Annotated in this window: 386 protein-coding genes, 1 tRNA gene, 19 pseudogenes and 2 riboswitches (2 of these 408 cut by a window edge); of the genes and pseudogenes, 203 read left to right on the top strand and 203 right to left on the bottom strand. The window is 59.9% G+C overall.

Features of this window, described 5'->3' with window-relative positions; genetic code table 11:
* From BLU75_RS09695 to BLU75_RS09685, 3 genes are all read left to right on the top strand, one after another.
* Positions 1 to 984, top strand: partial view of a mannitol dehydrogenase family protein gene (locus tag BLU75_RS09695; RefSeq protein WP_084376796.1) — the 3' portion only. Its footprint begins 498 nt before the window's first position; 984 of the gene's 1,482 nt are visible here — the last part of the coding sequence; its start codon lies off the left edge, out of view; its stop codon occupies positions 982 to 984.
* A gap of 161 nt (positions 985 to 1,145) precedes the next feature.
* On the top strand, positions 1,146 to 2,627 hold the full coding sequence (gene xylB / locus BLU75_RS09690; protein WP_084376797.1) for a xylulokinase: 1,482 nt from the start codon (positions 1,146 to 1,148) through the stop codon (positions 2,625 to 2,627).
* Between the two features lie 12 nt (positions 2,628 to 2,639).
* Positions 2,640 to 3,578, top strand: a complete 939-nt coding sequence (locus tag BLU75_RS09685) for a carbohydrate kinase family protein (protein ID WP_084376798.1) — start codon at positions 2,640 to 2,642, stop codon at positions 3,576 to 3,578.
* A gap of 26 nt (positions 3,579 to 3,604) precedes the next feature.
* Here BLU75_RS09685 and aqpZ read toward each other — a convergent pair whose 3' ends face one another.
* Positions 3,605 to 4,282: an aquaporin Z gene (gene aqpZ, locus BLU75_RS09680; protein WP_084376799.1), complete on the bottom strand. Its 678-nt coding sequence runs from the start codon at positions 4,280 to 4,282 to the stop codon at positions 3,605 to 3,607.
* A 239-nt stretch (positions 4,283 to 4,521) separates the two neighbouring features.
* Between aqpZ and BLU75_RS09675 the strand changes: the two genes are divergently transcribed.
* The gene (locus BLU75_RS09675) at positions 4,522 to 4,920 is read left to right on the top strand and encodes a hypothetical protein (RefSeq protein WP_084376800.1); all 399 of its coding nucleotides are present in this window, start codon (positions 4,522 to 4,524) and stop codon (positions 4,918 to 4,920) included.
* On the opposite strand, the gene BLU75_RS09670 is transcribed toward BLU75_RS09675, so the two are convergent.
* Positions 4,921 to 5,178: a DUF1652 domain-containing protein gene (locus BLU75_RS09670; protein WP_084376801.1), complete on the bottom strand. Its 258-nt coding sequence runs from the start codon at positions 5,176 to 5,178 to the stop codon at positions 4,921 to 4,923.
* 124 nt (positions 5,179 to 5,302) lie between these two features.
* Positions 5,303 to 6,400: a threonine ammonia-lyase, biosynthetic gene (gene ilvA / locus BLU75_RS09665; protein WP_084376802.1), complete on the bottom strand. Its 1,098-nt coding sequence runs from the start codon at positions 6,398 to 6,400 to the stop codon at positions 5,303 to 5,305.
* A gap of 274 nt (positions 6,401 to 6,674) precedes the next feature.
* Here ilvA and BLU75_RS09660 point away from each other — a divergent pair, with 274 nt between their 5' ends.
* From BLU75_RS09660 to BLU75_RS09650, 3 genes are all read left to right on the top strand, one after another.
* The gene (locus BLU75_RS09660) at positions 6,675 to 6,878 is read left to right on the top strand and encodes a ParD-like family protein (protein ID WP_084376803.1); all 204 of its coding nucleotides are present in this window, start codon (positions 6,675 to 6,677) and stop codon (positions 6,876 to 6,878) included.
* 26 nt (positions 6,879 to 6,904) lie between these two features.
* On the top strand, positions 6,905 to 7,633 hold the full coding sequence (map, locus tag BLU75_RS09655) for a type I methionyl aminopeptidase (protein WP_408634499.1): 729 nt from the start codon (positions 6,905 to 6,907) through the stop codon (positions 7,631 to 7,633).
* A 97-nt stretch (positions 7,634 to 7,730) separates the two neighbouring features.
* Positions 7,731 to 8,510 (top strand): TSUP family transporter, encoded by a 780-nt coding sequence (locus BLU75_RS09650; RefSeq protein ID WP_084376805.1) that lies wholly within the window; start codon positions 7,731 to 7,733, stop codon positions 8,508 to 8,510.
* Here BLU75_RS09650 and nudC read toward each other — a convergent pair.
* The 4 genes and pseudogenes from nudC to BLU75_RS09630 all read right to left on the bottom strand — a co-directional run bounded on the left by nudC (position 8,478) and on the right by BLU75_RS09630 (position 12,261).
* Positions 8,478 to 9,311 (bottom strand): NAD(+) diphosphatase, encoded by an 834-nt coding sequence (nudC, locus tag BLU75_RS09645; RefSeq protein WP_084376806.1) that lies wholly within the window; start codon positions 9,309 to 9,311, stop codon positions 8,478 to 8,480. The two genes, BLU75_RS09650 and nudC, sit on opposite strands and share 33 nt — an antisense overlap.
* Positions 9,312 to 9,317: 6 nt before the next feature.
* Positions 9,318 to 10,130, bottom strand: coding sequence for a crotonase/enoyl-CoA hydratase family protein (locus BLU75_RS09640; RefSeq protein WP_084376807.1), 813 nt, complete (start codon positions 10,128 to 10,130; stop codon positions 9,318 to 9,320).
* Between the two features lie 119 nt (positions 10,131 to 10,249).
* Positions 10,250 to 11,555, bottom strand: a pseudogene (locus BLU75_RS09635) (ATP-binding protein).
* A 4-nt stretch (positions 11,556 to 11,559) separates the two neighbouring features.
* Positions 11,560 to 12,261 (bottom strand): response regulator transcription factor, encoded by a 702-nt coding sequence (locus BLU75_RS09630; protein WP_084376809.1) that lies wholly within the window; start codon positions 12,259 to 12,261, stop codon positions 11,560 to 11,562.
* A gap of 174 nt (positions 12,262 to 12,435) precedes the next feature.
* Between BLU75_RS09630 and BLU75_RS09625 the strand changes: the two genes are divergently transcribed.
* A complete protein-coding gene (locus BLU75_RS09625; protein ID WP_084376852.1) occupies positions 12,436 to 13,605 on the top strand; it encodes an efflux RND transporter periplasmic adaptor subunit in 1,170 nt (389 codons plus the stop codon).
* 6 nt (positions 13,606 to 13,611) lie between these two features.
* Entirely contained in the window at positions 13,612 to 16,710 is a 3,099-nt protein-coding gene (locus BLU75_RS09620) for an efflux RND transporter permease subunit (protein ID WP_090221433.1), read from the top strand.
* Positions 16,711 to 16,935: 225 nt separating this feature from the next.
* Here the strand turns inward: BLU75_RS09620 and BLU75_RS09615 are convergent, their stop codons facing one another.
* From BLU75_RS09615 to BLU75_RS09605, 3 genes are all read right to left on the bottom strand, one after another.
* Positions 16,936 to 19,203, bottom strand: a complete 2,268-nt coding sequence (locus BLU75_RS09615; protein WP_084376811.1) for an autotransporter outer membrane beta-barrel domain-containing protein — start codon at positions 19,201 to 19,203, stop codon at positions 16,936 to 16,938.
* A gap of 251 nt (positions 19,204 to 19,454) precedes the next feature.
* Entirely contained in the window at positions 19,455 to 21,506 is a 2,052-nt protein-coding gene (locus tag BLU75_RS09610) for a hypothetical protein (RefSeq protein WP_231982634.1), read from the bottom strand.
* 164 nt (positions 21,507 to 21,670) lie between these two features.
* The gene (locus BLU75_RS09605) at positions 21,671 to 23,662 is read right to left on the bottom strand and encodes a hypothetical protein (RefSeq protein ID WP_084376812.1); all 1,992 of its coding nucleotides are present in this window, start codon (positions 23,660 to 23,662) and stop codon (positions 21,671 to 21,673) included.
* Between the two features lie 271 nt (positions 23,663 to 23,933).
* On the opposite strand from BLU75_RS09605, the gene BLU75_RS09600 reads away from it, so the two are divergent.
* From BLU75_RS09600 to BLU75_RS09570, 7 genes are all read left to right on the top strand, one after another.
* Complete coding sequence (locus BLU75_RS09600; RefSeq protein WP_084376813.1) at positions 23,934 to 24,968, top strand: LacI family DNA-binding transcriptional regulator; 1,035 nt, start codon at positions 23,934 to 23,936, stop codon at positions 24,966 to 24,968.
* A 71-nt stretch (positions 24,969 to 25,039) separates the two neighbouring features.
* Positions 25,040 to 25,822 (top strand): sugar phosphate isomerase/epimerase family protein, encoded by a 783-nt coding sequence (locus tag BLU75_RS09595; RefSeq protein ID WP_084376814.1) that lies wholly within the window; start codon positions 25,040 to 25,042, stop codon positions 25,820 to 25,822.
* The gene (locus tag BLU75_RS09590) at positions 25,815 to 26,759 is read left to right on the top strand and encodes a sugar kinase (protein WP_084376815.1); all 945 of its coding nucleotides are present in this window, start codon (positions 25,815 to 25,817) and stop codon (positions 26,757 to 26,759) included. Before BLU75_RS09595 ends, BLU75_RS09590 begins: the two co-directional genes overlap by 8 nt.
* 58 nt (positions 26,760 to 26,817) lie before the next feature.
* Positions 26,818 to 28,119 (top strand): MFS transporter, encoded by a 1,302-nt coding sequence (locus tag BLU75_RS09585; protein WP_084376816.1) that lies wholly within the window; start codon positions 26,818 to 26,820, stop codon positions 28,117 to 28,119.
* On the top strand, positions 28,116 to 29,093 hold the full coding sequence (locus BLU75_RS09580) for a 2-hydroxyacid dehydrogenase (protein ID WP_084376817.1): 978 nt from the start codon (positions 28,116 to 28,118) through the stop codon (positions 29,091 to 29,093). The genes BLU75_RS09585 and BLU75_RS09580 overlap by 4 nt, the downstream gene beginning before the upstream one ends.
* Before the next feature lie 150 nt (positions 29,094 to 29,243).
* Positions 29,244 to 30,671, top strand: coding sequence for a nucleobase:cation symporter-2 family protein (locus BLU75_RS09575; RefSeq protein WP_084376818.1), 1,428 nt, complete (start codon positions 29,244 to 29,246; stop codon positions 30,669 to 30,671).
* Positions 30,672 to 30,679: 8 nt separating this feature from the next.
* Positions 30,680 to 31,147, top strand: a complete 468-nt coding sequence (locus BLU75_RS09570; RefSeq protein WP_084376819.1) for an LEA/WHy family protein — start codon at positions 30,680 to 30,682, stop codon at positions 31,145 to 31,147.
* Positions 31,148 to 31,397: 250 nt separating this feature from the next.
* Here the strand turns inward: BLU75_RS09570 and BLU75_RS09565 are convergent, their stop codons facing one another.
* Positions 31,398 to 31,652, bottom strand: a complete 255-nt coding sequence (locus BLU75_RS09565) for a hypothetical protein (protein ID WP_084376820.1) — start codon at positions 31,650 to 31,652, stop codon at positions 31,398 to 31,400.
* A 163-nt stretch (positions 31,653 to 31,815) separates the two neighbouring features.
* Between BLU75_RS09565 and BLU75_RS09560 the strand changes: the two genes are divergently transcribed.
* Positions 31,816 to 32,136 (top strand): ElaB/YgaM/YqjD family protein, encoded by a 321-nt coding sequence (locus tag BLU75_RS09560; protein WP_084376821.1) that lies wholly within the window; start codon positions 31,816 to 31,818, stop codon positions 32,134 to 32,136.
* A gap of 39 nt (positions 32,137 to 32,175) precedes the next feature.
* Here BLU75_RS09560 and BLU75_RS09555 read toward each other — a convergent pair whose 3' ends face one another.
* Together BLU75_RS09555 and BLU75_RS09550 are read right to left on the bottom strand one after the other, a co-directional pair.
* A complete protein-coding gene (locus BLU75_RS09555; RefSeq protein ID WP_084376822.1) occupies positions 32,176 to 33,195 on the bottom strand; it encodes an Ldh family oxidoreductase in 1,020 nt (339 codons plus the stop codon).
* 294 nt (positions 33,196 to 33,489) lie between these two features.
* Positions 33,490 to 33,759, bottom strand: a complete 270-nt coding sequence (locus tag BLU75_RS09550) for a PepSY domain-containing protein (RefSeq protein ID WP_084376823.1) — start codon at positions 33,757 to 33,759, stop codon at positions 33,490 to 33,492.
* Positions 33,760 to 33,911: 152 nt separating this feature from the next.
* Here BLU75_RS09550 and BLU75_RS09545 point away from each other — a divergent pair, with 152 nt between their 5' ends.
* From BLU75_RS09545 to BLU75_RS27450, 8 genes are all read left to right on the top strand, one after another.
* On the top strand, positions 33,912 to 34,907 hold the full coding sequence (locus BLU75_RS09545) for a FecR family protein (RefSeq protein ID WP_084376824.1): 996 nt from the start codon (positions 33,912 to 33,914) through the stop codon (positions 34,905 to 34,907).
* Between the two features lie 349 nt (positions 34,908 to 35,256).
* Positions 35,257 to 35,715: a hypothetical protein gene (locus BLU75_RS09540; RefSeq protein WP_084376825.1), complete on the top strand. Its 459-nt coding sequence runs from the start codon at positions 35,257 to 35,259 to the stop codon at positions 35,713 to 35,715.
* Positions 35,712 to 36,266, top strand: coding sequence for an adhesin (locus tag BLU75_RS09535; protein WP_084376826.1), 555 nt, complete (start codon positions 35,712 to 35,714; stop codon positions 36,264 to 36,266). The genes BLU75_RS09540 and BLU75_RS09535 overlap by 4 nt, the downstream gene beginning before the upstream one ends.
* Positions 36,267 to 36,334: 68 nt before the next feature.
* Positions 36,335 to 37,093 carry a hypothetical protein gene (locus BLU75_RS09530; RefSeq protein WP_084376827.1) on the top strand — a complete coding sequence of 253 codons (759 nt, stop codon included), beginning with the start codon at positions 36,335 to 36,337 and terminating at the stop codon, positions 37,091 to 37,093.
* A gap of 61 nt (positions 37,094 to 37,154) precedes the next feature.
* Positions 37,155 to 37,835, top strand: coding sequence for a C39 family peptidase (locus BLU75_RS09525; protein WP_084376828.1), 681 nt, complete (start codon positions 37,155 to 37,157; stop codon positions 37,833 to 37,835).
* A gap of 37 nt (positions 37,836 to 37,872) precedes the next feature.
* Positions 37,873 to 38,619 carry a hypothetical protein gene (locus tag BLU75_RS09520; RefSeq protein ID WP_084376829.1) on the top strand — a complete coding sequence of 249 codons (747 nt, stop codon included), beginning with the start codon at positions 37,873 to 37,875 and terminating at the stop codon, positions 38,617 to 38,619.
* Between the two features lie 48 nt (positions 38,620 to 38,667).
* On the top strand, positions 38,668 to 39,957 hold the full coding sequence (locus BLU75_RS09515) for a hypothetical protein (protein WP_084376830.1): 1,290 nt from the start codon (positions 38,668 to 38,670) through the stop codon (positions 39,955 to 39,957).
* A 718-nt stretch (positions 39,958 to 40,675) separates the two neighbouring features.
* Positions 40,676 to 40,852 (top strand): hypothetical protein, encoded by a 177-nt coding sequence (locus BLU75_RS27450; RefSeq protein WP_165447431.1) that lies wholly within the window; start codon positions 40,676 to 40,678, stop codon positions 40,850 to 40,852.
* Positions 40,853 to 41,132: 280 nt separating this feature from the next.
* Here the strand turns inward: BLU75_RS27450 and BLU75_RS09510 are convergent, their stop codons facing one another.
* A complete protein-coding gene (locus BLU75_RS09510; RefSeq protein WP_084376832.1) occupies positions 41,133 to 41,732 on the bottom strand; it encodes a hypothetical protein in 600 nt (199 codons plus the stop codon).
* 660 nt (positions 41,733 to 42,392) lie between these two features.
* On the opposite strand from BLU75_RS09510, the gene BLU75_RS09505 reads away from it, so the two are divergent.
* Complete coding sequence (locus BLU75_RS09505; RefSeq protein ID WP_084376833.1) at positions 42,393 to 43,094, top strand: autoinducer binding domain-containing protein; 702 nt, start codon at positions 42,393 to 42,395, stop codon at positions 43,092 to 43,094.
* A gap of 306 nt (positions 43,095 to 43,400) precedes the next feature.
* On the opposite strand, the gene BLU75_RS09500 is transcribed toward BLU75_RS09505, so the two are convergent.
* Together BLU75_RS09500 and BLU75_RS09495 are read right to left on the bottom strand one after the other, a co-directional pair.
* Complete coding sequence (locus BLU75_RS09500; RefSeq protein WP_165447430.1) at positions 43,401 to 44,471, bottom strand: aromatic ring-hydroxylating oxygenase subunit alpha; 1,071 nt, start codon at positions 44,469 to 44,471, stop codon at positions 43,401 to 43,403.
* Between the two features lie 1,464 nt (positions 44,472 to 45,935).
* A complete protein-coding gene (locus tag BLU75_RS09495) occupies positions 45,936 to 47,261 on the bottom strand; it encodes a sigma-54 dependent transcriptional regulator (protein ID WP_084376835.1) in 1,326 nt (441 codons plus the stop codon).
* A gap of 341 nt (positions 47,262 to 47,602) precedes the next feature.
* Between BLU75_RS09495 and BLU75_RS09490 the strand changes: the two genes are divergently transcribed.
* Positions 47,603 to 47,863 (top strand): hypothetical protein, encoded by a 261-nt coding sequence (locus BLU75_RS09490; RefSeq protein WP_084376836.1) that lies wholly within the window; start codon positions 47,603 to 47,605, stop codon positions 47,861 to 47,863.
* Positions 47,864 to 48,024: 161 nt separating this feature from the next.
* Here BLU75_RS09490 and BLU75_RS09485 read toward each other — a convergent pair whose 3' ends face one another.
* From BLU75_RS09485 to gnd, 3 genes are read right to left on the bottom strand one after another with little or no spacing between them, the layout of a single operon-like run.
* Complete coding sequence (locus tag BLU75_RS09485) at positions 48,025 to 48,849, bottom strand: Cof-type HAD-IIB family hydrolase (RefSeq protein ID WP_084376837.1); 825 nt, start codon at positions 48,847 to 48,849, stop codon at positions 48,025 to 48,027.
* Entirely contained in the window at positions 48,846 to 50,369 is a 1,524-nt protein-coding gene (gene zwf, locus BLU75_RS09480) for a glucose-6-phosphate dehydrogenase (protein WP_090221432.1), read from the bottom strand. Before zwf ends, BLU75_RS09485 begins: the two co-directional genes overlap by 4 nt.
* Positions 50,366 to 51,346 (bottom strand): phosphogluconate dehydrogenase (NAD(+)-dependent, decarboxylating), encoded by a 981-nt coding sequence (gene gnd, locus BLU75_RS09475; protein WP_084380880.1) that lies wholly within the window; start codon positions 51,344 to 51,346, stop codon positions 50,366 to 50,368. The genes zwf and gnd overlap by 4 nt, the downstream gene beginning before the upstream one ends.
* Before the next feature lie 285 nt (positions 51,347 to 51,631).
* Here gnd and BLU75_RS27230 point away from each other — a divergent pair, with 285 nt between their 5' ends.
* The 4 genes from BLU75_RS27230 to BLU75_RS09460 all read left to right on the top strand — a co-directional run bounded on the left by BLU75_RS27230 (position 51,632) and on the right by BLU75_RS09460 (position 56,452).
* A complete protein-coding gene (locus tag BLU75_RS27230) occupies positions 51,632 to 51,793 on the top strand; it encodes a DUF6026 family protein (protein ID WP_231982667.1) in 162 nt (53 codons plus the stop codon).
* 150 nt (positions 51,794 to 51,943) lie between these two features.
* The gene (locus BLU75_RS09470; protein WP_084380879.1) at positions 51,944 to 53,689 is read left to right on the top strand and encodes a phosphoethanolamine transferase CptA; all 1,746 of its coding nucleotides are present in this window, start codon (positions 51,944 to 51,946) and stop codon (positions 53,687 to 53,689) included.
* Positions 53,690 to 53,839: 150 nt separating this feature from the next.
* A complete protein-coding gene (locus BLU75_RS09465) occupies positions 53,840 to 56,080 on the top strand; it encodes a TonB-dependent siderophore receptor (RefSeq protein WP_084380878.1) in 2,241 nt (746 codons plus the stop codon).
* 153 nt (positions 56,081 to 56,233) lie between these two features.
* Positions 56,234 to 56,452, top strand: a complete 219-nt coding sequence (locus tag BLU75_RS09460) for a hypothetical protein (protein WP_084380877.1) — start codon at positions 56,234 to 56,236, stop codon at positions 56,450 to 56,452.
* A 193-nt stretch (positions 56,453 to 56,645) separates the two neighbouring features.
* On the opposite strand, the gene BLU75_RS09455 is transcribed toward BLU75_RS09460, so the two are convergent.
* The 10 genes from BLU75_RS09455 to BLU75_RS09410 all read right to left on the bottom strand — a co-directional run bounded on the left by BLU75_RS09455 (position 56,646) and on the right by BLU75_RS09410 (position 66,219).
* The gene (locus tag BLU75_RS09455) at positions 56,646 to 57,137 is read right to left on the bottom strand and encodes a GNAT family N-acetyltransferase (RefSeq protein ID WP_084380876.1); all 492 of its coding nucleotides are present in this window, start codon (positions 57,135 to 57,137) and stop codon (positions 56,646 to 56,648) included.
* 146 nt (positions 57,138 to 57,283) lie between these two features.
* Positions 57,284 to 58,390: a cell division protein ZapE gene (gene zapE, locus BLU75_RS09450; RefSeq protein WP_084380875.1), complete on the bottom strand. Its 1,107-nt coding sequence runs from the start codon at positions 58,388 to 58,390 to the stop codon at positions 57,284 to 57,286.
* 43 nt (positions 58,391 to 58,433) lie between these two features.
* On the bottom strand, positions 58,434 to 58,775 hold the full coding sequence (locus BLU75_RS09445; protein ID WP_084380874.1) for a nuclear transport factor 2 family protein: 342 nt from the start codon (positions 58,773 to 58,775) through the stop codon (positions 58,434 to 58,436).
* Positions 58,776 to 58,827: 52 nt separating this feature from the next.
* Positions 58,828 to 59,547, bottom strand: coding sequence for a helix-turn-helix transcriptional regulator (locus BLU75_RS09440; protein ID WP_084380883.1), 720 nt, complete (start codon positions 59,545 to 59,547; stop codon positions 58,828 to 58,830).
* Between the two features lie 155 nt (positions 59,548 to 59,702).
* Positions 59,703 to 62,360: an aminopeptidase N gene (gene pepN, locus BLU75_RS09435; protein ID WP_084380873.1), complete on the bottom strand. Its 2,658-nt coding sequence runs from the start codon at positions 62,358 to 62,360 to the stop codon at positions 59,703 to 59,705.
* Positions 62,361 to 62,373: 13 nt separating this feature from the next.
* Positions 62,374 to 63,204, bottom strand: a complete 831-nt coding sequence (locus BLU75_RS09430; protein WP_090221431.1) for a DUF2797 domain-containing protein — start codon at positions 63,202 to 63,204, stop codon at positions 62,374 to 62,376.
* On the bottom strand, positions 63,201 to 63,461 hold the full coding sequence (locus BLU75_RS09425) for a YeaC family protein (protein WP_084380871.1): 261 nt from the start codon (positions 63,459 to 63,461) through the stop codon (positions 63,201 to 63,203). Before BLU75_RS09425 ends, BLU75_RS09430 begins: the two co-directional genes overlap by 4 nt.
* A gap of 30 nt (positions 63,462 to 63,491) precedes the next feature.
* Positions 63,492 to 64,361, bottom strand: coding sequence for a rhomboid family intramembrane serine protease (locus tag BLU75_RS09420; RefSeq protein ID WP_084380870.1), 870 nt, complete (start codon positions 64,359 to 64,361; stop codon positions 63,492 to 63,494).
* Positions 64,358 to 65,329: a metallophosphoesterase gene (locus BLU75_RS09415; protein WP_084380869.1), complete on the bottom strand. Its 972-nt coding sequence runs from the start codon at positions 65,327 to 65,329 to the stop codon at positions 64,358 to 64,360. The genes BLU75_RS09420 and BLU75_RS09415 overlap by 4 nt, the downstream gene beginning before the upstream one ends.
* Positions 65,329 to 66,219 (bottom strand): NAD(+) kinase, encoded by an 891-nt coding sequence (locus BLU75_RS09410; RefSeq protein WP_084380868.1) that lies wholly within the window; start codon positions 66,217 to 66,219, stop codon positions 65,329 to 65,331. The genes BLU75_RS09415 and BLU75_RS09410 overlap by 1 nt, the downstream gene beginning before the upstream one ends.
* A 155-nt stretch (positions 66,220 to 66,374) precedes the next feature.
* On the opposite strand from BLU75_RS09410, the gene BLU75_RS09405 reads away from it, so the two are divergent.
* Positions 66,375 to 67,322 carry a DUF1853 family protein gene (locus BLU75_RS09405; RefSeq protein ID WP_084380882.1) on the top strand — a complete coding sequence of 316 codons (948 nt, stop codon included), beginning with the start codon at positions 66,375 to 66,377 and terminating at the stop codon, positions 67,320 to 67,322.
* Between the two features lie 29 nt (positions 67,323 to 67,351).
* On the opposite strand, the pseudogene BLU75_RS27825 reads toward BLU75_RS09405, so the two are convergent.
* The 5 genes and pseudogenes from BLU75_RS27825 to cobW form a co-directional block, all read right to left on the bottom strand.
* Positions 67,352 to 67,441, bottom strand: a pseudogene (locus BLU75_RS27825) (outer membrane lipoprotein carrier protein LolA); the annotation flags it as partial.
* Between the two features lie 92 nt (positions 67,442 to 67,533).
* A complete protein-coding gene (locus tag BLU75_RS09395) occupies positions 67,534 to 68,136 on the bottom strand; it encodes a vWA domain-containing protein (RefSeq protein ID WP_084380866.1) in 603 nt (200 codons plus the stop codon).
* Positions 68,137 to 68,189: 53 nt separating this feature from the next.
* The gene (locus tag BLU75_RS09390) at positions 68,190 to 69,200 is read right to left on the bottom strand and encodes an ATP-binding protein (RefSeq protein WP_084380865.1); all 1,011 of its coding nucleotides are present in this window, start codon (positions 69,198 to 69,200) and stop codon (positions 68,190 to 68,192) included.
* Between the two features lie 191 nt (positions 69,201 to 69,391).
* A complete protein-coding gene (gene cobN, locus BLU75_RS09385; protein ID WP_084380864.1) occupies positions 69,392 to 73,165 on the bottom strand; it encodes a cobaltochelatase subunit CobN in 3,774 nt (1,257 codons plus the stop codon).
* Between the two features lie 3 nt (positions 73,166 to 73,168).
* Entirely contained in the window at positions 73,169 to 74,236 is a 1,068-nt protein-coding gene (gene cobW, locus BLU75_RS09380; protein WP_084380863.1) for a cobalamin biosynthesis protein CobW, read from the bottom strand.
* 93 nt (positions 74,237 to 74,329) lie between these two features.
* Positions 74,330 to 74,531, bottom strand: a riboswitch (cobalamin riboswitch).
* Positions 74,532 to 74,573: 42 nt separating this feature from the next.
* Positions 74,574 to 74,800: riboswitch (cobalamin riboswitch) on the top strand.
* A gap of 95 nt (positions 74,801 to 74,895) precedes the next feature.
* Here cobW and BLU75_RS09375 point away from each other — a divergent pair.
* The 4 genes from BLU75_RS09375 to cobM all read left to right on the top strand — a co-directional run bounded on the left by BLU75_RS09375 (position 74,896) and on the right by cobM (position 77,034).
* Complete coding sequence (locus BLU75_RS09375; protein ID WP_084380862.1) at positions 74,896 to 75,084, top strand: CbtB domain-containing protein; 189 nt, start codon at positions 74,896 to 74,898, stop codon at positions 75,082 to 75,084.
* An 11-nt stretch (positions 75,085 to 75,095) separates the two neighbouring features.
* The gene (locus BLU75_RS09370) at positions 75,096 to 75,797 is read left to right on the top strand and encodes a CbtA family protein (protein WP_084380861.1); all 702 of its coding nucleotides are present in this window, start codon (positions 75,096 to 75,098) and stop codon (positions 75,795 to 75,797) included.
* A complete protein-coding gene (locus BLU75_RS09365; protein ID WP_231982633.1) occupies positions 75,794 to 76,207 on the top strand; it encodes a cobalamin biosynthesis protein in 414 nt (137 codons plus the stop codon). Before BLU75_RS09370 ends, BLU75_RS09365 begins: the two co-directional genes overlap by 4 nt.
* 80 nt (positions 76,208 to 76,287) lie before the next feature.
* Complete coding sequence (cobM, locus tag BLU75_RS09360; protein ID WP_084380860.1) at positions 76,288 to 77,034, top strand: precorrin-4 C(11)-methyltransferase; 747 nt, start codon at positions 76,288 to 76,290, stop codon at positions 77,032 to 77,034.
* 254 nt (positions 77,035 to 77,288) lie between these two features.
* On the opposite strand, the gene nfuA is transcribed toward cobM, so the two are convergent.
* Positions 77,289 to 77,873 (bottom strand): Fe-S biogenesis protein NfuA, encoded by a 585-nt coding sequence (gene nfuA, locus BLU75_RS09355; RefSeq protein ID WP_057436766.1) that lies wholly within the window; start codon positions 77,871 to 77,873, stop codon positions 77,289 to 77,291.
* 93 nt (positions 77,874 to 77,966) lie between these two features.
* Positions 77,967 to 80,258: pseudogene (locus BLU75_RS09350) on the bottom strand (fatty acid cis/trans isomerase).
* Positions 80,259 to 80,422: 164 nt separating this feature from the next.
* Between BLU75_RS09350 and metH the strand changes: the two are divergent.
* Positions 80,423 to 84,133, top strand: coding sequence for a methionine synthase (metH, locus tag BLU75_RS09345; RefSeq protein ID WP_090221430.1), 3,711 nt, complete (start codon positions 80,423 to 80,425; stop codon positions 84,131 to 84,133).
* Positions 84,134 to 84,354: 221 nt separating this feature from the next.
* Positions 84,355 to 84,573: a DUF2970 domain-containing protein gene (locus tag BLU75_RS09340; RefSeq protein ID WP_084380858.1), complete on the top strand. Its 219-nt coding sequence runs from the start codon at positions 84,355 to 84,357 to the stop codon at positions 84,571 to 84,573.
* Positions 84,574 to 84,579: 6 nt separating this feature from the next.
* Here the strand turns inward: BLU75_RS09340 and BLU75_RS09335 are convergent, their stop codons facing one another.
* Entirely contained in the window at positions 84,580 to 85,659 is a 1,080-nt protein-coding gene (locus BLU75_RS09335; RefSeq protein WP_084380857.1) for an ABC transporter substrate-binding protein, read from the bottom strand.
* Positions 85,660 to 86,109: 450 nt separating this feature from the next.
* Between BLU75_RS09335 and BLU75_RS09330 the strand changes: the two genes are divergently transcribed.
* The 3 genes from BLU75_RS09330 (at position 86,110) to poxB (ending at position 90,129) form a co-directional block, all read left to right on the top strand.
* Positions 86,110 to 87,768 carry a nitrite/sulfite reductase gene (locus BLU75_RS09330; protein ID WP_090221429.1) on the top strand — a complete coding sequence of 553 codons (1,659 nt, stop codon included), beginning with the start codon at positions 86,110 to 86,112 and terminating at the stop codon, positions 87,766 to 87,768.
* Positions 87,752 to 88,246, top strand: coding sequence for a DUF934 domain-containing protein (locus tag BLU75_RS09325; protein WP_084380855.1), 495 nt, complete (start codon positions 87,752 to 87,754; stop codon positions 88,244 to 88,246). The genes BLU75_RS09330 and BLU75_RS09325 overlap by 17 nt, the downstream gene beginning before the upstream one ends.
* 158 nt (positions 88,247 to 88,404) lie before the next feature.
* The gene (poxB, locus tag BLU75_RS09320; RefSeq protein WP_084380854.1) at positions 88,405 to 90,129 is read left to right on the top strand and encodes a ubiquinone-dependent pyruvate dehydrogenase; all 1,725 of its coding nucleotides are present in this window, start codon (positions 88,405 to 88,407) and stop codon (positions 90,127 to 90,129) included.
* 61 nt (positions 90,130 to 90,190) lie between these two features.
* On the opposite strand, the gene BLU75_RS09315 is transcribed toward poxB, so the two are convergent.
* Positions 90,191 to 90,748: an NADPH-dependent FMN reductase gene (locus BLU75_RS09315; protein ID WP_084380853.1), complete on the bottom strand. Its 558-nt coding sequence runs from the start codon at positions 90,746 to 90,748 to the stop codon at positions 90,191 to 90,193.
* A 225-nt stretch (positions 90,749 to 90,973) separates the two neighbouring features.
* Here BLU75_RS09315 and BLU75_RS09310 point away from each other — a divergent pair, with 225 nt between their 5' ends.
* Entirely contained in the window at positions 90,974 to 91,210 is a 237-nt protein-coding gene (locus tag BLU75_RS09310) for a hypothetical protein (RefSeq protein WP_084380852.1), read from the top strand.
* An 88-nt stretch (positions 91,211 to 91,298) separates the two neighbouring features.
* On the top strand, positions 91,299 to 92,201 hold the full coding sequence (locus BLU75_RS09305) for a LysR substrate-binding domain-containing protein (protein ID WP_084380851.1): 903 nt from the start codon (positions 91,299 to 91,301) through the stop codon (positions 92,199 to 92,201).
* A gap of 5 nt (positions 92,202 to 92,206) precedes the next feature.
* Here the strand turns inward: BLU75_RS09305 and BLU75_RS09300 are convergent, their stop codons facing one another.
* The 5 genes from BLU75_RS09300 to BLU75_RS09280 form a co-directional block, all read right to left on the bottom strand.
* Positions 92,207 to 92,788: a GNAT family N-acetyltransferase gene (locus BLU75_RS09300; protein ID WP_084380850.1), complete on the bottom strand. Its 582-nt coding sequence runs from the start codon at positions 92,786 to 92,788 to the stop codon at positions 92,207 to 92,209.
* Between the two features lie 8 nt (positions 92,789 to 92,796).
* Positions 92,797 to 95,052, bottom strand: coding sequence for an Orn/Lys/Arg family decarboxylase (locus BLU75_RS09295; RefSeq protein ID WP_084380849.1), 2,256 nt, complete (start codon positions 95,050 to 95,052; stop codon positions 92,797 to 92,799).
* Between the two features lie 93 nt (positions 95,053 to 95,145).
* Positions 95,146 to 95,883, bottom strand: a complete 738-nt coding sequence (gene dnaQ, locus BLU75_RS09290; protein WP_165447435.1) for a DNA polymerase III subunit epsilon — start codon at positions 95,881 to 95,883, stop codon at positions 95,146 to 95,148.
* A gap of 92 nt (positions 95,884 to 95,975) precedes the next feature.
* Entirely contained in the window at positions 95,976 to 96,428 is a 453-nt protein-coding gene (rnhA, locus tag BLU75_RS09285; RefSeq protein WP_029291380.1) for a ribonuclease HI, read from the bottom strand.
* 85 nt (positions 96,429 to 96,513) lie between these two features.
* Positions 96,514 to 97,272 (bottom strand): class I SAM-dependent methyltransferase, encoded by a 759-nt coding sequence (locus BLU75_RS09280; RefSeq protein ID WP_084380847.1) that lies wholly within the window; start codon positions 97,270 to 97,272, stop codon positions 96,514 to 96,516.
* Between the two features lie 66 nt (positions 97,273 to 97,338).
* Here BLU75_RS09280 and gloB point away from each other — a divergent pair, with 66 nt between their 5' ends.
* The 8 genes from gloB (at position 97,339) to BLU75_RS09240 (ending at position 108,108) form a co-directional block, all read left to right on the top strand.
* Positions 97,339 to 98,106 (top strand): hydroxyacylglutathione hydrolase, encoded by a 768-nt coding sequence (gloB, locus tag BLU75_RS09275; protein ID WP_084380846.1) that lies wholly within the window; start codon positions 97,339 to 97,341, stop codon positions 98,104 to 98,106.
* 98 nt (positions 98,107 to 98,204) lie between these two features.
* Positions 98,205 to 99,605, top strand: a complete 1,401-nt coding sequence (locus BLU75_RS09270) for a lytic transglycosylase domain-containing protein (RefSeq protein ID WP_084380845.1) — start codon at positions 98,205 to 98,207, stop codon at positions 99,603 to 99,605.
* Positions 99,606 to 99,911: 306 nt separating this feature from the next.
* The gene (locus tag BLU75_RS09265) at positions 99,912 to 101,741 is read left to right on the top strand and encodes an extracellular solute-binding protein (RefSeq protein ID WP_084380844.1); all 1,830 of its coding nucleotides are present in this window, start codon (positions 99,912 to 99,914) and stop codon (positions 101,739 to 101,741) included.
* Positions 101,738 to 103,576, top strand: coding sequence for an extracellular solute-binding protein (locus BLU75_RS09260; protein ID WP_084380843.1), 1,839 nt, complete (start codon positions 101,738 to 101,740; stop codon positions 103,574 to 103,576). Before BLU75_RS09265 ends, BLU75_RS09260 begins: the two co-directional genes overlap by 4 nt.
* Before the next feature lies 1 nt (position 103,577).
* Complete coding sequence (locus BLU75_RS09255) at positions 103,578 to 104,651, top strand: microcin C ABC transporter permease YejB (RefSeq protein ID WP_084380842.1); 1,074 nt, start codon at positions 103,578 to 103,580, stop codon at positions 104,649 to 104,651.
* A 1-nt stretch (position 104,652) separates the two neighbouring features.
* Positions 104,653 to 105,672, top strand: a complete 1,020-nt coding sequence (locus BLU75_RS09250; protein ID WP_084380841.1) for an ABC transporter permease — start codon at positions 104,653 to 104,655, stop codon at positions 105,670 to 105,672.
* Between the two features lies 1 nt (position 105,673).
* Complete coding sequence (locus tag BLU75_RS09245) at positions 105,674 to 107,281, top strand: ABC transporter ATP-binding protein (protein ID WP_084380840.1); 1,608 nt, start codon at positions 105,674 to 105,676, stop codon at positions 107,279 to 107,281.
* On the top strand, positions 107,278 to 108,108 hold the full coding sequence (locus BLU75_RS09240) for an AraC family transcriptional regulator (protein WP_084380839.1): 831 nt from the start codon (positions 107,278 to 107,280) through the stop codon (positions 108,106 to 108,108). The genes BLU75_RS09245 and BLU75_RS09240 overlap by 4 nt, the downstream gene beginning before the upstream one ends.
* A gap of 1 nt (position 108,109) precedes the next feature.
* On the opposite strand, the gene BLU75_RS09235 is transcribed toward BLU75_RS09240, so the two are convergent.
* Complete coding sequence (locus BLU75_RS09235) at positions 108,110 to 108,697, bottom strand: LysE family translocator (RefSeq protein WP_084380838.1); 588 nt, start codon at positions 108,695 to 108,697, stop codon at positions 108,110 to 108,112.
* Positions 108,698 to 109,297: 600 nt separating this feature from the next.
* Positions 109,298 to 110,008, bottom strand: coding sequence for a FadR/GntR family transcriptional regulator (locus BLU75_RS09230; protein ID WP_084380837.1), 711 nt, complete (start codon positions 110,006 to 110,008; stop codon positions 109,298 to 109,300).
* A gap of 316 nt (positions 110,009 to 110,324) precedes the next feature.
* On the opposite strand from BLU75_RS09230, the gene BLU75_RS09225 reads away from it, so the two are divergent.
* Together BLU75_RS09225 and gudD are read left to right on the top strand one after the other, a co-directional pair.
* A complete protein-coding gene (locus BLU75_RS09225; RefSeq protein ID WP_090221428.1) occupies positions 110,325 to 111,674 on the top strand; it encodes an MFS transporter in 1,350 nt (449 codons plus the stop codon).
* 10 nt (positions 111,675 to 111,684) lie between these two features.
* The gene (gene gudD, locus BLU75_RS09220; RefSeq protein WP_084380835.1) at positions 111,685 to 113,034 is read left to right on the top strand and encodes a glucarate dehydratase; all 1,350 of its coding nucleotides are present in this window, start codon (positions 111,685 to 111,687) and stop codon (positions 113,032 to 113,034) included.
* 77 nt (positions 113,035 to 113,111) lie between these two features.
* Here the strand turns inward: gudD and BLU75_RS09215 are convergent, their stop codons facing one another.
* On the bottom strand, positions 113,112 to 113,999 hold the full coding sequence (locus BLU75_RS09215) for an NAD(P)/FAD-dependent oxidoreductase (RefSeq protein WP_084380834.1): 888 nt from the start codon (positions 113,997 to 113,999) through the stop codon (positions 113,112 to 113,114).
* Positions 114,000 to 114,147: 148 nt separating this feature from the next.
* On the opposite strand from BLU75_RS09215, the gene BLU75_RS09210 reads away from it, so the two are divergent.
* On the top strand, positions 114,148 to 114,597 hold the full coding sequence (locus tag BLU75_RS09210) for an Rrf2 family transcriptional regulator (protein WP_084380833.1): 450 nt from the start codon (positions 114,148 to 114,150) through the stop codon (positions 114,595 to 114,597).
* On the opposite strand, the gene BLU75_RS09205 is transcribed toward BLU75_RS09210, so the two are convergent.
* Positions 114,594 to 115,187, bottom strand: a complete 594-nt coding sequence (locus BLU75_RS09205; RefSeq protein WP_084380832.1) for an NUDIX domain-containing protein — start codon at positions 115,185 to 115,187, stop codon at positions 114,594 to 114,596. The genes BLU75_RS09210 and BLU75_RS09205 overlap by 4 nt on opposite strands.
* Positions 115,188 to 115,568: 381 nt before the next feature.
* Between BLU75_RS09205 and BLU75_RS09200 the strand changes: the two genes are divergently transcribed.
* The gene (locus BLU75_RS09200) at positions 115,569 to 116,135 is read left to right on the top strand and encodes a type 1 glutamine amidotransferase domain-containing protein (RefSeq protein ID WP_084380831.1); all 567 of its coding nucleotides are present in this window, start codon (positions 115,569 to 115,571) and stop codon (positions 116,133 to 116,135) included.
* 51 nt (positions 116,136 to 116,186) lie between these two features.
* Here BLU75_RS09200 and BLU75_RS09195 read toward each other — a convergent pair whose 3' ends face one another.
* Complete coding sequence (locus BLU75_RS09195) at positions 116,187 to 116,408, bottom strand: PLD nuclease N-terminal domain-containing protein (RefSeq protein WP_084380830.1); 222 nt, start codon at positions 116,406 to 116,408, stop codon at positions 116,187 to 116,189.
* Between the two features lie 158 nt (positions 116,409 to 116,566).
* Positions 116,567 to 121,363: an NEL-type E3 ubiquitin ligase domain-containing protein gene (locus tag BLU75_RS09190; protein WP_084380829.1), complete on the bottom strand. Its 4,797-nt coding sequence runs from the start codon at positions 121,361 to 121,363 to the stop codon at positions 116,567 to 116,569.
* Between the two features lie 243 nt (positions 121,364 to 121,606).
* Here BLU75_RS09190 and BLU75_RS09185 point away from each other — a divergent pair, with 243 nt between their 5' ends.
* Positions 121,607 to 128,128, top strand: coding sequence for an NEL-type E3 ubiquitin ligase domain-containing protein (locus BLU75_RS09185; RefSeq protein WP_090221427.1), 6,522 nt, complete (start codon positions 121,607 to 121,609; stop codon positions 128,126 to 128,128).
* 222 nt (positions 128,129 to 128,350) lie between these two features.
* Positions 128,351 to 129,499: a MalY/PatB family protein gene (locus BLU75_RS09180; protein WP_084380827.1), complete on the top strand. Its 1,149-nt coding sequence runs from the start codon at positions 128,351 to 128,353 to the stop codon at positions 129,497 to 129,499.
* A 66-nt stretch (positions 129,500 to 129,565) separates the two neighbouring features.
* On the opposite strand, the gene BLU75_RS09175 is transcribed toward BLU75_RS09180, so the two are convergent.
* From BLU75_RS09175 to BLU75_RS09160, 4 genes are all read right to left on the bottom strand, one after another.
* Entirely contained in the window at positions 129,566 to 131,956 is a 2,391-nt protein-coding gene (locus BLU75_RS09175) for a TonB-dependent receptor (RefSeq protein WP_090221426.1), read from the bottom strand.
* Positions 131,957 to 132,136: 180 nt separating this feature from the next.
* Positions 132,137 to 133,072: a FecR domain-containing protein gene (locus tag BLU75_RS09170; RefSeq protein WP_084380825.1), complete on the bottom strand. Its 936-nt coding sequence runs from the start codon at positions 133,070 to 133,072 to the stop codon at positions 132,137 to 132,139.
* Positions 133,069 to 133,587 carry a sigma-70 family RNA polymerase sigma factor gene (locus tag BLU75_RS09165; RefSeq protein ID WP_084380824.1) on the bottom strand — a complete coding sequence of 173 codons (519 nt, stop codon included), beginning with the start codon at positions 133,585 to 133,587 and terminating at the stop codon, positions 133,069 to 133,071. The genes BLU75_RS09170 and BLU75_RS09165 overlap by 4 nt, the downstream gene beginning before the upstream one ends.
* A 125-nt stretch (positions 133,588 to 133,712) precedes the next feature.
* Entirely contained in the window at positions 133,713 to 134,333 is a 621-nt protein-coding gene (locus BLU75_RS09160; RefSeq protein WP_084380823.1) for an LbetaH domain-containing protein, read from the bottom strand.
* 356 nt (positions 134,334 to 134,689) lie between these two features.
* Between BLU75_RS09160 and BLU75_RS09155 the strand changes: the two genes are divergently transcribed.
* From BLU75_RS09155 to pcsA, 4 genes are all read left to right on the top strand, one after another.
* On the top strand, positions 134,690 to 135,940 hold the full coding sequence (locus BLU75_RS09155) for a ribonucleotide-diphosphate reductase subunit beta (RefSeq protein WP_090221425.1): 1,251 nt from the start codon (positions 134,690 to 134,692) through the stop codon (positions 135,938 to 135,940).
* A gap of 62 nt (positions 135,941 to 136,002) precedes the next feature.
* Positions 136,003 to 136,503, top strand: a complete 501-nt coding sequence (locus BLU75_RS09150; RefSeq protein WP_084381436.1) for a DUF1289 domain-containing protein — start codon at positions 136,003 to 136,005, stop codon at positions 136,501 to 136,503.
* A 55-nt stretch (positions 136,504 to 136,558) separates the two neighbouring features.
* Entirely contained in the window at positions 136,559 to 137,497 is a 939-nt protein-coding gene (locus BLU75_RS09145) for a class I SAM-dependent methyltransferase (protein WP_084381437.1), read from the top strand.
* Positions 137,498 to 137,647: 150 nt separating this feature from the next.
* Positions 137,648 to 138,370: a phosphatidylcholine synthase gene (gene pcsA / locus BLU75_RS09140; protein WP_084381438.1), complete on the top strand. Its 723-nt coding sequence runs from the start codon at positions 137,648 to 137,650 to the stop codon at positions 138,368 to 138,370.
* Positions 138,371 to 138,608: 238 nt separating this feature from the next.
* Here the strand turns inward: pcsA and BLU75_RS09135 are convergent, their stop codons facing one another.
* The gene (locus tag BLU75_RS09135; protein ID WP_084381439.1) at positions 138,609 to 139,394 is read right to left on the bottom strand and encodes a sulfite exporter TauE/SafE family protein; all 786 of its coding nucleotides are present in this window, start codon (positions 139,392 to 139,394) and stop codon (positions 138,609 to 138,611) included.
* 256 nt (positions 139,395 to 139,650) lie between these two features.
* Between BLU75_RS09135 and BLU75_RS09130 the strand changes: the two genes are divergently transcribed.
* The 3 genes from BLU75_RS09130 (at position 139,651) to BLU75_RS09120 (ending at position 141,993) form a co-directional block, all read left to right on the top strand.
* Positions 139,651 to 140,205: a UPF0149 family protein gene (locus BLU75_RS09130; RefSeq protein ID WP_084381440.1), complete on the top strand. Its 555-nt coding sequence runs from the start codon at positions 139,651 to 139,653 to the stop codon at positions 140,203 to 140,205.
* Between the two features lie 109 nt (positions 140,206 to 140,314).
* A complete protein-coding gene (gene aroA, locus BLU75_RS09125; protein WP_084381441.1) occupies positions 140,315 to 141,571 on the top strand; it encodes a 3-phosphoshikimate 1-carboxyvinyltransferase in 1,257 nt (418 codons plus the stop codon).
* Positions 141,572 to 141,603: 32 nt separating this feature from the next.
* A complete protein-coding gene (locus tag BLU75_RS09120) occupies positions 141,604 to 141,993 on the top strand; it encodes a hypothetical protein (RefSeq protein ID WP_084381442.1) in 390 nt (129 codons plus the stop codon).
* Between the two features lie 14 nt (positions 141,994 to 142,007).
* On the opposite strand, the gene BLU75_RS09115 is transcribed toward BLU75_RS09120, so the two are convergent.
* Complete coding sequence (locus BLU75_RS09115; RefSeq protein WP_084381443.1) at positions 142,008 to 142,628, bottom strand: NAD(P)H-dependent oxidoreductase; 621 nt, start codon at positions 142,626 to 142,628, stop codon at positions 142,008 to 142,010.
* A gap of 64 nt (positions 142,629 to 142,692) precedes the next feature.
* On the opposite strand from BLU75_RS09115, the gene BLU75_RS09110 reads away from it, so the two are divergent.
* Positions 142,693 to 143,304 carry a TetR/AcrR family transcriptional regulator gene (locus BLU75_RS09110; RefSeq protein ID WP_084381444.1) on the top strand — a complete coding sequence of 204 codons (612 nt, stop codon included), beginning with the start codon at positions 142,693 to 142,695 and terminating at the stop codon, positions 143,302 to 143,304.
* A gap of 3 nt (positions 143,305 to 143,307) precedes the next feature.
* Here the strand turns inward: BLU75_RS09110 and BLU75_RS09105 are convergent, their stop codons facing one another.
* From BLU75_RS09105 to BLU75_RS09095, 3 genes are read right to left on the bottom strand one after another with little or no spacing between them, the layout of a single operon-like run.
* Positions 143,308 to 143,988: a GNAT family N-acetyltransferase gene (locus tag BLU75_RS09105; RefSeq protein WP_084381445.1), complete on the bottom strand. Its 681-nt coding sequence runs from the start codon at positions 143,986 to 143,988 to the stop codon at positions 143,308 to 143,310.
* A 28-nt stretch (positions 143,989 to 144,016) separates the two neighbouring features.
* Complete coding sequence (locus BLU75_RS09100) at positions 144,017 to 144,553, bottom strand: P-loop NTPase family protein (RefSeq protein WP_084381446.1); 537 nt, start codon at positions 144,551 to 144,553, stop codon at positions 144,017 to 144,019.
* Complete coding sequence (locus BLU75_RS09095) at positions 144,550 to 145,440, bottom strand: LysR family transcriptional regulator (protein WP_084381447.1); 891 nt, start codon at positions 145,438 to 145,440, stop codon at positions 144,550 to 144,552. Before BLU75_RS09095 ends, BLU75_RS09100 begins: the two co-directional genes overlap by 4 nt.
* A gap of 129 nt (positions 145,441 to 145,569) precedes the next feature.
* Between BLU75_RS09095 and BLU75_RS09090 the strand changes: the two genes are divergently transcribed.
* From BLU75_RS09090 to BLU75_RS09080, 3 genes are all read left to right on the top strand, one after another.
* Positions 145,570 to 146,799, top strand: a complete 1,230-nt coding sequence (locus tag BLU75_RS09090; protein ID WP_084381448.1) for an MFS transporter — start codon at positions 145,570 to 145,572, stop codon at positions 146,797 to 146,799.
* Between the two features lie 81 nt (positions 146,800 to 146,880).
* Positions 146,881 to 147,732, top strand: a complete 852-nt coding sequence (locus BLU75_RS09085) for a CAP domain-containing protein (protein WP_084381449.1) — start codon at positions 146,881 to 146,883, stop codon at positions 147,730 to 147,732.
* A gap of 106 nt (positions 147,733 to 147,838) precedes the next feature.
* Positions 147,839 to 150,025: a GAF domain-containing hybrid sensor histidine kinase/response regulator gene (locus BLU75_RS09080; RefSeq protein WP_084381450.1), complete on the top strand. Its 2,187-nt coding sequence runs from the start codon at positions 147,839 to 147,841 to the stop codon at positions 150,023 to 150,025.
* Between the two features lie 65 nt (positions 150,026 to 150,090).
* Here the strand turns inward: BLU75_RS09080 and BLU75_RS09075 are convergent, their stop codons facing one another.
* Both BLU75_RS09075 and BLU75_RS27225 read right to left on the bottom strand, forming a co-directional pair.
* Positions 150,091 to 152,217 (bottom strand): TonB-dependent siderophore receptor, encoded by a 2,127-nt coding sequence (locus BLU75_RS09075; RefSeq protein ID WP_084381451.1) that lies wholly within the window; start codon positions 152,215 to 152,217, stop codon positions 150,091 to 150,093.
* 81 nt (positions 152,218 to 152,298) lie between these two features.
* Positions 152,299 to 152,520: a hypothetical protein gene (locus tag BLU75_RS27225; protein ID WP_130909271.1), complete on the bottom strand. Its 222-nt coding sequence runs from the start codon at positions 152,518 to 152,520 to the stop codon at positions 152,299 to 152,301.
* Positions 152,521 to 152,638: 118 nt separating this feature from the next.
* Here BLU75_RS27225 and BLU75_RS09070 point away from each other — a divergent pair, with 118 nt between their 5' ends.
* Both BLU75_RS09070 and chrA read left to right on the top strand, forming a co-directional pair.
* Complete coding sequence (locus tag BLU75_RS09070) at positions 152,639 to 154,768, top strand: TonB-dependent siderophore receptor (protein ID WP_408634501.1); 2,130 nt, start codon at positions 152,639 to 152,641, stop codon at positions 154,766 to 154,768.
* A gap of 141 nt (positions 154,769 to 154,909) precedes the next feature.
* A complete protein-coding gene (gene chrA / locus BLU75_RS09065; RefSeq protein WP_084381453.1) occupies positions 154,910 to 156,115 on the top strand; it encodes a chromate efflux transporter in 1,206 nt (401 codons plus the stop codon).
* Between the two features lie 11 nt (positions 156,116 to 156,126).
* Here chrA and BLU75_RS09060 read toward each other — a convergent pair whose 3' ends face one another.
* A complete protein-coding gene (locus BLU75_RS09060; protein WP_084381454.1) occupies positions 156,127 to 156,444 on the bottom strand; it encodes a DUF2834 domain-containing protein in 318 nt (105 codons plus the stop codon).
* 123 nt (positions 156,445 to 156,567) lie between these two features.
* Between BLU75_RS09060 and BLU75_RS27815 the strand changes: the two are divergent.
* Together BLU75_RS27815 and BLU75_RS27810 are read left to right on the top strand one after the other, a co-directional pair.
* Positions 156,568 to 156,973, top strand: a pseudogene (locus BLU75_RS27815) (helix-turn-helix domain-containing protein); the annotation flags it as partial.
* A gap of 182 nt (positions 156,974 to 157,155) precedes the next feature.
* Positions 157,156 to 157,236: pseudogene (locus BLU75_RS27810) on the top strand (helix-turn-helix domain-containing protein); the annotation flags it as partial.
* Positions 157,237 to 157,408: 172 nt separating this feature from the next.
* Here BLU75_RS27810 and BLU75_RS09050 read toward each other — a convergent pair.
* The 3 genes from BLU75_RS09050 to BLU75_RS09040 form a co-directional block, all read right to left on the bottom strand.
* Positions 157,409 to 159,151, bottom strand: a complete 1,743-nt coding sequence (locus BLU75_RS09050; protein ID WP_084381456.1) for an OPT family oligopeptide transporter — start codon at positions 159,149 to 159,151, stop codon at positions 157,409 to 157,411.
* A gap of 74 nt (positions 159,152 to 159,225) precedes the next feature.
* On the bottom strand, positions 159,226 to 160,437 hold the full coding sequence (locus BLU75_RS09045; RefSeq protein ID WP_084381457.1) for a YeeE/YedE family protein: 1,212 nt from the start codon (positions 160,435 to 160,437) through the stop codon (positions 159,226 to 159,228).
* Positions 160,438 to 160,557: 120 nt separating this feature from the next.
* Complete coding sequence (locus BLU75_RS09040) at positions 160,558 to 161,886, bottom strand: aminotransferase-like domain-containing protein (protein WP_084381458.1); 1,329 nt, start codon at positions 161,884 to 161,886, stop codon at positions 160,558 to 160,560.
* Positions 161,887 to 161,977: 91 nt separating this feature from the next.
* Here BLU75_RS09040 and BLU75_RS09035 point away from each other — a divergent pair, with 91 nt between their 5' ends.
* Genes BLU75_RS09035 through yghX form a run of 3 tightly spaced genes read left to right on the top strand, consistent with a single transcriptional unit; the run spans position 161,978 to position 164,347 of the window.
* The gene (locus BLU75_RS09035; RefSeq protein ID WP_084381459.1) at positions 161,978 to 162,868 is read left to right on the top strand and encodes a DMT family transporter; all 891 of its coding nucleotides are present in this window, start codon (positions 161,978 to 161,980) and stop codon (positions 162,866 to 162,868) included.
* A 52-nt stretch (positions 162,869 to 162,920) separates the two neighbouring features.
* Positions 162,921 to 163,415: a PaaI family thioesterase gene (locus BLU75_RS09030; RefSeq protein ID WP_084381460.1), complete on the top strand. Its 495-nt coding sequence runs from the start codon at positions 162,921 to 162,923 to the stop codon at positions 163,413 to 163,415.
* A gap of 44 nt (positions 163,416 to 163,459) precedes the next feature.
* Complete coding sequence (gene yghX, locus BLU75_RS09025) at positions 163,460 to 164,347, top strand: YghX family hydrolase (RefSeq protein WP_084381461.1); 888 nt, start codon at positions 163,460 to 163,462, stop codon at positions 164,345 to 164,347.
* Positions 164,348 to 164,409: 62 nt separating this feature from the next.
* Here the strand turns inward: yghX and BLU75_RS09020 are convergent, their stop codons facing one another.
* On the bottom strand, positions 164,410 to 165,291 hold the full coding sequence (locus tag BLU75_RS09020) for a LysR family transcriptional regulator (RefSeq protein WP_084381462.1): 882 nt from the start codon (positions 165,289 to 165,291) through the stop codon (positions 164,410 to 164,412).
* 132 nt (positions 165,292 to 165,423) lie between these two features.
* Here BLU75_RS09020 and ampC point away from each other — a divergent pair, with 132 nt between their 5' ends.
* Positions 165,424 to 166,566, top strand: a complete 1,143-nt coding sequence (gene ampC / locus BLU75_RS09015) for a class C beta-lactamase (protein WP_084381463.1) — start codon at positions 165,424 to 165,426, stop codon at positions 166,564 to 166,566.
* Between the two features lie 313 nt (positions 166,567 to 166,879).
* Here ampC and BLU75_RS09010 read toward each other — a convergent pair whose 3' ends face one another.
* From BLU75_RS09010 to BLU75_RS09005, 3 genes and pseudogenes are all read right to left on the bottom strand, one after another.
* On the bottom strand, positions 166,880 to 167,866 hold the full coding sequence (locus BLU75_RS09010) for a TRAP transporter substrate-binding protein (protein WP_090221423.1): 987 nt from the start codon (positions 167,864 to 167,866) through the stop codon (positions 166,880 to 166,882).
* 102 nt (positions 167,867 to 167,968) lie between these two features.
* Positions 167,969 to 168,091 (bottom strand): annotated as a pseudogene (locus BLU75_RS27805) (HpcH/HpaI aldolase/citrate lyase family protein); the annotation flags it as partial.
* Positions 168,033 to 168,965, bottom strand: coding sequence for an HTD2 family dehydratase (locus BLU75_RS09005; protein WP_084381485.1), 933 nt, complete (start codon positions 168,963 to 168,965; stop codon positions 168,033 to 168,035). The pseudogene BLU75_RS27805 and the gene BLU75_RS09005, both read right to left, overlap by 59 nt.
* Positions 168,966 to 169,106: 141 nt before the next feature.
* Here BLU75_RS09005 and BLU75_RS09000 point away from each other — a divergent pair.
* Positions 169,107 to 169,445, top strand: a pseudogene (locus tag BLU75_RS09000) (LysR substrate-binding domain-containing protein); the annotation flags it as partial.
* A gap of 262 nt (positions 169,446 to 169,707) precedes the next feature.
* Positions 169,708 to 170,907 carry an MFS transporter gene (locus BLU75_RS08995; RefSeq protein WP_084381465.1) on the top strand — a complete coding sequence of 400 codons (1,200 nt, stop codon included), beginning with the start codon at positions 169,708 to 169,710 and terminating at the stop codon, positions 170,905 to 170,907.
* On the opposite strand, the gene BLU75_RS08990 is transcribed toward BLU75_RS08995, so the two are convergent.
* Positions 170,863 to 171,465 (bottom strand): MiaE family protein, encoded by a 603-nt coding sequence (locus BLU75_RS08990; RefSeq protein ID WP_084381466.1) that lies wholly within the window; start codon positions 171,463 to 171,465, stop codon positions 170,863 to 170,865. The genes BLU75_RS08995 and BLU75_RS08990 overlap by 45 nt on opposite strands.
* Positions 171,466 to 171,615: 150 nt before the next feature.
* On the opposite strand from BLU75_RS08990, the gene BLU75_RS08985 reads away from it, so the two are divergent.
* On the top strand, positions 171,616 to 172,479 hold the full coding sequence (locus tag BLU75_RS08985) for a universal stress protein (protein ID WP_084381467.1): 864 nt from the start codon (positions 171,616 to 171,618) through the stop codon (positions 172,477 to 172,479).
* A gap of 440 nt (positions 172,480 to 172,919) precedes the next feature.
* Here the strand turns inward: BLU75_RS08985 and BLU75_RS08975 are convergent, their stop codons facing one another.
* Entirely contained in the window at positions 172,920 to 173,390 is a 471-nt protein-coding gene (locus BLU75_RS08975) for a DUF1289 domain-containing protein (protein ID WP_084381469.1), read from the bottom strand.
* Between the two features lie 397 nt (positions 173,391 to 173,787).
* On the opposite strand from BLU75_RS08975, the gene acnB reads away from it, so the two are divergent.
* The 5 genes from acnB (at position 173,788) to BLU75_RS08950 (ending at position 180,361) form a co-directional block, all read left to right on the top strand.
* The gene (acnB, locus tag BLU75_RS08970) at positions 173,788 to 176,388 is read left to right on the top strand and encodes a bifunctional aconitate hydratase 2/2-methylisocitrate dehydratase (RefSeq protein ID WP_084381470.1); all 2,601 of its coding nucleotides are present in this window, start codon (positions 173,788 to 173,790) and stop codon (positions 176,386 to 176,388) included.
* Positions 176,389 to 176,717: 329 nt separating this feature from the next.
* A complete protein-coding gene (locus BLU75_RS08965) occupies positions 176,718 to 177,611 on the top strand; it encodes an alpha/beta fold hydrolase (RefSeq protein ID WP_084381471.1) in 894 nt (297 codons plus the stop codon).
* A 25-nt stretch (positions 177,612 to 177,636) separates the two neighbouring features.
* The gene (locus BLU75_RS08960) at positions 177,637 to 178,908 is read left to right on the top strand and encodes a glycosyltransferase (protein WP_090221421.1); all 1,272 of its coding nucleotides are present in this window, start codon (positions 177,637 to 177,639) and stop codon (positions 178,906 to 178,908) included.
* Between the two features lie 120 nt (positions 178,909 to 179,028).
* Positions 179,029 to 179,754 (top strand): autoinducer binding domain-containing protein, encoded by a 726-nt coding sequence (locus BLU75_RS08955; RefSeq protein WP_090221420.1) that lies wholly within the window; start codon positions 179,029 to 179,031, stop codon positions 179,752 to 179,754.
* Positions 179,755 to 179,782: 28 nt separating this feature from the next.
* Positions 179,783 to 180,361: an acyl-homoserine-lactone synthase gene (locus tag BLU75_RS08950; protein ID WP_084381474.1), complete on the top strand. Its 579-nt coding sequence runs from the start codon at positions 179,783 to 179,785 to the stop codon at positions 180,359 to 180,361.
* Between the two features lie 53 nt (positions 180,362 to 180,414).
* Here BLU75_RS08950 and BLU75_RS08945 read toward each other — a convergent pair whose 3' ends face one another.
* The gene (locus tag BLU75_RS08945; protein ID WP_090221419.1) at positions 180,415 to 181,692 is read right to left on the bottom strand and encodes an HAAAP family serine/threonine permease; all 1,278 of its coding nucleotides are present in this window, start codon (positions 181,690 to 181,692) and stop codon (positions 180,415 to 180,417) included.
* 303 nt (positions 181,693 to 181,995) lie between these two features.
* Between BLU75_RS08945 and BLU75_RS08940 the strand changes: the two genes are divergently transcribed.
* From BLU75_RS08940 to BLU75_RS08920, 5 genes are all read left to right on the top strand, one after another.
* Positions 181,996 to 182,961: a 2-hydroxyacid dehydrogenase gene (locus tag BLU75_RS08940; protein ID WP_084381476.1), complete on the top strand. Its 966-nt coding sequence runs from the start codon at positions 181,996 to 181,998 to the stop codon at positions 182,959 to 182,961.
* A gap of 129 nt (positions 182,962 to 183,090) precedes the next feature.
* The gene (locus BLU75_RS08935) at positions 183,091 to 184,158 is read left to right on the top strand and encodes a phosphotransferase family protein (RefSeq protein ID WP_084381477.1); all 1,068 of its coding nucleotides are present in this window, start codon (positions 183,091 to 183,093) and stop codon (positions 184,156 to 184,158) included.
* Between the two features lie 32 nt (positions 184,159 to 184,190).
* Positions 184,191 to 184,958, top strand: a complete 768-nt coding sequence (locus BLU75_RS08930; protein ID WP_084381478.1) for an SDR family oxidoreductase — start codon at positions 184,191 to 184,193, stop codon at positions 184,956 to 184,958.
* A 72-nt stretch (positions 184,959 to 185,030) separates the two neighbouring features.
* Entirely contained in the window at positions 185,031 to 186,464 is a 1,434-nt protein-coding gene (pdxR, locus tag BLU75_RS08925) for a MocR-like pyridoxine biosynthesis transcription factor PdxR (RefSeq protein ID WP_090221418.1), read from the top strand.
* Between the two features lie 85 nt (positions 186,465 to 186,549).
* Positions 186,550 to 186,951, top strand: a complete 402-nt coding sequence (locus tag BLU75_RS08920; protein WP_084381480.1) for a cupin domain-containing protein — start codon at positions 186,550 to 186,552, stop codon at positions 186,949 to 186,951.
* A 39-nt stretch (positions 186,952 to 186,990) separates the two neighbouring features.
* Here the strand turns inward: BLU75_RS08920 and BLU75_RS08915 are convergent, their stop codons facing one another.
* Complete coding sequence (locus BLU75_RS08915) at positions 186,991 to 187,617, bottom strand: DNA-3-methyladenine glycosylase I (RefSeq protein ID WP_084381481.1); 627 nt, start codon at positions 187,615 to 187,617, stop codon at positions 186,991 to 186,993.
* A gap of 233 nt (positions 187,618 to 187,850) precedes the next feature.
* On the opposite strand from BLU75_RS08915, the gene BLU75_RS08910 reads away from it, so the two are divergent.
* From BLU75_RS08910 to BLU75_RS08900, 3 genes are all read left to right on the top strand, one after another.
* Positions 187,851 to 189,161, top strand: a complete 1,311-nt coding sequence (locus BLU75_RS08910) for a C4-dicarboxylate transporter DctA (RefSeq protein WP_084381482.1) — start codon at positions 187,851 to 187,853, stop codon at positions 189,159 to 189,161.
* A gap of 87 nt (positions 189,162 to 189,248) precedes the next feature.
* The gene (locus BLU75_RS08905) at positions 189,249 to 189,950 is read left to right on the top strand and encodes a FadR/GntR family transcriptional regulator (RefSeq protein WP_084381483.1); all 702 of its coding nucleotides are present in this window, start codon (positions 189,249 to 189,251) and stop codon (positions 189,948 to 189,950) included.
* 15 nt (positions 189,951 to 189,965) lie between these two features.
* Entirely contained in the window at positions 189,966 to 190,646 is a 681-nt protein-coding gene (locus BLU75_RS08900; RefSeq protein WP_084381484.1) for a GntR family transcriptional regulator, read from the top strand.
* Between the two features lie 305 nt (positions 190,647 to 190,951).
* Here the strand turns inward: BLU75_RS08900 and BLU75_RS08895 are convergent, their stop codons facing one another.
* The gene (locus BLU75_RS08895) at positions 190,952 to 195,811 is read right to left on the bottom strand and encodes an NAD-glutamate dehydrogenase (protein WP_090221417.1); all 4,860 of its coding nucleotides are present in this window, start codon (positions 195,809 to 195,811) and stop codon (positions 190,952 to 190,954) included.
* 463 nt (positions 195,812 to 196,274) lie between these two features.
* Here BLU75_RS08895 and BLU75_RS08890 point away from each other — a divergent pair, with 463 nt between their 5' ends.
* From BLU75_RS08890 to BLU75_RS08835, 12 genes are all read left to right on the top strand, one after another.
* On the top strand, positions 196,275 to 196,625 hold the full coding sequence (locus BLU75_RS08890) for a hypothetical protein (RefSeq protein ID WP_084380172.1): 351 nt from the start codon (positions 196,275 to 196,277) through the stop codon (positions 196,623 to 196,625).
* 237 nt (positions 196,626 to 196,862) lie between these two features.
* Positions 196,863 to 197,822, top strand: coding sequence for an AAA family ATPase (locus BLU75_RS08885; protein WP_057959832.1), 960 nt, complete (start codon positions 196,863 to 196,865; stop codon positions 197,820 to 197,822).
* A gap of 5 nt (positions 197,823 to 197,827) precedes the next feature.
* Positions 197,828 to 198,763, top strand: a complete 936-nt coding sequence (locus BLU75_RS08880; RefSeq protein ID WP_084380174.1) for a DUF58 domain-containing protein — start codon at positions 197,828 to 197,830, stop codon at positions 198,761 to 198,763.
* Positions 198,760 to 199,254: a DUF4381 domain-containing protein gene (locus BLU75_RS08875; protein ID WP_084380176.1), complete on the top strand. Its 495-nt coding sequence runs from the start codon at positions 198,760 to 198,762 to the stop codon at positions 199,252 to 199,254. Before BLU75_RS08880 ends, BLU75_RS08875 begins: the two co-directional genes overlap by 4 nt.
* Positions 199,247 to 200,335 (top strand): vWA domain-containing protein, encoded by a 1,089-nt coding sequence (locus BLU75_RS08870; RefSeq protein ID WP_084380177.1) that lies wholly within the window; start codon positions 199,247 to 199,249, stop codon positions 200,333 to 200,335. The genes BLU75_RS08875 and BLU75_RS08870 overlap by 8 nt, the downstream gene beginning before the upstream one ends.
* Positions 200,332 to 202,062: a tetratricopeptide repeat protein gene (locus BLU75_RS08865; RefSeq protein WP_084380179.1), complete on the top strand. Its 1,731-nt coding sequence runs from the start codon at positions 200,332 to 200,334 to the stop codon at positions 202,060 to 202,062. The genes BLU75_RS08870 and BLU75_RS08865 overlap by 4 nt, the downstream gene beginning before the upstream one ends.
* Positions 202,059 to 203,702 carry a BatD family protein gene (locus BLU75_RS08860; RefSeq protein ID WP_084380181.1) on the top strand — a complete coding sequence of 548 codons (1,644 nt, stop codon included), beginning with the start codon at positions 202,059 to 202,061 and terminating at the stop codon, positions 203,700 to 203,702. Before BLU75_RS08865 ends, BLU75_RS08860 begins: the two co-directional genes overlap by 4 nt.
* A 477-nt stretch (positions 203,703 to 204,179) precedes the next feature.
* A complete protein-coding gene (locus BLU75_RS08855) occupies positions 204,180 to 207,917 on the top strand; it encodes a hypothetical protein (protein WP_090221416.1) in 3,738 nt (1,245 codons plus the stop codon).
* A gap of 472 nt (positions 207,918 to 208,389) precedes the next feature.
* Positions 208,390 to 208,632: a DUF6124 family protein gene (locus tag BLU75_RS08850; protein WP_084380185.1), complete on the top strand. Its 243-nt coding sequence runs from the start codon at positions 208,390 to 208,392 to the stop codon at positions 208,630 to 208,632.
* A gap of 86 nt (positions 208,633 to 208,718) precedes the next feature.
* Positions 208,719 to 209,960: an exonuclease SbcCD subunit D C-terminal domain-containing protein gene (locus BLU75_RS08845; protein WP_084380187.1), complete on the top strand. Its 1,242-nt coding sequence runs from the start codon at positions 208,719 to 208,721 to the stop codon at positions 209,958 to 209,960.
* Entirely contained in the window at positions 209,957 to 213,595 is a 3,639-nt protein-coding gene (locus BLU75_RS08840; protein WP_084380189.1) for an AAA family ATPase, read from the top strand. The genes BLU75_RS08845 and BLU75_RS08840 overlap by 4 nt, the downstream gene beginning before the upstream one ends.
* 8 nt (positions 213,596 to 213,603) lie before the next feature.
* Complete coding sequence (locus BLU75_RS08835; RefSeq protein WP_373863656.1) at positions 213,604 to 214,203, top strand: glutathione S-transferase; 600 nt, start codon at positions 213,604 to 213,606, stop codon at positions 214,201 to 214,203.
* Positions 214,204 to 214,446: 243 nt separating this feature from the next.
* Here BLU75_RS08835 and BLU75_RS08830 read toward each other — a convergent pair whose 3' ends face one another.
* The 3 genes from BLU75_RS08830 to BLU75_RS08820 all read right to left on the bottom strand — a co-directional run bounded on the left by BLU75_RS08830 (position 214,447) and on the right by BLU75_RS08820 (position 216,238).
* Entirely contained in the window at positions 214,447 to 214,626 is a 180-nt protein-coding gene (locus BLU75_RS08830; protein ID WP_084380193.1) for a hypothetical protein, read from the bottom strand.
* A gap of 156 nt (positions 214,627 to 214,782) precedes the next feature.
* On the bottom strand, positions 214,783 to 215,955 hold the full coding sequence (locus tag BLU75_RS08825; protein ID WP_084380195.1) for a lactonase family protein: 1,173 nt from the start codon (positions 215,953 to 215,955) through the stop codon (positions 214,783 to 214,785).
* Positions 215,945 to 216,238: a DUF5629 family protein gene (locus BLU75_RS08820; RefSeq protein ID WP_084380197.1), complete on the bottom strand. Its 294-nt coding sequence runs from the start codon at positions 216,236 to 216,238 to the stop codon at positions 215,945 to 215,947. The genes BLU75_RS08825 and BLU75_RS08820 overlap by 11 nt, the downstream gene beginning before the upstream one ends.
* Positions 216,239 to 216,517: 279 nt before the next feature.
* On the opposite strand from BLU75_RS08820, the gene BLU75_RS08815 reads away from it, so the two are divergent.
* From BLU75_RS08815 to BLU75_RS08800, 3 genes are all read left to right on the top strand, one after another.
* On the top strand, positions 216,518 to 219,688 hold the full coding sequence (locus tag BLU75_RS08815) for a dermonecrotic toxin domain-containing protein (protein ID WP_231982631.1): 3,171 nt from the start codon (positions 216,518 to 216,520) through the stop codon (positions 219,686 to 219,688).
* Positions 219,689 to 219,712: 24 nt separating this feature from the next.
* Complete coding sequence (locus BLU75_RS27785; RefSeq protein WP_231982630.1) at positions 219,713 to 221,185, top strand: hypothetical protein; 1,473 nt, start codon at positions 219,713 to 219,715, stop codon at positions 221,183 to 221,185.
* A gap of 468 nt (positions 221,186 to 221,653) precedes the next feature.
* Entirely contained in the window at positions 221,654 to 226,339 is a 4,686-nt protein-coding gene (locus BLU75_RS08800; protein WP_084380203.1) for a dermonecrotic toxin domain-containing protein, read from the top strand.
* A 77-nt stretch (positions 226,340 to 226,416) separates the two neighbouring features.
* Here BLU75_RS08800 and BLU75_RS08795 read toward each other — a convergent pair whose 3' ends face one another.
* On the bottom strand, positions 226,417 to 228,792 hold the full coding sequence (locus BLU75_RS08795) for an efflux RND transporter permease subunit (protein WP_084380205.1): 2,376 nt from the start codon (positions 228,790 to 228,792) through the stop codon (positions 226,417 to 226,419).
* A gap of 34 nt (positions 228,793 to 228,826) precedes the next feature.
* Entirely contained in the window at positions 228,827 to 229,876 is a 1,050-nt protein-coding gene (locus BLU75_RS08790) for a WD40/YVTN/BNR-like repeat-containing protein (RefSeq protein ID WP_084380207.1), read from the bottom strand.
* A 324-nt stretch (positions 229,877 to 230,200) separates the two neighbouring features.
* Between BLU75_RS08790 and BLU75_RS08785 the strand changes: the two genes are divergently transcribed.
* The gene (locus BLU75_RS08785) at positions 230,201 to 231,316 is read left to right on the top strand and encodes a Gfo/Idh/MocA family protein (protein ID WP_084380209.1); all 1,116 of its coding nucleotides are present in this window, start codon (positions 230,201 to 230,203) and stop codon (positions 231,314 to 231,316) included.
* 148 nt (positions 231,317 to 231,464) lie between these two features.
* On the opposite strand, the gene BLU75_RS08780 is transcribed toward BLU75_RS08785, so the two are convergent.
* From BLU75_RS08780 to BLU75_RS08735, 10 genes and pseudogenes are all read right to left on the bottom strand, one after another.
* A complete protein-coding gene (locus tag BLU75_RS08780) occupies positions 231,465 to 233,168 on the bottom strand; it encodes an AMP-binding protein (RefSeq protein ID WP_084380211.1) in 1,704 nt (567 codons plus the stop codon).
* A gap of 30 nt (positions 233,169 to 233,198) precedes the next feature.
* A pseudogene (locus BLU75_RS08775) lies at positions 233,199 to 234,498 on the bottom strand (acetyl-CoA C-acetyltransferase).
* The gene (locus BLU75_RS08770; RefSeq protein ID WP_084380213.1) at positions 234,495 to 235,397 is read right to left on the bottom strand and encodes a MaoC/PaaZ C-terminal domain-containing protein; all 903 of its coding nucleotides are present in this window, start codon (positions 235,395 to 235,397) and stop codon (positions 234,495 to 234,497) included. The pseudogene BLU75_RS08775 and the gene BLU75_RS08770 overlap by 4 nt, the downstream one beginning before the upstream one ends.
* 2 nt (positions 235,398 to 235,399) lie before the next feature.
* On the bottom strand, positions 235,400 to 236,743 hold the full coding sequence (locus BLU75_RS08765; protein WP_084380215.1) for a 3-oxoacyl-ACP reductase: 1,344 nt from the start codon (positions 236,741 to 236,743) through the stop codon (positions 235,400 to 235,402).
* Positions 236,744 to 236,872: 129 nt separating this feature from the next.
* On the bottom strand, positions 236,873 to 239,410 hold the full coding sequence (locus BLU75_RS08760; protein ID WP_084380217.1) for an acyl-CoA dehydrogenase: 2,538 nt from the start codon (positions 239,408 to 239,410) through the stop codon (positions 236,873 to 236,875).
* Between the two features lie 330 nt (positions 239,411 to 239,740).
* The gene (locus tag BLU75_RS08755; protein WP_084380219.1) at positions 239,741 to 241,180 is read right to left on the bottom strand and encodes an outer membrane protein transport protein; all 1,440 of its coding nucleotides are present in this window, start codon (positions 241,178 to 241,180) and stop codon (positions 239,741 to 239,743) included.
* A 127-nt stretch (positions 241,181 to 241,307) separates the two neighbouring features.
* On the bottom strand, positions 241,308 to 241,817 hold the full coding sequence (praB, locus tag BLU75_RS08750) for an alkane oxidation protein activator PraB (protein WP_084380221.1): 510 nt from the start codon (positions 241,815 to 241,817) through the stop codon (positions 241,308 to 241,310).
* Positions 241,818 to 241,949: 132 nt separating this feature from the next.
* On the bottom strand, positions 241,950 to 242,444 hold the full coding sequence (gene praA / locus BLU75_RS08745) for an alkane oxidation protein activator PraA (protein WP_084380223.1): 495 nt from the start codon (positions 242,442 to 242,444) through the stop codon (positions 241,950 to 241,952).
* A gap of 143 nt (positions 242,445 to 242,587) precedes the next feature.
* Complete coding sequence (locus BLU75_RS08740; protein WP_084380225.1) at positions 242,588 to 243,865, bottom strand: alkane 1-monooxygenase; 1,278 nt, start codon at positions 243,863 to 243,865, stop codon at positions 242,588 to 242,590.
* A gap of 326 nt (positions 243,866 to 244,191) precedes the next feature.
* The gene (locus tag BLU75_RS08735; protein ID WP_084380227.1) at positions 244,192 to 245,190 is read right to left on the bottom strand and encodes an alpha/beta fold hydrolase; all 999 of its coding nucleotides are present in this window, start codon (positions 245,188 to 245,190) and stop codon (positions 244,192 to 244,194) included.
* 278 nt (positions 245,191 to 245,468) lie between these two features.
* Here BLU75_RS08735 and BLU75_RS08730 point away from each other — a divergent pair, with 278 nt between their 5' ends.
* Genes BLU75_RS08730 through BLU75_RS08720 form a run of 3 tightly spaced genes read left to right on the top strand, consistent with a single transcriptional unit; the run spans position 245,469 to position 248,739 of the window.
* The gene (locus BLU75_RS08730; RefSeq protein WP_084380229.1) at positions 245,469 to 246,998 is read left to right on the top strand and encodes a flavin-containing monooxygenase; all 1,530 of its coding nucleotides are present in this window, start codon (positions 245,469 to 245,471) and stop codon (positions 246,996 to 246,998) included.
* Complete coding sequence (locus BLU75_RS08725; RefSeq protein WP_084380231.1) at positions 246,995 to 247,888, top strand: SDR family NAD(P)-dependent oxidoreductase; 894 nt, start codon at positions 246,995 to 246,997, stop codon at positions 247,886 to 247,888. The genes BLU75_RS08730 and BLU75_RS08725 overlap by 4 nt, the downstream gene beginning before the upstream one ends.
* 14 nt (positions 247,889 to 247,902) lie before the next feature.
* Entirely contained in the window at positions 247,903 to 248,739 is an 837-nt protein-coding gene (locus BLU75_RS08720; protein ID WP_084380233.1) for a metal-dependent hydrolase, read from the top strand.
* A gap of 28 nt (positions 248,740 to 248,767) precedes the next feature.
* Here the strand turns inward: BLU75_RS08720 and BLU75_RS08715 are convergent, their stop codons facing one another.
* Complete coding sequence (locus BLU75_RS08715; protein WP_084380235.1) at positions 248,768 to 250,855, bottom strand: EAL domain-containing protein; 2,088 nt, start codon at positions 250,853 to 250,855, stop codon at positions 248,768 to 248,770.
* Positions 250,856 to 251,254: 399 nt separating this feature from the next.
* On the opposite strand from BLU75_RS08715, the gene BLU75_RS08710 reads away from it, so the two are divergent.
* Together BLU75_RS08710 and BLU75_RS08705 are read left to right on the top strand one after the other, a co-directional pair.
* Positions 251,255 to 251,482, top strand: coding sequence for a hypothetical protein (locus BLU75_RS08710; RefSeq protein ID WP_231982629.1), 228 nt, complete (start codon positions 251,255 to 251,257; stop codon positions 251,480 to 251,482).
* 33 nt (positions 251,483 to 251,515) lie between these two features.
* Positions 251,516 to 251,845 carry a DUF6388 family protein gene (locus tag BLU75_RS08705; protein ID WP_084380239.1) on the top strand — a complete coding sequence of 110 codons (330 nt, stop codon included), beginning with the start codon at positions 251,516 to 251,518 and terminating at the stop codon, positions 251,843 to 251,845.
* A 6-nt stretch (positions 251,846 to 251,851) separates the two neighbouring features.
* Here the strand turns inward: BLU75_RS08705 and BLU75_RS08700 are convergent, their stop codons facing one another.
* The 3 genes from BLU75_RS08700 to BLU75_RS08695 all read right to left on the bottom strand — a co-directional run bounded on the left by BLU75_RS08700 (position 251,852) and on the right by BLU75_RS08695 (position 253,722).
* On the bottom strand, positions 251,852 to 252,673 hold the full coding sequence (locus tag BLU75_RS08700) for an aldo/keto reductase (RefSeq protein WP_084380241.1): 822 nt from the start codon (positions 252,671 to 252,673) through the stop codon (positions 251,852 to 251,854).
* A complete protein-coding gene (locus BLU75_RS27210) occupies positions 252,660 to 252,803 on the bottom strand; it encodes a hypothetical protein (protein WP_157720758.1) in 144 nt (47 codons plus the stop codon). The genes BLU75_RS08700 and BLU75_RS27210 overlap by 14 nt, the downstream gene beginning before the upstream one ends.
* 76 nt (positions 252,804 to 252,879) lie before the next feature.
* The gene (locus BLU75_RS08695) at positions 252,880 to 253,722 is read right to left on the bottom strand and encodes an arylamine N-acetyltransferase family protein (protein WP_084380243.1); all 843 of its coding nucleotides are present in this window, start codon (positions 253,720 to 253,722) and stop codon (positions 252,880 to 252,882) included.
* Positions 253,723 to 253,881: 159 nt separating this feature from the next.
* On the opposite strand from BLU75_RS08695, the gene BLU75_RS08690 reads away from it, so the two are divergent.
* A complete protein-coding gene (locus BLU75_RS08690; RefSeq protein ID WP_084380245.1) occupies positions 253,882 to 254,130 on the top strand; it encodes a DUF6555 family protein in 249 nt (82 codons plus the stop codon).
* Between the two features lie 48 nt (positions 254,131 to 254,178).
* Here BLU75_RS08690 and BLU75_RS08685 read toward each other — a convergent pair whose 3' ends face one another.
* Both BLU75_RS08685 and BLU75_RS27445 read right to left on the bottom strand, forming a co-directional pair.
* Positions 254,179 to 254,388: a DUF6021 family protein gene (locus BLU75_RS08685; RefSeq protein WP_084380247.1), complete on the bottom strand. Its 210-nt coding sequence runs from the start codon at positions 254,386 to 254,388 to the stop codon at positions 254,179 to 254,181.
* A 23-nt stretch (positions 254,389 to 254,411) separates the two neighbouring features.
* Positions 254,412 to 254,588: a hypothetical protein gene (locus BLU75_RS27445; RefSeq protein WP_165447451.1), complete on the bottom strand. Its 177-nt coding sequence runs from the start codon at positions 254,586 to 254,588 to the stop codon at positions 254,412 to 254,414.
* A 175-nt stretch (positions 254,589 to 254,763) separates the two neighbouring features.
* Between BLU75_RS27445 and BLU75_RS08680 the strand changes: the two genes are divergently transcribed.
* Positions 254,764 to 255,285, top strand: coding sequence for a DUF3087 domain-containing protein (locus tag BLU75_RS08680; RefSeq protein WP_084380249.1), 522 nt, complete (start codon positions 254,764 to 254,766; stop codon positions 255,283 to 255,285).
* A gap of 68 nt (positions 255,286 to 255,353) precedes the next feature.
* Here the strand turns inward: BLU75_RS08680 and BLU75_RS08675 are convergent, their stop codons facing one another.
* Positions 255,354 to 256,220, bottom strand: coding sequence for a Dyp-type peroxidase (locus tag BLU75_RS08675; RefSeq protein ID WP_084380251.1), 867 nt, complete (start codon positions 256,218 to 256,220; stop codon positions 255,354 to 255,356).
* A gap of 139 nt (positions 256,221 to 256,359) precedes the next feature.
* On the opposite strand from BLU75_RS08675, the gene BLU75_RS08670 reads away from it, so the two are divergent.
* Positions 256,360 to 257,985, top strand: a complete 1,626-nt coding sequence (locus BLU75_RS08670) for an NADP-dependent glyceraldehyde-3-phosphate dehydrogenase (RefSeq protein ID WP_084380253.1) — start codon at positions 256,360 to 256,362, stop codon at positions 257,983 to 257,985.
* A gap of 136 nt (positions 257,986 to 258,121) precedes the next feature.
* On the top strand, positions 258,122 to 259,201 hold the full coding sequence (locus tag BLU75_RS08665) for an FUSC family protein (RefSeq protein ID WP_084380255.1): 1,080 nt from the start codon (positions 258,122 to 258,124) through the stop codon (positions 259,199 to 259,201).
* A 215-nt stretch (positions 259,202 to 259,416) separates the two neighbouring features.
* Here BLU75_RS08665 and BLU75_RS08660 read toward each other — a convergent pair whose 3' ends face one another.
* Positions 259,417 to 260,172: a TetR/AcrR family transcriptional regulator gene (locus BLU75_RS08660; protein ID WP_090221415.1), complete on the bottom strand. Its 756-nt coding sequence runs from the start codon at positions 260,170 to 260,172 to the stop codon at positions 259,417 to 259,419.
* A gap of 359 nt (positions 260,173 to 260,531) precedes the next feature.
* Between BLU75_RS08660 and BLU75_RS08655 the strand changes: the two genes are divergently transcribed.
* The 4 genes from BLU75_RS08655 to BLU75_RS08640 are packed head-to-tail and all read left to right on the top strand — an operon-like array spanning position 260,532 to position 265,158.
* Positions 260,532 to 261,236: an ABC transporter ATP-binding protein gene (locus BLU75_RS08655; RefSeq protein ID WP_373863657.1), complete on the top strand. Its 705-nt coding sequence runs from the start codon at positions 260,532 to 260,534 to the stop codon at positions 261,234 to 261,236.
* Entirely contained in the window at positions 261,233 to 262,432 is a 1,200-nt protein-coding gene (locus BLU75_RS08650) for an ABC transporter permease (protein WP_084380261.1), read from the top strand. The genes BLU75_RS08655 and BLU75_RS08650 overlap by 4 nt, the downstream gene beginning before the upstream one ends.
* The gene (locus BLU75_RS08645) at positions 262,425 to 263,906 is read left to right on the top strand and encodes a TolC family protein (protein WP_084380263.1); all 1,482 of its coding nucleotides are present in this window, start codon (positions 262,425 to 262,427) and stop codon (positions 263,904 to 263,906) included. The genes BLU75_RS08650 and BLU75_RS08645 overlap by 8 nt, the downstream gene beginning before the upstream one ends.
* On the top strand, positions 263,896 to 265,158 hold the full coding sequence (locus tag BLU75_RS08640) for an efflux RND transporter periplasmic adaptor subunit (RefSeq protein WP_084380265.1): 1,263 nt from the start codon (positions 263,896 to 263,898) through the stop codon (positions 265,156 to 265,158). Before BLU75_RS08645 ends, BLU75_RS08640 begins: the two co-directional genes overlap by 11 nt.
* 458 nt (positions 265,159 to 265,616) lie before the next feature.
* Here BLU75_RS08640 and BLU75_RS08635 read toward each other — a convergent pair whose 3' ends face one another.
* Entirely contained in the window at positions 265,617 to 267,029 is a 1,413-nt protein-coding gene (locus BLU75_RS08635) for an FAD/NAD(P)-binding protein (RefSeq protein WP_084380267.1), read from the bottom strand.
* A 333-nt stretch (positions 267,030 to 267,362) separates the two neighbouring features.
* Here BLU75_RS08635 and BLU75_RS08630 point away from each other — a divergent pair, with 333 nt between their 5' ends.
* Positions 267,363 to 267,701 (top strand): DUF1652 domain-containing protein, encoded by a 339-nt coding sequence (locus BLU75_RS08630; RefSeq protein WP_084380269.1) that lies wholly within the window; start codon positions 267,363 to 267,365, stop codon positions 267,699 to 267,701.
* A 54-nt stretch (positions 267,702 to 267,755) separates the two neighbouring features.
* On the opposite strand, the gene BLU75_RS08625 is transcribed toward BLU75_RS08630, so the two are convergent.
* Entirely contained in the window at positions 267,756 to 268,538 is a 783-nt protein-coding gene (locus BLU75_RS08625) for an SDR family NAD(P)-dependent oxidoreductase (protein ID WP_084380271.1), read from the bottom strand.
* Between the two features lie 138 nt (positions 268,539 to 268,676).
* Between BLU75_RS08625 and BLU75_RS08620 the strand changes: the two genes are divergently transcribed.
* Complete coding sequence (locus tag BLU75_RS08620) at positions 268,677 to 269,825, top strand: aldose epimerase family protein (RefSeq protein ID WP_084380273.1); 1,149 nt, start codon at positions 268,677 to 268,679, stop codon at positions 269,823 to 269,825.
* 331 nt (positions 269,826 to 270,156) lie between these two features.
* Here BLU75_RS08620 and BLU75_RS08615 read toward each other — a convergent pair whose 3' ends face one another.
* Both BLU75_RS08615 and BLU75_RS08610 read right to left on the bottom strand, forming a co-directional pair.
* Positions 270,157 to 270,765: a LysE family translocator gene (locus BLU75_RS08615; protein WP_084380275.1), complete on the bottom strand. Its 609-nt coding sequence runs from the start codon at positions 270,763 to 270,765 to the stop codon at positions 270,157 to 270,159.
* A gap of 388 nt (positions 270,766 to 271,153) precedes the next feature.
* On the bottom strand, positions 271,154 to 271,744 hold the full coding sequence (locus BLU75_RS08610; protein ID WP_084380277.1) for an isochorismatase family protein: 591 nt from the start codon (positions 271,742 to 271,744) through the stop codon (positions 271,154 to 271,156).
* A gap of 184 nt (positions 271,745 to 271,928) precedes the next feature.
* On the opposite strand from BLU75_RS08610, the gene BLU75_RS27440 reads away from it, so the two are divergent.
* Together BLU75_RS27440 and BLU75_RS08600 are read left to right on the top strand one after the other, a co-directional pair.
* The gene (locus BLU75_RS27440; RefSeq protein ID WP_172832069.1) at positions 271,929 to 272,102 is read left to right on the top strand and encodes a hypothetical protein; all 174 of its coding nucleotides are present in this window, start codon (positions 271,929 to 271,931) and stop codon (positions 272,100 to 272,102) included.
* A gap of 288 nt (positions 272,103 to 272,390) precedes the next feature.
* Positions 272,391 to 272,627: pseudogene (locus tag BLU75_RS08600) on the top strand (zinc-binding dehydrogenase); the annotation flags it as partial.
* A 94-nt stretch (positions 272,628 to 272,721) separates the two neighbouring features.
* Here BLU75_RS08600 and BLU75_RS08595 read toward each other — a convergent pair.
* The 15 genes from BLU75_RS08595 to norR form a co-directional block, all read right to left on the bottom strand.
* Positions 272,722 to 272,795: transfer RNA gene (locus tag BLU75_RS08595), tRNA-Cys, on the bottom strand.
* A gap of 239 nt (positions 272,796 to 273,034) precedes the next feature.
* Positions 273,035 to 274,759, bottom strand: a complete 1,725-nt coding sequence (gene ggt, locus BLU75_RS08590; RefSeq protein ID WP_084380281.1) for a gamma-glutamyltransferase — start codon at positions 274,757 to 274,759, stop codon at positions 273,035 to 273,037.
* A gap of 221 nt (positions 274,760 to 274,980) precedes the next feature.
* The gene (locus BLU75_RS08585; RefSeq protein ID WP_084380283.1) at positions 274,981 to 275,496 is read right to left on the bottom strand and encodes a nitrous oxide reductase accessory protein NosL; all 516 of its coding nucleotides are present in this window, start codon (positions 275,494 to 275,496) and stop codon (positions 274,981 to 274,983) included.
* 24 nt (positions 275,497 to 275,520) lie between these two features.
* Positions 275,521 to 276,351, bottom strand: a complete 831-nt coding sequence (locus BLU75_RS08580; RefSeq protein WP_084380285.1) for an ABC transporter permease — start codon at positions 276,349 to 276,351, stop codon at positions 275,521 to 275,523.
* Positions 276,348 to 277,259: an ABC transporter ATP-binding protein gene (locus tag BLU75_RS08575; protein ID WP_084380319.1), complete on the bottom strand. Its 912-nt coding sequence runs from the start codon at positions 277,257 to 277,259 to the stop codon at positions 276,348 to 276,350. Before BLU75_RS08575 ends, BLU75_RS08580 begins: the two co-directional genes overlap by 4 nt.
* The gene (locus BLU75_RS08570; protein ID WP_231982665.1) at positions 277,259 to 278,521 is read right to left on the bottom strand and encodes a nitrous oxide reductase family maturation protein NosD; all 1,263 of its coding nucleotides are present in this window, start codon (positions 278,519 to 278,521) and stop codon (positions 277,259 to 277,261) included. The genes BLU75_RS08575 and BLU75_RS08570 overlap by 1 nt, the downstream gene beginning before the upstream one ends.
* Positions 278,522 to 278,653: 132 nt before the next feature.
* Positions 278,654 to 280,576: a TAT-dependent nitrous-oxide reductase gene (nosZ, locus tag BLU75_RS08565; protein WP_084380287.1), complete on the bottom strand. Its 1,923-nt coding sequence runs from the start codon at positions 280,574 to 280,576 to the stop codon at positions 278,654 to 278,656.
* A 37-nt stretch (positions 280,577 to 280,613) separates the two neighbouring features.
* Positions 280,614 to 282,794, bottom strand: coding sequence for a transcriptional regulator NosR (gene nosR / locus BLU75_RS08560; RefSeq protein WP_084380289.1), 2,181 nt, complete (start codon positions 282,792 to 282,794; stop codon positions 280,614 to 280,616).
* 360 nt (positions 282,795 to 283,154) lie between these two features.
* Complete coding sequence (ubiT, locus tag BLU75_RS08555) at positions 283,155 to 283,625, bottom strand: ubiquinone anaerobic biosynthesis accessory factor UbiT (RefSeq protein WP_084380291.1); 471 nt, start codon at positions 283,623 to 283,625, stop codon at positions 283,155 to 283,157.
* Positions 283,619 to 284,509: a U32 family peptidase gene (locus BLU75_RS08550; RefSeq protein WP_084380293.1), complete on the bottom strand. Its 891-nt coding sequence runs from the start codon at positions 284,507 to 284,509 to the stop codon at positions 283,619 to 283,621. The genes ubiT and BLU75_RS08550 overlap by 7 nt, the downstream gene beginning before the upstream one ends.
* A gap of 10 nt (positions 284,510 to 284,519) precedes the next feature.
* Positions 284,520 to 285,515: a ubiquinone anaerobic biosynthesis protein UbiU gene (gene ubiU, locus BLU75_RS08545; RefSeq protein ID WP_084380295.1), complete on the bottom strand. Its 996-nt coding sequence runs from the start codon at positions 285,513 to 285,515 to the stop codon at positions 284,520 to 284,522.
* A gap of 60 nt (positions 285,516 to 285,575) precedes the next feature.
* Positions 285,576 to 286,811, bottom strand: coding sequence for a molybdopterin molybdotransferase MoeA (locus BLU75_RS08540; protein WP_084380297.1), 1,236 nt, complete (start codon positions 286,809 to 286,811; stop codon positions 285,576 to 285,578).
* On the bottom strand, positions 286,808 to 287,362 hold the full coding sequence (gene moaB, locus BLU75_RS08535; RefSeq protein WP_084380299.1) for a molybdenum cofactor biosynthesis protein B: 555 nt from the start codon (positions 287,360 to 287,362) through the stop codon (positions 286,808 to 286,810). Before moaB ends, BLU75_RS08540 begins: the two co-directional genes overlap by 4 nt.
* A 92-nt stretch (positions 287,363 to 287,454) precedes the next feature.
* On the bottom strand, positions 287,455 to 288,102 hold the full coding sequence (gene pdxH, locus BLU75_RS08530) for a pyridoxamine 5'-phosphate oxidase (RefSeq protein ID WP_084380301.1): 648 nt from the start codon (positions 288,100 to 288,102) through the stop codon (positions 287,455 to 287,457).
* A 99-nt stretch (positions 288,103 to 288,201) separates the two neighbouring features.
* The gene (norR, locus tag BLU75_RS08525) at positions 288,202 to 289,725 is read right to left on the bottom strand and encodes a nitric oxide reductase transcriptional regulator NorR (RefSeq protein ID WP_084380323.1); all 1,524 of its coding nucleotides are present in this window, start codon (positions 289,723 to 289,725) and stop codon (positions 288,202 to 288,204) included.
* A gap of 189 nt (positions 289,726 to 289,914) precedes the next feature.
* On the opposite strand from norR, the pseudogene BLU75_RS08520 reads away from it, so the two are divergent.
* Positions 289,915 to 290,358: pseudogene (locus BLU75_RS08520) on the top strand (hemerythrin domain-containing protein); the annotation flags it as partial.
* 18 nt (positions 290,359 to 290,376) lie between these two features.
* Here BLU75_RS08520 and BLU75_RS08515 read toward each other — a convergent pair.
* Both BLU75_RS08515 and BLU75_RS08510 read right to left on the bottom strand, forming a co-directional pair.
* On the bottom strand, positions 290,377 to 290,808 hold the full coding sequence (locus tag BLU75_RS08515) for a hypothetical protein (protein ID WP_084380305.1): 432 nt from the start codon (positions 290,806 to 290,808) through the stop codon (positions 290,377 to 290,379).
* 10 nt (positions 290,809 to 290,818) lie between these two features.
* Complete coding sequence (locus BLU75_RS08510; RefSeq protein ID WP_084380307.1) at positions 290,819 to 292,009, bottom strand: NnrS family protein; 1,191 nt, start codon at positions 292,007 to 292,009, stop codon at positions 290,819 to 290,821.
* Positions 292,010 to 292,543: 534 nt separating this feature from the next.
* Here BLU75_RS08510 and BLU75_RS08505 point away from each other — a divergent pair.
* A complete protein-coding gene (locus BLU75_RS08505; protein WP_084380309.1) occupies positions 292,544 to 293,263 on the top strand; it encodes a Crp/Fnr family transcriptional regulator in 720 nt (239 codons plus the stop codon).
* Between the two features lie 71 nt (positions 293,264 to 293,334).
* A complete protein-coding gene (locus tag BLU75_RS28130; protein WP_307652783.1) occupies positions 293,335 to 293,460 on the top strand; it encodes a hypothetical protein in 126 nt (41 codons plus the stop codon).
* A 7-nt stretch (positions 293,461 to 293,467) separates the two neighbouring features.
* On the opposite strand, the gene BLU75_RS08495 is transcribed toward BLU75_RS28130, so the two are convergent.
* The 3 genes from BLU75_RS08495 to BLU75_RS08485 all read right to left on the bottom strand — a co-directional run bounded on the left by BLU75_RS08495 (position 293,468) and on the right by BLU75_RS08485 (position 297,247).
* Positions 293,468 to 295,309 (bottom strand): nitric oxide reductase activation protein NorD, encoded by a 1,842-nt coding sequence (locus tag BLU75_RS08495; protein WP_084380313.1) that lies wholly within the window; start codon positions 295,307 to 295,309, stop codon positions 293,468 to 293,470.
* A gap of 72 nt (positions 295,310 to 295,381) precedes the next feature.
* Positions 295,382 to 296,803 carry a cbb3-type cytochrome c oxidase subunit I gene (locus tag BLU75_RS08490; RefSeq protein ID WP_084380315.1) on the bottom strand — a complete coding sequence of 474 codons (1,422 nt, stop codon included), beginning with the start codon at positions 296,801 to 296,803 and terminating at the stop codon, positions 295,382 to 295,384.
* 3 nt (positions 296,804 to 296,806) lie between these two features.
* Positions 296,807 to 297,247, bottom strand: a complete 441-nt coding sequence (locus tag BLU75_RS08485; protein WP_084380317.1) for a c-type cytochrome — start codon at positions 297,245 to 297,247, stop codon at positions 296,807 to 296,809.
* Between the two features lie 400 nt (positions 297,248 to 297,647).
* Here BLU75_RS08485 and BLU75_RS27205 point away from each other — a divergent pair.
* A pseudogene (locus BLU75_RS27205) lies at positions 297,648 to 297,734 on the top strand (outer membrane lipoprotein carrier protein LolA); the annotation flags it as partial.
* 322 nt (positions 297,735 to 298,056) lie between these two features.
* On the opposite strand, the pseudogene BLU75_RS08475 reads toward BLU75_RS27205, so the two are convergent.
* The 3 genes and pseudogenes from BLU75_RS08475 to BLU75_RS08465 all read right to left on the bottom strand — a co-directional run bounded on the left by BLU75_RS08475 (position 298,057) and on the right by BLU75_RS08465 (position 299,629).
* A pseudogene (locus BLU75_RS08475) lies at positions 298,057 to 298,295 on the bottom strand (cytochrome C oxidase subunit IV family protein).
* 7 nt (positions 298,296 to 298,302) lie between these two features.
* Positions 298,303 to 298,869, bottom strand: a complete 567-nt coding sequence (locus BLU75_RS08470) for a cytochrome c oxidase subunit 3 (protein ID WP_084377809.1) — start codon at positions 298,867 to 298,869, stop codon at positions 298,303 to 298,305.
* Positions 298,853 to 299,629: a CbbQ/NirQ/NorQ/GpvN family protein gene (locus BLU75_RS08465; RefSeq protein WP_084377811.1), complete on the bottom strand. Its 777-nt coding sequence runs from the start codon at positions 299,627 to 299,629 to the stop codon at positions 298,853 to 298,855. The genes BLU75_RS08470 and BLU75_RS08465 overlap by 17 nt, the downstream gene beginning before the upstream one ends.
* A gap of 201 nt (positions 299,630 to 299,830) precedes the next feature.
* Between BLU75_RS08465 and BLU75_RS08460 the strand changes: the two genes are divergently transcribed.
* From BLU75_RS08460 to BLU75_RS08410, 11 genes are all read left to right on the top strand, one after another.
* Positions 299,831 to 301,513, top strand: a complete 1,683-nt coding sequence (locus BLU75_RS08460) for a nitrite reductase (protein ID WP_084377813.1) — start codon at positions 299,831 to 299,833, stop codon at positions 301,511 to 301,513.
* Positions 301,514 to 301,537: 24 nt separating this feature from the next.
* Complete coding sequence (locus tag BLU75_RS08455; RefSeq protein WP_084377815.1) at positions 301,538 to 301,852, top strand: c-type cytochrome; 315 nt, start codon at positions 301,538 to 301,540, stop codon at positions 301,850 to 301,852.
* A gap of 16 nt (positions 301,853 to 301,868) precedes the next feature.
* Positions 301,869 to 302,195, top strand: coding sequence for a c-type cytochrome (locus BLU75_RS08450; RefSeq protein ID WP_084377817.1), 327 nt, complete (start codon positions 301,869 to 301,871; stop codon positions 302,193 to 302,195).
* Positions 302,192 to 303,364 (top strand): cytochrome D1 domain-containing protein, encoded by a 1,173-nt coding sequence (locus tag BLU75_RS08445; protein ID WP_084377819.1) that lies wholly within the window; start codon positions 302,192 to 302,194, stop codon positions 303,362 to 303,364. The genes BLU75_RS08450 and BLU75_RS08445 overlap by 4 nt, the downstream gene beginning before the upstream one ends.
* Position 303,365: 1 nt before the next feature.
* Positions 303,366 to 303,824, top strand: coding sequence for an Lrp/AsnC family transcriptional regulator (locus tag BLU75_RS08440; protein WP_084377821.1), 459 nt, complete (start codon positions 303,366 to 303,368; stop codon positions 303,822 to 303,824).
* The gene (gene ahbB / locus BLU75_RS08435; RefSeq protein WP_084377823.1) at positions 303,821 to 304,336 is read left to right on the top strand and encodes a siroheme decarboxylase subunit beta; all 516 of its coding nucleotides are present in this window, start codon (positions 303,821 to 303,823) and stop codon (positions 304,334 to 304,336) included. Before BLU75_RS08440 ends, ahbB (BLU75_RS08435) begins: the two co-directional genes overlap by 4 nt.
* Positions 304,329 to 304,772 (top strand): Lrp/AsnC family transcriptional regulator, encoded by a 444-nt coding sequence (locus BLU75_RS08430; protein WP_084377825.1) that lies wholly within the window; start codon positions 304,329 to 304,331, stop codon positions 304,770 to 304,772. Before ahbB (BLU75_RS08435) ends, BLU75_RS08430 begins: the two co-directional genes overlap by 8 nt.
* A complete protein-coding gene (ahbB, locus tag BLU75_RS08425) occupies positions 304,747 to 305,241 on the top strand; it encodes a siroheme decarboxylase subunit beta (RefSeq protein ID WP_084377827.1) in 495 nt (164 codons plus the stop codon). The genes BLU75_RS08430 and ahbB (BLU75_RS08425) overlap by 26 nt, the downstream gene beginning before the upstream one ends.
* A 27-nt stretch (positions 305,242 to 305,268) precedes the next feature.
* A complete protein-coding gene (gene nirJ / locus BLU75_RS08420) occupies positions 305,269 to 306,447 on the top strand; it encodes a heme d1 biosynthesis radical SAM protein NirJ (RefSeq protein WP_084377829.1) in 1,179 nt (392 codons plus the stop codon).
* 68 nt (positions 306,448 to 306,515) lie between these two features.
* Entirely contained in the window at positions 306,516 to 307,349 is an 834-nt protein-coding gene (gene cobA, locus BLU75_RS08415) for a uroporphyrinogen-III C-methyltransferase (RefSeq protein WP_084377830.1), read from the top strand.
* Positions 307,346 to 308,806 (top strand): cytochrome D1 domain-containing protein, encoded by a 1,461-nt coding sequence (locus BLU75_RS08410; protein ID WP_084377832.1) that lies wholly within the window; start codon positions 307,346 to 307,348, stop codon positions 308,804 to 308,806. Before cobA ends, BLU75_RS08410 begins: the two co-directional genes overlap by 4 nt.
* A gap of 36 nt (positions 308,807 to 308,842) precedes the next feature.
* Here BLU75_RS08410 and BLU75_RS27775 read toward each other — a convergent pair.
* From BLU75_RS27775 to BLU75_RS08395, 4 genes and pseudogenes are all read right to left on the bottom strand, one after another.
* Positions 308,843 to 308,929, bottom strand: a pseudogene (locus tag BLU75_RS27775) (outer membrane lipoprotein carrier protein LolA); the annotation flags it as partial.
* A gap of 60 nt (positions 308,930 to 308,989) precedes the next feature.
* Positions 308,990 to 310,375, bottom strand: a complete 1,386-nt coding sequence (gene hemN, locus BLU75_RS08405; protein WP_084377834.1) for an oxygen-independent coproporphyrinogen III oxidase — start codon at positions 310,373 to 310,375, stop codon at positions 308,990 to 308,992.
* Positions 310,362 to 311,687, bottom strand: coding sequence for an oxygen-independent coproporphyrinogen III oxidase (locus BLU75_RS08400; RefSeq protein ID WP_084377836.1), 1,326 nt, complete (start codon positions 311,685 to 311,687; stop codon positions 310,362 to 310,364). Before BLU75_RS08400 ends, hemN begins: the two co-directional genes overlap by 14 nt.
* 109 nt (positions 311,688 to 311,796) lie before the next feature.
* A complete protein-coding gene (locus BLU75_RS08395) occupies positions 311,797 to 312,240 on the bottom strand; it encodes a CopD family copper resistance protein (RefSeq protein ID WP_084377838.1) in 444 nt (147 codons plus the stop codon).
* A 353-nt stretch (positions 312,241 to 312,593) separates the two neighbouring features.
* Between BLU75_RS08395 and BLU75_RS08390 the strand changes: the two genes are divergently transcribed.
* The 4 genes from BLU75_RS08390 to BLU75_RS08375 all read left to right on the top strand — a co-directional run bounded on the left by BLU75_RS08390 (position 312,594) and on the right by BLU75_RS08375 (position 316,472).
* Positions 312,594 to 313,199: an SCO family protein gene (locus tag BLU75_RS08390; RefSeq protein ID WP_084377840.1), complete on the top strand. Its 606-nt coding sequence runs from the start codon at positions 312,594 to 312,596 to the stop codon at positions 313,197 to 313,199.
* Positions 313,199 to 313,666 carry a copper chaperone PCu(A)C gene (locus BLU75_RS08385; protein ID WP_084377842.1) on the top strand — a complete coding sequence of 156 codons (468 nt, stop codon included), beginning with the start codon at positions 313,199 to 313,201 and terminating at the stop codon, positions 313,664 to 313,666. The genes BLU75_RS08390 and BLU75_RS08385 overlap by 1 nt, the downstream gene beginning before the upstream one ends.
* A gap of 619 nt (positions 313,667 to 314,285) precedes the next feature.
* The gene (locus tag BLU75_RS08380) at positions 314,286 to 315,008 is read left to right on the top strand and encodes a lytic polysaccharide monooxygenase (protein ID WP_157720757.1); all 723 of its coding nucleotides are present in this window, start codon (positions 314,286 to 314,288) and stop codon (positions 315,006 to 315,008) included.
* Positions 315,009 to 315,572: 564 nt separating this feature from the next.
* Positions 315,573 to 316,472, top strand: coding sequence for a hypothetical protein (locus tag BLU75_RS08375; protein WP_084377846.1), 900 nt, complete (start codon positions 315,573 to 315,575; stop codon positions 316,470 to 316,472).
* On the opposite strand, the gene BLU75_RS28100 is transcribed toward BLU75_RS08375, so the two are convergent.
* Entirely contained in the window at positions 316,435 to 317,202 is a 768-nt protein-coding gene (locus tag BLU75_RS28100) for an RHS repeat-associated core domain-containing protein (protein WP_167413908.1), read from the bottom strand. The genes BLU75_RS08375 and BLU75_RS28100 overlap by 38 nt on opposite strands.
* Positions 317,203 to 317,601: 399 nt before the next feature.
* Complete coding sequence (locus BLU75_RS08365; RefSeq protein ID WP_084377848.1) at positions 317,602 to 318,039, bottom strand: GNAT family N-acetyltransferase; 438 nt, start codon at positions 318,037 to 318,039, stop codon at positions 317,602 to 317,604.
* 193 nt (positions 318,040 to 318,232) lie between these two features.
* Here BLU75_RS08365 and BLU75_RS08360 point away from each other — a divergent pair, with 193 nt between their 5' ends.
* Positions 318,233 to 318,568, top strand: a complete 336-nt coding sequence (locus BLU75_RS08360; protein ID WP_084377850.1) for a hypothetical protein — start codon at positions 318,233 to 318,235, stop codon at positions 318,566 to 318,568.
* Here the strand turns inward: BLU75_RS08360 and BLU75_RS08355 are convergent.
* A complete protein-coding gene (locus tag BLU75_RS08355; RefSeq protein ID WP_084377852.1) occupies positions 318,558 to 320,186 on the bottom strand; it encodes an ATP-binding response regulator in 1,629 nt (542 codons plus the stop codon). The genes BLU75_RS08360 and BLU75_RS08355 overlap by 11 nt on opposite strands.
* 113 nt (positions 320,187 to 320,299) lie before the next feature.
* On the opposite strand from BLU75_RS08355, the gene BLU75_RS08350 reads away from it, so the two are divergent.
* Together BLU75_RS08350 and BLU75_RS08345 are read left to right on the top strand one after the other, a co-directional pair.
* Positions 320,300 to 320,902: a LuxR C-terminal-related transcriptional regulator gene (locus tag BLU75_RS08350; RefSeq protein ID WP_084377854.1), complete on the top strand. Its 603-nt coding sequence runs from the start codon at positions 320,300 to 320,302 to the stop codon at positions 320,900 to 320,902.
* Positions 320,903 to 320,993: 91 nt separating this feature from the next.
* The gene (locus BLU75_RS08345; protein ID WP_084377856.1) at positions 320,994 to 321,485 is read left to right on the top strand and encodes a GNAT family N-acetyltransferase; all 492 of its coding nucleotides are present in this window, start codon (positions 320,994 to 320,996) and stop codon (positions 321,483 to 321,485) included.
* Positions 321,486 to 321,495: 10 nt separating this feature from the next.
* On the opposite strand, the gene BLU75_RS08340 is transcribed toward BLU75_RS08345, so the two are convergent.
* Positions 321,496 to 321,900, bottom strand: coding sequence for a DUF488 domain-containing protein (locus BLU75_RS08340; protein WP_084377858.1), 405 nt, complete (start codon positions 321,898 to 321,900; stop codon positions 321,496 to 321,498).
* A 30-nt stretch (positions 321,901 to 321,930) separates the two neighbouring features.
* A complete protein-coding gene (locus tag BLU75_RS08335; protein WP_084377860.1) occupies positions 321,931 to 322,158 on the bottom strand; it encodes a hypothetical protein in 228 nt (75 codons plus the stop codon).
* Positions 322,159 to 322,247: 89 nt separating this feature from the next.
* Between BLU75_RS08335 and BLU75_RS08330 the strand changes: the two genes are divergently transcribed.
* The gene (locus tag BLU75_RS08330; protein WP_231982628.1) at positions 322,248 to 323,147 is read left to right on the top strand and encodes a GNAT family N-acetyltransferase; all 900 of its coding nucleotides are present in this window, start codon (positions 322,248 to 322,250) and stop codon (positions 323,145 to 323,147) included.
* Between the two features lie 23 nt (positions 323,148 to 323,170).
* Positions 323,171 to 324,358: an acyl-CoA dehydrogenase family protein gene (locus BLU75_RS08325; protein WP_130909274.1), complete on the top strand. Its 1,188-nt coding sequence runs from the start codon at positions 323,171 to 323,173 to the stop codon at positions 324,356 to 324,358.
* Between the two features lie 141 nt (positions 324,359 to 324,499).
* Here BLU75_RS08325 and BLU75_RS08320 read toward each other — a convergent pair whose 3' ends face one another.
* Both BLU75_RS08320 and BLU75_RS08315 read right to left on the bottom strand, forming a co-directional pair.
* On the bottom strand, positions 324,500 to 324,871 hold the full coding sequence (locus BLU75_RS08320; protein WP_084377866.1) for a hypothetical protein: 372 nt from the start codon (positions 324,869 to 324,871) through the stop codon (positions 324,500 to 324,502).
* 159 nt (positions 324,872 to 325,030) lie between these two features.
* A complete protein-coding gene (locus BLU75_RS08315) occupies positions 325,031 to 326,602 on the bottom strand; it encodes a L,D-transpeptidase family protein (protein ID WP_090221412.1) in 1,572 nt (523 codons plus the stop codon).
* Positions 326,603 to 326,640: 38 nt separating this feature from the next.
* On the opposite strand from BLU75_RS08315, the gene BLU75_RS08310 reads away from it, so the two are divergent.
* From BLU75_RS08310 to BLU75_RS08300, 3 genes are all read left to right on the top strand, one after another.
* Positions 326,641 to 327,339, top strand: a complete 699-nt coding sequence (locus BLU75_RS08310) for a murein L,D-transpeptidase catalytic domain family protein (RefSeq protein WP_084378064.1) — start codon at positions 326,641 to 326,643, stop codon at positions 327,337 to 327,339.
* A gap of 44 nt (positions 327,340 to 327,383) precedes the next feature.
* Positions 327,384 to 328,133, top strand: a complete 750-nt coding sequence (locus tag BLU75_RS08305; protein WP_084377870.1) for a creatininase family protein — start codon at positions 327,384 to 327,386, stop codon at positions 328,131 to 328,133.
* 135 nt (positions 328,134 to 328,268) lie between these two features.
* Entirely contained in the window at positions 328,269 to 328,508 is a 240-nt protein-coding gene (locus BLU75_RS08300; protein ID WP_084377872.1) for a hypothetical protein, read from the top strand.
* 3 nt (positions 328,509 to 328,511) lie between these two features.
* On the opposite strand, the pseudogene yfcF reads toward BLU75_RS08300, so the two are convergent.
* From yfcF to BLU75_RS08290, 3 genes and pseudogenes are all read right to left on the bottom strand, one after another.
* A pseudogene (gene yfcF / locus BLU75_RS08295) lies at positions 328,512 to 329,089 on the bottom strand (glutathione transferase).
* A gap of 159 nt (positions 329,090 to 329,248) precedes the next feature.
* Positions 329,249 to 329,836 carry a DUF924 family protein gene (locus BLU75_RS27565; protein ID WP_174580144.1) on the bottom strand — a complete coding sequence of 196 codons (588 nt, stop codon included), beginning with the start codon at positions 329,834 to 329,836 and terminating at the stop codon, positions 329,249 to 329,251.
* Positions 329,837 to 329,881: 45 nt separating this feature from the next.
* Positions 329,882 to 330,595: pseudogene (locus BLU75_RS08290) on the bottom strand (pyrroline-5-carboxylate reductase family protein); the annotation flags it as partial.
* Positions 330,596 to 330,816: 221 nt separating this feature from the next.
* On the opposite strand from BLU75_RS08290, the gene BLU75_RS08285 reads away from it, so the two are divergent.
* A complete protein-coding gene (locus BLU75_RS08285) occupies positions 330,817 to 331,980 on the top strand; it encodes a DUF1624 domain-containing protein (protein WP_084377877.1) in 1,164 nt (387 codons plus the stop codon).
* A 456-nt stretch (positions 331,981 to 332,436) separates the two neighbouring features.
* On the opposite strand, the gene metE is transcribed toward BLU75_RS08285, so the two are convergent.
* Positions 332,437 to 334,725: a 5-methyltetrahydropteroyltriglutamate--homocysteine S-methyltransferase gene (gene metE / locus BLU75_RS08280; RefSeq protein ID WP_084377879.1), complete on the bottom strand. Its 2,289-nt coding sequence runs from the start codon at positions 334,723 to 334,725 to the stop codon at positions 332,437 to 332,439.
* A 271-nt stretch (positions 334,726 to 334,996) separates the two neighbouring features.
* Here metE and BLU75_RS08275 point away from each other — a divergent pair, with 271 nt between their 5' ends.
* Together BLU75_RS08275 and BLU75_RS08270 are read left to right on the top strand one after the other, a co-directional pair.
* A complete protein-coding gene (locus tag BLU75_RS08275; protein WP_084377881.1) occupies positions 334,997 to 336,094 on the top strand; it encodes a carboxynorspermidine decarboxylase in 1,098 nt (365 codons plus the stop codon).
* Between the two features lie 28 nt (positions 336,095 to 336,122).
* Positions 336,123 to 337,367 (top strand): saccharopine dehydrogenase family protein, encoded by a 1,245-nt coding sequence (locus tag BLU75_RS08270; protein ID WP_084377883.1) that lies wholly within the window; start codon positions 336,123 to 336,125, stop codon positions 337,365 to 337,367.
* Between the two features lie 71 nt (positions 337,368 to 337,438).
* On the opposite strand, the gene BLU75_RS08265 is transcribed toward BLU75_RS08270, so the two are convergent.
* Complete coding sequence (locus BLU75_RS08265; protein WP_084377885.1) at positions 337,439 to 338,227, bottom strand: SDR family NAD(P)-dependent oxidoreductase; 789 nt, start codon at positions 338,225 to 338,227, stop codon at positions 337,439 to 337,441.
* Between the two features lie 167 nt (positions 338,228 to 338,394).
* Between BLU75_RS08265 and BLU75_RS08260 the strand changes: the two genes are divergently transcribed.
* Together BLU75_RS08260 and BLU75_RS08255 are read left to right on the top strand one after the other, a co-directional pair.
* The gene (locus tag BLU75_RS08260) at positions 338,395 to 338,958 is read left to right on the top strand and encodes a TetR family transcriptional regulator (RefSeq protein WP_084377887.1); all 564 of its coding nucleotides are present in this window, start codon (positions 338,395 to 338,397) and stop codon (positions 338,956 to 338,958) included.
* A gap of 136 nt (positions 338,959 to 339,094) precedes the next feature.
* Positions 339,095 to 339,292, top strand: coding sequence for a DUF6124 family protein (locus BLU75_RS08255; protein WP_084377889.1), 198 nt, complete (start codon positions 339,095 to 339,097; stop codon positions 339,290 to 339,292).
* A gap of 48 nt (positions 339,293 to 339,340) precedes the next feature.
* On the opposite strand, the gene glsB is transcribed toward BLU75_RS08255, so the two are convergent.
* On the bottom strand, positions 339,341 to 340,249 hold the full coding sequence (glsB, locus tag BLU75_RS08250; RefSeq protein ID WP_084377891.1) for a glutaminase B: 909 nt from the start codon (positions 340,247 to 340,249) through the stop codon (positions 339,341 to 339,343).
* Positions 340,250 to 340,609: 360 nt separating this feature from the next.
* Between glsB and dapA the strand changes: the two genes are divergently transcribed.
* Positions 340,610 to 341,470: a 4-hydroxy-tetrahydrodipicolinate synthase gene (gene dapA, locus BLU75_RS08245; protein ID WP_084377893.1), complete on the top strand. Its 861-nt coding sequence runs from the start codon at positions 340,610 to 340,612 to the stop codon at positions 341,468 to 341,470.
* Positions 341,471 to 341,473: 3 nt separating this feature from the next.
* On the opposite strand, the gene BLU75_RS08240 is transcribed toward dapA, so the two are convergent.
* The 5 genes from BLU75_RS08240 to BLU75_RS08220 form a co-directional block, all read right to left on the bottom strand.
* Positions 341,474 to 342,283: an energy transducer TonB gene (locus BLU75_RS08240; protein ID WP_084377895.1), complete on the bottom strand. Its 810-nt coding sequence runs from the start codon at positions 342,281 to 342,283 to the stop codon at positions 341,474 to 341,476.
* Entirely contained in the window at positions 342,280 to 342,726 is a 447-nt protein-coding gene (gene tolR / locus BLU75_RS08235; RefSeq protein ID WP_084377897.1) for a protein TolR, read from the bottom strand. The genes BLU75_RS08240 and tolR overlap by 4 nt, the downstream gene beginning before the upstream one ends.
* 14 nt (positions 342,727 to 342,740) lie before the next feature.
* A complete protein-coding gene (gene tolQ / locus BLU75_RS08230) occupies positions 342,741 to 343,433 on the bottom strand; it encodes a protein TolQ (RefSeq protein WP_090221411.1) in 693 nt (230 codons plus the stop codon).
* Between the two features lie 57 nt (positions 343,434 to 343,490).
* Positions 343,491 to 345,377 carry a phytase gene (locus BLU75_RS08225; protein ID WP_084377901.1) on the bottom strand — a complete coding sequence of 629 codons (1,887 nt, stop codon included), beginning with the start codon at positions 345,375 to 345,377 and terminating at the stop codon, positions 343,491 to 343,493.
* Between the two features lie 86 nt (positions 345,378 to 345,463).
* Positions 345,464 to 347,980, bottom strand: coding sequence for a TonB-dependent receptor (locus BLU75_RS08220; RefSeq protein WP_084377903.1), 2,517 nt, complete (start codon positions 347,978 to 347,980; stop codon positions 345,464 to 345,466).
* A gap of 502 nt (positions 347,981 to 348,482) precedes the next feature.
* On the opposite strand from BLU75_RS08220, the gene BLU75_RS08215 reads away from it, so the two are divergent.
* Both BLU75_RS08215 and BLU75_RS08210 read left to right on the top strand, forming a co-directional pair.
* Positions 348,483 to 349,397: a GGDEF domain-containing protein gene (locus tag BLU75_RS08215; protein ID WP_084377905.1), complete on the top strand. Its 915-nt coding sequence runs from the start codon at positions 348,483 to 348,485 to the stop codon at positions 349,395 to 349,397.
* Positions 349,398 to 349,406: 9 nt separating this feature from the next.
* Positions 349,407 to 350,438, top strand: coding sequence for an AraC family transcriptional regulator (locus BLU75_RS08210; protein WP_084377907.1), 1,032 nt, complete (start codon positions 349,407 to 349,409; stop codon positions 350,436 to 350,438).
* Here the strand turns inward: BLU75_RS08210 and BLU75_RS08205 are convergent.
* From BLU75_RS08205 to BLU75_RS27200, 3 genes and pseudogenes are all read right to left on the bottom strand, one after another.
* The gene (locus BLU75_RS08205; RefSeq protein WP_084377909.1) at positions 350,430 to 351,323 is read right to left on the bottom strand and encodes a LysR family transcriptional regulator; all 894 of its coding nucleotides are present in this window, start codon (positions 351,321 to 351,323) and stop codon (positions 350,430 to 350,432) included. The genes BLU75_RS08210 and BLU75_RS08205 overlap by 9 nt on opposite strands.
* Before the next feature lie 113 nt (positions 351,324 to 351,436).
* A pseudogene (locus BLU75_RS08200) lies at positions 351,437 to 351,715 on the bottom strand (isochorismatase family protein); the annotation flags it as partial.
* Positions 351,716 to 351,749: 34 nt separating this feature from the next.
* Positions 351,750 to 351,890, bottom strand: a pseudogene (locus BLU75_RS27200) (AraC family transcriptional regulator); the annotation flags it as partial.
* A 200-nt stretch (positions 351,891 to 352,090) separates the two neighbouring features.
* Here BLU75_RS27200 and BLU75_RS08195 point away from each other — a divergent pair.
* Together BLU75_RS08195 and BLU75_RS08190 are read left to right on the top strand one after the other, a co-directional pair.
* Positions 352,091 to 352,813, top strand: coding sequence for a pirin family protein (locus BLU75_RS08195; protein ID WP_084377911.1), 723 nt, complete (start codon positions 352,091 to 352,093; stop codon positions 352,811 to 352,813).
* A gap of 133 nt (positions 352,814 to 352,946) precedes the next feature.
* The gene (locus BLU75_RS08190) at positions 352,947 to 353,333 is read left to right on the top strand and encodes a hypothetical protein (protein WP_084377913.1); all 387 of its coding nucleotides are present in this window, start codon (positions 352,947 to 352,949) and stop codon (positions 353,331 to 353,333) included.
* 245 nt (positions 353,334 to 353,578) lie between these two features.
* Here BLU75_RS08190 and BLU75_RS08185 read toward each other — a convergent pair whose 3' ends face one another.
* Genes BLU75_RS08185 through BLU75_RS08175 form a run of 3 tightly spaced genes read right to left on the bottom strand, consistent with a single transcriptional unit; the run spans position 353,579 to position 356,818 of the window.
* The gene (locus BLU75_RS08185; RefSeq protein ID WP_084377915.1) at positions 353,579 to 355,054 is read right to left on the bottom strand and encodes an FGGY family carbohydrate kinase; all 1,476 of its coding nucleotides are present in this window, start codon (positions 355,052 to 355,054) and stop codon (positions 353,579 to 353,581) included.
* Between the two features lie 5 nt (positions 355,055 to 355,059).
* Positions 355,060 to 355,992 carry a transketolase family protein gene (locus BLU75_RS08180; RefSeq protein WP_084377917.1) on the bottom strand — a complete coding sequence of 311 codons (933 nt, stop codon included), beginning with the start codon at positions 355,990 to 355,992 and terminating at the stop codon, positions 355,060 to 355,062.
* Complete coding sequence (locus tag BLU75_RS08175) at positions 355,982 to 356,818, bottom strand: transketolase (protein ID WP_084377918.1); 837 nt, start codon at positions 356,816 to 356,818, stop codon at positions 355,982 to 355,984. The genes BLU75_RS08180 and BLU75_RS08175 overlap by 11 nt, the downstream gene beginning before the upstream one ends.
* A gap of 361 nt (positions 356,819 to 357,179) precedes the next feature.
* On the opposite strand from BLU75_RS08175, the gene BLU75_RS08170 reads away from it, so the two are divergent.
* The 9 genes and pseudogenes from BLU75_RS08170 to BLU75_RS08130 all read left to right on the top strand — a co-directional run bounded on the left by BLU75_RS08170 (position 357,180) and on the right by BLU75_RS08130 (position 366,666).
* Entirely contained in the window at positions 357,180 to 358,184 is a 1,005-nt protein-coding gene (locus BLU75_RS08170) for an ABC transporter permease (RefSeq protein WP_084377919.1), read from the top strand.
* A 62-nt stretch (positions 358,185 to 358,246) separates the two neighbouring features.
* Positions 358,247 to 359,179 carry a sugar ABC transporter substrate-binding protein gene (locus tag BLU75_RS08165; RefSeq protein WP_084377920.1) on the top strand — a complete coding sequence of 311 codons (933 nt, stop codon included), beginning with the start codon at positions 358,247 to 358,249 and terminating at the stop codon, positions 359,177 to 359,179.
* A 27-nt stretch (positions 359,180 to 359,206) separates the two neighbouring features.
* Positions 359,207 to 360,722: pseudogene (locus BLU75_RS28095) on the top strand (sugar ABC transporter ATP-binding protein).
* Between the two features lie 66 nt (positions 360,723 to 360,788).
* Positions 360,789 to 361,553, top strand: a complete 765-nt coding sequence (locus BLU75_RS08155; RefSeq protein ID WP_084377921.1) for an SDR family oxidoreductase — start codon at positions 360,789 to 360,791, stop codon at positions 361,551 to 361,553.
* A gap of 15 nt (positions 361,554 to 361,568) precedes the next feature.
* Positions 361,569 to 362,369, top strand: a complete 801-nt coding sequence (locus BLU75_RS08150; protein WP_084377922.1) for an SDR family oxidoreductase — start codon at positions 361,569 to 361,571, stop codon at positions 362,367 to 362,369.
* Between the two features lie 71 nt (positions 362,370 to 362,440).
* Positions 362,441 to 363,394 (top strand): sugar-binding transcriptional regulator, encoded by a 954-nt coding sequence (locus BLU75_RS08145; RefSeq protein WP_084377923.1) that lies wholly within the window; start codon positions 362,441 to 362,443, stop codon positions 363,392 to 363,394.
* Between the two features lie 22 nt (positions 363,395 to 363,416).
* Complete coding sequence (gene tal / locus BLU75_RS08140) at positions 363,417 to 364,340, top strand: transaldolase (protein WP_084377924.1); 924 nt, start codon at positions 363,417 to 363,419, stop codon at positions 364,338 to 364,340.
* Positions 364,337 to 365,338, top strand: a complete 1,002-nt coding sequence (locus BLU75_RS08135; RefSeq protein WP_084377925.1) for a GlxA family transcriptional regulator — start codon at positions 364,337 to 364,339, stop codon at positions 365,336 to 365,338. Before tal ends, BLU75_RS08135 begins: the two co-directional genes overlap by 4 nt.
* Before the next feature lie 125 nt (positions 365,339 to 365,463).
* Positions 365,464 to 366,666, top strand: coding sequence for an NAD(P)/FAD-dependent oxidoreductase (locus BLU75_RS08130; RefSeq protein WP_084377926.1), 1,203 nt, complete (start codon positions 365,464 to 365,466; stop codon positions 366,664 to 366,666).
* 236 nt (positions 366,667 to 366,902) lie between these two features.
* On the opposite strand, the gene BLU75_RS08125 is transcribed toward BLU75_RS08130, so the two are convergent.
* Positions 366,903 to 368,084, bottom strand: a complete 1,182-nt coding sequence (locus tag BLU75_RS08125) for a sugar transporter (RefSeq protein WP_090221410.1) — start codon at positions 368,082 to 368,084, stop codon at positions 366,903 to 366,905.
* An 86-nt stretch (positions 368,085 to 368,170) separates the two neighbouring features.
* Positions 368,171 to 369,169: a bile acid:sodium symporter family protein gene (locus tag BLU75_RS08120; RefSeq protein ID WP_084377927.1), complete on the bottom strand. Its 999-nt coding sequence runs from the start codon at positions 369,167 to 369,169 to the stop codon at positions 368,171 to 368,173.
* A gap of 85 nt (positions 369,170 to 369,254) precedes the next feature.
* Between BLU75_RS08120 and BLU75_RS08115 the strand changes: the two genes are divergently transcribed.
* Positions 369,255 to 370,043, top strand: a complete 789-nt coding sequence (locus BLU75_RS08115; protein WP_084377928.1) for an AraC family transcriptional regulator — start codon at positions 369,255 to 369,257, stop codon at positions 370,041 to 370,043.
* 97 nt (positions 370,044 to 370,140) lie between these two features.
* Positions 370,141 to 370,569 (top strand): hypothetical protein, encoded by a 429-nt coding sequence (locus BLU75_RS08110; RefSeq protein ID WP_084377929.1) that lies wholly within the window; start codon positions 370,141 to 370,143, stop codon positions 370,567 to 370,569.
* Between the two features lie 18 nt (positions 370,570 to 370,587).
* Here the strand turns inward: BLU75_RS08110 and BLU75_RS08105 are convergent, their stop codons facing one another.
* From BLU75_RS08105 to gspG, 19 genes and pseudogenes are all read right to left on the bottom strand, one after another.
* Positions 370,588 to 371,574 carry a LysR family transcriptional regulator gene (locus BLU75_RS08105; RefSeq protein WP_084377930.1) on the bottom strand — a complete coding sequence of 329 codons (987 nt, stop codon included), beginning with the start codon at positions 371,572 to 371,574 and terminating at the stop codon, positions 370,588 to 370,590.
* A 50-nt stretch (positions 371,575 to 371,624) separates the two neighbouring features.
* Entirely contained in the window at positions 371,625 to 372,560 is a 936-nt protein-coding gene (locus BLU75_RS08100; protein WP_084377931.1) for a peptidylprolyl isomerase, read from the bottom strand.
* Positions 372,557 to 373,045 carry a YbjN domain-containing protein gene (locus BLU75_RS08095; RefSeq protein ID WP_084377932.1) on the bottom strand — a complete coding sequence of 163 codons (489 nt, stop codon included), beginning with the start codon at positions 373,043 to 373,045 and terminating at the stop codon, positions 372,557 to 372,559. The genes BLU75_RS08100 and BLU75_RS08095 overlap by 4 nt, the downstream gene beginning before the upstream one ends.
* Positions 373,046 to 373,059: 14 nt before the next feature.
* Complete coding sequence (locus BLU75_RS08090) at positions 373,060 to 373,695, bottom strand: DNA repair protein (RefSeq protein WP_084377933.1); 636 nt, start codon at positions 373,693 to 373,695, stop codon at positions 373,060 to 373,062.
* A gap of 18 nt (positions 373,696 to 373,713) precedes the next feature.
* Positions 373,714 to 375,414 (bottom strand): annotated as a pseudogene (locus tag BLU75_RS08085) (putative porin).
* Between the two features lie 39 nt (positions 375,415 to 375,453).
* Positions 375,454 to 376,158 (bottom strand): energy transducer TonB family protein, encoded by a 705-nt coding sequence (locus BLU75_RS08080; RefSeq protein WP_084377934.1) that lies wholly within the window; start codon positions 376,156 to 376,158, stop codon positions 375,454 to 375,456.
* A 2-nt stretch (positions 376,159 to 376,160) separates the two neighbouring features.
* Positions 376,161 to 376,586, bottom strand: a complete 426-nt coding sequence (locus BLU75_RS08075; protein WP_084377935.1) for an ExbD/TolR family protein — start codon at positions 376,584 to 376,586, stop codon at positions 376,161 to 376,163.
* A gap of 11 nt (positions 376,587 to 376,597) precedes the next feature.
* A complete protein-coding gene (locus tag BLU75_RS08070) occupies positions 376,598 to 378,397 on the bottom strand; it encodes a DUF2341 domain-containing protein (protein WP_084377936.1) in 1,800 nt (599 codons plus the stop codon).
* Positions 378,398 to 378,422: 25 nt separating this feature from the next.
* Positions 378,423 to 380,021: a ShlB/FhaC/HecB family hemolysin secretion/activation protein gene (locus BLU75_RS08065; protein WP_084378065.1), complete on the bottom strand. Its 1,599-nt coding sequence runs from the start codon at positions 380,019 to 380,021 to the stop codon at positions 378,423 to 378,425.
* A 59-nt stretch (positions 380,022 to 380,080) separates the two neighbouring features.
* On the bottom strand, positions 380,081 to 380,683 hold the full coding sequence (locus BLU75_RS08060) for a transposase (protein ID WP_084377937.1): 603 nt from the start codon (positions 380,681 to 380,683) through the stop codon (positions 380,081 to 380,083).
* A 390-nt stretch (positions 380,684 to 381,073) separates the two neighbouring features.
* Positions 381,074 to 393,589, bottom strand: a complete 12,516-nt coding sequence (locus BLU75_RS08055) for a filamentous hemagglutinin family protein (RefSeq protein WP_090221409.1) — start codon at positions 393,587 to 393,589, stop codon at positions 381,074 to 381,076.
* A 363-nt stretch (positions 393,590 to 393,952) separates the two neighbouring features.
* Positions 393,953 to 395,152 carry a substrate-binding domain-containing protein gene (locus BLU75_RS08045; RefSeq protein WP_084377940.1) on the bottom strand — a complete coding sequence of 400 codons (1,200 nt, stop codon included), beginning with the start codon at positions 395,150 to 395,152 and terminating at the stop codon, positions 393,953 to 393,955.
* Positions 395,153 to 395,500: 348 nt separating this feature from the next.
* Positions 395,501 to 396,712, bottom strand: a complete 1,212-nt coding sequence (gene gspF / locus BLU75_RS08040; RefSeq protein WP_090221408.1) for a type II secretion system inner membrane protein GspF — start codon at positions 396,710 to 396,712, stop codon at positions 395,501 to 395,503.
* Positions 396,712 to 398,130, bottom strand: a complete 1,419-nt coding sequence (gspE, locus tag BLU75_RS08035) for a type II secretion system ATPase GspE (RefSeq protein WP_084377941.1) — start codon at positions 398,128 to 398,130, stop codon at positions 396,712 to 396,714. The genes gspF and gspE overlap by 1 nt, the downstream gene beginning before the upstream one ends.
* A gap of 244 nt (positions 398,131 to 398,374) precedes the next feature.
* Positions 398,375 to 400,702 (bottom strand): type II secretion system secretin GspD, encoded by a 2,328-nt coding sequence (gene gspD, locus BLU75_RS08030; RefSeq protein WP_084377942.1) that lies wholly within the window; start codon positions 400,700 to 400,702, stop codon positions 398,375 to 398,377.
* Positions 400,699 to 401,241 (bottom strand): type II secretion system protein GspM, encoded by a 543-nt coding sequence (gspM, locus tag BLU75_RS08025; protein WP_084377943.1) that lies wholly within the window; start codon positions 401,239 to 401,241, stop codon positions 400,699 to 400,701. The genes gspD and gspM overlap by 4 nt, the downstream gene beginning before the upstream one ends.
* Positions 401,234 to 402,373: a type II secretion system protein GspL gene (gene gspL / locus BLU75_RS08020; RefSeq protein ID WP_084377944.1), complete on the bottom strand. Its 1,140-nt coding sequence runs from the start codon at positions 402,371 to 402,373 to the stop codon at positions 401,234 to 401,236. The genes gspM and gspL overlap by 8 nt, the downstream gene beginning before the upstream one ends.
* On the bottom strand, positions 402,370 to 403,326 hold the full coding sequence (gene gspK / locus BLU75_RS08015) for a type II secretion system minor pseudopilin GspK (protein WP_157720756.1): 957 nt from the start codon (positions 403,324 to 403,326) through the stop codon (positions 402,370 to 402,372). The genes gspL and gspK overlap by 4 nt, the downstream gene beginning before the upstream one ends.
* Before the next feature lie 8 nt (positions 403,327 to 403,334).
* Positions 403,335 to 403,784, bottom strand: a complete 450-nt coding sequence (gene gspG / locus BLU75_RS08010) for a type II secretion system major pseudopilin GspG (protein WP_084377945.1) — start codon at positions 403,782 to 403,784, stop codon at positions 403,335 to 403,337.
* A gap of 148 nt (positions 403,785 to 403,932) precedes the next feature.
* On the opposite strand from gspG, the gene gspI reads away from it, so the two are divergent.
* Positions 403,933 to 404,334, top strand: coding sequence for a type II secretion system minor pseudopilin GspI (gspI, locus tag BLU75_RS08005; protein ID WP_084377946.1), 402 nt, complete (start codon positions 403,933 to 403,935; stop codon positions 404,332 to 404,334).
* Here the strand turns inward: gspI and BLU75_RS08000 are convergent.
* Positions 404,321 to 404,752, bottom strand: a complete 432-nt coding sequence (locus BLU75_RS08000) for a type II secretion system protein N (protein WP_084377947.1) — start codon at positions 404,750 to 404,752, stop codon at positions 404,321 to 404,323. The two genes, gspI and BLU75_RS08000, sit on opposite strands and share 14 nt — an antisense overlap.
* Positions 404,753 to 404,839: 87 nt before the next feature.
* Between BLU75_RS08000 and gspH the strand changes: the two genes are divergently transcribed.
* Both gspH and BLU75_RS07990 read left to right on the top strand, forming a co-directional pair.
* The gene (gspH, locus tag BLU75_RS07995) at positions 404,840 to 405,301 is read left to right on the top strand and encodes a type II secretion system minor pseudopilin GspH (protein ID WP_084377948.1); all 462 of its coding nucleotides are present in this window, start codon (positions 404,840 to 404,842) and stop codon (positions 405,299 to 405,301) included.
* Positions 405,298 to 405,906 carry a type II secretion system protein GspJ gene (locus tag BLU75_RS07990; protein ID WP_084377949.1) on the top strand — a complete coding sequence of 203 codons (609 nt, stop codon included), beginning with the start codon at positions 405,298 to 405,300 and terminating at the stop codon, positions 405,904 to 405,906. Before gspH ends, BLU75_RS07990 begins: the two co-directional genes overlap by 4 nt.
* Positions 405,907 to 405,955: 49 nt before the next feature.
* Here the strand turns inward: BLU75_RS07990 and BLU75_RS07985 are convergent, their stop codons facing one another.
* From BLU75_RS07985 to BLU75_RS07975, 3 genes are read right to left on the bottom strand one after another with little or no spacing between them, the layout of a single operon-like run.
* Positions 405,956 to 406,882: a FecR family protein gene (locus BLU75_RS07985; RefSeq protein ID WP_084378067.1), complete on the bottom strand. Its 927-nt coding sequence runs from the start codon at positions 406,880 to 406,882 to the stop codon at positions 405,956 to 405,958.
* A gap of 36 nt (positions 406,883 to 406,918) precedes the next feature.
* Complete coding sequence (locus BLU75_RS07980) at positions 406,919 to 407,464, bottom strand: RNA polymerase sigma factor (RefSeq protein ID WP_084377950.1); 546 nt, start codon at positions 407,462 to 407,464, stop codon at positions 406,919 to 406,921.
* Positions 407,461 to 408,111, bottom strand: coding sequence for a secretin and TonB N-terminal domain-containing protein (locus BLU75_RS07975; RefSeq protein WP_084378068.1), 651 nt, complete (start codon positions 408,109 to 408,111; stop codon positions 407,461 to 407,463). Before BLU75_RS07975 ends, BLU75_RS07980 begins: the two co-directional genes overlap by 4 nt.
* 231 nt (positions 408,112 to 408,342) lie before the next feature.
* Between BLU75_RS07975 and BLU75_RS07970 the strand changes: the two genes are divergently transcribed.
* The 4 genes from BLU75_RS07970 to BLU75_RS07955 all read left to right on the top strand — a co-directional run bounded on the left by BLU75_RS07970 (position 408,343) and on the right by BLU75_RS07955 (position 411,279).
* The gene (locus tag BLU75_RS07970; RefSeq protein ID WP_084377951.1) at positions 408,343 to 408,645 is read left to right on the top strand and encodes a hypothetical protein; all 303 of its coding nucleotides are present in this window, start codon (positions 408,343 to 408,345) and stop codon (positions 408,643 to 408,645) included.
* A gap of 91 nt (positions 408,646 to 408,736) precedes the next feature.
* The gene (locus tag BLU75_RS07965; RefSeq protein ID WP_084377952.1) at positions 408,737 to 409,456 is read left to right on the top strand and encodes a response regulator transcription factor; all 720 of its coding nucleotides are present in this window, start codon (positions 408,737 to 408,739) and stop codon (positions 409,454 to 409,456) included.
* Positions 409,453 to 410,796, top strand: a complete 1,344-nt coding sequence (locus BLU75_RS07960) for a HAMP domain-containing sensor histidine kinase (RefSeq protein WP_084377953.1) — start codon at positions 409,453 to 409,455, stop codon at positions 410,794 to 410,796. Before BLU75_RS07965 ends, BLU75_RS07960 begins: the two co-directional genes overlap by 4 nt.
* A gap of 96 nt (positions 410,797 to 410,892) precedes the next feature.
* Entirely contained in the window at positions 410,893 to 411,279 is a 387-nt protein-coding gene (locus BLU75_RS07955) for a cupin domain-containing protein (RefSeq protein ID WP_084377954.1), read from the top strand.
* Here the strand turns inward: BLU75_RS07955 and BLU75_RS07950 are convergent.
* Positions 411,276 to 411,839: a helix-turn-helix domain-containing protein gene (locus BLU75_RS07950; RefSeq protein ID WP_084377955.1), complete on the bottom strand. Its 564-nt coding sequence runs from the start codon at positions 411,837 to 411,839 to the stop codon at positions 411,276 to 411,278. The two genes, BLU75_RS07955 and BLU75_RS07950, sit on opposite strands and share 4 nt — an antisense overlap.
* 92 nt (positions 411,840 to 411,931) lie before the next feature.
* On the opposite strand from BLU75_RS07950, the gene BLU75_RS07945 reads away from it, so the two are divergent.
* The 7 genes from BLU75_RS07945 (at position 411,932) to BLU75_RS07915 (ending at position 419,087) form a co-directional block, all read left to right on the top strand.
* Complete coding sequence (locus BLU75_RS07945; protein ID WP_084377956.1) at positions 411,932 to 412,858, top strand: DMT family transporter; 927 nt, start codon at positions 411,932 to 411,934, stop codon at positions 412,856 to 412,858.
* A 159-nt stretch (positions 412,859 to 413,017) separates the two neighbouring features.
* The gene (locus BLU75_RS07940) at positions 413,018 to 415,939 is read left to right on the top strand and encodes a monovalent cation/H+ antiporter subunit A (RefSeq protein WP_084377957.1); all 2,922 of its coding nucleotides are present in this window, start codon (positions 413,018 to 413,020) and stop codon (positions 415,937 to 415,939) included.
* Positions 415,939 to 416,283, top strand: coding sequence for a Na+/H+ antiporter subunit C (locus tag BLU75_RS07935; protein ID WP_003202835.1), 345 nt, complete (start codon positions 415,939 to 415,941; stop codon positions 416,281 to 416,283). Before BLU75_RS07940 ends, BLU75_RS07935 begins: the two co-directional genes overlap by 1 nt.
* Positions 416,280 to 417,962, top strand: a complete 1,683-nt coding sequence (locus tag BLU75_RS07930) for a monovalent cation/H+ antiporter subunit D (RefSeq protein WP_084377958.1) — start codon at positions 416,280 to 416,282, stop codon at positions 417,960 to 417,962. Before BLU75_RS07935 ends, BLU75_RS07930 begins: the two co-directional genes overlap by 4 nt.
* Positions 417,959 to 418,447, top strand: a complete 489-nt coding sequence (locus BLU75_RS07925) for a Na+/H+ antiporter subunit E (RefSeq protein ID WP_084377959.1) — start codon at positions 417,959 to 417,961, stop codon at positions 418,445 to 418,447. Before BLU75_RS07930 ends, BLU75_RS07925 begins: the two co-directional genes overlap by 4 nt.
* Complete coding sequence (locus tag BLU75_RS07920; RefSeq protein WP_084377960.1) at positions 418,444 to 418,722, top strand: K+/H+ antiporter subunit F; 279 nt, start codon at positions 418,444 to 418,446, stop codon at positions 418,720 to 418,722. The genes BLU75_RS07925 and BLU75_RS07920 overlap by 4 nt, the downstream gene beginning before the upstream one ends.
* Positions 418,719 to 419,087 (top strand): Na+/H+ antiporter subunit G, encoded by a 369-nt coding sequence (locus tag BLU75_RS07915; protein ID WP_084377961.1) that lies wholly within the window; start codon positions 418,719 to 418,721, stop codon positions 419,085 to 419,087. Before BLU75_RS07920 ends, BLU75_RS07915 begins: the two co-directional genes overlap by 4 nt.
* A gap of 36 nt (positions 419,088 to 419,123) precedes the next feature.
* Here the strand turns inward: BLU75_RS07915 and BLU75_RS07910 are convergent, their stop codons facing one another.
* From BLU75_RS07910 to BLU75_RS07895, 4 genes are all read right to left on the bottom strand, one after another.
* Positions 419,124 to 419,561: a DUF3995 domain-containing protein gene (locus BLU75_RS07910; RefSeq protein ID WP_084377962.1), complete on the bottom strand. Its 438-nt coding sequence runs from the start codon at positions 419,559 to 419,561 to the stop codon at positions 419,124 to 419,126.
* Positions 419,562 to 419,887: 326 nt separating this feature from the next.
* A complete protein-coding gene (locus BLU75_RS07905; protein WP_084377963.1) occupies positions 419,888 to 420,913 on the bottom strand; it encodes an ABC transporter substrate-binding protein in 1,026 nt (341 codons plus the stop codon).
* A gap of 124 nt (positions 420,914 to 421,037) precedes the next feature.
* Complete coding sequence (locus BLU75_RS07900; RefSeq protein WP_084377964.1) at positions 421,038 to 421,235, bottom strand: hypothetical protein; 198 nt, start codon at positions 421,233 to 421,235, stop codon at positions 421,038 to 421,040.
* Complete coding sequence (locus tag BLU75_RS07895) at positions 421,235 to 421,705, bottom strand: hypothetical protein (RefSeq protein WP_084377965.1); 471 nt, start codon at positions 421,703 to 421,705, stop codon at positions 421,235 to 421,237. Before BLU75_RS07895 ends, BLU75_RS07900 begins: the two co-directional genes overlap by 1 nt.
* A 384-nt stretch (positions 421,706 to 422,089) precedes the next feature.
* On the opposite strand from BLU75_RS07895, the gene BLU75_RS07890 reads away from it, so the two are divergent.
* The 3 genes from BLU75_RS07890 to BLU75_RS07880 all read left to right on the top strand — a co-directional run bounded on the left by BLU75_RS07890 (position 422,090) and on the right by BLU75_RS07880 (position 423,048).
* Positions 422,090 to 422,344, top strand: a complete 255-nt coding sequence (locus tag BLU75_RS07890; protein WP_084377966.1) for a hypothetical protein — start codon at positions 422,090 to 422,092, stop codon at positions 422,342 to 422,344.
* Positions 422,345 to 422,489: 145 nt separating this feature from the next.
* A complete protein-coding gene (locus BLU75_RS07885) occupies positions 422,490 to 422,720 on the top strand; it encodes a hypothetical protein (RefSeq protein ID WP_084377967.1) in 231 nt (76 codons plus the stop codon).
* An 85-nt stretch (positions 422,721 to 422,805) separates the two neighbouring features.
* Complete coding sequence (locus tag BLU75_RS07880; protein ID WP_084377968.1) at positions 422,806 to 423,048, top strand: DUF2789 domain-containing protein; 243 nt, start codon at positions 422,806 to 422,808, stop codon at positions 423,046 to 423,048.
* A 44-nt stretch (positions 423,049 to 423,092) separates the two neighbouring features.
* Here BLU75_RS07880 and BLU75_RS07875 read toward each other — a convergent pair whose 3' ends face one another.
* From BLU75_RS07875 to BLU75_RS07805, 15 genes are all read right to left on the bottom strand, one after another.
* Positions 423,093 to 424,325 carry a methyl-accepting chemotaxis protein gene (locus BLU75_RS07875; RefSeq protein WP_414860572.1) on the bottom strand — a complete coding sequence of 411 codons (1,233 nt, stop codon included), beginning with the start codon at positions 424,323 to 424,325 and terminating at the stop codon, positions 423,093 to 423,095.
* A 535-nt stretch (positions 424,326 to 424,860) separates the two neighbouring features.
* On the bottom strand, positions 424,861 to 425,265 hold the full coding sequence (locus BLU75_RS07870; protein ID WP_084377970.1) for a TraR/DksA family transcriptional regulator: 405 nt from the start codon (positions 425,263 to 425,265) through the stop codon (positions 424,861 to 424,863).
* Between the two features lie 337 nt (positions 425,266 to 425,602).
* Positions 425,603 to 426,655 carry an ABC transporter permease gene (locus BLU75_RS07865; protein WP_084377971.1) on the bottom strand — a complete coding sequence of 351 codons (1,053 nt, stop codon included), beginning with the start codon at positions 426,653 to 426,655 and terminating at the stop codon, positions 425,603 to 425,605.
* Positions 426,656 to 426,713: 58 nt separating this feature from the next.
* The gene (locus BLU75_RS07860; protein ID WP_084377972.1) at positions 426,714 to 428,267 is read right to left on the bottom strand and encodes a sugar ABC transporter ATP-binding protein; all 1,554 of its coding nucleotides are present in this window, start codon (positions 428,265 to 428,267) and stop codon (positions 426,714 to 426,716) included.
* A 63-nt stretch (positions 428,268 to 428,330) separates the two neighbouring features.
* Entirely contained in the window at positions 428,331 to 429,263 is a 933-nt protein-coding gene (locus BLU75_RS07855; protein ID WP_084377973.1) for a sugar ABC transporter substrate-binding protein, read from the bottom strand.
* A 48-nt stretch (positions 429,264 to 429,311) separates the two neighbouring features.
* Positions 429,312 to 429,497: a hypothetical protein gene (locus BLU75_RS27750; protein ID WP_084377974.1), complete on the bottom strand. Its 186-nt coding sequence runs from the start codon at positions 429,495 to 429,497 to the stop codon at positions 429,312 to 429,314.
* Positions 429,498 to 429,642: 145 nt separating this feature from the next.
* Positions 429,643 to 430,689, bottom strand: a complete 1,047-nt coding sequence (locus tag BLU75_RS07845; protein ID WP_084377975.1) for a Gfo/Idh/MocA family protein — start codon at positions 430,687 to 430,689, stop codon at positions 429,643 to 429,645.
* A gap of 52 nt (positions 430,690 to 430,741) precedes the next feature.
* A complete protein-coding gene (locus tag BLU75_RS07840; protein WP_084377976.1) occupies positions 430,742 to 431,602 on the bottom strand; it encodes a sugar phosphate isomerase/epimerase family protein in 861 nt (286 codons plus the stop codon).
* A 54-nt stretch (positions 431,603 to 431,656) separates the two neighbouring features.
* Positions 431,657 to 432,667: a bifunctional inositol 2-dehydrogenase/D-chiro-inositol 1-dehydrogenase gene (gene iolG / locus BLU75_RS07835; RefSeq protein ID WP_084377977.1), complete on the bottom strand. Its 1,011-nt coding sequence runs from the start codon at positions 432,665 to 432,667 to the stop codon at positions 431,657 to 431,659.
* A gap of 19 nt (positions 432,668 to 432,686) precedes the next feature.
* Positions 432,687 to 434,618 carry a 3D-(3,5/4)-trihydroxycyclohexane-1,2-dione acylhydrolase (decyclizing) gene (gene iolD, locus BLU75_RS07830; protein ID WP_084377978.1) on the bottom strand — a complete coding sequence of 644 codons (1,932 nt, stop codon included), beginning with the start codon at positions 434,616 to 434,618 and terminating at the stop codon, positions 432,687 to 432,689.
* A gap of 10 nt (positions 434,619 to 434,628) precedes the next feature.
* Positions 434,629 to 435,444 (bottom strand): TIM barrel protein, encoded by an 816-nt coding sequence (locus BLU75_RS07825; protein ID WP_084377979.1) that lies wholly within the window; start codon positions 435,442 to 435,444, stop codon positions 434,629 to 434,631.
* A 26-nt stretch (positions 435,445 to 435,470) separates the two neighbouring features.
* A complete protein-coding gene (locus tag BLU75_RS07820; protein ID WP_084377980.1) occupies positions 435,471 to 436,973 on the bottom strand; it encodes a CoA-acylating methylmalonate-semialdehyde dehydrogenase in 1,503 nt (500 codons plus the stop codon).
* A gap of 24 nt (positions 436,974 to 436,997) precedes the next feature.
* A complete protein-coding gene (gene iolB, locus BLU75_RS07815; protein WP_084377981.1) occupies positions 436,998 to 437,792 on the bottom strand; it encodes a 5-deoxy-glucuronate isomerase in 795 nt (264 codons plus the stop codon).
* Positions 437,789 to 438,697 carry a myo-inosose-2 dehydratase gene (gene iolE, locus BLU75_RS07810; RefSeq protein ID WP_084377982.1) on the bottom strand — a complete coding sequence of 303 codons (909 nt, stop codon included), beginning with the start codon at positions 438,695 to 438,697 and terminating at the stop codon, positions 437,789 to 437,791. The genes iolB and iolE overlap by 4 nt, the downstream gene beginning before the upstream one ends.
* 113 nt (positions 438,698 to 438,810) lie before the next feature.
* Positions 438,811 to 440,778, bottom strand: coding sequence for a bifunctional 5-dehydro-2-deoxygluconokinase/5-dehydro-2-deoxyphosphogluconate aldolase (locus tag BLU75_RS07805; protein ID WP_084377983.1), 1,968 nt, complete (start codon positions 440,776 to 440,778; stop codon positions 438,811 to 438,813).
* Positions 440,779 to 441,111: 333 nt separating this feature from the next.
* Here BLU75_RS07805 and BLU75_RS07800 point away from each other — a divergent pair, with 333 nt between their 5' ends.
* Positions 441,112 to 442,032: a MurR/RpiR family transcriptional regulator gene (locus tag BLU75_RS07800; RefSeq protein ID WP_084377984.1), complete on the top strand. Its 921-nt coding sequence runs from the start codon at positions 441,112 to 441,114 to the stop codon at positions 442,030 to 442,032.
* A 152-nt stretch (positions 442,033 to 442,184) separates the two neighbouring features.
* Here the strand turns inward: BLU75_RS07800 and BLU75_RS07795 are convergent, their stop codons facing one another.
* Positions 442,185 to 443,081: a hypothetical protein gene (locus BLU75_RS07795; protein ID WP_084377985.1), complete on the bottom strand. Its 897-nt coding sequence runs from the start codon at positions 443,079 to 443,081 to the stop codon at positions 442,185 to 442,187.
* Positions 443,082 to 443,392: 311 nt separating this feature from the next.
* On the opposite strand from BLU75_RS07795, the gene BLU75_RS07790 reads away from it, so the two are divergent.
* Both BLU75_RS07790 and BLU75_RS07785 read left to right on the top strand, forming a co-directional pair.
* Entirely contained in the window at positions 443,393 to 444,076 is a 684-nt protein-coding gene (locus tag BLU75_RS07790; RefSeq protein WP_084377986.1) for a response regulator transcription factor, read from the top strand.
* A complete protein-coding gene (locus BLU75_RS07785) occupies positions 444,054 to 445,448 on the top strand; it encodes a sensor histidine kinase (RefSeq protein WP_084377987.1) in 1,395 nt (464 codons plus the stop codon). Before BLU75_RS07790 ends, BLU75_RS07785 begins: the two co-directional genes overlap by 23 nt.
* Before the next feature lie 15 nt (positions 445,449 to 445,463).
* Here BLU75_RS07785 and BLU75_RS07780 read toward each other — a convergent pair whose 3' ends face one another.
* On the bottom strand, positions 445,464 to 446,261 hold the full coding sequence (locus BLU75_RS07780; protein ID WP_172832095.1) for an AraC family transcriptional regulator: 798 nt from the start codon (positions 446,259 to 446,261) through the stop codon (positions 445,464 to 445,466).
* A 221-nt stretch (positions 446,262 to 446,482) separates the two neighbouring features.
* Here BLU75_RS07780 and BLU75_RS07775 point away from each other — a divergent pair, with 221 nt between their 5' ends.
* The 7 genes from BLU75_RS07775 to fos all read left to right on the top strand — a co-directional run bounded on the left by BLU75_RS07775 (position 446,483) and on the right by fos (position 454,151).
* Positions 446,483 to 448,111 (top strand): APC family permease, encoded by a 1,629-nt coding sequence (locus BLU75_RS07775; RefSeq protein ID WP_084377988.1) that lies wholly within the window; start codon positions 446,483 to 446,485, stop codon positions 448,109 to 448,111.
* Between the two features lie 30 nt (positions 448,112 to 448,141).
* Positions 448,142 to 449,068, top strand: a complete 927-nt coding sequence (locus BLU75_RS07770) for a 4-hydroxyproline epimerase (protein ID WP_084377989.1) — start codon at positions 448,142 to 448,144, stop codon at positions 449,066 to 449,068.
* Between the two features lie 47 nt (positions 449,069 to 449,115).
* The gene (locus BLU75_RS07765) at positions 449,116 to 450,063 is read left to right on the top strand and encodes a dihydrodipicolinate synthase family protein (protein WP_084377990.1); all 948 of its coding nucleotides are present in this window, start codon (positions 449,116 to 449,118) and stop codon (positions 450,061 to 450,063) included.
* Positions 450,064 to 450,144: 81 nt separating this feature from the next.
* On the top strand, positions 450,145 to 451,716 hold the full coding sequence (locus BLU75_RS07760) for an aldehyde dehydrogenase (NADP(+)) (protein ID WP_084377991.1): 1,572 nt from the start codon (positions 450,145 to 450,147) through the stop codon (positions 451,714 to 451,716).
* Positions 451,717 to 451,719: 3 nt separating this feature from the next.
* The gene (locus BLU75_RS07755; RefSeq protein ID WP_084377992.1) at positions 451,720 to 453,006 is read left to right on the top strand and encodes an NAD(P)/FAD-dependent oxidoreductase; all 1,287 of its coding nucleotides are present in this window, start codon (positions 451,720 to 451,722) and stop codon (positions 453,004 to 453,006) included.
* A 148-nt stretch (positions 453,007 to 453,154) separates the two neighbouring features.
* Positions 453,155 to 453,580, top strand: a complete 426-nt coding sequence (locus BLU75_RS07750; protein WP_084377993.1) for a glycine zipper domain-containing protein — start codon at positions 453,155 to 453,157, stop codon at positions 453,578 to 453,580.
* A gap of 160 nt (positions 453,581 to 453,740) precedes the next feature.
* Positions 453,741 to 454,151: a fosfomycin resistance glutathione transferase gene (gene fos / locus BLU75_RS07745; RefSeq protein WP_084377994.1), complete on the top strand. Its 411-nt coding sequence runs from the start codon at positions 453,741 to 453,743 to the stop codon at positions 454,149 to 454,151.
* Between the two features lie 101 nt (positions 454,152 to 454,252).
* Here fos and BLU75_RS07740 read toward each other — a convergent pair whose 3' ends face one another.
* Complete coding sequence (locus tag BLU75_RS07740; RefSeq protein ID WP_084377995.1) at positions 454,253 to 455,173, bottom strand: LysR family transcriptional regulator; 921 nt, start codon at positions 455,171 to 455,173, stop codon at positions 454,253 to 454,255.
* 84 nt (positions 455,174 to 455,257) lie between these two features.
* Between BLU75_RS07740 and BLU75_RS07735 the strand changes: the two genes are divergently transcribed.
* The 3 genes from BLU75_RS07735 to BLU75_RS07725 all read left to right on the top strand — a co-directional run bounded on the left by BLU75_RS07735 (position 455,258) and on the right by BLU75_RS07725 (position 458,354).
* Complete coding sequence (locus BLU75_RS07735) at positions 455,258 to 456,055, top strand: NAD(P)H-dependent oxidoreductase (RefSeq protein WP_084377996.1); 798 nt, start codon at positions 455,258 to 455,260, stop codon at positions 456,053 to 456,055.
* A 322-nt stretch (positions 456,056 to 456,377) separates the two neighbouring features.
* Positions 456,378 to 456,896: a cysteine hydrolase family protein gene (locus tag BLU75_RS07730; protein WP_084377997.1), complete on the top strand. Its 519-nt coding sequence runs from the start codon at positions 456,378 to 456,380 to the stop codon at positions 456,894 to 456,896.
* A 315-nt stretch (positions 456,897 to 457,211) separates the two neighbouring features.
* Positions 457,212 to 458,354, top strand: coding sequence for a bifunctional transcriptional activator/DNA repair enzyme AdaA (locus BLU75_RS07725; RefSeq protein WP_084377998.1), 1,143 nt, complete (start codon positions 457,212 to 457,214; stop codon positions 458,352 to 458,354).
* Between the two features lie 242 nt (positions 458,355 to 458,596).
* Here BLU75_RS07725 and BLU75_RS07715 read toward each other — a convergent pair whose 3' ends face one another.
* The 4 genes from BLU75_RS07715 to BLU75_RS07700 all read right to left on the bottom strand — a co-directional run.
* Complete coding sequence (locus tag BLU75_RS07715; protein WP_084377999.1) at positions 458,597 to 458,791, bottom strand: hypothetical protein; 195 nt, start codon at positions 458,789 to 458,791, stop codon at positions 458,597 to 458,599.
* 137 nt (positions 458,792 to 458,928) lie between these two features.
* On the bottom strand, positions 458,929 to 459,906 hold the full coding sequence (locus BLU75_RS07710) for a hypothetical protein (RefSeq protein ID WP_090221407.1): 978 nt from the start codon (positions 459,904 to 459,906) through the stop codon (positions 458,929 to 458,931).
* Between the two features lie 136 nt (positions 459,907 to 460,042).
* On the bottom strand, positions 460,043 to 461,017 hold the full coding sequence (locus BLU75_RS27740; RefSeq protein ID WP_231982627.1) for a hypothetical protein: 975 nt from the start codon (positions 461,015 to 461,017) through the stop codon (positions 460,043 to 460,045).
* Positions 461,018 to 461,153: 136 nt separating this feature from the next.
* Positions 461,154 to 461,373: the 3' end of a hypothetical protein gene (locus BLU75_RS07700; protein WP_084378001.1), read on the bottom strand. Its footprint extends 758 nt past the window's final position; the window shows 220 of its 978 coding nt (coding positions 759-978); the start codon falls outside the window, past its right edge; it ends in the stop codon at positions 461,154 to 461,156.

The following is a 461,373-nucleotide window of genomic DNA, read 5'->3' as shown; positions in this document are numbered from 1 at the left end:
GGCTTTATCTGTGCCGCCCTGACCCAGCGCCGCGCGGCCGGCACGCCAGCGTTTACCGTCATGTCCTGCGATAACCTGCCGCACAACGGCGCCGTCACCCGCAAGGCCTTGTTGGCGTTCGCCGCGTTGCATAACGCCGATCTGCATGACTGGATCAAGGCCAACGTCAGCTTCCCCAACGCCATGGTCGATCGCATCACGCCCATGACCAGCACCGCGCATCGCCTGCAATTGCATGACAAACACGGTATCGACGATGCCTGGCCGGTGGTCTGCGAGCCCTTTGTGCAATGGGTGCTGGAAGACAATTTTGTGAATGGCCGTCCTGCCTGGGAAAAAGTTGGCGTGCAATTCACCGATGACGTTTCGCCCTATGAGGAGATGAAAATCGGCCTGCTCAACGGCAGCCACCTCGCCCTGACCTATTTGGGTTTTCTCAAGGGCTATCGTTTTGTCCACGAAACCATGAACGATCCATTGTTCGTGGCGTATATGCGCGCTTACATGGACCTCGACGTAACGCCGAACCTGGCGCCGGTGCCCGGTATCGACCTGACAGACTATAAACAAAGCCTGGTGCAGCGCTTCTCCAACCAGGCAATTGCCGACCAGTTGGAACGTGTCTGTTCTGATGGTTCGTCGAAGTTTCCAAAGTTCACCGTACCGACGATCAACCGCTTGATTGCCGATGGCCGCGAAACCGAACGGGCGGCGCTGGTCGTGGCGGCCTGGGCGTTGTACCTCAAAGGCGTGGATGAAAACGGTGTGAGCTACAAGATCCCTGACCCGCGTGCCGAGTTCTGTCAGGGACTGGTGGCCGATGAAGCGTTGATCAGCCAGCGGTTGCTGGGCGTGGAAGAGATTTTCGGGACGGCTATTCCCAACTCGCCCGGGTTTGTGGCAGCGTTTGAACGGTGCTACGTAAGTCTGCGGGATAAAGGCGTGGCCGAGACGCTGGAGCGAATGTTGGCTGAGATTGACTGAGCGAAGTGTGCTGATAAATATTGTGACCTGAAAGACCCTGTCGATTAGGGACGCCGAGGTCATCTTTCAGAACGATGTAAACACCCACATTCCCCCATCAGTCCTCTCGCCGTTTTAGGGAGAGCGTCAGGGGGCGACCTCAAAAGCTGAGCAAACTCACCATGACCCAGCAAAACCTCTACCTCGGCATTGACTGCGGCACCCAGGGCACCAAGGCGATCGTCCTCGACGCCGCGACTGGCAAGGTCCTCGGCCTTGGCGCCGCCAGCCACACGTTGATCAGCAGCGCCAATGGCCGGCGCGAGCAAGCCCCCCATGAGTGGCTCGACGCCTTCACCGAAGCCACCCATCGAGCCTTGCAACAGGCGGGCGTGGATGGTCAGGATATCCTCGCCATCGGCGTTTCCGGCCAACAGCACGGCCTGGTGCTACTGGATGATCAGGGCCAGGTGCTGCGCCCGGCCAAGCTCTGGTGCGACACCGAAACCAGCGCCGAAAACCACCGACTGCTGGATTACCTTGGCGGTGAAAGCGGTTCCCTGGAACGCCTCGGCGTTGCCATTGCTCCTGGCTACACCGTGTCCAAACTGTTATGGACCCTTGAGCAGCATCCCGCTGTCTTTGCGCGTATCGCGCATATTCTCTTGCCCCACGATTACCTCAACTATTGGCTGACGGGCCGCGCCTGCGCCGAGTATGGCGATGCGTCTGGCACCGGTTATTTCAATGTGCGGACCCGCGAATGGGACTTGCCGCTGTTGCGTCATATCGATGCCAGCGGACGCCTGGAAGCAGCGTTGCCACACTTGATCGAAGCTGATCAGGCGGTGGGCCGCATACTGCCGGCTATCGCCGAACACCTGGGCATCAACCCCAATGCACTCGTGTCCAGCGGTGGCGGCGACAACATGATGGGCGCAATCGGTACCGGTAATATCACCCCGGGTGTGATCACCATGAGTCTGGGGTCCTCGGGCACCATCTATGCCTGCGCCGATCAACCCAACGTCAGCGCGCAAGCTTCGGTGGCGACCTTTTGTTCATCCAGCGGTGGTTGGCTCCCGTTGATTTGCACGATGAACCTGACCAACGCCACCGGGGTGGTCCGTGAGTTGTTCGAGCTGGATCTGGCCGCGTTCAACACCTTGGTCGAGCAGTCGCCCATCGGCGCCGAAGGCGTCAGCATGTTGCCTTTCCTCAACGGCGAGCGCGTGCCTGCCCTGCCCCACGCCAGCGGCAGCCTGCATGGCTTGAACATGACCAACCTGAACCGCGCCAATCTGTGTCGCGCGGCGGTCGAAGGCACCACGTTCGGTTTGCGCTATGGCCTTGACCTGTTACGCCAGACCGGCCTGCAGAGCCACAGTATCCGCCTGATCGGCGGCGGCTCGAAGAGCCCCGTATGGCGGCAGATGGTTGCGGACATCATGAACACTGAAGTGATTTGTACTGAACAGAGCGAGGCGGCGGCGCTGGGCGCGGCGATACAGGCTGCCTGGTGCCAGTCCGGCGAAAGCCTGGAGGCACTGTGTACGCGCTGCGTCAGTCTCGATGCAGACAGCTCGACCCGACCCTCGGCAACCAGCGTCAGCGCCTATCAACAAGCCTATGAGCGCTATCAACAGCACGTGGCAACCCTTTAAGAGCGAATAACTATGTATCTGGTGTGTGGCGAAGCACTGTTCGATTTTTTCAGCGAAGACGATGCCGACGGGCAGGCCTCGAGGGTCAATTTCAAGGCGATTGCCGGCGGTTCGCCGTTTAACGTGGCGGTCGGTTTACGCCGGCTGGGGATTGAGGCCGGACTGTTCGGCGGACTTTCCAGCGATTATCTGGGGCAGCGGCTGCGCCAGGTGCTGCAGCAGGAAGGTGTGCGGGATAACTATCTGCAGGAGTTCTCAGCGCCCACCACACTGGCGATGGTCGCGGTGGGCGCCAACGGTTCGCCGCAATACAGTTTTCGTGGCGAAGGGTGTGCGGATCGACAATTACAGGTCGAGCACCTGCCCGTTCTCGGCGATGAGGTTCGCGGTCTGCACTTCGGTTCGTTTTCCCTGGTGGTGCAACCGATTGCCGACACACTCCTGACACTGATCCGTCGAGAAAGTGGCAAGCGCCTGATCAGCCTGGACCCCAACGTGCGCCTGAACCCGCAGCCGGACATCGCGTTGTGGCGCCAGCGGGTGACTGAACTGGTACGGCATGCCGATTTGATCAAGGTCAGCGATGAGGACCTGCACCTGCTCTACCCCGGCCAGTCCCCGGAAAGCGTGCTTGAGGGATGGTTGCAACACCGTTGCCAATTGATTTTCCTGACCCGTGGCGGTGATGGTGCAACCGTCTTCAGTCGCCAGCATGGCAGTTGGTCGGCCCCAGCGGTCAAGGTGGTCATGGCCGATACCGTCGGTGCCGGTGACACGTTCCAGGCGGCCTTGATTGCCTGGTTGACCGAGCATCAGCTGGATTCGGTCGAGGGCGTACAGCGTCTTGCCAGGGTTCAGATCGACGAGCTGCTGACGTTTGCCATTCGCGCCGCAGCCCTGACATGCAGCAAGACCGGGCCGGATTTGCCCTATCGCGCTCAACTGGATTGACTCCGCCGGAGTCGTCAGGGGGAACGCTACCTGACGGCCCTCGCGACCATTGCCCCCACCACGCCGCCCAGCACCGGAGCCAGCCAGAACAGCCAGAGTTGCGCCAGATACGCAGCCCCGGAAAATAGCGCCGGCCCGGTACTGCGCGCCGGGTTGACCGAGGCATTGGTGACTGGAATCGCGACTAAATGAATCAAGCTCAGTGTCAAGCCAATCGCAAGCGGAGCAAAACCTGCCGCCGCACCGGGCGCGGTGACACGCATGACAATAAACACGAAAAAGAACGTGACCACGGCTTCTACCACCAGCGCCGCCAGCAGGCTGTACTTTCCCGGGCTCAGTTCGCCATAACCATTGGCCGCGAAGGCACCTATTTCAAAGCCCGGCCGGCCGCTGGCGATCAACGCCAGCACCGCGGCGGCGACCGTCGCGCCAGCCAACTGGGCGATGATGTAGGGCAGCACATCAACCCCTGGTAGTCGTCGGCCGACCCACAAGCCAATGGTCACGGCCGGATTGAAGTGCGCGCCGCTGATACGGCCCACGGCATAGGACATGGTCAGCACAGCGAGACCAAACGCCAGGGCTACGCCGGTAAAACCGAGCCCCCGGTTCGGAATGACCGCCATCAGAATCGCGCTGCCGCAGCCGGCAAAGGTTAGCCAGAAAGTCCCAAGAAACTCTGCTGCAATTTTTTGTTGCAAGGTCAACTCTCCATACGCCGGCCATCAGAGCAGGCCAGGCGGCGACGTTAGCAACGGCGAGTGCCCTGTCAGTATCGGACTTTTCTGATTGAGGAGTGGCTGTATCGCCTTGATGGAGAGCCTCGATTACCCACGGTTGTCGGACGTCTGCCATTCGCCCGCTCATGAGCGAGCACCGGGACAATCACACAACCACAAGGTATCCTGCTCGGCTTCTGAAACGGCTGAAAGGATTCACCATGCAGTTGCGTTTTTACCCGCTTGCCCATTTTACAGCGGTGCTGTGCCTGGCCCTGGCACTGGTCTGGGGAGTTAGACCTGACTTACTGTTGTGGCTCTGGAGTGTCCAGTATTCCGAGGTCACCGGCCTGGTCGCGCGGCGCAATGCCATGTTGTTCCTGGCCATCGGCATCATGTTTTATCGCCTTCGCCATGCGTTACCCTCGCCGACACGAAACGCTGTGACCAGCGGTTTTATCACCGGATGCCTGGGGCTTGCGGCACTGGGAGTCATCGAGTGGCTCAATGGCCACGCAGGGCCCGGGATTTTATTGGCGGTGTTCACCGAAATAACACTGGGCCTGGCATTTATCCAGGCCCAGAAGTCGGGGGTCATTCAGCCCCAGACCTCACCCTGATTAATGAAACCGTGCTCCGACTCTGCGTGGGGCGGGAGCGTGGGCGTGCTTGAGGTCTTCGCGTAACTCGGTGATCAAGTTGCAGATCGCCCGACTGCTGTCGAGTTTATCGGCGCAAATACCCGTTACGGTCAGGTCTGTGCCGTCATCCTCATACACCTTGATTGTCAGCGAGGCATCCTGGGCCTTGATACATTCACAGCGTTTAGGCAGGAAACATCTTTCAATAATACTGCGCAGTTCCAGTTCCGAAAGCATGGCAAACCTCTCCTTTTTGAGACCACCAAAGTTCTTGTGTAAATGTTGATGCTGCTGGCAGGCGCTATAACCCGTCTGCCTGAGACGCCTTGCCGACCTTGGCGGACGCTCTCAATTCTTCAGCCTACTCTCTGGAACCGACCGCGTTGGACTCTTTTCTCATAAGCAACTGCGGTACCGGTATCAAGTGGCTTGACGCACCCCAGCCCACCACCTGAGCAGCCACGCGCTCGGCCACGTGCCGCAAGCTGTCAAAGTTGATATTGGCCCCGGAGTTGATCGCGACCAGCGTCTGCCGTCTGGCCTGGCTACGTGCTACATAGGCACGAACGCCAGCAACAGCGAGGGCGCCGGAAGGTTCGGTAATCGAGCGGGTATCGTCGTAGATCAACTTGATGGCGCTGCACAACTCATCGTTGCTGACAGTGATCACCTCATCCACATGCCGCCGACAAATCTCAAAACCGTAGGCACCGATCTGCGCGACGGCGGTGCCATCGGCGAAAGTATCGACACTGGGTAACACCACCCGTTCCCCGGCCTGCAAGGCTGCCAGCAGGCAACTGGAACCTTCGGGCTCCACACCAATGATGCGCACCTCGGGACGCAGGTATTTGACGTAAGCCGCGATACCGGCGATCAAGCCTCCGCCACCGACCGGTACAAAGATCGCGTCCAGCGCGCCCTGTTGCTGACGCAATACTTCCATGCCCACCGTACCCTGCCCGGCAATGACACGCGGGTCGTCGAACGGCGAAACAAAGGTGCCGCCCGACTGTTCTGCCAACTGCAACGCGTGGGCCAGGGCGAAGGGAAAACTTGCGCCGTGCAGCACCGTTTCGGCGCCTCGAGAGCGCACGCCCAGCACTTTCAGCGCAGGCGTCGTACTCGGCATGACAATCGTGGCCTTGATTCCCAGTTCATGCGCCGCCAGTGCCACGCCTTGGGCATGATTACCCGCCGAAGCGGTGATCACACCTCGTCGGCGTTGCGCGTCGTCCAGTTGCACCAACGTGTTGTAGGCACCACGGATCTTGAAGGAAAAAGTCGGCTGCAAGTCTTCGCGCTTGAGCAGGATCTGATTGCCAAGCAACGCCGACAACGCCGGCGCGGCCTGCAATGGGGTACGCACCGCCAAGTCATAAACCGGCGCGGCAAGAATCATTTTGACGTAGCGCTCGAGCAGATGCTGATCGGCAGTGTGGCGTTGACGGGTATTCATCGGTGTCTCCTGGGATGATGCCGAGCCCGGAAGACGGAAAAACAAAACCCGCCTTCAAGGCGGGTTTGGGTACAGCCAAGCGCTATCCCGCCAAATGAGGAATGGCGGTAATAATGCTTGGCTGGAAAGCAAAGGTTTGAACGGTCATGAGGCAAAATTAACCAGCGATACGTGGCAAGTCAATCGCAACCGCTACGGCTGCAGGCAACAACCGGCTTTACGGGCGACATATGAAACGTATACGATTCATATATTCAACTAAACAGTGAAACGCATGGGCATTGTCAAGATCAGCGATCAACTGCATGAACAACTCCGTCTGGCCAGCGCCACTATGGATCGTTCCATCAACGCCCAGGCCGAGTTCTGGATCAAGATCGGTCTCTTGGCCGAACTCAATCCACACCTGGCCTACAACGACCTGATCAACAAGTTGCTGTTGGACAAAACCGACCTGATCCGGGGGCGCAGCCGTTGATCAAGAGCGCCGAAGACCTCGTCCTGATGCGCGAAGCCGGCCGTTTGTTGGCGCAAGTGTTCACGATGCTCGACAGTACCGTCAGTGCCGGGCAGTCAACCCTGGAACTGGACCGCGCCGTCGAAGCCTTTATCCGTAACGAGCTGCAATCGCGCCCCGCCAGTCTCGGACAATATGATTATCCGTTCTCGATCAACACCTCCATCAACGAGGTGGTCTGCCATGGCATGCCGGACGCCAAGGCGGTGTTGAAAGACGGTGATATCGTCAACATCGATATCACGCTGGAGAAAGGCGGTTTTATTGCCGATTCGAGCAAGATGTACCTGATCGGGAGCGTCTCGCCCAAAGCCCGGCGCCTGGTAGAAAAGACCTTCGAGGCGATGTGGGCCGGGATCCAGCAGGTCAAGCCCGGTGCCCGCCTGGGGGATATTGGGCATGCCATCCAGAGCCATGCGCAGGCCAATGGCTACAGCGTGGTACGGGAGTACTGCGGCCACGGGATCGGGCGCGAAATGCACGAGGAACCGCAAATTCTGCATGTCGGCCGGCCCGGTACGGGCATGCTATTGCGTGAAGGCATGGTGTTCACGATTGAGCCGATGTTGAATCAGGGCAGCGCCAAGGTCCGCAGCCTGAAAGACGGCTGGACCGTGGTGACCCGCGACAACAGCTTGTCTGCACAGTGGGAGCACACGGTGGCGGTGACCACCGATGGCTATGAAGTGCTGACCCTGCAAGCATCAGCGAAATAACGCACATCACAACAGTCGCCGTAACATCTGGTTATAGGTAAGCTATCGGTCCTTCGCGCAGCCCTTTCTGCGCCTCGCCGAAAAATAAGTCGCCTACATGCCTTTTGAACTCAGTGTTGACCTCACCACCCTGGCCATTCTGGTCGTTGTTGCCTTCGTCGCCGGTTTTATCGATGCCATCGCCGGCGGAGGCGGTTTGTTGACCACCCCGGCCCTGCTGACCGCCGGCATGCCGCCGCATATGGTGCTGGGCACCAATAAGCTGAGTTCGACCTTCGGTTCGGCCACCGCCAGTTTCACCTTCTACCGGCGCAAGCTGTTCCATCCGCGGCAATGGGTGCACGCCATCGTCGGCACCTTGGTTGGCGCCCTGGCCGGGGCCATCGTGGCCCACTACCTGCCGGCCGAGTGGCTGAACAAGATGTTGCCGGTGATTATTTTTGGCTGCGGGCTGTACCTGTTGTTTGGCGGGACGCCCAAGGCGCCGCTGGATGCCGATGCGCCGATCAAGAAGAAATGGCAGTCGACCCAAGGTTTCGGGCTGGGCTTCTACGACGGTGTGGCGGGGCCTGGCACGGGCGCATTCTGGACCGTCAGCACACTGTTGATGTACCCCGTTGACCTGGTCAAGGCCAGCGGCGTGGCGCGCAGCATGAACTTCGTCAGCAACGCGGCGGCGCTGTCGGTGTTTATCTTCAACGGTTCGGTCGACTGGATTGTCGGCTTGTGCATGGGCGTTTCGGTGATGGTGGGCGCGTTTTTTGGCGCTCGCAGCGCGATCAGCGGCGGCGCCAAGTTCATTCGCCCGGTGTTTATCACGGTAGTGCTGGGCCTGACGATACGCCTAGCCTGGCAACACTGGTACAGCGTGGCCTAGACGCCGCGCTACATACAGATCGATCAGGTAGCGCGCAATCGAGCGTGATGCCGGCAACGGCGGCAGGTGGTGGATGTTGAACCACTGCGCGTCTTCGATCTCGTCGGCCTGGGGCACGATATCGCCACCCGCGTATTCGGCGTGAAACCCCAGCATCATCGAATGTGGAAACGGCCAGCATTGGCTGCCCACGTACTGGATATTTTGCACCTCCACCTGCACCTCCTCGCGCACCTCGCGAATCAGGCAGTCTTCGGCGGACTCCCCAGGCTCGGCAAATCCCGCCAGGGTACTGTAGACCCCGGTCACGAAGCGCGGCGAGCGTGCGAGCAGTATCTCGTCGCCGCGGGTAATCAGCACAATCATGCTCGGTGAAATACGCGAGTAGCTGCGCAAGTCGCAGGCCTGGCAAAACATTGCCCGCTCACGGGGAATCTGCACCATGGCCTGGCCGCAACTGCCACAAAAACGATGTTCGCGCGCCCAGGTGCCGATTTGCGCGGCATACCCCAGCACGCTGTACAGTTTGTGCTCGTCCTGCAGCATGAAGCCGCGCAAGCCCTGCCAGCGACAACCCTGTACATCGCTGGCACGGTTCAGCTCCAGCAGATACACCGGTTCGCCATCCAGGTAGCCGATACCGTGCTCGGCCATTACCGAAAGGTCCTGGCGCTTGAGCCACTCCCTGGGGAACAGCGGCCCATTGTCATCGAGTAAAAAACCTTCGCGGCTGCGAGCCACGGCCCAGCCACCTTGGGCCTCGTTATCCAGTAGCGTCGTGGTCATCCAGCCTGGGGTCATGTTCGATCAATCCACAAATTCGGGTTTCTGCTTGCTCATATGGGCCGCGATGGCCACACGCAGGTCGTTGGATTGCAACATAGCTGCGTTCCAGGTGGCAACGTATTCCAGACCGTCATTGATCGTATGGTCACGCATGTAGCTGATCATCGCCTTGGTGCCGGTCACGGCAATCGGCGATTTGGCGGCGATCTGCGCGGCGATCTCCAACACCCCGGCCAGCAGGCTTTCGTGGTCGGCAAAGGTGCGGTTGACCAAGCCGATGCTGCGCGCTTCTTCGGCACCGAAAGTACGCCCGGTGTAGGCCAGCTCGCGCAACATGCCATCGCCGATGATACGTGGCAGGCGTTGCAGGGTGCCCACATCGGCGGCCATGCCAATGTCGATTTCCTTGATCGAGAATTGCGCGTCGGCGGCGGCATAGCGCATGTCACACGCGCTGATCAGGTCGATGGCACCGCCGATGCAGCAGCCCTGGATCGCTGCCAGTACCGGTTTGCGACAGTTGTCGACGGCATTGAAAGAGGCTTGCAGTTGCAGGATCTTGCGGCGCAGTAGTCGCGCGTTGCGCCCCACATCCTGGCCAAACTCATTGGCCACCGAGGCCAGCATCATCAGGTCGATGCCGGAAGAAAAATGTTTGCCGGCGCCACTGAGGACCACCGCCCGCACCGCGTCGGTGTCTTCGATCCATTGGAAGATATCAATGATTTCGCTCCAGAACGCCGCGTTCATGGCGTTGATCTTTTCCGGGCGATTGATCTGCACATGGGCGACGTTGCCGTGGAGTTCGACGACAAAGGCTTGGTATTCGGACATGGCAGTGATCCTTGACTGGCGACTGATAAGGGCCGAACTATACCAAGGGAGTGCAATGCGGGGTAAGGCTGCGCTTGTGCCAAAGCCGGGACTGGAGTGAGCTGTAGGTCTTCGACACGCTACAGCTTCTGGCTCGGCAACCACAACCGAAACCGCGCGCCACCCAGCGGCGAGGCCTGTGCCATCAAGGTTCCACCCTGCGCCTCCAGCGCGCGCCGACTGATCGCCAGGCCCAGGCCAAAGCCGCCGGTGGAACGGTCACGGCTGCGATCCAGCCGGTAGAATGGCTCGAAAATCCGCTCACGCTGGTCCTCCGGGATCCCGATACCGTCGTCATCGACCCAGATCTCACACCCCTTGGCACACACCCTGACGCCCACCTGAATCCGTCGCTCGCAATAACGCGTGGCATTGCGCAGCAGGTTTTGCAGGGCTCGGGCGGTCAGGCGTGGATCGAGGGTGAAGCGCTCCACAGTACAGTCCAGCGCCACGTCGATGACGATTTCGGGGTTTTCCAGCTCATCGTCGACGCTGCCTAAAACGCTGTCGATAAACTCATCCAGCACCACTTCCACTTGCTCGGGCAGTTGCGCCGGATTTTGCAGGCGACTGTAAGACAGCAACTCCAGCACCAGATCATCCAGCTCGCGAATATGCGCAATCAACCCTTGCAGGCGTTCGCGGCTGGCCACCGGCAGGTCTTCGGACAGCGCCAGGGCCAGGCCGAAGTCCAGGCGCGTCAACGGCGTGCGCAGTTCATGGGACACCGCGTTGAGCAGGTCTCGCTGCTGGTTGAGTAACTGTTCGATGTCGTTGGCCATGGTGTCGAACACCGCCGCCAGGCTGCCGATGTTGGAACTGGGCGGAATCTGTGTGCGCGCATCCAGGTTGCCACGCCCCAACTGCGCGGCTGTCATCTTGAGCCGCTCCAGGTCACGCCAGTGGGGCCTGAGCCAGACCAACAGACAGGCCAGCAACGCCGCGCCAATCAGCACGTTCATGCTCCAGTACAACAGGTTCATGTCCAGCGGGTCAGGCGGGATGGTCAGTTTCACCACCCACTGCGCGTCGAGCGGCGAACTGACTTCTTCCATCCAGCCCCACTCCCCCCAGGCGGATCACGGATTTGCCCTGCGCCAGCAACTGTTCCTCGGCCGGGGTATAGCCGGCCTCCTGGCGATGCAACAACTGCACCTTCAACGGCGCGAAATCCTCGATCAACTGGTCAGTGACCTGTGGCCACTGTTCCACCGCAACGCTGTGATACTGCTTGACGATCAGCGCCTGCAAGCCACGGGATTGTTCGATGTTGTAGTCCATGTAGCGATGCTGGAAGACCTCGATGATGCCCTTGGGAATCAGGAAGGTTGCCGCGCTGTAGGTGACAATGGTCAACAGATAGAGACGAAAAAGGACTCGGAACATGCTGTCAGCATTCCCACTCGGAGCGGCTGAACAGGTAGCCCTTGCCCCAGACCGTCTTGATTTTGCGCGCCTCGCCGGCATGGTCGTCGAACTTGCGGCGCAACTTGGAAATGGCCACATCCACCGAGCGATCGGTGCCATTGAACTCGATGCCGCGCAGGCGCTGCAGGATCTGGTCGCGGCTGAGGACTTCGCCGGCGTGGCGCGCCAGGACCACCAGCAGATTATATTCGCCGCTGGACAACTCCACGGGCTGGCCGCGCCAACTGACGGCACGCTCTGACAGGTCGATGCACAGGTTGCCGACCACAATCTGGTCGTTGGCCACCTGGGGGTCGGTGAGGCTGCTGCGCCGCAGCAAGGTTCGCACCCGTGCCAGCAGCACCCGCGGCTCGCAGGGTTTGGTCACGTAGTCGTCGGCGCCCATTTCCAGGCCCAGCACCTGATCGTGACTGTCATCACGCGCCGTGAGCATCAGGATCGGCAGGCACGCCGAGTCGGCCCGCAGCAACCGGCACACTTGCAGGCCGTCGAGGCCCGGCAACATCAGGTCAAGGATCACCAGGTCCGGCGGGTTCAGCCTGGCGCGCTCCCGCACGTGATCGCCGCGACTGAGCACACTGACCTGATAGCCGTTGCGCTCCAGGTAACTGGCAATCAACTCGGAAAGTGCGGCGTCGTCTTCGACCAGGAGGATGTTGGGCATGGTGTTTCCAAAGAGTGCGGTTTCGGGGTGTAACCGTTTGGCGGCTGGTAAGGATATACGCCCATGCGCCGGCGTGGGTCGCACCTTACATTTATTCACATACCCGCTACACAGCTTCACAGCAGGCGAAGGTGGGCGCCCGTAGGATGCACCAGTCAATATTGGGATATGAGCATGTCGAAGAATCTGTTTGCGCCGTTTTGCCTGCTGGCACTGACATTGGCCTTGAGTGCGTGTGACAACTCGGCAGGTGACGCGGCGGAAACGCCGCGGGTCAAAGTCCGCGTCGAAACCCTGGAAGCCAGACCGCTGTCCATCAGTACTGAACTGAGTGGCCGGATCGCCGCTCCACGCATTGCCGAAGTGCGCGCGCGGGTGGCCGGCGTGGTGTTGGAGCGGGTGTTCAAGGAAGGGCGCGACGTCAAACAGGGCGATGTGTTGTTCCGTATCGACCCTGCGCCTTTCAAAGCCGACCTGGACAGCGCCCAGGCCAACTTGCGCAAGGCCCAGGCCAATGCGTTCCAGGCCAGACTGCAAGAACAGCGCTACAGCCAGTTGGTGGAAGGCAACGCCATCAGTGCCCAGGATTACGACAACGCCCGTGCCGCCGCCCGGCAGACCTCCGCCGACGTCGCGGCCAATCAGGCGGCCGTGCAGCGGGCCAGACTCAACCTCGGTTATGCGACGGTGACCGCGCCCATATCCGGACGTATCGGTCGGGCGCTGGTGACCGAAGGCGCGCTGGTAGGCCAGAACGAGACCACGCCATTGGCGGTGATTCAGCAACTGGACCCGATCCATGCCGACCTTACCCAATCGACCCGTGAACTGAATGATTTGCGCCGCGCCTTTCGCGCCGGACACTTGCAGCAGATCGGCCAGGACCAGGCCAAGGCCACGCTGATCGAGGATGATGGCAGCCTCTACCCGCTGCCGGGCACGTTGTTGTTCGCGGACATTTCCGTGGACCCCGGCACCGGACAAATCATTCTGCGCAGCGAGTTTCCCAACCCGAATCTCGATCTGTTGCCCGGCAGCTTTGTCCGGGTGCGCCTGGAGCAGGCCGTCGACCCACAAGGTCTCAGCGTGCCGCAACGGGCAATCACTCGCGACAGCGCCGGTATCCCCATGGTGCTGCTGGTGGACGCCGAGCAAAACGTGATTCAGCAACCGGTGCAGTTGGGCTCGGTGATCAATGATCGCTGGATCGTCAACGGTGGCCTCAAGGCTGGCGACCGCATCGTCGTCGAAGGCCTGCAACATGCGCGCCCTGGTGAAAAAGTACAGGTCGATGCCAGCCCCGAATCCATCGCCCAGACGCCTGGCCAGTCACCAAAGGGATAAGAAACAATGCCGCAGTTCTTTATTGACCGCCCGATTTTCGCCTGGGTGGTGGCCCTGTTTATCCTGCTGGCGGGGGCGTTGGCCATCCCGCAGTTGCCGGTGGCCCAATACCCTGACGTCGCACCGCCGAAAGTCGAAATCTACGCCACGTATCCGGGGGCTTCGGCGCAGACCCTGGACGAAAGCGTGGTCAGCCTGATCGAGCAAGAACTCAACGGTGCCGATAATCTGCTGTACTTCGAATCCCAGAGTAGTCTCGGCAGCGCGACCATTACGGCGACGTTCCAGCCCGGCACGAACCCGGAAATGGCTCAAGTTGATGTGCAGAACCGGCTCAAGGCCGTTGAACCGCGCCTACCGCAAGCCGTGACCCAGCAAGGCCTGCAAGTGGAGAAGGTGTCCGCCGGCTTCCTGTTGCTGGTGACCCTGACCTCGAGTGACGGTGCGCTCGACGACGTCGCCCTCAGCGATTACCTGGCGCGCAATGTGATGAACGAGCTCAAGCGCCTGGACGGCGTGGGCAAGGCGCAGTTGTATGGCGCCGAGCGGGCGATGCGGATCTGGATCGACCCGCAAAAGCTGGTCGGTTTCAACCTGACCCCGGCGGACGTCAACGCGGCGATTGTCGCGCAGAACGCCCAGGTAGCGGCCGGCAGCATCGGTGACTTGCCGGGCACCAAGACCCAGGAAATCACTGCCTCGATTCTGGTCAAGGGCCAGCTCTCGACACCTGCCGAGTTTGCCGACATTGTGCTCAAGGCCAATCCGGACGGTTCCACCGTGCGTATCGGCGATGTGGCGCGTGTCGAGATCGGTAGCCAGGAATATCAGTTTTCCACGCGCTTGAACGGCAAGCCATCCACGGCGGTCAGCGTGCAGCTGTCGCCGGGGGCCAATGCGTTGAACACCGCGACGCTGGTGCGGGCGAAGATGGATGAGCTGGCGCGCTACTTCCCGGCCAACGTGGAGTACAAGATTCCCTACGACACTTCGCCATTCGTCAAGGTCTCGATCACCAAGGTCGTCTACACCTTGGGCGAAGCGATGTTACTGGTGTTTGCGGTGATGTTCCTGTTCCTGCAGAACATCCGCTACACCTTGATTCCGACGCTGGTGGTGCCGATTGCGTTGATGGGCACCTTTGCAACCATGTTGCTGCTGGGGTTCTCGATCAACGTGCTGACCATGTTCGGCATGGTGCTGGCCATCGGTATTCTGGTGGATGATGCCATCGTGGTGGTGGAGAACGTCGAACGGATCATGGTCACTGAAGGCCTGTCACCCAAAGAAGCGACGCGCAAAGCCATGGGGCAAATTACCGGTGCAATTGTCGGGATTACCCTGGTGCTGGTGGCGGTGTTTCTGCCGATGGCCTTCATGTCGGGCTCGGTGGGTGTGATCTATCAGCAATTCTCGCTGTCGATGGCCACCTCGATTCTGTTCTCGGCGTTTCTCGCCCTGACCTTGACCCCGGCGCTGTGTGCGACCTTGCTCAAACCCATCGCCAAGGGCGAACACCATGAAAAAGGCGGCTTTTTTGGCTGGTTCAATCGACGCTTCGAGCAGTTCAGCGATCGTTACGAAGGTTGGGTCGCGTATGCGCTGAAACGTTGCGGCCGCTACTTGCTGATCTATCTGGTGCTGCTGGTGGGGTTGGGGCTGCTGTTCAGCCGCCTGCCCTCCTCGTTCCTGCCGGTTGAAGACCAGGGCTACACCATTACTGATATCCAGTTGCCGCCGGGGGCGAGCAAGAACCGTACGGTGCAGGTCGCCGAACAGATCGAGGCGCACAACGCCGGTGAACCGGGCGTGGGTGACACGACGATGATCATGGGTTTCAGCTTTTCCGGTTCCGGGCAGAATGCGGCCCTGGCGTTTACCACGCTCAAGGACTGGTCCGAGCGCGGCAACCACGACTCGGCAGCGTCGATTGCCGAGCGCGCCAATCAGGCTTTTAGCGAACTCAAGGATGCGCTGGCCTATGCGGTTCTGCCGCCACCGGTGGACGGCCTGGGTACCTCGAGTGGTTTTGAGTTCCGCCTGCAGGACCGTGGTGGTCTCGGCCATGCTGCGCTGATGGCCGCGCGCACTGAGTTGCTGGCAGCGGCTGAAAAGAGCCCGATCCTCGCCAACGTACGCGAAAGTGCCCTGGCCGAAGCCCCGCAGGTGCAGCTTGAGGTCGACCGCAAGCAAGCCAACGCTCTGGGTGTGTCCTTTGCCGATGTCGGCAATATTCTGTCCTCGGCGATTGGCTCGGCCTACATCAATGACTTCCCCAACCAGGGCCGCATGCAGCGGGTGGTGGTCCAAGCCGAAGGCGATCAGCGCAGCCAGGTCGAAGACCTGCTGAAGATCCATGTGCGCAACAACGCCGGGAAGATGCTGCCATTGTCGGCCTTCGTCCAGGCTCGTTGGGTCCAGGGCCCGGCACAGTTGACTCGCTACAACGGCTATCCGGCCATCGCGATTTCCGGTGAGGCGACCCCGGGCCATAGCACCGGCGAGGCGATGGAGGAAATCCAGCGCCTGGTCAGCCAGTTACCGGCCGGCCTGGGCCAGGAGTGGACCGGGTTGTCGTTGCAGGAGCGCTTGTCCGGCGCCCAGGCACCGCTGCTGCTGGTGCTGTCGCTGCTGATCGTGTTTCTGTGCCTGGCGGCGCTGTATGAGAGCTGGTCGATTCCGACCTCGGTGCTGCTGGTGGTGCCATTGGGGGTGTTGGGTGCGGTGCTGGCAGTGACTTTGCGTGGCATGCCTAACGACGTGCTCTTCAAGGTCGGGCTGATCACCATCATTGGCCTGTCGGCGAAAAACGCGATCCTGATCATCGAGTTCGCCAAGGACCTGTATGACCAGGGCGACGACCTGATCGACGCCACATTGAAAGCCGCACGCCTGCGCCTGCGCCCGATCATCATGACCTCGCTGGCGTTTATCCTGGGCGTGGTGCCGTTGGCGATTGCCACTGGCGCCAGTTCGGCCAGCCAGCAAGCGATTGGTACCGGGGTGATTGGCGGGATGATCACCGCGACACTCGCGGTGGTGTTTGTGCCGGTGTTTTTTGTGGTGGTGATGAAGCTGGTGGGTAAACGCGACGCCACCCCATGAGCCACACGTGGGCGTGTGGATTGGCAGGCAAGTGACGGGCAAAAAAAAGCAAGCCTCGGCCTGACACCGATCAATTGTAGGAGCGAGCTTGCTCGCGAAGATCGCCAAGGCGCCGCGTATATCCAGAATACACGCGTTACCGTTGACGTTTTTCGCGAGCAAGCTCGCTCCTACAATTTACAATGATCGGCGTCAGGCCAAGGCTTGCTGGTTCAGGAGAACCGCTTAGAAGTCGTAACGCACACCGACGTTCACGCCCCAAGGCTGGTCGATGGTCTTGCCTTGGCTGGTTTCCAGGTCAGCGTGCAGCTTGAGGTTTTCCGACATCGACACCGCGACACCGGCGGCCAGCTCTACCCGCGAACCTGACACATCGTTGTTGAAGCTCTGGTCGTTGATGAAGACCTTGTTGCTCTGGTCAAACTCATGGGCCAACGCGGTACGCAGATACGGTTGCAACACGCTGCCGCTTTCCAGTTGGATATTCTTGCCCGCGGTCACACCGACTTTGCCGACCACCGAGCTGGAACGGTCGCCCTTGGCTTCCAGCCCATTGGACAGCGCATAACCTTGCGCCTGGGTCAGCGCTACCGTCACTTGCCCGTAGGGTTCGACGAAAAAGTCGTCGTCCAACTTGATATGCCGACCGAATTCAGCCGATGCACTCACGGCGTTCTGCGCGTAGTTGCCCTTGGCTTGCTTGCCGTCGCTCATGGTGACGTCGTTCTCAGTGTGCAAACGGTTGAGCTTGGCCACGCCGTCGAAGTACAAACCGCTCTCGGCGTCCATCCAGGTGGCGTAACCACCGAGGTAGTAACTCTTGACCTCGCCACTGCTGCCACGGGTCAGGCTCAAGTCCGAGGTGCTGTGGCCGGCCATCACACCCGCCAGCCACTGGCCATCGCCCACCGACAGCGGCGTGTCGGCACCGATGGTGAAGCCTTTCTGAACCTGCGAGTAGCCGGCGCCGTTGTTGTTGGCCGCGACCTCATGCTTGTTGCCGTAGCTGCGCATCCACAAACCGTTGCTCTGGCCGTTGCTCAAGCGTAACTCGCCCATGCGCGTGCGCAGGATGCTCATCTCACCGTACAGCACGGTCGGTGCACTGTTGAACAGCGCCAGTACCGAATGGGCGCTGGTACTGGTGCCACGATGGTTCGGATCCAGGTACCAGTCGGTGCCTTCCTGCATCAACCCGTAGGAATACGCGCCGACGTCGACGGTGTCGCCGACCAGACTGAATTGGCCATCGCCACCACCGGTATGCACCACATGCACCGGCTGCGCGTTGGACAACTCGGAACCGGTGGCCGCCAGCAACAGACTGTGCTTGCCAGTGGCCTCGCCTTCGACGTTGAGGAAGTCGGTCTGACCGTTGGAGAAGTCGGTGTGCATCACGAAGGTGCCATTGCCATCGAGGCTCTGCACGTCGAGTTGGAAGAACTCATCGGCACCGCCAAAATGCACGCTACCGCCGTCCATTTTCAACGCCTCGACTTCGCTGTCGCCCACCAGTACCCAGCGCGACGCATCATTGATGCTCAGTTCCGCCACGTTCTGCAGCTGGCCCGTCAGGCTCGAACCATTGTTGAGCTGCAACGTCGCGCTGCTGCCCTCCTCGACCACCACATCGCCGACCAGGTTGCTGTTGTCGACATTCATATTGGCCGTCGCCGCGTCCTTGACTTCAAGGATCACGCCGTTGCCGCCGGTCAGGGTCGAGCCGTTAAGGACCTGGATGTCTGCGGTAGTACCGGTGCCGGTGCGGTCGGACACCAGGATCGCCGAGCCGTTGGTGCCTTCGACACTGGAACCGTCGAGTACGAGGCTGTTGTTGGTCACGGCGGAGGAATAATCGACATCGATTTTGACGCCGTTGGCGCCACCAACAATCCGCGTATTGCTGGCGCGGGCCTCGGCACTCATCAGGGTCAAGCCAACGCCGTCGGCATCGGTTGCCTCGACATGCGAGTTGCTGAAGTCCAGCACACTGTAAGCGCTGGCCGAGGCGCCACGGTTGGTGCCGGTGATCGAACTGTTGAACACCTTGACGGTCGAGCCATTGGTCGCGCCCAGATTGCGCCCGGAGGCCAGCCCGGTGCCATCGTTGTTAATCACGGTGCTGTTGCTGATCGTCACATCGCTGCCGATGGCGTGGATCGCTGCACTCGCGCTTTTGCGCGCCTCGACGGTCGAACCGTCGATGCTGACCTGCGAGCCCATCGCCAAAATGTCTTGCGTGGTGCTGCCCGGCTTTACGTTCAAGGTTGCCGAATACGCAGTGATATTCTTGGTAGCGGCGCCGTCGACGGTCAGGCCGGCGTTCTCGCGCAGTTCATAGCTATAAGCTGGGGAGCCTGGCAGTACGTACTCGTCTGGGCCGGTCACGATACGCGCCTCGGCCATTTGCGCCATAAGCATAAGCGCGGTCACAGCATTAGCTTTCAACGCAAGGCTTAACGGTGAAGGTTTGAAATTGAAGGCGGTTGACATTAAACGGACCTCTGGGTGGCGTTCCTTTACGGAAAAATTTGGCCGGTACCAAAGTGCGTGGGACCCTGCCAATCGAGCGGCGCCAATGTACCCAGAGTGCTTACCCTAATCTGTAGGACTAATCTCAACTACCGTGTCACCCGGTCTGCGCTGCGTGTAGTCATTGCTCGCGGCGTTTAAAGCGGGCACTACCGGCATAAAAAAAGCCAGAGAGGGATGACTTCCACTCTCTGGCAACAACCCGTGCGGTGTCAGGACTCAGGTACTGGTGTGTTGTCACAAAAGACGGTGGAGCCCGAGCCGGCTTTCTGACCACGAACCATTTCTACCGCCTCAGCGGAATTCACCAGCTCGTCGCCAGGCAGTACAATGCTGTAGTAAAGCCTTGCCGACCCGGAAGTTCGGTCGTCCCTGGTAGGTTGGATCGGTTTGTAAATTTCTTCGTACGGACCCAGTCTCATAGTGAATCCGTTGTAGATCATTGGTTGCGTGAGTGGGACCGAATCGAGCTCGGTCCCCGTGTCTATCACCGGGATGGTCCCGGCGTCGTCACTGTAACCCTGCCAATACAGGGTCACGATCATCCCAAGGGTGAAATACTCCGACGTTGGGATGTGCACCTCAATAGCTCCAGGGGGCGTGACGGGATCGAAACTGAGACAGTTGATAAATTTAGCGCTGCTGCCCGACAGGTTTAGAACTTGTGGCGCCACCATCGATTTGACGTTCGCGGTTACGTCCACCGACGTATCCGGCGAAAACTGCCGGTTGGTACTGTCGGCTGTGCCAATCGTGTAGTGCACGAGCTTGGTGCCATTTGCCTGCTCTGCGATGAGGCTCCATGGAATCTCCATGTCGATGACCTGGCCGGCGGAACCGTTCGTCACCAATTGCTGGCTGACTGGCTTGCCGTCGTACCACAGATAGATAGTGAACGGACGGGCATCCGGGGTCGGCGCAGCGCTCCACAGCGTAATTCGGGCATTTGCCGGACGCGTTGCATGCTCAGGGTTCAACTCATTGTCCGGACCTTCGATGCCCCCGGCATCCGTCCCTCTCACCACCACCGGGAGGAGGTCGTGATTGACCGGGTCCGTCGGATCGGTCGGGGTTGGACCGACGACGAACAGATCAAGATCGGTGTCCGTCGTCAAGCCCGAAGGGTAAGTGACCGAGCGGCGTTTAATCACATAGGAAACCGTCAACTGCAGCAATCCGACCGTTGCACCATAGAGATCTTCCAGTGTGGAATAGCCTGTATGAACTTCCACCGGAAAGGCATTATCACCCAATGCCTGAGCGGGCAGGGTTTGTGCACCTACACTGGTTGTCAGGGTAACGATGATCTCGTCGCCGTCGGCACCGCGCTGAAAGTTCTGGTACTCGGGAATACGCACCCGCATGCCATCTTCCTTAACAACGTCAGCGCGATCGATTAATTTATCGCCCGGCACAGCGTGGTCAATGATGGGTAACTGAAAGTCGGTAGGTGCAGGTGACAGACCGATATCGAGGTCAAATTTGGCCGACCGCCTCGAGGGATTTCCCGCAGCGTCATAGATTTCGTAGCGCAGCGATTGCAGTCCGTCCCCCAACGCCTGGACAACCACCAAGGGCAATGGGAACTTCAGGTCGGCGTCAAGCAGCCAAAAGGTTTCCGGATTGCCGGCAACAGGCGGATAAGGGTAGTCCGAATTGCCGTAGTACAGCTGCAAACGATTTCCCGGGGCGCGCCCATGCGCCACGTAGTCGGGAATGGTGAACCAGGCGGACTGATCAGTCTGGCTTTGAAAATAGCTGATATCCACAGAGGGCGGTAAATCCGCTGGCGGCACCGGGGCAGGAATCGGCCCAGGCAGACCGTCATAGGGCGGTGTGAGATCAACGATCAGTAGTTGGGGGTCTGATTCACTTATGTTCCCGAGATTTGTGACCTCCACCTTATACTTGACCCGGTGAATGCCGGGCGCACGTCGCGCCAAATCGATGTTGCCTAGAATTCCGGTCGCGGGTGGCGACGAAACGGAAAAGCTGAGGAAAGGCTCACCAAAATCGATCTCATCGTCAGGCTTGATATATAACCAAACTTTATCGGGACGCGCAGGATCGGTACTGAAGTCCTCCCAGCGCGGCATCACAAAATCCATCTCCTCTGCCGCCGCGAATTCGCGGCTGATCAGGCCCGGAAATCCCTCGACCCCACCCTCGTATTTACCATCAGGCAAATAGACGACAGGGTCCTGGGCATTGGCCTTGCGTTCATTTTGAAAGTTCCGAATAGCTTCCAATGTTTCCCTTTTCATGTTTTTTTCTCCAGCTCTAATTAACGCCACAGTGATTTTCAGGCCGACAGACAGTGCGCAACTCAACACCGCGAAAACCCTTTACCCCGCACGCGCAGTTACGTATTGATGGATGCGTCACGTTGTTTTTAACAGCGCATTAGTCAGGTCTTTAAAGACATCTTCTAATGTTCATTTCTCTCCTCCAGCGTCGCCACACCTTCAGTTGAACAGGAAATAATATCGCCCGCCTTACAATAGTCCCCACTCCCCGGATAAATAAGGTCGATACGGATTCGTTTGGGGACAGACTCACCAATCAGCGAACCACCGCGTCTTATTTTATAGCAGGCGCAGGCTGAACCATGGTCACGCATGAGCACTACCCGATCTTCATAGGGCTCAACGACAACATCTAAACCTTTTTCAAGTTTGTCATGGGTATCAAACACCAGTACCTGCTGGAACTTGGATTTTTCAAGCGCCGGTGGCTCCCAGTTATTGGCGATATAACCTTCCCAAAAAAAATGTACTTCATCATTAAGTTCAAAGCGTTCGTCTGGCGCAATCTGCCAGGTGACCCCATAAAAAATCTCGGGTTTGGAACAGCAAGACAAATAACCACCTCCACCCGTTAATGTATGCCCGAGAACAGGCGGGCAAAATGAAATCAGTGCACCCGTATTGACATTAACCAGTGTGTTATTCGCTTGCTGTTCATTCACCCCATTGCTAGTGGTGTAATAAACCGGCAGCGCGGGATTAATAATGCCCTCCATGACCGCCCAGGGAATAACCGTGGAAAACACCAGTTGCCCTTCTACATCTCCGGCCTGCACGGTATAACTCGCTACGGGCCCTATGCCATTCCAGAAAAACCCTAGAACGTGCCCGGGCAGCGGATTTTCATACAGCACTACGCGCGCGCGCGCGCCTGCCGGATTGTCGTCATGGTTGACCACGTTTTGCAGGTTGGAGGTAATGCCCCAGATTTCTGCCACCGGCAAATTCGCGTTCAACAGCGCCGGTGCATCGGCATGGTCCTGCCCGGCGACGGTCAGATTCACATCGACCAATATCGCAAAGGAGCGGAAGGGCGGCAGGTTGCCGCGAATGATTTCGTAGTGTACCGGCACGCTTTCAACGACTAGCGGCTCAGTCAAGGGTCCGCGCAACACGCTCCAGGGGATCTCGACATCGAACGGGAACCCGGTCACCTCCTGGATCGGCGCGGCACGGTTTTTCCAGTACACCAGCACCTGATCCCCCGGCGCCCAGTTCGCATATTCCGTGATCCTGACGAAGACACCGGCTCGTGCGTCATCGCGCTTGATCAGGCTGTCGTCGTAGGCCGGCGGTGCGATCTGGGGCTTGGGCAGAACGCCGGGCAGTGGTTTCAGCGCCAGTTGAAATGCCAGCCCGGCACTCCGATCACTGTAGTTGCCGGCCTCGTCGAAGACCCGATAAAAGATATAGGCATCGCCGTTGGCCAAGGTGCGAAAAGCCTCGGCCCCCAGATACACCACCAGCGGGTCGTTGCTGGATACCAGCGTGTACTCCCCCACCGGGGCGGATCCCGGGGGATTGGGGATATTGGACAAGCGGAACTCGATCCGATCCTTGTCCGCGCGGATGTTGTAGACCGGCAGGTGAAAGGCAACCTGCGGGTGATCCAGCAGATATTGTTCGTCCATGACCGGCACGGGTTCGACATCAAACTGCAGCCGATCTTCCGGACGCACCAACAGCGGCCGATCGATATCCACGGTCAGTACCTTAGGATCCATGAAGCTTGGATTGCCGAAGAAATCGGTCACTGAGTAATACAGTTCTACCGTGCCGGACTGTTCCCGCAGAATTTCCTGCGGCACGTGCATGACATGGATATCTGGCAAGGGCGGTGGTGGCGCAAAAATGTCGCGCTGCTCGACCACTCTATCGATACCTCCCCGACGCCAGTGAAGCATGAGAATGTGCGGGGAGTCCCCCGAATCCGGCAGGGGGTCCCAAGGGGGGATTTCCACGCACAGTGGCGCCGACATCAGCGTTATCGGTATCAAGCCTCTTGGATCGTCTGGGTCGATACCAGGAATATGCATGGGGTCCAACGCGAGGGTCCCCTGCTTTTCCTGCCGAGGAGATTCAGCGCTGGGGTGCAGCTCAGCAGTGTCATACATAGGTATTCCCTCCCACGTTGTCTCGGACAAGGGCCGGAAAAACGGCAGGTTCCGGCGTTAAGCTGGAGAAATTAAATACCTATTTACCCATGCCTGATACTGTCAGAACTAACAGGTGCGGCCACCCGTTCGTCGGTTTTCACCGGCTCGAACTCGGGCATCCTGTTCGACGATCACTTGACGACTGCGCGTACATGGCGTTTCATGAAACCGGTTTCAGTCGTTGGTTACGACAAGATTCCCCTCATTCAAATAAGAAAGGCCTGGCACCGTGACTTCATTTTCCGCCGCCCAGCGCAGCCGCGTGACCATGCTTGACGTCGCCGAGCGCGCCGGGGTGTCCAAAGCCAGTGTGTCGCGCTTTATCGGCGATGACCGTGCACTGCTCTCGGATGCCACCGCGCTGCGCATCGAACGCGCCATCGACGAACTCGGTTACCGCCCGAATCAAATGGCCCGGGGCCTGAAACGCGGGCGCACACGCCTGATCGGCATGCTGGTCGCCGATATCCGCAACCCCTATTCCATTGCCGTGATGCACGGCGTCGAAACCGCCTGCCGCAAGCACGGCTACAGCCTGGTGGTGTGCAACACCGACCGCGATGACGAGCAGGAACGCCAGCACTTGGCGTCGCTGCGCGCCTACAACATTGAAGGCCTGATCGTGAACACCCTCGGCCATCACCTCGAACAACTGCTGGAACTGCAACGGGAAATGCCGCTGGTGCTGGTGGACCGCAAGGTCGATGCGTTGCACAGCGATCTGGTGGGCCTGGATAACCCGGTGGCCGTGCGCATGGCGCTGGATCACCTTGAGCAACAAGGTTATCGCGACGTGCTGCTGATCAGTGAAGCGGCCGATGGCACCAGCTCGCGACTCGAGCGAATGGACAGTTTCAAGACCGAGATCGGCCGTCGACAACGCCTGCATGGCGCTGTGCTGGAACTCGGTCCTGACGTGAACAGCCGTCTGCGGGCGTTTCTCGCCGCTGACTCTACGGGTCCAAAAGCCTTGTTTTGCGCCAACGGCATCGCCACGCTGGCCTGCACCACCGCGCTGCGCGAACTGGGCTGCAGGTTGTTCGAGGACATCGGCTTGATTGCCCTCGACGACCTGGACTGGTACCCGCTGGTGGGAAGCGGCATCACTGCCCTGGCCCAGCCGACGGACGCGATCGGCGCCAGTGCCTTTGACTGTTTGCTCAAGCGCCTGCGCGGCAATGCCGAGCCAGTCCGGACCCTGGACTTTCTGCCACAACTGATCGTCCGGGGCTCCACCCGGCTGCCACCCGAACTCACCCCGTAGCAGCGACTGCGAACGGCGAACATGGTCAATTTACAACAAAAAAATGAAACCGGTTTCAGAGGTCAATGACAATGCATGAATATCCCGTTTCCATCAGCCTCTCCAGCTATGGCGCCGACCTGGTCCGCCAGCGTGGCCAGCTGAGTTTCGTCGAACTGTTGGCCGCCGCTGGCGCCCGACGTATCGAGTGGCGTGAAGAACTGCTGACCACCGAGCAACCCGCCGAACTGGCGCAGGCCGCGGCCGAGCATGCGCTGGAATGCGTGTTTTCCTCACCGCTGGAACTGTGGGTCGCCGGACGTGCCCAACCCAACGCAGAACTGGCCGCCACCCTGGATCGCGCCCACGCCTTCGGTGCCCGCTGGCTGAAGGTCTCGCTGGGTTATTTCACCGACACCAACGACTTGCACAGCCTCGGCGCCCTGCTCAACCGCCACCCCGTTCGCCTGCTGGTGGAGAACGACCAGACACTGCACGGGGGGCGTATCGAGCCGATGCAGCGGTTCTTCGACGAAGCCGAACGCTTGGCGGTACCGGTCAACATGACCTTCGACATCGGTAACTGGCAATGGCAGGACCAATCCGCGCTGACGGCGGCGCGGCTGCTGGGCCGTTATGTGGATTATCTGCACTGCAAGGCTGTGGCCCGTCGGGCTGACGGCAAGCTGGTGGCACTACCACCGGGCGCCGTCGATCTGCATTTGTGGGAACAATTACTGCGCCACATGCCTCAAGGCATTAACCGGGCCGTGGAATTTCCGCTGCAAGGTGAAGACCTGGTCGCAATCACCGCACAGCAGGTCGCCGCCCTCACCCACCTTGGTCAACCCCGCGTGGAGAAAGCCCATGTCTGAGATCGATATCCTGTCGTTCGGTGAAACCATGGCGATGTTTGTCGCCGAACAAACCGGGGATCTGGCCCAGGTCGCGCACTTCCAAAAACGTATCGCCGGTGCCGACAGCAACGTAGCGATCGGCTTGGCGCGCCTTGGGTTCAAGGTGGCCTGGCTGAGTCGGGTCGGCAATGATTCACTGGGACGCTTCGTGGTGGATAGCCTGGAACGTGAAGGCCTGGATTGCCGGCATGTGGCGGTCGATCCGCTGCATCCGACCGGTTTCCAACTCAAGTCCAAGGAGGAAACCGGCGAGGATCCCCGGGTCGAATACTTCCGGCGTGGCTCGGCCGCCAGCCATTTGTCGAGCGACGCGATCCACCCCGAACTGCTGCGAGCGCGACATCTGCACGCGACCGGGATTCCACCGGCCCTGTCGGACGCCACTGCGCAACTGTCGCGCCAGTTAATGACGCAAATGCGCGAAGCCGGGCGCAGTGTGTCATTCGACCCGAACCTGCGTCCGTCACTGTGGGCCAACGAGCAGCAGATGGTTCGTCAAATCAACAGCCTCGCCTGTCTGGCGCACTGGGTGTTACCGGGTTTGAGCGAAGGTCGCCTACTGACCGGCTTCGATGAACCGGCGGATATCGCCGCGTTTTACCTCGATCAAGGTGTGGAAGCGGTGGTGATCAAGCTCGGTCCTCACGGCGCTTATTACCGTACCCGACTGGACCAGGGCTTCGTCGCCGCGGTGCCGGTAACCCATGTGGTGGACACGGTAGGTGCCGGTGATGGTTTCGCAGTGGGCATGATCAGCGCCCCGCTGGAGAACCTCAGTTTTGCCCAGGCGGTGCAACGCGCCAACTGGATCGGCAGTCGCGCGGTGCAGAACCGTGGCGATATGGAAGGTTTGCCATCGCGTGCCGATCTGCCTTCCCTGCTAAAAGCCGGCTGACCCAAACCGAACCCCCGTTACCTGTTGCCACAACTACAACAAGCTCAGGAGCAACCTTATGCAAACGCCGAAACTCGCCACCCGTCGTTGGTGGTACATCATGCCGATTGTCTTTATCACCTACAGCCTGGCGTACCTGGACCGCGCCAACTATGGCTTTGCCGCGGCCTCCGGCATGGCCGAAGACCTGATGATCACGCCAGGCATGTCCTCCCTGCTGGGCGCGTTGTTCTTCCTCGGTTACTTTTTCTTCCAGGTGCCGGGCGCGATCTATGCCCAGAAGCGCAGTGTGAAGAAGCTGATTTTTGTCAGTCTGATCCTCTGGGGCGGCTTGGCGACGCTGACCGGCGTGGTGTCCAACGCCTACATGCTGATTGTCATCCGCTTCATGCTGGGTGTGGTGGAAGCCGCGGTGATGCCCGCCATGCTGGTGTACCTGTGCCACTGGTTCACCCGCGCCGAACGCTCTCGCGCCAATACGTTCCTGATCCTCGGCAACCCGGTGACGATGCTGTGGATGTCGGTGGTGTCGGGTTATCTGGTAGAACATTTCAGCTGGCGTTGGATGTTCATCATCGAGGGCTTGCCCGCGGTGTTCTGGGCCTTTATCTGGTGGCGCCTGGCCGATGACCGACCGGCCGATGCGAAGTGGTTGAGTGCCGGTGAGAAGCAAGATCTGGAAACCGCGCTGGCCGCTGAACAGGTGGGGCTCAAGGCAGTGAAAAACTACGCCGAAGCCTTTCGTTCGCCCAAGGTGATCATCCTGGCCTTGCAGTTCTTCTGTTGGAGCATTGGTGTCTATGGCTTTGTGCTGTGGTTGCCGTCGATCCTCAAGAGCGGCTTGCAGATGGACATGGTCGAGGCCGGTTGGTTGTCTGCGCTGCCTTATCTGGCCGCCGTGATTGCCATGCTTGGGGTGTCCTGGGGCTCGGACAAACTGCAAAAACGTAAACGTTTTGTGTGGCCGCCGCTGCTGATCGCTTCCATCGCATTTTATGGCTCGTACCTGCTGGGGGCCGAGCATTTCTGGTGGTCGTACACGCTGCTGGTCATCGCCGGAGCCTGCATGTATGCGCCCTACGGGCCATTTTTTGCCATCGTTCCGGAGATCCTGCCGGCCAATGTCGCCGGTGGCGCCATGGCCTTGATCAATAGCATGGGTGCTTTGGGTTCGTTCGGCGGCTCCTATCTGGTGGGCTATCTCAACAGCAGCACCGGATCACCCGGCGCTTCGTATTTATTGATGAGCGGCGCGTTGCTGCTGTCGGTGATCTTGACCATCTTGCTCAAGCCCAACGCCGATCAGCAGGCGCGCCCGGCCCCATTGCGCACCCTTGATTTACAGGTAAAAAATCCATGAAAAAGCATGTCGTGCTGTACAAAAAACTCTCCGCGCCGCTGATGGATCGCCTGCGGGACCAGGTCGAGGTGACGCTGATTGAATCACTCGACAAAGGCGGCCTGGCGCACCTACGCGACACGTTGCCCGACGCTCAGGGCCTGCTGGGCGCCAGTTTGCGCCTGGACGCCGAGTTGCTGGACCTGGCGCCCCGCCTGGAAGCGGTCGCCAGCGTTTCAGTGGGTGTCGACAACTACGATATCGACTACCTGACCCGACGCGGCATCCTGCTCAGCAATACCCCGGACGTGCTCACCGAAACCACCGCCGACACCGGCTTTGCGCTGATCCTGGCGACTGCGCGTCGCGTGGTGGAGCTGGCCAACATGGTGCGCGCCGGCAACTGGAACCAAAACATCGGCGCGCTGCATTTCGGCAGTGATGTCCACGGCAAGACCCTGGGCATCATCGGCATGGGTCGCATCGGCGAAGCGCTGGCGCAACGCGGGCACTTTGGTTTTGGCATGCCGGTGATCTATCACAGTCAGTCCCCCAAGCCTGCGGTGGAACAACGTTTCGCCGCTGAATATCGCAGCTTGCCCGACTTGCTCAAAGAAGCCGACTTTGTCTGCTTGACCCTGCCGTTGACCAAGCAAACCCAAGGTTTGATAGGTGCCAAGGAATTTATGCAGATGGGCCCGGAGACAATCTTCATCAATATTTCCAGGGGCAAGGTGGTGGACGAGGCAGCGCTGGTGCAGGCCTTGCAACAGCAGACGATCCGCGCGGCGGGTCTTGATGTGTTTGAGCGCGAACCGTTGGCTCACGATTCGCCGCTGCTGCGTTTGAACAACGTGGTCGCGACGCCTCATATCGGCTCCGCGACCCATGAAACCCGGGAGGCCATGGCGCGGTGCGCGGTGGACAATCTGTTGGCGGCGCTGGCGGGAAAACGACCGCAGAATCTGGTGAACGAATCGGCCTGGCAGCCTTGATCCAGCGCCGCACGGAGTAAGGACAGCTCGAATAGGCCGGAGTGTTTCCTCGGCCTGCGGCGCGAAAGCCAGAAAAATATACTGTCACACTTCTGACGGGGGGCGCTTTCTGGCATCCTGCGCCTCCATTTTCTGACCCGAGCACGTATTTTGTCTGACGCTCAAGCCCCGCGCCCCCGCTATAAATCCGACTTGATCTACGGCCTGGAGGATCGCCCGCACTTTACGGCGGCGATTTTTGCCGCGTTGCAGCATGTGCTGGCCAGTTTTGTCGGGATTATCACTCCGACCCTGATTGTCGGCGGCGTGCTCGGCCTGGAAAGCGAGGTGCCCTATCTGGTGAGCATGGCGCTGTTTGTTTCGGGTCTGGGCACGTTTGTCCAGGCGCGACGCTTCGGTCCGGTGGGTTCTGGCCTGTTGTGCCTGCAAGGCACCAGTTTTTCGTTTATCAGCGTGATCCTCAGCGCCGGCTTTATGGTCAAGGCGCGGGGCGGTGGCACTGATGAAATTCTCTCGACCATCTTTGGCATCTGCTTCTTTGCGGCATTTATCGAGGTGGTACTCAGCCAGTTCATCGGCAAACTGCGCAAGCTGATCACCCCGGTCGTCACTGGCACCATCATTACCCTGATGGGCCTGTCGCTGATCAAGGTAGCCGTCACCGACATGGCCGGCGGCTATGGCGCCAGCGACCTCGGCGCCGCGGGCAACATGGGCCTGGCGGCATTGGTACTGCTGACGATCGTGGTGCTGAATCGCTTCGACAACCCGTTCCTGCGCCTGGGCTCGATTGTCATCGGCCTGACCCTGGGTTTTGTGGTTGCCTGGTGGCTGGGCCGTGTGGACCTGGCCGCGCTGCCCGAGGTACCGTTGATCAGTGTGCCTGTCCCGTTCAAGTACGGGTTTTCGTTTGATTGGGTGGCGTTTATCCCGGTGGCGGTGATTTTCCTGATTTCGCCGCTGGAGGCGGCAGGTGACCTGACGGCCAACTCGATGATTTCCCAGCAGCCGGTCAAGGGACCTTTGTACATCAAGCGCATCAAATCCGGCCTGCTGGCCGACGGTTTGAACTCGGTGATGGCTGCCACGTTCAACAGTTTGCCGATGGTGACCTTCGCCCAGAACAACGGCGTGATCCAGTTGACCGGCGTGGCCAGTCGTTATGTGGCGTATTTCATCGCCGGCCTGCTGGTGCTGCTGGGCTTGTTCCCGATGATCGGCGCGGTGCTGCAACTGATGCCCAAGCCCGTGCTCGGCGGCGCGACGCTGATCATGTTCGGCACGGTCGCGGTGGCCGGGATCAAAATCCTCGCCGAAGCCGGCCTGCATCGCCGCAACGTGTTGATCGTGGCCATCTCGCTGGGGATGGGCCTGGGGGTCGCAGCGGTGCCGGAAGTCTTGCGCGAATTGCCCAAGGCGCTGCACAACATTTTTGAGTCGCCGATTACGGTGGGTGCATTCTGTGCGATTCTGCTGAACATTTTCCTGCCTGAAGAGTTCATAGAACTGGAAGAAGACGAATTTGAGCCGGAAGCCTCTACCCTCAAAGTGATGCAGGACCCGCAAGCCACGAAATAGGAAACTGTATGCGCAGACTGATCGGCCTGACCCTGTCCCTGGTATTGCTCAGCCTAAGCGCCTGCGCACTGTTCCCTAACCGCGACCCGGTGAATATCAATGTAGTGGGCATCGAGCCCTTGCAAAGCAAGGATCTGGAGGTGCGCTTCGCGGTCAAGCTGCGTGTGCAGAACCCCAATGAAACGGCCATTGACTACAATGGCGTGGCCCTGGATCTGGAGGTCAATGGGCGACCGCTGGCCTCGGGGGTCAGCGATCAGCAGGGATCTATCCCACGCTTTTCCGAGACCGTGCTGATGGTGCCCGTGAGCGTTTCAGCATTTTCGGTGTTGCGTCAGACCCTGGGCCTTAGCCAAACCCAAAGCTTGCACAACATGCCCTACGTGCTACGTGGCAAACTGGCCGGCGGGCTGTTCGGCACCCTGCGTTTTGTCGACCGTGGCACCCTGGACTTGCCCGACACTGCGACTTGGTAACACCCATGGAGCCTCTTGTGGCGAGGGGGCTTGTCCCCCGTTGGGCTGCGCAGCAGCCCCAAAAAGGCCTCCTCGTTCGTCCAGTCAAACCGGGGTGGCAGGTTTGAGGGTTGCTGCGCAGCCCAACGGGGGACAAGCCCCCTCGCCACAAAGACGGTTAACTGAGCGGTATTCCGGCAACCCCCTCACCGCACTTCCGTCAGACTCACCGCCGATGGTTCTGCCGCACGACGGTTGAGCAGCAAAGCGCTTACTTGCTAGCTGCCATCAGCCGATTGACTTCACTGCGCACCATGTTGGCAAACTCGGGTGGCGACATGCCGTCTAGCTCCGAACGCACCCATTCTGCCCATTTGCCTTTGCGCTTGGCACGCTCGCCGAACAACCTCGCGCCCTCACCCTTGGCCTTACCCAGGTTGCTTTGCCACAAGTCGTACAGACGCGACTTTTCATCTTCAAGCGCAGCGCGCTCGGCAAGGGGCTTGTTGGCCAGATTAAAACTCATGTGGAATTACCTGCTGCACAAATAGGAGACATCTTACACTGTAGGCTGAAAGGTCCGAATTCGGTTTTTTGCATCAGGCCGGAGACCGGCAAAAAAACTGCAACTTTTACCGCCCTTCCCCACTCCATTGTGCATTGTCCATGACCCACCAAGGAGCTATTCAATGGCCCGTAAAACCACCACTCAAGCTGTCGAAGAACAAATCAAGGATCAAGCGTTCAGCGAACTACAGGCGCTGATCGAAGAGTCGGACAAACTGCTCAAAAGCAGCGCCTCGCTGATGGGAGAAGAAGGCGAAAGCGTGCGCGAGCAGGTTGCGCTCAAGCTCAGGCAAGCCCTGGATTCGGTGTCCAGCGTGCGGGAGCGCAGCAAGCCGGTGGTGGATGCCACCGAGGCCTACATCGGCGTTCACCCGTGGCAAACCGTCGCCATCTCCGCCGGTTTCGGCCTGGTGATCGGTCTGCTGCTGGGCCGTCGCAACTGACAGCTGCGTTCGCAGAAGCGGGCGACCCTGCTTCTGCGGCTATCCCCGTGCCAACCCCTTCAATCGATCCAGATCCTCCCGGTCGATGACGATCCCCTCCAGCTCAGCCCTGGCCCGCGTTCGATGACGACGGTCACCCGGCAAGCGTCGCAACCCTGCCGCATGCATCTGTCGCACCAGTTCCTGGCTGCGCTCGGCAAAGCTCTGTCCAGCGCTTTTGCCCGGATCAATCACAATCAGCAGTTGACCGGTCCACGGCGTCTTGGCCCCAGGATGATTGGACCAGTCGAACTCGAAGGAAAAATTACCACCCGTCAACGCCGCGGCCAACAACTCAACCATCATCGACAGCGCCGAACCTTTATGCCCGCCAAACGGCAACAGCGCACCGCCCTCAAGAATGGCCCTTGGGTCCTGGGTCGGTTGGCCCAGGCTGTCGACCCCGGTGCCTGGCGGTACGCACTCGCCTTTGCGCGCGGCAATCTGCACGTCACCATGGGCAATGGCGCTGGTAGCCAGGTCGAAGACGATCGGTGAACCGTCAGCGCGGGGGGCGGCAAACGCAATGGGATTGGTCCCGAACAACGGGCGATCGGCGCCATGAGGCACCACGCAGGTCATGCTATTGACCACGCTGAGCGCCACCAGGCCCTCATCGGCAAAGGGCTCGACATCGGGCCACAGCGCGGCAAAGTGATGGGAATTACGAATCGCCAATACCGCGATTCCGGCGCTACGAGCCTTCTCGATCAGCAATGGACGTGCGGCCGCCAGTGCCGGCTGGGCAAAACCGTTGGCCGCGTCCACGCGAACGAAGCCGGAGGCTACGTCCTCGACCACCGGCAGCGCCTTGCCGTTCACCCAGCCACTGCCGAGCGTCGACACATAACCTGGGATCCGAAACACCCCGTGACTATGGGCGCCGTCGCGTTCGGCACTTGCGCAATTATGCGCAAGAATCGCCGCCACCTCCGGCGATGTCCCGTGCCTGGTGAAGACCTGCTCGAGTAACGCCCGCAATTCGGTGAAGCTGATAACTGTCGGAGACTGCGCAGACATTTGAAGCTCCGTTTTTATGATTGGAGGGGCAACAAAAGGGAACATCCAGACCGTCGATTAAACAACGCAGTGCGCATCTGCTGTCAACTGTCCCATCGCTCCCGGGAAGCCAGGAAAACATACGGATGGCGCGTCTTGAAACGCCTGTCGCGCGTGAGACCTGAACCTTGTACAGGTTGTTTGGTTGCTCGTGATGAATAAGTCATCGGCGACGACTCAGTGCCGCACCTGGTCGCACAGTGGGGCGGGAGCTGAATGAGGGGGCCTGAACAGCCCCCCCCCCCGCAGGGTTGATCAGTCTTTCTGATCGCGCAGGACATTGCCCGACGCGCCGTCGATTCGGGCCTCATAGACCACACCGTCAGCCTTGCGACCTTTGACTTCCCAATAACCGTTGTCGTCTGCTTCAGCTTGGTAGACCTCGATATAACCGGCCTTGGTCTTGGCCGTTTCGATGGCTTTTTCAATGGTGATCCAGCCAGCGCCTGGCTTGTCGGCAAGCGCCGCACCGGCGCCGAACAACGTGGCAGTGGTAACCATGACAGCAAGGGTTTTCTTGAGCATTTTCCTGACTCCGTTATAGAGAATGACTTGCAGATCCAGATTTTTAGGTCAACTGCGGCCCTAATTAGTTCCACATTGATGCTCCTTAGCCATGATGGCTGTTCTCGGCGCACGGCCGGGAGGGTTAGAATGTAGGAAATTAGGAATCACAAATGACAGAACAGTCCTTATCAGAAGTCGAATATGACGCCATCACCGATGCCGCCGCGCACTGGTGTATGCGTATGCACGCTTTTGATTGCACGACTGCCGAGCGCGAGGCCTTCAAGCAATGGCACGAAGCGCACCCGCTGCACGCTTTCGAATACGCGGCCATGTTCGAGATCTGGGAAGTGGCTGATCATTTGCCGCGCAGCGCAGCCGTGGCGCCACCGCCTGCACCTCCTCTTCCCGGGCGCTGGCGCAACTATGCGGTGGCCGCGGCGTTAGCGCTGGTAGCCTTGCCGCTGGCTGCGCTGAGCGGTTGGGAAGCTGGCTGGCTACCCAGCTCCTATGAGCATTACGAGACTGAAAACACCTTGCGCAAAGTGACGCTGGCTGATGGCAGCCAAGTGGAACTGAACGTCGGCACCGAACTGGTCTATAGCAACTATAAGGACGAGCGACGGATCACCCTTAAAAAAGGCGAAGCATTTTTCAGTGTCAGCCATGACCGTAAACACCCGTTCGTGGTGCGCGCCGGCACGGGGCAGATTCGCGTCACAGGGACTCAGTTCAATGTCTGGAAATATGAGGACAAGGTCCAGGTTATGCTGCTGGAAGGCTCGGTGAACATCATCAGCAACGACGGCCGTGGCGTAACGAACTTGAGCCCGGGCATGCAGGCCAGCTACAACCTTGTCGAGCCGGTTCCTCGCGTCAGCCCGTTTGCCCCGGACGGCTCTGCACTGGCATGGCGTACAGGCAAGCTGATTCTCGATAACCTGGCCCTGGCGGATGCCTTGCCACTGATCAACCGCTACCTGAGCAAACCGGTGATGCTCGCGGATACAGCCACCGGCGCCATTCGGATTGGTGGGATCTACGACATTCAGGCAGTTCCCCATCTGGTTTCATCGCTGCCCAAGGTTCTGCCGGTCTACCTGACCCGCAACCATGACGGCAATACGGTACTCAATTCGATACCGGGCAAAGCCCCCAAGTCCTGAACCGAACAGTGTCGCTCCCGCTTGAATGTGCCCGCCTGCGCAAGAATGTCCAATTCTGAAACACCCGCGTGGTCTCGAACCGCCAGCGGCTGCGGGTTCAATGGTTGTTCAGCGAGTGTGTTTCACCGGTGAAACACTCCAAGCGCAACGCGCTGACCTTGCCGGGCATGGCGGGAGTAGAAGTCGCTCTGTTCGCGCCTGTTTCAAGGTTGATACACACGCATCAACCTGATCCCCGGAGATGCGGCTAATACATTGAAAATAAAACGTATTTAAAAAGCGGCACAGCTTCTGCTCTATTCCTGACAACGCTGTTTAGGGTCAGCGTTAAACGACAAGGAAAGACGCCGTGGCAACTCTCGATTCAGGCTCGATGAGCCTTCTGCTGATCAGCTGTGTACTCAGCGCCAGTATGAGCGTTCCCGCCTCCGCAGAGGATGGCGTCATCGTCACGGGGCGCAATGTACAAGGCTTCCACGTGGGCCGACCGGCCTTCGGTCCTGACCCTTATCCTTCCACCGCCAATGCCAATCCAGGCAAGCAGATCCTGGGCGCCACCGGTGGTGAACTCACCGACAACGATTTCGCCGGGGTCAGCAGCGGCTCCAGTATCACTCGCGCCATCCTGCCGAACGGCGACCTTCCCGGTTTAAGCAACACGCTCGGCACCCACCCGGCCAGCCTGGGTACCGGTGCAGCCGCGGGGCATGGCGGCGCAAGCAATTTGGGTGGTCAGATCAGCGGTTCGATCGAACGCGGCATGGCGCCGTTGAACGCTATCGGCGGCATGCTGGGAGTTCAGCAATGAATCCCTCGTGGCTGGTCCTCGCGGCGCTGGGTTGTTCATCGGTCATGGCCGATGGCAGCCACCAGGCACTGATCAACCACTCAGGCCAACAGTACAGCGGTGTGCTGTCGGTCAACCAGGCCGCCGGCAATCAGCAACAACAGATCAACAGCCGGGCCATCACTGTGGGCGGCCAGGCCAGCGACTCACTTATCCAGACCCTCGACGGCAGGGTCGACCCGTCCCTCAACGCCCAAGTGGCGATCCAGGGTTCGTCTTTCAGCAACGGCAACGGTGTGCTGGGCGTCAACCAGTCGGCCGGGGCCAACAATCAAATGATCAATGCCGTGCGGATCAGCATCAACCCTGGCCCGCAAAGCATTGATGACAGCGCCCTGTCGCAACAGAACGTGGCGTTGTTACCAGACTCCGGATCCACCTCTACCACTGGCAGTCGCCAGGTCGTTACCAACGACCAGGCCTTCACCGGCAGCCGTGGAGTCGTACAGGTGAACCAGAGTGCGGGGGTGGGGAACCGCATGGCTAACACCCTCGGTATCACTATCAAGTAATCGCTTGATAGGTGTTCGTTCGACCGTACCAACACTTAACCAACAAATCAGAAGCAAGGAGATACACCATGAAACCTACAATGGCCCTCAAACCACTGGTTTTCGCTCTCGCTGCGCTCATGGCTGTTGCTGCACAGGCGGGCCCCGCCGAAAGATGGACACCGACCCCTGTTGTCACCGGCACCGTGGCTGCCGTGGTCACTGACACACAAGTCAGCGAAGACAACCTCTTCGACGACACCCAAACCACCAACAACGCCTCGGCCAACGGTTCGTTGAACGGCAGCAACGGCAACCTCGGTGGCAACGTGGCGGCGGGCTCCGGCAACCAGCAAGACAACGCCGCTGCAATCACCAGCAGCGCTGACGATGCGGCGTCGGTGTTCGCAGTCGCTGATATCTACCAGGAAAGCGGCTCTAATCAGTTCGACAGCAAAGGCGTGCAAAACAACGCTTCGCTGAACAACTCGGCCAACGGCAGCTCCGGCAACGTCGGCGTCAACGCCGCAGCCGGTCAAGGCAATCAGCAGAAAAACAACCTGGCCATCGTGACCGCTGACGGCAACAACGTCGCTTCTGCCTCGAACACCGAGCAAGTGTCGGTGGACAACGAGGTCCTGAACGCCGCAGCCAGCAAACACGGGTATGGGTATGGCCAGACGCAGTATGTGGTCAACAACGCCAGCCTGAACAACTCGGGCAACAACGCCAGCGGCAATATCGGCATCAACGTGGCCGCCGGTCAAGGCAACCAGCAGAGCAATACCCTCACCCTGGGCAGCGGCTGCACCGCCTGCCCAACCGGTGGCAACGCCGTACGCTTCTGATGCACCAGGGCCTTGGCGACAAGGCCCTTCTTCATTCCAGTACCCAACAGGTCATTCGATCATGCATTTCGCGACCTTCGTACTCTTGTTGTTACTCGCCGCCCCTTCGTGGGCGGGGCAGATGGCAATAGCCGCGATGCCCGGTGGCACAGTGATCTTCAAGCAGGTCGAAAGTCTTCGGGAGCGCCGGTTCGCCAACCTGGTGGAACAGAAAACCGATTTCAGCTGTGGTGCCGCGGCACTCGCGACCATCTTGCGCCAGGCCTATTGGCTGGACGTCGATGAGGAGCACGTCATCAAAGGCATGCTGATCAACGCTGATCAGGACCTGGTACGCACCCAGGGTTTTTCCATGCTGGACATGAAGCGCTACCTCGAAAGCATCGGCATGCGCGCCAGGGGCTACAAGATCGGGCCCGACACGCTGGTCACGGTGAAAATCCCGGTGGTGGTATTGCTGGAGATTCGTGGCTACAAGCACTTCGTGGTGATGCAGCGCGCTGACCAGGACTGGGTCTATATCGGCGACCCGGTGCTGGGCAACAAACGCTACACGCGCAACGACTTCGTCAAAGGCTGGAACGGTGTGGTGTTCGCGGTACTGGGCGAGGGCTATGACAAGACCAACGCCCTGCTCGATCCCCCCAATCCGCTGACCACCAAGCACCGCTTGAATGAATTCAAGCCGGTAGGCGATGCGGAACTGATGGAGTTCGGTTTTATCCAGAGCGACTTCTTCTAGAAGCGCAATAAGGAGCAGGACGCTCCAGGAGCAGATAATGAACACTTTCCGTTGGCTGACGGTCATGTGCCTGGCAGCCTCAATGCCCGCTTATGCTTCATCGGCGTTCAAACCGATGGAACTGAAAGACTCGGAGCTGGGCGAGTTGCGTGGTCGTTACGTAATGCCAGGACGGATTGTCAGCTTCGGCATTGTGATGAGCACCACTTGGACCAACGCCGCCGGCGACACCAGTACGGTGTCGGCCAATATGCATATCGACGCCTCCACCCTCACTCCGCAATTCTATGTTCAGACCACCGGCACGACCGGTACCGGCAACACGCGTCCAACCGGCACCGGCACGGTCATCGGCGGTGCCGGCCTGGGCAGCGGTCAGGGCGTCACCCAAAGCGTACGCGCCGCGGGCGATGGCAACACCGCTTATAACAACGTGGGCATCAATGTCAGCGAGAACGGCCTGGCGCCGGCCAACCTTGTGCAATCGGGGCAGGTGCTGGTGGCGGGCGGCTCGGTCGCTGGCGATAGTGCGGCGGGCCGAATCAGTGTTTCGGCTAACAACGGTGGCCTGCAAATGGCTATCCAGGCCAACAACAATCAGGGCAGCGCAGTCCAGCAAATCGGTGCAGGCCAGGTTTTGCAGGGTACGGTTTTGCAAGGTAACAGCAACTTCGTCAACAACATGACTCAGCTCAACGTCGCCCTTGGCAGCAACGGCCTGAACAATGTCGCGCTGAACTGCAATCTGGAACAACTCAAGGGGCTACGCACCCTGGGTTATTGAGCCACTTGCCCCTCGACACTTACGCATTAGAAAAGGACGGCTGACTTCATGCATCGATCGTTATCGCTACGTGCTGTTGTTTGTTTAAGCACGCTCTTGCCCGCGGGCATGTTGTACGCCGCGCCAGACGCCGACATCGAAACGCTCAAGCGAGAACTCCTGGAACTCAAGCAGCGCTACGAAATGCAACAAAAGGCTCTGGCGGTCCTGGAGCAACGCGTGCGCCAAGTTGAGGACCAGCCTGCCGCGCCGCCGCCAAAACGCCTGGCCAAATCTCCGGCGGACTTCAAGAAAGGAGGCCGTACGGTAGCGGCCGGCAGTTCCGGCGCGGCAGCCGGCGGCAGTTCTTATGGGCAATCGCTCAAGGATGATTCAGCCCCGGCGCAAAGTGTCAGCAACTTGTACGACGAGGCCAGCGGTTTCTTCGGAAGAGGTAAATTCAGTGTTGAAACGGGCATGACCTACGCCCGCTACGATGCCCGCCAGTTGACCCTCAACGGTTTTCTGGCACTGGACTCGATCTTTCTGGGCAACATTAACCTCGACCGCATCAAGGCCGACAACTGGACCCTGGACCTGACCGGACGCTACAACCTCGATAACCGCTGGCAGTTCGACGTCAACGTCCCGGTGGTTTACCGCGAGTCGACCTATCAGTCCGGGGGCGCCAATGGCGGCGATCCACAGGCGACTTCCGAAGAATCGGTGAGCCGTGATCCGGCTATCGGCGACGTTAACTTCGGGGTGGCCTACAAGTTCCTCGACGAAACCCCCACCCTGCCGGATGCCGTGGTTTCGGTGCGGGTCAAGGCGCCGACCGGCAAAGAACCTTTCGGTATCAAGCTGGTGCGCTCAACCGCCAACGACAACCTGTATGTGCCGGAAAACCTGCCGACCGGCAACGGTGTGTGGTCGATTACACCGGGAATCTCGCTGGTCAAGACGATTGATCCTGCCGTACTGTTCGGCTCGATTTCCTACACCTATAACCTTGAAGAATCGTTTGACGACATCAGCAGCGACATCAACCAGAAAGTCGGGGGCAAGGTCCGGCTCGGCAACAGCTTTCAGATAGGCGCGGGCGTAGCCTTTGCCCTCAATGAGCGGATGAGCATGTCGTTCTCGGTGTCCGACCTGATTCAGCGCAAGAGCAAACTCAAACCCGACGGCGGCGATTGGCAATCGATTGTCTCCAGCGACGCCAACGCTGGTTACTTCAATGTCGGCATGACCATTGCCGCCAGCGAAAACCTGACCATCGTGCCCAATCTGGCGATCGGTCTGACGGACGATGCCCCCGACTTTACCTTCAGTCTCAAATTCCCGTATTACTTCTAGGGACGCTCTGAAATGGCCGGATATTTTCCGGCTACCGAGCCGTCAGCACTGATAGAACCTTGACGCAACGACAACCCAGGCTGCCAGCTCATGCTTTTCCAGCAGACACCCTAATGCCAATCAGTTGAGGGAACGCCGACTACTGTAGGAGCGAGCTTGCTCGCGAAAAACCTCAACGATAACGCGTGCCTTCAGGATAAGCGCGGTGCCTTGGAGTTCTTCGCGAGCAAGGGCTAGGCGCCCTCCCTCGCTCCTACAGAAAAGGCTTAACTGATCAGCATTAGGCCTTCGCCCTTCTGTTTTTTTGGGGCAGTTGGATCAGTAGTCGGCATGCGGCAACTTGAGTGGTTCATAAACGCCAAGAACTGCGTCAACCGATACGCGCCCTCTGCTCTTGATCTGAATACGGTGATGCTGGATAACTTGCCGCTGTTCGGCATCTGACTTTACCTATTCGAGCTCATTTTTCTATGGGCTCATTCATTTAGCCAGCCCCCTGTAAGGCAGCGACCTTCCAGCATAATCCTGCCGATACATAGTCGTCAGCACCCGACTTTTTTGACAGCAAGTCCCAGCTTTAAAAAAATATTTCACGCAGCTCAGAACACCTTTCTACACTTACTATAAATGGCCTTGGTTTGCTTTCACCCGATTGCCCAAACAGCAACGTATTTACAAGACACAAACAGTTGTTTTTTTGCAACAGAGGACAGGGCTCATGGCATCAACCAAAGAGATTTCCCCGCTGTTTTTTGTGTTCTGGCCAAGGCGTCGACTACGCGCCCTTACGGATGAAGAGGTACGTTTGATTGAGCACTTTCGCACGCTGTCAGAAACTGACCGCGTGGCCATGCGCTATTTAGCCTGTGCCTTCAAGGAGATGTCCCGATTTTGACAGGCAAGAACCGTCCCACCACCAATCTGGCAGAGGACGTCAGATTGGTGCCCCATCCACATGTCTCGCTGTGTCAACCTTGAAGGACAGCATGGTTTCCAGAGGATAGGTTTTTTACTGTCTCCAACCGATTGCGCCCACAGCGGGCTCCAGCCCGCCAACGTGCGACACAACAGGTCGGCAGTCTCCAATAATTCTCCCACCATAAACTATTATTTGGGCTACATATAAACACCTTTGACACTCGCAAAATCACGCCTATCTAAAAGTCCCACCACAATCAATCCTGAGTATTATTTCTGGGGCAGGGACTATTACCATCAACCTCTTTCTTCAACGCCAGCACCGCCTGCCGCTCAGACAACAAGTGAGTGATCGCCCCACCTATAGCGGCGGACACCAACGCCAAGGCCTCTTTAGGTAAATAGATAGCACACCACGTCAATCCACAGATAAGCAGAATGACGTAGACTATATTAAACCGTGATACCCCCATTTTTATAGAGCGAACGATGTCGGACGTATCCTGCATTTTTTCGAACCGCTTCAGGTCTTCAAACTTTCTGACCGACTCCAATGTTTCCAAATAATGAGTTTCAGCTTTCTTCAATCGTTTTATTACATCCGCCTCAACCATCACCTCCTCTATCTCGATTTTTATCAGACTTATATTGGAGCCTGGCCGACCAAGAGTTTCGGAGCTCAGTGCGCTCTCGGCGAGTTCAGCCAATAAATAATTGTAAGACGTCTCGCTCGTCTCTTCGGCATATTTGCGTAACGCCGACGTATAACACTTAGACGCATACCTCGTGAATAATTTCTCGGCATCATTCGTTTTTTTGATGACCTCGTCATTTTCCTTTGCTGGTTCCCGTTCCATTTTTGCAATCCTTATTAATAATGCCTCGACAGACGACTGGCACCATATTCCGCGAGGGGAGCTTCGGCACACCGCCATACACGTTGAATAGTACGCACGTTTAAAGTCCATCAACCGCCCGGCGCTGTCTACTGTCAAACTTGACAGGTAGCCGCTGCTGTATCCCGGAAAAACTGATCTTTCCAAAGGATTCTCCGAACAAACCCTCAGATGTGCTGAGGTACAACTTCACATCTGGCCTGAGCCCACCATGAGCCAGATGAGCTTTCCGACTTCAGATGCGCCGACAAGCACAAGCTGGCGCCTGCGATCCCCGCAGCGATACACCGTTACTTGCAGGTGTCAACGTTGGGTCGGGACTGGTTCATCACATTCACGGCACAGCGGCGAATGTCGCCGATGCCACCCAGATGGTCGAACTTCAAAACTCTGCGACTGTTTCAATTTGCTGTTCGTTGACGACGATTTTATCGGAATTTACCAAGTAAACATCAATCAGCAATATTAAATCGACACCAATACAGATAATGACAAAAATACAACACAGATTGCGCCATTGAATTTTTTTGCAACTTTCTCCGGCATCACAAATAATTACCCTACACTCATAAAATAAGCACCCGCCATGTAACTAAGCAGTTTCTACAAAGGATAAATACCATGCGATACTGGTCTGCCAGCCGCGCGAATTGCCCAGAGCCAAACCATAACCACGACGACATCTTCGAGTCTTTTCAACTAGGTGCTGCCGAGCTCGGTTATAAATATTGCTCCATTTTGCTGCTGCCAACAGATGCCCCATCCGCAGCTCCACTGCTCTCGAAAAATAGCTTTCCCAACACCTGGAACCAACATTTCACACAACACTACGACTACCGGGACGTCCCTATCGTCCGGCATTGCCAGGCTTGCGTCTTGCCCTCGCTGTGGTCAGAGTCGCTTTTCATCTCATTGCCAAGGCTGTGGGAGGATCTTTGCCTGTTTGGATTGCAGCATGGCTTCTCCCACGCAGTGCATGATCCGCGTGGCCTCACCAGCATTTTTTGTTTCACCCGCGAGCAGCCAGCTATCAATCACGAGGACTTTTATGAAAAAGCGGGGTTCATGCTATGGCTGACCAATAAGACCCACACCGTGCTTGCCGAACGTCTGTTCTTAGCCCCTCCTCCGGTTCGCTTGACCCCTAAGGAACTTGAGGTCCTTCGATGGACAGCTGAAGGCAAAACTGCCGAGGAGGTAGCCATCATTCTGTCACTCTCTAGACGCACAGTTGGGTTTCATATACACAGCATCATTTGCAAACTGGGGGTCAGAAACAAGACCGCTGCGGTCACACAGGCCGTCAGGCGGAAGCTAATCTGAAACGTTTGAATCACCTCCGCGATCCCAGACGGCGAAAGCGCATGTATCGGTTTCATCGGGGCCTGTAATTGACGCTCTATGCATGCCGACAGAGGGATTTGATCCTACATGCATGCCAAATACGCATGACGTTGGAAGGAGACAACTGAGTCTGCCGGCTCATTTTTCATGTACTCCAATGGCTGGCATCGTCGGGGTCGCAGATTGTCGGCTTTCAGTTCAGCGCATTAATCAGCGTTTTCCGAGCCTCCCGATGTACACCCGCACAATGAAGTCGTCATCACGCCACCGCAGGGCCTTCGCTCATCAGTCGACCATCGCCTGCTGCAGGCGCGCATGGAAGTGGATGAGCCCCGGCTCATGGCAGCCGAAGGTCAGGTGCGACTGCGCGCCCGACCGCAGACCGCGCTGCACCGCCTCGACAATCGGGAAGTCCTCTTCCTCTACGGTACGGATCAGAATCCGCATGTTCGCGTCCCAGTGCGCGCGGGCCTTATCGCTGTCGGCCGGTTGTGGGATATACATCGAGACTTCCGCAACGCACTGCGCCGGGTCGCCACTGGGATCGGGATAGGTTCGCCAGACCTCCACATGGTCCAGTTGCCAGATCAGCAAAGTATTCGGGAACAGTACATAGATGATGATCGAATGCCTTAGCAAGTCCCACCCACACTCATCGGTACCACGCAGGGTGTTGATGGTTTTGCGTGGATAGATCATCCGGCAGTGGTCGCCAAACGCATCGAAGATGCCCAGGCTAGGAATGAACAGCGAGGCGATCGATTCACGGTGCAGAAACGGAAAATGGGCGCTTTCCAGGAAGGTGTCGATGACCATCTTCCAGTTCATGCGCCGCTGCAGTCGACGGGTTTTGTAGTGGAAGAAGTCCTGCAGCCGGTACGCTTCCAGTTCCTGCTCCAGTCCGTGCAGCTCGATAGGTATCGCCGCGCCAGCATGTGGATGGACCCAGATCAATCCATGGGTTTCGCTGACACCAACGGCGGTCAGTTGCCGCTCCACCGGCGGCAACTGCGGGTAGTGCAGGTCCTTCAGTGTGATTGGCACGCCATCCAAGTCGTACGACCAGCCGTGGTAGGGGCAGGTGAAACTCCTGGCACATTGACCCCCGTGCTGTACCAAGGCTGCACCGCGATGTCGGCAGACATTGTGGAACCCGTGGATCGGCCCCCCCGGGGTGCGCACTAGCAGCAACGAGGCGCCCCCGAGATCGTCGACAAGGTGGTCGCCGGCGTCGCGCAGTAGCCCGCGGAGTCCGAGCAACTGTGCACGATCGTGAAACAGATAACGCTGTTCCGACGCTTGCCAGGCGGGAGAGAAATACTCCTCGACCGGGTTGAGCCCGATTGCCAGGCTCATATCCGTAGTCCTTTTCTCGATGTGCGCGAATATCCGATTGATGATCGCCACCTGTTGCTCGTGTTGCATACTCCCCTCGATCACCCTATGCGTCGGCGAATACTTGCCGAGACGGGACGGGATGCCGGTTGTCGCGTTGGATCTGGCCGTACCAGAGGAACGACAAACATCGCAGCGATCAAGCAAAGCCTGAACGCCGATCAACGGCCACTGCAGATCGTGGGCTAGGTCACTTCAATTCCTGCGCGAGACGGAATGATGTTCTTTAGTATCGCGCGTTTTCTCATAATCGCAGGTTTTACCTTTCCAGCAGTCCAGCAGTATAGAGGCGCTACGGCTGGGCGGAAAAATTGCCTGACGTCTATATTGTTCCTCCTGCATCAAGGCCTTGGGCCTGATGAGCATGTCGTTCTCGGCGCCCGACTTTACCGTCAGCCTGAAATTCCCGTATTACTTCTAGCGGGGCCTGAGTCAGTTGCCCGCCCCAAGCGGGCAGTGTTTAAACGCACAGTAACGCTGCTAGCATCCATGCATTGTAAATGCCGCGCCGTCAGCAAGTTCCTCATGGGCACCCGTTCAAAGGGAACTCGCTTATCTGGCTGATTACGCACGCGAGCTATTAGTGTTGATCCCTGTACAAGCCTTTAACTTTGTACGCAGGCACTTCTGAAACGCCCACTAGCATGAAGGGCCTGTTTCGAGCGTTCCGACCTTCACTTCTCCATCGCAATTTATAGCGCGTTGAAGCAGATGCACGTGAAAAAGATAACTTCCTTTGGTCCTGCCTGTTTGGAGATAAACACGCCGGCCGTACTCCCCTGTGAGTTCCCCTGCCGAAACGTCTTTCGCTATCCCCTTGCAGGTGGTATCAAGGGTGCATGCATAGGGGTTGCTGGAGGACTGCTTGGTCACCGTATTAGAACACGTTTTGGATGCAGAGCTTTGGTTCCAGCTGTCTAGGCATCTCGCATCAGCCTTTTCGCCTACAACAATGGAACTTTCTGCATGCGCGTAACTGGGTAAACCCAACATAGCGATGCTCAGAAAACAGACACCAGGAAACTTGGATTTGGTGTTCATGTTCAAACTCCTTTTTTAGGCACGAGGATCACACACGCTCGTTGATTACGATGTTCGCCTTTTCACCAATATCGGGTTGTCGGAATTCACTTCAACTCGGCCCAACCCCTAACGTTCTCCCTGCTAACGATGTACATGCAACTGAATATACGTATTCGCGGAGAGGTTTCTACTGTCAAAGTTGACAGTTTTATATAATTCTTTGCGATAAGCAGCGACGGGCTGTTTTACGAATGCTCTAACAGAAACTTGAAGAGGGCCGAAATCCAGCCCAAGGAGGGAAGTGTTACACCGCCCTGCAACTCAAACCTTAATCCGTTTAATCACTGGTTTTCGTATCTGACAAGAGCGAGCACGAAAAAGCCCTGCTCTAACTCACCCGCCCTAGCGGATCTGGTGTTTGTGCAGCAACCGGTAGAACGTGGGCCGGGAAACGCCCAGCACACGCGCGGCGAGGCTCATATTGTCGCTATGCCGGTTAAGCACATCGCACAACGCCTGACGTTCGGCGCGGTGTTTGTAATCTTCCAATGTGGCCATGGGCAGTGCGATTGCCTGCCGGCCTTGCAAGCCAAGGTCGTCTGCTTCGATTTGGCGTCCTTCTGCCAGTACCAGGCCCCGCCGCACGCGGTTGGCCAACTCGCGGACGTTCCCCGGCCAGCCATGCTTGCCCATGGCGTCCAGCGCGTCATCGCTGAAGCTGCGCGGACGGCGGCCGATTTCCTGGCTGTAGAAGCGAGAAAAGTGGTTGGCCAACATGCCAATATCACCGTGCCGGTCACGCAAGGGCGCGGTCAGGACTTGCAGGACATTCAACCGGTAATACAAGTCTTCCCGGAACAAGCCCTTCTCGATGGCCGCTTCCAGGTCCACATGAGTCGCCGCCAACACCCTGACATCCACTGGAATCGGCTGACAGCCACCGACACGTTCGATGTGTTTTTCCTGCAGGAACCGCAGCAGGTTGGCCTGCAACTCCATCGGCAAGTCGCCAATTTCATCCAGAAACAAAGTGCCGCCGTGCGCTGCCTCGATGCGCCCCACCTTGCGTTGGTGGGCGCCAGTGAATGCGCCTTTTTCATGTCCGAAGAGTTCGGACTGAATCAGATGTTCGGGAATCGCCCCACAATTGATCGCCACAAAAGGCTTGGCGTGACGCTGAGATTGCCGGTGCAGGGTCTTGGCGACCAACTCCTTGCCGGTGCCACTGTCCCCACGAATCAGGATCGGCGATTCGGTGGGCGCGAGTTTGGCCAGCAACTTGCGTAATTCGCGGATCGGCCGGCTGTCTCCGAGCAGTTCGTGCGCCGAATCGTGAACCTGAGTCGCGCCTTTGCCACGCAACCGTGCCATGCCAAAAGCCCTGCCCAGTGTCACCTGGACCCGCGATACGTCAAACGGCAAGGTATGAAAGTCAAAAAACCATTCGCAGACAAAATCGCCAACGTTCTGCAGCAGCAATACCTCCGGGCTGAGCACCGCGATCCACTCCGTGCCGCTACGCGTGATCAGTTCCTTGACCGCTTCCGGGCGCTCCAGGTGAAACGGCTGCAAACGCAACAGCCCGACGTCACAGGTACGCTCCCCGACTGCCGCCAACGTACTGCTGTCGACAGCCCAGCCTGCCGCCTTTAACCCTGGCAATAATCGATGACAATCATCACACGGATCGACGACGAGCAAGCTGCGCAACGCAGGGGACTCAATCATGACTTTTCCTTGGCGTCAAAAACATTAAAGTTATTTAAAAACAATAGTTTGGGATAGCCTTTGACAACCCTAGCAAAACCTTGACGCGGCTCTTGTATCGTTTCGCGATAAACTCGCCCTTGGCTATTCTTTTAGTCAATGGGTGCGTTAAATCGCCGCACTTCTTATCTTTCACAAGCTTTCAAAAGCACCTCTTACATGACGTTAATCACGAAAAGTTGAAAATAGTTGCTCTAAGATGTGACCCGTACCCTGCCTTCGTGCATCAGTACAAGTACGAGCCGAACGGTACGCCCAACCGACGGCACCTCATTTGATTGGGCATTTAGAGAGAAGACCCCATGAACGCCCCGCTCCGCATCAACGAAGCTCTTTTGATCGCAGACCGTGCTTTTCAGCCCTTTCAGTGCATAGCCTGGCACGACGGTAACGGCGCGCTGTCGCTTTCCGTCATCGACCGCACTAATACCCGGATTGGCAGCAAACAACTGTCTTCCAGCGCCTACACCGATCCAGCGCAACTTGAAGACCTGCTGTTAGAAGCGCGCGCTGAACTCGACAAAGAGGGCTATCAGTTGCAAGGCTGGGTAATGCCCAAGTAATTGACGCACTGTTACTTGATGATCGAGATTATCGATCAACTGTTCGATAAGAGTGATCGTCCAGTCGTTACATCGGCGATGGCATCTGCGTAGTTATTTAGACTGAAACCAGGCAAGTGGCGAACGTTCTGACGCGTTCGCCACCGCTTCGTAGTTTCAGATTATCGGCCCGACAGAATAAACCGCTCAATCGCCTCGGCCACGCCGTCTTCCACATTACTGCCGGTGACTACCGTCGCTTGGCGCTTGACCGTTTCTTCAGCCTGCCCCATGGCAATCGACAAGCCGGCGACGTGAAACATTGCCGGGTCGTTGCCGCCGTCACCGATGGCCGCAGTCTGTTCCATCGGCACGCCCAAATGTGCCGCCAGAGTTGCCAACGCCTCGCCTTTGTTGGCTTTCATCGCCGTCACGTCGAGATACACGGGTTGCGAACGAGACACCTGGGCCTGCCCCTCGACGCTGGGCTGTAATTGCGCTTCCAGCTCAATCAGCAGCTGCGCATTGAGGCTGGCAGCGACAATCTTGTCGATCCGATCCAGGAACGGCTCAAAACTCTCCACCACCACCGGCGCGTATCCCAGGCCTTGTTGTTCCCGAGGAACCATCGGCCCTGTTGGATCACGCAACAACCAGTCGCCATCGGCAAACACCCAGACTTCCACGTCGGGATGTGCTGAAAACAACGCCAAGACAATCAACGCCGCCGCCACCGGCAAATGGTGAGCGACCAGAATGCTGCCGTCCGGATTGACGAGCGTGCCGCCATTGAACCCCGCCGTGGGTACGTCGACCCCAAGCGCTTCGATCTGCTGCAACATGGCCCTCGGCGGGCGCCCGGTGGCCAGGCTGAAAAACACTCCAGCCTCGCGCAAGGCGCGGACCGCGGCAATCGTGCGTTGGCTGAGGCTGTGATCGGGCAGTAACAGCGTACCGTCCATATCACTCAACAAAAAACGGATGGGATGATTCCTTTCGTCACTCATCCGAGGCGATGCCAGGCGTGGCCGTCGCGGGCCAGCAACGCATCCGCCGCCGCCGGTCCATCCTCGCCAGCCTTATAGGCCTGTATCCCGTCATCTTCTTTCCAGGCATCGAGAAAGGGCTGCACCGCACGCCAGCCGTTTTCGATGTTGTCGGCGCGCTGAAACAATGTCTGGTCACCGGTCAGACAATCATATATCAGCGCTTCGTAGCCCGTTGACGGCTGCATTTCGAAGAAATCCTTGTAGGCAAACCCCAGCTCGATATTGGCCATGTCGAGGGTCGGCCCAGGTTTCTTCGCCAGCAAGTCGAACCACATGCCTTCATTGGGCTGGATCTGGATCTTGAGGTAGGTCGGCTTGAGTTCGTCCACTTCCGTGTCGCGAAATTGCGCATACGGCGCCGGCTTGAAGCAGATGACGATTTCCGTATCACGAACGCTCATGCGTTTGCCGGTACGCAGGTAGAACGGCACCCCGACCCAGCGCCAGTTGTCGATCATGACTTTGAGGGCGACGAAGGTTTCGGTGCTGCTGTCGGGTGCGACGTAGGCTTCTTCACGGTATCCCGGCAATGCCTTGCCGGCGATCTCGCCCGCGGTGTATTGGCCACGGACCGAGTTGGCCCGCGCATCCTCCACCGACCACGGACGTATCGCACCAATCACCTTGGCCTTTTCCCCACGCACCGCATCGGCGCCAAATGCAGCCGGTGGCTCCATGGCAATCATCGCCAACAATTGGAACAGGTGGTTAGGCACCATGTCGCGCAAGGTGCCAGTCGTTTCGAAAAAGCTGCCACGGGTCTCCACGCCGACAGTTTCGGCCGCGGTGATTTGTACATGGTCAATGTAGTGATTGTTCCAGAAGGCTTCGAACAGCACGTTGGAAAAACGGCTGATCAGGATGTTCTGTACCGTCTCCTTGCCCAGGTAATGGTCGATACGGTAGATCTGCTTTTCCGTCATGACCTTGAGCAGGCAAGCGTTCAGCGCCTCGGCCGTGGCCAGGTCCGAACCGAAGGGCTTTTCGATCACCACGCGACGGAAAGCCTCGGGACTTTCTTCCAGCAGGTTGGCGCGCCCCAGGCGCTGCACCACTTCACCGAAGAAGCGCGGTGCCGTGGCCAAATAAAACACCGCATTGCCGGTGCCGCTCTCGGCGATTTTCCGCGCGATATCGGCATAGGTCGTGTCGTCGAGAAAGTCGCCTTGTACGTAGCTGATGCCCTTGGCCAATTGCTCCCACAATTGCGGGTCCAAGGCGTTTTCGGCATTCCCCTTGATCTTGCTGGCGGCCTCGGTGCGGATGAAGTCTTCAAGCTTCTTGGCGAAGTCGACATCGCTGATGGCGTTATGGTCCACGCCAACAATGCGCAAGCCATCACCCAGCAAACCATCACGACTGAGGTTATACAACGCCGGCATCAGCAGGCGCTTGACCAGGTCGCCGTGGGCGCCAAACAGGAACAAGGTGGTCGGTGGAGCGGGTTCGGCCTTGGGTTTCTTGCCGTTGGCGGTCATTTTTTGGAAGTCTCCACATGCCCACCAAAGCCGAAGCGCATGGCCGAGAGCAACTTGTCCCCATAGGTGCTTTGCTGGCGTGAGCGGAAACGCGCGAACAACGAGTTGGACAGCACCGGCACCGGTACCGATTGCTCCATGGCGGCTTCGATGGTCCAGCGCCCTTCACCGCTGTCGGCTACGGAGCCGGAGTAACCGTCGAGCTTCGGATCGGTGGCCAGTGCATCGGCCGTCAGATCGAGCAACCAGGACGACACTACGCTACCGCGACGCCATACTTCAGCGATGTCAGCCAGGTTTAGGTCGAAGCGCTGATCTTGCGGCAGGTTCTCCGAATTTTTGGTTTTGAGGATGTCAAAACCTTCTGCAAAGGCCTGCATCATCCCGTACTCGATGCCGTTGTGGATCATCTTGACGAAGTGCCCGGAACCGGCAGGACCTGCGTGGATGTAGCCACGTTCGGCGCGGTCATCGGTAGCGGTACGGTCCCTGGTGCGTGGAATATCGCCCAGGCCGGGCGCCAGGCTGGCGAAGATCGGGTCCAGGCGCTGGACCGTCTCGGCATCGCCGCCAATCATCATGCAATAACCACGCTCCAGTCCCCAGACGCCGCCAGAAGTCCCTACGTCGATGTAGTGCAGACCTTTTTCCGCCAGGGTCCTGCCACGGCGCATGTCGTCCTTATAATAAGTGTTACCGCCGTCGATGATCACATCACCCGGTTCCATCAGCTCGCTCAAAGCCTGAATCGTGACCTCAGTGGGGTCGCCCGCTGGCAACATCACCCAGACCGCCCGAGGCTTCTGTAGCCCGGCAACCAGTGCCGGCAGATCGACGACGCCGGTGGCGCCCTCTTCACTCAAACCTTTGACGAATGCTTCGTTGCGGTCATAGACCACGGTTGTATGCCCATTGAGCATCAAGCGGCGCGCGATATTCCCGCCCATGCGGCCTAGTCCGATAATCCCCAGTTGCATGTATTGATGCTCCCAACTACAAATAAAATGTGTGCAATAGTTTATAGCGCAATGAGGCTCATGAGGGATTAGTCAGGCGCCAATCACATGAGTTTCATGACAAAAAAAGGCCATCGTTTCACCATCGCCGAGCAAAAAGTCACAGTGACCATAAAAAATAAAAAAGTTCCATTATGCCAAAAAAGAAATCAGAATTGGCCTGACTGCTGCCGAGAGCCTCGACTCAAGCGCTCTGGCACCGCGACACACCGGCTATTTGCGAGGTAAGCAATGAGCACTGTATCGATGACACGCCCGCCACAGACCCTTTACGTCACCATTCGACGCGATGAGTTGCACCAGTTGAAAGACGAACGCGACCAGCTGCAAGAGGAAGTATTGCGTCTGCGCGCGCACCTGCAGGGCCAGCTGAATCTGCCTGCGGAACCGCGTCCCGCGCTCATCTGAGTCAAAGCTCGTATCCCCCGGAAAACCCTCACAAAGTTTTCACACGCCCTACCCGATAATCCCACGCCAGCAGGCTGCCCCTCTTATGGGTGGCCTTGATTGCGTGCTTTCAGCGCGCTGATTTCCAAAATTATCGGGTGAGAACGCTGGATGGCGATGTTCAAACGCAGCACTAAGTCTGCGAAAGGATTTGATTGGGCCGGCCTTGGCTGGATGTTTCTGTTTTTCTGGTACTTTTCCGGGATTACCCAACTGCTGATACAACTGACCGGCACTTCCGGCTTCAGCGGTTTTCGCCAGGCATTCTTCATGAGCGCACTGTGGCTCGCGCCGATGCTGCTGTTCCCGCGGCGTACCCGTCTGCTTGCGGCGTTGATTGGCGTCGTATTGTGGGCCTGCTCCATGGCCAGCCTGGGCTATTTCTTTATCTACCAGCAGGAATTTTCCCAAAGCGTCATCTTCATCATGTTCGAGTCGAACATCTCTGAAGCCGGCGAATACGCCACCCAGTACTTTGCCTGGTGGATTGTGCTGGCATTCATTGCCCACACTGCCTTGGCGATATTCCTGTGGACACGCCTGCGCCCGGTCTATCTGCCACGAGGCCAGGCCATGCTTGCGGCCGCGGCGATTGTAGTCGCGGTGATCGGCTACCCGCTGATCAAGCAGATTGCCAAAAGCGAAACCATGGAGCTGGCCATCGATCGTTTCGAAACCCGCATTGAGCCGGCCGTGCCCTGGCAGATGATTGTCGCCTACCGCCGCTACACCGAGCAGTTGAACAATATGCAAGGCATGCTGGACAACGTCAGCAAGATCCCGCCCCTGAGCAACCTAAAGGACCGCACCGCGGGCCAACCGTCCACCTTGGTGCTGGTGATCGGCGAGTCGACCAACCGTCAGCGCATGAGCCTCTATGGCTACCCGCGCACTACCACGCCGGAGCTGGACAAGCTGCGCAGCCAATTGGATGTGTTCGATAACGTCATCACGCCGCGCCCCTACACCATCGAAGCGCTGCAACAGGTGCTGACCTTCGCCGATGAAGACAACCCTGACCTGTACCTCAAGACACCCTCCATTGTCAGCGTGATGAAACAGGCGGGTTACAAGACTTTCTGGATCACCAACCAACAGACCATGACCAAGCGCAACACCATGCTGACGACGTTTTCCGAACAGGCTGACGAGCAGGTGTACCTGAATAACAACCGCAACCAGAACGCCCGGCAGTACGACGGCGATGTGTTGGCGCCGTTCTCCAAGGCGCTGAGCGACACGGCCGAGCGTAAATTCATCGTCGTGCATCTGCTGGGCACGCACATGAGCTATCAGTATCGCTACCCGTCGAGCTTCGATAAGTTCACCGACCGCCAAGGCGTTCCGGACGGTGTGCGTGACGACCAGTTGCCGACCTACAACAGCTATGACAACGCGGTGCTATACAACGATTTCGTGGTGTCGAGCCTGATCAAAGACTACGCCAAGACCGATCCCAATGGTTTCTTGATGTACCTCTCCGACCACGGCGAAGATGTGTTCGACTCGGTGGGACATAGCACCTTGGGGCGCAACGAAGGCAAGCCGACGGCGCCGATGTACACCATTCCGTTCATGACGTGGGCCTCGCCCAAATGGCGCGCCAATCATGGCTGGAATGTTCAGGGCGACCTGCAACGGCCCTACAGCAGCTCGCAGTTGATTCACACCTGGGCCGACATGGCCGGCTTGAGTTTCGACGAACTGGACCACAGTCGCAGCCTGATCAGCGACAACTTCCAGCCGCGGCCACTGCTGATCGGCAATCCTTATGAGCGCAAACAAAGGGCATTGATCGATTTCAGCCTGATCAAACCCAAGGTCAACCCGCCCGTGGCCGTTGTGAAGCAACCTTGAAGGATCCGGGTTTCACACGCGCAACGCGGTGAAACCCGGCGCTTTGCAATGCAAAGATAATAATTATTCTCGTTTGTCGGTAAAGTTCCCCCGCTCCTTTCGTCTTTGTGCCAATGGCATTTTTTCATAGACGACAAGGAGTTCGCCGCGATGTTCGCGCCTATTACCCGTTCCATGACCTTGACTGTCGGGCTTTTCAGCGGGGTACTGAGCCCGGATTTACTGGCTGAAAACGCCGTCACTCGAGAACGCAACGATTCCGCCAGCGTCCTGGAGCTGGTCAGCACCCATATCACCGCCGACAACCTTGGCTCCGCCACCGAAGACACCGGATCCTATACGACAGGTGCCATGAGCACCGCGACACGGCTGAATCTCTCGATCAAGGAAACCCCGCAATCGGTTTCGGTGGTCACTCGCCAACAGATGGATGACTTCAAGCTCGGTTCATTGAGCGAGGTGATGAACCAGACCACGGGCGTGGTGGTGCAGCGCAACGACTCCGAGCGTTTCAACTTCTATTCCCGGGGCTACAGCATCCAGAACTTCCAGATCGACGGAATGCTCAACACGTTCTCCGGTTTGAAATCGGATTCCGACACGATCATCTATGACCGCATTGAAGTGGTGCGTGGTGCCACCGGCCTGACCACCGGCGCGGGCGACCCGTCAGGCACCATCAATATGGTGCGCAAGCGTCCCACCGCTGATTGGGCAGCCAAGGTCGGCGCCAGCGCCGGCAGCTATGATAATTACTACAGCTACGTCGATGTCGGCGGGCCGCTGGGGTTCGACGGACGTTTGCGCGGGCGTACGGTGCTGGCCTATCGCGACAGCAAGTCCTTCCGCGATCGTTATGCGCTGGAACGCAAGGTGGGCTACGGCATTCTGGAAGCCGACCTGACTGAAGACACGGTTCTCGCGGTAGGTTATGACTACCAGGACAAGCAGATTGAAGGCGCAACCTGGGGGAGCGTGCCCTACTGGAATTCGTTGGGCGGCAAGGCCAACATGCCGCGCTCGAACAACATCACCACCTCATGGAGTAATTGGCCGCTTACCGACCGTACGCTGTTCGCAACCCTGGACCAACGCCTGAGCAACGACTGGCGTTTGAAGGCGGCCTACACCCATCGCGAAAGTGAAACCGATGGCAAGGTGTACTACGGCGGCGGCGGCTATCCGAATCCCGACCGCAGCGGCATCAGTGCCTACAGCAGACACTTCAAGGGTGATGACAAAATGGATGCCGTGGACTTCAACGTCGCGGGTTCCTACTCCTTACTAGGCCGTGAACACGAAGCCATGTTCGGTTACGGCCAGGCCCGCCACCGGGATTCCTCGCCGTACATCGTCAGTGGCAAGTTGCCGGTCGACTATCTGCACATTCCAGACTGGGCCAACACGGGTGATATCCCGGAGTTTGCCGATGAGACCACCGATCAGAACGGCGACACGGCCAGCACTTATCAAAAAGCCGGCTACCTGGCGACACGCCTCTCCTTGAGTGACAACTGGCATGCCGTGCTCGGCAGTCGTTATGGCAGCTGGAAAACCAGCAGCTCAAGCTACGAGTATAAAGACCGGCAATTGGTACGCATCAATCACAGCGGCCAGACCCAAAAGGACGTATGGACGCCCTATGCAGGCTTGCTCTATGACATCAACCAGGATTTCACCGTTTACGCCAGCTACACCGACATCTTCAAGCCACAGACCGAACAGGATGTGAGCAACAAGTATCTTGAACCGATTGTTGGCAGAAGCTACGAGATCGGCTTGAAAGGCAGCATGCTGAATGACCGACTGACATTCTCCAGCGCTGTATTCAGGACGATCCAGGACAATGTGGCGGAAATTGACGACTCAGTACCGCCAGGCCCCCAAGGCGAGGAGTACTACAAATCCGGCGGTAAAGGTAACAAGGTACAAGGTTTTGAAGTGGAGCTTTCCGGAGAATTACGCGCCGACTGGAACGTGAAGGCGGGCTATACCTATACGCACTCGGTGAACGGCGACAAGGAACGCAATAACACCGCCCAACCCCTCAATCTGCTGCGTGCTTCGACCACCTATCGCTTGCCGGGACAGTGGCGCGGGTTGACCGTCGGCGCCGGTGTCAACTGGCAGAGCGACATCTATCGTCATGCCCAGCGTCCGGTTGGGCGAGGCACCGATGGAAAGCTCATCACCCAGAGCACGGCTATTCGTCAGGAGGCTTACGCGGTGGTGAATCTTATGTCGCGTTACGAATTCGACAAAAACCTGTCGGCGTCGTTGAACGTGAACAATCTTTTCGATAAGAAATATTACAACAACGTCGGCTTCTACAATGGCGTCTATTGGGGTGACCCACGCACGATGACGCTAAGTTTGGACTGGAAAATCTAAGCGCTCACCTTTCCTGCCCCCAAGTTAGCGAAGTGGTTAACTTGGAGGCACTTGCAAGTTAACTCCCACTTAATAAACATCCTACAAACTACTCCCACAAATCTGATCAAGGACGGTACAGATATTCGATCATTTTTACCGGGAATACACGCAATGAAAAGCTCGACGTTGATGCTTGCTGGCCTGATGAGCCTGACCTCCGCTGCCGCTTTCGCCGAAGGTGGCTCGGAGCGCGTCAAGGAGTTCTACAACAACTTCAGTTTCATCCAGGAAGAAACCCACGGCAGCGCCGAACAGACCGCTTCCAGCGACGCCCAGCCGTCCGACTCGGATGTCTCGGAGCAAAGCCGCGATAGCGAACATTCCAGCTGATGTGATGCGCCCTACCCTGCGCCATTCCGCTCTGATGGCGAAGGTTGATTTGGCGCCCGTTTATCGGGCGCCTTTTTTATTTCCGATAATAATTATCCAGCACTAAATTTGCGTCAAGTTATTGCAAGGGCCATTCAGCCAACCATTAACGTCCACTTCAACAGAAGTGTTAACACTGAGTTAATCTTGATGGTTAAAGAGACTTGTTCCAGAACAACATGCGACCATGCTCGGGATCATATACCGCGTCGTCAAATCCGAACTTACGGTAGGAACCTTGCGCCACCGCATTGCCCTCCAATACCTCCAGGGTGATCTTGCAGCACCCCCGCTGGCGAGCGATTTCCTCGACCTTTTGCAGCATCTTCTGACTCAGCCCCAGGCCACGGTACCGATCCATGACTACCACATCGTGCACATTGACCAATGGACGACAGGCAAACGTCGAGAAGCCTTCAAAGCAATTCACCAGACCTGCCGGTTCGCCCCCCACAAAGGCCAGGACACTGAAAGCATGCGGGCGCTTGGCCAACTCAGCGGGTAGTTGTTGCAGGAGATCCGCTGGCAAGGCTTGGCCACCGCCCATTGGATCTTGTGCGTAGTGGTTCAGCAAGCGACCAACGGCCTCGGCATGTACAGGATTGCTGTAGCTGGCTTGCAGCACCAGTATTTCTGCGGCTTCCATTTCCTTCCTCGATAACAGCTGTGTGGGGATGACCTCCCCTGGAACATCGATTGTAAGCGCGAGGCCGGCGTTAGATGAAGGAGATTAACTACATCTTGGTGCAGGAAAATAGTAACAAGCGCGGTGCTCGCCTACTGACCTGGCAGTCATGATTGTCCGAAACGCTGCAACTGCATCTCCTGCAAACGACTGAGGGTGCGACGGAACGCAAAACTCAGATACCCCTCGGTGTAAAGCTCCTCCAAGGGCAGCCTGGCCTCAATGAACAGCGGCACTTTGCGGTCGTAACATTCGTCAACCAGGGCGATGAAGCGCCGGACGCTGTCGTCGTGGACTGATAACGCCGGCAGTTCGCGGTCCCCCGCCTCCACACGCAACGCTGCGTCCTCGGTCCCCCGGGCAATTCGCCCCGGGCGCATTTGCGCGCTCAAGGCCGGAACTTCGCTCAGCAAAATCGCCGTATAGCGATCACACAACTGCATGAAGTCGATGGCGGACAGCGCTTGCTCACACACCTCGGCGTAGCGACACCATAAGACCGTATCGCTGGCTTTCACCACAGCAATGTGGCGCGAGCCGACAACGATGGGGCCATTGCTGCTGGATTGCCCCTGGCTCAAGCCTAGAAACATCTGTGCCAGCGCTTCAGGCTGGTTGACCCAGTAGCGTTGCAGCCGAGTCCCCGGGTGCAAGCGATGATCTTCATCGCCGTCGACAGCCACCACCCGCATATTCGCCTTGAGCGCTTCGATAGCCGGCAGAAAACGTTCGCGATTGAAGCCATCGGCGTATAACTGCTGCGGCGGTTGGTTGGAGGTACAGACCATCACCACGCCTTCTTCGAACATCACCTGAAACAGGCGACCAAGAATGATCGCATCACCGATGTCATTGACGAACAGCTCGTCGAAACACAGTACCCGTACCTCCAGACTCAATTCGCGAGCCAAGGCCTTTAGCGGATCGGGGGTACCGATCAACTGGAACGAGCGTTGGTGCACCCAACCCATGAAGTGATGGAAGTGCTGGCGCCGCGCCGGCACCCGCAAGCTCTGATGGAACTGATCCATCAGCCAGGTCTTGCCACGCCCCACCGGGCCCCACAGATAAACCCCACCGACAGGTGCTCGGCCCTGATGCAAGGCTTGGTGGCAGTCCTGCAAGGCCTGCACCGCCTGACGCTGGGCAGCGTCAGAGACAAAGCCAGCAGTCAGGGCATGTTGATAAGCGGCGAGTGGTGAGTCGAACGTCATACAGGGCAGTATGCCATGATCATCGTCCAGCACGAACGCCGTGCTACGGGGAAATGTCCAGACGCACGATCTGGCCTCGTTCATTGAGCCGAAAGGTGTAGCGCAGTTCCAGCGGGCTTCCGGGAAAACTGCCGCTGACCAGATTGTTCACCAGCACTTTGCCGGTGCGCTGCTGGACATCCAGTATCTGGACTTTCGGCTGATATCGACGTCCGGTGTCTTCCATCCAGCGGGCTATCGCCGCCCTGCCGACCTGGTGCTGACCTTCATCGAAGACATTGGCTTCTTCGGCAAAACACTCAACCACCGCCGAGGCATCGCCAGCATTGGCGGCGGCGATATAAGTCGCAATGGCCGGGGCCAACTGAGAGGTGGGTCTGGACATGCTGACAACTCCTTGTTGATGATTTCTGGAGCCATCCTAAGACAGGTCTGTGTCAATTCTTGTCAGGAGTGAACGGTGCTGACTCATTCTGTTGTTCCATCAGCTTGCGCCATTCTCGCAGCCAGTCGCTGCGTCGTCCCGGATAGCGTTCCCCGTGTTCAGCGGCAGCCGCGATCCGGTCGGTACGGAAGGTACGATAGGCGCCCCGCAACTCGCACCACGCCACAATCACCCGCGCTTCGTTGAGAAAACCCAGGGCCAGCGGCCAGATCAGGCGTTGGCTGGACGTTTGAGCGGCATCCGAATAGTCAATCTGCAACTTGGCCTGGCTGCGAATCGCCTGGCGAAACACGTTGAGCGGCACAGTATTCTGCGGGTATCCATAGCCAGATGGCCCTGGCAGCAACGTCGGGTTGCGCAAAGCCTCCTGGGAGGCGGGATCAAGTACCGCGGCGATTTTTGCCAACGCGTCAGCTGCGGCCTGACTCAAGACCTCATCGCCACGCTGATCGACATAACGCAAGCCCAACACGATGGCTTCAGTCTCGTCGGCGTTGAGCATCAACGGCGGCAGGAACAACCCGCTGCGCAATACATAACCGATCCCCGCCTCACCATGAATCGGTGCGCCCAACGCGGACAGTTCCGCGATATCCCGATACAGCGTGCGCTCGGAAACCTCCAGCTCTGCAGCCAGCACAGCAGCGGTTACCGGGCGTTTCTTGCCACGCAGGACTTGCAACAAGGTCAGTAGACGAGTGGTTCGCGACACGTGCATCACGCTTGGGAGCTGAGAGGTGGCCGCAGCTTATCAGAGAGGATCGTCAGAAAGTGTCAGGAGCACGGCTGCGTGCACAACCGATTAGCCGCCGGTCAAACGCCAACAGTGGCGGCTTGCCTGTCCCCAGCAAGCCGCCGCACACGCCCTTACGCCAGGCTTTTGCTGACCACTTCAAATACATCGCTGGACAGCCCGCCCGCGCCAAGAATGCGCTCCAGTTCGGCCTTCATCAGCGCCTGACGGGCGCTGTCGTATTTGCGCCAGCGCGTCAACGGCGCCAACTGCCGCGAAGCAATCTGCGGGTTGAGGGCGTTCAACTCGATCACCAGATCCGCCAGGAAACGGTAGCCAGCGCCATCGGCGGCGTGGAAGTTGATCAGGTTCTGGCCGGCGAATGCCCCGATCAGCGCACGTACCTTGTTCGGGTTCTTCAGGTTGAACGCAGGGTGTCGCATCAACGTCTTGACCCGCTCCAGGCCGCCGGGCAACGGACTGCCGGCCTGAACGCTGAACCACTGATCCATCACCAGCGGGTTGTCCTTGAAGTTCTCGGCGAACACCGCCAGGGCCTTGGCCTTTTGCTCTTCAAAAGGCGAATTGACCAGTACCGCCAGCGCCGTCAGGCGCTCGGTCATGTTGTCGCAGGTATCGAACTGTTCCAGGGTCGCGTCCAGCACTTCAGGCTTGCCGCTGAGCATCAGGTAGGACAGCGCGATATTCTGCAGGGCACGGCGCGCGAAATGCTCGGCGCTGGCGACATAAGGGGTTTTCCTGGACAGGTCCCGATTGGCCTGGTAACGCAGCCACAGGCTTTCGAACAGGTTGTCGGCCAGTTGCTTGCGCGCAAACTCGCGGGCAGCGTGGATGGCGTCGACATCGGCCACTTCACTGATTTCCGCCAGATAGGCCTCACCCGGCAACGAAAGCATTTCCGCGACCATTGCCTGATCCAGGCTTTCATCGCTCAACACGCTGCGCAGTGCCGTGATCAAGCGCTGATCCAGCACCAGGGTCTTGCCCTGCTGATACTCGGCAATGAGTTCCTGTACGACCTGCACCGACAGTTGCTGGCCCGCCTCCCAGCGATTGAAGCCATCGCTGTCGTGCTGCATCAGGAACATCAATTGGTCGCGGCTGTAAGGGAAGTTCAGCTTCACCGGCGCCGAGAAACCGCGAAGCAGAGAAGGCAGCGGCTGTTCGGCAATATCGACGAAGGTAAAGGTCTGCTCGGCCTCGGTCACCGACAATACGCGCGACGTACCGAGCGCCGCCGCTTCGCCACTCAGGCGCAGCGGCATATCAGCGCCCTTGCCGTCCAGCAGCCCCAGTTCGACTGGAATCACGAACGGCAGTTTTTCCATCTTGTCCGGGGTTTGCGGGCAGCTCTGGCGGAAGGTCAGGCTGTAGGTTTTTGCCGCGCCATCGTAGGACTCGCTTACCGCCAGGCGTGGCGTGCCGGCCTGGCTGTACCAGCGTTTGAATTGTGTGAGGTCGGCGCCATTTGCGTCTTCCATGGCCTTGATGAAGTCGTCGCAGGTCACGGCCTGGCCGTCGTGGCGTTCAAAGTACAGGTCGCTGCCTTTGCGGAAACCTTCGGCACCCAGCAAGGTGTGGATCATGCCGACGACTTCGGAGCCTTTTTCATACACGGTCAGGGTGTAGAAGTTGGAGATTTCGATAAAGCTTTCCGGGCGCACGGCGTGAGCCATGGGGCCGGCATCTTCGGCGAATTGGTGGGTGCGCAGGTAAGCCACATCCTGGATGCGCTTGACCGTCGCCGAGTTCATGTCGGCGGAAAAGCCCGAATCGCGGAACACCGTGAAGCCTTCCTTGAGCGACAACTGGAACCAGTCGCGGCAGGTCACGCGGTTGCCCGACCAGTTATGGAAGTACTCGTGGGCGACGATGGCTTCGACCCGCTGGTGCGCGGCATCGGTGGCGGTTTCGGCCCGGGCCAGCACGGCGCTGGAGTTGAAGATATTGAGGCCCTTGTTCTCCATGGCGCCCATGTTGAAGTCGTTGACCGCGACGATCATGAAGATGTCCAGGTCGTATTCACGGCCATAGACCTCCTCGTCCCAGCGCATGGACTTTTTCAGGCTGCTCATGGCGTGCTGGCACTTGTCGATGTTTTCCGGCTCGACGTAGATGCGCAGGGCCACGGTGCGTTGGGTCATGGTGGTGAAGGTATCTTCAACGCACCACAAGTCACCGGCGACCAGGGCAAACAGGTAGGCCGGTTTCTTGAACGGGTCTTCCCAGGTGGCCCAGTGCCGACCATCGTCGCCAGGACCGCTGGCAATCGGGTTGCCATTGGACAGCAGCACCGGGTAGCTGTGCTGCTCGGCGATGACCGTGGTGGTGAACGTGCTCATCACGTCCGGGCGGTCCAGATAATAGGTGATCTTGCGAAAGCCTTCGGCTTCGCACTGGGTGCAGAACATGCCGCCGGATTTGTACAGGCCTTCCAGGGCGGTGTTGGTTTCCGGGTGAATCCTGACGCTGGTGTCCAGGGTAAAACTGTCGCTGGTCGGCTGCAGGGTCAGTTGGCTATCCGTCAATTGATAGTCGGCGCTGCTCAGTTCCCGGTCGCCCAGGCTGACTGATAGCAACTCCAGCTGCTGGCCATCCAGTACCAATGGCGGCAGGCCTTCGCCACGCTCGGGATTGCGGCGCATTACCAGCTGCGCGTGGACCAGGCTGTGGTCCTCGAACAACTCGAAGGTCAGGTGCGTCTCGTCAATCAGGTAGTCGGGCGCCTGATAGTCCTTTAAATAAATCATCTTCGCTTGTTCGGTGCGCATGCGTCGAATCCTTCTACTGATGCACGGCGAGCTGGTAAGCCGTGTATTTACGAATGTTGATAACGCCGGTGTCGAAGATCAGGTATTGGCCCTTGATCCCCATCAGCGTGCCTTCGGCAATCGGGTTCTTGTCCAGATTGAAGCTGACGATCTTGGCGGGATACTGCTCCACCGGGTAGCGTATTTCGAGCGGTTCGATATCCGTCACGGTTTGGATGGCTTGCAGGCCAAAGCGTTCCTGTAATTGCAGCAACCCGTCGGCGCAGGAGGCAAACAGTTCGTCGCGCACCTGTTTGAGGTCCACGGCAGGCGCGTCGCCCTTGAGCAATGCACGCCAGTTGGTTTTGTCGGCCACCTGGCTGCGCAACACATCTTCAACGAAGCCCGACTGCTGACGCGTGGCCACGCGCATGATCGGCAGCGCCTGGCTCGCGCCCTGATCCAGCCAGCGGGTCGGCAGCTGCGTGGCACGGGTAATGCCGACCTTGATCCCCGACGAGTTGGCCAGGTACACCACATGATCGGTCATGCAGAACTTTTCGCCCCAGGCCGGATCGCGGCAGGTGCCGGCATCGAAATGGCAGCGTTCGGGGCTCATGATGCACAGATCGCACTGCGCCAGTTTAGTCATGCACGGATAGCAATATCCCTGGCTGAAACTGGTCTTGGTCTTGCGTCCGCAATGGGTGCAATGGATCGCTCCCAGGTATTCCAGGCGCACGGTCGTGCCGATCAACGGATTGACCGGCACCTCGCTGTCACCCAGGCGAAAAGCGTATTGAACGGTCGGCGTCCCCAGTTGCGCCGACATCTTGCTGACTGCACCACGGCCAATCTCGATCAATGGATGGCATCCGACTTGAACAGAATATTTTCCACGCTCGTCGACTTCGACTGGCATTCCTGCGGGCCCATGTAACCGGTCCGCTGGTCCTCGGGCAGATTCTGGATTTCCCAGGCGATCATCGCCTGCAGGGACAATTCGCGCTGCTCGGCGCTGAGTTTGCGCCCATCCGACCATTTGCCGATTTCCACGGCGAGCTTGAGGCTCTGGTAAATGTCCGGCGTGATGTTTTCGATCATTTCAGCAAAAGAGGACATAAGACTCTTCCTTAACCCGATAGGTGATATTCAAGAGGTCCGTTTGCGGCGGCTGTACAGCCCGCCCAGCAAACCGGTGAAGCAACCGACGAGCAACCCGCCGACATGGGCCGCATTGGCGATTTCGCCGAAACCGATCATCGAGACCAGGCCCGACAGGCAAAGCAACAGCCATACCAGCATCATCACCAGCACCCCACGGGGCAAGCGATAGGCTGGATTGGGCGAAAGCATCTGATAAATCCAGCAATGCCCGAGCAGGCCATACAAGACACCGGACAAGCCACCAAACAGACCGGGGCCGCCGAACGTGTATTGAGCGTAGTTGGAAACCAGGCTGAACAGCAGCGTCAGGCCGAGCAAGTTGATACTGCCCTGGCGCGACTCGATACGCCGCCCCAGCTCCCAGTACCACATGCCATTCATGGCCAGGTGCAGGATGCCAAAGTGAATCAGCATCGGTGTGACCAGCCGCCACCACTGCCCCGCGGCCAGACTGTCGGCCAGCGGCGTGAAATACAGGTATTCACCGGCGACGCGGAACTGCAGGAACGTCAACCAACTCATGGCCTGCAGGTTGTCGCCCAGCATTGTTGCGGCACCGACGATCAGGCTGAGCAGCAAAATGACGGCGGTCAACGGGCTATGGCGCAGTTGCTGGATAAACCCAGGGCGCTTGACGCCCGGTTGCTGGGGAATATCCAACTGCTGATCCGGGTCGCCGCCCGGAAAACGCTGATACAGGCTACGCACATCGTCGCTGATGGCGTCAGGCACCCACAGCACTTGCTCCCCCGCTTCTTCGCTGACGCGATGGGGCACCTGCATGCGCTGCAAAAGCGTGATAAAGCCGCCCAAATCCACGCTCAGTGGCAAGCGCAATACCGCTACGGTGCTCATGAAATGACCTCCGGACGCTCGACATCGACCCAGACGAACTTGCTCGGGTCGAGGCGGCTTTCCTGATCCAGGCGATAGGCGACCAGCTTGCCGTACAGCACCGCGCTGTAATCCAGGCAAGCCAGATTCGGACGGATCGGCGCTGGTTTGCCGCTGCGCCAGTAATGGCCGACAAACAACAAGGGTTCATCGACGCCATAACGCAGCAGCGAGTTTTTTTCGCTCGACGTCAATGGCGTGCGTGCCACGGGGTCAGGCAAGGCATCCGGCTGAAAGACGATATCACCGTAGGTTTTCGGGTCGTCTTCCCAGAACTTGGTGCGAAAGAACGAGCGCGTCAGGCCATCGCCGCCGGTCAGCGTCAACCCGTGCGGCAGGCGCATGTCCGTGCCGCGCAGCAAACGGTCAAACGCATTGCAGGCAAAACTGCCCGGCACGGCGGCGGCTTGCAAGAAATGCTGGTCGATACAGCCATCCGCGAACGTTGCACGCAGCGGTTCGATAAAGCTGTCGTCCCAGCATGCATGCACCACCCGAAAGCGCCCGGCATCAACGAACAGCGGCATGTCGTAGAACCAGCCGAGAAAATCGTGCCAGTCGTCCGGGTGGTGTTCGAACTGAGTCAGGGTCTCCTGAATCAGCCGTGCGTGACGCGGGTTGTGTTCGCGCACAAACTGCTTGCCGCTGCCCGGTGGGGCCGGCGTCGTCCAGCCGAGGGCATTGAATTCATGGTTGCCCATGAGGCACAGCGCCTGGCCGGCTTCGGCCATGTCGTGGACGATATGCAGCGCCTCGCGGATACGCGGGCCACGGTCGATGATATCGCCGAGGAACACCGCCATTCGTGATGGGTGGCGCCAGGCGCCGCCTTGCTTGTGATAACCCATTTGGTCGAGCAAGTGCTCAAGGGTATGAGCACAACCATGCACGTCACCAATCAGGTCGTAGCTACGCGCGGGATCGAGCATCAGTCGCCTCCACCCCCCAAGCGGCTGCCCCAGCCCAGCTTGGTCCGGCAGACTTCGTAGTAGTTGTGGTCCAGCGGGTGGATCAACCGCAGTTTCTGCGCTTTTTTGCTCACAGTGATCGTGTCACCCGGCGCGCAGGTGAAGTGATTCTGCCCGTCGCAGGAGACTTGCGGGTAAATCTGCATGTCTTTGGAGACCACGATTTTCAACTCACTGTTGCCGTCGACCACGATGGGCCTGCTGGACAACATATGGGGGTACATCGGCACGATCACAATGGCGTCGAGCTTGGGATGCATGATCGGACCACCCGCCGACAGCGCGTAGGCGGTTGACCCGGTGGGCGTGGCGACGATCAGGCCATCGGCCTTCTGGCTGCAGACAAACTGGCCGTCGATATACAGTTCGAACTCGATCATCCGCGTCGACTTGCCAGGGTGCAGCACCACGTCATTCAGGGCATCGCCCTGGCCGATGGCTTCGCCGTGGCGGCGTACTTCGGCCTGCAGCAGGAAACGGTTATCCACCAGATAATGACCGTCGAGGACCTTGGCCACTTCCACTTCCAACTCGTCGGGGCGGATATCCGTGAGAAAACCCAGGCTGCCCCGATTGATCCCCAGCACCGGCACATTATGCCGCGCCAAGGCCCGGGCCGCGCCCAGCAGGCTACCGTCGCCACCGACCACGATCACCATGTCGCACACTTCACCGAGCATCTTGCGCGACGACGTCTGCAGGCCGTGGCCGGGCAGAATCTCGGCGATGGTGTCTTCGAGGATCACATGCAGGTGGCGCTCGAGCAGAAACGTTTTCAGCCGGCGGACGGTGTCCAGCACTTGGGTACTGCCCAAGCGACCGATGATGCCGATATTGCGAAATTGCTCCATGGGGCTCCTGCGAGGGTCGGGGTCTGGCAAAAAGAACGATTATGGGCGAAAGGCGCCGTTAGACAAAATCCTTTGTGCCCGAGCGGCCCAGACGCCAGCGGTTTTGCATGCCACCGGCGATCCCGCACTGGCGCGTAAACGGCTATGCTCGCAGCATGACTTTGTTCGCTGACTTGCAGCACTTGCCCCGTCAATTGCGTCACCCTGAGGTGCGTGATCTGGCGTGGGTGATCATTGCACCGCCAATGCTCGCACAAACGCCCTGGCCGCAACGTCATCCGCTGGCGGGCAGCGACTGGGTGCAGGCGCCCGATCAACTGGAGCGCTGGCTCAGGCAGCTGGACCACGACAGTCACCTCCTTCAGCACTGGTTGAGCCAGGCCCGCACCCGACGCCTGGGCCTGTATTACGAGCGATTGTGGCAATTTGCCGTGCAACACGCACCCGGTGTCGAGTTGCTGGCGGCCAACCTGCCCATTCGCCAAGCCGGCCACACCCTGGGCGAGCTGGACATGCTGCTGCGAGACCGTGACGGGGCGCACCACCTGGAACTGGCGATCAAGCTCTATCTGGGCCCGCAGGATGGCCACGGCCAGGACTCGGCGCAGTGGCTGGGACCGGGCTGCCACGATCGCCTCGACCGCAAGCTGGCGCATCTGGTCCAGCATCAGTTGCCGATTTCTGCACGTCCGGAAAGCCGTGAAGTGCTGGCGGCGCTGGATATCCGCCAGTTCGATGCGCAACTGTGGTTGGGAGGCTATTTGTTGTATCCGTGGCCCGGCCAGGCCGAGCCGCCAATGGGCGCCCACCCCAGGCATCTGCGAGGGCGTTGGTTGCATCAGCGCGACTGGCTGGACTTTGTCAGGGGCAGTCCGCCGGGTCGCTGGCAACCTCTGCCGCGGCATGCCTGGCTGGCCCCCGCTCACTACGAGGCAAATGAGGTGTGGAGTGATGAGCGGATGCAAGGGTGGCTGGCGGACCTTGATCCGATGGCGCCGGCGCAGTTGTTGGTGCGGCTGGTTCAGAACGGTGAGGATTGGGAAGAAGCCGAGCGCTTGTTTCTGGTGGCGGACCTTTGGCCGAATGTGCCGGGGGCGGGTTGAGTCTTGTGGAGAGGTCGCCTTCTAACTTCTAATGTAGGAGCGAGCTTGCTCGCGAAAAACCTGAGGGCGCCTCGGGGTAGCAGATTTTCCGCGTCATCGTTGACGATCTTCGCGAGCAAGCTCGCTCCTACAAGGGGGGAATTCGGTCGCAAAAAACAGCACGCCGTGCTGTTGATTTTGATCTTGGGCACCCATGCCGACAACCCAAGCTCTAGAGCGTATCGATATGCCGATAATCAACCCCCAACCCGGCTGCAAGCACTTGACCCCGGCCCAACCTGATCGGTCCCCGCTCGATATCCACCAACAATCCCGGACAGTCCAAATCCGGTAACCCGGAAATATCCTTGAGTCGCCCATCGGTCACCACCAGCAACCGCTGGCGCTCCGCCGGATAGCGCTTGCGTCGACCCCGCAACCAATGCCCGGCCTCAGCCAACGCCCCGAGCAACGGCGTGCCGCCACCAGCGCCGAGCCCTTCCAGCCAACTCGCCAAACCTTTCGCGGCCTTCAATCCCTGCACGTGCCATTGGGGCGATTGGCCGCTGACCGTCAACAGTGCCATTCGCGCGCGCTGCCGATAAGCATCGTCAAACACTTGAGCCAGTAAACCCTTGGCATCACGCAACGCCTGATGGCGGCGGGTGGAGGCCGAGGCGTCGACAATCACCAGCCATAGCTCATGGGGCGAGCGGCTGCGCAGTCGATACACCACATCTTCCCGGCGTTGCGGACGTCCAGCCAGCAAGGTACCCGGCCAATTGATCGCGCCTTCGACGCTGTCGCGCGCCGGCCCTTGCCTGCCCTTGTGCAATCGGCCCGCCTTGGGCCGGGCATCCGCCCCCGCGTCAGGTCGAGGACGAATGCCTAGGGCTTTTTTGGCCAGTTGGGTACTTCCCGTCGTGCGCCTGTGGGCAACGCGGGTGCGGGCATTTCACCCCATTGGCCCTGCCCCTGGCCTTGCCCTTCAGGGCGCTTCAAGGGCGGTGTCGCTGGTGTTGCATCGGGCGGGCTCGCGGGGGACGATTGTTCCTGGCGTCGGTGACGCAAGGCGAACTCCGCTACCGCGTCGATATCCTCCCCGCTGATCGCTGTCGCGCCGCGCCATGCGGCATGGGCACGCGCGCCGCGCAGCCACACCAGGTCCGCACGCAACCCATCGACGCCCGCCGCAAAACAACGCTCAGTAATCTGCGTCAATGCATGGTCATCCAGCGCAATGCTGTCCAGCGCTGCGCGTGCCTCGGTGCAACGCTGGCGCAGTGCTGCTTGGGGACCTGCCCACTGCGTGCAGAAACCCTGTGCATCGCTGTCAAAGTCCAGCCGTCGACGGATGATCTGCCCGCGTTCGTCGGGCAGCGTCCGGCCACTCAACGCCACGCTGAAACCAAATCGATCAAGCAATTGCGGGCGCAACTCACCTTCTTCGGGGTTCATCGTGCCAATCAGTACGAAACGCGCTGAATGCCGGTGGGAAATACCGTCGCGCTCAATCAGATTGATACCGCTCGCGGCGACATCCAGCAGCAGGTCCACCAAGTGATCGGGCAACAGATTGACTTCATCGACGTACAACACGCCACCATCGGCCTTGGCCAGTACACCGGGAGAAAATTGCGCGCGTCCTTCGGCCAATGCCGCGTCAAGGTCAAGCGTGCCCACCAGGCGCTCTTCGGTGGCGCCCAGCGGCAGCGTGACGAACTGCCCGCTGGCTAGCAAATCCGCCAGGCCGCGGGCCAGTGTGGACTTGGCCATGCCACGTGGGCCCTCGATCAACACGCCACCGATCTTCGGGTCGATGGCAGTGAGGCACAGCGCCAGTTTCAGGTTGTCGGCGCCCACTACGGCAGACAGTGGGAAATGAGGTGTATCGTTCATTGCTGAGTCTCAGTGGGTTGCTTTTTTGTGGTGGGGCAGGCGGATCGCCCCCCTCACCCTAACCCTCTCCCCAAAGGGGCGAGGGGACTTGCCGATGTGTGCAAAAAAAATGAGCGACCTGAACGACCGAGTCGATTATAGATTCAAAGAAAATCGCTCACGTCGTAGTAAGTGCATCTTCCAAAACCACCTCAACCCTCTTCCTCTATATCCAACAACACATTCTCCAGCGCCTCTCGATAGGCTCCCGGGTCCTGCCACATACCGCGCTGCTGGGCTTCCAGCATGCGTTCGGTCATGTCGCGCAAGGCATCGGGGTTGTGCTGTTGGACAAACGCGCGGGTGTCGGGGTCGAGTAAATAGGCATCGGCCAGCAATGCATATTGATGATCGTCGATCAGCGCCGTGGTGGCATCGAAGGCAAACAAATTGTCCACGGTCGCGGCCATCTCGAACGCACCTTTATAGCCATGGCGCTTGACCCCTTCAATCCACTTGGGATTGGCTGCCCGCGAACGAATCACCCGGTTCAGCTCTTCCTTTAACGTACGAATTTTTGGCAGGTCCGGCTGGCTATGATCGCCATGATAACTGGCAGCCTGGGTCCCGCTCAGGGTTTCCACGGCAGCGAGCATGCCGCCCTGGAATTGGTAGTAATCATTGGAGTCGAGCAGGTCGTGCTCGCGATTGTCCTGGTTCTGCAGCACCGCTTGTATCTGGCTCAGGCGCCGGGCGAATGGCTCGCCCGCGGCGCTGCCTTCGTCGCTGCCGCCATAGGCATACGCGCCCCAGTCCAAGTAGACCCGCGCCAAATCCGCACGACTTTGCCACAAGCGCCCATCGATCGCGCCCTGCACGCCTGCACCATAGGCGCCGGGTTTTGCTCCGAAGATCCGCCAGCCGGCCTGTTTAGCTGCCGTGTCCTCATCCAGCCCGGACCGGCACAAAGCCTCACGCTCGCTGCGCACCTTGGCGGCCAGCGGGTTCATGTCATCCGGTTCATCCAACGCCGCCACGGCTTGCACCGCCGCATCGAACAGGCGGATCAGGTTGGCAAACGCGTCGCGGAAAAAGCCGGACACCCGCAAAGTGACATCAACTCGCGGGCGGTCGAGCAGGCTCAGTGGCAGGATCTCGAAGTCATCCACCCGTTGACTGCCGGTGGCCCATACCGGACGCACGCCCATCAGTGCCATGGCCTGGGCGATGTCATCACCGCCGGTGCGCATGGTGGCGGTGCCCCACACCGACAAGCCCAGTTGGCGCAAGTGATCGCCATGGTCTTGCAGATGCCGTTCCAGAATCAGGCTTGCCGACTGAAAGCCAAGGCGCCAGGCGGTGGTGGTCGGCAGATTGCGCACGTCCACCGAGAAAAAATTGCGCCCGGTGGGTAGCACATCCAGGCGCCCACGGCTCGGCGCGCCACTGGGGCCGGCCGGTACAAAACGCCCGGCCAGAGCATCCAGCAAACCGCGTATTTCTGCCGGCCCACAGGCGTCCAGGCGTGGTGCGAGCACACTGCGCACGCTGTCCGTCACCGCCTTGACGTCTTGCCAGCCAGGCTCATCGAGTTGCGCGACCACCCCTTCTAGGCTGTGTTCGATCAAGCTCGTCGCGTACAACTCCAGACGCTCGCGGGTGTCGCCCGCCGTGCGCCATAACTGTGAGTCAATCTTCTGCAACGCCTCGGGACGGCGCCCGGTCCAGGGTTCGGCCAAGGCGCAATCCAGTGGATCGAAGTCCAGTTCGAAGGCTTTGGCCAGGACCCGCAGCAGACTCGCTTGCGGGCCTCGGCCGTCGCCACGGGGAATGCGCGACAGCGCCAGCAAGGTGTCGATACGCAACCGACCTGCGGGGGACTCGCCGAAGATGTGCAGGCCGCCGCGGATCTGCGATTCCTTCAGGTCGCACAGGTAAGTGTCCAGGCGTGGCAGCCAGATCGCCGCGTCGGCGTCGCTGTCGAGGTCGGCATCGAGCATCAGTTCCTGGTCGATACGCGTCTCGCGTACCAGTCGCAGAATGTCTTTTTGCAGCTCCCTGGCACGTCGTGGGTCGAGCAACTGCGCTTCGTAATACTCATCGGCCAACAGCTCCAGATTACGCAATGGCCCGTAGGTTTCAGCGCGGGTCAGCGGTGGCATCAGGTGATCGATGATCACTGCCTGGGTGCGGCGCTTGGCCTGGGCGCCCTCGCCCGGGTCATTGACAATAAATGGATAGATATTGGGCAGCGGGCCGAGCAGCACATCCGGCCAGCAACGCTCGGAAAGTCCAACGCCCTTGCCCGGCAGCCACTCCAGGTTGCCGTGCTTACCCACATGAATCAGCGCATGGGCGCCGTAGGCCTGGCGTAACCAGAAGTAGAAGGCCAGATACGCGTGGGGTGGCACCAGGTCCGGGTCGTGATACACCGCGCTGGCGTCCACCTGATAGCCGCGGGCGGGCTGAATACCGACAAAGGTCAGGCCAAAGCGCACGCCGGCGATCATCAGGCGGCCGTCACGGAACATCGGGTCATGCTCCGGCGTGCCCCAGCGCGCCAACACTGCGGCGCGATTGGCTTCGGGCATCTGATTGAACAGGGCGTCGTAGTCGTCCAACCCCAGACTTTGATGGCAGGGGCGCAGGTCCAGGCTGTCGAGGTCGTTGCTCACGCCACCCAGCAGTTGCTGAATCAACGCCGTGCCGCTGTCCGGTAACACCTGCGGCAGCGGATACCCTTCGGCTTGCAGCGCACGGAGAATATTCAACGCGGTGGCCGGGGTGTCCAGGCCCACGCCATTGCCGATGCGGCCATCACGGGTCGGGTAGTTGGCGAGAATCAATGCGATGCGCTTTTGCGGGTTTGGCACCTGTGCCAGGTCAACCCAACGCCGCGCCAGTTCAGCGACAAAATCCATGCGTTCCGCTACAGCCCGATAGCACACCACGTCCGACTGACTGCGCTCGCTGCGCCAGGCAAGGTCCTTGAAGCTGATGGGCCGGCTAATGATGCGACCGTCCAGCTCTGGCAAAGCAATGTGCATCGCCAGGTCACGCGGACCAAGGCCCTGCTCGCTGGCTCGCCAACCCGGCTCATTGTCCTGGGCACAAATCGCCTGGATCACCGGTATATTGCGCCGAAACGGCCGTAGATGCGGCGCTTCAGGGCTGGACTGGGCAAAACCGGTGGTATTCAGAATCACCGATGCCTGGACTTCATCCAGCAGGTCCTCAACCACCGCGAGGCAGCCGGGCTCCTTCAAACTGGCCACCGCCATCGGCAACGGGTTGAGTCCCGAAGCCTGCAAGCGCTGGCAAAACACATCAATGAAGGCGGTATTGGCCGCCTGCAAATGCGAGCGGTAGAACAACACCGCCGCCACCGGACGCTCGGCTTGCCAGTCCGCCTGCCAATCGCTCAGCCCGGCATGGGCGTGGCGTGGATGATAAATCGCTGTGCGCGGCAGGATCTGCGGTTCGCACCAGGGGTAAGCGCGGCCCAATTGGCCGGCTGCCAGGCAGCCATAAAAATTCAACGCATTGCCCAGACCGCCTTGGCGCAGGAACTGCCACAAGCGATCGCGCGTCTCGGCATCGACGGTGCTCAGGCTGCTGAGTTCCGGGTCGGGCCGGTCATCGCCTGGCACCAGAATCAGTTGTACGCCCTGCTCCGCCAGTTCCACCAGACGCTGAATGCCGTAGCGCCAGTACCCAATGCCGCCATGCAGCGAAATCAGGATGAGCTTGGCATGGCGCAGCACCTCGTCGACATACAGATCGACCGACGCATGATTCTGCACCTGCATCGGATTGGCCAGGCGCAGGCTCGGATAATCCTCGGGCAACTGCCGCGCCGCCTCCGCCAGCAATGCCAGACTGGAGTCGCCACTGCACAGGATCACCAACTCGGCTGGGGTCTGTCCGAGGTCGGCGATGTTGTCATCGGCAACGAATCCGCCGGGCTGGGTCCTGAGCAGGTGCATGATTTAAACGCTGAGGGCGGCGCGCAACTGCGCTTCGAGACCCGCCGCATCCAATGTCTGGCCGATCAACACCAACCGCGTGGTGCGGGCTTCATCAGCCCCCCAGGCGCGGTCGAAATGCTTGTCGAAACGCGTCCCGACGCCCTGGATCAGCAGGCGCATCGGCTTGCCGGGAATCGCGGCGAAGCCTTTCACGCGCAGGATTCCGTGCTGCACCACCAGTTGCGTCAAGGCATCGAGCAGCAGCGCTTCGTCGGCCTGCGGCAGGTCAATGGAGATGGAGTCGAACGCATCGTGATCATGTTCATGATCGTCTTCACCTTCGTGATGATGATCATGATGGCTATGGCGCGCGTCGATATGTGCTTCGGAACCGGCACCAAGGCCGATCAGCACATCCAGCGGCAGGCGACCGCTGCTGGCTTCGATGACTTTCACCGCCGGCGGCAGTTCGTGCGCCACTTCCAGGCGTACGCGGGCCAGGTCTTCAGGGCTGATCAAGTCGGTTTTGTTGAGGATCACCAGGTCGGCACTGGCCAACTGGTCGGCAAACAATTCGTGCAGCGGCGACTCATGGTCCAGGTTCGGGTCCAGCTTGCGCTGGGCATCGACCTGATCCGGGAACGCGGCGAAGGTACCGGCCGCCACGGCCGGGCTGTCGACCACGGTGATCACCGCGTCAACGGTGCAGGCGCTGCGGATTTCCGGCCACTGGAAGGCTTGGACCAGAGGTTTTGGCAGGGCCAGGCCCGAGGTTTCGATAAGGATGTGATCGAGGTCGCCACGACGAGCCACCAACTCCCGCATCACCGGAAAGAACTCTTCCTGGACGGTGCAGCACAGGCAGCCGTTGGCCAGTTCGTAGACCCGACCATTGGCTTCTTCTTCGGTGCAACCGATGGCGCACTGCTTGAGAATCTCACCGTCGATGCCCAGTTCACCGAACTCGTTGACGATCACCGCGATGCGACGACCTTGCGCGTTGTCCAGCATATGGCGCAGCAAGGTGGTTTTGCCTGATCCGAGGAAGCCGGTAACGATCGTGACGGGGAGTTTGGCCAGTGTTTTCATCGAATGCCCTTTAGGGCGGGCATACGGGACGACTGGTCCTGCGGCGGCGCGCAGAAACGAAATTCGTCACCGGATCACCCCGCCCGGTTGAAATGGAAAATCAGTTGCGAGGCAGGTCTCCTGGCTTGGGGCTTGCCGCTCTTTCGAGCGACGCTGGCTGCGCCTTCCCGCCGGGTTCCGGCAGTGGCGTGGCAGGCAGATAAACCCTTTACAGTTGCGGGGGCAGCCGCGGCATTGACCGCGTTCCCTTCTTAGCTTCGACCTCGGCCGAAGAACCTCGAAGCTGCAAGGCTACAGGGGCTCGGGCCATTTGACTACCATCCCCGGGCCATGCTCTCCTACGCATCTTGTTTCGGGTGCCCTTCACAGGGTGAAACGGGAAACCGGTAAACCCTGAGCTTTTTTTCAAGGCTCAGGACCAGTCCGGTGCTGCCCCCGCAACGGTAAGCGAGCGAAGTGTCAAATCCACTGTGCCAGCGGCATGGGAAGGTGACGCTTTTCGGGATGACTCTTTCCAGAGCCCCCCTCGCAAGCCCGGAGACCGGCCCGATCATTCAATAACAAACCCGCGGTGGGCGGGCGCTGTTCCGAACCCTGCGTGCCCGGCTCGCGGGGTTTGCATGCGCTCGTTTCACCCTGTCACTCGAAAGGGACGCGCCATGTCGATCATCAGCAGCACTTCGCCTACCGCCAGCAGCACCGCCACCTTAAGTCAGCGCCTGACCGCAGCCATTGGGGCGTCGATCCTCGGTGTGTGCCTGGTGTACTTCGCCGGGTTCTCGCACATCGAGGCCGTCCACAACGCTGCCCACGATACGCGCCACAGCGCCGCCTTCCCGTGCCATTGAGAGCTGTCGACATGATCAAGCGAATCGCCCAAACCGCCGGTTTTACCGGTCTGCTGGCCGCACTGTTGCTGACCTTGCTGCAAAGCCTGTGGGTTGCCCCGCTGATTATCCAGGCGGAAGCCTATGAAAGCGCCCCGGCCGCCAGCGAGGTCCACGAACACGCCGCAGGCACCGCGGCCCACAGCCACGACGCCGAAGCCTGGGCCCCGGAAGACGGCTGGCAGCGTGTGTTGTTCACCACGGGCAGTAATCTGGTGGTGGCGGTGGGGTTCGCACTGTTGCTTGCCGGCCTGTACACCCTGCGTGCACCGACTCGCACGGCCCAGGGTTTGCTCTGGGGACTGGCCGGTTACGCCACGTTTGTGCTGGCGCCGACGTTGGGCCTGCCACCGGAATTGCCGGGCACCGCCGCGGCGGATCTGGCGCAACGGCAACTCTGGTGGATCGGCGCTGCTGCCTCCACCGCCGTGGGTATCGCACTGATCGCGTTTGGTCGTCATTGGCTACTGAAAATCCTGGGCGTGGCGATTCTGGCGGTGCCCCATGTGATTGGCGCGCCACAACCGCTGATGCACTCGATGTTGGCGCCTGAAGCCCTGGAAACGCAGTTCAAGATCGCCTCGCAACTGACCAACGTTGCGTTCTGGCTGGCCCTGGGCTTGATCAGCGCCTGGCTGTTTCGCCGCAATCCCGACACTCAGTACGCGGCATGATGCCAGACAGCACCACGCCGATCCTGGTGGTCGGCCTGGGTTGCCAGCGCGGTTGTGACGTCGACACCCTGCTCGCTCTGTTTCACACCGCCCTGGATGCCGAGGGAATCGATCCGCGGCGCATCAACGCGCTCGCCAGTATCGAGCACAAACGCGATGAGCCGGGGTTGCTCGCACTGGCCAATGTTCTCCGGCTGCCGTTGCAGTTTTTCGCTGCCGAGCAATTGGCGGTCTACGACACCCGGCTAAGCCACCGTTCGGCGCTGGCGTTTACCCACACCGGTTGCCACGGCATCGCCGAAAGTGCCGCCCTGGCCCTGGCCGAGCAGTTGTCTGGGTGCCCTGCCCGGCTGTTGATCACTCGCCAAAAAAAACTTCAGGCGACCTTTGCCTTGGCGTACGCCGGCTAAACGCCGGATAATCCCTTGTTTGATCATGAGCAATCTTCATCTGGAGCCTTGCCCGCCTGCTTTTTCACAGGAATCCATTCATGACCGTCTTCTTCATCGGCGCTGGCCCCGGCGATCCGGAACTGATCACCGTCAAAGGCCAACGGCTGATCCGCAGTTGCCCGGTGATCATCTACGCCGGCTCCCTGGTGCCAGCCGCAGTGCTGGAAGGGCATCAGGCCGAACAGGTGATCAATAGCGCCGAGTTGCACCTGGAGCAGATCATCGACTTGATCAAAGACGCCCACGGCAAAGGTCAAGACGTGGCACGGGTGCATTCCGGTGATCCAAGTCTATATGGCGCGATTGGTGAGCAAATTCGACACTTGCGGGCGCTGCAGATTCCCTTCCAGATCATTCCGGGAGTCACGGCGGTGGCGGCCTGCGCGGCGCTGCTGGAGAGTGAGTTGACCCTGCCGGATATCGCTCAGAGCGTGATTTTGACGCGGTATGCGGACAAGACCACGATGCCCGCGGGGGAAAGCTTCGCCAGCCTGGCGCAGCATGGCACCACCATGGCGATTCACCTTGGCGTCAGTCACATGCAGAAGATTGTTGCTGAGCTGTTGCCCTATTACGGCGCCGATTGCCCGATCGCCGTGGTGCACCGCGCTACATGGCCGGATCAGGATTGGGTGGTGGGTACGCTGGCGGATATTGCCGAGAAAGTAGCGGCGAAAGGCTTCAGGCGTACGGCTTTGATTGTGGTGGGCCGGGTACTCGCCAGCGATAGCTTCAGCGAGTCATCGCTGTATCGCGCAGGGCACGCGCACCTCTATCGTTCCTGACAAAGAAACGCAACGAGGCCCTCGCCTTCTGCGGCGCGCATAAAAAACGACGCCCCGCGTAATGCTGATCAGTTAAGGGAACGCCAACTACTGTAGGAGCGAGCTTGCTCGCGAAGCACTCATAGGCGCCGCGTTTATTCAGGAAAAACGCGTTATCGTTGACGTTTTTCGCGAGCAAGCTCGCTCCTACAGAAAAGGCTTAACTGACCGGCATTACGCAGAGCGTCGTTTTTTGTTTGCAGCGAACGTCTTACTCAGTAGTAGGCGTTTTCTTTCTGCGTGTGATCGGTCACGTCGCGCACGCCCTTGAGTTCGGGAATCCGCTCCAGCAACGTGCGCTCGATACCTTCACGCAACGTCACATCGGCCTGGCCGCAGCCCTGGCAACCACCGCCAAACTTCAGTACGGCGATACCGTCATCGACCACATCGATCAAGCTGACCTGACCGCCGTGGCTGGCCAGTCCCGGGTTGATTTCGGTCTGCAGGTAATAATTGATGCGTTCGTTGATCGGGCTGTCGGCATTGACGTTCGGCACCTTGGCGTTGGGCGCCTTGATGGTCAATTGGCCGCCCATGCGATCAGTGGCGTAATCGACCACCGCATCGTCAAGGAAGGCTTCGCTGAACGCGTCGATATAGGCAGTGAAGCTCTTGAGACCCAGCGCAGTGTCTTCGGGTTTTTCTTCACCCGGCTTGCAATAGGCAATGCACGTCTCTGCGTACTGGGTACCAGGCTGGGTGATAAAGACGCGAATGCCGATGCCCGGGGTGTTCTGCTTGGACAGCAGATCAGCCAGGTAATCGTGGGCGGCGTCGGTAATGGTTATGGCAGTCATGGAAACTCCTCACAGGCTTGCCGGCAGTTTACGCCAATCCTTGGGATGGCACAAAGTCCTAGTATTTTTGTCGGGAAAGGCCGCGGCGCGCAATCACAGGTTCTCATAGCGATTCATATCCAGTACGCCCTCTTCCACTGGCGTCGTTTCACGGATGTAGCGCGACAGATCGTGGAAGTACCGCCAAAATTGCGGATGACTACGGCGTATGCCCCAGCGCTCGACAATTCGCTCAAAACCCTGGGGGTCCTTGGCCCGCTGCATATCCTCGACAAACTCGGGTACTTCTTCGGCTGGAACGTTGAACATAAAGTTCGGATAACTGCTCAGCACTCCCGGATAGATCGTCAGGGTGTCCAGCCCAGGCTGATAGCGATAGGCTTCGCCGAGCATAAAAGCCACATTGCTATGCGCGCGGTTACGCAACAGGCTGTACACCTCACGCGTGCCGCTACGGGTTTCGACACGCAGCATTGTCGCTTCCGGCAACTGCTCGATCACCTTGAGCCCCGCCGCCGGCCTGGAAGTCAGGCGACTCAGGGCTTGTTCGGCATCGCGCAGCGCCGGATCGATGCCGGGCCGCGAGCAATACGCGCTGATGCAGCGGTTGATCGGGTCCGGCCTGACATTCAGGGCACCCGAGCGGGCCAGCAATTGCGTGGCGAAGTCGCGCTTGGGGGATGTCTCGTCCAGTTTCAGTCCGCTTGGCTTGTCATCATCAATGGCTTCGTAATCCAGCCACAACTTGACCTTGCCGCTGTTCTGGTACCAATCGTCGAGGAACCCCTCGCGAGAGTCGGCCGGCATCAGGCGCAGGAAATTCTGCTCGGCGCCGTTGCGGATCAGATCGAAATACAAGCGCGTCTGCGCCTGATGAGAGACATTACCGAACACATCAAAGTTGACCGCCAACTGATAGTAAGTGCGCTCCAGCAACGGGTAATCGAACAGCCACATCGTCTGCGGCACTTCGCCAACCAGGCCTTTCATCACCGAGGCACTGTCGAAGTGGCGGAAGATGCTCAGCAGCGCATTGTCATTGCCCATCCACAAATCCGACCAATCGGGTGCTGGCAGATCGGCGTAGTTGTCACGGCGCAAGGCCTCGTATGCGTTGCGTTTGTCGCGATAGGCCAGCCACAGGCCCAACACGCTGCCCACGTCATCGTTCTGCCCGGGCATCGCCAGCAATGGCGTGGCCTGGCCGCGAAAACGCGCATCGGTGATGTACAAGTCGTGATCCGGGTCCTAGAACAAGGTCCAGAAGTTGTCGCGAATCACGTCCGTGGCAATCTGCCCACGGCACACCGGCCCGCGAATAAAGGTGCGCACGAAGTATTCGGCGTTATCAAGCATGAACTGATAACGCGCCCTGGCCGGGATCGCCTCGAAGGTCTCGAACGGGTTCGCCCTGCGCCCCGGCCCGTAACCGGGCAGTGCCGTGACTTGCCAGTCGCCGCTATAGAACAACGACTTGATGCGTGCCATTTTATCGGCACTGAACGGGTACGTGATGTGGGTCTTGTGGACGATGACCCCTTGTACCGGCCACAACCGGTAGTAAACCTGGGTGCCTGGGTCGTCGTTCGGTCGACGGGTATTGATCAGGTCGATGGGCTGACCGCTCGGCGTGCGCGAACGCACCCACTGGAAAAAATGCCCTGGCTCGCCGTCTTCGAAGTAGATGTGGGCAAGGAACAAATGCTCGTACAACCAGCGCGCCACCAGGCTTTCCCGGGCACCATGTTGGTTGAGCAGGTTTTCCCATTGCCGTACCTGCACGGTTTCGGTGGCACTTGGAGCCAGGCTTTGCTCATCAATAGGCGCGCCGGACGCCAGCCAGCGTTGCAGGGTCTGGTATTGCTGATCGGTCAGGCCGGTGACGGCAAGGGGCATGCCTTCCTTGGGATGGGCACCCGCGTACGCTTCAAATTCCCCCGGTAGCGGGCACATGTTTTGCCGATTCAGACCCAGCACAATCTCCGCGGGCAGCTTGGCATTGGGCGCCAGAGGCGTGCGGTGTCCCAAGTCCAGCATACGCGCCATCAAGGCTGCCTGACTGTGTTGGGCGTCCAGCACAGAGTAAAAGCCCTTCCGTTGCCAGTCTGTTTTACCCATCGCGTCATAAAACAAGCGGGTAGTCGGCGCGGCTCGGCTGCGCTCGCCGTCGTACACCGGCATTTTGCTCGCCCCACGTGTCGCGCCCTCAGCACTGCCCAGGTTGAGCTGGCAGGCCGAGTCATAGCACGCGTGGCAGGCCACGCATTTCTCCGTGAAGATAGGCTGAATATCACGGGTATAGGAAATCGCCGGAGCGGTGCCTTGTGCCTGTGCAGAGCTGGCGATCAAGGCCAGGGCGGCGCTGAGGATGAGGCGAAGTGACATGTATCCAGTCCCGGTGCAATGCGTGCGCTGAAAAGTGCGGTGATTCTACCGGGCCATGCCCTCCCCCAACATGAACGATATTCATGCAAAACCCAAACATGCTCCAATAGCGCACAGGTTTGTTATGATCCCTAACCTCCGTAATGCCTGACCAGAGTAGCCCCATGTCCGATCGTAGCGCGCGTCTGCAAGCCCTTCACCAAGCCCTCAAGGAACGCATTCTGATCCTCGACGGCGGTATGGGCACGATGATCCAGAGCTACAAGCTCGAGGAACAGGACTACCGTGGCAAACGTTTCGCTGACTGGCCGAGTGACGTCCAGGGCAACAACGACCTGTTGCTGCTCAGCCGCCCGGATGTCATCGCCTCCATCGAGAAAGCTTATCTGGACGCCGGTGCCGATATTCTCGAAACCAACACCTTCAACGCCACTCAGGTGTCCCAGGCGGACTACGGCATGGAGTCGCTGGCCTACGAATTGAACGTGGAAGGCGCACGCGTGGCCCGTAGGGTGGCCGACGCCAAAACCCTGGAGACCCCGGACAAGCCACGCTTCGTCGCGGGAGTCCTGGGTCCGACCAGCCGCACCTGCTCGCTGTCTCCCGACGTGAACAACCCCGGCTATCGCAACGTCACCTTCGATGAACTGGTGGAAAACTACACCGAGGCCACCAAAGGTCTGATCGAAGGCGGTGCGGACATGATCCTCATCGAAACCATCTTCGACACCTTGAATGCCAAGGCCGCGATCTTCGCCGTGCAAGGCGTGTATGAAGAGCTGGGTTTCGAGCTGCCGATCATGATTTCCGGCACCATCACCGACGCCTCCGGTCGCACCCTGTCTGGCCAGACCACCGAAGCGTTCTGGAACTCCATCGCCCACGCCAAGCCGATTTCCGTTGGTTTGAACTGCGCACTCGGCGCCAACGAACTGCGGCCGTACCTGGAAGAACTCTCCAACAAGGCCGACACCTACGTGTCAGCACACCCGAACGCCGGCCTGCCCAACGAATTCGGCGAGTATGACGAGTTGCCCGCGCAAACCGCCAAGGTCATCGAAGAGTTCGCCCAGAGCGGCTTCCTCAATATCGTCGGCGGTTGCTGCGGCACCACGCCAGGCCACATCGAGGCAATTGCCAATGCGGTCGCCGGCTATGCGCCACGGCCGATCCCGGACATTCCCAAGGCCTGTCGCCTGTCGGGCCTGGAGCCGTTCACCATCGATCGCCAGTCGCTGTTCGTCAACGTCGGCGAACGCACGAATATCACCGGCTCCGCCAAGTTCGCGCGGCTGATCCGTGAAGACAACTACACCGAAGCCCTGGAAGTGGCTCTGCAGCAGGTCGAAGCCGGCGCCCAGGTGATCGACATCAACATGGACGAGGGCATGCTCGATTCGAAGAAGGCCATGGTGACCTTCCTCAATCTGATTGCCGGCGAACCGGACATCTCCCGCGTACCGATCATGATCGACTCCTCCAAGTGGGAAGTCATCGAAGCGGGCCTCAAGTGCATCCAGGGCAAGGGCATCGTCAACTCCATCAGCATGAAGGAAGGCGTCGAGCAGTTCATTCACTACGCCAAACTGTGCAAGCGCTACGGCGCCGCCGTGGTGGTGATGGCCTTCGACGAAGCCGGCCAGGCCGACACCGAAGCGCGCAAGAAAGAAATCTGCAAACGTTCATACGACATCCTGGTCAATGAAGTCGGCTTCCCGCCGCAAGACATTATCTTCGACCCGAACATCTTCGCCGTCGCCACCGGCATCGAAGAGCACAACAACTACGCCGTCGACTTCATCAACGCCTGCGCCTATATCCGCGACGAACTGCCGTATGCTTTGTCCTCGGGCGGCGTGTCCAACGTGTCGTTCTCGTTCCGTGGCAACAACCCGGTGCGCGAGTCGATTCACTCGGTGTTCCTGCTGTATGCGATCCGCAACGGCTTGACCATGGGTATCGTCAACGCCGGCCAACTGGAGATCTACGACCAGATCCCCGCCGAGCTGCGCGACGCCGTGGAAGACGTGGTGCTCAACCGCACGCCAGAAGGCACCGACGCGCTGCTCGCCATCGCCGACAAGTACAAGGGCGATGGCTCCGTCAAGGAAGCCGAGACCGAGGAATGGCGCGGCTGGGACGTCAATAAGCGTCTGGAGCATGCACTGGTAAAGGGCATCACCACGCACATCGTTGAAGACACCGAAGAGTCCCGGCAGTCGTTCGCCCGCCCCATCGAAGTGATCGAAGGCCCATTGATGTCCGGTATGAACATCGTGGGCGATCTGTTCGGCGCCGGTAAAATGTTCCTGCCTCAGGTGGTGAAGTCCGCCCGCGTGATGAAACAGGCCGTGGCCCACCTGATTCCGTTTATCGAACTGGAGAAAGGCGACAAACCGGAAGCCAAGGGCAAGATTCTGATGGCCACGGTCAAAGGCGATGTACACGACATCGGCAAGAACATTGTCGGCGCGGTGCTGGGTTGCAACGGCTATGACATCGTCGACCTCGGGGTGATGGTGCCCGCGGAAAAAATCCTGCAGGTGGCCAAGGAGCAGAAGTGCGACATCATTGGCCTGTCCGGACTGATCACACCGTCACTGGATGAGATGGTGCATGTGGCCCGCGAGATGCAACGTCAGGACTTCCATCTGCCGTTGATGATCGGCGGGGCCACGACGTCCAAGGCCCACACGGCGGTGAAGATCGAACCCAAGTACAGCAACGACGCGGTGATCTATGTCACCGACGCATCCCGCGCCGTGGGCGTTGCAACGCAATTGCTGTCCAAGGAACTGAAAGCCGGTTTTGTCGAAAAAACCCGCCTGGAATACGTCGACGTGCGCGAACGTACCGCCAACCGCAGCGCACGCACCAAACGCCTGAGTTACGCGGCAGCAGTCGCCAAGAAGCCGCAGTTCGACTGGAGTAGCTACACACCGGTCACACCGACGTTCACCGGCGCCAAGGTGCTGGACAATATCGATCTAAACGTTCTGGCCGACTACATCGACTGGACGCCGTTCTTTATCTCCTGGGACCTGGCCGGCAAATTCCCACGCATTCTCCAGGACGAGGTGGTAGGTGAAGCGGCAACTGCGCTATATAAAGACGCGCGGGAAATGCTCAGCAAGCTGATCGATGAAAAACTCATCAGCGCCCGCGCGGTATTTGGCTTCTGGCCGTCCAACCAGGTGCAGGATGACGACCTGGAAGTCTATGGCGACGACGGCCAGCCCCTGGCGCGCCTGCATCACCTACGCCAGCAGATCATCAAGACCGACGGCAAGCCGAACTTCTCCCTGGCCGACTTCGTTGCGCCCAAAGACAGCGGCGTGACCGACTACATTGGTGGCTTCATCACCACCGCCGGCATCGGTGCCGAAGAAGTGGCCAAGGCTTATCAGGACGCCGGCGACGACTACAACTCGATCATGGTCAAGGCCCTGGCCGACCGCCTGGCCGAAGCCTGTGCCGAATGGTTGCACCAGCAAGTGCGTAAAGATTACTGGGGCTATGCCAAGGATGAAACCCTGGATAACGAGGCGTTGATCAAGGAGCAATACAGCGGCATCCGCCCTGCCCCCGGCTACCCGGCCTGCCCTGACCACACCGAGAAAGGCGCGCTGTTCCAGTTGCTGGACCCGCAAGCCCGCGAAATGCAACCCGGGCGCAGCGGCGTGTTTCTCACCGAGCATTACGCGATGTTCCCGGCGGCGGCGGTCAGCGGCTGGTACTTCGCCCATCCACAGGCGCAATACTTTGCGGTGGGCAAGATCGACAAGGATCAGGTGACCAGCTACACAACCCGCAAGCGCCAGGACTTGAGCGTAACCGAGCGCTGGCTGGCGCCGAACCTGGGTTACGATAACTGATCCCTGCGCTATTTCTCAGGTATCTATTTTCGCGAGTGCATTCTCTCCTGTAGGAGCGAGCTTGCTCGCGAAGATCGTTAACGATGACGCGGGAAATCTGATACCCCGAGGCGATCTCAGGTTTTTCGCGAGCAAGCTCGCTCCTACACGGCGCCCTCAAAAACATCAGGAGCAAGGAAATTGGCTATGCTCTCCTCACACACCTTGTAATGGGGAGATATATGAACGATCCAGTCGACAACAAGCCGCCGACGTTCTGGCAGATGCTCCACAGTGTGATGGCCGCCGCGTTTGGCGTGCAAAGCGGGAAAAATCGTGCCAGGGACTTTACCCACGGTAAGCCCAGCCACTTTTTAATGCTGGGCATCCTGTTTACCGCTGTTTTCGCCCTGACCCTGTTCGGCATCGTCAAGCTGGTATTGCACCTGGCCGGGATCTAGCCGCGCCTAGTCCAGCAGCAGCTGCAAGCTGAAGGGATATTGATAAGTGGCGGGCTGGCCGACGGCTGAAAGAGCGCGAAAGTTGACGCCATCGCCCTCTTGGGCGCGCATGTCGAGCAAACGCTGTGCGTCTCGTGGGTCAATCAACCGGTGCAACTTTACCCGCCGTTCGCGCCCGCCGTGCTGTTCGATATCCACACCCCTGGCCTCATCATGCAGCAGCACCATCGCCCAGCCCCCGACAGTGAAATGCCCAGCCACCAACGCGCTGATCCGCCCGTCGAGGCGCGCTTGAAGAGCCTCGGGCGAGCTGTTGACGGCACTGAACAAGACCTCCCTGCCGGGCACGCGCCCGCTGCCACGTAGCGCCTGCATGGCACCCAGGGCCATTTCATCATTGGCCGACCAGACCAGTGTCGTTCGCGGGTAGCGCTTGAACAGCTGGGTGGCTTGCTCGAACGCCCGTTCGCGCGTCCATTCGCCGTGGACCAGTTGGCGTAGATACACTTCAGGATGCTCTCGCAAGGCACGATGCAAACCCTGCTCGCGCAGTTGCGCGGCAGGCGTGTTTTTAGCCCCGGAGAACGCCAGCAAGTCAACCCGTTCACCTGGCTGTGCCGGGCCACGCAGACTGAGTAATTCCTTAAGCATCAGGTAGCCCGCCTCTTCATCATCGGCGGTGATGCTGCCCAGCCAGTCGGGGTATTTGCCGGCATTCAACAGTTGCACCTGATCACGCGTCAGGGCGTTATTGACGATCAACAGCTTGACACCACTGTTGTGCGACAAGCGCATGATCTGCGGCGCGACATATTGCTCGTTGACCAACACCAGATAATCCGGGCGTTGCGGCCCCTGGAGAGCCTCGCGCGCCTGTCGGAGGGTGTTTTGCGGATCGCGCTCGGAATAGCGCACGCGCAAATCCAGGTCGAGGTCCTTGGCCGCGGCCTGCATGAATTGCGCATACGTGACCCAGAAGGTTTCAGTGGACGTGCCTGGGTTGAGAAAGACGACTGAAGTGGCGTGGGCCATTGACCCGAACGTCATCCCCAACCAGCAAAGGCACCCGCAAAAAACCTTGAACATTGTAGCCCGAACCTCGAAATTGGCCGACCAGTGTAATGGCAATAAGCCTTTTACCCTTGGCTATTTGCTATATGTCGAACAATCGAGGGCCCGTCGGCGCTTTTATTGATGACTGACCCAAAACACGGCGGTTGAAACCACCAGGATAATCAGGAAAAGAATCGCCCAAGCGTCCACGCTACTGTCGTTTTTACGGACTTTGGTTGGATTGCTCATCGCATCGCCTCTTGTCGGTTTTATCGGTGATTGCATTAAGACTCGACGACAGTAAAGTTCATGATTGCCCTTATGACAAATGTGGGGATGTCGATAATTCGCCTCATTAGTCGATTTGGTTCTTTACATATACTCAAACATCACTTTTGCGCATAAACGCAAACTGGTATCGTGCGCCGGCTCCCGTTGGGAGTGCGCGGCCGTGCGCGCAGATTTGCCGAGAACAGGACCTATATGTACGTATACGACGAATACGATCAGCGCATCATCGAGGACCGCGTCAAGCAGTTCCGTGATCAGACCCGACGCTATCTGGCAGGCGAGCTGAGCGAGGAAGAGTTCCGCCCTCTGCGCCTGCAAAATGGCCTTTATGTTCAGCGCTTTGCGCCGATGCTGCGGGTTGCCGTGCCTTACGGCCAACTGACTTCGCGTCAGGCGCGAATGATGGCCAAAATTGCCCGCGACTTCGACAAAGGCTACGCCCATATCAGTACCCGCCAGAACGTCCAGTTCAACTGGCCGGCACTCGAGGACGTGCCGGACATCCTGGCGCAATTGGCTACCGTGCAGATGCACGCAATTCAGACCAGCGGTAACTGCCTGCGCAACGTGACCACCGACCAGTTCGCCGGTGTCGCCGCCGACGAACTGATCGATCCGCGTCCCTGGTGTGAAATCGTCCGTCAATGGACCACTTTCCACCCTGAGTTCGCCTACCTGCCGCGCAAGTTCAAGATCGCCATCAATGGCTCGACCTCCGACCGCGCCGCCATCGAAGTCCACGACATCGGCCTGGAGCCGGTCTACAACGCCGCTGGCGAACTGGGCTTCCGGGTGCTGGTAGGTGGCGGCCTGGGCCGTACGCCAGTGGTCGGCGCGTTCATCAACGAGTTTCTGCCCTGGCAGGACCTGTTGAGCTACCTCGACGCGATCCTGCGGGTCTACAACCGCTATGGCCGTCGTGACAACAAGCACAAGGCGCGGATCAAGATCCTCGTAAAAGCGCTGACGCCTGAGGTATTTGCCCAGAAAGTCGACGCCGAAATGGTGCATCTGCGTGGCGGCCAGACCACTTTGACTGAATCCGAGGTGCACCGCGTAGCCAAGCACTTCGTCGATCCGCAATACAAGGCCCTGAGCAATCTGGACGCCGAATTCGCCGAACTTGACCAACAGCACCCGGGCTTCGCTCGCTGGCGTGCACGCAACACGCTCGCCCACAAGCAACCGGGTTATGTGGCGGTGACCTTGTCGCTGAAGCCCACCGGCGTGGCTCCGGGCGATATCACCGACAAGCAACTGGACGCCGTGGCCGACCTGGCCGAGCGCTACAGCTTCGGTCAACTGCGCACCTCCCACGAGCAGAACATCATCCTGGCTGACGTTGAGCAGAGCCAGTTGTTCACGCTGTGGGGTGAATTGCGCGAAGGTGGTTTCGCGACGCCGAACATTGGTCTGCTGACCGACATTATCTGCTGCCCGGGCGGCGATTTCTGCTCCCTGGCCAATGCCAAGTCGATCCCGATCGCCGAGTCGATCCAGCGCCGTTTCGACGACCTGGACTACCTGTTCGACATCGGCGAGCTGGACCTCAACATCTCCGGCTGCATGAACGCCTGTGGTCACCACCACGTCGGCCATATCGGCATCCTCGGGGTGGACAAGAAAGGCGAAGAATTCTATCAAGTATCCCTGGGCGGCAGCGCCAGCCGCGATGCGAGCCTGGGCAAGATCCTCGGCCCATCTTTCGCCCAGGAAGCCATGCCCGAGGTAATCGGCAAGTTGATCGACGTGTATGTCGAGCAACGCACCGAAGATGAGCGCTTCATCGATACCTACCAGCGCATCGGCATTGACCTGTTCAAGGAGCGCGTCTATGCAGCGAATCATTAAGAACAACGAAGTGGTCGACGAAACCTGGCACCTGCTGCCCAAGGACGCGACGTTCGATGGCATCTCCAACTGCGACGACCTGATCGTGCCGTTGTCGCTGTGGCGTGAACACGGCCATGCCCTCAAGGCCCGCGACGGCGGCCTGGGAGTGTGGCTCGACGCCGACGAAGAAGCCGAGGAAATCGGTGCCGACGTGCAACACTTCCAAGTCATCGCATTAAATTTTCCGGCCTTTACCGATGGGCGCAACTACTCCAACGCGCGCTTGCTGCGCGACCGTTATGCCTACAAAGGTGAATTGCGGGCCGTTGGTGATGTGCTGCGTGACCAACTGTTCTACCTGCGCCGCTGCGGGTTCGATGCCTTCGCCCTGCGTGCGGACAAAGACCCGTACGAAGCACTGGAAAGCCTCAAGGACTTCTCGGTGAGGTACCAGGCTGCAACGGACGAGCCGCTGCCGCTGTTTCGTCGCCGCTAAGCCCTGACCGCACAAAAGCCCTGATCTCTGGAAAAGCGGATTTCAGGGCTTTTTTTGGTCTGAAATAATTTTCACGTGTAAAACCTGAGTCATTACCGCCCTGGAACTGTCCTCTGTTGATCAGCAGCTTTTGCACTCACTGACGATTGGAGTTCTTCATGGCGAAAATCACCCTGGCCCAACAACTGGCCACCACCCTTGAGCAAGCGGGCATCAAGCGCATCTGGGGCCTGACCGGCGACAGCCTCAACGGCCTCACCGACGCCCTGCGCACCATGGACAGTATCGAGTGGATGCACGTGCGCCATGAGGAGGTCGCGGCCTTTGCCGCGGGCGCCGAAGCGGCGGCCACTGGCGAGCTGACGGTGTGCGCTGGCAGTTGTGGACCGGGCAATCTGCACTTGATCAACGGTTTGTTCGATTGCCACCGCAACCATGTTCCGGTACTGGCGATTGCCGCGCAGATCCCATCTTCGGAAATCGGCCTGAACTACTTCCAGGAAACTCATCCCCAGGAGTTGTTCAAGGAATGCAGTCATTTTGTCGAGTTGGTGAGTAATCCCGAACAAATGCCCCATGTGCTGCACCGCGCCATGCGCGCAGCCATTCTCAGCCGCGGCGTGGCGGTCGTGGTGATTCCGGGCGATATTTCGTTGCTGGAAGTGGAAGACACGTTTAAACCATGGCCGCGCCTGTTGGCCCCGAGAACCCTGCCCGCCACACAGGACCTCGAACGCCTGACCGAACTCCTTGAACAGAGTAAAGCGGTCACGCTGCTATGCGGCAGCGGTTGCGCCGGCGCCCACGACGAAGTGGTCGCCCTCGCCGATGCCTTGGGTGCGCCCGTGGTGCATGCCTTGCGCGGCAAGGAGCATGTGGAATGGGACAACCCGTTCGACGTCGGCATGACTGGCCTGATCGGTTTCAGTTCGGGCTATCATGCCATGCTCAACTGCGACACCCTGATCATGCTGGGCACTGACTTTCCCTATCGGCAGTTCTACCCTTCTGACGCAAAAATCATTCAGGTTGACCGTAATCCGCAGGCCCTCGGGCGTCGCGTTACGCTGGACCTGGGAATCGCCGCCGACGTTCGCGAGACCCTTCAAGCCTTGTTGCCGCGCCTGTCGCGCAACCGCGATCGCAGCTTTCTGGAGTCCTCCCTCAAGCATTACGAGAAAGCCCGGCAAGGCCTGGACGACCTGGCGCAACCGTCCAAGGCGGACCGCCCGATTCATCCGCAATATGTGACCCGCTTGCTCAGTGAGCTGGCGGACGAAGATGCCATCTTTACCGCCGATGTCGGGTCGCCCACCGTGTGGGCCGCGCGCTATCTGCGCATGAATGGCAAGCGGCGGTTGATCGGCTCCTTCAATCACGGCTCCATGGCCAACGCCATGCCCCAGGCCATTGGCGCCCAGGCGGCCTTTGCGGGGCGCCAGGTCATAGCGTTATCGGGGGACGGTGGTTTCAGCATGTTGATGGGGGATTTCATTTCCCTGGCGCAATTGCAGCTGCCGGTAAAAGTCATCGTCTACGACAACGCTTCGCTGGGTTTCGTGGCCATGGAGATGAAGGCTGCCGGCTACCTGGATACCGGTACCGAACTGAAAAACCCGGATTTTGCCGCGATGTCCAACGCCATGGGCATTCTCGGGATACGCGTTGAACAATCCGAAGACCTGGAACCGGCTCTACGTCGCGCCCTGGCGCATGATGGCCCGGTATTGGTGGATGTGGTGACTGCGACCCAGGAACTGGCCATGCCGCCAAGCATCAAGCTGGAACAGGCCAAGGGGTTCAGCCTGTATATGCTCAAAGCGGTGATGAGCGGCCGTGGCGACGAAGTGATCGAGCTGGCACGGACCAACTGGTTCAGATAGCGGGTTCAGATAGCCGACTGCAGCCACCGGTAGACGCGCGTGTCTACCGGTGGCTGGGGTGTCAGCCCTGTTGCTTTTCCACCCACTGGCCATAAGCGTCGATAAACGCCTGCAGGAACGGTTTGGTTTTGTCCGAGACGTTGCCGGCCTCGTCAAACACATTACCCGCGCCGCCTAGATAGGCTTCGGGTTGCTGCATGCAGGCGACATTAAGAAACACCAACGACTGGCGCAAATGGTGATTGGCACCAAAACCGCCGACGGCGCCGGGTGATACGCTGATAATTGCACCCGGTTTGCCGCTCCAGGCGCTCTGGCCGTAAGGGCGAGAACCGACATCGATGGCATTCTTCAAAGCCGCCGGGACGGAGCGGTTGTATTCGGGGGTGACGAACAATACCGCGTCGGCTGCACTCAGTTGTTGGCGGAATGTACGGTAGGCGGCAGGTGGCGTTTGGCCGTCGATGTCTTCGTTATACATCGGCAACTCGCCAATCTCGACAATCTTCAGGTTGAGGTTCGAAGGTGCCAATGCCGCCAATGCCAGGGCGACCTTGCGGTTGATCGACTCTTTTCTCAAGCTGCCGACCAGTACGGCAATCTCGTAGACCTTGCTCATTGGTTGTTCCCGATTTCTGACTAAAGGAGCGTGTAGTTATAAAGACTTCGCCCCACGATCACCAGCGCGCTCGACACTCGCGCAGGCGTTTTTCTGGCAAAACCCGACGCAGGAACCCTTTGAAAAAGTAAACGAATAGTATTTTTTTCATACAGGTAAACTACCCCGCTCAATGACGGTCTACAGAACCGCAAATCGGTGTTTATCTCCAGAGGTTCTAAACAGATGGCAGCAGTACTTGTTGGACAATTCCATGCCCGAGACGCGGAAGGTCGCGTTTACTCCGTGCATGAATTCCAGGAATCCGACCCGCAGCATGATGGTTTGGCTGGCTCGGCACTCACCACCACCTACAAGCTGGCCATTGGCGACCGTGTGGAAAAACTGCAAGGCGATGAGTTCAAACTGATTCAATCGGGCACTATCATCGTTCGCGAGCCAGAAACTACGCTCGCGTCTTAAGCTAATGCACCCGGCAGAAGTCATGTGGACGGACTTAGGTTAGGATTCAAGCCTTGAACTCCTCACCTGCTGGACATGGACTTCACGCATGCGTTTACGTCATATCGAAGTGATTCAGGCCATTTTGCAGACCGGCCGCCTCGGCACCGCTGCCGAATGGTTGCAACTGACCGTGTCCGATGTCGATGCCACTCTGAAGGACGCCGAGCGACAGTTGGGTTTCATGCTGTTTGCCAGCGTCCGGGGCAGGCTCCAGGCCACTCGTGAGGCGCTGGAACTGCAAAGCGCGATTGCCCCGCTCTACGAAGCCCTGGAACCGGTACAACGCTTGGCCAGCAGCCTGAAAAACCACCACGCCCCGCCGCTACGCACGCTGTGCATTCCCCCGTTGGCCAATCAATTGCTGCCGCAAAGCATTGCTGCGCTGCGACGCCGGTTCCAGGACACACCCTGCAATCTGTCTAGCCAGGCGACCCGCGATATTGTGAAGAGCCTGCTGCTCGGCGAAGCCGACCTTGGCCTCAGTCTGCATGATCCCGAGCATCCGCAAATCAGTAGCACCGTACTGGCACAGGGCAAGTTGCAATTGCTCGCGCCTCACGGCTGGCTCAAGCCACGCCAGAAATACAGTGCGCTGCAAGAGCTGGCCGGCCAGTCAATGATCGGCCTGGAAGACCAGGACCCGCTGAGCCTGCTACTGGCGAGCAAACTGCAGGCACTGCGTCCGCCACCGGTGGTTCAGACTCGGGTGCAGACCTACCAGATGATGCGCAGCATGGTCGAGGCCGGAGAAGGTCTGGCGATAGTCGATCCGTTCACCGCCAGCGGCGGCCGGGAATCCGGATTGGATACGTGTCCATTGTCCCCTCCGGTCATGGTGAATCTGTATGCGCTGACGCTCAAGGGCAGCACCGCCCCCGCAGCGCTGAATGCGTTGCTGGAAATCATCACGCAGAAAGCCGAAGGTTTACTGGCGGCGACGGTTTCTTGAATACATCAGGTCCGCTCCAGCTCTGATTTGAATAGCCGGTACCAGAAAATCGCCACTTCCGAGGTCTGTGGGTCGATCCCGCGATATCGCAGGTGGTCGATCCCGCCCAGCACATAACCGCAACGCTCATACAGGCGACAAGCGCCAAGGTTGTTGTTCTGGGTTTCCAGCATCATGCCCGGCAGGTTTTTCTTGCGGCTCCAGAACTGTGCGACGTCCAACAATGCCTTGGCCACGCCATGCCTTCGTGCCGGCACGACCACCGCCAGCTCGTCGACATGGGCAAAACCGTTCCAATTGGTGCTGACCACAATATGCCCGACGGCGCGATCATCCAGATAGGCCATGAATACCGCACTGTCGGCCGCATCGCGATAGCTGGCGAATTCCTCCGGATCAATGCCGTAGCACTTGCGATACGCCGGGACCTGTTCCACAGCCCACTGATCGACACTCCTGCCCAACTCGGGCGCGCCGTAGACACTGACTTCAAAGCTGAAATCGTTGCCCCATACGTAGGCGTCAAATCCCTCATCAGCGACTCGCACACTGAGCCCCGGGTACTTCGGATTCATGACAGCTTGCATAACTATCCTTAACGCTTGATGCAATCAACGGTGTAACAACGACCCTTGCCGCCGTCTTCGTGTTGCAGCCCATGAACATCGGCAACAAAACCGGGGAAACTGCTATCGAACTCCCTGGCGAATGCCAGGTAGTCGATGATCGATCGTGTCGACTCGGTAAAACGTTCCCCGGGCATGATCAGCGGAATGCCTGGTGGATAAGGCACCAGCATCACGGCGGCGATACGCCCCTGCAAGGCGTCGATAGAGACCGCTTCGACTTCGCCGCGCACCAACTGGTCGTAGGCATCGGCGGGCTTCATCGCAACCTCAGGCAAAACGGTGTACATGCGCTTGAGGTGCTTGGCCGTGGCGTTACTGCGATAACATCCGTGCAACTGGTTGCACAGGTCTTGTAATCCCAACCCCTGATAGCGCGCCGGGCTTTGTTGAAACACCGAAGGCAGACAACTGGCCAGACTTGCGTTGGCGTCATGACTTCGCTTGAACTCCAGTAATTCGGTGAGCAGGGTACTCCACTTGCCCTTGGTGATGCCCATGGAAAACAGCACGAGGAACGAATACAGGCCGGTTTTTTCCACCACCAACCCACGCTCCCACAGAAACTTGCTGACCACCGCCGCAGGAATTCCGCAGTCACTCAAGGCCCCGCCCGCCGTCAGGCCGGGCATCACCAGCGTCACCTTGATCGGGTCGAGCAACACATAATCTTCGGCCACATCGCCAAAACCATGCCAGTCGGCTTCGGGTTGCAATAACCAGTCGTCGGTAGCGACGCGGTCGATTCCCGCCACTGAAGGCGGTTGCCAGATGGAGAACCACCAGTCGTCAGCGCCGATATGCTGACGCAAATTGGCCAGGGCGCGCCGAAAACTCAAGGCTTCATCGAACATTTCCTGCAGCAACGAGCGCCCCGCCGGGCCCTCCATCATCGCTGACGCCACATCCAGGGAGGCGATGATGCTGTACTGCGGGGAGGTCGAGATATGCATCATGAATGCTTCATTGAAGCGGTCGCGATCCAGTTGCCGGGCACCGCCGTCCTGGACATGGATCATCGAGGCCTGACTGAAGGCCGCCAGCAGTTTGTGCGTGGAATGCGTAGTAAACACCAGTGGGCTGTCAACGCTGCGCGAAGTGCCCATGCCGTAGCGTCCTGCAAAAAACTCATGGAAGGCCGCGTAGGCATACCAGGCTTCGTCAAAGTGCAGCACCTCGACGCTGTCACCCAATTGCTGTTTGATCAGTTCGGCGTTGTAGCACAGGCCGTCGTAGGTGGAGTTGGTGACCACCGCCAGCTTGACCTTGGGCACGCGGCCACGGGTCAACGGGCTGGCATCGATTTTCGCGCGAATCGATTCGCGACTGAATTCGGTCAGTGGAATCGGACCGATGATTCCGAGTTCATTGCGCTCAGGGCACAGATACAACGGAATGGCGCCGGTCATGATGATCGAGTGCAAAACCGACTTGTGGCAGTTGCGGTCTACCAGTACCAGATCGTCGCGCCCGACCATTGAATGCCAGACAATCTTGTTGGCGGTCGAGGTGCCGTTAATCACGAAAAAGGTGTGATCCGCTCCGAAGTTGCGTGCCGCGCGCGCCTCAGCGTCAGCCAAAGGCCCGGTGTGATCCAGCAGCGATCCCAGTTCAGGTACCGACACCGATAAATCCGAACGCAGGGTATTTTCCCCAAAAAACTGGTGAAACGCCTGCCCTACAGGGCTTTTACGGTAGGCGACGCCGCCGCCGTGACCCGGTGTGTGCCAGGAGTAATTGGAATCGGCGGTGTGTTGCACCAGCGCCTTGAAAAATGGCGGCAACAGACCATCCAGGTAGGTTCGGGCAGCGCGCGCCACCTGCCTGGCCAGAAACGGCACAGTGTCTTCGAACAAATAGAGAATGCCGCGCAGTTGATTAAGTTCGCTCATGGCATCCGCCGGAGCGTTTTCCAGCGTGACTTGTTCGCCAAGGGCGAAGATCGGCAGGTTCGGTGCACGCACCCGCGCCAAGCGAATCAGTTCGACCATGTTTTGCAGCAGATGGGTGTTTTCGCCGGCGCCTTCGGCGGCGATCAGCATGCAGGCCAAGCCATGATGCGTAGAAGCCACCAGGCGGCCTTCGGCATAGTCCACGGCGGAAAATACACTGAAGCCCTCTTGTTCCAACTCCCGGGCAATGCCCCTGACTCGATCACCGGCAACGGTGTCCGCCTTGATGTCGCGATGCACGATAAGGATGGGAAACTTCAGGTCTTTATACATGGGAGCCACGTGTCCTGAGGGCGATGTACTCAGGGTAGAAGCTCGGGGCAGTTGTCGCGAATGAAGATTGACGCCGCGGGAGGCCGATGCCGCCTACTCGGCCAATTGGCTCCACAGCGCCGGGGCGCCTGCCGACTTGGCGATGGCCTCAAGACGCGCGGCATGCTCGGCCATGTCCTGCTCGCTGGCCCGGATGATGGTCGTGGGTATGCGGTCTGCCGGCAGGCGGCGGATTTCCGAAGGTCGATTCCCCGAGCCTTCCGCAGAGCCGTTGCCATCCGAAGCGTTACCCGCCAGCGACAGGCTGGTCTGGCCGCCCGTCATGGTCAGGTAAACGTCGGCCAGGATCTCGGAGTCGAGCAAGGCGCCGTGCAATTCACGACCAGAGTTGTCAACGCCATAACGCTTGCACAAGGCGTCGAGGCTGTTGCGCTGGCCCGGGTGCCGCTCACGCGCCATCATCAAGGTATCGAGGATGGTGCAGTGACGGGTGATATCAGCCCGGTCCGACTGCCCCATCAAGGCGAATTCATTGTTGATGAAGCCAACGTCGAACGCGGCGTTATGAATGATCAGCTGCGCGCCTTCGATAAACGCAAAAAACTCATCGGCGACTTCAGCGAAACGCGGTTTACCCACCAGGAATTCGTTGGTGATGCCGTGGACGCCGATGGCGCCCTCGTCACTTTCGCGGTCCGGTTGCAGGTACACGTGAAAATGGCGACCGGTCAGACGGCGCCCTATCAGTTCGACACAACCAATTTCAATGATCCGGTGGCCATCGGTCACCGGCATGCCGGTGGTTTCGGTATCGAGTACAACAGATCGGATGGCCATCAGGGTTCAGCTCTCAACGGTGTGGTGTATTTCAAGGGGCGCAATATTAACACGTCGCTTCCAGGACCGGGACCGCGCGGTCCAGCTCAGCTCTGCTTGTAGCCACGCACTTCATCCACGCCCCGATTGGCCAACTGGTCGGCCCGTTCGTTGCCGGGATGGCCGATATGCCCACGCACCCATTTCCAGGTGATGTTATGGCGATTACATTGCTCGTCGAGCAACTGCCACAGGTCGGCATTCTTCACCGGTTCCTTGGCTGCGGTTTTCCAGCCGCGCTTTTTCCAGTTGACCATCCATTCATTGATGCCTTTCATGACGTACTGGGAGTCAGTCACCAGCAACACGTCGCAACGACGCTTGAGTTCCTCCAGGCCGCGAATCGCGCCCATCAACTCCATGCGATTGTTCGTCGTGTTGGCTTCGCCACCCCACAGTTCCTTCTCCACGCCCTTGCATACCAACAAGGCGCCCCAGCCGCCGGGGCCCGGATTACCTTTACAGGCGCCATCGGTGAAGAGTTCTACGCTATCGGTCATTGCGTTATCCATCAAAGCGGGCTGCCGACAATTGGCCAGCGCAACCCGAGGCCGCGAAGTCCGGCCTGAATGCTTAAAGAGTGTTTTATGGCTCGCAAGACCGACGATTGACCTTGGCCAACGGCATCGGCACCAGCTTGCTCATCGTTTCACGTCGCACCTGACGGACTGGCCGCAGCCCGACCACGATCTTGCGGGCCACCAGCAAATAGAAACCGCCCCCGGATAACTGCCAGGCACCGGCCTTGCGTTCCCAACCTGCCAGGCGGCCCTGCCACTTGCTCGACGCGAGCGGCGGACGATAGCACCCGAAGCGGCGTTTCTCCAGTGCGAAGCCCAGCAGGTTCAACCAGTCGCCGACCCTCGATGGCGAGATGCAGCGAGCCCGGTTCAATCCGTCATGGGCAAAGACATGCCGCAGGCCCCATGTACTCCAGGGATTGATGCCGATAATCAGCAAATGGCCACCAGGGCGCACGCTGCTGGCCGCTTCCCGCAACAGACCGTGGGGGGAAAGGCAGAAATCCAGACCGTGCTGCAGCACCACCACATCGGCAGCGTGCTCGCTCAACGGCCAGGCCTGTTCCTCACAGACAATCTCCACGCCCGGCAACGGCGCCCCCAGGCGTACGTTGCGCTGTACCTGGGGCGCAGGCGGCGGTGTTTGAGCCGAAGGGCCATAATGCACGAGATAACCGCCAAAGAAGCGCCCCAGCTCATCCTCGAGCATGCGCCGCTCTTCCTCCAGCAAAAATTGTCCGATCGGCCCATTCAGCCAATCGCGGGCCGCACCGATCAGGGCTAGCCACTCAGGATCGGCCTGGGCGAACGCTTTATCAGTCATTGCATTCTCCAAACACGCCAAGACGTTCTAAGATGCACCAATGTGTTCCGCTTGGCGAATAGAAGAATGATACAGATCAGTGCCCTGCCCGCCTTCACCGATAACTACATCTGGTTGTTACAGGACCACCGCAGCCATCGTTGTGCGGTGGTCGACCCCGGTGACGCCGCGCCGGTGCTGGCTTGGCTGGAACAGCACCCGGGCTGGTCCCTCAGTGATATCTTGATCACTCATCACCACCATGACCATGTCGGGGGGGTGCAACAACTCAAGGATACATGCCACGCCACCGTCCACGGTCCGGCGAATGAAAAGATCCCCGGCCGTGATAACGCCTTGAAGGACAATGACCGCGTGCAGGTACTGGGATGGGAGTTTGACGTGCTCGCGGTGCCCGGTCATACCCTTGGGCATATCGCCTACTACCATCATGGCTTGCTGTTCTGTGGCGACACCCTGTTCGCCGCCGGTTGCGGGCGCTTGTTCGAAGGCACGCCAGAACAAATGTACACCTCTCTCGAGCGCCTCGCCGCCTTGCCCGAGGACACCCTGGTTTACTGCACCCACGAGTACACACAAAGTAACTTGAGATTTGCCCAGGCCGTGGAACCCGGCAATCGCGATATTGCCGAGCGGGTGGCAAAAGTCAGTCAACTCAGAGCCGACAGCAAGATGACCTTGCCTTCGACGCTGGCCCTGGAAAAACTTACAAACCCTTTTTTGCGCACTGCTGAAACATCCGTTAAACAAAAAGCGGACGAATGGAGTGACCGCGACAATCGCTCGGCAAGCGCGGTTTTTGCTAGCTTGCGGTCTTGGAAAGATACGTTCTAAGAAGCGCGCTCCTGATACAGATTTTCTGAATGGTTGACCTCGACCTACGTGCTTTCTAGAATCGCCCGACATTTTTGCCCGGAACTAACTTCCAGCCAATGTCGTCATCTATTCGTAAGTCCAATCATTCAGACGCATTGACCCGCCTGGCTCAAGCCATTGCGGTGGCTGTCTCCGCAACTCTGGCGGGCTGCCAAACGACTCATTTCGCTGCACAATCCACCGTGCAACCCAAACCCAGCTTTACTGCCAAGATCAAGCAAAAACCCCTTTGGCTATCAGAGAAGCCAAGCCCCCAGGTGCCCCAGGATGTCTGGGAACGCATGCGCCAGGGTTTCCAGTTACAAGGTGATGTCGGCGTTAACCCGCGCATTGAACAGCAGCGCCTGTGGTTTGCCAGTAACCCGTCTTTCCTGGAGAACGCCGGCGAACGTGGCAGTCTCTATATTCATTACATCGTTGAACGCCTTGAAGAGCGCAACATGCCGCTGGAGCTGGCGCTGCTGCCAGTCATTGAAAGCGCCTACAACCCACTGGCTTACTCGCGCAGCGATGCCGTCGGGTTGTGGCAATTCATTCCCTCCACGGGGCGCTACTTCAACTTGCGCCAGACCCGGGCCTACGACGGCCGACGCGATATCACCGCCTCCACCACCGCCGCCCTGGACTATCTGACACGTCTGCATGACATGTTCAACGGCGACTGGCTGTTGGCGCTGGCGGCTTATAATGCCGGCGAAGGCACGGTCAGCCGCGCGATCGAACGCAATGAAAAGCTCGGCCTGCCGACAGATTACTGGAACCTGCCCCTGCCACAGGAAACCCGTGACTATGTGCCCAAGTTCCTGGCACTGTCCCAGGTAGTGCTGGCTCCAGAAGCTTACGGTATCAACCTGAACCCGATTGCCAACCAACCCTATTTCAAAATGGTTGAAGTCAAGCAAAGCATGGACCTGTCGCGGGTCGCGGCGCTGGTGCAAATCGACGAAGACGAGTTATTCCAGCTTAATCCGGCGTTCAAACAACGCACCACCCTGGACGGCCCTCAGCACTTGCTGGTGCCAACCTCCAAGGCGCAATTGCTGGCCAGCAGCCTGTCGTCGATGAACAGCGAAGAATTGTTGAGCCTGCGCCCGAAAAAACCGGTGTTCGACGAGGTTGAACATAATGCTGTGGCTGGACGTTCGCGCATCTACAAGGTCAAAAGCGGCGACAACCTGACCCTGATCGCCAAGGCCAACAGGGTCAAGGTGCATGACCTGCAACGCTGGAACAAGCTCAACGGCCAGTCGCTGAAAGTCGGCCAGACGCTGGTAATGCAGGATACCCGCAGGGCTGCGCGCAAGAAGCCGCAGCAGTACAAGGTCAAGAAAGGTGACTCGCTGTACCTCGTGGCCAAGCGCTTCAACGTTAAGATGCAACATCTCAAACGCTGGAATCCACGCACCAGCCAAGCCTTGAAGCCGGGACAAATGCTCGTGGTTTCCGGGCCGCGGTAATCGCTGCACCTGAGCTTTTTGTCGCACAGTGCTCGTCTGTGGCGAGGACGTTCAGTTAAGAGTAGGAGCGAGCTTGCTCGCGAAAAACGTCAACCATAACGCTTGCTTCCTGAATGAACGCGGCGCCTATGAGTTCTTCGCGAGCAAGCTCGCTCCTACAAAAACCTTAACTGAACGGCATTAGGGCTTGCCCCCTCGCCACAAGCTTTGTAGGTTTGCCATCGCTTTCAAGAGTCTTTTTCCAGCCGGAACAAGCTGTTACTGTACCGTCCATAAAGCCCAAGCCGCCTGGATCGGATCTCTGACTTGAAGCGTCCCCTCCTTCTACTAATAAGCCTGGCCTTGAGCTTTTCCGCGAACGCGAGCATTACCGAAAGCCACGGTTATGCACAGTTTGGCACGCTCAAGTACCCGGCCAAATTCACCCACTTCGAGTGGGTAAACCCCGCAGCGCCAAAAGGCGGTACTTTGCGGGTAATGGCCTTTGGCACATTCGATACCCTCAACCCCTATACCTTCAAAGGCTCAAGCCCGGTCGCCAGCGCCAACTTCCTGCAATACGGGGTCAACGAGCTCAACGAGCCGCTGATGGTCGGCACCGGTCAATATGCGCCCTCCGGCGATGAACCGACTTCCAGCTATGGTCTGATCGCGCAATCCGTGGAATACAGCGAGGATCGCAGCTGGGTGGTGTTTAACCTGCGTCCAGAAGCCCGCTTCCATGACGGAAAACCCATCACCGCCTATGACGTGGCGTTTTCCTATCGCACCTTGCTGACCGAAGGCCATCCGCAATACCGCACCAACCTGCAAGAGGTGGCGCGGGTCGACATCCTCAATCGCCAGCGCATCCGCTTTGTGTTCAAACGTGCCGGTAATCCGTTGCTGATACTGCGCCTCGGAGAATTGCCGGTGCTGCCCCAGCACTACTGGAAGAACCGCGATTTCAAAGCCACCACCTTCGAACCACCGTTGGGCAGCGGGCCGTACCGCATCAGCAAGGTCCAGCCGGGCCGCGAGTTGGTGTTTGAACGGGTGAGGAATTACTGGGGCAAAGACCTCGCGGTCAACCGGGGCTTCTACAATTTCAACAAGGTCGAGGTCGAGTTTTATCGCGACAGCGCCGTGGCCTTCGAGGCGTTCAAGGCTGGCGAGTTCGATATCTACATCGAGCACCAGGCCAAGAACTGGGCCAATAGCTATAACTTCCCGGCGGTTAACCGGGGTGACGTGATCAAGGCGCAGATCCCTCACCAGATTCCGACCCAGAGCCAAGGCCTGTTCATGAACAGCCGGCGCGCCACCTTCAGCCAGACCAAGGTTCGTGAAGCCCTGGGGCTGATGTTCGATTTCGAGTGGACCAACCGCACCCTCTTCAGCGGCACTTACAAGCGCAGCTTAAGCTATTACCCCAACAGTGAATTCTCAGCCAGCGGACTCCCGGTCGGCCATGAATGGCTGAAACTCTCGCCCTATCGAGCGCAACTGCCGGCCGAGCTTTTTACCCAGGCCTTCAGCTTGCCGCAGACCGACGGGCGCGGCATTCCCCGGGAAACCATGCGTCGCGCGCTCGGCTTGCTGGCCGAGGGCGGCTGGAAGCTCTCCGGCCAACGCCTGCTCAACCGCGAGGGGCAACCGTTGCGCTTCGAGATTCTCCTGGTCAATCCGAATCTGGAGCGCATCCTGCAACCTTATGTCGAAAACCTCGCGAGCATCGGCATCGACGCCCATCTACGTACCGTTGATCGCGCCCAGTACAAACAGCGCCTCGATCAATTCGACTTCGACATGATCCTCATGACCCTCAACCAGACGTTGAGCCCTGGTCTTGAACAGTGGCAGTACTTTCATTCCAGCCAGGTCGGGATCAAGGGCAGCAAGAATTACGCGGGCATCGCCAATCCGGTGGTCGATCACCTGCTGGAACAGTTACTCGCCGCCCAGACCCGTGACGAGCAGGTCGCCGCCGGTCGGGCGCTGGATCGGGTCCTGCTCTGGCAGCACTACAGCATTCCCAATTGGTACATCAACTATCATCGCCTGGCGTACCGCAATCGGTTCGCCTTCGTCACCACGCCGCCCTACAGCCTGGGTCTGCGCGCATGGTGGCTGAAAGCTTCGGAGAAAACCCAATGAAGCCTTTGCGTACTGTGATTATCAGCGGCCTGTTTTTTTGTGCAGCCGCCAACGCCGCCCCGCAGCATGCCTTGACCCTCTATGACGAACCGCCCAAGTACCCCGCGAACTTCAAACACGTCGACTATGTAAACCCCGATGCCCCCAAGGGTGGCACCTTTCGCGAATCGGCCATGGGCGGCTTTGACAGCCTCAATCCGTTTATCAGCAAGGGCGTGCCAGCCGATAACATCGGCCTGATCTACGATACCCTGGCCCAGCAAGGCCTGGACGAACCCATCACCGAATATGGCCTGATCGCCGGCAAGATCGAAAAGGCCCCGGATAACAGCTGGGTGCGCTTCTACCTGCGACCCGAAGCGCGCTTCAATGACGGCCATCCGGTACACGCCGAAGACGTGGTGTTCACCTTCCAGACCCTGATCAAGTACGGCTCGCCGATCTTCCGCACCTACTATGCCGACGTCGATGAGGTGGTGGCCGAGGACCCTTTGCGGGTGTTGTTCAAGTTCAAAACCACCACTAACCGCGAGTTGCCGCTAATCCTCGGCCAGTTGCCAGTGCTGCCAAAACATTGGTGGGCCGAACGCGATTTCGCCAAGGGCAGCCTGGAGATCCCGCTGGGCAGCGGCCCGTACACAGTGGCGGAGGTCAAGCCAGGCAGGTCGATTCGTTATGAACGGGTCAAAGACTACTGGGGCAAGGATTTGCCGATCAACAAAGGGCTGTACAACTTCGATTACCGGATTACCGATTATTACCGCGATAACACTGTCGCCCTCGAGGCGCTGAAGGCCGGTCAGTTCGATTTCTGGCAGGAGATCAGCGCGAAAAACTGGGCCAATGCCTACAACGTCCCGGCTGTGGCCGAAGGTCGCCTGATCAAGGAAGAAATTCCCAACGGCAATCCCACCGGGATGCAGGGTTTTGTGTTCAATATCCGCAAACCGATGTTCCAGGACGTGCGGGTACGCAAGGCCATCAGCCTGCTGATGGACTTTGAATGGACCAACAAGCAACTGTTCAGCGGCGCCTACACCCGAACCCGCAGTTATTTCGAAAACTCGGACATGGCCGCTACCGGCCTGCCCGGGCCTGACGAGCTGGCGATTCTCGAACCGCTGCGCGACAACATCCCGCCTGCCGTTTTCACTGAAGCCTTCGAACCGCCGAAGACCGACGCCAGCGGCATGATCCGCGCGCAACAGCGCGAAGCCTATCAATTGCTGCAGGAAGCCGGCTGGCGCATTGTCGAAGACAAGATGGTCGATGCCAGCGGCAAACCGCTGAGCATTGAGTTTCTGTTGGCCCAGACCGAGTTCGAACGCATCCTCCTACCATTCAAGCGCAACCTGGCCGACCTCGGTATCGATCTGGAGATTCGCCGGGTCGATGTCTCGCAGTACGTCAATCGCCTGCGCTCGCGTGATTTCGACATGCTGGTCGGCAGCTTTCCGCAGTCGTCCTCGCCCGGCAACGAGCAACGTGAGTTCTGGAAATCCTCCAGCGCTGACAATCCCGGCAGCCGCAACTACATCGGCCTCAAGGACCCGGCCATCGACCAATTGGTGGAAGAGTTGATCGACGCCGACTCACGCAAAAGCCTGGTGGCCCACGCCAAAGCCCTGGACCGTGTGCTGCAGTTCGGCTACTACGTGATCCCCAACTGGCACATCAAGACCTATCGCGTGGCCTATTGGGATCATCTCGGTCACCCGAACGTGTCACCGCGCTATGACGTAGGCGTCGCCACTTGGTGGATCAAACCCGACAAGGCCGCGGCCGTGCCCCTGGAAACAGACACCACGGCCGATCCGGCGAGCGGAGGCGACTGAGATGCTGGCCTATATTTTTCGCCGATTGTTGCTGATCATCCCGACGTTGCTGGGCATCCTGCTGATCAACTTTTTGATTATCCAGGCCGCGCCCGGCGGTCCGGTGGAGCAGATGATCGCCAAGCTGGAAGGTTTTGAAGGCGCCACCAGTCGCATTGCCGGTGGCGGCGCGGAAGTCTCGGTGGCCGGTTCCAGCTACCGTGGCGCCCAGGGCCTGGACCCGGCGCTGGTCAAGGAAATCGAAAAAATGTACGGCTTCGACAAATCGGCGCCGGAACGCTTGTGGATCATGATCAAAAACTACGCACAGTTGGATTTTGGTGAAAGCTTCTTCCGCGACGCCAAGGTCATCGACCTGATCAAGGAAAAGATGCCGGTGTCCATTTCCCTCGGGTTATGGAGCACCCTGATCATGTACCTGGTGTCGATTCCGTTGGGGATCGCCAAAGCCACGCGGCATGGCAGCCACTTCGATGTATGGACCAGTTCGGCGATTATCGTCGGCTATGCGATTCCGGCGTTTCTGTTTGCGATTCTGTTGATCGTGGTGTTTGCCGGCGGCAGCTACTTTGACTGGTTCCCGCTGCGCGGCCTGACCTCGAACAATTTCGACGAGCTGAGCACCGCCGGGAAAATCCTCGACTACTTCTGGCACTTGGCCCTGCCCGTCACCGCCTTGGTGATCGGTAACTTCGCGACCATGACGTTGCTGACCAAAAACAGCTTTCTCGACGAAATCAACAAGCAATACGTGATCACCGCTAAGGCCAAGGGCCTGACTAACCACCGCGTGCTGTACGGCCACGTGTTTCGCAATGCCATGTTGTTGGTGATTGCCGGTTTCCCTTCAGCGTTTATCGGTATCTTTTTCACCGGCTCGCTGCTGGTGGAAGTGATCTTTTCCCTGGATGGCCTTGGCCTGATGAGCTTCGAAGCAGCGATCAATCGCGACTACCCGGTAGTGTTCGGCACCCTGTTTATCTTCACCTTGCTCGGCTTGGTGGTGAAACTGATCGGAGACCTCACCTACACCCTGGTAGATCCACGCATCGACTTTGAAAGCCGGGAGCATTGAGATGAATCTGTCCCCCCTCAATCGCCGTCGTTTCGAGCGTTTCAAGGCCAACAAGCGTGGCTGGTGGTCGCTATGGCTGTTCCTGGTCCTGTTCGGGCTGAGCCTGGGTGCCGAGCTGATTGCCAACGACAAACCTCTGGCCGTGCATTATGACGGCGAATGGTACTTCCCGGCGCTCAAGCGTTATCCGGAAACCACCTTCGGCGGCGAGTTTCCCCTGGAAGCCAACTACAAAAGCCCGTACATCCGTGAACTGCTCAAGGCCAAGGATGCCTGGACACTATGGGCGCCTATCCCGTTCAGCTACCAGAGCATCAACTACGATCTGAAAGTCCCGGCCCCGGCCCCACCTTCGGCGGAAAACCTGCTGGGCACCGATGACCAGGCGCGGGATGTCCTGGCGCGGGTGATTTATGGCTTTCGCATTTCGGTGCTGTTTGCGCTGACGCTGACCGTGCTGAGTTCGATCATCGGCGTCGCGGCCGGCGCATTGCAGGGTTTTTATGGCGGCTGGGTCGACCTGGCAGGCCAGCGCTTTCTGGAGATATGGTCCGGCTTGCCGGTGCTGTATTTGCTGATCATTCTCGCCAGCTTCGTGCAGCCGAATTTTTGGTGGCTGCTGGGGATCATGCTGCTGTTCTCCTGGATGAGCCTGGTGGATGTGGTGCGCGCCGAGTTCCTGCGCGGACGCAATCTGGAATACGTGCGGGCCGCCCGGGCGCTGGGCATGCAGAATGGCGCGATCATGTTCCGCCATATCCTGCCCAACGCCATGGTCTCGACCATGACGTTCATGCCATTCATTCTGACCGGCGCCATTGGCACCTTGACCGCCTTGGACTTCCTTGGCTTTGGCCTGCCCGCCGGCTCGCCATCCCTCGGCGAACTGGTGGCCCAGGGTAAATCCAACTTGCAGGCGCCCTGGCTGGGTATCAGCGCCTTTGCCGTATTGGCGATCATGTTGAGCTTGCTGGTGTTTATCGGCGAATCCGCACGCGACGCCTTCGACCCGAGGAAATGAGATGAATCAGGACAATCTGATCGAAGTCCGCGACCTCAGTGTCGAGTTCGTCACCGGCAACCAGCATCAGCGGGTGGTGGAGCACATCAATTTTGATATCAAGCGCGGTGAAACCCTGGCCCTGGTGGGTGAAAGCGGCTCCGGCAAATCGGTGACCGCCCATTCGATCCTGCGCCTGCTGCCCTACCCGTTGGCGCGCCACCCTACCGGCACGATCCAGTACGCGGGGCAGGATTTGCTGACCCTCAAGGAAAAACACCTGCGGCATATTCGCGGGAATCGTATTGCGATGATTTTCCAGGAGCCGATGACCTCGCTGAACCCGCTGCATTGCATCGAAAAGCAGATCAACGAAGTCCTCGGCCTGCACAAGGGCCTGACGGGCAAGGCCGCTACCCATCGCACGCTGGAATTGCTGGATCTGGTAGGCATTCCCGAACCGCACAAGCGCCTCAAGGCCCTGCCCCATGAACTGTCCGGCGGCCAGCGCCAGCGCGTGATGATCGCCATGGCGCTGGCCAACGAACCGGAACTGTTGATCGCTGACGAACCGACCACGGCCCTGGATGTGACCGTGCAGTTGAAAATCCTTGAGTTGCTCAAGGAACTGCAGTCACGGTTGGGCATGGCGATGCTGTTGATCAGTCATGACTTGAATCTGGTGCGGCGTATCGCTCACCGTGTGTGCGTGATGCAGTGCGGCGCAATTGTCGAGCAAGCTGCTTGTGAGGAGCTGTTCCGTGCGCCCCGGCACCCCTACACCCAGGAACTGCTGGCCGCCGAACCCAGCGGCGGCCCGGCGGCCAATGTCGTCGGCCCGCCGCTGCTGGAAGTCGACGACCTGAAGGTCTGGTTCCCGATCAAGAAAGGCTTCTTGCGCCGCACCGTCGATCACGTCAAGGCGGTGGACGGTATCAACTTCAGCCTGCCCCAAGGCCAGACCCTGGGCATTGTCGGCGAAAGTGGCTCCGGCAAATCCACCTTGGGCTTGGCGATCTTGCGGTTGATCGGCAGCCAGGGTGGGATTCGTTTCGAGGGGCAGCAACTCGATCGCCTGAGCCAGCAGCAGGTGCGTCCGTTGCGTCGCGAAATGCAGGTGGTGTTTCAGGACCCCTTCGGCAGCCTGAGCCCGCGCATGTGTGTCAGCGAGATCGTGGGCGAAGGTTTGCGGATTCACAAGATGGGCTCTGCCGCCGAACAGGAAGCCGCGATTATCGTCGCGCTCAAGGAAGTCGGGCTGGACCCGGAAACCCGCCACCGTTATCCCCATGAATTTTCCGGCGGTCAACGCCAGCGTATCGCCATTGCCCGTGCGCTGGTGCTCAAGCCGCGCCTGATTCTCCTGGACGAGCCCACTTCAGCCCTGGACCGCACGGTGCAGCGCCAGGTGGTCGAACTGCTGCGTAATCTGCAAGCGAAGTACAACCTGACCTACCTGTTCATCAGCCACGACCTGGCGGTGGTCAAGGCGCTGAGTCATCAGTTGATGGTGGTCAAGCAAGGTCAGGTGGTGGAACAAGGGGATGCACAGGCGATCTTTGCCGAACCCCGGCATGCGTACACCCAACAGTTGCTGGAGGCGGCGTTTTTAAAGCCGCACGTCAATTGACCCGGGAGACGCCATCGGACCCGGCCGCACCGCGTTTCTGGCGGGATGCCAGCTTGCCGTTCATTGAGGCGCGCAGCATCGCCGACGGACGCAAGGTCTGCTACACACGGCACGCCCATGAGCATTTTTCAATCGGCGCGATTACCGCCGGGCAGAGCCTGTACATTCATGGCGCAGACACTTTCCAGATCCGCGCCGGCACCGTGGTGCTGATGAATCCCGGCGATGTGCATGCCTGCAATCCTGTCGATGACCAGCCTTGGTCGTATCACATGCTGTACATCGATACGCCGTGGCTGACCGACTTGCAGCACCAACTGGGTTTTGCCGACACACTGGATTTTCGTCGCTTCGGCACCACCCACACCGATGATCCCGTGCTGTTTAACGGCTTGCTGGAGCTCTATCAGGTTCTCGTGGACGAGCACACGGAGCACCTGCACAAACAGAGCGCAGTCGTGAGTTTTTTCAGTGAGGTGCAACTGCGCCTGAACCCGGCGGCCAATCCGCTACGGGAGGTCAACCACAAGCTGGAGCGCGCCGCCGAGTACATCCGCGAACACTGCACCGAAGTGCTGAAACTCGAAGATATCTGCCAGGCAGCCCAGCTGTCGCCGTCGTACTTGATCCGCGCGTTCAAACACTCCTACGGGATGACGCCCCATGCGTTTCTGGTCAACCAGCGCATCCAATTCGCCCGTGCCCTGCTGCGCAGCGGCCGGTTGATCGCCGAGGTGGCCCTGGCGGCGGGCTTTGCCGACCAGGCGCATTTCCAGCGTGCGTTCAAGCAGCACCTGGCAGCCACGCCGGGGCAGTATCGCGGCTGAATCAGGCCAGCAACAGGTACACCACGCTGATCACCAACAGCAACGCCATCGCCCGATTGAACAGGCGCATGCCACGAGCATTGCTCAGGTAGCGACGCAAGAACGTGCCGACATACGCCCAACACGCCACCGACAGGTAGCACACCACCAGATACACCGACGCCAATTGCCAGACCCGGGTCGCTTCCCCCTGTGCGGCAAACAAGCCCATGCCCGCGACGCAAGCCAACCACGCCTTGGGATTAAGCCATTGCATGATCGCGCCATATAGCATTGAGGGCGCAACTGTGGTGCCCTGCGCATCGAGTCGACCATCATCCACCGCCAGCTTGTAGGCCATGTACAGCAAAAAGGCCACACCGCCCCATTGAATGCCCAGGGTCAATGCCGGCCAGCGCACCAGCAATTCATGCAGCCCCAGGCCGATCAACACTAGCAACAAGGTAAATCCCAGCGCTGCGCCGGCCACGTGTTTTTGGCTGGCCGCAAAACCAAAACGCGCTCCGGTACTCAGGGCGACCACATTGACCGGTCCCGGTGTAATCGAGGTTGCCAGGGCGAAGGCAGCCATGGACATGATCAGACTCATTGCACTTCCCTTTTGAGATGACAGGTGGTGGGTGACCTGCAGGCTACGTTCCCATGGCGGTCTCGTATTGAAGAAAATGCCCCTGGGGTTGGGTGCGTTTATTGGTCTCTTTTCAAGATTTATGAAGTCAGGTAATACGCTGAAGAGCGGTTTTGATCGGTGCGGTGGATGGTACTTTTGGGTTTGGCCTGAGATCCACCCCTCACCCTAACCCTCTCCTCAAAGGGCATAGGCATCTACACAACTTTCAGAAACTGACGAATGTCCCTGTGGCGAGCGGGCTTGTCCCGCGTTGGGCTGCGAAGCTGCCCCAAAACCAGCCGCTACGATGTATCTGATACACCGCATTCGGCTTACTGGGGCTGCTTCGCAGCCCAGCGCGGGACAAGCCCGCTCGCCACAACAGCCCTATCTGCTTGGATTTAAGCGTTGAGGCAAAGTTGTGTAGATACCTATGCCCAAAGGGGCGGGGTGACTGACCGAAGCGTGTTGAAAAAATGGGTGACCTGAAAAACCGTTTTGATTATGCGATTCAAAGCTAATCTTTCAGGTCTCCGTAAACCGCCAATATCCCCCAATCAGTCCCCTCGCCCCTCGCGCTTACTCCCCCGTCATACGCTCCAGGCTATTACTCAAATGCAGCCACATCGCCGCTCGAGCCGCATCGGGATCTTGCCGGCGGATCGCCTTGAGAATCGCCTCATGTTCAAGATTCGCCATTTGCCCCAGCTTCATCAGGTCAACATCACCGCGCTCCTGCGCATTGATCCGGGTGCGCGGAATTACTGAGTGTCCCAAGTGATAAATCGCATCAGTGAAATAGGTGTTGCCGGTGGCCTGGGCAATCAAGCGATGAAAGCGCACATCCGGTTCGACGCTGCTGTCGTTGTTCGCCAGCGAATCCTGATAGTCATCGAGGGCCTGGCGCATCTGCAGCAATTGCTGATCAGTACGGCGCATTGCCGCCAAGGCCGCCGCCTGGGTTTCCAGACCCAGGCGCAGCTCGAGGATCCCGCGCACGCTGACCGCTGTGTCGTGGGCCAGATGTAACCCGCGACGCTCGTCGCGCTCCAGCACAAAACTGCCCACGCCGTGTCGGGTTTCCACCAGCCCCGCAGCCTGTAACTTGGAAATCGCTTCGCGCACCACCGTGCGACTGACGCCGTACTCGGCAACGAGGGTGGATTCGGACGGCAGCTTTTCACCCGGCACCATCTGCCCAAGCAAAATATGCTGGGTCAACGCCGTGACGATGTCATGGGCGAGACCTTGTGGGCGTTTGCGCTGCTGGGAGGGACTGTCGTTTTGCATGAAAATTTCCGGTCAGGGTAGCGCTCCCATACTAGCACCCCACTTGCCAAAAAAGACGCCTCCACTTGTATGACAACGCTCAACAATTCCCTACATTCGATAAGCCAGAGCTTTTCAGCCGAAAGAAACCGAACGTCTTTATTCCTCAAACAACTCCGAAAAACACGCCTCTAGAACAAAAATAATCGCAACCCCTGATATCAATCCCATTGCCAGCCTAAAAAAGCGAGTTGTATGATGTCTATCAAGTTGTCAGACATCCTCTGCCAACCAGACCGTCCCCCGCACAACAATAAACCAGTGGGAGTTCTACCTCGTGAATCCTCCAACCCCTGCGACAGCTGCGCCTGCCATCGATCCAGTCCTGGCTCGCGCAATCCAAAAGGTGAAGCGGCATGTGCTGCCACTTTTTGTGATCATGTTCATCGTCAATTACATCGACCGCGTCAACATCGGCTTTGTGCGTACACACATGGAGCATGATCTGGGCATCGGTGCGGCGGCCTACGGTTTCGGCGCCGGATTGTTTTTCATCGGCTACGCGCTGTTTGAAGTGCCCTCCAACATGCTCCTGCAAAAGGTCGGCGCGCGTATCTGGCTGACACGGATCATGTTCACCTGGGGCATTACCGCCACCTTGATGGCGTTTATCCAGAACGAAACCCACTTCTACATCCTGCGTTTTCTGCTGGGGGTCGCGGAGGCCGGTTTTTTTCCCGGCGTGATCTACTACTTCACTCGCTGGCTGCCAGGCGCGGAACGCGGCAAGGCGATTGCAATCTTTCTCAGCGGTTCGGCGATTGCTTCATTGGTGTCCGGTCCGCTCTCCGGCGTACTGCTGCAAATCACCGGTCTCGGGCTGCATGGCTGGCAGTGGATGTTCATCATCGAAGGCATGGCCTCGGTCGTACTCTGCGCATTCGTATGGTACTGGCTGGACTCCAAACCCCATGATGCGAAGTGGCTCAGCCGTGAAGAGCAGGACGTGCTGGTCGGTGAAATCGAGCGTGAGCAACAATTGCGGGACGCAGCCATCACGGTCAAGCCAACCTTGGGTACGCTGCTCAAGGATCGCCAGATCATGCTGTTCTGCGCGTTGTATTTCTGCATCCAGCTGACCATCTACGCCGCCACCTTCTGGCTGCCGAGCATCATCAAGAAAATGGGCGACCTGAGCGACATTCAGGTGGGGTTCTACAACTCGATCCCCTGGCTGATCTCCATTATTGCCATGTACGCCTTTGCCACCCTGGCCGGCAAGTTCAGGTTTCAGCAAGCCTGGGTTGCCGTCGCCCTGTTAATTGCCGCCACCGGTATGTTCCTCTCAACCACCGGTGGGCCGATCTTTGCCTTTATCGCCATCTGCTTTGCCGCCATTGGCTTCAAGTCCGCGTCCGCGCTGTTCTGGCCGATTCCGCAAGGCTATCTGGATGCACGGATCGCGGCGGCCGTGATCGCGCTGATCAACTCCATCGGCAACCTTGGCGGTTTTGTCGCGCCGACCACCTTCGGTTTCCTCGAACAGACCACCGGGTCGATCCAGGGTGGCCTGTATGGCCTGGCCGGGACTTCGGTCATTGCAGCCATCCTGGTGTTTTTCGCCAAGACCCTGCCCGGCTCGTCGACCCCGTCCACGCTGCAACCTGCCCCCGCCTTGAGCAAGTAAGGAAGACATCATGCACACAGAACATCAGCACCACGCCCGCAGCGCTCCCGTCGTGACGCACTTGGAGGTCATTCCGGTGGCCGGACATGACAGCATGCTGCTCAACCTCAGTGGCGCCCACGGCCCGTTTTTCACGCGCAATATCGTGATTCTCAAGGACAGCGCCGGGCACGTCGGTGTGGGTGAGGTCCCCGGTGGCGAGCGTATCCGGGAAACCCTGGAAGACGCCCGCAGCCTGGTGATCGGCAAACCCATTGGCGAATACCAGCGCATCCTCAATGCCATGCGCCGTACCTTCGCCGCCCGCGATGCCGGCGGGCGCGGCCTGCAAACCTTTGATTTGCGCATCACCATTCATGCCGTCACCGCAATGGAAGCCGCATTGCTGGACCTGCTCGGGCAGTTTCTCGAGGTACCGGTGGCGGCACTGCTGGGCGAAGGCCAGCAGCGTGACGCGGTGAAGATGCTGGGCTACCTGTTTTACATCGGTGATCGGCAGAAAACCAATCTGGCTTACCGCAGTGAAGCCAGTGCCGATGACTGGTTCCGCTTGCGTCATGAGCAGGCGATGACCCCGGAGACCATTGTGCGCCTGGCGGAAGCGGCCAAAGCCAAATACGGTTTCAACGACTTCAAGCTCAAGGGTGGCGTATTGCGCGGTGCTGAAGAAATCGAAGCGGTCACGGCACTCGCCGAACGCTTCCCCGACGCGCGTATTACCCTGGACCCGAACGGCGCCTGGTCATTGCAAGAAGCCATCGCCCTGTGTCGTGACCAGCATCATGTATTGGCTTACGCCGAAGACCCTTGTGGCGCGGAGAATGGCTATTCGGGACGCGAAGTGATGGCGGAATTCCGGCGCGCCACCGGATTGCCGACCGCCACCAATATGATCGCCACCGACTGGCGGGAAATGGGACATGCCATCCAATTGCAGTCGGTGGACATCCCCTTGGCCGACCCGCACTTCTGGACGATGCAAGGCTCGGTTCGAGTCGCGCAAATGTGCCATGAATGGGGTTTGACCTGGGGCTCGCATTCCAACAACCACTTCGATATTTCCCTGGCAATGTTCACTCAGGTAGCGGCCGCCGCGCCGGGCGAGATTACCGCCATCGACACCCACTGGATCTGGCAGGACGGGCAGCGCCTGACCAAAGCTCCACTGCAGATCGTCGAGGGGCATATTCAGGTGCCCGCCAAACCCGGGCTGGGCGTGGATATCGATATGGACGCCGTGGCCCACGCTCACGAACTGTACAAAGGCATGGGCCTGGGGGCGCGCGATGACAGCGTCGCCATGCAGTTCATGATTCCCGGCTGGACGTTCGATAACAAACGGCCGTGCCTGGTGCGCTAAACCCCCGCCGCCAGGCTGATCATCGACGCTCGCTCACGCACCTTTGCAGGGTGCCGGCGAGCGTCGATCAGCCCGCCTTACCCCATGATCAAGGATTGATGCGCCCCCACTCCAGCCCGTACGCCCTCGCCCACTGCCAGCGCCACCGAGCCAGCGGCAATCGCCGCGTCACCGCAGGCAAACACACCGGGCACCGTGGTTTGGCGGGTTTCTCCGGTCTGGATGAACAAGCCCATCGGCCCCTCGTTAAATTCACAGCCCAACTGTTCGGCCAGCGGGCTGGCCATGCGGGTGCGAGGCATCGTGAACAGGCCATCCAAAGGCACGACCCGTCCATCCTCCAGTGCGACATCCGCCCGCTCGCCAGCGATCTGGCGCACGGCGGCACTTTCCACCGTGACACCGCGTCGTTCCAGTTGCGCCTGTTGCTCGGCGTCCGGCACAAACACGCCATTGGTGAACAGCGTGGTGGTCCCCCAATCCGGCAGCATCAGCGCGTGGTGCATCGATAACGCCGAGGTAGCGAGCACGCCGATACGGCCTTGATCCAGTTCATAGCCATGGCAGTAAGGACAATGGAACACACTGCGCCCCCAGCGCTCGGCCAGCCCCTCGACGTCCGGCAAGTCATCCACCACGCCGGTCGCGAGGATCAGGCGGCGCGCATTGAATGCGCCACTGTGTAACGTGCGTATCGAGAAACCCGCCTGCTCGGATTGCGCCTGCACAGCGCTGTCCTTCACCCAGCGAACCGTTGGATATGCCATCAACTGCGCCCGCCCTTCAGCGGCGATCACACCGGGTGCTTCGCCATCCTGGCCAAGGAAACCGTGGGAAGTGGCGGCAAAACGATTACGCCGCAGCCCCGCATCGATCACCAGCACCTGACGACGGGCGCGGGCCAGTTGCAAACCCGCAGAAAGGCCGGCATAGCTACCGCCAACGATGATTGCGTCGTAAACCATGAGGATCACCTCTCTGTTAGCCCTTGAGGTTCAAAGGCGCTCACGACACACCATAAGTTACATAAAAATACTTCGTCAATAGTCTCGCAACTTAAATCGTTACGAACGATACTTACTGGCGCTCCGCCTTGCCCTTCACGAGACCCCGATGAGAAACGACACCCGACTTTCGCGCATGCTCCACGTCCTGATCCACATGGACCGCCACGATCAGCGGACGACTTCGGACACCCTCGCGCAGATGCTCGGCACCAACCCTGTGGTAGTGCGCCGCACTATGGGCCTGCTCAAGCAAAACGGTTATGTGCGCTCCGAAAAGGGCCATCAGGGCGGCTGGACCCTGGGCAAGCCATTGAGCGATATCACCCTGCTGGACATCCACACCGCGCTCGGCACGCCGTCGATCTTTGCCATTGGGCTGTCCACCGATCATCCGCAGTGCCTGGTGGAGCAAGCCGTCAACGCGGCGCTGACCCAGGCGTTTGATGACGCCCAGGCGTTACTGCTGCAGCGTCTGGGTAACGTTACCCTGGCGCAGTTGGCGGATGATTTCGATGAGCGTTACCGGGTCGCCGTCACGCCTGCGCCCTGCGCCTAGTCGCTCAGGGCTGCCTTGAGCAACCGCAATTCAAGGTATTGCAGCAGCATGATGGTCTTGCCGTCGACAATCTCGCCACGCGCGACCATGGCAATGGCCTCATCGACCCCCAACTCCAGCACTTCAATGTCTTCGCCCTCATCTTCCAGCCCGCCGCCCTCGCTTACGCGATCGCCAGGCTGATATTCGCCAAGGAAGAAGTGAATGCGTTCGGTCACGGAGCCAGGGCTCATGAACGCCGAGTAGACTTTCTCCACATGGCCGACCCGGTAACCGGTTTCCTCCTCGGCTTCCAGGCGAATGCGTTCTTCGGGGCTGGCGTTGTCCAGCAGGCCGGCGGCGGTTTCAATCAGGTAGCCGTGGTGATCATTGACGAAGGCCGGCATGCGGAACTGGCGAATCAGCAGTACCGTACGTTGCTCGGCGTTGTACAACAGAATCGTCGCGCCGTTGCCGCGGTCATACACCTCGCGGGTCTGGGCTTGCCAACGACCATCGCGACGGCGCAAGTCGAAATTATATTTTTTCAGCAGATACCAGTTGTCCGAGAGCAGTTCCTCGGCATTGATACGTACGGGGCTGTTGTCCATGGGCAATCCTTGAGCGTGGAAGGTGGAGCATGTAGGGGCTGGCCGGCCAGCGTCAAGTTCCCACCTGCACGGGTGTCCACCTGCCCCACGGCACCTGAGCGCGACAGGTAATCCAGCACTGGCTTTTCCTCTGTACGTCAAGCGCAAGCCCAGCCAATCGGGACCTTCAGCTGAACCTGATTAAATATTGACCTGCCTCGAAATCGCCCTTCTCGTCGGACTCACATCGGGTTATCCACAGAGATACCCACGGTTTTCGTGGACAACTCTTTTTGCTCCGATGGTTTTTTATTGGGGAAACGCCTGATTAATTTAAACCTTTTGCCGGTGCGCCCCTCAACACCCTAGTACCCCGGCAAACCCACCAGGAGAACACTGACCATGAGTTCACAACTGCACGGCAAGAAAGTTCTGATCATCACTTCCAACACCGGCATCGAACGGGATGAATTGCTGCAACCGCTGCATACCTTGCGCGAGGCCGGCGCCATAGTGACCCATGCCTCAAGCGAAGGCGGTACCACCCAGACTTTTCTCCATGACACCGAGAAAAACCAAACCGTGGAATCCGATGCCAAGCTGTCGGACCTGCTGGGCAGCGATTTCGATGCCTTGGTGATCCCGGGCGGCACCGTGAACGCAGATACATTGCGTCAGGACCCGGGCGCGCTGCGCTTGATCAATGACTTCGTCAAATCCGGAAAAATCATAGCCGCCATCTGCCACGGGCCTTGGACCTTGATTGACGCCGGAGTGGTCAGCGGCAAAACCCTCACGTCGTATAAAAGTGTGCGTATCGATCTCGTCAACGCCGGTGCCGCTGACTGGGTGGATGCCGAGGCCAAGACGTGCCAGGCCAATGGCTGGACGCTGATCACCTCACGCACACCGGACGACTTGCCGGCATTCAACCAGGCGATCAGCAAGGCATTGAGCGCTAACGCATAAAGCCAGATTTCTGTGGGAGCTGACAGCTCCCACAGTGTGCATTCGTTGCACTCAATGCTTGCCGTGTTCAACGCCGGTGTCGGCCTTGACCACCGCTTTCGGCCCGGTAAGCACCCACAGGATCAACCCCAGCAGCGGTACGAAGACAATCACTACCACCCACAGCATCTTGGTCTCCGCACGGCTCCCACTGCGCAATACACAATTAATCGCCCATAACTCAACCAGCACCAACAGCGCCGCCAAAATAATCCAAACGTATTCGATTTGCATGGTTCACCTCCTGAGGTCTTGTGCGTTAGGTCAAGCAAGCGACGCGAGGGTTAACTTCAATTGCCAATAGCCGTTCAAACAGGGGGTTTTCTGCAGAGACCGCCGTGGACTCGTTGTGGCAGGGAGGCTGGAGACCGTTCAAATGGGAAAACCAGCCACTACATAAGGAACGCAGCGCCTGGAAGGTAGATGTAGGTTTTTTCCAGATACCACTGATCGATAGTCTCCTCCATATGCCTGCGCACACCGCTGGCTTCATTTAAATAACGCTCGCTGGACATATCTGGGGAACGTCTCAGCAAGCCATTCAGCTCCTCGTAAAAAGGACCGGTGCGCGTGTTGAATTCAGCCTTGTGCGCGCTTGCCACATAATCACGCCAAAAGTCCCGGGTACTGACATAGCGCTGTAACTCGGGCGATTTTTCCGCCATTTCGACGCGAGTTTTGGCTACCTTCAAGTCTGCTGGAGACACACCGGCCAACGACTTGAACTGCATGCTCCAAGGCTGCCCCGGCAAGTCGAGGGTTTGCGCAAGGCCGACGCGATACGCCAGGTGCACTTCCAATTCGTCAAGGGAGGGACCGCCGCTTTCCAGGCTGGCACTGTAATGCTCAGCCGCTATTTTTTGCACTTGATCCAACCGGAACAAGCGTCTGGCCAGCTTGATCAGCTCGTCTTTGCGCGGCGAACCGTGTGTGGCGACGCGGGCCAGCTCGACTTGAACTTCCAATGCACTGAACGTAAGCGCCACGCTGTCGGTGCAGCTACGAGGCGAGGCGGCAAGGTCAAATAAATCCTGGCGCAGGGTGCTGCTTTGCGCCGCCGACTCAATCATTTCCCACACACGACGACTCAAATCCTGGCGCACGCTTTGAGCATCGGCAGTGACGGTCAGTCGACTTAACATCACAAAAAAATCATCCGCGGCGGGATCGGCCTGCAGTTGATTCCATAGGGTTTCGCGCTGCCTCGCTTCAGACCCAGTGACTCCCCCTGTCCAGAATTCAAAGGCCGCGGCTTGCGTCAGGAGTTCTTCGCTGTGTATCCCCATGCTATCGCCACCTTGCAGGATTGAGCGCGCAAGACGTAAACGACTGGCGGCTGACAACGGATTTCCTGACAGGGTGACATTCAAACTGACCGAGGTGGGTGCCTGATAAACCTGCTCCGGAATTTCCACAATTGCGTTATCACGCAAGTCAGCACTTTGCAGCAAAGGACGCGTAATCAATCCTGGAGGCCATTCTTCGATCAAGGTACGGCGCAGTGACACCCGACGTAACTTGGGCAGTAAGCTCAGGTCCAGCAAAGGCCCGATCGAGTTATCGTTCAAGTTGAGCGTTTCGAGCTCGCTGAGCTGATTGATCACCTTGATGTCTTCGCTCTGGAGGCGCAACAAGTTACGCGCCATCGACAATCGACGCAGGTTCGGCATTTGGGTTAGCTGCTGAGGCAGATGTGTCATCCGGTTGTTATCCATCTCAAGCTTGGTCAGGCTGGGGAAATGACTCAAGAAGTTATCGGCCGTGTCCCTGCAATTCAGGTTGCTCAAACTCAATTCATGAATGTGACTCAGGCGGATATTCGCCGGCAACACCGGTAAATCACCCACGCGTAACCCATCAAGGTTCACGCTGTACACCGCTTCATCCGTTGCCCACGGGATGTGCTCGGGATTGCGCTTCCAGGCTTGCAAGATCACATGACCCATTTCAAACCGACCGTCCGCATAGTCATAAATTGTATCTGAGGAGGGCATTTCCATCATTGCTGCGTCCAACCAGGTCTGTAAACTTTGCACCAAAGCTCTACCTTCGCGCTTACGCCCACGGACGACACTCAATGGGTCGAGCCCGCCCTCCACCAAAGCGTCGAGGTATTCCACCACCTGCTCATCGGTAAAATCGGGGTATAAAGCCCTTACCCGTCGCTGCAATCCTCGTTGATATCTGACAGCACTCAATCCGCATAAGGGGTAACCCACTCGACCGTCAGGCATTCGACTCGGCGCCCTGAAACCCCGGTTGAGGCGTTGCATGCCCAGCACGCGTGCGGATTCATCCCGGTCTTTGATGGCTATTTCAGCCAACGCTCCAGCAAAGCTCTCTACATCCGCTGACACCGGCGATTGCACCTCGGGCAACGCTGACAGTAGCGCTTCAAACAGACACGCTTCGCTCCCAGGCACGGCCCGGTACAGTTGATCTTCGGCCTGATAGCGACGATAGCGGTGCGCTGTTTTCACCAGCACCTGCGGATGACTTGAGCTTTCATCACCCCAGCGACACAGCACCTTGCCCACGACCGAGTGTTCACGCACCTCCAACTGAATATCAGCGGGCCACCCGGGCAGTCGGGGCGAAAAATGTCGCGCGAGTGTCAACGTATCGGGATTATCCAGGCTCTGCAGGTAAAAACCTTCGAAGGCGCGATTGAGCCGCACATCATGCAGGTGCAGGCGCGCATGCTCGGCGAGGGTCAAAGGCACCTTGGCAGAACGAAGCGATAACAATTCCTGCTCATTGGCTGTCTCGGCCAGACGTTGTGCAACCCTTTTGGGCAACCCGGGAAAGGCACGTTCCAGCGCGCGTGTTTCCTCCAGGGTAGACCGGTTAAAACGCGCATATAACCCTTCGAACAACTGCCATCGTTGTTGTTGGGCTTGTTCGCCGAGCATTCGAACCAGTGTTTGCAATAACGCGGTGTGGTTCGTGCCATCTTCTGTAGCCAGCAGCACCTGGCGCTGCTGCGCAGAAAGTTGCTCAAGAACGCTTTCAAGTACTCGCCCTTGTTTGAGTACAGTCTCGGGCAGCTCAATGCGGGAGGTGGTAGCCCATTGCTCATGACCGTAGTGGCTGATGTTCTGCGACGCCCGCGCCCCCACCTGCAACCCTTTGCCTTGTGGCCATCGCGGCAACAACGGGAGCAGCCTGAGTTGCAGTTCTGCGGCTTCAGGGTCGTTATGCAGACCTGAACTCATTTGGCTGATGAAACGGGTTATTTTTCGATCGATCACAAATCGCTCAAGCGTGTCGCTCAACAACAACGGCGGCGCCAAATGCTCAAGGTGCACACGGCGCATCACATCTTCCGAGGTATCAGTCAGCTTTTGCGCGCAGCGTAGCGCCTGCGGCTCAAGCTTGGAGACATCTCGCCCCAAGCGCCCGATCAAGGTTGAACTGCCTTGCCACTCCAAGGGCCATTCATGGGCATGCTGCCAAGCACCTTGTTGGTTATGCAGCAACGCAGGCTGGAACGCGTTGATACGATTTGGATGAACCGTGCGCCATTGTTTTAGCGTCTGATCAAACCTTACTTGATAGGTTTTTCCGTCCACCTCGACATAGTGTTTGTCGTCAACGGTGATAATGCCCAAAGCATCCGGTTCGTGTGATGGCCCGGGTTTTGGGTTGGCTTCATAGGGCTCAAGGTTCTTGTTCCACAACCGTGCGCTACCGTCTTCCTGCAGAACAGGCTCAAAATCCTCTAAAAAAGCCTTGCTGGCCTGACTCAAGCGAATGACGGCTTTTTGCAGTACAACGCCGCCTACCGCGACCGCTGCCGTGAGCGCAATATCTTTAGCCACATTCAGAAAGTGTTCGCGCGCATGATCGATGTCACCACGAGCCCAACTTTCGACACCTTCAAATACTTCCCCGAGCATTTTCACGGCGGCCACCGCCAGCATCAGCGCGCCCAGTTCGGGTACAAACAGCGCAGCGACATTCACCAGCGCCAACCCGACATTTTTATACAGCTGCCAGCGCCGCTCACGCTCTGCCGCATCCAGCACGCCAGTGGGTACCGCTAATTGTCGGGCGTCCGCAAACATGTTTTTGAGCTGCACCGACACCAGATACTCTGCGGGCGCCAGGTCCGTTACTGGCGTGGTAAGAAAGAGATGCTCGGGGTTCTCGCTGACACGCTGGAGAAACGCTGGTTTGGCCTCAAGCGCAATAAAGCACGTAAAAAACCGCAGGTACGTCGGATCCAATAAACGACGCCTTAATTCAGCGGTCATCTGTGCCAGTGAGGCGTACTCACAAAACGGCGTTTCCGGATCATTGGGGATGTAGAGAATTACCCGATTGTCCGGGTGCATCAGTACTGTATCGGAGGAAAACACAATGATACCGTCGACCTGAGTGTCCAGTATCGACAACGTACTTATAACGAGGGGTTTACCGTCCAGGTACACAGTCCCTTTGACCCCAGATCCTGAATCGGGAACCAATAAGGCAATCAGCGTTTTATAAACCGGCTCACTGACTTTTTTACTCAGAAAAGCAATGTGCGCGTCCACCTGCATGTCATAGGTCTTGAGTCGCTGCAGGTTTTCATGCGTCGTGGATTGTTCCGCGGTAAGCGTGACGGCACCTGTGGCCGCCACGCCGAGGAATTGCTGTAAATAAAGCTGGTACTTAAGCCCTAAATCCAGCGCGCGACAGGCTGCGGCAAATTCATAAGGCCGTACCGGGCTTGGCCGATCACGCTGTGCGTCTTTAAGAATAGCGCTTTGGGGGTGCATGCCGCCCTCAAGCGCTTCATCAGCCGAGAAATTTTGCAACGCCGCCCAAAGCAAGGTTTTAGGTTCGGCATGGATCAAATGTTGGTGCAACCTTAAGAACAGCGGATCAAAACCGTCGATGTGCACATGCACTAACGACACGTGGTCATGATGAACGTCGAGTGCGCCGGGGAAACGACGCTGCAGTTCGGCAGACAATAACGGAGCGCAATATTGCTCGACACTTTCTAACTCGCCAAACTGCTTTCCGACCTTGACGTGATAATCATGACTGAGGGCCATTGATGACTTCAGCGCGTCAATCAGCCGAGGCTCAGCGTCCAACAACCACTTGGGCATATGGCTGAGGGTTAATTCAAGGGGATCAAGATCACTGCGGGCAAGGTCGCGTGCGTCGAATTGAGGAAGCGATTTTCGTAAGCTCATGGTTTATTTCGATATCAAGAGGTAAACCCCTAACCTATCGCAGCCTCTGAAACCGGCACCCATAGATAGTTACGGCATCGCGCAACCGATCACCTGTCATTTTTTTGTACGCTCCAGGTCTGCATGAAGCGGTGATCGCTTATTGAATATCTAACACTGGCGGCAGCGGGCAACGGCATCTATGTAACGCACAGAGTGGGTATATAACTGCGATGTTAGTGCTTTCACTCTTTCGAGTAGTACATGATGTCGGAAAATTCAACGCTGTTTAATCCTTCAACCCAACTTCTGCTTTCATCCGAGCAATGGCAAATGCAAGAAGCGCTGCGTCACCTTCAGACGCAAGTCCGCAAAAGCTTTGCCACGCTCAGCGATGAGCAACAGCGCGAATATGTGGTACTTGAGCGTGCGGCACTGAAAGCCCTGAAAGATGTCGAGAACGAAAGTGCTCGAATCACAAACACCTTCAAAAAACAGGGTCTGGCGCGTTTGATCGAAGCGCTCAAGACCGCCACCGGCCTAACCTTGAACCCCGAAAAAATGTTCATATCGACCCGTTATGGGGAAGTTATCGAACGTCCTTCGCTGTGGGCCGTGACCAAAAAAAACCTGGGCATTGGGCGCCGCCGCCGAGCATTGGACGAATCAAGATTCAAATTGCATGTCAGCACAATGAGTGTGTGGCGTGCAGCCTGTCTTAACTTTGGTTACACCACTTCGTATGCAGACGTGACGGGGTTCAGCTATGAAACGGCCAGTACCCTGAAGGGTGAAAACGCAGAACATTTGTCAATCAAGACGTTCATTCGTATTTCGCGGGAGTTGGACCTGGGACAACAGCTGAAACGTGAAATCGAAGCATCGCTGAGTGCGGGAGGCACGTTGCGTACCCTGATAGACGATGCCGCGAAGGTATGCATCAAATTCGAATTACTCGAAGCGCTCAGGGATTCAAGCAATAGCGGTCTTACAGAACCGTTGTACGGCCGATATAAAAAAGCCCTTGAGCAGGGTCAGGCACAGATCACCCTGACGTCAAATGAAGCGGGAGGCGGCTCGTACTATCCGCTGTTCCTTGTCCAGCTAGCCGATGAGAGCACGCATTTAAGCTATTTCCCGCAGCGCCGTGGCGGGGCATTTGTTCTACACCACTCTTTCGCTGAGTCCCTGCAAACCTTCAAGGCGCTGCTCAAGCAAAGCTATCAACAGGAAGACATGGGCTGGTTTACGAGCCAGCTCTCGCCTGCTCAGTTGTCGGCGTTTGAAAAACTGCGCAGCGTATCAAAGACGCAAGACCCGCAACGGTTCTTGCTGGCTCAAGCCATGCAATACGAACCCGTTCGTTACGAGTTCACCGACCAGAGCTTCGAGCGCATGCGTATTACCGGGCAACCCCTGGAATCGCGTTCGCCACACCTTGCCGCCGTTGTCTCCACCCACCAGGCAGGCCGCTATCGTGAAGCATTGAGTTTACTCGCCAGTACGCGCTCGGAGGCCGACTGGAATGCGTTCAAAACCCATGCCATTCAAGTCGGTGGGGAAGTCCTTGAGCTATTGACGTTACCTCTACCGGGCGGCGTCTTGGGTTTGAACCGCATTATGCAGACCGCGCTATTCGGCTCTCTGGGTTATAGCTTGGTCAGTGGTGGCATTGCACTTACCAAAGGTCAGCACGCGGAGTTTGCCTCTGCGCTGGCCGATTGCCTGGACTTGGTCATCAGCTTGCGTTTGTCACTGACAGCCAGTCGCTTGCACAGCCAGCGCATGAGGGAGCTGTGGCATAAACTGGATAAACCGCAACGGGTCATGCGTGAGGACGGCCAACAAGAACTGTGGACGCCGACCATAGAACCCTATGAAAAAGTTGACGTGTTATTACTTGATGGCCTTACCCCAAATGATCAAGGCATTTATCAAGTGGGTGAATACTCTTACGTAAAACTCAGTACGGAGGAACAACAGGTTGCCATACAAGTGGTGTATGACGACAAGCGCAAAGCGTTCACCCTGGTCGCGTCAAACCCTGCCCTCTACTGTCCCTGCGTGGCGTTTGATGTAAACGTGCAACGCTGGCATCTGCAGGTCGAGAACATCCACACGTTATCCGACATTGATTTGTTGCAGCGAATGCTGCCGACCAATTCAAAGCCGTTCTCCAGCACCCAACTCACCAAAATGCTGAAAAGTACCGGTATCACACATGATGTCCTGAAAAAGGTGTGGGACGGTCAGCCGGCACCGGCGCATCTGCTGGAGGGGGTGCGCCGGTTGCACATCGACAAGGTCATCGAGCATTTGACCGACGACTTCACTCAGCAGGATCAGATGCCGCATCTGATGCATGAAGTGGTATTCGGTCTGTTAACGCAACTGGACAGTTGGCCCGACCACTCCACCTTGAATGTGTGGGATGCCGATGGCGGCTTGATTGAATCGTACACCCGCAAGGGCGATATACACGGATTGCCTACGGTGGTGAGCATCAAGCGCCAGGCGGATGGTACCTATACAGCATTGGATGATCACGGCCTGGGGGAAACCACAAGCGACCCGTTGTTCCGAGTCATATTGAGACAACTACCTGACTCCTCATTGTTAGGTCGCGAAGATAATAAAAACCGCAGCGAAAGTGCTCGGATTGCAGTGATACGTGAGCACATTGCGACACTCGCCAGAGCGGAACGAATAACCCTGCACGATACACTGTATAACCTCGAAGGTTTGACCCGGGATCACCCGTGGGCAATTAACAGCGAGAGCGGAAAATTCTTGCCCAACCAACGGGCTGTCGACAACAGCCCGTTCAGCCAGACATTGAATAGCTTCAGAATGTTTTTCAGCGGTTTGTCTGAGGTGGGTGCGCGCGAGATATTGCGCAATCACCCTCTCTCCGAGGCGGACAGCACTGCGCTGCGCCAGCAACTTAAATTGCCGAACCAGTACTTCAGCCTGGCGCAAAAGTATCTGGAAACAGAGCAAGTCAACCGAGCCATTGATAGCATCTATCACCCACGCCGATACAACCAAGAATATGACATCTGGGCCCGAACCTTTGCAGCACAACAGCTGGATATCAAATTGGACAGGTCGCTGATCATTACCCAGCGTTCCCAGGAAGAACTGTATAAGCCGTATCAACGGATGGGCGCGGATGATCGAACGATCGTCCTCGAACATTTAGGTGACGAGCGCTATCAAGTGGCCCCGCCTCACTCTTCAACCCTGCAAGCGGTGCCGGATAATACCGATAGTTTTTATCTGGCAATCAGCGATGTCCTGACGCCCGAAGAACGGACGTTGATGGGCATGGGCAGCCCGGCTGATATCAACGGGTTGCGAACCACATTGGGTAACGCCGCTTCGGCCCAACGTTTGCCCAGTGGCGAGTCACACTTGGACCAGGCGCCGTTATTGGCCTATGAGAGTAATGTGATTCTGCCCGCCGGCCTCAGGCCCGATGCCCTGGGAATTTACCAGGTTGACGGCAAGCAATACCTGCCACTGGATGGGCGCATATTTCAGGTCGAATACGATACTGCTGAAAAACGTTTCAAGTTAAAACACCCGAGAGGCGAGCAGGAAAACCAGCCGGTTCTGGAACATAACTCGGCAGGCGCATGGCGTCGTGTGACAGAGGAACCGCTGGTGTGGCCAGTGACAAAACTGTTCCGCCGTTTGAGCAATCAGCTTTATAACTTTTCCAACGAGGTCATCAGCCACGTTCTGGCGATCACCGGAGTCCGGGCCAGCGCCTTGCGTTATGTACACAGAAACAATCTAACCGCGCCGGTGTACCTGCTCGATACCTGCAAGCGTTTCAAGGTACTGGACGACATTGATGTGTTTATCGAACAGATGCGTTACTACCCTAGCGGCACGCAACAGGATTCAAATATCCAGCTATGGGGATTGACCAACATCCCGGGTTTCTTTGCGCAGACTCAATTAAACATAGTTGATGCTCAGGGACGCGTCGTGGGTACGTACGGAGAATCAGAAAGTGCAGCCTTGTCCGCAATCAGCCTGACCCGCGAAGAGATGGATGGCCCTGATTTCTTGACATTGATCGTCGAGCGTTCGAATGCTCAGCATATGGAAAACGTGTTGGGCGAAACAGGCCTGACCATCGAGCAGCAAATCGTGAAGTTGGCCAGGAAAATCGCCGATGCGGTTGAAAGCACAAAATTCAAACTTTTCGAGCGGCTTTACCGGCAGCGGGAGTTCAGCCATGACCCTGATATTTCGGCCCTGGCCGCGAAGTACCCGCAACTGCCCGTCAGTGTCATCGAGTGCATGCTCAAACAAACCACTCAGCTAGAACGGCAAACCTTGAAAGAAGGGGTTGTTCCTTTCAGGGTTGCCGAGCACATCGATTGGGTGCAAAAAGAAGTGGAACTCAATCGGGCGCTGGAAGGGCTCTATAAAGACACGCTGGCGAGTGCTGAAAGCACCCACTTGTTATTGCATGAGGTGGTCTCCCAGCCCGGCTGGCCTGAGGATACCCGCTTGGACGTATTTGAAAACAACGTGACTGAAACGCCCCTTCTGAGTGTCGGGAATACTCACAGCGACCAGCGTAAAATCCTGCTAAAAAAAGGCAGTCACTATTTTGCTTGCAACGAGCAAGGTGACATTTTAAATCAGTTGCCCCAACAAGGCGATAACTTGCTGGAATCCGTATGGGCGCTGTTAAATCCCGCGGAACGAAAGACCATGAAGGTCGACAGCAAAGACCAGCTTCCTGAATTCAAGCAAGCGCTGGTAACAAACGCTGCTGAAAAACGTGATATTTCAAAAGCCGTGCTCGGCAAAAAAGTATTGCCGCAATGGTTATCTTCACCCCTGAATGTGGATATATCATTCATCGCCTACCCCTCATCCATTCGAGGTTTTTTTTCCCGTGTTGCGAATTGGGTCCATCCCAGCGAGCAACTTCAAAAAACCATGGCGCTGTACCCCAGCTTCAGTATTGAGCAAGCCAATAGTTTTATGCAGTCACTCAATCTGTCCGGACCGCAACTGATTGTCGAGTTGGAACGCAGAAGGGTTGAATATGACACGCTGGTCGCACAGCTCAACGCATGGCGTGATTCGGCCAGGGGACCGAGGACAATATTTACTCGAAACGATCGGGTCCGCATGAAAGAAGAAATTCTCAAGGCCTGGCGTCGCGAGACTGTAGTGTTTTTCGATGACACCGGTGTCGAGCTGGGTTACACCCTCCGCTTGGAATGCACACAATATGCTGAAATCCCGACGTTTCTGAGTGGCGACTTTAATCATGTCGCGAGCCTCGAAATTTCGCGACCCTCGCTCCCCGAAACCCTTCAAGTAGATCGCACTGAAGACTATGAGCGTTTTTTGCGGCTGTTCAGCAATTTAAAAATTCTGACCATTGACCATGCACACCTCAGCCGCATACCCACTTCCATTGGCGACATGCGCGAATTGAGGTATTTGGACTTGGCGGATGGAGGCATCCCTATCGATCAGGCGAGTATGAATAGCTTGATGGGGCTGAGCCATCTGGAATATCTGGTGTTGCAAGGTAACCACCTTAACGTCACGCCCGACATTCGTCCCCTGCAGCATTTGGCTCATCTGAACTTACGCGCCACGGGTATTGAAAGTTGGCCGATCGGCGCGGAAACTCAAACAGGTTTGCAACATTTGGATTTGCGAGAAAACCGGCTCCAGAGTATTCCAGCCTCCTTGTTCAACAACCCCGATATGATGCGAACCAATCGTGCCACCTACTTGCATGGTAACCCGTTCAATGCGATCAGCCTCTCGAGGCTGGCTGAGTTTCGGCGTGTCGATAGCTTCGAGCTGGGTGGACGCCTGCCGGGTACGACTCACCAGGCGATGACTGATAGTCCAGTGGAGCGCTGGTTGTCAGGCATTCCCATAACCGAGGTCAATGATTGGCGCCACACCTGGTTCAATCTCAGAATAGAAGAAGCGGCAACACCGTCATCAAGTGATCTGCTGAGGCTGCTGAACGATTTGACCTGGTCAGCCGACTACACACACAGTAGTGAATCCAGAATCGCCTTGACTCAGCGCGTCAGGCGTCTGCTGCTGGCTATTTCGCGGTCTACCGAATTGCGCGCAGAGGTGTACAGAAAAGCCTATGGCGAAGGCACGTGCGGGGACGGCGCAATCCTGATGTTTAACAAGCTTGAAGTCTTGGGGCAGATTGCAGCCACTTCAGTGCTGGCCGATCAAAATGCCGCAGAGAAAGACCTGCTGAGACTGGCAGAAGGCTTGTTTTTCCTGAGCAACGTGGATCGACTGGCGGAACGTAAAGCCTACCAGTTATTGCAGCAGAACTCCTCGGTCGACACGATTGAAGTTGTGCTGTATTACCGGATCAAGTTGAAAAAAGCGTTCAACCTGCCGCTACAGCCTGACAAAATGTTATTTGACTCGCTGGTAGAACGCTATGACCCAAACATAAAAGGCGATATAGAACAGGCGCAAATCGAGTTGGAAAAATTGCGCAAGAGCCGGGTATTGCAGACCTATATTTTAAGCCGCTCGTTCTGGCACAGATTCCTGGAAAGAAAATACAGCGCGCAATTCAAGGCGATCGCTTCCGATGCGCAGCGAAAAACAGCGGAAGTAAAACGCCTTCATCCAGACCCTCAATCGGATGAGTACTTTGACGCGTTACAGGCGGTGATTGATGAGAAAGACGCGGCGTTGAGAGACCTTATAGAACAACTGACATTAAACGCGCGACACAGCACTGCGGCGGTTTAATCTCTCCTCTGACACGTCAAATAGAACATCCCGCGCGCTGCTGAGGGCGTAGCGGGATTGACTGTTTTAAAGTTGATTGCCTTTCATATCGACCTACGTTTGATCGCCCACGCCGTCATGGCCGTCATGCCGGGCCGGTTGATAATCAGCTCTGGCGTGTCAGTAGTATGCGGTTAGAATCAACCTCATTTGCCGCCAGCCTTCCTGACACGAGCGCCCCTCATGAGTTTTGATTTCGATACGATTCACCCGCGTTTCGGTACCGGCAGCACCAAGTGGAGTCGCTACCCCGAAGACGTGCTGCCGATGTGGATTGCCGACATGGACATCGCTGCGCCAGCGGCGATCCTTGAGGTGCTGCACCAGCGCCTGGACCAACAGATGCTCGGTTACAGCGTGGCCCGCGCGCAAGTGCGCGAGGCGATTGTTGCCGACCTTTGGCACAAGTACGCCTGGCGCGTGCAACCCGATGAATTGCTGTTCCTGCCCGGTGTGGAACCGGGCTTCAACATGGCCTTGAACGCCTTTGTCACGCCAGGTCAGTCGGTGGTATTGCAAACGCCCAACTATGCGCCCTTGCGCCACGCGGCGGGCAACTGGGATTTGCCAAAGATCGAGGTTCCGTTTGAACTGAGCAGTCAGGGCGAATACCTGACGCCCCTGCCGGCCCTGCGCCAGGCGTTGGAGGGTGCGGGCGCCCTGCTGCTGAGCAATCCTCACAATCCGATCGGCAAGGTGTTCCCCCGTGAAGAATTGCTCGCCGTCGCCACCGCGTGCCTGGAGCACGGCGCACTGATCATCTCTGATGAGATTCACGCCGAGCTGTGTTTTGACGGCCGCCGGCACATCCCCACCGCATCGCTGAGCCCGGAGATTGCGCGGCGCACCATTACCCTGATGTCGGCGAGCAAGGCCTATAACGTCGCGGGTTTAAAAACCTGCTTTGCCGTGGTTCAGGACGCCGCTATTCGCGAACGCTTCAACAAGGCACGCCGTGGCATGGTCGACAGCGTCAGCCCACTGGGGTTGGAAGCCACCTGGGCCGCCTACAGTCAATGCGGCGCATGGCTGCAAGCGCTGGTCGCATACCTGCAAGACAATCGCGACTACCTGTTGGATGCAGTGCAAAAACGCTTGCCGGGGGTGGTGATGCATGCCCCTCAAGGCACCTACCTGGCGTGGCTGGATTGCAGCGCACTGGGGCTGAATGACCCGCAGCAGTTTTTCCTCGAACAGGCCAAGGTCGGCTTGAGTGCCGGCCTGGAATTTGCTGACGACAGCCAACAGTTTGTGCGCTTGAACTTCGGCTGTCCGAGGGCGATGCTCGAAGAAGGCATTGCGCGCATGCAGCGCAGCTTGCTCAACCGCTGAATGATTGCGGCGCGAGCTGATCGTTGCCACAGTCGGGCAACGTTCAGCTCGCCGCACTGGCCGTAATCAAAAGCCGATTGTTGCCGAGACCAGCCAGGTGCGCGGCGTCGACAGGGTCAAGCCTGGAGCGCTGTCACTGGAGGTGGCGGCCGAAGCCCAGTAGGTGGTGTCCAGTACGTTCTCTACGGTGGCGCGCAGGGTCACCGGTTTTTCGTCCAGCTTGAAACTGTAACGTGCGCCCAGGTCGTAGCGTTCCCAGTCATCGATTTTTTGCTGGTTGGCGGCGTCCAGGTACTGTGCACCGGTGTGAATGGCGCGGGCAGTCAGGGTCAAGCCTTGCAGATGCTCGATGTCCCATTCGGCCCCGAGGTTGACGTTGGCCACTGGCGCGCCGGTGCCGCGCTTGCCATCCGTCAGGCCTTGAGCAGTCTTGGTTTGCTCGCTGTCGAGCAGCATCACACCACCGAGCAAGCGCAGGCCTTTGGCGGGCTCCCCGAACAGGTTCAACTCCAGCCCCTGGTTGCGTAGCTCGCCATTGGGTTTGAAGAACCCCTCGGCATCGATGCCATAGGCCGGTTGTTTAATCTGGAACACACTGGCGCTCATGCCGAAGTTGCCCAGGTCGTACTTGGCGCCGACTTCCACCTGCTTGCTTTTGGTCGGTGGGAAAATCGCATTTTCGTTACGTACCCCGCTCGAAGGTGCGGTTTCACCCTGGCTCAGGCCTTCCATGTAGTTGGTGTACAGAGACAACTGATCGGTGACTTTCACCACCAGCCCCACGGCCGGCGACGTGGCTTGTTCGTCGTACGCCGGCTGATCTTTCACACCGTTGCTCCAGGACGTCACCTGGACCTTTTGCAAGCGTGCGCCGAGCGTCAGCAAGACACGCTCATCCAGAAAGCTCAGGGTGTCCGCCAGCGCCAGGCTGGTGAAGCGGTTCTCGGTGTGGGTGCTGGTGTCCCAGCGCACGGCCTGGCCCGGGTGCGGTAACTCTACCGGGTTGTAGAGGTTGCTCCGGCCCGGGGTGTAGCGCTCGCCCGCGTTGTCGAAATCCATGTTGAAACGGTTGAGACTGACGTTGATCGTGTGCCCTACCGCCCCGGTGTCGAACCAGCTGCGAGCACCGAGCGTGACGGTTTTGACGCCTTCATCGCGACGAAAACTACGCGGCACCACGGTGAAGTCGCCATTGCTCTGGGTCGCCTGTACACCATGCCGCAGGAAGTCATAGTTGCCTTTGCGCGCCCCTGCGGCGGCGTAGACCATCAACGAATCGCTGACATCGAACTCACCGCGAACCGCGCCAAAGGTGTCCTTGGTATGGGAATAAGTCCAGGACTGGGCGAAGTTGTCACGGATATCGCGAGCCTTGGGCATCACACTGCCCTTGGCCACTTCTACGCGTTCCTGCGGAGCGTCGGCCGTGCGTTCCTGGCGTCCCAGGTCGAGGGACAGGCGCACGCGCTCCTTGCGAAAGTCCAGGCCAATCACGCTCATCTCCCGATCGACTGATTGGTGATCCCACTCGGTATCGCCGGACTGCTTCACTCCGTTGAAACGCACGCCAAACTGCTGTTCATCACCGAAACGCCGACCTATGTCCACTGCCCCGCCGAACTGACCGGCCGAGGCATAGCTGCCGGTGAACTCGGTCAGCGGCGCATCTGCTGCGCGCTTGGGTTCGATATTGATGCCGCCGCCGACACTGCCGCGCGGTGCGATACCACCGAGCAACGCACCAGGCCCCTTGAGGATATCGACCCGTTCGACCATTTCCATGTCGATGGCATACGTCGGTAGCACGCCATACAGACCACCGTAAGACACGTCACTGTTAAACAGGCTGAAGCCGCGCACGGAAAACTGCTCGAAACGCCCTCCTGCCGGGTTGGTGATACGTACCGACGGATCACTGGCAACCATTTCACCGAGGGTGCGGGCCTGAAGGTTCTTCACCGCCTTGGCGGTGTAGGAGGTGAGATTGAACGGCGTGTCCATGAAGTCGCCCTCCCCCAGCAAGCCTTGGGCGCCTTTGCGCGTGACTTGGTCACCGGCATAGGTTTCGGCGACCGGCGTGGTGCTGGCCCCGAGAATCGAGGTCGCGGGCAACTGGAGCGTGTCACTTTGCGCAGCGGGAATCAGGGTGTAGGCGCGATCCCCCACCGCCTGCAATTGCAGGCCCGAGCCCTGAAGCAGGCGCGCAAAACCTTCCTCGACGGCAAACTCACCGGAAATGCCACGACTGCGCAGGCCGCTGACCAACGCCGGGTCCACCGACAGGTTGACCCCGGCCAAACCGGCAAACCGCGTCAAGGCGCTGTCCAGGCTGCCAGCAGGCACCTCATAACCACGCCGGGACGCGTCCTCGGCCCAGCTCAGAGGCATACACAACGGGCTGGCACTCAGGCTCAGCAGCAGACTCAAACGCAGCAGCGATGGCGGGACGACGGGCATTAAAGGGCTCTCTGTTTTCGTTCACTTGCCTTGGATGACAGGCGAAACGAAAAAAAGGGACAGCCCTCAGACGAATACTCTAGGAGCGAGCTTGCTCGCGAAGAATTCGAGGCGCCGCGTTTATCCTGAATGCACGCGTTATCGTTAAGGTTTTTCGCGAGCAAGCTCGCTCCTACAAAGTCAGGCCAGTTTTTTGCGCGGCGCCAATGTCACCCAATACCGCGTGCGCGAATGCACCTCCAGCGCCAGGGTCGAGGCCAGCAGCTGGAGAATGCGATCGGTGTCTTCCAGGCGATAACTGCCGGTAACGCGCAAGGTTTCCAGGCTCGGATCCCAGCGCAGGACGCCCGGGCGGTAGCGTTCCAACTCGCGCAAGAAATCGCCCAATGGCTGGTTCTTGGCCGTCAATACACCGTCGCGCCAACCCAACTGAAAAGTATCGAACGGCGTCGGAGCACCGAGCCCCGCGAGCTGCAAACGCACTTGTTGTCCAGCTCCGAGCGCGATGGCTTGTCCGCGTGCGTCGCTCACCCGCACGCTGCCTGTGAGTACTGACACCAGGCAGCCATTGGCGAACTGACGCACGCAGACTTCGGCCTGGCTGACAACGACCTGGCCAAAGCGCGTGTGCACGTTCAGTGCCGCTGCGCCTGGCACGGTCAGCGCCAACTCGCCCTCCAGCAAACCAATGCGCCGCCGCCCCAGGTCCACGTCCACTGCACTGGCGGTGTTCAGTTGCAACTGACTGCCATCGGCCAGCGGCACCCGTGTACGCTGCCCCGTGGCGGTATGCAGGTCGGCGCGCCAGACGTCCAGGGGCAACTGGCGGCCGAGCAACCACACGGCCGGAACCAATGCCGCCACGCCGAGGGCGCGCTTGAGTACCGCACGGCGGCCCGGTGGCGGCCGATCAAGGCTGGCCAATGCCAGGGAGGATGGCAAATCGGCAAAACGCTGGCGCAACATCTGTGCTTTTTGCCAGGCCTGTTCGTGTTGCGGGTGACTGTCGCGCCATTGCTGCAAACCAGTGTGATCACGCTCGGTGGCGCCACCAGATTCAAGCAACGCCAACCACTGCGCCGCCGCCCGTGCGACATCCGGTGCGGTACGGCTCACAGTTCCACCAACAGACAATGTTCATAGGCCTGGGCCATGTAACGCTTGACCGTGCGCTCGGAGACCTTGAGCCGCTCGGCAATCTCCCGGTACCCCAGACCTTCCAGCTGGCTCCAGAGAAACGCCCGACGTACCGCTGGCGGCAATCCATCGAGCAGTTCATCCAAGGCCTGCAGAGTCTCCAGCAACAGCCAGCGTTGTTCGGGAGACGGCACGCAGTCTTCCGGCAAGCGCGCCAAGGCATTCAGGTAAGCCTGCTCAAGGCTGCGACGCTGATGAAAATTGACCAGTAAACGCTTGCCCACCGTCACTAGATAAGCCCGTGGTTCCTGCAATTGAGCAACCGGCTGGGCGCTGGCCAAAATCCGCAAAAACGTGTCCTGGCTGAGGTCGGCCGCATCCCAGGCGTTGCCAAGCCGTCGCCGCAGCCAGCTTTCCAGCCAACTGCGGTGGTCGCGGTACAGCGTGTGGAGGCTCGGTTCTGTGGCGGGCGTTGGCAATACGGCATCAGTCATACAAGCGAACCCTGCGCGGCGCGAGTGAGTCTCAAATGAGATTCATTCTATTTAATATCCCGCCGGCATACCACGTTCTTTTGCAATTGACGCCTTTAAGGAGCAGTGCAGTTTATCGCTGACGGTCAAGCGTCCTGGCTTTCGCAATCGAACACTTGCCCACGCCGCACCACGCTGCCGGGCTGGAGTACAGCTCCCGGCGCCAATACCGCGTTGGCGCCGATCCGGCACTGGTCCCCCAGCAGCGCACCGAATTTCTCGCAACCGGTGTGCTGTAAACGGCCGTCGATGCGTACCTGTACCTCCTTGTCGGCCCGCTCGTTGCGATAGTTGGCGACGATACTGCCCGCTTCGAGGTTGACCCCGTGCCCCAGCACCGAGTCACCGACAAAGTTGAAGTGGGCCAGCTTGCTGCCGCTGAAAACAAAGGAGGTTTTCAGTTCTGCTCCGGGGCCGATAATGCAGTGTTCATCCAGCCAGCAGCCCCCTCGCAGATAGGCTCCAGCAGCAATAAAACAATGGGCGCCGATGATCAGCGGGCCCTTGAGCACCGCGCCGTCTTCGACCACTGCCGTGTGATGGATGGCAATTTCGTCGTGGATCGCATAGTCGGCGGTAGGCAGTCTGGTCAGCATCTGGCGCACAATTGCCGGTGCTTGGGTAGTCAGTGCCCAGGGTGCCAGATCGCTCCAGAGCGTCAATGGCGAGCGAGAAAAGCCCTGAATATGATCGTCGAGTGTAATCAAGACCGCCGCCCCTTGTATGAATCAAAGAAGGCCGAAACGCTAACACTCCCGGTGCTGAATGTCAGTCAGACGACACCGATCAGAGCCCGTCAGCACGGATCAGCGCTTTATTGATGCTCTTGAACGCTTCATCAACCTCAATGACAGCGTATTTTCTGCGCGTTGACCACCCCAACCAAACACCATATAGTGTGCCAAAATCAATAAATAACCACTATATAGTGTGCAGGAGTCCTTGGCGTCGACCACACTATGCGCAGCATTTCAATGCCTTGAAGCCTGCAAACCGCATATTTTTAGAACGGGGCGACGAGTAGTCAGCCACCGTCAGGACAGACCAGGAAGGAGTATTTTCAATGCTGAGTTGGGATGAAGTCGACAACGAAGACACCGGTGCAGCGGTGATCAAGGGCGCCAACGCCGGCCACGCCACCGAAGCCAACATGGATCGCCTCGACGGAGCCGGCGCTGCCGCCGCCCTCGAAGCCCGTGCCGTCACCGCCAGTGACTCCGCCGCCATCGTTCGGGCCAAGGCCGCCCTCGACAAGCTCGACGTCGCCGAAGGCCTCGCCGAGCTCGAAGGCGCTGCCGCCCGGGTCGCGGTTGACGAAAAACGCATGATCAACTGCCGCGCCGACCTCAACCAACTCGTGCCCTTCAAGTACGACTGGGCCTGGCAGAAGTACCTCGACGGCTGCGCCAACCACTGGATGCCGCAAGAGGTCAACATGACCGCCGACATCGCGCTGTGGAAAAACCCCGAAGGCCTGACCGACGACGAACGTCGCATCGTCATGCGCAACCTGGGCTTCTTCTCCACCGCCGACTCGCTGGTCGCCAACAACCTGGTGCTGGCCGTGTACCGCCTGATCACCAACCCCGAGTGCCGCCAGTACATCCTGCGCCAGGCCTTCGAGGAAGCGATCCACACCCACGCCTACCAGTACTGCATCAAATCCCTGGCCATGGATGAAGGCGAAATCTTCAACATGTACCACGAGATCCCGTCGGTCGCGAAAAAAGCCGCCTGGGGCCTGAAATACACCCGCTCGATCTCCGATCCGAAGTTTGAAACCGGCACCGTCGACACCGACAAGGAGCTGCTGCGCAACCTGGTCGCCTACTACTGCGTCCTCGAAGGCATCTTCTTCTACTGCGGCTTCACCCAGATCCTGTCCATGGGCCGGCGCAACAAAATGACCGGCGTCGCCGAACAGTTCCAGTACATCCTGCGCGACGAGTCGATGCACCTGAACTTCGGCATCGACGTGATCAACCAGATCAAAATCGAAAACCCGCACTTGTGGGATGCCGAGATGAAGGAAGAAGCGACCCAGATGATCCTGCAAGGGACTCAACTGGAAATCGAATACGCCCGCGACACCATGCCGCGCGGCGTCTTGGGCATGAACGCGGCGATGATGGAGGACTACCTCAAGTTCATCGCCAACCGTCGCCTGTCGCAGATCGGTTTGAAGGAAGAGTACCCAGGAACCACCAACCCGTTCCCATGGATGAGCGAAATCATGGACTTGAAGAAAGAGAAGAACTTCTTTGAGACGCGGGTGATCGAGTATCAGACCGGTGGCGCGCTTAGCTGGGATTGATGCCAGGTCCATGGACCGCCTGACAGCGGTCCATGGGCAATTAGCCAAGGCAGTCGTGATTTATGCCCAGTCAAACCATCAAGACGCCCTGCGTCGGCTTGTGCTCCACCGTCTATGGCGACCTGGTGTGCCGGGGCTGCAAGCGCTATCACCATGAAGTCATTCAATGGAATGGCTACAGCGCGCAGGCGAAACAAGCCGTATGGCTGCGCCTCGAGCAATTGCTGGGGCAAGTCATGGCCAGCAAGCTGGAGGTGTTCGATGCCGCCCGCCTGCGTCAACAGCTGGAAGTGCGCAAAATCCGCTTCATGCCGCAACAGTCGCCCTATTGCTGGGCTTATCAACTGATTGCGCGGGGCGCGCGGATGATTTCAAACCTGGAAGCCTATGGGCTGGCGCTGTTGCCAGAATTCCGTGAGCGTCCCTTGGCTGATTTGCGCGATGCCATTGACCGGGAGTTCTTCCTCCTGTCGGAGGCGCATTACGAGCGCTATATTGCGCCTGACTTTTTGCGGATGAGCGTCGGAGCGCCCTTGATAGCCACGTGCGCGTCAACCACCTGAAACAGCGCAATTGTGTTTAAAATGCCGCCCGCTCAATGACCACCGACGCTACCCGATGACCCCAGAAGCACTCGCCACCCTCGATACTCACTTACTCGCCGCCCTGCGCGCCGCACCCGCGGAGACCCGACGTCTGTTCCACGGTCGCGGCCGTTGCTGGCCGGGCCTGGAACAATTGACCGTGGATTGGTTGCAAGGCGTGGTCCTGATCTCGTTGTTCAAGGAGCCAGAAGCGGCGCACCTGCAAGCACTGAAGCAACAGTTGGCTCGGCTCCCCGCCTCCGGCGAATGGCAACAGGCCGGCGCCCATACGCTGGCGCTGCAGCACCGTTACTTGGCGCAAAGCACCACTGAATGGTTGGTGGGGGAAGTGGTCGACGAATTGACCATCACCGAAGGCGGCCTGCGCTATCGCATCGACCTGGGCAAAAAACAGAACAGCGGGTTATTCCTCGATATGCGCTACGGTCGCAATTGGGTGCGTGAACACGCTCAGGGCATGCGCGTGCTGAACCTGTTTGCCTACACCTGCGGCTTTTCCGTGGCGGCCATCGAAGGCGGCGCCGAGCATGTGGTCAACCTGGACATGGCGCGCGGCGCGCTGAGCCGTGGCCGCGACAACCATCGTCTCAACGGCCACGATATGGGCAAGGTCAGTTTTCTCGGCCACGACCTGTTCAAGTCGTGGGCCAAGGTAACCAGCGGCGGTCCCTATGACTTGGTGATCATTGATCCACCGTCCTTTCAAAGAGGCAGTTTTCTGCTGACCAAAGACTACCAGCGGGTGCTGCGACGCCTGCCCGACCTGCTGACGCCGCAGGGCACGGTGCTGGCCTGCATGAACGATCCGGCGTACGGCGAAGACTTCCTGATTGACGGCGTCACCCGCGAAGCGCCTGGTCTACGCTTTGCACAGCGCCTGGAAAACCCGCCCGAATTTCCCGACATCGATCCGCAGAGCGGTCTGAAGGCCTTGGTGTTCCGTCAGGGCTGATGCCGAATCATCCAACGCTTGCTACGCTAATCGTAACGCCGGGGCGGTGAACCTTATTCCCCCCTTTCCGGTCGATACTTGCATCCCTTGGCCAGATTCGACGGCCTTTCCCCGTCGGCTGCGCTGTTTCATCTTTTGGAGAACGCCCCTGTGATATCGACCCTGCATGTAGCCAGACTCAAAGCCTGGGGCGCCCATGGCTTTACTGCCACGGGCGTGGTCCTGGCTTTTCTGGCGACCCTCGCGCTGCTGGAAAACCAACCCAAGGCCTGCCTGTTGTGGCTCGGCCTGGCATTGGTGGTGGATGGGGTGGACGGTTCGCTGGCGCGTCGGCTCAATGTGCAGACGCTCTTGCCGAGTTTTGATGGCTCGGTATTGGACCTGGTGATTGACTACCTGACCTATGTATTTATCCCAGCGCTGTTTATCTACCGTTATATCGACCTGCCGGACTTCACTCACCTGTTCACGGTGTCGGTGATTCTGGTGTCTTCGCTGTTCTGCTTTTGCAACGTGAACATGAAGAGCAAGGACAATTACTTCCAGGGCTTCCCCGCGGCCTGGAACGTAGTGGCACTGTGCGTATATATCATCGACCCGCCCGCCTGGATAACGTTGGCGACGGTGATTGGCCTGGCGCTGTTGACGGTGACGCCGATGAAGTTTCTGCACCCGTTCCGGGTCAAGCGCTTTATGCCGATCAACATCGCGGTCACGACCGTTTGGTTGTTATGCAGTTTGCTGTTGGTGATCGACCATCCGTATACCAACAAGCTGACCATGGGCTTGTGGTTGTTGATGTCGGCGTATTTCCTGGGGATTTGTATTTGGCGTACGGCGGTGGAGTGGCTGGATAAGTCGCGTCAGCCTTAGTGGGGTTGGGGTACATATCCGTTCTATTGGTTTCACTTTTTACAGCGAGTCACTTTCGAAAAGCCGGGCAGCGCCGCCCTCTGTAGGAGCGAGCTTGCTCGCGAAAAACCTGAGGGCGCTTCGAGGTATCAGATTTCCCGTGTCATGCTTAACGCTTTTCGCGAGCAAGCTCGCTCCTACAGAAAAACAGGTCAACTTTCAGACCGCCGTGCTTGCTCCGTTAAACCACGATGACCGTTCAGAACGCCAACTTAAACCCAATCAACCCCAGCATCACCGCCAGACACGGCCGCAGCAGCTCGTCCGAGACCCGGCCAGACATATGGCTGCCCACATAAATCCCCGGCAGCGAGCCCATCAACAAGAACCCCAACAACTGCCAATCCATATTGCCCATGCTCGCATGCCCCAGGCCTGCGACCAGTGTCAGCGGGACCGCGTGCGCGATTTCGGTGCCGACCAGGCGTTTGGTGGTCAAGAATGGATACAGGATAAACAACGCCACCGTGCCCAACGCACCCGCGCCAATGGATGTCAGCGCCACCATGGCGCCAAGGATCGCCCCCGTGAAGACGGTCAGTCCGTTCAGATTGCGCGGGCTCATGTGGTAGTGGTCACCGGCATGGCGCTGGGCGAAAGCCAAGAGTTTTTTCTTGAACAGAATCGCCAGAGCCGTCAGCAGCAACACCACACCCAACGCCTGCTTGATCACCTGGTTCATCGCGCTGGGATCGGTGTGCAGGCTTTTGAGGAACCAAAGCGTCAACAACACTGCCGGGACACTGCCCAAGGTCAGCCAGCCGGTGATGGTCCAATCGATGTTCTTATTCTTGCCGTGCACCGCCACGCCGCCGGCCTTGGTAATGGCGGCATACAACAGGTCGGTGCCGACCGCCGTCGCCGGGTTGATACCAAACCACAGCAGGATGGGGGTCATCAACGAACCACCACCGACGCCGGTCATCCCGACGATAAAACCGACAATCAGGCCCGCCACCACAAAACCAAAATTACCTACATCCATTACAACTACCTGCGGCCTTGTAAAATTCTCGCGGCAGCATAGCGATTTTTCTTATAACCACTTATACCAATGCGATCTGACTTTATTCCTTTTACGCGTAGAACCCTGTCCGGCAGATTGATTTTCAGCGCGAGCCTCCATTCACCTGGACCTGCGGTAAAGATGATCTAGCGCTGGATTAAATCGCTCGCACGCGCCATCCTCCGCGTTTTACGCCGCCTCATCAGCGGCGCTGGACGCACTAAGGATATTTTTCATGCACGACCAAGCCCTCGCCCCCGCCGATTTCGAGTTCATCGAGGAGATTCTGCTGACGTACGGCGACGATCACTCGGTATTGAACCTGGCCGAACTGGATGGCTACTTCACGGCCTTGGTGTCCGGCCCGAACCTCGTGGATGTGGCCGTGTGGTTCCCGGCGATCTGGGGCGGACAGCAACCGGATTGGGAGAGTGAGAGCCAAGCCAAGCGGTTCCTCGAACTGTGCGTGCGCCATATGAATGCCATCGCCAGCCAACTGGCGATGAACGCCCAAGGGTTCAAAGCGCGCTTCGAGGAAACCGAGCATCAGGAACAACCACTGACGCTGGCCGAAGAGTGGTGCTTTGGTTATATCCGTGGCGCGGCCGTGGGTGAATGGCCGGCACTGCCCGCCGAGCAGGCCGCACAGCTGGAAGCGATCGCCTGGTGCGCCGAACAGGACAACTTTGAATTACCCGCGGACCTGGACGTACCAGCCCATCAGCAACGCGTGGCAACTATCGAGCCAGCCGCCAGGGCCTTGCACGATTACTGGTCAAGCAAGCGCTGATACACCGGCGGCGACGGCATTTGACCATTCCCTGTGGTTTGGTCGATTATTCGTCTCCGCCAGCCGGCCACTCCCAGCCACCCTCGCCCTGAATTAGGAGCCTTGTCCCTTGAGTTCGCAGAAAACCGTGACCGTTACACCGCCTAATTTTCCATTGAACGGCAAGGTAGCGCCGCCCGGCTCCAAATCCATCACTAACCGCGCCCTGTTGCTGGCAGCCCTGGCCAACGGCACCAGCCGTCTGAGTGGTGCCTTGAAAAGCGACGACACCCGACATATGTCCGTGGCGTTGCGGCAGATGGGTGTGGTCATCGATGAACCGGATGAGGTGACCTTCGTCGTAACCGGCCAAGGCAAGCTGCAATTACCCGCCCAACCGCTGTTTCTCGGCAACGCCGGCACCGCGATGCGCTTTCTCACCGCCGCGGTCGCTACAGTCCAGGGATCGGTGGTGCTGGATGGCGACGCGTACATGCAAAAGCGCCCCATCGGCCCGCTGCTGGCAACTCTGGGCCAGAATGGTATCCGGGTGGATAGCCCCAGCGGTTGTCCACCGGTGACCGTGCATGGAGAAGGCCGGGTTCAGGCCACGCGTTTCGAGATCGACGGCGGCCTGTCGAGCCAATACGTATCGGCCCTGTTGATGCTCGCCGCCTGTGGCGAAGCTCCGATTGAAGTGGCGTTGACCGGCAAGGACATCGGCGCCCGTGGCTACGTCGACCTCACACTGGACTGCATGCGCGCGTTCGGTGCCCAGGTGGAAGTGGTCGACGACAGCACCTGGCGCGTAGCCCCAACCGGCTATACCGCCAACGACTACCTGATCGAACCTGACGCCTCCGCCGCGACCTACCTGTGGGCCGCGCAAGTGCTCACCGGTGGCAAGATTGACTTGGGCGTCGCCCCAGAAGATTTCACCCAGCCCGACGCCAAGGCCCAGGCAGTGATCGCGCAATTTCCACAGATGCCGGCCTGCGTTGTAGGCTCGCAAATGCAGGACGCCATTCCCACGCTGGCGGTACTCGCGGCCTTCAACAATACGCCGGTGCGTTTCACCGAACTCGCCAACCTGCGAGTCAAGGAATGCGACCGGGTTCAGGCTCTGCACGACGGCCTTAACGAAATCCGCCCCGGTCTGGCGACGATCGAGGGCGACGATCTGTTGGTGGCCAGCGATCCAGCACTTGCAGGCACTTCCTGCAACGCCCTGATCGACACCCACGCCGACCACCGCATCGCCATGTGCTTTGCCTTGGCAGGCCTGAAAATCTCAGGCATTAAAATCCAGGACCCGGACTGTGTCGGCAAGACCTACCCTGGATACTGGAACGCCTTGGGCAGTCTCGGCGTTCAGCTCAGCTACTGAGTATCAGGCGCCAACGTGGGGAGGGAGTGATCATGACAATTCGCCAGCCCTGCCCACCCGCTCTCTGTGACTGCGAGCGCGAGCGACTGCTGGCGCTTCCCGACGCAGACCAGCGCATTCTGCAACTGACCCGCCAAGAAGAAAAACGCCTGCTGGAACGCCTGGAGAACCTGCAAAGCCTGGCGGATCTGGAGCGTATGCAGCAACTGATGCATCAGCAACTGGGCATTCGCCTACACATCGCCCCCGGCCACACCGAAGTCAAAAGCATGCGCGGGATTCAAATCGCTATCGATGAACTGCCGGGGCTTTGTCGCAAAACCCGGCAATCGATTCCGGCGGCAATTCGCAAGGGCCTGGAGAAACGGCCAGAGATTGCCTATCGCTTGCTCGATGCCCATGACTTGTTCAGAGAGGGCTGATGAGCGGTTTCGGATTAGACCGATAGCACCGCTGTTTCATTGCGTTTCGCACCGGCAAAGATCCCCTGCCCAGTGCGCCATGCGGCTTCCAGATGAACCTGCGGCGCGCGCAACTCGGACTCCAGCAACAACTGCGAACTCAGCACTTGCGCGCCGCAATAATCAAAGATCCCGTGGTCGATCTGCGTACGCAGGGCATTGGCATAACCATGACGTTCGAACGTGCCTTCATCGGCTCCGCCCGCGCCCAGCAGATGCACGCGCAAACGCCCCAGTTTCTTTATGGTTTTGCCAGTCTGCATGTCGTACTCCAAGGCCCAGCCATTGCTGAATACCCGGTCGATCCAGCCCTTGAGCAGCGCCGGCATCGACCACCAATAAATCGGGTAGACCAGTATCAGCGCGTCAGCGCGGTCGATGCGTGCCTGCTCCGCCTGAACATCGCCCGGCGGCGTGGCGCGTGCGCGGTGCACGGTATGATCAGCGAGGGTGAACCGTGGATCGAACCCCTCGGCGGCCAAGTCAGCGATTTCAGATGTATGCCCTTCGCTGGCAAGACCCGCTGCGACCTGCGCGGCCAGGCCATGAGTCAATGAACGAGGGTCGTGATGAGCGACAACGATAAGCGCATGCATGACGGATGCTCCAGTGATAAGCTGAGTTAAGTTACGATTAGTAAGTTACTTTTGGTATATAAGCATGTCAAGCACAAAAATACCTGCGCCCCGCCGCCGCCTTTCCCGGGAAGATCGTTTGCGCCAGTTACTGGACGTGGCCTGGCAACTGGTACGTGAAGAAGGCACCGAAGCGCTGACGTTAGGACGTTTGGCGGAAATGGCAGGGATCACGAAACCGGTGGTGTACGACCACTTCACCACGCGTGCAGGCTTGCTGGCGGCGTTGTACAAGGATTTTGACGAACGCCAGAACGCCTTGCTCGCAGAAGCTCTGGCGGCCAGCGAGCCGAGCCTTGAGGGTCGGGCCTGGGTGATCGCCTCATCCTATGTCGACTGCGTACTGCTTCAGGGTCGCGAGATACCGGGGGTGATTGCTGCCTTGAGCGGCGCTCCGGAACTGGACACCCTCAAGCGCGAGTACGAGATGATTTTCATGCTCAAGTGCCGCGATGTACTCGCGCCGTTCGCCCCTTCGGGCGACATCTCGCTGGCCGGCCTGCGGGCCATGCTGGGCGCGGCCGAGGCACTGTCCCAGGCCGCGGCCAGCGGTGAAATCAGCCCCGTGCAGGCCCAGGAAGAACTGCTGGAAACCATCAAGGCGATGGTCAATCGAAGCACGCGGCTGAAGAACTGAGGGCTATACCTGCCGCCCTTGCACAAACGCCTGGGCCTTGCGGGTCATCTGGTCAAAATGCCGGTCCCGTTGTTTCTCGGCGTCGATCATTGCCCGCTTGCCGTGTTTTTGCAGCAGGTAGGTATGAATCTGCCGCACTTCCAGCGAGCTATAGATCGACGCCACGTCCAACAGGCCCATCAGGCCAGCAGTGCTGTAGTCACGGGTGTTCATCAACACCTGAGTGCCGCGCACGCCGCGAACGTTGAAACCCATGGACTCGAACGCCGGCACTTTCTCCACCGCGCAGGTCAATTCGGCATGGGGATAGCGGCCGAGCATGTCCTGCAGCATTGCCCGCGCCACCCCTTTACGCCGCCAGGCCGCGTGCACCGCCAGATACGCCACGCCGCAGGCTTCGGGATCGTCCTTGACTGGCAGGTACAACAGGAAGCCGATGACCTTGTCGGGGTCCTGTTCGTCGAATGCAACGATCAACTCAACCGCAATCCCCCTGGAACCGCCGACCGCCTCCAGGTACAGATGCACCTCGTAGCCAATCGCATACTGATAAACGTTGTACAGCAGGTTGCTCGGAGGAATCGCGACCATGCTGATGTCAGTCAGGTAATCGACCACCATCTGCAGAATCTGGCTGTTGATGGGTTCCGGGCATGGGTTTGGGTAATGAGTCAGGGTGTACATCGAATTCCTGTTTCCTGGTATTTCGCATTTAAGGCAGGGAAGAGTGTACCTGCTGCAGCAACGCTTCGACGCACCGACTGCCATCAACTCGCAGGGAAGGCTGTTTCAACTGTTTGAACCACGCCTCATGACGTGGCCGGCTACGCCCGGCAAATGCGCCACGGTCATAGCCCGCGGCCCAGGCCAAAAAGGCCAGATGGGCAGCATGCATATCCCCACCGGGTGCAACGCGCTCGCCAAAGCGCAACACCTCCCGGTCTTTGAGGCGCTCGATTCGCAGCGGCGTCGGCGTATCAACCAACACCACCTGCTGCGCGTCCACGATCAGTTCGTCGCCCCAACCATCCAATGAGCCGGATAACACCCAGTGCCCATGCACCAATGCCTGCTTGAGCAAAACAACGCGGTCACCCGCAGGCCGCGATTGTACGTAGGGTGGGTCCGTGGGATACCAGTAGTAATCGTCCACATCAACATGCGGCAGTTGCAGGGCCGAAGCCAGCGCTTTGCCCAGCGTGGTCACACCCGCCCCCGAAGCACCGGTCAGGTATATACGCTGAATCATTGCGCGCACACCTCCCGCAAACAACCACGCAACCAACGATGCGCCAGATCGGCATCCAGTCGTGGGTGCCAGAGCATCGCCACACTGAACGCCGGCAAGTGGATGGGCAAGACGAAGCTGTGCAGGCCGTCACGCAAGCCGCTGGTGTAGCGCTCCGGGACGCTGGCGATCAGGTCGGTGCGATGCGCCAGTGCCACCGCCGTGGAGAAGCCAGTAACGATGCAGGCCACCTCGCGCGTGAGTTGCAGGGCGTCGAGCGCATCGTCAATCTGCCCACGTGCCCGACCGCGTCTAGACACGTAGATGTGCTTGCCGGCAGCGTAGCGTTGCGCGCTGATTTCGCCGCGACTCAAGGGGTGGTCGTGACGCACCACCCCGATAAACCGGTCACGGAACAGCAGCTGGGTCAGGACTTCGGGATGGGCGTGTTCGTCGACCACACCGGTTTCCAAGTCAACGTTGCCGTCGCGCAGTGGCGTACCCTGCCCGTCCGGCTTGTGGACGAAGTGCAGCCTCACGCCTGGAGCCTGTTCAGCCACACGCGCGATCAACGCGGGGCCGAAGCTTTCGACGAAACCTTCGCTGGTGCGCAGGATAAAGGTCCGCACCAGTTGCGTAAGATCCAGCGCCTGCACCGGTCGCAGCACGGCTTCGGCGTCCTGCACCAACTGGCTGGCCTGGGCGCGCAGTTGCTGCGCACGCGGCGTTGGCACCAGGCCTCGTCCGGCACGTACCAAGAGCGGATCACCGGTGGTTTCACGCAAGCGCGCCAAGGCCCGGCTCATGGCTGACGGGCTCAGGCCCAGGCGCTGGGCGGCACGTGCCACGCTGCCTTCGGCCAGCAATACATCCAGGGTAACGAGCAGGTTGAAATCGGGATGCGACACGGGGGCAGCTCCTTTCATGGCGTCTGATGCAGGTATAACGTGCAATCGCTGCGTCTTCCGCCATCTTAGGTGACGTCGTAGATTTCTGACAGCTGCCCGTTTGGCGGGGGCCCAAACCAGGAATCCGATATGACCTCTATTCCCCATCGCGGCGGCCTCGCCAGCCTGTCACTGGCCACACTGCTGGCATCGCTGGGCACCAGTATCGCGAATGTCGGCCTGCCCGAAATGGCCCGGGCGTTCGATGCCGCCTTTTCAATGGTGCAGTGGATTGTCTTGGCGTACTTGTTGTCCATCACCGCGATGATTGTCAGTGTCGGCCGACTTGGCGATCGGTTTGGTCACCGCCGCCTGTTGCTCGCGGGTTTGCTGCTGTTTGTCGTCGCATCCGCCTTGTGCGGCGCGGCGGCGTCCCTGGCGTGGCTTATCGCCGCCCGCGCGATACAAGGACTCGGCGCGGCGATGATGATGACAATGGCGCTGGCCCTGGCCGGCCAGACCGTGCCCAAGGCGCACACCGGCCGCGTCATGGGCCTGCTCGGGAGCATGTCGGCGATCGGTACGGCTGCCGGGCCGGCGATCGGCGGTGTGATGATCGCCGGGTTCGGCTGGCGCGGATTATTCCTGAGCCTGGTGCCGCTGGGGCTCGTGACCCTTGTCCTCACCGGCCGCGCCTTGAGCTTAGAGCCAACTGCGGCGCCTGCGAGGCAAGCCACGTTCAGCCTGATCGCGACACTGCGCAACCGGCCGCTCGGGGCCGGCCTGATCATGAGCATGCTGGTGATGGCGGTGATGATGACCACGCTGGTGGCCGGACCGTTTTACCTGACCCGGGGTGTCGGGCTCAACCCGGCCTGGATGGGCTTGGCAATGGCCGTCGGACCGAGCGTTGCCGCGTTGGCAGGAGTGCCGGCCGGACGCTTGACCGAGCGTTTCGGCTGTCGGGCCATGATCCTGGTCGGGCTGATCGCGATGCTGGCCGGGTGTTTGTTGCTGGCGCTGATGCCACAGCAGGTCGGTATCACCGGCTACATCGGCGCGCTGGTGATCCTCACTCTCGGCTACGCCCAATTCCAGACAGCCAACAACACCTCGGTGATGAACGACCTTGCGCCTGACCGCCGAGGTGTGATTGCAGGCCTGTTGAACCTTTCACGCAACCTGGGGCTGATCATCGGTGCCTGGGCATTGGCTGCGCTGTTTGCCTGGGTCACCGGAGATCTCAACCGCGCCTCACCCGAAGCCGTGAGCAATGGCCTGCACGTCACCTTTGGCGTGGCGCTGGGGTTAATCCTACTGGCGTTGGCGCTGGCCATGAATCGCCCGTCGAGTCCGGCGTTGAATGCACCAGCACCTTGAGCAGGGAAAAAAACCGCCAAGGGGTGCATGGAGCCCTTTCATCGCGCATCATGTGCATTTTCATGCTCAAGGGAAACGTCCATGCGCGCGCTGTCATTGATGATGGTTTTTACGACGCTGGCCACCAGTCTGGTGTTTTGCGCCACGGCATCGGCGAGCGAAGAGAGTCAATTGGTCGACTCGATCAACCAGTACCGCAACCAGGTGCAGCGCTGTGGTGACCAGGGTTCCCAGGAACTGCCGCCGCTGGCGGTCGATCCGCGACTGGTGCTGCCAGTCAATAATGTCGGCGACCTACAACAGGCGCTGGCTCAGGTGGCCTACCCGATGGTCAATGTCCAGGCCATCAGCCTGTCCGGGCCTCGGGACGCCCAGTCGGCCATGAAAGCGGTCCGTGAAAGTTTCTGTCGCGTGGTCCTGGATCCGCAATTCGTCGACATCGGCGTCAGCAACAACGGCCAGGACTGGCGCATCGTCCTCGCCCGCCCACTGCTGACCAGCGGCCTGGCCAGCTCGCAAACGGCCGGCCAGCAAGTGCTCGAGATGATCAACGCCGCCCGTAAGCAACCGCGCCAGTGCGGTACGCAAGCCTTTAAAGCCACCACACCCCTGGCCTGGAATGCCCAACTGGCGAACGCCGCCGAAAGCCACTCGCGCAGCATGGCCAACAAAAACTACTTCGATCACCTGGACCGCGATGGCCGTACACCCGGCGATCGCGCGGAACTGGCGGGCTACATTGCGAAAAATATCGGCGAAAACATCGCTGCCGGCCTGGATACACCGCGCAAGGTGGTCGACGGTTGGCTCGCCAGCCCCGGCCATTGCGCAAACCTGATGAATCCACAGTTTCAGGAGCTGGGCGCCGCTTACGGGCTGGATCCGAAAAGCGATGCCGGGATCTATTGGACTACGTTGTTCGGCACGCAATAAGTACCAACAATATTCGCGCTGAACTGGCGGAGATTGCCTGGGTCTGTTGCTTGGTATCCTGTATCAATCAAGCAACAGGCGATCCGGAAAACAAGGTAGTGGGCAAATGAATGACTGGCTGCAAGGCGACGGTGAAATGGCCGAACGGGTGCGCTGCCACGACTGGGCGAGCACGCCGCTCGGACCGATGGAGCAATGGCCAGATGTGCTCAAGACCACGGTGGCACTGAGCTTCGCCTCGCATTTCCCTCAGGCGATTGTCTGGGGCCCCGAGCTGATCATGTTGTACAACGACGCTTTCGTGCCCATTCTTGGCGACAAACCTGAGGCGCTGGGCCAGCCGTTCAACGCCGTTTGGCAGGAAGCCTGGGAGGTTATCCGGCCTATCGCCGACGCGGCCTTCGAAGGGCGCGCCACTTATATTGAAAATTTCCCGTTGATAATCGAACGCGGCGTCGGTCCGGAACACGCGTATTTCACCTTTTGCTACAGCCCGATTCGTGACTCTCACGGCGCTGTGGTGGGAATGCTCGACACCGTTACCGAAACCACCAACGCAGTGTTCATGGCGCGACGCCTGGCGGTGCTGGACGCAATCAGCGGCGCAATCGCCAGCGCCACTGATCCGGCGAGCATCATGGCGGCGACCACAGAAGTAGTGGCGAAGCACCTGCAACTGTCCAACTGTGCTTATGCGGATATGGAGCCCGACGAAGATAGCTTCACCATTCGCGGTAACTGGGCGGCGCCAGGCTCACCGAGTATCGTCGGGCATTACAGCCTGGCCGGTTTCGGGCAATTGGCGGTCAGTCGCCTGCAAGCGGGTGAGCCGCTGATTATTGATGACAACCTGCTGCAACTGCCGCCGGCGGAAGCGGCATCCTTTCAAGCCCTTGGGGTGACGGCAACGCTGTGCATGCCGCTGATGAAAGATGGCCGTTTGGCCGCCTTGATGGCGATCCATGACAATAAGCCACGCCAGTGGTCGTCCTACGATCTATCGTTGTTGGGTGAAGTCACAGAACGATCCTGGGCTCATATCGAACGGGTTCGCGCCGCTGCCATCGTGCGCGAAGGTTTATCGGCGCTGGCGGATTTGAATGCGACCCTGGAGCAACGGGTCGAAGAGCGCACCACCCTGCTGATCCAGACCGAAGCGGCGCTACGTCAATCACAGAAACTCGAAGCCATCGGTCAGTTGACGGGCGGCGTGGCACATGACTTCAACAACCTGCTAACGATCATTCGCTCGTCGGTGGACTTCCTGCGCTCACCCGACCTGTCCGAGGAACGTCGCCAACGTTACATGAATGCGGTGGCCGACACGGTGGAGCGTGCCAGCAAATTGACCAACCAATTACTCGCGTTTGCTCGACGTCAGCCACTGAACCCGGAAATATTCGATGCCGGCCAGCGCGTCCGGAATATTGGCGACGTGCTGGAAACGGTCACTGGCGCACGTATTCATGTGCAGGTGCAGTTACCCGAACGCAGTTGCTATATCCGCGCCGACTCCAGCCAATTTGAAACCGCGTTGATCAACGTCGCGCTCAACGCCCGGGACGCCATGGACGGCCAAGGTACGCTAGTGCTGCGCCTGGAGGGCGACCGTCCGCTGCCGTGCATACGTGGGCATGGCGGCTCGAAAAAAGCTTTTGTTGCGATCTCCCTCACGGATACCGGGACGGGCATCTGCTCACAGACATTCGAGCACATCTTCGAACCGTTCTTCACCACCAAGGGCGTCGGCAAAGGCACAGGTCTCGGACTGTCGCAGGTGTTTGGATTCGCCAAGCAGTCAGGGGGCAATGTCGATGTCGCCAGCGTTGTCGGCGAAGGCACGGTGTTTACGTTGTACCTGCCGCAGGTAGAGCCTGACGCGGGACTCGACAGCCATGCACAGGCAGTCCTCGAACCGGCCCTGGACAGGACACGACGACGCATTCTGATCGTGGAGGACAATCTGGAAGTCGGCCGTTTCGCCAATCAGATCCTGCAGGACCTTGGCTATCAGACCGTCTGGGCGACCCATGCCGACGAAGCGCTGGAGATGGTCGGCCCGGACGCCATGGCGTTCGATGGGGTTTTCTCCGACGTGGTCATGCCTGGCATCGGTGGCGTGGCGCTGGCCAAGGAGTTGCGTCGACGCAGGCCTGGCTTGCCGGTGATCCTGACGTCGGGTTACAGCGAGGAGTTGGCCAAGAATGGCTACGAGGGTTTTCAGTTTCTGGCCAAGCCTTACTCTGCCGACCAGGTTTCTCGGGTGCTGGCCAAGGCTATGTGCAAGGACTAGTTCTTTAGTCCCGCCAAGTATGGACAGGTTGGAGTGTCTCCCCAACCTGCCCCCAAACACCTTGCTCACAACGTGTAGGAGATACCCGCCTGCAGCGTACGTGGCGCGCCTGGGTAGGCGTAGTTGCCGAAGGCGCCTTCTTCATAATCGGCGTCGAACAGGTTCTTCAGATCCAGGTTGAGGCGGATCTTGTCGTTGACCTTGTAGTACGCCAGTAAATCCACAACGCTGTAACTGTCCATCATGAACGCCGTGGCCGTTTGCTGACCGGCACGTTCGGAGACATATTTGCCGCCCAGACCCAGACCCAGGCCCTTGAGGCCACCGTCTTGGAACTCATAGACGTTCAACAGGCTGAAGCTGTTGCGCGGGATATTGAGCAAACGTGTGCCGGACTTGACCACACTGTCTTTTGCCACTTCGGCATCCACATAAGCGTAACCGCCGATCATTCGCCATTCGGGCGTCAGGTTGCCGGCCACGGTCAGATCGAAGCCACGGCTGTGTACTTCACCGGTGGCGACCTTGAAGGTGCTGTCTAGCGGGTCGGCGGTCAGCACGTTGGTTTTTTCTATCTGGTACAGCGCCGCGTCAACACTCAACTGGCGATCCAGGGCCTGCCACTTGATCCCCACTTCATAGGATTTGCCTTTCTCCGGTTTGAACCCAGCGTTCTGGCGGCTGGCACCGGTATTGGGCTTGAACGAGCGTGCGGTATCGGCATACACCGCCAGCGTGTCGGTCAGGTCGTAGATCAACCCCAGGCGCGGGGTGACCGCATTATCACTGGCAGTCCAGCTTGTGGCGCCCGACACGTAGGTCTGGTAGTCATGCTCAAACCGCTCGAGGCGCGCGCCGGCGAGTACTTTCAGGCGCTCGGTGAGGGCCACTTGATCCTGGATGAACGCGGCGTAGGTCTTGAGGTTTTCCTTGTCATGGGTGGGCGTGCGCGTCAGCGGTGGACGCGGCTGGCCGTAGACCGGGTCGTAGATATCGATCGGGTACGTTCCGGGAACCTTGGAGGAACGCTGGATGATCGACTTGTAATCGTAATCCTCGTACTCGATGCCGGTCAGCAAGGTATGTTCAAACGCACCGGTGGAAAATTTGCCGGTGAGGTTAAGCTGGTAGTCGCGGTCGGTCCATTCCAGCTTGCGATAGTTGAAGTTACGCTCCAGGGTCCGGCCATCGGACCCAAGCCCCTCGGCCTCGACGGCGTTACCCTGCAGGGTGCCATCGAGCCATTGCATGCCGCCGGCCAAGGTCCAGTTATCGTTGAGCGAATGCTCGAAACGCAACTGCGCCATGTTGTTGTCGTTGTGCAATTTGCCGGCGTCTTTCTCACCGAAGAACGTGCTGCGCGAGGCCGTGCCACGCTGGGCCGGATAGCGCGTGACGCCTCGGTCGAGCGGGTGGTTGTTGCGCATGAAGTCACCCTCGAATATCACGCGGGTGCTGTCGTTGACCTGCCAGCTCAACACCGGGGCAATGCCGTAGCGCTCAGTCTCGACGTGATCACGAAAGGTATCGCCGCCCTCGCCCACTACGTTCAGGCGATAGGAAAAACGCCCGTCTTCGTCCAGCGGGCCGGAGGTGTCGAGGGTGCCGCGACGCATGCCCTGATCATTGATCTGGCTGCCGAGAGTGACTGTGCGTTCGCTCAACGGCTGCTTGGACACGACGTTGAAGGTGCCGCCTGGATCACCCCGGCCATACAGCATGGTGGCTGGTCCGCGCAACACTTCCAGACGCTCGATGGTGTTGGCATCGGGCATGTTCGGGTAGCCACGGTTGACCGGGAAGCCATTGCGGTAAAACTCACCGGTGGTGAAACCGCGCACGGTAAAGGTGGTCAGGCCCTGGCCACCAAAGTTGTTGGCGCGCCCCACGCCTCCCGCGTAATCCAACGCGTCTTGCAAGCGAGTGGCGCCGAGGTCTTCCACTACATCGCGGGAGACCACGGTAATCGACTGCGGGGTTTCATGAATCGAGGTGTCGGTACGTGTGGCGCTGGCCGAACGTGTGGCGTGGTAGCCCGTTACCGGACCATAAGCGCTTTCAACCTGCTCTTCGCCCGTGATGTCGATGGCTTGAAGCTGCAAGGTGGCCGGATCAGCCGCGACCGGCTCCTCTGCCCAAACGTTAAAAGAAGAGGCCTGGAGGACGCACAGAGAAACCATAAGCCGACGCATCAATGACTTGCCCTTGGATAGACGCCAAGCGCGGGAAACGCTCGGCCAAAAAGATGCCGGGCAAGATACATGAATAAATTGTCATTTGATATTGGTTCCCATTAACTTATACAGAATTTCCAGGCGAGCGCGATTCTTGATCTCGCTGGTCGCATCAAGGCCCAGGAAATGATCAACACCCAGCGCTTCAACGCGGACCATCAGACTAAGGCCAGGCACCTCCTGGTCAAGCCACGGAAACCTGAAAAATTTGTTAACTGTTTCTTGCTCAAGGCTTTTTTGAGCTAAAACAATCTGCCACACTAATGCGAACAATTATCAGAAACATTAGTGTTTGCCTGGGAAGGCTTTCAGGAGAGTCAGATTCATGTCGGAGCAAGTCGCGCTACACCCTAAGCGTTTTTCAGCAAATCTGGTAGCGATGGCCATCTGTGTCGCCAGCTCTCCGGTCGCCGCCGCTGCCGTCCCCCAAGCGCTCGACGCGCAGACCGGGCAGCAACCACCCGCTACGCTGGAACTGGGCGCCACCAACATCACCAGCGACCAGCTCGGGGCAACTACCGAAGATACCGGCTCCTACACCACCGGTGTCATGCAGACGGCAACCAAACTGCCCCTGAGCATGCGTGAAACGCCGCAAGCGGTGACCGTCATCACTCGCCAGCGCATGGACGACCAGGCCATGACCAGCGTCAATGACGTGGTCAAACACACTCCCGGCCTATTCCTCAGCCAATCCAGCGGTCCAGGTCGTCAGACTTACAAGTCACGCGGTTTCGACATCGACAACATCATGTACGACGGCCTGCCCAGCTCCTATAGCGGATGGAGCATGGGCGTCCAGCCAAACCTGGCGATGTTCGACCGCGTCGAGGTGATTCGGGGCGCGACCGGCCTGGTGACCGGAGCCGGCAACCCTTCGGCAGCCATCAACATGGTGCGCAAGCGCCCTACCGCCGACCAGCGGGTGACGCTGACCGGTGCGGCCGGCAGTTGGGATGACTACCGGGGTGAATTCGACGCCTCAAGCCCCTTGAATGAAAGTGGCACCTTGCGTGGACGAGTGGTGGGCTCTTACCGCGATCGCAACAGCTTCCGCGACAAAGAGGAATCCGACCACGGGCTGTTCTATGCCATTGGCGAAGCCGACCTGAGCGACAGCACCACCGCAACCCTCGGCTTCTCGCGCCAGGAGGACCAGACCAACCTGTTCTGGGGCGGCTTGCCCATCGGCACCAACGGGCATCACCTGAACCTGCCCCGCTCCACCTATCCCGGCAGCGATTGGGAAAACAAGGAACTGCAGGTCGATACCGTGTTCGGTGATCTGGTACATCGTTTCGACAACGGCTGGAAACTCAACATCGCCGGCTCATCTTCATCCCTGGATGGTCTGTTCTCGGGCACTTATCTGTCGCGCTACGACGGCCCGCTGGAAACCACCGCCTATCAGTCCCGAGAGGATGAAAAGCAACTGGCTTTTGATGCCTATGCCAGCGGGCCGGTGCAAGCCTTTGGTCGCACCCACGAAATAGTCGTGGGCACCAGCAAGCGCATCTACGACAAAACCACCAAGCAATACAGTCCCTACGACCTCGGCCTGCCCATTGCGGCGCCGAAGCCTGACTTCGTGCGCAGCGGTAAAAGCCACGATATCACCACCCAGGATGCGGTCTACCTCACCACCCGTCTAAGCCTTGCCGAACCGCTGAGCGTGATTCTCGGTGGGCGCCTGGACTGGTATGACTTCGACGACCGTGCCGGCGATGCCGACTTCAAGGTCACCCGCAACCTGACGCGCTATGCGGGTCTGATTTACAAGCTTGACGACCACCATTCCGTGTACGCCAGCTACACCGACATTTTCACCCCGCAATCGTCCAAGGACCTGGCCGGCAAGACACTCGAGCCGATCGTGGGCGAGAACTACGAGGTCGGTATCAAGGGCGAATACTTCAATGGCGGCCTCAATGCCAGCCTGGCCGTGTTCCGGATGGACCAGAAAAACCGCGCCACCCAAGCCGCGACGCAACTCGGCTGTCCGGTCCTCACCTGCTACGACACCTCCGGCATGATCCGCAGCCAGGGTATCGATCTGGAACTGCAAGGCGCGCTGACCGAAAACTGGCAGTTGGCCGCCGGTTATACCTACACCCGAACCCATTACATCAAGGACTCTGACGCCGCCAAAGAAAACCAACAGTTTGAGAGCGATACTCCCGAGCATCTGTTCAAAGTCTCGACCCTGTATCGCTTTCAGGGCCCGCTGGAAAAACTGCGCATCGGTGGCAACGTCTATTGGCAGAGCCGCATGTATAACGACCTGGACCTGGTCGGCGGCGGCAGCTATCGCCTTGAACAAGGCAGCTACGCCGTCGCCGATCTGATGGCGGGCTATCAGGTCAACAAGCACCTGGACCTGCAACTGAATGCGAATAACATCTTTGATCGTGTCTACTATTCGGCGATTGGCACCAGTACTACCTGGGGCTCGACCGACACCTACGGCGACCCGCGCAGTTATGCGCTGACGGCGAAGTACACGTTCTGAGCCCGACGGATACGGCTGCTGCCGGTGATCGGCAGCAGCGCTTGGACACCCGTGTCAGTGCAGTAAAAAAACCTGCCGCAAAGGGGCAAAATTCGATACGGTGAGCAAAATCCGTACTGTACGAATCAGGACGCACCCTGCATGCCACCCATCGACCCCAGCAAACGCAGCAGCCCTTGGGCGGTGTTTGTGATTTTCCTGCGCCTTGGCTTGACCTCTTTCGGTGGTCCCGTTGCCCATCTGGGGTATTTTCGCGACGAGTTCGTCAGCCGACGCCGCTGGTTGAGCGAGCGCAGCTATGCCGACCTGGTCGCGCTCTGCCAATTCCTGCCGGGACCGGCCAGCAGCCAGGTCGGTATCGCGCTGGGTCTGTCCCGGGCTGGGTATGGTGGAGCATTGGCGGCCTGGGCGGGTTTTACCCTGCCTTCGGCGATTGCGCTGATGCTGTTTGCATCGGGCATTTCCGAGCGGGGCAGCGCTTTTGCACCTGGCGTGCTACATGGCCTCAAAGTAGTCGCCGTGGCGGTCGTTGCCCAAGCGGTCTGGGGCATGGCGCGCAACCTGTGTACAGACGTGCCGAAAGTGACACTCATGCTCAGCGCCGCGTGTGTGGTGCTGTTACTGCCATCCACGTGGACGCAGGTCAGCGTGATTATCGCAGCGGGCCTGGTCGGACTCCTGCTGTTCAAACCCACGCACGGCGGCGAACACGATCCACTGCCAATCACCCTCAGCCGCCGCACCGGAACGGTGTGGCTGGTAGTGTTCGGGGTTCTATTGGTGGGTCTACCGCTCTTGGTCCGCTGGCTGCCTGGCCACACCCTGGCATTGGTAGATGCCTTCTACCGCGCCGGATCGCTGGTATTCGGTGGCGGCCACGTGGTGCTGCCCTTGCTGCAAGCTGAAGTGGTGCCCAGTGGCTGGGTCGGCAATGACGTGTTCCTTGCAGGTTACGGCGCCGCGCAAGCCGTGCCCGGTCCGCTGTTTACCTTTGCCGCCTTCCTCGGCGCGTCAATGGACACGCCTTCGGGCTGGGTCGCTGGCATCGTCTGTTTGCTAGCCATCTTCCTGCCGTCTTTTCTGTTGATCTTTGGCGCTCTGCCGTTCTGGGAACAGTTGCGCCGTAGCGTACGTACACAGGCCGCACTGGCGGGCGTCAGCGCGGCGGTGGTCGGTCTGTTGTTGGCGGCGCTGTATCAGCCGGTATGGACCAGTGCGATTATGCAGCCACAGGACTTCGCACTGGCCTTGCTCGCACTGGTCGCCTTGCTGTTCTGGAAACTCCCAGCCTGGCTGGTGGTGGCCGCGGGCGCGGTCCTCGGGTGGGTATTGAGTATCGCGTGGTGAACTCAGGCTGATTACTGACGCGCTGACCGACGACCAAACCCATTGATCACGATGTAGAGCAGCGGGCCAATCGAGACGAAGATCGCGGTCAACAGCAAGTAAGGCAGGATGCGGATCAGTGATTTGCCCTTGGCGCGTGCGTCCCGGTACATCCAGACGCATGCCATGCCGGCCATCAGATAGAGATCAATCACCACCTGGGCCGTGTCCGGTCTGGACATCAATTCGAGACCGAAGGTAATCAGCGACTGATTGGCCGAGAACATTGTGCTCAGGGTATACAGAGAAAACATCAGCAAGCTCGCAAGTGCGATATAGGGTCTGGTCATCAGCGTCTTCCTTGAGATAATCGGTCACGATTGGGCAAGGCACAGATTAGTGATAACGTCCTCGGCATCTCAATGACCTGTGAGGTCATCGACGCGCCCGCCCCGCCCTGCCAGAGTCAGCCCATGAACCGTCAATTTTTCCCCCGAACAAACGCCGATACCGGCGCTGGCGCAAAGTTGCGGCTATTACGCCGCCAGGCAAATTTGAGCCAATTGGAGCTCGCACTGATCAGCGGGATTTCCCAGCGCCACCTCAGCTGCATCGAAACCGGCCGCGCCAGGCCCAGCCCGGGCACCTTGCATAATCTGCTGAGCGCACTGGAGGTGGAAAGCCTGCCAGCGCCACAAAAAACAGCGTCCCTGGCCTATGAACTAACGCCGCCGCTGGCGGCTGACCCGAGTCAACTTACGGCATGGCAAGTTGAGTTTCCGGTCGACCCTCACCACCTTCGGCATGCCGCTCGACATCACCGTAACTTCATTGCGTATCGAGCATTTGATCCCGGCGGATGCACATACCTGGCAAGTGAACCTAATATCGATCTGTAGGAGCGAGCTTGCTCGCGAAAAACCTGAGGACGCCTCGGGGGACCCGACTTCCCGCGTCATCGTTAACGACCTTCGCGAGCAAGCTCGCTCCTACAGCGGCGAAGGGCAGCTCTTTAATGTTCGCCAGCCCCACAATGGTTTCATTTGCCGCCCTCAGCCATTTTCGGCGTGCCGCTCGACATCACCGTAACTTCATTGCGTATCGAGCATTTGATCCCGGCGGATGCACATACCTGGCAAGTGAACCTAATACCGACCTGTAGGAGCAAGCTTGCTCGCGAAAACCTAAGGACGCCTCGGGGTGCCCGACTTCCCGCGTTATCGTTAACGACCTTCGCGAGCAAGCTCGCTCCTACAGCGGCGAAGGGCAGTTCCTTAATGCTCGACAGCCCCACAATGGTTTCATTTGCCACCCTCACCCATTGCCAATCATCTGCCACAACGACGCCCCGACCCCGGTAATGCTTTCGCCGGCAATCAAGCCCGCCGCGGCGGTAATGGCAAAGCGTTCGGTGAGGCGCGGCCAGCGACAGCTCACCAGCCAGGTGAGCACCGCGCCCAGCGCCATCATGAATGACACCGAGGCCGGCAGGACAAAGGCCAGGCCCAAGGCAGCGGCGCTCGGCAGGTAGCGGGCACGCTGCGCGGGCAATAGGCCGTCGAGAACCCCCAACAGCAAGCCAGCCAGGCCGCCGATGACAATCGCCCAGCGGATACTCACCGACAATGAATCCAGGCCATGGGTCAGGGTTTGCGCCACGGCTTTCCAGGTGGCCACCGCCGGGGCTGGCCACTCTTCAGTGAGCAGCATGGTGTGCGGGTCAGGGATCAGGGCCAGATAGGCCAATGCCCCGACGACGCTACCGACAAAAATTCCCAGCATCTGAGCGATCAACTGTTTGTGTGGGGTGGCGCCGATCGCCTTGCCTACCTTGAAGTCGTTCATCAAGTCGGTGCATTGCCCCGCCGCACCACCGGCGGTGTTGGCACTCATCAGGTTGATCGGGACCTGTCCCGGCGCGACGATGCCAAAGCTCAACTGCGACAATTGACCAATCGCGCCAATCGGCGGAATACCCGTGGCGCCGACCACTCGGGCCGCCACCGCAGCCAGGCAAATGGCCAAGGGGATGGTCAATAACGCCATCCACAAATTGATACCGAATAACAGCGCCTGCAGGCTCACCACCAAGCCGATCGCCAGCGCGAAACCCACGACAGGCCAGGGCTTGGGTGCCGCCCAAGCCAGCCCCTCGGTGGTCGTGGTGGAGGTGCGCAATGCCCATAACCGAATCGACAACGAAGCCAGGGTCGAGCACACCATCAGACTCACGCCCGGCCACAGCAACCATTCCACCAATGCCGCGAATTGCGGCCCGCTGCTGCCCGCCGGCAACTGCACCAGGCCCTGCGCCAGCAGCCACGGCGCCAGTCCGCCCCAGGCCAGCACGGCGCCGAGCAGCAGGGTCAAGCCAACACGAATACCGATGATTCCACCAAACCCCATCAACAGCAGCGAAGGCTCGGCGGTAAATGTCAGGCGCTCCAGTTGAGCGCTTGGCGACCAACGCGGCAAAGCCCATAAAAATGTATCAACCCACTTCACCAGTCCGGACAGTAACGCGGCGCTGAACAGCACCTTCAAGCGCTTCGCCGCTTCGTGGCCGTGGTTGTAGATGTGCAACAGAGTTTCCAGGGTCGCCATGCCTTCGGGAAATTTCAGCGCCTTGTCGTTGAGCAACGAGGGCCGCAAGTACCAGGCGATCCAGATCCCCAGGAAACTCACCGAAAAGACCCAGGCGATCATCGGCACAACGTCCAACTGTTGGCCGGTCAGCAAGGTGTAGGCCGGGATCGGCGCGACCAGTCCGCCGGAAATGATCGAGGCCGCTGCCGAAGCCACGGTCTGGTTAATGTTGCTTTCGTGCAGCGTCCACGGCAGCTGCGTCGCCGAGCGCCTGGCCAGGCCTTGCCAGATGCCATAGCCAATCAGCAAGGCGATGATCGACATATTGAACGACCAGCCAATCTTCAACCCGGCGTACACATTCGACGGCGTCAGCAAGATACCCAGCACCGTTCCGGTAATCACCGCGCGCAGGCTGAGTTCGCGTTCGACAGCGCCGCTCTGTGGGTTCGGTGGCGTGTTTGAATGCATGCGAACTCCTTATCGGCAACAAGACAGCGCGCTCATTCAACGCCGCGACCTAACAAGTGAACACCCCCGTGTTTTCAGCAACCACTCAACGCCGGTTGTGGCCGCTCGCCAGCAAAGAACAGTGGACGCAGACGCACGCCCACCCCGTTACCGATAAACGCAGCGACCAGCCACAACCAACCATGCAGGCTGCCCGAGGCGATGCCGCTGAAGTACGCGCCGATGTTGCAACCGTACGCCAGTCGCGAGCCATAACCGAGCAACAAGCCACCGATCACTGCCGCGAGCAATGAGCGGGCCGGAATGTTCAGGTTGGGGGCGAACCGCCCCGCCAGGCCAGCGGCCAACAGCGCCCCAAGCACGATGCCGATATCCATGACGCTGGTGATGTCTTCCCACAGCGGCGCAGCCAGGGCCTTGGCATTGCCCGGTATTTGCCAGAACACCCAACTGCCGACATCGACGCCCAACCCACTCGCGACCTTGGCGCCCCACAGCGCGAACGCCGAGGTAATGCCCCACGGCCGCCCGGCCAGCGCCAATGTCGCGTAGTTGAGCAGGGCCAGGCCAACCGCGCCCCATACCAATGGCCACGGCCCGCGCAGGAAGCGGCGCAGACCTTGGTGCTCGCTGTCGACACGCCCTTCAAGCTGCCCATGCCGGGCTTTTTCCAGGCGCACGGTCAGCGCCGCGATGCTCCCGAATACCACCAAATTCAGCAGCAATGCTGGAATCACGCCAAAACTTTTGACAATGGATGTCGCCGGGAACGAAGGCAACGAAAACCACCAGTCGACATGGTGAGTGGCGATCAACGAGCCGCAAATAAAAAACAGCAAGGTCACCAACATGCGCGCATTACCGCCGCCCATCGTGAACAAAGTGCCTGACGCACATCCACCGCCCAACTGCATGCCGATGCCGAAAATGAACGCGCCGAAGACAACCGAAACCCCGGCCGGCGCCACCAGCCCGACCACGGGCTGACCGAATAAAGTGCCCGCCCCCAACGCCGGGAAAAACAGCAGCACGGCCACCGTCAGCATCACCATTTGCGCACGTAAACCCGCGCCGCGCCGGTCCTTGATGAACACCCGCCAGGCCGAGGTAAAACCGAAGGCGGCGTGATACAGCGTCAAACCCAGCGCCGCACCGACTACCAGCAACAGCACCTGGCGCACGCCGACGCTGACGTGCAGGAACGCCGCGCCAAGCACCAACAGGACCAACGCCAGCAGCGGCGCAACCGGCGTGCGCGCAGGGGTCATAAAGAGGGAACGGCTCATGAGGTATCTCGGTTCGTTTGATGTAGGTTCTTGCGATTGTGCCGAGTATAACCTTGGAAAGCGCCTGATCATCGCGTCACTAATCAATCCAACCAAATCCCTGTAGGCTCGGGCACTCGACTAATACGCCTGCACCACCCGCCTCACTTTGAGCAACGCCGCCTGCAACGCCACCCTGTCCACCGATCCCAGCGCCAGGCGGAGCGCATGGGGCACATGCGCCGAGACGCAAAACGGTTCAGCGGTGGACACCGAGATATTTTCCCGCGCCAGGGCCAGGGCGACCTGACCAGCGCGCGCGTCCTCACCCAGGGGCAGCCACAAAAAATACGAAGCGCAATGGCTGCGATAATCCAGTCCTGCCAGCACTTCTTTTGCCAGGGCTTGCCGGGCCCGGGCGTCCGCGCGCTTTTGCGCTTCGAGTTGCAAGACCGTGCCATCGTCGATCCAGGCGGCCGCGATAGCGGTCATCACCCCCGGTGCGTTCCAGACGGTCGCCATAAGCGTACGTTCCAGGGCCGGCACCCAATGCACCGGCGCGGCGATGAACCCCACGCGCAGGCCGGTGGCGACGCTTTTCGACAGCCCACCGACATACACCGTGCGCTCCGGCGCCAGTTCAGCCAAGGGTGGTGGTGCATGCTCGGCAAGGAAGGCATAGGCCGCGTCTTCGATAAGACGCAGATCATAGTCGCGGGCGATGACAATCAAGTGTTGCCGCTGTTCGAGATCCAGCACCCAGCCCAACGGGTTGTGCAACGTCGGCATGCAGTACACCGCGCGCACCGAACGCCTCTGGCAAAGGTGTTCGAGAAACTCCAGGTCAGGTCCCGTTGCAGTCACCGGGATCGCGGCAATCTCCAGGTGCAACGTCTCGGCCAACACCTTGAAACCGGAATAGGTCAACGCATCCACCGCTATCACGTCACCCGGCTTGAGCAGTGCCATCATCGCCACGGTCAATCCATGCTGGGCGCCACTGACCAGCAACACCTGCTGCGCCTCAACCGTCAGCCCACGCTGCACCAGGTGCCGCGCCACAGCAGCGCGTTCGTGTGGCCGACCGGCGTGGGGCTGGTAACGCAGCAGCGCTTCCAGATCGCCGGATAAGGCCAGTTGGCGCAGCGCCGTGCGCAGCAACTCGGCCTGGCCCGGCAAGGCGGGATAGTTGAAGTTCAGGTCGACCATGCCCGCCGCCACCGCGACCTGTCCGACGCCTTGCCCCGGTGACAGCGAAATCTCCCGCACGAAGGTACCGCGCCCGGCCTCGCCACTGACCAACCCCATCGCCTCCAGTTCGGCATACACCCGGCTGGCGGTAACCAGCGCCAAGCCGTGGCTCGCCGCCAACTGGCGGTGCGTCGGCAAGCGGGTGCCGGGCACCAGGCTCCCGGAACGGATGTCCCGGACAAAGGCATCCACCAATGACTTGTAGCGAGCGCGGGGCATAGAGGATGTATCCATGACAATTTTTTGATTGTCATGATTTTCAATCATAGGATGCACGTAACACAACCCACCCATTTCGAGCGCATACCTCATGCAACGTACTTCGCAGCTCAACCCGAGCGCTCACGCCAGCCGGGGCTGGCTCAATGGTTTTATCGGCGTGCTGATTTTCAGCGGCTCGCTACCGGCCACGCGCCTGGCGGTGCTGGAGTTTGACCCGGTGTTCCTGACGGTGGCCAGGGCAAGTATTGCCGCGCTGCTGGGCCTGGGCCTGCTGGCTTTTTTCAAGGAGCAGCGCCCGACGCCCAACCAATGGAAACCGCTGCTGATCGTGGCACTTGGTGTCGTCATCGGGTTTCCGCTGCTCACGGCGCTGGCGTTGCAATACGTCACGTCTGCCCACTCCATCGTGTTCATCGGTTTGCTGCCTCTGGCCACCGCGGTATTTGGCGTGCTGCGTGGCGGCGAACGGCCACGCCCGGTGTTCTGGTTGTTCTCGCTACTCGGCAGTGGGCTGGTGATGGCTTACGCGCTGTCCCAAGGCTTGAGCGCAGCGCCCGTTGGCGATCTGCTGATGTTGCTGGCGGTGCTGGTGTGTGGACTGGGTTATGCCGAAGGCGCAACACTGTCCCGCACCCTCGGCGGCTGGCAAGTGATCTGCTGGGCGCTGGTGATATCGCTGCCGGTGGTGCTACCGCTGGCCACGATCCTCGCACCCGCCTCCTTCACGGGCATCAGCCTGGCGGCGTGGCTCAGTCTGGGCTACGTGTCGCTGTTCAGTATGTTGATCGGTTTTGTGTTCTGGTATCGCGGGCTGGCTCAGGGCGGTATCGCGGCCGTCGGCCAGTTGCAATTGCTGCAACCGTTTTTCGGCCTGGCCCTGGCGGCGACCTTGCTGCATGAATCGGTCAGCGTAGGCATGCTGGTGGTCACCGTCGCGGTGATTGCGTGTGTGGCCGGGGCGAAGAAATTTGCACGCTAGGCGCGCACACCAGTAGGCTCGGGGATCGGAGCCAGAACAACAAGGATCAGCCATGCAACCGCCTTCCCTGCAAGACACCACCGCGCCTGACGGCATCTGTTACGGCTGCGGCGCGCGTAATCCCGACGGCCTGCACATCAAAAGCCGCTGGGATGACGACGCTGTCCATGTCGTCGCCGAGCATCTGCCCGATGCCAAATACAGCGGTTGGCCGGACCTGGTCTACGGCGGACTGATCGCAATGCTGGTGGACTGCCACTCCAACTGGACCGCCATGGCCTATCACTACCGGGCGCAAAACCGCGAGCCCGGCGACCTGCCGCGCATCGACTGCGTCACCGGTAACCTGGGCATCAAGTTCATCAAGCCCACGCCGATGGGCGTGCCGCTGACCCTGCGGGCCAGGGTCGAAGGCGAGGTCGGGCGCAAGACCCGCGTGGTCTGCGAGGTCTATGCCGCAGAGGTGCTGACGGCCGTTGGCGACTCGATCTTCGTGCGGGTCGATACCGGACAATTGGCGGCATCAGCGCATGGTCGGCCGGCCTAGGCATGGTCTACATTCAATGCCACCACCGATAAAGGAGCTTGCCGATGACTCGCCTGACCGCCAAAGACTTCGCCCCTGAACTGCTGGAACTCTACGACGGCTATGCCCACGGCAAGATCAACCGACGCGAGTTTCTCGATCGCGCGGCGCTGTTCACCTTGGGCGGCCTGACGGCTTCGGCGCTGCTGGCCTCCCTGAGTCCCGACTACGCACTGGCTGAACAGGTGAAGTTTACCGATCCGGACATCGTCGCCGACTACATCACCTATCCCTCGCCCAAGGGCAACGGCGAGGTGCGGGGCTATCTGGTGCGCCCGGCGAAAGCCGACGGCAAGCTGCCCGCGGTAGTGGTCGTGCATGAAAATCGTGGCCTCAACCCCTACATCGAGGACGTCGCTCGGCGTTTGGCCAAGGCAGGCTTTATCGCCCTGGCCCCCGATGGCCTGACGTCGGTGGGCGGCTACCCTGGCAACGATGAAAAAGGTGTTGAACTGCAGAAAACCGTCGCCCCGGCCAAGTTGATGAACGACTTTTTCGCCGCCATCGAATGGCTGATGCATCACGACACAAGCACCGGCAAGGTCGGCATCACCGGTTTCTGCTATGGCGGCGGCGTGGCCAACGCCGCCGCGGTGGCCTACCCGGAACTCGGCGCGGCCGTGTCGTTTTACGGACGCCAGCCCGAGGCCAAGGATGTTCCCAGGATCAAGGCACCGGTGATGCTGCACTTCGGTGAGCTGGATACGCGGATCAACGAGGGCTGGCCGGCGTATGAAAAGGCCTTGAAGGCGGCCGGCACTCCCTATGAAGCCTATATCTACAAGGCTGCCAACCACGGCTTTCACAACGATTCCACCCCACGCTACGACGAGGCCGCGGCGAATCTGGCGTGGGAAAGGACGTTGGGGTGGTTTCGCAAATACCTGGCGTAACCCCCGCCTTGAACCTCGCCGGGCAAGCTCACAGCTGCTTGGGGCGGACCTTGGGTTTGTATCTACGCGTTGCAGGCACAACGCTCCTGCAACCAGCCTTTGAAGGCCAGCATCGCCGGCGTTTCGGTACGTGACTGCAAGCGTGTCAGCCAATAACTGCCGGTGGTGATTCCCACATCAAACGGCTGCCGGATCAGGTCCGTGGCCAATTGTCGCGAGAACATCAGCGCAGGCGCCAGCGCAATGCCGACGCCTTGCAACGCCGCCTCCATCATCGCCAATGACGAGTCGAACACAATGCTGCGCGGCACCAGCGTATCGACGGGCAAACCGGCCGCCTGGAACCATTGCGTCCACTCGTCGCTGCGATAGGACCGTAGCAAGGTGTGCTTCAACACATCCGCCGGGCCCTGCAATTGCTCAGCTATCGGCGGCACACACAGCACCGTCAGCGGAGCATCGAGCAATTGACAGGCTTCGGTCCCGTGCCAGGCGCCAGCACCGAAGCGAATCGCGTAGTCCAGGCCTTCGGCGGCGACGTCAACGCGGTTATTGTGAGTCGACAAGCGCAGATCGATAAACGGCTGCCGCGTCTGGAATTCAGCCAGCCGCGGTAGCAGCCAGCCCACGGCAAAGGTGCCCACCGCGCCGACGGTCAGCACTTCGCGGTAGTGTCCGCCTTCGAACTGGCCGAGTGTCTGGGCGATGCGGTCGAAGGACTCACGCAGCACCGGCAATAGGCTTTCGCCTTCGCTGGTCAGCCTCAAGCCACGGGGCAAGCGCTTGAACAACGTGACATTGAGCTGCGCCTCCAGCCCCTTGACCTGATGGCTGACCGCGGCCTGGGTCACGCACAACTCGATGGCCGCCCGAGTGAAACTAAGATGACGGGCCGACGCTTCGAAGGCCCGTAGTGCGTTCAGGGGCAAATGAGAACGGAGCATGATTTAGCCCTAATTTTTCTAATGGCAGGTGCGAGATATCATCGTTTGTCCGAAACGCGCGGACTGCTTACATTTGCGACGCCTGCGCAGGTGACGGTTTCACCCGATTATCTTCATGGAAGCAAACTCATCATGTACACACAAGTGCGCAACACCACAATATTCGCTTTATTGCTGGGTGCGGGCAACTGCATGGCAGCCACCGACATCCGCACCGTGGTAGACGCGACCGTCCTGCCGCTGATGCACCAGCAGGCCATCCCCGGGCTGTCGGTGGCCATCGTGCAGCACGGCAAAGCCCAATACTTTAACTACGGCGTTGCCTCGAAAGACACGCAGAAACCGGTCACTGAAAATACCCTATTTGAAATCGGTTCGGTCAGCAAAACCTTCACTGCCACCCTCGCCGGCTACGCCCAGGCCAGCGGCAAACTGAACTTGTCAGCCCCCGCCAGTCAGTACCTGCTGGCATTGGGCGGCGGGCCTTTCGATAACATTAGCGTGCTCAACCTCGGCACCTACAGCGCGGGCGGCTTGCCATTACAGTTTCCGAACGACGCCGACAACAGCAGCAAGATGATCAGCTACTTCCAGCACTGGAAGCCCGAGTTCGAGCCTGGCGCGCAGCGTCTCTACTCCAACCCGAGCCTGGGTTTGTTCGGCTATCTGGCGGCGCAAAGCCTGAAGCAGCCATTCAACGTCGCGATGGAAAACACCCTGCTGCCGAAGTTGGGGCTCAAGCACACCTTTGTAGACGTGCCCAAGGCGCAAATGGGCCTGTACGCCCAAGGCTATGACAAGCGTGACATGCCGGTGCGCGTCGGCCCTGGCGCCCTGTCCAGCGAAGCCTACGGGGTGAAGAGCAGCCCGGCGGACCTGATCCACTACGTGGCGATGAACATCAATCCGGCCAGCCTGGAAAAGCCGCTGCAACAGGCCATCGCCGCCACCCACACCGGTTACTACCGGGTCGATAACACCCTCCAGGGACTCGGCTGGGAGATGTACGCCTATCCGACCAAGCTTGACGACCTACTCGCCGGTAACTCGACCTCCATGGCGATGGAACCCCACAAGGCCAACTGGCTGACCCCGCCACAACCGTTGCGCGCCGGCACCTTAGTCAACAAGACCGGCTCAACCAATGGTTTTGGCGCTTACATCGCGTATGTGCCGAGCAAGGCCATCGGCATTGTGATCCTGGCCAACAAGAATTACCCCAACGCCGAACGCGTGAAAGCCGCCCACGCCATCTTGAGCGCCATGGACCACTAAGGCATTTCAACCATGGCCCTAATCTGTAGGAGCATAAGTATCTACACAACTTTCACAAACTGACGAACTCCCCTGTGGCGAGCGGGCTTGCCCCAATGCCGTTCAGTTAAGGTTTTTGTAGGAGCTAGCTTGCTCGCGAAGAACTTATAAGCACCGCGTTTATTCAGGAAACACGCGTTATCGTTAACGTTTTTCGCGAGCAAGCTCGCTCCTACAGTGGACACTATTCGCTTAACTGAACGGCATTAGGGCAAGCCCGCTCGCCACAACCGCCCTATCTGCCTGGATTTAAGCGTTGAGGCAACGTCAGGTGTTACGGCTGGTTTGATTGTTCCGCCGCCTTGATCAGATCGGCACCAATTTCATCTTCGAATTTCTTCCACACCGGGCGCATGGCTTCACGCCATGCTTGCCGCTGCTCCGGCGTCAGCACGATGATTTCACTGGTCTTGGCGTCAACGATCAACTGCTTGGCCGATTGGTTCAGCGCTTCAGCCTGCTGGTTCACTTCAACGGTGACCTCCACCAGGATTTTCTCCAGCACGTTGCGCACGTCCGATGGCAGGCCATTCCAGAACGTGGCGTTGGTGATCACCATGTAGTCGATCAGGCCATGATTGGACTCGGTGAAGTACTTCTGGACCTCGTTGACCTTCTGGCTTTCATAGTTCGACCACGTGTTCTCGGTGCCGTTGACAGTGCCCGTCTGCAGCCCCTGATACACCTCGGCGAAGCTCATCTTGCGCGGGTTGGCGCGGATCACCTTGAACTGCTCCTCGAGCACACTGGAGGCCTGCACGCGAAACTTCAGGCCGCGTGCATCGGCAGGATCATGCAGGGCCTTGTTGGCCGATAGTTGCTTGAGACCGTTGTGCCAATAAGCCAGGCCGAGGATGTTTTTGTCTTGCATCGCTGTGAGCAACTGCTTGCCCTCGGCGGCCTGGAATCGGTCGACCGCCGCCAGGTCATCGAACAGGAACGGCAGATCGTATATCTGCATTTGCGCAGTGTAATGCTCAAACTTGGCCAGGGACGGGGCCAGCATCTGCACATCGCCAAGCAACAGCGCCTCCATTTCCTTGCCATCGCCAAACAACGACGAGTTCGGGTAGACCTCGACCTTGATCTTGCCCGGCAGGCGCTCCTCCGCCAGCTTTTTGAACAGCAGGGCGCCCTGCCCCTTGGGCGTGTTTTCTGCCACCACGTGGGCGAACTTGATGAGAATCGGATCTGCCGCCTGGGCCAGGCCCGTGGTCAACAAGGTAGCGGCGCAAAACAGCGCCCGGGAGAACTTGAGCATGGTATTCACCTTCTTATTGTTGTGATGTAAGGCAAGGCGCCTGGTGTAGCACGCCCCCAGGGTTTCGATTGCTTGAGACTCCATGTTCGGCGTGGACGGACGCTAGGGTTGGGCGGCCAGCAGCCGTTGCGCGCGCAACAGCACGGGTACATCCACCATCTGGCCGTCAATCTGGTAAGCCCCCGCGCCCTGCGCACCGGCCTCGATAACCCGGCAGGCCCAGGCCCGCGCCGCCATACTCCAGCGGGATCATCGCCGCCAGCCAGCCGGCGTGGGTCAGGGCCTTGACGAAGGCTTCAGGGAAAGCCTTTTCCTGATCGATCCTGCGCCAGTAGCCCGCATCGAATTCCGCGCAGAGGGCACGCACGCCCACCTCAAACGGCTGCGGCGCAATCAGCGGACGCACACCGCGATAGACCAACCGGCGCAAGGTTGCTTGAGGATGGGCCCGGCAAAACGCACGCAGGCTCAGAGTGGCGATCAGTGGGCCGTGGACCACCAATCCCGGATAGCCTTCAGTGCCGGTGACGTAGGGATAGTCGTAATGAATGCGGTGGCCGTTGAAGGTCACGGCGCTGTAACGGAACAGCAGAGTCGGCGTCGGCTCGATCGATTCACACCACTCGCCGGCGGCCAGAGCCTCACCGAAGCCCTGCTTGGGCGGCGTGGGCTCGCGGTAGACGATGTCCTGTTCTTCACGGATCGCCAGGCGACTGCCTTGCGAGTAATCGTGACGCACGGTGACAAACAGCAGCGAGCCGGTGCGGCCGGTCTTTTCTTCCACCTGGGTGATGGTCGACACGCGACTGGCAGACTCACCGACGCGCAGCCCATGGAAGAACTCGATGCGCCCGCCTGCCCACATGCGGTTGCGATTATCGGCAGGCGGCAGGAACCCGCCACGAACCGGGTGGCCATCGCCCCCCAGTGCCGACTCTGGCATTGGCTCCTGGAAAAAGCACCACTGCCACAGCGGCGGCATAAGCTCGCCCTGCACGGGAGCGGTATCGCCGAATGTCGCGGCAATTCTCTTCAGCAGGTTATGGCTCAGGTGATCGTGGATCGTTTCGTTGCGGCCAATCCAGTCTGCAGGGTTCATCAGATGCATACTCTCTGGCATGGGATCTGCCCGGATCATGCAAGGCCGTAGCCCTTCTGAGAATTTACATTTTTATAAGGCCGCGTTCGGCTATGCCGAACGCCAAGGCGCTGATCCATCCATACACGGGAGAGATTCAAGGAGAAGGCGCTGGCCTATCAACACATCGGCCTGCATGAAGGCAGCACCCTGCTGAGTTTCCTGCGCGAGCATGTCGAACGCATGGGCAAGCACTTGTCGCTGCGCATCCAGGTGTCCAGCTTCGAGGCCATCTGCCGGATGGTCGAGGCCGGCGTGGGCATTGGCATCATTCCCGAGTCCTCGGCCGTGCGGCACAGCCGGACCATGCAGCTGGCAACGATCAGGCTGGATGAAGCCTGGGCCATTCGCGAACGCAGCATCCTGGTGCGCGAACTGGATGCCTTGCCCGGCACCATCCGGGCGTTAATCGCCACGCTGATGCCGGAACACCCGATGTAACCACGTCCCAGATGTGCTGGGGAGAACATCCACCTTGCTCGACGACGTCCACCCTTATTCGCTATACGCCCGGGCTGGCAATGTCGAACAACTGCGCCGCCGTCAATATTGGCGATGAACTCCCTGCGTATTTTTAACCCCTCAAGCACCACTATCCACCGCCCCCTGCACCAGTAATAGCGCCATAATCTCAGCGACACCTCTGGCTCAAGCTATTGATCGGCTGTTAGTTGACTCTTTGATTCAGTGAAACGAGAGCACCATGCGCAAGGATTACCTGGCTTTTTTCATCTCATTGTTCCTGTCACGGCTGGCGGACCAGATCCTGCTGTTTATCGTGCCGCTGATCGTGTTCCAGACCACCAATAGCGTGGCGTGGGCCGGGCTGGCGTTTTTCGTCGAGTCACTGCCGCGCTATCTGGCATTTCCAGTATGCGGGGCGCTGTGCGACAAGTTCTCGCCAGTGCGCATCCTGCACATCAGCCAGGTTTACCGGGCGCTGGCTTGCGGGGTGGCGGTGGCGCTGTACGGGGTGTTCGACGGCATCTATTGGCTGGTGATCCTGTCGGCGCTGTGTGGCGTATTGACGACCCAGGGCATCATGGCGCGGGAAGTCGTCATGCCACACATCTTCAAGCATTACACCTACGCCAAGACCTTGTCCTATTCGCAGATTGCCGACCAGAGCGGCCTGGTGCTTGGCCCGCTCGTAGCCGCGCTGATGCTGGAGGTGTGGGCCTGGCATTGGGTGGTGTTGGGAATTGCCGGGTTGTTTGTGCTGGCGGACCTGGCGATGCTGATCTGGCAACGCAACACCACGGTAAACCTGGAGACTTTCGAGCAACACCGGGATATCTGGCTGCAACCACTGCGCATTGCGTTCAGACACATTCGTAGCCTGGCGGAATTGAGGCGCATCATTGCGCTGGCGGTGGGGGTGAATCTGATCATCGGCGTGACACTGGCCACGTCTGCGGCCATGGTCACAGGCCAATTCGCGGCGGGCAAAGATGCTTATGCCGGGGTGCAAGCGGCCGGCGCCGTGGTGACTATCGTGATTTTGTTCTACCTGGCGCGCTCGACGCTGTCGTTGAAGGTGCTGGGCGGGCTGTCCTATTCGATGATTGCAGCCGGGGCATTGATCACGGCGATCAGCCCCGGCCTGTGGGCCTACACCTTCGGTTTCCTGCTGGTCACCGGTTTCGACAAGATGTTCAACGTGTATATGCGCAGCACCCGTCAACGGGTAATCCCGGTGCAGGACTTCGGCAAAACGGTGGGTGTGATCACGTTGCTCAACAACCTGGCGCAACCATTGGCCGGGCTGGCGATTGCCGTGCTGGCCGCGCCCTTGGGCACCCAGACGGTGATCCTGCTGCTGACCGGGATCACCGCGCTGATCGGTGTGGCCGTGGCCTCAGGCTGGCACGCCACTGTGAAAGCGGAACTCGATATCGGGTGACTCGATCAGCTCCTGCTCGGCTCCCCTCACCCGCTCGATCACCTGGGCGATGTCCTTGGCATCGCCGTACTGGTAGGCCAGTTTCAGATAACCCTGAAAGTGCCGCGCCTCGCTTTTCAACAGGCCAAAGTAGAACTTGCCGAGTTCTTCATCCAAATGCGGCACCAGCGCCTCGAAACGCTCGCAACTGCGGGCTTCGATAAAAGCGCCGACCACCAGGGTATCCACCAGTTTGACCGGCTCGTGATTGCGCACAACCTTGCGCAAACCCGAAGCGTAACGGCCAGCGGACAGTTGGCGCAGTTCAACCTTGCGCTTTTTCATCAGCCGCATGACCTGTTCATGGTGCACCAGTTCTTCCCGCGCCAGGCGCGACATCATGTTGATCAGGTCGACATGACCGTGGTATTTGGCGATCAGGCTCAAGGCAGTACTCGCGGCCTTGAATTCGCAGTTTTTGTGGTCGATCAGCAGGGTTTCCTGATCGGCCAGCGCCGCCTGGATCCAGGCATCGGGAGTGCGGCAGCCGAGGAATTCGTGGATTTCGGGCAGGTTCATCGGGCTCACGGGCAAAGGATCGGAAAAAGGCCGCCGATTATACCGACCCCGCCGCAGACCACCAGTCACCGGGCGTGATGTGCATCAACATCACGCTTGGCGAGCAGCAACTATAGTTGTGCAACGCACCTTTTCCTGGAGATCCCGATAATGCAAGCCATCCGCAGCATCCTGGTGGTCATCGAGCCCGAACATTCGGAGAGCCTGGCCCTGAAGCGCGCAAAGCTGATCGCGGGGGTCACCGACGCACATCTGCATTTGCTGGTCTGTGACAAAAAACATGAGCATTCAGCCATGTTGAGTGTGCTCAAGCAGGGATTACTCGCAGACGGCTACAGCGTCACCACTGAACAAGCCTGGAATGACAGCCTGCATGAAACCATCATCGAGGTGCAGCAGGCCGAAGGTTGTGGGCTGGTGATCAAGCAGCACTTTTCTGACAGCCCGCTGAAAAAAGCCCTGCTGACCCCGGCGGACTGGAAGTTGTTGCGTTATTGCCCGACGCCGGTGCTGCTGGTGAAGACCGCCACGCCGTGGACCGAGGGGGTGATCCTGGCCGCCGTCGACGTGGGCAACCTCGACGGCGAGCATAAATCCCTGCATGCCGCGATCATCGACCATGGCTTCGACATCGCCAGCCTGGCCAAGGCACAGCTGCATGTGATCAGCGCCCACCCGTCACCGATGCTGTCGGCCGCCGACCCGGTATTCCAGCTCAAGGAAACCATCGAAGCGCGCTATCGCGAACAGTGCAAGGCGTTTCAAGCCGAGTTCGATATCGATGACGCCCGCCTGCATATCGAGGAAGGCCCGGCAGATGTGCTGATTCCGCACTTGGCCCATACGCTACACGCGGCGGTGACAATCATCGGCACAGTGGCACGCACCGGCATCTCGGGGGCCTTGATCGGCAACACCGCCGAGGTGGTGCTGGATGCGGTGGAAAGCGATGTCCTGGTACTCAAGCCCCAGGCGCTGATGGATCATCTACAGGAACTGGCCAGCACCCCTTGACGCCGATCCTCCAGACAGTGAGGACCAACTGTAGGAGCGAGCTTGCTCGCGAAGGTCGTTAACGATGACGCGGTTAACCTGACACGCCGAGGCGCTCGCGGGTTTTTCGCGAGCAAGCTCGCTCCTACAGAAGACGGCTCGGCCCTGGCTTTTGACCCTGGGCGCGACGCTGAGCAGTGTAGGAGCGAGCTTGCTCGCGAAGGTCGTTAACGATGACGCGGTTAACCTGACACGCCGAGGCGCTCGCGGGTTTTTCGCGAGCAAGCTCGCTCCTACAGAAGACGGCTCGGCTCTGGCTTTTGACCCTGGGCGCGACGCTGAGCAGTGTAGGAGCGAGCTTGCTCGCGAAGGTCGTCAACGATGACACGGGAAACCTGACACGCCGAGGCGCTCTCGAGTTTTTCGCGAGCAAGCTCGCTCCTACAGGGGGTCATGCGGGGTCAGTTGGAAAATACATCCTTGAGAAACCCTGGGGCGATGTAGCGCTGGTAGTGCGCCTCGGACAGGATGAAAAACTCGCGGTCGATGGCATCGCGCAACTGCGGCAGGTTCCAATCGCGGAACTCCGGCAGCAGCACCATGCCGTAGGCCTCAAGATTAGTGATAACCCGCGCGCCACGGGCGATCAACTGGTAAGCCCAGCAGTACTCGGACTGGTGCGGCACAAAGCGGATCTTGCGCTGTTCCAACTGCCCGCGCAGGGTTTTGGGATCGAAGACTTCCAGCTTACCGGCCATCACCTGCACCAATAACTGCTCCAGCCGCAGCCATACTGCACGTTTTTCTTCTTCGTTGTAGCCATTCCATTGGATCACTTCGTGGTGAAAGCGCTTGCAGCCGCGGCACACAAGGTCGCCGTAAACCGTGGAACACAGGCCTACGCAGGGGGTCTTGATGGTTTGGTTAGACATGATCGACAACGCACAAATCAGCGAAACAGCTCGACATGTTAGCCCTTTGTCTAAGGTTCATCACCCTGCAAACTTAGCGCGGCAACTTACCTTTAGCTTTTTTTTGCCGTAGAATCATCCGGCCTTGTAAGGCGCCAATAATCCGCTGGAAGCTGTTTTCAAAGCGTCACGAGCACAGTCGTTCCTTCAGAACGGTGTTGGCGATGGTTATTACCCGGTAGGTCAATAACCAACGCCAACCCTCATCAGCTCCGTTCTGCAGGCGTAAAACTTTGAAAGCAGCTTCTGTAAGGAATGCCGGCAGCGCTGGCTTTGTGGCCCAAAAAGCCCCCGAGCGCATGCGTGCCGTTCATTTCTGGATGAGCGTCCCGTGGGACCACTGATGAGGGTAATAACTGTGCTTGAAGCCTACCGCAAACATATCGAAGAGCGTGCAGCCCTGGGTATCGTTCCCCAGCCGCTTAACGCCGAACAAACCGCAGGCCTGGTCGAGCTGCTGAAAAATCCCCCGGCTGGCGAAGAAGAGTTCCTCGTTGACCTGATCACCAACCGCATTCCACCAGGCGTTGACGAAGCTGCCTACGTCAAGGCCGGCTTCCTGTCTGCCCTGGCCAAGGGCGAAGCCACTTCTCCCCTGATCGACAAGAAACGCGCCGTTGAACTGCTGGGCACCATGCAAGGTGGCTACAACATCGTGACCTTGGTCGAGCTGCTGGACAACGCCGAGCTGGCGCCTGTCGCGGCTGCCCAGCTCAAGCACACCCTGCTGATGTTCGATGCGTTCCACGACGTGGCCGAAAAAGCCAAGGCCGGCAACGAGTACGCCAAAGCCGTGATCCAGTCCTGGGCCGACGGCGAGTGGTTCAAGAACCGCCCGACGCTGGCCGACAAGATCAGCTTGCGCGTGTTCAAGGTTACTGGCGAAACCAACACCGACGACCTGTCCCCTGCCCCGGACGCTTGGTCCCGCCCCGACATCCCGCTGCACGCCCTGGCCATGCTGAAAATGGCCCGTGACGGCATCGTCCCGGACGAGCAAGGCAAGACCGGCCCGATGAAGCAGATCGAAGAAATGCGCGGCCAGGGTTTCCCTATCGCCTACGTCGGTGATGTGGTAGGTACCGGGTCGTCGCGCAAATCCGCCACCAACTCGGTCCTGTGGTTCTTCGGTGACGACGTGCCTCACGTGCCGAACAAGCGCGCCGGCGGTTTCTGCTTCGGCAGCAAAATCGCACCGATCTTCTACAACACCATGGAAGATGCCGGCGCACTGCCCATCGAATTCGACGTCACTAACATGCACATGGGCGACGTGATCGACCTGTACCCGCATGCTGGCAAAGTCTGCAAGCACGGCACCGATGAAGTCCTGACCACCTTCGAAATGAAGACTCCGGTGCTGTTGGACGAAGTACGTGCCGGCGGTCGTATCCCGTTGATCATCGGCCGTGGCCTCACCGAAAAGGCTCGCACCGAACTCGGCCTGCCACCGTCCGACCTGTTCAAGAAGCCGGAAGCCCCGGCTGAAAGCACCAAGGGCTTCACCCTGGCGCAAAAAATGGTCGGCAAGGCTTGCGGCGTAGAGGGCGTTCGCCCAGGTACGTACTGCGAGCCGAAGATGACCACCGTCGGCTCCCAGGACACCACCGGTCCAATGACCCGTGACGAACTGAAAGACCTGGCGTGCCTGGGCTTCTCCACCGATCTGGTAATGCAGTCCTTCTGCCACACCGCAGCCTATCCAAAGCCGATCGACGTGACCACCCACCACACCCTGCCCGACTTCATCATGACCCGTGGCGGCGTGTCCCTGCGTCCAGGTGACGGCATCATCCACAGCTGGCTGAACCGCATGCTGCTGCCGGACACCGTCGGCACCGGTGGTGACTCCCACACCCGCTTCCCGATGGGCATCTCGTTCCCGGCCGGTTCCGGCCTGGTAGCCTTTGCCGCCGCCACTGGCGTCATGCCACTGGACATGCCGGAATCGATCCTGGTGCGTTTCAAAGGCAAAATGCAGCCTGGTATCACCCTGCGTGACCTGGTGCATGCCATTCCTTACTACGCGATCCAGAAAGGCCTGTTGACCGTAGAGAAGAAAGGCAAGAAAAACGCCTTCTCTGGCCGCATCCTGGAAATCGAAGGCCTGGACGACTTGAGCATCGAACAGGCTTTCGAGCTGTCCGACGCCTCGGCTGAACGTTCGGCTGCCGGTTGCACCATCAAGCTGTCGAAAGAGTCCATCACCGAGTACCTGAACTCCAACATCACCCTGCTGCGCTGGATGATCGGCGAAGGCTACGGCGATGCCCGCACCCTGGAACGTCGCGCCCAAGCGATGGAAGCCTGGGTTGCCAACCCGGAGCTGATGGTGGCCGATGCCGACGCCGAATACGCCGAAGTCATCGAGATCGACCTGGCCGACATCAACGAGCCTGTGCTCTGCGCGCCAAACGATCCGGACGACGCCCGTCTGCTGTCCAGCGTTGCTGGCGAGAAGATCGACGAAGTGTTCATCGGTTCGTGCATGACCAACATCGGTCACTTCCGCGCTGCCGGTAAACTGCTGGATCAGGTCAAGGGTCAGCTGCCAACCCGTCTGTGGCTGTCGCCACCGACCAAAATGGACGCTCACCAACTGACCGAAGAAGGCTACTACGGCATCTACGGCAAGGCTGGCGCGCGCATGGAAATGCCGGGTTGCTCGCTGTGCATGGGTAACCAGGCACGTGTAGAGCCAAACTCGACGGTTGTGTCGACATCGACCCGTAACTTCCCGAACCGTCTGGGTGACGGCGCGAACGTCTACCTGGCTTCGGCCGAGTTGGCGTCGGTGGCCTCGATCCTGGGTCGCCTGCCGACCGTCGAGGAGTACATGGAATACGCCGCGAAGATCAACACCATGGCCAGCGATGTCTATCGCTACCTGAGTTTTGACCAGATCGCCGAATTCCGTGAAAGCGCGGCCAACGCGAACATTCCGGTGCTTCAAGCCTAAGGTTTCACGTTGTAGCTGCACCCGGTAAAAAGAGCGCCGCGTATCGCAAGATACGCGGCGTTTTTTATGCCTGCTCCACAAAAAACACTGACTGACGGCAAGCCCTCTGCAATGACCTACCAGATCAGGTAGTTGTCCCTCCGCGCCTTGAAGACTAAAACTCTCTACACCGTGACGCCCGCGTCATGGGGTCTGCCTGCTTTGGATGTACTTCGCGCTGTAAGCCGTACTACTTCTAATAAAAAAACAACCATGCCTTGCCCTCGGCGCTCGAGCCCAGTGGCAGGGGCGTTTTCGCCCGTTTTTTAAGTGCTTGCTGGAGGTGTGTTATGTGGCGCAACCAATATGTGATCAAGAAGGTTTTCAAGGACTACACCGTGTCAGTGGAACAGATCGGCGATGCTCCCGACCGAAAAAACGTCTTGCTGGTCAATGGAGCCATGGCCACGACGTCGGCTTTTGCCCGTACCAGCAAATGCCTGGCCGAGCACTTCAACGTGGTGCTCTTCGACTTGCCGTTTGCCGGCAACTCCCGCGCCCACAACCCGGATCGGAGCCTGGTGACCAAGGACGACGAAGTGCAGATCCTGTTGGCATTGATCAAGCGTTTCAACATCCACCACCTGGTTTCCGCGTCCTGGGGCGGCCTGTCGACCCTGCTGGCCCTCGCCAAAAAGCCGGATAGCATCGAAAGCTCGGTGGTCATGTCATTCGCTCCGGGTCTCAATGCTCCGATGCTCGACTACGTCAGCGGTGCCCAGGCCCTCATGGCCCGAGGTGACAATGCGGGTATCGGCCATTTGCTCAACCAGACCCTGGGCAAACACCTCCCGGCCCGACTCAAGACCGCCAATCAACAACACATGGCGCTGCTGGTCAACGCCGAACAGCATCAAGCGCGTTTCCATATCGACCAGGCCCTCAAGCTCAACGAAGGGGCTTACCTGCCGCAACTCTCGAGCATCGACAGCCATGTGCATTTCTTGAACGGCGCCTGGGACGAATACACCAGCGCGATCGACGTTCAGCGTTTCAAACAGTACATCCGCGATTGCAGCTTCTCCACCGCAGAAAGCAGCGGGCATTTTCTGGACCTGGAGTCGAGGGCGGCCGCCAACGGCGTACACAGCGCATTGCTGGGCCATTTGCTGGAGCCTCGCAACGCACCGCCAGAGGCGATGTGCAGCTCGCTCCCTCACCGAGCGCAGTTGAGTTTCGCGTGAGCACTTTTCAACAAGGATGTAGATGATGCGAGTAATCATGATTGCCATCGGCTCGGCCGGTGACGTGTTCCCCTTTATCGGCCTGGGCGCCGCCCTGACCTTGCGCGGTCATCAAGTGACCTTGTGCAGCATGCCGGCGTTTCAACACACCATAGAAGCCCGGGGCCTGGAGTTTGTACCGTTATGCGATGAGGCGACCTACAACGCCGCCATGGGCGATCCCCGGCTGTGGGACCCGAAAACCTCCTTCACCGTGTTGTGGCAAGCGATTGCCGGCCTGTTGGAGCCAGTCTATGACTATGTAGCGGCCCAGGACCATGACGATACGGTGGTGGTAGGCTCGCTGTGGGCCTTGGGCGCACGCATCGCCCATGAGAAATACGGCTTTCCCTATCTGTCCGTCCAAGTATCTCCTTCAACGCTGTTGTCGGCGCACTTGCCGCCGGTCCACCCCACGTTCAATGTGTCGCCGCGGCTGCCCTTGACCTTGCGCAAATGGCTTTGGCGCGGCATCGAATACTTGAGCCTGGACCGGACCTGTGCACCGCAGATCAATGCGCTGCGCCACAAGCGCGGGCTGCCGAGCACGGCGAAGCACATCTTCAGTCAATGGATGCACGCGCCCCAAGGGGTGATCTGCCTGTTTCCCGACTGGTTCGCACCGGTACAGCAAGACTGGCCGCAGCCATTGCACATGGCCGGCTTCCCACTGTTCGACGGCGGCAATATTGGGCTCGATGAACAGACCCAAGCCTTTCTGAAGGCCGGACCGGCGCCGATTGTCTTCACCCAAGGCTCCACCGAACATTTCGACCAGCAGTTCTATCGCTTCGCCCTGGCAGCGCTGCACAGGGCCGGCGCACGCGGCATTTTTCTGACCGGTGATCGGCCAGCCATCGCTGACCTGCCATCCACTGTGATGCAGCGACCGTTTTTACCCATGAGCTCGCTGCTGCCGCACACCGCCGGCCTGGTTCATCCCGGCGGAATCGGCGCCATGAGTCAAGCGTTCGCGGCCGGCATCCCGCAAATCGCCCTGCCAATCGCCCATGACCAGTTCGATAACGCTGAACGGCTGGTGCGCATGGGTTGTGGGATACGTCTCGCCCTGCCATTGGATAAACATGACCTGCAAGGTGCGATCACCGCACTCTTACACGACACCCGTTTGCAAAAGGCCTGTCGTCGCGCGAGCAGCCTGACGCCCGCCGATGCGGCTTCCTGCGAGACAGCGGTCAACGTCATTGAACAGTGCCACGCACGCTATTCAATACCTCGACTGCGCCAAGCCTCATGAATGACCCGTCTCATGGGCGAGAGTACCGTGCCAGAGCCATCGGGAAAACGTAGGAAAAGGTTGACAGACAGAACACGTGGGCTAGATTGCCAAAGGTTCCAGGAATCGAGGCGACTGTCCATGGAGAAGGAAAACGACCTCATCCGCTGGTGGAATCGCTTGCGGATCGAGATGCTCACGCTACAGACAGGGACTCACGTGTTTGCGCTTCTGGAACGGGAAGTGTTGCAGCTGGGATTTGAGTATTACGCCTATGGCATACGCCATCTGACTCCTTTTACCCGCCCGAAAACCGAGATTTACGGTTCCTACCCCGAACGGTGGCTGGAACATTACGAGGCCCAAAACTACGCCGCGGTCGATCCGTCGATTCTCCGTGGCCTGCGCTCTACCGAGATGATGCTCTGGAACGACGCGCTGTTTGATAACAGTCCAAAGCTCTGGCAAGAGGCCCGGGAATGGGGCCTGTGTGTCGGCGCCACGCTACCGATCCGCAGTCACGATCATTCGTTGCGAGTACTGTCCGTGGCCCGGGGCCAGGAACGTATTTCAGCGGCCGAAAGCGTCGAAATTCAATTGCGCCTGCGTTGCCTCCTCGAACTGGTGACGCTGCGCCTCACCGACCTTGGCCATAGCGAACACGCCCACGAATCGGTCTGCCTCAGCCTGCGCGAGCGGGAAATCCTGCAGTGGACCGCCGACGGCAAGAGCTCCGGCGAGATCGCGCTGATCCTCGCCATCTCCGTCAACACCGTGAACTTTCACCTCAAGGCCATCCAGAAGAAGTTCGGGGCCGCCAACAAAACACTTGCGGCCGCCTATGCCGCTGCACTGGGCCTGCTTTAAATCCCCACGATCACGATAAGGACATCCAATGATCAACATCATCACCCGTCATCACCATGAACTGTCTACAGCGCTCGAGGACGACCTGGGCCGCTATCGATATGAGGTATTCATCCAGCAACTGGGCTGGCAACTGGATTCCACCTATGCCCTGCCCCAACGCGAATTCGACCAGTTCGACCAGGCCGACACCCGCCATATCCTTGCCCTGGATGCCAGGCGTCGAGTCTGCGGATGCGCGCGGCTGTTGCCGACGACACAACCTTATCTGTTGTCGGAAGTCTTCGGATTTCTATGTGACCAGCCCAGCCCCCAAAGCAGCGACACCTGGGAAGTCTCGCGTTTTGCCGCCCGCGCCCTGGAGCGCGGCACATTGCCGATGCGGGTCTGGTGGAACAGCCTGCATCATGCCTGGAGCCAAGGAGCCAACCGAGTGGTGGCGGTGACCACGCCGGCGCTGGAACGTTATTTCCTGAAAAATGGCGTGCAGTTGAGTCGTCTCGGTTCCCCGCAACGCGTGAACAACGACCATGTAGTAGCGCTGAGTTTTCCGGCCTGGCAGAAAAACGGCCGAATCGCGCTGCACGCGGAATCGGCCGTTGTCTAGCGATGAACTCTCTACGCATGTGAGCAAAGCCGAGAGCGTCGGCCCTGTTCAGGTCAAGGAATCAGCGAATAAACCAGAGAGGAGATGGCCACCAGGCCGACCAGGGTCACGAACACGTTGGAGGCCTGTCCACGGTACCTGGCCATGGCCGGAACCTTGCGGATGGCGTACATCGGCATCAGGAACAGGATCGAAGCAATGATCGGTCCGCCCAGTGTCTCGATCATGCCCAGGATGCTCGGGTTCAGCGTCGCCACGACCCAGCACACGATCAGCATGAATGCCGCCGTCATGCGGTCCAGCGCCTTGGCACCCGGACGCTTGCCACTTTTCACGACCAGCCCCTTAAGGCCTTCGCTGGCCCCGATGTAGTGGCCCAGGAACGACTTGGCAATTGCCACGAAGGCAATCAACGGCGCGGCAAAGGCGATGGTCGGGTTGCTGAAATGGTTGGCCAGGTAGGACAGGATCGACAGGTTCTGCGCCTTGGCCTCGGCCAGTTGCGCAGGCGACAGCGTCAGCACGCAACTGAAGACAAAAAACAGCACCATCGCGACCATCAACAAGTGGGCGCGGGACAGGATCTGCGAGCTGCGCTCTTCGGCGTGGGCGCCGTACTGGCGTTTCTGGTCCACTGCAAAGGCCGAGATGATCGGCGAATGATTGAACGAGAACACCATCACCGGAATCGCCAGCCACAACGTGTGCAACAACGCCGACGGCTCAGGCAGCGTACTCGCGGTGCTGAGAATGCCGCCATTCCAATGCGGCACCAGGTAGACCGCGAGAAACAGCAAGGCAACGATAAACGGGTAGACCATCAGGCTCATGGCCTTGACGATCACGTGCTCGCCACAACGCACCACCGCCAGCAGCCCAAGGATCAGCACAAACGACAACAGCGCCCGCGGTGGTGGCTCGATGTGCAGTTGATGCTGCATGAAACTACCGACGGTATTGGTCAAAGCCACGCTGTAGATCAGCAGGATCGGAAAGATCGCAAAAAAATACAACAAGGTGATCACCGCACCGGCCTTGATCCCAAAATGCTCCTCGACCACCTCGGTAATGTCCGAACCCGCACGCCCCGAAAGGACAAAGCGTGTCAGGCCACGGTGCGCATAGAACGTCATCGGGAAGGCCAGCACCGCGAGGAACAGCAGCGGCCAAAAGCCGCCGAGGCCCGCGTTGATGGGCAGAAACAGTGTGCCGGCGCCAATCGCCGTGCCGAACAGGCCGAGCATCCAGGTCGTGTCCTGGCGGCTCCAGCCGGTGAGGGTTACAGGTGTCGTTGCGTAGCGTTCGTCGACGCTATTGGCCTGATCATTCATCCGCTCGGATCTCCGCATTCATACGGTCGCGGCGAGTCAGAAAACCCTGACAGGCAGCGCCACAACCGTAACAGGGGCGCGATTGTCCAAGATTCACCTGAAGAAGCAAAGACTTAGCTGAGGAATGGTCAGGTTGGAAGGTGGCCCACGGAGGTCGCAAGTCCGCTGAACGGTGCGTCAATCAGGCCGGAGAAAGGGATTGATCACTTGTACAAGCATCAGTTTTTTTCTACGCCTGTAGACAGTCCGTCCTGGAAAATACCCCATACTCTCCCCCACCAAAGCCCTCAGGAAGAACCTCGCATGCCCGTCACTGTTCTGGTCCTGGTTGAAACCATCAACGACTATTTGCCCATCATCGAGAGCAATGACTTTCATGTAATCCTCGCGCCCACGCCCACCGAGCGGAGTGAGGCGATCAAGCACCATGGTGGCCAGATCCAGGCGGTACTGACCCGCGGCCCCTTGGGACTTTATGCTGAAGAAATCGCCGCCCTGCCGCTGCTGGAAATCATCTGCGTGATCGGCGCAGGTTATGAGCAGGTGGACCTGCAAGCCGCCAGCGATCGGGGAATCATTGTCACCAACGGCGCCGGCGTGAATGCCCCGTCGGTGGCGGACCACGCCATGGCGCTGTTGCTGTCGCTGGTGCGAGGCATTCCTCGAAGCGACGCCGCGGTTCGACGCAGCGAATGGCCCAAGGTGATGCGCCCTTCGCTCTCGGGTAAACATTTGGGCATCCTGGGTCTGGGTGCCGTCGGCATGGCTGTCGCCAAACGCGCGGCCCTGGGCTTCGACATGCACATCAGCTATCACAGCCGCCAGCCACGCGGCGATGTCGACTACACCTACTGCTCAACGCCGGTGGAGCTGGCACGCACCTCGGACTTTCTGATCATCGCCACGCCCGGCGGCCCGGGAACCCGGCATTTGATCGACCGCCAGGCGTTGGATGCCCTCGGGCCCAACGGCTTTCTGGTGAACATCGCGCGTGGCAGCGTGGTGGTGACGGCGGACCTGATCAGCGCGCTGGAGCAACGGCGCATTGGCGGCGCCGCGCTGGATGTGTTCGATGACGAGCCCAACGTCCCCGACGCCTTCAAGTCGCTGACCAATATTGTACTGACGCCGCACGTCGCCGGCCTGTCGCCGGAAGCCGCTCACGACACCGTGCAGCGGGTGGCGGACAACCTGCTGGAGCACTTCGCCGGCCGCCCGGTGCTGACCCCCGTGACGTTGCCACCGCGCAACCGAGTGCCCGAGAAATGACCGATCAGGCACGCTGATCATCATCCAACACGCTAACCTATTAAGCCGGCTCGACCTTGTCGCGGGTCAGCCGCGCGCATTAGATTAGCCAATAGTCCAAGGCCTCAAGAATAAGCAGAAGGGATAAGCATGGCGCTCAACGACCAATCGACCCAGATTCGCCCCGGCGAAGAACTTGATGCCAGTCTCATCGATCCCTACCTCAAGGCCCATATTCCGGGCCTGAGCGGCACGGCGCAAATCAGCCAGTTCCCCGGTGGGGCGTCCAACCTGACCTACCTGCTGGAATACCCCGAACAGGAGTTCGTCCTGCGCCGTCCACCCTTTGGCCACAAGGCCAAGTCCGCCCATGACATGGGGCGTGAATTTCGCATTCTCAACCAGCTCAAGGACGGCTTTCCGTATTGCCCCAAGGCGTACGTGCATTGCACCGACGAATCGGTGATCGGCGCCGAGTTCTACGTGATGGAACGGGTCAAGGGCATCATCCTGCGCTCGGACCTGCCGCCGGAACTGGGCCTGGACGCAGCGAAGAGCGAGGCGCTGTGCAAGAGTTTCATCGACAAGTTCGTCGAACTGCACCAGGTCGACTATGCCGCCTGCGGGCTGGCCGACCTGGGCAAGCCCGAAGGTTATGTGGCGCGACAGATTCGCGGCTGGAGTGATCGCTACGAGAAAGCCTTGACCCCTGATGCGCCGAACTGGGCAGCCGTGCGCGCCTGGCTCAACGATAAGATGCCCGCCGATCACCCGACTTCAAGCATCGTCCACAATGACTACCGCTTCGATAACGTGATCCTCGACCCACACAATCCGATGCAGATCATTGGCGTGCTGGATTGGGAACTGACCACCCTTGGGGATCCGTTGATGGACCTGGGCAACAGCCTGGCCTATTGGATTGAAGCGGACGACCCGGCGCCCGTGCAATTGATGCGTCGCCAACCCAGCAATGCACCGGGCATGCTCACCCGACGGGAATTCGTCGATTACTACGCCGCACGCTCGGGCATCCAGATCGACAACTTCGACTTCTACTACACCTACGGCCTGTTCCGCCTCGCCGGCATCGTGCAGCAGATCTACTACCGCTTCTTCCATGGCCAGACCCAGGACAAACGCTTTGCGCAGTTCATTCAGATGAACAAGCTGCTGGAGCAGATGAGCCTGAATGTCATCGGCAAATCCGCACTCTGATAGTCCGAGCTATGACCTCACAAGGAAAAACCATGTCCAAGACTCAGTTGTTCGACCTCGACGGCAAGATCGCTTTTGTTTCCGGTGCAAGCCGCGGTATCGGCGAAGCGATCGCCAAACTGCTGGCCCAGCAAGGCGCGCATGTGATTGTGTCGAGCCGTAAGATCGACGGCTGCCAGCACGTCGCCGACGCGATCATCGCCGCCGGCGGCAAGGCCACGGCGATTGCCTGCCACATCGGCGAGATGGAACAGATCAGCGCGGTGTTCGCCGGCATCCGCGAGCAATTCGGGCGCCTGGATATCCTGGTCAACAACGCGGCCACCAACCCGCAATTCTGCAATGTGCTAGACACTGATCTCGGCGCATTCCAGAAAACCGTCGATGTGAACATTCGCGGCTACTTCTTCATGTCCGTGGAAGCCGGCAAGCTGATGCGCGAAAACGGCGGCGGCAGCATCATCAACGTGGCCTCGATCAATGGTATTTCCCCTGGGCATTTCCAGGGCATCTATTCGGTGACCAAGGCCGCGGTCATCAACATGACCAAGGTCTTCGCCAAGGAGTGCGCGCAGTTCGGCATTCGCTGCAACGCGCTGCTGCCGGGACTGACCGACACCAAGTTCGCCTCGGCGCTGGTGAAGAACGATGCGATCCTGAAAATGGCCCTGCAACAGATTCCACTCAAGCGCGTCGCCGCGCCGGATGAAATGGCCGGTGCGGTGCTGTACCTGGCCAGCGATGCCTCAAGCTACACCACCGGCGTAGCGTTGAATGTGGACGGTGGTTTCCTGTCCTGATGGATCGTCAGAAGCTGCAGCGATAGCGACTTACGGTAATCTTGCGGGTGATTGATTGCCTCGGGATGAAACATGGAACTGCACGTCGTTATCAAGGGCCGCAAGGATCTGGTGGAACAGCTTTACCAGCAGCTGCGCACGGCGATCGAGTCAGGTCGCCTGGCAGCCGGTGCGCAACTGCCGCCGAGCCGCCTGTTGGCCGAACAACTGGGGGTCTCGCGCAAGACCGTATCCGACACCTACGCCGTGCTGACCTACGAAGGCCTGCTGGTCGGCAAGGTCGGTCGGGGTACTTTCGTCAATGCCTGGGCGACACGCGCCGAACAGTTGCAACGCGCGCCTGACCTTGCCTGCGCCGACACATTGGCCAAATGGCAAGCCCTGCCCTTTTCCCTGGGCCATCCCGACCGAGACAACCGCCCACGCCGTGACTTTATCGGGGGAGCCACCACCCGCAACCAGTTCCCACAGGATGAATGGCGGCGCTGCACCCAGGATGCCTTGCGCCGTATCGCCCAAAGCAGCGGGTTCTACAGCCAGCCAGCAGGCTTGCCGGCGCTGCGCAGCGCTATCGCCGGTCACATCGCCTTTTCCCGGGGCGTCAAATGCCGGGATCAAGACATCGTGGTGACCAACGGCGCCCAGCAAGCCCTCGACCTGATCGCCCGCGTCGCATTGGAACCGGGCAGTATTGTTGCCATGGAAGACCCCGGCTACACGCCAGCGCGACTGATATTCAAAGCCATGGGCGCGACGGTGGCGAGCGTGCCGGTTGACGCACACGGCCTCCAGGTCGCACTGATTCCCGACGGCACGCGATTGATCTATGTAACGCCCTCCCATCAGTTTCCATTGGGCATGCCCATGAGCCAGTCACGCCGTGAAGCGCTACTGGCGCGGGCCGTCGAACTGGGGGCGATTGTGATCGAGGACGACTATGACAGTGAATTCCGCTACGAGGGCCGCCCCACCGATTCCCTGCAAAGCATGGACACCCAAGGCGTGGTCACCTACGTCGGCACCTTCTCGAAAACCCTGCTGCCGGAGTTGCGCCTCGGCTACGCAGTATTACCGCCGGCCCTCTTCGGCGCGGTGCTCAAAGCCAAGCAACTGACCGACCAACACACCTCGACCTTGCCGCAATGGGCGCTGGCCAAATTCATCAGCGAAGGCTATTTGCTCAAGCACATTCGCCGCTGTCATACGGTATACGCCGGGCGACGCGAGCGCCTTCTCGCACGCCTGGCCGGCGATCTTGCGCCCTGGTTCAGCAGCGTGCCCACCGTGGCCGGCTTCCATCTGGCGACCCTGTGCAAGGTGCCGATAGACATCGCGCTGCTTATCAAGCGAGCACACGAGGTCGACGTGGGGCTGCATCCGCTGGCGCTGTTTTTTCATGAAGTACCGGCACAGACAGGCCTGGTTTTTGGCTTCGGAGCCATCGAAACCCTGGATATCGACCCGGCGCTGGATAAGGTGCGGGATATTCTCCTGGAGATTGGCTAAGGGGTTTTCGTGCCGATTGGCTATTGGTCAGCAGACGAGTGGGGCTTAGTGTAGATCGGGTCTTGAACAACTCGGAATCCGCATCATGAAAACGCTTCTCGGCACTGCCCTGCTGCTGGCCTCGTTCAGTACCCTTGCCCACGACCCGGTCTACAACCAGGAGAAAATCAACATACTGCAGGAGCACCCACTCGCCAACGTCCCGGGCAAGAAAACCATCATGCTCACCGTGGACTACGCTCCTGGCCAAGCGACCGCACCCCACAGCCATACCGGCACGGCCGTGGCGTACGTGCTGGAAGGCGAGATCACCTCACGGGTCAACGATGAAAAGGCCATCACCTACACGGCTGGCCAGTCATTCTACGAACCGGCCGGTTCGCGCCATTTCGAATCGAGCAATGCCAGCCAGACCAGACCGGCCAAGTTGCTGGTGGTGATGGTGCTGGATGATAGCGCTGAAGTGCTGACCCCATTGGCGCATTAATCATCCATATCCCGCGCTTATGCGTCCGTAGATACCGCCTCAAGGCCGGGTGAACCGTTGCCGCAAGCGTTCAATTTCCGGCCGGAAGACACAGCCTTCCAAGTGATCGTTGACCATGCCCATCGCCTGCATCAAGGCATACATCGTGGTCGGGCCGACATAGCTCCAGCCGCGCTTTTTCAAGGCCTTTGACAAGCGTATCGAGGCGATTGAGGTCGGATTGGCTGTCCAGTAAGCCAGGTCGACCCGCGCGGGACGCTCGGCGTCGGCGGGCTCGAACGACCACAGCCACGCCGCCAGCGAGCCGGTTTCCGCCACCAGCTCACAGGCCCGCCGCGCGTTGTTGATCACCGAGACGATCTTCGCCCGATTGCGCACAATGCCGGGATCGAGCATCAGACGCTGGATATCGTCCTCGGTGTATCGGGCGATCCGTTGATAATCAAAACCCTCGAATGCCCGCCGGAAGTTTTCCCGCTTGCGCAGAATGGTGATCCACGCCATTCCGGCCTGAAAGCCTTCCAGGCAGATTTTCTCGAACAACTGAATGTCGTCGCCAACCGGCACGCCCCACTCGTGATCGTGGTAATGGGCATATTCCGGCGCCGACTGGCGCCAACTGCAGTGGGTGGCACCATCGTGCGTTGTCAGTCCCGGCAGATCCATAATTCACCTTTCTGGCCAAGCGCCGAATGATAAGCGAAAAAACTTTGCGTGCCGCCAACCGCTCAAGCATCACGGTTACCGAGCAACTGGTCAGACCGGCACCTATTGACCCGCGAATATTTGCTTGTTAATTGGAAAGCACCTTGATTAGACTGACCACGAACTGGACATACCGGTAAGACCACAACAATTAAGCCCTGGACCCACCAGGGCACCGAATAGAGATCCTTCCCATGCTCAGATGGTGCTCGCGTTCGATTTTCCTGCAAGTCGTCATTGGCCTGATCCTTGGCATAGTTTGCGGCTTGGCCCTTCCAGAATTTTCTTCACAACTCAAACCCTTGGGTGATGGCTTCATCAAGCTGATCAAAATGCTGATTGGCTTGATTGTGTTTTGCGTCGTAGTCAGCGGTATCTCTGGCGCCGGCGACTTGAAGAAAGTCGGGCGCATCGGCCTCAAGTCAGTGATCTACTTTGAAATACTGACCACCATTGCCCTGGTGCTGGGCCTGATTCTGGCTTTCAGCACCGGGATCGGCAGCGGCGCCAACATTCATCTGGACCAGCTGTCTTCCGCCGGTCTCAATGAACTGGCCGACCGTGGCCAGCACCTCAAAGGCACCAGCCAGTTTTTGATGGAACTCATCCCCAACTCGGTGATTGGCGCCTTTGCCGACAACAACGTGCTTCAGGTGCTGTTGTTCTCCGTGCTGTTTGGCAGCGCACTGAACCTGGTGGGTGAAGCGGCCTCCGGCATCTCGCGGCTGATCAATGAACTGAGCCATGTGATTTTTCGCATCATGGGCATGATTGTGCGCCTGGCACCCATTGGAGTGTTTGGCGCCATCGCCTTTACCACCAGCACCTACGGACTGGACTCGCTGCAACACCTGGGCAGCCTGGTCGGCTTGTTCTACCTAACGTGCGTCGCCTTTGTCGCATTGATCCTGGGACTGGTGATGCGTCTGTCCGGCTTGCGCATGTTGCCCCTGCTCAAATACCTGCGCGAAGAATTGCTGATCGTGATGGGTACCGCGTCTTCCGACGCGGTGTTGCCACAGATCATGCGTAAACTGGAACACTTGGGTATCGGCAGTTCCACGGTGGGACTGGTGATTCCTACCGGCTACTCGTTCAACCTCGACGGTTTCTCGATCTACCTGACCCTGGCCATCGTATTTATCGCCAATGCCACCGGCACGCCGCTGTCGATGACGGACTTGATGACGATCTTGCTGGTATCGCTGATTACCTCCAAGGGCGCCCACGGGATTCCGGGCTCGGCCCTGGTGATTCTGGCGGCGACGCTGACCGCCATCCCGGCCATTCCGGTGGTAGGCCTGGTGCTGGTGTTGGCGGTGGACTGGTTCATGGGCATTGGTCGCGCGTTGACCAACCTGATCGGCAACTGCGTGGCTACCGTGGCCATTGCCCGCTGGGAAAAGGACATTGATATCCAGCGGGCGAACAAAGTACTCGACGGCCAGCAAGGTTATGCCTTCCAGACCAAGAAGCCGGTGCAGCCGGCGCATCAGGAGTTCTAGAAGACTGCAATTCCCCACACCCTGCAGGAACTAGGCGTACCCCTCGTTCCTGCGGTCAAGACAGTATTTTTTTCAAGGAGCCACGAGGTGATCACCACATCAACTGTTGTCAATTCAGTTGTAGAAAAACTGCGGGCCGCCCTGGCGCAGGGTCAGTGGCGGCGCGGGGAAATGTTGCCCGGGCAACGCGAACTGGCCGAACAATTGGGTATCAGCCGTCCAAGCCTGCGCGAAGCCGTGATTGTGCTGGAAACCCTCGGACTGGTGCGTTCGATGCCCGGCAAAGGCGTGGTCGTGCTGGAAACCAGCGTCAGCGAACCCCAGGCCAGCGACGCTGTGGCCGACGCCAGCCTCGAAGACATCCTGCAACTGCGCTACACCCTGGAGCCCTTTATCGTCGGCCTGGTGGCCCAGTCCATCAGCAGCAAGGAAGTCGGGCAGCTGCGCCTGACCCTGATGGACATGCGCGAAGCCTTGGACGCCGGCGACAGCGAAGCCGGGATGAATGCTTACATCGCCTTCCACGAAGAACTGTTTGCGCTGACCTCCAACCCAATCTTCCAGAACGTGGTGCAGCAGACCAGTAACGCCCTCAAGCAGAGCGCCCAAGTGCTGCGCAACTCACCTGAACACCTGGCGGAGCGCTTGCAGGAAAACGACGCCGTGGTGCGCGCCATTCGCAATAAGAACAGCGCCCTGGCCAGTGCCGAAATGCGCCGCCATATCCTGATGGAAGGCCAGCGCATGGGCATCGCCCTGAACATCCCGGACGACCATCTCGGCAGCTGACATTGGAGACAGGCCATGACCGCCCACGCCTTGCAACGCAACATTGCTGTCGCAGCCCTGCCCACCATGCGCCTGGTGGCTGGCAACAAGCTCTCGGCGGATGATATCTACCCACGCGTGTTCGAGGCCATTCTCGAACAGCGCATCGTCCCGGCCAGCCGCTTCACCGAAGAAAGCCTGGCGCAAAGCTTTGGCGTCAGCCGCAGTGTCATCCGCCGGGTTCTGGCGCGCTTGGCCGAGCAGCACGTGATCATCCTGCGCCCCAACCTTCGCGCCCAGGTGGCAGCGCCAGACGCCCGGCAAGTGCAGCATATTCTCGAAGCTCGGCGCTTGATGGAAGTGACCGTGGTGCAACTGGCCTGCACCCACGCAACCCCGCCCCACGTGCGCCAACTGCGCGAGTTGATTGCCCGGCAACGGGAAGCCGACGAGCGCAATCAACCGGGCGCGGCGATTCGGCTTTCAGGCGAGTTTCATATGGTGTTGGCCAGCATCGCCGGCAACGGACCGTTGGCGCAGTTTCTCAACAGCCTGGTGCCGTTGACCGCGTTGGTCATCGCCCAGCGCGGGCACCTCGCCAGCGATTGGCGTGAGCAGCTGCACATTGTCGAAGCCCTTGAGTGCGGTGATGCCGGTGCCGCCATAACCTCGATGACCCGGCACCTCGATCACCTGCAAGCCGTCTTGAGCCGGTAAACGATGTCACCTGTTTGACTTCTGTGGCGAGGGGGCTTGTCCCCCGTTGGGCTGCGCAGCAGCCCCAAAAACCAATCGCTGAAGAGTGCCTGATACACCGCATTTGTCTTTATTAGGGCTGCTGCGCAGCCCAACGGGGGACAAGCCCCCTCGCCACAGATATCCATTACCCATAGATATCCCTTACCCATAGACATCCCTTACCCACAGATACCCGTCCTCCCACAGTTGCTGCTCTAACAGCACGCAAAAAAGCCCCGCATCTCGCGATACGGGGCTTTTGTCTTAACGTTCGATCAGGCCTGTTACAGCACCGATTGACCGCTCAATGCCAGGTCCAGCAGTTCACGGTTGGCCACCGCGTACATGGCGTAGTCCGTGCCCACCGCAGCACGAATTTCCACCATCATGGCGCGCCAGCGCTCGACCATGCTCATGTTCTGCTCCAGCCACAGAGCCACGCGAGCTTCCATGTTGTCGGGGCCGTCGGCCATTTGCAGAACCTTGATGGTGATCGCCCGTTGCTGCCAGTCCACATCGTCGCGGAAGGCTTCCCGGGCCTGGGCCTGCCAGTTGTTGCCCACCGGCAGATCGCTGATCTGCTGCAGGTACCATGGCAAGTCCAGGGCGCTGCCCACCGCGAAGTAGGCCTTGGCCACGTCGGCAGCGCTCTGGCCGGTAACGTCGGCGGCTTCGATGATCGGCAACAGTGTGTACAGGTGCGTAGTGCCGGCAACCATGCGCGCCAGCAGTTCCGGTACACCCGCCTCGGTGTAGGCCTGATAACGGTTCTGCCAGCCTTCGCGGGTCGGACCTTCCAGCAGTTCGTCGAGCTTGAGGCCCAACGCCGCCAAATGCGGACCGAAGTGCGCAACATCACGCCCTGCATCCTGCTCGTTGCGACGGCTACGCAAGAACCAGCGCGTGGCACGGCGCCCCAGGCGCATCAGCTCATCCATCAACGCCAGCTGCACATCAGCCGAGACCTGGTGGTCCAGGGCTTCGATCTGACGGAACCAATGCGGGAGGTGGAAGATGTCACGCACGATCACATAAGCACCCGCCACGTTCGCCGGGCTCATGCCGGTGGACTCCTTGAGTCGCTGAACGAAGGTGATGCCCATGTGGTTGACCAGGTCGTTGGCGATCTGGGTGCTGACGATCTCGCGCTTGAGGCGGTGACGGCGCATGGCGTCGGAGAACTTGGTCACCAGGCTCGGCGGGAACGCGGTCTCCATGTCACGGGTCAGGTAGTCATCATCCGGCACCTGGGAATTGAGCAACGCTTCCTTGAGATCGATCTTGCTGTAGGAAATCAATACCGACAGCTCTGGACGAGTCAGGCCCTTGCCCGCGGCGATGCGCTCACCGAGCTGGTCTTCCGACGGCAGGAACTCGATGGCGCGGTCCAGCTTGCCACGGCTTTCCAGGTCGCTCATCAGGCGTTTGTATTCGGCGATGCGCTCATAGGCACGACGTGCCGCCAACGACAACGCCTGGGTCTGCTTGTAGTTGTTGCCCAACACCAGGTTGCCGACTTCGTCGGTCATGCTCGCCAGCAACTGGTTGCGTTGCTTGTCGGTCATGTCACCGGCCTGCACCACTTCGTTGAGCAGGATCTTGATGTTCACTTCGTGGTCAGAGCAGTCCACGCCACCGGCATTGTCAATAAAGTCAGTGTTGGAACCGCCGCCATTGAGGCCGAACTCCACACGACCCAGTTGGGTCATGCCGAGGTTGCCGCCCTCGCCCACCACCTTGCAGCGCAACTCGTTACCGTTGACGCGCAGTGCGTCGTTGGCCTTGTCGCCTACATCGGCGTGGCTTTCGGTGCTGGCCTTGACGTACGTACCGATGCCGCCGTTCCACAACAGGTCCACCGGCGCCTTGAGCAAGGCATTCAGCAGTTCGGTCGGGGTCAGCTTGTCGACCTGGATGTCGAAGCGTTCTTTCATTTGTGGCGAGATAGCGATGCTCTTCGCGCTACGCGAGAAGATACCGCCGCCTTCAGACATGATGCTGCTGTCGTAATCGGTCCAGGCCGAACGTGGCAGGTCGAACAAGCGCTGACGCTCGACGAAGCTGGTGGCCGGGTTCGGGTTCGGATCGATGAAGATGTGCAGGTGGTTGAAGGCCGCGACCAGCTGCAGCTTGTCGGACATCAACAAGCCGTTGCCGAATACGTCGCCCGCCATGTCGCCCACGCCGACCACGGTAATGCTGTCTTCCTGGACGTTGATGCCGCGCTCACGGAAGTGACGCTGCACACCCACCCACGCGCCTCTGGCGGTAATGCCCATCTTCTTATGGTCGTAACCTGCAGAACCACCGGAAGCGAACGCGTCGCCCAGCCAGAAACCGTAGTCGATGGCGATGCCGTTGGCGATGTCGGAGAAGGTCGCGGTGCCCTTGTCTGCCGCAACCACCAGGTACGGATCATCCTCGTCATGGCGCACGACGTTGGTGGGCGGCACCAGCGCGCCGTCCTTCAGATTGTCGGTGATGTCCAACAGACCGGAGATGAAGATGCGGTAGCAGGCAATGCCCTCGGCCGCGATCTCGTCCCGGCTGCCGCCCAATGGCAGGCGACGCGGCAAGAAACCGCCCTTGGCGCCCACCGGCACAATCACCGAGTTCTTCACTTGCTGGGCCTTGACCAGGCCCAGGACCTCGGTACGGAAGTCTTCTTCACGGTCGGACCAGCGCAGGCCACCACGAGCGACGGTACCGAAGCGCAGGTGCACGCCTTCGACCCGTGGCGAATAGACGAAGATCTCGAACTTCGGCACCGGCTTGGGCAGTTCGGGAATCGCGTGCGGGTTGAACTTGAAGCTGAAGTACGACTTGTTCTGACCGTTGGCATCCGTCTGGTAGAAGTTGGTGCGCAAGGTCGCTTTGATCAGGTCCAGATAGCGACGCAGGATGCGGTCTTCGTTGAGCACCTGGACATCGTCCAGCGCGGTCAGGATGGCCTGTTCCAGGCGCAGTTGTTTGTCTTCCAGATCGTCACTGGTGAGTTTGCGCGCCAGATAGAAGCGGGTCTTGAACAACCGGGTCAACTCGCGGGCGATGTCGGTGTGGTTGTTCAGGGTGCCGGCGATGTAACCCAGGTCAAAGCCCAGGCGGATCTGCTTGAGGTAGCGGGCATAGGCACGCAACAGCGCCACGTCGCGCCATGGCAGGCCAGCAGTCAGCACCAGCCGGTTGAACGCATCGTTCTCGGCATCGCCATTGACGATATGCACAAACGCGTCCTGCAGCGTGTCGTTGAGCTGCTGGATATCGAGGTTCAGGCCTTCGGCGGCGGTAAACGCAAAGTCATGGATCCAGAACTCGCGGCCATTGGCGTGGCGCAGACGGTACGGGAATTCCCCCAGTACGCGCAAACCGAGGTTTTCCAGAATCGGCAAGACGTCGGACAGCGCCAGCGGCGTGTCAGCGTGATACAGCTTGCAGTGCAATTCTTGCTGGCCGGTCACATGCCCCAGCGGCTGATAGAAGCTCATCACCAGCGGCTTGGCTTCGGTCAGGTTCAACAGGTGCTGCATATCGACCACGGCCGAGTGCGCCGCGAAGCGCTCGCGGTAACCGGCGGGGAAACCTTTCGGGAAGTCCGCCAGCACGTTGGTGCCATGGGCTTCGCCAAAACTCTCGACAACCAGGCTGGCGTAGTCGTCCTGCCAGCTGCGGCAGGCTTGCACCACTTCTTTTTCCAGCAACAGCGGATCGATATCCAGGCGGTTCTTCGGATCCACCCGCAGAATCAGTTGCACACGCGCCAGCACCGATTCGGAGAAGAAGGTCCAGAACTCGCAGTCCGATGCTTTCAGGCGATCCATCAGCACTTGTTGGATCTTCTGGCGCACTTCGGTGGAGTAGATATCACGCGGCACGTAGGCCAGGCAGTAGCAGAAGCGACCGTACGGGTCTTTGCGCAGGAACACGCGGATCTTGTTGCGTTCCTGGATCTGCACGATCGACATCACGGTGCTGAACAACTCGTCCACCGGCGTCTGGAACAGGTCGTCACGGGGCAGCACTTCGACGACTTGAGCCAGCTCTTTGCCCAGGTGCGCTTTGGCCTGGAAGCCCGAACGGCGCTCGATTTCCGCGACCTTGCGACGGATATACGGGGTGACTCGCACGCTTTCGCCATACACCGAAGAGGTGTAGAGGCCCATGAAGCGGCATTCCTTGATGACCTTGCCGTCGGCGTCGATCTGGCGGATCGACACATAGTCCGGGTAAGCCGGACGGTGCACGCGGCTTGGGTGCGCCGCCTTGGCGAACGACAGCACGGTCGGTTCTTGCAGGTAATTGACGGCGTAGTCTTCGATGCGCAGGTCATCGGCGGTGAGGCCGGCGCGCAACAGTTTGGTCAGACCGAGGAAGGAGCTGGTGTCATATTCGATATGACCACCACCCTGCTCGTCACGTACCACAAATTCTTCATAGCCAAGGAAGGTGAAGTGGTTGCCCACCAGCCATTCCAGGAAACTCTTGATCTCGGCTTTTTCGTCGCCTTCGATGGCGAACTGGCTGTTGTCGATCCCCACCAGCAGGTCCTGGACCTTGGCTTTCATCGGCTCGAAATCAGCCACGGCGACGCGCACTTCACCCAGTACCTGCTCGAGCTCCTTGCTCAGGACATTCAGCTCGGCGGTGTTGGCGCAGCGATCGATCTCCAGGTACATCAGCGATTCTTGTTCAATACCCTCGCCAACGGTGCCCTTGGGCAGGACTTCCAGCAACTCGCCCTTCTTGCCACGGCGTACGCTGAGTACGGTGGTTTGCAAAGTATGGATGCTGTAGCCGCGGCGATTCAGCTCGGTACGCACCGAGTCCACCAGGAAAGGTAGGTCGTGGTGCAGCACTTCGACCGCGGTGTGGGTCGACTGCCAGCCGTGACGTTCGTAATCAGGGTTGTAGACCCGCACTTGCGACTGGGTGTGATCAAAGCGCTCAAGCAGGCGCCAGGCAGACAGGGTGCAACCAGCCAGGTCGGACATTCGACGCTGGGTCAGTTCATCCAGGGAAATAATGCCGAAGAATTGCTCGGCGAACAGCGCCACTTGTGGCAGTGCCTGTTCACTGATGTGCTGCGCCAGTGCCGCTTGCAGTTGGTGCTGGAAGTCGGCCTTGCTGGCTGCGGTGAAGAACGCCATCTGTGGTACTCCGCTTGGGCTTGTTATTGATGGAAGCGTCGCGTGTTATCCCCTTGCGGGGAGACCGTCATCTCTGTTCGGGTTCTACCATAACGAATTCAGAGTGACAGGTGGGTGAAGCTGGACAAGACTATCAGGTCACATTCAACTTCCACTGGATGCGCGCCTGCGGACGACGCAACGACGGGCAGGTCAGAGTCTCGCTAGCGACACATCCGTTGCGCAGCTTAGCGAGTGTGGGAAGTGGGCTGCTTGCGATGCTGCGACATATTCGGTCATCGGCACGCTACCTTCGGGTTGCAACTTGTGCAACCCCCTTCAACCCAACTAAAAAACCGCTTCTTTTGCACCAGCAAGCCCCTAAAATGACTGACGCGAGGCCTCTGGTCATGCCAGAACGCTGCACAAAATGTGTTGCAATGGCACAATTGCCCGGCAGCACCTCCCCCAGACAGGATTCCCCATGCAATTGACCACCGCCCACCTGATCGTTAACCCGTGCGATGACGAAGAAGACAACATGGCCATGCTCTGCTGCCACGGCGAAAACGGCGAGATGTTCATGCTGACGCGTTATCCGGATGAGGATGAGGTGGAACTGACGTGGGACTACGAGCCCTCCACGCTTGATGGGTTGAAGGTCACGCTGAGTGCATCGACGCTGCTGATCGAACTGGCGGCGGGCGATGCCGATGCGCTGGGTGGCAAGGATCATCTGCAGATCAGTCACGCGACCGCCGAGTCGGACTTGGCCGAGGTGGAACAAACCCTGCAGAACATTCTCACGGGCACCGGCAGCTATATCCGCGCCTGAAACGCGGCAATTCCCCGTAGGAGCGAGCTTACTCGCGAAGGCCGGCAACGATGACGCGGGAAATCTGCCCCCCCCGAAGCGTTCGCCGGTTTTTCGCGAGCACGCTCGCTCCTGCAAGGTTTTCAAAAAATACCCCGCACGCCGTTAGTCGCCGGGCCCCTCGATGGATTAAAGTAAGCTCCCCAGGCCTTGGCGTTTTCACAATTCCCAGGCTCATCTTTCCAGGAACCGTCATCGATGGAACATCGTGAAGCGCTGCTTGCGCTGCGAACCTTTCTTTCAACGCAGATCCTCGGTCAGGAAAAACTCATCGAGCGCTTGCTCATTGCCCTGCTCGCCGACGGCCATATGCTGGTTGAAGGCGCTCCCGGCCTGGCCAAGACCAAAGCCATCAAGGAGCTGGCCGAAGGCATCGAAGCCCAGTTCCATCGCATCCAGTTCACCCCCGACCTGCTGCCCGCCGACATCACCGGCACCGAGATCTATCGCCCGGAAACTGGCAGCTTCGTGTTTCAACAAGGTCCGATCTTTCACAACCTGGTCCTCGCCGACGAAATCAACCGTGCGCCGGCCAAGGTGCAGTCGGCCTTGCTTGAAGCCATGGCCGAGCGCCAGGTCAGCGTCGGGCGCAGTACTTACGAGCTGTCGCCGTTGTTTCTGGTGATGGCCACACAAAACCCGATCGAGCAGGAAGGCACCTATCCGCTGCCCGAGGCCCAGCTCGACCGGTTCCTGATGCACGTCAAGATCGGTTTCCCCGACGCCGCGGTCGAACGCCGGATCCTGCAGCAGGCGCGTGGCGAAGCCCTCAACGGTGAAACCAAGCCCGAGCGCCGGGTCAGCCAGCAGGCGATCTTTGCCGCGCGCAAAGAAATCCTCGGTTTGTACATGGCCGACGCCGTGGAGGAATACCTAGTGCAGTTGGTGATGGCCACCCGGACCCCGGCCAAATTCGATGCGGAAATGGCCGAGTGGATCGCCTATGGCGCCAGCCCTCGGGGCTCGATCGCGCTCGATCGCTGTGCCCGCGCCCACGCCTGGCTGGCCGGTCGCGACTTTGTCAGCCCGGAAGATATCCAGGCGGTGCTGTTCGATGTGCTGCGCCATCGCATCATTTTGTCGTTCGAGGCCGAAGCCGCCGGCATTGACCAGGACCGAGTGGTGCAACGCATTCTCGACGTCGTAGCCGTCGCTTGAACCCCATGAACGCTGACGAATCCGGTATCCGCGTGACCCTGGGCGAATTGATCGAGATGCGTCATCGCGTACGGGAAGTGCAGCTTTTTTCCACGCCAAGCCAGCGCAGCCCGTTGATCGGCCTGCATCACTCGAAATTGCGCGGACGCGGGGTCGACTTCGATCAGGTTCGGGTTTATCAGGCCGGCGACGATGTACGCACCATTGACTGGCGCGTGACCGCCCGCACCCAGGAACCCCATACCAAGTTGTTTCATGAGGAGCGCGAACGGCCAATTTTCATCATGGTGGAGCAAAGCCGCCGGCTGTTCTTCGGCTCCGGACAGATGTTCAAGTCGGTACTCGCGGCGCAGGCGGCAAGCCTGATCGGCTGGGCGGCGCTGGGGCATAACGACCGGGTCGGCGGGCTGGTATTCGGCGACAACGAGCACTACGAAATCAAGCCCCGGCGCAGCAAGCAGAGCTTGCTGCAGTTGCTCAACCGCCTGGTGCGGGTCAACCAGGGCCTCACCACCGAAGGCCAGCCGGAAGCCGATGCCCTCGGCATGGCCCTGCGCCGCGGTCGCGAAGTGCTGCGTCCCGGCAGCCTGGTGATCGTGATCTGCGACGAACGCGCCCTTACCGAAGGTGCCGAACAACAACTGAGCCTGCTGTCACGCCATTGCGACCTGCTACTGTTGCCGGTTTCCGACCCGCTGGATCATGCCTTGCCCGCCGCCGGCCTGTTGCGTTTTGCCGAGCGCGGCGCGCAGTTGGAACTGGACACCTTGAACTTCGATCTGCGCCAGGCCTACAAGGCTCAGTCCGAAGCCCGCATCACCCGCTGGGAACTGCTCGCGCAAAAACTACGGGTGCTGTTGATGCCGTTGAGTACCCAGAGCGAAATGGTCGAGCAACTGCGCGAATACCTCAACCCGCAACGCCCGGTTAAAAAACCATGAGCAGCCTGGATCAACTGCAACCGCTGATCGCCCCGCCGGCCATCGGTTTCTGGCCACCCGCACCGGGCTGGTGGCTGTTGCTGCTGATGATTCCGCTGGTTTTCTGGGGCGTCTGGTCGCTGCGCCGCTTCCTGCCCGCCAAACGCCCGTTGACGCGTGACGAGCAGCCGTTGGACCCGTTACGTATCGCCGCCCTCGCGGAACTGGCGCGGATGCCCAAGCCTTACGATGGCGCCCCCGCCGGCGCCTGGCTGCAACAGTTGAACGGCCTGCTCAAGCGCCTGTGCCGCAATGACTATCCTTACAGCCAGAGCCACACCCTCAATGGCCGTAAATGGCTGGCCTTTCTCGACAACCGCTGCCCGGCCGCGGGCCTGACCCGCTGGATGGTGCTGGTGGAAGGCGCCTACAAACCCGAATGCAAACTCGATGACAAGGCCATCGCCGGCCTGACTCAAGCCGTCGACACCTGGATTCGCAAACATGTTTGAGTTCGCCTGGCCGTGGGTCTTTGTCTTGTTGCCGTTGCCATGGTTGATGCGGGTTGTCCTGCCGACCGCCGACAGCGGTGAACCCGCGCTGAAAGTCAGCTTCCTCGGCGACCTGGAAACCCTGGCGCGTCGTCGGGCACGGGTCAGCCTGCCCGGCTGGCGCCAACAGGCGCCATTCGTGGTCCTGTGGCTGCTGCTGTTGAGCGCCGCCGCCCGTCCTGAGTGGCTCGGCGAACCGTTGCCGATTGCCGCCAGCGGGCGTGACCTGCTGGTGGCGGTCGATGTGTCCGGGTCCATGGATTTCCCCGACATGCAATGGCAGGACGAAGACGTCAGCCGCCTGAGCCTGGTCAAACACCTGCTCGGCGACTTTCTTGAAGGCCGCGAAGGTGACCGCGTGGGCCTGATCCTGTTTGGCAGCCAGGCCTATCTCCAGGCACCGCTGACGTTTGACCGACGCACCGTGCGCACCTGGCTGGATGAGGCACGCATTGGTATCGCCGGGAAAAACACGGCCATCGGCGATGCCATCGGCCTGGCCCTGAAACGCCTGCGCCAACGGCCGGCACAAAGCCGGGTGCTGATCCTGGTGACCGACGGCGCCAACAACGGTGGCGAAATCGACCCGCTGACCGCCGCCCGCCTGTCCGCCGAAGAAGGTGTGAAGATCTACCCCATTGGCATTGGCGCCACCCCTGAACAGACCGGCACCTCGGGCATGCTCGGCTTGAACCCGAGCCTGGACCTCGATGAACCGGCGCTCAAGGCAATTGCCGAAGCCACCGGCGGGCGCTACTTCCGCGCCCACGACGGCGAAGAACTCGAAGCCATCAAGGAAACCCTCGACCAGCTCGAGCCCGTCACTCAGCAACCGACCCGGGCCCGCGCGGCCCAGGCGCTCTACAGCGGCCCACTGGCGCTGGCGTTGATCCTCAGCATGCTGCTAGTGATTCAGGAGCGCTGGCCGGACAACGCCTTGCAGCGCCTGTTCAACAGGCTCACGACCAAAGCGCAGTTTCTGCAACAACATCCACAATGGCGTCAACGCCTCAACCGCCTGCGTTTGCGGAGGCGTCGATGATCGCGCTATGGCCGCACTGGTTCCGCCCGTGGTGGCTGTTATTGCTGCCGTTGCTCGGTTGGCTACTGTGGCAACTGTGGCATCGACAGAAACGCGCCGGGCGCTGGCAAATGATCCTGCCTCGGGCTTTCCATGCCGCCTTGCTCAGTGGCGGCAATGGCCGTGAAAGTAAATCGCCGTGGTTGATCCTGGGCCTGGCCTGGCTGTTGGCGATATTGGCGCTGCTCGGTCCGAGCTGGCAGCGGGTCGAGCAAATCAGCCAGAAGCCCGCCGACCCGCTGGTGGTACTGCTGGAACTGACCCCCGAAATGCTCGCCACCGACAGCCCGCCCAACCGCCTGGAGCAGGCACGACGCAAGCTGTTCGACCTGCTTCAGGCGCGCAGCGATGCGCAAACCGCGATTGTCGTGTACGCCGGCAGCGCACATGTCCTGGTGCCGTTGTCCGACGACCTGGCCACTAGCCGCAACCTCCTGGAAGCCCTGCGCCCATCCCTCATGCCAGAGACGGGCCACCGCGCCGACCTGGCCGTTGAGAAAGGCCTGGACCTGCTCAAACATGGCGGCCTTGGCCAAGGTCGCTTGCTGCTGATTGGCTCATCGCTGTCCAAGCCGGAGCGCCAGAGCATTCGCCTGCTGCTGCAAGGCCAGGCGCCGAGTCTGTCGATCCTCGGCATCGGCAGCCGGGAAGGCACACCGGTGACTCAGGAAAACGGTGAGTTCCTCAAAGACGCACACGGCGCAATCCTCGTGCCGCGCCTCGACAGCCCTGCCCTCAAGGCCTTTGCCAGCGAGATGGGCGGCCGTTATCGCCAGGCCCGTCTGGATGATAGAGACCTGCGCGGCCTCGGGTTGCTGGACGGCCCGCAAAACCTGCGCAAGGACGGCCAGCTGTTGCAACTGGACACGTGGGCCGATCAAGGTTACTGGCTGCTCCTGCCGCTGTTGCTGCTTGCCGCCTGCGCTGGGCGTCGTGGCTGGTTGTTCTGCCTGCCGCTGCTGTTATTGGGGGCACCGCAACCGAGCTATGCCTTTGACTTTCAGGACTTGTGGCTGCGCCCCGACCAACAGGGCCAATACCTGCTCAAGCACAAGCGCCCCGCGGAGGCCGCCGAGCATTTCGAAAATGTGCAATGGCAAGGCGTGGCACTGTATGAAGCGGGTAACTATGGCGAAGCGGCCAAACGTTTCGCCGAAGGCAGCGACGCGTATTCCCACTACAATCGCGGTAACGCACTGGCCAAGTCCGGAGCGCTGGAGGCCGCGCTAGACGCCTACGAACAGGCACTTGAGGCTCAGCCCGACCTGCAACCGGCCCTGAGAAACAAGGTCCTGGTGGAAAAACTGCTGGAGGAAGAACCCGAGCCGCCGACGCCCGCCGAGAACGAGGGTGACGAATCCACCCAACCCGGCCAAACTGCGCAGCCTGGTGACAGCGGCCAGCCCGCAAGCAGCAGCGAACATTCGCCCCAGGGCGCTGCTCAGGCGGGTACAGACGAAACGCAAACCGGCGCCTCACCGCCCACGGACAGCAACGAGGTCCCCGGCAGCGAACTCGATGATCAACAGACCACCACCCCGCCCTTGCGTCCGGCGGGCGATGTCCTTGACGATGAGCATCGCCAGGCCATGGAGCAATGGCTGCGACAGATCCCGGACAACCCCGGCGAGCTGCTGCGACGCAAATTCTGGTACGAACAGCAACAACATCAGGACAAGATTCGATGAGCCGCTGTACTTCCGCTGTTCTTGTGCTCGCAATGTGGACCTGCCAATCCCAGGCAGCCGACCTCATTGCCAGCGTCGACCGCAGCCAGCTGAATGCCGGAGAAACGCTGGAGCTGACGCTGGAGTCGAATGATGCCACCCAGTTCGGCAAACCTGATCTGGCGCCCCTGGAAGCGCAATTCGAAGTACGTGGAACCCGTCAGATCAATCAGCTCACGACCCTGGACGGTGACAATCACGCCACTACCCGCTGGATCATTACTCTGCTGCCCAAACAAAGCGGCAGCGTGATCATCCCGTCATTGCAATTGGGCACGCTCAAGACCCAGCCGATCAACCTGCAAATCCTCGCGACGCTGAATCAACAGGAGACTGCCAACACGCTGGCGCCGGTCTTCATCGAGAGCAGCCTCGACCAGGACACGGTTTATGTCCAGGCCCAGGCCTTGCTGACGGTGCGCATTTACCATTCATTGGCGATGTACGACGACAGCAGCCTGACGCCGCTGCAACTGTCCGATGCCCGCGTCGAACAACTCGGTGATGCGCGCACCTACGAAAAGGTCATCAACGGCGTACGCCATGGCGTGATCGAGATGCGCTACGGAATCTACCCGCAACACAGCGGCCAATTGTTGATTCCCGCGCAGGTATTCACCGCGACCATGGTCGAACCGCGCACTGCCGAGGACGCCGCGCCCCAGGGCCCGAAACCGGGCAAGCTGCTGCATGTCAGCTCCACCGCAATCGCGCTGACGGTCAAAGCCAAACCCGCGCTCTATCCAGCGGATACCGCCTGGCTACCCGCCAGCAGCTTGAGTCTGAGTGAAAGCTGGAACCCGGAGCCGGATCACGTCCAGGTCGGCGACTCCCTGACCCGCAGCCTGACCCTCAAGGCCGAGGGTCTTGCCGGCGCCCAGTTACCTGCGCTGCCGAGCACTGAAGTCAATGGCCTGCGCCGCTACCCGGACCAGCCAGTCCTGAGTAATCAGAACGGCGAGCGCGGCGTGATCGGCAGCCGCGAAGACCGGGAAGCCTTGGTGCCCAACCGCGCCGGCAGCGTGGAACTGCCGGCGGTGGAAATAGTGTGGTGGAACACCCATGAAGACCACCTGGAACGCACCAGCCTACCGGCCCGCACCCTGCAAGTGGCGAATAACCCGAGCCTGGTGGTGGATACCCCGGCCACGCCAATCATCATTACCGCGCCTGATGATGATCGGCTGTGGGTCTGGCAGCTCAGCAGTCTGCTCCTCGGCCTCACCACGCTGCTGGGTTTTGGCCTGTGGTGGCGTGCGCGCACGCAACCAGCGGTACTGCGTGCCGCGCAGACTGGCCCGAGCCCGCGGTCCTTGCTCGACGATCTGAAGCGCGCCAGCCAGGCCAACGATCCTCAAGCCACCCGCCAGGCACTGGATGCCTGGGCCCGCCAACAACCGGAAACCCTGGCGGACATGGCAGCACGGTTTGTGCCGCTGTCCGACGCCCTGGATGGCTTGAACGGAGCGTTGTACAGCGAAACCGGGCAGTTTTGGCAGGGCGAGGAAATATGGCGGGCGGTTAAGGTGATTCCGATGGCCGAACGCGAACAGGAACCCGGCTCGGATAACGGCGGGTTGCCGCCGCTGTATCCGAAGTAAGCGCGCCGGCAGCCTCCCCTCACCCTAACCCTCTCCCCAAAGGGGCGAGGGGACAGACCGATGTGTGCTGAGAAAATGGGCGACCTGAAAAACTGTTTTGATTATGGATTCAAATCCGATCTTTCAGGTCGATGCAAACCGCCAATATCCCCCGATCAGCCCCCTCTCCCCTCTGGGGAGAGGGTTGGGGTGAGGGGTGTTTCTCAAGCCAAACACACAAAAACCACCCTGCTCGGACCGAACACCCCCTCAATCAGCAGCACGACAGCCCTACATCAAACCACTCGGCGGGCACTCCCACAGCTGATCCTCACTGCCTCGGGCTGGGTGTTCACTCAACTGGCCGGCTTTTGCCGTACCTGGCTATCACGACCATTCGTCGCCACTGTCAATTCTGACAGCTAGGCAAGCCTGCCCAGCAGGTATCTGATTTCCTTGTCCCGCGCCCTCTGGCGCTTCCCGCAAGGAGCTCCCGCCATGTCTGACAAGCCACGCACTCCCTTCCAGTTCCCTGCGCCATTCAAGCAGCCCCTTGCGGTGTACCCGACACAGAGTGTGCGCGTCGAAGACCTCGACGCACCTTATCCGGCCAACCCGGTGATGCCAGTAATCGATGCCGACCTGGGCCTGGGTATCCGCCACATCGAAAACCACCTGTCTGTGACCTTTGACAAATGGTTTGAGCTGAACGTCGGCGATGTCTACGAGTTCTACATGGGTGGCCAGGCCATTCCTCTGGCATGGGGGGAAATCCGTCCGGGCGAAGAAACCCAGGACCGCTATCATTTGGCAATTCCTCAAGAACTGGTGCCGCTGGGATGGGTCCCCGACTGTTTCGGACGGGTGCTGCGCGCCGGCAGCGGCAATGAAAGCACCTCGCCCCCGCAGACCTGGCTGATCAAGAACACCCGCCCTGGCGGTGTCGATCAGGACCCCGGCCTGCCTTATCACTCCGAGCTGCACATTCACCTGCCCGCCGACCTGCAAGTGCCGGGCGCGGTGCTGGACGCCGACCGCGCGGCGCTGGGGGTGGTACTCACCGTTGACCCTTACCCCGAGATGCATATTCGCGACACCCTTGAGGTCTACTGGAACGGCCATCTGGTCAGCCTGTTGCTGGACGCCGATCACCTGTCCGGGGCCAAGCCCATCGAGGTGCGGGTTGAGCCGGAGGTGATCAACCGTCCCAACGGCAGCGGCCTGCTGACCATCCGGTTCCGGGCGCACGATGAGGTGCTGAACTTCTCCGGCCCCGTGCAGCAATGGTCACAAGCGGTGCACCTGGAAAGCGACCTTGATCCTAATCTGCTGGAGCGCCCGTATTTCCTGGTGGACGGTTACGACAATACCCAGATCAATTTCGATACCCACGGCGACGCTCTGTTTGAGGTTGAAGTGACCGCTCCCCGGCAACTTCCCGACGGTACTCCAACCCCGGTGGGAACCCAGGTGGTCATCACGCTGACCGGCATTCGCGCCGATGGCTCGCCGCACGTTGTGCAGCTGGCGCCCTACACCGCGCGTCCAGGCCGTTCCGATACGGCCCTTGTCGACAACGCCGATATCAAGACGCTGATCAACGGTTCCATGCAAATCTCTTATCAACTGCAGTTTCCATTGGGCAGCGTGCTCGGCACTTCCGGACGCCTGACGGTGACCATCTTTGGCACCGTCTCGAACATGCCGGCAGTCGACGTGGTGGAGGACGATGCCGGCCTGATCGACCCTTCGATCGAATACATCACAGTTAACTTCCCCGTGTACGAGCCCTACGACCCGAACTACTCCGTGACCTTGCACATGGAAGCCATACGCCCCGGTGGCGGCATGGAGTTCTATGAACAAACCTTGCTCGCCGGTGATCCACCACCACCGACGCGCTTTCGAATTGTGTTGCGCGATGATTTTTTGCGCTTTGTCGGCCTGGGGGATGTGAAGGTTTTCTATCGGGTCGACGACGGCCAGGTCGGTGGGCCAGGTGCCGGCGTACTGACGGTTCGCAAGTCCGAGGACTTGACCGTGCAATTTGGCGAGCGCGTTGCGGTGATGCCAAAACCGCTACTCGGCGGTGTGGATGAGCACGGCAACCTCGACCCGGACGACGTGATTGGTCAGGCCATCGTCACCCTGCCGTATGTCAACACCGTGGTGGGCGACACCTTCAACTGGAACTGGGTCGGCAGCGGACTGGGCGGCAGCACCGAGGACAGCATCCTTCTCAACAGCGCCACCGCCGGCAAACCATTGTCGTTCCCGGTCGACAAGGCATTTGTCGTGGCCAACCTGAATGGCGAGATCCGCCTGAGCTACAGCCTGATACCGGCCAGCGCTGAACCGACCTTGCGCTCCGAGGTGCTGGTGGTCACCGTCGGCCAAGCCTTGGGCGACCTGATACGCCCCGAGGTGGTTGAAGCTTCCCGCAACCCCGACCAACTGGCCCCGGAAGCCGTTACCCAAGGGGCGACCATTCGGGTCAGCTTCCCGCAGATGTTGCCCACTGACCGCATCCGCGCCCACTGGACCGGGATTCCGGGCATCGGCAGTCACACCGAGACCAAGGACGGCAACAGCCAGCAAAGCGTGGACTTCACGGTGCCCGCGGGTGTGGTCGGGGCGAATATTTCTCCGCTCGGTCAATCGATCGCGGTGCAATACGTCCTGCTGCGCGGCACCCGGCAAATACCCTCACTCGTGCTCGATCTGTTGCTGCTCAACCTCACCACTTTGCCGATCCCGACCATTGAAGGCATTGGTGAAGTTCCGATACTCGACATATCCAAGCTGACCGGCAGCGAGCGCACCATAATCACCCCCTGGCATTTCATCCATCGCGCCCAGCGCATGTGGATGGAGTACCGCGGCGTATACGCCGATGGCAGCAACTACTATGAGGCCACCTACACCAATAACCTGGTCACCGCCGAGGGCGAAGCCAACGGCATTCTGCCGCCAGCGCCAGTGGACGAATTGCGCAAACTCAAGGACGGTTCGTCGCTGAGCATCAAGTTCTGGGTCAGTTTTGACCAGGGCTCCGATAAGGCCAACGCGGTGCTGTTCCGCGAACGTCAATATACCGTACAAGTGCTGGCTGGTAGTTTGCCGCATCCGTTTATCAGCGGTGCTTCCGGCACCGGGCCGAGTGTGGCGGTTGAACCAATGGCGATTGAAGCCAACACCAAGGTGACCGTTAAATACGACGGTATGAGCAATACTGATCGCATTACCCTGACATGGATCTTCCAGGACTGTACTGAATATCCAACCATTCTCGATGGCCAGGACAGCGGGCAGGTAGTGTTTGACCTCACCGCAGAAAAACTTATTCACCGCAGCGTCAACAGTACGGTGATGTTGCGTTATTCGATTGTGCACAATGGTGCCACCGTCCCCTCCGAAGTGCAGACGGTTAAGGTCAACAGCATTCCCGTGGCAAGCCTGCCGCAACCCTTGATCAATGCGGTGGCCGAGGGTGGAAGACTCGACTTGACTACCTTTACCGGCAACGCACTGGCGGCAATCGCCAAATGGCCATTAAGCGCGACCGGGCAGCGGGTCTGGCTGACCTGCAGCAGTAGCGGGGTAGCCGATTTGAAAGTCATCGATGGCGTGCCCATCACAGCCGCGGAGGCTGAAAGTGGCTTGGTGAATAAACCGGTATTGCGAACGTGGCTGGAGGCCCTCCCACAGAATCCCGGCATAAGGGTAGTTCTCAAGGTGGCCTTCACCGGGGCGGATGAGACGCAAGCCGTCGAATTTCCGCAGACGAGCTACACCGTCACGACGGGTTTATTCGAAGATTTCGAAACGTGGCCGATCGAATATATAGGTCCCGGCGAAACTATAACGGGACCGACAATGGATATTTTTGTTTGGACCGAGTTCGGAAGAGGGGGAGCTTCCATTGCAGAGAGGCCTGAGGGCATCGGTTCAAGATCCCTACGCCTTGTTAGTACCCCTGGAACAAACGTTTATGTAGATATAGATTTTAAGTCTGCCTATTCAGAAATTGGTTTTTTTATGAACGCATTTGACTCTGGGGACAGATGGGGATGTGGAATTGATATTTGGGGTGAAAACGGCTACCTCACTCACCAGGCACTACGTAAAGATCAGACTTATGCAACCTTCTCACAAAGACCATATAAAATAGTGCTATTAAGGTTTTTTTTAACAGGCGGAATAGTCATGGACAATTTTACATTCAAGCCACTTTAATAAAGTACTCACCCCAAGGGTTTGTAGGAAGTGTAAAATCATCGAGTTAATCTGCTACGCGGCTTTAAAAAGGAAATAGGGAGAAATGCCAGTCAGCCAAACTGACTGGCATTTTTACCTCTGCGCCCTCGGCGAATGGGTCTCCCTCGCCACTTCGACATAGGCTGTCAAACGCCAGCAATCCACATCCCTTTAATTCGCAGGACTTTTCCTAGACAATCCTCCGGTCTTGCGCCTGCTTCAATCACTGGCTAGCCTTCGCTCCGTCGCTGCACATCAGCGATCGGGTGTGGAAACCTGGGATTAAGTAGGCGTCATGATCGTATGCAAACGCTCAATGGCGGCTGTACGCGGGCAGACCTCGGTCTGGCTGAGTCCTACTACTCGGTTTTCCACCCCGCGTATGGCTGCCACCTAATCTGTCGTGTGGAAACGACACAAGATGGCTCCCCAACCAAGTAGGAGCTTACGCATGAGCAAAATCGTCCCCGATCCACCCTTCCCTCCGCTATTCGTCACCCACCCAGACCTGAGTCTGGAAGACGCCATGGCGAGTATTTGCACGCTGCTGCGCTGTGCGGCCAGCACGGCAACCGAGTCGGCGCAAGGCCTGAGCCACGCACACCGCGACATGGCTTGCGCCACCGCGTACCTGATCGACATGGCCCAAACGCTGAGCGAGCGGGTGCTCGACTGTCTGCAACCACGAAAATGACCTGGACGCTTTGCCTGCACGGGTGCAAACGTGCGGGCGTTTACAGGTAAACTCCCCCTCTTTTCAGATTCTCCACGGAGTTCGCCTTGCGTCTGTTCCACACCTCCGACTGGCACCTGGGGCAAAACCTCCACGGCCAGGAACGCGACTTCGAACATGCCTGTTTCCTCGACTGGCTGCTGGCGCAACTCCAGCAGCAGCGCCCCGACGTGCTGCTGATCGCCGGCGATATCTTCGACACCGTCAACCCGCCGCTCAAGGCGCAGGAGCGGCTGTACGACTTCATCATCAGCGCCCACGAACAAAACCCCGACTTGACCATCGTGATGATCGCCGGCAATCACGACTCCGGTTCACGCATCGAATTGCCCGCGCCCTTGATGCGCCGCTTGCGCACCCATGCACTGGGTCGGGTGCTGTGGCTCGATGATGGGCAACTGGATGTCGAGCGCCTGCTGATTCCACTCCCTGACAAGAGCGGTGCGGTGGTGGGTTGGTGCCTGGCGCTGCCATTCCTGCGGCCGGCGGAAGTCACTGGCGCGCAGTTGGGCGACGATTATCTGCGCGGAATCGGCCAAGTGCATGAATGGCTGATCGCCGCCGCCAATGCCAAGCGCCAGCCCGGCCAGGCGCTGGTTGCCATCAGTCATGCACACATGGCCGGCGGTTCGGTCTCGGAAGACTCCGAACGCAGCCTGATCATCGGCAATGCCGAGGCGCTGCCGGCCAGCCTGTTCGATGCGAGCGTGAGTTATGTCGCCCTCGGGCATTTGCACAAGCCGCAGCGGGTGAATGGCGAAGAGCGGATTCGCTACTGCGGCTCGCCGATTCCACTGTCATTTTCCGAAATCGGCTACCAGCACCAGATTCTCGATGTGCAATTGGACGGCGAAACCCTGGTCAACGTCGAAGCTCGCCTGATCCCCCGCGCTGTCAACCTGCAGCGCCTTGACGCCGCGCCGCTGGCCGAGATTCTCAAGCAACTGGCGGACTTGCCCGATGTCGACCTGCTGGCGGAAACCCAGCGCCAGCCGTGGCTGGAAGTGCGGGTGCGGCTCGACGAACCGCAGCCCGACCTGCGCCAGCAAGTGGAAAACGCCCTGCAAGGCAAGGCCGTGCGACTGGTGCGGATTGCCGCCGAATACGCCGGTACCGGTCGCAACGAAGACCACGCCGCAGACCAATTGATCGAGCTGGACCAACTCACGCCCCAGGAATTGTTCAGCCGTGCCTGGCTGGAAAACTACGGCAATGCCGTCGATGAACAGACGCTGAAGGATTTCGCCGTGCTGCTCCAGGAAGTGCAACAGGAGGCAGAGCAGCCATGAAAATCCTCGCCATCCGCCTGAAAAACCTGGCCTCGCTGGCCGGCCCGTTTGAAATCGATTTCACCGCCGAACCCTTGGCCAGCGCCGGGTTGTTCGCGATTACCGGGCCGACCGGCGCCGGCAAAAGCACCTTGCTCGACGCGCTGTGCCTGGCGCTGTTTGGCGCGGTACCACGGTTGGGAGACACCGGCCAGGCGAAAATGCCCGATGCCGACAGCGATATTTCCATTGGTGATCCGCGCACCCTGATTCGTCGCGGCACCGGTGGCGGCTATGCCGAGGTGGATTTCGTCGGCGTCAGCGGCCGTCGCTACCGTGCGCGCTGGGAGGCCAACCGCGCACGGGACAAGGCCGGCGGCAAACTGCAAAACAGCCGGCAAAGCCTGATCGACCTGGACAGCGAGCAACTGCTGGCCAGTCAGAAAACCGAATACAAGACCCAACTGGAACTGGCGCTGGGTTTGAATTTCGAGCAATTCACCCGCGCGGTACTGTTGGCGCAAAGTGAGTTCAGCGCGTTCCTCAAGGCCAACGACAACGAGCGCAGCGAACTGCTGGAAAAGCTCACCGACACCGCGCTCTACACGCGGTTGGGGCGCCGCGCCTTCGATAAGGCCAAGGATGCCAAGGAAGCGCACAAGCTGTTGCAGGACCAGGCCACCGGCGTCACCCCGCTGGCCGCCGAAGCGCGGGCCGAGTTGGACGCCCACCTGAACGAAGCCCAGCAACAGCTCAAGACCCGCCAGGCCCAGCTCAAGCAGTTGGAACTGCAACACACCTGGCTCAAGGAGTTGCGCGAATGGCAAGCACGCCAGCACAGCGCGCTCGAACAACTGCAACAGGCCGAACGGGATTGGCAAGGCCAGGCACAGCAACGCCTGGACATGAGCCGTCTGGAACAGCTGGCACCGCAGCGTCATCACTTCGCGCGCCAGGCCGAACTGGGTCATCAATTGCCACCGCTGCTGGCGCAGATCCGCCAGCACCTTGAGCAAGAGGCGTCGCTGCACACACGCCAGACGCAATTGCAACAGCAACAAGGCAACGCCCAAAACGCCTTGAGCGAAGCCTTGAAACAGCAAACCGAGGCCGTACCGCTGCTGCGCCAGGCATTCGAGGAGCACAGCACCCTCGCGCGCCTGACCCGCGACCTGAGCCAGAGCGGCGAACAGAAGCTGCTCAGTGAAAAAGCCTGTACCGAAGGCCAGGCCACCCTGGGCACCCTTCACGAACGCCAACAGCAGGTCACCACCCGCCTGCAGCAATTATCCGTGCAACTTGAGCAGAGCGCCACGCTGGCGCCATTGGGCGAGGCCTGGAACGCTTATCGCGACCGTCTGCAACAGTTGATGCTGATCGGCAATCGCCTCAACCAAGGCCAGGCCGAACTGCCCACGCTGGAACAACAGGCGGCACTCGCCCAGGATCAATGGACGCAACAGCGCAGCGCCCTGGACTTGCTCTATCAGGAGGCGGGAGCGGAGCCCCATGCGGTTGCCGAACAGATCCAGTTGCTCGATAGCTTGCTCAAAGACAATCGCAAGCAACAGCGTGCCTTCGAAGACCTGGCACGGTTATGGGACAGCCAGCACCAGCTGGAGCAGCGCACTCAGGAACTGGCGGACAAACAGGCGAAGGTCCAGCAACAACGCGAACAATTGAACCAGGCAGGCCTGCAAACCAAGGCAGAGCTGAGCGTCGCCGAACAAACCCTGACCGTCACCCGGCAACTGCTGGAACGCCAACGCCTGGCCCGTAGCGCCAGCGTCGAAGAGCTGCGCACACAGTTGCAGGACGACCAGCCCTGCCCGGTCTGCGGGAGCGTCGAGCATCCCTATCATCAGCCCGAAGCCCTGCTGCAGAACCTGACGCGGCACGATGAAGGCGAAGAAGCCAACGCGCAGGCGGCCGTCGACAGCCTCAAGGAACAACTGACCGAACTGCGGGCCGATGTCGGCGGGCTGATCGCCCAGCAAAAAGAATTCCTGATACAGCAGGAACACCTGAGTAGCCAGCTGCAGGCGCTGGCGCCCACTCTTGCAGCCCATCCACTGTCGACCGCACTCTTCAATCAGGACGCCGCCAGACGCGGCGCGTGGCTGAGCCAGCAGTTGAGCCAGCTCACCCAGAGCATCAGCCAGGATGAGCAGCGCCAAGGCGCCCTGCTCAACCTGCAACAAAACGCCGGCCGCCTGCAGCAACAACTGCAAGCCGCCCAGGAGGCGAGCCAACTGGCCCGCCAGCGCTTGGTGGACCAGCAACGCGAACTGGGCAACGACCGCGAGCGCCTGGAAGAGGAACTCAATGGCTTTTCCGAGCTGCTGCCGGCGCAGATCCTTGAAGGCCTGCGGCGTGAGCCTGCTGCCACGTTCATGCAGCTTGATCAACAGATCAGTCAACGCCTGGAACAGGTGGGCCAACAACGTGAAGAGCTGGCCGACCACCAGCAGCGCCAGCAAACCATCGAGAAAGAACTGGACCGGCAACAGCATCGCCAGCAGCAATTGGAGGTGTCGCAACAGCAATTCATCGAGCTAAGCAACCAGCAGCAAGCTGCCCAAACCCGGCTGAGCGAACTGCTGGGCACGCACACCAGCGCCGAGCAATGGCAGCAGCAACTCGAGGTGGCCGTCGAGCACGCTCGCAGCAGCGAAGCCCAGGCCAGCCAAGCGTTGCAAGACACGCGAGACCAACTGATCCAACTGGCCGCCGACCTCAAGGCCCGGCAAGCACACCAGCGCGCCCTGGAAACCGAGCAACAGGCACTCGCGCTTCGTCTGGGCGACTGGCGCGCGTTGCACCCCGACCTCGACGACGCAAGCCTCGCCCAGCTGTTGAGTGTCGATGACCAGCAAGCCAGTGCGCTGCGGCAGCAGTTGCAACACAGCGAAAAAGCCGTCGAGCAAGCCAAGGTACTATTGCAAGAACGCGACCAGCGCCTCAAGGATCACCAGGCCCTGCACAACGGCAACCTGGAGGCCGAGCAGTTGGACAGCGCACTGACCGAACTCAACCGCCAGTTGAACGAGGGCGAAAACAACTGCGCCGAACTGCGCGCCCGTCAAGCCGAGGATCAGCGCCGTCAAGACGCCAACCAGGCCCTGGCGCTGACGATCGACAAGGCGTATGACGAGTGGCAGCGCTGGGCCCGCCTGAATGCGTTGATCGGCTCGGCCACCGGCGATACGTTCCGCAAGATCGCCCAGGCCTACAATCTTGATTTGCTGGTGCACCATGCCAACGTGCAACTGCGCCAACTGGTGCGCCGCTACCGCCTCAAGCGCGGGGGCAGCATGCTGGGATTACTGGTGCTGGACACGGAAATGGGGGATGAACTGCGCTCGGTGCATTCGTTATCCGGCGGTGAAACCTTCCTGGTGTCGTTAGCGCTGGCCTTGGGGCTGGCGTCGATGGCCTCGAGCACGCTGAAGATCGAGTCGCTGTTTATCGATGAGGGTTTCGGCAGCCTCGATCCCGAGTCGCTGCAATTGGCGATGGACGCACTGGACGGCTTGCAGGCACAGGGCCGCAAAGTCGCGGTGATTTCCCATGTGCAGGAAATGCATGAGCGGATTCCGGTGCAGATTCAGGTCAAGCGCCAGGGCAATGGCTTGAGCACCCTGGAGGTCAAGTGAGCGACGTGATGGTGTATTCGTTTCGCCGCTGTCCCTACGCCATGCGGGCGCGCATGGCGCTGCACTACTCACAGGTAGCGGTGCAGATTATCGAGGTCAGCCTCAAGGCCAAGCCGGCCGAGATGCTGGCGCTGTCACCCAAGGGCACTGTGCCGGTGTTGAGTGTCGATGGCCAGGTGATCGATGAGAGCCTGGCGATCATGCAATGGGCGCTGGCACAGCACGATCCCGAAAACTGGTTGCTCCAGGATCAACCGGCGGCGCAGGCGACGATGACGCAGTTGATTGAAGAGAACGATCAGCACTTCAAATTGCACCTGAACCGCTACAAATATGCCGAGCGCTACCCGGAGCAACCGATGGAGTATTATCGGGCCGAAGGCGCGGTATTTTTGCAGAAACTGGAAGTGCTGCTGGCTGAGCGCGACTATCTGTTGGCTGACCATCCGAGTCTGGCGGATATCGCCCTCATGCCGTTCGTGCGGCAGTTTGCCCACGTTGATCGGGCATGGTTTGCACAGACCCCGTATCGACGCTTGCAGGCGTGGTTGCAGCGATTCCTCGAGTCGCCCCTGTTCATCGCGATAGTGGCCAAAACCCAAGGCTGACCGTGGAGCGTGGCAACCGGAAAGTGGCGAAGGGCTTGTCCTGATGCTGATCCGTCAAGCCTTTATGTAGGAGCGAACTTGCTCGCGAAGAACTCAATGCACCGCGATTATCCAGAATGCACGCGTTATCGTTGATGTTTTTCGCGAGCATGCTCGCACCTGGCACGGTCGGGGTTCGTTTGACTGCGCAGCAGCCCCACGGCAGTACCGTAGCAGCGACCGAGATGCACACTCTGCACTTACTCAGCTTTGGACTTTATGATCCAGCGCCGCATAAAAGTTGGCGCTTTGTTGCAGGTATTTCTGGGTGTAGCTGCGGGTGCTGGAAGCCTTGCCGGGGATGTCTACACTGGCGCTGGCAGGCAAGGCCACCGTGGCCGAAACAGCGGAAGCGGCGATGATCGAGAAGAGATTGAAGTTCATGTCGGTAACCCTTGTGTCTGGTTGGCTTGATGGCTTGTGAAAGCCTTGAAGCAAACTTACGCCAGGGAGGATTAGCGCTTGAAATTCTTTGAAACAGTAGCTGTTATCACTGCCATTGATAGAAGCAGGCAGGCCCCGTTGTACGGGGCCTTTGGTTCATTTCCCGAGCAGGAACTTGATATCGCTCGGGGCGTCGATCGGTAATTTCTGCGTGGTTTTACCCAGCAGACCGGTCTTCGGGTCGCGCTCGACCACCACGATTTCATTGCTTTTCTGATTGGCAATCAGCAAGAACTTACCACTCGGGTCCAGGCTGAACTCACGGGGATGATCGCCTTCCACCGAACGGCGCTGGACTTCCTTCAACTGCGCGCTGGCCGGATCGACGGCGAACACCAGGATCTGATTGGCGGTGCCACGGTTACTCACATAGAGGAACCTGCCGTCATCGGAGGCATGCAGCGCGGCACCCGCCTTCTCCGATACCGGTTGCCCGGCAGCCATGTCGACCAATTGACGCTGGATCAACGTGCCATCCTGATAGTCGAACACTGCAATCTGCGCGCTCATCTCCAGGGTCAGCCAGGCATGCTTGCCGTCCGCGCTGAACAACAGATGGCGCGGGCCGCTGCCGGGCGGCAACTGCACGTAAGCCGGATCGGCCGGCGTCAATGGCCGTTCATGATTGGCCTTGGGGTCATAGTGGTAGACAAAGATCCGGTCTGCCCCAAGGTCGTTGGCAAACACGTACTTGCCATCCGGTGATGACACCACCGAATGCACATGGTTGGACGCCTGGCGCTCGGGATTGACGCGGCTGGCGACATGCCCGCTCAGTTGCACCGGGGCCGACAACTTGCCCTCGGCATCCACGGGCAACACCGCCAGACTGCCGCCCGGATCTTCCAGCACCGAATAGTTGGCAACGAACAGATGACGCTCATCGGTGGCGCTGCTTGAATGTGTCGGCTCGTTGCCGAGGCTTTGCACCTGGTTGACCAAGGTCAACCGAAAGGTCTGCGGGTCGATGCTGTAGCTGCTGACGCGTCCCACTGGGTCGTGCTGGCCCGGGCCGTTTTCATTGACCACATACAAGCGTTTCTGGTCTTTGGACAGGGTCAGCCAGGACGGATTATGGGTTTGCGCGGCCAGCACCGGCTTACCGTTGAACTGGCCGGTGCGGCTGTCAAATTGCAGGCGATAGATGCCTTCACTGGCGCCTGCGGTGTAACTGCCCACCAGCAGCTCATAGGTGTCCGCGGGCGCGGCCTGCACCGACATGGCTCCCACGCTGCCAGCCATCAGCAGCGGCCAGAATTTACGCATCATCGGCTTCATCCTCATCGTTATTGTTGCCAGTGAAGGCGCTCAAGCAAATCAGCCGGTGTTCGCCCGAGTCACCGGTAAGGGTCCAGCTTTGCAAAGTCTGGTCAAACGTGGCGGCCTGGACCTGCTCCCGGCTGAAGCGCCAGCGTTTTTCCGCGCGGCCGTCCATGGCAATGATCAGCAACTGCTGTGCGTCGAATTCGAACTCGAAAGCGTGCAGCCCATCGATTTCGAGCATGTCGCAGGTTTCAAGTTCAGTGGACAAGGTGGGCGTCGCGTCAGTCATCACGGGGCAATCATCAAAGGGAAAGGCACCCATGATAGGCCAGTTTTGTCCGCACGCCCAAGGTCGCGGTGCCGACTTGAGGTTACCCGCAGCGTATTGAATACGCGGCCGGGCGCGGTTGCTGGCGGTTTTTTTGCGTTACCGGCGCGCGGTCCCCGACCAGCCTGTCACACGACGCCCCCCTGGGCGGGTATCTACATACCGCCTCCAAGCCGCCGCGGTGGCGATACTTCCAGCCTCGTCATTCCGACGTCCATGAACTGATGAAAAGGACTTTTTATGCCCGCGCCGTCCCCGGTCGACAGCACTTCTGCCCTCGCCCAAAGTGTCAGCCTGCAGTTTGCCAGCCGTCCGACCTTCGAGCAGGTCGCCCAACACATGCTCGAACAAGCGATCCTGAAAACCTACCCGGCACTCGACCTCGACCTCGCCAAGATCCGCCTGGCCACGCCCAGCGAGTCCTCCCGTGGCTGGGATACCCAGCCGTTCATGGAGCGGGTTCTCGACTACCTGGCCCTGGGCGTCCCGGTGGATTTCAAGACGGGTGAGCGGCGCGCCTGCTTTCTCTCTGCACAGATGCCGCACCCCCTCAGGTCAGCCGGAAAAGAGCTGGACATGCAGGTCATCGAGAGCATGTTGCGGGAGCTGCTCTGGAGCGTACCGATCGGCTTTGAGGACGCGCTGACCGCCTATTGGAACGCCGCGGTCGACAGCGGTATCAGCCGTTGGCGCTGGCTCGGCGATGTGCTGAAAAACCTGCTGCATATTCGCGGTTTGCAACAGCCAGGCCTCAGCGAGCAGGCCCGTGACGCGCTGAACCAGTTGGTCAGTTGGCCGGACCGTGAGCAACGCTTGCACCATAACAGCCGGGCCCCCGTCTACGCCTACAGCCTGACCTACACCCTGACCCAGGGAACCGTCAGCAACGTGCTGCCCGGCAACGAAATCCTCCTGGTGCACACCGTCAAAAGCACCTCATTGTGGCTGCTTTGCAGCCCCGAGGGCGACGTCCAGTCCTTTGCCTCGCAGGAGGCTTTCGACCAACATTGGGGTGCGTTGATCGCCAGCCGTTACGTGGTCGACACCGCCACCTGCCAGCGCAACGAGATTGGCGGCCATGCCTTCGACGCACAGGCCGCGATGCTGCTGGAGCAGCAACTGGCCGACCTGAAAGCTGTGCAGTTACCCTCGCACATCGGCCTGTCGGATCTGCGCGCGCTGTACCACGAACTGAGCGACCCGGCCCGCTACCTGCTCGACGCGCCGCGGCCCACGCCTGAAATGTCGGCGCGACTCAAACCGCTGATGCCTGCGTGGTTGAAGTCGGCGACCATCGTCGATCGGACGAAATTCCAGCGCTACAGCCTGGCACTCGCCAGCGCCAAAAAACGCAGCCAAGGCCGGACCTTTCTCAGCGACATCAAAGACATCAAGACCTTCACTGCGGATGCTTTGCTCAACCAACTGCAGCAAACCAACGACAGTAGCCCGGTCAGACTCCCGTCCAGCTACTACCTGCCCGACGATGTCGAACTGACCTTCACCGTGGCCAGCGGTTATCCCGGCACGGCCGGCCTCATCCAGAAAGAAAAGATGAGCCTGACCGAACTCGCCATCAAAAATCTCGTCGCTCGGCCAAGTGGACACTTGACTCTCAGCCATCGCCGGGGCCTGGCACTTCCCATGTGGTTAACGCCCGACTTCATTACCCGCAAGAACGGGCTGATCGAACAGGTTGACATCGGCACCCGCTATCCGCGCTATCTACAACAGAAACTGTTCGACGAGTCACCCCAAGCGCAGGAACGTCAACAGATGTTTGCCGAGCAGTTGCCGCCCCAGCTGCTGCTGGAAGCCTTGAAGCAGGTGCTCAATAACGAAGACGGCATGACGCGCCAGGGCCTGGCGCTTATCGAAGCTGTGCTCAAACCCGACCCTGCCGCGCAGCAGGTCAGCGGTCAGCCCGTGGTCATTCGGCATTTGGCCATGCTGCGCAAGCCCAAAGCCCGGCCCGACACCTTGACCAATATGTTCATCATCGAGCCGCAAGACGTTGACCTTGGCCCGCATGTGCTTTACCGCCCGCTCTACACGCCCGCGCTGCAGGAGTTCGCGACACGCAAGGCCTTGCTGGACGCCATCGGCAAACCGGGCGCGCTGCAAACCAGCGTGCTGATCTGGTTGTCCGACGCAGACCGTCCGGTGTATGCCAATGGCGGTTTCCAGGAGCCGCACATTGTGCGTTTTCTTTCCGGCGACGAGTTCAGTCTGCCCGACATCCCCTCCCCGGCGACCCTGGCCATCAACGGTGTCAACGAAGAACTGTGGCAATGGCTGCGCACCGGCAAACTGCTGCAGTACCTCTACGGCAGCAACGCGCGGGCGCTGGTTACCCAGGCCGACCGGGACTCGGTCTCCAACAGCGAAAGCCGTTGGGCGGTGCTTATCGAGGGCGGCAGCCTGCTGTTCAGTACGCTGATGCTCGCGCCCTTTTTGCCCGGTCCGGTGCTGGCCACCACTTGGTTATGGAACCTGATCGCCAGCGCCAGTCGTGATATCCCGGCATTGAGCAGCGACAATCCGACCAGCCGGGAACTGGCCACGGTGGATTTGCTGCTCAACCTCAGCATGCTCGCGCTGCCGCTCCTCGCCGCCAGCACCTCCGTGCGTGCAGCGCTGCCCGAAGCCCTCAAGAAGCACGCGATGCGCCCGCCTGCCCCGCGCGCCATCCCGGAGCAGTGGCCGGCGGCGCCGGCACCGGGAATTCTTGAAGGACCGGTGGCCTTGCCGGGCGAACATACCCAAGCCGCCGGCATGCGCCTGGACTTCAGTTTCGCCAGCGCCCGGCAGGGGCTGACGGCCGAGCAACGCAGCCGCCTGCAACGCTTGCAAGTGCCGCGGCCCGCGGTCCTCCCCGAACCGCTTGGACATGGCATGCTCCGGGGCTTATACGTAATCGGCAAGACATGGCATGCGCTGGTTGAGGGGCATCTCTATCAAGTCGACCCGCAAGCGGATGGCAGCGCGATCATCGTTGACCCGCACGCGCCGACAAAAAACGGCCCGCTGCTGAAATCGGACGCGCAAGGCCATTGGTCCGTCGATCTGGGCCTGCGCTTGCGTGGCGGCATGGCGCCGAAACGTGTGGAGGAACTGCGCCAGCGCAAGGCTCGACGCCGCCGCGAACTGATGGAAGGGATCACGCAACTGAACGCGCAGCGAGAACATAATGAAAAGGCGATGAACATTGCTCGCGAACTGATGGACCAGTCCGAGGTGGAAAACCGCCCAGGCTTCACCGACACGCAGCGGGTAAAAATCCGCAACAAGCTGTACGACCTGATCCTGACGCATGCCGAGGCCTACGTGAAAGTGCTCGACGGCCTCCCCGAACATGCCGAGCTGGGTATTAATCTGGCGCCTGAAACGTTGAATTCAATGATGGAGTGACTGGCGCAACGTGCGGTGGATGCGGTGCAGATCCTCAACATAGAGCAAGACATCCTGCTCGCAAAAAGGCGTGAGATGGGCGAGCTGGGCACGGTTATCATCGATTCGGAGAGCAACGACCTGCTGCTTGATAAACTGTGCGATAACTTCGATCGAGTGATTTATTGGCAGGAGCTGCGGGACCGCTACCTGGAGAAGCTGTTGAACCTCGACACCGCGCTGTTCGAGCGTCTGACCAGCGACTGGCCGTGGCACCGCAGCAACGCCTTGACCACCAAATCCAGCCAGCTGGATGTGCTGGGGCACCTGTCGCTCAAGGATATCTATTCGAGCCTCAGCGACAACCTGAACGACATCATTGAGCCACTAACGAATCAGGTGCGCTCGCACGCCGACCTGCGCCGCTACGACCTGACCCCGGCAGAGCAACTTGACGTCCTCGCCAGCTTGTCCGAGCAGTATGGCTACGCCTTGGACGCGTTGCAGGGCATGAAAACCCTGTATATCGACGACATCAACGAAGCCTATTTCGACAGGCTGCTCAAGCTGGTCGAAGGCCTCTATCAGGAAGCCTCGCAAAGGCTCGCGGCCGAAGTCAAACCCGAACCCCAACCGCCCAAGCGCCCGCCCCGCCACTCCAAGACGGCGGCCGGGCGTCCGCAGAAAAAGGTCATCAAGACCCGCAAGAACGGTGTACTGATTGGCGACCTGAAACCGGCCAGCGAAGACTTCCCGCTTGAAGTCGTCGAGCTGCGCTCCGAAACCGATGACAAGCTGATTGCCCGCTATTCGCAGCGCGGCGACGTCTGGGACATCGTCGAAGAAGTGCGTCCGGCACCACCGCTCAAGACCCGGGCGCTCGATGCGATCCGGGGCGATGCACGCAAGCTGCTGGGGCAGTTGGAAAAACTCCTGGCTAACGCGCAAAGCTACAGAAAACGCTGCCGCTTTCCTCAGGAAATCGAGGAAATCATGAACAATGAGGCCAGTCGCTTCGGCAAACTGTCCGCAGAATACGATAGAACCCTCGCGGCCACCCACAGCCCGCGCACTCAGGCCGACCACAACCTGCTGGAAAAAATGTCCGAGGCGATTTCGCGGTTGACCAGCAAAGGTGCTGCGTTGCGCACTGAATTGAGCCTGCGATTGCCGCCGACCGAAGGCAATCTGCGGTACTTGTTCGAAAAAAACCTGATCCAGGTCGCGCGGCTCGGCGAACGCATTCCCTTGAAGGGCACCCGTAAGGACTTCCTCGAGGAATACGCGATCAATGACCGTGACGGTCGCCCCCTGTGGTACGCGCACTTTCACTACGACACGGCCGAAACGCCGAAAGACAACTACAGCGTCGCCCACCTGAAAACCAAGGAACAGCGCAAGGAACATTACTATTCACAGCTGGCCAAGGCCGATAACCCTTATGCGGTGGTGGATGTGCATCGCGGGCTGCTCGGCAAGCCCCTGGCGCAACGCTGGTTTCTACCCTTGGCACCTTAATCTCTGCAAGAAAACTTTCCCGGTAAGGACCAGGAGCTGAATGCGACAAAGCCGCAACCTTGGGGTTGCGGCTTTGTTGTTTCAGCAACCGGCCAGTGAGCGAACAACGAATTGCCCTTCTGCCCCGCCAGCCTCGAAGGCTTGGTCAGGAAGCGCGCCAGCGCCAGCAGCAGCCACCGCGCACCGAACATGTTCCACAACAACATGAAGGTGAGATCAGCCCCATGTCGTCCAGGAACTGGGCATGCACATCGCTTCCAAACGCTTCAAACCCGACGACAAACGAGGCCTTGTTATATGGGCAGCAATCCCTCCTGATCTCCTCCGATTTCACCGAGACTCCCGCGAGACCTGGCACCCCCCGCGAACGGCAGGCGGGTATCTACATACCACCCGCATGGGACAGGGATGACGATACTTTTATCGTCGTCATCCTGACGGCCATGAGTTTTACGAAAAGGACTTCTTATGACTTCGCCCTCCCCAGCTGACAGCAGCAGTGCGCTGGCACTGAGCGTCGGCCTGCAATTTGCCAGCCGACCAACCTTCGAGCAGGTCGCGCAACACATGCTTGAGCAAGCCATCAAGGAAATATACCCCGCGCTGACCTTCGACCTCTCCACGACCCAATTGGCAACGCCAAATGCCGGCTCCCGCGGCTGGCGTCGCGAACCGTTCATGCACCGCGTTTTCGATTACCTGGCCCAGGGCACACCCGTGGATTTCCGGGTTGCGGACCGGCGTCCCTGCTTTCTTTCTGAAAATGTTAATGATCTCTGGGGCCAATTTTATCCCCAGCTGATGCCGCCCCCGCTCAAGTCGGCCGGAGAATATCTGGACATGGAGCTCATCGAAAAACGCTTGCTTGAACTGCCCTGGAGCGTGCCGATCGGGTTCGAGGACGCACTGACCCGCTATTGGAACGCCGACATCGGCACCGACTCGCACAACAGCATCAGCCGCTGGCGCTGGCTCAGCGATGTACTCAAGAACCTGCTGCATATCCGCGGGCTGCAACAGCCAGGACTCACGGACCAGGCGCGTGAGGCCCTGAACCAGATCGTCCAATGGCCTGCGCGTGAGCAACGCTTGCAGCACAACAGCCAGGCCCCCGTCTACGCCTACAGCCTGACGTACACCCTCGCCCAGGGGCCCACCCGCACTGTGCTGCCCGGCAACGAAATCCTCCTGGTCCACACGTCAAAAAGCACAACCATTTTCCTGCTGTGCAGCCCCGGCAGCGCCGTGCAGTCCTTTGAATCGCTGGAGGCCTGCAACCGTCACATGGGCAAACTGATCGCCAGCCGCTACGTCGTCGACACCGTCACCTGCCAGCGCAACGAGATCAGTGGCGATGCCTTCGACACCCAGGCGGCGATGCTGCTGGAACAGCAACTGGCCGACCTGAAAGCTATTCAGTTGCCCTCCCGGATTGGCCGGCAGGATCTGCACGCGCTCTACAAAGAATTGAGCGACCCGGCGCGTTTTCTGCTCGACGCTCCGCGCCCCACACCTGAAATGTCGGCACGCCTCAAGCCACTGCTGCCCGAATGGCTGAAAGCCGCCAGCGTCGTCGATCAAACAAAGTTCCAGCGCTACAGCCTGGCACTGGCCAGCGCCAAAAAACGCCGTCAAGGCCGAACCTTTCTCAGCGACATCCAGGACATCAAGACCTTTACGCAAGACGCCTTGCTCAAGCACATGCAACAAACGAACGACAGTAGCCCGACCAGAGTTTCCGCCAGCCACTACCTGCCCAACGATGTGGAACTGACCTTCATCGTCGCCGCGGGCTATCCGGGAACAACCGGCATCATCGAGAAAAAAATCATGAGCCTGACCGAGCTGGCGATCAACAATCTCGTCGCCCGGCCAGGAGGACACTTGACCCTCAGCCATCGCCTGGGCCTGACCCTTCCCGCATGGTTGACGCCGGACTTCATTACCCGCAAGGACGGGCTGATCGAACAGGTCGACATCGGCACGACCTATCCCCGGTATCTGCAACAAAAACTGTTCGACGATTTGCCTCAAGCGCGGGAACATCAACAGATGTTTGCCGAACAGGTCCCGGCACAGCTGTCGCTTGAAGCACTGAAACAGGTGCTCAACAACGAAAACGGCATGACTCGCCAAGGCCTGGGCCTTATCGATGCTCTTCTTGAACCCGACGCCGAGGGTCAACAGGTCAGCGGCCGGCCGGTGGTCATTCGACACCTGGCCTTGCTGCGCAAACCCGAGGCCCGACCCGATCCCGTGACCAATATGTTTATCATCGAGCCGCAGGATGCTGAAACGGGCCCGCACCTGCTCTATCGCCCGTTCTACACGCCCTCGCTGCAGCAATTCGCGACGCGCCAGGCATTGTTGGAAGCCATCGTCGAACCTGGGGAGCTGCAAAACAGTGTCCTGACCTGGTTGCCCGACACCGCCCGCTCGGTATATGCCAATGGCGGCTTCCGCGAGCCGCACATTGTGCGTTTCCTTAGCGGCGACGAGTTCAGCCTCCCCGAAATACCCGCTCCGGCGACACTCGCCATCAACGGCGTCAACGACGAGTTGCTGCAATTTCTGCACAACGGCAAATTGCAGCAGTACCTCTACGGCAGCACTGCGCGAGCGCTGGTTGCCCAGGCCGATCGAGATTCGGTCTCCAACAGCGAAAGCCGCTGGGCGGTGTTTATCGAGGGCGGCAGCCTGCTGCTCGGTACGTTGATGTTGGCGCCTTTTCTGCCCGGCTCGATCGTGGCCGCTACTTGGCTATGGAGCCTGATAGCCAGCGCCAGTCATGATATTCCGGCCCTGGCCAGCGACGATCCGCTGACACGAGAACTCGCCACCGTCGATTTGCTACTCAACCTCAGCATGCTGGCGATCCCGCTCCTCGCCGCCACCGCTGTTCATGCACCGCTGCCCAAAACCCTCAAGCAGCACGCGATGAGCCCGCCCGCGCCACGCGTTATCCCAGAGCAGTGGCCGGTGCCCAAAACGCCGGACATTCTTGAAGGGCCCGTCGCGTTGCCCGGTGAACACCCCGACGCCACCGGCATGAGCCTGGATTTCAGTTTCGCCAGCGCCCGTCACCGCCTGACGCCGGAGCAACACGCCCGACTGCTGAGCTTGCAGGTGCCGCGCCCCGCGTCACTGCCTGAACCGCTTGAAAATGGCATATTCAGGGGTTTGTACGTGATCGGCGACAAATGGCACGCCCTGGTTGAAGACCATTTGTATCAAGTCAGCCCGCAATCGGATGGCAGCGCGACGATCGTTGATTCGCTCGATCCGGCACGCAGCGGCCCGGTGTTGCAATCGAACCCACACGGCAACTGGACCGTGGATCTGCGCCTTCGTCTGCGCGGGGGGATGCCACCCAAACGCGTAAAGGACCTGCGCCTGCGCAAGGCCCAAAGACGGGTCGAACTGCTCGATGCGATGTACAAACTGGATGCGCAAAAGACCGATTACAAAAAGGCCCTGAACATTGCCAGACATTTGCTGGCCCAGTCCGAGAAGGAGAAGAGGAGCGACTTTACCGATAGGCAGCGTACGCGCATACGTGAAAAGTTTTATGAACTGCTCCAGACGCACACCGGCACCGTTGTGAAAGTGCTGGACACCCTGCCCGAACATGCCGAACTGGGTATTGAAACAGTCCCGGAGATCATTAGCAGCATGATGGAATGGGTGATCGAACGTGCCGACGAGGCCGTCCATATCTTAATGATCGAGCTACACATCCTGCTCGAAAATGTAGAGCTGGGAGAGACTGTCATCGATACGAAGAAGGATAAGGTGTGTGACATCTACGATCGTGTGACCTATTGGCATGAACTCAGGGACCGCTACCTGGAGCAGTTATTGAACCTGGATGCCGCAGCGTTCGAGCGTCAGACCGAGGACAAGCCGTGGCATGAAAGTAACGCATTGACCACAAAAGCCAATCAGTTGAATGTGCTTTGGTATATGGCTATCGAAGATTTCGATTTCGGCCTGGACGACAACCTGCGTAGCATCCTCGAGTCATTGAGGGAACAGCTGCGCTCCCACTCCGACCTGCGAAGATACGACCTGACCCCAGCGGAACAACTTGAGATACTCACCAGCCTGTCGGAGCAGTATGGTAACTCCCTCGACGCTTTGCAGGGTATGAAAACCCTCTATGTCGACGAGATTGACGAAGCCTATTTCGACAGGCTGCTCAGACTGGTCGAAGGTCTGTATCAGGACGCGTTGCAAAAATTGGCCGCAGAAGTCAAACCCGAGCCACAACCGCGCAAACGCCCGCCCAGGCAGCCCAAAACAGCTGCCGGGCGCCCTCAGAAAAAGGTCATCAAAACCCGCAAGAATGGCGTGCTGATTGGTGACCTGAAACCGGCCAGCGAAAACTTTCCAATTGAAGTCGTCGAGCTGCGCTCCGAAGCCGATGACAAGTTGCTTGCCCGGTATTCGCGTCATGGAGACGTCTGGGACATCGTCGAAGAAGTGCGTCCGGCCCCACCGCCCAAAACAAGGTCTCTCGATGTGGTCAAGGGTGATGTGCGCAAACTGCTCGGGCAGCTGGAAAAACATCTCGGGAATGCTGAAAGCTACAAAAAGCGCTGCCGCTTTCCTCAGGAAATCGAGGAAATCCTCAACAATGAGGCCAATCGCTTCGGCAAGCTTTCCGAGGAGTTCGAAAGAGCTCTTACCGCCTCGCAAACGCCCCGCACACAGGCCGATCAAACACTGATCGAGCAAATGTCAGAGGCCATTTCGCAGCTGAAAACCAAAGGCAGTGCGTTGCGCACCGAATTAAGCCTGCACTTGCCGCCTACCGACGGCAACCTTCAGTACTTGTTCGACAAAAAACTGATCCAGGTCGCGCGGCTCGGCGAACGCATAGCCTTGAAGGGTGTGCGCAAGGATTTCCTCGAGGAGTACGCCATCAATGACCGTAACGGTAGTCCCCTCTGGTACGCGCATTTTCACTACGCAACGGCCAACACCCCGAAAGCCGATTACAGCGTGGCCCATTTGAAAACCAAGGAACAACGCAAGGAACACTACCATTCACAACTGGCCAAGGCTGATAACCCTTACGCGGTGGTGGATGTACACCGGGGTCTGCTCGGCAAAGCCCTGGCGCAACGCTGGTTCTTGCCCCTAGCGCCTTGATCTCGGCAAAACAGCCCGGAACTGGATACGACAAAGCCGCAAACCTGGGTTTGCGGCTTTGTCGTTGCAGCGTCCGATCAGTGCGCGAACAGCGAATTGCCCTTCTGCCCCGCCAATTTCTCTGGCTTGATCAGGAACCGCGCCAGCGCCGGCAGCAGCCACAGCGCGCCGAACATGTTCCACAGCAGCATGAAGGTGAGCATCAGGCCCATGTCCGCCTGGAACTTGATCGCCGAGAAGATCCAGGTGCACACGCCGATCGCCAGGCACAGGCCGGTGAAGAGCACGGCCTTACCGATGGATTTCAGCGTCTGGTAGTACGCCTCCTGCAACGGCAGCCCGGCGCGCAGGAAACTTTCCAGACGGCTGTAGATGTAGATGCCGTAGTCCACGCCAATCCCCACGCCCAGCGCCACCACCGGCAAGGTCGCGACCTTGACACCGATGCCCATGAACGCCATTAGCGCGTTGCCCAGTACCGAGGTCAGCACCAGCGGCAAGACGATGCACAGGGTCGCCGCCCAGGAGCGGAAGGTGATCATGCACATGGTCGCCACACACAGGTACACCAGCAGCAGGATGATCAGCTCCGACTCCTTGATCACCTCGTTGGTGGCGGCCTCGATACCGGCGTTACCGGCGGCGAGGATAAATTCCAGGCCGTCCTTGTTGTTCTCCTTGGCAAACTCCTGCACCGCATGCACGGCGCGGTCGAGGGTTTCGGCCTTGTGGTCATTGAGGAAGATCAGCACCGGCGCCACCGAACAGCTGTTGTTGTACAGGCCATCGGCGCGGGCGATAGAGCTGTTCAGTACATCCGGGTTGCGCGACAGGGTTTCCCATTTCAGGTTGCCCTCGTTCATGCCCTTGATCATCTGCTTGGAGACTGTCACCAGGGAAATCGCCGACTGCACGCCCTCGGTGTTCTGCATCTTCCACATCAGTTGATCGATAGGCGCCATGGCTTCATACCGCGAGCAGCCTTCAGCCTTGGTCTTGACCATCACCACCAAGACGTCGGAACTGGTGGAATAGTTGCTGATGATGAAGTTGTTGTCTTTGTTGTAGCGCGAGTCCGGGCGCAACTCTGGCGCGCCCTGGTCAAGGTCGCCGATTTTCAGGTTCTGGCTGTACCAGAGGCCGCCGCCAAAGGCGATCAGCGCGAGAAGGATCGAGACCGGGGCCACCTTGGGGCTGGCAAATTTCGACAGCAGCCGCCAAAGCGCATGTTCGCGAACTGCATCTTTTTTGCTGCGCTCGATGGCGCGTTTGCTGATACCGACGTAGGAAATCGCTACTGGTAGCAGGATCAGGTTAGTAAACACGATCACCGCCACGCCGATGGAGGCACCGATGGCCAATTCGCGGATCACCCCGATATCAATGATCAGCAAAGTGATAAAACCCACGGCATCGGCGAGGATCGCGATCATTCCCGGCAGGAACAGCTGGCGGAAGGTACGCCGTGCGGCGGTCAGCGCGTTGTCGGCCTCACTGGATTGCAGCGCGATACCGTTGATTTTCTGTACGCCGTGGGAAATGCCGATGGCAAAGATCAGGAACGGTACCAGCATTGAATACGGGTCCAACCCGAAGCCCGCCGCGTGCATCAGACCCAATTGCCAGACGACCGCCACCAGCGTGGTGATCAGGACCGCGATGGTGCTGCGGATACACCAGGTGAACCAGTACAGCAACACTAGGGTGATGATGAACGCGATGCCGAAGAACACCACCACCATGATCAGGCCATCGATCAGGTCGCCGACTTTCTTGGCGAAACCGACGATATGAATCTTCACGTTAGGGTTTTGCGCTTCGAACTTGTCGCGGATCTTTTCTTCAAGCTCGTGGGAAAATTTCTGGTAGTCCAGCGCCAGTAACGTGCCCTGGTCCTGGGGGTCCGGATAAGACTCCAACAGCGGAATGTCAACGATGCTCGACTTGAAATTGTTGGCGACCAGCCGCCCCACTTGCCCGGACTTGAGCACGTTATTGCGCAACTGGTCGAGGCTTTCCTGGGAGCCGTCGTAGCTTTGGGGGATCACTTCGCCGCCGGCAAAACCTTCTTCGGTCACTTCGGTCCAGCGGACGCTGGGGCTCCACAAGGATTTGAGACCGGAGCGGTCGACGCCGGGAATGTAGAACACCTCGTCATTGATCTGGCGCAGGGTCTCCATGTACGCCTTGTTGAAGATATCGCCGTCCTTGGCTTCTACCGAGATCCGCACCGTGTTGCCCAGGTTCGCCAGGTCATTGCGGTGCTCCATCATCTTCACGATGAAGGGATGTTCGAGGGGGATCATTTTTTCGAAGCTGGTAGAAGGCCGGATCAGCGTCGCCTGCCAGAACAGAAAGACGCTGACCAGCAGGCAGATGACAATCACTGCCGGGCGGTTGTTGAAAATCAGGCGTTCCAGAAACGTCGCCTTGTCGTTGTGATGACTGCTCATGTAGATCCCCGCCTTCTTATTATTGTGCCTTGGCTTACTTGATCAGCGCGGCGCCGTTTGGCGCGGCCACGCGCACGCCGCCCTGTCCCACCAGAATCAAGTTGCCATTGCCTGCCGCCGTCACCGCCGACAGGGAAACCCGGTCCGCGCGGTTGAATACGCTGAAGCTCACCCCGTCGTCGTGGCTCACCACCACGCTGCCGCCGTTGCCCACCACCACCAGTGAACCGTCGTCCAGCAGCGTCGCGCCCGACAGCCCGAACTCCAGGGCGCCACGGGCCGCCTTCAGTTCCACCGGTTGCCAGGTATCACCGAAATCCGTGGATCGGTAGAGATTGCCGCGCAAGCCATACACCAGCAACGTCCTCGGCTGAGCGGTGCCGATCACCCCAAACAGCGAGCCCTCGTAAGGGCCTGCGAGTTTTTCCCAGGTGTGCCCGTCGTCGCTGGAGCGGAACATGCTGCCCTGCTCGCCGACGATGAACAGGCCTGCGCCCTTGATACGGGCGATGGCGTTGAGGTGGTATTGGTCTTCGTTGTCCAGGCGATCGCTGACATCTGCCCAGGTCTTGCCAGCGTCGCGGGTCTCGACCAGCGCACCGTAGGCACCCACGGCGAACCCGTGCTCGGTATCATTGAAGAACACGTCTAGCAGTGGCGCTTCGCGGCTGCGGTCTTCGAACTGCTGGGTCCAGGTCGCCCCGGCATCGCTGCTGGCCAGAATCTTGGCGTCGTGCCCCACCGCCCAGCCATGCTGCTCGTCGATGAAAAACACCGCCGTGAGCAGTTGCCGGGTCGGGACCTTGGCCTGGGTCCAATGGGCGCCCTGATCATCGGAATAGAGGATATGCCCGCGATCACCCACCGCAACCAGGCGTTTGCCGGCGTGGGCGACGTCAATCATCAGGCTTTTTTCGGCCAGGACCGATTGAATGGCAAACACCGCCGGCGCGGTGTCAGTTGTAGCCTGGGCCGTTGTCGAAAAGACCACAGTCCCCATCAGCGAGAGCGCTGTGGCCAGCACCGCGACCTTGCGCGACGCTCGCGGGCGGCAAAAACCCACACCCATGACAGGCTCACTCATAGACCTTTCTCCCATTTATTATTGTTAGGTCGTATCGCCTTCCCGAGCGCTCGAGCCCAGAACACTGTCCTGAAACCTGCAATCTAGAGCCACTGGTGAAAGCAGGGCCATCCTATCGGGCTTTCGAATCGTCTGACAATCAGCGCTACGTTATCTTTTGTTAACTGAAGGCCTTTTGCCTTGGAGCTGAATATAGCTGCATTCGCCAAAGTGATGGCACTGCGGCTGGACAAAGTCGATATTTTTATTCCACTTATTGATATTAGAGAATTTTTATTCCATAAATACACTTCCTGAAAACCCTAATCCCAAAGGATCACCGCAATGCGAGAACTCGGAGTCGGCTTGATCGGTACAGGCTTCATGGGCCGCGCCCATGCGCTGGCGTTCAACAACGTACGAGCGGTGTTTGAACTACCCGTCACCTTGAAACTGGCGGCCCTGGCCGACGCCGATGTCGAGCGCGCCCGACGCTGCGCCACGGCCTGGGGGTTTGCCAGGGTCCACAATGACTGGCAACAGTTGATCGACGATCCGACGGTGGATGTGGTCGCCATCACCACCCCCAACCACCTTCATTACCCAATGGCCATGGCCGCAGTCGCGGCGGGCAAGGCGGTGTATTGCGAAAAGCCGCTGGCGGTCAGCCTGGAGCAGGCCGCTGCCATGCGGCGTGCCGCCAGCGCGGCCGGGGTTGTGACGCGAGTCGGCTACAACTACCAGCACAACCCGATGATTGTTCTGGCCCGACAGATGATCGACAACGGCGAGTTGGGGCAGATCATCAGCTTCCAGGGTGAATTCAGCGAAGATTTCATGGCCGATCCGGCGTCGCCCTGGTCATGGCGTTGCGACGTGGAACATGCCGGCGGTGCATTGGCCGACCTGGGCAGTCATCTGCTGTCCATGGCGCGGTTTCTGGTGGGGGATGTCGAGAGCGTCTGTGCCGACACTCAGACCATTCACACACAACGTCCTGCCAGCGCCGGGAGTGCCGAGCGGCGTCCGATCGTGGTGGACGATCAAGTCCACGCCTTGCTGCGGTTTGCCCACGGCGCGCGCGGAACCCTCAGCAGCAGCTGGCTGAAGCGCGGCTACAAGAACCACCTGAGTTTTGAAATCAGCGGGACACGCGCAACGCTGGCATTCGATCAGGAACGCTTGAATGAACTGCGTCTGTGTCGCGCCGGGGAGGACGGTTTCCAGCGTGTGCTGGCCGGGCCAGCCCTGCCCGGGTACGCGGCGTTCAGCCCGGCGGCAGGCCATCAGTTGGGGTACAACGAGCTGAAAACACTGGAAGTGCATGAGTTGATCATGGCGCTGGCAGGCCAGGGATCGACCGGCATCGATTTTGCCGCAGCGTGGGAAGTGGAGCGCTTGGCTGCGGCGATTCGGCTTGCCGCGCGGCAGGAGCGTTGGGTCAGGGTGAGTGAAGTGTGAAGCTCGTATGTAGGCGCGAGCTTGCTCGCGAAAGACCGGAGGACGCCTCGGGAACGCAGATTCCCCATGTCATCGTTAACGGCCTTCGCGAGCAAGCTCGCGCCTACACGGTGAGGCATGCAACCGAGAAAACAGACCGCCTCTTGATCTAACGCAAGGCCCTGCGCAGTACCTTGCCCACCGTGGTTTTGGGCAGTTCCTCGGTACGAAACTCGACAAACTTCGGCACCTTGTACCCGGTCAGATACTCCCGGCAATGCACGAGCAATTGCTCCTGGGTCAGGCTCGGATCCTTGCGCACCACAATGATCTTCACCTTTTCCCCGGTGACCCCATCTTCCACGCCAATCGCCGCGACTTCCGCAACACCTGGATGCAACGCCACCACGTCTTCGATTTCATTGGGATACACGTTGAAACCCGAGACCAGGATCATGTCTTTCTTGCGGTCCACCAGCCGAATGTAGCCCTGCTCGTTCATCACGCCGATATCGCCCGTGGAAAACCAACCGTCGGCATCCAGCACCTCGGCGGTTTCCGTCGGGCGCTTCCAATAACCCTTCATCACCTGCGGACCACGTACCTGCAGTTCGCCCTGCTCGCCCACCTCGGCCAGCTCGCCGTCTTCACGCACAAAACGCACCCAGGTCGACGGCAGCGGCACACCGATGGTGCCAGTGAATTCCATCTCGCGCATCCGCGCAATGTCGATGGGGCTGATGCTCACCACCGGCGAGCACTCCGTGAGACCGTAGCCCTCGATGATCGGCAAACCGGTGACCTCCTTCCAGCGCTTGGCCACCGCGGTATGAGTCGCCATGCCGCCGGCGATGACCAGGCGCAGATCGGAAAAATCCCGCGCACAGAATTCCTTGTTCTCCAGCAAACCATTGAACAGCGTGTTGACGCCGGCGATGCCGTTGAAACGTTCCTTGCGCAGGATCATCTGCACGCGCTTCACATCCCGCGGGTTGGCGATCAGGATGTTGCGCCCGCCCAGGCACATGAACATCAGGCAATTCACGGTCAGCGAAAAGATGTGGTACAGCGGCAACAGGGTGACGTTGGTTTCCTGCTGGTTCTGGTCCAACTGGTCGCCGACCCACGCCTTGGCCTGCAACAGATTGGCGATGATATTGCGGTGACTGAGCATCACGCCTTTGGCATCGCCGGTGGTCCCGCCGGTGTATTGCAGGAAGGCCAGTTCTTCGCGCTCCAGCGACACCGGGGTGTGCGTCTGCCCCCTGCCCTGTTTAAGTACGCTGTTGAAACGCAGCGCCCCCGGCAGTTTGAAGGGCGGCACCTGTTTTTGCACACTGCGCAGGATGAAGTTCATCGCCGCGCCCTTGAAGGTGCCCAGCAAGTCACCGATGGCGGCGATCACGATGCGCTTGACGTTGCTGCCGGCTACGACTTTTTCCAGGGTGTGGGCGAAGTTCTCGAAGATCACCACGGTTTCCGCGCCGCTGTCCTTGAGCAGGTGCTTGAGTTCGTGGGAGGTGTACAGCGGGTTGACGTTGACCACCACCGCGCCAGCCAGAATGGTGCCCAACAGGCAGATCGGGTACTGCAAGCAATTGGGCATCATCAAGGCCACACGGTCGCCCTTGCGCACACCCTGGGCCTGAAGCCAGGCGGCGAAGGCGATGCCTTGGGCCTGCCAGTCGGCGTAGGTCATTTCGGTGCCAATGCTGACGTAAGCCACGCGGTCGCGGTACTTGTGCAAGTGCTCGAGAAACACCTCGCGCAACGATGGGTAGTCCTCGATGCCGGCGTCGATGTCGGTGGGCACGCCGGGCAGGTAGGCGTTCAGCCAGATGCGTTCTGCTTGGTCCAGGCTTACAGCGTTCATGGCAGTCTCCTTGTTGTTGTTTTTGTGGGGCTACTTCTCGACGATAGCGGTAATACCCAACCCGCCGGCGGCGCAGATGGAGATCAGACCGCGCCCGCCGCCGCGCTGGTGAATGGCTTTGGCCAGCGCCGCCAGTTGCCGGCCGCCGGTGGCGGCAAACGGATGACCACAGCCCAGGGAGCCGCCGTTGACGTTCATCTTGGCGCGGTCGATGCTGCCCAATGGCGCGTCCAGCCCCAGCCGATCGCGGCAATAGTCAGCGTCTTCCCACGCCTTGAGGGTGCACAGCACCTGAGCAGCGAAGGCTTCGTGGATTTCGAACAAGTCAAAGTCATCGAAGCTCAAACCTTCACGCTTGAGCATACGTGGCACCGCATAGGCCGGTGCCATCAGCAGACCTTCGCTGCCGTCGACAAAGTTCACCGCGGCGGTTTCGCCCGTGCGCAGGTAGGCCAATACCGTCAGTCCACGCTCCGCGGCCCATTCCTCGCTGGCCAGTAATACCACCGAGGCGCCATCCGTCAGCGGCGTGGAATTGCCGGCCGTGAGCGTGCCGTTCTGACGGTCGTAGGCCGCAGACAAACCGGCGAGCTTTTCCAGGCTGGCATCGGCGCGCAGGTTGTTGTCACGGGCCAGGCCACGATACGCACTGATCAAGTCGTCGAAGAAACCGTCTTGATACGCCGCATTCAGCCGCTGGTGGCTGGTGAGGGTCAATTCGTCCTGGGCCAGCCGCGTGATGTGCCAGTGCTTGGCCATTTCCTCGCAGTGCTCGCCCATGGACAAGCCGGTGCGTGGTTCACCGTTGCGCGGCAGCAGCGGCTTGAAAAACATTGACGGTCGCACACTCAGCAGACTGCGCAGCTTGTTGACACTGCCTTTGGCGCGATTGGCGGACAACAGCGTGCGGCGCAGGGACTCGTTGATGCCGATCGGCGCATCGGAAGTGGTATCCGCACCACCGGCAATGCCCACTTCAATCTGCCCGAGGGCAATTTTATTGGCCACCAGCAATGCCGCTTCCAGGCCGGTGCCGCAGGCTTGCTGCAGGTCGTAGGCCGGGGTTTCGGGAGACAAGGTGGTGGACAGCAACGATTCACGCGCCAGGTTGAAATCCCGCGAATGCTTGATCACCGCCCCCCGCGGCGAACTCACCCAGGCGCACGCCGTGAAGGTTGTACCGGTCGACCAGGTCTTGCAGCGCGGCAACCAACAGATCCTGATTACTGTCGTGGGCATACACCGTATTGGAACGGGCAAACGGAATGCGATTGCCACCGACAATCGCCACGCGGCGAGTCGGGGCAGGACTGAAGCTGTAGTCACTCATGGACGACTCTCATCAAAACGTGAATGCCAGATAAACAAGCCGCGCATATGCGGTTTATCCCCGGCCAGGTTGCGCACCTCGAACGCACGTCGCGGACCGGCCGCCGGTGCATTCCACAAGGCGACCTGGCCGGGCAGGAAGATCGGCAACTTGAAATCGCAATGCGCCTCGGCCACGTCCAGCCCGCCCGGCGGTTGCTGGGCGGCCAGTGCGCGACCCAGGGTCCACATGCCATGGGCAATAGCGCGGCGAAAACCGAACAAGCGCGCACCGATCAACGAGGTATGGATCGGGTTGTAGTCGCCCGAGACCTTGGCAAATCGTCGCCCCAGATCAGCAGGCAATGCCCAGCGCTGAGTACGCACCAGCCCTTGGTCGGGCAGCGACAGGTTGTCACCCCACGGCTCGCCCACTGGATCGACGACGTCACGGCGCAAATACAGGCTGTCGCTTTCCCATGTCAGCTCACCCGCGCTGTAGGCGCGGGTGGCGATGCTCAAGGCCTGGCCCTTGGGATGGGCGACCCAGCGTTCGGCATACACCTCCAGGCGCAGGGCCTGGTCTTCTTCCAGGCGCCGGTGCTGACGGATGCGATTGGCCAGGTGCACCATGCCGCTGGCCGGGTAGGGAAAACTCGGCCGGGTCAGCAACATCAGGTGCAGCGGGAACGCCAGCACATGGGGGTAAGACAACGGCACGCCTTGCTCGCGACGAAAACCGCAGGCGCGGCCGTAAGCGGAAATCGTCGGTGCCGATAGCTCCACCGCCGCACGTACCAATCGCTCCTTGGGTAACGCGGGCGCGCCATCGAACGTAGGTTTGCGCAGTGCCAACAGCCCATCCAGCAGCAGTCGGTTGCGCGACGGCGGCGGATCGATGATCTGCGTCACATACTCCATACTCAGGCTCCCAACAGGCTTTGGCCGCAGACCCGGACCACTTGGCCATTGACTGCGCCCGAGGCTGGATGGGCCAACCAGGCAATGGTTTGCGCCACATCGACAGGCTGTCCGCCCTGGGACAGGGAATTCATCCGCCGCCCCGCTTCACGAATCATCAGCGGGATTTTTGCGGTCATCAGCGTCTCGATAAACCCCGGTGCCACCGCATTCACGGTGACCTGTTGCGCGGCTGCCAGCGGCGCCAGGCCTTGCACCAGGCCAATCACCCCGGCCTTGGAGGTCGCGTAATTACTCTGCCCCGGATTGCCGGCGATTCCAGAGATCGACGACACGCAGACGATCCGCCCCCCGGGATTGAGCCCCTGTCCTTGCAGCAAGGCCAAGCTAAGCTGCAACGGCGCCTCGAGGTTGACCGCCAGCACACTGCGCCAGGCCGCTTCGGACATTTTTGCGATGGTCTTGTCACGGGTGATCCCGGCGTTGTGGACCACTACATCAAAGGCGCCGTGTTCGTGGATATGGGCCTGCAACTGCGTCGTGGCATCACTGGCGGTGATATCCAGCGCCAATGCGCTGCCCCCGACCTGACGGGCAGCCTGTTGCAAGGATTCCAGGGCTTGGGGTACGTCGACACACACCACCTGCGCACCTTCGTGCGCCAGTACCTGGGCGATGGCCAAGCCAATGCCTCGGGAAGCGCCGGTGACCAGGGCGCGACGGCCCTTCAACGGCAGATCCCAGTCAATCTCCAGCGCGTTATCAACGGCTTTTTCCAGGCGCACCACTTGCCCGGAAACATAGGCCGAACGCCGCGAAAGAAAGAAGCGCAGGCTACTTTCCAGCACGCCTTCAGCACCCGGCGCGACATACACCAATTGCACGGTGATCGCCCGGCGCAATTCCTTGGCCAGTGATCGCACCAGGCCCTCCAAGGCACGTTGCGCGACAGCCTGGGGCAACGCCGTGCAGTGTTCGGGCGCCGTGCCCAGCACCAGCACGCGCGCGTGTTGCCCCAGGCGTTTGGCGTTGGTATGGAAGAATTCGTACAGCTCATCCAGTTGTTTGAGATCGACAATCTCACTGGCATCAAACACCGCGCCCTGCACCTTGACGGTGGATGGTCCCTTGATTGTCGCGGCTTGCGCCGTCACGGTGTCCGTGGCGCGAAAGACCCGCTGCACCTCGTCTGCCAGGCGCCCTGCTCCCGCGACGATCACGGGGTTGACCAGGCGTTGCTGACCGCTGCGATGGCGTTGCAAGGGTAACGGTTGCGCAAGTCCGGCAGTCTTGGCGAACCAATGCCCCCAAGGAGAATTGACGAAAGATAGGTAACGGTCGCTCATAGGTCATCCTGTTGCATTTCTGTGGGCGCGAACGGGCTCGCGAAGAACCATAACGATGAGGAGACCACCCTGCATAAACGCGGCGCTCTTGGGTTCTTCGCGAGCAAGCTCGCGCCTACGATTTAAGGGTCAATCGACCGATGCGTTTGCGTCTTGGCTGGCCCGACGTTTGGTCGCGGGTTTGGCCAACTGATCCAATGTCTGTTGGCGTTGCTGCAGCGCCTCCAGCAGCCCGAAGTCCTGAGGGAAATCGTCGACCTGAATGCCGTGATCGGCGTATTCCACATAGCGCGCCAGCAACGCCTCTTCGTCGTCGCTGATCAAATCCAGGGCCCGGGCCTTGACTCGCCAATGGGTAAACGCCGTGCCGGAGATCGGCATCGGTTCAAGTACACCTTGGCGGGTCGCGCTTTTGAGCCGCGCCTCGATCAACTCCACCTGCGGCAACAGGCGGAACGCCAGCTCGCCATAAGCCAGCTTGTCGACTTCCGGCCGTGGGATATAGGAATTGGCCAGCAGCCGGTCACGACTTTCGCCCGGGGTCTGTACCAGGTCCGCCACTGCGGCCAGCAGGCGATCCGACGGCTTGCGCTGCGGGATGCCAAACGGGAAGCTCACGCCGCGAATCACCCGCGCAGCGGCTTTTGACGGGTAGTTATCGAGCACTTCCGCCAACGCCTCATGAGCCCGCAGCAGAGCGTCCTGGGCTGACCAATGCACCAGCGGCAAATCTGCCTGGGGCCGGCCATCGTCTTCGAAGCGCTTGAGCACGCAAGACAGGATGTAAAGCTGGGACAGTATGTCTCCCAGACGCCCGGTAATACTTTCCTTGCGTTTAAGTGCCCCGCCCAGCACCCCCATGGAGATGTCGGAAATCAACGCCAGTACCACTGACAGGCGATTGGCTTGCCGGTAGTAGGACGCCAGCGCCGGATCGGTCTTGCCCGGTACGGAAATCAGCCGGCCGCCTGTCAGTGAATGCACCGCCGCGCGTACGGTGTTGGCCAGCACAAAACTCAGATGACCAAACATCGCACTGTCGAAATCCACCAGCGCCTTGCGTCCGTCGCTGTTGCGCGCCGCTTCCATTTCGCGGAACACATAGGGATGGCAACGAATCAGGCCCTGGCCGTAAATAATCAGGCAACGGGTCATGATGTTGGCGCCTTCCACGGTAATCGCGATAGGGCTTTGCTGGTAGGCGCGGGCGAGGAAGTTGTTGGGTCCCATGCAAATGCCCTTGCCGGCGACGATATCCATGCCGTCGTTGACAATCATCCGCGCCCGCTCGGTGACGTGGTATTTGGCAATCGCAGAAATCACCGAGGGCTGCTCGCCGGCATCCAGGGACGCCACCGAGACCTTGCGCACCGCGTCGCAGGCATACAAGTGCCCGGACATGCGTGCCAGCGGAGCCTGCACGCCTTCGAATTTGCCGATGGGCAGACCGAATTGCTTACGCATCGCTGCATACGCCGTGGTGCCGCGCACTGCGACTTTGCCCAGGCCGACGTTGGCCGATGGTAGGGAAATCGCACGCCCGGCCGCCAGACATTCCATCAACATGCGCCAGCCATTACCCACTTGTTCGCGACCACCGATCACCCACTCCAGAGGAATGAACACGTCTTTACCTTGGGTCGGGCCGTTCTGGAATACCGCGTTAAGCGGCCAATGCCGACGACCACTCTGCACCCCAGGATGGGAGGTTGGAATCAGCGCACAGGTGATGCCCAAGGAGCCCGGCTGCCCCAGCAGGCCGTCCGGATCCTCGGCACGAAAGGCCAGGCCCAGCACCGTCGCAATCGGCCCGAGGGTGATGTAGCGCTTGTCCCAGGTGACGCTGAAACCCAACACTTCCTGGCCCTCGTGAATGCCTTTGCAGACGATGCCCAGGTCGGGAATCGCCCCCGCGTCGGAGCCGGCATAGGGACTGGTCAGGGCAAAGCACGGGATGTCTTCGCCTCGGGCCAGGCGCGGCAAGTAGTAGTTGCGCTGGGCATCGGTACCGTAATGCAACAACAGTTCGGCCGGGCCCAGGGAGTTGGGCACCATCACCGAAATGGCGGCGGCCGAGCAACGGGTCGACAGCTTCATCACCACTTGCGAATGTGCATAGTGAGAGAAGCCTTTGCCGCCGTATTGCTTGGGAATGATCATCCCCAGAAAACCCGCTTCCTTGGTGTACTGCCACCCTTCAGGCGACATGTCTTGCCAGACCTGGGTGGTTTCCCAGTCGTTGGCTATGTCGCAAAGGGTTTCCACTTCGTTGTCGAGGAATGCCTGTTCTTCGGCACTCAAGCGCGCAGGCGCCGCTTGCAGCAGGCGCTCCCAACGGGGTTGGCCACTGAACAACTCGGCATCCCACCACACGGTACCGGACTCGATGGCCGCACGTTCAGTGTCGGACATGGCCGGCATGATGTTGCGAAACAGGCTTAACGCCTTACTGGTCAACAATGAGCGGCGCAACGGCTTGAGCGTCATCAGCAACGCCGGCATCACCACCAGCAATGCAGCGACGCTGATCCCGAGTCCCGCCACCGCGTTGAACAGATAACCACCAGCCAGCCAGACCAGGCCAGCAGCTAACCACAACACAGCAGTGGCTTGTCGATAGGCCAGGGTGATAGCCGCGGCGAGCCCCGCCAATAACCAGATAATCATGGAGACACCTCGACTCAATTCAGGGTACGGCACACAAGCGAGCAGGTCGAAATGACCCGCGACTTAACGCCACACTACAAACTTGAAAAGATAAATTAAAATTATCTTTTGAAATTTTAATTTAACTATTTGCCCAAAAAATTTGCGGCTGAGCAGCTCAGCCGGATTGATCATTCATAAAAATTTGGATGCCTTCCTTGTGGCGAGGGCTCGCCGGACGTAGGGCTAAAACAGCCGCTATTAGGGCTGCTGCGCAGCCCAACGGGGGACAAGCCCCCTCGCCACACAAGCCCCCTCGCCACAGGTTTTTCTTATTGCTCCGACTTCAACTCAGAAAGCGTAGGTGGCCGTCAGGCTGAGCACTTCGCCCTTGGCCTCGGACTTGCCATCCAGCGATCCAGCACCCAGGCGATCTACGTTCTTGGTCTTGAGCTTGACGGTTTCCACAAATTGCCGTGAATACGCGCCGTCGATACTCAACCCCGGAATCGCCCGGATGTTGTAGCCAAAACCGAGGGACGCAAAGGTCCGGTCACCATCCGGAATACGCGGGTCACGGGTGGAGTTGCGGGTAGGCGTCTGGTCGAAGGCCACACCGGCGCGCACGGTAAGGTCATCGGTAAGTCGGTAGTCGCCGCCGAATGAGTACATCCAGGTGTTTTTGTAGTTGTACGGAATCGACACAATAGTGTTGCCTTCGGACTTCAACGTCAGCGCCTTGAACGAAGACCATTGGGTCCAGGTGACGCTGGCCCCCAGGCTCAGGCGGTCGGAAAACTGGTGTACCCAGTCCAGGGACGCGTTGGCTGGAATGTCCAGCTGCGTTGAAGCGTTGGCACCACCGGGATACAGTTTCAGGCCTGGATAGGCCAATTCGACCAGCGTCTTGCCATCCAGCACAGGTGTTGTCATTACCCCTTCCGAGGTCGGATCCGCGTAGACGTTGTATTTACCTTCCAGTTTGTTCTTGATCTTGGCGTGGTAATTCAGGCCAACGGTGTCCTGCAATGTCGGTTTCCAGGTTACACCGGCAAACCAGCCCAACGAGTTATTATCGACCTTGACCCGCATCAAGGCATGGCCCTGGCCCGCCGGAAACGGAATGTTGCCCAGATCCGGCGACTGCGCAGCGGCGGCATAGAGATCGACGTTCTGGCTTACAAACCCTTTGGTGTGCTGAAGAATCGCACCGGCGCCCACGGAAAACTGGTCATTGACCTTGAACGACAGCGAGCCGGTCAGGCCAACGGTTTCAATTCGGGTATCCACCGCAAAGTCCCGACCTTTCCAGTCGGAATCCCAAGTGGTACGGGCGCCCATCGGCACCACCTGGCTCAGGCCGAAGGCAAAGCGGTCGTTAATCGGGATCACCATGAACCCGGTCGGTATATAGGCTTCGAATCCGCCTTGGCCGCCGTCACCGGTGCGTGGTGTCGAGCTGAGACCCGTGTTGGGATCGAAGATCGTGTTGGATGCCGGATTGCCCGCGTAGTCATACGCGGACCCTTTGTATTTGATGTCAATGTTTGCGTAGCTGAGGGTGAACTGAGAAACGGTCTTGTCAATGAACGCCATGGCTGCCGGGTTGTTAAAGGCGGCCGACGGGTCGTTCTTGAACATCGAACCGCCACCGAACGCCCGCCCCCAGCCGGCGGCATTAGCAGTCGGAGCCATGAAGCCGCCCGCCTGAACCGAGCCGGTTGTCGCCAGCATTCCACCCAGCAATGCCAGGCCGAGGAACGCGTGCGCCTGTTGTTTCTTATTATTCATGCTCCACTCCTTATTGTTTTTGTCCGCCCCGGTCGGTCAAACCGATGCGGTTTACCTCAACGGGCGCCTCTTGCGAGGCGCCTGCACTTCAGGGGTAATCAGCCCTTTGCTCTACAGCGTCGATGGTTCAAGGGGCGAGGCTCAAACCGGGCGCCTTGACGCTCAAGGATTGGACGGCGCAATTGCCGGAAAGCGCCTGGTTAGACGCAGTCAGCATCTTGGTCGCCTGATTCCAGGCTACGGTGATCGTGCCTGCGCCACAGTTGGAAGACGGGAACGCTACCGTCCAGCCCACGTTGGTCACATTACCCGCACCGATTCCGGTACTTGGAGCAAAGCTGGTAGCGGTCAAAACCCAGCCCGGAGACGGAATGTTTTTCAGCTTGGGCAAGCCGCACAGACCACCGCCGGTAAGGCTGGCCGACGTGATGGTGGCAACGCCGCCGGTGACTGTCCCGCCGAAGGTGATGCCGCAGGTAACAGGTGCCCCGAAAGAAGACGGCGACGTCACCACAATGGTGCCCGGGTCAGTCGTGAACGCACCATTCGGAATAATCGACGCCGCACTGGCCATCGACGCCGCACCAAAGCACATTGCAAAAGAAGTTGCACAAACGAGGGTTTTCAAGCTTTTCATTGTTTTTCCTCACATGTAAGGCGAATCATTTCGCCGGGGGGGTAATGGCCATGATCGAGAGGTCACGGTGAAACTGCGGAACGTCCCTTTCCAGCCAAATCTCAATTCAATTACCGCGACAACTTAAATTGCTTATTCGACGACCTTGAACGTTGGCGGCATCTTGATCGACACTGTCTTGATCGTGCAGTCTTCGCCGATCGGCACGTTGGCCGCCTCTAACTTTCCAGTGGCGTTATCCCAGGTGCCTTGCGCTGTGGATGGGCCGCACTTACCGCCCAGGCCGAAGGCATGCACATCCACACTGATGTTCGACATCGAGCCGCTTTTTGTGTCTTTGGCCACCAATACCCAAGGCAGGTTGATGGCCTCGACACGGCTGCACTTGAGGCCTCCATCGAACTCAACGGCGTCTACATTGGCGGACGAGCCGTCAGGCGCAACTTTTCCGGCGACCTTGATGGTGCAATCGGCACTGATAAGAGCGCCCTTGGAAAAACTGATCGGCCCCTGGGCCGTGAAGGAACTGCCGGCAGGCTCGATACGCGCGGCCTGGGCCTGGTGATAGGCAATAAGCCCCAGTGCGGCGAGCACAATATGGGTGGTGAACTTCGCAGTTTTTTGCATGTGTACGGCTTCCCTTTATTTTGTTTTTTTCAGGGTCAAACAACGGTCCTGTAACTTGAACAGCACTCGATATCGGCAAATCGTGGGCGATAAGACCCTGCGCGATATAAATCCCGAATACGCCTTACAACCTCAGAATTACATTAGAACTTACGCGTATTGCCGTACTGCCCAAGTATCTTCGAACGCTTTGGCGGATGAATATTGGCCAGGGTTACATCACCCGAATAATGTTTGAGTACTCGGTGATCCATGCGTCGTCGCCACAAGTAAGGTACATACGCCCAGACAATCATGCTGGCGTAGCCATACGGCAGTTGTGGCGACTCATCAAAGTGACGCAAGGACTGATAACTGCGCGTGGGGTTGGCATGATGATCGGAATGGCGCTGCAACTGGAACAGAAAGATATTGGTGACGATCCGGTTGCTGTTCCATGAATGCCGGGGCGAGCACCGCTCATAACGACCGTTGGGCAACTTCTGGCGCTGAAGGCCGTAATGTTCGACATAGTTCACCACTTCCAACAGGGAAAACCCGTAGATGCCCTGGATCAACAGAAACGGAATCACCGCCATCCCCAGCCAGGCGATCATCGCGCCCCACAGCACCACGCTGTACATCCAGGCGCTGAGCACGCCGTTCTTCCAATGCCATACCGGCAGGCCGAGTTTGCGCAGGCGCTCACGCTCCAGGTTCCAGGCCGAGCGCGCGCTGAACCAGACCGAACGCGGCAGGAAGGCCCAGAAACTTTCCCCCAGTCGCGAACTGGCCGGGTCTTCCGGCGTCGCTACGCGTACATGGTGACCACGGTTATGCTCGGTGTAGAAATGCCCGTAGAAGGTCGGCGCCAGGGTAATCTTCGCCAGCACGATCTCCAGCAGACGCGGTTTGTGACCCAGCTCATGGGCGGTGTTGATCGCTATGCCGGTGGCGGCGCCAGTGGACATAGCCATGCCCAGGTAGGTGAAACCACTGACTGCACCGTGCAATTGAGTACGTGAAGTGATGTAGCTGGCGGCCTGCGCAACCCAGCTCGATGGATCGAGGGACGCGGTGAGTTGCAGCAGGCCACCGCTGATGATCCAGTCTATGCCGCTGACCGCCAGCCAGCCGGTAATCACCAGCGATGAGATGACGAAGAGCACGCCGGTATAGACGATCCAGCGGTAGTACTTCTGCGCTTCCAGACCGCTGACAGCAGACTCCGGCGGGTTGCTGACGTCTTCGCCCAACAGACCGTCAATCAATGGAATCAAACCGAAGATCACCAGCACGCCGACCCACCACAGTGCTTGCACGCCCGTGGTGATGGCCAGGGCCCCGGAGAGTAAAGGCGTGGCCAACGGCATGATGCCAAGCCACCACAGATGACGCTTGCCATCGGTCCATACCTGTGGAGCCGTCAGGGTCTGGCTCATGGCAGCCACCGGGCAGCAGGTGCAACCAGGCTGGCAAATGAAGGGATACGGGCAGTCGACAGACTTGAGCTGCACGCAAAGCTACTGAAGATCGGGTATGCGATAAAAGACGTTTTTTTCATTATTTTATTCGCTCTTCGGCATTTCAAAAATCATTTCAAAACAAACATTGAAATATTTTTTTAAATAGATAGCGCGGAATCAATAGGTCGTCAACTACTTTCTCAAGGCCTTTTTTACCTGACTGCACAGTCTCTTTTTTAGCCGTTCGGTCACGTGTCTAAAGCAGGCCTTACGAAGTCTCGCCACCGCTGCAAGGACCAAGATTATTTGCTCGCCACAACCAAGGTCGGTTGCAGAGCGGCCTCGGTTGGCGCTGGTCTGGCACGCTTGGCGATCTGTTCCACCAGCGCCGACACACGCTCTACCGCGGTGATCGGCAACATGTGACCGCGTCCTTCGACCAGTTGCAGCTTCAACCCCGGCACCTTGTCTGCCAGCGCCTGGCCGTGCTTGCGAAAATCCAGGACCTGGTCCTGAGCGCCATAGATCAAGCCGATCGGCAGTCGCAACTGTGGATAGCGCTTGACCATGTCGGGCAGGTAATCGTTGACCTGGGAAATTTCGGTGGAGGCCGCATAGAAGTTGTCCGGACGCATCCCCAGCATGCCTCCGCCACGAGTGGCGAAGTCCGCCGGAGCCGGGTCTGGCGCAAACACGCCTTTGACTACCGAAGCGCTGGTCAGCATTCCCAGCGGCGCGGTCAACGTGCGCGAAACCCAGCGGCGCAACCATCCAGGGCGCACAGCCAGTGAAAGAAATACCAGCGGCAACATGCGCTGGGGGTGAGTCAGAGGCGCCACCAAGATCAACCCCGAGACCGCGTGCGGATGATCCAGGGCCAGGGCCAGGGAAATCGCCCCGCCCAGGGAGTGCCCCAGAACTAATGGCTGCCCCAGGTCCAGAGTCTGAATAAACCTGGATACTTGCCGTGCCTGGCTTTGCAGGTCGGCCCCGGTGCCTGTCTGCCGAGTGGAGTAACCCGAGCCGGGTCGGTCGAGGGTGATGACCCGAAAGTGCTCGCGCAATGTCGCGGACAAGGCATATGTCAGGTTTCGACTACTGCCCATCAAGCCGTGGATCATCACCAGCGGCGGGCCCTTGCCCTCTTCTACATAATGAAAGCGCTCGCCATCCACCTCTAAAAAACGTCCATTGACGGGTACCGCCGTTTCAATGCGCCGCGTCATCCAGGTACTCAGGCCCCACAACGCTGCGCTGACTCCTGCAAACATACCCACAGCGATAACCCATTCGACAGCCATAGCTCGGTCCTCTGCTTTCCCTGCTGCTGACCGTCCGACCGGAATTGATCAAGACCTCAGCCACCGCCCTCCCCTTGGATCTTAACTGCATGTGTGAGGTGCGCGTCCGTCGGACAAGTCGCACATCAGCGACAGGTGGGTAGCGTAGGCGATATTTTCAGGTAGATTATTTAAAATCTTTTTTAAAATAATTAATTCATTTTTCCTTTGCAATGGTGTCTTATCTAAAAGCCAAAACAAAAACAGGAGCACATCCGATGTCACAACCCGTAAGGCGCATGATTGATTCAGTCGATATCGCCATCATCGGTTCCGGTTTCGCCGGTCTGTGCATGGCGATCAAACTCAAGGAAGCCGGGCTGGATGACTTCTTTATCGCCGAACAGGCGGACTCACTGGGCGGCACCTGGCGCGACAATCACTACCCTGGTTGCGCCTGCGATGTGCAGTCCCATGTGTATTCATTTTCCTTCGCTCCCAACCCGCACTGGACCCGGCAATTTGCGCCACAGGCCGAAATTCGCGCCTACCTGGAGGACTGCGCCGAGCGCTACGAACTGGCGCCGTACCTGCACTACGGCATGGGACTCGAGCGCGCGGTGTTCGATGAACAATCCCAGCGCTGGCAGTTGAGTTTCACTCATGGCCGCCAGATCAGCGCGCGGGTGTTGGTCTCAGGCATGGGTGGCCTCTCGCGCCCGGCGCTGCCGGCAATTCCCGGACTTGAGACTTTCCAGGGCAAGCGCTTCCATTCCCAACAGTGGGATCATGGCTATTCATTGAAAGGCAAGCGCGTAGCGGTGATCGGCACCGGCGCCAGCGCGATTCAATTCGTGCCGCAGATCGCCCCGCAGGTGGCGCACCTGGATGTCTTCCAGCGCACCCCGCCATGGATCATGCCCAAGCCGGACCGGCCGATTTCACGCTCCGAGCGTTGGGCCTTCAAGCACCTGCCATTCACCCAACGCATGGTGCGCAGCGCTTTCTACTGGGCCCTGGAAGGTCGCGTGGTGGGCTTTGCCCTGCATCCGCGGCTGATGAAGATGGTGCAGAAAATCGCCCTGCGCCACCTGCACAAACAAGTGACCCGGCCTTCCCTGCGCAAAGTCCTGACCCCCGACTACACCATCGGCTGCAAGCGTGTATTGATCTCCAACGACTACTACCCGGCGCTGTCCCGCAGCAACGTACAGGTAGTCACGGACAGCGTATTGCGCATTGAAGCGGACGGCGTGATCACCACCGATGGCATCAAGCACCCTGCCGATTGCCTCATCTTCGGTACCGGTTTCCAGGCCACCGATCCCCTGCCCCGTGGCTGCATCATTGGCCGCGACGGCGTGGACCTCATGGACATCTGGCGCGACGGTGCCCACGCCTACCTGGGCACGACGGTGCCGGGCTATCCGAACCTGTTCCTGATCGTCGGTCCGAATACCGGGCTGGGCCACAACTCGATGATTCTGATGATCGAGGCACAAGTCACCTACATCCTCAAGGCCCTGCAACAGATGCACCGACACCGGATCAACAGCGTGGACGTCAAGCCAGCGGTGGAAAACGCCTACAACGAGCAGTTGCAGGACAAGCTCAAGCGCACCATCTGGTCCACCGGTGGCTGCCAGAGCTGGTACCTGGACCCACGCACCGGCAAGAACACCACCTTGTGGCCGGGGTCGACCTGGCGTTTCAAGCAGGTCACACGTCACTTCGCCCTCAAGGACTACCTGATCACGCCGACCACGCTCGACCCGACGCCACACCTGGTCACTGCGCCCCACATCACCACAGAAGGCAGCCTGTCATGAAGTCATTCAACGGCCGCGTGGCGGCTATTACCGGCGCGGCCTCGGGCATGGGTCGCGCCTTGGCATTGGCCCTGGCACGCGAAGGTTGCCACCTGGCGCTGGCGGATAAAAACACCTTGGGCCTGGAACAGACGGTGCAACTGGTCGAGCACTCGACCCTGGTCCCGGTGCGTATCACCTGCTGTTCCCTGGATGTCTCCGACCGCCAGGCAATGGAGGATTGGGCCGCCGCTTGCGCGGCCGAGCACGGCCAGGTCAACCTGATCTTCAACAATGCCGGGGTGGCATTGTCGAGTACGGTGGAAGGCATGGACTACGCCGACCTGGAGTGGATCGTCGGCATCAACTTTTGGGGGGTGGTCCACGGCACCAAAGCATTCCTGCCTTATCTCAAGGCCAGCGGCGACGGGCATGTGATTAACACGTCCAGCGTATTCGGCCTGTTTGCCCAGCCCGGCATGAGCGGCTACAACGCCACCAAATTCGCCGTGCGCGGTTTTACCGAATCCCTGCGTCAAGAACTGGACCTGCAACGCTGTGGCGTCTCGGCCACCTGCGTTCATCCCGGCGGAATTCGCACGGACATCTGTCGCAGCAGCCGGATCGACGCGAACATGACCGGTTTTCTGATCCATAGCGAGCAACAGGCCCGGGCCGATTTCGAAAAACTCTTTATCACCGATGCCGATCAGGCGGCCAAGGTGATTCTGCAAGGCGTGCGCAAGAACCAACGTCGCGTGCTGATCGGCCGTGATGCCTACGCCCTGGACCTGCTCGCGCGCTGTATGCCGGCCGCTTATCAAGCGCTGGTGGTGTTTGCCAGCAAACGCATGGCGCCAAAAAGACCCAAGGCGCCGGTTTTGGAAACCACCGATGAACAACGTCTCTGAACAGGAGTAGCCCGATGCTGCCCATTCGCCGTGACCTGCGTTTCACCCTGCCCGCCGACCGCATCAAGGACTGGCATGAGCAAGGGCCGTTTATCACGCATTTTTTCAATGCCTTGTCGCTGCTATTCCCACAGGGCGAACTGTTCTTCATGGACAGCGTGCGCCATTACCGCACGTCCATCAAAGATCCCGAGCTGAAGAAACACGTCCAGGGTTTCATTGGCCAGGAAGCCATGCACAGTCGGGAACATGTCGCCTACAACGACCTGCTGCAAGCCGCCGGACTACCAGCCCACACGCTGGACCGTCGACTGAAAACGATCCTCGACCTGCAAAAAAAGCATTTTCCTGCGTCCTTCAACCTCGCAGTGACTATTGCCCTGGAGCATTACACGGCGATGCTCGCGGAAATATTGCTCAGCGACCCGTCACGCTTCGGTGACTCGATCAAGCGCTATCAGCAAATGTGGTACTGGCACGCCCTTGAAGAAACCGAACATAAAGCCGTGGCCTTCGATGTCTGGAACAGCGTGATCAAACCAGGTCCCAAGCGCTATTTGCTACGTACGGGAACCATGCTGTTCACCACGGTATTGTTCTGGTTGGTGGTGTTTGATTTTCACCTGCGCCTGCTGTTCGCGGATCGACGCGCGGGAGGGCATCTCAAGGGGTTCTGGCGAATGCTGAAATTTCTTTACGGGCCCAAGGGGGTCTTCCCGCGCATGGCGCTGCCTTGGTTAGATTATTTCAAGCCGGGGTTTCATCCCTGGGATCATGACAACCGGGCACGTCTGGAGGGCATTGACGCGTTGGTCGAGGAGATCGAACGCAACAATGGTCTTGCCGGGTAATGCCCAACGGGGGGGGGACGCAATCACGCTACCCCCCAATGCCTTGCGCGACCTTATGCGCACGTTCACGGACAAAGTCTTCCAGTGCATGTCCCGGCAAGGCCTTGCTGAAATACCATCCCTGGATAATCAATTCCGTTTCCGATTGCAAAAAGGCCAGTTGTTCGGCGGTCTCGACACCTTCCACCACGACGCCGAGGTTGAGTGCCTCACAAAATCGCAGCATCCCGGTCAGCACCTGCGCGCCCTTGGGGTCATGCTGGGCCACCACAAAACTGCGATCGATCTTGATGAAGTCCACCGGAAACTGGTGCAAGTAGCTCAGCGCCGAAAACCCTGTGCCAAAGTCATCGATATAGACCTTGGCACCGATGCCTTGCAGCTTTTCGATCATCTGCCGCGTGACATGAATGTCCCCCACCAACGCATCTTCGGTGATTTCCACTGATACCTGGCCATGGGCCTGGGACAGAATCTCGACCAGCCGCTCGCCATAGGCCGGCGTGGTCAGGGTAGCGCTGGAAATGTTGATGGTCATCGGCAACGAAAAACCGACCTTTTGCCACTTCTGGTACTGACGTACCGCCTGGGACGCCACCCATACGTCGACATCCGGCATCAACCTGGCCTGGGCCAGCCACTGCAGGAACTCCCATGGCGAGTGCACCGTGCCTTCGCTGTCACGGGCGCGCATCAATGCTTCGCACCCCGTACACAAGCCGGTCAAGATGGACACTTGAGGCTGAAACTCGAGGTAAAACTCATAGTCGCTGATCTGCTGGATCCGGCTCAGTGCGTTGGCCTGACGAGCCAGGACCTTATAGGAAGTCAGTACCGGGTCCAGCTCCAGCAGACGCCCCTTCTCTTCCAGGCCGCGAAAGGTCATGTCGAAAGACTTGAGGTACACCGTACCGCCCTCCGTGGCTTGCCGATGGATGGCCCGAACGTAGGGGATATAAATCAGCATGCCTACGCCCAACAGGACCAGTTGCAATACCACCGCGGCCCAATCGCCGTGGGTGCTCAAATAGGCATTGAGCAGGACCGGCGCGGTAAACGGCACGCTGACCACGGCCGGCGAAACCCAACCTGACTGCACCACAATCAAGGCCAGCAGCGAGTTGCATACCGGGACCAACAAGAAGGGTATGAACAGCCGTGGATTGAGGATGATCGGCAAGCCGAATAACAGCACCTCACTGACGTTGAATAACGACAACGGCAAGCTCGCCATCGCCAGCAAACGCATCGACTGGCTTTTGGACACCAGCAGGATCGCCAGCAATAGACACAGCGAACTGCCGGCGCCGCCAATAAACGCGAAACACCCCAGCAGGCCGTTGTTCAGGATGTATTTGATCGGCTCGCCCGCCGCCAGGGCTGCGCTATTGAGGCTTACGGCGTGATCCAGCACATCGAACAGCGGCTGGATCGCGTACACGCCATGAATGCCAAAAAACCACAACAGCGAATTGATCGCCGTGACAAACATCCCGCTGCCAAAGGGCGTCTCCAGCGCGTCGAGCACGACAGGTCCCTGAAGTTGCGTCACGTGGGGAATCTGCAACAGTAATGACAACACCGCCACCAGCAGCAAGGCCGTGATTGCCCCCGGCACGACCATGTTGATCGTGCCCTTCAGGTTATGTACCGCCAGGTCTTCATTGATCAGTCGCGTCCAGCGTTGTCGGTGCAACCAGGCAATCGCGGGTACGACGAGCAGTGGCGATGTGATCGCGATAAACAACACAAAGGTCGCCGATGCACGGGGGTAGTCCCGTAGCACAAAGAGTGCGATGACCACATGCGCCAGGCACAGAAACGCCACGGGCAACTGCGGCAGTCGGTGCTGGATCGCCAGCATATAGCCGATCGACGCCGCGACCAGCAACGGAACCACTGAACTGATTTCGCCGTGCAACCCCGCCAGAAGCGCCACGGCCTGCGGATCCCCCCCGAGCATCCTGGCGCACTCGGAAAGGATCAGGAACCCGGCCGACACCAGCAGACACGGCAAAATCCACAACAACCCCTCGCGGATAGCCCGTAGCGACTCAGCACTCGCCAGCGCCGCCAAACGCTGGATGAAGAACAGTTTGAACAGCGTTTGCGCCATGGCTTTTCCCTCAGCCGTAGGGTGTTCAGGGCTTGCGAATACTCGCGAAAACAAGGCATACGCCATTGTGCTTGACCGCTGGTCAACGCTACACGTCATGGCACCGGAAGGGGAAGGGATTTACTCACATCACTGGCGAGTGCGCAGGGTTTCTTCATCTATCTTGATCGGTAGCGCCAGTAATGGCACAAATCTTGGTGTAATCTTGCCAAATATTACAAACATGCCGTCCAGGTTTCAGATCGATCCTGGCGGTTTTTATGAACCCGTCATAATCCAGTCAGGTCATAGGCTTACACACTGACAGGCCGGCATCGAAATGACTCGAGTCGGGCAATCCAAGGATATCTATTGAACATGCAAGGCAGGCTTTCAAATCGCGCCAATCGCGCACGTCCTTTGCTTTTAACCGCAATGCTGTGGCTGTGTGGGGTGGCGGTACTGTTTCTGGTCAAGGCTGCAATCGAGTCAGTGGAGGGTCCCATCAACAAGACCTGGATTGATTTGACTCTGGTGCTCACCGCTTACCTGTTTTTTTTCCTGCTTGATCCGCTGCAAAACCGGGTTTCAAACCTGTTGCGCAAGCGCGCCAGGCGCAAAAACCGTTCGCGCCAAACTTCGCGCTGAAGCTTGATCACCGTTTCATCCTGGAGTACGGCCTTGTCTGAACCTGGCGAAAACCACCAGCTCGCCCTGGATATTTTCCTCGAGCAGCGCCCACAGTTGCGTGCCGAACTGGATACGCTGAACCCGTTGGCGGCACAAGCCAAGAAAGAATCCATGGCGCAGTACCGCGCCGAGCGCCTGCATGAAGCCTTTGAAGCGGAAGCCGAAAGCCTCGGGTTGTTTGCCTGGGAACTGACCTTGCAACTGGTTGCCCGCTCTCCCGAGGACTTCGAGGCGCGACGCCTTGAAGTCCACAAGGAAGTCGCCCAGATGGCAGGCCTGAGCTGGGAGGCGTACTGCCAACTCCACGGACTCGCTGACTGACTGGCGTCAAACCATCGCCAGCGGATGCTTGCGTTTTGGCGCGCCGAACACTCGATCAATGGCGTCCAGATCATGTGCATCGAGAACAAGTTTGGCGGCGGCGGCGTTAAGCCTAACGTGCTCAGGCGTTACCGCCTTGGGAATGGCGATGACACCCGGCTGGCGCAACACCCAGGCCAGGCAAACCTGAGCCGGTGTCACAGCGTGACGGAGGGCAATTTGCCTGAGGGTCGGACTGGACAGCAAATCACCGCCCTGAGCAATCGGGCAGTAAGCCATCAACGGCAGGTTATGGTGTTGCCGCCACGGCAACAGGTCGAATTCAATACCTCGCTCCTGGATGTTGTACAGCACCTGATTGGTCGCGCAGGCCGGTGACGCCAGTTCCTGAAGATCCGCCACATCGAAATTGGACACGCCCCAGCGACCGATCTTGCCGGCTTCACGCAGACGCTCGAACGCTTCCACAGTTTCTTCGAGGGGGTATTGCCCACGCCAATGCAGGAGATACAGGTCGATATAATCGGTGCCCAGGCGCCGAAGACTGGCCTCGCACGCCCGGGGAACACCTTGATGGCTGGCGTTATGCGGATAAATTTTGCTGACCAGAAACACCCGCTCCCGTCGCCCGAGTATCGCCTCTCCGACCACTTCTTCAGCACCGCCCTCGCCGTACATTTGTGCCGTGTCGATCAAGCTCATGCCTTCGTCGATGCCCAGTTGCAGTGCCGCGACCTCCGCGCTGCGCTGCCCGGGGTTTTCCCCCATGCGCCAGGTGCCCTGGCCGATGACAGGAACCGGGGTGCCCGCCAGATCAATGGTGCGCATGCCAACCTCCAAATGAGTGTGCGATCAGCACGTCCTTGCCAAATTTGGCCTCGACCCCGGCCTGATAGATAAACCCGGACTCAGCCGTGAGCTTGTTGCCAACGTTATAGAACAGGCCGGCTTCAAGCATGTGCTCCTTGTCGCTTTCGCTGCCGGCTTCAAGCTTGAAGTCGTTGTAGGCAAGGCTCTAAGTCAAGGGTCTAGATTTATAAAACGGCAGGAGCAGCCAGAATCTCCATCAGCCTGGGCCGCAATTGTGGGTCCATGGGCAAGCGCAGCCCGAAGCTATTTTCCAGCAGCGCGAGTAACTCATCCACCTCGTGGATGGAGCGCTTTTCACTGTCCCGGTCCAGGTAATGCACGGCGTAATGGCCGTTGTTTAACGTACGGCGCAGGCCCGGGCCGATCAGCGCGACTTTCAGTTGCCCGAGAAACGGTGATTGGGGATGGGTGCAGACGTACCAGTTGCCGATTTCGTAATCGAAATGCGACTGCGCCTGCAGATCGAACACATAAAGCCCACGCCATTCTCCGCCAACCTCGGCCCATAAGGTGTAGCTGCCCTCCTTCGCGGTCAGGCGATAGCGTTCATGCGGCGTGGCCTGCGGCACCTCGGTGTCCACCTGTAACGGACTGGTGGGCACCATTCCACCAAAGCCAACGTCAGTGATGTAGCGCACACCGTCCAGTGTCACCAGGCTGAGGCGATGGGTGCGCGGCGTGAGCGCATCGGGAGGACCGCCCATCACCACCCGGCCAGTGATGCCGCGCGCCTCAAAGCCCAACATCTGCAGCAACGCCAGGAACATCTGGTTCAATTCGTAGCAATAACCACCGCGTCCGTCCAACAAGACCTTTTGCTCAACGCTGGGCAAATCGATGTGCACCGGCGCGCGCAGCAGACTCGAGAGGGTTTCAAAGGCGAAGCTGCTGACATGACGCAACTGCAGTTGCGCCAGGGTTTGCAGGGTCGGCGGCGGCGGCGTGGCATAACCCAAGCGTTCCAGATACAGACGGCTGTGGGTCAAACGTGGCGTATCCTCGGGCATGGCTCGGTCCTTGGCGCGGGGCAAAAGAAATACTAATACTCAGAACCACGTATGTTACCAATTGTGATCTGCGTCAACCGCCTCTGTGCTTTCGCGGCAAACTTTCTGAACCTTTCTGAACCATATTGAATCCATTCCATATCAACACAGGGAGTCGATATGAGTACCGCAACGATCTACACCATCCACTACCGGCTTCATGGAGAAGTGAAATCCTTCGTGGTGCGCGCGGAGGTGATGAATAACGCTGAAGCCTGGCACTGGGCCAGCTGCGATGCAGGAGTTGCCCATGTTGGCCGTATTGGCCGGCCCGGCCATGAACGCACCAAGAAAACCACGCGGCCATGGGCGGAAAAATACGGCATCACCGATGTAACCTGGGTTGCGCCTAAGCGATTTGGCGAGTGAGTGAAGCCTGCAGGGCGCTTGTTTCAAGTGCCCTGCGGGATATTTCCATCAAGGTTTCAAATCACCTAAAGGATCATAGGCCGGCTGCCTGGCAGGCTTTTCCTTGTTTTCTTTATCCAGCGGCGCAATCGCCGGGCCTATCGGATCGACTTGCGGGTCGGCCAGATCCGGCGAGTCCGGGTCGAAATCCAATTCATCACGATCAGTGGCATGTTCCGACGAATGCGGACCATCAGGCTTTTTAGAATGCTCAGTCACAATAACCTCCTGTACTCGTCGCTTCAAAGCGCACGGGCTTCATCGTGCAGGTGTTCCAGATGCTCTTCCACCTGCTCTTCTTCTTGCTCACGCCTGACCGGATCGTTCGGGCGGTTGGCGTCGTTATCACGCTCCACCTCGCCCGGCATGATCGGTTCGTCGGGGTTTTCGGGGCCGGGTTGCTGCTGATACCGGGTCATGGTCCACCTCACTTGAATTGCGGTGCATACAGGACTTAGAGAAAACCGTGGCGACCATCGTTCAAACTGAATGCCGGGCGGGCGTCTTGATCGACTTTGTCACTACGGCTGCAAAGCATGAGAAGATGCCGCGTCGCTCAATGCCCCTACTTCTTTCATGGAGACTGCTACCCGGATGTTCGAGATCAAACCTTGCGACCCGCAAACCTATCGCCAGCAGACCCGGCGCAGCACGCTGATCGTCGCGGTGATATTCGTCGCCCTGACAATGCTGCTATCAAGCTTGGCGGTGATGCTGTTTGGCGAACCCGGCGGCGATAATTTTCGCTTCAACGTCGCGGGTGTGCTGGCCGGCGTGGTACTGACCGTGATGCTGGTGCGCGGCCCTTTCTGGTCCCAGGCCTGGCTGGCGCCGGCGGTGTACGGCTGGCAGCTCAAGCGCAACCTGATGCGCGTGACCAATGTCATGCACCAGGTCAAGGAACAGGTTCAGGCCAACGACCCGGCGGCGATGAAGCTGCTGCGCTTCTATCATTTGGGCCTGACGCAAATGCATGAGTTGGATGCCAACTCCAGCGCCCAGGCGCAACTGGTACGGGAAATGGATGAGCACCAGACAAGGATGCAAGCACTGGGGATCAAACTCGAGCAGTCACGCCTGGACCCGGCGTGGCTGCAAGCGCTGAAAAACCCTTGAGACTCGGCGGGGCGGACAGCCGCGAATGAGTCCGTGGGCTCATCGCGGCGTTGGCACTGCGCACGGATTCAAGCTGCCAGCACGGCACTCAAGTCCAGGCGCCCGTCCCGGAGCGGCGGGCACCAATAATAGCCGCCCGTCAGCGGCGTGCTGATACGGTACAGGCCATCGACAATGCCGTCTTCCAGGCCACTCATGCGCCGCAGTTGAGCCTCAAAGGCATCGAAGGAATGCCCGAACGCGAGGAACATCAACCCCGCCTGACCATTTTCCGCCCACGGCATGGAGCGGCGTACGACAAACGCTTCGGGGCTGAAGCTTTCCTGGGCGGTACGCTTGACGTGCGCGGACTCCGGAGCGGAGTCCAGTTCTTCGTTGTCGCCATGGCGACGACCGATGATATGGTCGCGCTCCTCGGCCGGCAACGCGGCGAACCCATCCAGGTCATGTTGCCATTGCTGGATCGCGGCAAAACTGGCACCGCTTGCACTTACCGCGGCTTCGACGGCCGCATCGTCATGGGGGTTTTCGGTGCCGTCTTCGTAGTCGGTCAGGTCGAAACCGCTCTTGTAGCGGAAACCTTCGGTCATCTGCACCAGGCGAAACGCCGGCGCCAAGGTTTTTTCAAAGACTCGGCTGCGTAGCAGCAACTCACCCCGGTCCTCGCCATGCAGCCAGCACCACAGCGCGTGCTGAGTCGATGGGTTGTCAGCGCCTGGACCGCTGATGTGCGGGAAGCTGCGTAGCCCCTCGATCTGCGTGCCAAGCGCATTGACCAGTGGCTCGCCGAGCCCTACCACCACGGCCGAGTCGACCAACTGCAACAATGCATCGAGTGCCGCGGGTACGGCTTCAATCGACTCGACGGCAAAAAACAGATGGCGTGCCTGCAAAGGCACCGGTGCGGCAAGAATGCCCGGCTGGTACTGACTCATGTGAACTCCTTCAAGTAAGCCCGCCAGTTTACCCGGCGCACGCCGCTGTGCGTAGGGGATAACGCGTAAGCCTTGCAACAGAGCCTTCAGATAGGGGAATCTCTAAGCCACGCTGTGCAACCACTCCAGGGGTAGCGACATGACCACCGATCACTTGCTTGCCAATCTGTTTCCCGGCGCCAATGAGATTCCCGAGCAATTCCGGCTCCCGGCCCCGATCGAACAACGTGACTATTTGGTGGACGGCCAGTTACGCACGTGGGATGGCCCCTTGGCCCAGGTGCGCAGCCCGGTGCAAGTGAGTGGGCCCGATGGCGATGCGCCGGTGATCATCGGCAGCACCCCGCTGCTGAATGCCGAAACCGCCTTGACCGCCCTCGACGCCGCGGTCCGTGCCTATGACCGTGGCCAGGGCACTTGGCCAACCTTGCGCGTGGTTGAACGTATCCAGCACGTCGAAGCTTTTTTGCGGCGCATGCGCGAGCAACGCGACGCCGTGGTGAAATTGCTGATGTGGGAAATCGGCAAAAACCTCCAGGATTCGCAGAAAGAGTTCGACCGCACCTGCGATTACATCACCGACACCATCAACGCCCTCAAGGAGCTGGACCGCCGCTCCAGCCGCTTCGAACTGGAGCAGGACACCCTCGGGCAAATCCGCCGCGTGCCGCTGGGCGTGGCGTTGTGCATGGGCCCTTACAACTATCCGCTGAATGAAACCTTCACCACGCTGATTCCGGCGCTGATCATGGGCAACACCGTGGTCTTCAAGCCGGCCAAGCTCGGCGTGCTGTTGATCCGTCCGTTGCTGGAGGCATTTCGCGACAGCTTCCCGGCCGGGGTGATCAACGTGATTTATGGCAGCGGGCGCGAAACCGTCAGCGCGCTGATGGCCAGCGGCAAGATCGATATCTTTGCGTTTATCGGCACCAACAAGGCCGCCAGCGACTTGAAAAAGCTGCACCCGCGTCCTCACCGGTTGCGCGCCACCCTGGGACTGGATGCGAAGAATCCGGGAATTGTGTTGCCCGAAGTTGACCTGGACAACGCGGTCAATGAGGCGGTTACCGGTGCCCTGTCGTTCAACGGCCAGCGCTGCACGGCGTTGAAAATCCTTTTCGTGCATGAGGCCGTAGTCGACAGTTTTATCGAAAAATTCAACCACAAGCTGGCGACACTCAAACCCGGCATGCCCTGGGAAGATGGCGTGTCCCTGACCCCCTTGCCGGAGCCCGGCAAGGTCGACTACCTGCATGCCCTGGTGGCTGACGCCGAAACCCACGGCGCCCATGTGGTGAACCGCAACGGCGGGGTCAGTCGCGGTTCGTTTTTCTACCCGGCGGTGCTGTACCCAGTGAACCCGCAAATGCGCGTCTACCATGAAGAGCAGTTCGGCCCGGTGGTACCTATCGTGCCCTACCGCGAACTGGAGACGGTGATCGACTACGTCCTGGAATCGGACTTCGGTCAGCAGTTGAGTATCTTCGGCACCGATCCCGCGCAAGTCGGCAAGCTGGTGGACACCTTCGCCAATCAGGTCGGCCGGATCAATATCAACGCCCAATGCCAGCGCGGGCCGGACACGTTCCCGTTCAACGGGCGCAAGAACTCGGCCGAAGGCACGTTGTCGGTGCATGATGCGCTGCGGGTATTTTCGATCCGCACGCTGGTGGCCACCAAGTTCCAGGCGCATAACAAAGACTTGATCAGCGATATCATTCGCGATCGGGCCTCGAGCTTTTTGACCACGGACTATATTTTCTGACATTACACGCACTGTAGAAGCAAGCTTGCTCGTGCATTGGCGTCATCGGTGGCGCGTGTTATCTGGATAAACGCAGTGTCCTTGAGGCTTTCGCGAGCAAGCTCGCTCCTACAGTGGGTTTGGGGCCCCTTAGCCAATGAAGTTTTTTCCCGCTGTACGCCTGCACCCGTTTGCCCGGCGCTTGCTGCGTCCGCTACTCGACCCTTATCGCCGCTATCGTCACGCCAAATTGATCCATGCGGTCCGCGTGTCCATCGGCTTGCTGGCAACCATCCTGCTGACCACCGGCCTAAATTTTCCCCACGGCGAATGGGCTTCGGTGACGATGCTGGTGGTGATCGGCGGTTTGCAGCATCACGGCAATATCGGCAAAAAAGCCGTTGAACGCGCTTATGGCACTCTGATCGGTGCCAGCGTCGGTTTGCTGCTGGTCGCCCAACAGGCCTACCTGGGCTTACCGCTGCTGACCTATCTGTTGATGTCAGTGGTGTGCGGGTTCTTTTCCTACCACGCCATCGGCAAAGGTGGGTACACCGCGCTACTGTCGGGTATCACCGTATTTATCGTCGCCGGGCATGGTGAGAATCCACTGTCCGATGGTTTGTGGCGCACCGTCGATATTCTGATCGGCATCGCCCTGGCCCTGGCGTTTTCCTTCGCCCTGCCGCTGTATGCCGTGTATTCCTGGCGCTACAACCTGGCCAGCGCGCTACGGGATTGCGCGACGCTCTACAGCCGGACGATCAATGGCCAGTCGATGACCGACGATGAACACCTCAAGCTGCTCAACCGCTTGAATGCGGTCATGCTGCAACTGCGTTCGTTGATGCCGTCGGTGTCCAAGGAAGTACGGATTTCCATGACCGAACTGGATTCGATCCAGCGCCACTTGCGGATGTGCATCAGCACCCTGGAGATTCTCGGCAATACGCGTCCTGATCCACGAGACGCACAGGCGATGGCCCGAATGCAGCTGGCACTCAAGGCTGAGCATCGGCAGATCCGGGTGCAGTTGATTGGGATGGCAAGGGCCCTGAAATCGGGCGCGACCCAGCGTCTTGAGCGACCCAGCGGCACGCCGACGGCCGAGCCGGGGTTGGCGGCTCCAGTCCACAATGCGCTGGATGGTTACCGTTTGTTGACGTTGCAGTTGGCGGCGAACGTGGATGCGATGAGCGGTCGGTTGGCGAAAAGCTCGGGAAGATGGAAGATCTAATAGCGATAGCAAACCCATACAAACTCTCTTACTTTTTTTTCACACTTTATTCACATCCACAAACGTAGTGTGAAGCCTCATCCGTTACAAACGCTGCACATCAAGCCCGCCGCCCCAGCGGGCTTTTTTTTGCGTCTGGTTCGGCTGCGTCTGCAGGGTGGCGGGCGGTTTACCCACAAAGCTGGCCGGCGCATGGCGAGCCGGCTTTCAGTCGATCAAAGGGCTACCTTGCCGGGTGCGGGCATCGCCGCCTGCTCGCGAATGGCGCGCTGAGTATCGAGTACCCGCGCCAGGGCCAATTCGGCTTCCGGACTTTGCTGCGGTACCCGAATGGCCGCCGAGACCAGGGTAATCAGCTTGGCCATGACTTCGGCGTCGGTGGCCGGGCGGCCCAGACTCATGGAGTTCATCAGCAAGCGCAGCTCGGTGCCGGCCATTACTCCGGAGATTGCCTTGAGGGCAAATTGCAGGCGCACCCCCAGCTCATTACGTGGCAGGTCCGGCAAAGCCTGCGCGAACGCTTCGAAAAAACGCTGGAAAACCGGCTGGTAGTGAACCTTGAGGTATTCCTGGATAAATGGCGAAGTGTCGCTGTAGACACGCCCCAGGAACCGAATGAAGGAGCGCCCTTCGCCACTGGCCGGGTCGGCACGTTCCATGCCCATGGCCGGCGCGAATAACACACCGAGCAACGTGTCGCAGTCCAGCGGCCCATCGGATTCGGCCTCGCACCGCGCAAGCAACTCCAGACGCTGCTCGTTGAGCGGCTCCAGGCGTTGCATCAGCAGGGTTTTCATCAGGGAATCCTTGTCCCCGAAGTGATAGTTCACCGCCGCGAGATTGACCTGGGCCTTCTCGGTAATTTGCCGCAGCAGGACGGCGTCATAACCGTACTTGATAAAAAGAGCCTCTGTCGCGTCCAGCAATCGGGTCTTGGTAACGTTTGGAGCACTGAGTTTCTTCACGGCCATATCAGTTCCACGGCGGAATATTGTTTTAAAAATAATTTTGATTTTTTATACCGGGGCCGTTGATCGAAAGCAAGTAGTGACACTGCGCCATACTATCCAAAGGCCGTGCCGGGGACGTCAGGAGCGGCGCCCCCTAAACACCTGCAAGGCTTTTCCCTCCACTATCTTCCTGGGTGCGGCGAGAAAAACCGCTCTATCTCTGTGGCTGGCGAAGCCCATTGATCAAGGTTACTATTCAAACAATATTTTAAAAAAAAGAATAAAATCCAGCTATTGGCAGCCGTCCCGCGCCCCCCTGAACTTGTTACAAAGATTTTCAGGGGAAGACTCGGATCGCCGTAGCGCAAGGCGTAGTCATGATGACAAGCTCCCCAACGCTCCCAGGCTTCATTTCCCTGCAAGGTATCGGCAAAAGTTATCAATTGGCCGGGCAGCATCTGGCGATTCTCAATGACGTCAGCCTGTCGATCGCCAGCGGCGACAGCTGCGGCATCCTCGGTGCTTCCGGTTCTGGCAAAAGTACCCTGCTGAATATTCTCGGCCTGCTCGATTTGCCCGACTGCGGAGCGTACTGCTTTGCCGGCCACGACATTTTCAGTGCCACCCCCGATCAGCTCGCCGCGATCCGCAACCAGCAGATCGGCTTCGTCTTCCAGAGTTTCAACCTGCTGCCGCGTCTCAGCGCCCTGGACAATGTTGCCCTGCCCCTGAGCTATCGCGGAGTATCGCGCCATGAGTCGCTGGAGCGCGCCCTGAACATGCTCGATCAAGTCGGCCTGGCCGAGCGGGCCCACCATCGCCCTGCCGATCTCTCCGGCGGGCAGCGCCAGCGGGTAGCGATTGCCAGGGCGCTGGTGGGTGCACCTTCGGTGATTCTCGCCGACGAACCCACCGGTAACCTCGATAACCACACCGCCCAGGAAATCATGGACCTGCTGCTGGCCCTCAATCGCGAACAACACGTCACGCTGATCATCGTCACCCATGACCCGCACATTGCCGAACGCCTGAATCGCAAGATCCTGGTGCGCAACGGTGTCGTGCAGGAGGCCGGGCGCCTATGAATCTGCGGGTCGAACAGAGCCTGAGCCAATTACTGCACGAAGCATTCGTCAGCCTGCGGACCTTGGGCAAGCGTTCGATCCTCGCACTGTTGGGGATCGTGATCGGCAGCTCATCGGTGGTGGCGCTGATCAATATCGGCCATAACGCCGCCGAAGATGCCGCAATGATTTTCAAGGACATGGGCACCGATACCCTGGTGGCGCAGTTCCCGCCCAAAGGCAACAGCAGCGCCCCGCGACCCGCCAGCCTGGATCTGGAGGCGGTGCGCAAAGCCGTACCGCAAATTGCCCATATCGGTGCCATTAGCCTGTTCAGTGGCCCCGTGGTGTTCCATGGCCGTACCACCAACGCCAGCCTGGTAGGCAGCACGCCCGACCTCAAGGACGCCATGCGTTTGTCGCTACGCGAAGGCCGGTTCCTTTCCGAGTTCGATAACGCGCAAACCTACGCCGTGGTCGGCGAACAGGTAACCCAGGCCTTGGGTACACCGGGTGACCCGCTGCAGTTGGGTGATCGCGTGCGGATCAATGACTATCTGTTCGAGGTCATCGGCATTCTCCACGACCAGCCCCGGGCGATGCTGATTCCGGTGCAAGCCAACGACTCGCTGTTCATTCCCGCCAAAGGCATGCGCCGCATCTATCCGACACCACAGGTCGGCAGCGTGGTGATCCGCGCCGCCTCCGGCCAGGATATGGAGCGCGTCGCCAGAGAGGCAGCTGCCGCGTTGCGGCCGCAGTTCACCGACCATGACGTCGACATTCAGGTGCCACAACAAATGATCGATGGCATGACCCGCCAGAGCCGCACCTTTGCCTATCTGCTGTTGGCCCTGGGCGCCATCTCGCTGGTGGGCGGGGGTGTCGGGGTGATGAACGTGATGCTGATGAACGTCTCGGAGCGCCGCCGGGAGATCGGGATACGCATGGCCCTTGGCGCTCGCCAACGGGATATCCGCAATCTGTTCCTGCTGGAAGCGGTGACCTTGACCGCCGTCGGTGCGATGTGCGGTGCGGTGCTGGGCATAAGCGCCGCCTACCTCTATGCCTGGCTGTCGGGCTGGCAATTTTCCCTGGCCGTCGCCGCCCTGCCCCTGGGCGTGGGCAGCACCTTGCTGGTGGGATTATTTTTCGGTATTTACCCGGCAATCTCGGCGTCACGCTTGCAACCGGTGGAGGCGTTGCGCGATGAATAAACCGCTGCTGTTGATCCTTGCCCTGTTGAGCCTGCCCAGCTTTGCCGCCGACAGGGAGCTGCGCCCATCGGCCCCGACCATTACCCGCAGCGGCTATGAGCGCGGTGTGTCTCTCAACGCCCAGGTCACCACACTGACGCTCGGTGATGCGGTGTATCTGGGCCTGCGCAATAACCCGCGCATTCGCAGCGCCTACCTGCAGCGCGTGGCGCAGAAGTTTGACCTGCGAGTGGCTGAAGACACGTTCAACCCCAAACTGGTGCTCAACAGCTCTTACCGCAGCACCCAGGGCTCCGAAGATCGCGCCCGCAACGCCAACCTGGCGCCAGCCGCCACGTTGCTGGGGGAATACGGTACCCAACTGAGCATGGCCTGGACCCAGCAACTGAACAACGCCGACCGTGCCGGGCGCTACCGCAGCGACGGCCTCAACCTGGCAATCATCCAGCCCCTGATGCGCGGCGCCGGATGGGATGCAACCACCGCCCCGCTCCGCCTGTCGCGCCTGGCCGAACAGGCCAACCGTCTCAATCTCAAGGCAAACGTGGCACAGACCATCAGTCAAATTATTGCCACCTACCGGGAGCTACTGCGTTCCCAGGAGCAACTGAGCATCAGTCAGGAAGCGCTCAAGCGCTCCATGACCCTGTTGGAGGTGAACAGGGCGCTGATCGATGCGGGGCGCATGGCCGAGTTCGAAATCGTCCAGACCGAAGCCGACATTGCCACCCAGCAACTGGGGGTCGAGGAAGCCCAGAACCAACTGGACATCAGCCGCCTGAGCCTCCTGCGCTTGCTCGCGCTGGACCTGTCGACACCAATCCGCGCCACCGAGGCCCTGGAAGCCTCGCGCATGGATATCGACAAGCGCCAGGCCTTCAATCTGGCGCAGACCCAGCAACCGGACTACCTCGCCACCCTGCTCGGCAGCCAACAAGCCGACCTCAACCTGGTGATTGCCAAAGACTCCGGGCGCTGGCGGGTCGACCTGGTGGCGGGCGCCAATCAAGTGCGTGATGTCACCAATAACGCTACCGGCAATACCCATAACCGGCGCTGGGACAGCTATACCGGGATCCAGGTGCAGATTCCGATCGGCGACATCAGCACCCGCCAAGCCGAGGTTCGCGCGCGGGTCAATGTAGAGGACCAGGCCATTCTCATCACGGATGCCCGCCAGGAACTGGAGCGCAACGTCAACAACGTGGTACGCGACCTCGGCACTCGCTGGCGCCAATATGAAATCGCCCAGCGCGCTGTCGAGCTGTCCAGGCGCAAGATCGACATCGAGCGCGATAAACTCAGCGCCGGACGCTCCACCAACTTCCAGGTGCTGAGCTTCGAAGCCGATCTGCGTAACGCTGAAAATGCTCGCCTCAATGCACTGATTGCCTATTTGAATGCCCAGACCCAGCTCGATCTGACCCTGGGCATGACACTCGAAAGTTGGGAAATCGCCCTCAATGACTACTAATCAAAAACGCCTATCGGGCGCTGTATTGCTGGTGCTGCTGGCATGTGCCGGGATCGCGCTGGTCAACCACCAGACGCCTGCCGCTGCACAAACCGACGCCGCCGAGCAATGGCAGGCGGTGAAGCCCGATCCACTGGTGCACCAAATTGGCTTGGTGGGCAAGATCGAGCCCGAGACCACCCTCATCCTCACCGCGCCGTTCGACGGCAACGTGCAGGCCAATCTGGTTGAGCAGGGTCAACGCGTCGACGCCGGTCAAGTGCTGCTGCGCATGGACCCGGCGACCCTCGAAGTGCAACTGCGCGATGCGCTTTCCGCGCAACTCAAGGCACGCCGCACGGTGCAGGAAATGCAGGACTGGGACAGCGGCCAGCAAGTCAGTCGCGCCCGACGCAACCTGCGTACCGCCGAAATGGCCGCCAGCAATACCCAGCGCAAACTCACCGAAAGCGAAAACCTGTTCAAGCGCGGCATCATTCCACGCAATGAACTGGACGACCTCAAGCAGCAGGCCCGGCAGCAACAGTTGGACCTGGCGGCGGCGCGCAGTGAACTGCAACAAACCCTGGAACAAGGCAAAGGTGAATACCGCCAGATCGCCGATATGGAGTTGACCAACGCCACGGTGAAATATGAGGCCTTGCGCACCCTGCTCGATGGCAAGGAGGTCAAGGCGCCATTCTCCGGCATCATCGTTCCGGCGCCGGGCAGCAATGGGCCGCAAGGCACAAACAGCAACAACGTCCCGATACAGGGCGGCACTAAAGTCACCCAAGGCCAGGTGCTGTTCGGATTGGCCAATATCGAACGCCTGAAAATCGTCACCCACGTCTCGGAACTGGATATTAATCAATTGCACCAAGGCCAGGCCGTGGAAGTCATGGGCGATGGTTTCGACGGCGAACGCCTGCACGGTTCGGTCAGCGTGGTCAGCGGCCTGGCACTGTCCAGCGATAGCCAGGGCAGTGCACAGTTCCCGGTGACGCTGTCGATCCCCACGCTCACTCCGCAGCAGTTGCAAAAGGTGCGCTTGGGCATGAGCGCAAGGTTGACCATCGTCACTTACAGCAATGACCAGGCAATCATTGTCCCGGCCCAGGCGATTCGTCGCGATGCGGCTGACATGAGCGTGGAATACCGGGAGGCGATGGATAAGCCGGTGGAGCGAGTGACGGTGACTACCGGGCAGTCCACGGCGTCGGGGGTGGAAGTGTTTGGGCTCAAGCCGGGATTTGTGAAGATTGGGGGTTGAGGCTGGGACGGGGTTGATCAAGGGCGGTGAGGTTGACTGCGGGGCGCCCTCACCCCAGCCCTCTCCCGGAGGGAGAGGGGCCGATTGGGGGATATTTCAGACATTTTTCGACCTAAAAGAACGGCTTTGAATCCACAATCAATAGGTTTTTTCAGGTCGCCAATTTTCTCAGCACACTTCGGTCAGCCCCTCGCCCCTTCGGCATAGGTATACCCAATTTTCAGAAACTGACGAATTTCCCTGTGGCGAGCGGGCTTGTCCCGCGTTGGACTGCGAAGCAGTCCCAAAAACCAGCCGCTACGGAGTCTCTGATACACCGCATTCGGCTTACTGGGACGGCTTCGCAGTCCAACGCGGGGCAAGCCCGCTCGCCACAACAGCCCTATCTGCTGGGATTTAAGCGTTGAGGCAAAGTGGTGTAGATACCTATGTCCCTCTGGGGAGGTGCTAGGCAATCTTCAGCCCGCGACCAATCGAGCCGCCAACGCCTTGGCTTGCAAGGCTACATCGGTCACCGCCGTACTTTCCCACCACATCCCACGCAACGGCGGCCCCATGGCGAACAGTCGCTCGCTGGCGACGCCCTGCACATCCAGCACCCCGCCGGACTCATCCGCCGCGATCCCCAACGCCAGCGGCCCTGGCTGAACCAGGCCACGCGCCAGCAATTGCCGCGGCAGCGGCCGGGCAACCCGGCGCCAGTCGTACTCGATACCACTGGAATTAATCAACGCGCAACCACTGACAAACGTCGCATGCACCTCGCGACGGCGGCGCAGACGCAGGGTGACTTGACCATTCACCGACGACTCCAATCCCTGGAACGACGCGGCTTGAATGCGCAACCGCCCTTCCCCATGCAACCGCTCCACCAACGCTGCACTCAAGGGTGGCGAGCGGTGATGATGGCTTTCCCACCAGGGCCGTACATGACGCACGAACTGACGCTTGTGCCGTTCACTGGCCTGGCTCCACAAGCGCGCGATGTGTACCCGTACGGTGTCCAGCGGCGCCTGCCAGTCGATGCCTTGCGCCATCGCACGCTGACATTGCCGGCGCACTTCCCGCATTAATTGCAGGGGGCTGCAAAGACGCTGATCGCCAGCCAGGAAGTCCTCCCAGGCCGGGGGCTGGCGACGGACATGAGGCAACAGGCCGTGGCGGGAAAACACCTCGATAGGCCCGCGATGACCGGCCTGCTCCAGCGACACCACGGCATCCACCATAGTCAGCCCGGAGCCGATGATCAGCACCGTCGACTGCGGGTCCAGTTGACGCATGGCGCTCACATTCCAGGGGTCGACGGCGGCCGCGTTCAAACCGCTGGAAGCGGTCTGTGGCGTGCGCGCCGCCGGGAACATACCGGTGGCCAACACCGCACAATCACCGCGTAGTTGCTCGCCGTTGTCCAAGGTCAGCCAGGTCGAGGACCTGTCCACCTGCACGTCGATCACTTCGGCGCGGATGTGTTCGACGCGGGACGCCGACAGCGCCCTGGCCTCAGCCAATCGCTGTTGCGCGTAAAGGCCGAAGAGCCCTCGAGGCGGAAACAATTCGCTGACGGGCACGTGCTGCCGGTCCGACTCTGGCCACCCGCCCGCGGCGATATGGGCAGTCAACCATTGGGTCAAGTCATCGGCATTTTCCGGGTCGACACTCATGCGCGCCGCATTGCCGTTCAGGGTGTGGCCCAATTCCACTGCGCTGTAGGCTTCGCCACGACCCAGCTCGTCGCGCGGCTCGATCACCAGGATCTGCCGGACGCCAGGCAAACGCAGCAGTTGCACTGCCAGCAGTGTGCCGCTCAAGCCGCCGCCGATGATCAACACATTGGCGGCGCGAATCCCCTGTCCGTCTTCGGTTTCATTCATGAAAATACGCCCTTACTGTCTCGCCCAATAGATGTCGTGCACCTACAACCCGGCAGCGCTGCCGCTGAATAGTTCGCAGTATCCGGCAAGCGGCCTGCGGCGCATAGTCGAGTGCGACGTTGATCATCTATCCGGCGGCCACGGGCGACGGGCACCCCGCATTCACGGGGTGCGGCCAAACCACTCGTCGGCATTCCCCTGCTTATTATTAAACCCTCGTACCTTCGCTGATCTCTTAAATTACACACGCTTACTTTGCTACCCGTGTGTGTGCGTCGGCGATGCTAGTTCGCTCGCCCGCGTCTAATTCCAAGCAGCCAGGGAGTAAGCGTCATGCACCATCTAGGACTGTCGATACTTGAAATAAGAAGCCTGATCGAGAAAGCCTTCCAGCCCGACCATTGCACCTGCGAATGCCATGACGGCAAGACGTTGAGTATCGACTTGACGCGTCACGCGGACCCGACCTCGACCCTGCACTTGAGCGGCATCCCCCTCAGCGACCTGAACTCGTTCAGGGCCGTGGCCGACCTGATTGCCAAGGCGCGCCACGAACTGGCGTGCGTGCCTGTGAAGCACACCCCGGCTGATTCCGCCAGCGCGGCACGAGTGCCAGGCTTGGTTGACCTTCGGCAGCAAAACGGCGGCAGGCCTTCGCTCGCCGGCAGATGATCCCGTGGCAGCGGCCCCGGCGCATTGCCGGGAGCCACGGAGCGACCGCTGGGACTAAACCCAACCGCCATCGACGATAAAGTTCTGCGCCGAACACATTGCCGACACGTCAGAAGCCAGAAACAGCGCCATATGGGCGATATGTTCCGGTTGCACGCTGCCCGGCAGGCATTGACTACGACTGATCAATTCCCGCGCCGCGTCATCGACCCAGAGCGCCAGTTGCTTTTGCGTCATCACCCATCCCGGCACCAGCGTGTTAACCCGGATATGCCAAGGTCCCAGCTCCCGCGCCAGGCCGCGCGTCATGCCGTGGGTCGCCGCTTTACTGGCTGCGTATACCGGGTAACCACCGGACGCCATCATCCAGCCGATCGACCCCAGGTTGATGATCGCGCCCTGCCCTGCGGCTTTCATCATCGGGACCACCGCCTGGCTGGCGAAAAACGCGTGCTTGAGGTTAACCCCGATCAGTTTCTCGAACATCGCCGAATCGATGTCTTCCAGGCTGTGCCGTACATCGTTGGCGGCATTATTGATCAACACCGTGATCGGCCCCAGCGCGTGGGCGATGTGGGCGATGGCGGTTTTGTAGGCGTGCTCATCGGTGACATCGCAATGCACGAATTCGACGCGATGGTCGTGGGCCAACAGCTCGGCAGCCAGTTGCTCGCCCTGACTTTGGGCCATGTCGACAAATCCGACGTGTGCGCCCTGCTGTGCAAAGGCGCGCACCAATGCTTCGCCAATCCCCGAGGCGCCACCGGAAACCAGGACGGTCTTACCCTTCAGGTCGGCATACACCGCCTGGGAACCGGCAACTTCTTGATTATTCATAAAATGCTCACCTCAACCAATTAGTCTTATTTTATATTGCAAAAAAGCCACGAAACGCTATAAATTTGCAGAGCAATCGCACTATATCTGAAAATTAGTAGAACTATTCCATTCAAAATAACAAAAGGAAGTTCAACGATGCCGCACTCCCGACACCTGCTTTCGAGCCTTGGCCTGTCCCTGATGATGGCCAGCCTTGGCGCCCAGGCCGCCGGCTTGTCCAGCGAACACAAACCTTTCGGCAAAACCAACGACGGTACGGCCATCGAGCAGTACGTGCTGCGTAACAGTCATGGCATGCAAGCCACAGTGATTACTTACGGCGGCGTCCTGCAATCACTGATCGTGCCGGATAAAAACGGCCAGCTCGACGACATAGTCCTGGGCTTTGACGATGTACAGGGCTACCAGAGCGGAACTGCCTTCTTCGGCGCCACTATCGGACGCTTTGGCAACCGCTTGGCCAAAGGCGCCTTTGAACTGGACGGCAAGCGGTACCAGGTACCGCTCAATGATGGACCAAACGCGCTGCATGGCGGTGCCGAAGGTTTCGACAAGCGCGTCTGGCAAGCCGAACCGGTCAAAAGCAAGGACTCGGTGGGCGTGACGTTGAGCTACCTGTCCAAAGACGGCGAAATGGGCTTTCCCGGAAACCTGAAAACCCAGGTCACCTACCGCCTCAACGATAAAAACGAACTGCACATCGAGTACACCGCGACCACTGACAAACCGACGGTGCTCAACCTCACCAACCACAGTTATTTCAACCTGGCCGGTGCCGGTAACGGCGACATCCTCAACCAGCTCGCCACCTTGCACGCCAGCCATTACACGCCGGTCAACGGCACCTTGATTCCCACCGGCGAGTTGGCCCCGGTCGCTGGCACCCCGATGGACTTCCTGCAACCCACCGCCATCGGTAAACACATCAAGGACGATCATCCCCAGTTGAAATTCGCCGAGCCTAAACAAGGTGGCTTCGACTTCAACTGGGTCCTGGATGCCAAGGGTGATCTCGGCAAACTGGCCGCCGAGGTACACGATCCGCAATCCGGGCGCCATCTGCAGCTCTACACCACGGAACCGGGCGTGCAGTTCTATACCAGCAACTTCCTCGATGGTTCGGTCAAGGGCAAGGCCGGCAAGACTTACAACCACTGGAGCGCGTTTACCCTGGAAACCCAGCATTACCCTGACGCGCCGAACCAGCCGAACTTCCCTTCGACGCGGCTGGATCCGGGGCAGACGTATACGCAAAACACAGTGTTCAAATTCTCTACCGACTGAGTCGGTCATTGCACCTCGCTCAATCGGCACCGGTTGAGCACGCCTCATTGACGCTGGTCGGTACCTGCACGTATAAGGTGCCGGCCCGCTGCACAGACGCGGCGGGAGCATCTGATACGCTTTTTTATTCAGCATCTGAATCTGTACCGTACAGCCTTCAATCGTGACAATGAATCACTCCCGACGCACTCGTGGAGCCCGACGAGAAACCTCCTGTCGTTTATCTTCCTTTCGGAGCCCCCATGGCTAAGATGGCATTGTTTCTGTTTGGCTCTTTAGCACTGACCATCGCGATTGGCCTGCTCGCCACGATCTCACCAGTTTGACGCGTTCAACCCGCAAACAACATCGGGTACAAAGAAAGCACCAGCAGCCCCGCCATTGACCAATTGAACACTCTCAACCAGCGCGGATTACGCAACACGCTGCGTAAACCGCTGCCAAACCCCACCCACACGCACACACTGGGTAGGTTGATCACCGCAAACACTACTGCGATCACCAGCACGTTGGTGAAATAGCCTTGCGCGGGCGTATAGGTAGTAATCGCGCCCAACGCCATGACCCAGGCCTTGGGGTTGACCCACTGGAACACTGCCGCGCCCAGAAAGGTCATGGGTGTGTGGTTGCCGTGGGTGTCATCCGACAGAGGGCTGGACGTCGCAATCTTCCACGCCAGGTACAGCAAGTACGCCGCCCCGACATAGCGCAATGTCGCATAGGCCCCCGGCAGCGCCTTGAACACTTCCCCCAGACCCAGGCCGACCGAGATCACCAGCACCATAAATCCCAGGCTGATCCCCAGGGCGTGAGGAATTGAGCGCCGAAAGCCGAAGTTCACGCCGGACGCCAATAACATCGTGTTATTCGGTCCCGGCGTGATCGAAGACACGAAAGCGAACAGCGCAAAGGCTGAAAGCAGGCTTGAGGACATGAACATGGGGCGTCATCCAGGCGAATTGTTGTCGCCCTGACAGTAGAGTGTTCGGCGCAGACTCACCCCGTACAGCTATAAGCAGATCGAGAGATACACTTTCTTCACGGCTGCGCCGCATAAAGCCCGGAAGGTAGACGTCCAATAGGCAAACCGCTGGTCAGCGGTTGACTTTATCCAAGGTGAGCCATGCTGACGCGCAGACAGGATCAAAAGGAAATAACCCAAGCTCTTCTCATCGCCGAAATATCATTGCACGCGGTTTTTTGTTTGGGTCCTTTCACATCCCTTTCACAGTCCAGCGCTTATGGTGATCCCAGCTCCTAAGCGAACACCTTTAAGCCCGCTCTCCCCATCGCGGGCTTTTCTTTGTCTGGCGTTTCGATATCGATGTTCAACCCGCATAACCCTCCGCGCAGCCTTCGATATCAAGCGCCATCACCTCGTCCGAGGTCATGACTTCGGCATATTCGCCGTCGAGGATTGCCAGCGTCAGCTCATGCACCGTCGTAGCCGTCCAGGACTTCCCTGCGGCGCTCACCACCGGCACCGCCGTCGTTGCATCAGACGCCAGGATGATGCGATAGCCGAGCGCTTTTCCGGCACGCACCGTGGCATCCATGCTGTGGTGGATCACTACCCCCGTCAGCACCAAACGCTCCACCCGCATGCCCTTGAGCACTTGATCCAACTCGGTGCCGATAAAGGCGCAGTTCTGCTGTTTGACAATCACCGCCTCTCCCGCCACAGGCGCGACCTCTTGCTTGATGGCATTCCACGGGCCGTGGACGTGATAGGTCGATGACGGTGCTTGCTCATCATGCTTGATATGCACCACGGGCCACCCCTTCAGCCGCCAGTGCGCCAGAAGACGCTGAATCGCCGTCAGGTAGCTTGGATGGCTTTTGCCCTCCCAGACAGGCTGATCAATAGCGTCCTGAACATCCAGGATGACGAGGGGAATGGGCCCCGGCTGAGCACTCATAAACGGCGTTCTCCAATCAGCTGGCCAAAGGAAAGCAACCCGCAAAGGCTGCTTGCAAGGACACTATTTAGCGGCCCGCTCAGCGCAACCTGCGTTGCTGTCACCTGCATAGACCCAAGTGGCTGCGAACTCGAAAGAGTGTCCGGACATCGTGTCCGTGCACGCCCCGCCAACCACCTCCAACATGAACGTCTTATCACCATCCCTACCGATGTACCTGACCCCGTCACCCGAGGTCACTTGCTGTGCTGAGAGCCGTGTGCCCTTCGGGTTCTCAGGCGTTATCCAGGTCAAGGTGTTGCCGTTGCCGCTGACGCTGATTGACCAGAACGGCTCATTGCCTCTTGCGATGAACTGAGGAAGGGATTTATCTGACGGAGTCGTCGTGGCTGAACCTGGGATTGGCGCTTGCGTGGAGCCCTCAGGAGCGGCCGGCTTCGTCATGCTGCAGGCTGCCAGACTCAGGGTTAATAACGTGGTAGATAGGAACGAAAAACAAGAGAGTTTCATGGCATCCGCTTTTGGAAAATAGAATGCTGCAACATAGCAAATCTCGGGGGAGGTTGGAAAAGCGCCCTGCCCCATGGGAGGAAGGCTTGAGTTGCGCGGCGGATTTATTTTCTGAGAACAGGCAGTTGAGGTCCGTAAGAACCTCGTCCAGGCCTGGGGCAAGAACACCAGTTATCACTTCGTTGTCACCAGACAGAACCGCGGCAAGCTGGATGAGTTGAGCGCATTGATAGCCCGCGGTCAGCTGCGGCCACACGTTGGCGCCGTCTATGCGCTTGCCGACATTGCGCTCGCCCATGCGCTGCTGGAAAGTCCCGACAACGGAGTTCGAGGAAAAATCGCGATTGCGGTCAAGCCATCGCTTATCTCGTAAATGCGTACTTTTAACCGTTTTGTAGCGGTCACTAATTCCCAAACCACAGGCAATAAAAAACCCCGTAGACGTTAATCTACGGGGTTTTCAAGAGTGGAGGCCGAGGTCGGAATCGAACCGGCGTAGGCGGATTTGCAATCCGCTGCATAACCATTTTGCTACTCGGCCTCAAACGATCGATGTCCTGATTGCTGACATCCACCGCATATGAACTTGAGTGGGCTGCGTGAGCCTTGCCTCTACTCTATCTCATTGAAAACATTAAGGTTTTTTACGCCTCGATGCGTTCGATGGCGGCAATTATGTACTCATTTGCCGGGGCTGGCAAGCCCTTGATTTCAAAAAATATTCTGTCGCCGCGTGGGGCAGGGGCGGCTTGCGGGTGCTCGCCCCTGCCCTGCCGTGGCTCAGTAGCCCAGGGACAGGCCGGTGTTGCGGCGCGGGTCGTTGGCGCCGTAGAAACGGTTGTTGCCCACGGGTTTGCCATCCAGGGAGGGCGCGCCGACGAGGATCGCGGCGAGGTGGTTGGCGTCTTGCGGGCCGGCGAAGGTGTGGCCCCAGCTTTCGAGGATTTTCTGGGTGTCGGGGCTCAGGACGAAGGCTTCGATGTTGGTGCTCTCGGGCATCCATTGCTGGTGGAAACGCGGGGCGTTGACGGCTTCCTGGATGTTCATCTTGTAGTCGATGACGTTGAGGATGGTCTGCAAGGTCGCGGTGATGATCCGACTGCCGCCGGACGTGCCTACGACCATCACCGCCTTGCCGTCCTTGGTGACGATGGTCGGGCTCATGGATGACAACGGTGCCTTGCCCGGGGCGATGGCGTTGGCCTCACCCTGGATCAGCCCGTACATGTTGGGTACACCGACCTTGACGGTGAAGTCGTCCATTTCGTCGTTGAGGATCACGCCGGTCTTGCTGGCCATGACCCCGGCGCCAAACCAGTCGTTCAGGGTGTAGGTCACCGAGACCGCGTTGCCCCACTTGTCGACGATGGAGTAATGGGTGGTGTTGGTGCCCTCATGCGGCGAGACGCCCGGCTTGATCGCTTGGGAGTCGCCGGCTTTTTGCGGGTCGATGGCCGTGCGCAGTTTTGCCGCGTAGTTTTTGTCCAGCAGATGCGCGACCGGGTTTTCCACGAAGTCCGGGTCGCCCAGGTAGCTGTTGCGGTCGACATAGGCGTGACGCATGGCTTCGATCTGATAGTGCAGGCCCTGGGCCGAACCGTAGCCCAGCTCGGCCATCGGGTAGCCTTCGAGAATATTCATGATCTGGCAGATCACCAGGCCACCCGAACTCGGTGGTGGCGCCGAGATCACATGGTAGCCGCGGTAGTCGCACTCGATGGGCGCCAGTTCACGGGTCTTGTAGTTGTCCAGGTCGGCCTGGGCGATGATGCCCTTGCCCGCCTGGCTGGAGTCGACAATGGCCTTGGCGACCCAGCCCTTGTAGAAGCCGTCGGTGCCCTTGGCGGAGATTTCCCGCAGGGTTTTTGCCAGGTCCTTTTGCACCAGTTTCTCGCCGACCTGCAGCGGCTTGCCGTCCTGCAGGAAGATACCGCGCAGGTCTCGGTCTTTTTCGAATTCGCCGGTGGCCGAGTGCAGCATGTCGACATCGCCCTGGTCGAGGACGAAACCATTTTCCGCCAACGCAATGGCCGGCTTAATCACCTGCGCCCGCTTCAGGGTGCCGTATTTGCTCAGCGCCATTTCCATGCCTGACACGGTGCCCGGTACGCCGACCGATAAATGCCCCTTGGCGCTCAGGCCTTCGATGACATTACCGTCCTTGTCCAGGTACATGTCCGGCGTGGACGCCAAAGGGGCTTTTTCGCGGAAGTCGAGAAAGGTTTTGCGTCCGTCCGCCAGCTGTACCGTCATGAACCCACCACCGCCCAGATTGCCCGCGGCTGGATACACCACCGCCAGCGCATAACCGACGGCGACCGCCGCATCCACTGCGTTGCCACCGGCCTTGAGCACATCGACCCCAACGTGAGTTGCCAGGTGCTGGGCGGTGACCACCATACCGTTTTCGCCAGCCACCGGTGCCTGGGACGCCGCCTGAACACCGCTGAAGGTCAGGATCAGGGCCGTTGTTATCAAGGTTCGGGTAAAGGGTTGGTAGTTCATCCATGGATACTCTGTTTATTGGAATTTTTCAAAGTAGCCGTTTTCGTCGGCGGGCCCCAGCGCCGTGGCGTTTTTATGACAGAGGCTGTCGGTGATGGAACGCAAGGCACGACTCGCAGAGTCCGTAGCGGGTGACAGGCGCGGTTTTTTATCGTTCTTGCGGGCCTCTTCGCGAGCAAGCCCACCCCCACATTCGACTGTATTCCAAGACTAGAATACGATCAGTGCGCGCTGTGGGACATGGCTGCGGGCTGCTGCAACAGCGCCAGATCAATCTCACTGAAGCGCAACACCCGCCCTCCCGTATCCGCCGCCACCTGGTGCGCAACCGCCTCATCGGCAAACGAGGCCAATACCACGCCCATGGCACCTTTGAGCCCGGTGCCGATGACATAAACAGCCGTTTTGGCATCGATCAGATGGGTGTCGTCGGGTGTATCCCAATGGCTACGTCCCATGTCATGCACATACAACCCGGCGTTTTCATGATGATTCTCGGGCTGCAACCACCAGCCGATCATTTCCGCCGTGGAGCAGAACTTCTTCGCCGCGCCCTGCTCCATCACTTGCCCCTTGGGTCCGGGAAAGTCGTTGATGACCATCCCGCACACGTGGCACTCATCGCCGGGATGAAACGCCACCGGCTCATTGCTGGCAGTCGACTGCTGCGGCTTGTCGCACCCGGCCAACAGCAGACTCAAAAACAAAACCGGCCATAGTGAATAACGCATTTTCATGTTGTGTCACTCCTTCAATAAAAATCACACCGCGCGCCGGCTGAACAGCCAGTAAGCCAAGGCCAGGGGCGTTACCACCCACAGCACCAGACACAACCAGAGCATCGCTCCCGGCACCGCCAGATCACCACCCAACGCCATTACACCCACCGACGCCGGCCCCGCATCGAAACCGGACAGGTTGATCAGCCGATACACATCCGCCGGGTTCAACAGCAGCAGCCAGGGCAACAACGTCGGGCTGAACTGGCCTTCGCTGAGCACCAGCAGGGCCAACAGCGCCAGGTCGAACACCAGCACGAAAAAGAACCACACGCCTAATGCCAGCCCGGCGGCCGTGGATTTTTCGGCTGACAGGCAGCTCAATACATAAGCCAGGCTGAGAAAGCCCCAGCCCAACAAGGTCGAGGTCAACATGAAGCGACCAAAAGCCCAGAGCAGCAGGCTGAACTCGACGTCGTTGACCAGCACCGCAATCGCCAGCATCGCGCAGCCAAAACCGATCAATGTCGCCAGGGCCAGGATCAAGCCGTGCCCGACAAACTTGCCCAGCAGCAACTGCCCGCGCCCCAGCGGGTAAGTCAGCAACAACAGCAACGTGCCGCTTTCGTCTTCGCCGACAATCGCGTCGTAGGCCAGCAGCAACGCAATCAACGGCATCAGGAAAGTCGCCAGACTGGCCAGGCTGGCGATGGTCGCCGGGATGGAGGTAAAGCCCAACTGCCCGGACGCAGCCGCGCCCAACCACGCGATGCCGATGGCCAACACGGCGAACAACAGGCTGATGGCCAACAACCAGCGGTTACGCAGGCCGTCGCAGAACTCCTTGCGGGCCATGTTCCAGATCGGGCTCATAGGGCACGCTCCACGGCGCTGTTCATGTAATGGCGGTAAAGGTCTTCCAGGGATGGAGTAATGATTTCCACGTCCTGCGGGCTATCGTGATCCAGCAACTGACGCAGCAGCTGGAGTTTGCTGCCGTTGAGAGCCGCCACTTGCAATCCCCCGGCGCCCCAGGGCTGAGTCACATGACCGGCCTCGTTCCAGCGTTGTTGCAGATGTGCAGCACACTGCAAACCGTGGCTGCGGATCAACGTGGGCAACTGCGCCTGCTCACGTAATGCCGCCAGCGTGCCCAGCGCCAGCAAGCGCCCTTGGGTGAGGATCGCAGCACGATTGATATGCGCTTCAACGCCAGGCAACACGTGGGAACACAGAATGATGCTGGTGCCTTGCCCGCGCAGGCGGTCCAGCAGGCGATACAGGTCCTGGGTGGCAATCGGGTCGAGGCCGACGGTGGGTTCGTCCAGCAGCAACAGGCGCGGTTCGCCGAGCAGCGCCTGGGCCAGCCCCAGACGCTGGCGCATGCCCTTGGAATAGGTCTTGACCCGGCGCCGGGCGGCGGCCGTGAGACCGACTTCCTCGAGCAGCGCATTGACCTGCGCGGTGGATGCGCCTTTGAGCCGGGCGAAATGCTGCAAGGTTTCCAGGCCACTGAGTTGCGGGTAGAAGGTCACGTTCTCCGGCAAATAGCCCAACACCTGACGCACCTGCGGATCGCTCGGCGCACGACCGAATACCCGTACCTGCCCCCTACTTGGCTGCAACAGGCCGAGGACCAGTTTCATGCTGGTGGTCTTGCCGGCGCCGTTATGGCCGAACAGCCCCAATACCTCCCCCGGCGCCAGGTTGAGGTTCAAGTCATGCAGCACAGTGGCTTGCCCATAACGCTGGGTAACGCCTTCGATCTCGACGACAGGCATCATGCGGACTCCTTGAGCAGGGTAAGCGTGGGGGCTTGCATCAACGGATGGCTGTCCATCACTCCTGGCGACTTCATCACCGGAAACGCCCGTTGCACCCAGCGCAGCAACTCAATGCCGGGGCTGTTCATCAGTAGCCGCACCTGGGGATAGAGCCACAGCAGGCGGTCGACGTTGTCATTCGGTTCATAGGCCACGTCTCCGAGGCCGTCGCTGTTGCGGTCCCAGCCCAGGTAGTCGCTCCAGTAATTGCCGCGACCTTGCACCGACCACTCCTGCAAACGCGTCGCCACGTACTTGACCTGGCGTTGGTTGCCGACGAAGGCGTTGTCGGCGATCTGGTTGTCTTCGGAGCCGGCGGTGAGGTGAATGCCTATCGCGCTGCGCTCAAAATGGTTGTGCTCGATGCGATTGAACAGCGAGTTGTAGATAAACAGCGCCTTGCCTTCGGCGCCACTGATCATGGTGTCGCCGGTGGTGCCATCGCGCACGTCGCTGACGACGTTGTCACGCAAGGTGGAATAGGTGATGTAGTTCATCAGGATCCCGTAGTTCTGGTCCTGCTCGGAGCGATTGCCGATCACCGTCAACTGGCGGCTTTGCATCAAGGCGTAGCCGGTACGGGTACGCCGGGTGATGTTGCCCAGTACCTGATTGTCGTTGGCGAACATGTAGTGAATGCCGTAGCGCAGGTCTTCCAGGGTGTTGCCTTGCAGCAGGTTGCCATTGGAGGTGTCGATGTAGATGCCGTCACGGGCGTCGCGCACCTGGTTACCGATGACCCGCGCGCCCTTGACCGCATACAAATGAATGCCGTTGCCACGGTCCTGGGAACGCATCTGCGGGTCGCCTTGAATGTGGTTATCGAGCAGGCTGACATCCGCTGTGCCGTCGACCCAGATACCAAAGCCCTGCCCGCGCATGCGGTTGTCCTTGATCACTGCGCGCTGGGCCTTGGGCTGGATAAAGATGGCCGCGTTCATGGCGGTCAGATCATGCCCCCAGTCGAGAAAGGAGCAGCCCTCGACGCTGACATCAGCCGCGCTGATCAGCAGGCCGTTACCCTCGCCTTGACTGTGGATGACCGCGCCCGGCTCGCAGGTCAGTTGCAGGGGCTGGTCGATGCTGAAGGTGCCGTGGTAATCACCGGCGGGCAAGCGCCAGTGATGCGGCGCGACGCGTTGCAGGGGCAAATCGGTGATCGGGTATACCGTCGCCCAAGCACTGGCCGATACCAGCCAAAATACCGCCCCCGTGAACAGGCTTCGAAATCGAGCCACAGTGTGTTCCTTGTCTTATCCGAATGTACGCCCCGAGTAGTGCGTAGCAACTGCCTCGCTGGCGCTCGACAGTTGCTACGGGGGCTCAAGTCACGCGTGTCCGGAGACTCGGCTTCAGGCGGGTTCCACCAGCATCCGCCCGACCATTTCCATGTGCAGCGCATGGCAGAACCAGCTGCAGTAATACCAATGCAGGCCGGGCTTGTCGGCGATGAAGGTGATCGAAGACGTCTGCTGTGGGCTGATTTCCATGCTCACGCCATGGTTGGTCATGACAAATCCGTGGGTCACGTCTTCGATCTGGTCGATGTTGGTGATAGTCACGGTGACTTCGTCGCCGTGTTTGACGGTGAACTCCGTCAAGCCGTAGGTCGGCGCCATGGACGTCATGTAGACCCGCACCTTCTTGCCATCGCGGATCACCTTGTTGTCGGTCTCCAGCTTGATGCCGTCCTTGGCTGCTATCGCCACCGTTTCAGCGAAGTACGGGTCGTCACGTTCCCAGATTTTCTTCGGCTGGATCTGGTCCCGACGCGCCATCACGCAATCGTGGGGCTCGGCAAAGGTCGGGCCGTCGTGCACCAGTTTCATTTCGTCGCCGGAGATATCGATCAACTGGTCGTTTTCCGGGTGCAGAGGGCCGGTCGGCAGGAAGCGGTCCTTGGAAAACTTGCTGAGCACTACCAGCCATTGACCGTCGGCATCACGGGTTTCGGTCAGCGAGGCATGGTTATGGCCGGGCTGGTAATGCACATCAAGTTTCTGCTTGATGTAGTTGACCTTCTCGCCACCGTAGGCGCGGATCGCTTCGGCGATGTTCCACTTGACCACCTGGCTGTCGATAAACAGCGTGGTGTAGGCAAACCCCCGGCCGTCGTAAGTGGTGTGCAACGGGCCCAGACCCAGCTCCGGCTCCCCGACCACCACGCCACGCGGGTCCTTGATCTTGTCGCTGAACAGGTCATCGAGCTTGTCGATGGCAATAATGGTGCAAGTCGGTGACAGCTTGCCGTTGGCAATGAAGTACTTACCATCGGGCGAGGTATTGCAGCCATGGGGGTTCTTCGGCACCGGAATATAGCGGGTGAATTCGCTGTCCTTGCCGTCATCACCCTTGCGCCCATCCACCACCGGAACCTTGACGCCGTCCAGGTTGATGAACTTGCCGGCCTTGATCGCCGCTTCAATGCGCGGGATGTTGAAGACCACCACCCAGTCGCGCTCGTTGCGCATCATGCCACCCAGGTCCGAGGCCTTCTCGGAGTTGTAGCACGTGGCGGCCGCGTACTTGCCGGTGTAGTCCATGTCAGCGTTGTCGAGGTTGCCATCGACGATCACCTGGAAGGCCATTTCCATCTTTTCGGCGTCGATGGCGTTGAACAGGGTGAAGCTGTTTTTGTCCTGCAGGTCGAAGCTGTGGCCGTCGTTGGGGTGCGGGATGATGAACTCGGCATTGCAGAACACGTACTTGGTGTAGGGCACCTTTTGCAGGCGCAGGCCGTGGATGGCCTGGGCATTGGGCACAGTGACGATCTTGTCGCACTTCATGATGTCCAGGCGAATCCGCGCCACGCGGGTGTTGGCCTTGTCGTTGATAAACAGGTATTTGCCGTCATAGCGGCCATCGGTGGTGGACAGGTGCGGATGATGGCAGTCGCCATTCAGGTACTTGGCGCTCTCCCCCAGCACGCGCTTGCTCTCGTTGGTCAGGCCCCAGCCGGTGGCCGAGTCAACATTGAATACCGGAATGCGCATCAGCTCACGCATCGAGGGCACGCCGAGTACGCGCACTTCGCCTTGGTGGCCGCCGCTCCAGAAGCCGTAATACTGGTCCAGCTCGCCCGGCCCCACATGGACTTTCGACTTGGCGTCCTTGGCTGCTGCCGCGAAGGACTCACGGGTAAAAACCGTGCCGCCAAGGGCCGTGGCGCCCGCCAGTACCGCGCCGGTTATCGCCCCGGTGCCGAGAAAACCGCGTCGACTCAGGCCTTCCGGTTCCGGGGTTTGCCCGGCGTTGTTCGCTTCGGTGTCGTTCATGATGTGCTCCTGATGGAAAAATAAGTGCCCAAGGCCGTCATTCAGGCGCCGCCACCTGCACCACCGGGATCAACTGAGCGGCGGTGGGTGCGGTCTTGTGGCGTTTCTTGCGTTTATTGATCAGTGGCGGGCATTTGTGGTCGTTGTGCCAGGTCATCTGGCAATCGAGGCAGTAGTGGCATTCATTGGCATTGATATGCCCGTCGGGGTGGATCGCCTGGATCTCGCACTCCTTGGCGCACAGCTGGCAGGGATTGCCACACTCCTTGCGGCGCTTGAGCCAATCGAACAGCCGGAACTTGCTGGGAATCGCCAACGCCGCGCCTAACGGGCAGAGGTAGCGGCAATAGACTTTGCGCGTAAACAGGTTGATCACCAGCAACGCCACGGCATACAGCACGAACCACCACTGACGGTCGAACTTGAGGGTGATGGCGGTCTTGAACGGCTCCACTTCGGCGAACACCTCGGCGGTGGCCATCGACTCCAGGGAGATGCCAAACAGCGCGAGCAGGATCAAGTACTTGATCGCCCACAGGCGCTCATGCACGGCAAACGGTAATTCGAACTGGCGCACCTTGAGCTTGCGCGCCGCTTCGTTGAGTAATTCCTGCAACGCGCCAAACGGGCACAACCAGCCGCAAAACACCCCGCGCCCCCACAACAGGAGGCTGGCAGCGGTAAACACCCAGAGCATGAAGATCAACGGATCAGTGAGAAACAGTTCCCAGCGGAACTGCTGGAACAGCGCATGCACGAAGGTCAATACGTTGACCACCGACAGTTGCCCCAACGCATACCAACCGATAAACACCACGGTGAACAGCAGGTAACCACGGCGTACCCAATGCAGCAGACGCGGGCGCCGGGCCAGGCTGTCCTGCGCAAACAGGATCGCCGTGAGCACGACCAGGGCAGCGCCGAGGACCAGGATCTGGAATTGCTTCTGATACCAGATCGTCAGCCACATCGGCCGGTTGGCTTCGTCGATGGCCGCCTGCTCCGCCGCCGTCGGTAACGGTCGCTCCAGGTACTGCTCGGGCATTTGATAGGGCAGTTCAAAGCTTACGAATGTGCCGCTGACCGGACCGGTCTGACGCCGCACCAGCAGCTCCAGGGTCCAGGCCGAACCGGGGTCGAACGCGGCCTGGGGCCGAACGATAAATACCGACATTTCATCGAATTCGGGCATGCCTTCGGCGAATACGTCGTACAGGCGTTGGTGATCCATGTCGCGAAAACTGATGACATTGCCGAACTGGCGCAGTTGCACCCGATCAAAGATCCCGCCGCGCACATACCCCGAGCCCTTGAACGAAAACAGTCCGCGCCCCAACAGCGCAATCGCCTGCTCGCCCGGCTTGAGACCTTGCATCAGCACGCGGTATTGAGCGTCCCCCAGCAGATTACGGCCTAGGCTCGGTGCGTTGACGTGCGCGACGTAGAGATCGATAAAAGTCTCATCAGCCTGCCCTTCAGGTGCGATATCAACCCCTTCGGCCTCGGTGCCCTTGAAGGCGGCATCCACCTGGCCACGGGTCAGGTTCAGGCGACGGATCGCGCCATTGCCGGTCAATTGTTCCCAGGTGGCGGGCGCGAACAGATCGCTGCGTATCAGCGCGGGACGCTGCGCGCTACGGGCCTTGTCCTCCACCAGCTTGAGCGACACCGCCACTTCGTGGGCGGCGCGCATGATCACTTCATTGACCACCATCGCGGTCACCGTGGCCCCGGCAACCGCATCCACCGTGACCGCCTCGGTATCACTGGAGCGCCCCACCACCACGCGCTGCTTGACGTTGATGCCGCTGTACCGCGCGGTAAAGTCGTGCAGTTTGACTTCGGGAATGCCGATCAGCAGGATCGGTTCGTGGTGTTCCAGCACATAGGCATCGCGGATCACGCCGGCCGGATCAAGAATCACTTGGGTGTTGATCGGTTTGCCGGAATAGGCCGGGATATCCACCACATCGAGACTCTGGAAGACGTAGCCGATGACCTGGTTGTTGGCCTTGAGAGTGCGGACGTTGAACTGGCCTTCGGGGTCGGAAATGGCATCGACCTGGGGGAAGACCTTTTCGATGCGTTGCTGTTCGATAGCACCGTACGACTTGGCCTGGAGCGGTTCGGCAGCGCTGAGCAGCAATAGCAGAATAATCAGCCAGGTAACCGGGCTGGAGGCCGGGTTGGCGAGGGTCAAGGGGATGGCGCGGTTCATGGGCTGACTGACTTCAACGGCCGGAATATGCAGCCGATGGTAGGTGGCAGGTTGCTATTGAGCCCTTGATTGAAATCAAGTTGGGAGACAAGGTGGGTGCGGCGGTTGGGCGCTGGGGTGGCAGGCTTGAGATCCGCCCCTCACCCTAGCCCTCTCCCCAGAGGGGCGAGGGGACTGACCGAGGGATATTGGCGGTTTGCATCGACCTGAAAGATCGGATTTTAATCCATAATCAAAACGGTTTTTCAGGTCGCCCATTTTCTCAGCACACTTCGGTCTGTCCCCTCGCCCCCCCTGGGGAGAGGGCTAGGGTGAGGGACGGTTTCAAGCAGATAAATGCATACCCGCCTCGACCAACAACTACCCCATCGCCAGCCCCTTCCCCGCCCGTTCCAGATGGCGCCACAGCCAAGCAGGCAACACCTCCGGATCAAGGCTATCGATCAAATTCTTCAGTCCCAATCCCAACTCCGTATCCCCCTCGATCACCAACCTGCGTCGAAAAAACAGCGTATCCGGATCCTCCTGGCGACTGGCCAGCAGCAAAAACTCGCGCCAGTTACCACTGATAGTCACCTGCGCCTCGGCCCGCTCGGCGATGCGCAGTCCGTTTCGATCCAGGGTCAGAAACCACTGCAACCCCAGGTCCGGTATGCGCAAACACAGCCAGCGTCCGCGCAGCAGCTCAAACCCGCCATCGCGCAACGGTTCCGCCAGGCAACGGTTCAGCGTCTGTTGCAATGTCAGCCGTTGCACCACGAACGGCACTTTGCGCAGCTGTGGCAAGACCCGGTCGGCGCCTTTGAGCAACCATTGTTTGCAGCTCAGCACAGCCCCACCTCCTCAACCCGCAACATCCCGGCCTGGCCATGCCAGTAGCCATTGCACCCTTCGACATACACCGGCGGCGTGGCACCCTGGCGTACCCGGTCGAACGCTTCGACGATGCCGGGCATGCCTTGTGCCCGGGGGCTCAGGCGCAGCAGGTCGGCGCCGCAGCTCAGCAGTCCCGGATAATCCGCCAACAGGTTGGTGACCTCCGCCGACAGGGTCTGGATTCCATTCAAGGTGAACAGCGGCTGCCCTTCCTGACTGGTCAGCGGCATGCCGTCCGGGTAGTTGAGGCAACAGAACTGGCAATCATCCTTGGGCCGGTTTTCGGCACGCGCGGTGAAACATCGCGCGGAGTATGCGAGGGGCAAATGCCCATAGGCGAAGATTTCCACTTGCGGCAACGGCCGGCCCAGCTCGCGCACTTGCTCCAGCACATCGCCCACCAGCGCAGCCGAACATTCCACCGGTGGCACCCAGCGCATCATCCCGACGTCGAGTACCTGCGCCAGGGCATGCCCGTTGTATAAATTCAACGCCGGACCGCCCACGAACGGCAACTTGCGCTCAGCGAGGAACTGCACCGCGCCCATGTCGTTGGCCTCCACCAGCACTTCGCCGTTGTCACACAGGCGACGCAGGCTCGATAGCTCCGACGCGGCTTCAATCAGAGTCAGGCTCGACAGTACAATTTGCGCGTTCCCGGTGGCCTGTAACTCACGGCCCAGGCCCAGCCATTGATCCAGGTTGAATGCCCGGCGCTTGGAGCACACGGTTTCGCCGAGGTAGATCACGTCCAGCGGCAGGTCTGCCATCTCCGCATAAAACTGCCCCAATTGTTGCTTGTCCCAATAAAACAGCACCGGTCCCAGGCTGAGTTTCATCTCGGTCTCCTCACTGCCACGAACGATGGTAGGCACCCAGGGTGGTCTGGCTGCCCTCGGATAAGCCGGCCAGCACCTTGCGCCATTGGTTCTTGACCACAAAGCTATTCGGCGCGCTGCGATGGGCATCCAGCGCGGCACGCCAGACGCCGGTGACTTGTTCGACGTACGCCGGGCTGCGCTGGCGGCCCTCGATCTTCACCGCCGCGACGCCCATGGCGATCAGTTCCGGCAACAGGTCCAGGGTGTCGAGACTGGTGGGTTCTTCCAGAGCGTGGAAGCGCTCACCCGCCACCACGAAACGGCCCTTGCACAAGGTCGGGTAGCCGGCGGGCTCGTCCGGGGTGTAACGGTCAATCAACACTTCACTGAGCCGCGCACTCAGGCCGTCGGCATCTTCGCTCCAGCGCACCGCCTTGGCCGGCGAACACACACCGCACAGGTTCGGTGATTCACCGGTGATGTACGAAGACAAATGGCAACGCCCCTCGGCCATGATGCACAGGCTGCCAAAGCCGAACACCTCGATCGGCACCGAACTGCTGGCCGCTACTTGCTTGACCTGGGCCAGTGACAGCACCCGTGGCAGCACCGCACGCCGGATGCCATAGCGTTCGGCATAGAACTGCAACGCCGCCGCATGAGTCGCTGAACCCTGGACCGACAGGTGCAACGCCAGGTGCGGATGACGTTGGCTGGCGTAGTGCAGCACCCCGGGGTCGGCAGCGATCAGCGCATCGACGCCATGGTCCGCCGCGCGGTCGACGGCACGCTGCCAGCGCTCCCAGCCCTTGGGTTGCGGATAGGTATTGACCGCCACGTACAGCTTGCGCTGGTGCTGGCGGATATACGCGACAGCGCCGTCGAACTGCTTGTCGTCCATGTTCAGCCCGGCAAAATGCCGGGCGTTGGTGTCGTCGCGAAAGCCGACATACACCGCATCGGCCCCGTGGCGCACGGCGGCTTTAAGCGCAGGCAGATTGCCTGCCGGGCAGACCAGTTGCATGGTGAATCCTCCGAAAAATCTCGCGTGCACGCCCAATGCCCCGTGCCGGGATGTGGGCTTTTATTGCATCAACTCAGCAAAGGACAGGAACCGCACCAGGCCGCCCTTCTCAATCAACTGCTCACGCTCCACCACCGCCAAGCCATCGGCCCAGCACGCGGCGCTCAACATCGCCGAGCTTTGCCGAGGATGCAGGGTGACGCATGCTTGACCGTCGATCCCCGGCGTCAACCGCGCCCGCAGGTATTGCCGGCGCCGGTTGCGCTGAGTCCACTCGAAATCGGCCGGTAGCCGCACCGCCAGCGTCGTCACTTCAGTGACGCCTTGAGCGCGCAACAGAAACGGACGTACCACCACCAGCGCGGTGATCAACGCTGCCGACGGGTTGCCCGGCAGACCGATCCACGGTTTGCCAGCCACCTCGCCAAAGGCCAAAGGCTTGCCGGGCTGGATCGCCAGACGCCAGAAATCAACGCGACCGAGTTCCTTGATCGCTTGCTTGAGGTGATCTTCTTCGCCCACTGACACGCCGCCAGAGGTCAGCAACAGGTCGCACTCCGAGGATGCCAGGGTCAGTGCATCGCGGCTGACGGCCAGTTCATCCGCCATCACGCCATAGTCGTGAACGTCGACGCCCCAGCCTTGCAACAACGCGGCCAGGCAATGCCGATTGCTGTTGTAGATTTGCCCCGGCGCGAGAGGGTCACCCGGCTCGCGCAGTTCGTCACCGCTGCTCAGCAGGCACACACGCAACGCTCGGTAGACTTTGACCTGGGCCAACCCGGCCGCCGCCAACAGGCCCAACTCCTGGGCTCGCAGACGTTTGCCGGCCGCCAGCAGCAAGGCACCCTGGCTGACTTCTTCACCCTGCCTGCGCACGTGTTCGCCGGCTCGCATCGGTGGGCACCAGATGCGTTGACCGTAGACCCGGCAACGCTCTTGAGGCACCACCGTGTCCGCGCCCGCTGGCAGCGGCGCGCCGGTAAAGATCCGCATGGTCTGGCCACTGCCCAACGCACAGGTCGCTTCCGAGCCAGCGGCAATCCGCCCGGCCAGGCGCAAGTAGCCGCCCTCGGCCGGCAGGTCGGCGGCGCGCAGCGCGTAACCGTCCATGGCACTGTTGTCCCAGGCCGGCAGGTTCACCGGGGAGAAAATATCGCTGGCCAGCACCCGTCCCAACGCCAGTGCGGTTTTCACCTGCTGGGTGGCCGGTGGTGGCGGAGCCTGGGCCAACAGGCGCTCGATGGCCTCGTCCACCGGGATCAGCTCACCACGTTCACAGACCGAGGTATTCACGCGCGCACCTCGCAGGGTTCCAGCGTTTGCGCCGCCTGCGGCTTGAGGTGCGGAGCGAAATTGCACGGCCCGGTGCGACTGTCCAGTTGCCCCAGCAGAATCTCGTCCCAACCGGTGCGGCAGGCCCCCGGCGAGCCCGGCATGCAGCACACCAGCACACCATTACTGATACCGGCCAACGCACGGGACTGTAGGCTCGACATGCCAATTTCCTGCAGCGAGACCTGGCGAAACAATTCGCCAAAGCCTTCGACATGCTTGTCCAACAACGGCAATACCGCCTGGGGCGTGTTGTCTCGCGCGGTGAAACCGGTGCCGCCAGTGGTCAGGATCACTTGCACATGAGGGTCGGCGATCCATTGCGAAATGCGCGCACGGATCTGGTAAATGTCATCCACCACCAGAGCGCGATCGATCAGCGCGTGACCGGCACCTTGCAGCCGATCGCAAAGGGTTTGTCCGGAGGTGTCGGTTTCAAGATTGCGGGTATCGCTAATCGTCAGCACCGCGATGTTCAGTGAAGCGAAGGTGCGTTGGGTCAAATGTGCCATGGTGAAAATCCCGGGATAAATGAGCAATGGGCCCAGCCTGCACTGCAAAGCGCGGTGGGCCTATTCCTCCGAGGAGGTACCTCCAAACGGATTCAGGGCGCCAAACGGCTGCGCTGCCATGCCTCGTCGTGTCGGCGGTAATCGAGGCGGTCATGAAGACGGTCGGCGCGGCCTTGCCAGAACTCCACACGTTCTGGCCGCAAGCAGTAGCCACCCCATTCCCGTGGGCGCGGCGGATGGTGCCCGGCGAAGCGTTGGGTGACGTCGCGCAGACGGCCTTCCAGCTCGGCGCGATGGGCGAGCGGCTGGCTTTGCGGCGAGGCCCAGGCGCCGACCTGACTGGCTAACGGCCGGGACGCGAAGTACTCATCGCAGAGTGCCGGCGCCAGCCGTGCGACCGTGCCTTCGATACGCACCTGGCGCTCCAGGCCCGGCCAGAAAAAGGTCATGGCGGCATGCGGGTTGCTCGCCAGTTCCAGGCCCTTGGCACTCTGATAATGACCGAAAAACGTGAACCCCTGATCGCTGAAACCCTTGAGCAACAGGATCCGACAATGCGCGTGGCCCTCGCTATCGACAGTGGCCAGGGCCATGCTGTTGGCTTCCACGGGGGCCACTTCCGTCTTGCGCGCCTGCTCCAGCCACTGGCCGAACAGCGCGATGGGATCGTCTTGTGCCAGGTCGTCCCGCAAGCCGTACAGGGTGTAGTTGCGGCGCATCTGCGCGAGAGAAAGGGGCATGGAGCGAACCTCTGAACAGTTCGCCACAGTCTGATCAGGCCCCGCTCGCCACACCTTGACCGCGATCAACTGCACGCCGCGTCATGGGGTCGCAGGTCGCTATTTGAGCCCCAGGCGCCGGGCCAATTTGTGCAGGTTGCTGGCGTCCAGCCCCAACAACCTGGCGGCCTTCGCCCAGTTGTCGGCGGATTGGCCCAAGGCCTGGCGAATTTTCTGGCGCTGGCAATCGTCCACCGCCTCGCCCAAGGTTTGAAAAGCCGCCGCCGGCACTTCCGTCACCGGCGCTTGCGGCACCACGGCGCTGCTGCTGTCGAGGTCCAGCAGTTCGGCGGCCAGGGTCATGATCTCGTGGCGGTTGCCACCCCGACTCAGTTGCTTCAACGCGGCGCGACTGATGACATGCTCCAGCTCACGCACATTGCCCGGCCAGCCATAGCCGAGCAACGCCTGCTCGGCCGCCGGTGACAGGCGCAGGCCGCGCAGCCCAAGACGGGCGCGGTTGAGTTCAAGAAAGTGCCCGGCCAGCAACAACACATCCTGCCCACGTTCGCGTAACGCCGGAATCGGTACCGGGTACACCGAGAGCCGGTGGTACAGATCGGCACGAAACAGACCACTGCGAATGCTGTCGGGCAGATGCCGGTTGGTCGCCGCGATGATCCGTACGTCCACATGCAACGGCTTGTCGGCGCCCAGACGCTGGATCTCGCCGTTCTGCAAGGTGCGCAGCAGCTTAGCCTGCACGCTCAACGGCAACTCGCCGACTTCATCAAGAAACAGTGTGCCGCCATTCGCCGCGTCAAAGCGCCCGGCGCGATCACTGGTGGCGCCGGAGAAGGCGCCTTTGACATGCCCGAACAATTCGCTCTCGGCCAAGGATTCTGGGAGCGCTGCGCAATTGACCTGGATCAGCGGCTTGTGGCTGCGACGTGACAGTCGGTGCAGGCGCCGGGCGAACAGCTCTTTGCCGACACCGGTCTCGCCCAGCAACAGCACCGGTAAATCCGCCTCGGCCAGCACATCCAGTTCGTTGAGCAATTGATGCAGCACCGGGCTCTGGCCGAGGATCTCGGCGTCTTCGACGCTGGGCAAGCCTTCGCCCATATCCCGGCGCGACAGGCGCAGGCTACGGTTTTCCTGTTCCAGACGGGTCACGCGCACCGCCGCTTCGATCTGCAAGGTGCAGCGTTTGAGTTGCTCACGGGCGCTGGCATCAAAGGTACCGGCATGCAGCGCGTCCAGGGTGATCGCGCCCCAGGGCCGACCCTCGACATACAGGCTCACGCCCATGCAGTCATGCACCGGCAGCGGCTCGCCGACCTGATTATCCAGCAAGCCATCGTAGGGGTCCGGCAGGCGACTGTCGGGCTCGAACCAGGTCGGTTCACGGGACGCCATGATCGCCGCCAACCGTGGATGTTGCGCGATCACAAAACGTCGGCCCAAGGCTTCGTGAACCAGCCCGACGCTCGCCACCGGGCGCAGGCTGTCGTCGCCATCCAGGCGCAACAGGCCTACGGCGCCGCTGTTGAAGTATTCACGCAGGGTCTGCACCAGCCGTTGCAGGCGCACGGCATTCGGCAGTTCGACAATCAGATCGGCCGACAGGCTTTCACGCAGCATGGTCATAGATACCCTTGATTGGTCCGTTCTACCCTGCAACATCAGGGTGATCCTGACCACCACAAAAAATTAAACATTGTTTTTCAACGGCTTGGCGTTGGCATAGCGCATGCAATGCGGGTGTATCTGATCACTTGATGAGGAAAACCGATGAACGCCATCGCTGCGCAGACCCTGTCCCAGGCGCAACTGATCGAACACTTGCTGGAGCGCTACCACGCCCGCCATCGCGAGCAACTGCCGGAACTGATTCGCCTGGCCAGCCGAGTCGAGCAGGTCCACGGCCATCATCTGCACTGCCCCAACGGACTGGCGGATTTGTTGCGGGACATCGAGCAAGAATTGGAGGGTCATATGCTCAAGGAAGAACAAGTGCTGTTCCCCATGTTGCAAATGGGTATGGGCCCCCAGGCCGCGCCGCCGATCCAGGTGATGCGCTTTGAACATGAACAGCACGCACAGGCGTTGGAGCAACTGCTGGCGCTGACCGAGCAGATCACCCCTCCCGCCGACGCCTGCAACACTTGGCGCACACTGTATCGGGGACTTGAGCAGTTTCATGGAGACCTGCTGGAGCATATTCATCTGGAAAATGATGTGTTGTTTGTGCGGGCACTCACACCCCCCGCTTGATCCGCTGCTACCCAACCATTAGCGCAGCATCAGCTTCGCCAGAATCACAATCAGCAGCATATGCCCCAGGATGCTGCGCCGTATCCACATCGCTCGTGCCGGACTCAGGCGCTGCTTGCCCAGCCAGTAAGCCAACAGCAAGTAGTGTCCGATGATGCTCAGCGCCAACAGGATCTTGAGGCTCAGCAACGCCGCGAAGTGGCTGGCCCACGGCGCCGCCAGTACTCCGCGGTAATGCCAGGCCAGGCCAATGCCGGCGCCATACAACAGCACGACCACGGCATGCAGCACCTGCCGCGAACGCCGGGCAATCGCCTGCTCCGAGGTGAATTGCGCCGACCAGGCCAGTTCCTCACGGGCGCGGTGCCAGATGAACACCTCGAAAAACAACGTGCCGATAAAGGCAATCGCTGCCAGCAAATGCACGATCAGTAACCACGAATACAGCATTCTCGATCTCCTAGCCCGGATGCCCGTCAACCCGCGCACGCCACAGCATTGGCCCGTAGCGCACTACGTACAGTCCCAGGCCGAGCACCCAGCACAGGCCGGCCAACCACAACGCAGCATACGGCCAGATCAGCACCAACAGCACCCGGCTCAGACAGGCAAGGTTCAATAGCGCAAACGCCAGGGTCATGCCCACGGGAGGCGTCAGCGGACGGCCGGTATGGCCCAGGCTGACGCGGGCAATCATCGCCAGAATCAACCCGCCCATCGCTCCTATCGTCAACGCATGCACGGCCAGGCTCGGGTTCAGCGACACGCCGAAATGCCACAGCGCCATGCCCAGGCACGCCAGCGCCAACCAGCCATAGGCCAGGTGCAGCGACCAGAGTAGCGGCACGTTCCATAAACCCCGGTCATGCCAACGCACCAACCGCAGCAGATGCCCAAGCCCCAACAGCGCAAACAACAGGCCGATCCAGACGCTGGCGGTCAACGCCGGTCCGCTCGCATACAGCAGCGCCACCAACACCGAGCCGCCCAGCAACAGGCGATCCAGCCAGGGCCAGGGTTGTACCGCATGGGTCCGGCCGAGGCCGCGCTGGGTGAAAAACGGAATCACTCGGCCACCGATCAGCCCCATCATGGCCGCCACCAACCACAGCCCGGTCAGCACCGCCTGGCGTTGCCAACCTTCATCACCGCGCAGCAAACCCAACAGCGACAAGCCATCGGCCAGGGTCAGCAGCAGTAACACCAACACAATTGGGTAATTACGCTGTTGTCGCACCTGCCACAGGGTCCAGCCCATCAACCCGGCGACGGCCAAGGGAAACGCCAGCTCCAGCGTCGCCAACAACGGCCACGGCAGATTGAACAACCACGCCAGCCGCGCCGCCAGCCACACCGCCGCCAACAGCGCCAAGGGCTTGCCACTCAACCCCGGACGACCGGTCCAGGTCTGTACGGCGGTCAACAGGAACCCCGCGATGATCGCCAGGGCGAAACCGAATAACAACTCATGCCGATGCCACGCCAACCACCCACCCGCCGGCTGCCAGGTGCCACTGACCCCGGCCAGCGCCAGTAACCATAAAGGCACCGCCAGCAGCGCCAACAGGCAGCCACCGAGAAAGAATGGCCGGAAAGCCAGACGAAATAACGGGGTAATCGACATTGCCTTACGCCGATCCAGCACTTGCATACAGCCACTCCTCAAGTCGTTGCCGGCCCGATCATCCGGGATTGCCCACGCCTGTCTCTTGTCACAGATCAAGCCGCGGCAAGAGCCATCACAATATCCTTGGGGCCGTTGCCAAATCGACTTGCAAGGCCCGAGCCGGGTTTCGCGACGCGCCGAAAACTTCTGTAGGAGCGAGGGGACACATGCCCCTTGCTCGTGAAGAACGTTAACGATGACGAAGGCATTCTGGCTACACGCGGCGCCTTTGAGTTTTTCGCGAGCAAGCTCGCTCCTACCGGGGGCGGGGGTTTGAGGGTTCAAATGACCACTGCCGGGTAAAAACAACCCTGAAGGCCAGGGTCATTTTTACCTTTCAATTGCTCTAGGCCACGTATTACCCGCCCTTCCGGCTGGCCCGGCTCTTGCTCTATCGGGTTATCCCTCCCTCACCTGCCTCACGGAGTCCCCCATGAAAAACCTCATCCAGCCCCTGGCCTGGTTTGTGATCCTCGGTTCGATGATGGCGGCGGCCAGTGGCCTGTCGTTGTGGCTTGTATGATCCCGTCCCTGGTCTGTCCCAAGGATGCCCCCAGAGTCCTGCATCGCGTCCATCACCAGATCCTGCGCAGCCATCATTTGTTCGAGCCGTTGAACGAAGAACAGATGGATGAGTTGATGGCCAGCAGTCACTTGCTGAACGTCGACAAGGGTGAGCCGCTGTTTCGCCAGGGCGAGCCGGCTGACGCGTTTTACTTCGTGATCGCCGGCGCGGTGAAGATTTACCGCCTGACCCCGGATGGCCAGGAGAAAGTCTTCGAAGTGATCGGTGAGCGACAAACCTTCGCCGAAGCGATGATGCTGATGGACACCCCCAATTATGTGGCCTGCGCCGAAGCGGTGTGCCCGACGCAGCTGTATCGCCTGTCCAACGCCACCTACATGCGCCTACTCCACAGCAACAGCCGCCTGACCTTCGCTCTGCTGGGCAAGTTGTGCGTGCGTCTGCACCAGCGGGTCAACGAGATCGAAACGTTGTCGCTGAAAAACGCCACGCACCGCGTGGTGCGTTACTTGTTGACGCAACTGGTGCGCCTGCACAGCGCCGACAGTTCATTCGAATTGCCGATGGCCAAGCAACTGATCGCCGGGCATCTGTCGATCCAGCCCGAGACGTTTTCACGAATTATCCGCCGGCTGATCGATGAAAAGATCATCACCCAGGACGGTCGACTGATTGCCATTCTGGATCGTCCGCGCCTGGAGCAGTTCGAGTGAGCGAGGCGCGGGTCTGCCTGTACTGCGAGCACTCGAATGCGCTACAGCGGGATGCATGCGAACGCTGCGCCATGGCCCTTCCCGCCTCGGGCGCCAGCCTCCAGGCGCGACGGCTGAGGCGTTTCCAGTGGTTCTGCCTGGGCCTGGCACTGTTCTGCATCGCGATGTTCTTCTGGCTGCCTCGCGGCTTTTATTGAGCCTTGGTTACTGACTTTCGGTCAATTGCCGGTACAGCTGGGGCAGCCGCAACGGCAATTGCTCCGGCTGGCGAATCAGGGTGTAGCCGTGGGCTCCAAACATGTACGGCAGGTAATCCCGGGCTTTTTTATCAATGGTGATGCAGAACGGGATCAAGCCCTGTCGCCGTGCTTCCACCACCGCCTGGCGGGTGTCCTCGACGCCGTAGCGTCCTTCATACAAATCCAGGTCATTGGGCTTGCCGTCGGTGACAATCAGCAGCAGCTTGCGCCGTTGTTTGCAGGCACCCAATGTGTGCGTGGCCTGACGAATCGCAGCTCCCATGCGCGTGTAATACCCCGGTTTCAGCCCTTGAATGGAACCACGTGTCTGGTCGTCGTAAGGTTGTTGGAATGACTTGAGTTGTTGCAGGCGCACCTGATGGCGGCGCAGGGACGAAAAACCGTACAGGGCAAACGCATCGCCCAGGCCAGCCAGGCTCTCACCAAACAGCAGCAAGCTGTCGCGGATCACGTCGATGACCTTTTGCGTATCGTTCAAGTGGGCATCGGTGGACATCGACACGTCGGCCAGCAGCAGACAGGCCAAGTCGCGACGGGTGTGACGCTGCTCCATAAACAAACCGCGTTCGGCGCAAGGTCCGTGCTGGCGTTCGACATGAAAGTCCAGCCAGGCTTGCAAGTCCAGCTCCGCACCCTGGGGTTGCTGGCGCAGCCATTGGCGATCGGTGCGCAGTTGCTGGAACTGACGGCGCAAACGCGCGGCCTGTGCCTGCAGGCGTACGGGCAGCGGTTGTGGTGTGCTGTCGCGCGGTTGCATCAGTTGCAGGTTGACGACGTTGTCTTGCAAACGTTGTTGGCGGTAATCCCACTCCGGCAGCTTGATGCCCTCGCCCAGCGGGATATCGTCGATGTCTGCCGGAGGCAGATCCAGGTGCAATTTCAGGCCGCCACTCTTGCGCACGCGTTGGCGGGACAGGCTTAACTGGTCGAGATCTTCGGCGACGCGGGCAGCATTCTCGTCCTCGCTGTCGTCGGTCCAGCGATCCAGGTCCACGTGTTCGGTCCAACTGAACAGGTTTTCCAGGCGCACCACCAGCAAGCCGCCATCCCGGGTCTGATCGTCAACGCGACTGGCACGCTTGGGAGCGCCCTGTTGTTCACCGGGACGAGTGGCGAGGTCGTCCTCCGGCTCGTCCACGTCGCCTGCCTGCGGGCTGTCCAGCTGCAAAGACGGATACAGCCAAAGCGGCAAGGGCCAGGCAGCGCGTTCACTAGGCGGTAAGTGGCCGACGCTGCCGGGCTCGCGCAAGGCCTTGCGCAAGGCTTTTTCCAGCGCAGCTTCGCCGGGAGGGAGGCTGGCAGGGTCCGGACGCAGCTGCAGATGGGCGTCCACCAGTCGCTGGTAGCTGGGCAGCAACGCCGGATAACGCTGCAACAACAGCCAGGTCCAACGCTGGTTATCTCGCGCCCAATGGGTCATCGGCCCGGACTGCGAAGCCAACAACGCCAACCAACGGTACAGCTCAAGATTCAGCGAGGCCGTGGGAAACACCGCCAGACTCGCGGGCAAACGAAGACGGCTGCCATCACACGAAGCCAGGGGTGCTTGCTTACAGGTGCCGGCGATGCGCATTAGCAGATTGCGGCGCAGCAGCAGGTCACGCTCGCTGGCGGCTTCCAGGGCAATCCCGCTGGCGCCGCCCAAGGCATGGAACAACAGCGCCAAGCTGCGCTGGCGGTCCACCAGATCGACACGCGCTTCGGGGAAATCGGCGCTGGCGCGGCGGGTTATAAAGCGGTGCCAGACACTGCCGACCCACTCTTCCAATTCCAGGGTAAAGGCCATATTAAGTGCTCCAGACGTAAAACGGCCCGCATTACCTGCCGGGCCGCCCTCTTGGGGATTAACGTTTACCGTTCAACACACACTCGGCACCGGATCGCCCAACCCCCGACCGCGCTGACGAAAGCTCCACAGGTAGCACAGCAGTCCCAGCAGGAACACCACGCCACTGGCCAGTCGCGCCCAGAACAACAGCGTCAGGTGATCCATCGTCGCCATGAACGGCAACGCCACACCGTCGACCTGCCAACGTTGTAGCCAGACCTGCACCGCACCGGCGGCGGTGAGGAACAAGGTGATCATCACCATCGACACCACCATCATCCAGAAGCCCCAGATTTCCAACGTCTGGGAGCGCTCGTCCGGCGCTTCACCAAGGCCGCGCAAGCGGGGCATGGCGTAGCTGATCAGGGTCATGACAATCATCGCGTAGGCACCGAAGAACGCCAGGTGTCCGTGGGCCGCCGTCAGCTGGGTACCGTGGGTGTAATAGTTGACCGGGGCCAAGGTATGCAGGAAACCCCAGACCCCCGCGCCGAAAAACGCCGTAACCGTGGTGCCCTTGGCCCACAACGTCGCCGCCCGGTTCGGGTGCTGGCGCCGACGCTGCTTGACCATGGTGAAGGCGAACATCACCATCGCCAGGAACGGCAGTGGCTCCAGGGCCGAGAAGATCGAACCGACCCACAACCAGACCTCCGGCGCGCCGATCCAGAAGAAGTGGTGACCGGTGCCGATGATCCCGGTAATCAGGGCCATGGCAATGATCACGTACAGCCATTTCTCGACCACTTCACGGTCAACGCCGGTGACCTTGATCAGCACGAAGGCGAGCATTGAACCCATGATCAGTTCCCATACGCCTTCCACCCAAAGATGCACCACCCACCACCAGTAGAACTTGTCACGCGCCAGGTTGCCAGGGTTGTAGAACGAGAACAGAAAGAACACCGCGAGGCCGATCAGGCCGGTCATCATCACCATGCTGACGGTGGTCTTGCGGCCCTTGAGCAGGGTCATGCCGATGTTGTAGAGAAAGCCCAGGCACACCACGACAATCCCCATTTTGGTAATCGTCGGCTGCTCGAGAAACTCCCGGCCCATGGTCGGCAGCAGTTCGTTGTGGGTCATCTCGGCCAGGGCCGCATAGGGCACCAGCAAGTAACCGAGGATCGTCAACACGCCAGCGGCGGCAAAGACCCAGAACAGCACGATGGCCAGCGTGGGACTATGCAGTTCGCGATCAGCCTCTTCCGGCACCAGGTAGTAGGCGGCGCCCATGAAGCCGAACAACAGCCAGACGATCAGCAGGTTGGTGTGGACCATCCGCGCGACGTTGAACGGAATCAACGGGAACAGGAAGTCACCGACCACGTATTGCAGGCCCATGATCAAACCGAACAGCACTTGGCCGAGAAACAGGATCAGGGCGAAGACAAAGTAGGGTTTGGCCACGGCCTGGGATTGGAATTTCAGATATGGATTGGCAGTGCGCATACCTTAGCCCTCCTTGTTTGGCGGCCAGCCGTTGGTGTTGATCTTCGAGCTCCATTTGAGGAACTCGGCCATATCGTCCACCTCCTGGTCGCTGAGGTTGAATTGCGGCATGGCACGTCTGCCGGGAACGCCCAGGGGTTGCATTTTCATCCAGGCGTGCAGGAAGGGTTTGAACCCTTCGTCGCCGCCACGGCGAGTGAACACATTGCCCAGCTCCGGCGCAAAGTACGCGCCCTCGCCCAGCAGGGTGTGGCAGCCGATACAGTTGTTGCGCTCCCAGATGCCTTTGCCGCGAACCACGGATTCGGTGAGCAGGTCCTGGTTGCTGCGGGCTGGAAAGGTTTGTTCGGTGTGGTAGGTCAGGGCCAGGAATATCAGGAAGAAGAACACGCTTCCTCCGAAGTAGATATTCCTGGCCATGCCCTTGGTGAAGGTCTCTGACATGGTCGCTTCCTCATTGCTTGACGGGGGTCATGATAGGAAGTCGGAGGGTGGAAACTGCTTGATGGCGATCAAGAAATGCCGATGGTTTTGGTCGGGTATTTTTTTGGGTTGGGGTTGGGGTTGGGTACATATCCGTTGCTGTGGTAACGGCTTCTTATGGTTTCGCTCTTACAGCGACTCACTTTGGAAAAACCGGAATGCCGGCCCAGCCCAAAGTAAGCAAAGGGCTCTTGCCCCACCACTCCTGCCTCGCCTAGGCTCGGCATGCCCCCCGAATCAATATCGGACTACGGCCATCGTGGTTAACGGGGCGCCTAAGATCAAAATCAAAAACAGAGCGAGGCGGCCTAGTAGCCGACCTGATCTTTTGCGAACGTGCCTCCTCTCTGTAGGAGCGAGCTTGCTCGCGAAGATCGTTAATGATGACGCGGAAAATCTGACACCCCGAGGCGATCTCAAGTTTTTCGCGAGCAAGCTCGCTCCTACAGAAAGCGGCTCTGTTTTTGATTTTGATCTTAGGCGCCCCGTTAACCACGCTGGCCGAACGCAGGCATTGCGCAGTGGGTATCCCGGCATGGATGCCGGGATAGCCGCGTTGGGCCATGGATGGCCCGTCGCGGCGGCCCACGGAGCAATGCCGGAGAGAGGGCACACCGAGCCAGAGCGAGGTGCCAAGTGGTGGGGCAAGAGCGTTTTGCTTACTTTTGCGCTGTTCAAAAGTGAGTCGCTGTAAGAGCGAAACCATAAGAAGCCATTACCGCAGCAACGGATATGTACACCGCGAACAAGCTCGCTCCTACAGTGCCCCCTCAGAACCGCATCGCCCCAATCCCCACCACCAACACCACCGGCCACGCCAACAACACCCCCCGCCACCCCCAAGGCGCATGCCGCATCTCCATAAACCCATCGGCAATCACCCAAGCCTTCCCCACCGCCATCACCAACACCCCCCCCACCACAGCCCCACAGCCCCGAACACCACTGTGCCGACACTCAACCCCACCAACACAGCCCAACACCCCATCATCCATCGCGACGCCGTCATCACCACCTCACAACACATACACCAACGGAAACAACACCACCCATACCAGATCCACCATGTGCCAATACAACACCCCGGACTCCAGCCCACTCTGGCGCCCCGGCGCATAAACCCCACGCCAACACCCCAGGGCCAACCACGCCAGAATCACCATTCCCAACACCACATGCAAAAAATGAAACCCGGTCAAAATCCAATACAACGTAAAAAACGTGCTGTATTCCAACCCCAACCCGACACCCGCCAAATGTCCATACTCAGCGAGTTTGATCCCCACATAACCACAGGCCACCAGCCACCCGGCGACCAGCAGCCACGCCGCCAGACGCGCCCGCCCCTGACGGATCTGCTGCTGCGCCAGCGCAGCCAACAACCCCGCCGTCAACAAGCTCAAGGTCATCGCCAAACCGGTAGAGGTGTCCAACTGTCCTCGTCCTTCGGCAAACACCTCGGGTCGCAACACCTGGGTCACGGCAAACGCCAGGATCAGGATCGCAAACACCGACAACTCAGCGAGAATGAAAAACCACATCGCCAGATCACCGGGCAGTCGCCGCTCAGCTGAAGTGGACATCGACCACATCCATCAGCGCCGCGACTGTCTGCGGATCGTCACTCAGGGATTCCGCCAGGCAGGCCATGCACGCTTCGCGGGGGTTCATTCCCGCGGCGATCAGGCGCGCGGCAAATATCAGCAAGCGCGTGGAAGCAACTTCCTCCAGATCATGTTGATCCAGGCGTCGCAACGCCTGGCCCAAACGCACCACTTGTGCCGCCAACCCCGTCTCCACCTGCGCTTCACGGGCGACAATGCGCTCTTCCTCCAACGTCGATGGATAAGCAAAACGCATCGCCACGAAACGCTGGCGGGTGCTGGGCTTCATGCCCTTGAGCAAGTTCTGGTAGCCGGGGTTGTAGGACACCACCAACATGAACGACGCAGGCGCCTTGAGTACTTCGCCGGTGCGCTCCAGAAACAACTCACGACGATCATCGGCCACCGGGTGCAGGACCACCGCGGTGTCCTGTCGGGCTTCGACCACCTCATCCAGATAGCAGATGCCGCCCTCACGCACCGCGCGAGTCAAAGGGCCGTCTTGCCACCAGGTGCCCTGGGCGCCTATCAGATGGCGCCCGATCAGGTCGGCGGCGCTCAGGTCATCGTGGCAGGCCACGGTGTACAGCGGCAGGTTCAGGCGGTGAGCCATGTGCTGGACGAAACGCGTCTTGCCACATCCGGTGGGCCCCTTGATCAGCACCGGCATACGGTGACGCCAGGCGTGCTCGAACAGCACTTGTTCGTTGTTGACGACTTGGTAGAAGGGTTCGGTCATGGCGCACCTTACATAAACAGCGGGTTTGGTGGCCACGCTACGGGCGCCTGCGACAACCTGGCAAGCCGTACACAGCGCAAACTTGATCGCCGTCAAGCGGCCATTCACCCACCTCGACATAGTCTCTGCTGGCACTAAGAACCTGCGCTCTACCCCGCCCTTCGCAGGGCATCGCAAAGGTCTTGCCCGAGGAGAAATGGAATGCTGACTCGCAACACAACACCCTTCGCCCTGACCCTGGCCAGCCTCGGCTGCGCGCTGGCCTTGGTCGTTTCAACGCAGGCATTCGCAGCCGCCACCGCAGTGACGGTGCCCATGGTCAAAAGCCCCGGCGCGCCGGACTTGAGCCAGGCCGAGTTCGATGCCTCGAAGCAGATTTACTTCGAGCGCTGCGCTGGCTGTCACGGCGTATTGCGCAAAGGCGCCACCGGCAAGCCGCTGACCCCCGACATCACCCAGGCCCGGGGCCAGGCGTATCTGGAAGCACTGATCACCTACGGCTCGCCCGCCGGCATGCCGAACTGGGGCACCTCCAATGCGCTGACCAAGGCGCAGATCACCAGCATGGCGACGTTTATCCAGCATACCGCGCCAACGCCACCTGAATGGGGCATGGCCGAAACCCTCAAGACTTGGAAGGTACTGGTCAAACCCGAAGATCGCCCCAAGCAGCAGCTCAATAAGCTGAACCTGGAAAACCTGTTCTCCGTGACCCTGCGCGACGACGGCAAAATTGCCCTGATCGATGGCGACAGCAAGCAGATCGTCAAGTTGATCGAGACCGGCTACGCCGTCCACATCTCGCGGATTTCCGCCTCGGGACGCTACCTGATGGTGATCGGGCGTGACGCCAAGATCGACATGATCGACCTGTGGCCCGCCGAGCCGACCAAGGTCGCCGAAATCAAGGTCGGCATCGAGGCCCGCTCGGTGGAAACCTCGAAATTCAAAGGCTACGAAGACACCTACGCGATCGCCGGCTCCTATTGGCCGCCGCAGTTCACCATCATGGACGGCGAGACCCTGGAACCCAAACAGATCGTCTCGACCCGTGGCATGACGGTCGACAAGCAGGAATACCACCCCGAGCCCCGTGTGGCGGCGATCATTGCGTCCCATGAATGGCCCGAGTTCATCGTCAACGTCAAGGAAACCGGCAAAGTGATGCTGGTCAACTACCAGGACATCAAGAACCTCACCATCACCACCATCGACGCCGCCCCGTTTTTGCATGACGGTGGTTGGGACAGCACTCACCGCTACTTCATGACAGCGGCGAACAACTCCAACAAGGTCGCGGTGATCGACTCCAGGGAGCGCAAGCTCACCGCGTTGGTGGACGTCGGCAAAACCCCGCACCCAGGACGTGGCGCCAACTTCATCCATCCGCAGTACGGACCGGTATGGGCCACCAGCCACTTGGGCGACGGTGGTATTTCGCTGATCGGCACCGACCCGCTCAAGCATGCGCAGTACGCCTGGAAACAGGTGCAATCGCTCAAAGGCCAAGGCGGCGGCTCGCTGTTTATCAAGACCCATCCCAACTCGCGGCACCTGTACGTCGATACCACGCTCAACCCCGACACCAAGCTCAGCCAGTCAGTGGCGGTGTTCAACATCGACAAGCTCGACGCCGGCTACACCGTGCTGCCGATTGCCGAATGGTCCGGGATCAAGCAAGGCGCTATGCGCGTGGTACAGCCGGAATACAACAAGGCCGGCGATGAGGTGTGGTTCTCGGTGTGGAGCGGCCAGGAAGAGGAATCGGCGCTGGTGGTGATCGATGACAAAACCTTGAAGCTCAAGAACGTGATCCGCGACAAGCGCCTGATTACCCCGACCGGAAAATTCAACGTCTACAACACCCAATTCGACATTTATTGAGCTTCATCAACAAGAGGTAACTCCATGACAAATATCCTGCTTGCACTGGTGGCCCTGGGCGCAACACTAAGCCTGCCCACCGCAATGGCCCAGGACGGCGAAGCGCTGTTCAAGAGCAAACCCTGCGCCGCCTGCCACACCGTCGATAGCAAAATGGTCGGGCCGGCGCTCAAGGACGTCGCGGCGAAAAACGCCGGGGTCAAGGACGCCGCCAAAACATTGGCCACCCACATCAAGGACGGCACCCAAGGTAACTGGGGGCCGATTCCGATGCCGGCCAATCAGGTGACGGATGAAGAAGCCCTGACCCTCGCCAACTGGGTACTGAGCCTGAAATAAGCACAAGGAGCGCGCCATGCAAGCATCGATGATCGGTTCGGCCATGGCGCTGCTTTTCCTCATTTGCGCGCCGGTGCAGGGAGCACCGACGCCCGCGCGCCAGGACCAGTTGGAACACCTGCTGACCCAGGACTGCGGCGCCTGCCACGGTTTGTACTTGACCGGCGGCCTCGGCCCGGCCCTGACCCCGCAAGCCCTCGTTGGGCAAACCCGCGAAGCGCTGATAACCACCGTCACCTACGGCCGCCCGGCCCTGGCAATGCCCGGCTGGGCACCTTTGCTCAGCCCCACTGACATCGCCTGGCTGGTCGACCGCCTCCTGCAAGGAACCCCCGCGCCATGAGCCGTCCTCTGTTTGTCTGCATCGCCAGCCTGTTGCTGGTGGCTTGCGTGCAGCCACCGCTGCGCGGCACCGGCGACCTCGGCCTGGTGGTGGAACGCGCCACGGGAAGCCTGCAAATAATCGAAAGCAGCAGCCTGACGCGCTTGGCGCAGGTCGACGGGCTGGGGGATTTGTCCCATGCCTCGGCGGTATTTTCCAGGGATCAACGCTACGCCTACATTTTTGGCCGCGATGGCGGGTTGACCAAGGTCGACCTGCTGGAACAGCGCATCGACAAGCGCATCATCCAGGGCGGTAACAGCATCGGCGGCGCCATCAGTCAGGACGGACGCTTGATTGCCGTCTCCAACTACCAGCCGGGCGGAGTCAAGGTGTTCGACGCCGCGACCTTGCAACCCGTGGCGGACATCCCGGCCACCGCCCTGGCCGATGGCAAGCGCTCGCGCGTAGTCGGTCTTGTCGACGCACCGGGCCAGCGCTTCGTGTTCAGCCTGTTCGACACCGACGAAATCTGGAGCGCCGATTTCAGCCAAGGCAACACTCCGACGCTCACGCGCTTCACCGGGATCGGCCGCCAGCCTTATGACGCGCTGATCACCGCCGACGGCCGCTACTACATGGCCGGACTGTTTGGCGAAGACGGCATGGCCCAACTCGATCTGTGGCACCCAGAGCACGGCGTCAAACGCATTCTGGGTGACTACGGCCGCGGCCAGGAAAAGCTCCCGGTGTACAAGATGCCCCATTTGGAAGGTTGGGCCGTGGCCGGCAGCCAGGCGTTCGTGCCAGCCGTGGGCCGGCATCAGGTGTTGGTGATGGACGCCGGCACCTGGCAGCAGACCGCCGCCATCCCGGTGGCCGGCCAACCGGTATTTGTCACCGCACGGCCCGACGGGCGCCAACTGTGGGTCAACTTCGCCTATCCCGACAACGACCGGGTGCAGGTGTTCGACAGCGAAACCCGGCAACTCGTCGCCGACCTGCGTCCCGGCCCCGGCGTGCTGCACATGGAGTTCACCGGACGCGGCGAGCAACTGTGGTTATCGGTACGCGACGGGCAACAGGTGCAAGTTTGGGATCCCTATCGCCTGACCCTGCTCAAGAGCCTGTCGGCGGACAGTCCCAGCGGGATCTTCTTCAGCCTTCGCGCACAGAAAATGGGGTACTGAGATGGAACTTGATGAACTGACCAGGCGTTTGATCGACCGCTACCAGCACGGCATGCCACTGTGCACCGAGCCCTATCTTGAAATGGCCCGCACTCTGGGTTGCAGCGAGACCGAGGTCATGGCCTGCCTGCAACGCCTGGAGCTGGCGGGTGCATTGTCACGTATCGGCCCGGTGTTCGATCACAGTCGTGCCGGCGCCAGTACCCTGGCGGCACTCGCCGTACCCGCCGAGCGCCTGGAACAGGTGGCGGCACGGATCAGCGGTTACCCGGAGGTCAATCACAACTATGCCCGCGAGCATCACTACAACCTGTGGTTTGTACTCACCGGGCCCAACCGGCGACATCTGGAACAGATTCTCGAGGAGCTGGAAAACGACACCGGTCTCACCCCGCTGGACCTGCCGATGCTCAGCGCATACCGCATCGACCTGGGCTTTTCCCTGGAGGGACGGGCATGATCGCGTCACTCGATCACGCGCAATTGCTCGACCTGCGCCAGTGCCTGGAACGCGGTTTGCCCAGGGTGTCGCGACCGTATGAGCAGCTCGCCGAAGAAATCGGCGCCCATCCCCATCAAGTGCTGCAGCAGATGCGGCAGTGGCAGGAGCAAGGCTTGTTTCGTCGGGTCGGCCTGGTACTCAACCACCGAGCCCTGGGGTTTGTCGCCAACGCGATGCTGGTACTCGATGTACCCGACGCGCTGATCGATGAAGTGGGCCAGCGTCTCGGCTGCGCACCCGGTATCAGCCTCTGCTATCAGCGCCCCCGCCGCCTGCCGCACTGGCGCTATAACCTGTTTTGCATGGTGCATGGCCGCGAGCGTCAAGCGGTGCAGGCGCAGATCCAGGTGCTGTTGGAACAGCAACTGCTCAGTGACCTGCCGCACCAACTGTTGTTCAGCACGCGCATGTTCAAGCAATGCGGCGGGCGTTTTGCGCCGCCACCCTCACAGGCATGGGCCCATGGATGATCTGGATCGGCTGTTGATCAACCGGCTGCAACGCGGCCTGCCGCTGGTGCGCCACCCCTGGGAAGTGATCGCGCAGGAACTGCACGGCACGCCGGAGGATTTGCTCGACCGTGTCCACTCGTTGCTGGAAGACGGGGTCCTGACGCGCTTCGGCCCGATGTTCGATATCGAGCGTCTGGGCGGCGCCTTCACCCTTGCCGCCCTGTCGGTGCCCGAGGCGCGCTTTGAACCAGTGACCGTGCAACTCAACGAACTGCCGCAGGTGGCCCACAACTATCGCCGTGAGCATCACTGGAACATGTGGTTCGTACTGGCGTGCGCCACCGCCGATGAGTTGGCCGTCACCCTGTCGCACATCCACACCATCACCGGATTGCAGGTGCTCAACCTGCCCAAGGAGCAAACCTATCATGTCGGTCTGTATTTCCCGGTTTGACGAGAACCTGGCCCAGCGTTTGGTCCGCCTGACCGAAGCCGGCCTGCCGCTGCTGGAAGATCCCTGGGCCTGGCTCGCCGAGCAACTGGGGATCAGCGTCGAGTCAACCCTCGACCTGCTCAAACGCTTGCAAAGTGAAGGCGCCATCCGCCGTATTGCCGCGGTGCCCAATCACTATCGCCTGGGCTACCGCCACAACGGCATGACCGTATGGGATGTGCACGATGAACAGATGCCGCGCCTCGGCGAACTGATCGGCGCCCAGCCTTTTGTCAGCCATTGTTATCGCCGGCCACGGCGCGTTGACTGGCGCTACAACCTGTTCGCCATGGTGCATGGGCGCAGCCGCGAAGAAATCGACAGTTACCGTGAACACCTGCGCTTCCTGCTGGGTGATGCCTGCCAGGCGGACGAAATGCTGGTGAGCAGTCGCATCCTGAAAAAGACCGGCTTGCGCCTGACGCGCTGAGTTCAACGTTCGAGGAGGAAGGACCCTATGCTGCGGATCAGTCATTATCTGCGCACCCTGGCCGGTCACTGCCCGCCGCCACGCAGTGCAACACCGGGCAGCGACCGCGCTCCTGTGGTGATCTGGAACCTGCTGCGCCGCTGCAACCTGACCTGCAAGCACTGCTACGCTACCAGCGCCGACAGCGTGTTTCGCGATGAGCTGGACACCTCAGCGGCGCTGAGGGTAATCGATGATTTGCATGCAGCCGGGGTCAAGGTGTTGATCCTGTCCGGCGGCGAACCGCTGCTGCGGGCTGATCTGTTCGAACTGAGCGCCTATGCCCGCAGCAAAGGCTTTTTCGTTGCGCTGTCGAGCAACGGCACCTTGATCGACGAAAGCAACATCCAGCAGATTACCGACGCGTGTTTCGACTACGTCGGCATCAGCATTGATGGCTTGCAACCGACCCACGATGCGTTCCGCCAGTCCCAAGGCAGCTTCCAGCGCTCGATGCATGCCATCAGCCTGTGCCGCGAGGCCGATATTCGCGTCGGCCTGCGCACCACATTGACCCAGGAAAATCATGCCCAACTCCCGCAACTACTGGGCTTGATGCGTGAATACGATGTACAGAAGTTCTACCTGTCACACCTCAACTACAGTGGGCGCGGCAAACGCAGCCGGCAGTTGGACGCCCACCGGCAGATGAGCCGCGATGCCCTGGAGCGGATTTTCGAGCAGGCCTGGAAGGACATTCAGCACGGTATCAGCAGTGACTTTGTCAGCGGCAACAACGACGCCGACGCGGTGCTGTTGTTGCAATGGGTCCAGCGCCACTTGCCGCAACACTACCCGCACCTTGAACACTTGCTGCGCGCCTGGGGCGGCAACGCCTCGGGCAGTGGCATTGCCAATATCGACAACACCGGCGAAGTGCATCCAGACACCTACTGGTGGCAACACTCGGTAGGCAATGTGCGCCGCACCGCGTTCCGCAGCCTCTGGCTGGAACGGCCAGACCCATTGCTGCTGCGCCTGCGAGAGCATCCGCGCGTGGTCGGTGGGCGCTGCGCCGAGTGCCGCTGGCTGGGCATCTGCAATGGCAACACGCGCACCCGGGCCTGGGCCGACGGCGACCTCTGGGGCGAGGACCCCGGCTGCCACCTGAGCGACACAGAAATCGCCCGCACCCCGCCCACGCTTATTCCTTGCTCGGCACGCTGAACCACTCGGCCAACGACCTGGCGACACAACCGGGAGCGGCCCACCTGATGATGAACCAAGGAAGTCTCATGCCCTCATCCCTAGCGTTACCAACCGCGCTGCACTGCCCTTTCCACCCCGGCGAAGTCGCCCTGGTAGGCGCCGGCCCTGGCGATCCACGTCTGTTGACGCTGCGTGCCTGGAGCCTGTTGATGCAAGCCGACGCCGTGGTGTTCGATCGGCTGATCAGTGCCGAACTGCTGAGCCTGATCCCCCTGACCTGCGCGCGGCATTACGTGGGCAAGGCCAGCGGCTACCACAGCCTGCCCCAGGAGCAGCTCAACCAACTGCTGGCCGAACTCGCCGATAATGACCAGCGGGTGGTGCGCCTCAAGGGCGGCGATCCGTTCATCTTTGGCCGGGGTGCCGAAGAACTGGAATACCTGCTGCAGCGCGGCATATCCTGCCAGGTAGTGCCCGGCATCACGGCAGCGGCCGGGTGCAGTGCCTACGCTGGCATCCCGCTGACCCATCGTGACCTGGTCAACTCGTGCCGGTTCGTCACCGGGCATTTGCAGCGCGACGGTGAGCTGAAACTGCCGTGGGGCAGTCTCGCCGATACCAGCCAGACCCTGGTGTTTTACATGGGGCTGGCGAACCTGGCGGTGATCGCTGAACAGTTGATTGCTGCAGGTCTGCCCGCCGAGACTCCGGCAGCGCTGATCTGTAACGGCGCCCGCGCCGATCAACAGGTGCATCGCGGCAGTTTGCGCCTGCTGCCCGCCATGGCATTGGCCTGTGAACCCGGCGTGCCGACCCTGACGGTGATCGGCCAGGTGGTCGACCTGTTTGCCGACGCCGCCCTGCACTACCCTGCCAGTCTCGCGCCCGGCCACATCGCGCCGGCCAAGGTGGCGGTATGAAGCGCCTGTTGCTGATACCGCTGCTGTGGGCCAGTGCTGCCCATGGCGCGCCGGATACCGCTGCGGATTATCGACAGCATTGCGAACGCTGCCACGGCCTCAACCGCGTAGGTGCCACCGGCCCCGCACTGCTGCCGGAGAGCCTGGGGCGGATCAAGCCTGCGCAGATTCGCCAGGTCATCGAACAAGGTCGCCCGGCCAGCCAGATGGACGCATTCGCGGCGCTGCTGACAGCTGAACAAATCGACGGCCTGGTGAGCTTCCTGCAACAGCCACCCGCGCAGCCTGCGACCTGGAACGCTGAAGACACTCGCAACAGCCACCGCTTGCTGGCCGACCTCAGTCAATTGCCCGATACCCCGCAGCATCACGCCGACCCGCTGAACCTGTTTGTGGTGGTGGAGTCCGGTGACCATCACATCGACATTCTCGACGGTGATCGTTTTACCGTGCTCGACCGCTTCGCCTCGCACTTTGCCGTGCATGGCGGGCCAAAGTTTTCCCCGGATGGGCGTTTCGTCTACTTCGCCTCCCGCGATGGCTGGATCAGCCTCTACGACCTGCACAACCTCAAACTGATCGCCGAGATCCGCGTCGCACTCAATACCCGCAACCTGGCGGTGAGCAAAGACGGGCGTTGGGTGCTGGTGGGCAATTATCTGCCGGGCAACCTCACTGTACTCGATGCCCGCGACCTGTCGCTGGTGAAAGTGCTGGCGACCGGATCGCGGGTCAGCGCGGTGTATACCGCGCCGCCCCGGAACAGTTTTATCGTGGCGCTCAAGGATGTGAATGAAGTCTGGGAGTTGTCCTACGCAGACCCCAAGCCACGTTTCGAACCCCGGCGTATCCAGGCCCGGGATGTGCTGGATGATTTCTCTTTCTCACCCGACTATCGGCAATTGCTGGCGACTTCGCGCAAGGCGGGCGGCGGTCAGGTGATCGATCTGGATTCTGGCCAGGTGGTCACCGATATTCCGTTGGTGGGCATGCCGCACTTGGGTTCGGGCACTTATTGGCAACGCAACGGGCAATGGGTGTTCGCCACGCCGAATATCAGCAAGGGGCAGATTTCGGTGCTGGACCTCAAGACCTGGAAGCTGATCAAGCAGATCCCGACCCTGGGTCCGGGGTTCTTCATGCGCAGCCATATCAACTCGCGCTATGTGTGGAGTGATGTGTTCTTCGGGCCGGATAACGACGCTATTCACTTGATCGACAAGCAGACCCTGGAAATTGCGCACACCTTGCGGCCCATGCCGGGCAAGACCGCGGCGCATGTTGAGTTCACGCGGGACGGGCGCTATCTGTTGTTGAGTATCTGGGATACGGACGGGGCGCTGATTGTGTATGACAGTCAGACGTTGCAGGAGGTGAAGCGGATCCCGATGAACAAGCCCTCGGGCAAGTACAACGTGGGGAACAAGATTGAGTTTGTGGAGGGGACTTCGCATTGAGGTGGTTGTGGGGGACGACACCTAAAAGCCGCTTTCTGTAGGAGCGAGCTTGCTCGCGAAAAACCTTAGAACGCCTCGCAGCGCCAGATTTCCCGAGTCATCGTTAACCACCTTCGCGAGCAAGCTCGCGCCTACAAAATGAGCGAGCTGAAAAACCGTACGGAGAGACGCGCCTGACAACACTCAAACCGTGCGAGAAAACTGCCCCTTTTGCTCTGCACCAAGATACGCATCAAACGCCATCGCCACACTGCGCACCATCAACTGCCCTTGCGGCATTAGCTGCACCGCGTCCTCCTGAATATGCAAAAGCCCATCCGCCACCTGCTCATCCAGTCGCGACAAGGCCTGGGCAAAGTACTCGGTAAAACGGATCGCATGCCCCGCCTCCACACTGGCAAAGTCGATTCGCCCGTGGCACATCAGGCCATTGATCACATCGCGGCGCAGCACATCATCGGCATTCAGTCGGTAGCCACGCTGCACCGGCAACAAACCCGCATCCAGACGAGCGTAATACTGGGACAGTTCCTTGACGCTCTGGCTATAGCTGTCACCCACCTTGCCGATGGCCGAAACGCCCAGGCCAATCAGGTCGCAGTCGGCGTGGGTTGAATAGCCCTGGAAGTTACGCTGCAAGGTGCCGTTGGCACGGGCAAGCGCCAGTTCATCGTCGGGCAAGGCGAAGTGGTCCATGCCGATATACACGTAGCCGGCCTCGGTCAAGCGGCGAATGGTCAGCTCCAGCAGTTCCAGCTTGCGCTCCGGTGGCGGCATGTCTTCGGGACGGATCATCCGTTGCGCACGGATTTGCATCGGCAAATGCGCATAACTGTAGGCCGCGACGCGGTCCGGGCGCAGGGCGATCAGTTTGCTCAGGGTCACGTCGAAACTGGCCACGGTCTGCAGCGGCAAACCATAGATCAAGTCGACACTGATCGACTTGAAACAGGCCTCGCGCGCAGCGGACACCAGTTGCAGGATCTGCTCCTCGCTTTGCACGCGATTGACCGCCGCCTGCACCTCGGGGTCGAAGTCCTGCACCCCGAAGCTCAGGCGATTGAAGCCCAGCGCCCGCAGGTTCTTGATGCGCTCGACGCTGATGGTGCGCGGGTCGACCTCGATGGAAAATTCATGCCGCTCGCTGCGGTCCAGACTGAAGCCCTCATCCAGACACGTCATCAACTCGGCCAGCTGCGTGTCGTCCAGGTACGTCGGCGTGCCCCCGCCCAGATGCAATTGGGTCAGGGGCCGCGAGCGGTCGAACAACGCCGCTTGCATCTGGATCTCACGCTTGAGATAGCCCAAGTACTCCACCGCGCGATGGGTCTTGCGCGTGATGATCTTGTGACAGCCACAGTAGTAGCACAGGCTTTGGCAGAATGGCACATGGATGTACACCGACAGCGCCTTGGGCTGCACCGCGTGGTTGCTGGCAGCTACCGCTTGCTGGTAGTCATCCAGCGCAAAAGCTGAATGAAACTGCGGCGCGGTCGGGTACGAGGTGTAACGCGGCCCCGGGCGATCGTATTTCTGCACCAGGGCCCGGTTGAACTCAAACGCATTCATGGTCGATCGTCTCGTCATTGGAGCAAGGAGGGACAGCGCTGCCGGCCCGGTCAAACAACGCGCAAAGGGCTTCCACCTGATGGCGCCCTGCGGGCAGCACACAGAGGAAACGCTCGGACAAGTCGATCAGGCCGTCCTGGTGCAGGTGCTCCAGCAACGGCCAGATCGCCGAGAAGTAGCGGCGAAAGTCCAGCCCGTAGCGACGCTCCAGCGCCTGGATGTCCAGCTCCAGATCACAGGCCAAACGCTCCATGACGTGCTGGCGAATCTGCTCACCGGACTCGCAGCGCCAGCCGCAGGCGGTGGGGAGCAGGCCGTTGTCCAGTTGCTGACAGTAGAGCGCCAAGTCATCAGCGTTTTGCGTGTACAGGGCGTCGATCTGGCTGATGGCTCCCAGGCCAAAACCTACGTGGTCACAATAGCCATGCCGCGTAAACCCCTCGCAGTTGCGACTCAGCCGCCCACGCTCCTGGGCCAGCGCCAAGTCATCGTCAGGGCGTACGAACTGGCCCAGGCCGATGTAGTGATAGCCCGCGGTCTCCAGGCGTTGGAATGCCATATGGCGCATCGCACTTTTGTCCGTATCCCTGGACAACGCACGGAGCGCTTGCGGCTGATAGCGCCGTGGCGCCTGGGCGTAATCGAACACCCGTATGCGATCAGGTTCCAGGGCGATCAGGCTGTCCAGCTTCAACCCGAAACTGTCGCACGTCTGCCACGCATGCCCGTAGCCCAGGTCGACATTCACCGAGCGAAAGCCGAACGTGCGCGCCGCGTCGATCAGCGACTGGATGGGTGCCGGATCTTGATAACCGGTCACCGAGGGCGCGACGTCGGCACTGGCATCAGGCACGCCGATGCTGATGTGGTTGAAGCCCAGCTCTCGCAGACGCCCCATGGTGGCCCACCCCGTGTGCAGCGGATCCAAATCGATGCTGTAGTCGCCCTGATCGTGCTCGAGAAAATGCAGGCGACTGTGCAGGTAGTTCATCAGCCGCTGAAGATCGGCCATGGCCGGGATCGCCCCGCCCCAGTGAAATTGATCCACCGACTGACGGCTACCCAGATGACGCTCGACCAGGCGTATCTCTTGCTCCAGGCCGCGTAGGTAGTCACTCGCAGAAATGCCCGCCGGCCATTGCAGGTTCAGCGCCAGGGGTCTTTGCCGTTGCCGGCTGTCGCGCAAAGCGCGTAACTGGTCCAGGGCGCCGACACCGCGGTGAAATTTGCCAATATCCACTTGGCCCTGATCCAGCACGCCTTGGTCACGACGCTGGCGCCACTCGCGGGCGGGATGAATGAGAGTGAGCATGGCAGTCTCCGGGGCTGGCTACGGTGGACCATTGTCCGGTGCGACCGGACAGCGCACCTTGATATGCATCAAGGCCGAAGGACACCAGGCTTGAAAAAGCCAGCGGCGACTACCAGGTGAGGTAGAACATGCCCTTGGCCAGCAACACAATGGCGACCATATGGCAAAACAGGCTGAGATGGACGAAACGCAGGTACGCCGCACTGGCTCGACGACGGCGCATCAAGAGCATTGTCAGGAGGAAGTGCATCAGCACGCTGCCGGCCAGGATTAACTTGAGCGTCAGCAAGGCGCCGAAGGAGGAACTGGAAGGCGCTGCCAACGCCGGTAAATAACGTAACCAGAGCATGCCGAGACCCGCGCCGAACAGTACCAGCAGCACCCACGGCATCAAGGCCCTCGCGCGCCGGCCGATGCCCTGCTCCACCAGCAACATGACCCGCGCCGGCAATTGTTGGTGCAGGCTGGCGAGGATCAGCACTTCGAAGAACACCGTGCCGATAAAGATCAGCGCGGCAAACAAATGGGCCAGCAGGAACAGGAGATAGAGCATTCAAGCCTCACGGAAACGGACCCTGGTACCGTGACTGTGCCTGACAGAGGTGGGGGTTGCCTTGATGCCAATCAATTGAGCTTCACCGGGCAAACGTGTGTTTGCCCTGCGCAGCTGTCGAGCCTTGGCGAGGCTGCGATAGCGATGTCTGTGACCTGGACGTGCGACAGCTTGCCACAGACGCAATCGGCGCTTCGACTGGTATGGTGTGGACCGCCCCTGTGGCAGGACGTCGCAGATTAACAAGCGTGTTTGAGGTGGTCAGCATGCCTGCCCTTCTCGCTCGCCTCTTTCAAGGCCTGACTTACCTGTTTTATGCGCAACCGTCAGGCGTTTCACGGGACGCACACGTCATGAGTACGTTATTCACCCGCCGCACAGTTCTCACCGGTATGGGCCTGCTGGGCCTGGGTCTGCTGAGCGGCTGTGACACCGGCCCCAAACTGAACTTCAGGTACGGCAAGGATCTCAGCGACAAGATCATGGGCCGTACCTTCAAGCTCAAGAACACCGCAGGCGAAACCGTGACCCTGAGTTCGTTCCGAGGTTTGATGCCAGTGGTGTTCTTCGGCTTCACCCAATGCCCGGCCGTCTGCCCCACCACGTTGGGGCGTATGGCCCAGGCCAAGAAATTGATGGGTCGCGACGGCGAAATCATGCAGGTGATCTTCATCACGCTGGACCCGGAGCGCGACACGCCCCAAGTGCTCGACGCCTATGTCAAGGCCTTCGACCCCAGCTTCGAAGCACTCTACGGCACATCGGAAGAAATCGCCGTGGCCGCCAAGGAGTTCGGGATCTTTTATGAAAAGATCCCCGCCGGCGATACCTACACCCTGTCCCACACATCCACCAGTTTTGTCTTCGACACCCGTGGCAATCTGCGCCTGGGCCTGTCCGCGTCCCTTAACGCCAAAGAGTGCGCAGAAGACCTGCTCACCGTCATGGAGGTCTGCTAATGACTGCTGTTCAACACCTCAAGCGCCTGGCCCTCGGTCTTTCCCTGCTGGGTCTCGCCGCCCACGCCAGCGCCCAGGTCCAAGTCAGCGAGGCCTGGGTGCGCGCCACAGTGCCCGGCCAGCAATCGAGCGGTGCCTTCATGAACCTGACCGCCGACAGCGACAGCAAGCTGCTCAGCGTCAAGTCGCCGGTGGCCAAGGATGTACAGATTCATGAAATGAGCATGAAGGACGACGTGATGCGCATGGGACCGGTCGAGGCCGTGGCGCTGCCGGCCGGCCAGACAGTCAAGCTCGATCCTGAGGGTTACCATGTGATGCTGATGAACCTGACCGGCCAGATCAAGGAAGGCGACCAGGTGCCACTGACCTTGACCGTGGAAAATGCCAAGGGTGAAAAACACGACATCGCGGTACAGGCGCCGGTTCGCAGCTTGAACAGCGCCGACGGCCATATGATGCACTGATCCCTTGTCAAAGCCGGCTCCCCGACGACGTAGGTTGAGAACCAACCTACTGGATCTCGCCGCACGACTAACACTGTTACCTAGTAGTGTTCTAGCGGCGCCCGGCTACGGTGTGTCACCCATAAACCTCCTAACCGTAGCCAACTTTTTTCAAACTACAGCTCGCCCCTAGCATTTTATTATTTTTAGTTAGATCGCTTAGCGCAACAACCGCGACAACAAATAACCCCCTGGACCGCATAGTCGAGTATTAGTCCGTGACGGACAGGCCCGCCCCAATCAGCGTCAAGGCGCAGGCCAGCATTTCGTACAGAGCCCGGGTTCTGCTGCTCCTGAACGCAAAGTAACGCGGGGGGCCGATGAATGCCGGCAGTGTAGAGAACTGTGCCTAGTGAGCCTCTACGGCATGCGGGTGCTGGACTGCCGCTTTCGCCTAAACTGTTTAGTACCGTCCTTTCAACGCCAAGACGAACTCCGCGGGCGTTCCCTGTTCAGCCTGTCAGTGTGAGTAGTTTCTCCTATTTTTTTTACTTTTTACTTGGCATGACTATACTCATCACGCCAGTCTCAAATGGTATTTTGGCAAGGATGGTCACTATATAAAACAATGGAGAATGTCATGAAATATCATAAACTTGCCTTGAGCATCATCATGCTTTATGGTTTTTGTTCCACTGTACAGGCTGCGGAGCAAAGCGCTGTAAAAAAAACTCCGGAGATATACCATGGAACATCGGAACTACCGCCATCTCGACAATATTACTGCTATTCCCAACAAGATTATAACAATGGCAGTAGCGGCATTAAAAACGCTGCCTGCAAAGAAGCTTATGAGAATGCGGGTGAAGAAAACTGGGAACGTGCCAGAATATTTGATAATTGGAATACTTATTCTCAGAACCTTTCCGGCTCTCAATACCCGGACAAGCCGAAAGACCTCGTTCCTGATGGAAAGCTTTGCTCTGCAGGGAAATCAGACTTTGACAGTATCAATCCCCCCAGTAATGCTTGGCATACCTCCAATCTTGAAGTAAAAGATGGTCGTGTTCAGTTAACTTATATTGCCAGTCAAATGCATGACCCGAGCGAATTCAGGGTTTTCCTGACCGACCAAGACCACCTGACGTGGGACTCGCTTAAGGAGTCCCCTGACGTCAAGGTGAAAGGAGAACCTGATACTGACAATATTGGTCCAGGTCGTTATTATTTAGATGTTAAACTTCCTGAAGGCTATGTCAGCGAAAGCAGATCGTTGCTGTATATTATGTGGGAACGCAATGAAGATCCCGCACGTGAAACGTTCTTTAGCTGCAGTGATGTGGTGCTAAAAGAGACGAAATAACTCGAGGCCTGACTCGATTTTTCTCATGCGATAATGGGGCGGGTGCTTAACATATAGCATGTTGGCACCCGTTTTATTACACTCAAAAGTTTCTGGATTATTTTTGCAGCGAGGGTCTAGAGTCTGTACAAAAAATAATGCTGTAAACACCGCATGGCACACCAATGAGAGCACCGCCGCATAACTTTTCGCGAGTTTGTAGAATCACGTAACGATGCAACGGCTCTCTTTCAGCCAGGCCTTGTAAACCCGCCCCCTCTCCAAGCAATGTCGCCATGTTCATCGCTCGGACCAAGACGAGCGCGCTGAAGGTCACTGGTGTGGATTTGTGCCGCCACACCGGATCGCGGTCGATGTCGTCAGCGCCCTCGTAAACCGTTTCGAAAAAATAAGGTGAAGAAACCTCTGACCTCTTGCGTTGTGGCTGATATCCAGTCGATGCCGTTTGTCACCTTTACGGTCGAACTGTCATTTTTAACAGGTTCGGCTTTGTAGGTTTTGTCCTATCTTTGGGGTGTGAAATAGCCAAGCACTCAATACCCGCTGATTAGGAGATAGGCAGCCATGAACCAGACCTTCCAGATCCCAAGTCAGAGTGAACGGGTTGCTGTCGATATGGCGAAAATGGCCTCAAGCATTGCAGTACAACGCCCGTACTTTGCATTTCGTTCACTCTACAAGGTGTTAAGCGAGTGGGATATATGGGGGGATTTTAAGCCTGAGCAACCGTTAGGGAGCGAGTCCGGGCCATTGGCTACGGCCGAGGCAGGGCGTCACCTTGCAATACTTGGATCCTGTGCTGCTGCTCTTTCGCAAACGGAAGGTGAGCGTGTTTATTACTTGGCTGCACAAGCCAAGTGGGATTTACAATGCCACTCTACGGATTTTACCCCACGGCAATTGATGACAGCACGGGCGAAGATAGTTGATAGGTCTCGCAAAATGGTGACGGCAAAAACCGAGCTGTTGATTGAAGGGCGATTATTTGGAACATTGTCAGTGCGTTACCAGATATTGGCAGAAAAGACATTTGAGAAGCTATTTTCAAGCCATCGAGAACCCATTCGTTCACCCTCTGTCAGTTCGCCCTATACCAGAGCTTTCCCTCTGTCGGTGCTTGCCCTGAGTGCGCGGGAGATCACTGCCAGCAGTATTGGATTCTCGCCCGTGTTGTGCGAAGGGCATTTCCCTGAATACCCCATGTGGCCAGTGGCGGTGGTCATGTATGGGATGAGTCAGGTCACGGCTCGGCTATTGGATCATAGGATGGGGCGGAATGTTTTCTATAGGGTTCTGTATGCGGTTATAGAGGCGGACGAGTTGGTTCCAGCCAATAAGCAACTTGTTTTCAGTGCCCGTTTTGCCTTCATGTCTGCGGACGGCAAGCTCTGTGATGTGGTGTGTAGCACCTCGTATGAACGGAGGGTTATTGCCACAACTCGCATCGAACTTGCGATTGAGTGACTGGTGAACTTGAGTGATGGGAGGACGTTGCTGCTCCATGACGGGAGTAGGCGTGCCCCCCACCTGTTTTATCCCTATCACTTAGTATCTCTCCTGCGCGGCGATTGGCTCTGTTTCCAGCTAACCCAAGCTGATCAATCCACTCCACCGGATTCGGCGCATATGCATAGACATTCAGCCCACCCGCAAACCCAATTGGATCCTTGCCAATAGACCTTCCCACCTGCGGATCATAGTACCGATAACGGTTGTAGTGCAGCCCGGTTTCCACATCGAAGTACTGCCCCTGAAAGCGCAGCGGATTGCGGATGTCGGTCTGTTTGGCGTGCTCGCTTCGCTGTTCCTTCGCCAGTCCCCAAGACTTGTAGATGCCAGCCCAGGCGATGTCGCCCTGTTCGTCGGTCAGCTCCATCGACGTGCCGAGGTGGTCGCACTGGTACCAGGCAAACGCATTGAACGGAATCGGCGTGACCTTGTGCTGCCACACCGGATCGCGGTCGATGTCGTAAGCACCTTCATAGACGGGTTCAGGCAGCAAGTTGATGCTGCGCTGCTCGATGGCTTGAGCCACCGGCACAAAGCTGCCCGGTTCAAAAAAATAGTGGGGCAGGCGTTCGCTTTTGTCGTTGTTGCGGCTTTCGAAGGCCAGTACATCGCCGTCCCAACCATAGATCGTGTAGCCGTAGCCATACTGCTCATTGAGCTTGGCGCGCTCCATCTTGTTCCACATCGGTCCGGCTTCGCGGCGGTCGTGGTACTTGGTTTTGGACAGTTTGAACAGCCGTCGGCCCAGCGCGTCGTAGGCGAAGGTGACGGTCAGTCTGTCATCTGAGTAACCGGTCAGACGGTCGTATAGATCCCAGGTGAAGTGGGATTTTTTGCCGTTGTGCAGGCGCTCCTTGAGGTTGCCGCGTTCGTCGTAGCTGTAGTGGGTGCCGACGTAGTCGCGCAGCAGGTTGTCGAGCAGCTTGGGCGAGCCGTAGTGGTTGGGACGCCGCGGCGCCTACGGGTCCAGTAGAATGCTGGCCGGGTCGAAGGCGACGGTTTCTTCACCGGTACACAAGCGCAAGCCCTGTTGGCCTAGGTGCTCAACACCACCAAGCAAACGTCGGCCAGCCTTGCCTCCCCGTTATCTCAGACACTCGTGAAAAACGCCGAAATGCCCCTGCTCGCTACCCACGTAACCCTGAGCGCGATAGAAGTCTGCGGCGTTCATTGTCGAGTCCAGCACCACCTCGCGGATGCCCAGCGCCAAGGCCAGGTGTTCAAGGTGCGCGAGGAGCTTTTTGCCGAAGCCGCGACCGGTGAACCCTGGCAGCACAAACAGTGCACCGATTTCCCGCTGATCCGGGTCCAGCATGCCTGTGGCAACCGGTTCGCCGTTGATGCATCCCAGGTAAAACGGTGTATCCAGCAACGTGCTATAGCCGTCCTCGGCCGAGCCTCGAGTCCAGGTCATCATCTGCTCGGCGGTGTAGGCGCCGATACACTGGCTGCGAATCGCCTGCAGGCGAATGTCGAATGCGGCCGGGTCGTCGTCGGGGGCGGCTCGTCTGATTTCCAGCACTGTCATCTCCATGAATAAACCGCGTCGCCAATGACCTCAAGGTGCCATTAGCCCATTTGTGCTAATCGACCCTTGCTCATGCCGGCGCTATATTTCCCGGCAATCCCAATGCTTTCCCCAAACACGGCGAACCCGCTGTGAAGGGGATCGTTGCGCGTCGAAAAAACCATAACAACCCCAAGGAAGAAGCACCATGAAACTGCACGCCCCTTTTACTCGTCTCGCCCTGCTCGGAGCCTTAGTGATCGGCGTCGCCGGTTGCAGCAACGTCAAACCCAGCGAAGACCACCTCAAGACGCTTTCGGAAACCAACCTGGGCGAGCCGGTCAAGCGCATCTCCAATGTGCGCAGCGACTCCATGCAGACCTATTACGTCGCCAGTACGGCCTCCGGCGACTACAACTGCCAGGTGCCAAGCGGCGCCAGCGGCGGGATGATGGCGGTGGCGAGTTTTGGCATCATGAAACCCAGCGCCCTTTGTCAGGCCAAGGGTGCCAAGGGCGGCCAGTTGGCGCCGTTTATGCAGTAGGCATTCGTGCAGTTGCCGGGCACTGACTGAGGTCACGCAGGGCGGCTCGCAGCTCTGCCGGGCGCACCGGCTTGGAGAGGATCGCAATCTGACGGTCGTGCAACGCCGCCTGAATCTTTTCCACGTCGTGCCCGGTGAGAATCAGCGCCGGTACCGCCTCGCCGCGCATCTGGCGCAAGTGATCAATACACTCGATACCGGTGGCGTGCTTGCCCAGGTCATAGTCGGCAACGATGATGTCGCAATCGCTGACCAGGTCGCGCCCGTTCAATTCGGCTTGCACCTCGCACCCCCACCGTTCGAGCAACGCCTGGGTGGCCAGCAGTACGTTGTGGTCATCTTCCACCAGGCACACTTTCAACCCGGTCAGCAGTCCGGCCTGGCGCGGCTCGTCGCGCTGAACCGTTTGCCGGGGTGCCATCGCCAGCGTCAAGCCCTGCAAACTGACCGACGTGCCCCGGCCGAGCCGTGAGCGCAACACCGCCTGAATACCCATCAACTGCCCCAAACGCTTGACGATGGACAAACCCAGGCCGACGCCTTCGACGTCCTTGTCGCGCAACTGGCGCACCCGATAAAACTCCTCGAAAACCTTGGACAGATGCTCCTCTGCAATCCCCCGGCCCCGATCATGAATCTCCAGCACCACACCATCGCCACGCTTGCGCACACCGATCAGTACCGGACGTTGCGCGCCGTATTTGAAGCAATTGGAAAGCACGTTCTGCACCATGGTCGACAGCAGCGCCGGGTCCACCCGAACCCAGTGGGGACACGGCCGCAGCCGCAGTTCCACGCCAGCCCAGCGTGCGGCCTCGGCGTTCTGGCGCACCAAGTCGGCCAGCAGTTCCCCCAGGTTCACCACCTGAAACTTAGGCAGCAGCCGACCGTTATCCAGGGTGTAGAGGTCGAGAATGGAACGAAACAACTGCGACACGTTGAGCAGCGAGCGGTCGATATTGTCCACCAGCCGCCGCTCTTCATCCCCCAGCCGCGCCTCGCGCAAACAAGCGGTGAACAGGCCAATGGAGTGGATCGGCTGGCGCAAATCATGGCTGGCCTGGGCCAGAAACCGCGACTTTTCCAGGTTCGCGGCGATGGCTTCTTCCGATGCCTTGCGCGTGCGCTCCAGCAGCAAGTGGGCGTAGACCGGAATCACCGTGCTGGTGATCATCAACATCAGCACCATGAACGGTTGCGCCTGCCACAAGGGTGTCAGCCGATAAACAATGAGCAATGCCAGCAACGCCAGCGCCGTGGCAATCGCCAGGTAGCGCGAGCCGTAACGCATGCCGTTACCCAGATTGACCCAGACCATCACCGCATACAGCGGCAATGCCGCTTCGCCGCCCAGAACCAGGCCGAACGAAGTGCCGGCATAGTCATGGATCATCCCGAAAATCCGCCGCGCCGGATAATGGCCGGGCCAGCGCACGATGACTTGGCGCAGAACAATCGAGGCCAGCAGGAACACGACGATGTAGAAGATGATCGGCAGGTAGCGCTCCGGTGATTGCCCCGGCAAAAAGCCGAGTACACCGATGTACACAATGGCGCAGACGGCCACCAGGATACGCAGGTTGGCCTGGTCGAGTTCGGCGTCTTTCTCGAACTTCATGGGTAACATCCTTGTGCGGTAATCGTCATATCCATCACACCCTGCAAGCAGCCTGCGAACGGGATGTTAAAGTAGCATGCAACAGGACCACCTGGCCCAGGGAGGCGCACACCATGACATGCCGGATCATCATAGCCGACGACCATCCGATGTTTCGCGAAGGCATGCTGCGCACCGTGCAGCGCCTGTTGCCCGAGGCGACGGTGGAACAGGCCGGCGACCTGGAAACGGTACTCGAGCTGCTCAAGACCGGTCCCGAAATCGACACACTGATCCTCGACCTGCGCTTCCCGGGCCTGACCGGCATGCACCAGTTGGCCGAGCTGCGCCAGCAACTGCGTCGCACCACGCTGATTATCGTGTCGATGGTCGACGATCCGGGACTGATCGAGCAGGTCATGCAAATTGGCGTCGACGGTTTCATCGGCAAGAACATCGCCCCCGACGACATTGGCCAAGCCTTGCTCGCCATCCGCCAGGGCGAAGTGCTGGTCAAGTTCGAGCCGTCCGGGCTGCTACCGCTGGACACCAACGGCCTAACGGCCCGCCAACAGGAAGTGCTGCGGCTGATCGCCCAGGGCAAGACCAACAAGGAAATCGCCAAAACGCTGGATATCTCGCCGTTCACCGTCAGGATCCACGTGTCGTCGCTGTTACGCAGCTTGAACGTACCTTCGCGGGCCGCCGCGGCGGTGAAGTATTCCGGAGAGGTTTAAACGACATTTGATCGCTCCAACTCTCGGCAAAGGAAAGATAGCGCGCGTTATCATTCCCGGTCTTTATTCCCAACCGCCTCCAGGTCTCCACATGCCCGCCCTTACCTTCCGCAACGCCAACCTGCAAGACGCCGCCCGCTGCCATGAGATCGAAATATCCGCCTACGAGGGCGATGAAGCCGCGACCCTGGAGAAGATCGCCACGCGTATCGCGTTGTACCCGCAAGGTTTCCTGATTCTGGAGGCGGATGGCGAAGTGGTGGGCTTTATCAACGCTGGCTGCGCCGATGAGGTAGTGATGTCGGATGAAGCCTTCAAGGAGTTGGTGGGGCATTCAGCGGATGCGCCGAATGTGGTGATCATGTCGGTGGTGGTCGATCCGGCGTATCAGGGCAAGGGCTATTCGACGCGGTTGATGGAGACGTTTGTGCAGCGCATGCGCGAGATGAACAAGAAGACCATTTACCTGATGTGCAAGGAGCAGCACATAGAGCTGTATAAGCGCATGGGCTACCTGTACGCACGACCGTCGGCGTCCGATCATGGTGGGATGGCGTGGCATGAGATGTTGATGGATATCTAGCTTGTCGCCGTTACTGTTGGGGAACGTCAGACCAGTAGCAGACGGGTGAACTCGCATCGCCCCGGCGGTCCAGCTCTTCTTCCAGCCATTCGGCAAGCACCCGCGCATTGTTCGCCTGGGTGTCGTGAGCCGAGTAGACCAGCGTGAGCGTACCGGCCTGGGCGATATCCACCAGCTTCCACCAGGCCGCAGGCCGTGCGCCCAGTTCCTGGCGATACGCGAAGGCAAATTGCGCAAAACTCAAGGTACCGGACTTGAAGGCCTTGCGCAGTGCGGTGGTCGGGGCGACGTCAGGCAGCCACTCGTCCAGCAGCAACGCATCCTTGCGGCAATTGCGCGGCCACAGGCGGTCGACCAGAATGCGTTTGCCGTCATCCGGCCCAGGCGTGGTGTAAGCGCGTTTGCATTGGATCATGACCACAGACTCATGCGTTCAAAAACCTGTTCAGCATACCCCTATCAGCTCCCCGAAGCACCGCCGCCGCCCCGGTCCCCCCAGCACCGCCGCCAACGGCAAGAAAAACCCCACGCGGCTCTTTGTCCAGGCGACTTTCATTACCGCGAACAGAATCAGGTACAGGCAGCGCACCGCCAACCCCGCCAGCCAGTTGATAAAGGACACCTCGAACAGATAATGATCGATCAGCACCAGCCCGATGCTATAGCCGATCAACGTCAATCCGAAATAAAAAGCACGCGCGGTTAAGTTCCCAAAGGAAACTTGATTATCGTCCTACTCACCAGCTTTTAACGTACGCCGCAATGCAGCAAAAAAAACAGCGGTTAGTTCGGACTTTCCTTACCTATTTATTAAAAACGGCAGGTTATTGTTTACCCACTTTTTTGCAGTGCCACATCACAGCGACGAAAAAAGGGAGAGGCATGCAATTATCGAAAACAACCAGTGACGGCCATTCAAACCCCAACCCCCAGCGTGCAAAACTGATAGTAAGTCTTGCCTGCACGCAGGAAGAAATACGTGAGGCACAACGCCTCCGCTATCACGTTTTCATTGAAACATTCCGTTTATCTACATTAGCCAATCCTGACGCCATAAATGTCGACGAATTTGATGACTATTGCGATCATTTGATTGTACGTGATACCCAGTCATCTCGCGTGGTCGGTACATATCGTTTGATGAGTCCGACGGCGGCGCGGCGCATGGGGCGCTATTATTGCGAACAGGAATTTGATCTGAGCAATCTGAATCATTTACTTACGTGTACAACCGAAGCAGGTCATGCTTGCGTGCACCCAGACTATCGCAGTGGCAGCGTCATTATGCTGTTATGGACTGGCTTGGCGATGTATATGCAACGTGAGCGTTGTGACTATTTGATGGGTTGCGCTAGCGTGAGCTTGTCTGATGGCGGTCACAACGCCGCGGCTTTGTATCACGCGTTTACAGCAGAACATTTTGCTCCAGCCGTATATCGCGTGACCCCACATAAACCATTTCCCGTTGATAAGCACGACGTCGGGCATGTTCCGCAGATACCGCCGCTATTAAAAGGTTATTTGCGCATCGGGGCCTGGATATGTGGTGAACCGGCGTGGGACACTGAATTCAATTCGGCTGATTTCTTCCTATTATTGCCATTATCGAAGCTGGACAGTCGTTATGCGCGTCATTATCTAAAAACACAAAATTCAATATAAAATCCACGCCCAGTCCTCGTCAAATGAATGAGAAGGCACACACCAATATCGTCCTCTGCGCTGCCCCCTTTCCCCCAAAGAATTCAACCATTATGTTTTTAAAAGAAGAAAGAAACATTGCTTTCGAACTCATGCCGACATTGACGAATTTTCTTGAAGCCACCCCACTTCTTGATCTTGAGCGTGGTGACTCGAAAGTTTTAGCCGATCTGTTTAGAAGGGACGGCCAGCCAGGCCTCACAATCTCGAAGGAACTAGGTGGCAGGGGCGTCAGAGCAGTGAATATGGCGCAACTGCACACTTGGATCGGTGCTCATTGCCCTTCGTTGGCAGTGATGATGACCATGCATCACCACACAGTAGCAGGCATGATGGCGGGCAGCCGTTTCTTTCCGGACATCCAGGACTTGTTAAGCCTAGTCGCGCATGACAAGTTATTAGTTGCCTCTGGATTTTCCGAAGGACGCCCCAACGCTCATATTTTAGAATCAAAAATGACCGTGGAAAAAACGCTCGACGGCTATATCGTTAACGGAAGCAAGAAACCTTGCACGATGACGCACAACTTTGACCTCATCACGTTTGGAGTCAACCACGTTGATCCTGAGGGTCAAACTCATATCGGCATAGGTGTAGGTTTCGCTGGCGACTCAAGTATCGAACGGAAGAAGTTTTGGTCTGTACCGCATTTGCAGGCAGCCGACAGCCACGAAGTCAGGTTCAATAATTTGGTGGTTCCCGAATCCATGATGTGTTTCAGCACAGCCGTAGATGATCAACTGGATGACGCTCAACACGGAACGGGTAACCATTTGTTCGCTATCTGGTTTCAACTACTGGCTTCAGCTTCCTATCTGGGAATGGCGTCAGCTTTGGCATCACGAGCATTGTCCTGCAACAAAGGTTCACAGGATGATCGAGCCATGCTGCTCATTGATCTGCAAGGTGCCACTATGGCTTTGCGCGGCCTGGCGGGTTCGATTGATGAAAAGCGGTTTCTGCGCAGTGATTTGGCTCGTGCACAGGCAACAAGATTTTCCGTACAGGAAGCCGTGCACCGCATTAGCACTCGCGCTTTCGAGATTCTGGGGGGCATGGCATTCATGTCCTCTGAAGACGTCGCATATCTACTTGTTGTAACTCGTTTGTTCGCATTCCACCCGACATCCAGACTCGCCAGTACACCCTTCTTGTGTGAACAACTGAGTTAGGCGACGAGCACGCCGAGCTACCCGCAAGAGTCGCAAACTCGCGCTGTTGCAGGCCGACTTTGCAGGCGTACCTACCGATATCCGTCAAAGAGGTGGTCCAGCAAGCCACGATGCACCACCTGACCGCGCCTTAACCCCGCGTCAGGGATAGGTCAACGTCACCAGGTAAGCCCCGGACTGCAGCGGCTTGCCAGCAGCGTCGCTCAACAGGTAATGCCGCTCGAAGTAACGGTCCTGGCCAGCGGTGTCGACCAACAGCTTCACGTTCACCGGGGAACCCTTCGGCGCGCTGACTTTGCGCGTGGGTTCGACGCTGCTGACGCTGATGGCGGCACCGCGTGCGGACGCCGGACAATCACTGAACCCCACGGTCACCCCCGCACCGCTGGCGGTCTGGCATGCCGGTTCGACGATACTGCCGTGAAACTGGATGACGCCCGTGGCCGCCAGGCAACTACCACTGACGAGGGCAAAACACAGACTGATGCCGGCTGCTAGACGTGGACTGTTCATGGTTGACGCTCCTGGGTATGTATTAACCCTGTCGGCACGTCCAGGCAGTTTCTTGAGTTTTTAGGAATTATCTGATGGCTAATTCTTGAAAATGCCAACCTTGTCGCATCCGGATGCGCCGGGCCTCTGCGCGGCGTTTACACAGAGGCCCGGGACACTCTACAACCCCGTCCCCAACGCCTTTAGCAACGCCGGATCGCGTCCGTAAATGTCCGGCGCGTACAACAAGGCGCCCTGGCTATCCACTTGCACCGTCCAATACCCCAGCAACACCGGCACCGGGTTGGCAAGCCTGAATTCGTGGGTGACTCCGGTAGCCAACAATTGCTCGGTTCGAGCCTTCTCCGCGGGGCTCACCAGCAGGTCGCGCAGCACCATGGGCTGCTCCACCCGCACACAACCTGAACTGAATGCCCTGGGGCCCCTGCTGAACAAGGGTTGGCTCGGGGTATCGTGCAAGTACACCGAGAACGGATTGGGAAAACGCAAGACGATCCTGCCCAGCGGATTACGCGGACCGGCGTCCTGGCGCAGCAGAATATTGCCGGGGTGCGACCAGTCGACTTGCTCAGGGGACAATGGGCGCCCTTCACTGTCGAGCACGTTCAGATTGTGTTGGCGCAAGTACTCCGGGTTCAGGCGAATGGCCGGGAGCTTGTCCTCGCGCATGATAGTCGGCGGAATCGTCCAGGTGGGATTCAGGGTCAACCGGGTGATTCGCGACTTGAGCAATGGCGTTTGCCGATCGGCACGCCCGACTTGCAAACGCGTCTGCCAGACCGCGACGCCGCCCTGATAAACGCTCAACTGGGCGGCGGCGACGTTGACCAACAGGCCGTCGGGTTCCAGGTCCCGGGACAGCCAACGAAAGCGTTCCAGGTTGACCCGCAGTTGTTCGCGACGCATCGTCGGGCTGACATTGAGCTGCGTCACGGTGTCCGGGCCGATCACACCATCGGCTTGCAAGGAATGACTTGCCTGGAAGGCCTTTACCGCTTCCACCAGCTCATCCTCATATTTATCGGCAGCGCCTTGGGGCAGGCTCATCAAGTAGCCACCGTTGAACAGGCGCCGGGCCAACTCCGGCACCCGTGGATCTTCCCGGCCCGAGCGCAACAACGGCCCACTGGCGACCACGCCCCATTCAGGCACGGGTTGCCGGCGCTGGGCGGCATACGCATCGCGCAAGCTGCGATACAGCGTGGCACTCGGCCGCGCCTGATCAAACCCCGCCGCCATGTCCACCAGCCCGGCACTCGCCAATGCCAGCACCTGGGCGACAGGGTCCTGTTCCGGAGGCCGGGAATGCCAGAGCGGCTCGAACTGCGCTTGCTGCAAGCGGCCGTAATGCAGATCGTGCAGGGCTTGAAGATAGGTTTGGCTGGTCGCGAAATCGGTACAGAGCACATTGTCGGTGGTGACCGCGTCAGGCAGGCGATAATGCGCCGGGGCCAGGCCGTCGTCGGCCAACAGCTGCAACTGTTCCTCCAATGCCGGGCGACGCTGGCCTTGCGACCATAGGCCCACATTGCCCTGCTGCTGATAAAAAGCCTGTAACCGCAACTCGGCTGGCACGTCCAACCGCGCCGCTAAACCCGGGCAAACACTCGACAATTGCGCAAGAGCCAGCTGTACTGGGTTTGGCGGCTCAATCAGGCCCTCGTCGGCTGTTGCGACCAATGGTGCAACGAGCAAGCAAAGGCTCAAGTAACATGCGTGTTTTTTGAACAATGGCCTAGCTCCAATTCACGGCGGAGATGCTTGATAAAATGCTGACTCTTTACTGCCGACCCGGTCTGATCGCCGCTGTCCTGGCTGCGTTCTGCACGGGTGCCTTCGCAGAGAATGCCCAACCTCACACCTTGTATAACAGCCTGGCGCGCTCGGCTCCAGAACTCAATCCCAGTGTGCTGAAACGCGCCCTGAGTGCGATGCAATGTGCCGTCAATAATGGACAGGAACGCTCCGAACGCCTAGCTGTGATCGATTATTCGCAACCTTCGACCGCCCGTCGGCTGTGGATTTTCGATTTGCGCCAGAAGAAGCTGGTATTGCGCGATCTGGTGGCCCACGGTCAGAACTCCGGGGAAAACTTCGCCACCCAGTTCTCCAACCGTGAAGGCAGTTACCAATCCAGTCTGGGCTTGTTCCGCACTCAGGAAAGCTACAACGGCGCCCATGGTTACTCGCTGCGCATGGACGGCCTGGAGCCGGGATTCAATGATCTTGCCCGAGATCGCGCTATCGTGATTCACGCTGCCGACTACGTGAGCCCGTTATGGAGCAAGCGCCAGGGCCGCATCGGCCGCAGCCAGGGTTGCCCCGCCGTGCGGCCGCAAGTGGCGCGCCAAGTGGTGGACAAGCTCAAGGATGGCCAATTCATGTTTTCCTGGTACCCCGACCAGCGCTGGCTGAAGTCCTCGGCCTACCTCAACTGCAAGCCAAGCCAGATCGCCAGCGCCGGTTGAGGTAGTATCGGGTGAGCCAAGCCTGATCAGAGAGAGAACTTCCCATGCTTTTGCACCAATCGACCTGGATCGAGATTGGACAATTTCTCGAACGCAGCCGCACCGTGGTGATTCCCATCGGTTCCAACGAACAACACGGCCCCACTGGCCTGTTGGGAACCGATTGGATGTGCCCGGAGATCATTGCCCACCAGGCGCAAAAAAGCGCCGACATCCTGATTGGCCCGACCTTCAATATCGGCATGGCACAGCATCATCTGGGGTTTCCCGGCACTATCTCCCTGCGCCCTTCCACGTTTATCGCCGCCATTGGCGACTGGACGCGTTCGTTGGCGGCCCACAGCTTCGAGAAAATCCTCTTTCTCAACGGTCATGGCGGCAATATCGCGACCATTGAAGCGGCATTTTCCGAGCTCTACGCCGAGGCCAGCTTTGCCCGGCGGCCGGCCGGGTTCGCGTTGAAACTGTGCAACTGGTGGGACCTGGAAGGCGTCGGCGAACTAGCGCGCGCGCAGTTTCCGACAGGGCATGGCACGCACGCCACGCCTTCAGAAATCGCCATCACCCAATGGGCCTATCCCGATTCGATCAAGACCGCGGATTACTCGCCACAGATCGCTCCCTCCGGCCCGATCCGCGAGGCCCGGGACTTCCGCGCCCGCCATCCGGACGGTCGCATGGGCTCTGACCCGGCGCTGGCGACACCCCAAAAGGGCGCAGAGCTGGTGGCGTTGGCGGCCAACGGGTTGGTGAAGGCGGTAGACGCGTTCAGTCGCGAAACCCTGCCGAGCTGACGTTTTCCCCCAGGAGCGGCTTCGTCGGCGAGGTCTTTGGCGGAGAAAACGAACTTGCACGCCTTGAAAGTGACTATTTATTGAGGCGCTGGTGTCACGCCGTCTGAGACCCACAAGACTTATAAGGATCAATCCATGAAGCCCCACCAGAAAACCTTCGATCGCATCCGCGAAGCCGTGTTACCGGAGTTCCGCGATCGGGTGGCCGACTATCTGGTCGAATATGAAACAGTCTTGCAAAACCCCACCGCCGATGCGGAGCGGAGAGCGGCTACCGCCCAGCAACTGCGCGGCTACTTGCGCGGCTTGAATACGACCCGGGTGCTGGGCATGGCAGATTGGGAGGACCTGGATCGCCGGGTCGCGCAGCTGTAGGGACTACAAGTCAGGCCGTGGCTGGTTGACCCACGCCTGAACCGATGGCCGCTGCCACACACGTTGTGCATATTCCACCAAGGACGTGGGCACCGGATCGCCGTTGAGGATCAGCCGGTTGAGCATCACCGCCAGGTCCACGTCGGCGATTGACCACCGCCCAAACAGGTAGTCGCGCCCCCCCCGGCCAGCAGCAACTGCGCGGCGTCCAGCAGCTTGTGGGCCGCCAGCTGAGCGGCAGGCGACAACGGCGCGTACTGAACCCCGTAAAACACCGCCAACGTGGAGCGTTCCTGGCGAATCGGCAGCAGATCGCTGCGCAACCACGCCTGGACCTGTCGCGCCCGCGCACGTTGTTGGGCGGCTTGCGGGTACACCGGCACCTGCGGGAACACCTCATCCAGGTACTCGGTGATTGCCGAGGATTCGGACAAGGCAAAGTCGCCGTGTTCCAACGTTGGCACCCGTTGGGTCAGAGAAAGCCCGGTGTAGTTTTTCGATTGATTCTCCAGCGCGTTAAGGTCCAGCGTGCGGACTTCGAACGGCAGACCTTTTTCCCGCAGCGTCACAAATACCGACATGGCGTAGGGGCTGGTGAACTGGGTATCGACATACAAGCGCAGCGGATGATTGCTCACGGCACGATCTCCTTGGGTGAACAACCACGCTACGAGATGCCGCGCAGTAAATACAATGGCGGTTTGTTATGGGGGCATTCCCGGCTGGAATACCCAGGCCGCCTAGCCGGAAAAACCTCCGCCGTTCAAGAACGCCTGCTCTTGCTCGGTTGTCAGCCTTGCCAATACGGCATTGCGATGGGGAAACCGGCCGAAACGCTCAATGATATCGGCATGTTCCCTGGCCCATTTGTAGGTATTGGCATCCAGCTGTTTGTTCAGCGCCAGCGACCGTTGCTGATCCTCGATGTTTTCTGAATGCTCAAACGGCAGATAGCAGAACGCGCGCAGTGCCGGGTCAATCAACTGATCCAGGCCTGCGTCCACCATATGGCTCGCATAGGCTCGGGCCAGCGGATCGGTGGCAAACATATGGGCGGTGCCGCGAAATGCATTGCGTGGGTACTGATCAAGCAGGATCAGCAACGCCAGCGCACCTTCCGGCTCATCCAGCCAGTGTTCCAGTTCGCCCCGGGCGGCCTGAAAGTGAGCGTCGTGAAAAGTCTCGCGAAACCTTGTGTCGAACGCCTCATTCTTCTTGAACCAGCGTGATGGTCCGGCGGCTTTCCAGAAGGCCACGACCGTCTGTGGTGTCTCGCCAGTTGCCGGTATTTCGCGCGCGTCAGACAGGTCGGATTGCGCCACCGCCATGGCACGACTCAAGCCTGCCTTGACCGCCCTTTCCAGCCCACCCTCCTGCATCCCGACAATCCCCGCGGCGCTGACGCCCCGATACCCCTTCAAGGTCTCCAGCCACTCGGCAAACCCACGCTGGTCATCGATCATTTGACTGGCCTGCAGCACGCCATTGACCGCACGCCGTGCCACGGTTTCGGGCAACCCTTGCGCAATCGCGTCGTTATACAGCGCCTGGGCCATTAGCGCCGGATAGGACGGCCCGGTGCCGGACAAGCCGGTGAGGTAGTTAAGGTGCTGTTCGCTGGCGACCTCATCCGCCTCGCCGCAGGTTTCGAACAGCTGTTGCACCATTGCTTTGGCCGCTTCATCGACAGTCGGACTGGCCAGCCATGGCGTGTAGGAGCGCCGGATCTCCAGGGCCGCATTAGGCATGGCGCGCACTAGCCGGCGAGCGCCCGTCAGGGCCTGAATGTCCTCGAGCGAAACGCCGGCCACCAGGGAAATCAGCAAACGGTCGCCCATCTTGATATGCACCTCACGCACATCCTCGGGGCGAACCGAGAGAATCACCACATCGCTCTGATCCACCAACCATTGGTTGTCAGTGGTGATATTGACATCGCCCGGTACGCCCCGGGGTTCACCAGCCCGACCCGAACGACTGGACAGTGTCAGTGAGCCGGCGCGCACAAAACCACTGTCCACCAGCGCAGTCGCGATGGAGCGGCCGAGCCAGCCGGTGCCGCCGATGATGCCGATTGAACCCTGCATGGGAATCTCCACTGTCGCTGAATTCGATGCTCCCTACCCTAACACCTGCGAACTTGAGCGGCGCAATACGCCTCGAAAAACCGCTACAACTTAGACTCATGCCGGGGCCGCAACCCACCTGTAGAGAAGGCACGCGGGCATAAAGCACTAGCAGGAAGCATTGCTCGATAGGATGTTATAAGATAACCGATATTACCCACCTCATCCGGCGATTTCCTTTCATGAGTGATGCTGTTCCCGCTGGCCGTCTGCGCCAACGTCTGTTGTCCATCGATGCCTTGAGAGGTTTGGTGATCCTGTTCATGTTGCTGGACCACGTGCGCGAGACCTTTCTGTTGCACCGCCAGGTCGGTGACCCGATGAACATCGACACCACCGAACCTGCGCTGTTTGTCAGCCGCACCCTCGCCCACTTGTGTGCACCGGTGTTCGTGTTGCTGACCGGTCTGTCGGCGTACCTGTATGGCGAGAAATACCAGGGAAGAGCCGATGTTTCAGCGTTCCTGTTCAAGCGTGGAGTGTTCCTGGTGGTGCTGGAATTCACCTTGGTGAACTTTGCCTGGACCTTCCAGCTGCCGCCCAGCGTCATCTATATGCAAGTGATCTGGGCGATCGGCGTGAGCATGATCGCCCTCGCCGTGCTGGTCTGGCTGCCCCGTCCGTTGCTGATTGGCCTGGCGCTGGCGATCATTGCCGGACATAACCTGCTCGATGGCCTGCACTTCGCCACCGGTTCGGTGATGCATATTCCGTGGGCGATTCTGCACGACCGCGGCTGGATTGATGTCACTGACAGCCTGCGGCTGCGCACCTCATATCCGCTACTGCCGTGGATCGGTGTGATTGCGCTGGGTTACGGCATCGGCCCGTGGTTTGCCGGGGCCATGCCGGCTTCGTTGCGCCAGCGTTACTTGCTGCTGGCGGGTGCTGGCGCGATGCTGGGTTTCCTCCTGCTGCGGGTCATGAACGGTTACGGCGAGACACCTTGGCAAGTCCACGACAGCGGCGTGCAGACCTTGATGAGTTTTTTCAACATCACCAAGTACCCGCCTTCGCTGTTGTTCCTGGCGCTGACGCTGGGTGTGGGACTGTTACTGTTGCTGGCCCTCGAACGCCTCGGGCAGTCGCGCTGGGTCAGCACGCTGGCGGTGTTTGGCGCCGCGCCGATGTTCTTCTATTTACTGCACCTGTATGTGCTGAAGGTGCTGTATGTACTCGCAGTGGCGCTGTTGGGCCTGAACCAGGGCACTCACTTCGGCTTCGACAGCGTCGGCGCGGTGTGGCTGGTGGCGCTGTTGTTGCCGTTGGCGCTGTACCTGCCGGTGCGCTGGTTCGCCGGGCTTAAAGCTCGGCGACGGGATATCGCGTGGCTTAAATACCTCTGATCCAGGAAGCCCCCCTCACCCTAACCCTCTCCCCCTGGGCATAGGTACCTACACAACTTTCAGAAACTGACGATTTCTCTGTGGCGAGCGGGCTTGTCCCGCGTTGGACTGCGAAGCAGTCCCAAAACCAGCCGCTACGGAGTATCTGATACACCGCATTCGGCTTACTGGGACTGCTTCGCAGTCCAACGCGGGACAAGCCCGCTCGCCACAACCATCCTATCTGCCTGGATTTAAGCGTTGAGGCAAAATTGTGTAGGTACGGGCGAGGGGACTGACCGAAGTGTGCTGAGAAAATGGGCGACCTGAAAGACCGTTTTGATTGTAGATTCAAAGCCGATCTTCCAGGTCGCTGTAAACCGCCAATACCCCTCGGTCAGTCCCCTCTCCCTCCGGGAGAGGGTGAGGGGTGGTTCTCAAGCCAACCACAAAACCTGCATCCTTTCTGCACTGTTATCAGGCCAGCTCGCTACGCAGTTGACGCGCAGCCGTGACCATGTGGATCAACGCCGCTTCAGTCTCGGGCCAGCCACGGGTTTTCAGGCCGCAGTCAGGGTTGACCCACAACCGTTCGGCAGGGATGCGCTTGGCGGCCTTGCGCAGCAGGTTGGCCATTTCCGACGCTGGCGGCACCCGTGGCGAGTGGATGTCGTAGACACCCGGCCCTATATCGTTCGGATAGGCAAAGGCTTCAAATGCATCCAGCAACTGCATGTCCGAACGCGAGGTTTCGATGGTAATCACGTCGGCATCCATCGCCGCGATGGATTCGATGACATCGTTGAACTCGCTGTAGCACATGTGAGTGTGGATCTGGGTGTGATCCTGCACGCCGCTGGCGCACAGCCGGAACACTTCGGTGGCCCAATCCAGATAGGCCTGCCATTGCGCCTGGCGCAACGGCAAACCCTCACGGAACGCCGCTTCGTCGATCTGCACGATCTTGATGCCAGCCGCTTCAAGATCCAGTACTTCGTCACGGATCGCCAGGGCCAATTGCCGGGCTTGCACCTCGCGGCTCACGTCGTCGCGTGCAAAGGACCACATCAGCATGGTGACCGGACCGGTGAGCATGCCCTTCATCACCTTGTCGGTCAGGCCTTGGGCGTAGCGGATCCATTCCACGGTCATGGCTTTCGGGCGGCTGAGATCGCCATAAATCACAGCCGGTTTTACACACCGCGATCCGTAGCTCTGGACCCAACCGAAACGGGTAAAGGCGTAGCCGTCCAACTGCTCAGCGAAGTACTCGACCATATCGTTACGCTCGGCTTCACCGTGAACCAGCACGTCCAGGCCAAGATTTTCCTGCACTTCAACCGCGTGGCGAATCTCACTCTGCATCGCCTCGACGTATTCTGCCTGGCTCAACCTGCCGGCCTTGCAGGACTGGCGCGCCAGGCGGATCGACGCGGTTTGCGGAAACGAACCGATGGTGGTGGTCGGGAACAGCGGCAGGTTCAGACGTGTGCGCTGTCGCTCGATACGTTGGGCAAACGGCGACTGGCGCTGGCTGTCCTGGACAGTAAGCGCCGCGACCCGCGCTTGCACGGCGGGTTTGTGAATACGTGGCGACGCGGCGCGGGTAGCCTGTACGGCACGGCTTTCGGCGAATTTCGCAAGCACCTTCGGCGCCTGCGGCTGCGTCACTGCCTGGGCCAGGACGGCGACCTCTTCGCACTTCTGCACGGCGAACGCCAGCCAGCTTTTCAGTTCGCTGTCGAGCGTGTCCTCGCGGTCCAGGTCCATCGGGCTATGCAGCAACGAACAGGAAGGTGCGACCCACAGCCGATCACCCAGGCGTTGATGCGCATGCTGCAAGGTCTGCAGGGCTTTTTCCAGGTCACAGCGCCAGACGTTCCGGCCGTTGACCACGCCCAGGGACAGCACCTTATAGGCCGGCAAGCGATCGAGAATCGTCGGGTACTGCTCGGGAGCGCGCACCAGGTCAATGTGCAAACCATCGACCGGCAGATTGGCCGCCAGGCCGAGGTTCTCTTCCAGGCCACCAAAGTAAGTCGCTAGCAGTTTCTTCAGGGGGTCGCGCTGGATCTGGTTGTAGGCGCGCTCAAACGCATTTTTCCAGTCCTGCGGCAAGTCGAGCACCAGAATCGGCTCGTCAATCTGCACCCACTCCACGCCCAGCTCAGCCAGGCGCTGAAAAATCTGCCCGTACAGCGGCAGTAAACGATCGAGCAACTCGAGCTTGTCGAAGTCAGCCCCCTTGACCTTGCCCAGCCACAGATACGTCAACGGCCCGAGCACCACCGGCTTGACAGTATGTCCCAGTTCGCGGGCTTCCTGGACTTCCTCGAAGAGTTGATCCCAGCCCAGATGGAACTGCTGGTCGGCGCTGAACTCGGGCACCAGGTAGTGATAGTTGGTATCGAACCACTTGGTCATTTCCTGGGCGTGGGCACCGCCGCAGCAACTGTCACTGACACCCCGCGCCATGGCGAACAGGGTGTGCAACGTGGCATGCCCATCAGCCGGGCGAAAGCGCTGTGGAATCACGCCGAACATCAGCGAGTGCGTCAACACTTGGTCATACCAGGCAAAGTCACCGACAGGCAACAGCTCGATACCCGCGTGTTGTTGCAAGGCCCAATGGCTCTTGCGCAACTCACGGCCCACCGCACGCAGCCCGGCTTCGTCGAGTTCGCCCTTCCAGAACGCTTCCTGCGCTTTTTTCAGTTCACGATCGCGTCCAATGCGCGGAAATCCAAGGGAATGAGCGACAGCCATGACAAGAAACTCCAATGTGTTGATATGGGCTCATTGTCGGCAGTCACCAATAGTGAAACAAACTCATTTTATTTTAGTTGATCACGAGTTTCATTCATGGTGGCGTGACAGGCAAAACCTCGTTCTGCCACGCTGTCGCCTTGACCGTCACATTGAGCCTCTACCCTCAGACACCGAACGCGCAAAAACCGCTGACTAACCTTTCGATCTGAATCAAGTGCGGGCACAATGCGTGTCCTTTTTTGGCAGGCTCCGCCACAGGCTCTGAAAAATGATCAAGACACCGTATTACCTCATTGATAAGCAGAAGCTGCTGGTCAACATGCAGAAGATTGCCTACGTGCGCGAGCAGTCCGGGGCCAAGGCCCTGCTGGCACTCAAATGCTTTGGCACCTGGTCGGTGTTTGACCTGATGCAGCAATACATGGACGGTACGACCTCGTCTTCGTTGTATGAGCTCAAGCTCGGTCGCCAGAAGTTCGCGGGCGAGACTCACGCCTACAGCGTCGCCTGGGCCGACGACGAAATCGAAGAGATGCTCGCCAACTGCGACAAGATCATCTTCAACTCCATCGGTCAGTTGCAGCGCTTTGCCCAAGCGTCCGAAGGCAAGGTCCGCGGCCTGCGTGTCAACCCGCAGGTGAGCAGCTCCGATTACCTGCTGGCCGACCCCGCGCGTCCGTTCAGCCGCCTCGGCGAATGGGACCCGGTGAAGGTCGAGCAGGTCATCGAACAGATTTCCGGCTTCATGTTCCACAACAACTGCGAAAACGCTGACTTCGACCTGTTCGACAAGATGCTCGGCACTATCGAGGAGCGTTTTGGCCATCTGTTGCACAAGGTCGAGTGGGTCAGCCTGGGCGGCGGCATTCATTTCACCGGTGAAGGCTATGCCATCGACGCCTTCTGCGCGCGGCTCAAGGCGTTTTCGCAGAAGTACGGCGTGCAGGTCTACCTGGAACCGGGTGAAGCGGCGATCACCAACAGCGCCTCCCTGGAAGTCACCGTGCTCGACACCCTCTACAACGGCAAGCATCTCGCCGTGGTAGACAGCTCCATCGAAGCCCACCTGCTGGACCTGCTGATCTATCGCCTCAACGCCAAACTGGCACCGAGCGACGGTGAACACACTTACATGGTGTGCGGCAAATCCTGCCTGGCCGGGGACATTTTCGGTGAATACCAATTTGATCGTCCGCTGACCATCGGCGATCGACTGTCGTTCATCGACACGGCAGGCTACACCATGGTCAAGAAAAACTGGTTCAACGGCCTGAAAATGCCGTCCATCGTAGTGAAACAACTCGACGGTACAGTCGAAGTGGTTCGTGAGTTTGGCTTCGAAGACTACCTGTCCAGCCTTTCGTAGGCTGGCGGATAAAGGAGAGATAAAGCAATTGAAAAAGAACGTTCTTATCATTGGTGCAGGAGGTGTCGCCAAGGTGGTGGCCCACAAGTGCGCGCAGCACAACGACGAACTCGGTCGTATTGCCATCGCGTCGCGCAACATCTCCAAATGCCAGGCCATCATCGACAGCGTCAAGGCCAAGGGTAGCCTCAAGCAACCCGCGGATATCAAAGCCTTCGCGCTGAACGCCCTGGACGTGGAAGCGACCAAGGCACTGATCCGCGAGACCGAATCGCAGATCGTCATCAACGTCGGCTCCGCCTTCCTCAACATGTCGGTGCTGCGCGCCTGCATCGATACCGGCGTGGCTTACCTGGACACCGCCATCCACGAAGAGCCGGGCAAGGTCTGCGAGACTCCGCCGTGGTACGGCAACTACGAATGGAACCACCTGGAGGAGTGCAAGCAGAAGAACATCACTGCGATCCTCGGCGTGGGTTTTGATCCAGGTGTCGTCAACGCCTATGCGGCGCTGGCACAACAACAGCATTTCGACCGCATTGATTCGATCGATATTCTCGACGTCAACGCTGGCTCCCATGGCAAATATTTCGCCACCAATTTCGACCCGGAAATCAACTTCCGCGAATTCACCGGACAGGTGTGGAGCTGGCAGAACAGCCAGTGGACCAGCAACACCATGTTCGAAGTCAAACGCACTGACGACCTGCCGGTAGTCGGTTCGCAGAACCTGTACCTGACCGGCCACGATGAAGTGCACTCGCTGTCGAAAAACCTCGACGTGCCCAACGTGCGTTTCTGGATGAGCTTCGGCGAACACTACATCAATGTGTTCACCGTACTGAAAAACCTCGGCCTGCTTTCCGAGAAACCGGTCACCACCGCCGAAGGCCTGGAAGTCGTGCCGCTGAAACTGGTCAAGGCCGTGCTGCCTGATCCGTCTTCGCTGGCACCGGGCTACACCGGCAAGACCTGCATCGGCGACCTGGTCAAGGGCACCAAGGACGGCCAGCCGCGCGAGCTGTTCATCTATAACGTGGCCGACCACGAAGACGCCTACGCCGAGACCGACAGCCAGGGCATTTCCTACACTGCCGGCGTACCGCCGGTAGCCGCCGCGCTGCTGGTCGCCCGTGGCGAATGGGATGTGCAACGCATGGCCAACGTGGAAGAACTGCCGGCCGAGCCGTTCCTCAAGGCGCTGGATGTGATGGGCCTGCCGACTCGGATCAAAGACGAGCACGGCGACCGTCCGTGGGACGCTATCGCCTGATAGTGTGCTGAAAGCAAGCTGCGCCCTGATCGGGCGCAGCTTGTTGTTGAACGTTCATGGGCTGCGCCAGCTCACGCCGGGCTACGATAACGCTCCGCGACTTGCCCTTGGCGCAACTGCCCCAGCAAACCTTGACGTGCGCCCTGAAGATCATCCCAACGTTGCGCGTCGTGCAGCGGCGGAATCGTCACCCCTTCACGGCGATCGAAGCCGAGCAAGGCTGCGTCCACCAAATCCCCCACCTCCATCACCTCAGGCAGCGTATTGATGTCGACGCCCGAGCGTTCCCAGATTTCCGTGCGCGTAGCCGCCGGCAGCACCGCTTGCACATACACACCTTGCGGCGACAACTCCAGGCTCATGCCTTGGGACAGGAAATGCACAAACGCCTTGGTCGCTCCGTAGACCGTCATCCCCAGCTCCGGCGCCAGGCCCACCACTGACCCGATATTGACGATCGCCCCCTCGCCCGCCTTCGCCAATCGGGGTGCGATGGCGCTGGCCAGACGTACCAGCGCGGTGGTGTTGAGGGTTACCAACTGTTCCAGGCTGGCGGGTGTTTGCGCGAGGAAATTCCCGGTCTGAGCCATGCCGGCGTTGTTGATGAGGATGCCGATTCTTGTGTCTTCGCGCAGCCGCGCTTCCACGCCGCTCAAGTCATCCGCAAGGGTCAGGTCAGCCTTGATGACATCGATGCTCACGCCGTGTTCCTGGCGTAGGCGCGTGGCCAGCACGTCCAGGCGCGCCTTGTCGCGGGCGACCAGCACCAGATCGTGACCACGTGCGGCGAAGCGTTCAGCGTAGACGGCGCCAATGCCGCTGGAAGCGCCGGTAATGAGTACAGCTGCGGAAGTCGTCATATAGGAAGTCTCTTGCTCGGGGTAGGACAGACCGCAATATGCAATCTGTTAGAGGGCGAAATTATGATTACAGTCATAATCTAAACCGTCAAGTATTTTGATGATGAGCATCATCCATGTATAGTGAGCGGCATATGGCCCGTATTCAGAGGCAGGAGGTAAGCCCAATGAAAGTCACCAAGGCGCAGGCGCAGGCCAATCGGGCGCACATCGTCGAGACAGCGGCCCGCTTGTTTCGTGAACGGGGTTATGACGGCGTGGGTGTGGCGGACCTGATGGCAGCGGCCGGATTTACCCATGGCGGGTTCTACAAGCACTTCAAGTCCAAGGCCGACCTGATGGCCGAAGCGGCGGCCTTTGGCCTGGCGCAGTCAACCCAGACGGCCGCGCAGAGCGACGCCGCCAGCTTTATCGCGTACTACCTGTCCCGCGAACACCGCGACGCACCCGGCGCCGGTTGCACCTTCGCGGCCCTGAGCGGCGATGCCGCGCGGCAATCGGCGGAGCTCAAAGCCACCTTTGCCGACGCGATCGAACGGATGCTGGCGCAGCCGGCACCCGCCGACACCGTGCTGGACGAAGCCGCCTTGCGCTGCGTAAAAATCCAGCGCATGGCGCAAATGATCGGCACGCTGATACTGTCCCGCACCTGCCCGGATGACTCGCCGTTGGCGGATGAGATTCTCGAGGTGGGTCGCCACTGGGCCCTGGCGCACAGCGACGCAGTATAGATATCTGATCAAAGACAGCCCCCCCGCATCACCCAAGCCACGACACCAGCCGGCTTCACCAAGCGGCTCATCGTGCGATCAACCATTACCTGAAACCAACAAACCCACCGCACTCGCGTGCGATGGCTTATTTACCATGCGTGGGGATCTGGACGGCGAGACCTTATTGGTCAACGCCGCACAGGACCTGGCATCAATCAACGTGATCGCCGCGCACCTGGCCTTTGAAGTCGACGGCACTCAACGCAACATAGCGCTGGGTATTTGCCGGATGTTGGAAGGTGTACAGATGCTGGTAGACAAGGCGTTCGCCGAATGCGCGCAACGTGGCTGAAGACAGATTGCCGGATCGCTTCCAGCCATGCGGGAGCGATCCATCCCGTTAAAACACCGACCACCCGATCCGCTCGCTCAACAACTCCAGTGCCTTCATCCCCGCCAACGAATTGCCCGCCGCATTCAACTCCGGCGACCATACGCAGACTGTAAACTGCCCCGGTACCACCGCGACAATGCCGCCACCGACACCACTTTTGCCCGGCAACCCGACGCGATAAGCAAAATTACCCGCCTCGTCATACAGCCCGCTGGTGGCCATGATCGAGTTGACCTGCTTGGTCTGTCGCGGCGTCAGGATGCGTTCGCCGCTGTGGGTACACACGCCTTCATTAGCCAGGAAACAGAACGCCTTGGCCAGGTCCAGGCAGCTCATCTGCAGGGCACAATAGTTGAAGTAACTGTGCAGCACCGCGTCCACATCGTTGTGGAAGTTGCCGAAGGATTTCATCAGATAAGCCATGGCCGCGTTGCGCGCACCGTGCTGGGCTTCCGATTCGGCCACGACGCTGTTGACCAGCACTTGCGGGTTACCCGATAAGCGCCGGACAAAGTCGCGCATGGACAGGATCGGCACGGCAAAGCGCGATTGGTTGATGTCGCAGATCACCAGGGCGCCGGCGTTGATAAAGGGATTACGCGGGCGACCACGCTCGAACTCCAGCTGCACCATCGAATTGAACGGCTGCCCGGATGGCTCGTGTCCCAGGCGCTCCCAGATGGCTTCGCCGGAATGCTCGATGGCCTGCACCAGGCTGAAGACCTTGGAAATGCTCTGCACCGAAAACAGCGTATGGGCATCGCCGGCACAGTAGTACTCGCCATCGTTGCCGTAGACCGCAACCCCCAATTGCTGGGCCGGTACATCGGCAAGGGCGGGAATGTAGTCGGCGACTTTGCCTTGTCCGATCAGCGGACGAACTTCGTCGAGGATCGATTCCAGCAGCGCCTGCATGTGTAGTCCTGTCATGGTTAAAAAGAGCAGTAATAAGCGGGGCGTGGAGGATACCTGAAATACAGGCCGCGCTTGACAGCCGCGCAGCGTACACATAAAGATACAGGTCTCACTCAGGGTGTACGCCGTCATGCCTACAACGTCCGACTTCGACTTTTCCGTCATTGGCTTGAATGCCAAGGCGCAAGGTTGCGTTGCGCACGCCCTGAAATCGAAGAAACAGTCGCTCATGTGACCGGGGCGCGCTGTCCCGTCAGATGAGCTGACAGGACATCGAGCGCGACGGACCCCACCTCCTCTTGCTTATCCCCTCTGCCCTTCTGACGGTGACTTGATCGGTCAACTATCAGGAGAGTGTGCATGTCAGCGTTTCAAGGTATCTGGGTTCCCGTCGTCACGCCGTTCCATCACGGCGCCATTGATTTCGTCGGGCTGCGGCGGCTGGTCGGTCACCTGCTGGAAAAGGGTGTGCACGGGATCATGGTCTGCACCACCACCGGCGAAGCCGCGGCCCTGGCCAGGCAGGAGCAATTAGCCGTGCTGGATGCGGTGCTCGAGCTCGTGCCGGCACACCGCGTGGTGATGGGGCTGTCGGGCAATAACCTGATTGAACTGCTGCAGTTTCAGCGCGAGATCCAGAAGCGTCCGCTGGCCGGGTTGCTGGTGCCGGCACCGAGCTATATCCGCCCTTCCCAGGCCGGGCTCGAGGCCTTTTTCCAGACCGTGGCTGATGCCTCCAGGGTGCCGATCATTTTGTATGACATCCCGTACCGCACCGGGATTGCCTTCGAACGGGCCACATTGCTGAACATCGTGAGCCATGAGCGGATCGTCGCGATCAAGGATTGCGGCGGCAACCTGGCCACCACCCTGGCGCTGCTGGACAGCGGCCAGGTCGATATCCTGTGTGGTGAGGACGTGCAGATGTTCAGCGCCTTGTGCCTTGGCGCCACGGGGCTGATCGCGGCCTCGGCGCATATTCACAGCGAGAAATTCGTAACGCTCTACCAGCAGATCCGCGACGGCCAACTGGACGCGGGCAGGCAGACTTTCTTCAGGTTGTTGCCGCTGATCAACGGCCTGTTCAGTGAACCCAACCCCGCACCGGTCAAAGCCGCCTTGGCCCTTGAAGGCCTGATCGACAGCGAACTGCGGGCGCCGATGCAAGGTGCCAGCGAAGCATTGAAAGCGCATTTGCGAAGCGTGCTTGGCACCCTGTAAGGCCTACTTGATCCGGTAATGGAAGGTATTGCGCACCGCTGGCACGGCGACCGACTTGCCAGCAATCACCCGTGGCTGATAACGAAAGGTGCTGGCCGCCGCCAATGAGGGTCGGATAAACAGCGGGTGGCAGCCGTCCAGCACCTTGGGGTTTTCCACCCTGCCTTGGGGATTGACGGTGTACTCCACCGAACAATCGCCCTCGAGGTTCTTGTCCAGGGCGCGTTGAGGATAGTCCGGCGCTTCCTTGCTCAGGGGCAGGTATTGGCGGCTATCGGCAGCGGCTTGGGCGGCGGCTTGTCGCCGGGCGCGGTCCGCGGCCAATCGCGCTTGCTGCTGTGCCTGTTGTTGTGCCTGTTGTTGCGCCCGCTCCTCGGCCTGGCGCTGCTGTTCCAACTCGCGATTGTGCCGTGCTGTTTCCTGCTGCTGACGTTGTTGCTGGATTTTTTTGTCCTCGACTCGCTTGCGCGCCAGCGCGGCCTGTTCCAGTTTTCGTGCCTGGACGTGCGGATCGACAGCCGGTTTCGGTGGAGCCGCGATCACGGGCTCAAGCGCTGGCGCAGGTGCAACGGCCGCCTGGACCGGAACAGGCGCCGGGGGTGGCGAGGCTGGCGGCAACATCACCAACTGCGTATGCAAAACCTGCGGTGCCTCGACCGGCGGCGGCGGCTGAAACCCGCCGCGCACCAGCAACCCGAGCACTGCCACGTGCAACACCACGGCGAAACCGGCAGCGAAACCGTGTCGCCAGAAACCGTCGCGCGGTGCAACGGCCAAGATCAGGCTCGGCCCCGGCATGATCATCGAGGTCATTGCGGCGCCTCGGTCACCAGCCCCAGATTGCTCACACCACTCTTCTGCAAGACGGCCATAGCGGCCACCACCTGGCCGTAACCGGCACGTTCATCGGCGCGGATATAGACCAGGGTATCGCTACGCTCGGCAACGATGCGCGCCACCTTGGCCCCCATCTCATCCAGCGTCACGGCGCTGTCGGTCTGGTGCTCCGTGTCCAGTTCGCCACCGAGGTTCCAGTAGTAACCGCCGTCGGCCTTCACCGACACGGTAAGGATCTGCTGGCGGGTATCCGTGGCCAGGGCCTCGGCGGCGACCTTGGGCAATTCGATTTTCACGCCTTGGGTCAACATCGGCGCGGTGACCATGAAGATCACCAGCAGCACCAGCATCACATCGATATAGGGCACCACGTTCATTTCCGCCTTGGGCCCGTGCTTGCGTTGCGGCTTGACTAACATGGCAAGGCTCCGGTTCAGGCGGCTGCGGCCAGGTTCGAGGAATGGCCGCGCACGCTGCGATGCAGGCGCACCTGCAGTTCGTTGCCGAACGCGTAGTAGCGAGTCAGCAAGGTTTGGCTGCGCGCCGAAAAACGGTTGTAGGCAATTACCGCGGGAATCGCCGCGAACAGGCCAATCGCGGTGGCAATCAACGCTTCGGCAATGCCGGGTGCCACGGTCGACAATGTCGCCTGCTGCACCTGAGACAGGCCGATGAACGAATTCATGATGCCCCACACCGTGCCGAACAAACCGATGTAAGGGCTGACCGAACCCACCGTGGCGAGAAACTGCAAGCCTTTCTCCAGTTCCACTTCCTGCTCGGTGATTGCCACTTGCAGCGCCCGCTCCACACCTTCCAGCACGCCCTCGCCATGGCCTTGCAAATGCTCGAATTCCTGAATCCCGGCAACGAAGATCGGCGCGATCCCGCCTGCGGTTTGTTGCACGGTTTCACGGTACAACGCGTGGACCTCAGCGGTGCCGCGAAAGCGCTGCACGAACTGGTTCATCTGGCGCTCCATGCGCCGCAGTACGCTGGCGCGCTGCACGATCAAGTACCAACTGACCAACGAGGCCGCGAGCAACGTGAGCATCACAGCCTTGACCAACAGGCTGGCGTCACTGATCAGTCCCCAGATCGTCATATGTTCCAATGTGGCGTGCATGAAGAAACTCCTAGAGCGGCTATTCGATAAAAAAACGGTGACCGATTGATGACAGGCTCAAGGCAATTTCAGCGCCTTGGTGACCTCGGCCCAAGGCACGAACTTGAAGTTCTGGGTCTGCTCGGGCATGCGCTTGCGGCCGTCCTGCACCACCAGCATGCCTTGGCTCCACGGCCCGCCGAGGTTGATCGCGGTGACTTCCAGGCCGTCGGTTTCCGAGGCCCCATCGATACCCGCCGAAGCGTTCAGGCCCACGCGAAACGCCCCACGGCTGACAAACGGCGGCTCAGCGTCCAGCACCAGATAACTGTCATTGCCTTGGCTGGAGATCACCAGGTAGTCGCGACCATTGCTCTGGTACAGCGCCAGGCCTTCGACATCGGCCTTCAGTTGCTCTGCGACCTTGATCACACTGCTCAACCGCGCCGGCTGATCGGCACGGGCATCCACCGCCCAGACCCCAACATCTTCTTCACCAATGAACAGACGCTGGCGCTGGTCGTCGGCCACACAGCCTTCAGGCTGGCTGTCGACCTTGAATTGGCGCACCAGTTGCCCTTCTACCCGACCCTGCGGCGCGCTCAGGCGGTATTGCAGGAAGGTGCCGTCCTTGTCATTGGCGATGGCATATATCTCACCGCTGGCTGGCTGGAACAGGCAGATGCCATAGATCGCTTTCAGTGGTGTCGGAATTTCCCCGGCCTCGCTGATCTGGCCTGTGCGCCGGTCAATGCTGAACAGACTGAGGCTGTTGTGATCACGATTGCTCGCCACCGCAAGGTCGACCGTGCGTTGGCCGAGCTTGAAATTCGCGCGTACATCCACGTTATTCAAGCGCCCTACCGCCAGCTCCTGCAACAGCTTGCCATCGAGGTCATAGGCCAACAGACCTTGCTTCTTGTTGGTGCCCAGCACTCGGCTTTGGGCGGGATGCTCGGGGTGAATCCAGATCGCCGGGTCATCCGCCGCATCCCCCTGACGCCCCACCGGCTCGCTCTGGCGGATCGCGGCCACTTCCGGCAACACCGGCGGCAATCGCACGGGCTTGGCTTGCCAGTTGAGCGCCGTTTGATAGAAACGCCCGTCATCGTCATCGCGCAGCAGCACTTGCAGACCGCTGGCAGTGGCCCGCACGGCAAGGTTTTCCGGTTCTTTCAGTTCTGCAAGGGCAAGGCTCGACGCGAGGCTCCAGCGCGTGCCTTGCTGCTGATAAAGGTGCAACTTGCCGGCGTTGGGGTCCAACGCCACGACACCTCCGGGCACCACCGCCATGGCGCCGGCGGCATGTTTTTCGACCGTATCGAAAATCGCCACGGGACGGCGAGTGGCATCGGCTTCCGGGTGTGCCGGGTAGGCCCACCAACCGACGTTTTCTTCGTTGACCAGCAGTTGCTGGGCGGCGTCGTCCACCTGACAGAACTGCGCCGCTGGCGGCAACGGCAAACCCCGTACGCGCTGTGGTTCGGCCAGCAATGTCGAGCCGTTCCCTACCAGCCATTGCTCGCCCTTGCCTTCTTCACCGACCAGGAACAGAAACAGATTGGCCGCCGAGTCGCGGGACAGGCACACGCCGTTGACCGCATAGTCGCGGCTCGGCAAATACAGCGGCGCTCCCCATTCGCCGGTGCTCGGATCAAGGCTGATCAGCAGCGCTTGCTGGCGATCGTTGTCCAGGCTCGCCACCAGTACGTGTTGACCAGCGGCGCGGCTGTCGAGGCTACTGAAGTGACCATTGAAGCGGGCCAGTTCGGCGCCCTTGGCATCCAGCAAGAGCAGGCCATCGCGCTCGCTGGCGGCCAGGCGCTGGTCGTCGGTCGGGAGGAAGCTCACGGCCTGGGCGTCGAGCGCAGGCGCCCAGGGCGTCAGGGCCAGGTCGGCAGCCACCGCATGGGCGCACGCAAGGCTGATCAGGGCGGTTGGCAAATAATGCTTGGCACGTTTCATTAACGGGGAAAATCCTTATCAAAGACTACAAGGCGATAGCTCGTGGCAGACGCGTAGCGCATGCCTCGATCTGTGGGTAGCGCGCTTCAGAAATGGGTGAAGGTCAGGCCCAGCTTGTAGGTCGGGCCGTACTCTTCGTACTGGGCGTTGTAACTACGGTGGCCGGTGTAGACGAAGTACGATTCGTCCGTGAGGTTCTGCGCCTCGAAGCTCACTTGCAGGTCTTTGGTCAGCGCGTAGCGGGCGCTGAAGTCCACGAACGTCTGGGAGTCGACGTGCAGGTCGTGCGCCTTATCGTTGATGGATGCCAGTTCGTAGAGATAGGCCGACTTGTAGTTGGCCGACAGGCGCAGGCTCAACGTATCGTCCTCCCAACCCAGCATCAGGTTGCCGACAGTGTCCGACTGGTTGGGCAGGTTGATGTTGCGCTTGCGATTGACCCCACTGGCCGCGTCGAAGCCTTCGATATCGGCACTGGAACGACTGAAGGTGGTGTTGGCCCCGACCAGCAAACCGTTCCACGGCGCCGGCAGCCAATCGAATTTCTGCGAGTACGCCAGTTCCAGGCCGTAAAGCTTGGCGCTGTCACCGTTGGCAAAGGTGTGGGCCTCGGCGAAATCAGCCCAGGCGCCAGTTCCTGCGACGTCGGTGTTATAGACGAAATTCTGGATGTCCTTGTAGAACACGAATGCCGAGACCGTGCCGGCGTGGCCCATGTAGTGCTCGATGCCGAGGTCCAGGTTGCTCGACTCCAGCGGCTTGAGGTCCGGGTTGCCGAACGTGGCCTCGTCATCGTCGATGACGAACCCCGGCGCCAGTTGGCCGAATGTCGGGCGCACCACGGACTTGGTCCAGGCGGCGCGCACCTGGGTGTTTTTGTCCAACTGGTAACGCGCGTGCAACCCCGGCAGCCAGTGATGGTAGCGACGCTTGGTCTCGGTATCGCTGAACTGGCCATCGGTGGCGCCGGTGCCCTTGGCTTCGAACTCGGTGCCTTCGTAGCGCAAACCGGCGATAAAGCGCCAGTCGTCGATATCAAGGGTGTTCATCAAGTAGCCGGCGTTGATGTCTTCACGCATGCTGAAATCATTGACTCGCGACTCTGTGGCGTCATAGAAGTCCGCGGGATTCAGGCCACCGATCAGTTGCCGGATGCCGCTGCCGCTGATGCCGGGGCCGAAGCGCCCAAGGCGATAATCCACCCGGCCTTTCTGCAACTGGCCGAGGTTGAGCTGTTCGTCGGTAAACCCCAGGTCATCGAAGTCCTCATAGACCCACGCTTCCAGATCGTTGTCTTTATTGCGCCGGCTGACCTTGCCGCCGAACTTGAGCTGTGCCGCGTAGCCATTGAGGTCGTAATCACGGGCCAGGTCCAGGCGCAGGTTTTTCTCGGTGTCCTTGGTGTTCTGTTTCTCCCAGTCGACCTTGTCCAGGGTGTAGTTGTTGGCGTCATAGAAGCCCGCGCCGATGATCGGACGTGGCTTGTCCTTGTCGTAGAAACCGCTGTCGGCAAAATCACCGCCGTCGAAGGTGGCACCGGCAATGTGTGCCGGGCTGTCTTCGCTGGAACGGCTGTAGCCAGCCTGGCCGCTGAGTGTCCAGAGGCCGAACATGCGCTCGCCACCGAACACGTAGGACTGGATTTCCTGGGTTTCCTCACGCTGCTTGAGCGCGCGCTTGGCTTCGGTATCGCCCAGCTCTCCGGCGGCCAATGGGTCGGCGAACTCGAGGCTGGCGGCGTTGCGGGTCTCGCTGTCCTTGTAGCGACTGTACAGAGTGCGCAGGTAGTAGCTGCTCAGGTCGTCGGGCTTGTAATCGAAGTTCAAACCACCCCCGGCGCGTTCACGGCTGATGTCGTAGTCGCGCATCTCGAATTCATTGAGTCTGGCGCCTTGCTCGAAATCCCAGGCGCCACCGGTTTCGACGTTGTCCGAGCCGAAATCGCGCTTCTGCCAGCTCAAGGCGGCCGCCACGCCAAAGTTATCGATACCCTCGCCAAGGCTGAAGCGGTTACTGACCGCACCCGAGAACTTAGGGCTGGTCTGGCGGGTGTTCTTGTCGTAACTGGCCTCGGTACTGCCGGTGTAGAACAGCCCTTTGTGATCGAACGCCGACAGGCTTTGCACATCGACGGTGCCCCCCAGGGAGTTGGCATCCATGTCCGGGGTCAGGGTCTTGATCACTGACAGCGACTGCACCAGTTCCGACGGCAGCACATCCAGGGCCACGGCGCGACGCTCGCTTTCCGGCGAGGGTACGAGGGTACCGTTGATGGTCACGCTGTTGAGATCCGGACCAAGGCCGCGCACGCTGACAAACCGCCCTTCCCCCTGATCGCGCTCGACACTGATGCCCGGCAGGCGCTGCACGGCTTCGGCCACGTTGTCGTCCGGCAACTGCGCCACGCCGTCGGCATGCACCACGCTTTTGATGCTGTCGGAAACCCGCTGCTCCTTGAGCGCCTGATCGATGCTCGCCGCTTGGCCCACCACTTCGACGTGCTCGGTGTTGGCCACGGCGTCGGCGGCATTCAGCCGTTCGCTGGCAACCGCCAGAGCCAGGGCGGTGAGCGTGAAACTGACGAGCCCGCTGCGCTTGTACATGAAGTCTTCCCCAAGAGTCCGTTACACCAGGCAACAAGCCCGGCAACTGGGAGGGCAAGCTAGGGGGGAGGAATGACGGTTCTGTGACAGGGATTGCCGGGGTGTTGGAAAAGCCCGGAGTTTGCGGGGGTTTTGCGGTGGAATGAGCTGATATGACTCTGCTCAGCACCCCTCACCCCGGCCCTCCCGAATCGTCGGACCGCCCCAAAAGGGGCGAGGGGCCGATTCGGGGATATTGGCGATTTACATCGACCTGAGCGTGTAGCGTTGAATCCATAATCGACTGGGTTTTCCAGGTCGCAGAATTTCTGATTACACATCACTCAGTCCCCTCGCCCCTTTGGGGCGGTCCGACGATTCGGGAGGGTTAGGGTGAGGGGCTCGGCTGTTGAATCTCCCCTGCACTCCCATGAGCTGATTCGACTCCTCCCATCGTCACCCAACTGTCACATCCATCTGCTGTGCTGGCCTCCATCGCGCGACCGCCCAAGGATCCCGGCCCATGTTCTCCGTGCTCAAACCCCACCGCTGGAAACTCACCCTGCTGCTCCTCGCCGCGAACCTCGGCCTGTTGTTGCACCTGGCCTGCGGCGATTTGAAAAGCGTCAGCGAATGGGTCTGGCTGGACATCGTCGGCGAAGGTGGCACGGCCCTGCTGGCGTTGGTCTGGTTGGGGCTGGTGCTGAAGAGTCGTCCGGCGGGACGGGTCACCAACTATCTGGCGCTGGGCCTGAGCTGCATCTTTTTCTCCTGGTGGATCGACAGCCTCGACGAGTTCATCCGCCTGCCCGACAGCATCACCTGGGATCACTGGCTGGAGTCCGGGCCAATGCCGGTCGGCATGATTCTGCTGACGTTGGGCATCTATCACTGGCACCGCGAGCAATTGGCGATCAGCGCGCAAATGGAAAAACGCGAGCGGTTGTTTCGCGAACATCGCTTGTTCGACAAGCTGACGCCTCTGGGCGGCGCCGATTACCTCAAGCGGCAACTGGCCGAGACGCTCGGCAACAGCCGGGAGCACCAGCAACCTTTGTCATTGCTGGCGGTGGACCTGGACAACTTCGCGGCCATCAATCACGCCTACGGGCATGCCGAGGGTGATGCGGTGCTGCAAGCCCTCAGCCATTTGTTGTTGCTGAACTTGCGGCGCCAGGACCTGGTGTGCCGGCTGGCCGGTGATCGATTTGTGGTGTTATTGCCGCACACCGGTGAGCGTCAGGCACAGCTGCTCGCCGCAGAGCTGCAACACGCGGTGGGCAGCCTGGCGCACAAGACCCGGCAACACGGTGAGCGCTTGCAACTGTCGGCCACCACCGCCGTGGTCATGGCGCTGGAGGAGACGCCCGAAGCGTTGCTCAAACGCTTGAACCTGGCGCTGGCACGCGCCAAGCAGCCCCTGGCAAAAACCGCCTGAGGCCCGGCCATGACCCTGAAAACCACTTGGTATGAGGCCGACAGTCGATTTATCGCCGGCCATTACCAGCCGGCGATGCTGATCGACCTGGCGCTGTCACGGGACATCGACAGTCACCGTCTGTTGCGCGGCACGGGACTGTTCCATGAGGACGTCCTGGCCGGCAGCGCCCGTCTGAGCCCGCAACAATTTCTGGCGCTGATCGGCAACAGCCGACGCCTGCTGGAGGCCGATGACAGCAGTTTTCTGTTCGGGCAACGCTTGCTACCGGGGCACTACGGCGCCGCCAGCCATGCCTTGGGTCACGCACAAAACCTGCATCAGGCCATCGATACCTTGCTGGAGCAGCAAATACTGCTCAGCCCTCTGGTAACACCGCAACTGCTACTGGACGAACACCACGCGTATTTGTTCTGGCGTGACAGTTGCGGGGCCGGCGAACACTGGCGTTTTCTGCTCGAAGCCAGCATGACGTCAATGGTCGCGATGAGCCAATGGCTCAGTGGCCAGCGCCTGCCTTGGGAGTGCCATTTCAGCCATGCGCAGCCGCGTTATGTCGAACAGTATTGGGTGCATCTGGGCGAGCAGACGCGCTTCGAGCGACCGCTGGACATGATGTGCATCGAGCGCCGGTTTCTCTCTCAGACCTGGCCCGGCGCATCAGCCACCGCCGGTCAGGTCGCCCGTCAACAGGCACGCGAGCAGATCGAGCAACTGGGCTTCGCTACCAGTTTGCTCGACTGTCTGTACCAGTACCTGCAATCCCATGTGCGCCAGCCACCCAGCCTGGAACAGGCGGCCCAGGATTTCGCCATGAGCCTGGCGACCCTCAAGCGCAAACTGCACAAGCACCACACTGGCTACCAACAGCAGGTCGACCGAGTGCGCAAACATGTGGCGCTGTATCTGTACCAGGTCAAGGGCTTGAACAATGAAGAAGTGGCGGCGTACCTGAACTTCAGCGATGCGGCGAATTTCCGGCGTTCATTCAAGCGCTGGACCGGCAGTACGCCAAGCCTGATCCGCCAATTATTATCGTAGCAGCGGTTCAACCAGTTGCTCGCGCAGATACTCCACCAGCGCCTGCACCGGCCGCGAACCTTGACGGTGTTGGGGATACACCGCCGAGAGGGTCAGCGGCTCGGGCGCAAAATCCTCCAGCAGCGTCACCAGTTGGCCCGTTTGCAGGGCGTGACCGACGATAAAGGTCGGTAGATAAGTGACACCCAGCCCGGCGATGGCCGTGTCGCGCAGCAACTCACCGTTATTGACCCGCATGCGCCCGCTGACATTCAGGCTCTGCAGCTTGCCCTTGACCTGAAAGCGCCACTGCACCTGGCGGCTATGGCCGTACGGCAGGCACTGATGATCGACCAATTCTTCGGGAGTGAGCGGTGTACCCTGTGCGGCCAGATACGCCGGGCTGGCGCAATAGACCCGCTGGATACTCGCGATGCGGCGCGCAATCAGGGTCGAGTCTTCCAGCGTGCCGATGCGCAGGACCAGGTCGTAACCCTCGCTGATCAAGTCGACCGGACGATCACTCAAGTCCACTTCCACCGACACCTGCGGGTAACGCTGCAAAAACCGCGGCAGCAGGCAGCCGAGGTGCGCCATCGCAAACGACAGCGGCGCGCTCAAACGAATCGTGCCCCGGGGTTCACTGTTTTGGCCACTGATGCCCTGCTCCACTTGCTCGACTTCACTGAGCAGGCGCAAGGCGGATTCGTAATAACTTTGGCCCAGCGGCGTCACATCCAGACGGCGTGTGGAGCGATTGAGCAGGCGCACGCCCAGGCGATCTTCCAACTGGATCAGACGGCGACTGATAAATTGCTTGGACAGGCCCAACTGCTCAGCGGCGGCCGTGAAGCTGCCGGACTCCATGACCTGACAGAACAGGCGCATGTCTTCAAAGGGGTTCATTGTCGCGTCTCGGTGGACATTTGGCTGTTTTATAGCCGCTCAGTCATGAAACCACAACCGAACGTTCCCGCACGGAACGCGGGAACGAGCATCTCCGGATGTGCAGCGCCAGGTTACTTGGCGGTAAACGCCGAGTCACTGTTCATCAGGTTGCGGTAGTTGGGAATGCGCGACGACAACACGTTAGCCAGGCCTTCCCTGTCATTGCGCCAGTCAATTTGCAACTCGCAGGCTACCGAGAACCCGTTGACCATTTGCGCACCGGCTGCGGTCATGCGCGCCCAGGCGGCTTGTTGCACCGCCTCGTTGAAGGTGCCGGAAGCGTCGGTCACAACGAACACTTCGAAACGTTCGGCCAGGGCTGACAGGGTCGGGAATGCCACACATACATCGGGGCACCGGTGCAAATCGAGCCGAAACGCCGGGGCCGAACTCGGTGTCGAGGGTCAGAATGCGGTAGTGATCGGCGGGTTCAAGGTAACGATTGGCGATGGAAAACACTTCCAGCGGGCCGGCCATGTCCAGCAACAGGAAATCGGGAAACAACAGCATGGCTACAGTTTTCATAGGCAAGCACATTCCAGCCCTGGGGAAAGTCAGGTGGACATTATCGCTGACAACGAGACGCCAGCACAGCACGTTGTCAACCATAAAGAGACAGTAATTCGCTTTTCATCCTCTTAATCAACCCGACAATAACCATTAATCTTCTTCTCAACCCAGGAGCCCTGCATACCGCAGTCCGCTCCCCTTGAGGAGAAGACACCATGCTGACCCTTCGCAAAGCTCACGAACGCGGCGCCGCCGATCACGGCTGGCTGAAGTCATTCCACACGTTTTCGTTCGCCAACTACTGGAACCCCAATGAGCAGGGTTTTTCCGACCTGCTGGTGATCAACGATGACCGGGTCGCCGCCGGCAAGGGTTTCGGCCAACACCCGCACCGCGACATGGAGATCTTTTCGTATGTGCTCGAAGGTGCGCTGGAACACAAGGACACCCTGGGCACCGGCTCGGTGATCCGTCCCGGCGACGTGCAACTGATGAGCGCCGGCAGCGGCGTGGCCCACAGTGAGTTCAACCACAGCCAGACGCGTGGCGTGCACTTCCTGCAAATCTGGATCGTACCAGCGGTGGCCGGCGCTGAACCGCGCTATCAACAGGAGCACTTCAGCGAGGCACAGAAACGTGGACGCCTGCAGTTGATTATCTCGCCGGACGGCGCCGCAGGCTCACTCAGCGTGCGCCAGGACGCCCGCGTCTACGCCGGACTGTTCAACGGCGCCGAAGCGGCCACGCTGGCCCTGGCAGCGGATCGCCACGCCTACATCCATGTGGCACGGGGCAGTCTTGAGGTCAACGGCCAACGCCTGGGCGAAGGCGACGGTGCCCGAGTGCGCGATGAGCAAGAAATCCGCTTGAGCGGCGGCGATGACGCCGAGGTGCTGGTATTCGACTTGCGCCCCAATGACCTGCCGCGGATGCCGTGATGCGTTTGCGATGACCCGTGATCCGGGTCATCGCTGGCGTCGATAGTCACCATCAGCCCAATGAAGTTCTCATAAAAAAACCACCGCGTAACATTCATTCCATACCCAATCACAACACCCGGAGCACACCACCATGAAACGCCAAATCATCCTCAGCCTAGCTTTTTCGGTACTCGCAGCCAACGCTTTCGCCCACCCTGTTGTCGCTGAAGGCGGCGCGGATCGCCTGATCGACAATCGTGTCGCCGAAGGCGGTGCGGAACGCCTGATGGAACGTCGTGTTGCCGAAGGTGGCTCGGAACGCCTGATGGAACGTCGTGTTGCCGAAGGCGGCTCGGAACGTCTGATGGAACGTCGTGTTGCCGAAGGTGGCTCGGAACGTCTGATGGAACGTCGTGTTGCCGAAGGCGGCTCGGAACGCCTGATGGAACGTCGTGTTGCCGAAGGTGGCTCGGAACGCCTGATGGAACGTCGTGTTGCCGAAGGTGGTGCGGATCGCCTGCTGGGTAGCCACATCTGATCCGACGTCGTTCCCCCCCTCCAAACCGGCCTGATCAGCCGGTTTTTTTCGTCTGCCACACGGTAAACCGCTGAAACTGTCCGCAGTCGGTGATCAAGCGTGCCTTTTAATCCCAGCGCACCGTTGCAGCGGCCCTCGCGCAAAACGCAGTATTCTGGAAGCCGCGTACCCGGTGGTCTGGGTCTGTTGGGAGGCGGCCTGTGGCTGGCGGCCCGCAGTCCCGTAGGCGATCGCCTGCTCTACGCTCAACACAACGTACGCTCCAGCGCTCTTTTCCAGGCGCTGTAATGCGTCTCCATCGACGCCTCGGTTTCAGGTTCGAACCGCTCACGCGGGCGCTCCAACTGTGCCAGGGCCTCATCATCGGACCAGATCCCCAGCGCCCGCCCTGCCAGATGCGCCGCGCCCAACGCCGAGACTTCCGGCGACAGGCTACGCACCACCGGGCATTGCAACAGGTTCGCCAGGAACTGCATCAACCAGCGATTACGCGTGGCGCCACCGTCCACCCACAAGGCCGTCATCGGGCTGCCGGTGTCTTGTTGCATGGCATCAAACACATCCCGAATCTGATAGCCGATGGACTCCAGAGAAGCCCGCAGGATATGCGCCCCGGAAGTCGCTTCCGTCAGCCCGCAGATCAGGCCGCGCGCTTGCGCTTGCCAATGAGGTGCACCGAGGCCAGACAGCGCCGGGACAAAATAGACACCACCATTGTCAGGCAATTGCGCCGCCTGCTCGGTCAACTGGTCAAGGGACTCCCCTGCCACCAGGCGCGAGGCCCACTGCACAGCGGCGCCGGTATGAACGATATTGCCTTCCATGGCATAAGTCGGCGCAGTGCCGTCGTGCCATGCCAACGTGGTGGACAAGCCATGGGTCGAGGCAATCGGCCCGCTCATTGGCGTCATCAATGAAGTGCCCGTCCCCAGCGTGGCCTTGACCAACCCCGGTACAAAACCACCTTGCCCGTAGAGTGCAGCATGGGAGTCGCCGATCATCGCCATCACCGGGATACCGGCTGGCAGGCGCCCAGTGGCCACGGTTTCGGCAAAGAATCCCGCACTCGGCTGAATCCTGGGCAAGGCGGCCAGCGGAATGGCAAACAGCACCAGCAACTCCGGATCCCAAGCCTGTGTGTGCAAGTTGAACAGTTGGGTGCGGGCCGCGTTGGAGTAATCAGTGGCAAACACCTGGCCGCCACTGAGCTTGTAGAGTAACCAGCTGTCGACGGTACCGAGGCAAATTTCACCGGCGGCGGCACGGGCGTGGCCCTGTTCAAGGTGATCGAGAATCCAGCGCATTTTTCCAGCAGAAAACATCGGGTCAAGCGCCAGGCCGGTCTTGGCCAGCACACTGGCTTGGGCACCTTGTGCGTGCAGTTGGGCACACAGCGGCGTCGAGCGCCGGCATTGCCAACTGATGCATGGCGACAGCGCTTCGCCCGTGCGGCGGTCCCAGGCGACAACCGATTCACGCTGGTTACTGATCGCAACGGCGCTCAGTGGACGATCGATTCCGGACAGGCACTCGTCAATCGCCGCCAGGGTGTTGGCCCAGATCTGCTCCGGGTCCTGCTCGGAAAAGCCGTCCTGGGGGTGACTCAGGCTCAAGGGCCGCGAGCCCCGGGCAATCACCTGCCCGAGCTCGTTGACCAGCACCGCCTTGGCGTTGCTGGTGCCTTCGTCGATCGCCAGGATCAGTGGAGTCAGTTCGTTCATTCAGGTCACCGCAACCGAGTGGCAGCCGCCACAATCCCAGTCGCGTCGATGCAATGCAAGGCGCGAGTCGGTTCTCGTGCGCCGGCGGCGGCGTACTCGCCATCAGCAATGCCCAGGCGGATCAACGGCACGCCCAACCCGGCTTCGGCCATGACTTCGGCCACCAGGCTGCCGAGGCCGCCGTTGATGTTGTGTTCCTCCACCGTCACGACGCCGCGCGTGCTCTTGAGGGCACTGAGCAAGACATCCCGCTGCAAGGGACGGATCGACGACAGGTTGATGACCTGGGCCTGGATGCCCTGCTCGGCCAATCGCGCCGCAGCGTCAACCGCTTCGTGCACCACCGAACCGAGGGCGACGATAGTGACGTCCGCGCCTTGGCGCAGCACATCGACCTGCCCCGGCACAAAGCGGTAGGCGGCGTCGTGGAGGTCCGGCAAGGCTTTGCCATCAAGCCGGATATAAACCGGGCCTTGATGACGCAAGGCATAGTCGACGATCTGCCGGCACTCAGCGGCGTCCGCCGGAGCAAAAATCTGCACATGGCCAAAACCACGCATTACCGAAATGTCATCAAGGCTGTGATGGGTACTGGCCAACGGGCCGTAGCTGGTGCCAGCGTTGAGGCCAAACATCTTCACATTGGCCTGGTTGTAGCAAACGTCAACCTTGATTTGCTCGTTGGCTCTGGAAATCAGGAAGGGTGCGGCATTGCAGGTCGCCGCAATCTTGCCTCCCAATGCCAGGCCAGCGGCGACACTGACCAGGGACTGCTCGGCAATCCCGACGTTGATCAGGCGCTCCGGAAACCGTTGCGCGAACGGACCGATCTTGGCCGTGGAGGTCGAGTCGCTGACCACCGGCACCACATCGAGGCCGGCATCGACGGCAGCAATAAAGGCCTCAACCATGACACTCGCCAAATGTTCACTCGCCATGACTCAACTCCTCCAGTGCCGCGATGATTTCATCACCCTTGGGCACGCGGTGGTGCCATTCGGGACGGGCTTCGATAAACGACACGCCCTTGCCCTTGATCGTGTGGGCAATTAGCACCTGGGGGGCGCCGGTACGGCTCTGCATCGCCTCCAGGGACTCGATCAACTGCGCCACGTCATTACCGTCACACTCACTGACGGAAAATCCGAAGGCGGCCCATTTCACATCCAGCGGGTCGAGGGGCATGATGTCTGCAGTCAGGCCGGCCAACTGCAACTTGTTCTTGTCGACGATCACAAACAGGTTATCCAGACCGTACTTGGCCGCCGCCATCGCTGCTTCCCAGTTTGAGCCTTCCGCCAGCTCACCATCGCCGGTCAGCACATAGATGCGCTTTTTACTGCCGGACATTTTCGCCGCCAACGCCAGCCCGACGGCCACCGGCAAACCGTGCCCGAGGGCGCCAGTGTTAAGTTCGATGCCGGGGGTTTTCTGGCGCACCGGATGGCCCGGCAGGTGCGAGTTGAAGTGCTGATAAGTCGCCAGCCACTCCTCTGGAATGTAGCCCGCCTGCGCCAGGCAGCAATACAAGCCACCGACGCCGTGCCCCTTGCTCTGGATATAGATATCGCGCTCAGGGTCCTCGGTACGTTCGGGGTCAGTATTGAGGATGCGAAAATACAAGGTGGCGAGGATGTCGCTTTCAGAGAGGTCGGCACCGGTGTGGCCACCGGCCGGCGAATCGGCATTCAAACGAATCACGTTCCGCCTGATCAGGCGGGCCTGTTCTTTGATCTGGAGGGCGTCGTACTGGAAGGCATTCATGCAGCGGCTCCTGTGAGGCTGACCACGCGAGGTGAAAGTGTTCAAGGCTGGCTTTTGAATATTTATTCAGCAGTGACAATATATTTCTATTTAGGCGCCGTTCACACGCCGGGTCAAGAGGCCGTCGGGACAAAACTAAAATAAATCGCCATGGAGCGCCTCGGACAGACGGTGAAAATCCTGCACAAAAGGCTCTGGAATAGCGCGTTGAGAACGATCAGAGCGCCCACTGCAGAGAATTGAAGAAAATTAAAGCGCTTGACTTTGAGGCCGTCCCACTGGAGTCTGAATTAACAGTCAGGCATGCATATATATTCAAAGCACCATGACGACCTCCAAAAAAATAAATCAGGAGAACCACGTGGACGCCAAAGCCTCGGTCCATCAGGCTGATCTCAAGCCGACCCGCCGCCCCAGGCTGGTCAAATTGCTCCCCAGCAACATCGGCGGCCCGCTGATTGGCCTGGCCCTGCTGGTGCTGGTTTTCTCCTTCAGTTCCGAATATTTCTTCTCACTGCGCAATGGCCTGAACATCCTCGATCAGGTCACCGTGCTGGGCATCCTCGCCATCGGCATGACCGCCGTGATCGTGATTGGCGGTATCGATTTGTCGGTGGGCTCGGTGCTGGCCTTCTCGATGATGATGCTCGGTTGGCTGTATCAGGACCAGGCGGTACCGCTGGGGTTAGCCATCCCGATCGCGATTGCCACCGGCATGCTCGCGGGGCTGGTCAGCGGCGCATTGATCACCTACGCCAAGTTGCCGCCCTTTATCGCCACCTTGACCATGATGTCGGTGGCACGCGGACTGGCGAATATTCTCACTGAAGGCCGGCAGATTGTCGGCTACCCCGAGTGGTTCACCAACCTGGCCACGGTGCGCCACTTTGGCTTTCTGTCAGCCACGGTCGGGTTGCTTCTGATTCTGCTAGCAGTGGCCTGGGTGTTCCTGCGCTTTCGCGCCGGTGGACGCAACCTCTACGCCATTGGTGGCAGTCCGGAAGTGGCGCGCCTGTCGGGCATCAAGGTACGGGCGATTACTTTGTGGGTGTACGCCATCAGCGGCGCCCTGGCCGGGATCGCAGCGGTGACCATGGCCGCCCGCCTCGACTCTTCGCAACCCAGCGCCGGGCTGACCCTGGAGCTGGACGCCATTGCCGCCGTGGTGATTGGCGGCGCCAGCCTCAGCGGCGGCGTCGGCAGTGTCGGCGGCACCCTGGTGGGTGTGCTGATCATCGGTGTATTGCGCAACGGTCTTAACCTGCTGGGGGTTTCCCCATTCATTCAACAAGTGGTGATTGGTGTGGTGATTGCCCTGGCCGTGACCATCGACACCCTGCGCCGCCGCTCCAGTACCGCTCGCTGACACACGCTTTATCGCTGATCGAAAGTTGACACCCTCAAACAATAAAATCAGGAGTCACCGACATGTTCATCACCAAGAAATTGCTACTCGCCACCGCTTTCGCCGCTGCAACACTGGGCAGCGTCGGCACCACTTGGGCCAAGGACCTGGCCATCGGCCTGGCCGTGGCCAACCTGCAGGCGGACTTCTTCAACCAGATCAAACAATCGGTGGAAGCCGAGGGCACGGCCAAGGGCGTCAAGGTGATTACCGTTGACGCCCAGGGCAACTCCTCGACGCAGGTCAGCCAGATTGAAGACTTGATCACCCGCCAGATCGACGTGCTGATCTACATCCCGGCCGGCGCCACCGCTGCCGGTGTTCCGGTCCGTGCGGCCAAGGCCGCGGGGATTCCAGTGATCGCCGTGGATCGCAACGCCCCGGATGCACCGGGTGACACATTTATCGCCAGCGACAGCGTTGCCGGTGCCAAGACCCTGGCCGAATACGTCGGCAAAGTCACCGAGGGCAAGGGGCGTATTGCGATCCTCCAGGGCCAACTGGGCACCACCCCGGAAAATGATCGGGCCAAGGGTTTCCAGGAAGGTTTGAAAGCCTTCCCAGGGCTTGAGGTGGTCGCCGAACAACCGGCCGAATGGGCTCAGGACAAAGGCTTCGCCGTGGCCCAGGACCTGCTCCAGCGTGACCCGAACATTACCGTGTTCTTCGGCCGGGCCGATGCCATGGCACTGGGGGCCGCACAAGCGGTAAAAGTCGGCAACCTCGATCACAACGTCGTCGTGGTTGGCTTTGATGGCGATGTCGCCGGGCTCAAGGCCGTGCAAAGCGGCGTGTTGAACGCGACCATGACCCAACAGACACAAAAGATGGGGCGCCTGGCCGTCGCCTCGGCTATTGACCTGAAAGCCGGCAAGACAGTGCCCAAGGAGCAACTGCTGGAAACCGTGTTGACCACCAAAGACAACGTCGCGCCTTTCCTGCTACAGCATCCCTAAGCCTGGAGTCTGATCATGCAAGCCGCCATGCAAGCCGCGCAGGATACCCCCGCCGCGCAACCGGACGCCGTGCTCTGCCTGCGCAACATCGGCAAGGCCTACGGCCCGGTGCAGGTGCTGTCCCAGATCAATGTCGAGATTCGCCCCGGTGAAGTATTGGCCTTGCTTGGCGAGAACGGCGCCGGCAAGTCGACCTTGTCGTCGATAATTGCCGGCGTGGTGCAACCCGATGCCGGCGGGTCGATGAGCTGGCTCGGCAAACCCTATGCGCCGGCCTCCCCCGGCGCGGCGCTGGGGGGTTGGTATCGGCCTGATTCACCAGGAAATCCGCTTGTTGCCGCAGTTGTCGATTGCCGAGAATATTTTTGTCGGCCGCCTGCCCATGCGTCACGGTCGGGTCGATCGCGCCTACATCGAAGCCCAGGCGCAGATTCAATTGCAACGCCTGGGCCTGAATGTGCCAGCGTCGCGCAAAGTCGAAGGCCTGAGTGTCGCCGCCCAGCAACTGGTGGAAATCGCCAAGGCGCTGACCCTCAAGGCGCGATTGCTGATCCTCGACGAACCCACCGCTGCTCTGGGGAGTGAAGAAACCGAGCTGCTGTTCCAGCAGGTCGAACGGCTCAAGGCCGAAGGCGTGTCTTTCATCTACATCAGCCATCGACTGGAAGAAATCGCGCGTATCGCCGACCGCATTCTGGTGCTGCGCGACGGGCGCCAGATTGCCTTGCACGTCAGCGCCCAGGTGCCGGTACGCGAGTTGGTGGAGCAAATGGTCGGGCGCAGCCTGGAGCGAATTTTCCCGACCCTGCACGCGCCTCGCGAAGCTGTCATGTTGCAGGTCAAAAACCTGACCTGCCGCGAGTTTGCGTTGCACGGCATTGATTTCAGCGTGCGTGCCGGTGAGGTGTTTGGCATTGCCGGGGTGGTCGGCGCCGGACGTACCGAGTTGGTGCGCACCATCGCCGGTGCAGCCCAGGACATTCAGGGCCATATGCAACTGGACGGTGAAGTCCGCCGCCTGCGCTCCCCCTGCGAAGCGATTCAGGCCGGTGTGGTGCTGGTGCCCGAAGACCGCAAGCAACAAGGCGTGGTGGTCGAGCATCGCATCGAAGACAACCTGATGTATGGCAATACTGATCTGTTGAATAAAAGCGGTTGGGTGATCCCCGGCCGCTTGCGCGAGTTTGCCCAGGCAGCGGTGGCACGACTGGGTGTCAAGGGTGCACCGCAGCAGCGAATTTCCAGCCTGTCCGGCGGTAACCAGCAGAAAGTGATTATTGCCAAATGGCTGGCGCGCAACCCCAAGGTGTTCATTCTGGATGAGCCGACCCGAGGTATCGACGTCGGCGCTCGTGCCGCGATTTATGAAGTGATCGCCGACCTCGCAGCCAAGGGTATGGCGGTGATTGTCGTCAGCTCCGACCTCGATGAAGTGCTGGGATTGTCGCATCGGGTGATGGTGATGAGCCGTGGACGGCAGATGGGAATACTCGAACGTGGCCAAGCAACACCGGTGTCGGTGATGGAGATGGCCACCGCTTGAGCAGCGGTAAACCTGCGTAGCGAAAACAATCAAACACTATCAATGGGTTAGAGGCAGAGTACAGTCATGCAACTTTTCAGTCTCAAAGACCAGGTCGCCTTCGTCACCGGCGCTGGCAGCGGTATCGGCCAGGCCATCGCCGTGGGGCTGGCTGAAGCCGGTGCCGATGTGGCCTGCTTCGACCTGCCAGGCAGCCCTGGCATCCGCAGCACCGTGGAACGCATCGAAGCGCTCGGGCGCAAAGGCTTGGCCCTCGCCGGCAGCGTCACCGACCGCAACGAACTGGACGCCGCCATCGCTCACACCGAGAAGGTCCTGGGCGACCTCGCCGTTGCGGTCAATTGCGCCGGCATCGCCAATGCCCAGGCCGCCGAAGACCTGGAGCTGGAGCGCTGGAAAAGCATGATGGACATCAACCTCACCGGGGTTTTCCTCAGTTGCCAGGCCCAGGCCGCCGTGATGTTGCCTCGGGGCAAAGGCGCCATCGTCAACATCGCCTCGATGTCCGGCAGTATCGTCAACCGTGGCCTGTTGCAAGCCCACTACAACGCCTCCAAGGCCGGCGTGATCCACCTGAGCAAAAGCCTGGCGATGGAATGGGCCGACAAGGGTCTGCGGGTCAATTGCATCAGCCCTGGCTACACCGCTACCCCGATGAACTCACGGCCCGAAGTTGCCGACCAGGTAAAGATTTTCGAACAGACCACCCCCATGGGTCGCATGGCCAGCGTGGACGAAATGGTCGGCCCGGCGATTTTTCTCGCCAGCCAGGCGTCATCTTTCTGCACCGGCGTCGACCTGTTGGTCGATGGCGGTTTTGTCTGCTGGTAAACCGGAGCCCCGATCATGTCTCAACGTTTTAGCGGTAAAACCGTAGTCATCACCGGCGCCTGCCGTGGCATCGGTGCCGGCATTGCCGAGCGCTTTGCCCAGGAAGGCGCCAATCTGGTGTTGGCCTCCAACGACCTGGAGCGCGTGACCTTCACTGCCGAACAATTGATCAACGAGTATTCGGTCGAGGCGCTCGCCCTAGCGATCGACGTCACCCACGAAAGCGATATCGAAAAACTCTACCGCGACGCTCATGCGCGCTTCGGCAGCATCGACGTGTCGGTGCAGAACGCCGGCATCATCACCATCGATCACTTTGACAAGATGCCCCGCGCCGACTTCGACAAGGTACTGCAGGTCAACACCACCGGCGTCTGGCTCGGTTGCCGGGAAGCGGCCAGGTACATGGTCAAGCAAGGCAGCGGCCGCCTGATCAATACCTCCTCCGGCCAGGGTCGCCAGGGCTTTATCTACACCCCGCACTATGCCGCCAGCAAGATGGGGGTGATTGGCATCACCCAAAGCCTGGCACTGGAACTGGCGCGGCACAACATCACGGTCAACGCGTTCTGCCCCGGCATCATCGAAAGCGAGATGTGGGACTACAACGACCGCGTCTGGGGCGAAATCCTGAGCACTGACGAAAAACGCTATGGCAAGGGCGAACTGATGGCCGAATGGGTCAAGAACATACCACTGCGCCGCGCCGGAAAACCCTCGGATGTTGCGGGCCTGGTGGCGTTCCTGGCCTCGGATGACGCGGCGTACCTCACGGGCCAGGCAATCAATATCGACGGCGGCCTGATCATGTCGTAACGAGCAGCGCCGGTTTGGTATCCTCACCGGCATTGTTGTCATGCCCTCACGATAAGGAGCCAGAGGTCTTCATGAGCCAGATCGAAGAACAGCGCTTGATCACCAAGATCGCCAGCCTCTATTACGAGGAAGGGCTCAAGCAGTCCGAGATCTCCGAACAGCTCGACTTGTCCCAGTCGTTTATCAGCCGCGCGCTGCGCCGGGCATTGCAGGAAGGCGTGGTGAAAATCAGCGTGATGCGCCTGCAAGGGCTGCACCTGGAGCTCGAAAACCAGTTACAGCGTCGTTACGGTGTGCGCCGGGTGATCGTGGTGGAAGCCACCGAACCCGGCAACGATGAAAGCATCAAGCAGGCGATCGGCTCAGCTGCCGCACATTATCTGGAAACTAGCCTGTCGCCCCAGGATCACATCGGGATCTCGTCGTGGAGCAGCACCATTCGCGCCATGGTCGGCCATCTGCATGCGCAACCGGGCAAACAAGGCGCCGAGGAGGTGGTACAACTGCTGGGCGGTGTAGGCAACAAAGGCGCGTTCGAAGCCACTTTGCTGACCCAGCGCCTGGCCACCCTGCTCAACTGCCCGGCGTTCCTGCTGCCATCGCAAAGCATTGAGCAATCGGTGCAAAGCAAGCAGCGCATCATCCAGATGGAAGAGGTCAAGGAGGTGCTGAACCGCTTTGACAGCATCACCCTGGCAATTGTCGGCATCGGTGACCTGGAGCCCTCGCAACTGTTGCGCAACAGTGGCAATTACTACACCGAAGATATGCTGCACCTGTTGGCTGAACGCGGAGCGGTGGGTGATATCTGCCTGCGCTATTTCGACACCGAGGGTCGTCCGGTGCTGGACGAAGATGAAGAATTCGTCGTATCCGTGACCTTGCCCAAGTTGCGCTCGATCCAGCGCGTGCTAGGTCTGGCCGGCGGGCTAAACAAGGTCCAGGCCATTCGTGGCGCACTCAAGGGCGGCTACCTGGACATACTGATCACCGACCTGGACACCGCCCGGGCGTTAAACAATTGACCCTTATTGGAGACTGCTTGCCATGACCTCAAAACTGGAACAACTCAAACAGTTCACCACCGTGGTCTGCGACACCGGTGACCTGGAAGCCATCTCCCGCCTGCGCCCGGTCGACGCCACCACCAACCCTTCCCTGCTGCTCAAGGCCTCGGCCATCGAACATTACGGCGATATCCTGCGCAGCTCCGTCGACCTGGCCAAGGGCGACCTGGGCCTGGCGTGCGATCAATTTTCGGTGGCGGTGGGCTGTGGCATTCTCAAGGTGATTCCGGGGCGCATCTCCACCGAGGTCGACGCACGCCTGTCCTTCGACGAAAACGCGCTGTGGGCCAAGGCCAATCAGTTGATCGAGCTGTATGACAAGGCCGGTGTCGGCCGCGACCGGGTGCTGATCAAACTGGCCTCCACCTGGGAAGGCATCCGTACCGCCGAGCGCCTGGAAAAAGTCGGGATCCAAACCAACCTGACCCTGCTGTTCTCCTTCGCCCAGGCCCAAGCCTGTGCCGATGCCGGGGTGTTTCTGATTTCGCCGTTCGTGGGCCGCATCTACGACTGGTACCGCAAGAACACCGGCCTGGACTACACCGGTGCGGAAGACCCTGGCGTGCAATCGGTGACGCGGATCTACAATTACTACAAGGCCAACGACATTCCTACCGTGGTCATGGGTGCCAGCTTCCGCACCCTGAGCCAGATCGAACAACTGGCCGGTTGCGACCGCCTGACCATCAGCCCCGAGTTACTGCAACAACTGGAGGCTGATCAGGGCACCTTGCAACGCAGACTGCTGCCGGGGGCTGCCGGTGAACCGCGCGCGCATCTCAACGAGGCGCAATTTCGCTGGGCCTCAAATGAAGATGCGATGGCCACCGAAAAGCTCGCCGAAGGAATCCGTCAGTTCGCGCGGGATCAGGAAAAGCTGGAGGCGGTGTTGGCCGCGTTATGACAACCACTGCCAGCACGCCGCTGCACCAACCTCGGCCCCTGGTGTTCCTGGCTTACCCGCAAATGGGCCTGCTGGACTTGACGGGCGCCCAGACGGTCTTCTGGGCGGCCACCAAGGCCATGGCCGAGCGTGGCCTGCCCGGCTACGCCCTGCACACCGCCAGCCTGCAAGGCGGCCTGGTACCGACGGCCGAGGGTTTGAGCGTCGACACCGTGGCGCTGGCGCGATTCGACGAGACAGCGATCCACACGCTCATCGTGCCGGGCGCGCCTGACATCCGCCAGGCGCTGGTGGAGGGTGTCGAACTGGTTGGTTGGCTGCGCAGCGCATCCACTCGGGCCGGGCGCACCGCTTCGGTATGCAGCGGTACCTTTTTGCTGGCCCAAGCCGGGTTGCTGGAGGGCCGTCGCGCCGCAACCCACTGGGCGATGTGCGAGATGCTCAAGAGCGACTTCCCGGACATCGAGGTGGATGTCGACGCGATCTTTATCCAGCAGGGCAATGTCTGGACTTCGGCAGGTGTCAGCGCCGGCATCGACCTGGCTCTGGCGCTGGTGGAAGCCGACTGCGGCCGCGAGGTGGCGTTGCAAGTGGCCAGGGAACTGGTGGTATTCCTCAAACGCCCCGGAGGCCAGGCGCAGTTCAGCCAACAACTGCAAGCCCAGACTCACGACAGCGCGGGCTTCGACGACTTGCATCTCTGGCTGGCCGACAACCTGCGAGACACGCGCCTGACGGTCGATCGCCTGGCCGAGCACAGCCGCATGAGCCCCCGCAACTTCGCCCGCGTCTACAAGCAAAAGACCGGACGCACGCCGGCCAAGACCATCGAACTGTTGCGCGTGGAAGCCGCGCGGCGTTTATTGGAGGAGTCCGAGCGCAACATCGACCAGATCGCACAGCTCTGTGGTTTTGGCGATGAAGAACGCATGCGTCACACCTTCCATCGCCACCTGGCCATCTCTCCCCGCGACTATCGCGAACGCTTCTCGCGCTGACACGCTCAAGATTGGCAGTAATTCAGGGCTATGTGTCCTTTGAGACAAAAATCGATGCCTCTACAGTATCCGGTGACGCCTTGCGGCCTCGGAAAATGTATCGACTTTGCTTTCGGAGCACTCCCATGAAACAACATATCCTGATTATCGGCGCCGGATTCGGCGGTGTATGGAGCGCGTTGAGCGCCGCGCGCCTGCTGGACAAACACCAGCGCAACGACGTGCAGATCAGCGTACTTGCGCCCCAGGCCGAGCTGCGCATACGCCCGCGTTTTTACGAAGCCGATGTGCACACCATGCGGGCGCCGCTGGACAGCCTGTTTGACTCGGTGGGCGTGCATTTTATCGAGGGCGTGGCCGACAGCATTGACGTCGTCGGCAAGCAAGTGGCTTACCGCACGGCCACCGGCACCACCACAACCCTCGACTATGACCGCCTGGTATTGGCCGCCGGCAGCCAGGTGATTCGCCCAGCCCTGGAAGGCATGGTCGAACATGCCTTCGATGTCGACCAGATCGAAGAGGCTTCGCGCCTGGAAGCGCATATCAAGTCCTTGAAAAACCGTCCCGACAGCGCTGCGCGTAATACCGTGGTGGTGGCCGGCGGTGGATTTACCGGCATCGAAACCGCCACCGCAATGCCTGCCCGCCTGCGCGCGGTCCTGGGAGACGACGCGGATGTGCGGGTGATTGTGGTGGATCGCAGCCCGCAGATTGCCGCGTCGATGGGTGACGGCATCCGTCCTTCAATCATTGAGGCGAGCAAACAGTTAGGTATCGAATGGATCGTCAATGCCTCTGTCGCGTCGGTGGATGCCGACGGTGTGACCCTGGCGGATGGCCAGCGCATTGAGTCAAACACAGTGATCTGGACCGTCGGCTTTCGCGCCAACCCTCTGACGGAGCAGTTCACCGGGCCTCGCGATGCCCTGGGACGCCTGCATGTCGATGAGCACTTGAAGGTACGCGGCCTGAGCGATGTATTCGCCGCAGGAGATGTCGCGTACGCCGCCACGGATGAACTGGGTAACTTTGCCGGCATGTCGTGCCAGCACGCCATCGCCCTGGGCCGCTACGCGGGTAACAACGTCGCGGCTGACTTATTGGGGATGGCACCGATGACTTACAGCCAGCCCAAGTATGTGACGTGCCTGGATCTTGGTGGCTGGGGAGCGGTGTATACCGAAGGGTGGGACCGCCAGTTGAAGTTGGTTGGACGGGAGGCCAAGGAGCTCAAGACGCAGATTAATACAGTGTGGATTTACCCGCCGGTGGCGGAGCGAGCTGTGGCGTTGGCTGCGGCGGATCCTCTGATTCCGGTGGCATGAGTCTGAGGGCGGCTATCCCGCCCCTACGGCCAGCCCCCTCACCCTAACCCTCTCCCAGAGGGCGAGGAGACTGACCGAGGGATATTGATGGTTTACTGCGACCTGAAAGATCGGCTTTGAATCCACACTCAAAACGGTCGTTCAGGTCGCCCAGTTTCTCAGCACACTTCGGTCAATCCCCTCGCCCCCGTTGGGTGAGGGCTAGGGTGAGGGGGAGTTCTCAAGCCAACCAAAAATCATCGTCCCCCACCCTGCCCAAACCGATAAATCGCCAAGCAATACCCCCCCAGAGCCATCACCGCCAACCCGCCGCCCGCCGCTCCAATCCAGGCAAACCCGAAGTGTCCACCCACCCAACTCCCCAACAACGCCCCACCACCAATCCCGATATTGTAAATCCCGGAAAACATCGCCATTGCCACATCAGTGGCATCCGGTGCCAGCACCAGCACTTTCGACTGCAAGGCCAGGCCAAACGCCATAATCGCCATGCCCCAGAACACACTCAACCCCACCAAATACGAAACATCACCACTGAGCGGCAACAGCAACCCCAGGCACAGCGCTAGGACGGACACGGCGATGACCAGGAATCGATAGGGATTGAAACGATGCAACAGACTGAATAACAGCGAACCGATGATGCCTGCACCGCCAAACACCAGCAGCACCAGGGTCACGACGCTCCCCCCGAGACCCGCGACACGCTCGACGAAAGGCTCAATGTAGCTATAGGCGGTGAACTGCGCAGTCACCACCAAGGCGGTCAACATATAGAGCGCCACCAGCGCCGGGCGTTTGAACAGCAGCGGCAGGCTGCGTAACGAACCCGAGTTCTGGCTGGGCAGCAACGGCAAGGTGCGCGCCAGCCAAAACACCAGCGCGGCAGCGAACGCGGCGATCACCAAAAACGTGGTGCGCCAGCCCATGGCTTCACCCAGCAGACGTCCCAGCGGAATCCCCAACACCATCGCCAGCGACGTACCGGTGGCGAGCAAGCCAAGGGCCTGGACCTGCTTGCCCTGCGGTGCCAGACGCACGGCCAGGGACGCGGTAATGGACCAGAACAGCGCATGGGACAGCGCAATACCAATCCGACTGACCATCAATAAACCGAAGCTGTTGGCCACGCTGGACAGTATGTGACTGGCAATGAACATGCCGAACAGCACGATCAATAACTTGCGCCGCTCAACGTTCCGGGTCAGCAACATCACCGGCAGCGACGTCAACGACACCACCCAGGCATAGATGGTCAGCATCAACCCGACGTTGGCAATCGGCATAGCGAAGCTGGCACCGATGGCACTGAGCAAGCCGACCGGGACAAATTCGGTGGTATTGAAAACAAAGGCCGCCAGCGCGAGAGCGATGACCGGTTGCCAGTTAGCTTGAGGTGTTGCGGCGCAGGTGCTCATTGACGGGTCGTTTTACTCTGTTACGCGCGGTCCTGGAGGCCCGATGCCAGCCCAGGAGCAGCGCGCAAAAATAGTAACACGATGGTTCAGGGATCGACTTGCGCCATCATCTCTGAAATCGTCTCCGGCCGCCGGGCATAGCGCTGAGCCAGCACCGCGCAGACCATCAACTGAATCTGATGGAACAACATCAACGGCAGAATCAGTACACCGATGGTGCTGCCAGCAAACAACACCTGGGCCATTGGCACGCCGGTGGCCAGGCTTTTCTTCGAACCGCAGAACAGGATGGTGATGCGGTCTTCCTGGTTAAAACCAAAAACCTTGCCCGACACCGTAGAGGCCACCAGCACCAGCGCCAGCAATACACAACAGGCCACCACCAGGCCACCCAGCTCCCACAACGGGATCTGGTGCCAGATACCTTCGTTGACCGCTTCACTGAAGGCGCCGTAGACCACCAGCAGGATCGAGCCCTGATCGACGAACTTCAGCCAGGCCTTGTTGCGCCCGACCCAGGCACCGATCCAGCGACGAGCGATTTGCCCGGCAACGAACGGCAGCAGCAATTGCACGCTGATTTTAATAATTGCGTCAACGGTGGAAGCGCCGTCACCCTGCACGTTGAGCAGCAAGGTCACCAGCAGCGGTGTCAGGAAGATGCCGAATAGGCTGGAGGCCGCCGCGCTGCAAATCGCCGCGGGGATATTGCCGCGGGCCAGGGACGTGAAGGCAATCGCCGACTGCACCGTGGCCGGTAGCGCACACAGGTAGAGCATGCCCATGTACAAATCTTTGCCGATCATCGGTGACAGCAATGGCTTGAGCGCCAGACCCAACAGCGGGAACAGCACGAACGTCAGGCTGAACACCAGCAGGTGCAAGCGCCAGTGGCCGGCACCGGCGACGATGGCCTGGCGTGAGAGCTTGGCACCGTGGAGGAAGAACAGCAGCGCAATGGCGAGGTTGGTCACCCAGCCGAAGGCCACGGCGGTCTGGCCGCTGGCGGGCAGCAGCGAGGCGAGGATCACCGTGGCAATCAAGGTCAGGGTGAAGTTGTCGGGTAAAAAACGAGGGCGGGTCATGAGCGGTTCTTCCAGGGGTTGCCAAGAGCGTCATGCCGACTCTAACGTAACGGCCTGTTACCGACTAACGCCAACGAGCCAGTAAATGCCGCCTAAAGGACATGAACAGACCGTCCGCCGCACAATTCCCGGGCTGTCCAGCCTGCCACGACCGGTGTACGGCCGCACCGAATCCCTGCCCAATCGCGCCCTCACCCGGCGCCACAGCCACCCGTGGGTGCAGTTGTCGTATGCGATTTCCGGGGTATTGGAGATCCAGACCAGCGCCGGGCGCTTTGTCGCGCCACCCCAGCGCGCGGTATGGATCCCGGCGGGGATGCCGCACCAGGTGTTCAGTTCGCCGCACACGGAGATGCGCAGCCTGTACCTCGATTGCAGCGTGACCGGTTGGGCGGCCGAGCGCTGCCAGGTGTTGGCCGTAAGCGATCTGCTGCGCGAATTGATTCGTCGTTTCAGCGAACTGCCGGTGGCGTATGTCGAGGACGGACCAGATGGGCGACTGGCCCAAGTGCTGCTGGACCAATTGGCCGCCGCGCCGCAGGTGGACTTGATGCTGCCACTGCCGCATGACAGTCGCTTGCGGCAGATATACCGTAGCTTGAACCTGCGTCCGGAACAGTCGACCACGCTGGGACAATGGAGCCAGAAGCTCGGCGTCAGCGAAAAAACCCTGAGCCGATTGTTCTTGAGCGACACCGGCCTGACGTTCCGCGCCTGGCGCCAACGCTTGCGACTACTGGGCGCCCTGCCCGCCCTGGAGCGCGGCGAACGGGTGACGGACGTTGCACTGGGGTGTGGCTACGAGTCGATATCGGCGTTTATTGCTGCGTTTCGCCAGCAGTTCGAAGCCACGCCGGGGGAGTTTTTCCGTTAATGTCCAAGTGTTCATGGAAAAATCCCCATAGCCGCCGTCCGACTGGTATCGTGCCGCGCTTTGAAAAAACTGCCGTAGACCTGCGAGGAAACGCACCGTGAGTACTGATGCCAAAATGACCGGGGACCTGTTCGAAGTGGACAAGCGCCTGTCGCTCAAGCCCGTGGTGGACTTCAATAGCTACCTGCTTGCCGCCTTCGGTGATGGCCCATGCACGTGCGTACGCTGTGTCGCCAGCGCCGGCGACGAGAGCGGTTACGCGTATCAGCACACCTTCAACTTCCAGGGCCAGGTAAGCAACCGCCGCTTCGCGTCTACTGCCGCCAGCGATGTGTTATTGGCATTGAAGAAGGCCTGGTTGTCCTATACCAAGGCCGAGTTGCCCGGCAGCGGTGATCTGGCGCTGGAAACGCTGAAGGAGTTTGTCGAACCGCAGTTGCACAAACGCTTGTTGCCACTGTTGCTGGCCAGTGGCCTGGTCAAGGACGTTGACGGTGCGTTGCAGATTCAGGCAGTGGTGGCCTGAGCATCCCGTAGCCAGTGCTCAGCGCTCTGCGCTGAACCACTCCCGCCGCTCTTCAAACGTTTTGAGCAGCATCGCCACCAGCATCTCTACCTCTTGCGGATGCGCAGTCGCGGCATTGACCGCCATCCACACCTGGCGTTGCATGTCCTCGCCAAACAATCCGGGCAAGGCGGTCAAGCCTCGGTCGAAAAAACTCATGTAGCGCGGCAGCAAACCAATACACGCGCTGCATCGAATCATCTCCAGCATCAAAGGATACGCCTGCACCTGCACCACTCCCGCTACGCGTTGCTGCACCAGCCGGTTCCACGGCTGCAACGCGTCGACCAGGTAGTCAGGCTGCCATTGCACCAACATGTAATCCATCAGGTCATCAATACTGTCCGGACGCGCCGCCAGGCGCGAGTAGCGTTTGGCGATATGCGGCAGGTACTCCAGACGCGCCAGGGCTTGCGGTGGATGCGTGACGAAACGCGGCCCCGGTTCCGGCGAGTCGATGGCCCCCAGCCACAGCACCACGTCCGCTTCAACGGCCTGCAATGCCAACGGGCTGTCGATGGACACAATATCCAGGCGTATACGGGCATTGCGGCGCAGTAGCGCGATCAAGTCACGCCCCAAGATGTCGTGCAGGATCGTCTCGGCAACCGCCAGGCGCATCAGTGGTTGCTCCTGCACCGGCAAGCGCCGCTCGTGGACCAGGGCGATCAGTCGGGCCTGCAACTGCTGGCCGTCACGACTCAAGGTAAGCACGTTGCCCTGATAGCTGAACAGCGAGCGTTGCATCTGCTCTTCCAACTGAACCAGCCGCTTACGCAACAACGTCGCCTTGATATTCAGACTGCGTGCCGCCTGCATGAAACAGCCACAGCGGGCACTGATCAGGAAGTACCCCGCCACTTCGGGATCGATCGAGGTCGCCAAGGCCAACCAAGCCTCGCGTGGTTCGCCGGGCGAGCGGTACGGCAGCATGCCTTGGGGGGTGCCGGGCTCTGGATAGTCCATTGGAAACTCCCTGTCTGATGGGTCTGTGCATCCATGCGTACCGCAGCGCCTTACTCCAGCACTTTGTTCAATTCGGCGCCGTCGATGCTCAAGGTGGCGGTATTGAGCATGCCTTCCAGGTAAGCCTTGGCTATCTGTTCCTGACGTTGCTCCCGCAGGGCTTGCGTCAAGCGTTCGCGCAGCTCGTCAAGGCTGGCGGTACGCGCCGGTTGTTGCTCGGTGACTTTGAGTACATGGAATCCGGCCGCACTCTGGACCGCGTCCGAAACGGCGCCCGGCTTGAGACGAGAGACCACGCCACGCACCTCCGGCACCAGTTGCTGCAAGGGTTGCAGACCCGAGTCGCCACCGCGCTTGGCGGTGCCTTCGTCCTGGGAGTATTGGCTGGCCAACGCGGCGAACTCATCAGGCGCGGCCTGGGCCCTGCGACTCAGCTCCTGAGCCTGGCGTCGCACCGATTCAACACGCTGGGGATCACCGACCGCCAGGAAGATCTGGCTGACCCGGTACAACGCCGGCGTTACCCATTGCGCCTTGCCGCTGTCATAGGCCTGCTGCAATTCGGCGGCGCTGGGGTAATCGGCGGGTACTTGGCTGACCGACAACATGTAGTCGCGAAACACAATCTGCTCGGTGGCGGCACGGGTTTGCTGCTCCACCTCGGGACGCTGGCGCCAGCCCTGGGCGTCGGCCTGTTCCAGCACGGCTTTCTGCGCCAGGCGCGAGCGAATCCAGGTTTCCAGGGCGCCACGGTTACCCCGCAACTGCTCGCGAGACTCAGCCGGCAGGGTCGCCAGCAACGCTTTCAGCTCCGGCAACGCCACCTGCTGATTGCCCAGACGCGCCACCGCGAGGCCTTCCGGGAAGGTGTCAGCGGGCGGTTGCTGGGCGGCCACCGGATCACTGCCTGGGCGCAAACTCAAGCCCACCGCCACCACCAAAAGGACCAGCGCACCCGCGCCGACCACCAGGGTTGGTTTTTTCACAGGGCTGGCGCCTCTTCGCGAGTATCCACGGCAGCTGCCGCCTCAGGCTGGGTCTGAAGTTGCGCGGCGCTCTGGCTGTATTCACGCAGATAGACAATAAACTCCTGCAACAGCCGGTCCCACAATTCCAGCTGACTGCGCAGATGCAGCGCGCCAACACCGGCCACCACCACGTCCATTTCCATCAGCAGGAATTCGCCCTGCAATGACAGGCGGGCAAAACGTCGCGACGCATTCCACGCTTGCGCCAGACCTTCAGGCAACTGGCCTTGAACCCGCAGTGCGCAACTGTAGGTGAAGTCTACATAGCTGCCCTGCTCCGTCGCCGGGTTGCCGAAACGCACAGCAAAGCCGATGCCCTGGCTGGCGCTGAGCAACTGCACGATGCCGTTCTGCTCGGTCTGATTGACGCGGTAGCCAGCTTCTTGCAGCAGTTCGGTCAGGCTCTGGGTGGTCACGCTGGTAATTAATTCGCTCATGCTCATCTATTCCTTGTTGATCAGTGGTTGAGCGCCGCCTGGGGCGCATCAAAACGGCTCTTGTACAGCTCGTCGCCAAAGCTTTGGGCCAACTCCTCGAACTTGACCCGCGCACCACTGGCGAACGGTTGGCGAATGCTCATCACCTCGGCCACGTCGATTTTTTCGTAAGCTGCCAGCAGTTCCTGGGCGACGCCGTACATCTGTTGATTCTTGGCCGAACATTGCTGCACTTGTGTGTCACGCTCGGTCAATTGCGCTTGCAACCGTGCGCGCTCGGACTCTTTGCCACGCGCCAGCACCAGCAGCTCTTCATAGGCCTTCTTGAACTTGCCGGTCTGTTCCGCGCTGGCCGCCACCTGCGCTTGAGCCTGGCTGTGCAAGGCTTGTTGTTGACCAACCAGTTGCTCAGCCACGCCGCGGGTCTTGTCCAACTCAGCCGTCAATTGCTTGATCTGCGCCTGCGCTTGTTTGGCCTGGTTTTCGGCGGCGACCCGTGCGGCGCTGGCCTGCGCCTGCTCACTTTGCAGGGCCTGCAACTGGGCGGTGGTGCTGCGTAACTGGGTGCGCAGACGCTCCTCCATGCCTTCGGCCGAAGCGCCCGTCGCGGTCAGGCTGGCGATGACCAACAACAGTCCGCCAATTCGCATGTTCATGGGTATTCTCCCGGCGCGTCAGAAGCGCGTGTTGAGTTCCAGTTGCATGACGTCGACCTCGAACGGCGCGCCATAGACTTCCGAGGCACTGAGCCAGCGTGCGCTGGCGTAGATGTTCTTGTCGATGCCGTAGTTGCCGCCGATGAAATAGCCCTTGGCGTTGGTGCCGCCGAGGTGGAACGACGAATCGTTGAAGCCGTCCGGCAAGGCATCCGGCTGGATGTACTTGTAGCCGGCCAACAGGTTCCAGTCGCCGGCCTTCTTCATCTCCAGCGCGCTGCCAAGGGTGAACTGCACCATCAGCGCGTTGGCGCCACTTTCAAACTCGCCGTTGCGGTTGATGTTGTTGACGATCTGGCCTTCGCTGCGCTTGAGCATTTCGCCCTTGTCGTACGCCAGGTTGTGAATGAAGTTGGTCTGGCTGCGCAGCTTGAGGTCTTCGGGCAACTCGGCATCCCAGACCAGGTTCAGGTCCAGTACATCGAACTTGGACGCCAGGCCCACGTATTGCGGCTGTGGGGTCAGGCCCGGAGTCGCAGGGTTGGCGCTGATGTTGCGCAGCAGGAAGACGCTGTTGCCCTTCTGCATGAAGGCCACGCGCGAACCGTCGGTGTCACAGCCTGGCTGCCCGGCCCACGGCGAACACGGACTGGAGCGCTGGCCTTCGATGTCGTCGAAACGGTAGTAAGCCAATGCGCCCTTGAGGCTGTTGCTGCGGTTGATCTTCCAGTTGGCGCCGATCTGCCCGCCGAACAGCCACTTGTTGTCACTCTCTTCCTTGTCGAAGCCGTTGCTGCTGGCGCTGTCGGAGCTGTACTCGACCGGGAACGCGCCGAGTGTGCCGAACACGCCTCACTCGTTATTGAGGGTGTGGTTGAAGATCGCCGCCACGCCGTCGAAGTTGAGGTCGCCGGAATACATCAAGTCGGTGGAATAGAACGGGTTAGCAATCCGCCCGCCCGTCAAGGTCAGGTCCGGGGAGGCTTTCCAGCTCAGGTAGCCCTGGTCCAGCCAGATGTCTTTTTTGCCAAAACCACCGCCCAGGGTCTGGGTGGTGGACACCGGGTTGTTGTCGGAACCAGTGCCGATGCGAATGCCGGCGGTCCATTGCGGCGAGATCAGCGCTTTCATGCCCAGGCGCGCCCGCAGTCGGAACAGGTGCTCGCGATCTTCGCGGGTATTGAGTAGCGGAGGCAGCCGGGTGTTGGTGTCTTTGTTGACGTCGTAGGGACCGTTCTCGTTGAGCTTGGCGTAATCGACGATTTCGTTGCTGTTGTTACCCGAGAAGTAGCGCGACTCGTCCCGCAGGCGAATGTCGCCATCGAAACTGATGCGCGATACCCAATCGGGGAACGTATTGGGCTGGGCCCAGTTCTCCTGCTTGGCGGTGGCCATGACCTCGGCCTTGACCTGATCGCGAATCTGATCGCGTACCGCTGCCGGCACGTACTGCACCCGCACATCCCCCGGCGCCGTGGCCGGGCCGGCGGCAACCGCCGTTGCAGCACTGGCCTGGCGCGCCTGCAGCGCCTCTTTTTCAGCCTGGGCGATCAGCCCTTCGGCCTGCTCCTGCTTGAGCACACCTTGCTGTACCAGCAGGCGGATCAGGTTGATCGTGGCGTTTTCCGAAGGCACGGCCGGAGCGGCCGTTACCTGGCCGACCAGGGTCGCGATGACCATGCCGACCGCCAGGGTCAATCGATTCACGTGGGAAATCATCTGCACACAACTCCTGTAGAAAACTGCAAAAAGTTTCGATCAATCCGGGCGCCGGCCCTTGAGTGACAGGCGCACCGGCAAGGTCAGCGAGGCCGGTGTGCGCTCTTTCAAGCGCGGCGTGGCTCGCAGCGCCGCCAGCACCTGCGCGTCGGTGTCGGCATCGCCGCTGGACTTCACCAACTCGGCGCGTGTCACCTCGCCATCGGCGCTCAGCCACAAATCGGCCTGTACCGCGTAGGCTTTCTTGCGCAACTGCGGGTCTTCACGCAGCAGGCGCTGGAAAACCCCGGCCAGGTACTGCTTGAAGGTGCCCGTGCCCAGACCGCCACCTGCACCGGCCATGCCGCCGCCCTTGCCGGCACCGACGTTGAAACCGTCGTTGCCGGCCTGGGCATCGCCGTCGATCTGCATCGGGTTAGCCAAATCGTCGGCGGGACTAGGCGGCGCTTCTTCGGCAGGCTTGACCTCTTCCGGCGCGGGCGTCGGTTCAGGCTCGGGAATCGTTTCCTCGACCTGAGGTTCGGGTTCCTTGGGCGGTTCCGGTGGCGGCGGTGGTGGTGGTGGCGGCAACGGGATGATCATCGGCACCTTGGGCGCTTCACGCCGCACGCCACTCATGTCATTGGCCCATTGCCAGAGAAACCAGGCGGCCACGGCCCCCAGCAGCAAGCCTGCACCCCATTTCAGCGGGCGCAACGGCGACTTCTTCACCGGCGTTGGCGGGTTCGGCATCTGTGCGGTCATGGTCAGCCCTGGCTCGGTTTGCCGGTGACCAGCCCCACCTGGGACAGCTCCAACCGGCGTAGCAAGTCGAGGACCTCGATGACTTTCTGGTACTGCACCAAGGCATCCCCGCGCACGATCACCGGGAACTCCGGGTTCAAGGCTTTCTCGATGCGCAGGCGCTCTTCCAGTTCACCCAGGGTCACCGGGTACGCGTCAAGGAACACCTGGCCGCCATCGTTCACCGAAATGGCCTTGGTCTTGGCCTCGGACAACGACACCGAGGCGCTGGCCTTGGGCAGCTGGATCTGGATTCCCGAGACCTGGGCGGTCGCGGTAAGGATGAACATCACCAACACCACCATCAGCACGTCCACCAGGGGCGTGATGTTGATGCTGTCGACGGCGGCGTCATCGTCATCGTCGTGGGAGGTATTCACAGAAGCCATGACGTTCCTCCTCAGGCCGGTACGTTGGCGTGATGGCCACGTCGATGGGCCGCTTCACTGGATTGGCTCTCGCCGTGCATTTCCGCCAGCCGGGTGATGAACTCATCGACAAACACCCACATATCCGCGCTGACTTCCTTGTTGCGGGTGATCAGGCGGTTGTAGCCAAACAGTGCCGGGATCGCCACGAACAGGCCCATGGCCGTCGCCAGCAACGCCGCCGCCATGCCTGGGGCAATCGCGTTGATATTGACGTCACCGGCCATGGCCGTGCCGAGGAACACCACCATGATCCCCAGCACGGTGCCCAGCAGGCCGATGTAAGGACCGCCGGCAATCGCGTTGGACAGGGTCGAGAGTTTGGCGCTGAGCATCTGGTTTTCGCGGGTACGCACGCCGTCCATCGAGCAGCGGATAGCTTCGATGGTCGCCGCCGAGACTGACGAGGTGTCGGCGCCCTGGGCCCGACGGGTGCGAATTTCCTGGACCGCCACCCGATACAGGCGCCACAGCGAAGAGTGGGTCAGACGCTCGGCCAGCACGTGGTCGTCGTAGTACATTTCCAGGCGCGTACCAATTTGTGCGAACTCCTCGCGGAAGATTTCATTGGCACTGCTGACGCGGCTGACCATGCGGTTTTTGCGGTACATGATGAACCACGACTGGATCATCATGCCCACCAGCACCAGGATGATCACCCAGGCATCCACCGGCACGGCTTTGAGCAGGAAGCCGAGACTGCCGAAACCGAAGCCCGACTGTTCTTCATCCACCCCGTAGGCCACCAACTTCGACTCCGCGCCCTGGGCGTTGGCGTCGGCCAGCAACAGGTTGGCTGAACGCGCTACTTTGGACAGGCGCAGTTCATCCATCGCACCGGAAAACGGCAGATAGCCGCTGGCGGCCTCCGGCAAGTCGGCACCCAACAGCAACTGCGAATTGAACGCCGGCATCCCCAGCGCCAGGCTCGCGGTCTCGCGACCGTTGACGTACAGCGTCACGCTGTTGCCGACCGCGGTAAACGCCAGGTGCTGCCATTGACCCGGGTTCAACGGCTGGGTCGAGACCGCGCGCTGACCATCGATTTCCACAAACGGCGTGCCCTCGTTCAAGCCCAGCAACAGGCTGCTGGTACCTTCCCGCCGGGCCAATACGACTTGTTCGCCAGCGGCTTGATCCAGGCGCAACCAGGCACTGAAGGTAAATGCGCCTGCGGCGCTGTGTTGCAGCGACGGGCTGGCGGGCAGCACCATTGGCTCGCCGCTGAACTGCAAGGCACGACCGATCACCCCGTCGATGCTCGCGCCGGTCGCGTTCAGTGCGGTATTGCCATAAGCCGTGGTGTCACGTGCTGGCGTACCGTTGGCTGTGTCGAAATGGTAGAGCGCGATGTAGTCCGGGTCGAAGGTCAGTTGACCATTGGCCGTGGCCGGAGCTTTCTGGTTGCCGTAGTACATCCAGATGTCCTGACGCTGGGCACCTTCAATCTTGGGGACGTCGACCCAGATCAAGGCCATGCCCATCAACGGGTCGAAACTCTCGATCTGGTGATTGAACACGGTCTTGTCATCGGCGCTGACAAAGCGCAGGTCAGCGCCGTCGTCCTTGACCCCGTCGAAGGTGAAGTTGCCGGTGTGCAGGCGTATCAGCAGCGCCGTGCGCCCCAGCGCCTGGTTGATCGCCGCGCCTTGAGGCGTGGTGTCCACCGAGATTTGTTTACGGTAATGCCAATCGTCCTGCCACCAGGCATGGGCGGTGGCCGGGAGCGCGAAGCCCAGGCAAATCAACAGGCTCAGGAATAGGCGTTGCATGTGAAAGGTTCTCCGGAAAAAAGGGTCAGAAAGTCGCCTGCACACTGAAGTGCAGTCGCGAGTCCTGTTTCTGGGTGTTCGGTCCATTGAGCAGCGGGTAGCCCCAATCCAGACTGCCGGACAGCCATTTGCTCAAACTGGCGCGGGTGCCGAGGCCAACACTGGCCAGGCTGTATTCATCTTCCTGCTCGGGCAGCGGATCGTGCAGACGCAGCCGCGCACCTTCGGCGAACGCGTAAAAGCGCCACTCCTGCACATAACTGCCGAGAAACTTGGCCAGGGACGGCGTGCGCAGCTCCTGGGACAGCAAGTAGCCCTCATCCCCGGTGCGTTCGGCGGCCAGGTAACCGCGTATCGAGGTGGCGCCACCGGCGGAGTACTGCTCGTTGGAAACCAGCGGCCCGGAGGCCAGTTGGAAGCCGGCCTTGGACGCCGATTGCCAGTCGCCCTTGAAGGTGTAGGTGTAATTCAGGTCGCCCTTGAGTGCGGCGAAACTGGCGCTGGCGTTCCAACGCTTGGCGCTGAATTCTTGGTCATCGCTGCCATAACCGAAAAAGGCACGGGTGCCTACCACCAAATTCAGCCCCAGGCCCAGCTGTGACTGCTCGGTGTAGCGATAACCGTTGTAGCCAAAGGTCAGCGGGGCGTACTTGAGCGGGACCTGATCGCTGCTGGCACCGAACTGCAGGGTTTCATCGAAGTCCTTGAAGTCCACGCCGACTGACAACGAGTTGGCCCAGTTGCCGCTGGCCGGCAGGTTGTAGATCGCCGAAACGCCATAGGAATGGCCCTTGCCCAACACGTTGCTGCCGCCGATGGTGGCAATGTTGCTGTCGGACTGGTAACCGGAAAACTGCAAGGTCCAGCGTTCGTTGAGCGGCGCACTGTAGGAGCCCGACCAGACCTTGGCGTTGTCGCTGTCCTGAGGCGCGGTGAAGTAAGTCAGAGAGACACTGTGGCCCAGTTGCCACAGGTTGTCGTAACCCAGGGTGGCGACACTGCGCAGCTTTTCGGTGTCGGCACTGTAGTCGTTGTTCAGGCCGAGGCTGGCGTGCCAGGGATTCTGGTCTTCGACTTGCAAGTCCACATCCATAGTCCCGGGGCGCTGGCCCTCGCGCACCAACGGCGTGACCTGACGCCCGGCGCCGCGATTGAGGCCGGCGAGCTGGTTTTGCACGGTGGCAAAATCCGGTACCGAACCCTCTTTCAACGCGGGCACTTCTTCGCGGATTTCCACCGGGGAATAATGCTTGGCGCCCACCACCCGTACGCGGCCGACCTTGGTTTCGCTGACTTGCAGGTAGACGATGCCATCATCGACCTTCTGCTCAGGCAGCTCGACGAACACCGACTGATAGCCGCGCGCCTGGTAGATCTTCTGTAAGGCATCACGGGCACCCTCGATATCACTCAAGGTCTTTTGCGGGCCGAGGAACGGGTACACCGCTTCCTCGATCGCCCGCGCGTCGAGCACGGTATTGCCGCGCACGAAATACTCGTTGACGTCCACCCGCCGCGCCGAGGGCTCGGGCTCCCCGCCCGCCTCCTCGGCCAACACCGGTTGCGCCAGCGCCCCCAATGTCAACCAGCACAGCGCCAGCGTTTGCTTGAACAGATACTCCACACCGCCCCCTGAATTACTGAAAATGTTCGCCTTCACTGTTTGCACAGCGTTCGGCCCACTCAATTGCTGGATGTCGAGGTGTTCGCGTGCCGTGCGAGCCAGGTGTGCAGCAAGGCGAAGTTCAACGAGAACTCCGGCGTGTGCAGCAAGGCACCACAGAACACTTCACCAATGATTTTCTGGATCAACTGCACCGCCCGCGGGTTGTTCAGTAGCGTGGCAATGTCTCGTTGCAGCACATGGATGCCCCAGACACGCTGGTTCAGGTCCAGGCCGACGAACCAGCGGAACAGCAGGTTGTAATTGAGTTGCTCATGTAACTGCTGTTCGCTGGGAACCGAGTAGAGCAATTGCAGCAAGAGGACTTGCAGCACGGTACGCGGGGCAATTGACATGCCTGGCTCGGCAGCGAAGGCCTGGAGCAGGTCGCGATGCTGGTCGAGCACGTCATCGATTTGCGGGCGCAACAGCATCAGCGAATGACCGGCCGGAATGTAGCTCGACACTTCCTTCAAAGCGCCTTGCCAGTCGTCCTGGGAGACAATCCAGACCCAGGGTGCGCCATAGCGATAGACCGACACCGGCTTTTTGCGAGCGGCTTCGACAATCTTTGACAGGCGCTGGTCGAGTTCCTGCATGCCCACTTTCGAGTAACGTTCCATAGTCCCCATCCGCCCTGACTCCTGGCTCTTGCTATCGGCTGAAAATCGCCTTGCGGCGTCCTTGAGCGCGTTACATAGGCAAGACGGAAGGGGGTGAGGACTACCGAACTTTTGTCACAAAAGCTTCATTCACAGAAGCCGCTGTGGCGAGGGGGCTTGTCCCCCGTTGGGTTGCGCAGCAGCCCTCAAATCAGTCACCGAGGAGCGCCTGATACACCGCATGCCTCTTTATTGGGGCTGCTGCGCAGCCCAACGGGGGACAAGCCCCCTCGCCACAAAGGCCGGTTTTTTTTGCGGCAGAACACTCATTCAGCTGTCAGGCAGAAAGCAAAAAAAAGGGGCGATCATTGATCGCCCCAAACTCGGTACAACAAGCGTTGCTCTTGACTGCTACAAACTGATTTGCCGCCGCTCCTCTTCCGTCAATTGCGCCCTGGCCTGGTCACTCAACGAGCCCGCCCCCAACACCTGGACCGGACTGTCCGGGTCATACGCCGGAGCGCTGCGGGCCTCCTCCTGACCGCGCCGCACCGGCTCGGAACCAAACCCCAGCACCTCGACGGTGACAATCGACGCCCTGCCCTGGCGTGCCGCCGCCTGCTGGTTACGCGCCGCATCTTCCGCCGCCTGGGACGCCGCCGCTCCCGCCGCGCTGGCGGAACTCATGGCCGCGGTGTTCACCGCCGCCGTCACGGGCACTCCCGACGATTTGCCCTGGGTCTGGATATTCGCCGCATTCACCACCTGCAACGCGGCAATGTTGATATTACCCGAGACGCGAATCCCCGCTTCCCCGGCGTCAATCGTGCCCAGCGGCGCGATCAAGTCGATATCGCCCGCGGGCACCTCGGGGATCGGGTTAAGCGTGGCAATACCGGCACCGGTACTCGGCACCGACGGCGACAACGCCACATTGCCCCAATCGTCGTAGGTACGACGCGGCGGCGAGTACACGACGGTGGTCTTGGAGCCGCGACCGGCGTTGATATCGCCCTGCGCCGACCAGCCCATGATCGAGCCACCAAAAGTGGTCATGATCCGGCTCTGACCAAGCAAGATACTGCCCATCGAGTACAACTGAATATCCCCGGCGCCTTGGGTGATCACCCCCGCTGAAGCCGGTGGCGCGTCGCCCTCGATGCCGAACGTCTGGCCTCCGCCCGGGGTGAGCATCTGGATCGAGCCGCCAAAGTTGGTGTGTACCCCGGCACCGCCAAACAGTGTGATATCACCCTTGTAGGCAATTGCATTGCCGGCCACATCCTTGTCCGGGAACAACCCCGCCACCGCCGCCCGACCACGCACGTAGCTGCCCTGACGCACGCCGCCCTCCTGGTTGTACTCGCGGCCGGCGGCCTTGAGTTCGGCGAAGTACACCTCACGGGCAAACACCCGCTGCTGCTCCGCCGGCAGTGTCGCGTAATACGCCCGTGCCTGTTCGCTGTCCCCGACAAAGCCGAAGCGCTCGGAAAGCCAGTCGACCAGTTCGGTTTCATAGGTCTTGGCGACTTTTGTGCCCTCAAGCTTCAAGGCTTCACCGACCTGCAGCAGGTTGTCCGGGTTGAGGTAAACCTCGACAAAACGCCGGTAGTCAGGACCGTTCGGCCCCACGCCCGCTTGCATGACAATGCCCGCGCCCGGACGGCTATCGCCTGGCACCACCGCGCCGAGGCTGGTGACACTGACCTGGTCTTCCATGCGGATATCACGTCCGGCGCTCAGCTCAAGCAGGCCGGGACCCGCGACCTGGAAGTTGCTGAACAGGATGTCGCGTCCGGCGGAGACAATCGAAATATCGTTGGGATTGTTGTGGATGAACAGGTTGCCGTCAGCGGCCAGGTTGTTCTGGAAGTCCTGAGCACCAAAAATGCGCCCACTGCTGACGATGTCCCGACCCGCCATCATCCATACCGGCCCATTGCCCTCGTACCAGGTCTGCCCGGCGTGGCGGACACCCAACGTGTCGTTAAAGGTGATGACACGCCCACTGCTGACGCCCAGCAGATCGCCGGTCAAGGCATAGAAGCGCACCGGTTCCGTCGGCACGTGGGCCGCCGGCGAGGCGCTGGCAGAACCAAATACAAATAACGGCAGAGGGTTGGCGTTATCCGAGCTGCCATTGGATGACAGGTTGCTGTCGACGATATTGATACTGTCACCAAGCCTGCCAACGAACGCCGGTTGCCAAGGCGTGGCCATGATCCCTGGATCGGCCGCCGACAACGCGGCAAACATGCCGCCGGCGTAGATCGAATCATGGGCGAGGAACTGCAACTGACTGTTGGTCCCCGGCGCCAGCAACAGCGGGAGGCTGTAAACGGTATCGAACTGAACCGATGCGCCCGCCTTGCCGTAGTAAAAGCTGCCACTGGCTGCAGTCGCTCGAAGAATCGACGGATACACCACCGCCAGATCGGAAGCCCGCGCTTCGGTGTTGGGGGTCAAGTTGCCCCCTGCGGAAAACAGGTCGATGGCGGTACGCTCGGTCCACAACGAGAACCAGCTGGTACCCGGACCGTGTGCTTCGCCGCGCACGAAGGCGGAGCTGTTTGGCATTAACACCCGGCCCGGATCGAGCACGTTTTGCAGCGTCAGGTCACCCAAGGTCGCCAGGCTGAAGGTGGCATCGCCCGGCACCAACGTTATACCGCCCGTCGCCAGCCCACGGGTGGCTTGCAATGGATCGAGCGCACGGGTTTCGCCAGGGCTGTGGGTGCTGATCAGACTGCCGTACTGCAACTCGACCTGGCCCATGGCACCGCCAAGCACTCGGGCATTGCCGCGCAGGTTCACCAGCGAACCGTTCAGGCTACCCGTGGGAAGCTTACTGTCAGGGTTCAAGGCACCCCCGATGCGCACCCGCAAATCGCCGCCGCCCGTCACCTGCAAGCTGCCATCGCTGGCCACCCGACCTGTACTGCCAACTGCCAGCACCAGCCCCTGGCTGCGCGGGTTGGTGATAGGCGACATGATATTCCCGGCCATCGGGCGCAGCACTCCGGCGTCACCTGCGACCTGTACATCCAGGTCACCACCGCCCAGGGTACCGAAGCCGGTAAAGCCGACTAATTGGTCAGCCGTGCTGGTGGCGGTGTAGCTGCCGAAATTGATCCACCAGGCGCTCGGCTGAGGTGCCCCGCCCGTATCGACAGTGCCGCTGCCCTGACGCCACAGCCAGTTACCCACACTGGCCGAATCCGTTCCGGCATCCAGCGGGTTGGGCCGGCTCAAGGAGGTCAATGCCGCGACAACGTTACCCGTGAGGTCGCCGCCGACATTCAGGCTCAGGTTGCCGCCCGCCTCCGGGTACCAGGCTCGATACAGGCTGGTGGTGTCACCGTTCACAAACTGCTCATAGTAGCTGTGGGTGTCATTGAGCACGGTATCGCCGCGTCCCAGGGCCTTGGGTTGATTGTAAGGATCACCCTCGTAGGTCGTTGTGGAGGAGGTACCGGCGGTATAAACCCCATACAGCGAATCCATGCTCAGGTTGCCGGCGCTCAGCAATTGCAGGTCGCCAGTGCCGGTACGGATCACGCTGAAGCGCGTGCTCGATGGGGCGGGTGCATATTCCTTGGCGTTCTGGGAAAGGCAGTAGTCAGGCGTCTCGGAGCAAAAACCATCGACCGACGGGATGCCAAACTGATCCAGGAACGCCTGATCGATCGGTGTCCCGGCCTCGACGATAATGCCGCTGTTGGCCAGGTCTTGTTGCGCATACTCGGTCCAGACAAAGTTGGATTTGGCGGCGCAGAATTCCGGCGTATCGGCACAGAAGGTCTCAATCGGACCGCCGCCCAATTCGTCGAGGATCGCTTGCTCAATCGGCGTGCCTGCCTCGACCACCACGCCCAGGCTCAACAGCACTTCAACCGACGCCGCGGTCCACGTCCATATGGTTTTCGACGGCAACTCTTTGGCATACATGCCGTAATGACTGTCCGCCAGACGCAGGTCGCCGGTGCGCGGATGAGGTTGCAGCAGGCGACTGTCCGCCGCCTCGGTATCGGCACCTGCCACCAGGCGCAGCGACCAGGATTGCGAACCTTCGGCCAACATCGGCGCAATCGCCCATTGCTTGCCCTGGCGTCCCGATTCCTCAGGCCGCAGTTGGATTGACTCGGCTCCGTTCTGCAACTTGACGTTGGTGCCGGAAGGGATCAGCGCGCCCCGTGGCAACAGCATGTCGCGGTCCAGCGTCACCACGTTGAGTGTGGGATCCAGCGCCTGGAAGTTCTGCGGCAGCGGTACGCCTTTGGGCCAGGTCAGGGCCTTCAACAACGTATTTTCGGTCAGCAGGCTGCCCGCTTCCAGTTGCGAACCACCCACCAAGGTCTGCGCCTGGTTAAGTAAGGTCCCCGCTGCGAACAGCAGGTTGCCGGCGCTGTCGAGCACCGCCGCCGCCAGCACCGTACCGGCAGGCAGCACCAGGTCCTGGTTCAGGGTCGCACGCACCGGCAATCGGGTTCCCGCGCTCACGCCGATGTCGGCGATCGGCAAGTCGTAGTTCAGCACAGCGCCCGCCGGGTAGGCCGTGCCCTGCGCGAGGGTCACACCGTGTCCAGGCACGACGATATCGCCGCCGGTAAAGTCGATACCCGGCAACAGCACCCAACCCTTGTCATCCACGGTTTCCGGTGGTGGAGCAAAGCCGTCGTTGATACTGCCGTAGATGTTCAAGTCGCCACCCGCCCGCAGGGTCAGGCTGCCGGATTCGCCGGAACCGTACACCGCGCTGTCCTGCTGGCTGTGCGAGTTGAGGCTGGCGTAACGGAAACCGGAAAGGTCCAGATCACCCTGCACCACCAGATCGCCATCCGCGGTATTGCTGACGATTTCAACACCGGGCCGCAGGTGGAACGCGTCGGCATAAGTCGCGTTGTTCAGGCCGGCAAGCTTGTTCTGCAACAAGTTATTGTTTTGCAGGGCGGCATTGATGAACTGCACACTGGCCTCATGCTTGCCCTGCAAATAGTCCTGAGTGATTTCCTGATAAGGACGACCGCTGGCGGTAGGATCGTTTTTTACCGGGGCATCGTCGTAGCGGATCATGCCGTTAAGGGTGATCGAGCGAGCCCCATCGATAACCAAACGTCCGCTGGCGTCGATGGCGATGTCATTGCTGGAGCCATCGGCATTGATCAAGCGTGGCGCATTCAGCTCCAGAGTACCTCGACTGCGCCCGTCGTTGCCCGTCGCGGTGCTGGTGCCGTGGCGCAGGTCGATGCGCACGCCATCGGCCAAGGTCAGAAGGCCGTCGCCGGAGCCCAGTACCACCATGGCCCGGTTGGGTGAGTCGATGATCTTGCCGTAGCTGTCGACCCGAAGTTTGCTGCCATGGGCGTCGAGCACCGCGCCGCTGTCCAGGGTCAGGCCATTGCTGGCCGCCAGGTTGATGCTACCGACCCGCTCGCCGCTGGCATCCACCAGGCCATTGACCCGCAGGCTGCCGTTGTCTATCGACACGCTGATGCTGCTGGCTTTGAGGCCATTACCGATGGTCAAGTCGCCCTGCTTGAGCTGGAAGCTGCGGGCGCCGTAAACCTGGCCATCGTTGAGACGCTGATTGAGGGCGGCGAATTGCTGATCCAACAAGCCGCTGCCGCCCAGGCGCCGAGCCTGGATTTCCACGCTGCCCGCCAGGTACGGCATCAAGGTGCCGCCCGCCTCGTAATAACCGCTGCTGCCTCCGAGGATCTTGCCCTGCAAATCAACAATCCCGCGCGTCGCATCCAGCGCCACGGCCCGCAGTTTACCGGCCTGGTTGTTCTTCGCGGAAATGTCGATGGTCGATCCCGCGCCCTGCAGAATGTTGCCGCTGCGACTGTCGAGCAATACTTCGCCGCCCCAGCCGTACTGGGTCACATCGTTGAAGGCAATGGCGCGTCCGGCGACGTCGATCAATGAGGTGTCGGTCAGTACCACGTCACCCCGGGCGCCGAGGCTGACCTTACCGCTGGGCAGCACCACCGCGCTGGCCAGGCGGATACTCTCGCCCTGCAAGGACAATTGCGCCCCATGACCGGTGACGGTGCCACGTGCACCGGCCGAAGCCCGCACATCGATCGCGCCACCTGCGGTCATACGGTTGACCGAACCACCTTCGCCCGTCAGCAGCGGCGTGAGGATATTGAGATTGCCACCACTGTATTGGAAGCCCTTGACCGGGTCATACGCGCCCTGGCGCTGATAGACCGACAGGCTGCCCTTGTGGTTGGCGGTAATGCGCTGACTGGCGTTGAGGTTGACGTTGGCAAAGCCCAGGGCCAGACGATCAAAGGTCTTGGTGGTGCTCGGCTGGGCAAAGGCGCCGTAACCGAACTCAATGCGCTCGGCGTTGATATCCAGCCGCCCGCCGCCGTTGCCGGCACCACCGGCGATCACCGCGCCGGGCGCGCCCTCGGCGCCCTGCCAGATCAAATTGGCGGTGTGGATGCTCGCCACGTCGGCGGTGGTCCCGGAACCGTAAATCGCCGGCGTGGACAGCAACAAATTGCTCAGGCGCGACTTGCCGGTCTGCGCATCGTAGGTATCCAGCGTGCTGGTCCCATAGAAATTGAGCGCTTGGCCGGCGGACAACTGCAGGGTTTCCAGGGCCGGCGCGCCGAACTGGGTATCGCCGCGCAGCAAACGATCCAGCACCTGCTGGTTAAGGGTCAGGCCGGCTGGCAGCACACCAGCGCTGGCCGCGGCGGCCAGTGCTTCGGCGCTGCCCACATTGATATTGCTCAAGGCCAGGGCCAGATGGCGGGTGCCATAGCGCACCTGATCATCGAGTTCCAGGGCCTGGGTGGTGGCCGCGACAATGCTGCCATCGGAATAGATCGAGGTCTGCCCCAGGCATCCGCCGGTGGTGCACTGACCGATCCGGATCGCGCCGAGTTCGACCTCGTTGCGATTGTCGTAAGGCAGTACATTCAACAGACCGTTGGACACCGCGAGCATATTTGGCGCGCCGCTGTAGACGAACCCGTCACGGGCATCATAGGCCGCAGCACCCTGGCCGAGGGTGTTGATGGAGGCGCCCTGCTCGACCACGATATCGCCGCTGCCGGACACCAGGATCACCTCCGGCGCCTTCAGCGTCGCACCCTCGCGCAGCACGATCGAACCACTGGGCGCGTTGAGCCCCGAGGCGAAGGTCACGATATTGCCGCCCTGCCCATACAGCACCATCGACAGCCCACCCACCAACAGGCGTTTGGCGCCCAGCGCATTGAGGCTCTGGGCATCCACGGTCAGGCCAGTGAAGTCTGGATCGAGGGGGCTGCCGGCATTAATGATTTGAGTGGTGGAGCCTTCACCGCTTTTTGTCAGGTTGATCACTGCAACCGTGCCGCCATACCCTCCGGTAGCGGCCTCGAAGCGCCCCTTGCCCTTGAACGAGAACGTTTCGTTGCCGCCCCCGGCGGATAAGGCCAGCTTCAGGGTCTTGGCGTCCACCGGCAGCAACGGCCGTGGCACGCCGAGCCTGGCGGCGTCGGCCACGGCGAATTGGGCATAACCGGTTTCGTTGTACTGCGAGTAGCGACGCAAGGTGTCGGCCGAGGTCAGGATCACCTGGCTGGTCAGGCTGTTGCGGATGTCGGTATGGATAATCGACAGGCGCCCGGCGGTGGACCAGGAACCGTTGCGCATCGGCGTGGCAGCCGCATCACTGTCGGTTCCGGCCAGGCCGTTGAGCTCGACGCGGAACGCCCCCGGCATCAGCGCGTAAGTGGACGGCAACAAGGTGTAAGTGCCAGCCGGAAGGCCCGGCACGCCGGCCCCGAGGGTGATTTGCTGGCCAACCAACGGGGTGTTCGCACCGCCTTCACCGGCCACCGGCGCGTACCCCGGCTGGGCGCCCGGCACGATGGCATACACCGGGTTGGTCGCCAGCCCTGGCAGGACAAAGCCACCATTGGCGCCAAACTGTACCAGGGGGTTGTAGCGCGCATCGGTGGAGCCACCGCGCCCGGCAATAAACCCAGCGCCGAGCAAGTCACCGCCACCCGACAGGTCCAGGGTCGCCTCGGGCAATACCGCCACCGACTTGCCGCCCAGGATCACCCCGACCGTCAAGTCGCCGTTACCGATGACCACGCCGCCCTGGCCGACGAATTTCACGGTCTTGCCGTTGTAGCGATAAACCTGGCCGTCCACCGTGCCGCCGTAAGGCAACACCAGGCCCTTGCCACTGACCGACGTGAGGCTGCCGGGTAGCAGTTCGACTTTGGTGCTGCCCAGGTTGCCGATTTCGATCAGCCCCAACGGCGCCTGCAACACACCACCCTGCTTGATCGTCGCGGCGCCCAGTTGCAGGCGACCGAATACCGAGTTGGGGGCCACGCCGCTGGTGCTGCCGGTTCTTTCGATGGTCAGGGTGCGCGTCGGGTCGAATTCAATGGCTGAAAGCCCACCGCCGATCCGGCCCGCCAATACTTGGGCGGCGATCTCGCTGCCGGGGTAGATACGCGCAGCGCGCAAGGTCAAGTCACCGCCTGTCAGCAGCGTGGTGCTGAACCCCGGAGCAACCGTCACACCGCCATCGCGCCCGGCGAGGAAACGCAAATCGCCACGACTGTTGAGATTGACCTGATCGAAGCCTTGATTGAGGGAAAAATCGACCCGGTCGCGAATGTCCAGCAGGTCGCTGTCAAGCGTAAACACACCCTGGCCCGGCAACGACGAGGTCGGGATGAGTTCCGGCCTGAGGTAGTTTTCCATGCCGCTGCGGTCCGGCGCGAGCAGGCCACCGAGTACCACATGCGGCGCAGCCAGGTTGACCCGCGAGGTATTCGAGGCGCCCTCGGCCAGGTTCAACCTGGAGGAGTACAGCGTCAGGCTTTGTCCCAGGTTCAACGAAACATCGCCGGCGAAGCTCAGCGAACCGTTACTCAGCAGCGCCAGATTGTCGAAGCCGCCGGCTGTGACCTGATCGACACCCAGCCGGGCATGACCGTAGACCAACGCGTCTGCGGCGGCGGCGGCATTCTCGGGCAGCGCTTCAGCCTGATGCGACTGGCTGAGGAGCAAATCGCGACCCTGCAACACGCGCTCAGATGCCAGGCCCTTGACGTAGAACGGCGCCTCCAGCGCCACCGCCAGACGCCCACCCGCCGCGCCTGCGCCACCGGCCTTGGCGACAAAGCTGCCATCCAGATACAGGCCGTTATTGGAAGCAAAGGCAATATTGCCGCCGTTGCTCGCCACCCGGGTCGAGCCCTGGCCGGGAATATCCAGCAGCGCCTGGCTGCCCGAAGCATCCAGGCGCGCCCCCTCACGCACCACCACAAACAGATCACTGGCCTTGGCAATGCCGGTCGCGGGATCGATATCCCCGCCGATCGTGATCTGACCGCCGTTGCGCACCTGGCCATACACGCGACCTTGGTTGTCGACGGCCGTCACGGCCCGCGCGGCCACATCGATCAGCGCTTGCTCACCGACCCAGATCGAACGGCCATGCCCGATGGCATCGAGTTTCTCGGAGACCAACGGCACCGTCAGCCCACCGAGACTGACACTGCCACCCCAGGCGTTGAGAGTGCCGTTGAGCGTCAGTTGGCCAACACTGTGCAGGTTGATCGCCTGGCCCGGATCAACATTGATCACCGCGCCTTGACCCACCGTCAATGCGGTGTTGGCCACTTGTTCCTCAGTGTTAAACGTGGTGCCGGCGGTCAGGCTCAAACTGGCGCCACGCCGCTGGCTCAGCACGCCTTGGGCGGCATCCTGCTGATAGAGCTCGGGCAGCCAACGCTCCAGGACAGTCGTCGGATCGCCGCCGCCAGGGGTCGTCAGCGCCTGTTCGCCGACCCGGTAGACCGGCATGTTCACATCGACCTGGGTGCCGTCTGCGACGATCAGCCCTTCATTGCCAGTGATGTCATAGGCCGAGAAACCCTTGTTGAAGAAATCACCGGCCAGTTGCAGGGTGTCGGCGTCTACGGTGCCGGCGCGCTCGCCGATCAGTACTTTCCTGGCCTGCAACGCCAGGGTGCCACCGCCGTTGACGCCATAACCACGAATATCACCGTCCAGGTCGAGCGCACCCAGTGCGCTCAAGGTCACGTTGCCGCCCTTGCCGCCGCTGATCTTGCCATCCAGGCCGACGCTCGCCCCGGAAGACGTGTCCACCCGACTGCCACTCGCCAGGCTGATACTGCCGGTACTGCGCAGCGACACCTTGCCACCGTTGACGTAGGCCAGGCCTTCGCTGATCGCTGGATCAAGCGGGCGATTGGTCCAGCGCCCGGAAGCGTCAAGCCTGACGCCTTCGGCAACCCCCACGCTGGCAGCGCCCGGCAGGATCACGTCGCCGGTGCCGCTGAGGTTGAGCTGGCTGAGCAGGTTACCGGCGTTGATACTGCCGCCATGTGCCGTGAGGTCCGCATTGATCGCGACCGCCGGGGCGAACAAGGTGATATCCCCGCCATCGGCGACCTTGAGCGCGCCATCCACCTTGATTGCCTCGGTGGCGCTGACTTTAATCGCGCCCAGTTGGAAGCCATTGAGTTGAGTGCTGTCGAGCACCAGCTTGCCCTGACGCTCCACAGTCAGGGGGCTACTCAGGTCCAGGCCGTCGGCAACTTTCTGCGGTTCAGCGTCGATCAGCACCTGCGTAGCCGTCGGCGTCAGGGAGTAACGCAGCGTGCCGGTGCTTTTGTTGAACACCGGGGTGTACTGGCCAATGATCAACTGTGCACGCCGGGCCAGAGCCTTTTGCGACTGCTGGTAGCCGTCGAGGTTGATATTCGGCGCTTGGGTCTGGCGATCGCCCTGGAACACGTCGCTGATCAACTGCCCTTCCAGCACCGCGCTGGAGGTACCGACCACCAGCTTGCCGGCATCGCGCCCCACGGTATAACCGGCTTCGTAGCGGCGCTGCGGGGCGATCAGCGGGTTGTAGTAATAATCGGTGCGCCCCCAGCGCTCACTGGTGTCTTCATAACCCTTGTAGAAACCGCTGTAGAGAATATCGCCCGGGGCTTTCGACACTTCGTAGAGGCGCCCGTCCGGGCCCTTGAGCCAGCTCTGGCGGATATAACCGCCCTGCACATCGACGGTGCCACCGGAGAGGTTGATCTGTGCGCCCTGCTGGGTCACCAGGTCCTTGCCGGTAAACGTCACGGTGCCGCCCTGGGCCATCCACTCCCCCACGGAATGACCCTGGGTGCCGAGATAACCACCGACTTCCAGCAGCCCGCCAGCGGTGTACCAGCGATCCGTTGCATAACCGTTGGTGCCTGCCGGGACAAATACCAATTCGCGCAGATCGACCCACACATCGTTATTGATCAACTGCCCGTCATCCCGATTGACCGGCGCATCGCGCTGCTCATTACCCTGAACATTGATCTTGATGTTGTTGGCTTCCATCGCCACCTTGACTCCGATGGCGCCAGAGACATCGACCATCGCGCCATCGCGCAACAGGCTACGCTGGCCGGCACTGACCGCGACCTGGCCGCCGGTGGCGAGGGTGATCGAGCCCTTCTGGAAGTCCACCGTGCCACCGCTGACAATCTCGATGCGCGACTGATCCGTGCGGTCGGCAACCTGGCTCAGGTGATTGAACTGCCCGGTGATCAGGTTGCTCGGCTGGCCATCGAGGTTGACCACGCCGTTGTCCCGCTGGCTGTCGAGGGCGGTGGAGCCGCTGCTGTCGAGCAGGATCGCGGTGGTGCTGCCCTCTCCCAGCGTTACGCTGCCGGTGCTGTCGGTGGCCGAGTTAAGCAGGTGAACAGTGCCGCGTGTGTCCACCGACGTGCTGGCCAGCGCTACACCGTTTTGCCGCACGGTATGCCCGGTCAGGGTGATATCGCCGGTCGAGGCCATGATCAGCCCGCTGTTGCTCACTGTACCGGCGGTGCTGTCTGGGTTAAGGCTGGTGGCCACTTCGTTGCCGCGCGTGGTGGATCGCGGATTACCGCTGGTGCCTTGGCCCTTGCGGATATAAAAACTGTCGCCTGCGGCCAACGTGGTCTGGCCTTTGGCGGTAATGATGGTGCCCGCGTTTTCGACTTCCGTGCCCAGCAGCAAGGCATAGCCGCCGGACTCGGTGGACTTGACCGCCTTGTGGGTCTGGATCACGGCGCCGCGCTGCACCTCGACCTTGCCCACCGCGTCGGTGAAGGTGGGTTGAGTGCCGTTGGCGTCGACATAAATCCCGCGCTGGGTGAACTGTTCATCGGTGATGGTCGCCGCCGCGGCGACCAGGTTACGCACGTTGACCTGGCTGCTGCCACTGAACACCACGCCGTTACGGTTCATGATCATCACCGTGCCGGCGCCCTTGATCTGCCCCTGGATTTCACTGGGCCGGGCATTCGGGTCGTTGACGCGGTTGAGCACGGCCCAATTGGATTGCTGCTGGAAATCGACAGTGGTATTGCGCCCGACGTTGAAGGTTTCCCAATTGAGGATTGCCTTGTCGGCGGTCTGCTCGATGGAGACAGTGGTCTTGCCGCCGGACTGGCTTTGCTTGGGGCCTTTGGCGTTGGTCCAGCCTTGGGTCAGGCTGTTGTCCACTTGCAAGCCGCCCTTGCCCAGGCCATCGGGAATGGTCGAGACCTGCCCCAGCGCGGCCTGGCGCCCGGCGGCTTGCGCCGCCTGCTGGGCAGCGATCGCGGCGACACTGGTGTTGAGGGTGCTCAAGGAGCGCTGCAGTTGCTGGTTGACTCGGGCCTGCTGGGACAGCGGCGGCGGCATCCCCGGCACCGCCGCGCCAGGACGCGCCGCCGTTGCGGCCTGGGACGCGCCTTTGGCGGCGAACCAACCGGAACTGAACGCCGTGGCTCCATGGGCGCTGCCCGCCACCATCAGCAAGGCGATTGCATGGGCCAGGGGCTTGAGGCGCAGGATCGTCTGGCCGCCTGGGCCCTGGGCATTCAACTTAACCGGTGGTTTGCAGCGGACCATCTGGAGTCATCCTTTTTTGTTGTTGCCGAAAATGCGCTTCAGGTATGGGGGTTAGGCAGTTGGCGAGAGAGCGGACTGAACTTTTGTCACGGAAAATTCATATGGGGACCCGGAAAGGAACCCTCTTCTGTAGGAGCGAGCTTGCTCGCGAAAAACCTGAGGACGCCTCGGGGCACCACACTCCCCGCGTCATCGTTAACGACTTTCACGAGCAAGCTCGCTCCTACAGAGAAGATGGAATGCGTGTGCGGAAAACAGGCCGTCGTAGTCCGATAGAGACCCACAGCAAATCCCTACAACGAAAAAATCAGCAACGGCAAAAGCCGTTGCTGATCAGGTCTTTCAGCTCAATGACTGCTGAAGTTACAGCGGACGACCAATGCCGTTGCAGACGTCGGACTTGCCGATGCTCAGGCCGTTGGTCGCAGTGAGGAAGGTGTCACGAATAGCGGTTTTCCAGTTGGCTGGCAGCGGCACGAAACGGTTGTTGCGAATCGCATTGTCGTTGTTGGTCAACGCGCTCGAACCGTAGTGACGAGTGAAGAACGTACGCACTTGCGAGGTCTGGCCTGCATCGGCGTAGCACTGGCTGAAGATCAGGTTGGTAAAGCCCAGGATCGGATAACCGGTGGTTGGGTAAGGCACCACGCTTGGATCGGCAGGGTTGGCGGTAGCCGCGAATACCGGAACCCAGGCGTTCTGGTTGGCACGGTTGGCAACGACTGGCGGAGTGACGGCGCCGATCGCGGTGGATACGTTGGCCGGAGCAGGCGAAACGCCAGCGACCCGGGCCACTTTGGTGGCGTCATCCAGACCTTCCAGCGTGGTCGCCGCGTAGTCCGGGCTCATGTAGGTGATACGACCTTGGGCGGCGTTGAGCGTAGTCATCACACCTTCACTGGTATCCAGCGCGCCTTGTTGCAGCGGGTTGATTGCGCCAGCCGGCAAACCACCGGAGAAGCTGGTGTCGAAAGCCTGGGTCACGGCAAAGGTACCGCCTTCCTGGGCCACGCTGCACTTGGCGTTCAGGAAGCGCGTGAACAACTCGGTGGTGCCGCTGTTGCCTTTGCGATAAACCACGGTGATGGTACCGGTACGACCGGAGTTGGTGATCTGGTTCCAGTTGGTCAAGCGACCCGAGAACACGCCGCACAGTTGGTCAACCGTGAGGTTGACTGCATTGGAGCCGGTCTTGTTGAACGGAATGGCAACCGAAGTGGCCACCGAAGGAACCTGGATCAACTTGCCCCAAGCGGCGTTATGGGCGCTGGCGTAGTTGCTCAGCTCGACGGCGGAGAGCTTCGAATCGCTACCGGCCCAATGTACATTCTTGTTGGTGACGCCGGCCACGAACTTGGTGTAGTCGTTGTTCAGGAAGGCCGCTTTACCGTTGCCGCTGCCGACACCGATGTAGGGCGCAAAACCGGCAGTCAACACACCGGCAGTCTGATACAGCGGCTGTGGCAGGGTCGCACCGCCGCCGTTGACATCAGCGAATGCAGCCTGGGCCGAGCAGAGGGTCGCGAGGGTCATGGATACCGCGAGAACGTTGCGCTTAAACATGAAGAAGCTCCTTTCGTCGTGTTCATACGTTGAGGTAGATGGCTCTTGCATGACGCTATGGCGCTCGGTTCCCACGCCTTGAACCAGAGGGTTTGCGAGATGAGGCCATGACGAAGAAGTTCGCAGTTCCCGATGACAGATATAGGAAAAAACCTCGGGAGAAAGCGCTTGATTTTTAAAAAGATTCTCGGGTGTTTTGGCAATGATTCGGGTATTTTTCGGCCCAGGTGACAGCCAGGTTTCAGGTCGGATCCGCATCACCCGCCTGCAGGTGATACAGGCCGTGTGGTGGCGTCAGGTAAATGACAGAACAAGGAACCCGAGGTCAGGTATCAGGACGCTCGGGAGCTAAGTGACCAGTTGGTTGATTTCGATAATCGGCAACAGTATCGCCATCACAATCACCAGCACCACGGCACCCATCACCACGATCATCAGCGGTTCGAGCAAGGCGGTCATGCCCATGGCGCGGCGCTCGATATCTCGCGACAGGGTTTGCGCGGCGCGCTCAAGCATCGGTGGCAAGGAGCCGGTTTTTTCGCCGCTGGCGATCAGGTGGATCAGTACCGGCGGGAAGACTTTCTCCACCGCCAGCGCCGGTGCCAGGTTGACCCCTTCGCGGACTTTGGCGGTGGCATCGCTGACACTCTGGCTCAGGCGGTCGTTGGACAGGGTCTGACGCGCCGCTTCCAGGGCGCGCAGCAGCGGCACGCCGGCCCCTCCGAGGATGGCCAGGGTCGAGGCGAAACGTGCGGTGTTGAGCCCCAATACAAAACGCCCGATCAACGGCAGGCGCAGCACCCGGGCATGCCAGCTCAAGCGCGCCTCGGGGTTGCGCAAGTACAGGCGCCAACCCCAGAAGCCCCCCAGTAACGCGGCAAAGCACAACCCGCCCCAGGCACGAATGAAATCGCTGGCATTGAGCATCGCCAGGGTCAGTCCCGGCAGATCCTGGCGCGCCTGGGAAAAGGCGCTGACCACCTGTGGTACGACGTAGCTCAACAGAAAAATCACAATGCCGATCGACACCAGCCCCACCACCCCCGGATAGATAAACGCGGTCAGGATCTTGCCTCGCAGGTTATTGCGCTCTTCGATGTAGTCCGCCAGGCGCTCCATGACCTGGGCCAGGTCGCCGGACTCCTCCCCCGCCGCGATCAGCGCCCGGTAGATCGACGGAAAGTCTCGCGGCCGAGCCGCCAGCGCATCGGCCAGGCGCATGCCACCGCGCACATCGGCGCGCACGCCGCTCAAGGTCTGGGCAATGTGTTTTTTTTCGGCTTGTTCGACGGTGGCACTCAAGGCCGCCTCCAACGGCAGGCTGGCACCCAGCAGGCTCGCCAACTGCCGCGTGGCCCAGGCCAGGTCGTTGTCCGACAGCTTGGCACTGAACAGACTGCCGCCGGCCACCGCGTTCGGGTTGCCTTCGACTTGCACCAGCAACGCCGTCAGGCCACGACTGCGCAAACTGGCAAAAGCCGCGCTCTGGCTATCCGCCTCCAGGTGCCCGGATTCCAGCTTGCCGCTGGCATTGGCGGCTTCATAGCGATAGCGATTCATCAGGCGTCCCGTGTTACGCGCAGGATTTCTTCCGGTGAGGTGGCGCCGCTGCGGACCCAGCGCTCACCATCCTCACGCAGGCTGAACATCCCGGCGTGGCGGGCAGCGACGCGCAGGTCTTGCTCGCCGGCACCCTGGTGAATCAACCCTCGCAGATTATCGTCGATGCAGAACAGCTCATGAATGCCGGTACGCCCGCTGTAACCGACCTGATTGCACTGCTTGCACCCCACCGGCCGCCACGTACCGGGAGCGGCCGGGTCTTGCTGCTTGCAGTGCGGGCACAGGCGCCGCACCAGACGCTGGGCCAATACACCGAGCAAGGACGAGGCCAGCAGGAACGGTTCGACACCCATGTCGATCAGGCGATTGACCGCCGACACTGCGTCGTTGGTGTGCAACGTGGCAAGCACCAGGTGCCCGGTGAGCGAGGCCTGCACGGCGATTTGTGCGGTTTCGAGATCACGGATTTCGCCGATCATGATGATGTCCGGATCCTGGCGCAGGATGGCCCGCAGAGCCAGGGCGAAGGTCATGTCGATCTTGGCATTCACCTGGATCTGGCTGATGCCCGGCAGGTCGTACTCCACCGGGTCCTCCACGGTGAGGATATTGCTGGTACTCGCATCCAATCGCGCCAGGGCCGCGTAGAGGCTGGTGGTCTTGCCGCTGCCGGTGGGCCCGGTGACCAGGACGATACCGTGGGGCTGGCGGATCAGGCTGTCGAGACGCGCCAGCAGTTGCGGGTCCATGCCCAGGGTTTCCAGTTGCAGGCGTCCGGCCTGCTTGTCGAGCAGACGCATCACCACCCGTTCGCCGTGGCCGGTGGGCACCGTGGAGACGCGAATATCAATCGGCCGGCCGGCGACTCGCAGAGCGATACGGCCGTCCTGAGGCAGGCGCTTTTCGGCGATGTCGAGCTGGGCCATGATTTTGATCCGCGACACCAGCGCGCCATGCAAGGCTTTGCGCGGCGACACCACATCGCGCAGCGTGCCATCGACCCGATAGCGCACCACGGAATGCGTTTCAAAGGGTTCGATATGGATATCGCTGGCTTCGTCGCGCGCGGCCTGGGTAAGCAAGGCGTTGATCATACGGATCACCGGGGCGCCGTCCTGGGTGTCGAGCAGGTCGGTGATTTCGGGGATGTCTTGCATCAGACGGTCGAGGTCGACTTCGTTTTCCGCGGCGCCGACGACGGCGGCGGCGCTGCCGGTGTCGGCGTAGGCACCGGCCAGGAGGCCGTCGAGTTCGTCGTCGCGCACCTGTTCGATGCGCGCTTCACCAAATTGGCGAACAACTTCGCTGATGGACCAACCGGGAGTGGAGGGACAGATGGTCAGGGTACGGCCTTCCTGGCCGGGGTGCAGGAGGATGCGCTGGGATTTGGCCCAGGCGTAGGGGAGCAGGCTCATGGGCGAGGGCCTATTTGTTGAACGGGGCGCTTGAGTTCAACCTCAAAAGCGAGGCGGCCTGACAGTCGATCTATTTTTCGCGATCGCATTCCCCCTCCTGTAGGAGCGAGCTTGCTCGCGAAGATCGTTAACGATGACGCGAAAAATCTGGCACTCCGAGGCGTTCTCAAGTTTTTCGCGAGCCAGCTCGCGCCTACAGAAGACGGCTGTGCCCCACAGCAACGGCTATGTTCATCGCCGCAACTCACTGCGCCCCACTCCCCTGCACCGGCACCGCCCGAATCACCGCCCTCGGCATCTGGCCCGTCCCGGGAATCGCCTTTTCCACCGAAGGCAGCTGCGGCGCCTGCACATCCGGCATCGCCCAGCTGCGCTCCGGTTGCAGTCCACCCTGGGCGCGGCGCATAAAGTCATAGCGATTAAGCGTAATACTGCGCCCTGCCTCACTGTCGCGGATGATGTAAGGCCGCAGAAACACCATCAGGTTAGTCTTGCTCACACTGCGCGCCTCATTCCTGAACAACGCCCCCAACCCCGGAATATCCGACAACCACGGCACCGCGTCATTGCTCTGGGTGTAACCGTCCTGCAACAGCCCGCCCAGCACCATGATCTGCCCATCATCCAGCAGGATGCTGGTATCAATTGCCCGCTTGTTGGTCACCGTTCCCGCATCTCCCGAAGCCCGCGCATCGACGCTGCTGACCTCCTGGTAAATATCCAGCTTCACTGTGCCGCCCTCGGAAATCTGCGGGCGCACGTTGAGCTTGAGCCCGACTTCTTCACGCTGCACCGTCTGGAATGGATTGTTGCTGGTGCCCCCGCCGCCTGTCACATAGCTGCCGGTGACGAAGGGAATGGTCTGCCCGACAAAAATGCTTGCGGCTTCGTTGTCCAGGGTCAGCAGGTTCGGCGTGGACAAGACGTTGGTCCCGCCTTTGCTCTTCAACGCCCGCGCCAGCACCTTGAGGTCCAGCACCTTGCCGATGCCCGGAATGTCTACCGTGCCATCCACCAGGCCGATATTCAGGCCTTTGGGCAGCACATCGATACTGGTCTTGCTGGCAGGCGCGGCATTCAGGCCGCTACCACCAAGGTTGACGCCGCCAAAACCACCCTTGCCACCCAGATTACCCGCCTGCCACTGCACACCGAACTCACTGGCATCGTCCTCCGCCACTTCGACGATCAGGCTTTCAATCACCACCTGGGCCCGACGCTGGTCAAGCATGTCGATGACTTCCCGCAGGTTGCGATACAGCGGTTCCGGCGCGGAAATCAGCAAGGTGTTGGTGGTGGCGTCCGCCTGGATGGTCACACCACCGGCGCTGAAGGCCGTATCCTGGTCGTTGCTCGCATTGCTCGCACCACTGTTGCTGTCCTGGCCATATCCTGCGGGCTGTACGCCGTTACCGGTGGGCGTGCCACTGCTGTTTTGGGAGGCGCCTTGCGCGCCGGCGCCAGGCGCGCCCATGGTGCTCAATTTGGAGCGCGCATTGTCACTGACACCGCTCTCGCTTTCGCCCGTGAGCAACCCCCGCAACGACTGGGCCAGCTTGCCGGCCTGGGCGTTGCGCAAGTACACCACATGCATGTTGCTAGGGTTGCTCTGGGCGTTGTCGAGCTTGTGGATCAGGTTACGCGCCAGCTCCGTGCGCTCGGGGCTGCCGGCGCGGATGATGATCGAGTTGGAGCGCGGATCGCCGAGCACATTGATCTTCTGGGTCTGATCGCCGCCTTGGGTTTCCAACAGCTCGGCAACCAACGCCGCGATGTCCACCGCAATGCCGTTTTGCACCGGCACCACATCGGTGTCGATGGCGCTGGGGGTGTCGATGCCATCGATGATCTGCGCTACCCGCTCAAGGTTTTCCGCATAGTCGGTGATAACGATGCTGTTGTTGCCGGGGTAGGCATTGATCGGGTTGTTGGGTGAAACAATCGGACGCAGCACCGGGATCAGGTTCACCGCATTTTCGTATTGCAGGCGGAAGGTGCGGGTCTGCATGCCATTGCCGCTGGGGTTGGCCGCGTTGTAGATCGGCCCACCGAGCAATTTGGCATCCGCCTCCGGCACCACCTGTGCGACGCCACCGACATCCACCACGCTGAAGCCCTGCATGCGTAGCGCCGCCAGCAACATGTCATAGGCTTGATGCGCCGGGACCTGGCCTTCACTGACCAAGGTCAAGTTGCCTTTTACCCTGGGGTCCACCAGAAACTGTTGACCGGTAGCACGCGACAAGGCACGCACCACTGCCTGGATATCGGCCTCGACGAAATTCAGTTGCACCGGCTGATCACCTAACAGGTTGGGCGCTTTGGCAGGCGTTCCGGCGTGGCCGCGCGCCTTGCTGGTCACCGGGTGCTGCACCCGAGACCGTTGGACGACCTCACGCTGCCGGTCCAGCAGCGCATCGCCACTGCGACGTGTATCCGCCAAAGGCTGGCCGAGCTCACTGTCCACCAGCAACTGCGTCGGTGACTGAGTGTTGCTGCAGGCACTGAGTGCCAGCCACAGCAAGGGTGCAACTAAACGAAACGGCGCGGAGGGCGCGAATGACCACTTCATGAAGCTTCCTTAGCGCCAGGCGCCTGATCCATGCGAACGGTCCCGGACAAGCTGCCAGCCGGGTTTTCAACGACATCGCCGGCACGTTGCAACCGCGCCTCGGACACCTCCAGGGAAAATGCACGCGGGTTGACCAGCAACCAGCTCACCACGGCATCTGCCGGGGCCGCCTCAAAGGTCAGGCGCCAACTGCCGGATTCCACCCTGTGTAACTGATAGCGGCCTTGCAGGCCGCCATTGTCGAGCGCCTGACGCAACGCCGTCTCAAGGCGTTGCCCGGTGCGCACGCCCGTGCCCGGGCTGACGTCCTGCAACAGCACCTGCAACGTCTCGGCCTGGGTGCGCAGCTTCGGTGTTTCAGCCTCCCAGTAGTCGATTTTGTTCAAGGCCGGCTCGATCAACAGCAGCCATGCGAGCAGACCCGCCAGTACCGCGCCGCCCCCGCCCAGCAGGCGTCTTTCACGCCCCGCCAAACCCGTCCAGAACGCCCGAGACTGGTCCCGCAACCGCTGATACGTGGCCAGGGCGCGCTTACTCATCGTCGGCCGTCGTATTCGAGGTGCTGTCGGCCGGCTCGGTGAGCGGCTCGAGGGTCCAGCTCTGTGCATCATGACGCGCCGTGAAACCGGCTTGGGCGAGCGCGGTTTGCCACTCGCCTTCGACCGCCGGGCTGCGACTGTCTGCCAGCAGATTCAGCTGCAGACGGCCTTGTTCGAAACTCAAGGTTTCAACGCTGCCGACCATGAACGGCATGTTGCTGCCCGCCAGTTGCAACAGGTTGCTGAAACGCTGGCCGCCATCGGCGGTGGCGCTTTGGCGAGCGGCCAATTGTTGACGAGCCTGCTGCAGCGGGTTAAGGATCACCGGCAATTCGGGAAATGCCTGTTTGACCTGAGCCACCATCCGCGCCTTGAGCTGCTGGCCTTCGTTGACCTGACGCGCGGCGTACAGGTTCAGGCCCAGGGCCCAGACCGCCACGGCCACTGCCGATAGTCCCAGCGCGCGGCCCCAACCGGCGCTGCCGGCGCCCGTGCGCTTGAGCCGAGCGTGCAAGCCCCAGTTCGGCACGGGTCCCTGCCAATGTTGAGGGGCGCCCACTTCGACCGGCAGCAGATCAGTGCCGGCGCTCAGCAACGCTTGCAACGCTTGCTCGCCCAAAGGATGCAACGCCGCCTGCTGCAGGCTTTGGCGGATCAACAAATGCCCTTCGACACAGGCTGCCGTCAACCGCCCCGCAGGCGGTACGGGCAAAGCATAGGGCGCCGGATACAGACCGCGCAGATTGATATGCGCCTGGGCCAAGACCCGTTGCAAATGTTCCAGGCGGATTTTAGCCAGCCAGCCTACTTGGACCTGGCCGTCGCTTTCACGGGGACCGTGGGCGACTTGCATCTGCTCCAGCGGGCCAAGGATCAACGCCTGGGCCGCACAGGCCACGGCGGCTGCGACCTTGGCCGGGGACAGTTGCGGCAATTGCAGGCTGGCAAGCAGGCTGTCCCGAGGGTGCAGGAAGCATTCTGCCGTCAACGTTTTATGGGTCTGGCCCAACGCTACGAGACTGGCCTGGCCTTCACGACTGACCTGGCCGGCGCGGTCCAGCCAGGCAAATTGCACCAGGCTATCGACGCTCAGTTGTTCCAAGGGTGGCAAGGCAATCCGCAGGCGTGTCATGCGCCCACCCGCCACCAGATAATCCGCGGTTGCCGGTCTTCGGGGCGATGCAACAGCGCGTCGCCTCTGACTCGACGTTGCTCGTGGCGAGCCTGGCCCTGCCAGCGAAACCACTCACTGGTGATCCCGACTTGCACCGTGTCCACCGATATCCGTGGCATGCGCAGGCGGTTGACAAAATCCCCGCGATTGATGAACCAGCGACCGCTGTTACGTTCGTTCACCAGGGCCTGGGCCTGGGACAGGCTGAGCCCCGGCACCACCGCGCTGAGCACTTCGGCACTGGCGGTATTGCCGTTGACCCAGGTATTGCCGGGCAGCACGCTGACATACTGCGCCAAACGCCTCAAGGCGTCCGGTTCCAGGCCTTTGATGGCGGCCAGATCATCGACGCTGCGCAACATCGGATACGTGGCCGGGCGTATCTCGGCAGCCGCCTCAGGCGAGGTGACACGCGTGCTGCTGACATCGATGTCTGGCGAGGCATCAAGCGCTGGCCCTGTGCGCTGGTCATAGGAGGCGATCACGCGCTGGCTGATGCGACGACTGACATTGGCATCGATGCCGATCAACTGGCACAGGCGCTGGAAGCTCTGTAGCTGCGTAGCGTCCGGCAGCTGTTGATTCATCAGATTGCGCAGATTGAACTTACCCTGCTCGTCGGCCAGTTGCCCTTCGACAGCGCCGTGAAAAGGTCGTGCCCAAGGCTGGTCGAGCCGGGTCAGCACATCCTTCTGTCGCGCCTCCCACAACAGTTGACGACTGGCCTCCAGTCCGCCCTGCAACAACCAACTGCCCTGGATGCGCAGTTGCTCGGCCTCCAGGGTGCGGGTGAAGACGGTTTGCCGGGTAAGCATCGCGCCGGCTATCACCGCCACCACGGCGGCAATCAGCAAGGCGCTGATAATCGCCATGCCGCGCTGCTTCGCCGTCATCGGCGAATGCCTGTTCATGCCGCGCCTTACAACTGCCAAGAGCCGATATCGGCGTTGACGCCGTCGCCATCCGGTTCGCCATCGGCGCCCAGGGAGAACACATCGACCTCGCCGTTGGCGCCGGGATGGAGGTAGTGATAAGGACGGCCCCATGGGTCGTTGGGCAGGCGTTCGAGGTAGGCGCGCCAGTTACTGTTTTTCGCGTCGGCCGGGCGCTCTGCCAATACCTTCAACCCTTGGGTCATGTTCGGATAGCTGCCGTGATCCAGACGGTAGAGCTTAAGCGCCTGCATCAATCCACCGATGTCTTGGCGGGCGGCGGTAGCCCGCGCCTGATCCGGCCGGTCGAGAACCTTGGGCACGACCATCGCGGCGAGGATCCCGAGAATCACCACCACCACCATGATCTCGATCAAGGTGAAGCCATGCTGGCCGGCAGGGCCACGCGACGGGGACTTGCGGTGCGCGATATCCATCTCGACATTCCTTGGCTTGAGTGCTTTTCGTCGCGCAGTGTTGCAAGACTACATGTCAGGCGTATTGAAAAACCTCGGGAGCTTTGGTCGCCAATCGGTCAAGTCCGCAGGTTAGTCTGCGGGCCTGTTTTCGGCTATCGAGGACGCCATGCGCGGCCGTCGCAAGAGCGAAGGTTTTACCCTGATCGAAGTGTTGGTGGCCCTGGCGATTATCGCGGTGGCCATGGCCGCAGCGGTGCGTGTGGCTGGGTTGATGACCCAGAGCAACGGCCTGTTGCGAGACAAGTCGATGGCGTTGCTGGCGGCGCAGAGTCGCCTGGCGGAACTGCGTCTGGACGGACGCTTGAGACCGGGACGCAGAACCTTCGAGTGCGATCAGGGCCGGCTGAAACTGCGCTGTGAGCAAGTGATTGACGCAACGGCGGACGGGCGCTTGTTCAAGGTCAACGTACGGGTCCTGGACGCCGCCCGTGAGGCGCCGCCCTTGGCGCGGCTGGAGACATTAGTCGCGCGTCCGCCATCGCCAGACAAACAGGCTACGGTCGAGTGAGCATGGGCAAGACCGGTGCGTCGGGCAACTTGTCCAGGTGCACCCGTTCCTGTTCGCCCCCGCGCTCGATCACCACCGCGTCGCCCTCGATAGCCGCCAGGCGTACGCCGGGGCTGAGGCGCTCACCGGCGAAAAAACTGCGCGGCGGGCCGTCGTTGAGGCTGAGAATCGCCACCGCCCCCCGGGCACCGGCCAACACCCCGGAAACCCTGACTTGCACGGCTGCCGGCGCATCGGAAAACCACTGCAGGGCCGGGTTCTCACTGCGCGCAGCCAGCGCCTGGGGCGCCACCGGCGGGGTATGGGATTCAGCGGACGTCAGCAACAACGGCGTCCAGACGACAACGCCGGCCAACGCCGCCAACAGCGCCAGGGCCTGGATGCCGTGGGCGGGAGATAAGCGATCAGTGAATGCCATGGGCGGGACCTCCTGTTTGTCCGTCCCGACAGCCTACAGGGCAATTCTCACGGTTTTATTTCACCCGCTCACCCTTTTGGAGCGAGCATGACCCATCGACCACAGCAAGGCTTTACCTTGATCGAGCTGATGGTGGTGCTGCTGATCATCGGTATCGCCAGCGCAGCCATCAGTCTCAGCATCAAGCCCGACCCGCTGCATCTTTTGCGCAAGGACGCCGACCGCTTGGGCCAACTGCTGCAAATAGCCCAGGCCGAGGCCCGCGTCGACGGCCGTGCGATCACCTGGCGCGCCGATGCCAAGGGTTATCGCTTCAGCCGCAATAGCGAGGTCGGTGCGGGCGTGGATGACTTCAACGGCGACCCGCAACTGCACCCGCGTGCCTGGGAAAACACGCCGATGCAAGTGAGTATCGAGCCCAGGCAAACCCTGCGACTGAATGCCGAATGGATCAACCCGCCGCTGCGCGTCGTCCTCTCGGACGGCCAGTACCGCCTCAGCGTGCAACGTGATGCAGCCGGTGTGCTGCGGGTAGTGAGTCGACCATGAACAACTCACAGCAAGGCTTTACCCTGATCGAGGTGATGGTGGCAATCATGCTGATGGCAATCGTTAGCCTGATTGCCTGGCGCGGCCTGGACAGCGTCACGCGTGCCGACGCCCATTTGCAGGCCAGCACCGAACAGACCGAAACGCTGCTGCGCGCGCTCAACCAGTTGCAACTCGACGTCAATCTGCGGGCGGGGGTTGAACTGGCGCCACCGCCCAGTGAGGATCAACCGCCTCCACCCGACGCGCTGGCGTCCGTCACCGTGCGCAGCTCCGACAGCAAGGGCTTTGGTCTGGAGCTGATCCGCAGCGCGCCGATCTCCGGCGATGGCCTGCAACGGGTGCGCTGGTGGCTCAAGGGCAACACCCTATACCGCGCCGCTGCGCCAGCGCGGGAGCGCTATCCGCTGCCGGCGCCCAACAACGGGGTCGCAGTGCTTACCCACGTCAGTGATCTGCAGGTCCGCGTTTGGAACAAAGACAAAGGCTGGCGGCAGTTGAGCGGCAATCGCCAGGAGAACCCATCAGGGATGGAGATCACCCTGGTGCGCCAGACGCCCCAGGGCGTGGAACATTATCGGCAGGTGCTGGGGCCGCTGGACTGAGGTCAAGCCTGAGGCCAGCGAAGCTGCGTATCTTTGAGGCTCAACGCGACTAGCTGAGCAACACCACCCCACCCGGCAGCTCGGTGCATTTGGCGCCATAGGCGTCACGGATCAACAACGCCACGCCCGCCAATTGCTGCAAACTGAACCGCGCCTGCACCCGCCGCTTGCCCAGTTCACGGTTAAGCAATACCAACATCCCCGGCCGATAGCGGTTGATTTCATCGATCACCGTCTCGAGGGGCGCGTTATTGAACACCAGCACCTGATCACGCCAGGCAATGACCGATCGGGTGTCGACCGCCACCGGCGTTCCCAGCCCCGCGGCGTCATAGGTCAGTTGGCGACCACTGTCCAGGCGCACGCTCCGCCCACCAACCTCGACCGCTAGCCATCCTTCAATGCATGTCACACACACACTGTGATCGGTATTGCGCACATTGAAACGCGCCTGGGTCGCGCTTAACCAGCCAGCGCCCGCCTGAACCGTGAGGGGTTGAGCGGTGTGGGCCAGCACTTCGACCTCGCCTTCGAGCAATTCGATTCCCTGCTCGCTCCGGCTGATCCGGGTCTGGGTATTGAGTTCCAGGCGGATACCGTCCCGCAGCTCGACCCGACGCTGTTCTCCGACGTCAGTGTGGTAGTCGGCGCCTAGCCCGGCAACGCCCCCCGGCAGCGAGAACTGCACGACGAACAAGGCCGCCGAGGCTGCAATCGCCCCGCCCAGCAAGGCGCGTCGGCCAAAATGCCGTGGTGCGCGCATTTGCTCGGACGCCGGTGCCAACTGGTGCCACAGTGCCTTGGCCTGTTCGAACGCCCGGGCATGTTCCGGGCTCTGCGCACACCAATCGCGCAAGGCTTTGGCATCGGCCACTGTGGCTTGGCCGGAGGTCAGCAGCACCAGCCAGTCGCGCGCCTCGCAGCGCAATTGGCTGTCGGGCGTGTCCGGGGCGGTGGGGAAACTAAAAATGTTCAAGCGCACGGGTACTCACGGATTATCAGGGACTCATCACTAAGACGGTTTTCCGGCCCCGGGACCGAACCGCTGAATAACTTTTCTTTCCAGACGCAAAGCACAGAACCCCAAGGCCGCCTTGATTTCCTTCTCGACCATACGCGTGGAAATGCCGAACCGCTGGCTGATTTCCAGATGTGGCGCCTCTTCCAGGCGTGCCGCGATGAGGATCTTGCGCCGGCGCGCCGGCAGTTCGTAAAGCGCTTTAAGCAAGGATTGGATTTCTTTCTGTCCGCCGACCACCCGCGACGGATCCTGGGCTTCGTCACTGGTTTGCAGCAGCTCTTCGATTTCGCTGCCGGTCAACAATCGGGCATCGGCCTGGCGCCGGTCGGCAGCGATGTTCAAGGCTATGCGATACAGGTAGGCATTGGGTTGTTGCAGGTTCGGCGGGATGTCCATGCGGTCGACCCGCAGATAGGTTTCGTGCAACACGTCGTTGGCCAGGTCCTCGGAGCCCAGACGCTTGCGCAGACGCACCTTGAAGTCCTCGTAGGAAGCCAGGAACAAGCTGACCATCGGACTGTACCCGCTGTTTTTCATGCCCTGGAAGCTCCTTTCCGCGCTGTACATTCCATGGTTTTTCCTGTGGTCTCGCGGATTAAAAGCAAGGTGAACGGCGAACGCAGCGAACTGGGTGCCGGACGCCCCACCCGGGTAGCGCCCAGCCTGCGTATCAGCGCCTCATCGCGCCGTCCGTCGCCGGTGGAGCTGACCAGGCGGCTGTATTCGATCACTCCGTCGCGGTTGATCCAGACCTGCACCAGCGCGCGAAAACTGCCGGGGCGGGTCAGCGGCGAACCACACAAACTTGATTCAATGGCTTGCTGCAAGACCATCGCGTAGCTGCGATTGATACGCGCCGCGCCACGGGCTGTCAGCCCGCGGTTCTCAACCGGTCGGCTGACCTCAGGCACCTGCAAGGTGAATGCATCGCTGCGAGCATAACGCGCCATCAGGCCACTCCCTGTGAGTAACAGGCTCAAGGCCTGTTGGGCGCTGTAGCGCCCGTGTACCCCGAGCGAACGTCGGTCCCGGGTCAACTCCCGGTCAACCAATACCGCCATGCCGGTTGCACGACTGAAAGCTTCCAGTGCCGGCGCGAGATTCTGCGCGGGTAAATCCAGTCTGAGGATCGGCCGCTCCTCGGCTTGCGCCGCGGAGGCTGCCCACGACAGGTCCGACACCATCCAGGCCAGCAGCAAGCCGAGGCAGCAGCGCGTGCGCCTCCAGGCCCACTCTTCGACCCCTGCTTTGCTTTGCCGCACGGCTGACGTGTCCTGCGAAAACCGTCATCCTGAGGCCAGTTTATGAAGCTGATGTTACGGTGATGGCAAAAAAAACATCACGCTTTCGCCACTTCCGCTGGGCTAGACTTGAAGCTCATATCGGCCCTCTCTTCGGGCCCGCCAGGAGGCCTGATGAAACGCTTTGCGGTTTTTTTAATATGTTTGGGCTTGCCGCTGGTGGTGCACGCCGAGGAGGCGCCTGCCGGCTGTGTCGAAGCCAATGTCGGTGGCTACAAGGCGCCGGACTATGCCTGTCTGAGCCAGCAAATGGGCAATAACCCGCAGGGGGCAAAGGCCACGCAGAAAAACCGTGAAGCGCAGAAGATCGAGGTGCACAAGCGAGCGCCACACCAGATCGGGCTGTCGACCCCGGCTGCGACCAGCGTGCGGATGGGCAATACGTTCGGGAGTTCAGTCAAGCCGCAACGGCCATGACGTAGGGCAATAAACCGCAACCAATAGGAATATGCCGGGACTTTTGCCAGAATGCACAACTTGGAAACATTCGCATTCGCAGGAAGTCCCCATGCACGCCCTCCACTCCTCCGCCGCTCCACGACGCATTCTGGCTGTCGAGGATGATCCAGTGCTCGCCGCTCATTTGCACAACCACCTCGGCCAGCGGGGTTTCGAGGTCACCTTGCGCCAGCATGCTGGCGAAATCGCCGACCTGGTGCGCTGCAACACCTTTGACCTGATTCTCATGGACATCATGCTGCCCGGCGGCAGCGGCCTGGAAGTGCTCGCACAACTGCGTCGCCATCAACGCGTGCCCGTGATTCTCATGTCGGCGCTGGGTGCCGAGCAGGATCGCATCACCGGCTTCAGCCAGGGCGCCGATGATTACCTGCCCAAGCCGTTCAGCATGCTTGAAATGGATGTGCGCATCGATGCCATCCTGCGTCGCGTGGCCTACGAACATGCAACGCCAGACACCGCCAGCCATGCGGATCCACAACTGGCATTTGACCAGCAACGGGCCGATGTCAGCCTGGAGGGCGAATGGGCCGACCTGACCACCACCGAATATCGGATATTGGAAACCCTGGTCGCGCATGTCGACGAAGTGTTGAGCAAGGCCTTCCTTTATCAGCAAGTCATGCACCGTGCCTATGCACGGCATGATCGCAGCCTGGACATGCATGTCAGCCGTATTCGGCGCAAGTTGCACGCCATCGGCTACACCGCCGGGCGTGTGGAGACGGTCAGGAGTACCGGCTACATGTTGACGCGGCTGGCGCCATGAAGCTGCCCAATCGGCACTCGTTACTGTGGAAACTGACGGGCGTACTGGCGGTGTTTTGCCTGCTGGTGGTCAGTTTGCAAGTGGACCTGAGCCAGCGTCTTTATCACGCCACGGCGCACTTGCCGGCGCCGTCCCGGCAAATCCTGCTGGATTACGCGCAACAGGCTGAAGCGGCCTGGCGTGAACACGGCGCCGCGGGCGTCGATGAGTTCCTGCGGGTCTTGCGCGAACGCGAGCAGGTCTGGGCCGTGGTGGTCAACGAACGGCACGCATCAGTGTCCTCCGTGCCATTGAATGACGCCGAACGGCTCAAGCTGGATTTCGTGCGCGAGATCACTGGATGGCTGGGACGACCCGGTAGCCGGCCCACTCTGTATGTGCCGTTCAGCGACGACACATCGCGCCTGGTGATGGAACTGCCGATGCACCTCGACCCCCGCCGGCACCTGGGGCTGTGGAACCTTTTGCTGCAGCAGGTATTGCTAGCGCTCCTGGCCCTGTTATTTGGCACGCTGCTGTACCGGGTGTTGATCTCGCCGCTGGTGATCCTGCGGCGCCAGGCCAACGCCTTGAGCGCGGGCGACCTGGCCTCGCGAGTGGGCCCCGGCGTGACCCGGCGCGGTGACGAACTGGGTGAGTTGGGCCGGGCCTTCGACCATATGGCCGAACGCCTGGAAAGCACCGTGGCGCTGCAACGCCGTTTGCTGCGCGACTTGTCCCATGAACTGCGCACACCCTTGAGCCGGCTGCGGGTAGCCGGCGAACGCGAGCCTGACGCGGTGGCCTTGCGCCAACGCCTGGAGCGCGAAGTGCAAGGCATGGAACGGCTGATCGGCAGCACCCTGGAACTGGTGTGGCTGGACACCGAACGCCCGACGCTGCCGGTTGAAGCGGTGGAAATGGAATCCCTGTGGGACCTGTTGCGTGAAGACGCATGCTTTGAAAGCGGCTGGTCACCCGAGCGCCTGCCCTGCCAATTGCCGGTCAACTGCCGTGTGCTCGGCAACCTCAATGGCCTGGCCCAGGCCCTGGAAAATATCCTGCGCAATGCGATCCGGCACTCACCGGAAGACGGTGTGGTGTGCTTGTCCGGCTCCCGCGACGGCGAATACTGGCACCTGCGCATTGAAGACCAGGGGCCAGGGATCGCAGCCGAGCAACTGGAACAGATCTTCCTGCCGTTCACCCGGCTCAACATCGCACGACCTGGCGGAGACGGTTACGGCCTCGGCCTGTCAATCGCGCGCAGCATCGTGCACTTGCAAGGTGGCCAAGTGTGGGCAGAAAACGCCCACCCTGGCCTGCGCCTGAATCTGCGGCTCAAGGTGTTTGCGGGGTAGACATTGACGCTTACAGGCGCTGCACGATCATGCAATACCCGCCGCCAGATTGCGCTTAACGTCAGGCTTGGACCTATGAACCTGTGAGTACCTGCAATGCCTGAAGAAACGATTTCCTCGCGCTACACCGCTATCAACTTCGTACAGAAGTACGCGCTGTTCAGCGAACAGTGGACACCCAAAGTCATCGCTCAGATGAACGACTACCAATTCAAGGTGGTAAAGATCGAGGGCGACTTTATCTGGCACAGCCACGCCGATACCGATGAAACGTTTATCGTCCTGGGCGGCACGCTGCGCATTGATTTTCGTGACGGTGCCGTGACGCTTAACGAAGGCGAGATGTTCGTGGTGCCCAAAGGGGTGGAGCACAAGCCCTACGCCGAAACACCCGTCAGGTTGTTGCTGGTGGAGCCTTGCGGCGTGCTGAACACCGGCGATCAAGGCGGAGAACGGACCATGCGCAACGATGTGTGGATCTAGATCACCACATTGCGCACAAAGCGTACGGCCACGTCGCCCTCGTTGCGATAGACGTGGGGCAGGTGGCTGGCGAACATGAAGAACTCGCCGCTACCGACAAGCGTTTCGGCCTCCCCCACCACCAGCGTCAAGCAGCCTTCGAAGACAAACAACTGCACGCTCCAACTTTCCGGGTCGGGGTCCGGGCAATAGCGGTCGCCGGGCTCCAAGCGCCACTCCCACAACTCGACTTCGCGTCGGGCGGTGGCCTTGGCCAGCAAGACGGCCTTGCTCCCCGCAATCTCGCCCGCCCACGCCAACTCGTTGATGCGACTATGGTCGAGGATGTCCGGGGCCTGGATCAAGTCACTGAAAGCCACGTCCAGGGCTTCGGCCACACGATCAAGGGTCGACAGGCTGACATTCTTTTCGCCCGCCTCGATCGCCACCAACATCCGCCGACTGACGCCAGACGTTTCAGACAGGGCGGTCTGGCTCAACCCGGCGGCGTGGCGCAAGCGGCGAACGTTTTGACTGACATGCTGCAGGACGGAAGCCCGGTGCGGATTTTCTTTGTGCACTATATTGCTCACTCGGTGGGTTTGCGCAGTATACTGCCCAGCTGCGGCGCATTGTGCGTTCCGCGCCTTCCCCGTGCAAGACCAGAGCCGCCATGACAACCTCCAACACCTCGTTTTTCTCACGCTTCAGTAAAGCCGAATGCGTGCTGGTGCTGATCACCATGATATGGGGCGGCACCTTTATTCTGGTGCAACACGCCATGACTGTCAGCGGACCGATGTTTTTTGTCGGTCTGCGTTTTGCAGCGGCGGCGTTGGTGGTGGGCCTGCTTTCCCTACGCACGTTGCGCAACCTGACCCTGCTCGAGCTGAAGGCCGGCTGCTTTATCGGCACGGCGATCATGTTTGGCTATGGTTTGCAAACGATTGGCCTGCAGACAATTCTCAGCAGCCAGTCGGCATTTATTACCGCGCTCTACGTGCCTTTCGTACCGCTGTTGCAGTGGGTGGTGCTGGGGCGGCGTCCGGGCTTGATGCCGAGCATCGGCATCATGCTGGCGTTCGCCGGCCTCATGTTGTTGACCGGACCCGCCGGGGCAGCGCTGAATTTCAGCCCTGGCGAAATCGCCACATTGATCGGCGCGATTGCGATTGCCGCCGAGATAATTCTGATCAGCGCGTACGCCGGACACGTAGATATCCGCCGTGTGACTTTGGTGCAACTGAGCACGGCGTCACTGTTGTCGTTCCTGATGGTGGTGCCCATGGGCGAGGCGCTGCCGGGGTTTTCCTGGTTGCTGCTGTTCACCGCCGTGGGGCTCGGGATGAGCAGTGCGGTGATTCAATTGGCGATGAACTGGGCTCAGAAAAGCGTCTCCCCTACCCGCGCGACCCTGATCTATGCCGGTGAGCCGGTGTGGGCCGGGGTCATCGGGCGTATTGCCGGCGAGCGATTTCCACCCTTTGCCATGCTCGGAGCGGCGCTGATTGTGCTGGCGGTGATTGTCAGTGAGATCAAGACTCGTGGGCAGAAAGCCGTCTCGCTGGAAAATAAATTGGAACAAGAGCGTCAGGGCTGACGCCTAATTCCTCGTGCAGGTGCAAGGGGAACACCTCGTTTCTACAGTCTCATATGCGAATCTTCGACTTACTTTGTAGGATCCTGCCACAGGTTGCCGTTTGGTAATCATCAATCCGGCACGTATGATGCATCCCAAATCACCGCAGATTAGAAGCCTATGTCTCTGATAGTTCTACTGCTTCTGCCTTTTATCGGCAGCTGTCTGGCGGCCTTGCTGCCGCACAACGCACGTAACACCGAGTCTTTGCTGGCCGGTCTCGTGGCCTTGGCCGGAACAGTGCAAGTCGCCCTGCTCTACCCGCAGATCGCCCACGGTGGTGTGATTCGCGAGGAGTTCTTTTGGTTACCCAGCCTGGGCTTGAACCTCGTGCTGCGCATGGATGGCTTTGCCTGGCTGTTCTCGATGCTGGTGTTGGGCATTGGCAGCCTGGTATCGCTGTATGCCCGCTATTACATGTCGCCGGACGACCCGGTGCCGCGTTTTTTCGCGTTTTTCCTGGCGTTCATGGGGGCCATGCTGGGCCTGGTGATTTCCGGCAACGTGATCCAGATCGTGTTTTTCTGGGAACTGACCAGCCTGTTCTCGTTCCTGTTGATCGGCTATTGGCACCACCGTTCCGATGCGCGCCGTGGCGCGTATATGGCGTTGATGGTGACCGGTGCGGGCGGCCTGTGCCTGCTCGCGGGGGTGATGCTGCTCGGCCATGTCGTCGGCAGTTACGATCTGGATCTGGTGCTGGCCGCCGGTGACCAGATCCGTGCCCACGCCCTGTACCCCGTCCTGCTGACATTGATTCTGATCGGCGCCTTGAGTAAAAGCGCCCAATTCCCCTTCCACTTCTGGCTCCCCCACGCCATGGCCGCGCCAACGCCGGTCTCGGCGTACTTGCACTCGGCAACGATGGTGAAGGCCGGCGTGTTCTTGCTGGCCCGCCTGTGGCCCTCATTGTCGGGCAGTGAAGAATGGTTTTGGATTGTCGGCGGCGCCGGCGCCCTGACCCTGTTGCTCGGCGCGTATTGCGCAATGTTCCAGAACGATCTCAAGGGCCTGCTGGCCTACTCCACCATCAGCCACCTCGGCCTGATTACTCTGCTATTGGGGCTCAACAGCCCGCTGGCCGCGGTCGCGGCGGTGTTTCATATTCTCAACCATGCCACCTTCAAAGCCTCGCTGTTCATGGCCGCGGGCATCATCGATCACGAAAGCGGCACGCGGGATATCCGCAAGCTCAGTGGCCTGGTGCGGTTGATTCCGTTTACCGCGACCCTCGCCATGGTAGCCAGCGCCTCCATGGCCGGAGTGCCGTTGCTCAATGGCTTCCTGTCCAAGGAAATGTTTTTCGCTGAAACGGTGTTTATCTCCTCGACCCAGTGGGTGGAATTCGCCTTGCCGGTGGTCGCGACAATCGCGGGTACTTTCAGCGTGGCCTACGCCCTGCGTTTCACCGTGGACGTGTTCTTCGGCCCGGCCGCCAACGACCTGCCGCATACCCCGCACGAACCACCACGCTGGATGCGCGCGCCGGTGGAACTGCTGGTGTTCACCTGCCTGCTGGTGGGGATTTTCCCGGCCCAGGTGGTGGGTTCGATTCTCGCCGCTGCCGCGCTGCCCGTCGTCGGCGGCGTGCTGCCCGAGTACAGCCTGGCGATCTGGCACGGCTGGAACGCCCCCATGATCATGAGCATGGTGGCCATGTCCGGCGGCGTGGTGCTTTACCTGCTGCTGCGCAAGCAACTCAAGCGCGGGCGTTTCAAATACCCGCCGATCATCAGCTACTTCAATGGCAAGCGCATGTTCGAGCGTTGCCTTGTGGTAATGATGCGCGGTGCGCGCAGGATCGAAAAACGCGTCAGCACCAAGCGCTTGCAGGCTCAGTTGTTCCTGCTGGTGCTGGTCGCCGTGGTCGCCGGGATGATCCCGATGCTGAACGGTGGTCTGACCTGGGGCGAACGGCCGAAAATTCCCGGTTCTATCGTATTTGTCACCTTGTGGCTGCTGGCAATTGCCTGCGCCCTGGGCGCCGCCTGGCAAGCCAAGTATCACCGTCTGGCGGCCCTGACCATGGTCAGTGTCTGCGGCCTGATGACCTGTGTGACCTTTGTCTGGTTCTCCGCGCCGGACCTGGCGCTGACGCAACTGGCGGTCGAGGTGGTGACCACGGTGCTGATCCTGCTGGGCCTGCGCTGGCTGCCCCGGCGGATCGAAGAGGTGGCGCCCTTGCCCAACTCCTTGCGCAAGGCACGCATCCGCCGCGTGCGCGACTTTCTGCTGTCCGCTACCGTCGGCGGCGGCATGGCACTGTTGTCTTACGCGATGCTGACGCGCCAGACGCCTAATGACATATCCTCGTTCTACCTCAGCCGCGCCTTGCCTGAAGGCGGTGGCAGCAATGTGGTGAATGTGATGCTGGTGGACTTCCGTGGCTTTGACACCTTGGGCGAAATCACCGTGCTGGGCGCCGTGGCATTGACCGTCTACGCGTTGCTGCGCCGTTTCCGCCCACCGAAGGAGAGTATGCAACTGCCCACGCAGCAGCGGCTGTTGGCACCGGACGTGGCGACCGACCTGGTCAACCCGCGTCATGCCAGCGACACCGCCCTGGGCTTCATGATGGTGCCGGCGGTGCTCGTGCGCCTGTTGCTGCCGATTGCCCTGGTGGTCTCGTTCTACCTGTTCATGCGCGGCCACAATCAGCCGGGCGGTGGTTTTGTTGCCGGTCTGGTGATGTCGGTGGCGTTTATCCTGCAATACATGGTCGCCGGCACCCAATGGGTCGAAGCCCAGATGAGTCTGCGACCGATACGCTGGATGGGTTTCGGCCTGCTGGCGGCGACGTTGACCGGATTGGGCGCCTTGTTCTTCGGCTATCCCTTCCTCACCACACACACCCTGCATCTCTCCGTGCCGGTGTTGGGCGACCTGCATATCGCCAGCGCCTTGCTCTTCGATGTCGGCGTGTACGCCATGGTGGTCGGCTCGACCCTGCTGATACTCACCGCACTGGGTCACCAATCGGTACGTGCCCATAAACCCGGCAGCCAGACGAAAGTCGTTGCCACGCCAGAAGGAGCTGCCTGATGGAAGAAGTCATCGCAATCGCCATCGGGGTCCTGGCGGCCTCCGGGGTGTGGCTGGTACTGCGGCCACGGACCTTCCAGGTGGTAATGGGCCTGTGCCTGCTGTCCTATGGCGTCAATCTGTTCATCTTCAGCATGGGCAGTCTGTTTATCGGCAAGGAGCCGATCATCAAGGATGGCGTGCCACAGGACTTGCTCCACTACACCGATCCCCTGCCCCAGGCGCTGGTGCTGACGGCCATTGTGATCAGCTTCGCCATGACCGCACTGTTCCTGGTGGTGTTGCTGGCGTCCCGGGGCCTGACCGGCACTGACCATGTGGACGGCCGGGAGCCCAAGGAATGAGCTGGATGAATCAACTGATCATCGCGCCGATCCTGCTGCCGTTGCTGACAGCCGCGCTGATGCTGATGCTCAGCGAAAAACATCGTCCGCTCAAAGCCCGGATCAACCTGATCTCAAGCATCATCGGCCTGGGTATCGCGGTGCTGATGCTGTACTGGACACAACAAGGTGGCCCCGGCTCCATCGGCGTCTATCTGCCAGGCAACTGGCAGGTGCCATTCGGTATCGTACTGGTGGTGGATCAACTGTCGGCACTGATGCTGGTGCTGACGGGGATCATCGGAGTCAGCGCGCTGCTGTTTGCCATGGCTCGCTGGGATCGAGCGGGCAGCAGCTTCCATGCGCTGTTCCAGATCCAGTTGATGGGGCTCTATGGCGCATTTCTCACCGCTGACCTGTTCAACCTGTTCGTGTTCTTCGAGGTGCTGCTGGCGGCGTCCTACGGCCTGATGCTGCATGGCTCCGGGCGAGCGCGGGTGTCCTCGGGGCTGCATTACATTTCCATCAACCTGCTGGCCTCTTCCTTGTTCCTGATTGGCGCGGCGCTGATCTATGGCGTTACCGGCACGCTGAATTTCGCTGACCTGGCGCTGAAAATCCCGCTGGTGCCGCAAGCCGATCGCGGCCTGTTGCACGCGGGCGCGGCGATTCTCGCCACGGCATTCCTGGCCAAGGCTGGGATGTGGCCACTGAACTTCTGGTTGGCGCCGGCCTATTCCTCGGCCAGCGCGCCCGTGGCGGCGATGTTCGCCATCATGACCAAGGTCGGCGTATACACCGTGCTGCGTTTATCGACCTTGCTGTTCTCTGGCCAGGCGGGCGCCTCGGCATACTTCGGGGGGGACTGGCTGATCTACGGCGGCATGGCGACCATCATCTGCGCAGCCCTGGCGATGCTCGCTGCCCAACGCCTGGAGCGCATGGCCAGCCTGAGCATCCTGGTGTCGGCCGGCATCCTGCTGGCCGCCGTGGGGTTTGCCCAGCCAAGCCTGATCGCCGGGGCGCTGTTTTATCTGGTCAGTTCCACCCTGGCGTTGAGCGCTCTGTTTCTGCTGGCCGAATTGATCGAACGCTCACGCTCGGCCAACGAACAGCCGCTGGATGAGGAGATCGAAGCGTTGGCCAAGACTGTGGAGTCGTTGCATCCACCCAAGGGCACCAACCTGGACGATGAACAAAAAGCCGTGGTCGGTCAGGTGATTCCCTGGACCGTGGCATTTCTGGGCCTGAGCTTCATTGCTTGCGCGCTGCTGATTATCGGCATGCCGCCGCTATCCGGGTTTATCGGCAAACTCGGCCTGCTCAGCGCCCTGCTCAATCCGATGGGGTTGGGCAATTCCGTCGATGCGCCAATCCGCCCCGCCGCCTGGGGGCTGGTAGCGCTGTTGATTCTCTCCGGACTGGCCTCGTTGATCGCGTTTGCGCGGCTCGGCATCCAGCGTTTCTGGACCCCGGAGGAGCGTCCCTCGCCGCTGCTACGACGCTTCGAGTGCGTGCCGATCTTTATCTTGCTCGGACTGGCCGTCGGCCTGACCTTCAAGGCCGAGATGCTGATGCAGTTCACCCAGGACACCGCCACCAGTCTCGATAACCCCAAGCACTACGTGATGGCCGTCATGGCCACCCGACCGGTGCCAAGCCCTGAAGCCAAGGCCACCGCGCTGGAGGTGCAACCATGAAGCGCTTGTTCCCGGCCCCGTGGCTGTCATTGGCCTTGACGGGACTGTGGTTGCTCTTGAACCTGTCCCTCAGCCCCGGAAACCTGCTACTCGGCGTGATCCTGGGGTTTGTTGCGCCGCTGATGATGGCGCCGCTGCGGCCGTTGCCGATCCGTATCCGCCGTCCCGGGGTGATCATCCGCCTGTTTTTACTGGTAGGCCGCGACGTGATCGTGTCCAACCTGCACGTCGCCTGGGGTGTACTGATCTGCGGTTCGCGCCCACCGCGCGGCAGATTCATCAAGATCCCCCTGGATCTGCGGGACGCCAACGGCCTGGCGGCGCTCTCGACGATCACCACGGTGGTCCCCGGCACCATCTGGTCGGAATTGGCGCTGGACCGCAGCATCCTGTTGTTGCACGTATTTGACCTGGATGACGAAGTGCAGTTTATCGAACACTTCAAGCGTACCTACGAACGGCCCTTGATGGAGATATTCGAATGAGTGCCCTGCTCTCCAACGCGATCCTGACCAGCCTGTTTGCGTTTTCCCTGGCGATGGTCCTGACCCTGGTGCGCCTGTTCAAAGGCCCATCGGCCCAGGACCGGGTACTGGCGCTGGACTATCTGTATATCCTGGCGATGCTGATGATGCTGGTGCTGGGTATTCGCTACGCCAGTGACACCTACTTTGAAGCGGCGCTGCTGATCGCGCTGTTCGGTTTTGTCGGCTCGTTCGCCCTGGCGAAATTCCTGCTGCGTGGGGAGGTGATCGAATGATCAATGTCAGCGACCTGCCGCTGTGGGTGGAGATCCTGGTGGCAATCCTGCTGGTACTCAGCAGTCTGTTCGCGCTGATTGGCGCGATAGGCTTGTTGCGGCTGAAGGACTTTTTCCTGCGCATGCATCCACCCGCACTGGCATCGACCCTGGGGGCGTGGTGTGTGGCGCTGGCGTCGATGATCTACTTCTCGGCACTCAAGTCCGGGCCGGTACTGCATGGCTGGCTGATCCCGATCCTGCTGTCGATCACCGTCCCGGTGACTACGCTGTTGCTGGCGCGCACGGCATTATTTCGCAAGCGCATGGCGGGGGATGACGTGCCGGCGGAGGTCAGCAGCCGCAGGACCGAAGGCGAAGGTTGAGGTCTGTGCTTGGGGGGCGAGGTTCAAGCCCGCCCTCTACGCCCAAGCGACCACCAACAGCCCTGCTCCCAATACCAGGCACAACGGCGAATAGAAGAACGTATCAAGCCTGGCAAACCGCGACCCACTGACTTTCTTGAAAAAGCCCACCAGTTCCGAATCACCAATCGCCCGTGCAAACATGATCAAGGCAATGGTGCTGATGCCCCATTGCAGGGCTTGATGGTCGACGGGGTCGAAATACAACCCCGCACGCAGACACACCAGCAGCGCGATCACCACCAACCCCATGGCAACCAGGAAGCTCGCCAGCGCTGACGGCTTGAACGCCGGGCGCGGCCCACGGGCGAACTCTCCGGGGAGTTGCGGGATCACCGCCGTGCTGCCCCACTTGCCCCCTGCGGCCCAATACACATGCACCATGCCGATAAACGTAAAGACACCGACAATCCACCTCGCAATGACAAAGCTCATGATAGGCCACCCGTTAAAAAGTCCCAGATAGGATAGTCCCTGTGGAATTTTCTGCAGGCACTTCGTCGGCAGCGAGCCATCTCCTGTGGCGAGGGGGCTTGTCCCCCGTTGGGCTGCGCAGCAGCCCCAATAAAGAGGAATGTGGCGTATCAGGCGCTCCTCGGCGGCTGGTTTGAGGGCTGCTGCGCAGCCCAACGGGGGACAAGCCCCCTCGCCACAGGATAGTGGATGGCACGCGACTTTCTAATAACTGAATAACTGAACGGTATTGGGGCATAACCCCCGTTGGGTTGCGCAGCAGCCCTCGTAAACTCATCGCCGCCCGTTCAATCGGGCTGTTTCAGGCTGGCCTCGACCTTCTGCGCCACATCCTCGCTCAACCAAGCTTTCCACACCTGCGGATGCTCCTTGAGAAACGCCCGCGCCACTTCGCGAGGTGGGGTGTGCTTTTCGCTCATCGCGGCCAGCGCCTGATTCAGCGGCTCAATAGGAAAATCGACTTTGGCAAAAAACTCGCTGATCTGCGGATATTGCTGCTGAAACGGCGTGGACACGCCAATGCTCAGTTTCGAGGCCAGGGAGCGCGTCGGTTTCGGGTTGGGGTGCTCGGCGTCGGTCAGGGTGTTCCAGGCCTCGGCGTCAAACGGCGGCTCTTCCAACTGAATCAGTTTGAAGCGCCCCATCAACGGTGTGGGCGACCAGTAGTAAAACAGGATGGGCTTGCCACGACGGATCGATGAGGCAATTTCGGCATCCAGCGCCGCACCTGAACCGCTGCGAAAATTCACATAGCTGTCTTCCAGGCCATAGGCCTTGAGCTTCTGCTTGTTGACCACTTCCGAGGTCCAGCCGATGGGACTGTTGAGGAACCGCCCCTTGGTCGGTGCTTCCGGGTCCTTGAACACGTCCTTGTAGCGCACAAGGTCGTGCACGCTGCGCAACTCTGGCGCCAACGGCTCGATGCCCCTGGCCGGGTCGCCCTTGACTACATACTCAGGCACCCACCAACCCTCGGTAGCGCCCTTGACCGTATCACCCAGGCCAACCACTTTGCCTTCAGCCTCGGCCTTGATCCACACCGGGCTGCGTCCTGCCCACTCTTCACCGATTACCTGGATATCGTTTTTTGCCAGGGCGGTCTCAAGGGTGATAGTGGTGCCTGGCAAGGTGTCGGTGGGCACGCCGTAACCCTTTTCGACGATAAATCGCAGAACTTCGGTGATCAGGCTGCCACTTTCCCAGTTCAGGTCGGCAAAATGAATCGGCGCCTGGGCAGCGGATACCGGCAATGACGCGGCTGCCAGGCCCAGGGTCGTCAGGGACGCCAACAACAACGCTCGAATTCCTTGCATGCCTTCACCTCGCGTTCGCATAGCCATAGCGGATGGCTTTGCTGTCACGCCGCGAAAGCCTCTGAATACTTGAGTCCACTCAACTGTAGTAGAGGTTCCGAAGAACTTGCTAGCACACAGTTGTTTACGCCCGTTCGTGCAAGCACTGCAACTCCCGACGCACCATGCTGGCGTATTCGGCGGGTCGAAGTTCATACAGTTGAGCGGCCACCCAGCTTAACCAGGCCCCCTGCAAGTCGGCTTTACGAGCAAGTAATTCGGCGGCCTTGGCCTGGGCCTGAGGCAAATTTCGCTGGTGAAATTGCGCCCGGCTTTCACTCATTACTCACTGGCCTTGAACGTTACCAACTCGCCCTTGCGCCATTTGGCGGCCTTGCCGGTCACGGCTTTCAGGGTCTTGCTCAGGCCTTCCTGCAGTTGCTCGTTGGCCGCGAAGACCAGCATGACACTGTGACCCTCCTTGAACACAATCCCCTCACCTTGCGTCGAGGAAACAAAGGCGTAGTCCCCCAAGCCATAGACGGTCAACTTGATGTCGCGAAACTTGAGTTCGAACTTTCCGCCTTCGCGACTGGGCAACACCGCCGCGCGAAAATGATCGCCCACCTTGAGCTCAAGTCGAGGTTTGTCATCGACCACCAGCGCTGTTTCAGTATCGATTTCGGCAATGTAGATGCCTTCAGGCGTTTGTTCAGTGATGTAAACAAAACGCGATTGAAACTGTTTGACCAACTTTGCGCGCAAATCACCCAGCACGAACAATGCGTGCATATCCAGATTACTGACTGCCAAGGAAACGCCCCCACATCTGAAAAGGCGCTGCCCGCCTAGGCAGGCAGCGCGAATAAAGCCACTACGGCACGAAACACCAAACACACTGAAGAAGGTCGCCCCGGCAGCGTCGCAAGACTCAAACAGACGCGCCTGACGGACATTATTGTGAAGATCGTCACGCGTTGCAGGAAATCACAGGTTTAACGACCAGAGAATACTGGACACGCCACTTCAGAGAATAACCCCGTTGAAAACGTATTTTCCGACAGCCAAAACATGAAGAAAACACCTTGGGTGGAACCGGGTGTCGGAGACTGACGACAATATTAAAACAGCAACACGGGTCAAAACCACCCGTAATACTGCAAGCGGATCAGCAAGACAGACCGACAGGAGCTGAACATGCAAAAACTTCAACGCCGACCCGCACCTTGCCGCACCCTCTCATCACCGGTGGCTGACGTTGTATTCTACAGCGTGGATATCAACAGCAGGTGCCTGGATTCGGTCTTATATCGAGTTGTTCCGGCGGGCAAAGATTTTTTTCATATCCTGGAAATCCCCAGCGGCCGGATCAAAGGCTTTCGCAGGGGTCACAATCAGGCCTGCGCCCTGGCCAGAGAACTGGAAGCCATGATGTATCGCCCGGTCGACTGAACGCTGTCAGCAGGACTTTTCGTCACCTCAATCACGTTACTGCGCCCCGCCAAACGCAACAGCTGCCATACTGGCCCATCCACTGAAGTTTGCCCCTCACCGGAGGGGCTTGATCAGCGAAATCATCTCCAAGGGAAGGCCAGACGTGACGGAATTTGATATAGGCGAGTTTTTCATCCATGGCGAGGCCCGAGAAGTAGAAGGTGAATTCCAAGCAGTCATCGTGATGCGCGCCAAGCCGCCACTGACCACAGTCACCCTGCATCAGGTAGAAAAAGATCGTTGGTTCAAAACCGTGGAGGCCGCCGCGATCGCGGCAAAAGAAGCGGCCAGCGCGCTCAAGGCTGCGGTGGACTCCGGGGCGCTGACTTCCTGACGATCAAACCCAGACGATTGAGTTGAACTCCGCCGCGCCACAGGTCTCCCAAGCACATCAGTCATCCACTCGTATGGAGAACGCTATGGACACCACCACCCCGACGCTTGAAACCCTGTTCGATCAACTGGGCCTGGATTCCAGCCAGGAAGGTATCGAACGGTTTACCGCCGAGCATCGCCTGCCGGATGGCGTAAAGCTGATCGAGGCACCCTTCTGGAGCGAGCAACAGGCGAACTTCCTTAAAGAACAGATGCAGATCGATGCCGAATGGGCGCCGGTGGTCGATGACCTCAACGCACTGCTCCACGATTCCCCCAAACCCTGATTCAGTGGGCCGCCTGGCGCTGCAACCGTCTCGCCAGACAGCCTTTAACTCGTCCCCTTTGCCGCTTGAGGCTTATACCCCAGGCGCAACCCACCCCAATGCCGGCCGTTGACCATGATCGGTACTGACAGGTCGTGCATCAGTTCGCCGGTGTCGCGGGTATAGGTCTGGAGCAGGACCGCTTGCTGATGGCTGCCACAGCGAATGCCGGTGCGGTCTTCAAACTTGCGCTTGGTTCGGTTGTTCACCGCGTCAACCTGGGCATCACCGGTCAGCGCCTGGGAAAAGGCTTTGTTGTGGGTCGGCACATACCCCTGCGGCGTACAGGCAATGGCAAATACCAGGCCTTCATGGCGCGGCAGCAAGGCTTCCTGGATGCCCGGCAATACCTGATCGGTATAACTGTCGAAACGGCTGTGAAACTGGGTGGGGTGGGTGTCGGGAATCGGTGTGTAGCTGCGGTTGAACAAGTCCTCGAGGCTGATGCGGTTTTGCCGCACATCGGCCTCGAACTGCACGGCAATCTGACTGGCTCCTTCACGGGCCAAATCGTAAACACGCTGGTGATACTCATCGAGGCCAACTTCAGCCAGGCGTTCGCTGATGGTTTCGGCCTGTCCCTCCATTTGCACCGCGGCCTGGGCCAACTGCCGGGTTTGCTGGTCGCTGACCGTCAAATCACTGCGCATCTGCTCCACCGCCTGGAACAGGCTGTCGAGCTGGGCCCGGTTGGTATCGGTGCCTTGGGCAATCTCACTGACCTGGCCTTCGACATCGGCTGCCAGCTCAGCGATGCTTTCCAATTGCTCCCCGGCATGCTCCACCTGCGCTACACCGGCGTGCAAATCCGCCGACAATTGGCGGATTTGCTCGACCACCTGGGCCGTGCGCTGCTGGATATCGGCAACCATGACCCCGACTTCATCCGTCGCGGTGGCCGTGCGCCCGGCCAAGCCCCGCACTTCGTCAGCCACAACCGCAAACCCGCGCCCGTGCTCACCGGCTCGGGCCGCTTCAATCGCGGCGTTCAAGGCCAAGAGGTTGGTTTGGCTGGCGATCGACTGAATCACCAGCGTGACGCGCTGGATTTCTTCGCTGCGCTGGCTCAAGGCCTCGATCAACTGGCGACTGTCATTGGCGCGCTGACTGAGTTGATGCATGCGTGTGATGGACTCACCCAGCACCGTGCGCCCTTCAGTGCTACGTTGATGGGCTTGAACAGCGGCACCCAAGGCCTGACGACTGCGCTCGGCGGTGACCTGCTCGGTGCCGATCATCACGTGCGCGCTGCTGACAATTTGCTGGGCAGCGCCCAACTGCGACTGCAGCCTCGTCGCCAATTGCTTGACCGAAAAGGCCACACCCGCCGCTGACAACGCGTTATGGCTGGTGGTGTAGGACAGATCGCGGGTCAACGTGCCAATGGCATCGTCGGTCACCGAAGTCGTGGCGGCAGGTGCGCGTCTTTTCAGGCGGGGAAGCCAGATCAGCAGCAACGTCACCGGCAGGACTGCATAAATCGATAAGTTGGCAAAGGCCAGGCCCAGCATCAGCAACACCAAGGCGGCACTCTGCAAGAGCGGTGTGACCCAGCCATGCGCTGGGGGCAGCATTTGCGGCGCCGCCGCAGCGCCCATCAGAGATACGTCGCCAGCCATGCTCGTCACCCCACTGTTTGTCATTATTGTGTCTGCATTAAACGCCACTACAAGGCCATTATCCATGGTCCTTTGGTGGTAGGGCTTGCAGCAGATCAATAGACGGGGATGACACTAGGAGCGAGCGCGCTCGCCCCTATAGGGATTCAACCGATCAGGCTTGGCGCTGATGCTTGTCGATTTGCTCGTGGCGCTCTTGTGCTTCGATGCAGTACTTGGTGGTCGGGCTGATCAACAGGCGCTTGAGGCCGATCGGTTCGCCACTGTCGTCGCACCAGCCGAAGGAGTCATCAATGATACGACCCAAGGCTTGTTCCAGCTGCGGCAGCATGCGCTGGTCGCGGTCGATGGCATTGACCAGCCAGGTGCGCTCTTCTTCAACCGAAGCCGCGTCAGCCGGGTCAGCCGGGGTGTCCAGGCTTTCGATGGCGATGCGGTTCTGCTCGATGCGCTCGTGGTGTTCCACTTTCATGTCTTGCAGCAACTTCTCGAAAAAAGCGTGCTGGTCGGTATTCATGTAGTGATCCGCCGGCATGGCCAGCAACTGTTCCTTTGTCATTGATTTCTCTATAAAAAATACGTGCATTAAGGCGAAAAAGGGAGCGTTCCGGCCGACCCTTGCAGATCTCGGAAAGGCGCCTTCCATTCCAAGCGCCACCCGGCACTCAATTTACGAGGGGCGGCAGTCTAAGGCCGACTTGAGGGCGCAGCAACTGAAAAGACAGGCAATTTTTCCAAGATAACCCCCAAAGGCACCAGGACGGGCTTGGCAGATGGTTATCGGAGTGCGTTTATAGCAGGAAATTCCATAAAGCAGCTATAAGCCGCAAGGTGCAAGCGACAAGCTGTAAGGCTCGCCGGACTCACCGCTTGCGGCTTATGGCGCGTACTGCGTTTCAGCGCTTGAGTTTGCGTTTGTTACGGTACTGGTCGATCACTACCGCGACCACGATAATCAGGCCTTTGATGATGTCCTGGATATAAGCATCCACACCCACGAACGTAAACCCGCTGGCCATCACCCCGAGAATCAGCGCACCGATGACGGTGCCGGTAATGCGCCCTACTCCGCCTGCCAGGCTGGTACCGCCAATCACCGCCGCGGCAATCGCGTCCAGCTCATAAGACATGCCCATCCCGGCCTGCCCGGTCGCGGCACGGGCCGAGGCCACCACGCCCGCCAGTCCGGCCAGCAAGCCGGCGATGCTGTAGACGATGACCAAGTGACGCTTGACGTTGATCCCCGAGGTGCGCGCCGCCTGCATGTTGCCGCCAATGGCATAGGTGTACTTGCCGTATTTGGTATAGCGCAGGGCGATGTGGAAGATCACCGCCACCACCAGGAAGATAATCACCGGCATGGCGCCTTGGCCAATCGCCGTATAGGAATCCGACAGCATGCTCACCGGCTGGCCTTCGGTGTAGTAACGGGCCAGGCCACGGGCCGAAACCATCATGCCCAGGGTGGCAATGAACGGCGGGATACCGGTAATGGCGATGATGCTGCCGTTGACCGCGCCCGCCAGCAACCCCACGCCCAACCCGACGACCACCGGTATCCACACCGGCAAGTCGGTCAGGGAGGGAAACACCGCCCGCGAAAAGTCCGAGGTTTGCGCCAGGCTGGCGGCGATCATCGCCGACAACGCGAGGACCGAGCCCGAAGACAGGTCGATGCCGGTGGTGATGATCACCTGAGTTACGCCAATCGCCAGCAAACCAATGATCGACACCTGCAAAATCATCAACACCAGGCGCTGGGAGTTCATCAAGAAGCTCTGGTCACGGACAATCCAGCCAAACAGCTCGAACACCAGGCCGATGCCGATCAGTACCAGGAAAATGCTCAACTCGGTCGGCAGACGCCGACGACGTTTGCTCGACGCCATATCGGGTTTCTTTTCCCCGGATTGCTTTTCCTCGGGTTTGCTTTCCAGTATCGCGTTCATAACCACTCACCTTTTATTCCGTGACGCCAGGCGCAATCTGGCCGGCGCTTTTTGTTCGTCAGTGGACCGCCGTCATACCGGAAGCCAACTGCATGACTTTTTCCTGGGTTGCCTCGGCACGGTCCAGAGTGCCCATCAGCTCGCCCTCATGCATCACCATCACCCGGTCACTCATGCCCAACACTTCCGGCAGCTCCGAAGAAATCATGATCACCGCCATGCCTTCGCTGGCCAGAAAGGAGATCAACCGGTAAATCTCGGCCTTGGCGCCCACATCGATGCCACGGGTGGGTTCATCGAGAATCAGCAACCGCGGGTGGGTCATCAGCCAGCGCGCCAGCAAGGCCTTTTGCTGATTGCCGCCGGACAAGGTATCGATGCACTGTTCCAGGGACGGCGTTTTCACCCGCAGCTTCTGGCACATGTCTTCGCATAGCGCCCGCAGGGCTTTTTGCTGGATGAAGCCGTTGCCCGAATAGTGCGGCAGCACGGCCATCTCCATGTTTTCCAGGACCGACAGGCAGGGGAACAGTCCACTGAGCTTGCGATCCTCGGTCAACAGCGCGAAACCCTTCTCGATCGCCATGTGCGGGTCTGTGATGCGCACTGCCTGGCCGTCAAGCAGAACCTCGCCGCCGGAGCTTGGGGTAATACCAAAAATGGTTTCGGCGACATTGGTCCGCCCCGAGCCCATGAGCCCGGCGATACCGAGGATTTCTCCGGCGTGCAGGTCAAACGAAACGCCCTGGAACACCCCGTCCAGACGCAAGTCACGCACCGACAGCAGCACCTCGCCAATCGGTTTGTCGCGCACCGGAAACAACTGGCTCAGCTCACGACCAACCATCATCGAGATCAGGCTGTCGCTGTCCATGCTGTCAGCCCGTTGCAGGCCGATATAGGTGCCATCACGGAACACCGCGACTTCATCGGCGATGCTGAACACCTCGTTCATTTTATGGGTGATATAGATGATGCCTTTGCCCTGGACCTTGAGGTCGGCAATGATCGAAAACAGGTGGGCCACTTCCTTGTCGGTGATCGCCGACGTGGGCTCGTCCATGATCAAGATGTCGGAGTCATAGGACACCGCCTTGGCAATCTCGACCATCTGCCGTTCGGCAATGCTGAGATTACCGACGTGCTCCTCGGGGTCCAGATTGATCCGCAGTCGCGCCAGCAGCTCGGCGGTGCAACGGTGCATCTCCCGGTGACTGACCATTCCCAGACCATTGAGCTGTTCGCGACCAATCCAAATGTTCTCGGCAATGCTCATGTGGGGCATCAGGTTGAGTTCCTGGTGGATCATCGCGATACCGGACTGCAGCGCTGCCAGCGGGGTGTCAAACCTGACCGGTTTGCCTCGCAGGCGGATCTCACCGGCATCCGGCTGGTAAATGCCGGCAATGATCTTCATCAGGGTCGACTTGCCCGCGCCGTTCTCACCCATCAACGCCAGGACCGAGCCTGGGCGGACCCGAAGTTGCACATCATCCAGTGCAACGACACCGGGAAAACCTTTGCTGATGTTGACGATTTCCAGCAGGTAGGGCTCTTCCTGCGCCAGGGCCTGGGTACCGGAGGGCTGCGAAGCAATCGCTTGAGCAAGCATAGAAAGGTACTCCGTCAAAGGAGCGACCAAGGCCGCCCGCTGGTTTATTGTTGTTATGAAGGACTATTTGAAGTCTTTGACGTTGTCTGGAGTGATCAATTGGAATGGAACCAGCACGCTCTTCTCGACCGGCTGCTTCTTGGCCATCTTCACCGCAGCGTCCACTGAGCCCTGCGCCTGGCCGCTGGCATCCTGGAACACCGAAACCGCAATCTCGCCCTTCTCCACCGCCCGCAAACCGTCTGGCGTGCCATCTACGCCGGCGATCAGTACGCTGCCTTTTTCAATGCCGGCCTGCTTCAGGGCCATGGAGGCACCGATCGCCATTTCATCGTTGTTGGACACCACCGCATCGAATTTTCGGCCCTGGGTCACCCAGTCGTTGACCAGGTTCATCCCCTTGTCGCGAAGCCATACGCCAGACTGTTCCTGCTCGATCTTGATGCCCGGGTATTTGCCCAGTACTTCCTTGACACCCTTGGTGCGGTTGGTCGTGGCGTTGTTCGCCAAGTCACCCAACAGCACGACAATGTTGCCTTTACCACCCATTTTTTCCGCCAGATACTGCATTTGCAGCCTGCCGGCTTCGGCGTCATCAGAGCTTACGGTGACGACCCCGTCAGGCAGGTCTTGCTGGTCGGGCCGGCGGTTGACGTAGACCAGGGGGATGCCCGCCTTGACCGCCGCCGCAGTGATTTTTCCAGTGGCCGCGGTGTCCACCGGGTTAACCACAATGGCGTCGACTTTCTGGCTGATAAAGTTTTCGACCTGGCTGAGTTGCTTGACCACATCGGCGCGCGCGTCTTCGAATTGCAATTGCACGCCATCCTCCTTGGGGTAGGACTTGGCTTGCTTGTCCATGTCTTCACGCAGGTAGGTCAGCCAGGTGTCGTCGAACTGCGACATGCTCACACCAATCTTGATATCGGCCATGGCGACACCGCTGGCGAGCATCATTGACAGGGCCAGCGAGGCAAAACGGATGGGGGTCTTCATGAACGGTCAGTCTCCAATTTCTTGTTGGTTTTTTGGACGTTGCGTTGCTCAGCGTGACGGTTGAGCCGCCGGCAGCCGGACAATCGGCGCGCCCGGAATGCAGCACACCAGGGCGCCCTGGTTTTCGACGCAAAGGACATTGAGCAAGGAGAAATACAGAGGCCGTGCGCGGTGCGGCCGGCGATACAAGAGGGCAGAACGTAAAACTCGCAGTACAGCGTTGAAGATTTTCATCTGACGGTACCTGGTTGTTTTTGATCTTGTTTTTGTGAAGCCGCGGACGAGGCCCTTGCGGGCGAATCGGGGCGCGACTGTTGGCAACCTGGAAAAGACTTTATTGGAAAATATTTTCCATATCAACCTGTTTTGGAATTTTATTCTATTTTTGTTTATCGAACTCGATAGCCGCCATTTCCACCACTTGCTGACGTCTGGAACTGAGCCGTGCCGCGTCCAGCACACGGGTCGTCGCCAAGGCGTCACGCGCCTCCACCGGCAGCGGCCCCTGCCCTTGCACAGCACTTTGCAACTGTTGGTAGAACTGATTCCAGCAGCCTTTTTCCGAAGGAACCCGCTCCCGTTCCACACCCTGTTCAAACCAGCCCCAGCGCCGGTGCTCTTCCGCGCCCCAGTGCTCCCCTTCGGTTTTTGGCGTCCGGCCGGCGATCAGCGCATCTTCCTGGCCGTCCAGACCGTCAATGGTGTAGCCGCCCTGACTGCCATTGACCCGGAAACGCGGTCCTGGGCTGTTTTGCAGCGCGCTGCCCCACAGGTGTGAAATCACGCCATTGGCGTGGGTCAGCGAAGCGAAGAAACCATGGTCGATATCCGGATGCTCGGCGCTGAAATGCAGTTGTGCGAAGACCTTGTTCACCGGCCCGAACAACTGCAAGGCCTGATCCACCAAATGGCTGCCAAGATCGCGCAGGAACCCGCCTCCGCTGGCATTGCCCAGCGTTTGCGGGCTGTAGCGCTCGACCCGCGATTCAAAACGGCTGATGCTGCCCAACGCGCCGCTGTCGATGAGTTTGCGCAGGGTGAGAAAATCCGAGTCCCAGCGCCGGTTCTGATAGACGCTGAGCAACACCTTCTGGCGCTCGGCCGCGGCAATCAATTCAAAAGCCTCGGCGGCATCACTGGCGAAAGGCTTGTCGCTAACCACCGCCACACCCCGTTCAATGGCTTCCAGCACCAGCGCCGAGCGGCCTTCCAACGGCGTGGAAATCACCAGTGCATCCACACCGGCCTCGACGAGTTGGTCAATGCTATCGAAGGCCTTGACCCCCGGGCGTTCAGCCGCCAACAGTTGCCGACGCTCCGGCGAACGGGTGACCACGCCAACGAAAGTCGCTCCCGACAAGCTGGCAATCAGCGGCGCATGAAAAAAACGACCGCCATGGCCGTATCCAACCAGTCCGATTCGCATAGGTTTATTGATTCCTTATCTATTCCACAGGCGTGAGAATGCGCGACCACGTCTACTGACAGAGTTCACGGGTCACCCGTTCCAGCATCATCCGATTGGACTCATCCGGCCGGTCTTCCCAGGCAAATACCGAGACCGTGGCGATACCGTCGAACTTGATCTCCCGCAACGTGCCAAAAAACGCCTCCCAATCGACTTCGCCCTGACCGATATCCAGATGCTGATGCACCGTAGCGGTTACGCCCGGTGGGTTGACGATGTAGCGCAGGTTGGAAGATGCCCGGTGGTTGTAAGTGTCAGCGATGATCAAGTGACTGAGTTTGGAGCCGGCGTACTTGAGCATCGAGGCAATATCGCCCTTGCCGTCATCGTAAAAAAAGGTATGGGGCGCGGCGTATAGGTAGTTGATCCAGTCGCGATCCAGCCCGCGAATGATGTCCACCGATTCGTTGTTGCGCTCGCAAAAGTCGTAGGGATGCGCCTGAATGTCCAGCTTGACGCCTTCGCGTTCGAACACCGGCACCAGCTCGTCCATGGAGCGCATGAATTGGTTTTCGCAGACCAGCGGGTTGTCCGATTGGCCGGTAAATTCGGTGTTGAGCAATTCGCAGTCCAGTTCCACGGCTATCTGGATCGCTCGTTTCCAATTGCGCACTGCCGCGACCCGCAGGCCTTCGTCGGCGGCGGCCCAGTGGTACATGGGCAACAAGGATGACAGCTGCACGCCAGCGTCGCTCAGGGCTTTGCGGAATTCCTTGATTCGTGCCCGGTCGACGCGTGGTGCCTTGTAGAATGGCAGAAAATCTTCCCGAGGCGAAAGCTCGATGTGCTGGTAGCCGAGCTCGGCAGCCTTGTCGACCATCTGGCCCAAGGGTAGATGACGGTACATGTAGGGGTCTAATGCAATGCGCATGCTTGAGATCTCCCGAAGCGTCTGGTTTTTATATCGATACCCGCAGGCTGATGGTCAGCGGTAAAAAGCCGGGCGATCCGGCAGACCGACCTTGACGATCTGTCCACTGTTCTGCGCTTCGATACAGGCATCCGCCGCAACCGCGGCAGCAAATCCGTCCCAGGCCGAAGGGCCACTCACCTGGCCAGCGCGCACCCCGTCGATGAACGCCTGCAACTCGACGTCATAAGCGGCGATAAAGCGATCCTTCCAGTCCATCAGAATCGCGTTGGACAGCTTGGCGCCACTGCGCATCTGTACCTGGGACGGTTCCGGCAACCTGGCAATGCCAGTCTCCCCCACCACTTCGCACTGGATGTCGTAGCCGTACTGGCAATTCACAAACACTTCCACATCAATCCGCGTGCCCTTGGCGGTTTCCAACAGCACGATCTGCGGATCGCGCAGATGCGCCAATGCCTTGCTGGATTTACGCGGGAATACCACCTGCACCGAGACATAGTCATCGGCCAGCAACCAGCGCAACACATCCAGTTCGTGGATCAGCGTATCGGTGATTGCCATATCGGTCTTGTAATTCTCGCCCACGCTCGGGTTACGGTGCGCGCAGTGCAACATCAGCGGTTCGCCGATCTGGCCGCTGTCGATCACCGCTTTCAAGGCCCGATAGCCTTCGTCATAGGGACGCATGAAGCCCACTTGCACCAGACGCTTGCCGTGGGCCACTTCAGCCTCGACGATCTTGCGACAGCCATCGGCGGTCACCGCCAGCGGTTTCTCACAGAACACCGGTTTGCCGGCGGCGATGGCGGCGAGCACAAACTCTTCATGGCTCGGCCCCCAGGACGTGACCAGCAACGCCTCGACGTGTGCCGAATTGATCAGTGCATGGCCATCCGGGTAGACCTCGGCACCAATCTGCAGATCAGCCACCACCTTGGCGGCCTGCTCAAGGTTGATGTCGGTGACCGCCACGACCTGGCTGTTGAGCAAGGTCTGGCTGCAACGACGGATGTGGTCCCGGCCGATCGCGCCCGTGCCGATTACGCCTAACTTCAAAGACATGTAAACACCCCTCTTGTCATTAGTACTGCCGGGCCTTGGCCAGACGTTCGTTAAGTTGTTTTGCCACTGCACGGGTGCGTTCGCTGGTTGAGACCTGGGCCACACCCACCCGCCACCAGGACAGGTATTTATGGATCATGGTTTTTGGCAGGACCTTGATATCAATCAGCGTCGACACCGCTTGCTCACGGGCGTCCGCCAGCGCGGCCCGTAGCTGTTCAACCGTGTTGACTGTGTAAGTCTTGCAGCCATAGGCCGCCGCACTCATGGCGAAATCCACCGGCACGAAACCGCCGTCGAGCTTGCCACTGTCAGGGTTGCGAAAGCGGAACTCGGTGCCGAAGCTATCCATGCCGTGTTCCATCTGCAGGTTGTTGATGCAGCCGAAGGTCATGTTGTCCAACAACACCACGTTGATCTTGCGCCGCTCCTGAATCGAGGTAACCAACTCCGAATGCAACATCATGTAGGACCCATCCCCGACCAAGGCGTAGACCTCGCGCGTCGGCTCGGCCAGCTTCACGCCCAGGGCGGCATTCACCTCGTACCCCATGCAGGAGTAACCGTACTCAACGTGGTAGGTGTTGACGCCTTTGCTGCGCCAACTGCGCTGCAAGTCACCGGGCAAGCTGCCGGCGGCGGCCACAATAATCGCGTCGTCGGCCAGGGTTTCATTGAGCACGCCCAGCACGCGGCTCTGGGTCAGGCAGGAGCCGGTGATTTCGATAAATTCACGCAGAACGGCCGGGTCCATGTGGTCGTTGATTTCCGGAACGAAGTGATCGCTCTGGTATTCGACCTGGTAAATGCGATCGACCTCGGCCTCCAACTGCACCTTGGCGTCTCGTGGCTGATCGCCCCACTGGGAGCGGTAATCGCCCAGCGCTTCGGACAACGCCTCCAGACCGACCCTGGCATCCGCCAGCAACTGCACGGCATCGAGTTTCAGCACATCGCACGGGCTGATATTGAGATTGAGAAAGCGCACCTCGGGATGCGTGAACAATGACTTCGACGAAGTGGTGAAGTCGGTGTAGCGCGTACCGATGCCGATAATCAGGTCCGCCTCCGGGGCCAACAGATTCGCCGCCAAGCAGCCGGTTTCACCTATACCGCCGACGTTCAGCGGGTGGTTGGAAACCACTGCGCTCTTGCCGGCCTGGGTTTCGGCGAACGGAATATCAAAACGCTCGGCAAAAGCTTGCAGCGCCACATTGGCACCGGAGTACTTGACGCCGCCGCCGCAGATAATCAGCGGTTTGCGCTTGCCCTTGAACGCCGCTACCGCGTCACTGAGCATGGCTTCGGTGGCCCGGCGCCGGTCGATACGGTGCACGCGCTTTTGCAGGAAATAGTCGGGATAGTCCCAGGCCTCACCTTGTACATCCTGCGGCAGGGCCAAGGTCACGGCGCCGGTCTCGGCGGGATCGGTGAGCACGCGCATGGCGTGGATCGCCGCGCTCATCAACTGCTCGGGACGGTTGATGCGGTCCCAGTATTTGCTCACGGCGCGAAACGCGTCGTTGGTGCTGATACTCAGGTCATGGAACTGCTCGATCTGTTGCAACACCGGGTCAGGCTGGCGGCTGGCGTAGACGTCGCCGGGCAACAGCAACAACGGGATACGGTTGGCGGTCGCCGTGGCGGCCGCGGTGAGCATATTCGCCGCGCCCGGACCGACCGACGCGGTGCAGGCGTAGATCTTGCGCCGCAGGTGCTGCTTGGCAAAACCAATCGCAGCATGCGCCATGCCCTGCTCGTTGCGGCCCTGATGCACCACCAGGTCACCGGAATCTTGTTCCAGGGCCTGGCCCAGGCCCAGCACATTGCCATGCCCAAAGATCGTGAAAATCCCGGCGATGAACTTGCTCTGCACGCCGTCGACTTCGATGTACTGGTTATCGAGAAACTTCACCAGGGCCTGGGCCATGGTCAATCGTGTTGTGCTCATGTTTCGCCCCTTATTTGTTCTGCAGGTGAGCCATGCTCGCGCTCAACGCCTGCTGGATATCCGCCAGGCCATGCACGCTCTCGGCAAACGGCTCGAAGGACAGGTAGCCGCGATAACCGGTATTCAGCAAGGTCTCGATCTGCGCCGCGTTGCCGAGGATATCGCCCTCGCCCACCAGCACCCGGTGCCCGTCGCGAATGCTCGACAGCGGCGCGTCACGGTCCTCCACGCCGGAGATATGCACCAGGCCGGTCAACTCCGGGAAAAACTCGTGTTCACTGGACAAGTGATGATGAAAGGTGTCGTGCACCAGCCGGAACACGTCCAGCCCGCCAATGGCTTTAATCGCCTCTACCGCCACCCGTTTGCGGCGCAAGGAGCACTCCTCGAAACCCAAGGGTTCGATGAAACCGAGAAGCCCATGCTCACGCAGGATCGGCGCCAGTTCGCTCAAGGCGGTGCGCAGCCCCATGGCACGCTGGGCATCGTTACGCGGGTCGGCGGGATCATTCAGTGGGCACATCACCAGGCCTTGGGCGCCGCAGTCGCGGGCATACGCCGCCAACCTCACTACCTGGGCCCGACGTTCGTCGTTCCACACGTCGAAGGGATACAGCGCGTTGATCGACAGCACCGTAATACCCTTGGCTTCACACAATTCGCGGACCCGCGTGGCAGGCGTTCCGTCTTCGATCTCGATTCCGGCAAGGTCGTTGCGCAGCTCGATGGCAGCGCATTTCAAGGTCACCGCCAAGTCGATAAACGCAGGCAGCGAAAGACCTGGAGCGACCATCCGGTTCAAGGCAAAACGCATAGGCTTATTCATTCTCGTGCACTCCCCACTGGAACGTTTTACTTGGCTGTTGGCATGCTGAATTCAGGCCCCTTGGCGATGCTGTCGGGCCAGCGCTGCATCACGCTCTTGTAGCGGCTGTAGAAGCGAATGCCTTCTTCGCCATAGGCGTGGTGGTCGCCAAACAGCGAGCGCTTCCAGCCGCCGAACGAATGCCAGGCCATCGGCACCGGAATCGGCACGTTGATGCCGACCATGCCGACCTTGATGGTGCGGGCAAAGGCCCGTGCGATACCGCCGTCGCTGGTGAAGCACGACACGCCGTTGCCGAATTCATGGGCGTTGATCAGGGCCACGGCACTGGCGAAGTCAGCCACCCGCACGATGCCCAGCACCGGACCGAATATCTCCTGCCGGTAGATACTCATGTCGGTGGTGACGTTGTCGAATAACGTAGCGCCGACGAAGAACCCAGCTTCAGCGCCGGGCACCGTGAAGCCGCGCCCGTCGACAATCAGTTTCGCACCCTGGGCCACGCCTTCGTCGATAAAACCTTGGACCTTGGCCTTGTGTTCCGCGGTCACCAGCGGGCCCATTTCGCTGCCCTTGTGCATACCGTTGCCGACCTTGAGCCGGTCGATGCGCGGCAGCAATTTGTCGATCAGCTTGTCGCCGACATCGCCGACCACCAGCGCAATCGAGATCGCCATGCAGCGCTCGCCGGCCGAGCCGTAGGCCGCGCCGATCAGCGCGTCGGCGGCCTGGTCGAGGTCGGCGTCGGGCATCACGATCATATGATTCTTCGCCCCGCCCAGCGCTTGCACACGCTTGCCGCGCTGGGTCGCCTGCTGGTGGATGTACTCGGCAATCGGCGTCGATCCGACGAAGGAAATCGCCTCCACGTCCGGGTGCTGCAACAGGCCATCCACGGCACTTTTATCGCCCTGCACCACATTGAACACGCCATCGGGCAATCCGGCCTGGGTCAGCAGACGGGCCATCAGCAAACTGGCGGACGGATCACGTTCGGACGGCTTGAGGATGAAGCAGTTGCCGGTGGCCAATGCCAGCGGGATCATCCACAAAGGCACCATTACCGGGAAGTTGAACGGCGTGATCCCTGCGCACACACCCAAGGGCTGGCGCAGGTTCCAGTTGTCGATGCCGCCGCCGATGTTGTCGCTGAAATCGGTTTTCAGCAGGTTGGGCGCGCCACAGGCGTATTCGACGATTTCAATGCCACGGGTGACTTCGCCCCTGGCGTCGGAGAACACCTTGCCGTGTTCGCGACTGATGATTTCGGCCAACTCGTCATGGTGCTGATCGAGCAGTTCCTTGAACTTGAACAACACCCGCGAGCGGCGCAGGGACGATTGCTCGGACCACGCCGGAAATGCTTTCAGCGCCGAGGCCACCGCTTCATCGACGGTCTGCTGGCTGGCCAGAGCGACCCGCGCCTGCACTTCGCCAGTGGCCGGGTTAAACACATTGCTGAAACGTTGGCTACCGCTGTCCTGCACCTGGCCGTTGATGTAATGGCCGATTACCTGGGCGTTGTTCATTGTTTTTGTTCTCCGTCGAATTCGTTATAGGTCCAGCAGCCAGCTGTGCCGAGGGTCGTTATGGAAGTGCCAGGCGCGCTTGGGGCCGGCCATCACGTTCAGGTAATACGACTCGTAGCCGTAGGGCACGCTGACCGGGTGATAACCCTTGGGCACCACCACCAGATCGCTGTTTTCCACGGCCATGGCCTGATCGATGCTGCGATCGTCGGTGTAGACCCGCTGGAATACGAATCCCTGGGGTGGATTGACCTGGTGGTAATAGGTTTCTTCGAGAAAGCTCTGGTGTGGCAGGTCGTCGGTGTCGTGCTTGTGGGGCGGGTAGCTCGACGAATGACCGGACGGCGTGCGCACTTCCACCACCAACAGCGAATGCGCCGGCTCGCTGTCCGGCAGGATGTCGCACACATAACGGGTATTGGCGCCTTTGCCGCGCACGCTGCGCTTGCACTGTTCGGGACGAATCAGCCGCGGCGCAAAACCCGCTTCGACAGCACCCGGCGCAGCACAGACGGCGAGTTGCACATCGCTCAGGGCGGTGACCTGGGCGTGACTGCCCGGTGGTAGATAGGCCGCAAAAGGTGATTTATCTTCAAACACCGACTGGCGATCACCGAGGTTCTGCCAGTTGAAACCGTCGCCTTCGATGTTGACTCGACCGCTGAGCAGCACCAGGCACAACTCTTTGTCCGCGGCGCTGACCGGCAGGGTTTCCCCCAGGCGCAGGCGGTAGGCGGCAAAACCCACGTAGGCAAGGCGGCCCTCTGGCAGCGCAACCATGGTTTGCCCATGCGGGCTGCTTTTGACCAAGAGACTCATGGTGCCGTGCTCCTTTTTGCCAGCGCCTCGTTCAACAGCGAACGCAGGGTGTCGTAGCCTTTTTTCGCATAGATATAACTGGGCGCCACGGCTGGGTCCTGCTCGGCTTCAACCACCAGCCAGCCCTGATAACCGGCGGCCAGCAACACATCCAGCAGCTCGGCGAAGTCGATATCGCCATCACCCGGCACGGTGAACGTGCCGTTGACGATGCAATCGGGAAAGCTCCATAGCTGGTTGCGGGCCAATTGCACCACTGACTTGCGCACGTCCTTGAAATGCACGTGACAGATACGCTGCAAGTGTTTGCGCAGCACCTCGACGGGCTCGCCACCGCCCATGTAGCAGTGGCCCGAATCAAACAGCAGGCCGACTTCCGGCCCGGTGAGACTCATCAGTGTGTCGATGTCTTGCGGTGACTCGACGTAAGCGCCCATATGGTGGTGGTAGGCCAGGCGCACACCTTGGGACAGGGTAAAGCGCGCCAACTCGGTGAGTTTGTCGGCGTACACTTGCCACGCCTGCTCAGTGTGAAAACGCGGGCGCTCGATCAGGCGAATGGGTGAACCCTGGATCGAGTCGGCGACTTCGCCGTAGACCAGCACCGTCGCGGCGTTTTCCTTGAGCAGTTGCACATGACTGGCGATCGCGTCGATTTCTTCGGCCACCGAACGCCGGGCCAAGCGGCTGGAGTACCAGCCAGACACCAGCGCCAGGTCGTAAGGACGCAACACGTCGCCGACGCCCTTGGCATCCTTGGGAAACTTGCCGTTGAGTTCAAAGCCTTCATAGCCGATCTCCTTGCCTTCGCTCAACGCGGTGCTCAGGGGCGTTTCACCGCCCAGGGCCGGCAAGTCGTCGTTGCTCCAGGAAATCGGGTTGATGCCAATACGGATTGCGGGCATGGCTGCACCTTTTATTGTTTTACGATGGACCTGAGGACAGACGCTCTGTAGGAGCGAGCTTGCTCGCGAAGATCCTGAGAGCAACCGGTTCATTCAGGTTGCCGGCGTTATCGTTAACGATTTTCGCGAGCAAGCTCGCGCCTACAGGCTCGGGAATCGCGCCAGGCATTGATCAGTTGTTCAAAGGTGCCTTGCACTTGCTGGATCAACATCTCGTCGTCAATTTCACCTGCCATCCACGCTCGGCTCGGCTCCTGGAATATCGTGCGGCCGACGGCAAACCCGCGACAGACCTGGCTCTGGCTGGCTTGCTGAAAGCCCTGCGCCAGACATTCCGCCGACGCATTCAGCCCCAGCAACACCACGCCACGGCAGTAGGGATCACGCGCTTGAATCAGCTCATCGAGTTTTTTCCACGCCTCGGCGGACTGCGCCTCGATCTTCCACCACGCCGGGTAAATACCCAGGTTGTACAGGCGCTTGAGACTGCGATAGAGCACATCGGGGTAGGTCGAGGGGTGATCCTTGGGCGGGATGATTTCCAGCAGCAGTTCATGACCGCTGACCAGTGACGCCTCATACAGGCCCTTGATTTGCGCTTCCTGCTCGAGGCGCAACAGCGGTTCGTCATCGGGGTGAAATTGCACCAGGCACTTGATGATTTGCTCTTGGGGCCAGGCGATCAGGTTGCTGCCAATCGAGCGACCCTGCTCAAACGCCAGCGGTCGCGAGCCTTGCACCTCCACCGGGCGAGCGACCCACCAGCCGCGACCGGTGGCGGCGTTGAGCGCATCCTGGCCAAAGCGCTGATCGGCCAGCAGCCCCACATCAGCCTCGATACCCGCCTCGTGCAATTTGCGCTCGACGCGCTCTACCGCCTGGATAAACAGCTGTTTGATGGCGCTGATACGCGCCGGGTCCTGACCGCCCTTTTGTGCCAGTTCGAGCAACTGCCAGCGATGGTCAAAGGCGAAGATGAACAGTTGCTTCCAGTTTTTGCGCGGCACGCTGACCTGATGCAGGCGTTGCAGCACAACGTCCTGATCCGGCCGCGTGATCGGCACCGGGCTGTTGAACAAATAGTCCAGCTCCGCCAGCGTCGGCATGGCCGGCGCACAGGCGTGACGGGAAACCACCAGGCCGCCGCAGGCATTGGCCAACTGGCTGCAACGCTGGTCACTGGCGTCGTTCAACCAGCCACTGAGGAAACCTGACATGAACGCATCACCGGCGCCCAGCACATTGAGCACTTCGACGCGCACCCCGGGATAGATCGCACCGTCTTCCAGGCGCGCAGGAATCGCGCCATGGATCACCGTGCACCCCTGCGGACCCAGCTTGACCACCAACGTCGCTGTCGACAGACGTCGTACGGTGCGCAGCGCTGTTAGCAGATCTTCGCTGCCACCGGCAATCAGGAACTCTTCTTCGGTACCGACGATCAGGTCAAAACGCGCCAGGATGCCTTGCACATGCTGACTGACGTTCTGATCGGCAACAAAACGGGTTTCGCCGTCCGCCTTGCCGGCCAAGCCCCAGAGGACCGGACGATAGTCGATGTCCAGCACCCGTTTTACGGCGTGCTTTTCGGCGTATTCCAGTGCCTGGAGACTGGCCTGGTAAACGCCCTCGGTGGAGAAATGCGTGCCGGTGACCAGCAGGGCTTTGCTGGAGGCGATGAAACTTTCGCTGATGTCTTCGGCCCGTAGCGCCATGTCGGCACAGTTCTCGCGGTAGAACACCAACGGAAAGGTTTCACGGTCCTTGAGTCCCAGCAGAACCATCGCGGTCAGGCGCTGCGGATCGACCTTGATGCCGCTGACATCACAGCCTTCGCGGGCCAGGGACTCGACGAGAAAACGCCCCATGTGGTCATCTCCGACCCGCGTCAGCATCGCCGACTTGAGACCCAGGCGTGCAGTTCCGAACGCGATATTCGCCGAGGAACCACCCAGGTATTTGGCGAAGCTTGAGACATCTTCCAATCGTGCCCCCACCTGCTGGGCATAGAGATCGACGCCCAGGCGCCCGAGGCAAATCAGATCCAATTGACGCCCACTGGCAAAACGAGTCTGGCCCATGCTGGCTCCTGTTATTTTTATCAGCCTGCGCCTGCCGTCGTGAAGGCGGCGACGCTCTTGGTGGATGCAGACTAAAACGTCCGGCGACACCAATCAATATTTATTCTATATATATTTTCCATGGAATAATTTTTCCATTAAGCTTTCATAGCGCTGTTTCTGCGCCGGTGCACCGTTTCAGCCGCGCCACAGGCCGCGATACCGAGGTTTTTTTTTGCGCCTACGCTGTAGACTTGCGCCGTACGCCATGAGTGCTCCAATAGTGTGTGCATGCCCAGGCCCGACAGCTGCTACGCGATACCTCTTATGCCCGTAACGTCAGAAGGATTTTTCATGCCCCGTACCGATCAGCAGGCCAGCCCTGAGAACGCCCCGGAAAATGATCCCGCCAGCCCCCCGATCAACGCCGAGCGCCTGCTACAGCTGATCACCGACGAGTATGAAAGCCTGCCACGCCAGCTCAAGCGTATCGCCAGCTACATGAGCCAGCAGAGCGACCGGATCATGGTCGATCGCATCAGTGATATCGCCCGGGAATGTGAAGTGCATCCCTCGGCCATCGTGCGTTTCTCCCAGCGTTTCGGCTTCAGTGGCTTCAGTGAGATGCAGTCGCTGTTTCGCGAGGCGTATACCCACAAGACCACGCCGGTTCAGAACTACCAGCAGCGCATCCGCAGCATGATCGCCAACAAGTCGCAGAAAGCCAGCGGCGGCGACCTGGCCCGGGAATGCGTGAATGCGACGTTGTCGGGTATCGAGCGCCTGGGACTTGAGCTGGATGACGCGGCTTTCGAGAAAGCCGTGGATCTTGTGGTCAACGCCGACAATATCTACGTGGTCGGTGTGCGTCGCTCGTTCGCCGTGGCTGATTACCTGGTCTACAACCTGCAACACACCAATAAACGCATCCACCTGGTGTCCGGCCTGGGCGGCAGCTACCGCGAACAGATGCGCAGCGTGCGCGCCAATGATCTGGTGATCGCGATCAGCTTTACGCCCTACGGCAAGGAAACCCAGCATTGCCTGCGCATTGCCCAGCATCACCAGGCGAAAACCCTGATCATCACCGACAGCAACCTGTCGCCGCTGGCCAAGCGAGCGAATGCGGTGTTGCTGGTGAATGAGGGTTCGTCGTTTGCGTTCCGCTCGTTGAGTGCAACGCTGTGCCTGTGCCAGGCGTTATTTATCGCGGTGGCTTATCGGTTGGAGTTGAAGGTGGATGAGATTCATGAGCAGGTCGGGTTTGAGGACTGAGACCAACCGCGCGCAAAAAAAGGCCGCCCTGCCAGTGCAGAGCGGCCTTGGTCAAGCCTGACGGATCACATGAAGATCGCGATCAGGATAATGATCGGAATCGGGATGCCGAGGAACCACAGCAGTAATGAGCGCATAACGTTCTCCTTGAATTAACGAACAGGTGGCAGCGAAGGATCGGTTTCCAGGTACACCACGGCGTCCCGGCGGCGACCACCGAAGGTCGCGGCGAAGCTGGCAAAAAACGCACCGCACAGTAGCGCGACGAACATCCACAACGCGGTCCAGGCGGCCACGGTGCTGGCCGTGTCGGCCGCTTGCTTGGCCTTCAACTTGGCCTCTTCTACGGTTTTGCGAGCCTGCGCATACACCTCGTCGACCCGACGCTCGGCGTCGGCCTGGGTAAGGTTGGTGCGCTGGCTGATCAACTGCGCCAGGTAGGCACGGTCTTGTGGCAGCAGCTCACCGTCATTCTCCAGCGTGCGGGTAAAAATCCGCGCCGCGACGGCATGCACCGCATCGTCGCTGGTGGCGGCAGGACGGTCATCGCGGAACAGGCTGTCGACGTAATAGCCGAAGTTTTCGCCATTGTTGCTGGCGGCCTGGCTCAACCCGCTGGCGGCACCCGATGCGATGCTGGCGCCGGCTTGCACACCGCCACTGACGATGCTGCTCACCGAGCCCACCACCAGCGTGGCCGTAATCAAGGTGGCCACCGCCCACGCGAGGAAGCCATGGGTGTCGCGGAAATACACTTCATCGCCATGCAGATTGGCCCACCGGACCCGCAACCGTCCGGCGATGTAACCGCCCAACCCGGCTGCAACGATCTGCGTGAACGCCAACCAGACGATCGTCGAAATGCCCAGGCCCTTGGCACTGACACCGCTGTCGGCCCACGGCGACACTGCCGAAAAACCCAGGCCAAAACCTAACAGCACGAGGATCAGCGAGAGCGCTGCGGCCGCCGCCGCTCCGGCAAAAATCGCTCCCCAGGAAACCCCGGAAAGCGTGCTTGACGCTTGCAGTGTGGATGAGGACGTCATCATTGTTGTTATGCTCCTTGGATGGAAAATAGTGTCACACCTCTCAAAAGAGACAGTGCAGGCAACGTGCCATCCAAAACGGAATAAAAAATCCATTTATTTCAACTAGTTAAATAATTTGAGCTTTCGGCAAGCGTGCAACTTGCAAGACTCACAGGTGGGCAACAGGTTTTCTGCACGCTCCCGTCGCCATGGCAGCGGTCGAGCGCCAGCGACGCTGCGTCTACAAACATGAAGTTTTTTTTAGCAAGACGCCGGGCGTTTCTTGGCAAAATGCTGGTACTTCAGTGTGAATGGCTCACCAGGTATTACTTATGACGCGCATTTTGACTATCGAAGACGACGCCGTAACGGCCCGCGAGATCGTCGCTGAGTTGAGTAGCCATGGACTCGACGTGGACTGGGTGGACAATGGCCGCGAGGGCCTGGCGCGAGCAGTAAGTGGGGATTACGACCTGATCACCCTCGACCGCATGCTCCCGGAACTGGATGGCCTGACCATCGTCACCACCCTGCGCACCATCGGTGTCTCGACGCCGATCCTGATGATCAGCGCCCTGTCCGATGTCGATGAACGCGTGCGCGGCCTGCGCGCCGGGGGCGATGACTATCTGACCAAGCCCTTCGCCTCTGACGAAATGGCGGCCCGGGTCGAGGTGCTGCTGCGGCGTAACAGTACGCTCAAGGCGTCAGATACGGCGCTGCGGGTGGCCGATCTGGAACTGAACTTGATCAGTCGCGAAGCCAGTCGCGCCGAGCAGCCCCTGAGCTTGCTGCCCACCGAGTACAAACTGCTGGAATTCCTGATGCGCAATACTGGACAAATCCTCTCGCGGATGATGATTTTCGAGGAAGTCTGGGGTTATCACTTCGACCCGGGCACCAATCTGATCGACGTCCATATCGGCCGTCTGCGCAAGAAAATCGACCCACCGGGCCTGACACCACTGATCCGTACGGTACGAGGTTCGGGTTATGTCATTACTGAACCCGTCTAAAGGCTGGCGTTCTTCCAGCAGCCGTTTGCTTGCGTTGTACAGCACGCTGTTCGTGGCCTGGAGCTGCATCCTCATGGGGGTGCTGTACTACGAAGTCTCGGGCTACCTGAGTAACCTCTCCCGCCACTCGCTCCTGCAGCGTCAACACCTGTTCCAGCGCTTCGAAGGCGAGCAACTGGTGGAAGCCCTGACCACCAGCATGACCTTCGACATGAAGGGCGTCGACGCCTACGGCCTGTTCGACGCGCAGTTTCGCCCACTGAGCGGGCCGATCCTGCACGTGCCACCGCTGCTGCCCCTGGACGGGCGCATCCACGCCCTGGAGCACTGCATCGAATCCCGCGACCCGACGCTGCCCCAGGACAGTTGCGACGCCGTGGCCACCCGCACCGCGGACGGTCGCTGGCTGATTCTGGTACGCGAAAACGGTTCGCTGTTCGGCGTCACCCGGATCATTCTGCATGCGCTGCTGTGGGCATTGTCGCTGACCATTATCCCCGGCGTCGCTGGCTGGCATCTGCTGCGCAGGCGTCCGCTGCAACGGATTCGCGGAATCCAGGCCAGCGCCGAAGCGATTGTCGCCGGCGACCTGACCCGTCGCCTGCCGCTGTCCAACCGGCGTGACGAACTGGACATGCTGGCGGCCATCGTCAACGCCATGCTCGATCGCATCGAAAAACTGATGCACGAGGTCAAGGGCGTGTGCGACAACATCGCCCATGACCTGCGCACCCCGCTGACCCGGTTACGGGCGCAGTTGTACCGGATCAAACAGCAGGCCGACGCAGGCTCGCCCCATGCCTTGCAACTGGATGAGGTAATCAGCGAGACCGACACTCTGATGGCACGGTTTCGCGGGTTGCTGCGCATTTCCGAGCTGGAGGACCATCAGCGCCGCTCTGGTTTCCTGAGCCTGGATCCGCTGCCTTTGCTTCGCGAACTCCACGATTTCTACCTGCCTCTGGCGGAGGAAGGCCAGATGGAATTGCTGTTGCAAGTGCCCGAATCGCTGCCATGGATCACCGGCGACCGTGCGCTGCTGTTCGAGGCGTTGGCCAACCTGTTGAGCAACTCGATCAAGTTCACGCCGCCAGGCGGTGAAGTGATTCTGAGGGCACTCAACGATGGCGGCAGCACACAGATCGAAGTCCTCGACTCCGGCCCCGGCATTCCCGCGGCCGAACAGGCGGCGGTGTTCCAGCGCTTTTATCGGGTCGATGAAAGTGATCAGCAAGGCGGGTTTGGTCTGGGCCTGTCGATTGTCGCGGCGATCGTCAACTTGCATGGCTTCAAACTGGAGGTGGGCACCAGCGAGCGCGGTGGCGCGCGACTGATGCTGGAATGTCGACAGCAATTGATGCCGCAAGCCTGAAAGGCAGGCGTAGCGCTAAAAGGCTTTAGCCTCGTGCCCCACGTTTTCGGTGGCCTGCCGGTACTGGCGCGGGGTGAATCCGGTCAGCGCCTTGAACTGTCGGGTAAACGCACTGTGATCGGTGTAGCCACACTGGAGTGCGACGTCGGTGATCGGCATATCGGTATGCAACAGACGGTGGGCATGTTCCAGACGCACTTTCTGGATCATCTGGCGGGGTGTCAGGTGGAACACGCGCTTGCAGTAGCGCTCCAGCTGCGCCACTGAAATACCGGCGATCCGCGTCAGTTCGCCCAAGCTCACACGCCGGTTGAAATGCGCTCGAATGTGCTCATCCACCGCCGCCAGCCGTTGATAGGCAGGATGCGTTTCGCTGGCCGACTGCAGGTCGACGGAAATGCCCGCCAACCCGATGATTGCGCCGTCACGGTTATACAGTGGCCATTTGTGGGTCAGGCACCAACCGGGCTCACGACTGCCGTACAGGTGCAATTCCAGTTGATCCTCCAGCACCAACCCTTGCTCCAGCACCCGCCGATCCTGCTCGGTATAACCGGGACCAAGCTGCGCGGGGAACACCTCGGCGCTGGTTTTTCCGAGTAGCGGCTGCAGGTGTTTCAAGCCACAGCGTTGCACCAGGGTGCGGTTGGCCATGACGTAACGCGCCTGGACATCCTTGATAAACATCGCCGCATTTGGAATCACGTCCAGCATCGGCAGCAACACTGTCACGCCCGCCAGTAACTGCTCGAGGGTCTGCGGGCGGTTCAAGTCGCTGCCTTGGCAAAGGTTCGCGAACGCATTCTGCATCATGACACTGACGTCCTCACTTTTCGGGTAGGCCAGGCGCCCGCCGAGCAACGCCTGGCCAGCAGATTGCCGGATCATCGCGAGCGTGTCGAGGACTCCTCCCAAGCGGTCGATTGTGCTGATTTCGTCATTTTTACCGCGCAAAACATCAATCGCGACGCCGTCGATGGGTTCACTGTAACGCCACTGCATGCCTATCCAAAAAACCACAAGAAGGCGCCGCCATGTCAGCCCAAGGCAAGTTCAAGAAACAGCTGTCTCTGATCGACCTCACCTTTATCGGACTGGGAGCCATCTTTGGTTCTGGCTGGTTGTTCGCCGCCAGTCACGTGTCGGCCATCGCCGGTCCGGCGGGGATTTTTTCCTGGATACTCGGCGGTTTTGCCGTGCTGTTGCTGGGTATTGTGTATTGCGAATTGGGGGCTGCTTTGCCCCGTGCCGGCGGTGTGGTGCGCTACCCGGTGTATTCCCACGGTCCGCTGCTAGGTTATCTGATGGGCTTTATCACACTGATCGCCTTCTCAAGCCTGGTGGCGATTGAAGTGGTCGCCGCCCGACAATATGCCGCCGCGTGGTTTCCCGAGCTGACCAAGGCCAGTTCCAGCGACCCTACTCCTCTCGGATGGTTGCTGCAGTTCGGTCTGCTCTGCCTGTTCTTCGTCCTCAATTACCGCAGCGTGAAGACCTTCGCCATCGCCAACAATCTGGTGAGCGTGTTCAAATTCATCGTGCCGCTGCTGGTGATCGGGGTGTTGTTTACCTTCTTCAAGCCAGAGAATTTTTATGCCCAGGGTTTCGCGCCGTTTGGCCTCTCGGGCATTGAAATGGCAGTCTCCGCTGGCGGGGTGATTTTCGCTTACCTGGGGCTGACGCCGATCATCTCGGTGGCCAGCGAGGTGAAGAACCCGCAACGCACCATTCCCATTGCCATGATCCTCTCGGTACTGCTGTCCACCGCCATCTATGTATTGCTGCAAGTGGCTTTCCTCGGCGGCGTGCCTACGGAAATGCTCGCCAACGGCTGGGCCGGTATCAGCAAGGAACTGGCGTTGCCATACCGCGATATTGCCCTGGCCTTGGGCGTGGGTTGGCTGGCCTATCTGGTGGTCGCCGACGCAGTCATCTCCCCCAGCGGCTGCGGCAACATCTACATGAACGCGACGCCACGGGTGATCTATGGCTGGGCGCAGACCGGGACCTTCTTCAAGCTCTTCACGCGGATCGATAAAAAGTCCGGCATCCCGCGCGCGGCGCTGTGGCTGACCTTTGGCTTGTCGGTGTTCTGGACCCTGCCATTCCCATCCTGGGAAGCGCTGATCAACGTGGTGTCCGCCGCGCTGGTGCTGAGCTACGCCGTCGCCCCGGTATGTGTCGCCGCGCTGCGTCGCAACGCCCCGGACATGCCGCGCCCGTTCCGGGTCAAGGGGATGAGTGTACTGGGCCCGCTGTCGTTCATCATCGCCGCGCTGATCGTCTACTGGTCCGGCTGGAACACTGTGTCCTGGCTGCTGGGGCTGCAGATCGTGATGTTTGTGGTGTACCTGTTGTGTGGCCGCCTGGTGCCGACGCAGCACCTGAGCCTGGCCCGACAAGTGCGCTCCAGCGCCTGGCTGATCGGCTTCTACGCGGTGACCATCGTGCTCTCGAAACTCGGCAGTTTTGGCGGCCTGGGCGTGCTCAGCCATCCGTTCGACACCTTGGTCGTCGCGGCCTGCGCGCTGGGGATCTACTACTGGGGCGCGGCCACCGGCGTACCAGCGCACCTGATTGAGCTCGACCACGAAGACGATGAAAGCGAAGCCGTGCTGCCCACCGCAGCGACGCCTATCGCCGGCACTCAACTTTCGTCTTGAAGACCCGCCAATCACTCAAGGGACAGGTTTATGAAACAACTACACGTGATTGACTCGCATACCGGCGGCGAACCCACGCGGCTGGTCATGCATGGTTTTCCCGAGCTTGCCGGCAGCACCTTGCCTGAACAGCTCGACAACTTGCGCACCGAGCATGACCGTTGGCGTCGCGCCTGCCTGCTGGAGCCTCGTGGCAACGATGTGCTGGTGGGTGCGCTGTACTGCGCGCCGGTTTCCGAGGGTGCCACCTGTGGGGTGATTTTCTTCAACAATGCCGGTTACCTCGGCATGTGTGGCCACGGCACCATCGGCCTCGTCGCGTCCTTGCACTACCTGGGGCACATCGCTCCAGGCGTGCACCAGATCGACACCCCGGTGGGCACCGTCAGCGCCACCTTGCATGAGGACGGCGCCGTTACCCTGCGCAACGTGCCCGCCTATCGCTATCGCCAGCAAGTAGCGGTGGAAGTACCCGGACACGGACGGATCCACGGCGATATCGCGTGGGGCGGCAACTGGTTCTTCCTGGTCTCCGAGCATGGCCAGACGTTGCACATGGACCACGTCGACAGCCTCACCGACTTCACCTGGGCGATGCTCAAGGCCCTCGAAGACCAAGGCATCCACGGCGAAGACGGCACCCTGATCGACCATATCGAACTGTTTGCCGACGACGACCGGGCCGACAGCCGCAACTTCGTCATGTGCCCCGGCAAAGCCTACGACCGCTCGCCCTGCGGCACCGGCACCAGCGCCAAACTGGCGTGCCTGGCCGCCGAGGGAAAGCTGGCGCCCGGTGAGCTCTGGGTGCAAGCGAGCATTACCGCCAGCCAATTCGAGGGCCGTTTTGAATGGGAAGGCGAACGCATCCGTCCCTACATCACCGGCCGCGCCTACATGACTGCCGACAGCACGCTGCTGATCGACGCGCAGGATCCCTTCGCCTGGGGCATTTGAAATGCCTCGGCTTGGCTTCAACAGACCTTTCCCACGGAGATAGAACAATGAGCGATAACATCTTCACCGGCTGCATTCCTGCCCTGATGACGCCGTGCACCGCCGCACGCAAACCGGACTTTGACGCGCTGGTCGCCAAGGGCCGGGAACTGATCGATATCGGCATGAGCGCCGTGGTCTACTGCGGCTCCATGGGCGACTGGCCGTTGCTGACCGAAGCCGAGCGCCAGGAAGGCGTGGCGCGCCTGGTGGCGGCCGGCGTGCCGACCATCGTCGGCACCGGTGCAGTCAACAGCCGTGAAGCGGTAGCCCATGCCGCCCACGCGGCGAAGGTCGGCGCCCAGGGCTTGATGGTGATTCCGCGCGTGCTGTCGCGCGGCGCTTCGGCGACTGCGCAAAAGGCCCATTTCGCCGCCATTCTTGGCGCCGCGCCGAACCTGCCGGCGGTGATTTACAACAGTCCTTATTACGGCTTTGCGACCCGCGCCGATTTGTTCTTCGAGCTGCGTCGCGAATACCCCAACCTGATCGGTTTCAAGGAGTTCGGCGGCGGCGCCGACTTGCGCTACGCGGCGGAACACATCACGTCCCAGGACGATGCCGTGACCCTAATGGTGGGTGTCGATACCCAAGTGGTGCATGGCTTCGTCAACTGCAACGCCACCGGCGCCATCACCGGCATCGGCAACGCCTTGCCACGGGAAGTCCTGCAACTGGTCGCATTGAGCAAGAAGGCCGCCAAGGGTGACGCCAAGGCCCGCCGGCTGGCCCGCGAGCTGGAAGCCGCGCTGGCGGTGTTGTCGTCCTTCGATGAAGGCTGCGACCTGGTGCTGTATTACAAGCACCTGATGGTGCTCAATGGCGACCAGGCCTACAGCCTGCACTTCAACGCGAGCGATGCGCTCAGCGATGCCCAACGACGTTATGCCGAGAACCAGTACAGCCTGTTCCGTCAGTGGTATGCCAACTGGTCGGCCGAGCAGAACGTCGACTGACACCCGGTGCGCCGCTGTGAGGCAACTCGCCCTCACAGCGGCCAGAGGCCTTTCAAGGACACTCATTATCAGGATCAAACCATGACACTGACAGGCAATATGCTGATCGGTCAGCACGCCATTCCAGGCAGCCGCGAGGCGATCCGCGGCATCAACCCCGCGACCAATGCCGCGCTGGAGCCGGCCTACCACGGCGGCACCCGCGAGCAGGTCGAGCACGCCTGCGCGTTGGCGTGGTCAGCTTTCGATAGCTATCGCGAAACGCCGTTGGTGGCGCGTGCCGAATTCCTTGAAGCGATCGCTAACGAAGTCGAAGCCCTTGGCGATGAATTGATCGAGCGTGCGGTCGCCGAAACCGGCCTGCCACATCCTCGCATTCAGGGTGAGCGGGGTCGCACCTGCCAGCAACTGCGCACCTTTGCACGCACCGTGCGCAGCGGTGAATGGCTGGACGTGCGGGTCGACACCCCACAGCCGCAACGCCAACCGCTGCCCCGTGCGGATCTGCGCCAGCGCCAGGTCCCCCTGGGGCCAGTGGCCGTGTTCGGCGCCAGCAACTTTCCGCTGGCCTTCTCGGTGGCCGGCGGCGACACCGCGTCGGCGCTCGCCGCCGGTTGCCCGGTGATCGTCAAGGCCCACAGCGCCCACCCCGGCACCAGCGAGCTGGTAGGCCGTGCGGTGGCTCGGGCCGTCAAACACTGCGGGTTGCCCGACGGGGTATTTTCGCTGCTGTTCGGCTCCGGACGCGAAGTGGGGATCGCTTTGGTCAACGACTCGCGTATCAAGGCGGTGGGCTTCACCGGTTCGCGAAGTGGCGGTATCGCGCTGTGCAAGGCGGCGCAGGCGCGTCCCGAGCCAATCCCGGTGTACGCGGAGATGAGTTCAATCAACCCGGTCTACCTGTTTCCCGCCGCGCTCCAGTCTCGCAGCGAAACGCTGGCGCAAGGTTTTGTCACCTCCCTGACCCAAGGGGCCGGCCAGTTCTGCACCAACCCCGGCCTGGTGATTGCCGTTCAGGGGCCGGACCTGGCGCGCTTTATCAACACCGCCAGCGACCTGCTGCGACACAGTCCGGCCCAGACCATGCTCACCCCCGGCATCTCCAACGCCTATGAAACGGGTGTCGGCACCTTGGCCGAACATGCCCAGGTCGTGGCCAGCGGATTGGCAGCCGAAGGCCCGAACCAATGCCAGGCGCACCTGTTCGTCACTGGCGCGCAGGATTTCCTGGCCAACCACCGCCTGCAAAGCGAAGTCTTCGGCGCCGCATCGCTGATCGTGCAATGCACCAGCGCGGAGGAAATGCACAAGGTGACAGAGCACCTCGAAGGCCAGTTGACCGCCACCCTGCACCTCGACGACCACGACCTTGAGCACGCACGCGCACTGCTGCCAACCCTGGAGCGCAAGGCCGGACGCCTGCTGGTGAATGGCTGGCCGACCGGCGTTGAAGTGTGCGACGCCATGGTCCATGGCGGCCCATTTCCGGCCACCTCGGACTCGCGTTCGACCTCGGTGGGCACCGCCGCCATCCTGCGGTTCCTGCGCCCGGTGTGCTACCAGGACTTTCCGGACAGCTTGTTGCCGACCGCGCTCCAACAGGCCAATCCGCTGTCGTTGCGGCGTTTGCTCGACGGTCAGAGAGAAGCCTAGGCCATGTCCAGTTCCCCTTCGGCAAACAACCTGATGGATCAGGCCGACGTAGCGGTGGTCGGCGCCGGCATCATCGGCGTCGCCTGTGCCTTGCAACTGGCTCGCCAGGGCCGCCGCGTGGTCGTCATCGACCCGCAGGAACCCGGCATGGGCGCTTCGTTCGGCAATGCCGGGCATCTGGCGACCGAGCAAGTGTTTCCGATCGCCGATATGTCGATCCTCACACGTTTACCCGGCATGCTCATGGACCCGATGGGCCCGTTACGGCTGGACTGGAAATACCTGCCTCGCGCCCTGCCCTGGTTCATGCGCCTGCTGCTGAACCTGCGCTCGGCGCCCTACCAGCGCACGATAGCCGGCATTCGCGCGCTCAATGAAAGCAGCCTGGGTGCCTGGCAGCGCTTGCTTGGGTCGATAGACCGGACCGATCTGTTGAAGCAAGACGGCTCGCTGCTGGTGTTCGAGGATGCGGACTCACGCGCAGCCATTGAAGCGCTGCAGGCACGCATGTGCCAGCAACAGGTGCCGGTCGAGCTCTGGTCCGCCGCTGCCGTACAGGCGGCGGCGCCACAACTGAGTGAGCGGATTCTGGGCGGTTTGTTCTTTGCAAAAACCGGGCACTTTCTCGACCCATATCAGCTCGTTTGCGCACTGGTCGAGGCCGCCAAGGACCACGGTGTGCAGTTCCTCAAACAGCGGGTCGAGGATGGGCATATTGCGGCGCAGGGTGTGTCATTGCTCACGGATAAGGGCCAATTGTCAGCGCGTCAGGTACTAATCGCCTGCGGCGCTCACTCTGCCAGTCTGACCCTCGCGCTGACCGGTAGAAAAGTGCCGTTGGACACCGAGCGTGGCTATCACCTGATGCTGCCGCAGGAACAGCAGCGGCTACCGTTCGCTGTCACCTCGCTGGAACGCAAATTCATCATGACGCCGATGGTCGACGGCCTGAGGCTGGCGGGAACTGTCGAGTTCGCCGGCCTGGATCGGCCGCCGAACATGGCGCGTGCGTGGCAGTTGCACCGCCTGAGCCAGGGTTTGTTTCGGCGTGACTTGAACGCCGAGGGCGCCACGCCATGGATGGGATTTCGCCCGTCCTTGCCGGACTCCCTGCCCGTCATCGATCAAGTCTGCGACGGCAAGGTGCTGCTGGCTTTCGGCCATCAACATTTGGGCCTGACTCAAGCGGCCGTCACCGCGGAGCTCATCGCACACATGACCTCACCGAGGGGCGCGCCTGCGTCGCAGGGTTTGCCGGCATTGACGCCTTATCGACTCGCCCGATTCTGAGTGGTACAGGCTGGATCCTCAGGCAGAAAATAGTTTGTTACAACTACCGGCCTTGCCGCCCAAGAACTTTGAGCTGTGGACCGGTTCTTAAACACAAGACGTGTCTTAATCCGTGAGCGTCTGATCATTACCTGCTGAGGTTCACATAATGCGAATGACACTGCCTGCCCTCGCCCTGGGCATACTGGTTACACAGGGCGCCATGGCTGCTGGAGACGGCACCGCCGCTATCGGAGGCGGTCTGGGTGGCGCTCTGGGTAACGTTGTCGGTCAACAGATCGGCGGATCCACAGGGGCTGCAGTCGGCGCTGGCGTCGGCGGCGCGGCGGGTAGCGCCATCGGCGCGCCACGCGGCAACAGAACCGAAGCAGCCATTGGTGGTGGCCTGGGGTCTGCGGGCGGCTCAGTGATCGGCAATCGCCTCGGCGGCTCCACCGGCTCCACTATTGGCGCCGGCCTGGGCGGCGCGGCGGGTGGCGCAATAGGTAATAACCTTGCCGACGACGACGACAAACACCGCTCCGGTGGCAAGAAATACAAGCACAAACACAAACACAAGAACAAACACCGCTGATGCCCTGACGCGCGTCAAGCAGAGCCCGGCCGAGTGCCGGGCTTGTTGTTTCTGGCGGGTGCCCTGCTCTGCTAGCGTGGCGATCCTCGATGCGGGCTACAACCTGCGGTTTATGTTGATATCCTCAACTTTTCCCGTGGCCTGGCTCGGATAGACGCTCATGTTGACTGGCTTGAATCACCTTACCTTGGCGGTTGTGAACCTCTCTCGCAGCATCGAATTTTACCTGGCGCTGCCCGGTTTTAGGCTGGCTGCTCGCTGGGACACGGGGGCTTATCTTTCTCTCGGTGATCTCTGGCTGTGCCTTTCTCTCGATGAGAACCGAGTGACGCAAAAGCAGCCTGACTACACCCATTGTGCATTTTCGGTGGGGCAGGCTAACTTTGAAGAAGTCACTGCTTATTTGCGGCTTCGTAACGTTATCGAGTGGAAATCCAATTCGAGCGAAGGTCATTCGTTTTATTTTCTAGATCCCGACGGACATCGCCTGGAAGTGCATGTAGGCAGTCTTGCTTCACGGCTTGAGCAATGCCGACGTGAGCCGTATGCAGGTATGGAGTTCTTTGACTGAAGCGTCCAGGCCCCCTGGAGCATAGTTGCTGCCGCATCAGTGGACGCCTGCCTGACCTACGCAAGGTTGGTTCCCCATTCGCTTACCCTCATTTGAATTAATCAACGCTCTGAGTTGGAGGCTGTTTCCAACGTCGAGGCGATGAGATCGCGTAGCCACATATGAGCGGGATCTCGGTGCAGTCGTTCGGGCCATAACATAAGCATTTCAAAACCCGGAATGGCGAGCGGAGGCGTTTGGACGTGAAGTGCTGGCTCATCTCGTACCAGCCTTTCGGGCACCACGGCAACCAAGTCGCTGTGCGCCAATGCTGAGACGAGCGAGTTGAAATTAGACACTGACAATACGACTCGTCGATCCAGACCTTTAGCTGCCAGTGCCTGGTCAGTGCTCCCCACGAACCCAGCGCCATTCGGTGACATAACGGCATGTTCAAGGCCACAGAACGCTTTGAGCGATAGCTGGGTTGCCAAAGCGGGATGATCGCGTCGCCCGGCCAGCACATAGCGTTCGTGAACTAAAGACCGCTGACGCAGTTTTGGCGGCGCGTCATCGCGAGTGTGCAGCGCCAGATCGAGCTGGCCGTTTTCCAGATCATTGGCAAGGTTAACGGGGTTTTTGTTCACCAGCGCCAACCGGGTATTCGGGGCTAGACGCCTGAGCAGTGCTAGCGACGGCCAGATTAAAGCAGTAGTTGCGTAATCACTGGCAGCAACCTTCCACGTCTGACTGGACAGTGCAGGCTCAAAAGTGACACCAGGACTCAGTGCGCCTTCCAGAGCTACCAGCGCTTCACGCAGTGGCCCGCGCAATTCACGGGCACGCTCGGTAGGCGACATCCCTCGGGGGCCGGGCAGCAACAATGGATCGTCCAGAATGTCTCTCAGCCGACCCAATTGCAGGCTGACGGTCGGTTGAGCGAGATTGAGCAACCGCGCCGCCCGTGTAACGTTTTGCTCGGACAACAGCGCATCCAACGTGACCAACAAATTAAGATCCAGACGGCGCAAGGTATTGTGCATATAAATACCACGTGTTTCGGAAATTCATTTCCATCATATCGGATTCGTGGCTACGGTGAGGAATACATCCACTCGGAGCCCCTCATGAAGCTACTGTTGATCTACGCTCACCCTGAACCCCGTTCGCTCAATGGCTCGCTCAGGGATTTCGCGATCGCTCACCTGCAAGCCGCAGGCCACGAGGTCAAGGTCTCGGATCTATACGATATGCGTTGGAAGGCGCTCATTAATCCGGACGACGCCCCAGGCTATGACGACGAAAACCCTTTCAACCCCGCAATAGAGTCGCAGCGTGTATTTGCCGCCGGCACCCAACCGACAGACATTGAGGAGGAGCAGGCCAAATTGCGATGGGCAGACGCCGTGATCTTTCAATTCCCACTGTGGTGGTTCTCGATGCCAGCGATCCTCAAGGGCTGGGTCGAACGCGTCTACGCCTATGGGTTTGCCTATGGTGTCGGCGAACATAGCGAAAGCCATTGGGGCGATCGCTACGGCGAAGGTAGCATGGCAGGAAAGCGTGCAATGTTGGTGGTCACTCTGGGCGGGTGGGAGCCCCATTACAGTGGCCGAGGGGTAAACGGTGCGCTGGATGACCTGCTATTCCCTATCCAGCATGGGGTGCTTTTCTATCCTGGGTTCACGGTCATGCCGCCCTTCCCAATCTATAAAACCAGCAAAATGGACGCCGCTCGGTTCGAACAGCTATGCACGGCCTATGCGGCTCGGCTGGATAACCTGTTCAGTGATCAGCCCTTGCCGTTTCGTCGCCAGAATGCCGGGGACTATGAAATTCCGGCGTTGACACTTAAGCCGCATCTTGCACCCGGCCGTCACGATTTGGGCATCCATATCTGTGAGGGAATGACGCCTGAAGGCTAGCAGTGCGCTGGCGGATGGTGAGCATTTTTTCTGGAGTTGGAAAGGTGTGATCGCCGGACGGTTGACTACCTCGGACTTTCCTTTGTTTGCGATTTATCCTCCCGCGAGCACGGCGACAGGCTTGTCAGCTCACCACGGTATTGCTAGTGTCGCCTCATGACTCATTATTGCCTCACCTCGACAACCACCACCACGACCGCAGAAAGCGGAGCGTGCGAGGTGTCGTGAGCCAATAGCAAACGAACTTCAAAGGCCCGCCAGCGATGGACAGGGCCTTTTTTATGCCCTTGTGTCGCTGGTTCAAACGCAAGGAGATGCACCCATGTACGCCCTGTTGATACTCGATATCCAAGTTGGGCTGGTCCACGGCCCGGAAAAGCCATGGCGCGGCGAAGCGCTGTTGAAAACAGTGAACGCCCTGATGGACCAGGCGCGCAGCGCAGGTGCTGCGATTTTTCTGGCACGCCACATCGGCCCCGTGGGATCCCCCATAGAACCTGGCAGCCCACTGACGATGCTTGCGCCAGAGCTGACGCTGCTGGGTGGAGAGGTGGTGTTTGAAAAGCGCCGTCCCAACGCCTTCGAGATGACCGACCTGGCGGACAATTTGCGCGCTCGCGGTGCTACCGGCGTGGTGGTCGCAGGGATGAAAACTCAATACTGCGTAGACAGCACCTGCCGCGCGGCTCGTGACCTTGGCTTCGATGCGGTACTGGTCGCCGACGGCCATACCTGTTCCGACACCGCTGTGATGAAAGCCGAGGACATCGTCGCTCATCACAATGCAACGCTGGATGGCCCCTTCTGCCGCCTGGTTCGCGCTGCGCAGTGGCGCTTCTAAATAAAAATCGCGCCAGACGTCGCAGACACTAAGTACGGCTTCGGCAGGCACACCGCTGCGTGCCGGGCCGTTCGTTGAGCTTGCGCACATGCCTGGCAAATCAGTGTCGATTTCTCGGTGGAGGCACAGGCACAGTCGGCTTAAGATCATCCGACCTGAAGACTCTTGATCACACCCTTTCAATGCACGAGCGACCTCAATAGTCTTCCCGGGTGTGATGAGCCACTGAAGTATTAATCCGCGGACCCGGACGTTCAACGTCTGCGCCTGTCGCGCTGAATCGCTGATGTCCGTGCAATTCAAGGCTGATTGTCTATGAATCCTTACAACAACCCTCTTCCGCCCAGGCCCGAAATGGTCAGAGCGATGCTGGGTAGCGACAGCGCCTACGAAGGCGTGTTTTTTACCGCTGTCAAAACCACCGGCATCTTTTGCCGCCCGACCTGTGGCGCACGTAAACCTAAGCCCGAGAATGTTGAATTTTTTTCCTTGGCAACCGAAGCAATGGCGGCAGGTTATCGCCCCTGCCTGCGCTGCAAGCCGCTGGATTTGGCCGCGTCGGCGCCGGAGTGGGTCAGGGAGCTGTTTGCCGCGGTGACTGCAGCGCCCGATGCCCGCTGGACTGACGCCGAGTTGCTGACCCGGGGTGTTGAGCCCCTGCGCTTACGCAGGTGGTTCAAACAGCATTTTGGCATGACGTTTCATGCCTGGCTGCGCTCTCGCCGGCTGGGGATAGCGTTAGGTCGTATCGTTGTGGGTGAAACGTTGGATAACACAGCATTCGATTCCGGGTACGAGTCGCTCAGTGGATTCAGAGACGCGTTCAAAAAAACTTTTCAAATTACCCCCGGCAAAGCCACTGAGACGTCTCTGCTGCTGTACCGTCATCTGACCACGCCCTTGGGCCCGATGATTGCTATGGCAGAAGCGCGCGGTCTGGTGCTGCTCGAGTTTCTTGACCGCCCGGCACTCACCGCAGAACTGCATGAGTTACGCCAGCGCTATGGGTATTCGATTGCTCCAGGCGAGCACACTTACCTTCAGCAGATCGAAGCCCAGCTGAAACTCTACTTTGAAGGAACGCTGAAAAAATTCTCGGTCCCGCTGCATCTGCCAGGCAGCCCTTTTGACCAGTTGGTCTGGAGCGAATTACTCAGAATCGGCTACGGGGAAACCTCAACCTACGGCGCCATCGCCGAGCATATCGGCAAGCCGGGGGCTGGCCAGGCGGTAGGCAACGCAAATGGCCATAACCGGTTATCGATTGTCGTTCCCTGTCATCGCGTAATCGCCGCCAATGGCGCCCTTACCGGCTATGGCGGCGGGCAACCACGCAAAGCGTTTTTATTGCGCCTGGAGAAGGCTGCTTTGCAGATAACCCAACAGCAGACATTTGCATTGGAGGGGTTGGCAGATACACAAGCCCCTTTGGCGAACAAATCAGACGGAGCACGATAGTCACCCCGACGAGAACCAGACGGGGCCGTCAACATTTGCCCTGCGGGGGCGGTAACCGCCTGAACTGTACAAGATGGAGTTTGGGTCGGCTCTCGCGTCAATGCATTGCAAATACCCACGGCCTGGCTCTCGGCGGCAAGTGATCAGCAGGCGCCAGGCGGCACGCCATCGTTATTGAAATCCTTCAGCCGCTGCCGTTCTGCCTCAGTCGAATGCGCGGGCGTTGACTGGTTCGGGATGATTTAGCGGGTACCCATACCTTGCTTTTCTGGCTCAACCCATTCCTCGATCCGAATCCCCCCAGCTTTTAGCGCGAGGTAGTACTCGGTATGTTCGTCAGTAATAAACAGCTCCATTGGCTGTTCGCCAGTGGGCTTGTCCGCTTCGAGTTTTATTGCGGATGCCGCGTTACTACGGAGTTGCTCTGGCGTATTCATATCCAAGCTCGTTCCATGATTTTCACTGAAGGCAATGTCGGCCCCTCACGTGGGGAATAGATCAACTCGCCCTCGATACATGCGCCATAAACGATTGAAGTGATTATTGAGGTCATGGGAATGCAGCATACAACCCCCTACTTCAATTCAATAACTGCGTTACACTCAACTCCTGAAATCGCGCCTTTCTCATATTCCAAATCAACAAGACGCGTGGTAGGGCCATTGGCTTTCAAGCGTTCAGCAACAACGCTCGGCCAACGGTTGCGGGAGCGGCGTTTTGCAATGCTGTAGGTGAATTCCTGGATTCGATCCTGGGGATAAAACATAGGCCCAAGTATTAGCTTTATAACGTCAGAGCCACTCAAGTAGTTCTTACCGCCCGCCTCTCGCTTCGCCTGTTTTATCTGCTCTCGTGTTCTTTTAAAGCTATCGCTCATTTTTGGGCGCACAGCTAGTTGGCTTTTTACAAAGGCATCGGACTCACTGTGATTTCCGTGCTCATCGAAATACGGTCCGTTATTCATGTAGGCGCGAATGTATTCCCACAAGCTTTTTTGCAACATCAGTGATTTGCCAAAGGGTGACCCGAGACTGACCATCAGAACGGTTTCCGGTTTTTCGAATTGCCAAACTCGAATCTCCAGCGAGGCACTTTGGATACTGCCGATGCTCGGACCCACCAATTGAAATTCGTTGGTCACCGCTTGAATACCATCCCATGGGGTGTGGAATAGTTTACCGGCGTGATCGAAGTACACCTCGCGGGTACGGCGGTTAAATAGGATGGGCAGAGGTAATGGGCGTAGGGTTTCCCATAGAAAAGGAAGGATGCACAAAGGAATACATATGGCGAGCATTATATTTAACCCTTTAAGGTCGCCACTCTGCAAAAAACTGAAAAGTCCCAGCCCTATACCTCCTATCCCCCCTATTCCTGCCAATACACCGGTGAGCAACCCTCGATCCGAATCCCCCCCAGCTTTTAGCGCGAGGTAATACTCGGTATGTCCATCGGTAATAAACAACTCCATCGGCTGCTCGCCGGTGGGTTTGTCCGCTTCGAGTTTTATTGCGGAGGCCGCGTTACTACGGGGTTGCTCTGGCGTATTCATATCCAAGCTCGTTCCATGATTTTCATTGAAGGCAATGTCAGCCCCTCACGTGGGGAATAGATCAAATCGCCCTCGATACATGCGCTATAAACGATTGAAGTGATTATTGAGGTCATGGGAATGCAGCATACAACCCCTACTTCAATTCAGTAACTGCGTTGCACTCAACTCCTGTAGCCGCCCCTTTCTCACATTCCAAATCAACAAGACGCGTGGTAGGGCCATTGGCTTTCAAGCGTTCAACAACAACGCTCGGCCAACGGTTGCGGGAGCGGCGCTTTGCAATGCTGTAGGTGAATTCCTGGATTCGAGCCTGGGGATAAAACATAGGCTCAAGTATTAGTTTTATAACGTCAGAGCCACTCAAGTAGTTCTTGCCGCCCGCCTCTCGCTTCGCCTGCTTTATTTGCTCTCGTGTTCTTTTAAAGCTATCGCTCATTTTTGGGCGCACAGCCAGTTGGCCTTTTACAAAGGCATCGAATTCGCTGTGATTACCGTGTTCGTCGAAGTAAGGGCCGTTGTTCATGTAGGCACGGATGTATTCCCAAAAACCTTTTTGCATCGCCAGTGATTTTCCAAAGGGCGCACCGAGGCTGATCATCAAAGCCGTTTCCGGTTTTTCGAATTGCCAAACTCGGATCTCCAGCGAGGCACATTGAATACTGCCGATGTTCGTGCCTACCAATTGAAATTCATGGGCCGCCGCTTGAATACCATCCCACGGAGCGTGGAACAGTACCCCGTCGTGATCGTAGTACACCTCGCGGGTGCGGCGGTTAAATAGGATGGGCAGAGGTAATGGGCGTAGTGTTTCCCATAGGAACGGTACCAGAAATAAAGGTATGCCTATAGAAAATGTCATATAGGTGATATCGAACTTACCTTGCATTGCTCCTATAAGGCCAAGCCCCACCAATACGCAGCCACCTATTCCACCTAATACACCGGTGAGCAACCCTCGATCCGAATCTCCCCCAGCTTTTAGCGCGAGGTAATACTCGGTATGTTCGTCAGTAATAAACAGCTCCATTGGCTGTTCGCCAGTGGGCTTGTCCGCTTCGAGTTTTATTGCGGATGCCGCGTTACTACGGGATTGCTCTGGCGTATTCATATCCAAGCTCGTTCCATGATTTTCACTGAAGGCAATGTCAGCCCCTCACGTGGGGAATAGATCAACTCACCCTCGATACATGCGCCATAAACGATTGAAATGATTATTGAGGTCATGGGAATGCAGCATACAACCCCTACTTCAATTCAGTAACTGCGTTGCACTCAACTCCTGCAGCCGCCCCTTTCTCACATTCCAAATCAACAAGACGCGCGGTAGGGCCATTGGCTTTCAAGCGCTCAGTAACAACACTCGGCCAGCGGTTGCGGGAGCGGCGTTTAGCAATGCTGTAGGTGAATTCCTGGATTCGAGCCAGAGGGTAAAACATTGGCTCGAGTATCAGCTTTGCAGTATCC

Source organism: Pseudomonas mucidolens (genome assembly GCF_900106045.1).
Classification (GTDB): Bacteria; Pseudomonadota; Gammaproteobacteria; order Pseudomonadales; family Pseudomonadaceae; genus Aquipseudomonas; species Aquipseudomonas mucidolens.
Note: the sequence above shows the minus strand (reverse complement) of the source record. Positions and strands in the feature narration are given on the sequence as shown.

Coding starts and splice junctions, on each gene's coding strand:
- xylB (WP_084376797.1), top strand. CDS start 1,146: ATGACCCAGCAAAACCTCTACCTCGGCATTGACTGCGGCACCCAGGGC.
- BLU75_RS09685 (WP_084376798.1), top strand. CDS start 2,640: ATGTATCTGGTGTGTGGCGAAGCACTGTTCGATTTTTTCAGCGAAGAC.
- BLU75_RS09675 (WP_084376800.1), top strand. CDS start 4,522: ATGCAGTTGCGTTTTTACCCGCTTGCCCATTTTACAGCGGTGCTGTGC.
- BLU75_RS09670 (WP_084376801.1), bottom strand. CDS start 5,178: ATGCTTTCGGAACTGGAACTGCGCAGTATTATTGAAAGATGTTTCCTG.
- ilvA (WP_084376802.1), bottom strand. CDS start 6,400: ATGAATACCCGTCAACGCCACACTGCCGATCAGCATCTGCTCGAGCGC.
- BLU75_RS09660 (WP_084376803.1), top strand. CDS start 6,675: ATGGGCATTGTCAAGATCAGCGATCAACTGCATGAACAACTCCGTCTG.
- map (WP_408634499.1), top strand. CDS start 6,905: ATGCGCGAAGCCGGCCGTTTGTTGGCGCAAGTGTTCACGATGCTCGAC.
- BLU75_RS09650 (WP_084376805.1), top strand. CDS start 7,731: ATGCCTTTTGAACTCAGTGTTGACCTCACCACCCTGGCCATTCTGGTC.
- nudC (WP_084376806.1), bottom strand. CDS start 9,311: ATGACCCCAGGCTGGATGACCACGACGCTACTGGATAACGAGGCCCAA.
- BLU75_RS09640 (WP_084376807.1), bottom strand. CDS start 10,130: ATGTCCGAATACCAAGCCTTTGTCGTCGAACTCCACGGCAACGTCGCC.
- BLU75_RS09630 (WP_084376809.1), bottom strand. CDS start 12,261: ATGCCCAACATCCTCCTGGTCGAAGACGACGCCGCACTTTCCGAGTTG.
- BLU75_RS09625 (WP_084376852.1), top strand. CDS start 12,436: ATGTCGAAGAATCTGTTTGCGCCGTTTTGCCTGCTGGCACTGACATTG.
- BLU75_RS09620 (WP_090221433.1), top strand. CDS start 13,612: ATGCCGCAGTTCTTTATTGACCGCCCGATTTTCGCCTGGGTGGTGGCC.
- BLU75_RS09615 (WP_084376811.1), bottom strand. CDS start 19,203: ATGTCAACCGCCTTCAATTTCAAACCTTCACCGTTAAGCCTTGCGTTG.
- BLU75_RS09610 (WP_231982634.1), bottom strand. CDS start 21,506: ATGAAAAGGGAAACATTGGAAGCTATTCGGAACTTTCAAAATGAACGC.
- BLU75_RS09605 (WP_084376812.1), bottom strand. CDS start 23,662: ATGTATGACACTGCTGAGCTGCACCCCAGCGCTGAATCTCCTCGGCAG.
- BLU75_RS09595 (WP_084376814.1), top strand. CDS start 25,040: ATGCATGAATATCCCGTTTCCATCAGCCTCTCCAGCTATGGCGCCGAC.
- BLU75_RS09590 (WP_084376815.1), top strand. CDS start 25,815: ATGTCTGAGATCGATATCCTGTCGTTCGGTGAAACCATGGCGATGTTT.
- BLU75_RS09585 (WP_084376816.1), top strand. CDS start 26,818: ATGCAAACGCCGAAACTCGCCACCCGTCGTTGGTGGTACATCATGCCG.
- BLU75_RS09580 (WP_084376817.1), top strand. CDS start 28,116: ATGAAAAAGCATGTCGTGCTGTACAAAAAACTCTCCGCGCCGCTGATG.
- BLU75_RS09570 (WP_084376819.1), top strand. CDS start 30,680: ATGCGCAGACTGATCGGCCTGACCCTGTCCCTGGTATTGCTCAGCCTA.
- BLU75_RS09565 (WP_084376820.1), bottom strand. CDS start 31,652: ATGAGTTTTAATCTGGCCAACAAGCCCCTTGCCGAGCGCGCTGCGCTT.
- BLU75_RS09560 (WP_084376821.1), top strand. CDS start 31,816: ATGGCCCGTAAAACCACCACTCAAGCTGTCGAAGAACAAATCAAGGAT.
- BLU75_RS09555 (WP_084376822.1), bottom strand. CDS start 33,195: ATGTCTGCGCAGTCTCCGACAGTTATCAGCTTCACCGAATTGCGGGCG.
- BLU75_RS09550 (WP_084376823.1), bottom strand. CDS start 33,759: ATGCTCAAGAAAACCCTTGCTGTCATGGTTACCACTGCCACGTTGTTC.
- BLU75_RS09545 (WP_084376824.1), top strand. CDS start 33,912: ATGACAGAACAGTCCTTATCAGAAGTCGAATATGACGCCATCACCGAT.
- BLU75_RS09535 (WP_084376826.1), top strand. CDS start 35,712: ATGAATCCCTCGTGGCTGGTCCTCGCGGCGCTGGGTTGTTCATCGGTC.
- BLU75_RS09530 (WP_084376827.1), top strand. CDS start 36,335: ATGAAACCTACAATGGCCCTCAAACCACTGGTTTTCGCTCTCGCTGCG.
- BLU75_RS09525 (WP_084376828.1), top strand. CDS start 37,155: ATGCATTTCGCGACCTTCGTACTCTTGTTGTTACTCGCCGCCCCTTCG.
- BLU75_RS09520 (WP_084376829.1), top strand. CDS start 37,873: ATGAACACTTTCCGTTGGCTGACGGTCATGTGCCTGGCAGCCTCAATG.
- BLU75_RS09515 (WP_084376830.1), top strand. CDS start 38,668: ATGCATCGATCGTTATCGCTACGTGCTGTTGTTTGTTTAAGCACGCTC.
- BLU75_RS27450 (WP_165447431.1), top strand. CDS start 40,676: ATGGCATCAACCAAAGAGATTTCCCCGCTGTTTTTTGTGTTCTGGCCA.
- BLU75_RS09510 (WP_084376832.1), bottom strand. CDS start 41,732: ATGGAACGGGAACCAGCAAAGGAAAATGACGAGGTCATCAAAAAAACG.
- BLU75_RS09505 (WP_084376833.1), top strand. CDS start 42,393: ATGCGATACTGGTCTGCCAGCCGCGCGAATTGCCCAGAGCCAAACCAT.
- BLU75_RS09500 (WP_165447430.1), bottom strand. CDS start 44,471: ATGAGCCTGGCAATCGGGCTCAACCCGGTCGAGGAGTATTTCTCTCCC.
- BLU75_RS09495 (WP_084376835.1), bottom strand. CDS start 47,261: ATGATTGAGTCCCCTGCGTTGCGCAGCTTGCTCGTCGTCGATCCGTGT.
- BLU75_RS09490 (WP_084376836.1), top strand. CDS start 47,603: ATGAACGCCCCGCTCCGCATCAACGAAGCTCTTTTGATCGCAGACCGT.
- BLU75_RS09485 (WP_084376837.1), bottom strand. CDS start 48,849: ATGAGTGACGAAAGGAATCATCCCATCCGTTTTTTGTTGAGTGATATG.
- zwf (WP_090221432.1), bottom strand. CDS start 50,369: ATGACCGCCAACGGCAAGAAACCCAAGGCCGAACCCGCTCCACCGACC.
- gnd (WP_084380880.1), bottom strand. CDS start 51,346: ATGCAACTGGGGATTATCGGACTAGGCCGCATGGGCGGGAATATCGCG.
- BLU75_RS27230 (WP_231982667.1), top strand. CDS start 51,632: ATGACACGCCCGCCACAGACCCTTTACGTCACCATTCGACGCGATGAG.
- BLU75_RS09470 (WP_084380879.1), top strand. CDS start 51,944: ATGGCGATGTTCAAACGCAGCACTAAGTCTGCGAAAGGATTTGATTGG.
- BLU75_RS09465 (WP_084380878.1), top strand. CDS start 53,840: ATGTTCGCGCCTATTACCCGTTCCATGACCTTGACTGTCGGGCTTTTC.
- BLU75_RS09460 (WP_084380877.1), top strand. CDS start 56,234: ATGAAAAGCTCGACGTTGATGCTTGCTGGCCTGATGAGCCTGACCTCC.
- BLU75_RS09455 (WP_084380876.1), bottom strand. CDS start 57,137: ATGGAAGCCGCAGAAATACTGGTGCTGCAAGCCAGCTACAGCAATCCT.
- zapE (WP_084380875.1), bottom strand. CDS start 58,390: ATGACGTTCGACTCACCACTCGCCGCTTATCAACATGCCCTGACTGCT.
- BLU75_RS09445 (WP_084380874.1), bottom strand. CDS start 58,775: ATGTCCAGACCCACCTCTCAGTTGGCCCCGGCCATTGCGACTTATATC.
- pepN (WP_084380873.1), bottom strand. CDS start 62,360: ATGCGCACCGAACAAGCGAAGATGATTTATTTAAAGGACTATCAGGCG.
- BLU75_RS09425 (WP_084380871.1), bottom strand. CDS start 63,461: ATGTCCTCTTTTGCTGAAATGATCGAAAACATCACGCCGGACATTTAC.
- BLU75_RS09420 (WP_084380870.1), bottom strand. CDS start 64,361: ATGAGCACCGTAGCGGTATTGCGCTTGCCACTGAGCGTGGATTTGGGC.
- BLU75_RS09415 (WP_084380869.1), bottom strand. CDS start 65,329: ATGCTCGATCCCGCGCGTAGCTACGACCTGATTGGTGACGTGCATGGT.
- BLU75_RS09410 (WP_084380868.1), bottom strand. CDS start 66,219: ATGGAGCAATTTCGCAATATCGGCATCATCGGTCGCTTGGGCAGTACC.
- BLU75_RS09405 (WP_084380882.1), top strand. CDS start 66,375: ATGACTTTGTTCGCTGACTTGCAGCACTTGCCCCGTCAATTGCGTCAC.
- BLU75_RS09390 (WP_084380865.1), bottom strand. CDS start 69,200: ATGAACGATACACCTCATTTCCCACTGTCTGCCGTAGTGGGCGCCGAC.
- cobN (WP_084380864.1), bottom strand. CDS start 73,165: ATGCACCTGCTCAGGACCCAGCCCGGCGGATTCGTTGCCGATGACAAC.
- cobW (WP_084380863.1), bottom strand. CDS start 74,236: ATGAAAACACTGGCCAAACTCCCCGTCACGATCGTTACCGGCTTCCTC.
- BLU75_RS09375 (WP_084380862.1), top strand. CDS start 74,896: ATGTCGATCATCAGCAGCACTTCGCCTACCGCCAGCAGCACCGCCACC.
- BLU75_RS09370 (WP_084380861.1), top strand. CDS start 75,096: ATGATCAAGCGAATCGCCCAAACCGCCGGTTTTACCGGTCTGCTGGCC.
- BLU75_RS09365 (WP_231982633.1), top strand. CDS start 75,794: ATGATGCCAGACAGCACCACGCCGATCCTGGTGGTCGGCCTGGGTTGC.
- cobM (WP_084380860.1), top strand. CDS start 76,288: ATGACCGTCTTCTTCATCGGCGCTGGCCCCGGCGATCCGGAACTGATC.
- nfuA (WP_057436766.1), bottom strand. CDS start 77,873: ATGACTGCCATAACCATTACCGACGCCGCCCACGATTACCTGGCTGAT.
- metH (WP_090221430.1), top strand. CDS start 80,423: ATGTCCGATCGTAGCGCGCGTCTGCAAGCCCTTCACCAAGCCCTCAAG.
- BLU75_RS09340 (WP_084380858.1), top strand. CDS start 84,355: ATGAACGATCCAGTCGACAACAAGCCGCCGACGTTCTGGCAGATGCTC.
- BLU75_RS09335 (WP_084380857.1), bottom strand. CDS start 85,659: ATGTTCAAGGTTTTTTGCGGGTGCCTTTGCTGGTTGGGGATGACGTTC.
- BLU75_RS09330 (WP_090221429.1), top strand. CDS start 86,110: ATGTACGTATACGACGAATACGATCAGCGCATCATCGAGGACCGCGTC.
- BLU75_RS09325 (WP_084380855.1), top strand. CDS start 87,752: ATGCAGCGAATCATTAAGAACAACGAAGTGGTCGACGAAACCTGGCAC.
- poxB (WP_084380854.1), top strand. CDS start 88,405: ATGGCGAAAATCACCCTGGCCCAACAACTGGCCACCACCCTTGAGCAA.
- BLU75_RS09315 (WP_084380853.1), bottom strand. CDS start 90,748: ATGAGCAAGGTCTACGAGATTGCCGTACTGGTCGGCAGCTTGAGAAAA.
- BLU75_RS09310 (WP_084380852.1), top strand. CDS start 90,974: ATGGCAGCAGTACTTGTTGGACAATTCCATGCCCGAGACGCGGAAGGT.
- BLU75_RS09305 (WP_084380851.1), top strand. CDS start 91,299: ATGCGTTTACGTCATATCGAAGTGATTCAGGCCATTTTGCAGACCGGC.
- BLU75_RS09300 (WP_084380850.1), bottom strand. CDS start 92,788: ATGCAAGCTGTCATGAATCCGAAGTACCCGGGGCTCAGTGTGCGAGTC.
- BLU75_RS09295 (WP_084380849.1), bottom strand. CDS start 95,052: ATGTATAAAGACCTGAAGTTTCCCATCCTTATCGTGCATCGCGACATC.
- rnhA (WP_029291380.1), bottom strand. CDS start 96,428: ATGACCGATAGCGTAGAACTCTTCACCGATGGCGCCTGTAAAGGTAAT.
- BLU75_RS09280 (WP_084380847.1), bottom strand. CDS start 97,272: ATGACTGATAAAGCGTTCGCCCAGGCCGATCCTGAGTGGCTAGCCCTG.
- gloB (WP_084380846.1), top strand. CDS start 97,339: ATGATACAGATCAGTGCCCTGCCCGCCTTCACCGATAACTACATCTGG.
- BLU75_RS09270 (WP_084380845.1), top strand. CDS start 98,205: ATGTCGTCATCTATTCGTAAGTCCAATCATTCAGACGCATTGACCCGC.
- BLU75_RS09260 (WP_084380843.1), top strand. CDS start 101,738: ATGAAGCCTTTGCGTACTGTGATTATCAGCGGCCTGTTTTTTTGTGCA.
- BLU75_RS09255 (WP_084380842.1), top strand. CDS start 103,578: ATGCTGGCCTATATTTTTCGCCGATTGTTGCTGATCATCCCGACGTTG.
- BLU75_RS09250 (WP_084380841.1), top strand. CDS start 104,653: ATGAATCTGTCCCCCCTCAATCGCCGTCGTTTCGAGCGTTTCAAGGCC.
- BLU75_RS09245 (WP_084380840.1), top strand. CDS start 105,674: ATGAATCAGGACAATCTGATCGAAGTCCGCGACCTCAGTGTCGAGTTC.
- BLU75_RS09235 (WP_084380838.1), bottom strand. CDS start 108,697: ATGAGTCTGATCATGTCCATGGCTGCCTTCGCCCTGGCAACCTCGATT.
- BLU75_RS09230 (WP_084380837.1), bottom strand. CDS start 110,008: ATGCAAAACGACAGTCCCTCCCAGCAGCGCAAACGCCCACAAGGTCTC.
- gudD (WP_084380835.1), top strand. CDS start 111,685: ATGCACACAGAACATCAGCACCACGCCCGCAGCGCTCCCGTCGTGACG.
- BLU75_RS09215 (WP_084380834.1), bottom strand. CDS start 113,999: ATGGTTTACGACGCAATCATCGTTGGCGGTAGCTATGCCGGCCTTTCT.
- BLU75_RS09210 (WP_084380833.1), top strand. CDS start 114,148: ATGAGAAACGACACCCGACTTTCGCGCATGCTCCACGTCCTGATCCAC.
- BLU75_RS09205 (WP_084380832.1), bottom strand. CDS start 115,187: ATGGACAACAGCCCCGTACGTATCAATGCCGAGGAACTGCTCTCGGAC.
- BLU75_RS09200 (WP_084380831.1), top strand. CDS start 115,569: ATGAGTTCACAACTGCACGGCAAGAAAGTTCTGATCATCACTTCCAAC.
- BLU75_RS09195 (WP_084380830.1), bottom strand. CDS start 116,408: ATGCAAATCGAATACGTTTGGATTATTTTGGCGGCGCTGTTGGTGCTG.
- BLU75_RS09190 (WP_084380829.1), bottom strand. CDS start 121,363: ATGAGCTTACGAAAATCGCTTCCTCAATTCGACGCACGCGACCTTGCC.
- BLU75_RS09185 (WP_090221427.1), top strand. CDS start 121,607: ATGATGTCGGAAAATTCAACGCTGTTTAATCCTTCAACCCAACTTCTG.
- BLU75_RS09180 (WP_084380827.1), top strand. CDS start 128,351: ATGAGTTTTGATTTCGATACGATTCACCCGCGTTTCGGTACCGGCAGC.
- BLU75_RS09175 (WP_090221426.1), bottom strand. CDS start 131,956: ATGCCCGTCGTCCCGCCATCGCTGCTGCGTTTGAGTCTGCTGCTGAGC.
- BLU75_RS09165 (WP_084380824.1), bottom strand. CDS start 133,587: ATGACTGATGCCGTATTGCCAACGCCCGCCACAGAACCGAGCCTCCAC.
- BLU75_RS09155 (WP_090221425.1), top strand. CDS start 134,690: ATGCTGAGTTGGGATGAAGTCGACAACGAAGACACCGGTGCAGCGGTG.
- BLU75_RS09150 (WP_084381436.1), top strand. CDS start 136,003: ATGCCCAGTCAAACCATCAAGACGCCCTGCGTCGGCTTGTGCTCCACC.
- BLU75_RS09145 (WP_084381437.1), top strand. CDS start 136,559: ATGACCCCAGAAGCACTCGCCACCCTCGATACTCACTTACTCGCCGCC.
- BLU75_RS09135 (WP_084381439.1), bottom strand. CDS start 139,394: ATGGATGTAGGTAATTTTGGTTTTGTGGTGGCGGGCCTGATTGTCGGT.
- BLU75_RS09130 (WP_084381440.1), top strand. CDS start 139,651: ATGCACGACCAAGCCCTCGCCCCCGCCGATTTCGAGTTCATCGAGGAG.
- BLU75_RS09120 (WP_084381442.1), top strand. CDS start 141,604: ATGACAATTCGCCAGCCCTGCCCACCCGCTCTCTGTGACTGCGAGCGC.
- BLU75_RS09115 (WP_084381443.1), bottom strand. CDS start 142,628: ATGCATGCGCTTATCGTTGTCGCTCATCACGACCCTCGTTCATTGACT.
- BLU75_RS09110 (WP_084381444.1), top strand. CDS start 142,693: ATGTCAAGCACAAAAATACCTGCGCCCCGCCGCCGCCTTTCCCGGGAA.
- BLU75_RS09105 (WP_084381445.1), bottom strand. CDS start 143,988: ATGTACACCCTGACTCATTACCCAAACCCATGCCCGGAACCCATCAAC.
- BLU75_RS09100 (WP_084381446.1), bottom strand. CDS start 144,553: ATGATTCAGCGTATATACCTGACCGGTGCTTCGGGGGCGGGTGTGACC.
- BLU75_RS09090 (WP_084381448.1), top strand. CDS start 145,570: ATGACCTCTATTCCCCATCGCGGCGGCCTCGCCAGCCTGTCACTGGCC.
- BLU75_RS09085 (WP_084381449.1), top strand. CDS start 146,881: ATGCGCGCGCTGTCATTGATGATGGTTTTTACGACGCTGGCCACCAGT.
- BLU75_RS09080 (WP_084381450.1), top strand. CDS start 147,839: ATGAATGACTGGCTGCAAGGCGACGGTGAAATGGCCGAACGGGTGCGC.
- BLU75_RS09075 (WP_084381451.1), bottom strand. CDS start 152,217: ATGCGTCGGCTTATGGTTTCTCTGTGCGTCCTCCAGGCCTCTTCTTTT.
- BLU75_RS09070 (WP_408634501.1), top strand. CDS start 152,639: ATGGCCATCTGTGTCGCCAGCTCTCCGGTCGCCGCCGCTGCCGTCCCC.
- chrA (WP_084381453.1), top strand. CDS start 154,910: ATGCCACCCATCGACCCCAGCAAACGCAGCAGCCCTTGGGCGGTGTTT.
- BLU75_RS09060 (WP_084381454.1), bottom strand. CDS start 156,444: ATGACCAGACCCTATATCGCACTTGCGAGCTTGCTGATGTTTTCTCTG.
- BLU75_RS09050 (WP_084381456.1), bottom strand. CDS start 159,151: ATGCATTCAAACACGCCACCGAACCCACAGAGCGGCGCTGTCGAACGC.
- BLU75_RS09045 (WP_084381457.1), bottom strand. CDS start 160,437: ATGAGCCGTTCCCTCTTTATGACCCCTGCGCGCACGCCGGTTGCGCCG.
- BLU75_RS09040 (WP_084381458.1), bottom strand. CDS start 161,886: ATGCCCCGCGCTCGCTACAAGTCATTGGTGGATGCCTTTGTCCGGGAC.
- BLU75_RS09035 (WP_084381459.1), top strand. CDS start 161,978: ATGCAACGTACTTCGCAGCTCAACCCGAGCGCTCACGCCAGCCGGGGC.
- BLU75_RS09030 (WP_084381460.1), top strand. CDS start 162,921: ATGCAACCGCCTTCCCTGCAAGACACCACCGCGCCTGACGGCATCTGT.
- yghX (WP_084381461.1), top strand. CDS start 163,460: ATGACTCGCCTGACCGCCAAAGACTTCGCCCCTGAACTGCTGGAACTC.
- BLU75_RS09020 (WP_084381462.1), bottom strand. CDS start 165,291: ATGCTCCGTTCTCATTTGCCCCTGAACGCACTACGGGCCTTCGAAGCG.
- ampC (WP_084381463.1), top strand. CDS start 165,424: ATGTACACACAAGTGCGCAACACCACAATATTCGCTTTATTGCTGGGT.
- BLU75_RS09010 (WP_090221423.1), bottom strand. CDS start 167,866: ATGCTCAAGTTCTCCCGGGCGCTGTTTTGCGCCGCTACCTTGTTGACC.
- BLU75_RS09005 (WP_084381485.1), bottom strand. CDS start 168,965: ATGAACCCTGCAGACTGGATTGGCCGCAACGAAACGATCCACGATCAC.
- BLU75_RS08995 (WP_084381465.1), top strand. CDS start 169,708: ATGCGCAAGGATTACCTGGCTTTTTTCATCTCATTGTTCCTGTCACGG.
- BLU75_RS08990 (WP_084381466.1), bottom strand. CDS start 171,465: ATGAACCTGCCCGAAATCCACGAATTCCTCGGCTGCCGCACTCCCGAT.
- BLU75_RS08985 (WP_084381467.1), top strand. CDS start 171,616: ATGCAAGCCATCCGCAGCATCCTGGTGGTCATCGAGCCCGAACATTCG.
- BLU75_RS08975 (WP_084381469.1), bottom strand. CDS start 173,390: ATGTCTAACCAAACCATCAAGACCCCCTGCGTAGGCCTGTGTTCCACG.
- BLU75_RS08965 (WP_084381471.1), top strand. CDS start 176,718: ATGTGGCGCAACCAATATGTGATCAAGAAGGTTTTCAAGGACTACACC.
- BLU75_RS08960 (WP_090221421.1), top strand. CDS start 177,637: ATGCGAGTAATCATGATTGCCATCGGCTCGGCCGGTGACGTGTTCCCC.
- BLU75_RS08955 (WP_090221420.1), top strand. CDS start 179,029: ATGGAGAAGGAAAACGACCTCATCCGCTGGTGGAATCGCTTGCGGATC.
- BLU75_RS08950 (WP_084381474.1), top strand. CDS start 179,783: ATGATCAACATCATCACCCGTCATCACCATGAACTGTCTACAGCGCTC.
- BLU75_RS08945 (WP_090221419.1), bottom strand. CDS start 181,692: ATGAATGATCAGGCCAATAGCGTCGACGAACGCTACGCAACGACACCT.
- BLU75_RS08940 (WP_084381476.1), top strand. CDS start 181,996: ATGCCCGTCACTGTTCTGGTCCTGGTTGAAACCATCAACGACTATTTG.
- BLU75_RS08935 (WP_084381477.1), top strand. CDS start 183,091: ATGGCGCTCAACGACCAATCGACCCAGATTCGCCCCGGCGAAGAACTT.
- BLU75_RS08930 (WP_084381478.1), top strand. CDS start 184,191: ATGTCCAAGACTCAGTTGTTCGACCTCGACGGCAAGATCGCTTTTGTT.
- pdxR (WP_090221418.1), top strand. CDS start 185,031: ATGGAACTGCACGTCGTTATCAAGGGCCGCAAGGATCTGGTGGAACAG.
- BLU75_RS08920 (WP_084381480.1), top strand. CDS start 186,550: ATGAAAACGCTTCTCGGCACTGCCCTGCTGCTGGCCTCGTTCAGTACC.
- BLU75_RS08915 (WP_084381481.1), bottom strand. CDS start 187,617: ATGGATCTGCCGGGACTGACAACGCACGATGGTGCCACCCACTGCAGT.
- BLU75_RS08910 (WP_084381482.1), top strand. CDS start 187,851: ATGCTCAGATGGTGCTCGCGTTCGATTTTCCTGCAAGTCGTCATTGGC.
- BLU75_RS08900 (WP_084381484.1), top strand. CDS start 189,966: ATGACCGCCCACGCCTTGCAACGCAACATTGCTGTCGCAGCCCTGCCC.
- BLU75_RS08895 (WP_090221417.1), bottom strand. CDS start 195,811: ATGGCGTTCTTCACCGCAGCCAGCAAGGCCGACTTCCAGCACCAACTG.
- BLU75_RS08890 (WP_084380172.1), top strand. CDS start 196,275: ATGCAATTGACCACCGCCCACCTGATCGTTAACCCGTGCGATGACGAA.
- BLU75_RS08885 (WP_057959832.1), top strand. CDS start 196,863: ATGGAACATCGTGAAGCGCTGCTTGCGCTGCGAACCTTTCTTTCAACG.
- BLU75_RS08880 (WP_084380174.1), top strand. CDS start 197,828: ATGAACGCTGACGAATCCGGTATCCGCGTGACCCTGGGCGAATTGATC.
- BLU75_RS08875 (WP_084380176.1), top strand. CDS start 198,760: ATGAGCAGCCTGGATCAACTGCAACCGCTGATCGCCCCGCCGGCCATC.
- BLU75_RS08870 (WP_084380177.1), top strand. CDS start 199,247: ATGTTTGAGTTCGCCTGGCCGTGGGTCTTTGTCTTGTTGCCGTTGCCA.
- BLU75_RS08865 (WP_084380179.1), top strand. CDS start 200,332: ATGATCGCGCTATGGCCGCACTGGTTCCGCCCGTGGTGGCTGTTATTG.
- BLU75_RS08860 (WP_084380181.1), top strand. CDS start 202,059: ATGAGCCGCTGTACTTCCGCTGTTCTTGTGCTCGCAATGTGGACCTGC.
- BLU75_RS08855 (WP_090221416.1), top strand. CDS start 204,180: ATGTCTGACAAGCCACGCACTCCCTTCCAGTTCCCTGCGCCATTCAAG.
- BLU75_RS08850 (WP_084380185.1), top strand. CDS start 208,390: ATGAGCAAAATCGTCCCCGATCCACCCTTCCCTCCGCTATTCGTCACC.
- BLU75_RS08840 (WP_084380189.1), top strand. CDS start 209,957: ATGAAAATCCTCGCCATCCGCCTGAAAAACCTGGCCTCGCTGGCCGGC.
- BLU75_RS08835 (WP_373863656.1), top strand. CDS start 213,604: ATGGTGTATTCGTTTCGCCGCTGTCCCTACGCCATGCGGGCGCGCATG.
- BLU75_RS08830 (WP_084380193.1), bottom strand. CDS start 214,626: ATGAACTTCAATCTCTTCTCGATCATCGCCGCTTCCGCTGTTTCGGCC.
- BLU75_RS08825 (WP_084380195.1), bottom strand. CDS start 215,955: ATGATGCGTAAATTCTGGCCGCTGCTGATGGCTGGCAGCGTGGGAGCC.
- BLU75_RS08820 (WP_084380197.1), bottom strand. CDS start 216,238: ATGACTGACGCGACGCCCACCTTGTCCACTGAACTTGAAACCTGCGAC.
- BLU75_RS08815 (WP_231982631.1), top strand. CDS start 216,518: ATGCCCGCGCCGTCCCCGGTCGACAGCACTTCTGCCCTCGCCCAAAGT.
- BLU75_RS08800 (WP_084380203.1), top strand. CDS start 221,654: ATGACTTCGCCCTCCCCAGCTGACAGCAGCAGTGCGCTGGCACTGAGC.
- BLU75_RS08795 (WP_084380205.1), bottom strand. CDS start 228,792: ATGAGCAGTCATCACAACGACAAGGCGACGTTTCTGGAACGCCTGATT.
- BLU75_RS08790 (WP_084380207.1), bottom strand. CDS start 229,876: ATGAGTGAGCCTGTCATGGGTGTGGGTTTTTGCCGCCCGCGAGCGTCG.
- BLU75_RS08785 (WP_084380209.1), top strand. CDS start 230,201: ATGCGAGAACTCGGAGTCGGCTTGATCGGTACAGGCTTCATGGGCCGC.
- BLU75_RS08780 (WP_084380211.1), bottom strand. CDS start 233,168: ATGAACGCTGTAAGCCTGGACCAAGCAGAACGCATCTGGCTGAACGCC.
- BLU75_RS08770 (WP_084380213.1), bottom strand. CDS start 235,397: ATGGAGTATGTGACGCAGATCATCGATCCGCCGCCGTCGCGCAACCGA.
- BLU75_RS08765 (WP_084380215.1), bottom strand. CDS start 236,743: ATGAGCGACCGTTACCTATCTTTCGTCAATTCTCCTTGGGGGCATTGG.
- BLU75_RS08760 (WP_084380217.1), bottom strand. CDS start 239,410: ATGATTATCTGGTTATTGGCGGGGCTCGCCGCGGCTATCACCCTGGCC.
- BLU75_RS08755 (WP_084380219.1), bottom strand. CDS start 241,180: ATGAATAATAAGAAACAACAGGCGCACGCGTTCCTCGGCCTGGCATTG.
- praB (WP_084380221.1), bottom strand. CDS start 241,817: ATGAAAAGCTTGAAAACCCTCGTTTGTGCAACTTCTTTTGCAATGTGC.
- praA (WP_084380223.1), bottom strand. CDS start 242,444: ATGCAAAAAACTGCGAAGTTCACCACCCATATTGTGCTCGCCGCACTG.
- BLU75_RS08740 (WP_084380225.1), bottom strand. CDS start 243,865: ATGAGCCAGACCCTGACGGCTCCACAGGTATGGACCGATGGCAAGCGT.
- BLU75_RS08735 (WP_084380227.1), bottom strand. CDS start 245,190: ATGGCTGTCGAATGGGTTATCGCTGTGGGTATGTTTGCAGGAGTCAGC.
- BLU75_RS08730 (WP_084380229.1), top strand. CDS start 245,469: ATGATTGATTCAGTCGATATCGCCATCATCGGTTCCGGTTTCGCCGGT.
- BLU75_RS08725 (WP_084380231.1), top strand. CDS start 246,995: ATGAAGTCATTCAACGGCCGCGTGGCGGCTATTACCGGCGCGGCCTCG.
- BLU75_RS08720 (WP_084380233.1), top strand. CDS start 247,903: ATGCTGCCCATTCGCCGTGACCTGCGTTTCACCCTGCCCGCCGACCGC.
- BLU75_RS08715 (WP_084380235.1), bottom strand. CDS start 250,855: ATGGCGCAAACGCTGTTCAAACTGTTCTTCATCCAGCGTTTGGCGGCG.
- BLU75_RS08700 (WP_084380241.1), bottom strand. CDS start 252,673: ATGCGCACCATTGATCTGGCGGGCACCCCGGTTCCTGTCATCGGCCAG.
- BLU75_RS27210 (WP_157720758.1), bottom strand. CDS start 252,803: ATGCTTGAAGCCGGCCTGTTCTATAACGTTGGCAACAAGCTCACGGCT.
- BLU75_RS08695 (WP_084380243.1), bottom strand. CDS start 253,722: ATGCCCGAGGATACGCCACGTTTGACCCACAGCCGTCTGTATCTGGAA.
- BLU75_RS08690 (WP_084380245.1), top strand. CDS start 253,882: ATGAGTACCGCAACGATCTACACCATCCACTACCGGCTTCATGGAGAA.
- BLU75_RS27445 (WP_165447451.1), bottom strand. CDS start 254,588: ATGACCCGGTATCAGCAGCAACCCGGCCCCGAAAACCCCGACGAACCG.
- BLU75_RS08680 (WP_084380249.1), top strand. CDS start 254,764: ATGTTCGAGATCAAACCTTGCGACCCGCAAACCTATCGCCAGCAGACC.
- BLU75_RS08675 (WP_084380251.1), bottom strand. CDS start 256,220: ATGAGTCAGTACCAGCCGGGCATTCTTGCCGCACCGGTGCCTTTGCAG.
- BLU75_RS08670 (WP_084380253.1), top strand. CDS start 256,360: ATGACCACCGATCACTTGCTTGCCAATCTGTTTCCCGGCGCCAATGAG.
- BLU75_RS08665 (WP_084380255.1), top strand. CDS start 258,122: ATGAAGTTTTTTCCCGCTGTACGCCTGCACCCGTTTGCCCGGCGCTTG.
- BLU75_RS08660 (WP_090221415.1), bottom strand. CDS start 260,172: ATGGCCGTGAAGAAACTCAGTGCTCCAAACGTTACCAAGACCCGATTG.
- BLU75_RS08655 (WP_373863657.1), top strand. CDS start 260,532: ATGACAAGCTCCCCAACGCTCCCAGGCTTCATTTCCCTGCAAGGTATC.
- BLU75_RS08650 (WP_084380261.1), top strand. CDS start 261,233: ATGAATCTGCGGGTCGAACAGAGCCTGAGCCAATTACTGCACGAAGCA.
- BLU75_RS08645 (WP_084380263.1), top strand. CDS start 262,425: ATGAATAAACCGCTGCTGTTGATCCTTGCCCTGTTGAGCCTGCCCAGC.
- BLU75_RS08640 (WP_084380265.1), top strand. CDS start 263,896: ATGACTACTAATCAAAAACGCCTATCGGGCGCTGTATTGCTGGTGCTG.
- BLU75_RS08635 (WP_084380267.1), bottom strand. CDS start 267,029: ATGAATGAAACCGAAGACGGACAGGGGATTCGCGCCGCCAATGTGTTG.
- BLU75_RS08630 (WP_084380269.1), top strand. CDS start 267,363: ATGCACCATCTAGGACTGTCGATACTTGAAATAAGAAGCCTGATCGAG.
- BLU75_RS08625 (WP_084380271.1), bottom strand. CDS start 268,538: ATGAATAATCAAGAAGTTGCCGGTTCCCAGGCGGTGTATGCCGACCTG.
- BLU75_RS08620 (WP_084380273.1), top strand. CDS start 268,677: ATGCCGCACTCCCGACACCTGCTTTCGAGCCTTGGCCTGTCCCTGATG.
- BLU75_RS08615 (WP_084380275.1), bottom strand. CDS start 270,765: ATGTTCATGTCCTCAAGCCTGCTTTCAGCCTTTGCGCTGTTCGCTTTC.
- BLU75_RS08610 (WP_084380277.1), bottom strand. CDS start 271,744: ATGAGTGCTCAGCCGGGGCCCATTCCCCTCGTCATCCTGGATGTTCAG.
- BLU75_RS27440 (WP_172832069.1), top strand. CDS start 271,929: ATGAACGTCTTATCACCATCCCTACCGATGTACCTGACCCCGTCACCC.
- ggt (WP_084380281.1), bottom strand. CDS start 274,759: ATGAACTACCAACCCTTTACCCGAACCTTGATAACAACGGCCCTGATC.
- BLU75_RS08585 (WP_084380283.1), bottom strand. CDS start 275,496: ATGAAAATGCGTTATTCACTATGGCCGGTTTTGTTTTTGAGTCTGCTG.
- BLU75_RS08580 (WP_084380285.1), bottom strand. CDS start 276,351: ATGAGCCCGATCTGGAACATGGCCCGCAAGGAGTTCTGCGACGGCCTG.
- BLU75_RS08575 (WP_084380319.1), bottom strand. CDS start 277,259: ATGCCTGTCGTCGAGATCGAAGGCGTTACCCAGCGTTATGGGCAAGCC.
- nosZ (WP_084380287.1), bottom strand. CDS start 280,576: ATGAACGACACCGAAGCGAACAACGCCGGGCAAACCCCGGAACCGGAA.
- nosR (WP_084380289.1), bottom strand. CDS start 282,794: ATGAACCGCGCCATCCCCTTGACCCTCGCCAACCCGGCCTCCAGCCCG.
- BLU75_RS08550 (WP_084380293.1), bottom strand. CDS start 284,509: ATGAAACTCAGCCTGGGACCGGTGCTGTTTTATTGGGACAAGCAACAA.
- ubiU (WP_084380295.1), bottom strand. CDS start 285,515: ATGCAACTGGTCTGCCCGGCAGGCAATCTGCCTGCGCTTAAAGCCGCC.
- moaB (WP_084380299.1), bottom strand. CDS start 287,362: ATGGCACATTTGACCCAACGCACCTTCGCTTCACTGAACATCGCGGTG.
- pdxH (WP_084380301.1), bottom strand. CDS start 288,102: ATGCCCCTTTCTCTCGCGCAGATGCGCCGCAACTACACCCTGTACGGC.
- norR (WP_084380323.1), bottom strand. CDS start 289,725: ATGCTGCGTGAAAGCCTGTCGGCCGATCTGATTGTCGAACTGCCGAAT.
- BLU75_RS08515 (WP_084380305.1), bottom strand. CDS start 290,808: ATGCTGTATTCGTGGTTACTGATCGTGCATTTGCTGGCAGCGATTGCC.
- BLU75_RS08510 (WP_084380307.1), bottom strand. CDS start 292,009: ATGCAAGTGCTGGATCGGCGTAAGGCAATGTCGATTACCCCGTTATTT.
- BLU75_RS08505 (WP_084380309.1), top strand. CDS start 292,544: ATGATCCCGTCCCTGGTCTGTCCCAAGGATGCCCCCAGAGTCCTGCAT.
- BLU75_RS28130 (WP_307652783.1), top strand. CDS start 293,335: ATGGCCCTTCCCGCCTCGGGCGCCAGCCTCCAGGCGCGACGGCTGAGG.
- BLU75_RS08495 (WP_084380313.1), bottom strand. CDS start 295,309: ATGGCCTTTACCCTGGAATTGGAAGAGTGGGTCGGCAGTGTCTGGCAC.
- BLU75_RS08490 (WP_084380315.1), bottom strand. CDS start 296,803: ATGCGCACTGCCAATCCATATCTGAAATTCCAATCCCAGGCCGTGGCC.
- BLU75_RS08485 (WP_084380317.1), bottom strand. CDS start 297,247: ATGTCAGAGACCTTCACCAAGGGCATGGCCAGGAATATCTACTTCGGA.
- BLU75_RS08470 (WP_084377809.1), bottom strand. CDS start 298,869: ATGTCCACTTCAGCTGAGCGGCGACTGCCCGGTGATCTGGCGATGTGG.
- BLU75_RS08465 (WP_084377811.1), bottom strand. CDS start 299,629: ATGACCGAACCCTTCTACCAAGTCGTCAACAACGAACAAGTGCTGTTC.
- BLU75_RS08460 (WP_084377813.1), top strand. CDS start 299,831: ATGCTGACTCGCAACACAACACCCTTCGCCCTGACCCTGGCCAGCCTC.
- BLU75_RS08455 (WP_084377815.1), top strand. CDS start 301,538: ATGACAAATATCCTGCTTGCACTGGTGGCCCTGGGCGCAACACTAAGC.
- BLU75_RS08450 (WP_084377817.1), top strand. CDS start 301,869: ATGCAAGCATCGATGATCGGTTCGGCCATGGCGCTGCTTTTCCTCATT.
- BLU75_RS08445 (WP_084377819.1), top strand. CDS start 302,192: ATGAGCCGTCCTCTGTTTGTCTGCATCGCCAGCCTGTTGCTGGTGGCT.
- BLU75_RS08440 (WP_084377821.1), top strand. CDS start 303,366: ATGGAACTTGATGAACTGACCAGGCGTTTGATCGACCGCTACCAGCAC.
- ahbB (WP_084377823.1), top strand. CDS start 303,821: ATGATCGCGTCACTCGATCACGCGCAATTGCTCGACCTGCGCCAGTGC.
- BLU75_RS08430 (WP_084377825.1), top strand. CDS start 304,329: ATGGATGATCTGGATCGGCTGTTGATCAACCGGCTGCAACGCGGCCTG.
- ahbB (WP_084377827.1), top strand. CDS start 304,747: ATGTCGGTCTGTATTTCCCGGTTTGACGAGAACCTGGCCCAGCGTTTG.
- nirJ (WP_084377829.1), top strand. CDS start 305,269: ATGCTGCGGATCAGTCATTATCTGCGCACCCTGGCCGGTCACTGCCCG.
- cobA (WP_084377830.1), top strand. CDS start 306,516: ATGCCCTCATCCCTAGCGTTACCAACCGCGCTGCACTGCCCTTTCCAC.
- BLU75_RS08410 (WP_084377832.1), top strand. CDS start 307,346: ATGAAGCGCCTGTTGCTGATACCGCTGCTGTGGGCCAGTGCTGCCCAT.
- hemN (WP_084377834.1), bottom strand. CDS start 310,375: ATGAATGCGTTTGAGTTCAACCGGGCCCTGGTGCAGAAATACGATCGC.
- BLU75_RS08400 (WP_084377836.1), bottom strand. CDS start 311,687: ATGCTCACTCTCATTCATCCCGCCCGCGAGTGGCGCCAGCGTCGTGAC.
- BLU75_RS08395 (WP_084377838.1), bottom strand. CDS start 312,240: ATGCTCTATCTCCTGTTCCTGCTGGCCCATTTGTTTGCCGCGCTGATC.
- BLU75_RS08390 (WP_084377840.1), top strand. CDS start 312,594: ATGAGTACGTTATTCACCCGCCGCACAGTTCTCACCGGTATGGGCCTG.
- BLU75_RS08385 (WP_084377842.1), top strand. CDS start 313,199: ATGACTGCTGTTCAACACCTCAAGCGCCTGGCCCTCGGTCTTTCCCTG.
- BLU75_RS08380 (WP_157720757.1), top strand. CDS start 314,286: ATGAAATATCATAAACTTGCCTTGAGCATCATCATGCTTTATGGTTTT.
- BLU75_RS08375 (WP_084377846.1), top strand. CDS start 315,573: ATGAACCAGACCTTCCAGATCCCAAGTCAGAGTGAACGGGTTGCTGTC.
- BLU75_RS28100 (WP_167413908.1), bottom strand. CDS start 317,202: ATGTGGAACAAGATGGAGCGCGCCAAGCTCAATGAGCAGTATGGCTAC.
- BLU75_RS08360 (WP_084377850.1), top strand. CDS start 318,233: ATGAAACTGCACGCCCCTTTTACTCGTCTCGCCCTGCTCGGAGCCTTA.
- BLU75_RS08355 (WP_084377852.1), bottom strand. CDS start 320,186: ATGAAGTTCGAGAAAGACGCCGAACTCGACCAGGCCAACCTGCGTATC.
- BLU75_RS08350 (WP_084377854.1), top strand. CDS start 320,300: ATGACATGCCGGATCATCATAGCCGACGACCATCCGATGTTTCGCGAA.
- BLU75_RS08345 (WP_084377856.1), top strand. CDS start 320,994: ATGCCCGCCCTTACCTTCCGCAACGCCAACCTGCAAGACGCCGCCCGC.
- BLU75_RS08340 (WP_084377858.1), bottom strand. CDS start 321,900: ATGATCCAATGCAAACGCGCTTACACCACGCCTGGGCCGGATGACGGC.
- BLU75_RS08330 (WP_231982628.1), top strand. CDS start 322,248: ATGCAGCAAAAAAAACAGCGGTTAGTTCGGACTTTCCTTACCTATTTA.
- BLU75_RS08325 (WP_130909274.1), top strand. CDS start 323,171: ATGAATGAGAAGGCACACACCAATATCGTCCTCTGCGCTGCCCCCTTT.
- BLU75_RS08320 (WP_084377866.1), bottom strand. CDS start 324,871: ATGAACAGTCCACGTCTAGCAGCCGGCATCAGTCTGTGTTTTGCCCTC.
- BLU75_RS08310 (WP_084378064.1), top strand. CDS start 326,641: ATGCTGACTCTTTACTGCCGACCCGGTCTGATCGCCGCTGTCCTGGCT.
- BLU75_RS08305 (WP_084377870.1), top strand. CDS start 327,384: ATGCTTTTGCACCAATCGACCTGGATCGAGATTGGACAATTTCTCGAA.
- BLU75_RS08300 (WP_084377872.1), top strand. CDS start 328,269: ATGAAGCCCCACCAGAAAACCTTCGATCGCATCCGCGAAGCCGTGTTA.
- BLU75_RS27565 (WP_174580144.1), bottom strand. CDS start 329,836: ATGGCGGTGGCGCAATCCGACCTGTCTGACGCGCGCGAAATACCGGCA.
- BLU75_RS08285 (WP_084377877.1), top strand. CDS start 330,817: ATGAGTGATGCTGTTCCCGCTGGCCGTCTGCGCCAACGTCTGTTGTCC.
- metE (WP_084377879.1), bottom strand. CDS start 334,725: ATGGCTGTCGCTCATTCCCTTGGATTTCCGCGCATTGGACGCGATCGT.
- BLU75_RS08275 (WP_084377881.1), top strand. CDS start 334,997: ATGATCAAGACACCGTATTACCTCATTGATAAGCAGAAGCTGCTGGTC.
- BLU75_RS08265 (WP_084377885.1), bottom strand. CDS start 338,227: ATGACGACTTCCGCAGCTGTACTCATTACCGGCGCTTCCAGCGGCATT.
- BLU75_RS08260 (WP_084377887.1), top strand. CDS start 338,395: ATGAAAGTCACCAAGGCGCAGGCGCAGGCCAATCGGGCGCACATCGTC.
- BLU75_RS08255 (WP_084377889.1), top strand. CDS start 339,095: ATGCGTGGGGATCTGGACGGCGAGACCTTATTGGTCAACGCCGCACAG.
- glsB (WP_084377891.1), bottom strand. CDS start 340,249: ATGCAGGCGCTGCTGGAATCGATCCTCGACGAAGTTCGTCCGCTGATC.
- dapA (WP_084377893.1), top strand. CDS start 340,610: ATGTCAGCGTTTCAAGGTATCTGGGTTCCCGTCGTCACGCCGTTCCAT.
- BLU75_RS08240 (WP_084377895.1), bottom strand. CDS start 342,283: ATGACCTCGATGATCATGCCGGGGCCGAGCCTGATCTTGGCCGTTGCA.
- tolR (WP_084377897.1), bottom strand. CDS start 342,726: ATGTTAGTCAAGCCGCAACGCAAGCACGGGCCCAAGGCGGAAATGAAC.
- tolQ (WP_090221411.1), bottom strand. CDS start 343,433: ATGCACGCCACATTGGAACATATGACGATCTGGGGACTGATCAGTGAC.
- BLU75_RS08225 (WP_084377901.1), bottom strand. CDS start 345,377: ATGAAACGTGCCAAGCATTATTTGCCAACCGCCCTGATCAGCCTTGCG.
- BLU75_RS08220 (WP_084377903.1), bottom strand. CDS start 347,980: ATGTACAAGCGCAGCGGGCTCGTCAGTTTCACGCTCACCGCCCTGGCT.
- BLU75_RS08215 (WP_084377905.1), top strand. CDS start 348,483: ATGTTCTCCGTGCTCAAACCCCACCGCTGGAAACTCACCCTGCTGCTC.
- BLU75_RS08210 (WP_084377907.1), top strand. CDS start 349,407: ATGACCCTGAAAACCACTTGGTATGAGGCCGACAGTCGATTTATCGCC.
- BLU75_RS08205 (WP_084377909.1), bottom strand. CDS start 351,323: ATGAACCCCTTTGAAGACATGCGCCTGTTCTGTCAGGTCATGGAGTCC.
- BLU75_RS08195 (WP_084377911.1), top strand. CDS start 352,091: ATGCTGACCCTTCGCAAAGCTCACGAACGCGGCGCCGCCGATCACGGC.
- BLU75_RS08190 (WP_084377913.1), top strand. CDS start 352,947: ATGAAACGCCAAATCATCCTCAGCCTAGCTTTTTCGGTACTCGCAGCC.
- BLU75_RS08185 (WP_084377915.1), bottom strand. CDS start 355,054: ATGAACGAACTGACTCCACTGATCCTGGCGATCGACGAAGGCACCAGC.
- BLU75_RS08180 (WP_084377917.1), bottom strand. CDS start 355,992: ATGGCGAGTGAACATTTGGCGAGTGTCATGGTTGAGGCCTTTATTGCT.
- BLU75_RS08175 (WP_084377918.1), bottom strand. CDS start 356,818: ATGAATGCCTTCCAGTACGACGCCCTCCAGATCAAAGAACAGGCCCGC.
- BLU75_RS08165 (WP_084377920.1), top strand. CDS start 358,247: ATGTTCATCACCAAGAAATTGCTACTCGCCACCGCTTTCGCCGCTGCA.
- BLU75_RS08155 (WP_084377921.1), top strand. CDS start 360,789: ATGCAACTTTTCAGTCTCAAAGACCAGGTCGCCTTCGTCACCGGCGCT.
- BLU75_RS08150 (WP_084377922.1), top strand. CDS start 361,569: ATGTCTCAACGTTTTAGCGGTAAAACCGTAGTCATCACCGGCGCCTGC.
- BLU75_RS08145 (WP_084377923.1), top strand. CDS start 362,441: ATGAGCCAGATCGAAGAACAGCGCTTGATCACCAAGATCGCCAGCCTC.
- tal (WP_084377924.1), top strand. CDS start 363,417: ATGACCTCAAAACTGGAACAACTCAAACAGTTCACCACCGTGGTCTGC.
- BLU75_RS08135 (WP_084377925.1), top strand. CDS start 364,337: ATGACAACCACTGCCAGCACGCCGCTGCACCAACCTCGGCCCCTGGTG.
- BLU75_RS08130 (WP_084377926.1), top strand. CDS start 365,464: ATGAAACAACATATCCTGATTATCGGCGCCGGATTCGGCGGTGTATGG.
- BLU75_RS08125 (WP_090221410.1), bottom strand. CDS start 368,084: ATGAGCACCTGCGCCGCAACACCTCAAGCTAACTGGCAACCGGTCATC.
- BLU75_RS08120 (WP_084377927.1), bottom strand. CDS start 369,169: ATGACCCGCCCTCGTTTTTTACCCGACAACTTCACCCTGACCTTGATT.
- BLU75_RS08115 (WP_084377928.1), top strand. CDS start 369,255: ATGCCGCCTAAAGGACATGAACAGACCGTCCGCCGCACAATTCCCGGG.
- BLU75_RS08105 (WP_084377930.1), bottom strand. CDS start 371,574: ATGGACTATCCAGAGCCCGGCACCCCCCAAGGCATGCTGCCGTACCGC.
- BLU75_RS08095 (WP_084377932.1), bottom strand. CDS start 373,045: ATGAGCATGAGCGAATTAATTACCAGCGTGACCACCCAGAGCCTGACC.
- BLU75_RS08090 (WP_084377933.1), bottom strand. CDS start 373,695: ATGAACATGCGAATTGGCGGACTGTTGTTGGTCATCGCCAGCCTGACC.
- BLU75_RS08080 (WP_084377934.1), bottom strand. CDS start 376,158: ATGACCGCACAGATGCCGAACCCGCCAACGCCGGTGAAGAAGTCGCCG.
- BLU75_RS08075 (WP_084377935.1), bottom strand. CDS start 376,586: ATGGCTTCTGTGAATACCTCCCACGACGATGACGATGACGCCGCCGTC.
- BLU75_RS08070 (WP_084377936.1), bottom strand. CDS start 378,397: ATGCAACGCCTATTCCTGAGCCTGTTGATTTGCCTGGGCTTCGCGCTC.
- BLU75_RS08060 (WP_084377937.1), bottom strand. CDS start 380,683: ATGGAACGTTACTCGAAAGTGGGCATGCAGGAACTCGACCAGCGCCTG.
- BLU75_RS08055 (WP_090221409.1), bottom strand. CDS start 393,589: ATGGTCCGCTGCAAACCACCGGTTAAGTTGAATGCCCAGGGCCCAGGC.
- BLU75_RS08045 (WP_084377940.1), bottom strand. CDS start 395,152: ATGTTTAAGCGCAACGTTCTCGCGGTATCCATGACCCTCGCGACCCTC.
- gspF (WP_090221408.1), bottom strand. CDS start 396,712: ATGAATCGCTATCGCTATGAAGCCGCCAATGCCAGCGGCAAGCTGGAA.
- gspE (WP_084377941.1), bottom strand. CDS start 398,130: ATGAGCCTGCTCCCCTACGCCTGGGCCAAATCCCAGCGCATCCTCCTG.
- gspD (WP_084377942.1), bottom strand. CDS start 400,702: ATGAAGTGGTCATTCGCGCCCTCCGCGCCGTTTCGTTTAGTTGCACCC.
- gspM (WP_084377943.1), bottom strand. CDS start 401,241: ATGAGTAAGCGCGCCCTGGCCACGTATCAGCGGTTGCGGGACCAGTCT.
- gspL (WP_084377944.1), bottom strand. CDS start 402,373: ATGACACGCCTGCGGATTGCCTTGCCACCCTTGGAACAACTGAGCGTC.
- gspK (WP_157720756.1), bottom strand. CDS start 403,326: ATGAACAGGCATTCGCCGATGACGGCGAAGCAGCGCGGCATGGCGATT.
- gspG (WP_084377945.1), bottom strand. CDS start 403,784: ATGGATATCGCGCACCGCAAGTCCCCGTCGCGTGGCCCTGCCGGCCAG.
- gspI (WP_084377946.1), top strand. CDS start 403,933: ATGCGCGGCCGTCGCAAGAGCGAAGGTTTTACCCTGATCGAAGTGTTG.
- BLU75_RS08000 (WP_084377947.1), bottom strand. CDS start 404,752: ATGGCATTCACTGATCGCTTATCTCCCGCCCACGGCATCCAGGCCCTG.
- gspH (WP_084377948.1), top strand. CDS start 404,840: ATGACCCATCGACCACAGCAAGGCTTTACCTTGATCGAGCTGATGGTG.
- BLU75_RS07990 (WP_084377949.1), top strand. CDS start 405,298: ATGAACAACTCACAGCAAGGCTTTACCCTGATCGAGGTGATGGTGGCA.
- BLU75_RS07980 (WP_084377950.1), bottom strand. CDS start 407,464: ATGAAAAACAGCGGGTACAGTCCGATGGTCAGCTTGTTCCTGGCTTCC.
- BLU75_RS07975 (WP_084378068.1), bottom strand. CDS start 408,111: ATGGTGTCGGACCTGTCGTGGGCAGCCTCCGCGGCGCAAGCCGAGGAG.
- BLU75_RS07970 (WP_084377951.1), top strand. CDS start 408,343: ATGAAACGCTTTGCGGTTTTTTTAATATGTTTGGGCTTGCCGCTGGTG.
- BLU75_RS07965 (WP_084377952.1), top strand. CDS start 408,737: ATGCACGCCCTCCACTCCTCCGCCGCTCCACGACGCATTCTGGCTGTC.
- BLU75_RS07960 (WP_084377953.1), top strand. CDS start 409,453: ATGAAGCTGCCCAATCGGCACTCGTTACTGTGGAAACTGACGGGCGTA.
- BLU75_RS07955 (WP_084377954.1), top strand. CDS start 410,893: ATGCCTGAAGAAACGATTTCCTCGCGCTACACCGCTATCAACTTCGTA.
- BLU75_RS07945 (WP_084377956.1), top strand. CDS start 411,932: ATGACAACCTCCAACACCTCGTTTTTCTCACGCTTCAGTAAAGCCGAA.
- BLU75_RS07940 (WP_084377957.1), top strand. CDS start 413,018: ATGTCTCTGATAGTTCTACTGCTTCTGCCTTTTATCGGCAGCTGTCTG.
- BLU75_RS07935 (WP_003202835.1), top strand. CDS start 415,939: ATGGAAGAAGTCATCGCAATCGCCATCGGGGTCCTGGCGGCCTCCGGG.
- BLU75_RS07930 (WP_084377958.1), top strand. CDS start 416,280: ATGAGCTGGATGAATCAACTGATCATCGCGCCGATCCTGCTGCCGTTG.
- BLU75_RS07925 (WP_084377959.1), top strand. CDS start 417,959: ATGAAGCGCTTGTTCCCGGCCCCGTGGCTGTCATTGGCCTTGACGGGA.
- BLU75_RS07920 (WP_084377960.1), top strand. CDS start 418,444: ATGAGTGCCCTGCTCTCCAACGCGATCCTGACCAGCCTGTTTGCGTTT.
- BLU75_RS07915 (WP_084377961.1), top strand. CDS start 418,719: ATGATCAATGTCAGCGACCTGCCGCTGTGGGTGGAGATCCTGGTGGCA.
- BLU75_RS07910 (WP_084377962.1), bottom strand. CDS start 419,561: ATGAGCTTTGTCATTGCGAGGTGGATTGTCGGTGTCTTTACGTTTATC.
- BLU75_RS07905 (WP_084377963.1), bottom strand. CDS start 420,913: ATGCAAGGAATTCGAGCGTTGTTGTTGGCGTCCCTGACGACCCTGGGC.
- BLU75_RS07900 (WP_084377964.1), bottom strand. CDS start 421,235: ATGAGTGAAAGCCGGGCGCAATTTCACCAGCGAAATTTGCCTCAGGCC.
- BLU75_RS07890 (WP_084377966.1), top strand. CDS start 422,090: ATGCAAAAACTTCAACGCCGACCCGCACCTTGCCGCACCCTCTCATCA.
- BLU75_RS07880 (WP_084377968.1), top strand. CDS start 422,806: ATGGACACCACCACCCCGACGCTTGAAACCCTGTTCGATCAACTGGGC.
- BLU75_RS07875 (WP_414860572.1), bottom strand. CDS start 424,325: ATGATCGGCACCGAGCAGGTCACCGCCGAGCGCAGTCGTCAGGCCTTG.
- BLU75_RS07870 (WP_084377970.1), bottom strand. CDS start 425,265: ATGACAAAGGAACAGTTGCTGGCCATGCCGGCGGATCACTACATGAAT.
- BLU75_RS07865 (WP_084377971.1), bottom strand. CDS start 426,655: ATGAACGCGATACTGGAAAGCAAACCCGAGGAAAAGCAATCCGGGGAA.
- BLU75_RS07860 (WP_084377972.1), bottom strand. CDS start 428,267: ATGCTTGCTCAAGCGATTGCTTCGCAGCCCTCCGGTACCCAGGCCCTG.
- BLU75_RS07855 (WP_084377973.1), bottom strand. CDS start 429,263: ATGAAGACCCCCATCCGTTTTGCCTCGCTGGCCCTGTCAATGATGCTC.
- BLU75_RS27750 (WP_084377974.1), bottom strand. CDS start 429,497: ATGAAAATCTTCAACGCTGTACTGCGAGTTTTACGTTCTGCCCTCTTG.
- BLU75_RS07845 (WP_084377975.1), bottom strand. CDS start 430,689: ATGCGAATCGGACTGGTTGGATACGGCCATGGCGGTCGTTTTTTTCAT.
- BLU75_RS07840 (WP_084377976.1), bottom strand. CDS start 431,602: ATGCGCATTGCATTAGACCCCTACATGTACCGTCATCTACCCTTGGGC.
- iolG (WP_084377977.1), bottom strand. CDS start 432,667: ATGTCTTTGAAGTTAGGCGTAATCGGCACGGGCGCGATCGGCCGGGAC.
- iolD (WP_084377978.1), bottom strand. CDS start 434,618: ATGAGCACAACACGATTGACCATGGCCCAGGCCCTGGTGAAGTTTCTC.
- BLU75_RS07825 (WP_084377979.1), bottom strand. CDS start 435,444: ATGAATAAGCCTATGCGTTTTGCCTTGAACCGGATGGTCGCTCCAGGT.
- BLU75_RS07820 (WP_084377980.1), bottom strand. CDS start 436,973: ATGAACAACGCCCAGGTAATCGGCCATTACATCAACGGCCAGGTGCAG.
- iolB (WP_084377981.1), bottom strand. CDS start 437,792: ATGAGTCTCTTGGTCAAAAGCAGCCCGCATGGGCAAACCATGGTTGCG.
- iolE (WP_084377982.1), bottom strand. CDS start 438,697: ATGCCCGCAATCCGTATTGGCATCAACCCGATTTCCTGGAGCAACGAC.
- BLU75_RS07805 (WP_084377983.1), bottom strand. CDS start 440,778: ATGGGCCAGACTCGTTTTGCCAGTGGGCGTCAATTGGATCTGATTTGC.
- BLU75_RS07800 (WP_084377984.1), top strand. CDS start 441,112: ATGCCCCGTACCGATCAGCAGGCCAGCCCTGAGAACGCCCCGGAAAAT.
- BLU75_RS07795 (WP_084377985.1), bottom strand. CDS start 443,081: ATGATGACGTCCTCATCCACACTGCAAGCGTCAAGCACGCTTTCCGGG.
- BLU75_RS07790 (WP_084377986.1), top strand. CDS start 443,393: ATGACGCGCATTTTGACTATCGAAGACGACGCCGTAACGGCCCGCGAG.
- BLU75_RS07785 (WP_084377987.1), top strand. CDS start 444,054: ATGTCATTACTGAACCCGTCTAAAGGCTGGCGTTCTTCCAGCAGCCGT.
- BLU75_RS07780 (WP_172832095.1), bottom strand. CDS start 446,261: ATGATGCAGAATGCGTTCGCGAACCTTTGCCAAGGCAGCGACTTGAAC.
- BLU75_RS07775 (WP_084377988.1), top strand. CDS start 446,483: ATGTCAGCCCAAGGCAAGTTCAAGAAACAGCTGTCTCTGATCGACCTC.
- BLU75_RS07770 (WP_084377989.1), top strand. CDS start 448,142: ATGAAACAACTACACGTGATTGACTCGCATACCGGCGGCGAACCCACG.
- BLU75_RS07765 (WP_084377990.1), top strand. CDS start 449,116: ATGAGCGATAACATCTTCACCGGCTGCATTCCTGCCCTGATGACGCCG.
- BLU75_RS07760 (WP_084377991.1), top strand. CDS start 450,145: ATGACACTGACAGGCAATATGCTGATCGGTCAGCACGCCATTCCAGGC.
- BLU75_RS07755 (WP_084377992.1), top strand. CDS start 451,720: ATGTCCAGTTCCCCTTCGGCAAACAACCTGATGGATCAGGCCGACGTA.
- BLU75_RS07750 (WP_084377993.1), top strand. CDS start 453,155: ATGCGAATGACACTGCCTGCCCTCGCCCTGGGCATACTGGTTACACAG.
- fos (WP_084377994.1), top strand. CDS start 453,741: ATGTTGACTGGCTTGAATCACCTTACCTTGGCGGTTGTGAACCTCTCT.
- BLU75_RS07740 (WP_084377995.1), bottom strand. CDS start 455,173: ATGCACAATACCTTGCGCCGTCTGGATCTTAATTTGTTGGTCACGTTG.
- BLU75_RS07735 (WP_084377996.1), top strand. CDS start 455,258: ATGAAGCTACTGTTGATCTACGCTCACCCTGAACCCCGTTCGCTCAAT.
- BLU75_RS07730 (WP_084377997.1), top strand. CDS start 456,378: ATGTACGCCCTGTTGATACTCGATATCCAAGTTGGGCTGGTCCACGGC.
- BLU75_RS07725 (WP_084377998.1), top strand. CDS start 457,212: ATGAATCCTTACAACAACCCTCTTCCGCCCAGGCCCGAAATGGTCAGA.
- BLU75_RS07715 (WP_084377999.1), bottom strand. CDS start 458,791: ATGAATACGCCAGAGCAACTCCGTAGTAACGCGGCATCCGCAATAAAA.
- BLU75_RS07710 (WP_090221407.1), bottom strand. CDS start 459,906: ATGAATACGCCAGAGCAACCCCGTAGTAACGCGGCCTCCGCAATAAAA.
- BLU75_RS27740 (WP_231982627.1), bottom strand. CDS start 461,017: ATGAATACGCCAGAGCAATCCCGTAGTAACGCGGCATCCGCAATAAAA.